The organism is Providencia manganoxydans (genome assembly GCF_016618195.1).
GTDB classification, from domain to species: domain Bacteria; phylum Pseudomonadota; class Gammaproteobacteria; order Enterobacterales; family Enterobacteriaceae; genus Providencia; species Providencia manganoxydans.
This window is the reverse complement of sequence record NZ_CP067099.1, coordinates 922,741-1,384,113: the sequence shown is the minus strand read 5'-3', so window position 1 is coordinate 1,384,113 and position 461,373 is coordinate 922,741. Positions and strand designations below refer to the sequence as shown.

General features: G+C 39.3%; 388 protein-coding genes, 9 tRNA genes, 3 rRNA genes, 1 other RNA gene, 3 pseudogenes and 1 other annotated feature (2 of these 405 cut by a window edge). Of the genes and pseudogenes, 176 read left to right on the top strand and 228 right to left on the bottom strand.

Annotation, left to right across the window (positions count from 1 at the left end):
* Positions 1–1,628: the 5' portion of a 3D-(3,5/4)-trihydroxycyclohexane-1,2-dione acylhydrolase (decyclizing) gene (gene iolD / locus JI723_RS05985; RefSeq protein ID WP_272580174.1), read on the bottom strand. It extends 310 nt beyond the left edge of the window; 1,628 of the gene's 1,938 nt are visible here — the first part of the coding sequence; its start codon is at positions 1,626–1,628; the stop codon falls past the left edge of the window.
* Between the two features lie 12 nt (positions 1,629–1,640).
* Positions 1,641–3,152 carry a CoA-acylating methylmalonate-semialdehyde dehydrogenase gene (locus JI723_RS05980; protein WP_070925109.1) on the bottom strand — a complete coding sequence of 504 codons (1,512 nt, stop codon included), beginning with the start codon at positions 3,150–3,152 and terminating at the stop codon, positions 1,641–1,643.
* Between the two features lie 561 nt (positions 3,153–3,713).
* On the opposite strand from JI723_RS05980, the gene JI723_RS05975 reads away from it, so the two are divergent.
* Positions 3,714–4,550 carry a MurR/RpiR family transcriptional regulator gene (locus JI723_RS05975; protein ID WP_140182838.1) on the top strand — a complete coding sequence of 279 codons (837 nt, stop codon included), beginning with the start codon at positions 3,714–3,716 and terminating at the stop codon, positions 4,548–4,550.
* Between the two features lie 362 nt (positions 4,551–4,912).
* Entirely contained in the window at positions 4,913–5,905 is a 993-nt protein-coding gene (locus tag JI723_RS05970; RefSeq protein ID WP_272580175.1) for a hypothetical protein, read from the top strand.
* A 298-nt stretch (positions 5,906–6,203) separates the two neighbouring features.
* On the opposite strand, the gene JI723_RS05965 is transcribed toward JI723_RS05970, so the two are convergent.
* Positions 6,204–6,458, bottom strand: a complete 255-nt coding sequence (locus JI723_RS05965; protein WP_070925112.1) for a helix-turn-helix domain-containing protein — start codon at positions 6,456–6,458, stop codon at positions 6,204–6,206.
* 877 nt (positions 6,459–7,335) lie between these two features.
* Here JI723_RS05965 and glgC point away from each other — a divergent pair.
* The 4 genes from glgC to JI723_RS05945 all read left to right on the top strand — a co-directional run bounded on the left by glgC (position 7,336) and on the right by JI723_RS05945 (position 13,872).
* Positions 7,336–8,628 carry a glucose-1-phosphate adenylyltransferase gene (gene glgC, locus JI723_RS05960; protein ID WP_272580176.1) on the top strand — a complete coding sequence of 431 codons (1,293 nt, stop codon included), beginning with the start codon at positions 7,336–7,338 and terminating at the stop codon, positions 8,626–8,628.
* Positions 8,629–8,632: 4 nt separating this feature from the next.
* Complete coding sequence (gene glgP / locus JI723_RS05955; protein WP_272580177.1) at positions 8,633–11,086, top strand: glycogen/starch/alpha-glucan family phosphorylase; 2,454 nt, start codon at positions 8,633–8,635, stop codon at positions 11,084–11,086.
* A gap of 204 nt (positions 11,087–11,290) precedes the next feature.
* Positions 11,291–12,178: a helix-turn-helix domain-containing protein gene (locus JI723_RS05950; protein WP_319066273.1), complete on the top strand. Its 888-nt coding sequence runs from the start codon at positions 11,291–11,293 to the stop codon at positions 12,176–12,178.
* Between the two features lie 314 nt (positions 12,179–12,492).
* Positions 12,493–13,872 (top strand): sugar porter family MFS transporter, encoded by a 1,380-nt coding sequence (locus JI723_RS05945; protein ID WP_070925116.1) that lies wholly within the window; start codon positions 12,493–12,495, stop codon positions 13,870–13,872.
* 91 nt (positions 13,873–13,963) lie between these two features.
* Here JI723_RS05945 and JI723_RS05940 read toward each other — a convergent pair whose 3' ends face one another.
* The gene (locus tag JI723_RS05940) at positions 13,964–15,997 is read right to left on the bottom strand and encodes a TonB-dependent copper receptor (RefSeq protein ID WP_337979844.1); all 2,034 of its coding nucleotides are present in this window, start codon (positions 15,995–15,997) and stop codon (positions 13,964–13,966) included.
* Positions 15,998–16,263: 266 nt separating this feature from the next.
* Entirely contained in the window at positions 16,264–16,605 is a 342-nt protein-coding gene (locus JI723_RS05935) for a DUF2946 domain-containing protein (protein WP_337979843.1), read from the bottom strand.
* 32 nt (positions 16,606–16,637) lie between these two features.
* On the opposite strand from JI723_RS05935, the gene JI723_RS05930 reads away from it, so the two are divergent.
* Positions 16,638–16,835, top strand: a complete 198-nt coding sequence (locus JI723_RS05930; protein WP_070925117.1) for a hypothetical protein — start codon at positions 16,638–16,640, stop codon at positions 16,833–16,835.
* Positions 16,836–16,906: 71 nt separating this feature from the next.
* Here JI723_RS05930 and JI723_RS05925 read toward each other — a convergent pair whose 3' ends face one another.
* From JI723_RS05925 to JI723_RS05900, 5 genes are all read right to left on the bottom strand, one after another.
* Positions 16,907–17,938, bottom strand: a complete 1,032-nt coding sequence (locus JI723_RS05925; protein WP_070925118.1) for a phosphotriesterase family protein — start codon at positions 17,936–17,938, stop codon at positions 16,907–16,909.
* Between the two features lie 2 nt (positions 17,939–17,940).
* Positions 17,941–18,906, bottom strand: coding sequence for a DMT family transporter (locus JI723_RS05920; protein WP_070925119.1), 966 nt, complete (start codon positions 18,904–18,906; stop codon positions 17,941–17,943).
* 382 nt (positions 18,907–19,288) lie between these two features.
* Complete coding sequence (locus JI723_RS05915) at positions 19,289–20,026, bottom strand: glutamine amidotransferase (RefSeq protein WP_070925120.1); 738 nt, start codon at positions 20,024–20,026, stop codon at positions 19,289–19,291.
* A gap of 25 nt (positions 20,027–20,051) precedes the next feature.
* Positions 20,052–21,272 (bottom strand): PfkB family carbohydrate kinase, encoded by a 1,221-nt coding sequence (locus JI723_RS05910; RefSeq protein WP_140181677.1) that lies wholly within the window; start codon positions 21,270–21,272, stop codon positions 20,052–20,054.
* Positions 21,273–21,834: 562 nt separating this feature from the next.
* Positions 21,835–22,560 carry a DMT family transporter gene (locus tag JI723_RS05900; RefSeq protein ID WP_272580180.1) on the bottom strand — a complete coding sequence of 242 codons (726 nt, stop codon included), beginning with the start codon at positions 22,558–22,560 and terminating at the stop codon, positions 21,835–21,837.
* A gap of 663 nt (positions 22,561–23,223) precedes the next feature.
* On the opposite strand from JI723_RS05900, the gene JI723_RS05895 reads away from it, so the two are divergent.
* Both JI723_RS05895 and JI723_RS05890 read left to right on the top strand, forming a co-directional pair.
* Positions 23,224–23,652: a hypothetical protein gene (locus tag JI723_RS05895; protein WP_070925123.1), complete on the top strand. Its 429-nt coding sequence runs from the start codon at positions 23,224–23,226 to the stop codon at positions 23,650–23,652.
* Between the two features lie 217 nt (positions 23,653–23,869).
* Positions 23,870–24,835 (top strand): bifunctional helix-turn-helix transcriptional regulator/GNAT family N-acetyltransferase, encoded by a 966-nt coding sequence (locus JI723_RS05890; protein WP_337979842.1) that lies wholly within the window; start codon positions 23,870–23,872, stop codon positions 24,833–24,835.
* 46 nt (positions 24,836–24,881) lie between these two features.
* Here JI723_RS05890 and JI723_RS05885 read toward each other — a convergent pair whose 3' ends face one another.
* Positions 24,882–25,025 (bottom strand): hypothetical protein, encoded by a 144-nt coding sequence (locus tag JI723_RS05885; protein ID WP_175442438.1) that lies wholly within the window; start codon positions 25,023–25,025, stop codon positions 24,882–24,884.
* Between the two features lie 636 nt (positions 25,026–25,661).
* Here JI723_RS05885 and JI723_RS05880 point away from each other — a divergent pair.
* Positions 25,662–25,877: a hypothetical protein gene (locus JI723_RS05880; RefSeq protein WP_272580181.1), complete on the top strand. Its 216-nt coding sequence runs from the start codon at positions 25,662–25,664 to the stop codon at positions 25,875–25,877.
* A gap of 298 nt (positions 25,878–26,175) precedes the next feature.
* Here the strand turns inward: JI723_RS05880 and JI723_RS05875 are convergent, their stop codons facing one another.
* The 8 genes from JI723_RS05875 to JI723_RS05845 form a co-directional block, all read right to left on the bottom strand.
* Entirely contained in the window at positions 26,176–26,835 is a 660-nt protein-coding gene (locus JI723_RS05875) for a MarC family NAAT transporter (protein ID WP_140181680.1), read from the bottom strand.
* A 21-nt stretch (positions 26,836–26,856) separates the two neighbouring features.
* Entirely contained in the window at positions 26,857–28,491 is a 1,635-nt protein-coding gene (locus JI723_RS05870) for an FUSC family protein (protein ID WP_272580182.1), read from the bottom strand.
* A gap of 3 nt (positions 28,492–28,494) precedes the next feature.
* On the bottom strand, positions 28,495–29,343 hold the full coding sequence (locus JI723_RS05865; protein WP_070925125.1) for an efflux RND transporter periplasmic adaptor subunit: 849 nt from the start codon (positions 29,341–29,343) through the stop codon (positions 28,495–28,497).
* 1,042 nt (positions 29,344–30,385) lie between these two features.
* Positions 30,386–30,811, bottom strand: coding sequence for a glutaredoxin-dependent arsenate reductase (arsC, locus tag JI723_RS05860; protein ID WP_272580183.1), 426 nt, complete (start codon positions 30,809–30,811; stop codon positions 30,386–30,388).
* Positions 30,812–30,821: 10 nt separating this feature from the next.
* Entirely contained in the window at positions 30,822–32,111 is a 1,290-nt protein-coding gene (locus JI723_RS05855) for an arsenic transporter (RefSeq protein ID WP_272580184.1), read from the bottom strand.
* A 187-nt stretch (positions 32,112–32,298) separates the two neighbouring features.
* Positions 32,299–32,361, bottom strand: a complete 63-nt coding sequence (locus tag JI723_RS19895) for an arsenic metallochaperone ArsD family protein (protein ID WP_369097338.1) — start codon at positions 32,359–32,361, stop codon at positions 32,299–32,301.
* Positions 32,362–32,408: 47 nt separating this feature from the next.
* Positions 32,409–32,744 carry a metalloregulator ArsR/SmtB family transcription factor gene (locus JI723_RS05850; protein ID WP_036968128.1) on the bottom strand — a complete coding sequence of 112 codons (336 nt, stop codon included), beginning with the start codon at positions 32,742–32,744 and terminating at the stop codon, positions 32,409–32,411.
* 350 nt (positions 32,745–33,094) lie between these two features.
* A complete protein-coding gene (locus tag JI723_RS05845; RefSeq protein ID WP_319066286.1) occupies positions 33,095–33,922 on the bottom strand; it encodes a sulfite exporter TauE/SafE family protein in 828 nt (275 codons plus the stop codon).
* 985 nt (positions 33,923–34,907) lie between these two features.
* On the opposite strand from JI723_RS05845, the gene JI723_RS05840 reads away from it, so the two are divergent.
* Together JI723_RS05840 and JI723_RS05835 are read left to right on the top strand one after the other, a co-directional pair.
* Positions 34,908–35,231, top strand: a complete 324-nt coding sequence (locus JI723_RS05840) for a hypothetical protein (RefSeq protein ID WP_272580186.1) — start codon at positions 34,908–34,910, stop codon at positions 35,229–35,231.
* 90 nt (positions 35,232–35,321) lie between these two features.
* Positions 35,322–35,493, top strand: a pseudogene (locus JI723_RS05835) (hypothetical protein); the annotation flags it as partial.
* On the opposite strand, the gene JI723_RS05830 reads toward JI723_RS05835, so the two are convergent.
* A tRNA-Arg gene (locus JI723_RS05830) sits at positions 35,464–35,540 on the bottom strand. The pseudogene JI723_RS05835 and the gene JI723_RS05830 sit on opposite strands and share 30 nt — an antisense overlap.
* Positions 35,541–35,729: 189 nt before the next feature.
* On the opposite strand from JI723_RS05830, the gene folD reads away from it, so the two are divergent.
* From folD to fruA, 5 genes are all read left to right on the top strand, one after another.
* A complete protein-coding gene (gene folD, locus JI723_RS05825) occupies positions 35,730–36,587 on the top strand; it encodes a bifunctional methylenetetrahydrofolate dehydrogenase/methenyltetrahydrofolate cyclohydrolase FolD (RefSeq protein WP_319066287.1) in 858 nt (285 codons plus the stop codon).
* Between the two features lie 17 nt (positions 36,588–36,604).
* Entirely contained in the window at positions 36,605–36,817 is a 213-nt protein-coding gene (gene ybcJ, locus JI723_RS05820) for a ribosome-associated protein YbcJ (protein ID WP_070925132.1), read from the top strand.
* 398 nt (positions 36,818–37,215) lie between these two features.
* Complete coding sequence (gene fruB, locus JI723_RS05815; protein ID WP_272580188.1) at positions 37,216–38,361, top strand: fused PTS fructose transporter subunit IIA/HPr protein; 1,146 nt, start codon at positions 37,216–37,218, stop codon at positions 38,359–38,361.
* Complete coding sequence (gene fruK, locus JI723_RS05810) at positions 38,358–39,302, top strand: 1-phosphofructokinase (protein WP_140181695.1); 945 nt, start codon at positions 38,358–38,360, stop codon at positions 39,300–39,302. Before fruB ends, fruK begins: the two co-directional genes overlap by 4 nt.
* Positions 39,303–39,313: 11 nt before the next feature.
* Entirely contained in the window at positions 39,314–41,008 is a 1,695-nt protein-coding gene (fruA, locus tag JI723_RS05805) for a PTS fructose transporter subunit IIBC (RefSeq protein WP_319066290.1), read from the top strand.
* Positions 41,009–41,086: 78 nt separating this feature from the next.
* Here the strand turns inward: fruA and JI723_RS05800 are convergent, their stop codons facing one another.
* The 3 genes from JI723_RS05800 to cysS form a co-directional block, all read right to left on the bottom strand.
* Positions 41,087–41,860: a hypothetical protein gene (locus tag JI723_RS05800; protein ID WP_337979841.1), complete on the bottom strand. Its 774-nt coding sequence runs from the start codon at positions 41,858–41,860 to the stop codon at positions 41,087–41,089.
* Between the two features lie 173 nt (positions 41,861–42,033).
* Positions 42,034–43,035, bottom strand: a complete 1,002-nt coding sequence (locus JI723_RS05795) for a protein-tyrosine phosphatase family protein (RefSeq protein ID WP_319066292.1) — start codon at positions 43,033–43,035, stop codon at positions 42,034–42,036.
* 183 nt (positions 43,036–43,218) lie between these two features.
* Positions 43,219–44,607 carry a cysteine--tRNA ligase gene (gene cysS / locus JI723_RS05790; protein WP_070925136.1) on the bottom strand — a complete coding sequence of 463 codons (1,389 nt, stop codon included), beginning with the start codon at positions 44,605–44,607 and terminating at the stop codon, positions 43,219–43,221.
* 404 nt (positions 44,608–45,011) lie between these two features.
* Between cysS and ppiB the strand changes: the two genes are divergently transcribed.
* The 5 genes from ppiB to JI723_RS05765 all read left to right on the top strand — a co-directional run bounded on the left by ppiB (position 45,012) and on the right by JI723_RS05765 (position 49,485).
* Positions 45,012–45,506 (top strand): peptidylprolyl isomerase B, encoded by a 495-nt coding sequence (ppiB, locus tag JI723_RS05785; protein ID WP_070925137.1) that lies wholly within the window; start codon positions 45,012–45,014, stop codon positions 45,504–45,506.
* 10 nt (positions 45,507–45,516) lie between these two features.
* On the top strand, positions 45,517–46,248 hold the full coding sequence (lpxH, locus tag JI723_RS05780; protein ID WP_319066294.1) for a UDP-2,3-diacylglucosamine diphosphatase: 732 nt from the start codon (positions 45,517–45,519) through the stop codon (positions 46,246–46,248).
* Positions 46,249–46,389: 141 nt separating this feature from the next.
* The gene (gene purE / locus JI723_RS05775; RefSeq protein WP_070925139.1) at positions 46,390–46,908 is read left to right on the top strand and encodes a 5-(carboxyamino)imidazole ribonucleotide mutase; all 519 of its coding nucleotides are present in this window, start codon (positions 46,390–46,392) and stop codon (positions 46,906–46,908) included.
* On the top strand, positions 46,905–47,987 hold the full coding sequence (gene purK, locus JI723_RS05770; protein ID WP_272580192.1) for a 5-(carboxyamino)imidazole ribonucleotide synthase: 1,083 nt from the start codon (positions 46,905–46,907) through the stop codon (positions 47,985–47,987). The genes purE and purK overlap by 4 nt, the downstream gene beginning before the upstream one ends.
* 247 nt (positions 47,988–48,234) lie before the next feature.
* Positions 48,235–49,485, top strand: a complete 1,251-nt coding sequence (locus tag JI723_RS05765) for an MFS transporter (RefSeq protein WP_319066296.1) — start codon at positions 48,235–48,237, stop codon at positions 49,483–49,485.
* Positions 49,486–49,531: 46 nt separating this feature from the next.
* On the opposite strand, the gene JI723_RS05760 is transcribed toward JI723_RS05765, so the two are convergent.
* The 3 genes from JI723_RS05760 to ybbA all read right to left on the bottom strand — a co-directional run bounded on the left by JI723_RS05760 (position 49,532) and on the right by ybbA (position 54,168).
* Positions 49,532–50,896, bottom strand: coding sequence for an esterase-like activity of phytase family protein (locus JI723_RS05760; protein ID WP_070925141.1), 1,365 nt, complete (start codon positions 50,894–50,896; stop codon positions 49,532–49,534).
* A 141-nt stretch (positions 50,897–51,037) separates the two neighbouring features.
* Positions 51,038–53,485 carry a putative ABC transporter permease subunit YbbP gene (gene ybbP, locus JI723_RS05755; protein ID WP_070925142.1) on the bottom strand — a complete coding sequence of 816 codons (2,448 nt, stop codon included), beginning with the start codon at positions 53,483–53,485 and terminating at the stop codon, positions 51,038–51,040.
* Positions 53,482–54,168: a putative ABC transporter ATP-binding protein YbbA gene (gene ybbA, locus JI723_RS05750; RefSeq protein ID WP_070925143.1), complete on the bottom strand. Its 687-nt coding sequence runs from the start codon at positions 54,166–54,168 to the stop codon at positions 53,482–53,484. The genes ybbP and ybbA overlap by 4 nt, the downstream gene beginning before the upstream one ends.
* Between ybbA and tesA the strand changes: the two genes are divergently transcribed.
* From tesA to JI723_RS05725, 5 genes are all read left to right on the top strand, one after another.
* Positions 54,136–54,777 (top strand): multifunctional acyl-CoA thioesterase I/protease I/lysophospholipase L1, encoded by a 642-nt coding sequence (gene tesA, locus JI723_RS05745; protein WP_140181711.1) that lies wholly within the window; start codon positions 54,136–54,138, stop codon positions 54,775–54,777. The two genes, ybbA and tesA, sit on opposite strands and share 33 nt — an antisense overlap.
* A 203-nt stretch (positions 54,778–54,980) precedes the next feature.
* Positions 54,981–55,766, top strand: coding sequence for an SDR family oxidoreductase (locus JI723_RS05740; RefSeq protein ID WP_140181713.1), 786 nt, complete (start codon positions 54,981–54,983; stop codon positions 55,764–55,766).
* A gap of 59 nt (positions 55,767–55,825) precedes the next feature.
* Positions 55,826–56,683, top strand: a complete 858-nt coding sequence (locus JI723_RS05735) for a co-chaperone YbbN (RefSeq protein ID WP_337979840.1) — start codon at positions 55,826–55,828, stop codon at positions 56,681–56,683.
* 13 nt (positions 56,684–56,696) lie between these two features.
* The gene (locus JI723_RS05730) at positions 56,697–57,641 is read left to right on the top strand and encodes an SPFH domain-containing protein (protein ID WP_070925145.1); all 945 of its coding nucleotides are present in this window, start codon (positions 56,697–56,699) and stop codon (positions 57,639–57,641) included.
* The gene (locus tag JI723_RS05725; RefSeq protein ID WP_140181718.1) at positions 57,638–58,117 is read left to right on the top strand and encodes an NfeD family protein; all 480 of its coding nucleotides are present in this window, start codon (positions 57,638–57,640) and stop codon (positions 58,115–58,117) included. Before JI723_RS05730 ends, JI723_RS05725 begins: the two co-directional genes overlap by 4 nt.
* On the opposite strand, the gene cueR is transcribed toward JI723_RS05725, so the two are convergent.
* Positions 58,071–58,481 (bottom strand): Cu(I)-responsive transcriptional regulator, encoded by a 411-nt coding sequence (gene cueR / locus JI723_RS05720; RefSeq protein WP_070925146.1) that lies wholly within the window; start codon positions 58,479–58,481, stop codon positions 58,071–58,073. The two genes, JI723_RS05725 and cueR, sit on opposite strands and share 47 nt — an antisense overlap.
* A 120-nt stretch (positions 58,482–58,601) precedes the next feature.
* Here cueR and copA point away from each other — a divergent pair, with 120 nt between their 5' ends.
* From copA to JI723_RS05680, 8 genes are all read left to right on the top strand, one after another.
* Positions 58,602–61,547 carry a copper-exporting P-type ATPase CopA gene (gene copA, locus JI723_RS05715; protein ID WP_272580197.1) on the top strand — a complete coding sequence of 982 codons (2,946 nt, stop codon included), beginning with the start codon at positions 58,602–58,604 and terminating at the stop codon, positions 61,545–61,547.
* Between the two features lie 345 nt (positions 61,548–61,892).
* On the top strand, positions 61,893–62,693 hold the full coding sequence (locus JI723_RS05710) for a TraB/GumN family protein (RefSeq protein ID WP_272580198.1): 801 nt from the start codon (positions 61,893–61,895) through the stop codon (positions 62,691–62,693).
* An 18-nt stretch (positions 62,694–62,711) separates the two neighbouring features.
* Positions 62,712–63,191, top strand: a complete 480-nt coding sequence (gene ybaK, locus JI723_RS05705) for a Cys-tRNA(Pro)/Cys-tRNA(Cys) deacylase YbaK (protein ID WP_272580199.1) — start codon at positions 62,712–62,714, stop codon at positions 63,189–63,191.
* A gap of 363 nt (positions 63,192–63,554) precedes the next feature.
* On the top strand, positions 63,555–64,640 hold the full coding sequence (locus JI723_RS05700) for a 3-oxoacyl-ACP synthase III family protein (RefSeq protein WP_319066307.1): 1,086 nt from the start codon (positions 63,555–63,557) through the stop codon (positions 64,638–64,640).
* 381 nt (positions 64,641–65,021) lie between these two features.
* The gene (locus JI723_RS05695) at positions 65,022–66,113 is read left to right on the top strand and encodes a 3-oxoacyl-ACP synthase III family protein (RefSeq protein WP_337979839.1); all 1,092 of its coding nucleotides are present in this window, start codon (positions 65,022–65,024) and stop codon (positions 66,111–66,113) included.
* 37 nt (positions 66,114–66,150) lie between these two features.
* Positions 66,151–66,405 carry an acyl carrier protein gene (locus tag JI723_RS05690; RefSeq protein ID WP_337979838.1) on the top strand — a complete coding sequence of 85 codons (255 nt, stop codon included), beginning with the start codon at positions 66,151–66,153 and terminating at the stop codon, positions 66,403–66,405.
* Between the two features lie 149 nt (positions 66,406–66,554).
* Positions 66,555–68,045: an amino acid adenylation domain-containing protein gene (locus tag JI723_RS05685; protein ID WP_337979837.1), complete on the top strand. Its 1,491-nt coding sequence runs from the start codon at positions 66,555–66,557 to the stop codon at positions 68,043–68,045.
* A complete protein-coding gene (locus JI723_RS05680) occupies positions 68,024–69,169 on the top strand; it encodes an acyl-CoA dehydrogenase family protein (RefSeq protein WP_272580203.1) in 1,146 nt (381 codons plus the stop codon). Before JI723_RS05685 ends, JI723_RS05680 begins: the two co-directional genes overlap by 22 nt.
* Positions 69,170–69,468: 299 nt before the next feature.
* Here the strand turns inward: JI723_RS05680 and ushA are convergent, their stop codons facing one another.
* The gene (gene ushA / locus JI723_RS05675) at positions 69,469–71,136 is read right to left on the bottom strand and encodes a bifunctional UDP-sugar hydrolase/5'-nucleotidase UshA (protein ID WP_272580204.1); all 1,668 of its coding nucleotides are present in this window, start codon (positions 71,134–71,136) and stop codon (positions 69,469–69,471) included.
* 461 nt (positions 71,137–71,597) lie between these two features.
* On the opposite strand from ushA, the gene JI723_RS05670 reads away from it, so the two are divergent.
* Both JI723_RS05670 and ybaL read left to right on the top strand, forming a co-directional pair.
* The gene (locus JI723_RS05670; RefSeq protein WP_337979836.1) at positions 71,598–72,821 is read left to right on the top strand and encodes an MFS transporter; all 1,224 of its coding nucleotides are present in this window, start codon (positions 71,598–71,600) and stop codon (positions 72,819–72,821) included.
* A gap of 358 nt (positions 72,822–73,179) precedes the next feature.
* Positions 73,180–74,922: a YbaL family putative K(+) efflux transporter gene (gene ybaL / locus JI723_RS05665; RefSeq protein WP_272580206.1), complete on the top strand. Its 1,743-nt coding sequence runs from the start codon at positions 73,180–73,182 to the stop codon at positions 74,920–74,922.
* Between the two features lie 176 nt (positions 74,923–75,098).
* Here ybaL and JI723_RS05660 read toward each other — a convergent pair whose 3' ends face one another.
* The 4 genes from JI723_RS05660 to JI723_RS05645 all read right to left on the bottom strand — a co-directional run bounded on the left by JI723_RS05660 (position 75,099) and on the right by JI723_RS05645 (position 78,989).
* Positions 75,099–75,443 carry a DUF1937 family protein gene (locus tag JI723_RS05660; protein WP_272580207.1) on the bottom strand — a complete coding sequence of 115 codons (345 nt, stop codon included), beginning with the start codon at positions 75,441–75,443 and terminating at the stop codon, positions 75,099–75,101.
* A gap of 106 nt (positions 75,444–75,549) precedes the next feature.
* The gene (locus JI723_RS05655; protein WP_140181739.1) at positions 75,550–76,326 is read right to left on the bottom strand and encodes a DeoR/GlpR family DNA-binding transcription regulator; all 777 of its coding nucleotides are present in this window, start codon (positions 76,324–76,326) and stop codon (positions 75,550–75,552) included.
* A gap of 36 nt (positions 76,327–76,362) precedes the next feature.
* Positions 76,363–77,592, bottom strand: a complete 1,230-nt coding sequence (locus tag JI723_RS05650; RefSeq protein WP_272580208.1) for an NAD(P)/FAD-dependent oxidoreductase — start codon at positions 77,590–77,592, stop codon at positions 76,363–76,365.
* On the bottom strand, positions 77,589–78,989 hold the full coding sequence (locus tag JI723_RS05645) for an NAD(P)/FAD-dependent oxidoreductase (protein WP_272580209.1): 1,401 nt from the start codon (positions 78,987–78,989) through the stop codon (positions 77,589–77,591). Before JI723_RS05645 ends, JI723_RS05650 begins: the two co-directional genes overlap by 4 nt.
* Before the next feature lie 399 nt (positions 78,990–79,388).
* Here JI723_RS05645 and JI723_RS05640 point away from each other — a divergent pair, with 399 nt between their 5' ends.
* Positions 79,389–80,828 (top strand): FGGY family carbohydrate kinase, encoded by a 1,440-nt coding sequence (locus tag JI723_RS05640; protein WP_272580210.1) that lies wholly within the window; start codon positions 79,389–79,391, stop codon positions 80,826–80,828.
* A 25-nt stretch (positions 80,829–80,853) separates the two neighbouring features.
* Positions 80,854–82,104 carry an ethanolamine utilization protein EutH gene (gene eutH / locus JI723_RS05635; RefSeq protein WP_272580211.1) on the top strand — a complete coding sequence of 417 codons (1,251 nt, stop codon included), beginning with the start codon at positions 80,854–80,856 and terminating at the stop codon, positions 82,102–82,104.
* A gap of 485 nt (positions 82,105–82,589) precedes the next feature.
* Here eutH and JI723_RS05630 read toward each other — a convergent pair whose 3' ends face one another.
* The 9 genes from JI723_RS05630 to apt form a co-directional block, all read right to left on the bottom strand.
* On the bottom strand, positions 82,590–83,903 hold the full coding sequence (locus tag JI723_RS05630) for an inosine/guanosine kinase (RefSeq protein WP_272580212.1): 1,314 nt from the start codon (positions 83,901–83,903) through the stop codon (positions 82,590–82,592).
* A 176-nt stretch (positions 83,904–84,079) separates the two neighbouring features.
* Complete coding sequence (wzz(fepE), locus tag JI723_RS05625; protein WP_140181749.1) at positions 84,080–85,207, bottom strand: LPS O-antigen length regulator Wzz(fepE); 1,128 nt, start codon at positions 85,205–85,207, stop codon at positions 84,080–84,082.
* 123 nt (positions 85,208–85,330) lie between these two features.
* Positions 85,331–86,296: a ferrochelatase gene (gene hemH / locus JI723_RS05620; protein ID WP_140185810.1), complete on the bottom strand. Its 966-nt coding sequence runs from the start codon at positions 86,294–86,296 to the stop codon at positions 85,331–85,333.
* Positions 86,297–86,414: 118 nt separating this feature from the next.
* Entirely contained in the window at positions 86,415–87,059 is a 645-nt protein-coding gene (gene adk / locus JI723_RS05615) for an adenylate kinase (protein WP_070925173.1), read from the bottom strand.
* Positions 87,060–87,251: 192 nt separating this feature from the next.
* The gene (htpG, locus tag JI723_RS05610; protein ID WP_139158606.1) at positions 87,252–89,126 is read right to left on the bottom strand and encodes a molecular chaperone HtpG; all 1,875 of its coding nucleotides are present in this window, start codon (positions 89,124–89,126) and stop codon (positions 87,252–87,254) included.
* 189 nt (positions 89,127–89,315) lie between these two features.
* Positions 89,316–89,915, bottom strand: coding sequence for a recombination mediator RecR (gene recR / locus JI723_RS05605; RefSeq protein ID WP_070925174.1), 600 nt, complete (start codon positions 89,913–89,915; stop codon positions 89,316–89,318).
* A complete protein-coding gene (locus JI723_RS05600) occupies positions 89,915–90,244 on the bottom strand; it encodes a YbaB/EbfC family nucleoid-associated protein (protein ID WP_070925175.1) in 330 nt (109 codons plus the stop codon). The genes recR and JI723_RS05600 overlap by 1 nt, the downstream gene beginning before the upstream one ends.
* Before the next feature lie 49 nt (positions 90,245–90,293).
* On the bottom strand, positions 90,294–92,210 hold the full coding sequence (gene dnaX, locus JI723_RS05595; RefSeq protein ID WP_272580214.1) for a DNA polymerase III subunit gamma/tau: 1,917 nt from the start codon (positions 92,208–92,210) through the stop codon (positions 90,294–90,296).
* Positions 92,211–92,306: 96 nt separating this feature from the next.
* Entirely contained in the window at positions 92,307–92,858 is a 552-nt protein-coding gene (gene apt, locus JI723_RS05590; RefSeq protein ID WP_272580215.1) for an adenine phosphoribosyltransferase, read from the bottom strand.
* A 215-nt stretch (positions 92,859–93,073) separates the two neighbouring features.
* Between apt and priC the strand changes: the two genes are divergently transcribed.
* Positions 93,074–93,622, top strand: coding sequence for a primosomal replication protein PriC (gene priC / locus JI723_RS05585; RefSeq protein WP_337979835.1), 549 nt, complete (start codon positions 93,074–93,076; stop codon positions 93,620–93,622).
* On the opposite strand, the gene JI723_RS05580 is transcribed toward priC, so the two are convergent.
* A complete protein-coding gene (locus tag JI723_RS05580; RefSeq protein WP_140181761.1) occupies positions 93,607–94,599 on the bottom strand; it encodes an FUSC family protein in 993 nt (330 codons plus the stop codon). The two genes, priC and JI723_RS05580, sit on opposite strands and share 16 nt — an antisense overlap.
* 379 nt (positions 94,600–94,978) lie before the next feature.
* Here JI723_RS05580 and JI723_RS05575 point away from each other — a divergent pair, with 379 nt between their 5' ends.
* The gene (locus JI723_RS05575; protein ID WP_081335838.1) at positions 94,979–95,149 is read left to right on the top strand and encodes a YbaM family protein; all 171 of its coding nucleotides are present in this window, start codon (positions 94,979–94,981) and stop codon (positions 95,147–95,149) included.
* Here JI723_RS05575 and mscK read toward each other — a convergent pair whose 3' ends face one another.
* The 3 genes from mscK to acrR form a co-directional block, all read right to left on the bottom strand.
* Complete coding sequence (gene mscK, locus JI723_RS05570) at positions 95,150–98,524, bottom strand: mechanosensitive channel MscK (RefSeq protein ID WP_337979834.1); 3,375 nt, start codon at positions 98,522–98,524, stop codon at positions 95,150–95,152.
* A 78-nt stretch (positions 98,525–98,602) separates the two neighbouring features.
* On the bottom strand, positions 98,603–98,956 hold the full coding sequence (locus tag JI723_RS05565; RefSeq protein WP_272580217.1) for a DsrE/DsrF/TusD sulfur relay family protein: 354 nt from the start codon (positions 98,954–98,956) through the stop codon (positions 98,603–98,605).
* Positions 98,957–99,115: 159 nt separating this feature from the next.
* The gene (gene acrR, locus JI723_RS05560) at positions 99,116–99,751 is read right to left on the bottom strand and encodes a multidrug efflux transporter transcriptional repressor AcrR (protein WP_070925181.1); all 636 of its coding nucleotides are present in this window, start codon (positions 99,749–99,751) and stop codon (positions 99,116–99,118) included.
* Between the two features lie 137 nt (positions 99,752–99,888).
* Between acrR and JI723_RS05555 the strand changes: the two genes are divergently transcribed.
* Both JI723_RS05555 and JI723_RS05550 read left to right on the top strand, forming a co-directional pair.
* Complete coding sequence (locus tag JI723_RS05555; protein WP_070925182.1) at positions 99,889–101,076, top strand: efflux RND transporter periplasmic adaptor subunit; 1,188 nt, start codon at positions 99,889–99,891, stop codon at positions 101,074–101,076.
* A gap of 15 nt (positions 101,077–101,091) precedes the next feature.
* Positions 101,092–104,253: an efflux RND transporter permease subunit gene (locus JI723_RS05550; RefSeq protein WP_070925183.1), complete on the top strand. Its 3,162-nt coding sequence runs from the start codon at positions 101,092–101,094 to the stop codon at positions 104,251–104,253.
* Positions 104,254–104,324: 71 nt separating this feature from the next.
* Here the strand turns inward: JI723_RS05550 and JI723_RS05545 are convergent, their stop codons facing one another.
* Both JI723_RS05545 and JI723_RS05540 read right to left on the bottom strand, forming a co-directional pair.
* Complete coding sequence (locus tag JI723_RS05545; protein ID WP_337979833.1) at positions 104,325–110,726, bottom strand: TcdA/TcdB pore-forming domain-containing protein; 6,402 nt, start codon at positions 110,724–110,726, stop codon at positions 104,325–104,327.
* Positions 110,727–110,919: 193 nt separating this feature from the next.
* Complete coding sequence (locus JI723_RS05540) at positions 110,920–117,036, bottom strand: TcdA/TcdB pore-forming domain-containing protein (RefSeq protein WP_337979832.1); 6,117 nt, start codon at positions 117,034–117,036, stop codon at positions 110,920–110,922.
* A 486-nt stretch (positions 117,037–117,522) separates the two neighbouring features.
* Here JI723_RS05540 and JI723_RS05535 point away from each other — a divergent pair, with 486 nt between their 5' ends.
* Positions 117,523–118,461: a two-partner secretion domain-containing protein gene (locus JI723_RS05535; RefSeq protein WP_319066330.1), complete on the top strand. Its 939-nt coding sequence runs from the start codon at positions 117,523–117,525 to the stop codon at positions 118,459–118,461.
* 119 nt (positions 118,462–118,580) lie between these two features.
* Here the strand turns inward: JI723_RS05535 and JI723_RS05530 are convergent, their stop codons facing one another.
* The 9 genes from JI723_RS05530 to dgt all read right to left on the bottom strand — a co-directional run bounded on the left by JI723_RS05530 (position 118,581) and on the right by dgt (position 131,355).
* Positions 118,581–119,966: an SLC13 family permease gene (locus JI723_RS05530; RefSeq protein ID WP_272580221.1), complete on the bottom strand. Its 1,386-nt coding sequence runs from the start codon at positions 119,964–119,966 to the stop codon at positions 118,581–118,583.
* A 251-nt stretch (positions 119,967–120,217) separates the two neighbouring features.
* A complete protein-coding gene (gene eno / locus JI723_RS05525) occupies positions 120,218–121,519 on the bottom strand; it encodes a phosphopyruvate hydratase (RefSeq protein WP_070925187.1) in 1,302 nt (433 codons plus the stop codon).
* A 62-nt stretch (positions 121,520–121,581) separates the two neighbouring features.
* Positions 121,582–123,219: a glutamine hydrolyzing CTP synthase gene (pyrG, locus tag JI723_RS05520; RefSeq protein WP_070925188.1), complete on the bottom strand. Its 1,638-nt coding sequence runs from the start codon at positions 123,217–123,219 to the stop codon at positions 121,582–121,584.
* Positions 123,220–123,998: 779 nt separating this feature from the next.
* Positions 123,999–124,451, bottom strand: a complete 453-nt coding sequence (locus JI723_RS05515) for a hypothetical protein (protein WP_319066334.1) — start codon at positions 124,449–124,451, stop codon at positions 123,999–124,001.
* A 135-nt stretch (positions 124,452–124,586) separates the two neighbouring features.
* Entirely contained in the window at positions 124,587–124,844 is a 258-nt protein-coding gene (locus JI723_RS05510) for a hypothetical protein (protein ID WP_319066336.1), read from the bottom strand.
* A 350-nt stretch (positions 124,845–125,194) separates the two neighbouring features.
* On the bottom strand, positions 125,195–125,989 hold the full coding sequence (gene mazG / locus JI723_RS05505) for a nucleoside triphosphate pyrophosphohydrolase (protein WP_319066338.1): 795 nt from the start codon (positions 125,987–125,989) through the stop codon (positions 125,195–125,197).
* Between the two features lie 76 nt (positions 125,990–126,065).
* On the bottom strand, positions 126,066–128,303 hold the full coding sequence (gene relA / locus JI723_RS05500) for a GTP diphosphokinase (protein WP_272580224.1): 2,238 nt from the start codon (positions 128,301–128,303) through the stop codon (positions 126,066–126,068).
* Positions 128,304–128,311: 8 nt separating this feature from the next.
* Positions 128,312–129,646, bottom strand: a complete 1,335-nt coding sequence (rlmD, locus tag JI723_RS05495; RefSeq protein ID WP_272580225.1) for a 23S rRNA (uracil(1939)-C(5))-methyltransferase RlmD — start codon at positions 129,644–129,646, stop codon at positions 128,312–128,314.
* Positions 129,647–129,831: 185 nt separating this feature from the next.
* On the bottom strand, positions 129,832–131,355 hold the full coding sequence (gene dgt, locus JI723_RS05490) for a dGTPase (RefSeq protein WP_337979831.1): 1,524 nt from the start codon (positions 131,353–131,355) through the stop codon (positions 129,832–129,834).
* 476 nt (positions 131,356–131,831) lie between these two features.
* Here dgt and mtnN point away from each other — a divergent pair, with 476 nt between their 5' ends.
* Together mtnN and btuF are read left to right on the top strand one after the other, a co-directional pair.
* Positions 131,832–132,524, top strand: coding sequence for a 5'-methylthioadenosine/S-adenosylhomocysteine nucleosidase (mtnN, locus tag JI723_RS05485; protein WP_070925194.1), 693 nt, complete (start codon positions 131,832–131,834; stop codon positions 132,522–132,524).
* Between the two features lie 61 nt (positions 132,525–132,585).
* On the top strand, positions 132,586–133,401 hold the full coding sequence (gene btuF / locus JI723_RS05480; protein WP_337979830.1) for a vitamin B12 ABC transporter substrate-binding protein BtuF: 816 nt from the start codon (positions 132,586–132,588) through the stop codon (positions 133,399–133,401).
* A 76-nt stretch (positions 133,402–133,477) separates the two neighbouring features.
* Here the strand turns inward: btuF and erpA are convergent, their stop codons facing one another.
* Positions 133,478–133,822 (bottom strand): iron-sulfur cluster insertion protein ErpA, encoded by a 345-nt coding sequence (erpA, locus tag JI723_RS05475; RefSeq protein WP_070925196.1) that lies wholly within the window; start codon positions 133,820–133,822, stop codon positions 133,478–133,480.
* Between the two features lie 357 nt (positions 133,823–134,179).
* Here erpA and hemL point away from each other — a divergent pair, with 357 nt between their 5' ends.
* The 3 genes from hemL to nadS all read left to right on the top strand — a co-directional run bounded on the left by hemL (position 134,180) and on the right by nadS (position 136,237).
* On the top strand, positions 134,180–135,469 hold the full coding sequence (gene hemL, locus JI723_RS05470; protein WP_272580228.1) for a glutamate-1-semialdehyde 2,1-aminomutase: 1,290 nt from the start codon (positions 134,180–134,182) through the stop codon (positions 135,467–135,469).
* A 149-nt stretch (positions 135,470–135,618) separates the two neighbouring features.
* The gene (locus tag JI723_RS05465; RefSeq protein WP_272580229.1) at positions 135,619–135,951 is read left to right on the top strand and encodes a type II toxin-antitoxin system RelE/ParE family toxin; all 333 of its coding nucleotides are present in this window, start codon (positions 135,619–135,621) and stop codon (positions 135,949–135,951) included.
* Position 135,952: 1 nt separating this feature from the next.
* Positions 135,953–136,237, top strand: coding sequence for a NadS family protein (gene nadS, locus JI723_RS05460; RefSeq protein WP_070925199.1), 285 nt, complete (start codon positions 135,953–135,955; stop codon positions 136,235–136,237).
* Between the two features lie 72 nt (positions 136,238–136,309).
* On the opposite strand, the gene mrcB is transcribed toward nadS, so the two are convergent.
* A complete protein-coding gene (mrcB, locus tag JI723_RS05455; RefSeq protein ID WP_272580230.1) occupies positions 136,310–138,829 on the bottom strand; it encodes a bifunctional glycosyl transferase/transpeptidase in 2,520 nt (839 codons plus the stop codon).
* Positions 138,830–139,164: 335 nt separating this feature from the next.
* Here mrcB and JI723_RS05450 point away from each other — a divergent pair, with 335 nt between their 5' ends.
* Positions 139,165–140,535, top strand: coding sequence for a tyrosine phenol-lyase (locus JI723_RS05450; RefSeq protein WP_319066389.1), 1,371 nt, complete (start codon positions 139,165–139,167; stop codon positions 140,533–140,535).
* A gap of 8 nt (positions 140,536–140,543) precedes the next feature.
* On the opposite strand, the gene hrpB is transcribed toward JI723_RS05450, so the two are convergent.
* Positions 140,544–143,012 (bottom strand): ATP-dependent helicase HrpB, encoded by a 2,469-nt coding sequence (hrpB, locus tag JI723_RS05445; RefSeq protein ID WP_319066391.1) that lies wholly within the window; start codon positions 143,010–143,012, stop codon positions 140,544–140,546.
* An 86-nt stretch (positions 143,013–143,098) separates the two neighbouring features.
* On the opposite strand from hrpB, the gene sfsA reads away from it, so the two are divergent.
* The 8 genes from sfsA to panD all read left to right on the top strand — a co-directional run bounded on the left by sfsA (position 143,099) and on the right by panD (position 149,972).
* On the top strand, positions 143,099–143,809 hold the full coding sequence (sfsA, locus tag JI723_RS05440; RefSeq protein ID WP_272580232.1) for a DNA/RNA nuclease SfsA: 711 nt from the start codon (positions 143,099–143,101) through the stop codon (positions 143,807–143,809).
* Between the two features lie 196 nt (positions 143,810–144,005).
* The gene (gene dksA, locus JI723_RS05435; RefSeq protein WP_004922522.1) at positions 144,006–144,461 is read left to right on the top strand and encodes an RNA polymerase-binding protein DksA; all 456 of its coding nucleotides are present in this window, start codon (positions 144,006–144,008) and stop codon (positions 144,459–144,461) included.
* A 62-nt stretch (positions 144,462–144,523) separates the two neighbouring features.
* Positions 144,524–145,414 (top strand): tRNA glutamyl-Q(34) synthetase GluQRS, encoded by an 891-nt coding sequence (gluQRS, locus tag JI723_RS05430; RefSeq protein ID WP_272580233.1) that lies wholly within the window; start codon positions 144,524–144,526, stop codon positions 145,412–145,414.
* Positions 145,415–145,721: 307 nt separating this feature from the next.
* Positions 145,722–147,062: a polynucleotide adenylyltransferase PcnB gene (gene pcnB / locus JI723_RS05425; protein WP_337979954.1), complete on the top strand. Its 1,341-nt coding sequence runs from the start codon at positions 145,722–145,724 to the stop codon at positions 147,060–147,062.
* 128 nt (positions 147,063–147,190) lie between these two features.
* Complete coding sequence (gene folK / locus JI723_RS05420) at positions 147,191–147,682, top strand: 2-amino-4-hydroxy-6-hydroxymethyldihydropteridine diphosphokinase (RefSeq protein WP_070927719.1); 492 nt, start codon at positions 147,191–147,193, stop codon at positions 147,680–147,682.
* Between the two features lie 63 nt (positions 147,683–147,745).
* Entirely contained in the window at positions 147,746–148,537 is a 792-nt protein-coding gene (gene panB, locus JI723_RS05415; protein WP_272580234.1) for a 3-methyl-2-oxobutanoate hydroxymethyltransferase, read from the top strand.
* A 143-nt stretch (positions 148,538–148,680) separates the two neighbouring features.
* On the top strand, positions 148,681–149,544 hold the full coding sequence (gene panC / locus JI723_RS05410; protein WP_319066348.1) for a pantoate--beta-alanine ligase: 864 nt from the start codon (positions 148,681–148,683) through the stop codon (positions 149,542–149,544).
* 47 nt (positions 149,545–149,591) lie between these two features.
* Positions 149,592–149,972: an aspartate 1-decarboxylase gene (gene panD, locus JI723_RS05405; protein WP_070927781.1), complete on the top strand. Its 381-nt coding sequence runs from the start codon at positions 149,592–149,594 to the stop codon at positions 149,970–149,972.
* A gap of 51 nt (positions 149,973–150,023) precedes the next feature.
* Here panD and JI723_RS05400 read toward each other — a convergent pair whose 3' ends face one another.
* The 6 genes from JI723_RS05400 to JI723_RS05375 form a co-directional block, all read right to left on the bottom strand.
* The gene (locus JI723_RS05400) at positions 150,024–151,067 is read right to left on the bottom strand and encodes a fimbrial protein (RefSeq protein WP_272580236.1); all 1,044 of its coding nucleotides are present in this window, start codon (positions 151,065–151,067) and stop codon (positions 150,024–150,026) included.
* A gap of 14 nt (positions 151,068–151,081) precedes the next feature.
* Positions 151,082–153,574 (bottom strand): fimbria/pilus outer membrane usher protein, encoded by a 2,493-nt coding sequence (locus JI723_RS05395; protein WP_272580237.1) that lies wholly within the window; start codon positions 153,572–153,574, stop codon positions 151,082–151,084.
* Between the two features lie 25 nt (positions 153,575–153,599).
* Positions 153,600–154,280: a fimbrial biogenesis chaperone gene (locus tag JI723_RS05390; protein WP_272580238.1), complete on the bottom strand. Its 681-nt coding sequence runs from the start codon at positions 154,278–154,280 to the stop codon at positions 153,600–153,602.
* A gap of 57 nt (positions 154,281–154,337) precedes the next feature.
* Positions 154,338–154,907 carry a fimbrial protein gene (locus JI723_RS05385; RefSeq protein WP_272580239.1) on the bottom strand — a complete coding sequence of 190 codons (570 nt, stop codon included), beginning with the start codon at positions 154,905–154,907 and terminating at the stop codon, positions 154,338–154,340.
* A gap of 826 nt (positions 154,908–155,733) precedes the next feature.
* Positions 155,734–156,504, bottom strand: a complete 771-nt coding sequence (locus tag JI723_RS05380; RefSeq protein ID WP_070927731.1) for an ABC transporter permease — start codon at positions 156,502–156,504, stop codon at positions 155,734–155,736.
* A complete protein-coding gene (locus JI723_RS05375) occupies positions 156,501–157,442 on the bottom strand; it encodes an ABC transporter ATP-binding protein (RefSeq protein ID WP_070927733.1) in 942 nt (313 codons plus the stop codon). The genes JI723_RS05380 and JI723_RS05375 overlap by 4 nt, the downstream gene beginning before the upstream one ends.
* A 395-nt stretch (positions 157,443–157,837) precedes the next feature.
* Here JI723_RS05375 and can point away from each other — a divergent pair, with 395 nt between their 5' ends.
* Positions 157,838–158,491: a carbonate dehydratase gene (can, locus tag JI723_RS05370; RefSeq protein WP_070927735.1), complete on the top strand. Its 654-nt coding sequence runs from the start codon at positions 157,838–157,840 to the stop codon at positions 158,489–158,491.
* Between the two features lie 213 nt (positions 158,492–158,704).
* Here the strand turns inward: can and hpt are convergent, their stop codons facing one another.
* The 3 genes from hpt to cueO form a co-directional block, all read right to left on the bottom strand.
* Positions 158,705–159,241 carry a hypoxanthine phosphoribosyltransferase gene (gene hpt, locus JI723_RS05365; protein WP_140181539.1) on the bottom strand — a complete coding sequence of 179 codons (537 nt, stop codon included), beginning with the start codon at positions 159,239–159,241 and terminating at the stop codon, positions 158,705–158,707.
* A 195-nt stretch (positions 159,242–159,436) separates the two neighbouring features.
* Positions 159,437–160,741 carry an MFS transporter gene (locus tag JI723_RS05360; RefSeq protein WP_257644808.1) on the bottom strand — a complete coding sequence of 435 codons (1,305 nt, stop codon included), beginning with the start codon at positions 160,739–160,741 and terminating at the stop codon, positions 159,437–159,439.
* A 259-nt stretch (positions 160,742–161,000) separates the two neighbouring features.
* Positions 161,001–162,632, bottom strand: coding sequence for a multicopper oxidase CueO (cueO, locus tag JI723_RS05355; RefSeq protein ID WP_272580240.1), 1,632 nt, complete (start codon positions 162,630–162,632; stop codon positions 161,001–161,003).
* Positions 162,633–163,016: 384 nt separating this feature from the next.
* Here cueO and JI723_RS05350 point away from each other — a divergent pair, with 384 nt between their 5' ends.
* The gene (locus tag JI723_RS05350) at positions 163,017–163,364 is read left to right on the top strand and encodes a YacC family pilotin-like protein (RefSeq protein WP_272580241.1); all 348 of its coding nucleotides are present in this window, start codon (positions 163,017–163,019) and stop codon (positions 163,362–163,364) included.
* Positions 163,365–163,519: 155 nt separating this feature from the next.
* Here the strand turns inward: JI723_RS05350 and JI723_RS05345 are convergent, their stop codons facing one another.
* Positions 163,520–164,575 (bottom strand): AbrB family transcriptional regulator, encoded by a 1,056-nt coding sequence (locus tag JI723_RS05345; protein ID WP_272580242.1) that lies wholly within the window; start codon positions 164,573–164,575, stop codon positions 163,520–163,522.
* A 151-nt stretch (positions 164,576–164,726) separates the two neighbouring features.
* Between JI723_RS05345 and JI723_RS05340 the strand changes: the two genes are divergently transcribed.
* A complete protein-coding gene (locus JI723_RS05340) occupies positions 164,727–165,146 on the top strand; it encodes a GNAT family N-acetyltransferase (protein WP_272580243.1) in 420 nt (139 codons plus the stop codon).
* A gap of 165 nt (positions 165,147–165,311) precedes the next feature.
* On the opposite strand, the gene JI723_RS05335 is transcribed toward JI723_RS05340, so the two are convergent.
* A complete protein-coding gene (locus JI723_RS05335; RefSeq protein WP_272580244.1) occupies positions 165,312–165,938 on the bottom strand; it encodes a TetR/AcrR family transcriptional regulator in 627 nt (208 codons plus the stop codon).
* A 423-nt stretch (positions 165,939–166,361) separates the two neighbouring features.
* Between JI723_RS05335 and JI723_RS05330 the strand changes: the two genes are divergently transcribed.
* Both JI723_RS05330 and JI723_RS05325 read left to right on the top strand, forming a co-directional pair.
* Entirely contained in the window at positions 166,362–167,582 is a 1,221-nt protein-coding gene (locus JI723_RS05330; RefSeq protein ID WP_272580245.1) for a Tm-1-like ATP-binding domain-containing protein, read from the top strand.
* A 274-nt stretch (positions 167,583–167,856) separates the two neighbouring features.
* A complete protein-coding gene (locus JI723_RS05325; protein WP_070927751.1) occupies positions 167,857–168,684 on the top strand; it encodes a phosphoenolpyruvate hydrolase family protein in 828 nt (275 codons plus the stop codon).
* Positions 168,685–168,734: 50 nt separating this feature from the next.
* Here JI723_RS05325 and JI723_RS05320 read toward each other — a convergent pair whose 3' ends face one another.
* Positions 168,735–169,466 (bottom strand): hypothetical protein, encoded by a 732-nt coding sequence (locus JI723_RS05320; protein WP_070927753.1) that lies wholly within the window; start codon positions 169,464–169,466, stop codon positions 168,735–168,737.
* A gap of 153 nt (positions 169,467–169,619) precedes the next feature.
* Positions 169,620–170,516: a diaminopimelate dehydrogenase gene (locus JI723_RS05315; RefSeq protein ID WP_140185824.1), complete on the bottom strand. Its 897-nt coding sequence runs from the start codon at positions 170,514–170,516 to the stop codon at positions 169,620–169,622.
* 226 nt (positions 170,517–170,742) lie between these two features.
* Here JI723_RS05315 and JI723_RS05310 point away from each other — a divergent pair, with 226 nt between their 5' ends.
* Positions 170,743–172,089 carry an MATE family efflux transporter gene (locus JI723_RS05310; protein WP_070927756.1) on the top strand — a complete coding sequence of 449 codons (1,347 nt, stop codon included), beginning with the start codon at positions 170,743–170,745 and terminating at the stop codon, positions 172,087–172,089.
* A 205-nt stretch (positions 172,090–172,294) separates the two neighbouring features.
* On the top strand, positions 172,295–173,608 hold the full coding sequence (locus JI723_RS05305; protein WP_140181497.1) for an L-cysteine desulfidase family protein: 1,314 nt from the start codon (positions 172,295–172,297) through the stop codon (positions 173,606–173,608).
* 90 nt (positions 173,609–173,698) lie between these two features.
* Here the strand turns inward: JI723_RS05305 and yjiA are convergent, their stop codons facing one another.
* The 4 genes from yjiA to JI723_RS05285 form a co-directional block, all read right to left on the bottom strand.
* Positions 173,699–174,661, bottom strand: coding sequence for a GTPase (yjiA, locus tag JI723_RS05300; RefSeq protein ID WP_070927761.1), 963 nt, complete (start codon positions 174,659–174,661; stop codon positions 173,699–173,701).
* 21 nt (positions 174,662–174,682) lie between these two features.
* Positions 174,683–174,886, bottom strand: coding sequence for a YbdD/YjiX family protein (locus tag JI723_RS05295; RefSeq protein WP_036955629.1), 204 nt, complete (start codon positions 174,884–174,886; stop codon positions 174,683–174,685).
* 77 nt (positions 174,887–174,963) lie between these two features.
* Complete coding sequence (locus JI723_RS05290; RefSeq protein ID WP_140181495.1) at positions 174,964–177,114, bottom strand: carbon starvation CstA family protein; 2,151 nt, start codon at positions 177,112–177,114, stop codon at positions 174,964–174,966.
* A 352-nt stretch (positions 177,115–177,466) separates the two neighbouring features.
* Positions 177,467–177,958 carry a WG repeat-containing protein gene (locus tag JI723_RS05285; protein WP_337979829.1) on the bottom strand — a complete coding sequence of 164 codons (492 nt, stop codon included), beginning with the start codon at positions 177,956–177,958 and terminating at the stop codon, positions 177,467–177,469.
* A 315-nt stretch (positions 177,959–178,273) separates the two neighbouring features.
* Here JI723_RS05285 and JI723_RS05280 point away from each other — a divergent pair, with 315 nt between their 5' ends.
* On the top strand, positions 178,274–179,881 hold the full coding sequence (locus JI723_RS05280; RefSeq protein WP_337979828.1) for a GMC family oxidoreductase: 1,608 nt from the start codon (positions 178,274–178,276) through the stop codon (positions 179,879–179,881).
* A gap of 116 nt (positions 179,882–179,997) precedes the next feature.
* Here JI723_RS05280 and purT read toward each other — a convergent pair whose 3' ends face one another.
* The 3 genes from purT to JI723_RS05265 form a co-directional block, all read right to left on the bottom strand.
* Entirely contained in the window at positions 179,998–181,176 is a 1,179-nt protein-coding gene (gene purT, locus JI723_RS05275; RefSeq protein ID WP_337979827.1) for a formate-dependent phosphoribosylglycinamide formyltransferase, read from the bottom strand.
* Positions 181,177–181,284: 108 nt separating this feature from the next.
* Positions 181,285–182,211: an EamA family transporter RarD gene (gene rarD, locus JI723_RS05270; RefSeq protein ID WP_337979826.1), complete on the bottom strand. Its 927-nt coding sequence runs from the start codon at positions 182,209–182,211 to the stop codon at positions 181,285–181,287.
* A 218-nt stretch (positions 182,212–182,429) separates the two neighbouring features.
* On the bottom strand, positions 182,430–183,374 hold the full coding sequence (locus JI723_RS05265) for an aminoimidazole riboside kinase (protein ID WP_337979825.1): 945 nt from the start codon (positions 183,372–183,374) through the stop codon (positions 182,430–182,432).
* Between the two features lie 207 nt (positions 183,375–183,581).
* Between JI723_RS05265 and JI723_RS05260 the strand changes: the two genes are divergently transcribed.
* Positions 183,582–185,036, top strand: a complete 1,455-nt coding sequence (locus tag JI723_RS05260) for a glycoside hydrolase family 32 protein (protein ID WP_272580253.1) — start codon at positions 183,582–183,584, stop codon at positions 185,034–185,036.
* Between the two features lie 36 nt (positions 185,037–185,072).
* Here JI723_RS05260 and JI723_RS05255 read toward each other — a convergent pair whose 3' ends face one another.
* A complete protein-coding gene (locus JI723_RS05255) occupies positions 185,073–186,068 on the bottom strand; it encodes a LacI family DNA-binding transcriptional regulator (RefSeq protein ID WP_272580254.1) in 996 nt (331 codons plus the stop codon).
* A 489-nt stretch (positions 186,069–186,557) separates the two neighbouring features.
* On the opposite strand from JI723_RS05255, the gene JI723_RS05250 reads away from it, so the two are divergent.
* Positions 186,558–187,187: a response regulator transcription factor gene (locus tag JI723_RS05250; RefSeq protein WP_272580255.1), complete on the top strand. Its 630-nt coding sequence runs from the start codon at positions 186,558–186,560 to the stop codon at positions 187,185–187,187.
* 681 nt (positions 187,188–187,868) lie between these two features.
* Positions 187,869–189,299, top strand: coding sequence for a dihydroxyacetone kinase phosphoryl donor subunit DhaM (gene dhaM, locus JI723_RS05245; RefSeq protein WP_272580256.1), 1,431 nt, complete (start codon positions 187,869–187,871; stop codon positions 189,297–189,299).
* Positions 189,300–189,369: 70 nt separating this feature from the next.
* Here the strand turns inward: dhaM and JI723_RS19890 are convergent, their stop codons facing one another.
* Together JI723_RS19890 and rimO are read right to left on the bottom strand one after the other, a co-directional pair.
* Positions 189,370–190,011, bottom strand: a complete 642-nt coding sequence (locus tag JI723_RS19890; protein ID WP_070926340.1) for a helix-turn-helix domain-containing protein — start codon at positions 190,009–190,011, stop codon at positions 189,370–189,372.
* Positions 190,012–190,299: 288 nt separating this feature from the next.
* The gene (gene rimO / locus JI723_RS05235) at positions 190,300–191,634 is read right to left on the bottom strand and encodes a 30S ribosomal protein S12 methylthiotransferase RimO (protein WP_070926342.1); all 1,335 of its coding nucleotides are present in this window, start codon (positions 191,632–191,634) and stop codon (positions 190,300–190,302) included.
* 237 nt (positions 191,635–191,871) lie between these two features.
* Here rimO and JI723_RS05230 point away from each other — a divergent pair, with 237 nt between their 5' ends.
* Together JI723_RS05230 and JI723_RS05225 are read left to right on the top strand one after the other, a co-directional pair.
* Positions 191,872–192,831 carry a hypothetical protein gene (locus tag JI723_RS05230; RefSeq protein ID WP_337979824.1) on the top strand — a complete coding sequence of 320 codons (960 nt, stop codon included), beginning with the start codon at positions 191,872–191,874 and terminating at the stop codon, positions 192,829–192,831.
* A 271-nt stretch (positions 192,832–193,102) separates the two neighbouring features.
* Entirely contained in the window at positions 193,103–194,299 is a 1,197-nt protein-coding gene (locus JI723_RS05225; RefSeq protein WP_337979823.1) for an aspartyl protease family protein, read from the top strand.
* A gap of 60 nt (positions 194,300–194,359) precedes the next feature.
* Here the strand turns inward: JI723_RS05225 and JI723_RS05220 are convergent, their stop codons facing one another.
* Positions 194,360–195,289, bottom strand: a complete 930-nt coding sequence (locus JI723_RS05220; RefSeq protein WP_337979822.1) for a DUF7916 family protein — start codon at positions 195,287–195,289, stop codon at positions 194,360–194,362.
* Between the two features lie 268 nt (positions 195,290–195,557).
* Between JI723_RS05220 and JI723_RS05215 the strand changes: the two genes are divergently transcribed.
* From JI723_RS05215 to JI723_RS05190, 6 genes are all read left to right on the top strand, one after another.
* A complete protein-coding gene (locus JI723_RS05215) occupies positions 195,558–196,115 on the top strand; it encodes an iron transporter (RefSeq protein WP_070926348.1) in 558 nt (185 codons plus the stop codon).
* 442 nt (positions 196,116–196,557) lie between these two features.
* The gene (locus JI723_RS05210; protein ID WP_272580267.1) at positions 196,558–196,893 is read left to right on the top strand and encodes a cupredoxin domain-containing protein; all 336 of its coding nucleotides are present in this window, start codon (positions 196,558–196,560) and stop codon (positions 196,891–196,893) included.
* An 11-nt stretch (positions 196,894–196,904) separates the two neighbouring features.
* Entirely contained in the window at positions 196,905–197,738 is an 834-nt protein-coding gene (locus tag JI723_RS05205) for an FTR1 family iron permease (RefSeq protein WP_319066371.1), read from the top strand.
* The gene (locus tag JI723_RS05200) at positions 197,731–198,630 is read left to right on the top strand and encodes an EfeM/EfeO family lipoprotein (protein ID WP_272580269.1); all 900 of its coding nucleotides are present in this window, start codon (positions 197,731–197,733) and stop codon (positions 198,628–198,630) included. Before JI723_RS05205 ends, JI723_RS05200 begins: the two co-directional genes overlap by 8 nt.
* 11 nt (positions 198,631–198,641) lie before the next feature.
* Positions 198,642–199,931 carry an iron uptake transporter deferrochelatase/peroxidase subunit gene (efeB, locus tag JI723_RS05195; RefSeq protein ID WP_140181471.1) on the top strand — a complete coding sequence of 430 codons (1,290 nt, stop codon included), beginning with the start codon at positions 198,642–198,644 and terminating at the stop codon, positions 199,929–199,931.
* 372 nt (positions 199,932–200,303) lie between these two features.
* Positions 200,304–202,700, top strand: a complete 2,397-nt coding sequence (locus JI723_RS05190; protein ID WP_272580270.1) for a beta-N-acetylhexosaminidase — start codon at positions 200,304–200,306, stop codon at positions 202,698–202,700.
* A 64-nt stretch (positions 202,701–202,764) separates the two neighbouring features.
* Here the strand turns inward: JI723_RS05190 and JI723_RS05185 are convergent, their stop codons facing one another.
* Together JI723_RS05185 and JI723_RS05180 are read right to left on the bottom strand one after the other, a co-directional pair.
* Positions 202,765–203,502, bottom strand: coding sequence for a vWA domain-containing protein (locus tag JI723_RS05185; protein WP_272580271.1), 738 nt, complete (start codon positions 203,500–203,502; stop codon positions 202,765–202,767).
* A gap of 405 nt (positions 203,503–203,907) precedes the next feature.
* Positions 203,908–204,810 carry a hypothetical protein gene (locus tag JI723_RS05180; RefSeq protein ID WP_272580272.1) on the bottom strand — a complete coding sequence of 301 codons (903 nt, stop codon included), beginning with the start codon at positions 204,808–204,810 and terminating at the stop codon, positions 203,908–203,910.
* A gap of 180 nt (positions 204,811–204,990) precedes the next feature.
* Between JI723_RS05180 and JI723_RS05175 the strand changes: the two genes are divergently transcribed.
* Positions 204,991–205,494 carry a DUF2165 family protein gene (locus JI723_RS05175; protein ID WP_283126400.1) on the top strand — a complete coding sequence of 168 codons (504 nt, stop codon included), beginning with the start codon at positions 204,991–204,993 and terminating at the stop codon, positions 205,492–205,494.
* On the opposite strand, the gene JI723_RS05170 is transcribed toward JI723_RS05175, so the two are convergent.
* Positions 205,495–206,409 (bottom strand): LysR family transcriptional regulator, encoded by a 915-nt coding sequence (locus JI723_RS05170; RefSeq protein WP_272580274.1) that lies wholly within the window; start codon positions 206,407–206,409, stop codon positions 205,495–205,497.
* A 300-nt stretch (positions 206,410–206,709) separates the two neighbouring features.
* Here JI723_RS05170 and JI723_RS05165 point away from each other — a divergent pair, with 300 nt between their 5' ends.
* Both JI723_RS05165 and JI723_RS05160 read left to right on the top strand, forming a co-directional pair.
* Positions 206,710–208,503 (top strand): adenine deaminase, encoded by a 1,794-nt coding sequence (locus tag JI723_RS05165; protein WP_070926368.1) that lies wholly within the window; start codon positions 206,710–206,712, stop codon positions 208,501–208,503.
* Positions 208,503–209,846, top strand: a complete 1,344-nt coding sequence (locus JI723_RS05160) for an NCS2 family permease (protein ID WP_070926370.1) — start codon at positions 208,503–208,505, stop codon at positions 209,844–209,846. The genes JI723_RS05165 and JI723_RS05160 overlap by 1 nt, the downstream gene beginning before the upstream one ends.
* A 32-nt stretch (positions 209,847–209,878) precedes the next feature.
* Here the strand turns inward: JI723_RS05160 and JI723_RS05155 are convergent, their stop codons facing one another.
* From JI723_RS05155 to tet, 5 genes are all read right to left on the bottom strand, one after another.
* Positions 209,879–210,085: a hypothetical protein gene (locus JI723_RS05155; protein ID WP_140181456.1), complete on the bottom strand. Its 207-nt coding sequence runs from the start codon at positions 210,083–210,085 to the stop codon at positions 209,879–209,881.
* A gap of 69 nt (positions 210,086–210,154) precedes the next feature.
* Positions 210,155–211,306 carry a lactonase family protein gene (locus tag JI723_RS05150; protein ID WP_420704846.1) on the bottom strand — a complete coding sequence of 384 codons (1,152 nt, stop codon included), beginning with the start codon at positions 211,304–211,306 and terminating at the stop codon, positions 210,155–210,157.
* A 349-nt stretch (positions 211,307–211,655) separates the two neighbouring features.
* A complete protein-coding gene (mdlC, locus tag JI723_RS05145) occupies positions 211,656–213,287 on the bottom strand; it encodes a benzoylformate decarboxylase (RefSeq protein ID WP_070926377.1) in 1,632 nt (543 codons plus the stop codon).
* 38 nt (positions 213,288–213,325) lie between these two features.
* Positions 213,326–214,264: an AEC family transporter gene (locus JI723_RS05140; protein WP_140181454.1), complete on the bottom strand. Its 939-nt coding sequence runs from the start codon at positions 214,262–214,264 to the stop codon at positions 213,326–213,328.
* A gap of 437 nt (positions 214,265–214,701) precedes the next feature.
* Positions 214,702–215,892, bottom strand: a complete 1,191-nt coding sequence (tet, locus tag JI723_RS05135) for a Tet(A)/Tet(B)/Tet(C) family tetracycline efflux MFS transporter (RefSeq protein WP_070926379.1) — start codon at positions 215,890–215,892, stop codon at positions 214,702–214,704.
* Between the two features lie 84 nt (positions 215,893–215,976).
* Between tet and tetR the strand changes: the two genes are divergently transcribed.
* The 5 genes from tetR to JI723_RS05110 all read left to right on the top strand — a co-directional run bounded on the left by tetR (position 215,977) and on the right by JI723_RS05110 (position 221,269).
* The gene (gene tetR / locus JI723_RS05130; protein ID WP_070926381.1) at positions 215,977–216,588 is read left to right on the top strand and encodes a tetracycline resistance transcriptional repressor TetR; all 612 of its coding nucleotides are present in this window, start codon (positions 215,977–215,979) and stop codon (positions 216,586–216,588) included.
* Between the two features lie 486 nt (positions 216,589–217,074).
* Positions 217,075–218,280: a sodium/glutamate symporter gene (gene gltS, locus JI723_RS05125; protein WP_272580277.1), complete on the top strand. Its 1,206-nt coding sequence runs from the start codon at positions 217,075–217,077 to the stop codon at positions 218,278–218,280.
* A gap of 329 nt (positions 218,281–218,609) precedes the next feature.
* Positions 218,610–219,515 (top strand): LysR family transcriptional regulator, encoded by a 906-nt coding sequence (locus JI723_RS05120; RefSeq protein WP_140181447.1) that lies wholly within the window; start codon positions 218,610–218,612, stop codon positions 219,513–219,515.
* 156 nt (positions 219,516–219,671) lie between these two features.
* Positions 219,672–220,913 carry a D-amino acid dehydrogenase gene (locus tag JI723_RS05115; RefSeq protein WP_140181445.1) on the top strand — a complete coding sequence of 414 codons (1,242 nt, stop codon included), beginning with the start codon at positions 219,672–219,674 and terminating at the stop codon, positions 220,911–220,913.
* 2 nt (positions 220,914–220,915) lie between these two features.
* Positions 220,916–221,269, top strand: coding sequence for a RidA family protein (locus JI723_RS05110; RefSeq protein WP_272580278.1), 354 nt, complete (start codon positions 220,916–220,918; stop codon positions 221,267–221,269).
* A 219-nt stretch (positions 221,270–221,488) separates the two neighbouring features.
* Here the strand turns inward: JI723_RS05110 and JI723_RS05105 are convergent, their stop codons facing one another.
* Positions 221,489–221,758, bottom strand: coding sequence for a YdgH/BhsA/McbA family protein (locus JI723_RS05105; protein WP_140181443.1), 270 nt, complete (start codon positions 221,756–221,758; stop codon positions 221,489–221,491).
* 901 nt (positions 221,759–222,659) lie between these two features.
* On the opposite strand from JI723_RS05105, the gene mutS reads away from it, so the two are divergent.
* Together mutS and miaE are read left to right on the top strand one after the other, a co-directional pair.
* The gene (mutS, locus tag JI723_RS05100; RefSeq protein WP_272580279.1) at positions 222,660–225,221 is read left to right on the top strand and encodes a DNA mismatch repair protein MutS; all 2,562 of its coding nucleotides are present in this window, start codon (positions 222,660–222,662) and stop codon (positions 225,219–225,221) included.
* A gap of 1 nt (position 225,222) precedes the next feature.
* Positions 225,223–225,984 carry a tRNA isopentenyl-2-thiomethyl-A-37 hydroxylase MiaE gene (gene miaE, locus JI723_RS05095; RefSeq protein ID WP_337979820.1) on the top strand — a complete coding sequence of 254 codons (762 nt, stop codon included), beginning with the start codon at positions 225,223–225,225 and terminating at the stop codon, positions 225,982–225,984.
* A gap of 62 nt (positions 225,985–226,046) precedes the next feature.
* Here the strand turns inward: miaE and rpoS are convergent, their stop codons facing one another.
* The 12 genes from rpoS to cysG all read right to left on the bottom strand — a co-directional run bounded on the left by rpoS (position 226,047) and on the right by cysG (position 237,346).
* Positions 226,047–227,033: an RNA polymerase sigma factor RpoS gene (rpoS, locus tag JI723_RS05090; RefSeq protein WP_070926418.1), complete on the bottom strand. Its 987-nt coding sequence runs from the start codon at positions 227,031–227,033 to the stop codon at positions 226,047–226,049.
* 54 nt (positions 227,034–227,087) lie between these two features.
* A complete protein-coding gene (nlpD, locus tag JI723_RS05085; RefSeq protein ID WP_070926420.1) occupies positions 227,088–228,152 on the bottom strand; it encodes a murein hydrolase activator NlpD in 1,065 nt (354 codons plus the stop codon).
* Between the two features lie 347 nt (positions 228,153–228,499).
* Entirely contained in the window at positions 228,500–229,126 is a 627-nt protein-coding gene (locus JI723_RS05080; RefSeq protein WP_070926422.1) for a protein-L-isoaspartate(D-aspartate) O-methyltransferase, read from the bottom strand.
* Complete coding sequence (gene surE / locus JI723_RS05075; RefSeq protein WP_070926424.1) at positions 229,123–229,884, bottom strand: 5'/3'-nucleotidase SurE; 762 nt, start codon at positions 229,882–229,884, stop codon at positions 229,123–229,125. The genes JI723_RS05080 and surE overlap by 4 nt, the downstream gene beginning before the upstream one ends.
* Positions 229,862–230,911, bottom strand: coding sequence for a tRNA pseudouridine(13) synthase TruD (truD, locus tag JI723_RS05070; RefSeq protein ID WP_319069074.1), 1,050 nt, complete (start codon positions 230,909–230,911; stop codon positions 229,862–229,864). Before truD ends, surE begins: the two co-directional genes overlap by 23 nt.
* Positions 230,877–231,389: a 2-C-methyl-D-erythritol 2,4-cyclodiphosphate synthase gene (ispF, locus tag JI723_RS05065; protein WP_070926426.1), complete on the bottom strand. Its 513-nt coding sequence runs from the start codon at positions 231,387–231,389 to the stop codon at positions 230,877–230,879. The genes truD and ispF overlap by 35 nt, the downstream gene beginning before the upstream one ends.
* A gap of 12 nt (positions 231,390–231,401) precedes the next feature.
* Complete coding sequence (ispD, locus tag JI723_RS05060) at positions 231,402–232,124, bottom strand: 2-C-methyl-D-erythritol 4-phosphate cytidylyltransferase (RefSeq protein ID WP_272580282.1); 723 nt, start codon at positions 232,122–232,124, stop codon at positions 231,402–231,404.
* Positions 232,125–232,323: 199 nt separating this feature from the next.
* Complete coding sequence (gene ftsB, locus JI723_RS05055) at positions 232,324–232,620, bottom strand: cell division protein FtsB (protein WP_140182927.1); 297 nt, start codon at positions 232,618–232,620, stop codon at positions 232,324–232,326.
* A 317-nt stretch (positions 232,621–232,937) separates the two neighbouring features.
* Positions 232,938–233,552, bottom strand: a complete 615-nt coding sequence (cysC, locus tag JI723_RS05050) for an adenylyl-sulfate kinase (protein WP_318710028.1) — start codon at positions 233,550–233,552, stop codon at positions 232,938–232,940.
* Between the two features lie 2 nt (positions 233,553–233,554).
* Entirely contained in the window at positions 233,555–234,997 is a 1,443-nt protein-coding gene (cysN, locus tag JI723_RS05045) for a sulfate adenylyltransferase subunit CysN (protein WP_337979819.1), read from the bottom strand.
* Positions 234,998–235,010: 13 nt separating this feature from the next.
* The gene (cysD, locus tag JI723_RS05040) at positions 235,011–235,919 is read right to left on the bottom strand and encodes a sulfate adenylyltransferase subunit CysD (protein WP_070926433.1); all 909 of its coding nucleotides are present in this window, start codon (positions 235,917–235,919) and stop codon (positions 235,011–235,013) included.
* Between the two features lie 14 nt (positions 235,920–235,933).
* A complete protein-coding gene (cysG, locus tag JI723_RS05035; protein WP_337979818.1) occupies positions 235,934–237,346 on the bottom strand; it encodes a siroheme synthase CysG in 1,413 nt (470 codons plus the stop codon).
* A gap of 312 nt (positions 237,347–237,658) precedes the next feature.
* On the opposite strand from cysG, the gene treR reads away from it, so the two are divergent.
* The 5 genes from treR (at position 237,659) to JI723_RS05010 (ending at position 245,000) form a co-directional block, all read left to right on the top strand.
* A complete protein-coding gene (gene treR, locus JI723_RS05030; protein ID WP_140182931.1) occupies positions 237,659–238,624 on the top strand; it encodes a trehalose operon repressor TreR in 966 nt (321 codons plus the stop codon).
* A 121-nt stretch (positions 238,625–238,745) separates the two neighbouring features.
* The gene (gene treB / locus JI723_RS05025; RefSeq protein WP_337979817.1) at positions 238,746–240,167 is read left to right on the top strand and encodes a PTS trehalose transporter subunit IIBC; all 1,422 of its coding nucleotides are present in this window, start codon (positions 238,746–238,748) and stop codon (positions 240,165–240,167) included.
* 25 nt (positions 240,168–240,192) lie between these two features.
* On the top strand, positions 240,193–242,916 hold the full coding sequence (locus JI723_RS05020; RefSeq protein WP_272580287.1) for a glycoside hydrolase family 65 protein: 2,724 nt from the start codon (positions 240,193–240,195) through the stop codon (positions 242,914–242,916).
* The gene (gene pgmB / locus JI723_RS05015) at positions 242,909–243,556 is read left to right on the top strand and encodes a beta-phosphoglucomutase (protein ID WP_272580288.1); all 648 of its coding nucleotides are present in this window, start codon (positions 242,909–242,911) and stop codon (positions 243,554–243,556) included. Before JI723_RS05020 ends, pgmB begins: the two co-directional genes overlap by 8 nt.
* A gap of 55 nt (positions 243,557–243,611) precedes the next feature.
* Positions 243,612–245,000 (top strand): carbohydrate porin, encoded by a 1,389-nt coding sequence (locus JI723_RS05010; RefSeq protein WP_272580289.1) that lies wholly within the window; start codon positions 243,612–243,614, stop codon positions 244,998–245,000.
* A gap of 62 nt (positions 245,001–245,062) precedes the next feature.
* Here the strand turns inward: JI723_RS05010 and JI723_RS05005 are convergent, their stop codons facing one another.
* The 3 genes from JI723_RS05005 to cysJ are packed head-to-tail and all read right to left on the bottom strand — an operon-like array spanning position 245,063 to position 249,329.
* Positions 245,063–245,797 (bottom strand): phosphoadenylyl-sulfate reductase, encoded by a 735-nt coding sequence (locus JI723_RS05005; protein ID WP_272580290.1) that lies wholly within the window; start codon positions 245,795–245,797, stop codon positions 245,063–245,065.
* Positions 245,794–247,524 (bottom strand): assimilatory sulfite reductase (NADPH) hemoprotein subunit, encoded by a 1,731-nt coding sequence (gene cysI / locus JI723_RS05000; protein ID WP_140182937.1) that lies wholly within the window; start codon positions 247,522–247,524, stop codon positions 245,794–245,796. Before cysI ends, JI723_RS05005 begins: the two co-directional genes overlap by 4 nt.
* Positions 247,524–249,329: an NADPH-dependent assimilatory sulfite reductase flavoprotein subunit gene (gene cysJ, locus JI723_RS04995; protein WP_140182938.1), complete on the bottom strand. Its 1,806-nt coding sequence runs from the start codon at positions 249,327–249,329 to the stop codon at positions 247,524–247,526. The genes cysI and cysJ overlap by 1 nt, the downstream gene beginning before the upstream one ends.
* A 237-nt stretch (positions 249,330–249,566) precedes the next feature.
* On the opposite strand from cysJ, the gene queD reads away from it, so the two are divergent.
* Positions 249,567–249,929, top strand: a complete 363-nt coding sequence (queD, locus tag JI723_RS04990) for a 6-carboxytetrahydropterin synthase QueD (RefSeq protein WP_070926449.1) — start codon at positions 249,567–249,569, stop codon at positions 249,927–249,929.
* A 35-nt stretch (positions 249,930–249,964) separates the two neighbouring features.
* Here queD and queE read toward each other — a convergent pair whose 3' ends face one another.
* The gene (gene queE / locus JI723_RS04985; RefSeq protein WP_337979816.1) at positions 249,965–250,636 is read right to left on the bottom strand and encodes a 7-carboxy-7-deazaguanine synthase QueE; all 672 of its coding nucleotides are present in this window, start codon (positions 250,634–250,636) and stop codon (positions 249,965–249,967) included.
* 269 nt (positions 250,637–250,905) lie between these two features.
* Between queE and JI723_RS04980 the strand changes: the two genes are divergently transcribed.
* Entirely contained in the window at positions 250,906–252,288 is a 1,383-nt protein-coding gene (locus JI723_RS04980) for an amino acid permease (protein ID WP_337979815.1), read from the top strand.
* A gap of 93 nt (positions 252,289–252,381) precedes the next feature.
* Here the strand turns inward: JI723_RS04980 and megL are convergent, their stop codons facing one another.
* The 13 genes from megL to rluD all read right to left on the bottom strand — a co-directional run bounded on the left by megL (position 252,382) and on the right by rluD (position 267,402).
* Positions 252,382–253,566 (bottom strand): methionine gamma-lyase, encoded by a 1,185-nt coding sequence (gene megL / locus JI723_RS04975; protein ID WP_337979814.1) that lies wholly within the window; start codon positions 253,564–253,566, stop codon positions 252,382–252,384.
* Positions 253,567–253,583: 17 nt separating this feature from the next.
* Positions 253,584–253,976 (bottom strand): helical membrane plugin domain-containing protein, encoded by a 393-nt coding sequence (locus JI723_RS04970; RefSeq protein WP_070926455.1) that lies wholly within the window; start codon positions 253,974–253,976, stop codon positions 253,584–253,586.
* Between the two features lie 13 nt (positions 253,977–253,989).
* On the bottom strand, positions 253,990–255,177 hold the full coding sequence (locus JI723_RS04965) for an NAD(P)/FAD-dependent oxidoreductase (protein WP_070926457.1): 1,188 nt from the start codon (positions 255,175–255,177) through the stop codon (positions 253,990–253,992).
* A gap of 229 nt (positions 255,178–255,406) precedes the next feature.
* Complete coding sequence (locus JI723_RS04960) at positions 255,407–255,934, bottom strand: DUF1287 domain-containing protein (RefSeq protein ID WP_337979953.1); 528 nt, start codon at positions 255,932–255,934, stop codon at positions 255,407–255,409.
* A gap of 128 nt (positions 255,935–256,062) precedes the next feature.
* Complete coding sequence (locus tag JI723_RS04955) at positions 256,063–256,851, bottom strand: endonuclease/exonuclease/phosphatase family protein (RefSeq protein ID WP_337979813.1); 789 nt, start codon at positions 256,849–256,851, stop codon at positions 256,063–256,065.
* A gap of 307 nt (positions 256,852–257,158) precedes the next feature.
* Positions 257,159–257,235, bottom strand: a tRNA-Asp gene (locus tag JI723_RS04950).
* A 56-nt stretch (positions 257,236–257,291) separates the two neighbouring features.
* Positions 257,292–257,407, bottom strand: a 5S ribosomal RNA gene (gene rrf / locus JI723_RS04945).
* Positions 257,408–257,546: 139 nt separating this feature from the next.
* Positions 257,547–260,451, bottom strand: a 23S ribosomal RNA gene (locus JI723_RS04940).
* A 242-nt stretch (positions 260,452–260,693) separates the two neighbouring features.
* Positions 260,694–260,769: transfer RNA gene (locus JI723_RS04935), tRNA-Glu, on the bottom strand.
* Positions 260,770–260,854: 85 nt separating this feature from the next.
* Positions 260,855–262,394 (bottom strand): 16S ribosomal RNA (locus tag JI723_RS04930).
* The 16S, 23S and 5S rRNA genes sit together here with 2 tRNA genes alongside, the layout of an rRNA operon.
* Before the next feature lie 597 nt (positions 262,395–262,991).
* The gene (gene clpB / locus JI723_RS04925; protein WP_272580295.1) at positions 262,992–265,565 is read right to left on the bottom strand and encodes an ATP-dependent chaperone ClpB; all 2,574 of its coding nucleotides are present in this window, start codon (positions 265,563–265,565) and stop codon (positions 262,992–262,994) included.
* Positions 265,566–265,690: 125 nt separating this feature from the next.
* Positions 265,691–266,425 (bottom strand): purine nucleoside phosphorylase YfiH, encoded by a 735-nt coding sequence (gene yfiH / locus JI723_RS04920; RefSeq protein WP_337979812.1) that lies wholly within the window; start codon positions 266,423–266,425, stop codon positions 265,691–265,693.
* Complete coding sequence (gene rluD / locus JI723_RS04915) at positions 266,425–267,402, bottom strand: 23S rRNA pseudouridine(1911/1915/1917) synthase RluD (RefSeq protein ID WP_070926472.1); 978 nt, start codon at positions 267,400–267,402, stop codon at positions 266,425–266,427. Before rluD ends, yfiH begins: the two co-directional genes overlap by 1 nt.
* Before the next feature lie 138 nt (positions 267,403–267,540).
* Here rluD and bamD point away from each other — a divergent pair, with 138 nt between their 5' ends.
* From bamD to pheA, 3 genes are all read left to right on the top strand, one after another.
* Positions 267,541–268,272, top strand: coding sequence for an outer membrane protein assembly factor BamD (gene bamD / locus JI723_RS04910; protein ID WP_070926474.1), 732 nt, complete (start codon positions 267,541–267,543; stop codon positions 268,270–268,272).
* Between the two features lie 509 nt (positions 268,273–268,781).
* On the top strand, positions 268,782–269,111 hold the full coding sequence (gene raiA / locus JI723_RS04905) for a ribosome-associated translation inhibitor RaiA (protein WP_272580297.1): 330 nt from the start codon (positions 268,782–268,784) through the stop codon (positions 269,109–269,111).
* A gap of 142 nt (positions 269,112–269,253) precedes the next feature.
* Positions 269,254–269,375 (top strand) — a sequence feature (Phe leader region).
* 26 nt (positions 269,376–269,401) lie between these two features.
* On the top strand, positions 269,402–270,574 hold the full coding sequence (gene pheA / locus JI723_RS04900) for a bifunctional chorismate mutase/prephenate dehydratase (protein ID WP_337979811.1): 1,173 nt from the start codon (positions 269,402–269,404) through the stop codon (positions 270,572–270,574).
* A gap of 60 nt (positions 270,575–270,634) precedes the next feature.
* Here the strand turns inward: pheA and JI723_RS04895 are convergent, their stop codons facing one another.
* The 8 genes from JI723_RS04895 to ffh all read right to left on the bottom strand — a co-directional run bounded on the left by JI723_RS04895 (position 270,635) and on the right by ffh (position 278,794).
* The gene (locus JI723_RS04895) at positions 270,635–272,185 is read right to left on the bottom strand and encodes a methyl-accepting chemotaxis protein (protein ID WP_070926480.1); all 1,551 of its coding nucleotides are present in this window, start codon (positions 272,183–272,185) and stop codon (positions 270,635–270,637) included.
* 384 nt (positions 272,186–272,569) lie between these two features.
* Positions 272,570–273,691, bottom strand: a complete 1,122-nt coding sequence (tyrA, locus tag JI723_RS04890) for a bifunctional chorismate mutase/prephenate dehydrogenase (RefSeq protein WP_140181995.1) — start codon at positions 273,689–273,691, stop codon at positions 272,570–272,572.
* A 14-nt stretch (positions 273,692–273,705) separates the two neighbouring features.
* Positions 273,706–274,800, bottom strand: coding sequence for a 3-deoxy-7-phosphoheptulonate synthase (locus JI723_RS04885; protein WP_070926482.1), 1,095 nt, complete (start codon positions 274,798–274,800; stop codon positions 273,706–273,708).
* Between the two features lie 476 nt (positions 274,801–275,276).
* Positions 275,277–275,630 carry a 50S ribosomal protein L19 gene (gene rplS, locus JI723_RS04880; protein ID WP_004914006.1) on the bottom strand — a complete coding sequence of 118 codons (354 nt, stop codon included), beginning with the start codon at positions 275,628–275,630 and terminating at the stop codon, positions 275,277–275,279.
* 65 nt (positions 275,631–275,695) lie between these two features.
* Positions 275,696–276,442 (bottom strand): tRNA (guanosine(37)-N1)-methyltransferase TrmD, encoded by a 747-nt coding sequence (gene trmD, locus JI723_RS04875; RefSeq protein WP_070926483.1) that lies wholly within the window; start codon positions 276,440–276,442, stop codon positions 275,696–275,698.
* Positions 276,443–276,480: 38 nt separating this feature from the next.
* The gene (rimM, locus tag JI723_RS04870; RefSeq protein ID WP_070926485.1) at positions 276,481–277,029 is read right to left on the bottom strand and encodes a ribosome maturation factor RimM; all 549 of its coding nucleotides are present in this window, start codon (positions 277,027–277,029) and stop codon (positions 276,481–276,483) included.
* Between the two features lie 18 nt (positions 277,030–277,047).
* Positions 277,048–277,296 carry a 30S ribosomal protein S16 gene (rpsP, locus tag JI723_RS04865; protein ID WP_140181997.1) on the bottom strand — a complete coding sequence of 83 codons (249 nt, stop codon included), beginning with the start codon at positions 277,294–277,296 and terminating at the stop codon, positions 277,048–277,050.
* 136 nt (positions 277,297–277,432) lie between these two features.
* Positions 277,433–278,794 carry a signal recognition particle protein gene (gene ffh, locus JI723_RS04860; protein ID WP_070926489.1) on the bottom strand — a complete coding sequence of 454 codons (1,362 nt, stop codon included), beginning with the start codon at positions 278,792–278,794 and terminating at the stop codon, positions 277,433–277,435.
* A 550-nt stretch (positions 278,795–279,344) separates the two neighbouring features.
* Here ffh and JI723_RS04855 point away from each other — a divergent pair.
* Entirely contained in the window at positions 279,345–280,136 is a 792-nt protein-coding gene (locus JI723_RS04855; protein WP_070926492.1) for a cytochrome C assembly family protein, read from the top strand.
* A 50-nt stretch (positions 280,137–280,186) separates the two neighbouring features.
* Positions 280,187–281,476, top strand: a complete 1,290-nt coding sequence (locus tag JI723_RS04850; protein WP_070926494.1) for a CNNM domain-containing protein — start codon at positions 280,187–280,189, stop codon at positions 281,474–281,476.
* Positions 281,477–281,537: 61 nt separating this feature from the next.
* On the opposite strand, the gene luxS is transcribed toward JI723_RS04850, so the two are convergent.
* From luxS to gpt, 18 genes are all read right to left on the bottom strand, one after another.
* A complete protein-coding gene (gene luxS / locus JI723_RS04845; protein ID WP_319066696.1) occupies positions 281,538–282,053 on the bottom strand; it encodes an S-ribosylhomocysteine lyase in 516 nt (171 codons plus the stop codon).
* A 155-nt stretch (positions 282,054–282,208) separates the two neighbouring features.
* Complete coding sequence (gene gshA / locus JI723_RS04840; protein WP_272580300.1) at positions 282,209–283,768, bottom strand: glutamate--cysteine ligase; 1,560 nt, start codon at positions 283,766–283,768, stop codon at positions 282,209–282,211.
* 173 nt (positions 283,769–283,941) lie between these two features.
* Positions 283,942–284,018, bottom strand: a tRNA-Arg gene (locus JI723_RS04835).
* Between the two features lie 88 nt (positions 284,019–284,106).
* A tRNA-Arg gene (locus JI723_RS04830) sits at positions 284,107–284,183 on the bottom strand.
* A gap of 96 nt (positions 284,184–284,279) precedes the next feature.
* Positions 284,280–284,356 (bottom strand) — tRNA-Arg (locus tag JI723_RS04825).
* A gap of 12 nt (positions 284,357–284,368) precedes the next feature.
* A tRNA-Ser gene (locus JI723_RS04820) sits at positions 284,369–284,461 on the bottom strand.
* A gap of 517 nt (positions 284,462–284,978) precedes the next feature.
* Positions 284,979–285,164, bottom strand: coding sequence for a carbon storage regulator CsrA (gene csrA / locus JI723_RS04815; RefSeq protein ID WP_004264815.1), 186 nt, complete (start codon positions 285,162–285,164; stop codon positions 284,979–284,981).
* 228 nt (positions 285,165–285,392) lie between these two features.
* Entirely contained in the window at positions 285,393–288,020 is a 2,628-nt protein-coding gene (alaS, locus tag JI723_RS04810) for an alanine--tRNA ligase (RefSeq protein ID WP_272580301.1), read from the bottom strand.
* 451 nt (positions 288,021–288,471) lie between these two features.
* Positions 288,472–289,536, bottom strand: a complete 1,065-nt coding sequence (gene recA, locus JI723_RS04805) for a recombinase RecA (protein ID WP_070926502.1) — start codon at positions 289,534–289,536, stop codon at positions 288,472–288,474.
* 106 nt (positions 289,537–289,642) lie between these two features.
* Complete coding sequence (gene pncC / locus JI723_RS04800; RefSeq protein WP_272580302.1) at positions 289,643–290,146, bottom strand: nicotinamide-nucleotide amidase; 504 nt, start codon at positions 290,144–290,146, stop codon at positions 289,643–289,645.
* A gap of 19 nt (positions 290,147–290,165) precedes the next feature.
* Positions 290,166–291,359, bottom strand: coding sequence for a lysophospholipid transporter LplT (gene lplT / locus JI723_RS04795; RefSeq protein WP_272580303.1), 1,194 nt, complete (start codon positions 291,357–291,359; stop codon positions 290,166–290,168).
* A gap of 4 nt (positions 291,360–291,363) precedes the next feature.
* Complete coding sequence (gene aas / locus JI723_RS04790) at positions 291,364–293,508, bottom strand: bifunctional acyl-ACP--phospholipid O-acyltransferase/long-chain-fatty-acid--ACP ligase (RefSeq protein ID WP_272580304.1); 2,145 nt, start codon at positions 293,506–293,508, stop codon at positions 291,364–291,366.
* A gap of 110 nt (positions 293,509–293,618) precedes the next feature.
* Positions 293,619–294,116, bottom strand: a complete 498-nt coding sequence (aroL, locus tag JI723_RS04785; protein WP_070926510.1) for a shikimate kinase AroL — start codon at positions 294,114–294,116, stop codon at positions 293,619–293,621.
* Positions 294,117–294,261: 145 nt separating this feature from the next.
* Positions 294,262–295,515 carry a glutamate-5-semialdehyde dehydrogenase gene (gene proA / locus JI723_RS04780; protein WP_070926512.1) on the bottom strand — a complete coding sequence of 418 codons (1,254 nt, stop codon included), beginning with the start codon at positions 295,513–295,515 and terminating at the stop codon, positions 294,262–294,264.
* A gap of 2 nt (positions 295,516–295,517) precedes the next feature.
* Positions 295,518–296,621, bottom strand: a complete 1,104-nt coding sequence (proB, locus tag JI723_RS04775) for a glutamate 5-kinase (RefSeq protein ID WP_070927033.1) — start codon at positions 296,619–296,621, stop codon at positions 295,518–295,520.
* A 115-nt stretch (positions 296,622–296,736) separates the two neighbouring features.
* Complete coding sequence (gene crl, locus JI723_RS04770) at positions 296,737–297,138, bottom strand: sigma factor-binding protein Crl (RefSeq protein WP_070926514.1); 402 nt, start codon at positions 297,136–297,138, stop codon at positions 296,737–296,739.
* Positions 297,139–297,207: 69 nt separating this feature from the next.
* Complete coding sequence (gene frsA / locus JI723_RS04765) at positions 297,208–298,458, bottom strand: esterase FrsA (RefSeq protein ID WP_337979810.1); 1,251 nt, start codon at positions 298,456–298,458, stop codon at positions 297,208–297,210.
* A 162-nt stretch (positions 298,459–298,620) separates the two neighbouring features.
* Positions 298,621–299,085, bottom strand: a complete 465-nt coding sequence (gene gpt / locus JI723_RS04760; RefSeq protein ID WP_070926518.1) for a xanthine phosphoribosyltransferase — start codon at positions 299,083–299,085, stop codon at positions 298,621–298,623.
* A 531-nt stretch (positions 299,086–299,616) separates the two neighbouring features.
* On the opposite strand from gpt, the gene pepD reads away from it, so the two are divergent.
* The gene (gene pepD, locus JI723_RS04755) at positions 299,617–301,077 is read left to right on the top strand and encodes a beta-Ala-His dipeptidase (protein ID WP_272580306.1); all 1,461 of its coding nucleotides are present in this window, start codon (positions 299,617–299,619) and stop codon (positions 301,075–301,077) included.
* Between the two features lie 45 nt (positions 301,078–301,122).
* Here pepD and dinB read toward each other — a convergent pair whose 3' ends face one another.
* Complete coding sequence (gene dinB / locus JI723_RS04750; protein ID WP_272580307.1) at positions 301,123–302,178, bottom strand: DNA polymerase IV; 1,056 nt, start codon at positions 302,176–302,178, stop codon at positions 301,123–301,125.
* A 474-nt stretch (positions 302,179–302,652) separates the two neighbouring features.
* Between dinB and JI723_RS04745 the strand changes: the two genes are divergently transcribed.
* On the top strand, positions 302,653–303,552 hold the full coding sequence (locus tag JI723_RS04745) for a glycerophosphodiester phosphodiesterase family protein (protein WP_272580308.1): 900 nt from the start codon (positions 302,653–302,655) through the stop codon (positions 303,550–303,552).
* A gap of 453 nt (positions 303,553–304,005) precedes the next feature.
* A complete protein-coding gene (locus tag JI723_RS04740; RefSeq protein WP_140182011.1) occupies positions 304,006–304,380 on the top strand; it encodes a hypothetical protein in 375 nt (124 codons plus the stop codon).
* A 106-nt stretch (positions 304,381–304,486) separates the two neighbouring features.
* On the opposite strand, the gene nqrM is transcribed toward JI723_RS04740, so the two are convergent.
* The 8 genes from nqrM to JI723_RS04700 form a co-directional block, all read right to left on the bottom strand.
* Complete coding sequence (gene nqrM, locus JI723_RS04735) at positions 304,487–304,714, bottom strand: (Na+)-NQR maturation NqrM (protein WP_140187210.1); 228 nt, start codon at positions 304,712–304,714, stop codon at positions 304,487–304,489.
* A gap of 15 nt (positions 304,715–304,729) precedes the next feature.
* Positions 304,730–305,761, bottom strand: a complete 1,032-nt coding sequence (locus JI723_RS04730; RefSeq protein WP_140182015.1) for an FAD:protein FMN transferase — start codon at positions 305,759–305,761, stop codon at positions 304,730–304,732.
* A 231-nt stretch (positions 305,762–305,992) separates the two neighbouring features.
* Positions 305,993–307,219, bottom strand: coding sequence for an NADH:ubiquinone reductase (Na(+)-transporting) subunit F (gene nqrF / locus JI723_RS04725; protein WP_319066734.1), 1,227 nt, complete (start codon positions 307,217–307,219; stop codon positions 305,993–305,995).
* Positions 307,220–307,234: 15 nt separating this feature from the next.
* The gene (gene nqrE, locus JI723_RS04720) at positions 307,235–307,831 is read right to left on the bottom strand and encodes an NADH:ubiquinone reductase (Na(+)-transporting) subunit E (protein WP_070926527.1); all 597 of its coding nucleotides are present in this window, start codon (positions 307,829–307,831) and stop codon (positions 307,235–307,237) included.
* Between the two features lie 4 nt (positions 307,832–307,835).
* Positions 307,836–308,465, bottom strand: a complete 630-nt coding sequence (locus JI723_RS04715; RefSeq protein WP_070926529.1) for an NADH:ubiquinone reductase (Na(+)-transporting) subunit D — start codon at positions 308,463–308,465, stop codon at positions 307,836–307,838.
* Complete coding sequence (locus tag JI723_RS04710) at positions 308,458–309,252, bottom strand: Na(+)-translocating NADH-quinone reductase subunit C (protein WP_070926531.1); 795 nt, start codon at positions 309,250–309,252, stop codon at positions 308,458–308,460. The genes JI723_RS04715 and JI723_RS04710 overlap by 8 nt, the downstream gene beginning before the upstream one ends.
* Positions 309,245–310,483 (bottom strand): NADH:ubiquinone reductase (Na(+)-transporting) subunit B, encoded by a 1,239-nt coding sequence (locus tag JI723_RS04705; protein WP_272580309.1) that lies wholly within the window; start codon positions 310,481–310,483, stop codon positions 309,245–309,247. The genes JI723_RS04710 and JI723_RS04705 overlap by 8 nt, the downstream gene beginning before the upstream one ends.
* A 4-nt stretch (positions 310,484–310,487) precedes the next feature.
* Complete coding sequence (locus JI723_RS04700) at positions 310,488–311,831, bottom strand: Na(+)-translocating NADH-quinone reductase subunit A (RefSeq protein WP_140182019.1); 1,344 nt, start codon at positions 311,829–311,831, stop codon at positions 310,488–310,490.
* Between the two features lie 415 nt (positions 311,832–312,246).
* Here JI723_RS04700 and JI723_RS04695 point away from each other — a divergent pair, with 415 nt between their 5' ends.
* On the top strand, positions 312,247–312,984 hold the full coding sequence (locus tag JI723_RS04695; RefSeq protein ID WP_272580310.1) for a L,D-transpeptidase family protein: 738 nt from the start codon (positions 312,247–312,249) through the stop codon (positions 312,982–312,984).
* Here JI723_RS04695 and JI723_RS04690 read toward each other — a convergent pair.
* Together JI723_RS04690 and lpcA are read right to left on the bottom strand one after the other, a co-directional pair.
* The gene (locus tag JI723_RS04690; protein WP_070926538.1) at positions 312,955–313,722 is read right to left on the bottom strand and encodes a class II glutamine amidotransferase; all 768 of its coding nucleotides are present in this window, start codon (positions 313,720–313,722) and stop codon (positions 312,955–312,957) included. The two genes, JI723_RS04695 and JI723_RS04690, sit on opposite strands and share 30 nt — an antisense overlap.
* A 26-nt stretch (positions 313,723–313,748) precedes the next feature.
* Positions 313,749–314,327, bottom strand: a complete 579-nt coding sequence (gene lpcA / locus JI723_RS04685) for a D-sedoheptulose 7-phosphate isomerase (RefSeq protein WP_070926540.1) — start codon at positions 314,325–314,327, stop codon at positions 313,749–313,751.
* A 320-nt stretch (positions 314,328–314,647) separates the two neighbouring features.
* Between lpcA and fadE the strand changes: the two genes are divergently transcribed.
* Together fadE and JI723_RS04675 are read left to right on the top strand one after the other, a co-directional pair.
* On the top strand, positions 314,648–317,113 hold the full coding sequence (gene fadE, locus JI723_RS04680; protein WP_319066737.1) for an acyl-CoA dehydrogenase FadE: 2,466 nt from the start codon (positions 314,648–314,650) through the stop codon (positions 317,111–317,113).
* A 351-nt stretch (positions 317,114–317,464) separates the two neighbouring features.
* Complete coding sequence (locus JI723_RS04675; protein ID WP_070926544.1) at positions 317,465–317,818, top strand: ribonuclease G; 354 nt, start codon at positions 317,465–317,467, stop codon at positions 317,816–317,818.
* 108 nt (positions 317,819–317,926) lie between these two features.
* On the opposite strand, the gene JI723_RS04670 is transcribed toward JI723_RS04675, so the two are convergent.
* From JI723_RS04670 to lysA, 3 genes are all read right to left on the bottom strand, one after another.
* Positions 317,927–318,181 (bottom strand): hypothetical protein, encoded by a 255-nt coding sequence (locus JI723_RS04670; protein WP_337979809.1) that lies wholly within the window; start codon positions 318,179–318,181, stop codon positions 317,927–317,929.
* 703 nt (positions 318,182–318,884) lie between these two features.
* On the bottom strand, positions 318,885–319,517 hold the full coding sequence (locus JI723_RS04665; RefSeq protein WP_337979808.1) for a tetratricopeptide repeat protein: 633 nt from the start codon (positions 319,515–319,517) through the stop codon (positions 318,885–318,887).
* A gap of 460 nt (positions 319,518–319,977) precedes the next feature.
* On the bottom strand, positions 319,978–321,237 hold the full coding sequence (lysA, locus tag JI723_RS04660) for a diaminopimelate decarboxylase (protein ID WP_070926551.1): 1,260 nt from the start codon (positions 321,235–321,237) through the stop codon (positions 319,978–319,980).
* Between the two features lie 209 nt (positions 321,238–321,446).
* On the opposite strand from lysA, the gene JI723_RS04655 reads away from it, so the two are divergent.
* Positions 321,447–322,382: a LysR family transcriptional regulator gene (locus JI723_RS04655; protein WP_272580314.1), complete on the top strand. Its 936-nt coding sequence runs from the start codon at positions 321,447–321,449 to the stop codon at positions 322,380–322,382.
* On the opposite strand, the gene JI723_RS04650 is transcribed toward JI723_RS04655, so the two are convergent.
* Positions 322,356–323,276 carry a LysR family transcriptional regulator gene (locus tag JI723_RS04650; RefSeq protein WP_272580315.1) on the bottom strand — a complete coding sequence of 307 codons (921 nt, stop codon included), beginning with the start codon at positions 323,274–323,276 and terminating at the stop codon, positions 322,356–322,358. The two genes, JI723_RS04655 and JI723_RS04650, sit on opposite strands and share 27 nt — an antisense overlap.
* A 123-nt stretch (positions 323,277–323,399) precedes the next feature.
* On the opposite strand from JI723_RS04650, the gene JI723_RS04645 reads away from it, so the two are divergent.
* Entirely contained in the window at positions 323,400–324,272 is an 873-nt protein-coding gene (locus JI723_RS04645; protein ID WP_319067078.1) for an MBL fold metallo-hydrolase, read from the top strand.
* Positions 324,273–324,326: 54 nt separating this feature from the next.
* Positions 324,327–324,971, top strand: coding sequence for a DsbA family protein (locus tag JI723_RS04640; RefSeq protein WP_337979807.1), 645 nt, complete (start codon positions 324,327–324,329; stop codon positions 324,969–324,971).
* A gap of 2 nt (positions 324,972–324,973) precedes the next feature.
* Here the strand turns inward: JI723_RS04640 and JI723_RS04635 are convergent, their stop codons facing one another.
* Entirely contained in the window at positions 324,974–325,813 is an 840-nt protein-coding gene (locus JI723_RS04635; protein WP_337979806.1) for a prepilin peptidase, read from the bottom strand.
* 426 nt (positions 325,814–326,239) lie between these two features.
* Between JI723_RS04635 and rsmE the strand changes: the two genes are divergently transcribed.
* From rsmE to hemW, 9 genes are all read left to right on the top strand, one after another.
* Complete coding sequence (rsmE, locus tag JI723_RS04630) at positions 326,240–326,971, top strand: 16S rRNA (uracil(1498)-N(3))-methyltransferase (RefSeq protein WP_070926560.1); 732 nt, start codon at positions 326,240–326,242, stop codon at positions 326,969–326,971.
* Between the two features lie 9 nt (positions 326,972–326,980).
* Complete coding sequence (gene gshB, locus JI723_RS04625) at positions 326,981–327,928, top strand: glutathione synthase (RefSeq protein WP_070926562.1); 948 nt, start codon at positions 326,981–326,983, stop codon at positions 327,926–327,928.
* Between the two features lie 151 nt (positions 327,929–328,079).
* Positions 328,080–328,643, top strand: a complete 564-nt coding sequence (locus JI723_RS04620) for a YqgE/AlgH family protein (RefSeq protein ID WP_070926564.1) — start codon at positions 328,080–328,082, stop codon at positions 328,641–328,643.
* On the top strand, positions 328,643–329,062 hold the full coding sequence (gene ruvX / locus JI723_RS04615) for a Holliday junction resolvase RuvX (protein ID WP_272580319.1): 420 nt from the start codon (positions 328,643–328,645) through the stop codon (positions 329,060–329,062). Before JI723_RS04620 ends, ruvX begins: the two co-directional genes overlap by 1 nt.
* Positions 329,063–329,187: 125 nt before the next feature.
* Entirely contained in the window at positions 329,188–329,880 is a 693-nt protein-coding gene (locus JI723_RS04610) for a YggS family pyridoxal phosphate-dependent enzyme (RefSeq protein ID WP_140187577.1), read from the top strand.
* A 21-nt stretch (positions 329,881–329,901) separates the two neighbouring features.
* Positions 329,902–330,723, top strand: a complete 822-nt coding sequence (gene proC / locus JI723_RS04605) for a pyrroline-5-carboxylate reductase (protein ID WP_319066751.1) — start codon at positions 329,902–329,904, stop codon at positions 330,721–330,723.
* Between the two features lie 18 nt (positions 330,724–330,741).
* Positions 330,742–331,326 carry a YggT family protein gene (locus JI723_RS04600; protein ID WP_070926570.1) on the top strand — a complete coding sequence of 195 codons (585 nt, stop codon included), beginning with the start codon at positions 330,742–330,744 and terminating at the stop codon, positions 331,324–331,326.
* Between the two features lie 15 nt (positions 331,327–331,341).
* Complete coding sequence (locus tag JI723_RS04595; protein ID WP_319066752.1) at positions 331,342–331,935, top strand: XTP/dITP diphosphatase; 594 nt, start codon at positions 331,342–331,344, stop codon at positions 331,933–331,935.
* Positions 331,928–333,067, top strand: coding sequence for a radical SAM family heme chaperone HemW (hemW, locus tag JI723_RS04590; RefSeq protein WP_140182041.1), 1,140 nt, complete (start codon positions 331,928–331,930; stop codon positions 333,065–333,067). The genes JI723_RS04595 and hemW overlap by 8 nt, the downstream gene beginning before the upstream one ends.
* A 35-nt stretch (positions 333,068–333,102) precedes the next feature.
* Here the strand turns inward: hemW and JI723_RS04585 are convergent, their stop codons facing one another.
* The 5 genes from JI723_RS04585 to trmB all read right to left on the bottom strand — a co-directional run bounded on the left by JI723_RS04585 (position 333,103) and on the right by trmB (position 337,062).
* Complete coding sequence (locus JI723_RS04585; protein WP_070927039.1) at positions 333,103–334,053, bottom strand: siderophore ABC transporter substrate-binding protein; 951 nt, start codon at positions 334,051–334,053, stop codon at positions 333,103–333,105.
* A 181-nt stretch (positions 334,054–334,234) separates the two neighbouring features.
* Positions 334,235–334,960, bottom strand: a complete 726-nt coding sequence (locus tag JI723_RS04580) for a DUF2884 family protein (RefSeq protein WP_140182043.1) — start codon at positions 334,958–334,960, stop codon at positions 334,235–334,237.
* A gap of 21 nt (positions 334,961–334,981) precedes the next feature.
* Complete coding sequence (gene glsB, locus JI723_RS04575; protein WP_070926578.1) at positions 334,982–335,908, bottom strand: glutaminase B; 927 nt, start codon at positions 335,906–335,908, stop codon at positions 334,982–334,984.
* Between the two features lie 102 nt (positions 335,909–336,010).
* On the bottom strand, positions 336,011–336,343 hold the full coding sequence (locus JI723_RS04570; RefSeq protein WP_070926580.1) for a YggL family protein: 333 nt from the start codon (positions 336,341–336,343) through the stop codon (positions 336,011–336,013).
* Positions 336,343–337,062, bottom strand: coding sequence for a tRNA (guanosine(46)-N7)-methyltransferase TrmB (trmB, locus tag JI723_RS04565; protein WP_070926582.1), 720 nt, complete (start codon positions 337,060–337,062; stop codon positions 336,343–336,345). The genes JI723_RS04570 and trmB overlap by 1 nt, the downstream gene beginning before the upstream one ends.
* Positions 337,063–337,334: 272 nt before the next feature.
* Here trmB and mutY point away from each other — a divergent pair, with 272 nt between their 5' ends.
* From mutY to JI723_RS19975, 5 genes and pseudogenes are all read left to right on the top strand, one after another.
* Positions 337,335–338,399 carry an A/G-specific adenine glycosylase gene (gene mutY / locus JI723_RS04560; RefSeq protein ID WP_070926584.1) on the top strand — a complete coding sequence of 355 codons (1,065 nt, stop codon included), beginning with the start codon at positions 337,335–337,337 and terminating at the stop codon, positions 338,397–338,399.
* Entirely contained in the window at positions 338,399–338,668 is a 270-nt protein-coding gene (locus JI723_RS04555; RefSeq protein WP_070926586.1) for an oxidative damage protection protein, read from the top strand. The genes mutY and JI723_RS04555 overlap by 1 nt, the downstream gene beginning before the upstream one ends.
* Before the next feature lie 55 nt (positions 338,669–338,723).
* Positions 338,724–339,797, top strand: coding sequence for a membrane-bound lytic murein transglycosylase MltC (gene mltC, locus JI723_RS04550; RefSeq protein WP_070926588.1), 1,074 nt, complete (start codon positions 338,724–338,726; stop codon positions 339,795–339,797).
* Positions 339,798–339,988: 191 nt separating this feature from the next.
* Positions 339,989–340,064, top strand: a tRNA-Phe gene (locus tag JI723_RS04545).
* Between the two features lie 153 nt (positions 340,065–340,217).
* Positions 340,218–340,931, top strand: a pseudogene (locus JI723_RS19975) (tyrosine-type recombinase/integrase).
* Positions 340,932–341,112: 181 nt separating this feature from the next.
* Here JI723_RS19975 and JI723_RS04535 read toward each other — a convergent pair.
* A pseudogene (locus JI723_RS04535) lies at positions 341,113–341,321 on the bottom strand (IS6 family transposase); the annotation flags it as partial.
* Between the two features lie 657 nt (positions 341,322–341,978).
* On the opposite strand from JI723_RS04535, the gene JI723_RS04530 reads away from it, so the two are divergent.
* From JI723_RS04530 to JI723_RS04475, 12 genes are all read left to right on the top strand, one after another.
* Complete coding sequence (locus tag JI723_RS04530; RefSeq protein ID WP_272580320.1) at positions 341,979–342,320, top strand: helix-turn-helix domain-containing protein; 342 nt, start codon at positions 341,979–341,981, stop codon at positions 342,318–342,320.
* A 72-nt stretch (positions 342,321–342,392) separates the two neighbouring features.
* The gene (locus tag JI723_RS04525) at positions 342,393–342,923 is read left to right on the top strand and encodes a fimbrial protein (RefSeq protein ID WP_272580321.1); all 531 of its coding nucleotides are present in this window, start codon (positions 342,393–342,395) and stop codon (positions 342,921–342,923) included.
* 76 nt (positions 342,924–342,999) lie between these two features.
* Positions 343,000–343,536 (top strand): fimbrial protein, encoded by a 537-nt coding sequence (locus tag JI723_RS04520; RefSeq protein WP_337979805.1) that lies wholly within the window; start codon positions 343,000–343,002, stop codon positions 343,534–343,536.
* A gap of 94 nt (positions 343,537–343,630) precedes the next feature.
* Positions 343,631–346,300 (top strand): outer membrane usher protein, encoded by a 2,670-nt coding sequence (locus JI723_RS04515; protein WP_272580323.1) that lies wholly within the window; start codon positions 343,631–343,633, stop codon positions 346,298–346,300.
* A 52-nt stretch (positions 346,301–346,352) separates the two neighbouring features.
* Positions 346,353–347,129 carry a fimbria/pilus periplasmic chaperone gene (locus JI723_RS04510; protein ID WP_272580324.1) on the top strand — a complete coding sequence of 259 codons (777 nt, stop codon included), beginning with the start codon at positions 346,353–346,355 and terminating at the stop codon, positions 347,127–347,129.
* Positions 347,130–347,176: 47 nt separating this feature from the next.
* Complete coding sequence (locus JI723_RS04505; RefSeq protein ID WP_272580325.1) at positions 347,177–347,785, top strand: fimbrial protein; 609 nt, start codon at positions 347,177–347,179, stop codon at positions 347,783–347,785.
* Between the two features lie 9 nt (positions 347,786–347,794).
* A complete protein-coding gene (locus tag JI723_RS04500) occupies positions 347,795–348,331 on the top strand; it encodes a fimbrial protein (RefSeq protein ID WP_272580326.1) in 537 nt (178 codons plus the stop codon).
* A 15-nt stretch (positions 348,332–348,346) separates the two neighbouring features.
* Positions 348,347–348,844 (top strand): fimbrial protein, encoded by a 498-nt coding sequence (locus tag JI723_RS04495; protein WP_272580327.1) that lies wholly within the window; start codon positions 348,347–348,349, stop codon positions 348,842–348,844.
* A gap of 10 nt (positions 348,845–348,854) precedes the next feature.
* Positions 348,855–349,352 carry a fimbrial protein gene (locus JI723_RS04490; protein ID WP_272580328.1) on the top strand — a complete coding sequence of 166 codons (498 nt, stop codon included), beginning with the start codon at positions 348,855–348,857 and terminating at the stop codon, positions 349,350–349,352.
* A 56-nt stretch (positions 349,353–349,408) separates the two neighbouring features.
* Positions 349,409–349,867 carry a fimbrial protein gene (locus JI723_RS04485; protein WP_272580329.1) on the top strand — a complete coding sequence of 153 codons (459 nt, stop codon included), beginning with the start codon at positions 349,409–349,411 and terminating at the stop codon, positions 349,865–349,867.
* 24 nt (positions 349,868–349,891) lie between these two features.
* Positions 349,892–350,434: a fimbrial protein gene (locus tag JI723_RS04480; RefSeq protein ID WP_272580330.1), complete on the top strand. Its 543-nt coding sequence runs from the start codon at positions 349,892–349,894 to the stop codon at positions 350,432–350,434.
* Positions 350,435–350,507: 73 nt separating this feature from the next.
* On the top strand, positions 350,508–351,371 hold the full coding sequence (locus tag JI723_RS04475) for a hypothetical protein (protein WP_272580331.1): 864 nt from the start codon (positions 350,508–350,510) through the stop codon (positions 351,369–351,371).
* 1,014 nt (positions 351,372–352,385) lie between these two features.
* Here the strand turns inward: JI723_RS04475 and JI723_RS04470 are convergent.
* Positions 352,386–352,940, bottom strand: a complete 555-nt coding sequence (locus JI723_RS04470) for a tyrosine-type DNA invertase (protein ID WP_272580332.1) — start codon at positions 352,938–352,940, stop codon at positions 352,386–352,388.
* A gap of 281 nt (positions 352,941–353,221) precedes the next feature.
* Between JI723_RS04470 and ugpQ the strand changes: the two genes are divergently transcribed.
* Positions 353,222–353,962, top strand: a complete 741-nt coding sequence (gene ugpQ / locus JI723_RS04465) for a glycerophosphodiester phosphodiesterase (RefSeq protein WP_319066875.1) — start codon at positions 353,222–353,224, stop codon at positions 353,960–353,962.
* 45 nt (positions 353,963–354,007) lie between these two features.
* Here ugpQ and JI723_RS04460 read toward each other — a convergent pair whose 3' ends face one another.
* The 8 genes from JI723_RS04460 to JI723_RS04425 all read right to left on the bottom strand — a co-directional run bounded on the left by JI723_RS04460 (position 354,008) and on the right by JI723_RS04425 (position 363,992).
* Positions 354,008–354,685 carry a fimbrial protein gene (locus JI723_RS04460; protein ID WP_070926607.1) on the bottom strand — a complete coding sequence of 226 codons (678 nt, stop codon included), beginning with the start codon at positions 354,683–354,685 and terminating at the stop codon, positions 354,008–354,010.
* Between the two features lie 39 nt (positions 354,686–354,724).
* Positions 354,725–356,332, bottom strand: coding sequence for a fimbrial protein (locus tag JI723_RS04455; RefSeq protein ID WP_337979804.1), 1,608 nt, complete (start codon positions 356,330–356,332; stop codon positions 354,725–354,727).
* A 13-nt stretch (positions 356,333–356,345) separates the two neighbouring features.
* Positions 356,346–358,841, bottom strand: a complete 2,496-nt coding sequence (locus JI723_RS04450; RefSeq protein WP_337979803.1) for a TcfC E-set like domain-containing protein — start codon at positions 358,839–358,841, stop codon at positions 356,346–356,348.
* A gap of 18 nt (positions 358,842–358,859) precedes the next feature.
* Positions 358,860–359,540 (bottom strand): EcpB family pilus assembly chaperone, encoded by a 681-nt coding sequence (locus JI723_RS04445; RefSeq protein WP_140187635.1) that lies wholly within the window; start codon positions 359,538–359,540, stop codon positions 358,860–358,862.
* A 161-nt stretch (positions 359,541–359,701) separates the two neighbouring features.
* Positions 359,702–360,334, bottom strand: coding sequence for a common pilus major fimbrillin subunit EcpA (gene ecpA / locus JI723_RS04440; protein WP_272580336.1), 633 nt, complete (start codon positions 360,332–360,334; stop codon positions 359,702–359,704).
* Positions 360,335–360,617: 283 nt separating this feature from the next.
* Positions 360,618–360,938: a helix-turn-helix domain-containing protein gene (locus tag JI723_RS04435; RefSeq protein WP_272580337.1), complete on the bottom strand. Its 321-nt coding sequence runs from the start codon at positions 360,936–360,938 to the stop codon at positions 360,618–360,620.
* 799 nt (positions 360,939–361,737) lie between these two features.
* Positions 361,738–361,977: a helix-turn-helix domain-containing protein gene (locus JI723_RS04430; protein WP_337979802.1), complete on the bottom strand. Its 240-nt coding sequence runs from the start codon at positions 361,975–361,977 to the stop codon at positions 361,738–361,740.
* Between the two features lie 836 nt (positions 361,978–362,813).
* On the bottom strand, positions 362,814–363,992 hold the full coding sequence (locus JI723_RS04425) for an ion channel (RefSeq protein ID WP_272580338.1): 1,179 nt from the start codon (positions 363,990–363,992) through the stop codon (positions 362,814–362,816).
* A 32-nt stretch (positions 363,993–364,024) separates the two neighbouring features.
* Between JI723_RS04425 and JI723_RS04420 the strand changes: the two genes are divergently transcribed.
* Together JI723_RS04420 and cptA are read left to right on the top strand one after the other, a co-directional pair.
* The gene (locus JI723_RS04420) at positions 364,025–364,195 is read left to right on the top strand and encodes a hypothetical protein (RefSeq protein WP_175442502.1); all 171 of its coding nucleotides are present in this window, start codon (positions 364,025–364,027) and stop codon (positions 364,193–364,195) included.
* Positions 364,196–364,340: 145 nt separating this feature from the next.
* Positions 364,341–366,050: a phosphoethanolamine transferase CptA gene (gene cptA, locus JI723_RS04415; protein WP_272580339.1), complete on the top strand. Its 1,710-nt coding sequence runs from the start codon at positions 364,341–364,343 to the stop codon at positions 366,048–366,050.
* Positions 366,051–366,106: 56 nt separating this feature from the next.
* Here cptA and JI723_RS04410 read toward each other — a convergent pair whose 3' ends face one another.
* Positions 366,107–366,760 carry a DUF421 domain-containing protein gene (locus JI723_RS04410; protein ID WP_070926621.1) on the bottom strand — a complete coding sequence of 218 codons (654 nt, stop codon included), beginning with the start codon at positions 366,758–366,760 and terminating at the stop codon, positions 366,107–366,109.
* A 193-nt stretch (positions 366,761–366,953) separates the two neighbouring features.
* Between JI723_RS04410 and JI723_RS04405 the strand changes: the two genes are divergently transcribed.
* The 5 genes from JI723_RS04405 (at position 366,954) to JI723_RS19875 (ending at position 371,303) form a co-directional block, all read left to right on the top strand.
* Positions 366,954–367,325 (top strand): hypothetical protein, encoded by a 372-nt coding sequence (locus JI723_RS04405; protein ID WP_272580340.1) that lies wholly within the window; start codon positions 366,954–366,956, stop codon positions 367,323–367,325.
* 151 nt (positions 367,326–367,476) lie between these two features.
* A complete protein-coding gene (locus JI723_RS04400) occupies positions 367,477–367,914 on the top strand; it encodes a GNAT family N-acetyltransferase (RefSeq protein WP_272580341.1) in 438 nt (145 codons plus the stop codon).
* A gap of 56 nt (positions 367,915–367,970) precedes the next feature.
* Complete coding sequence (locus JI723_RS04395; protein WP_070926627.1) at positions 367,971–368,237, top strand: DksA/TraR family C4-type zinc finger protein; 267 nt, start codon at positions 367,971–367,973, stop codon at positions 368,235–368,237.
* A gap of 595 nt (positions 368,238–368,832) precedes the next feature.
* Positions 368,833–370,839: a BCCT family transporter gene (locus tag JI723_RS04390; protein ID WP_140182179.1), complete on the top strand. Its 2,007-nt coding sequence runs from the start codon at positions 368,833–368,835 to the stop codon at positions 370,837–370,839.
* Positions 370,840–371,093: 254 nt separating this feature from the next.
* Complete coding sequence (locus tag JI723_RS19875; protein ID WP_369113499.1) at positions 371,094–371,303, top strand: T3SS effector OspC family protein; 210 nt, start codon at positions 371,094–371,096, stop codon at positions 371,301–371,303.
* Positions 371,304–371,717: 414 nt separating this feature from the next.
* Here the strand turns inward: JI723_RS19875 and hpaR are convergent, their stop codons facing one another.
* Entirely contained in the window at positions 371,718–372,170 is a 453-nt protein-coding gene (gene hpaR / locus JI723_RS04385) for a homoprotocatechuate degradation operon regulator HpaR (RefSeq protein WP_070926634.1), read from the bottom strand.
* A gap of 418 nt (positions 372,171–372,588) precedes the next feature.
* Here hpaR and JI723_RS04380 point away from each other — a divergent pair, with 418 nt between their 5' ends.
* The 21 genes from JI723_RS04380 (at position 372,589) to hpaC (ending at position 399,044) form a co-directional block, all read left to right on the top strand.
* The gene (locus tag JI723_RS04380; protein WP_070926636.1) at positions 372,589–373,218 is read left to right on the top strand and encodes a fumarylacetoacetate hydrolase family protein; all 630 of its coding nucleotides are present in this window, start codon (positions 372,589–372,591) and stop codon (positions 373,216–373,218) included.
* Between the two features lie 2 nt (positions 373,219–373,220).
* The gene (locus JI723_RS04375; RefSeq protein ID WP_272580343.1) at positions 373,221–373,988 is read left to right on the top strand and encodes a fumarylacetoacetate hydrolase family protein; all 768 of its coding nucleotides are present in this window, start codon (positions 373,221–373,223) and stop codon (positions 373,986–373,988) included.
* Entirely contained in the window at positions 373,988–375,454 is a 1,467-nt protein-coding gene (hpaE, locus tag JI723_RS04370) for a 5-carboxymethyl-2-hydroxymuconate semialdehyde dehydrogenase (protein ID WP_070926640.1), read from the top strand. The genes JI723_RS04375 and hpaE overlap by 1 nt, the downstream gene beginning before the upstream one ends.
* A gap of 108 nt (positions 375,455–375,562) precedes the next feature.
* Positions 375,563–376,444 (top strand): 3,4-dihydroxyphenylacetate 2,3-dioxygenase, encoded by an 882-nt coding sequence (gene hpaD, locus JI723_RS04365; RefSeq protein ID WP_070926642.1) that lies wholly within the window; start codon positions 375,563–375,565, stop codon positions 376,442–376,444.
* Positions 376,445–376,452: 8 nt separating this feature from the next.
* On the top strand, positions 376,453–376,833 hold the full coding sequence (locus tag JI723_RS04360; protein ID WP_070926644.1) for a 5-carboxymethyl-2-hydroxymuconate Delta-isomerase: 381 nt from the start codon (positions 376,453–376,455) through the stop codon (positions 376,831–376,833).
* A 9-nt stretch (positions 376,834–376,842) separates the two neighbouring features.
* On the top strand, positions 376,843–378,069 hold the full coding sequence (locus JI723_RS04355) for a Bcr/CflA family multidrug efflux MFS transporter (RefSeq protein ID WP_319066887.1): 1,227 nt from the start codon (positions 376,843–376,845) through the stop codon (positions 378,067–378,069).
* The gene (locus JI723_RS04350; protein ID WP_272580344.1) at positions 378,066–379,529 is read left to right on the top strand and encodes an NAD-dependent succinate-semialdehyde dehydrogenase; all 1,464 of its coding nucleotides are present in this window, start codon (positions 378,066–378,068) and stop codon (positions 379,527–379,529) included. The genes JI723_RS04355 and JI723_RS04350 overlap by 4 nt, the downstream gene beginning before the upstream one ends.
* A 225-nt stretch (positions 379,530–379,754) precedes the next feature.
* A complete protein-coding gene (gene hpaH / locus JI723_RS04345) occupies positions 379,755–380,558 on the top strand; it encodes a 2-oxo-hept-4-ene-1,7-dioate hydratase (protein ID WP_070926649.1) in 804 nt (267 codons plus the stop codon).
* 10 nt (positions 380,559–380,568) lie between these two features.
* On the top strand, positions 380,569–381,375 hold the full coding sequence (gene hpaI, locus JI723_RS04340; RefSeq protein WP_272580345.1) for a 4-hydroxy-2-oxoheptanedioate aldolase: 807 nt from the start codon (positions 380,569–380,571) through the stop codon (positions 381,373–381,375).
* Between the two features lie 177 nt (positions 381,376–381,552).
* Positions 381,553–382,923: a 4-hydroxyphenylacetate permease gene (gene hpaX / locus JI723_RS04335; protein WP_140182172.1), complete on the top strand. Its 1,371-nt coding sequence runs from the start codon at positions 381,553–381,555 to the stop codon at positions 382,921–382,923.
* A 66-nt stretch (positions 382,924–382,989) separates the two neighbouring features.
* Entirely contained in the window at positions 382,990–383,874 is an 885-nt protein-coding gene (gene hpaA / locus JI723_RS04330) for a 4-hydroxyphenylacetate catabolism regulatory protein HpaA (RefSeq protein WP_070926654.1), read from the top strand.
* A 425-nt stretch (positions 383,875–384,299) separates the two neighbouring features.
* Positions 384,300–384,629, top strand: a complete 330-nt coding sequence (locus tag JI723_RS04325; protein WP_337979801.1) for a hypothetical protein — start codon at positions 384,300–384,302, stop codon at positions 384,627–384,629.
* A gap of 36 nt (positions 384,630–384,665) precedes the next feature.
* Positions 384,666–386,774: a UDP-forming cellulose synthase catalytic subunit gene (gene bcsA, locus JI723_RS04320; RefSeq protein ID WP_272580347.1), complete on the top strand. Its 2,109-nt coding sequence runs from the start codon at positions 384,666–384,668 to the stop codon at positions 386,772–386,774.
* Entirely contained in the window at positions 386,767–389,073 is a 2,307-nt protein-coding gene (locus JI723_RS04315) for a cellulose biosynthesis cyclic di-GMP-binding regulatory protein BcsB (protein WP_337979800.1), read from the top strand. The genes bcsA and JI723_RS04315 overlap by 8 nt, the downstream gene beginning before the upstream one ends.
* A 1-nt stretch (position 389,074) precedes the next feature.
* Complete coding sequence (locus JI723_RS04310) at positions 389,075–392,770, top strand: cellulose synthase subunit BcsC-related outer membrane protein (protein ID WP_337979799.1); 3,696 nt, start codon at positions 389,075–389,077, stop codon at positions 392,768–392,770.
* Positions 392,771–392,772: 2 nt separating this feature from the next.
* Positions 392,773–393,228, top strand: a complete 456-nt coding sequence (bcsD, locus tag JI723_RS04305; RefSeq protein WP_070926666.1) for a cellulose biosynthesis protein BcsD — start codon at positions 392,773–392,775, stop codon at positions 393,226–393,228.
* 5 nt (positions 393,229–393,233) lie between these two features.
* Complete coding sequence (locus JI723_RS04300) at positions 393,234–394,133, top strand: GGDEF domain-containing protein (protein WP_337979798.1); 900 nt, start codon at positions 393,234–393,236, stop codon at positions 394,131–394,133.
* 306 nt (positions 394,134–394,439) lie between these two features.
* Positions 394,440–395,330 (top strand): UTP--glucose-1-phosphate uridylyltransferase GalU, encoded by an 891-nt coding sequence (gene galU, locus JI723_RS04295; protein ID WP_319066899.1) that lies wholly within the window; start codon positions 394,440–394,442, stop codon positions 395,328–395,330.
* A 430-nt stretch (positions 395,331–395,760) separates the two neighbouring features.
* Positions 395,761–396,441 carry a LysR family transcriptional regulator gene (locus JI723_RS04290; protein ID WP_070926675.1) on the top strand — a complete coding sequence of 227 codons (681 nt, stop codon included), beginning with the start codon at positions 395,761–395,763 and terminating at the stop codon, positions 396,439–396,441.
* 502 nt (positions 396,442–396,943) lie between these two features.
* A complete protein-coding gene (hpaB, locus tag JI723_RS04285) occupies positions 396,944–398,506 on the top strand; it encodes a 4-hydroxyphenylacetate 3-monooxygenase, oxygenase component (protein WP_070926677.1) in 1,563 nt (520 codons plus the stop codon).
* A 19-nt stretch (positions 398,507–398,525) separates the two neighbouring features.
* Positions 398,526–399,044, top strand: coding sequence for a 4-hydroxyphenylacetate 3-monooxygenase, reductase component (gene hpaC, locus JI723_RS04280; protein WP_070926679.1), 519 nt, complete (start codon positions 398,526–398,528; stop codon positions 399,042–399,044).
* A 206-nt stretch (positions 399,045–399,250) separates the two neighbouring features.
* Here hpaC and JI723_RS04275 read toward each other — a convergent pair whose 3' ends face one another.
* The 5 genes from JI723_RS04275 to JI723_RS04255 form a co-directional block, all read right to left on the bottom strand.
* Positions 399,251–400,099, bottom strand: coding sequence for a TauD/TfdA dioxygenase family protein (locus JI723_RS04275; RefSeq protein ID WP_337979797.1), 849 nt, complete (start codon positions 400,097–400,099; stop codon positions 399,251–399,253).
* A gap of 89 nt (positions 400,100–400,188) precedes the next feature.
* Positions 400,189–401,136 (bottom strand): isocyanide synthase family protein, encoded by a 948-nt coding sequence (locus JI723_RS04270; protein ID WP_272580352.1) that lies wholly within the window; start codon positions 401,134–401,136, stop codon positions 400,189–400,191.
* Between the two features lie 186 nt (positions 401,137–401,322).
* The gene (locus tag JI723_RS04265) at positions 401,323–402,516 is read right to left on the bottom strand and encodes a cyanate transporter (RefSeq protein ID WP_337979796.1); all 1,194 of its coding nucleotides are present in this window, start codon (positions 402,514–402,516) and stop codon (positions 401,323–401,325) included.
* A complete protein-coding gene (locus JI723_RS04260) occupies positions 402,516–402,980 on the bottom strand; it encodes a nucleoside deaminase (RefSeq protein WP_272580354.1) in 465 nt (154 codons plus the stop codon). The genes JI723_RS04265 and JI723_RS04260 overlap by 1 nt, the downstream gene beginning before the upstream one ends.
* Complete coding sequence (locus JI723_RS04255; protein ID WP_404826918.1) at positions 402,980–403,612, bottom strand: ankyrin repeat domain-containing protein; 633 nt, start codon at positions 403,610–403,612, stop codon at positions 402,980–402,982. Before JI723_RS04255 ends, JI723_RS04260 begins: the two co-directional genes overlap by 1 nt.
* 135 nt (positions 403,613–403,747) lie before the next feature.
* Here JI723_RS04255 and JI723_RS04250 point away from each other — a divergent pair, with 135 nt between their 5' ends.
* From JI723_RS04250 to JI723_RS04240, 3 genes are all read left to right on the top strand, one after another.
* Positions 403,748–404,599, top strand: coding sequence for a LysR family transcriptional regulator (locus tag JI723_RS04250; RefSeq protein ID WP_272580356.1), 852 nt, complete (start codon positions 403,748–403,750; stop codon positions 404,597–404,599).
* A gap of 13 nt (positions 404,600–404,612) precedes the next feature.
* Positions 404,613–404,978 carry a nuclear transport factor 2 family protein gene (locus JI723_RS04245; RefSeq protein ID WP_272580357.1) on the top strand — a complete coding sequence of 122 codons (366 nt, stop codon included), beginning with the start codon at positions 404,613–404,615 and terminating at the stop codon, positions 404,976–404,978.
* A gap of 398 nt (positions 404,979–405,376) precedes the next feature.
* A complete protein-coding gene (locus tag JI723_RS04240) occupies positions 405,377–405,760 on the top strand; it encodes a colicin Z C-terminal domain-related protein (protein WP_319066911.1) in 384 nt (127 codons plus the stop codon).
* Positions 405,761–405,925: 165 nt separating this feature from the next.
* On the opposite strand, the gene JI723_RS04235 is transcribed toward JI723_RS04240, so the two are convergent.
* The 5 genes from JI723_RS04235 to tkt all read right to left on the bottom strand — a co-directional run bounded on the left by JI723_RS04235 (position 405,926) and on the right by tkt (position 412,201).
* Entirely contained in the window at positions 405,926–406,336 is a 411-nt protein-coding gene (locus tag JI723_RS04235; protein ID WP_319066913.1) for a hypothetical protein, read from the bottom strand.
* A 157-nt stretch (positions 406,337–406,493) separates the two neighbouring features.
* A complete protein-coding gene (fbaA, locus tag JI723_RS04230) occupies positions 406,494–407,570 on the bottom strand; it encodes a class II fructose-bisphosphate aldolase (RefSeq protein ID WP_070926695.1) in 1,077 nt (358 codons plus the stop codon).
* A gap of 60 nt (positions 407,571–407,630) precedes the next feature.
* Complete coding sequence (gene pgk / locus JI723_RS04225) at positions 407,631–408,794, bottom strand: phosphoglycerate kinase (RefSeq protein ID WP_070926697.1); 1,164 nt, start codon at positions 408,792–408,794, stop codon at positions 407,631–407,633.
* An 86-nt stretch (positions 408,795–408,880) separates the two neighbouring features.
* Entirely contained in the window at positions 408,881–409,900 is a 1,020-nt protein-coding gene (gene epd / locus JI723_RS04220) for an erythrose-4-phosphate dehydrogenase (RefSeq protein ID WP_070926699.1), read from the bottom strand.
* A gap of 306 nt (positions 409,901–410,206) precedes the next feature.
* Positions 410,207–412,201, bottom strand: a complete 1,995-nt coding sequence (tkt, locus tag JI723_RS04215) for a transketolase (RefSeq protein ID WP_070926701.1) — start codon at positions 412,199–412,201, stop codon at positions 410,207–410,209.
* 768 nt (positions 412,202–412,969) lie between these two features.
* On the opposite strand from tkt, the gene JI723_RS04210 reads away from it, so the two are divergent.
* Complete coding sequence (locus JI723_RS04210) at positions 412,970–413,305, top strand: DUF6122 family protein (protein WP_337979952.1); 336 nt, start codon at positions 412,970–412,972, stop codon at positions 413,303–413,305.
* Positions 413,306–413,562: 257 nt separating this feature from the next.
* Here the strand turns inward: JI723_RS04210 and JI723_RS04205 are convergent, their stop codons facing one another.
* From JI723_RS04205 to dnaQ, 21 genes are all read right to left on the bottom strand, one after another.
* The gene (locus tag JI723_RS04205; protein WP_337979795.1) at positions 413,563–414,738 is read right to left on the bottom strand and encodes a hypothetical protein; all 1,176 of its coding nucleotides are present in this window, start codon (positions 414,736–414,738) and stop codon (positions 413,563–413,565) included.
* A gap of 31 nt (positions 414,739–414,769) precedes the next feature.
* Positions 414,770–417,373 (bottom strand): fimbria/pilus outer membrane usher protein, encoded by a 2,604-nt coding sequence (locus tag JI723_RS04200; RefSeq protein ID WP_337979794.1) that lies wholly within the window; start codon positions 417,371–417,373, stop codon positions 414,770–414,772.
* Positions 417,374–417,390: 17 nt separating this feature from the next.
* Positions 417,391–418,146, bottom strand: coding sequence for a fimbrial biogenesis chaperone (locus JI723_RS04195; protein ID WP_272580361.1), 756 nt, complete (start codon positions 418,144–418,146; stop codon positions 417,391–417,393).
* On the bottom strand, positions 418,143–418,814 hold the full coding sequence (locus tag JI723_RS04190; RefSeq protein ID WP_272580362.1) for a fimbrial biogenesis chaperone: 672 nt from the start codon (positions 418,812–418,814) through the stop codon (positions 418,143–418,145). The genes JI723_RS04195 and JI723_RS04190 overlap by 4 nt, the downstream gene beginning before the upstream one ends.
* A 10-nt stretch (positions 418,815–418,824) precedes the next feature.
* Positions 418,825–419,385, bottom strand: coding sequence for a fimbrial protein (locus JI723_RS04185; RefSeq protein WP_272580363.1), 561 nt, complete (start codon positions 419,383–419,385; stop codon positions 418,825–418,827).
* Positions 419,351–419,911 carry a fimbrial protein gene (locus tag JI723_RS04180; protein ID WP_337979793.1) on the bottom strand — a complete coding sequence of 187 codons (561 nt, stop codon included), beginning with the start codon at positions 419,909–419,911 and terminating at the stop codon, positions 419,351–419,353. The genes JI723_RS04185 and JI723_RS04180 overlap by 35 nt, the downstream gene beginning before the upstream one ends.
* A complete protein-coding gene (locus tag JI723_RS04175) occupies positions 419,886–420,584 on the bottom strand; it encodes a fimbrial biogenesis chaperone (protein ID WP_272580365.1) in 699 nt (232 codons plus the stop codon). Before JI723_RS04175 ends, JI723_RS04180 begins: the two co-directional genes overlap by 26 nt.
* Before the next feature lie 46 nt (positions 420,585–420,630).
* Positions 420,631–421,209 (bottom strand): fimbrial protein, encoded by a 579-nt coding sequence (locus JI723_RS04170; protein WP_319066920.1) that lies wholly within the window; start codon positions 421,207–421,209, stop codon positions 420,631–420,633.
* Between the two features lie 269 nt (positions 421,210–421,478).
* On the bottom strand, positions 421,479–422,591 hold the full coding sequence (locus tag JI723_RS04165; protein WP_272580371.1) for a hypothetical protein: 1,113 nt from the start codon (positions 422,589–422,591) through the stop codon (positions 421,479–421,481).
* Between the two features lie 164 nt (positions 422,592–422,755).
* The gene (locus tag JI723_RS04160; RefSeq protein ID WP_272580372.1) at positions 422,756–423,346 is read right to left on the bottom strand and encodes a fimbrial protein; all 591 of its coding nucleotides are present in this window, start codon (positions 423,344–423,346) and stop codon (positions 422,756–422,758) included.
* A complete protein-coding gene (locus JI723_RS04155) occupies positions 423,312–423,839 on the bottom strand; it encodes a fimbrial protein (protein ID WP_272580373.1) in 528 nt (175 codons plus the stop codon). The genes JI723_RS04160 and JI723_RS04155 overlap by 35 nt, the downstream gene beginning before the upstream one ends.
* Positions 423,839–424,342, bottom strand: a complete 504-nt coding sequence (locus JI723_RS04150; RefSeq protein WP_272580374.1) for a fimbrial protein — start codon at positions 424,340–424,342, stop codon at positions 423,839–423,841. Before JI723_RS04150 ends, JI723_RS04155 begins: the two co-directional genes overlap by 1 nt.
* A gap of 9 nt (positions 424,343–424,351) precedes the next feature.
* On the bottom strand, positions 424,352–424,879 hold the full coding sequence (locus tag JI723_RS04145) for a fimbrial protein (RefSeq protein WP_306803379.1): 528 nt from the start codon (positions 424,877–424,879) through the stop codon (positions 424,352–424,354).
* A 145-nt stretch (positions 424,880–425,024) separates the two neighbouring features.
* Complete coding sequence (locus JI723_RS04140; protein WP_272580376.1) at positions 425,025–425,789, bottom strand: fimbria/pilus periplasmic chaperone; 765 nt, start codon at positions 425,787–425,789, stop codon at positions 425,025–425,027.
* A gap of 77 nt (positions 425,790–425,866) precedes the next feature.
* A complete protein-coding gene (locus tag JI723_RS04135) occupies positions 425,867–428,398 on the bottom strand; it encodes an outer membrane usher protein (protein ID WP_272580377.1) in 2,532 nt (843 codons plus the stop codon).
* 63 nt (positions 428,399–428,461) lie between these two features.
* Positions 428,462–429,001 (bottom strand): fimbrial protein, encoded by a 540-nt coding sequence (locus JI723_RS04130; RefSeq protein ID WP_081335911.1) that lies wholly within the window; start codon positions 428,999–429,001, stop codon positions 428,462–428,464.
* 38 nt (positions 429,002–429,039) lie between these two features.
* Complete coding sequence (locus JI723_RS04125) at positions 429,040–429,567, bottom strand: fimbrial protein (RefSeq protein ID WP_070927049.1); 528 nt, start codon at positions 429,565–429,567, stop codon at positions 429,040–429,042.
* 161 nt (positions 429,568–429,728) lie between these two features.
* A complete protein-coding gene (locus JI723_RS04120) occupies positions 429,729–430,124 on the bottom strand; it encodes a helix-turn-helix domain-containing protein (RefSeq protein ID WP_140181933.1) in 396 nt (131 codons plus the stop codon).
* Positions 430,125–431,558: 1,434 nt separating this feature from the next.
* Complete coding sequence (locus JI723_RS04115) at positions 431,559–432,302, bottom strand: ankyrin repeat domain-containing protein (protein ID WP_139158653.1); 744 nt, start codon at positions 432,300–432,302, stop codon at positions 431,559–431,561.
* Between the two features lie 483 nt (positions 432,303–432,785).
* A tRNA-Asp gene (locus JI723_RS04110) sits at positions 432,786–432,862 on the bottom strand.
* Positions 432,863–432,975: 113 nt separating this feature from the next.
* Positions 432,976–433,737: a DNA polymerase III subunit epsilon gene (gene dnaQ, locus JI723_RS04105; RefSeq protein ID WP_319067083.1), complete on the bottom strand. Its 762-nt coding sequence runs from the start codon at positions 433,735–433,737 to the stop codon at positions 432,976–432,978.
* Between the two features lie 54 nt (positions 433,738–433,791).
* Between dnaQ and rnhA the strand changes: the two genes are divergently transcribed.
* Positions 433,792–434,262 carry a ribonuclease HI gene (gene rnhA / locus JI723_RS04100; RefSeq protein ID WP_070926733.1) on the top strand — a complete coding sequence of 157 codons (471 nt, stop codon included), beginning with the start codon at positions 433,792–433,794 and terminating at the stop codon, positions 434,260–434,262.
* A 10-nt stretch (positions 434,263–434,272) separates the two neighbouring features.
* Here rnhA and JI723_RS04095 read toward each other — a convergent pair whose 3' ends face one another.
* Entirely contained in the window at positions 434,273–434,998 is a 726-nt protein-coding gene (locus JI723_RS04095) for a class I SAM-dependent methyltransferase (protein ID WP_070926735.1), read from the bottom strand.
* 33 nt (positions 434,999–435,031) lie between these two features.
* On the opposite strand from JI723_RS04095, the gene gloB reads away from it, so the two are divergent.
* The 4 genes from gloB (at position 435,032) to JI723_RS04075 (ending at position 438,427) form a co-directional block, all read left to right on the top strand.
* Complete coding sequence (gloB, locus tag JI723_RS04090; protein WP_272580379.1) at positions 435,032–435,787, top strand: hydroxyacylglutathione hydrolase; 756 nt, start codon at positions 435,032–435,034, stop codon at positions 435,785–435,787.
* Positions 435,788–435,868: 81 nt separating this feature from the next.
* Positions 435,869–437,212 carry a murein transglycosylase D gene (gene mltD, locus JI723_RS04085; protein WP_070926740.1) on the top strand — a complete coding sequence of 448 codons (1,344 nt, stop codon included), beginning with the start codon at positions 435,869–435,871 and terminating at the stop codon, positions 437,210–437,212.
* Positions 437,213–437,777: 565 nt separating this feature from the next.
* Positions 437,778–438,146, top strand: coding sequence for an Hha toxicity modulator TomB (gene tomB, locus JI723_RS04080; RefSeq protein ID WP_070926742.1), 369 nt, complete (start codon positions 437,778–437,780; stop codon positions 438,144–438,146).
* 77 nt (positions 438,147–438,223) lie between these two features.
* Entirely contained in the window at positions 438,224–438,427 is a 204-nt protein-coding gene (locus tag JI723_RS04075) for an HHA domain-containing protein (RefSeq protein ID WP_004927064.1), read from the top strand.
* Positions 438,428–438,914: 487 nt separating this feature from the next.
* On the opposite strand, the gene ffs is transcribed toward JI723_RS04075, so the two are convergent.
* Both ffs and JI723_RS04065 read right to left on the bottom strand, forming a co-directional pair.
* Positions 438,915–439,011, bottom strand: an RNA gene (gene ffs / locus JI723_RS04070) — signal recognition particle sRNA small type.
* A gap of 116 nt (positions 439,012–439,127) precedes the next feature.
* On the bottom strand, positions 439,128–439,586 hold the full coding sequence (locus JI723_RS04065) for a YbaY family lipoprotein (RefSeq protein WP_319066938.1): 459 nt from the start codon (positions 439,584–439,586) through the stop codon (positions 439,128–439,130).
* A gap of 302 nt (positions 439,587–439,888) precedes the next feature.
* Here JI723_RS04065 and tesB point away from each other — a divergent pair, with 302 nt between their 5' ends.
* Positions 439,889–440,755 carry an acyl-CoA thioesterase II gene (tesB, locus tag JI723_RS04060; protein WP_070926746.1) on the top strand — a complete coding sequence of 289 codons (867 nt, stop codon included), beginning with the start codon at positions 439,889–439,891 and terminating at the stop codon, positions 440,753–440,755.
* A 144-nt stretch (positions 440,756–440,899) separates the two neighbouring features.
* Here the strand turns inward: tesB and amtB are convergent, their stop codons facing one another.
* The 5 genes from amtB to JI723_RS04035 form a co-directional block, all read right to left on the bottom strand.
* Positions 440,900–442,189, bottom strand: coding sequence for an ammonium transporter AmtB (gene amtB, locus JI723_RS04055; RefSeq protein ID WP_404826915.1), 1,290 nt, complete (start codon positions 442,187–442,189; stop codon positions 440,900–440,902).
* A 4-nt stretch (positions 442,190–442,193) separates the two neighbouring features.
* The gene (locus JI723_RS04050) at positions 442,194–442,532 is read right to left on the bottom strand and encodes a P-II family nitrogen regulator (RefSeq protein WP_070926750.1); all 339 of its coding nucleotides are present in this window, start codon (positions 442,530–442,532) and stop codon (positions 442,194–442,196) included.
* A gap of 207 nt (positions 442,533–442,739) precedes the next feature.
* Complete coding sequence (locus tag JI723_RS04045) at positions 442,740–444,524, bottom strand: SmdB family multidrug efflux ABC transporter permease/ATP-binding protein (RefSeq protein WP_337979792.1); 1,785 nt, start codon at positions 444,522–444,524, stop codon at positions 442,740–442,742.
* Positions 444,521–446,266, bottom strand: coding sequence for a SmdA family multidrug ABC transporter permease/ATP-binding protein (locus tag JI723_RS04040; RefSeq protein WP_319066944.1), 1,746 nt, complete (start codon positions 446,264–446,266; stop codon positions 444,521–444,523). The genes JI723_RS04045 and JI723_RS04040 overlap by 4 nt, the downstream gene beginning before the upstream one ends.
* An 80-nt stretch (positions 446,267–446,346) precedes the next feature.
* Positions 446,347–446,808, bottom strand: coding sequence for an Lrp/AsnC family transcriptional regulator (locus JI723_RS04035; RefSeq protein ID WP_070927053.1), 462 nt, complete (start codon positions 446,806–446,808; stop codon positions 446,347–446,349).
* Positions 446,809–447,005: 197 nt separating this feature from the next.
* Between JI723_RS04035 and queC the strand changes: the two genes are divergently transcribed.
* The gene (gene queC / locus JI723_RS04030) at positions 447,006–447,704 is read left to right on the top strand and encodes a 7-cyano-7-deazaguanine synthase QueC (protein ID WP_272580383.1); all 699 of its coding nucleotides are present in this window, start codon (positions 447,006–447,008) and stop codon (positions 447,702–447,704) included.
* 50 nt (positions 447,705–447,754) lie between these two features.
* On the opposite strand, the gene JI723_RS04025 is transcribed toward queC, so the two are convergent.
* The 9 genes from JI723_RS04025 to bolA all read right to left on the bottom strand — a co-directional run bounded on the left by JI723_RS04025 (position 447,755) and on the right by bolA (position 458,706).
* A complete protein-coding gene (locus JI723_RS04025) occupies positions 447,755–448,186 on the bottom strand; it encodes an acyl-CoA thioesterase (RefSeq protein ID WP_070926758.1) in 432 nt (143 codons plus the stop codon).
* A gap of 173 nt (positions 448,187–448,359) precedes the next feature.
* Complete coding sequence (locus tag JI723_RS04020; RefSeq protein ID WP_272580384.1) at positions 448,360–448,728, bottom strand: ComEA family DNA-binding protein; 369 nt, start codon at positions 448,726–448,728, stop codon at positions 448,360–448,362.
* A gap of 146 nt (positions 448,729–448,874) precedes the next feature.
* A complete protein-coding gene (gene ppiD / locus JI723_RS04015; RefSeq protein ID WP_272580385.1) occupies positions 448,875–450,743 on the bottom strand; it encodes a peptidylprolyl isomerase in 1,869 nt (622 codons plus the stop codon).
* Positions 450,744–450,915: 172 nt separating this feature from the next.
* Positions 450,916–451,191, bottom strand: a complete 276-nt coding sequence (gene hupB / locus JI723_RS04010) for a nucleoid-associated protein HU-beta (RefSeq protein ID WP_175442508.1) — start codon at positions 451,189–451,191, stop codon at positions 450,916–450,918.
* 212 nt (positions 451,192–451,403) lie between these two features.
* A complete protein-coding gene (gene lon, locus JI723_RS04005; protein ID WP_070926764.1) occupies positions 451,404–453,842 on the bottom strand; it encodes an endopeptidase La in 2,439 nt (812 codons plus the stop codon).
* Positions 453,843–454,050: 208 nt separating this feature from the next.
* Positions 454,051–455,328 (bottom strand): ATP-dependent protease ATP-binding subunit ClpX, encoded by a 1,278-nt coding sequence (gene clpX / locus JI723_RS04000; RefSeq protein ID WP_140181917.1) that lies wholly within the window; start codon positions 455,326–455,328, stop codon positions 454,051–454,053.
* 102 nt (positions 455,329–455,430) lie between these two features.
* Positions 455,431–456,051: an ATP-dependent Clp endopeptidase proteolytic subunit ClpP gene (clpP, locus tag JI723_RS03995; protein WP_070926768.1), complete on the bottom strand. Its 621-nt coding sequence runs from the start codon at positions 456,049–456,051 to the stop codon at positions 455,431–455,433.
* A 679-nt stretch (positions 456,052–456,730) separates the two neighbouring features.
* Positions 456,731–458,035: a trigger factor gene (tig, locus tag JI723_RS03990; protein ID WP_070926770.1), complete on the bottom strand. Its 1,305-nt coding sequence runs from the start codon at positions 458,033–458,035 to the stop codon at positions 456,731–456,733.
* Positions 458,036–458,391: 356 nt separating this feature from the next.
* A complete protein-coding gene (gene bolA / locus JI723_RS03985) occupies positions 458,392–458,706 on the bottom strand; it encodes a transcriptional regulator BolA (protein ID WP_404826916.1) in 315 nt (104 codons plus the stop codon).
* Between the two features lie 500 nt (positions 458,707–459,206).
* Here bolA and JI723_RS03980 point away from each other — a divergent pair, with 500 nt between their 5' ends.
* On the top strand, positions 459,207–459,785 hold the full coding sequence (locus JI723_RS03980) for a YajG family lipoprotein (protein WP_070927057.1): 579 nt from the start codon (positions 459,207–459,209) through the stop codon (positions 459,783–459,785).
* A 249-nt stretch (positions 459,786–460,034) separates the two neighbouring features.
* On the top strand, positions 460,035–461,373 hold the 5' portion of the coding sequence (locus tag JI723_RS03975; protein ID WP_319066948.1) for an AmpG family muropeptide MFS transporter. Its footprint extends 173 nt past the window's final position; the window shows 1,339 of its 1,512 coding nt (coding positions 1–1,339); its start codon is at positions 460,035–460,037; the stop codon falls past the right edge of the window.

The window sequence follows — 461,373 nt, the reverse complement described above, 5'->3', positions numbered from 1 at the left end:
CGATTTTCAGTACCAAAGCTTCCCATACCTTGACTCATTTGTAGATTGTTAATACAGCCAAAACCTGCGTTATCAAATAATAAAATGGTGATTTTCAAGTTTTCTTGAATAGCTGTTTGCAACTCACTGTGCAGCATCAAGTACGAACCATCGCCAACCATGGCATAAACAGGTTGCTCCGGAGCCGCAATTTTTGCACCAACAGCCGCCGCAATTTCATACCCCATACATGAATAACCGTATTCAAGATGATAAGTATCAGAGCATTTAGGTAGCCAAATACGCTGTAAATCCCCCGGCAAAGAGCCTGCTGCACCAACAATAATGGCATTATCTTCCATATGTTGCTGCATTAATCCTAATACTCGAGTCTGCGCCAGCTCTGTTCCCAAGACTTCTCGATACTCAGCCAACTTGTCATCAAGATGTCCTGCGATTTCAGGAACAAAATCCAATGGACTATATTTGATGGAAAACAATCGCGCTAACTCTGATTGCCACTGTTGCTTGGCCTGTTGAATTTTTTCGCCCCACTGAGCCTGATAACCGCTACCTCGCAATTGATGATCAAGTGCAGTTAACCCCTCTTTAGCATCCGCAATCAGCTTCAATGCATCGAGTTTACTTGCGTCAAACTCGGCAACGTTAATATTCAAAAACTCGACATCTGGGTGACTGAATAATGATTTCGATGCCGTCGTAAAGTCAGTGAATCGCGTACCAACGCCAATAACGAGATCAGCTTCTTTGGCCAGTAAATTAGCGGCTAACCCACCTGTCGTGCCAATACCACCAACATTTAGGGGGTGACTCGCAATAACTGCACTTTTACCTGCTTGTGTTTCACCAAATGGGATCGCGTAATGCTCAGCAAATTTTTGAAATGCGTCGTGCGCTTCTGAATAACGGACCCCACCACCACACACGAGTAATGGTTTTTTCTTACTGCGGATCAGTTCCACTGCTTCAGCTAAACTTACGGTCGTCGCTGGACGGCGCTCAATACGATGAATGCGCTTAGCAAAAAAGTAGTCTGGATAATCCCATGCTTCACCTTGAACATCTTGAGGTAAACAAATGGTTACTGCTCCAGTATCAGCTGGATCAGTAAGAACTCGCATGGCATTGATCATTGCTGCCATCAATTGCTCTGGGCGAGAAACGCGATCCCAGTAACGCGAAACGGGACGGAAGCAATCGTTAGTACTAATCGTTCCATCACCATATTGTTCAACTTGCTGTAAAACTGGATCTGGCTGGCGTGTTGCAAATGTATCACCAGGCAATAATAACAAAGGGATACGGTTAGCGGTTGCTGTTGCCGCCGCAGTCACCATATTCGCCGCTCCCGGCCCAACAGAGGAAGTCACTGCACAAATTTGCTTGCGTTTCTTTTGCTTTGCAAAACCGGTAGCAATATGCGCCATTCCTTGCTCGTTACACCCTTGATAAACCTGTAGATGTCCAGGCGCTTGTTCCAGCGCCTGTCCTAAACCTACCACGTTACCATGGCCGAAAATGGTAAATATTCCCTGAATAAACGGATACTGCTCACCATCAACTTCAACATATTGCTGGTTAAGAAACTTAACGAGTGCTTGAGCTGTGGTCATTGTCTGCTTATTCATATGGGTCTCCATTTATTCCATTGTTGGCATCGTAAAGCTGCTTTCATGATGTTCTAAACGAACACTTGCAGGCCAACGGCTCGTCACAGTCTTCATTCGTGTGTAAAAACGAACACCATCATTACCGTGCACGTTTAGTGGTCCAAAGATAGAACGCTTCCATCCACCAAAGCTGTGGAATGCCATCGGCACTGGAATTGGGATATTAATTCCGACCATACCCGCTAGCACATTTTCTTGGAACTCACGAGCCGTTTCGCCATCACGGGTAAAGATCGCAGTACCATTACCATACTCATGCTGATTAATCAGTTTCAAACCTGTTTCAAAATCCGGTACACGCACAATCGCCAGTACTGGACCAAAAATCTCTTCTTTATAGATAGTCATTTCAGGCGTAACATTATCAAACAGCGTTGGTCCAACAAAGTAACCATTTTCAAAACCCGCTACTTTGAAATCACGGCCATCAACCAACAATTTAGCCCCTTGTTTTTCACCGCTTGTGATGTAATCACAAATTTTTGCTTTATGCTGTGCTGAAATCACTGGCCCCATATCATTTTCTTTACCATCAACAATACCCGGCCCTACTGTCATTTTGGCAATTTGTTGCTCAAGGTTAGCAATTAAAGTATCTGCCGTTTCATCACCAACCGCTAAAACCACAGATAAAGCCATACAGCGTTCGCCGGCTGCCCCAAATGCCGCTCCCATAATGGCGTTGGTCGCTAAATTCATATCGGCATCTGGCATTAATATACAATGGTTTTTAGCCCCCCCCAGAGCTTGACAACGTTTTCCATGCTCCGAGGCTGTTGTATAAATATATTCTGCAATCGGTGTTGAACCGACAAAGCTTACCGCCTGAATTTCAGGTGCTCTCAATAACACATCAACAGATTCTTTATCACCTTGCACAACGTTAAACACACCATCCGGAAGACCCGCTTCTTTTAACAATTTAGCGAGTTCCAGTGCGAGTGAAGGGTCTTTCTCAGATGGTTTAAGTACAAAGGTGTTCCCCGTTGCGAGTGCGACAGGAAACATCCACATTGGTACCATCGCAGGGAAGTTAAACGGTGTAATACCTGCGCAAACCCCTAGAGGTTGCATTAAAGAATGGCTATCAACACCTGTTGCAACATTGGCTGAGTGCTCACCTTTTTGCAAATGCGGGATACCACATGCAAATTCAACCACTTCTAAACCACGAGTTAGCTCACCTACCGCATCCGAAAAAACTTTGCCATGCTCTTTAGAAATTAAGCGCGCTAAGTCGTCCATATGTAATTCGAGTAATGCTTTAAATTTAAATAAGATCCGAGCGCGTTTTAATGGTGAAAGTTTTGACCACATAGGGAACGCTTTATGAGCAACCTCTATTGCCTTTTTCGTTTCAGCAGCGCTGCTCAACACAACCTGAGCGATTTGTTCACCTGTTGCTGGGTTATATACGGGTGAAAAACGCCCACTTTGGCTAGATACCAGTTCACCGCCAATGAAATTCTGAATCTGTTGCATGTTGCCTCTCTTTAGCTGATAGAGTTACCTTGTTGCTAAAGATATATGAAATATTCATTTCATTTTCAACTAAAACTGAAATAACATTCAATTTATGTGATCCAGCCTGAGTTTTTATGAAATTATCGACTGAAGATAAAGACAGGTGTTTCAAAAATCGTTCTAATCAGCCTTCAGTATAGTAGGTAATATGAATTGATTATTCCATTTAGTCAGATTCGTTTTTCAAAAAGATTCGACTAACGGCTGAAAATAACTACAATCAAGAACCTAGGGGCTATTGACCTTTGCTGCTGATTTTTACGACTAAACAAGGTCAAAAAACAGCCTAATAAATTGATTGATGTGTTAATCAGGCTGACTCACTATCATTTGAGTTAAATATTGTGATTGAATGTTGCCCTGCGGGTTCGATTAAAGCACATTTCTCTCATTTGATGCGACGTTGAGAGGCTCTTGCCTATTTCACTAGGTGGCGAATTTTTCGCCTTGCCTAAAATGGCTTTAACTCGAATAAAAATTGACCATCAAAGGTCAACAGCCCCTAGTCACGGAGGTTTTATGTCAACTGCATCGAATTTGAATGAGTTTCAGGAGCAAGTTCGCTCCCGTTACGATGAACTAAGTAAACGATTACAACAAGTTGCACGCTATGTACTGGATAATACCAATAGCGTGGCATTTGATACTGTTGCTGTCATCGCTAAAGAAGCGAATGTACCGCCATCAACCTTGATCCGTTTTGCTAATGCATTTAATTTCAGTGGATTTAACGAAATGAAACAATTATTTCGTATGAATTTAGTGGAAGAAACGGCTAGCTACACGGATCGTGCTCGTTTATTCAGAGAAATGGATAGTGAGCAAGAACTTAGTGATGATCCGGCTCAAATCTTAAAAGAGTTTGCTCACTCTAATGCACAAGCGTTGCAACAAATGGCCGCTCGTACCCCAGCCGAAGATCTTGAAAAAGCGGTCTCCTTACTGGTTGAAGCCGATAACGTATATATCATTGGATTGCGCCGTTCATTTAGTGTTGCAACTTATCTAAGCTATGCATTGAGCCATTTAGAATGTCGCCCACAGCTTATCGATGGCCTAGGCGGTATGTTTAAAGAGCAGATTAGCCGAATTGGCGAAAAAGATGTGGTTATCTCAATCAGTTTTACGCCTTATGCAGAAGAGACCATTATGGTTAGCGAAAAAGCAGCTCAAACTGGCGCAAAACAAATCGTGATTACAGATAGTCAAATTAGTCCATTAGCTAGCTTTAGTGACGTTTGTTTTGTGATCAAAGAAGCACAAGTGGATGCATTTCGCTCTCAATCAGCAACCTTATGCCTTGCTCAATCACTGACTGTTGCATTAGCCTACCGCCAAGGAAGCAAACTGGTTTAACTGTTATTGGGCTTTGTCTACAAACACCTCCGAGTGGCATTGCCCTATCCAATAATCCCTTCACTACATCATCTAATTTTATCAGTCGTACTCGTAATATTAAAATTGTGAAGCCAGTCAGAAAATAGTAATTTCAATAAAATTATTAATGAAATTATTATTTCACGCTGTTATGTTGAGATAATGTAAATATTCCTATACTCAAAATCATACTAAGTGCAGCTAAGTAACCAGTGAACAAATTGCTAAAAATATAGAGGCTCGATGACGAATATGAATATAGTCACTATAACTTGAGACAAAGCGCTGTAACTTAAAGTATGACGAGTATATAACCAAAAATTTGGTGTGGAGCGTCAACAATGAATGCACATTTCCTCTATTTATTTGGTCACTTGCGCTTACTTGAAGAGCAACATAACCTTATTTCACTCAATAAAACAGGTATAGGTTTAATCGGTAGTTCCACCCATAACTCATGGTATACAGAAGCGATACTACACAGCCAGCATCATTGTGAGCTCAAATCAGTTTGTAGCCTTGATTTTCCAACCCACTCAGCCAGCTATTTTGTACGTCAAAAAAGAAAGATAGAACAGCTTATTGAAGATGATGCGGTAAATACCATTATTGTCACATCGATATATAGCGATGAATTACTCAAATTTATTATTCGAGCAGCCGTTGATGAAGGCAAACATATTTTAGTCAGTAACGTTCCAAATTATGGAACTAATGAACTTAATGAGCTGCTTAAATTAGCGCATTATAATGATGTGAACATCTGCCTCGATAATGCGCTCTATTTTTCTCCGCAATACGATGAAATAAAATCACTATTATCCAATAAGAATACCCTTAATACTGGTTTATTGAGATTATCTGCTCACCGACAAATCAATAAAGATGATTATCTATCCCATGATAAATTACGTTTCTTAATTTCTGGAAAAATATCATTACTTCTCTCGATACTCCCTAAATTTCAATTTGAGTCGCTATCTGTTCAATATTCTCGACCGTTTTCATTTATTGAAGATGGAGATGTACTAATCATTCACCTAAAAAATAAAACTGGTTTTCTCGTTTCATTAGAATTGTTCTTTAATACAGGTAATACATCTGATCAATTATCTTTAATACAAGGTCAACATGATCTTCAGTTTGAGAGTTTTCTAATTTCCAATAATCAAAACTTAATAGCCGATGAAAATTCTCTTATTATAAAGCAACTTGACCATTTTATATTAAACTTACATAAAGCAAATAAAATAGTGATAACTTCACAGTTAATACACGTAAATACAATGACTGAGTCAATTTTAACTCACCTTACAATTAACCAATTCATTTAAGCCGTGTAAATTAACCAATATTAACCAATATTAACCAAGGCTAATCAATAATCTTGTTAATTATAACTTCGATGACTATTTTTAATAAAAACTAAGCTTTACAATTTCACGTGTTATTACTTAACTAAAATTACCTATTTCCAATCAAGCCCGGAAGAAGCAAGTTACAAATAGAGTAACCCTGCAATTTCTTCCGGTCCGATTAAATTGCTCATAGTATCTCGCTATGTTTGTTTTAATTCTTTTGTTAATGCTACTGACTAGATAATTGTTGTTCTTCCTTGTTTTTAATCACCTTTTAGTGAATGGTACAACGTGTTCCGAGGTTAACGTTAACAACACCATACAAAAATGTGGTTGGTTCCAAGTTAAATAAACATGCGAATTGAAATAAAGAATCAACATCAATACAGCTTTCACCACTTTCGAAACGATTCATCTCATCCTCTGATACACCTATCAATCTCGCTGTTTGTTTCAGCGACATTTTATGGCTCTCTCTTTGCTGGCGAATTCTAATACCAAGCATTTTTGCAATATTATCTTTGTGCATAATAAACTCCTAAAAATATAATCAAAGTGAAGTTAGTTTTATCGATGCGTAAATTAACATTCTGGCTCCATAATTTAATTGATTTAAATTAAAAAACAGTGTTAAAAAAACAATCATATACAGAACATCTAAAAAAGATCAAAAACCAACAAAAAACCTTAACATATTGAATTAAAATGAAAATAAAAATATTATTTTTTTTACTACCTAATTTCATATAGTGACATTAATCACAAAAAAAATGTATCCTAACTTAGGATTACTCGAACAAAGAACCTCTTTTTATGACATTAACTAACTAATTTAATAGGCTTTATTATTTTTTATAATCTAATTCTAATACTATTTTCACAGGTGACTATAAGATTATTTCTATATTATCGGCAAATAAAATAATTTTTATTGTTAAAAATCATGACATTTTATGTCTATTGATTTCTGACTATTATTTTTCTTAATAAAAAAACATTTAATGTCATATTTTAATTTCTGAAGTCTAGTATATTATTAGGGATAATAATTATAAAACATAAAAAATAATTATCATTATTAGATTAAAAAACATCGTTAAATGATTGTATTAAGAATTTACGATGATTGAATATTTCAGGTAAAAGTAACATCTACAAATCAAGATTTTTAAATAACATAGTTACTCTCATTAAAAGAAAAACCTGAAATTTTAATAAGATACTCTAAATAACCCAAGATACGGCTAGGCGATAAATGTCAGGCTCGCTAACAAAATATGTCACTAATGCGAGTGGGTATAATCTTCATACGCTAGTGCGATACACCGTAACTTGCAATATCACGAGTATATACACCAACTGGGGATCTTTGAATAACCGTTGTTTATTTTGGAGAGTTCTAAGGTATGTCTCATAATGATATGAATAGTATGATGATGCTCGCGCGTCATTTGCCTCAAAAAGCCGTTGCTTTAATATTAGCAGGGGGCCGAGGTACACGCCTTAAAGATTTGACACTAAAACGTGCTAAACCCGCTGTTCATTTTGGCGGTAAATTTCGTATTATCGATTTTGCATTATCAAATTGCCTGAATTCAGGGATCAGACGTATAGGCGTTATTACACAATATCAATCTCACTCTTTAGTTCAACATATACAAAGAGGATGGTCATTTTTTAATGAAGAAATGAATGAGTTTGTTGATTTACTTCCCGCGCAACAACGCGAAGTGACCGACCATTGGTATAAAGGTACCGCAGATGCCGTTTACCAAAATATGGATATTATTCGTAATTATAACGCAGAGTACATTGTCATTCTTGCAGGCGATCACATCTATAAAATGGATTATTCACGCATGCTCCTTGATCACGTTACCAACGATGCAAAATTTACGGTTGCTTGTATTAAAGTAAAACAAGAAGAAGCTCACCAATTTGGCGTGATGGAAATTGATGATAATCGCTGGGTTACTCAATTTCATGAAAAACCTGAGCATCCCCCAATTTTAAAAGAAGATCCTAATCATTGCTTAGCTAGTATGGGGATCTATATTTTTAACAGTGATTACCTCTATAAAATGTTAGAGGATGACAATATCTGTCCTGAATCCAGTAATGATTTTGGCAAAGATATTATTCCTCGAATAGTGGCTCGTGGTGAAGCATTAGCACATCCTTTTGAATACTCCTGTGTGACAAGCAATACAGAGATCCCTCCTTACTGGCGAGATGTTGGAACGCTTGAAGCCTACTGGTCGGCGACGCTGGATCTGGCTTCTGTAACGCCTGAATTAGATATGTATGATCGTAATTGGCCTATACGCACTTATATGGAGCCATTACCCCCTGCAAAATTTGTTCAAGACCGTTCGGGAAGCCACGGAATGACCATGAATTCATTAGTTGCAGGTGGTTGTATTATTTCTGGTTCAATTGTGATGCGTTCAGTCCTATTTCCACGAGTTAGAGTGAACTCATTTTGTAATATTGAGTCTTCTATTTTATTACCCGGTGTTAATGTTGGTCGTTCATCACGCCTACACCGCTGTATTATCGATAGAGGTTGTAACATTCCTGAAAATACTGTTATCGGAGAAAACCCAGAAGAAGATAGCCAGCGTTTCTATCGAACAGAACAGGGGATCGTTCTGGTCACAAAAGATATGTTAGAGAACATAAATAAAAATAAGGAATGAAATCATGAACTCTCATTTTGTTTATGAATGTAATTCACCATTAGTCACCCATGAAGCACTCAAAAACTCCATCATCTATAAACTCAAGTTTGTGATTGGCAAAGAACCCTATATTGCAACACAGCGCGAGTGGTTAGAAGCTATCTTATTAGCCGCACGTGATCGGATCGTTGACCGATGGATGACCACTAACCGTGCTGAATATTCACAACAACTCAAGCAAGTTTATTATTTATCAATGGAGTTTTTACTGGGTCGTTCATTATCCAATACATTGATTTCAATGAATATGTATGATGATTTAGTCACAGTAGTCACTGAACTTGGTTTTGATTTTGAACAATTATTAGAGCAAGAAACAGATCCCGGCCTCGGCAATGGTGGCCTAGGCCGACTTGCTGCGTGTTTTTTAGATTCTCTAGCAACCATGAACCTACCTGGCTGTGGTTATGGTATACGCTACGAATATGGCATGTTCCGACAAACCATACGTAACGGTCAACAAATCGAATGTCCTGATGACTGGCTAGCACATGGTAATCCTTGGGAGTTTCCACGTACAGAAAGCCGTTATCAAATACAATTTGAAGGTCATGTTATTGAAGAGGATGGGTGCCAGCAATGGATAAAAACTAACGATATTATTGCTGTCGCTTACGATCAAATTATTCCTGGCTATAAAACCGAAGCAACAAACACATTACGATTGTGGAGTGCTAAAGCCAGTGACGAATTTGATCTACAAATTTTCAATGATGGGGAGTATTACTCCGCCGTTAAGAAAAAAAATGAGTCTGAAAACGTCTCACGAGTTCTGTACCCTAATGACTCAACCTATTCAGGAAAAGAATTACGCCTCAAACAAGAATATTTCCTTGTTTCTGCCTCTGTACAAGACATTCTCTATCGACATTGGCTGGTTTATGAAACATGGGATAACTTAGCCGATAAAGTATCAATCCATTTAAACGATACCCACCCTGTTTTAGCAATCCCCGAATTGATCCGTATTTTAATTGATAAACATCAGGTTAGTTGGCAGGATGCCTTTTCTCTCGCCAATAAAATCTTTTCATACACCAATCACACATTAATGAGCGAAGCGTTGGAAACGTGGCCGGTAGAAATGATCCGTAAAATTTTACCACGTCATTTACAAATCATTTATCAAATCAATGATGATTTTTTACAGCAAGTTATTCAGCAGTTTCCTCATGACTATGAACTCCCTCGCCGAGTATCAATCATTAATGAAGATTATGGCCAACAGGTACGAATGGCTTGGCTCGCAGCGATCGTGTGCCATAAAGTAAATGGTGTTTCCAAACTACATAGTCAGCTAATGGTCGATGCTTTATTTGCCGATTTTGCACTCATTTTTCCCAATAAATTCTGCAATATTACGAATGGCGTTACCCCAAGACGTTGGCTAGCCGTTGCTAACCCTGAACTCACTGAAATGATAGAAGAAAATATAGGGCAACAATGGCTGACAGACCTTCCGCTGTTAGATGAGCTAAAACAATGGGCTGATTACCCGCAATTTTTAGACAAGTTACGACAAGTAAAACTGCGCAACAAACAAAAACTCGCGATTTTTATTGCACAGACGCAAGGAATTGTCATTAACCCTGAAGCTTTATTTGATGTACAAATTAAACGTATACACGAATACAAGCGACAACTATTGAATTTAATGCATGTGATTACTCACTATAACCGAATTCTAGCTAACCCCAGCAAAAATTGGGTACCGCGAGTCGTTATTTTTTCAGGTAAAGCGGCTTCTTCATACAGTGCAGCGAAAAAAATAATCCACTTGATCAATGATGTTGCAAAAGTCATCAATAATGATGAGCGTATAGGTGATCGCCTTAAAATCGTATTTATTCCCGATTACGGTGTAAGTTTGGCACAAAAAATCATCCCCGCAACCGACCTTTCGGAACAAATTTCACTTGCAGGTACAGAAGCGTCAGGCACTGGTAACATGAAATTTGCTCTCAATGGAGCCCTCACGATCGGAACATTAGATGGCGCGAATGTTGAAATACGCGAACACGTAGGTCATGAAAATATCTTTATATTTGGCCATACCATTGAAGAAGTAAAGCAGATCAAGCAAAACTACTATTATCCACGTTGGTATTATGACAATGATGCTGAGCTAAAGCAGGTGATAGATCAGATAAACCATGGTTATTTTAAACCTGATGCTCCTAACTTTTATCATGATCTGACCAATAGCTTATTAGATGGTGGTGATCAGTACTTATTGTTTGCAGATTATCGAAGCTATATTAATACCCAAGAACAGGTTAATAAGCTCTATCAAGACCCACTCGCATGGCAATCTAAAGTTACCCAAAATATTTGTAATATGGGTTTCTTTTCTTCAGATAGGACGATTAAAGAATATGCGACACAAATTTGGAATATAAAGCCTATCAATTTATGATTATATCCTTTAAATTAGGCCAGATATTTGAGTTAAGATTATCTGTGATGATAAAACTTACTTAACTTCACAACAATTTTAAAAAACTATCAGTCGGTATGCTATTCTGCAACCGACTGAAATGTGCTTTTATCTAGTAATAAGTCCAAAACGTATCACTTCTTTGTTCTACACCTTGGACCAAGCCGATTTAAAAGGGTAACTATGCTTCAAGAAAGTGTTATCAGGGAAATCATTCTCTGGATCGAGAAAAACTTAGAGTCTCGCCTATCTTTAGATACTGTTGCCGAAAAATCCGGATATACCAAATGGCATTTTCAGCGTCTGTTTAAAAATCAAACAGGCCTTGCTCTTGGCTCTTATATTCGAGCTAGACGCTTGTCTTGTTCTGCGGTTGCGCTTAGGCTCACCAATGACAGCATAATGGATATTTCTCTACGCTATCGTTTTGATTCGCAGCAAACATTTTGCCGTGCTTTTAAAAAACAATTTAATGTAACACCATCTGAATATCGCAAACGCACTGGCTGGAAAATAGAAGGGTTTTGTTTACCACTTAGAGAAAGCAAAGAGTTCAGCGTTGAGGTTAGCCTTATTAAATTAGAGCCTATTAAGCTAATAGGTAAGCAACATCGCTATACTCAAGGTATTAATGAGTGGAATTTCAAAACAGAAGAACTGCGTCGTCATTATTGGCGCGATTTTCTCACCGAGATCCAATATGTCACGACAAATCTATATGCAATCAATGGTGTTGATTCGGTAGATGCTCAAGAAGGCCAATTTTGCTATACCACCGCACTTGATGAGCGAGATATCGACCCCGTTCCGCCTAATCCCAAAATTATGACGTTGCCAGCAGGTGACTATTTACAAATAAAATTTACCTGCGATGAACTTCATGGTATCGACTATAACGATATAATTTATACCGTATATGGAAAAGTACTTGCAAGCATGGATATTGTCCGAGGTGAAGGTTCTGATATCGAAAATTATGTTTTGAAATCAAAACCAAGTTACGAACAGTTTGTTGAAAATTCTAGACTTTATCTTAAAGAGCTCAATTACTGCATTCCTGTTATTATTTAACCTCTCAGAAGAAAAACTGACTATTTTTTTAGTTAGTTTTTCTTTGCCTAAAATCAATATTCTTAAGTTTTCTCTAGAAAAAATGTCTTATTTTCTAATTCTCATAAATAAAATTTAATTTTGATACTCAAATATGGATTAAATAAAAACCTGTATCATATAAAGTGTAAAAATTACCCTCCATTATCCTATCCCTCCTGATTTATTTCGCATTGAAAGCAAATGAAGATCGCGCTAGCATGAATTTGAGTTATATGAATTACGTATAAATAGCTAGGTAGATTTTCTAATATTACTATCAAGGATTAATGCTAATGGTAGAAAAAAACCAATCAACCAATCTAATGGTTATCTTCGTCGGTTTACTCGCAGCACTAGCGGGTCTCTTTTTTGGCTTAGATACTGGTGTTATCTCAGGGGCACTTCCTTTTATTAGTAAGCAGTTTGATATTTCCGCGACTCAGCAAGAACTCGTTGTTAGTTCTATGATGTTCGGCGCTGCTGCCGGAGCAATTATTAGTGGTTGGCTATCATCTTGGGGAGGACGTAAAAGAAGTTTATTGCTTAGTTCCATACTATTTATTATTGGCGCGCTAGGCTCTGCATTTTCACCAAATGCCGAGGTTCTTATTGGCTCACGCGTGATATTAGGTCTAGCAATTGGTATCTCATCTTTTACAACACCCGCCTATTTATCCGAAATAGCCCCCAAAAAGATCCGGGGTGGAATGATATCTATGTATCAGTTAATGATCACCATAGGTATTTTACTGGCATTCATTTCAGATACTGGGTTTAGCTATGATCATGCGTGGCGTTGGATGTTAGGGATCACTGCAATTCCTGCTGTCCTGCTATTTATTGGCGTCACTTTTTTACCTGAAAGTCCACGCTGGCTGGCCAGTAAGAACCGTTCCGATGATGCAAAAACTATCTTATTAAAACTCAGAAATTCAGAAACTGAAGCAATACAAGAATTAGACGATATTTTTAATAGCCTCAAAATCAAACAATCTGGTTTTGGTTTATTCAAAAATAACAGTAATTTCCGCCGTAGTGTATTTTTAGGGATCTCTTTGCAATTTATGCAACAACTAACCGGCATCAACGTCATTATGTACTATGCCCCGAAAATCTTCTCATTAGCCGGTTTTGAAACTACCACTCAACAAATGTATGGTACGGTACTGGTTGGATTGGTCAATGTGATTGCAACTTTTCTTGCCATCTCAATTATTGACCGTTTCGGTCGTAAAAAATTATTAGTCTTTGGCTTTAGTGTTATGGCAATAAGCATTGGTCTACTCGCTTATTTATTATCTTTCGACGCTCATACCTTACTTATCCAGTATGCTAGCATTGCATTCCTACTTATTTTTATTATTGGCTTTGCTGTCAGCGCAGGCCCTATCATGTGGGTTCTATGTTCTGAGATACAACCACTTAAAGGGCGTGATTTTGGTATTACTTGCTCAACCACTTCAAACTGGGTTGCTAACATGATAGTGAGTGCTACTTTCTTAACACTGTTATCGACACTCGGTGATACACATACATTTTGGCTATATGCGGCGCTCAATGCGGTATTTATTTTAGTCACACTCTACTTTGTACCAGAAACCAAAAATGTTTCTTTAGAGCATATTGAAGAAAACTTAATGAAAGGTAATTCGCTACGCAATATTGGCCGATAACTGATTATATCCCCCCTATCATGGGGGGATATATTAGGGGCTGGTGATTTTTACAACGAGAACAGCTTGAAAAATAGCCCTCAATAATAACTTAAAAAGTTACATTCATTTTCGCCCAGAATGTCCTACCTGGTTCATTCACTGGTTGGTTAGATGAATAACCGAACCCACTATTACCAGCTAAGTTAAGGTGCTCGCTATAATTCTTATCGAATAAGTTATCCACACCCGCACTTAATTTCATATGATCATTAACTCGATAGGCTGTATTAACCGAAAAAATGGTAAATCCTGCACTGCTGCTGAAATCTTTACCAACGACGTTACCATCATTAATCGCAACTCGATGTTGACTACTCACTACTCGCATCAACCCTGTTGTCGTCCAATCATTTTTTTCCCACGACAAACCAAAACGTGTCTCTAACGGCGGCATTTGAGGCAATGGCTGTCTATCGCTACGATTTTCTCCCCATGAATAAGCAAGGCTAGCATCCGCTTTCCATTCGTCCGTTAACTTATATGCTACCCCCATTTCACCGCCCATAATCATTGCGTTGACGTTTTCAACTTGGCTTTGACGTACATTGTGAGGGTTATAACGGAATAAAATAAAGTCATCAACACGACCAATATAAGCAGAAACCCATGCATTTATGCTTTCATTACTGTACTTAGCACCAATATCAAGCTGAGTCGTTTTCTCTGTTTTGAGATGATCAAACACATTGGTTGTTCCATCAGGCCCATAAGTCGGCGAGAACAACTCCCAATAATCAGGAAAACGCTCTGTGTAACCAACCCCCGCATACAACATTACTGGCATATTAGAAAGAGCATGTTCATAACGTACAAATCCAGCAGGCATGACTGTATTACGCCCCGAAGAGCCGATATTTGTATCATTATCAACCAAAACTCTGTCTGCTCGCGCCCCCGTCACGACCTTATCATGGTCGTTAACTTCCCACGTTAACTCCCCAAACACGCCATAGTCTTGGAATTGTGCGTCTTTGTTCCAACGATTATCACTCTCTTTGCGATGGGTATTAGTTTGCATATCGGCACCAGCCCGTAGTTCATAATCAGTCCACATCCAAGTGCCCATCACCCTACCGCCAACCGTTTTACGATCTACACGCATTTTCATTGGCATATTCATCATACCGTGACCACTTCCCATCATATGACCAGAACCACTTCCCATTGTTCCACTGGTTTCACGCAATGAATAGTTATCCATGATATGGTCGGCATAGTTGTAATAAATGTTGGCTTCTACTTTATCGAGTACAGTACCAATATTAGTTTTCTCAAAACGCATACCTAAACTTTCTCGTTTGAATTGAGAACCATCCATCCCTCTTCCTGCATAACGTGCTTCTCCATCACCTTTACCTGCGGTTAGCTCCAGTAAAGTATACTCATCAGGAGTCCAACCAATCGCTACGTCAGCATTCCACTTATCCCATTTTGATGGCACTTTATTACCATTACCATCCTTATAATCATTAGAACGTGATTTATTACTAACCAACCGTAAATAACCTTTTTCATTCCCCATACTCACATCAGCATTGGCATCCCAGCGCTGATTAGATGCGGTTAACACACTAGCATTGCCCTTAATGCCTGCTTTATCAAATAACGGTTTTTCACGTTCGAAACGGATCGTTCCAGCTGAGTTACCTGGTCCCCATAATACCGACTGAGGCCCTTTGATCATGGTAAGAAGATCGAAGTTTTCAGGTGAAATGTAGGATGTTGGTGCATCCATCCGTGATGGACAAGCCCCTAGCATCTCGCTGTCATTAGTTAAAATACGTAAACGAGAACCGAACATACCGCGAAAAACGGGATCACCATTAGTACCACCATTACGGATCTGAGAAAAACCGGGAATGGTTTTCAAATAGTCAGAGCCATCACTTGCTGGAACAGGTTGCCTAGGTGTTTTAGGTGATGTACTGATCGTCAATGGTGAGTCCACTGGTGCAGTAACGATCATGACTGAACTGTCAGAAAATAGACTTTGATTTTTATCTTCCGCCCATGCGCTATAAGAAACCAAAACGGTCGATACTAAAAATGCAACAGGTGCAATTACAAACTTTTCTTTGTTCATTGTTGTGCCTAATTCTTTTCTTTATGACGTAACAATGCCGCCTGAATGGATTATCCAAATTCAAGATATAAAACGTCTTAGTGCACTCAAAACGGCAAATGCAACCTAGCTACTTTCTATTAATTAAATAATTAATAAAAAGTGCATACACTCTAAATAATGCGAGTTGCAGATAGGCGATAAGCAAAGATAGGTAGAAAGCATAGATAAATGCTGTAACTCAGTGAGCTGAGTAAAAACACCATACCTTAACAAAGCCCTACAACTTAAAGGAGGACGAATATAGGTGGTGCGCGGGCACAACGTAATAACCAAGGCCGGAACAGATATAAACGAACGCAAGGTTCAAGGGCTAAACAGGAGGTCAATATTGCCAATAGGCGAATAGCAATGGCAACAAAGAGAATGATAAAGGGAAAATGAACCAATAACTGACAGTAACCACACACAATGTCTTCCATGGGCGATAATCCAACCCCTGACATTAAAAAGTGATTCATAGGTGTGCTGGTTGCGCATTCTTCAGGCAATAGCATATCCTGATGCGAATGCTCCATCGAATGGGCTGTCATGCCCTCCGTGAGTGAACAATCAGTCATGTGCATCATTGATTTTGAAACCAATGGGGCAATAAACAGCATTGCTACAGCAAGAAGGGCAAGATAAGCGGCAAATTGTTGAAATCGAGCGTGCAGGCGCAACGTTTTTCCGTCATATCTGTTCTGATTTTATTGCGCGAGAGTGTATCCTATTTGCATCTACGTTGTTATCGTTTTTTGTCAGTTATGTTACATCTGGCTTAGTTTTATACTGGATGCCGATGGCTGCATTCTTTTAAACAAAACGCGGTAATAGCCATAGACTATTACCGCAAAGTCGAACATAAAATAACAAAGGGTTACAATTTGATTAGGCTAACAAATTAGCCGGATTATCAATACATAAGCGACTTATAATGGCTTCATCAACCCCTTTTTTCGCGAGAAGGGATAAAAAAACATTGGGCACAAAGCCCCAGCCATTACCGCCATTTTTTGCCCACATCTGTTTTAGAAAAACATCATGGCTTAACACGATTTGATTACCATACCCCAATTCAATCAATTTATAGACGGCATCAACAGTTTCAGTGACAGTAGGGGCAACCCCTTCTTTAGGAAAAGAAATATCTAATCCAATCATATCGAATTCAAGCCATACGCCTCTGTCTAACATACGACGTTGATAATCGAGATCTTTTCCTGATGGATCTGAATGTGCTAACGAAATTTTAGCAGGATTAACGCCCATTTCTTTGATTAAAATATCCAGTACTTCATCACCACGACGTTGCCAGCCAGGCATGTGAATATTCATTGATACATGATCATTGGCTAGCTGGGCAATCGACGCCGCTCTGAGGCTATTTTTTTCACCTTCAGTGAAGAATGGTGAAACACCAATTTCGCCTATCATACCTGCGCAAATATCAGTACCATCAATACCTATATTTAGCTCGTCATCGATCATTTTGGCCATGACATCGATATTACTAACTAACCGTTCACCTTCAAATTTTTCGATATATAACCCAGATGAAGCAACCACATTAATACCTGTTTTGATTGCAACTTCACGCAGTTGACGTACATCACGACCAATCGCTTCGGAGCCTGTGGCATCCACGAGTGTTTTACCACCGAGCTCTTTAAAGTTATTTACCTCATAAATCACATCTTCAATCGGTTTTTTATCCATATTGTCGCAGCAGCAATACGGATCGTGTTTAAGTCCCCACTGAATGTCTGCACTGACTTTTTTATCGACTAAGACATGTGAGAAATCATAATAAGGCTCATCGACTACCGTTGATAAATCGTTAAATAAGTGTTCATGTGGGAGGGTTAACCCCATATCCTCTTTTTTAACCGGTCCTGTGACAGTCTGAATATAACCTTTCATTTTTACACTCCTGCTGTTTTCGCAGCTTTTGCTTCTCTAAATTCAGGGATAGTGGTAATAATCGCCCCTACCAGCGCAAATAATGTACCAATGATAGTCACTAGATAGACGGTATTTCCTAAAGATGGTAATAACAGGTCAATCAATACGGAGCCTAATAACTGCCCTGCTGTCGATGCGACACCTAACATTAATAAGCCTAACCCACGAACTAAAATTGCCATCAATGCAATCGACATTAAGCCTAATGGGCCACCTAAATACATCCACCACACACCCGGTAATTCAAGGGTAATATGCCCTAACGCCATACGAATAATCAGCGCAACAGTTAATACAGTGAAACCAACAATAAAGTTCCATGTGATAGAAACCATCATAGAACCTGTCGCTTCAGCAACTTTAGAGTTACCTGCTGGCTGCCACCCTGCTAATAAACCCGCTAAGAATGGCAGGATAGCTAAATAGATTGCGGATGTAGAATGCCATTGTGGTGAAACTACAAATAGTGTTGCGACAACGGCAAATACAGCGCCCATCACACGGAATGTAGTAAACGGTTTTTTCTCATCGATACCAATACCAAAACGGTCACACAATAAACCCGATAACAACAGTGCTGAAATTAAAGCGGTTTGGAAGGTTGCAATACCTAATGCACTTGCAGAGGCACCTTCAGAGAATACAACCATCGCGCCACACAGGCCTGCAAACCAGTTCCATAGAGGTATTTTACGTTGTTTAATTAAGCTCGGAATAGCTGCAAATTGTTGGCGAGTTTGCTTTTTAGCAATAATAATAAAGAACATTACAACAAGGCCACTCGCGAATGAAATTACCGCACTCGCATTACCATCTTTTAATACATCCCCTAGTTGCCCATTAACGGCTGATTGCATTGGCGATAACATACCGGCTAAAACCGTTGCTATCATCAGTAAAGGTGTAGAATAATTTTTTGTACTCATAAAATATTCCTTTTGGAATTTTGACTGTACTCTAAATCATTCAAGTGCGACGGACAGAAAAAACACAGTGACTAGTGCCATTGAGTGCAATCACCATACCTTAACGAAAAGCCTACAACTTGAAGAATGACGAGTATATGAGTCATTATTTTTTGTAATCGAATAAATCGGATAACAAAGTGCAGGAAAACTCCCCACACTTATTTTTTTATTTTTACTATTTTATTTTTTGCTATTTATACTCTAAATAATTCGAGTTGCAGGTAGGTGACAAGCGAAGATAGGCGGAGAACATAGATAAACTATGTGACTCGGCAAGCCTCGCGTCGTCCCTTATGTTTTAATGAAAACCCCTGCAACCTGAAAGATGACGAATATCTCATTACTTAGATATTTGTTTTAGAATATTCACCCACATATCTGAGTAATGTTCCCAAGCCATAAATTCTTTACTTCCCCAGTGTGGCGAGCAATCACTCATAAAACAGGCTGTTTTACCTTTTTCATATTCACCAAAAACTAATAATGGATCTTCACCAATATTCAGTACGGTTTGGCTATTTTTCTTCGCCAATACTTTGTTATAACCTAAGAACATTGGCCAGTTACCAAACCCTTTAATTGAATCATGAGTCGTATTAACTGCGGACGCAAATACGCCTTCAGGTGTTTCAACACGATCATCACCATCAAGCATTTCGACAGGTAATACATCAGCAAGTAAGGTATTTTTATAATTGGCTTTAGCTTCAATACCCATAAAGGATAAATAACCACCAATCATCAATAACCCACCGCCATTAATAACGTATTGTTTAATTAATTGCAGTGAATTTGGTAACACCTTCATATTATAGAAAGTATCGTTTTGCAGTAAGAAAGTATTTGCACCAATATCACTGATTACAATAACATCGTATTTTTCGAGTTCTTCGACTGTTTTTGGAAATGACATTTGCACAACATGTGCTGGCATATAATCAACTTCAACACCTTTATTTTTTAAACAACTTAATAAAAATGTTGCGCCTTCTTCATATTTACTCGATGTAAAGCTATCGTAACCTTTTGTGTGGATCATATGAATGTGCCATGATTCACCAATAAATAAAATTTTCATTTTTATTCCTCTTTCAGAATAGACGTTATTCAGGAGATTGAGTCACAACCTGAGAGTAGGTTGTTTGATTAATACGATACATCACATTAATATCTTCAGGCATTTCTGAAGCATTACTGGTTTCAACTGCAAGAGATGAAAATGCAGAGGCATAACGCAATGCGTAAGAGAATTGTTTTCCTTTTGCTAGCGATGCAGCCAAAGCACCATTAAATGCATCCCCTGCACCTGCTGTATTTTTAACAACCGCAGTGTAGGCTGGTGAGTAAATAAACTTATTGCCATCATAGGCAAGAGAGCCTTTACTTCCCAATGTTATAACGACTTTTTTCACCCCTTTGTGATAGATAGCTTCAGCAGCTTGTTTTGCGGAATCTAAATCAATCACATTAATTCCCGAAAGTAAGCTCGCTTCAGTTTCATTTGGTGTTAAAATATCAACCTTTTCAAGTAGTTCTATTGCGATTTCATTGTAAGGTGCTGGGTTTAAAATAATCGGAATATTGTATTCATTACCTATCGCAATAATCTCTTTTAATGCTTCAATATTAGTTTCGAGTTGTAATAGGATAATATTTGAGTTAATAATTTTATCTTTCTGAATTTTGACTTCATCAGCACTAATATCCATATTCGAGCCAGGGTAAATGGAGATAATATTTTCACCACTATTTTCTGAAACAAAAATAGATGCCGTACCTGTCTGAAATTTTTCTGTTTGGTAAATGGTTGAGCTTTTTATTTTTGATGATGAAATAAAATTTACTGCATAATCACTAAACTGGTCTGTACCTATTTTAGTAATAAAATGTACTTGAGAGTCTGAGTAACTTGCAGCAAGAGCTTGGTTACAACCTTTACCACCCGGTGAAAAAATAAATTTATTTGATAACAATGATTCACCTGCCTCAGGAAGGCGAGGTAAATAACTAATCATATCAACATTAAACGAACCTAAAACACAAACTTTGCCGTTCACTAAATCATCCTTATTTACTATTTCATTAAGGCTTTCATTGCACTCTAGAAATTGTATAATTTCTTTTTTGGCAACTTTATCTAGGGTCTCAAATTCAATGAATGCGCCACCGTGGCAACGGCTAATAATTCCTTTTTTTGCCAAAGAATTTAAATCTGCTCTGATGGTTTCTTTAGTGACATTAAGCTCTTTCGATAAAACAGAAACTTTTGCTGAGCCTGCATTTTTTAGAAAACTGATTATTTTTTTATGTCTTTCTGCTTTCATGCCATTTTACCTCATGGCATTTACTTTAATTTAGATATTGTTAGTTTAATGTGATAATAATCATATGTTCCCGAAGCAAAGCAAAAAAAAGCAAAAAAGACAAAAATAAAAACAAAAAAAAGCAAAAGCATATTACGTTAAGGTAAATTAGCCTTTTAACACAAAATAAAATAGGAAAGCATTAGCCAATTTAATTATTATTCCATTTAAAACTAAAACAATCACCATGATACTCACAGATAAAAAACAAAATTAAATCAAATTAGACATTATTTTCAATAAATTATTGAAATAAAATTAAAGTTATAACTAATAGTTAACTATAAAGAATTTCAAATAAATAAAATACTTACTTTTAAATTTTAATTAACTAAATGCAAATCTGAATCGATTCAACTTTTTGTATCTTATTTATCTTGTTTTTCCTATAAATGAAATCAGCATACTCAACAAGATCAGAACCATTCCAATCAGCATAGTGAAAGAAATTACTTCATCTAGAAAATAATGAGATAACCCAACGCTAATTATCGGAGCGACTAATACCGCATAAGAAGAGAGTTCAGCCCCCCCCTTGTTCTATCATGTAGAACCACAGTACAAAAACAATCACACCGCCAGCGATCCCTATAAATAAGATAGGAAAATAAACATCCTTAATGTAATGCAGAGGATCCTGTTGATAATCAAATATATCCAAATTGGATGAAATAAATAGTGTAATCAATAAGATAAGAAAGAATGAGACGATATTTTGATACATCACTTTAAAAAGTAGATCTAACTGAGTCGGAATTTTTTCTGCTAAAAACGTCCCTAAGGCCCACATAGAAGCACTCAGCAGTATAATCATCTCGCCCAAACCAAAGTGATCCAAGGACGTAAAAATAAATACCCCAATTAAGCAACTTAATGATACTACTATTGAATTCAAGGTAATCCGTTTATGTGCAATCATCATAATCACTGTAGTCATTGCTGGCATAGTATAAATCAGCACAGATGCTTTAGCTGAATCCGTATATCCCAAGGCAATATTATTGAGAAGAGTCACTAAAAAAACATTTAAAAACCCCAATGGAATACACATAATCAAGCCATAGAAGTGAAACTTGCGCTTGAAAGCTATTAGCGCTAACAATATTAGCACTACAACTGATGTTAACGCTGCATAAAAACGAAAAGGCCAAACACCTATTTTTTCAATAGTCATTTTTGATATAGGAAAACTGCTTCCCCAAATCAATGAAATACAAATAGCAAGACAAATTATTTTAATATTGTTCATATGAATAATATTATCGTTATATAAGGAATTAGTGATCTAATAGGATAATAAATAAGTGTTCCCATATCACTTCCCCATTATAGTTATTTTTGTTCTCTATTCTATTTTTACCAACTACAAAACAAAAAATGGTCATCTAAGCCTCAATACATCTACATTTTATCACCCTTCTTCTGGTTAGACGCGTAACACAATCAGCGTTGCCTTAATCACTTTATTTAGCGAGTTATCGTAAGAGCATTCAACGCTGAGAAACACCTATTTCCGCTGTGTGAAGAGAGGTTATCGTTTAGCTGGAAATCTTTCTTGCTTGTTGTACTCTTTATGGGTGGGAATTGAGTTATCATAGATAATGTAAATTTTTCCATTACATCAAGCTAAAGCGATTAATGTGGCAAAATCAACAAAAATAAAACAATAAAATTAACAATTCTCCATTTGCGAGATAAATTAATATAAAAATCTTTTTATAAAAAATAAAAATTAGTAGATAATAATAGGCTTAAATAAAGTCAACATAACAATTCATTTTAAATTGTAATTGTTTGTTTTTATTTAACTCTTGTTATTTCTAGACCATATAACCATACTTTTATCCATGCTACTTTATGACGGTCCAATAATGATTTATTTCTATCACTTAACAGGTAAAAGAGTAATATCATGAAAAAGAACATATTTTCATATTTAATTATTGCGCTGATTGCGAGCAGCTCTTTTGTCGCAGGTATGATGGCAAACTACACACCTGATCTTGATATCGTAAAAAAATCACAAAAGGCCGTTGAAGACTTTCTCCCCTTTCCTGAAACAGCTGAATATAAAAATGTTCACTATTACTCAGTGAGGGAAACGCTTGATCACGGTATGTTGGGCTATGTTTGCGGTGAAGTGCTAGTCTTTAAAAATGAAAAATCCTTTAGTTACAGGCGATTTTTAGTCAAAACCTATATGCATCAGGATGGTAGAAATGTCGTTTCTATTCCTTTAATTAATACTGAAGAAAATAGATTCCCAAACGAAAACTTTAATAATATTTGGGATGATTTTTGCCATGAACACCCCGCCCACTCCACGACTTATAAAGATTGATAGACAATTGGTATTTAGAATCTATTACTAAACTGGGATTAAGAATACTTTCCCACTCTGCGTCACTCATAATGTAATCAATTCAACATTATCCCTTATTTCCTTATTTTACTTCAATATTACTTCATCCCATTGTTTTTCTTATTTATTTAAAAATCGGATTGACGAAGAGAAGCAACTGCTTGTAGCTTACAACAAGTTGCTTTTGGGAGGCACAATGAATAATAAGATTGATTTAACCGAGCAAATTCGTTCTTCATCTAGAATGATGGTACGTGAATTAGGTTTTATGCGCTCAACTCTCGCAGCGACTAATTATAGTCCCTCAGCGATTCACGTCCTGCTTGAAATAGAACAAAATCCCACCATTACCCCAGCACAGCTAGCTGAACTCTTAATCTTAGAAAAATCAACCATCAGTCGTCTAATTCAAAAGCTACTCTGCAATGGTGAAATAATTGAATCGACAAACATCGAAGATGGACGACTTAAAAATTTATCCCTCACTGCCAAAGGTAAAAACTTAGTTAATGGCATCCATCGTTTTGGCCAACAGCAAGTTATATTCGCATTAGAAAAATTGGCAGTTAAGCAACAGCAAGCCGTCGCTGAAGGGATCACGCTTTACGCGAATGCGCTCAAACAACATCGCCTAAAGCAAACTAATGATACCGCTCAATTCATTGATATTTATGAAGGCTATCGTTCAGGATTAATCGGTAAAATAACCCAAATGCATGCAGAATTTTACTTTGAACATGCCAATTTTGGTGAATTTTTTGAAAAAAAAATAGCAATGGATGTCAGTGAGTTTATTAATCGAATTGGTGAACCCTGCAACCAAATATGGAGCGCCATACATAATAATCATATTGTTGGTTCTATTGCGGTAGATGGGCAAGATTTGGCATGTGGCCATGCTCATTTGCGTTGGTTCATTCTTGATCCAAAATGCAGAGGAATGGGAATAGGCCGATTATTACTCGATAAAACGCTCTCTTTTTGCCAAACACAATCTTTTAAAGCTATAGAGCTTTGGACATTTAAAGGGTTAAATACTGCCGCTAGACTTTACCAACAAGCTGGATTTAAGTTAGTTCAAGAACAGGAAGGAAGCCAATGGGGAACATCTGTGATAGAACAACATTATATTAAAAATTTGAACATAAATAAAATCAGCTAGTTACCGAAGCTCAAAGAAAACAGTAGACTAGCTGAAAAGCGAGTCATTAATTCGCAAAGTGCAATAGCATAATATAACTAAGGTCGCCGATGATACTACTGTGATACAGCGATTCAAACGGGGAATAAACCATTTTTATCGTTGCTGCGATAGAGTTACCGAGTAGTTCTATGGGATCATATGCTGGCATCGTATTCTCCTATTTTCTTTTAGAGTAAACTACCCTCTGACAGCACTCAATCAGAATATACTCATCATACATTAAGTTTTAGGGGGTTAGGCTTATAGTGACTAAGCCTACTTGTGCTAATCACATAATTTGTCCTATATTCTAGTAACTCACTCACTTATCCTCTATTTCCCCCAAAACTATTTAGAATATAATAGGTATTATTACCAACTTAATAAGTGTTAATCATTTTCATAATTAGAATAAGTAAAAGATATTAAGTTAATTGCTCATTTATGAGCTAACTCACATATTTTCACACCACTACGTGTTAATACTTAATATATATTTATACTTTACTTACTCTTGTTTATTGTATTAATTTACAAAATAGAAAACACAAAATAAAAAGACAATAATATCAATAAATTGAAGCCATAAAATAATTAACCAATGTAATGTTTTATCTGTTAAATTTAAATAAATTATAGAATCAATAAATTTTTTAAATTATTAAATGCTTTTTTTATCTCAAAAAGATTAAATTTAATCATTTTAAACTCACATTAAAAATTAATAGCACAAATAACTAATAAAAACTTCAATATTATATTTAAATCATATACACTTCTCACGTAACTATGAAAAGGAATTGTTATGTTTAGATTTATTGAATCATTTATTAGTGAGTTAACGCATGTGATGTCTATAAATAGTCGTCGTATCATTGTAGGCATTTTAGCGATCGCGACTCTTTCAACAACGATTACGATGGAATCGATAAACATCTATTTTATTGCAGCGTTTTTATTTGTCAGTATTTCTCTATATCTACCTGAAATTTATAAATTTTTGATGAACAAAGTCAACTAAATTTAGTATTTACGTAGACACAGGTAATTCTTTTTTGCATTGCATACAAATGGCAGTTTACTAGTATCTACATTTCAAAAATTAAGTAATAACACTTAATTAACATGTTATTTATATATTCTAAAACAACATGAAGATGGTAAAGATAATTAATATTACTTGATATTAATTTATCGCCGTTGCTGACTGGCGCAGAAAAAGAAAAGCGCTGTAACACCTTATTCAGTTGAGAAGTAATAACCTTTCAGGTGTTATTTATACATTAAATCAGAGTAATTCACGATAACATTGTTCAAAACTAGCTAAAAAAACCAGAACGCGTGAGTTCTCCTATACCGGTGATGATAAATTGTACACCCATACAAACTAGCAAAAATCCCATCAGCCTAGATATTGCATCAATGCCGCTTTTACCAAAAAACTTCATAATAAGACTTGAACTTTTTAGGCATGCCCACAAAATCACAGAAAAAATTAAAAATACCAACGGTGGCGCAACAATAATAACCCAATGAGGATAAGCGCTTTCATTCGTGATTACGGATGAAGCCATACTAATAATCATCGCTATAGTACCTGGTCCAGCAGTACTTGGCATAGCTAAAGGAACAAATGCAACACTCGATGTATTATCTACTGTTTTTTCCCCTTCATCATGACGACTATTTTCGGCGACAGGAAACAACATACGAAAACCAATGTAGGCAACAATAAAACCACCGGCAATCCTCAAACCTGGAATAGTCACACCAAAGGTATTCATGATCGCTTGTCCTGAATACCATGAGACCAACATAATAAAAAAGACATATACAGGCGTCATTTTTATGGTTTTTTTACGCGCCTCAATTGTCATTCCACCGGATAAACCAAGAAACAATGCAACTGTGGTTAGTGGGTTTGATAATGGTAACAATACCACCAACCCAATCCCTATTGCAGTTAATAATTCAAACATGACCACCTCTTATATTTATGATTATAACAAAAAGCCAATAATATCTTTGGCATACTTTACATTAGAATCTGAATAAATTGTTTCAGTACCATTAAGAGATTTCAATATATTATCTTTATCATCTCCTATTGATACCGCATTAATAATGCTGACCATCAGTTCTCTTACCTGATATGATTCTGATAATTCATATAAACTAATCAATGCAATTAACACGTAAAACTGGTTAATATTTTTATGTTCATATAATGAATTTACATTCATTAGCAAAGTATTACGAATTTTTATGAGAACTAACTCATTTAACGGTAATGTATTTATTTTCTGTAAAATAAAATTAACTTTACGTGTTTCTATCTGCTGTGCACTACTCAATGGTATGATATACAACATCAAAATCACTATAATGATAGAAAAAATAAGCGCTATAGCAGTATTAGCAAAAAAAACAAAATCAAAACTCATTGGATTAGTAAAATTAATTAGAAATATTAAAGAAATACACATAATATGTGAAATCAAAAATGCTAACTTACCTACCGTTTTCAAGACACCAAAAAGGATAAAGATAGGGATCATAATCAAGGCCGCTTGCATAAAACTTGATGCCTGTATTAAAAAGAAAAATTTCAATACATAGCTAAACGCGATCACTAACAGAGCAACAATAAATACAATAAAAGCAAGCTTATTAGCATTGGGAATAGTAATCCCAAAGGTAAAAGAAATACTCACTAATACAGGTAAAATATAACCATACTCCCAACCAGTATTAAGCCAGAACATAACACTAATCACTAAACTTACAACTAGTCTTAACGTATTTAAAAAAGCATCTTTCCAATCAAAAAATGCATAAGACTGAAAGGTAGAGGGACGACTAATCTCTTTCTTCAAGCTTAATAATTGATTATATTTTTCATAGCGTAAAAATGCGCGATCGACTAAACCAATAATAGATATAGTGACCAATATTGGTAATTTTAATGCCTTACTGTGTGCCTTTTTAAAAGATAAAAAATGACTTTCATATTTACTCACTTCATCATAGGCTATACTATCTGCAATGATAACAGATAGGTTTTTCATTGTATTATCATAATTTCCTTTGAATACACTTGATAACACATTTTTTCTATCCGTACTTATTTTCCTGTTCAATAGAACTGTTTGTGGCACATTAGACCTATTTGGTAAGGCATAACTAATAAATGTGTAAATAATGATGCCTATCATAACCTCCATTAGCCTTTCTTGAGACAAATTAAATATTGTCATTGGCAATGGATAGACTGATGTACCGAAGGCAATGATCGCAGAAGTATACCCTGATAGCGAAAACATATAAGGCATCATATAGCGAGAAGTTAACGCCATAAATAAGCAAACTGACAACCAAATAATAATCAAAGAGGTAAACAACCAGTGATCACTGAGACTAATGTTAGCGATTAATGTTACTACGATAACACCAATAACACTTCCTACAAGGCGTGCCGCCATTTTAGCCAAACTTAATGATGGATCAGGGTAGCCAATGATTGCGACAGTCATCATTGACCAGTAAGGCTTATCAAAACCAAAATATGAAGAAATATACCAAGCCAATAGAATAGCTAGCATATATTTAACTGCAAATATCCAGTTTAGTTTCATCACTTAGTCTTCAATAAATACAGTGCAAGTCGTACCCGGTATAAGGGTTACTCCTTGAGTATCATTTAATGATATTTTAATTGGTACTCTTTGTGCTAATCGGACCCATGGGTAGTTAGGTTGTATATTTTCAAGTAGCTGGCTTCCTGTCGTAGAGTTGTTATCGTCAATTGCTCGACCAATGCTTTGTACTTTGCCTTTTAATTCATGATTGTTGCCGTACAACTTTATATTTGCATTATCACCAACAACAACATTGGCCATTTTAGTTTCTTCTAAATAAGCAATCACATAGAAAGAATCTTTATCAACGATCGCAAATAGAGGGGAGCCTGCATTAATATAATTCCCTGTACGCAAATTCAAATTAGTAATAAAGCCATTTACTGGTGAATGAATTTGTGTTCTTGATAGGTCAAGTTTAGCTTTTTCAATCTTCACCTTTGCTAATTCAATTTTTTTGGCTAAGCTTTCTTGGCGCGACTTTGCATCATCTAGCTCTTCCTTAGATATCGCAACCTGACTTAGTTTAGTACGCCTTGCTAATTGGTTCTTGGCAAAATTGTATTGAACCACTAAATCATTAAGTTCTAATTCAGATTGACGTAGTTTGATTTCATAGTCAGTAGGATCAACGACAAGTAATAATTCACCTTGTTTGACTTCTTGGTTATCGATGATCATCAATTGCTCAACTTTCCCTGAAACCTCTGCTGTCACTTGGTTGATTTCAGCTCTTACTCTACCATCCCGAGTCCATGGGCTTAATGCATAATGGTTCCATAATAAATATATAGACGAAACAATGATGAATACAGATATCACAATTAATAAATATTTCTTTATATTCATTATATTACCAACCATGAATTAAGAATGAAATGCATGACCAAAATGCAGAGAAACAGCATAGAAATGTCGAATAAGCTTCCTGCATATTCATATTTGCTCACTAAGTTTGCGTAAACTACTCTAATTAATAACCATGAAAAGAAACCTAAAAAAAACACCAAAGCAATCCCGGGTATAAAAACCGTACCCCCTAGAATTAAATCTTCCATACGCTATCCCATTATCAAGAGATATTTAACGATATTAATCATTATAGTAGTAAATGCACATCGCAGTATATTTTTAATATAAGCAATAAATTTAAACAATTGGTTTAATCATATAAACTGTAAAATTTTACAATTTTTTATCTCTACTCTACTACATAAGAGGATCAGCCAATTTAGTTGATTATATTACCAACAAATAACAATGTACAATTTGAGAGCATCAAAAGTTAACTTGATAGAATTAAGCACCAAAATAAATTACAACTCATTATTGTACTAATAAATAAATTTACCTTAAGCATGAACATTGCAACAAGTAACCTAATGAGTTTTTTTAATTAAATCTGGACTATTGAAACAACAATCCAGCCAAATCGAATACGATGAAATATGCTACAATAGATACTTACTTCTTACATAACCAAATGAAAATACAACAAAAATGAGTAATAATGATGTATCTTATGTATACATTAAAGCTTATGCCATGGGGGCATTCAGCTCTTATTATATTAATTTTTATTACATTAAATGAGAAAAAAGAAGCTTAAATTTGTGTTTGTATAATTTTATATCAATAAATACACCAACAATTTTTTCCACAAAACACAGAATTTAACTTACAATAAAACATGCTATACACAATAAATTAGGGTACTTGTTTTTAGAAACCTAAGACATCAACTCAGACTCAACGAGATAATTTGTACATATAACTCAGCCATTAAGCATATCAGTATTGAATTATACCCTATAATTCAAGTAGCCAGTTTAATTAAAACTGGCCTGTCACGGATAAACATTAACCAAGAGCTATGATTTTAAAGAGCCATTTACTTTACTCTTCTCCCTTGCTTATCAACAATAACCTCACCATCTTCTTTGATAAATTCACTTTGTTGCTGATTAGGAAGTATATCTAGCACCACCTCAGAAGGCCGACACAACTTTACCCCTAGCGGAGTGACGACAATTGGTCGATTAATCAATATCGGGTACTGCAACATAAAATCAATGAGTTGCTCATCTGTATGGTTATCTTGTTCTAAATTTAATTGCTCATACGGCTCAACATTTTTTCGTAATAGCTCCCTTACCGTGATGTTCATATCCGCAATGAGTTGTACTAAAACATTTTTACTCGGCGGCGTTTCTAGGTAATGGATAATCGTTGGCTCAATACCACTATTGCGGATCATTGCAAGGGCATTACGCGAAGTGCCACAATTGGGGTTATGGTAGATAGTGATCTCATTCATGGGGTTACCTTTAATTTAACAGTGAAAGTCGAAGTACTAAAGTAACGAGTGTGACAATCAGCACAGGGATAGTCATGATAATCCCTGTTTTGAAATAATATCCCCATGTAATGGTCATGTTTTTTTGCGATAAAACATGCAGCCACAGCAATGTAGCCAAACTACCTATTGGTGTGATTTTTGGACCCAAATCGGCACCAATCACATTGGCATAAACCATCGCTTGTTGAATTAACCCTGTCGCTTCACTTCCTTCAATAGATAACGCGCCAATTAATACCGTTGGCATATTGTTCATTATGGATGATAAAAATGCGGTAATAAATCCCGTTCCTAGAGTGGCAACCCATAGTCCTTTGTCTGCAAGGTAACTGAGCGTTTCAGAAAGATAATCGGTTAACCCTGCATTTCTTAAACCATAAACCACCAAGTACATCCCTAAAGAGAAAATAACGATTTGCCAAGGTGCGCCACGTAACACTTTTCTGGTATTAATCGTATGGCCTCTGGCTGCAATCACCCAAAGAATTAAGGCACCAATAGCTGCAATTGCACTCACTGGAATACCTAATGGTTCTAAGACAAAGAAACCAATAAGTAGCAGTACCAATACCAGCCAACCAGCTTTAAACGTTGTCATGTCCTTAATGGCTAAAGTCGGTTCACTCAGTTTGGTAACATCATATTGTTTAGGAATATCTTTGCGGAAAAACCAATGCAGCATCACGAGTGTTGCGATAATTGCAGCAATATCTACTGGCACCATAATTGATGCATATTCCGTAAATCCAATATTAAAGAAGTCCGCAGAAACGATATTCACGAGGTTCGAAACAATCAGCGGCAAGCTCGCCGTATCTGCAATAAACCCAGCAGCCATAACAAATGCTAATGTGGTGCCTTTGTTGAAACCAAGTGCCAATAACATCGCAATCACAATGGGCGTTAATATCAATGCTGCACCATCGTTAGCAAATAAGGCCGCCACCGTTGCACCAAGTAGCACGATATAACTGAATAACAGCTTTCCTTTACCACCGCCCCACTTGCCAACATGTAATGCAGCCCATTCAAAGAAACCACTTTCATCTAAAAGTAAGCTAATGATAATTACTGCAACAAATGTCGCAGTGGCATTCCAAACAATGTTCCAAACAATCGGAATATCTTGAAAACTGATCACACCAAAGATCAGTGCCAATACAGCCCCTGCTGTAGCACTCCAGCCAATACCCAGTCCTTTGGGCTGCCAAATAACAAAGGTGATCGTTAAAATAAAAATTAATGCGGCAATAAACATAACTACCTCGTTTAAAAGGTGCTTTTACACCCTTTCTTGTTTTAAAATCAATAATGCAAATGAATCGGCTCTTGAGATTTCAAGGATACCCCCACTTTTTTGTTATAAAAAAATGTATAGGCTCTTGCATTAACTTATTTTTTAACCTGTCGGGCTCTCTTGTGAGGTCTACTAATGCAGGAGTGACTTACGCTCCACAAACACCTGTGCTACAGCATAATACAGGATCAAATACTTTTAGTTTTTTCATAACCCAACCTTACATATGTTTTTCCATATATGTTAATTTAAAAAATTTTATGCGGAACAACTACTCGCAGACTCTTTTGTCTCTAAGCTTTTGAGTAAATCTGCCACTCTATTTTTCTCTGTGGCATAGGTGACATCAATGATACTTTTCACCCACGGTAGTAATGCTGGAGATAATCGATAATGAACCCATTTACCATGTTTTGAGTCGAGCAAAAGACCAGACTCTCTTAACATTGCTAAGTGTCGAGATGTCTTTGGTTGCGATAAATTTAAGGCCGTATAGATATCACAAACACACAGCTCACCAGATGCTTTCAAAAGCAATACGATATCGAGTCTGGTTTGATCCCCTAAAATTTTAAACAGTTGTAATGGTTCCATACATGCTCCTTACTATCTATAGCCTAAGAGTACACTCAATAAACATATACGTCAAAACACATGCATTGACATATAAAAAATCTTAATTAAGATTAGCGCAATATAAGCATCATAGTTTCAGTTATCATCGAGTGACAATTCGAACAAATTCAAATACACATAATTTTAGAATCAGCAATTATGTTGGTACATCAAAATATAAATATCAACCGAGTGACAAAACACTAAAATTAGTTAATTCTCTGAATTTTAATATAAAAAGACATTCACTTTCTGCAATATCAGAGCACTGATAAAATTAAATGATGAAATAACTCCCTCAAAACCCTACTCAATAATGATAATCTGAATTAGATTGAACCAGAAGATATAATCAGATGGATCATTTTACTCACAACTAAGATTAAAAATACCGCAAATATTTGACGGATCACTTTAACCGGAAGTTTATAGGAAAATTTCACACCAAGTGGAGCAAATAAAACACTGGTTATACCAATACCAACAAACGCTGGGAGATAAATAAAACCTAGATAGTAATCTGTGATTTCCGTTTTATTCCAACCATAAATAATCCCTGATATAGCCCCAATTGTTGCTAAAACAACACCCAGCATTGAAGATGTCGCTATACATTTTCGAGTATTAAATCCCCATGTACTCAGAAGAGGCACTGTAATAGCTCCGCCTGCAATACCGATAAAACTGGAAATAAACCCGATAAATACTCCACCACCGGATAGCCAAGGTTTTGTTATAACAGGATCATCTACATTTTCGATTCGGTCAGCTTCATTTTTTTTCGAAAATAATAAAGTATAAATGGTATATCCCATAAAAAGACAAAAAATAACCTGTAAGATAATATCCGAAGTTTTATGAACGAAATAAGAGCCTAAAAATACCCCAATAATGGTACCAACAGATAGATATGGGAATTCATTCCAAAGAATGGCTTTATGCTTGCTGTGAGAATAGGCAGAAGATGCAGTAGAAAAAATGATAACAGAGAATGAGGTAGCTAAGGCTATTTTCATTGTCAATTCATAAGGCATGCCTTGCTGTGTCACTGTGTATATAATAATAGGTACTATGATTGTTCCGCCGCCTATACCAAGCAAACCAGCTAAAACCCCAGTAACACACCCTATTAATAAGAAAATGAGCAACATCTCCATAACTATTCCTTATGCTATATTGAAATAAAAATATAGATACAATTAATACATGTTATATAGAAACACAAGTTGATAATATTACTTTCATTATGGCGTCATTGAAATAAAAATAAATTTTCTCATGCACTTCATATTTACCCCAAAATATTCAAAAAACCAGAAATTAAATTAATTCAATGAGTTAAATAACATATCAATCGTTAAATCAACTTATAAACTCATTTTCTCACTAAATGCCACGTTAAAAATATTTTGATTAGACCTTTGGCTCTTATGGCGAACTTATATTTCCAGCCAGAACGATTGACGTCCTTCAGAAAATATGTCTGATGATACTAAGAAAGATCATCAAACATATCTCCCATCAATCACGCCAAGGAGCGGCTGTATTACTTTGATTAGGTTTACAAAACCACCAAAGAGGATTAATTAAGATATGATATTAATGAGGCTTGTTAACTTTTAGTCGCTCAAGCTTCCATTTATCCATTAGCCATTCGATGATTTTGATTCGGTAACGCTTTCCGGCTTTTGTTACTTTTGAAAGAATATTGATAATGCCTTTGAGATTGGATTTTTGAAGGTAGATGTCTTCTTTTTGTTTATTAATTTATCAATTAATATTTTCATTATTAATATTAAGCAGGAATATGTAATGATAGCAGTTCCATGAAAATTAAAGTTTTCCAGATGGCTTAGAGCTTTTGTTTCTATAATAGATTAAATCTTCATCATTTACGAGCTCGATTCGCAATATTATGACTCCCTTTTTAAGCAACCCATCCCCATAGCAACCACATGAAATTACAAAAAATAATGACATTATGCACCCTACTAATAAAAAAATTTCCATATATCTTGCGTCATTAACTCAATCATATTAACTCAAATTTATCACTCACTGTTAGCTCCACTGTTCTAATATTTGCGTTAGATGTTAATTTATAGTATTTTTCATTTTCACACTTAATCATGATAACTTCATATGAATCCATTTAAAAAACTTGTGACAGGTCAATATCCTCTTTTAAATGTTGCTATCTTTTGGTTTATTACTCAATTCTTAATTAGCACTCTATTTAAAACAATTCCAATTAGGTTTATCACTCATCCCGGCGAATCTCTTTTATATTCAATACTAGCCTCATACCTTTTAAAAGTTATTTTAGGTGCTTGTGTTTTATCTGGATTTATTTATCACTTAACACAAAAATTATCGATAAAATATATAATTTCCAGTGCTTTTATTATTTTACATATTGGATTTAACGGTTATCTATTTTTTATTTTTTTATCCGCAACACTTTAAAGCCTCTGGTATTGTTGGGAGTGGTCAGTCTTTGATGTACATCCAATAGCTAGCTTCAGGTATTGATAGTAGCACCATGGCATTATCAAAGTAGTAATGGTAAGGCGATACGCTCATTTAGCGCCCAATCATTTAAGTGAGCACGCAAGGCAAATTGATGTAATATTTGATGATAACGACACAAGGAGGAAATCAAGCAGGATTAAAACTGGCGCAACATATTGATTTCAAATGGTACGCCCTACAGGGTTCGAACCTGTGACCTACGGCTTAGAAGGCCGTTGCTCTATCCAGCTGAGCTAAGGGCGCATTAGGGAAATGCTTCAACCTATCTGGCTGATGGCGTTGAATTATACGGTTGCTACGCGCTGAGTCAATGGCTTTTCTCTACTAAAATTACTATCTGCTCATTTTATGTTACAGATGGGACTGACATTAGTGCTAACTTCTGACAAAATAGCTATATCCCCAAAGCCTCATATATGGATTAAGTTACAGATGTTAGCAAAAATTATTGATGGGAAAACGATTGCGCAGACAATTCGGCAAGAAGTTGCCCAAAAAGTACAACAACGTCTAGATCAAGGTAAACGTGCTCCCGGTCTGGCTGTTATTTTAGTCGGTGCAAACCCCGCTTCTCAAATTTATGTAGGCAGCAAACGCCGTGCCTGTGAAGAAGTTGGTTTCCTATCTCGCTCTTATGATTTGCCTGATACAACAACCGAAGCAGAGCTTCTTAAACTGATCGACGATTTAAACCAAGACACTGAAATTGATGGTATCTTAGTCCAATTACCGCTTCCTGCTGGCATCGATAATGTCAAAGTCATCGAGCGTATTCACCCAGACAAAGATGTGGATGGCTTCCATCCATACAATGTTGGCCGCTTATGTCAACGTGCTCCACGCCTGCGCCCTTGTACACCACGAGGAATTGTCACACTCTTAGATCGCTATGGTATCAATACTTATGGGCTGAATGCCGTTATTATTGGTGCATCAAACATTGTTGGTCGACCAATGAGCCTTGAGTTACTTCTTGCAGGTTGCACCACAACCGTCACTCATCGTTTCACTAAAGATCTCGAACAACATGTCCGTAATGCAGATTTGTTAGTGGTCGCTGTAGGTAAACCTAATTTTATTCCTGGTGACTGGGTCAAACCAGGTGCCATCGTCATTGATGTCGGTATTAACCGCCTTGAAAATGGTAAAGTCACTGGTGATGTTGACTTCAATGAAGCCTCAAAACATGCTTCTTGGATCACCCCTGTTCCGGGTGGTGTTGGTCCAATGACGGTCGCCACACTTATCCAAAATACGCTACAAGCGTGCGAAGAATATCACGATATTTAAGTTAATCAGGAGCAGTAATGGAAATTTTCAAACTTGAAGGCCACCCACATATTGAACTGTGTGACTTGCTCAAAATTGAAGGTTGGGCAGAAAGTGGAGCGATGGCTAAGGCAATGATCGCAGATGGTTTAGTTCAAGTTGATGGCATCATTGAGACTCGTAAGCGTTGCAAGATCCCCGCTGGAAAAATCGTTTCTATGGGTAACCAAAAAATTAAAGTTCAAGAATAAATACAAAAGTAGCTGATATTAATATCAGCTACTTTTCTTTTACTCACTCATCGCTCTGCATGTAAATCCCCTCCTTTTTGTGCTTTAAATCTAAACCAACATCATTAATACCTTCCATCCATTCCATGTATCTCTGACGTACTTTTACCTATAGCTGAAATGGCCCCCCTTCAGCAAACTTCAGCCAAATGACATTTTAAGCGTAAAAATTAGATTTCGATCACATTTACTCATTAATTCATTAGTCATTCAAAGATAAACTAGAGTAGATTAATTAAACAAATAGAAACGATTCAGCTACAATGATAACGATAACAAGTCAACCTTAAGTCAAACTCACAACAATCATCCACTTTTTAGCTGAATCGATTCTTACATTATAGCAATGAGGAGATACTATGTTTAACCTGTCAGTACAAGATATACATCTTGCGGCGACGGCGAATAGTAAAGAGGAAGCTATTCAGCAAGTCGCCACAGCACTGGCTGAAGCTGGTTATGTTAAAGAAGGTTATGTACTTGGAATGCTCGCAAGAGAACACCAAGCACCGACTTTCCTTGGCAATGGTATTGCAATCCCTCACGGCACAACAGATACCCGTGATCAAGTGATTAAAACTGGGGTTGCCGTATTCCAATTTCCTAAAGGTATTGATTGGGGTGATGAGCAAGTAGCCTATATTGTTATTGGTATTGCGGCACACTCTAACGAACATCTTGCACTACTACGCCAACTCACACATGTCATCAGTGATGAAACCATTGCAGATGCGATGGCAAAGGCCGATTCAGCTGAACTGTTACGTAGCCTTTTAATGGGTGAGAAAACTATTCAGCCCCTCCTATTTAATGGCAACATGGTGACATTAAACGCAGAAGCCCATAGTTTGAATTCATTACAAGTCTTGAATTTAGCTCATTTACAAGATAATCAGGCCATCGATGCCGAATTTATCTCTCATGTTTTGACTCAAACGCCACATTACCTTGGGCAAGGTGTTTGGTTAAGTGATAGCCCTGTAGGAAATCTGTGCAGTGCTGTCACTTTAGCGACAACTCAATCAGCGCTGAGCTACCAAGAACACCCTGTTAAAATGCTAATCACTCTCTCATATGCAGATGACCAAGTCGCACTGTTTCTTTCTAATCTGAATCAAATACTTCAGCATCAACAAATTGAAACCCTGCTGCAAGTGACTGACGCTGATGCACTTGCTTCTTTATTAGCAGGCCGTAATCAGCCTGAAACTGAGACAGCTGAAGGTATTACTGAAGAATTTGTCGTTCGTAATCCACACGGGCTGCATACACGCCCAAGTACGATATTAGTCAGCACAATTAAAAAATTCGCAAGCAATGTTACCGTGGCTAACCTTGATGGTTCAGCAACACCTGTAAATGGACGCAGTTTAATGAAAATGGTGAGTTTAGGCGCTAAAAAAGGCCATCGCCTGCGCATCAATGCACAAGGGAGTGATGCCGCTGAAGCGATGTCAGCTATTGCTCAAGCTATTAATGATGGGCTTGGTGAGGAGGTAGCATGAGCCGTAGAGTCGCCACAATTACCTTAAATCCAGCCTACGACTTAGTTGGCCTATTGCCTGAAATTGATAAAGGTGAGGTGAACTTAGTAAAAACTGCTGGCCTACACGCCGCAGGTAAAGGTATCAATGTCGCTAAAGTCCTTAAAAACCTTGGTATTGATGTCACTGTCGGCGGTTTTCTAGGAAAAGAAAACCAAGATGGTTTTCAAAAAGTTTTTAGCGAAACGGGTATTGCCAACCGCTTCCAAGTGGTTGACGGGCGAACTCGTATCAACGTCAAGCTCACTGAAAAAACAGGAGAAGTGACTGACTTTAACTTTTCTGGCTTTGAAGTCACCAAAGCTGATTGGCAACGCTTTGTTGCTGATTCACTAAGTTGGGCTGGGCAATTCGATATGATTTGTGTTAGTGGCAGCTTACCTAAAGGAGTGGCATTAGAAGAGTTCACTAAATGGATGATGCGATTACGTAATGAATGCATGTGCGTGATTTTTGATAGCAGCCGTGAAGCTTTTGTCGCAGGTTTAAAAGCCGCTCCTTGGTTAGTCAAACCTAATCATCGTGAACTAGAAATTTGGGCGGGTAGATCATTACCAACCCGTAAAGATATTGTTGACGCTGCCAATCAGCTTCGTGCACAAGGTATCGCACATGTGGTCATTTCTTTAGGGGCCGAAGGGGCTATGTGGGTGAATTCATCCGGTGCTTGGTTTGCTAAACCACCACAATGTGAGGTAATCAGTACGGTTGGCGCAGGAGACTCTATGGTCGGAGGTTTGATCTATGGCCTGATGATGAGTCAAACCAGTGAGCATACTCTACGACTTGCAACCGCTGTATCTGCGCTTGCCGTATCACAACCGAATGTAGGTATCACTGATCGTGAACAGCTTGCACGTATGATGGCGCGTGTTGATCTACAACCTTTCAAGCCTGAGTAAGGAAGGACACCATGAAACTATTCATCATAGCAAATCGTCAACAGGATCCTGCTGCGGCTTGGCTAGCAATTGACGCATTAACAAGTACAGCGACCGCTCAAGAGCTGACTGTGACTGAAGATCTATCGACAGCAGATATGGTTATTGTTGTTGGTAATAATATCCTTGAACATTATGATTTAACAGGTAAAAAGGTCTATTTCGATACCATCGAAAATGCGGTACAAAATCCAAGTCAATGTCTACAACATGCAAAACAACAGGCCACACTATATCAAGCAGCACAACCTGTAGCTGATACTTCAGCACCTTTTTCTGTTCTTGCTGTTACAGCTTGCCCAACTGGAGTTGCGCATACTTATATGTCAGCTGAAGCGCTGGAAGCTGAGGCGAAAAAGCGCGGTTGGAACATCAAAGTTGAAACCCGTGGTTCCGTCGGAGTCGGTAACGAAATTACTGAAGAAGAAATTGCTAAAGCAGATTTAGTGATTGTTGCAGCAGATATTGAGGTCAACGTCGATAAATTTGCGGGAAAACGCATGTATCGTACGTCGACCAGTGCAGCCTTGAAGAAAACCGCTCAAGAGCTTGATAAAGCCCAAGCAGAAGCCACGCTATTTACTCCTAAAGGTGGCAAATCAACAGCGCAAACTGGTAATAAAGGTGAAAAAAGAGGCGTTTATCGCCACTTATTAACCGGTGTTTCTTACATGCTGCCGATGGTCGTGGCTGGTGGTCTATGTACTGCTTTATCTTTTGCATTTGGCTTAGACGCTTCCAGTGTTGAAGGCTCATTAGCTTGGGCGCTTAGTTTAATCGGTGGACAAACAGCTCTAGCCCTAATGGTTCCCGTTTTGTCTGGTTATATCGCCTATTCCATCGCCGATCGCACAGGTTTAACACCGGGCTTAGTAGGTGGTGTACTGGCTACCACTTTAGGTGCCGGTTTTTTAGGCGGGATCATTTCGGGTTTCCTTGCGGGTTATAGCGCCCACTTTATAAGTACGCGATTGAAATTACCGCAAACAATGGAAGCACTGAAACCAATCTTAATTGTACCGCTAATATCAACCTTGTTTACAGGATTAGCGATGATCTATGTGATTGGTCATCCCGTAGCTTGGTTAATGGATTGGTTGACTAATTGGCTGAACACCATGGGAACGACTAATGCGGTAATTTTAGGTGCGATCCTTGGTGCGATGATGTGTACCGATATGGGAGGACCTGTTAATAAAGCTGCATATGCATTTGGGGTCGGGCTATTAAGTTCACAAACCTACGCACCGATGGCTGCGATTATGGCGGCGGGAATGGTTCCCCCATTAGCAATGGGTGTTGCAACCTTGCTGGCAAGACACAAATTTGTTCCAGCGGAGCGTGAAGCGGGTAAAGCCTCTTTTGTACTTGGTTTATGTTTTATTTCAGAGGGGGCAATTCCATTTGCCGCTAAAGATCCTATCCGTGTATTACCGACCTGTATTATTGGTGGTGCAATCACTGGTGCGTTATCAATGTACTTTGGTATCCAATTAATGGCGCCACACGGAGGTTTATTTGTATTGTTGATCCCTGGCGCGATAAATCATGTATTAACGTATTTACTGGCTATCGTGATTGGTACGCTAGTGTCTGGTGTCCTGTATGCCATTCTCAAGAAAGCGAGCTCACAAGAGGCGCAACAAGAAATGGCAAGTCTTATTTGATGTTGGTATAAATTGGAATACTTGTATTTTTTCTCCCCCTACATGGGGGAGTTTTTATGTATTCATACCAATTCAAGCTTAGTTTGACTTACCTTGTTTTAAATAGCCAAAAATTGGCTCCTCAATACCAGAGCTTTTGTCTATGTAAGCACCTTGCATATATTCTCTAGGTATTTGATAGGATTCTGCCATTTTTTCTTGGATAGATGGTGGGGTATCCTCTTTATCCGCATTAACCCCCCAATCTCCTTTGCTAGTACTAATCTTGTTTGAGTAATCTGATACTGCAGTTTTTTTCATCTCTTTATTATGCTCTGAATAAATAACGTTATCGTCTTGTTTTTCACCTAAGTTTTTCGTCTGAGTTTCAGTTACCTTCGATAAGGATTCGAAAGGAGTTGCCAACGGCCGAGACTGATATTGCCATAACCAATCATAATCACTATCAATACATTCAATATCATTACTTGGTGATGACACCGATGATGGCGATAATTTTGGCGATGTATTATCTACATATCTAGAAAAAAAATTAGCAGTAGCTAGCTCAGTTGTATGATCTGCAGTTTTTGCTTTTTGATCTGAGTCAACTTTGATAATCAAATTAATTAGAGGAGCAAAAGTTTTTTTGACTGCCGTGAAAAACCTTTGCAATCGAGAAGGTGCCGTATCAGACACATTTTTTGTGCTTTGAATATTATCTGTAAAGCGGCTACTTCCTGCTTCAGCGATGCCATTTGATTGTTCTTTCGTGCATTGAACACTCTTCGCTGTTTTTAAATTATTAGATAATGTTTGTTCCAATTCTTTAAAATTATCTAAATTCAATTTGTTTGGTGTAGTGTTGAGCATATTATCCCCTTTTTTACCTTGAAAAAGGTAATCTACTAATTAGTATTACATATTATTTATCCTCATTATTAATTATGGCTAAATTTAATGCTTTCAAATTTAGCCATAATATCAATTAGTTGTATAACTCAAATCATTTAATCCATTCAAATAGACTATAATATAAAATGATTTTATCCTTCCAGCTCTGTTAATGTTCGATACTGTTCTTCCGTTTGCACCATATGTGGTGTTCCGGTATTACGTAACGATTCAACGACTTGATAAGCTGAATATTGATTGTCTGGTTGAGTTAATTGCATCGCTGCCGCAATAGCCCCAGTACGCCCTGATCCTGAAAGGCAATGGATAACAGGCATTTCCCCTTTACTATTAATCTTAATGGCTAATGTTCGAAGTGCCTCTGCTGAAATGGTCGTTCTGTCATTCCAATTGGTTATATGAATGACGGGGAGTGTTAGCGTTTGATTAGCTTTAATCAGTGTCAATTGATAGCTATCAGCATTCACTTGATCAGCATACTTCAACGTATCACCACTCTCTGATTTTACGTCAATAGAACCATAGCTAGCATCATGATTGAAATAGAGTGGAAACCTTTTTTCTGGATTACTTTGCAGATTTGCCCCATCAATATCATTTTGAGAAGCAATGACCACTAGCACACTCGGTTTTTCTTCCATCAGCATTTTTAAATGTTGTTCTATGGCTGACGTTTTATCTTTAGGATATTGAGTACGAATAGCGATATTCTTTCCCGCAATTTGCAAATAATTTGCAGCTAAACCTACCGTTTCCTTAGTTTTTTCATCCGTAAAAGACACTTGGGTTTTATTCGCATTTGTCACTTCAGGATAGCGGCTTGAGTCAACACGAGTGTAATTATTCTCTAGATTCACTTTTAGTTTTTCAAAGTCTGATGACACTTGGTCAGTAGCAACTTTTGAAGTCTTTAAAAAATTTAGCTTTAACTCCCCCGTTCCCAGCTTTCTTTGCCTAAGAGAACCCGAAATAGGCATTTCTGGTTTTGTATTTTGGGGAGATGTCGGGGTGTTTTTTATCTCTGAGATTTGATTTATAAATGATGCCGAGTCGGATAAATCAGGTTTAGTGCTTAACTGATTAGGGGAACATGAAGTAACAGCGATAGGCGATGTATGTGAAATCGGTAACATAGACAATCCTTGTTTGAAAAATAAAGTAATCGAACGTCCAAAAGCACCTCCTGTTACGCTTCTGTTAATAAGATTATTTATTAAACAAGGTTAATTCGCTTGCAAATTTAGCCAATACCAATAAAAAAACCCGCTGACAGTGTCAAATACTATCAACGGGCTAATTTTTTTTAATATAAGCGCTTACTTACGACGCCAGACAGTCCCTTGAGCACCATCTTCTAACACGATCCCCATTGCTGTCAGCTCATCACGAGCTGCATCCGCTAAGGCCCATTGCTTGCTTTGGCGTGCATCATTACGTTGCTTAATCAGCGCTTCGATTTTAGCCACTTCTTCATCGCCTTCACTTTGTGCATTACCTTGCAAGAAGGCTTCAGGATCTTGTTCCAATAGTCCCAGTACATTAGCCAGTTTACGCAGTTCTGCTGCTAACTCATCAGCAGCAACCCTATTTTCTGATTTCAGTCGGTTAATTTCACGCGCCATATCAAACAATACCGAATAGGCTTCTGGGGTATTAAAGTCGTCATTCATTGCTTCTTCGAAACGCTGTTTAAAGACTTCCCCGCCAGCAGCAGCAACTGATTTATCAGTACCCCGTAACGCTGTATATAAACGTTCAAGGGCAGTACGTGCCTGCTTTAAGTTTTCTTCTGTATAATTCAATTGGCTACGATAATGACCGGATAATAAGAAATAACGCACCGTTTCCGCATCGTAATATTCCAGTACATCACGGATAGTAAAGAAGTTGTTCAGCGATTTAGACATTTTTTCGCGATCAACCATCACCATGCCTGAATGCATCCAGTAATTGACATATGGACCATCATGCGCACATGACGATTGCGCGATTTCATTTTCATGATGTGGGAACATCAGATCAGAACCGCCACCATGAATATCAAAATGGTTGCCTAAAGCTTTGCTGTTCATCGCCGAACATTCGATATGCCAACCCGGACGGCCTAGGCCCCAAGGTGACTCCCAGCTAGGCTCCCCCTCTTTCGACATTTTCCACAACACAAAGTCCATTGGATTGCGTTTAATATCAGCGACTTCAACACGAGCGCCTGCTTGCAGCTGTTCCAGATCTTGGCGTGATAGCAAACCGTAGTTTTCATCGGTTTTAACTTCAAACATAACATCGCCATTATCTGCCACATAAGCATGACCACGTTGGATCAGCAACTCGGTGATTTCAATAATTTCTTTAATATGCTGTGTTGCACGTGGCTCGCTATCAGGACGTAAGATATTTAATGCATCAAAATCTTTATGCATTTCAGCCAACATACGGGTCGTCAGTTCTTCAACAGATTCACCATTTTCTGCTGCACGTTTGATGATTTTATCGTCAATATCAGTCACGTTACGCACATAGTTTAAATCATAGCCTAAATAACGCAGGTAACGGCTGATAGCATCGAATGCCACAAACGTACGCCCATGACCAATATGACACAAGTCGTAAATGGTAATGCCACACACGTACATCCCAATTTTTCCTGAGTGAATAGGCTTAAATTCTTCTTTTTGACGGCTCAGTGTATTAAAAATCTGTAGCATCTGATTATTCCATGTTATCTGTACGTGTGTTTTAGAGCATCGCTCGTTTGAGCGCATTATAGCTATAATTATAAAAGATATTAATTTTTATAAAATAACACAGTATTCAAACCTGAACACAGTAATAATGCAAGATTTAACCACAGTATTTATCCGTCTATACGCCAAATAATTCGCGTTGCAGGTAGACGACAAGTGAAGATAGGCGAGAAGCATAGATAAACGATGTGATTCCGCTAGCTGAGTGTCGTCAACACCGCTGCACTTGAAGGATTTCGGGTATATTTTTCATTAGCGGATCAAGCTCTGTCACTTCAAGTCGCGTTTCATCTGTGATATAAACTTTGTGACAACAACGCCTTCTTCAGAAGGTGTATAAAATACAATTATTCAGGATAGCTATTATGGTTACTTTTCATACCAATCACGGTGACATTGTTATTAAAACTTTTGACGATAAAGCTCCAGTAACCGTCGAAAACTTTTTAAATTACTGCCGTGAAGGTTTTTACGATAATACCATTTTCCACCGTGTTATTAACGGTTTCATGATCCAAGGTGGCGGTTTCGAACCAGGCATGAAGCAAAAAGACACTAAAGCACAGATCAAAAACGAAGCTAACAACGGCTTAAAAAACACTCGTGGTACGCTCGCAATGGCTCGTACTAACGACCCACATTCAGCGACAGCACAATTCTTCATCAACGTGGTTGATAACGACTTCCTAAACTTCCGTTCAGAGCGCCCAGATGGCTGGGGCTACTGCGTATTTGCAGAAGTGGTTGAAGGTATGGACGTGGTTGATAAGATCAAAGGTGTCTCAACAGGCAATAGCGGTTATCACCAAGACGTTCCACGTGAAGATGTTCTGATCGAAAAAGTGACTGTCGGTGAATAATTAGGCACACATGTCCACTTATATCATTGCAGATTTGCATTTGAGTGAAGATGAACCGGCGATCACCGCCGGTTTTATCAATTTTATTCATCAGCAAGCCATCCATGCCGACAGCCTATATATACTTGGTGATTTCTTTAATTATTGGATTGGCGATGATGACCAAACCGAACTTCACCAGCAAGTGGCAGACAGCCTAAAAATGCTCAGTGAACGAGGTATTCCTTGCTACTTTATCCATGGTAATCGTGACTTTTTATTGGGTCAACGCTATGCCAAACAGTGTGGCATGACAATCTTACCGCAAGAAACCTTACTTGAATTATATGGAAAGCGGATACTTATCTTGCATGGTGATACCTTATGCATTGATGATCAAGCCTATCAAGATTACCGCAAAAAAGTACACACCCCATGGATCCAACGTATTTTCCTGATGTTACCTTTATTTATTCGTCGCCGTATTGCGGAAAAAATGCGTAAAAATAGCCAATATGCCAGCAGTATGAAAGCCGAATCCATCATGGATGTGAACCCACAAGCCGTGATTAATGCTTTAAACCACCATCAAGCTGACTGGATGATCCACGGTCATACACACCGTCCTGCTATTCATGAGGTTACCGTGGGTGATAAACAGTGCTTCCGTGGTGTTTTGGGTGCATGGCACCATGAGGGTTCCGCATTTGTTATCGATAAACAAGGTATCGATTTAATTTTTTTCCCATTCCAACCTGAATAAATTATTCCCTCTAACACGCATTCGTTTGCTGATATTTTAACCACGCAAACGTTTTCCTTACTCAGTTACCATGATATGATCAGGGCAATTCATTTTTCCCACCTTACGGTGAAAATTTATTAACCACAGGGATCACACCACATGACTGCCCAAGTACCTGCTCAATCTGCGGCAAAAATCGCCATTGTTATGGGTTCTAAGAGTGACTGGACGACAATGCAACATGCTGCTGATGTATTAACTGAGCTGCAATTGCCGTTTCACGTTGAAATAGTCTCTGCGCACCGTACTCCAGACAAATTGTTTTCTTTTGCCGAGCAAGCTAAAGATAATGGATTCGATGTGATCATAGCAGGTGCTGGTGGCGCAGCCCATTTACCGGGTATGTTAGCGGCGAAAACCTTAGTGCCGGTATTAGGTGTTCCAGTACAGAGCGCGGCATTAAGTGGTGTTGATAGCCTTTATTCCATCGTACAAATGCCTAAAGGGATCCCTGTTGGCACATTGGCAATTGGTAAAGCAGGCGCAGCAAATGCGGCTCTTTTAGCAGCGCAGATCCTTGCTACCACTGACGCAACTCTGTTTGCTCGTTTAACCACATGGCGTGAAACACAAACTAATGATGTGCTAAATAATCCTGATCCTCGGGAGGCGCAATGAAACCGGTTTGTGTTCTTGGTAATGGTCAGTTAGGGCGAATGTTGCGCCAAGCAGGTGAACCTCTTGGTATCGCTGTCTTCCCTGTGGGTTTAGATGCAGAGCCTGAAGCCGTTCCTTATCAGCAAAGCGTGATCACCGCTGAAATTGAACGTTGGCCTGAAACACCATTAACTAAAGAGTTAGAACGCCATAATGCATTCATTAACCGTGATATATTTCCACGTTTAGCGGATAGGCTTCCACAAAAAACGCTGTTTGATTCATTACATTTAGCTACAGCGCCTTGGACAGCACTTGAGTCTAAATCACAATGGCCTGAGCTATTTGCCACACTCGGTGATTTTTTGATCGTGAAACGTAGGACTGGCGGCTATGATGGGCGCGGCCAATGGCGAGTTCGCCCCGGTGATGAAACCAGCCTCCCAGATGAAATCTACGGTGAATGCATTGTCGAGCAAGGGATCCCATTTGATGCTGAAATCTCTGTGATTGGTGCGCGTAATCGCGCTGGTGAGTGTGTGTTTTATCCTATCACCCATAACCTTCACCAAGAGGGCATTTTACGTACCAGTGTCGCCTTTCCTAAAACATCTAACCCACAACAACAGCAAGCTCAACAAATGTTAAGCGCTGTCATGAATGAGCTCAATTATATTGGTGTGATGGCAATGGAGTGTTTTGTGGTTGGCGATAAATTACTGATTAATGAAATTGCACCTCGTGTACACAACAGCGGCCATTGGACGCAAAATGGCGCTTCGATTAGCCAATTTGAACTACATTTACGCGCTATTTTAGACTTACCGATGCCATCACCTGAAGTGTTTAGCCCATCCGTTATGGTGAACTTGATTGGTACAGCAGTAAACGCACAATGGTTAAGTTTACCGTTAGTCCATTTGCACTGGTATGAAAAAGAAGTGCGTCCTGCTCGCAAAGTGGGCCATTTAAACCTAACACACAGCGATAGTTTAGCGCTGATAAATACTCTCACGTCCTTAGTGAGTATGCTGCCAAATGAGTATAAAATTGGCATTGAGTGGGCTAATACAAAATTAGGCTGGTATCGAAGCAAATAAACAGCGAAAATAGCCACACTCGTCATATTTCAAGATGCAGCACTGTGTATTTAGGTATGGTGAGCTATTGCTCACTCGTACTTAGCCACATGCCTATGTCTGCTCTTAGCGACTTACTCGTTTGTCGACTAGCTGCACCTCGAATTATTTAGAGTATAGATAATACAATGCCCGATTTTTCGGGCATCTTGCGTTTTACTTCGCTGCCGCTTTCGCCAATAAAACCGGTAGTGTGACTGGAGTTGAAATGGCAACCACAAATTCCCCACTGTTTAGCCCACTGTATCAGTGGAGCATTCTTATCCTATTAGGAATGGTGTATTTCCTTGCCACGGCAACTACCTTTACCTCTCTTGGGGTAGTACTACCTGGGATGATAGGTGAGTTAAAATGGAGTTGGACTGAAGCAGGTTTTGGGTTCACCTTACTGGGTTTGACCTGTGGCTTAGCCAGTTTTCTTCCCTCTTTGTTGATCCGCAAAATCGGGGTTCGCCTAACATTATTGCTAGGTACCTTAATATTTGTTGCGGGTTTTTATAGCCTCTACTCAACCGAGACGATTAGTCAGTATTTTCTGGGTACGGCCCTGATTGGTATTGGCTTCACCCTGTTAGCTACAGTACCAGGCACTTATGTTCTCTCCCGATTATTTGAAAAACAATCACTTGCATTTGGTCTTTATTTCACTATTGGTGGTTTAGGTGGTGTTGCAGGCCCTTGGATCTATTTCTACGCTTCAAATCAAATGGGCTCATGGCGCATGCATTGGGTACTCTGTGCCATTTACCTCAGTGTAGTGACCCTAATCACCATACTGGCACTGCGTGAAGGAAAACGCGAACAGCAGCATGCTAAGCACATCATGCAAAAACAGATTAGTGATGCAAGTAAGCCTATCTATCGTACTAAAGAAGTTTGGACGGTACATCGTGCATTACGTACTTGGCAGTTTTATTTGATTGCCGCCACTTACACATCCTTTTTATGGTGTGGGATCACGGTGAATAGCTTTGCCGTCGCCCACATTGAAGAGCGCGGTTTTGGTATGACCGTTGCCGTTTCTTTGCTTAGTACAATGGCTTTTGTGAATGCTTTTTCACGATTTATTGGTGGTGCCGCTGGGGAGTGGCTAGAGCCTAAAAAATTACTCATCGGAAGTTTGATTATCATGGTATTTGGCGTTATCTGCTTGAGTATCGCCACTTCATGGATATGGTTGATCTTATTTGTGCTGTGCGTAGGCATTGGCTATGGCATGACTTTTTTGGCTTCCAGCGTGTTACTGTCAAACTATTTTGGCCGCGGCCCCTATCTAGAGCTGTTCTCGGTGGTCAATTTGATCTCTACCGTTGCTTGTCTTGCCCCCTTTATTGCTGGGGCAGTAAAAGACTATACCGATAGTTTTACCCCCGCATTTTTAATTATTGCAACCCCCGTGATTGTGATCCTGATGTTTACTTTAATGATGAAACCACCTGTTTTGTCAGTCAAAAAATAAAAAAAGCTCGGGTGATGAGCCCGAGCAAAATCAATAAACAAGGAAACTAAGGATTTAACAACGCAGGCACTTTCAACAAGATAAACTCGTTATCATCTGCTTGATTTGGCTCACGGCTAGATGAGAATGGGTAGTTATTGTCGTTGCCAACAATGATGTGTTCATTATCAACAACATCAACGTTTTCAATGGTAAAGAATGGGAAGGTAAACACGCCATTATTTAATGGTTTCTTGGCGACACCTTCTGGATCTTTAATATTCATTAAATCAATATAAGCTTGCTTATCAACCGATGTACCTTGGTTTTTATCTGAAAACTCAATGCGATAAACGCGTTTGAATTTAGCTAAATTATTAAAGCAGTTTGTGGTATCCGTAGCACCTTCAGCACAAGCTTTGTCCGCCGTTCCTTCGCCATTATCACGTTCAATAATCAATCCATGTGTATCATCGATCATATTAAAATCGCCTATCGCATTTTGATTATCTTCGAAAACATATAACCAGCTGCGACCTGTCCACTGTTGGTTTTTAACATCGAATTCAAGAATTCGTGCCGCACGTTTTCCAGCGACATTTTCATAATCCTGTTTTTCTTCATTCCATAAAGCCCCTTCCAGCATTGGATATAACTTGCTGCCATCAGGCGAAGAAGCCATTCCTTCAAAACCTTTTGAACGATTGACTTGGAAGCTGACTTTGTCCGCTGGTTTCCCTGGGGTAGTCACTTGATAATGATCTGGAGAAACCACTTTTTTGCCATCAACTTCAGTTTCAAATAATGCTAATACTTTGCCATCCAGATCCATCTTAATGAGGTATGGCCCAAACTCTTCGCCCACCCACAACGCACCATCTGCAAATTGAAAGCTTTCAGGATCGAAATCACTGCCTGTCAAATAACGCTTATCGCTACTTTCATTAATAATATGAAATGGAATGATTTTATCTGGATCATGGAAGAACACTGTTTTTAGTGGGTTCGCTTTACCTGTCTTAAAATCAATATCATATTGCGTTAAGTAAAGCATCGAATCCGGCGAATTCACTTTATTACCATAACCATTATCAGTTAGCACCCAATAGGTGCCATCCGCCATACGTTTAATACCTGAGTGCCCTTGCAGTGGCTGACCGTTGATTGGCACACTCATACCTGTTGGACGATCCGCTGACTTGCCCTCCACTTTGCCTAGCTCATCAACACGATTGCCCGTCGTATACTTACCGCTAACGTGTAAGTCTTGTGGTGCATCTTTTGGCGCAGGCACCGTAGAATCAACTGCTAAAATAGCATGACCTGCCAGCGTCGCTGGTACTTCTTGCTGAGCATACCCTGTAGTAGAAAAAGCAACTAATGTTGCAAGTAGTGATAATGAACTGAGTTTTATGGTGCGGTGAGGCTGCATTATTATGTTCCCATTCGTAATGTTTATCATTATTGACGCTGGGATAATAAGCAGGATAAATGACAGTTTCGTGATGGTTTTAAGACGATTATTTGAATGGCTTCTTGTTTTTTGCATAAACAAGAAGCCATAAAGGTTAAATTAACTATTTGGCATTCGACGATGCTGATTACCTGTGCCTAACAAACGTAACCCAAGCCAACTACCACATACAGATAGTAATAGTGCGGCGCACAGTGGCAGTAATAACCACATTGACCATTCAGGTTGCCAAGGGAAATCAAACACTTTAGTTTGCAATAACCATAATGCTACCTCGGCGCCAAATGCAGCCGCTAACCCTGCCATCAAGCCTAATAAAGCAAATTCACTCCACAAAGTACGACGCATCAGCTTTTTGCTTGCCCCCAACGTACGATAAACCACCAATTCACGCTCTCGTTGGCTCATACCCACTTGAATTTGTGCTAATAGCAATAACAAGCCACAGAAGATCACCAATACCACCATCACTTCTAGCGCTTGGCTAACTTGCTGCAAGATTTGCTGAATTTGCGCAATCAATGCGCCGGTATCTAATACATTAATGGTTGGATAATTACGGCTTAAATCAGTCAATAATTTGCCATCACCTTCATAGTGGAAGCTACTCATCCATGTCGCTGGCACATCTTTCAAAGTGCCTTCCGAGAAGATAAAGAAAAAGTTAGGTCGTAGGCTCTCCCAATCAACGGTACGGATACTCGTGACTGTAGCGTTAAATACCTGAGCACCCGCATTAAATGTCAATTTATCGCCAATTTTAATCCCTAGCTCTTTCACCACTGTTTGTTCAATCGACACCTCTCCCTCTTTCGGTGGCCATGTGCCTTGATCTAATACATTGGCTTCAGGAAGCTTAGCTTGCCATGTCAAACTTAGTTCACGACGAACGGTATTATTGTTGGGATCACGCGCATCTGCCCACTCAATCGCTGATGTACCATTAATTTCAGCTAAACGCGCTAACACAACCGGATAAAAAGCGGTCGGTTTCACTTGATGTTGGAGCAACAATTCAGTAACTGGTTTGATCTGACTTTCATTCATATTAATCAGAAAGTAGTTTGGACTATCTGCTGGCAATTGTTGCTGCCACCGATCCAATAAATCCCCTCTGACTAAAATTAATAGCGCTAACAACATAAATGACAGCGAAAAAGCGCTCATTTGAGTGATGGTTTGTAACGGCTGGCGCAGCAAACGACTGACTGACAGACGTAAACTCAGTTGTTTAAACTTAAATTGGCGTAATACCCACAACCCTAACCAACCAATTAGTGCTAATAGAACAGCAACAATCACAATACCAATTAAAATTGACCAGAGCAGTGGATTAACGCCCGCAAACAAAAATAGCCCACCCACCACAATCAAAGTCACAATTGGTAAATAATAACGCAGTGGCCAGATCGGTGAAGCCGCATCCTCGCGTAAGACGCGTGATGGCTGGGTTGCCATCAATTGGCGATAAGGGCGGATCCCCACAATAATTGCGATCACAAATAACGTACCAATCGCCCATACCCAAGGCCATAAGCTAGCGGATGGCAATGCTTTAGGTAGCATAGCCCCTAATATCTGCATTAAGATCCCTTCGAACGCGAGCCCAAGCAGTGAACCTAACAAAGCTGCGGCAATTAATATCACCAACCACTGCCCGATGATCCATTTTTGTAAAGCCGAACGACCTGCTCCCAATGTTTTTAATACCGCTACGAGCTGGTGACGACTACGACAATAATGGCTCATCGAGACCACCACCGCGGCGATCGCTAACAATAAGGTCAATAACACAGACAACAGTAAAAATTGTTGAGCACGCTGGAAGGTTTTACCGACTGCACCACTGTTATCTTTTAACGTATACCATCGCTGATCGGTTCTCAGTTGTTTGTCATATTGCGCCTCAAAGGCATCAATAGTTGCCGTATCTCCCGCAAACATTTCACGATAGGTTAAACGGCTCCCAACCTGTACCGCTCCTGTTGCTTGCGCATCATCAAGGGAAATCAAAACACGAGGTGCAATTTGAAAAGGGTTAAAACCACTGTCAGGCTCTTGAATTAACTGCCCTGCCACTTTTAATGTCGCATCACCAATATCAATCTCATCGCCAACTTTCAGATTAAGCAATTCAAGCAAGCGCGGGGTAACCAAGATCTCCCCTTTAGTTGGGCGAAGGCCTGCCGGCTCAGTGATTAATTCACCGTATAAGGGATAGGCCGCATCGGCGGCTTTAACCAGTACCAATTGCGGTCGTAAGTTTTCATCCGCAGTTGAATAAGCCATTGTCGAGAAGGACATTTGCTGGCTAAGTTTTAATCCATTCTCTTTCGCTTGTTGTAGCCACGTCGCGTCACTAGGCTGAGAAGAGCGTAAAACCAGATCGCCTGCCAGTAACTCACGGCTTTGATAACTCATGCTATTTTCAATGCGGTCACTGATCCGTCCCAGTGCCAAAACACAAGCGACCGCGAGTGTCAGCGCCAACCACACGATCAGTAGTGATGGCGTTCTCCACTCACGCCAAAACCAACGCCAAATCATGACTCTTCCCTCAATACACCATCCACTAACCGTAAGCGACGCTGACAACGAGCCGCCAATTCATTATCGTGAGTCACAAGGATCAACGTCGTACCGTGTTCTTTATTCATTGCAAATAATAAATCCGCAATTTTATCCCCTGTGTGACGATCAAGATTACCTGTGGGCTCATCAGCAAACAGTATTTGTGGTCGACCATTGAATGCCCTAGCCAGTGCAACACGCTGCTGTTCACCGCCGGAAAGTTGTGCGGGCATATGTTTTAAACGGCTTCCAAGCCCCAACTCCGCTAATAAATTGGCGGCTTGTTGATGACTGGTTGATTCAGATTCACCACGCAATAAAGCGGGTAATTGCACATTTTCTAATGCATTCAATGTGGGTATCAACATAAAAGATTGGAAGACAAAACCAACACTTTGTGCACGCAAAAAAGCACGTTGCTCTTCATTCATCTGAGTGAGTTCTTGGCCTAGTAAACTCACGCTACCACTAGTGCCGTCATCTAAACCGGCGATAATACCTAATAAGGTCGATTTCCCTGAACCTGATTCGCCGATTAAAGCAATTGTTTGACCGGACTCGACAATTAGCTCAACACCTTGCAATATAGTGAGTTCATGTTCACCCTGACCAACACGTTTAACGAGATGATGAACTTCAAGAATATTTTCCGCCGACATTTACTGGTATTTCTCCTGTTATTTGTCGCGAGTGGTCAAACACTCGCAGCCACAAAACTATTGATCCTTGGTGACAGCCTAAGTGCTGGCTATCGTTTACCGGCAGAGCAGGCATGGGCCTCATTACTCGCCGAACGCTGGCAGAAATTGTCACCGCCCATTGCCGTAGTTAACGGCAGTATCAGTGGTAACACCTCTGCACAAGGGCTAGAGCGTCTTCCTGCTTTACTTGAACAACACAAACCTGACTGGGTATTGATCGAATTAGGCGCCAATGACGGTTTGCAAGGGTTATCTGTCGAGCAAATGGAGAACACCTTACAACAAATTATTCAACAAATAACCCAAACAGGCGCTAAACCGCTTTTAATGCAAATTCGCATACCGCCAAACTACGGTAAACGCTACACTTCCAGTTTTGAAAAGGTCTACTCAACATTGGCAGAAAAAAATGCCATTCCATTGCTCCCTTTTTATATGGAAGAGATCATTACTCGGCCTGAATGGATCCAGCAAGATGGTATTCATCCAACCGTAGAAGCCCAACCAACAATTGCGGATTTTATGGAAACACAACTTAAGCCTTACCTTGTGCCATCAGCAAAATAATTGGCGATTTTTTGGGGTATACTCTAAATAATTCAAGATACGGCTAGGCGACAAATAAATACGTTGCAAATAACATAGCAACGATGCCACTGGCGCGAGTGAACCAAGTCACTATATATTCACGAGAAACGCTGCAACTTGAAGTATGACGAGTATAGTAAAGCAATTTTTATCTCAATCAGCACCTAAAGGTAGGTAAAGTTATGCAAAAATCGGTCTTTATCACCGGTGCATCCAGCGGTATCGGCTTTTGTGCCGCACAAACACTTCATCAGCGTGGTTACCATGTTATCGTCGCTTGTCGTAAAGAGAGCGATGTTTTACGTCTAAAAGAGCTTGGGTTCGACACGGTAGCACTCGATGTTGATGATAAACATAGCATAGATCGTGCTGCCGATGAGGTGCTCGCATTATGTCATGGGCGACTTTTCGGATTATTCAATAATGCAGGTTTTGGGGTTTATGGTGAGCTAAATAGCATCAGTCGAGAGCAGTTAGAGGGGCAATTTTCCACTAACTTTTTTGGCGTCCATCAATTAACCTTAAAATTACTGCCAGCCATGCTACAACATCATGAAGGGCGTATTATCCAAACCAGTTCAGTGATGGGGATCATTTCGACCCCAGGCCGTGGTGCCTATGCCGCCAGCAAATATGCTTTAGAGGCGTGGTCAGATGCACTACGTTTAGAACTCAAAGGTACGGGAATTCATGTTAGTTTAATCGAACCGGGGCCAATCCATACCCGTTTTACCCATAACGTTGCTCAAACTCAGCAAGACAAACCGGTTAAAAACCCCGGTATCGCCGAGCGCTTTACCTTAACGCCGGAACATGTCGTCGCAAAATTAGTTCATGCCTTAGAAAGCCCTCGCCCGCGTATTCGTTATTCAGTGACACTATTAACCGTTGCTGTACGGTTTTTAAAACGGCTGCTCCCTGACTGCCTAATGGATAAAATACTGGCAGGCCAAGGCAAAAAGGCTTGAAAAAAAACAATCTAGCCCCACCTTTAGAGTATTAAATAATTATTTAAAAGAGACCAATTATGCAAGCTTTTGCCCAAATCGTGGATGTTAATGAACAAAACCTACACCAAGTCGTAGAACAGTCAATGAACATGCCAGTCATGTTCTACTTCTGGTCAGCTCAAAGCCCCCACTGCCAAGAGTTTGGTGCGACACTGGATAAAATTGCTAACGACTACGCGGGTTTATTTATGTTAGCGCGTGTTAACTGCGATGAAGAACAAAATGTTGCTGCGCAATTTGGCCTTAGAGCTATCCCAACGGTTTATATTTTACAAGAAGGCCGTCCCGTCGATGGTTTCCAAGGACCGCAACCGGAAGATGTGGTACTGGAAATGCTATCACGTGTATTGCCGAGCCCAGAGGAACTGAAAGCAGCACAAGCCGCTGAATTCATCGCAGAAGGCAAACTTCAAGAAGCCCTGCCACTGCTTAAAGAAGCTCACCTGCTAAATCAAAAAAACAGTGATATCACGTTCCTACTCGCCGAAACACAGATCGGCCTAGGACAAGTTGATGATGCAGAAAAAACGTTGTCGGTGGTCCCTATGCAAGACCAAGACAGCCGTTATCAAGGGTTAGTTGCACAAATCGAGCTATCACGCCAAGCCGCTGATACGCCTGAAATCCAACAATTACAGCAACAGTTCACAGAAACACCAGAAAATACCACTCTTGTCGTGCAATTAGCGCTAAAATTACATGAAGTGAACCGCAATGAAGAAGCATTAGACATTTTATTCAGTTTCTTGAAAAAAGACCTTGGTGCCGGAGATGGTGCTGTGAAAAAAACCATGATGGATATCATGTCGGCGATGGGGACAGGGGATGCTGTAGCCAGTAAATACCGTCGTCAAATGTATTCATTACTTTACTAATTAAGGGTTAACAATGGACTTGTTCGCGTTTGGTGCGATACCAATTATTATTTTTATTGCTATCGTTATTGTTTTTACTTGTGTAAAAACCGTACCACAAGGCTATCAATGGACAGTTGAGCGTTTCGGTCGCTATACCCGCACGTTGCAACCTGGGTTACATATTCTAGTTCCCTTTATGGATAGGATCGGCCGCCGTATCAATATGATGGAGCAAGTCCTTGATATTCCTTCACAAGAAGTTATCTCTCGCGATAATGCTAACGTGACTATTGATGCGGTATGCTTTATTCAAGTCGTCGATCCTGTACGTGCTGCATACGAGGTCAGTAACCTTGAGCTATCTGTTCTCAATCTGACTATGACCAATATCCGTACCGTACTCGGTTCAATGGAACTGGACGAAATGCTCTCACAGCGTGACTCGATTAACTCACGCCTTTTGCATATTGTGGATGATGCAACCAACCCTTGGGGCGTTAAGATCACCCGTATCGAAATCCGTGATGTGAAGCCGCCAAAAGAGTTGATTAATGCCATGAACGCCCAGATGAAAGCTGAGCGTACTAAGCGTGCCGATATCCTTGAAGCAGAAGGTATCCGTCAAGCTGCGATCCTCAAAGCTGAAGGGGAAAAACAGTCACAAATTTTGCGCGCTGAAGGGGATAGGCAGTCTGCTTTCTTACAAGCAGAAGCACGTGAAAGAGCCGCAGAAGCCGAAGCAAAAGCCACACAAATGGTTTCTGAAGCCATTGCTGCTGGAGATATGCAAGCAATCAACTACTTTGTTGCTCAAAAGTATACGGATGCATTAACCAGTATTGGTTCTGCTGAAAACAGTAAAGTGATCATGATGCCACTCGAAGCAAGTAACCTTATGGGCGCGATTGGTGGGATCACGGAACTTATCAGTGAGAGCAAAAAAGTTAGCGCAGATAAGAAGCAGGTCAAACCATGATAGAGCTAATCAGTGCCCAACCGGCATGGTTTTGGCTATGCCTTGGTGGTTTATTGCTGATTGCTGAATTATTGGGTACAGGTGGTTACTTGTTATGGTCGGGGGTCGCTGCGGTTGCCGTGGCGATCATCGCATTGGTGTTACCGTTTATTGGTTGGGAATGGCAAGGTATTTTGTTTGCCATCTTAACGATTGTTTCTGCTGTATTGTGGCGTAAGTGGCTCAGCCTACGCAAGAACCCACAAGCTGATGATGTTAACCAAAAAAGCCATCAGCTTATTGGTCGCAAAGTGCGTTTAATTTCTGATACCGATGAAGGTTTTAGTCGCGTCAAACTTGCCGATGGCAGTTGGCGCGCCTACAGTGAAATAGCACTAAAAGCAGGCACTGAGGTGGTGATCACCTCAGTTGACGGTATTACACTGCATGTTAAGCCTTCTCATGATGGCAACAGCCTCGAGCCAAGTGATCAATAATCGGGCAATCTGCCCCTTCGTCACCGGGGCAGGCATCCGCTAAGCTTTGCAGCGTCTCTTTGATAGCCGATAATTTAGTGATTGTCTGTTCCAACTCACTAATTTTTGCCATCGTGGCATTTTTAACATCTGCACTATGCCTTGCAGGATTACGGAATAGCCCTAATAGTTCGCCGCACTCTTCTAAAGTAAAGCCAACGTCTTTTGCCTGCTTCAATAAGCTCAATTCATCAACATGCCGTTCTTGATAATAGCGGTAACTATTTTCACCGCGCTCAGGTGGTGTGATTAAACCTTTGTCTTCATAAAAACGGATCGCCTTTGCGGTAAGCCCCGTTTTTTTAGCAATTTCACTAATATTCATATTTCCCTTGACCTTACCCTTGTGGGAGGGTTTAACCTTCTCTACATATCGAGATCCATTAGATTCTGCCATGATAATCAAAAAGACAGGATCCGTCATGAGTTAAGGAGAATTTCACTTATGAGTAGCAAAATCATTCTCTCCCTGCAAGGATTAAGTTGCATGCACTGTGTCGGCACAGTCACCAAAGCACTTGAGGCTCGTACCGACATTCATCAATTTAAAGTCACGATTGAGTATGCCGTCATTGATAGTGACGCCCCTGTACAATCATTAATTGAAACCATTGAAGACGCTGGCTATCAAGCCAAAGTGGCTGAACAACCAGATACTGTCTTGCAACTTTCAGGTCTGACTTGCATGAAATGTGCAGCAAAAACTCAACAAGCTCTCGAAGCGGTTGATGGCGTTGCAACAGCAATTGTCGATACACAGCAAGCGAAAGTTTATGGTACAGCCACTGTTGATGCCTTGATCAGCGCTGTCGAACAAGCCGGCTACAAAGCCAGTATTGAACAGCCGAATACACAGGTTTTAGCACTTTCTGGGTTAAACTGCATGAAATGCGCAGAAAAAACCCGTTTAGCGCTGGAAGCTGTCGCTGGTGTAGAGCAAGCTGAAGTGAATACCACCACAGCGACTGTTCGTGGTACTGCTTCGGCTGAAGCATTAATTGCCGCGGTTGTGGCGGTTGGCTACCAAGCAACGTTAAGCCAAAAAGAGAATGCTTCCCCAAAAACTGAGCCGTTGACTACACCCATTGAGCAGCCGGAAACTGACTCAGCGGCAATCTGTGATATTCCGGCTCAACAAGCAGATTTAGGTGAACAACCTGAAATATCCCCCTCAGATGACAGTGTGCAACTCTTATTAGACGGCATGACCTGTGCAAGTTGTGTCAATAAAGTACAAAAAGCACTCAGTAGCGTACCGGGGGTTGAAAACGCGCGCGTTAACCTTGCTGAACGCAGTGCTTTAGTCACGGGAACTGCGCAACCAGCCGCATTGATTGCGGCTGTAGAAAAAGCAGGTTATGGCGCTGAGATTATTCAAGATGAAACTGAGCGACGTGAACGTCAGCAACAAGTTGCTGATGCCAATATGCGCCGTTTTCGTTGGCAATCTGCACTCGCCCTCGCGTTAGGGATCCCTGTGATGATTTGGGGAATGATGGGCGACAATATGATGCTCAGCCCACAAAATCATTCTATTTGGCTAACCATTGGTGTTTTAACGTTAGCTGTCATGATATTTGCAGGCGGCCACTTCTATAAAAATGCGTGGCAAAGCCTAAAAAATGGCAGTGCAACTATGGATACCTTAGTTGCCTTAGGGACCGGTGCGGCATGGCTTTATTCCATTGTAGTCAACTTATGGCCTGATATATTCCCTGAGCAAGCACGCCACCTTTATTATGAAGCCAGTGCGATGATTATCGGTCTAATCAACCTTGGTCATGCGCTTGAGCAACGGGCTCGCCAGCGTTCATCAAAAGCACTTGAAAGGCTACTTGATCTCACACCACCTACCGCTCGTGTTGTCACTGAGCAAGGTGAAGTTGACATGCCTCTTGAGCAAGTGAAACAAGGCATGGTATTACGCCTAGCAACTGGCGATCGCGTACCGGTTGATGGTGAAATCATCGAAGGTGAAGTCTGGCTAGATGAAGCCATGCTCACAGGCGAGCCTATTCCGCAACAAAAAAGCAAAGGCGATCAGGTTCATGCAGGTACTGTCGTTCAAGATGGCACAGTTCTATTTAAAGCAGCGGCAGTCGGCAGCCAAACTACACTTGCACGGATTATTCATCTCGTTCGCCAAGCACAAAGTAGTAAACCGCAAATTGGCCAACTGGCTGATCGTATTTCAGCCATATTTGTCCCAGTTGTCGTGGCAATTGCGATTATTTCAGGATTGATTTGGTATTTTGTCGGCCCTGCTCCACAAATTACCTACGCCTTAGTGATCACCACAACCGTTCTGATCATTGCTTGTCCATGTGCTCTTGGTTTGGCCACCCCAATGTCGATCATTTCAGGGGTTGGGCGTGCGGCTGAGTTTGGTGTATTGGTACGTGATGCCGATGCTTTGCAACAAGCCAGTGAATTAGACACCATTGTGTTTGATAAAACAGGCACATTAACCGAAGGTATGCCTCAAGTTACCGACATTCACACATTCAACGATTTTTCACAAGATGAAGCCTTACAACTGGCAGCATCACTGGAAAGTGGCTCTAATCACCCATTAGCGAGAGCGATAGTGGGTCGTGCGAAAGACTTAACCATTCCAGCCAGTGAACAGTTTAGAACTTTAGCAGGCCTTGGGGTTAGTGCAGTGGTTAATGGTAAAACCGTTTTGCTCGGCAACCAAAAATTGTTAACGCAAAATGATATTGATACCAGTGCCATTGAAGAGACATTACATCAACAAGCCTCGATGGGGGTTACCCCAGTATTGTTAGCCGTTGATGGTAAAATCGCCGCATTACTGTCTATCCGAGATCCACTGCGTGAAGACAGTGTGAACGCACTGGCTCGCCTACACAAACAAGGCTTCCGTTTAGTGATGTTAACTGGCGATAATCCAGTCACCGCTAAAGCAATTGCCAAAGAAGCGGGTATTGATGAAGTGATCGCAGGTGTGATGCCTGATGGTAAATCCGCCGCTATCGAAGCACTACAAGCAAAAGGCCATAAAGTGGCAATGGTCGGAGATGGTATCAACGATGCCCCTGCACTCGCCCGCGCCGATGTAGGGATCGCGATGGGCGGCGGTAGTGATATTGCGATTGAAACGGCATCAATTACCTTAATGCGCCAAAGCTTACACGGTGTTGCTGATGCAGTTGCGATTTCAAAAGGTACACTGCGTAATATGAAACAGAACCTATTCGGTGCCTTTGTATATAACACATTAGGTATCCCAATCGCTGCCGGTATTCTTTACCCACTAACCGGAACTTTATTAAACCCAGTCGTGGCAGGTGCGGCGATGGCATTATCATCGATTACCGTAGTCACTAACGCAAACCGGTTACTACGGTTTAAACCAAAACAAGATTAGTTGATCACCAAAAGACCCGAGCAATCGGGTCTTAGGTTGCTGACGAAGCGGGATAAAAGCGGGGTTTTTCCCGCTCCGTGTTATCAGCCGAAAATCAATAAATCGATTTTCCTCGTTTATTTCAGAACCCCTAACGACTGCCGCCAAACATGATATGTTTGACAACAGTCTGAGACCCGAGCAATCGGGTCTTTTTTTATCAAATGCATAGCCAATATTAAGAGCAAAACAACTCTGTGATTTAACGCCATATCAATTTTGGCAATAAAATAGTACAAAGTGAGTCGAAAATTGTGTCAAGATTGTTTAACCTAATGGATTAATGTTGAAATATGGGGAAGAACCATGGTTAAGCTGCTAGAAAATTTAAAAAATTGGCTTCATATGGAAGCGGCGCCGGCCTACCCTTACCCCGCTATCGACGTACGATTATCGAAAAAATTAAAATTACATATTGTTGGTAGCATCCATATGGGTACGGACAATATGTTCCCGCTGTCAGAAATCCTCTTGGATAAACTAAACTGCGCTGATGCATTGATTGTTGAAGCCGATATTACGGATACACGTACTCCCTTCACACAAGACGAAGACTTACGTGAGCCAGTACAGCAACGCTTAACTACTGATGAATACACTCTATTCACCCATTACTGCCAAGAAATTCATCAAGATCCTGCACAATTTGATACGTTACCTTCATGGCAAATCGCGTTGATCCTACAAGCGACGCAAGCTCAAGGACTCGGCCTACGTGGACAATATGGTATTGATTATCAGCTATTACGTAACGCACAATCACAGCAAAAAAACATTATTGAGCTTGAAGGTACAGATTCCCAAATTGAGCTACTGTTAAAGCTGCCTCAAGAAGGCTTGCCTTTGTTGCAAGATACGCTAGAACATTGGCGTACCAATGCCCGTTCATTACAAACCATGATCAGCTGGTGGCTTGATTATCAGCCTGAGAACAACATCACATTACCTAAAACATTTAGTGATGATGTTTATCAGGTACTTATGTCACAACGTAATCAAGACTGGAGCACAAGGTTAAAAGCATTGCCTGATGGCAACTATGTCGTTGCAGTTGGCGCTTTACATTTATTTGGTGATGGTAGCTTAATCGATTATCTACGCAATTGAATACAAATAGGTATAACAATGACTCCAGCAGTTAAATTATTAGAAAAACAAAAGATTAACTTTACTCTTCATCCTTATGATCATGATCCAAGCGAGCACAATTTTGGTGATGAGGCTGTCAATAAATTAGGTCTAGATGCTAAACAAGTATTCAAAACGCTACTTGTGGCACTAAATGGCGATCAAAAAAGCCTTGCTGTTGCTGTTACCCCTGTTTCAGGGCAGTTGGATCTAAAATTAGTGGCTAAAGTCTTTAACGTTAAGAAAGTTGAAATGGCAGATCCACAAATCGCGCAAAAAGTAACAGGATATTTAATCGGTGGTATTAGTCCATTAGGTCAAAAAAAGCGTCTACCAACAGTGATTGATAGCCAAGCACAGCAATTTGCAACCATGTTTATTTCAGGTGGGAAACGAGGGCTAGATATTGAATTAGCGCCGACTGATTTAGCTAATGTGTTAAATGCTAAATTTGCTGACATAAAAAAAGAGGGATAAGCGCTCATTTTCTATCATTCTGCCTATCACCATAGTTTGACAACTATTAAAAAATGACTTGTTAAGCAATATCGCGCAAGTCATTTCACCTACTTAATTATATTAATAATAAGATTAAAGTTAACCTAAGTTATTTATTACAACCATAATAAAGTTATACTAAGATTATTTAAATCCCATTAATAACATATAGAATATTACAAAATAACTTGCATAAAAAAATAAAAAAAACATATTTATAGAGATAAAACAAGAATTTTCCGCCCAACAACCCTCTTATTAAGTTATAAATTTAATCCAACTTAGATTTAAAGAGGAATAATATTTTATCAAATATCACTATTTTTATTTAATGGAGAAAATATGCATTCCGTTGGAATTACAGCACTCGCCGTCCATTTACCTGAAGGACTGCGAACTAATTCATGGTGGGATAATAAGCCAATTCCCTATTATGGTATGACTCCTCCCCCAACATTAACGAATAAAAAACATTATGCTTATGATAAGGCGATGGAGCCTTATATCACAGACCCTTTTTTAGGCAGTATTGAACGTAGAGTTGTTTATAATCATGAAACATCTGTATCACTAGGTGTCAAGGCAGCAGCCAAGGCTCTACAAGCTGCAAATCTATCCGCTAATGAGATTGATGGCTTAATCGCAGTATCTATGTATCCTGATCGGCTTGGTTTTGGGGATGCCGCACTAATAGCAGAAAAACTTGGCATAGGAGGAGGAGCATTTAACATTGAAGCATCGTGTAATGGCGCAATGTCTGCATTACTCACCGCGTGTGGATTAGTTAAATCAGGAATTAAAAGTAAAGTATTAGTTGTTACAACCACACTATTTTCTCGCATTATAGATGACGATAAAGCTTTACGTTTTGTCAGCGACCTATCCACGGCTTTTATCATCGGAACCGTCGAAAATGGTTTTGGGCTGCTAGGTTCTGATTCTTTACATCTAGGTCAAACCAGTGGTAATTGGTCTATAGATATAATAGAGGATCAGTCGTTACCTATTAATCAACGAATGAGGTTGCGTCCTTCACGCTTATATGCACAAGTGATACGCACCACAGCAGAACAATATCTCACACACACGGTAAAAGGAGCCTTATGCCAAGCAAAACTTTCAATTGGTGAAATTGACTGTGTTGCATTAAGTACCACCACCGCTTGGCATGCTGAATTTTCGGCTAACGTTTTAGGCATAGATAAAACTCGTGTGATTAATACCTATCCTCAAATTGCTTATGCAGGATTATCCACGGTACCTTTCAACCTCTATACTGCCGCTTCACAGCAGATGATAAAACCAGGTGAAATTATTTTACTGTATGGCTATGGCGGACAAACAGAAGCTTCGGCAGCTATTTTTCGTTGGAATAATATAAGCCTAGGCCCACCTCCAGATGACGCTACAATAATTAATCAGAATTGATAGAGATATTTACAATAAACATTCACTCATATTTTATTTATTCCTACCATCTTATTAATATTAGCGTTAGACACTCTAGCGCTTTCTTCATCTATTTATAATAAAAATAACACATCAATATTAATGAAGTTATTATATTTAAGCACATAAAATACCTATCAACAATAAGCTTCCTATCTACAAATAAAACATTCATTAACAAATAAACTCTTTGATTAATTCATTTTAAAACAGCAACCAATATGGACATTTATTTTTTTATTTGCAATATTTAATTAATCATATAATTCAAAACTAATTAAGAAGAAATTATTTCCCATAAAAAAATATTAATTTCACCTTATATATTATAGATAGTTATTATTTATTAAAGGAGTGTTTATGTTATCAGTAGGCATCCAAGCTCTTGCTGTTCATTTACCTGAAGGTTTACGAACTAATTCATGGTGGAATGAAGAAACTATTCAAAATAACGATAACAATGAATTAGCTTATCGCCATAATTCACGCTATCAATTTTATGATGAAGCAATGGCTCCTTATCTCGCAGATCCTTTTTTAGGCAGTATCGAACGTAGAGTGGTTGTTGATCCTAATGAAAGCTCTGTATCCCTAGGAATGAAAGCGGCTACTGATGTTTTACAAGCAGCGGCTATATCCGCCAGCGAAATAGATGGTTTAATTGCAACCACAATGTTTGCTGATCGTGTCGGTATAGGTGATGCAGGTTACCTTGCTAACGAATTAAGTATTAGAGGTGGTGCTTTTAATGTCGAGGCTACCTGTGCAGGTTCAATGGCGGCTTTATTAACTGCTTGTGCTTTAGTGAAATCAGGACAAAAAAATAGAGTCCTCGTTGTTGCAACTGCCTTTTTTTCACGTGCAATTGATGATGATGATATTGCCTTACGTTTTTATGGTGATGCTTCTGCTGCTTTTATTGTCGGGCCAGTCGAAGACGGTTTTGGGCTACTGGGCTCTGACAGCTTACATCTTGGTAGCACCTGTGGGACATGGTTTTTAGATACCGTCGAAGATAAACATTTCCCACTTAAACAACGTATACGGGTGCGTGCAGATGCTTCTGTCACACATATGCTACGTAAAACTTCAGAGTCTCACCTTAGGTATACCGTCGATGGTGCATTGCGTAAAGCGGAACTCACTGTTGATGACGTTCAATGTGTAGCAGCGAATGCACCGACTGCTTGGCATGCTGAATTTTCCGCAAATGCATTAGGGATCGATAAAGAAAAGGTCATCAACACTTTTCCTAGCACAGCTTATACGGGTCCAGTTGTTATGCCTTTTAATCTGTATACCGCGGTAGTTCAACAGCGCATAAAACCCGGTGAAATTATCATGTTATATGCTTATGGCGCGCATAGTGAAGCTTCTGCTGCCGTATTCCGCTGGCCAAATGTGATCACAGGTACGCCTCCCGCCCCTGCTTCTGTTATTAACCATAAATAATCGTTTTTTCATAACATATATTTATAAGGATAATTTTATGTCTGATATTTTAATCAAAGTCCGTACTCTTATTCACCAAGATATACTTAAAGGAAGTCATAAAACATTATCTGATGACTTTAATTTAATTGAGTCAGGTATCTTGTCATCCCTTTCTATTGTGCGCATCGAAGCTTTTATTGAAGATACTTTTGATATCGATGTTGGTATTAGTGATCCTCGAAAATACTTTATTTCAATTAACAAAATAACTGATTACATAGAAAATAAATTATTTCAATTAACAAAATAACTGATTACATAGAAAATAAATTATTAGAGAGATAAAATATGGGCTAACAGCTTATAAATTCACAACCGACTGATATTATCTATTATTTAAATAATACAGTCGCGCAATTTCCTAATGCATTAGCGGTTGTCGATTCAAATGAACTCTCTTTGACCTATCAAGAGCTTTCTAATGCTGCCGATAGGATCGCTACATCACTTCATCAACACCATGTTGTTTCTGGCGATCGTGTTGGAATATTAATGCACAAGACATCACTGACACTCGCGAGTATTTTCGGTGTACTTCGTCTAGGGGCAGCCTATGTTCCGGTGGATGCGGAGAGTATAACAACTCGAGCAGCAACAATATTCAATAACTGCTCAGTACAAGCTATTTTAACAACCAGCGAACTAGCAAAAACACTGATAGCGTCAGAGCCACAATTTAAGTCCCGTATTATTATTATTCAAGAAAAAAGAATAAACCAAAGCAATGACCTATTAGATTATCCTACAGTAGATCCAACACAAGATGATATCGACGCATATCCACACTATCCATCTGAATTAAATCGGTTAGCTTATATTTTATATACTTCGGGCTCTACTGGTGTCCCAAAAGGCGTAGAGATAACACATGCTAATGCCATTTCTTTTATTGAATGGGCATCTTCAACATTTGCCATTACCAAACACGATCACGTTTCTAGCCACGCGCCATTTCATTTTGATTTATCTATTTTTGATATTTATGTCGCCATAAAACATGGTGCCTGTATACACCTTATTGATTCAGACATTGCCGCAAGCCCTCGACATTTAGCCGCATTTATTTCAAACAGAGAAATTACTGTTTGGTATTCTGCACCAGCAATATTAGGCATGCTAGCGGAGCACTTCCAGCGACTTTCAACACCTCCTCCCCAAAACAAACTACGCCTTGTTCTTTTTGCTGGGGAGGTTTTCCCTATCTCGAAGTTACGTTTACTGATGCATCATTGGCCTGCTCCGAGTTATTACAACTTATATGGCCCCACTGAAACGAATGTATGTACCTTTTATCCTGTACCATCAAATATTCCAGAAAGTCGTATCAATCCATTACCCATAGGTTTTCCATGTAAACACTGTGAAGCAATCATCATAGATGAGCAGGAACATCGTATTGTTCCACATGGCGAAACTGGTTTGCTGTGTATTACAGGGCCTTCTGTTACCGATAATTATTGGAATTCACCAGAACAAATGGCTGCAAAGTTAGTTTGGTTAGAGGGTAAACGTTGGTATAACACAGGGGATAGAGTGCGTTTCTCTGATAAAGAAGGGTTTATTTTTCTTGGGCGTAATGACCGGATGATTAAACGTCTTGGTTACCGAATAGAACTTGATGAAATAGAAAAAATACTCACAACACATCCAGACTTAATGGAGTGTGCCGTTGTCAGTCAGACAATTCACTCGAATACCCGTATTTATGCTTTTATCGTTGCAAAAACAGCTCAAGTTTCTTCTCTAAATTTGCATCAATACTGCCACAATCACCTTGCTCGCTATATGTTGCCCGACCTTTTTCATTATTTAAACTCTATTCCACGGACATCTACGGGAAAAACTGATTACAAAAAATTGGAGGTATTATGCTCAACGATCGACCTCTGAAGTTGCAAGATTTAAATCATCATGCAAGGCAATTTGCACATAAACACTTATATAAAGATCTGGCACTTACTGAACATTTAGCGATGTTCGACCACGAAGGATGGATAAAATGCGCTGAATTCGGATTATTTCGTCTCGCTATACCTGAAAAATTTGGCGGTAAAGGTGCGACTCGAACTGAACTGATTGCCGTTATGGAAGGCTTAGGCTATGGCTGTGAAGACAATGGGTTATTATTTTCTATCAATGCGCATCTATGGACTGTAGTTCTGCCATTAATCGCACATGGAACCCCTGAGCAACAAGCCCAATTTCTTCCTAGCCTACTTGATGGTTCAATGATTGGCGCTAATGCCTCGACTGAAGAACAAGCAGGTTCAGATGTTTTCTCAATGCAAACTCAAGCTGTTAAACAAGATGGCCATTACATTTTAAATGGGACTAAATGCTATATCACCAATGCCCCTATCGCGGATCTATTTGTCATTTACGCAAATCTAGATCCAAATTTAGATCCACTTGGTATTACTGCATTTCTTGTTCCCTCAAGCACGCCCGGCCTAGAGATTAGCTCTCCATTACCTAAAATGGGAATGCGCACTGCACAAATGGGCAAAATTACCCTAAAAGATTGTCGGATCCCTGTTAGTTCAGTGTTGGGCAAAATAGGTAGAGGTATGGCTATTTTTGAAAATGCCATGGAAAATGAACGTGGCTGCTTACTCGCAAGTGCACTAGGAACCATGCAACGGCAGCTTGAAAACGGTATCCAGCATGCGCGAACGCGAAAACAATTTGTTCACGCTATCAGTAAAAATCAGGCTGTCTCACATCGGCTTGTTGATATGAAAGTCAGCTTAGATGCGGCCAGAGAAATGATTTATCGTGTCGCTAGGCTCAAGGATGAGGGACATAATGCATTTCTTGAAGCGGCCAGCGCTAAATTATTTGTTTCTGAAACCTATACCAAGTTTTCTCTTGATGTTTTTCGGCTTTATGGCGCTCAAGGTTATTTAGCTAATAGCCCGGCAGAAAGAGGCATTCGAGACTCCATCGCTTCATTAATTTATTCGGGAACATCGGATATTCAGCGAAATATTATTGCGATGGAACTAGGGTTGTAGGGGATTGGGTTCTTAGCCATCCAAGTAATAACTAAGTAGTAGAGCATATATACTCTAAATAATTCGAGATGCAGGTAGGCGACAAGTGAAGATAGGCAGGGAGCATAAATAAAATATGTGACTCGACTCGCTGAGTGTAGCCAACAACCCTGCAACTTGAAGTATAACGAGTTTAGACAATAAAAAACCGTCATTTGGTTATAGGCTTTATCACCTATTTCAACAAGTCACTTGTCGTATATGTTTGAAAGCCTTATCGTCAAAATAACGATAAGGCTTTGATTTAAAAAATAGTAGAACTATTTTTTATAAACAATCTCACCTTTTGGCTGGTAATCAGCCGCTTTAAGTGGTGAGTGCTTCTCAATATAGCCTTTCAGCACCTCGGCATCGACAAAGCCTGTATTCACATAGCTTGGATGACTATCAATTTTCGGATATCCATCACCACCGATCGCATTGAAATTCAATGTCGCCATACGATAGGTTTTTTGTGGATCAACAGGTTTACCATCAATTTTCACATCGCTGATGCTACCATCTGCGTTTAATGTCAGACTAACATTATAAAATTGAGCATAAGCCCCTGAATCCGGTTTCATATTCGCAGCGGCCTGCAAATAAGGTAATACTTCACTCCCTTTGAAGTCCACATACACTAATTCATTGGTGAAGGGTTGAACTTTCAATACATCTTTATAAGTGATATCACCGCTTTCGATTGAGTCACGCACTCCGCCGCCACTCATAATCGCAAAATCCGCTCCAGCTCGCTCTTTTTGTGCCGCTAGCAGTAGATGCCCCATATTGGTCTGAACAAAACGAACTTTACTACGGTCACCTTCAAGTTTGCCATCAACTGCCCCAACTTTAACATTCAATTGTTCGCCACCTTTTTCTTGATAAGGTGTCAACAGCTTCATCATTTCTGGGTTATGCGCAATTTCTTGAGTGTAATAAACACGTTCGCTAGTCCCATCATCTTTAGTCACTTTTTTCTTCAGATTAATGGGAATTAATTGATAATGTTTCAGCGTAAACTTACCATTTTTAAATTCAAAATCAGCTCGACCAACATATTTACCCCATTCATGAGCTTGTACTATCCATGTTCCATTTTGATTATCAGGGGCGCAAGGCGTTCCCGGTACATAATCAACCTGTTTGTAATTTTTATTCTCTGCGGACATACAAACGGGGTCTTGTGAATGTCCACCAACAATCATATCTAAGTAACCTTCAGGCAAACTACGTGCCATTTCCACATCACCCGGTGCATTTGAACCGTGTTGGCCATCATCATAGTGGCCCATGTGGGTTGCCGCGATAATAATGTCTGGCTTCTCGGTTTCACGAAGCTCTTCAACCACTTTTTTGGCTTCGAGGGCTGGCGTTCTAAACTCAACATCAGGGAAGTTTGCAGGATTACCTAATTTTGCAGTGTCATCCGTCGTTAGACCTAATACCGCAATTTTTACCCCTTGCTTATCGAAAATTTGATACGGTTTAAATAGGCGTTTACCCGTACTGGTTTGATATATATTCGCAGATAAGAACGGGAAATTAGCCCATTTTTCTTGGGTGCGTAATACATCAAGTGTATTGTCAAACTCATGGTTACCTAATGCCATCGCATCGTAACCCACTAAATTCATGCCCTTAAAATCAGGCTCAGCATCTTGTAAATCTGACTCTGGAACACCCGTATTAATATCACCTCCAGAAAGTAGTAAAAGGCTGCCACCTTGTTTAGCCACTTCATCACGAATTTCATCAACCACCGTTTTTTGTGCCGCTAAACCGTATTCGCCATGATCGTTATGCCAAAAATGGCCATGATGGTCATTGGTGTGCAAAATCGTAATATTATAGGTTTTATCTTTTTCCCAAGCATTTGCCAATGCGGCTGGCAATAAGGCTAAAGATACCGTTAATGCACATACGGATGCTTTAAAGGTTAACTTCATCTTTTTCTCCCTGCTATACACTATACTCGTTATAGTTCAAGTTGCAGCGTCGATATTAACTGTTCTTGTTGCATCTAGAATTATTTAGAGCTGATGAATTTTGTATGATATGTGTAGATGATTAAAAGGGTGTTTTATACTCATCATATTTCAAGTTTTAGCATTGTTGACTACGTTCACTCACACCAGTCACATAATTTTCTATACGCCTAGTGACTTGCTCACTTATCACCTAACTGAATCTCGAATTATTTAGAGTATATAGCATAAAATTGCGACCATAGTCGGTTACAGACTGCATAAATCACCCCTTGTTTCATTAAATTGAGACATCAATCAAATTAATCTAGTTAGTGATTTTTTTACCCGTGATATTTATTGATTCAAATAAATTATATATGGGTTATATTGATAACAATTATGTAACACCATTCTGCAACCACAACCAGAAGTTAATCATTATGAGTGAACAAGCAAGTAACCCCGGTAATACCACGCCATCTAAACCTATAGGCAAAACAGGAAAAACGGTTTTTAGTATCCTGAGTGCGATCAGCTTTTCTCATTTGCTCAATGATATGATCCAATCGCTGATACTTGCTATCTACCCATTATTGCAATCCGATTTTTCACTAAGTTTTGCACAGATAGGGTTGATCACCCTAACCTATCAAATCACCGCTTCGTTATTGCAACCAATTATTGGCTACTATACTGATAAGCATCCACAGCCATACTCATTGCCAATCGGAATGGGCTTTACCCTAACGGGGTTATTGCTGCTAGCCATGGCGGAAACTTTCCCTGTGATTTTGTTAGCCGCAGCATTAGTGGGTACAGGATCTTCGGTCTTTCATCCCGAATCATCGCGAGTTGCACGTATGGCCTCTGGTGGGCGTCATGGTCTCGCTCAATCATTTTTCCAAGTCGGAGGGAATTTAGGTTCCTCTTTAGGTCCATTATTAGCAGCACTAGTGATCGAACCTTATGGTAAAGGTAATGTGGGCTGGTTCTCATTAGCAGCACTTTTAGCGATTGTTGTTCTATTGCAAGTAAGCCGTTGGTACAAACAACAGCACCGTGCTGCAAGCAAAAAACCTGCTCATCATATTGAAATTAAAGTTATTCCTCGTAAGGTCGTCATTGGCTCATTAACGGTACTATTGATTTTGGTGTTTTCTAAATACTTCTATTTAGCCAGTATTAGTAGCTATTACACTTTTTATTTAATTGATAAATTCGGCGTTTCAGTACAAAACGCACAGATACATTTATTTATCTTCTTATTCGCTGTTGCAGCAGGCACCATGATTGGTGGCCCTGTAGGCGACAAGATTGGCCGTAAATACGTTATTTGGTTTTCTATCTTAGGTGTTGCGCCTTTCACTTTGCTGTTACCACATGCATCTCTTTTCTGGACAAGTATTTTAACCGTTATCATCGGGTTGGTACTGGCATCCGCGTTTTCGGCTATTTTAGTCTATGCTCAGGAGCTGATCCCCGGTAAAACAGGTATGGTTTCAGGGCTGTTTTTTGGATTAGCATTTGGTATGGGAGGCGTTGGTGCGGCGGTGCTAGGGCAAATTGCTGATAAGACAAGTATTGAACAAGTTTATCAATATTGTGCTTTTTTGCCATTACTTGGCATTTTTACCGTATTATTACCAAATCTAGAACAAAAATAGTTATTTTTCTTTATTTTGCCCATAGTTATCAAAAAATAAGTATGGGCACATCTATCTATATCCCACTTAAAACTCAACAAAAAATCACATAAATGACATCTTTGTAACGATTTAGCACTAAAAAAGCACTTTTATTTGAAAAACATTGAAATTTTTTAAGGAAATTTTTCTCAAATAACGCTAAAATAGCAATTCTGCTATTCACAATATAAATTAATATCCCAAAGTAATTAGAATTGTAGCCTGTCGAAAAGTGACTTAATTCCTAAATTGCATAGCTAAATATGTAACTGGGGCGGATGAACGAAACCAACAACGCTACGGTTCGAAGTATGATGGGAATTTTAGAGGAGACTAAATGGAGCATTCTACGCCCTTAATCACAACCATTGTTGGTGGTCTCGCCCTTGCATATTTGTTAGGTATGATCGCTCAGCGATTAAAAATATCCCCTCTCGTGGGCTACCTTGCAGCTGGTGTTTTAGCCGGTCCTTTTACACCGGGTTTTGTTGCCGATACGACTCTCGCTCCTGAATTAGCTGAAATTGGCGTTATATTGCTAATGTTTGGTGTTGGTTTACACTTTTCGTTAAAGGATTTGTTAGCGGTTAAAGCCATAGCGATTCCAGGGGCTATTGCACAAATTGCCGTTGCTACACTTTTAGGTTTAGGCCTTTCTACGCTATTTGGTTGGGGAACGTTCTCAGGGATTGTTTTTGGTCTGTGTTTATCCACCGCCAGTACCGTTGTATTACTGCGTGCCTTAGAAGAACGGCAGCTTATTGAAAGTCAGCGCGGGCAAATAGCTATCGGTTGGTTGATCGTTGAAGACTTAGCCATGGTACTGACGTTAGTTCTATTACCAGCTGCTGCTGCTATTATGAATTCTGAACAAGCAAGCTTTAGTGAATTACTGTTAGGTCTTGCTTGGACTATTGGTAAAGTTGTTGCCTTTATTATCATTATGATAGTGATTGGTCGTCGTGTTATTCCATGGATTTTATCACGTACGGCTTCAACTGGTTCTCGTGAACTATTTACTCTTGCGGTGCTTGCTTTAGCACTGGGGATCGCCTATGCAGCTGTTGCCCTATTTGATGCCTCTTTTGCCCTAGGCGCTTTCTTTGCCGGTATGGTACTCAATGAGTCTGAGCTGAGCCATCGTGCGGCACAAGATACGTTACCATTGAGAGATGCATTTGCAGTTCTGTTCTTTGTTTCTGTTGGTATGCTGTTCGACCCTGTGGTATTGCTTGAGCATCCATTAGGTGTGATCGCAGTTCTCGCAATTATTATTATTGGTAAGTCAGCGGCTGCATTATTATTAGTCCGTATGTTTGGCCATTCGCGGCGAACAGCACTCACTATATCCGTCAGCCTTGCACAGATCGGTGAGTTTGCCTTTATCTTAGCAGGTATGGGCATGGCACTCGGTGTCATGGATAAAGAGGCACAAAACCTTGTGCTCGCTGGTGCGATTGTCTCGATTATGCTAAATCCGGTATTATTTAGCTTACTGGATAAGTACTTAGAAAAAACCGAAACTATCGAAGAGCAACTACTCGAAGAAACACTAGAAGAAGAGACACAAATCCCTGTCGATATTTGTGGTCATGCAATTATCGTTGGCTATGGTCGTGTTGGTGGAATGCTAGCGGATAAACTGCGCCGCCGTAATATTCCATTGGTCGTGGTTGAAGATACGCGAGCGAAGTTTGAAGAGCTGGCAGAAAATGGTTTTAGCGCTATTTTAGGCAATGGTGCAAATAAAGATATTATCAGTCTTGCACGTATTGAATGTGCTAAAACGCTCTTATTGACGATCCCGAATGGTTATGAGGCAGGTGAAATTGTCACCCACGCTAAAGAACTCAATCCTGATATTTCTGTGATTGTGCGTGCCCACTATGATGATGAAGTCAGCTTTATTAAAGAGCGTGGCGCTGATCATATCATTATAGGTGAACACGAAATTGCCAAAGCGATGGCAACTTTTATGTGTAATGATGTGACTGAATATGGTTGCTCTATTGATGATGAACCAACATCAAAAGAGGCTGAAGCAAAAGATCTTGCTCAGTACCTAAAACCCTCTCATTAATGATAATACGAATAAGGGAAGCTTTAGCTTCCCTTATTTAAAATTGTTGACCAAGCAATGTTTTTCCCACTCCGTGTTATCATCCGAAAATCAATGAGTTGGTTTCCTAATTTATTTTAATTAAAAATCTCTTGGCGATTTATAACTTATTAATACTGATAACACCTGTTATTGCGTTAAAAGTGTTGTAAAAACTCCTCATAAGTCCAAACTGGCATGCCTTTTTGTTTAAAATAATCTATCTCTGCGGCAACTCCACTGCTTCTATCCCAACCATCAAGTGTTAAGACGATTAAGCCATCACAACGGGAAAGAAAGGCCATATCAATCTCTGACCAAGTAACTTTTTTCCCTTGCTGTAGTAAATACTTGTTAATTGGATGCGTCATCGTAATTTGGCTATAAGTTGCAATACCTTTTAGTGCCAGTTCAGCAGCGACTTTAGTACATTCTTGAAAACGCATTTCAACCACACTACTGTCTGGATCTGAGTAAGGACACGCAATAAAGTACAGTTTCATAGTTAACCCCTGGTGTTGGTTAATTAAATTTTGGATAAAAAATCCATAAAGAATAAAAAAATATTATTCTTTAATAAGATTTTTATTATTTTTTTAGTACAAATTATTATGTGAGTTCTGCCACAATAATCTTTGTTTTAGAACGTTTTTTATTATCGGTTAATTTAAATTCTTTACAGGTTGTTATTAAATAATCAATATTTTCCCACCCTGTCACAACATTAATCGCATGCTTATTTGTTTTAGTCGAATCGGCCAATACCATTAATTTGTCGCTATTTTCCATCATTTTCTGTGCAATGGCAGCTTCATCAACATGTTGATCCATCACGCCATGTAAATGATGTATTGCACCAGCCCCAATCACAGCATAGTCAGCAAAAAATTCAGTAATATTTTTTAATGCGATCCCACCTAAGCAAGCATTAAGAGCGGCATTAAATTGCCCACCAATTAAAATGGTTTCTATTGTTGGGTTCTCTTGTAATGTATTTGCTAATAACGGCGAATTCGTAATGACTGTTATATTATCAATCAATTTAACCCTCTGGCTAAATTCAAATGTTGTGGTGCCAAAATCGATAAATAACGTGTCACCTGGCTTGATCAACGATGCCGCTTTCACGGCTATCGCCTTTTTCTCATCCACAGCAGCTTGGGCTCGTTCAGAAAAATTACGCTCAAATTTTGATTGAATATTAACTGCACCACCATGGACTTTTTTCAATAATTTTTGAGATTCCAACTTACTGAGGTCTCGCCGGATAGTCTCTTGCGCAACATCAAATTGCTTAGCAAGATCCTGTACATACACCTGCCCTTGAGTCGAAAGCAACTCGATAATAGTTTGGTGCCGTACCTTAGAAGAACGCCCCTCAGACATAGTTTTACCCTTCTCAATTATTTAACATTTACAGCACTATACAACACTGATGCAAATTTCCGTAGCATCAGGCTTAATTTTTGTTAAATCAATACCTTTCAATAGGATACGACGAGTCGGTAAGCAACGAATTTTTTTCTTATAAAGAACTGTATTACCCGCAACCACTTGAATAGTTCCCGTGAATGCTGAATTCACTTTAATATTAAAATCAACTAGTTCAATTTTCTGGCTCGTATAATCAATACATGCAGGTACGCTAAATCGAATTGGTTCAGCAAATTTCACTGGGATCCGTGGTGTATGTCTAACGACCTCTTGATGATGGTTTTCAAGTAAATCTTCTGCAATATATTGTCCCGTTAATATGCCCTCTTGATAGCACTGATCCCCCATATCGGCAGGATGCAGCATATTCCCCGCAGCATAGTAACTCGGGTCAGAGCAACGACTAAATTGATCGGTGACTGGTTTTCCTGTACTCGCATCAAAATCAAGGTGACTTTTACGGATCAGGGTATTTTCGCCGACAAAACTGCCAGTAAAAATAACAGCATCACAGGTTATTTTCTGTGTTTTACCTGCGGTCTCAATAACCACATATTCCACACGCTCTAAGCCACCAATCTCAATGATCTTGCTATTAAGATACAAAGGTGTGCCCATTGCTTTAGCAAATAAGGTTGCAGCTTTAAACGCTAATATTCGCTCACCGCTTTCTATCATTGCCTGAGCTTTAACCCCTGCATTCTTTAACGTCCACAAGGCAGAAAAACTGACTAATTCACTTCCCACGATAACTGGGTTTAAGCAAGGCTTTTTCCCTTTGAGATACACAAATTGCTGTAATGCCCCCGCAGTTAATACACCTTGAGGGCGCAGCCCTGATACTAATCGAGGATGGCGCGGTGTTTCACGAACACCAGTGGCAATTAAAATACGTTTCGCCCGCATTTCAACAATACCATCAGGCGTTGAAACCTTTAGCACGCCTTGCGGTAGTATATCTATCACCGTGCTACGGGTAAAAATAGCCGTATCACCAAGGTTGCTGACAATTTTTTCAGCAAATTGGTTACCTTTCATGGGTCGTTTAAACGCTAATAAGCCAAAAGTAGGATGTTGACAGTGACGAGGAACACCGCCAGCGTGGGCTTCACGCTCTAAAATCGCAATATTGTGGATCCCACGACGACGCAATGACAGCGCCGCACCTACGCCAGCAGGACCGGAACCGATAATAATGACATCATAATTTAAATTCATTTTACCGCCTCCACGGCTAAGCTGTTGTCAAAACGACCATTAATAATTTCAGCCACTTGACTACTGCAATAGAAACCATTACAACGCCCCATCATGACTCGGGTTCTGCGTCTAAGCGCACCAAGACATTCAGGTGGTATATCGGAATCAAACGTTGCTTCTATTTCTCGTTGAGTCACGAGTTCACAATGGCATACAATGCCACCATTATTTTTGCATTGATAATCACGTTGATGATAATCAGACAATACTGGCATTTGCGGCCAAATGAGCTCAGTGGGTGGAGACAATTCAAATAGCGGTTCGAAATTTTGCTGATACAGTGAGGCGAGATGGCTTGCTACCCCCAGTGCTGAAGTCAGCCCTGTTGAACGGATCCCACCAGCACATATCCACTGTTTATCAGGATAATCAGCGATTTGATAATGTTTTTCTTGCGTAGCAGGCCGTAAACCCGCATAGGTTGCCGTCACACTATAATTATGAAGTGATGGCAACATATTTGCTCCCTGAGAAATCAAATCTTCAAGCACTTCCTGTTTAACTTCCGCTTTCCAACGATCTTGCTGCTCTTCTGCGGTAGGGCCTAGTAATAAATTGCCAAAAATGGTTTTGCACAGCAAAACGCCTTTGGTTATCGCGGTTGGCACAGGTAAGATAATGGCATTAATATCCGCCGCAGCGGCTTTGTCATAAACTAAGAATTGCCCTTTACGTGGTTTTATTTGGAATGGCGATGGATGACATATCGATTCAACAATATCACCATTAATACCGGCACAATTGATCACCAATCGGGCAGAAAACTCACCTTTTGATGTGGTTAATTTCCACAAACCGCCATTCAAACTGCCCGCAGTTACCTCACAATGAAATTGATACTCAGCTCCGTGCTTTACCGCTTGGGTTAAATAAGCCAATGGTGTGCTCCATGGGTCTATCACCGCTTCCCCCGGAACAATCACCGCCGCTAACGCCCCTTCGGCTAATTTAGGTTCACGTCGATAAAGCTCTTCTTTATCAATCAAAGCCACGTCCATCACATTGTTGGTGTGTGCTTGTTCAACTATGCCTTCCAGTTTGCTAAGTTGCTCATCATTCCAAGCAACGACTAGAGCGCCAGTTTCCAATATAGGTAAATTCATTTTATGTTGAATTTGTTTAAATTCCCGATATCCCTCTTGCATACAAGCGAGTTCAAGGCTCCCTGGTGGGGCGTCAAAACCTGTATGTAATATCGCACTATTCGCTTTACTGGCACCTGACAAAATATCACCGCCTCGTTCAAGCAATAATGTTTTAGCACCCATCAATGTAAACTTACGGGTCACCGCACAGCCAATGACACCACCGCCTATGACAATGACATCCCAAATTTTTTTATTATTAATATCCATGGCTGAGATCCTTTACTTAACACTTGCACACATAAAACCACACAATAACCACAATAACAACTCAAAAAACAACACAAACATCAAACAAAACCCAAAACCATTCCACATTGTTGCTTTATTGTGATATTTGTCACATCAGTGAAACATAATGTGAGTTTTTTGTGGATTTTATTTCCGATTGAACGATAGTAAGCAAAAAAACAGACCAATTTACAACATTTAGGCTCAACAGAATTCAAGACATACAGACCGTTGCTAAAAGAGGGTTATCATTCGAGTAAACGTACTCAACAAAGCGACAAGTGAATAAGTCGTTAGAAACGTGACTGATGCGAATGAGCGTATTCAACAAAGTTGCAACTTGAAGTATGACGAGTATAGAGATGAGGAAACGATGCGATGCTCAATCAACGTTACGCTGCAATCGATCAGGGAACTACGGGAACCCGGGTTGTCGTCTTCGACGAAAGCGGCCACTATCATTCCCCAATGAGTATTCCTCATAAGCAGATCACACTGAACAGTGGCTGGGTGGAACATGATCCTGAAGAGATACTGGCAAATATATTAAAGTGCTTATATAGCTGTGATGTAGTTGATGCGATTGGTATTTGCCATCAAGGTGAAAGCATTGTTGCTTGGGATGCTGATAGCAAGCGCCCACTCTATAACGCCATTGTTTGGCAAGACTTGCGAACAGAGAAAACGATTCAGCAACTTAAAGATGCCGGCTTGGGGCCTATTGTGCAGGCTAAATCAGGGCTACCACTGGATCCTTATTTTTCTGCCAGCAAAATGGGATGGATTATTAATAATGTTGTCGGAGCCAAAACATTAGCAGATAAAAACAAGTTACGTATTGGCACTATGGATGCCTTCTTTTTAGATCGGCTATGTGGTGTCTATGTTACCGATTATAATTCAGCTTCACGAACCTCATTATTGAATATCCACACATTACAGTGGGATGAACAACTGTGTGAAATATTTGGCGTGCCAATCCATTGTTTACCACCATTACGTGACAATATTGGCGATTTTGGCGCGATTAATCTTGATGGCCATTTAACGCCTGTTACGGCAATTATTGTCGACCAATTCGCAGGAACATTCGGACATGGCTGTCGTGATAAAGGTGATGCAAAAATCACCTTTGGTACTGGTGCCTTTCTACAAGCACTAACCGGGGCTGATATTCCTCAAACTCATGAAAGCGGATTATTGCCAACACTTTGTTGGAAATTCCCTGATGAACCTCCCGTTTTCGGCTTGGATGGTGGTGTTTACAACGCAGCCTCTGCAATTAACTGGGCTAAAAAAATTGGCTTATTTGAGCAATTTGATGAGTTAGCCGATTTCAGAGCTGAACCCGCCATCAAACGCGGTTTAGCCTTTGTTCCCGCACTTTCTGGATTAGGATGCCCCTATTGGGATCGTAGCGCCGCAGGGCTTTGGGCTGGGCTATCCCTAGATACCGATAAAAAAGACATGATGCAATCCGTATTAGAAGGCATTGCAGCACGCTCCGCAGAAGTCATTTTTGCAATGGAAAAAATTTCACCACTAGGAAAATCAATTTCAGTTGATGGAGGGTTATCGTCCAACCAATATTTCAAACAATTTCTCGCTAATTTATTACAAAAAAATATTGAAACACCAGCAAATCGTGAAGTTACGGCTTTAGGTGCCGCACTGCTCGCCCGTAAAGGGTTGGGGATCTCACACGAGATGACAGTAAGACGTAATGCCACCGTGACACAACCGGATGGCACCTGCATGCAAGGTGTCATGGAGCAATATCGGGATATTATCGCCCGTTCTCGCCAATTAAGACACTAATAAAATAATAAAAGGAAACCCTACTATGGCTGAATTCGGTAATTACATTATTTATTTGATTATGGTGGGCGCTGTTGTCGGCGCCGTCGCCTCAATTGTTAGACCTACCAGTGATTTAGGGAAAGAGTTTGTTAATGGTATTTTCTCCATTGGCCCAGTATTTTTAGCGCAAGCGGGGATAATGGCAGCTGTACCTCTGCTTTCTCAACTTATCTCTTATATACTTGGGCCAGTATTCTCATCCGTTGGCTCCGATGTTTCCATTGCCGCATTATCCATTATTGCGGTTGACATGGGGGGATACCAGCTAGCAGATGCATTGACCACTAACCGCGATATGTGGATCACGGCGATGCTAATCGGTTATACCTCTGGAGCAACTATTGTCTATTTGATCCCTGTTGGTTTAACTATGCTAAACCGCAAAGATCACAAATACCTTGCACTAGGCGCAATGGCAGGGCTGATTTCAATACCTTTCGGTGTATTGGCATCGTTATTATTGATCACCTTCAATAATATCCCTGTTAGAGATATTATCTCGACTAATTCACCAGCAGCACACCATTTGACTCTTGATTTCCTGACCATGCTACAGTACTTAATGCCGCTGTTTGTGTTCTGCTTCTTGCTTGCCGCTGGCTTGAAGTATCGCCCTATGATGATGGTTACCGGCTTTTTGATTTTTGGTAAGATCATGGATGCTTTCGTCAAGCTAGTACTGGCATTCTCGATTGTAGAACACTTTACAGGCGTATTCACAAAAGTGTTTGGGGTGTGGGGTTTCGATCCGCTATTTGCCGATCAAAATGAGTTATTCCGAGCCATCGAGATCGCTGGCTATATTGGCATCATGTTGGCAGGGACTTTCCCTATTTGCTACTTGTTCCAGCGCTACTGCAAACCTTTAGTTCGTTCGCTTAGTCGTCGTTTAAAGTTAACCGAAAGCGGGTCGTTAGGTTTTATCATGGTAATGGCAAATATCATCGCAACCTATCATTTATTTAAAGATATGCGTGCAAGAGATAAAGTACTGTGTGTGGCATTTGGTGTTTGTGCTCAAGCAACCATTGGTGACCACTTAGCATTCACAGCAAACTTCCAGCCAAATCTTGTGATCCCAATTTTACTGGGCAAACTGGTTGGCGGTTTCCTAGCCGTCTTCATCGCTATCAAAATTTCAGTACCACAAGCGATGCGTTATGAGGCCGAAGATGAAAAAGCACTGGAGAATGCTCATCAGGAACAGCCAATAGCCGTTGCGAAACAAGCGTAATCTTTTTAATAAATAGTACGTTGGTAACACAACATTAAAATTATTGATGGAGTGGGATAAAGCATGACCTATCCCACTCCGTATTCACAATTGAGCGCCAATAGATTTATTTTTCTTATTTGTTTCAAATTATTAGTCAATTCTGTCAAAAATACCCTATCTGCTAGTCGCCTAAAAACACAGTTGACTCTTTTTAAATAAAGATCAATTAGATAATATTTGCTTTCTCTCGTGATACTATCAGCGATGATATTTAATCCTGAAATAAATCTAAATAAGAAACATCAATAATAAATTTATTCATATTTTCTTCATTTTTTAGAACATATGAGTAGCTATACTTAATCTCGCCTAAACCATTATTGATGATATTTTTTGTGTCCTCCTTCCCCCACTGTGTGGGGGTTTTTTCTTTTTCTCCCCACAAAAAAATACCCCAAGGCTTTACACCATGAGGTATTGTTTATACAAATACTTCGTAAAAATTATCGTTCCCAGTAAGATTCTTCTAAACTATCTTCTTTTTCTGGTAAACCCCGTGTTAAACGCGGTGAATGTTGAGAAAGTACTTGATAACTAACACGATTAGCATACTTACATACTTGCGCCAGAGAAGAGTAAGTTAAGTATTGACGGCTATGTTTACTTGAATTAGGTACATTCATGCGATGATAGGAATTAGCCGTAATATCATGTAATAAAGCCGATAACGCACCATCACCTGCGCCATTCGTGTTCATGATTTTTTCAGGCCCCCCCATGTAAGGCTCAATGTGTGAATAGATGCGCATTGGAACATCACAATCCTGTCTACGCATAGCTCGACTAAATTCATACAAATTAAATTCAGCAATCGCTCCCGGTAGCAACGGGTGTTGAGTTGTTCGTTTAAAAGCCTCTTCAGTGTAACCGGCCATATAAAGCCCTGATGGCCCTGCGGTACACAAAACAAGATCAACCCAATTTAGTGCCATATCAGAGGCAAGTAAGGGATCATTAAAACCAGTGAGTTCTAATGCTTCATCTTCATTCATTGCTACTACTGATACATGCTCTGCAAGAAAATCACGCCAAAATTGCGGATCTTGTGCAATCACAAATTTAGTCCCTAACGTCAATACCACAGGGACATTGTGTTTTTTAGCATAATGGATCGCTTGCATGGTCGCTTCAGGCATGGTCTCACCGGGTTTACAGCGTACTAAGTAAGCGGTTAATACTAATGCTGAAGCGCCTGCAATAATTTCTTCTGGAATACTTTCAGGGCGTAAGCGATTCATATGCCCCGGACTAATGGCAAATGTTCGTTCACCGTTTTCAGTAATCAAAGTAAAACAACGCCCAATAGGCCCATCAACCCCTTGCAAGTAGTTGAGATCCATACGACTTGAGGTATGGCATAGGTATCGGTAAGAATAGCTTCCTATTTGAATGTTGTTACACATCGTACCCAACAAGACTGAACGGTCATCAGCAAGCACTGAATAGTTGTGCAGTGTATTGCCAATAGTGCCCCCCGCAAACTCATGCGTAATTAATGAATTACTGGTTAACTCTTCATACAGCGCTTCTGCTGCATCATCCTCAATAACTAACGAATGACCTTTACTGAGCTGATAACGTTCAATAAACGAATCATCGACTTTAGCTTCAATATCTACCAAGGTTTGGTCAATGCCGACAATATAAGATTTGCAGTTTTCACTGTCATCCATACGTTCTTTAATAGGCTGTAACAGCGGATCTTTAAGACTAACAGGAAAGTAATGCTTTGATTTACGTTGACCGGGGAATTTCATAGTGAACAAGTTTGAAAGTATACATTGAGGGCTATTCTAGCACGATAAATAAAAGCCAGCACCTCTCATGAAGGTACTCGCTTTGTATACTCTAAATCGTTTGAGGTGCAGCTAGGCTATAAGTGAGTGTAGCCTAGCTGTACCTCAAGGTATAACCAGTATAGCGAATGTATTGGCTATTTAGTCAGCGTGTTATTTTTTTTAAAATCACGATATAGCTCGCGAGTTAACACATATGAGCAGCTTAAGATCATAGCTAAGATAGCACTCAGAGCAACAATCAATGCAGATTTTGGTGAATCCTTTTTCGTCGGTAAATCAGGCGCTAAAATAAATTTAATTGGCATAAATTCGATAGTATCAATATCCAATTCAGAGAGGTTTTTGATATAGTGTTGGCGAATTTGTAAGTCTTCGCTCAACAATGCAATATCACGGTTTTGTAGCTCAATCGCCAGTTTTTTCTCCAGTGCCTCAGTCCCTAATGCGATAGGATAATCAGGATCATCACTGATAATTGCAGAATCCGTCACAATAGGCTTACGTACACCCGCCGCTTTAGCGATATCAATAGCGCGTTTCAACCTTTCAACTTTGACATCATATTCAGTACGAATTTTAGTCACTTCCTGTTTGAAAGTTTCATTGGCAAATACTAACTGACGCGCAATTGCATTTTGAATATCGAGTTTAAACTGTTCCCTGACCTTTGTTGCAGTATAGCGGACATAGCCCGCTAACAAGTCCTGAGCCTCAGAAGGCTGCGGTGCAGTAAACGTCAGTACGATGTCGGTTGACGTACTATTTTTCTCTTTTGACTGATCTTGGATTTGGATGCTATTCGCGATAATGGTATTAACCAAACGTTGGTCACCATTTTCTTTATCAGCAGGATCAACTTGTTCAGCTAGCTTTTTATAGTATTCAGTACTACGAACATAAGCTTCTTGGTTAACCTTAGAACGATATTGATCAACAAAAGCACTAAATATTCGTGACGCTGATAAATCAATTTTGACATCTAACACTGTTAATTGGGCACCCAATGTATTGATATCTTTGATTTCTTCAGATGATGGCGGAATAATAACCGCCGTACTACTCCATTTTTGTGGTAACTGAGTGACCACTAATGCACTGATAAGTGTGATAACAACAGTGATAGCGATAATAAGAAGTTTATTTCTCACTAAAACAGCAAACAGGGCCATTAAATCAATTTCATCGCTTTGCTGCATATTAAATTGTGGGACCTGTATTTTTGCGGCTGTTTTACCATCCTGCGATTCTTTATCAGTGCTCATATAATTTCCAATTAAATACCAAATTAAGAATACTACTAATTTTTATATCGGCTAGTATAATGATTTTTCCAATTTATGATATATCGATTAACACCCGTTTTTATCTCAATTTAAAAGTTAAAGCTATCTAATTTTACTACTAATAAGTGATTTAAATAAGTTAATATTGTCATCACTATCATTTAAAGCCGGTATATAGTGAAATGACTTTCCGCCGTTACTTTTGAAAAAGTGTTGATTTTGCTCACTAATTTCTTCCAGTGTTTCTAAGCAATCCGCAGAAAAACCCGGACATATTACCTGAACTGACGTTACTCCTTTATGAGGTAATTCGTTCATTGTTTCATCAGTATATGGTGTTAACCAAGGCTCTCGGCCAAAACGAGATTGATAAGTCATCAATATACGATCTTGTGGATAGTTTAATCTTTGTTTAATTAAATCGGTCGTTTTTTGACAATCTTGTTCATATATATCGCCAGTTTCAATATATCTTTTTGGGATCCCGTGAAACGATATGACTAATCTATCGGGCTCACCATGTTGTGCAAAACTTTTCTCAATAGAGTTCACTAATCCCTGAATATAATCGGGGTGTGTTGCGTAATGACGAATAAAATGTAATGACGGTATTGTACGCATCTTTTTAAAGATAGCAGAAATGCCATCATAAACCGCTGCTGTCGTTGTACAGGAATATTGTGGATAAAGTGGCAACACTACTAACTCTGTCACCCCTTGGCTCATCAGTGCATCAATCGCACTTTTTAAGGAAGGTGAACCATAACTCATTCCGACTTCCATTGGGATATTAGGGAAGTGCGGAGCAAGTTTTTCCTTTTGACGTAAAGTATAGGCTAGTAATGGCGAACCTTCCTCTGTCCAAATAGATTGATAGAGCTTAGCCACTTTTGGTGAGCGAAAAGGTAAAATAGCACCGTGTAAGATAGGCTTCCAAATAAGCCGAGGAACATCAATAACACGCTCATCACTTAAAAATTCTGCGAGGTAACGCTTAACTGCTGGGGTTGTTGGGGAATCAGGGGTTCCTAAGTTAACCAATAAAATGCCATATTTACATTCAGACACGATGATTACTCCTTAATGATAATTATTCCCAACTTTATAACACATAATACAATCTTTTTATTGCCTAAAAGCAAAGGCAGCGGTTATCGCTGCCTTTGCTGGTAACTATGGTGACTAATTAGCCAAGAATTTTTGCTAATTCAGCACTCACTTCAGTCACTTTACGGGTACCATCAAGCTTGAAGTACTTGGTATTGCCTGCTTCGGCTTCTTTTTGATAATAAGCAACCAAAGGCGCAGTCAAATCATGATATTCAACCAAACGCTTACGAACGGTATCTTCTTGATCATCTTTACGAATAGTCAACTCATCACCAGTGACATCATCTTTGTTTTCAACTTTAGGTGGGTTGAATGTCACATGGTAAACACGGCCTGAAGGCGCATGTACACGGCGACCAATGATACGCTCAACAATGATTTCATCTGGTACATCGAATTCAAGTACGAAATCAACGTTAATGCCAGCTTCTTTCATTGCATCTGCTTGTGGGATCGTACGCGGGAACCCATCCAACAAGAAGCCATTGCGGCAGTCATCTTGTTTGATGCGCTCTTTAACCAATGCAATAACTAATTCATCAGTAACTAGTTTACCGTTATCCATTAGCTCTTTTGCTTGTAAACCTAGCTCACTACCCGCTTTAACTGCTGCACGTAGCATATCGCCAGTTGAAATTTGTGGGATCCCAAATTTCTCCATAATAAATTGAGCTTGAGTGCCCTTACCGGCGCCTGGAGCACCGAGCAGAATGATACGCATTGCGTAAACCCCTTGCTATTTAGTTTTTTATAATTTGAAAAGAAAACAAGATACCATACCATTAGCATGGCGCTTTACTCAAGAACACACGTAAACGTTTTCGCATTTAACTTCTTTCGCAAAAGAAAAAAACCACGCTAAAGCACAAGCTAAAACGTGGTTTTTGCTCAAAAACGAAACTTCATCGCTGCGTTATTTTAATAATAATTCATTGATTTTACGAATAAATAAATTTGGATCTTCTAATGTTCCACGCTCAGCGAGCAACGCTTGATCCAATAGCACATCAATCCAATCAGCAAACAAAGCCTCATCAGTGACTTCAGATGCTTTCTTGACCAATGGATGTGCTGGATTCAATTCGAAGTTATATTTAACTTCTGGGGCAGCCTGACCCGCAGCAGCAAACAATTTAGCCATCTGGGTACTCATTTCATCTGCATTTGTGGTTACAATCGCAGGTGTATCCGTTAAACGATGTGTGAGTTTAACTTCTTTAACCCGTTCACCTAGCAAGGTTTTAACACGCTCAACAAATGGCTCTAACTGCTTTTCTGCTTCTTCTTGCTCAGCTTTATTTTCATCTGCTAGTTTGTCTAGCGACTCATCCGCTTTACTCACCGATTGGAACTGTTTGCCATCAAACTCAGACAAGTAGTTCATCATCCACTCATCAATACGATCGGAAAGCAGTAATACCTCGATACCTTTTTTACGGAATAGCTCTAAGTGAGGGCTGCTCTTCGCTGCTGCATAGCTATCAGCAGTAATGTAATAGATTTTATCCTGACCATCGACCATACGGCTGATGTATTGCTCTAAAGAGACGCTCTGCTCACTACTCTCATTATAAGTGGAGGCAAAACGTAATAGCTTAGCAATCGCTTCACCGTTGCTACTATCTTCCGCAGGGCCTTCTTTCATCACTAGCCCAAATTGCTGCCAGAAAGTTTGATACTTTTCTGCGTCGTTCTTAGCTAATTTTTCCAACATCTGTAGCACACGTTTAGTCAGTGCGCTACGTAAGCTACGCGTTAATGCACTATCTTGCAAAATTTCGCGAGAGACGTTGAGTGGTAAATCGTTAGAGTCCAAGACACCACGCACGAAACGTAGATAGTTAGGCATGAATTGTTCAGCATCATCCATAATAAATACACGCTGAACATATAATTTTAATCCATGGCGCTGTTCACGATTCCACATATCAAATGGTGCCTGTGAAGGGATATACAGCAAGCTCGTATACTCTTGCTTACCTTCAACACGGTTATGTGACCACGTTAGTGGATCTGCATAATCATGGGAAATATGTTTATAGAATTCAGTGTACTCTTCATCTGAAATCTCAGATTTATTGCGCGTCCATAATGCTTTTGCTTGGTTGATTTTTTCCCAAGTGATTGTGCCGTCTTCTTCGTTCTTAACTTCAATTTCAACAGGCAACGCAATATGGTCAGAATATTTGCTGATCACTGAGCGTAAACGCCAGTTATCTAAAAATTCGCTTTCATCGGCACGTAAATGTAAGGTGATTTCAGTACCACGTTCAGCTTTTTCGATATCAGCGATAGTATATTCACCCTCACCTGCCGACTCCCAAAACACACCTTGATCTGCTGCTGCACCAGCAGCACGGCTGCGAACAGTGACTTTATCGGCAACAATAAATGCAGAGTAAAAACCAACACCAAATTGGCCAATCATTTGGCTATCTTTTGCTTGGTCAGTGCCCAAAGATTCTAAAAAGGCTTTTGTACCTGATTTAGCGATAGTTCCTAAGTTATCAATAACTTCATCACGGCTCATACCGATACCGTTATCGCTAATCGTCAGTGTTCCATTCTCTTTATCTGCGCTGATGCGAACACGCAGTTCACCATCGTTTTCATACAGTTCTGGTTTAGACAGAGCTCTAAAACGTAATTTATCTGCGGCATCAGATGCGTTTGAAATAAGTTCACGCAAAAAGATTTCTTTGTTTGAGTAAAGAGAGTGGATCATCAACTGGAGAAGTTGTTTTACTTCGGATTGGAACCCACGAGTTTCTTGTCCTTTCATACTCATTAATGGCCTCTATATCATCAATCTAATAGGATAGTTTTGACTAATCGATGAAGTTTAACTGGGGGCAAAAAATAAGAATTCAACTCAGTAAGGTAAAAAAGCGGTAAAGCTAGGGGAATTTGGATGTGATTAATTCATTTTATTAAATATTTTTCAAGCTACCAAGTAGACCTGTAGCTTGAAAAATAACTATATTCTCTGTCTTCCCGCTAAGGAGTGAGAAAGTGTTGTACCATCAACCATTTCGAGTTCACCACCAACAGGAACGCCATGAGCAATACGGCTGGCTGTCACCCCATATTGCGCACACATTTGCCCAATATAGTTTGCTGTTGCTTCGCCTTCAACAGTCGGGTTAGTTGCGAGTATCACTTCTGTAATGGTTTCAGAAGATAAGCGCTCTTCTAGCCTATCAAGACCAATATCCATAGGCCCAATACCATCGAGAGGCGATAAGTGCCCCATCAATACAAAGTAACGCCCGGAGAACTGCCCAGTTTGTTCAACAGCATAGATATCTGCGGGGCTTTCAACCACACAAATCAATCCATTTTGCTGACGCCGTGGATTCTCGCAGATATTGCACACTTCTTGTTCAGTAAAAGTGCGACAATCACGACAATGGCCTATTTCTGACATCGCGCGAGTGAGCGACTGCGCTAAGCGCATGCCGCCACTACGATCACGCTGGAGTAGATGAAAAGCCATTCGCTGCGCTGACTTTGGCCCCACTCCGGGGAGACAGCGCAAAGCTTCCATTAACGACTCAAGAAGCGGACTGGTTTGCATTAGAATGGCATCTTAAAGCCAGGTGGCAATTGCATACCACTTGAAACACTCGCCATTTTCTCTTTTTGCGTTTCTTCTATACGACGAGCTGCATCATTGAATGCAGCGGCAATCAAATCTTCCAACATGTCTTTGTCATCTTCAAGCAGACTTGGGTCAATTTCAACGCGACGGCAGTTATGTGATCCATTAATTGTCACTTTAACCAGACCAGCTCCAGATTCGCCTGTAGCTTCTAGGTTGGCAATTTCTTCCTGAACTTTCTGCATTTTATCTTGCATCTGTTGGGCCTGCTTCATCAGGTTCCCCAAACCACCTTTACCAAACATAGTTATCTCTCACTACTGAGGCCACAGCTTACTCACAGAGACTGTAGCGTTAAACGGGGCGGATACTCTCTTCGTCTAACTGAGCATCAAACATTGAGCGCAGCTTTTGAATCGTTTTATCCGCAATAATTGACTGGCGAGCTTGCGCCAGCTTCTCTTCATAAATTGCTTGTCGCCATTCTAGCGGTGTTTTCACCTCATTATTATCATCTTGAACAATATTCAATTCAACAGGATGACCATAATGTTGGCTTAATGCACTTTGCAAAGCTTCTTGTGCCGAAGGCTTATTCAAATGACGTTGTGTGGAACGCAAATGCAAAACCATTTGCGATTCACCTATTCTTTCTATATATGAATTCAAAGCTAATTGTTCAACTAGCTTAGGTATTTTTAATTGTGCAATTTCTGCTGACCAGCTATCTCTTTCACGCCCTTCCTCAATAATTTTCATTGCCAATTCAGGAGTTTTTTCATATTCGAGCGCTTCTTTTATCTCTGTAGGGGTTGTAACCGCCTCTTTTGCTTGGCTATCTTCAAACTGCGGTCGCCACTGATAAGGCTTGGCCTTAGTCGCTTTTTTGGTTTCCGCTGCACGGCTCGCTATATTTTGCTGATGTTGGCTGGTGACAGCTGCCAGCCTCTCAAGTGCTGACATCGCCGGCTTAGCCTGTTCAGGCGCGGCCGGTTTATTCTTTTTTGCGTTGGAGCCCTCATTCTGCGAAGAGAGCAAGGCTTCTCTGGCTTTTAATAACTGTGAGGTTGGGCTATTTTCCGCTATTACGGCTGGAGCTGGACGAGCGGGTGGCGCCGTCCGTACCACTGTAGGCGGAGTTAGTTGGGTCGTTGGAGCTGGTGATATAGGTTCTTCAATCACATTTTTAGGGTGGAAGGCTAATGCACGTAACAATGCCATTTCAACGCCCATACGGCGCTCTGGTGCATAAGGGAGATCACGACGACCAACTAGCAACGTTTGATAAAATAATTGCAAATCTGCTGGCGAAATCATTCGTGCAATTTGCCTGAGCCGCCCTTCCGTTGAAGAAGGATCCGTTTCTTTGGCAGCAGGTAACAACTGGATCATCGCAATACGGTGCAACAACGAAAGTATCTCAACCAGTAGGTTTTCCCAGTCTGCGCCTCGCACTGCGGCTTGTTCTACTTCCGACATCACAGCAATACCATCTGCACGAATCAATGCTTCAATAATGGCTAAAGGTTGTTCATCATCCAGCGTGCCTAACATTTGGCTGACGATGTCCGCGGTCACCTTTCCTTGCCCCATCGCAATGGCTTGGTCAGTTAAACTCAGTGCGTCACGTAAACTGCCATCTGCTGCTCGTGAGAGCAATTGGCGAGCTCGGCTATCATGTTCAATACCTTCTGCATTTAAAATATGTTCCAGTTGTTTGCTGATTTGAGCAACATCCAACGCTTTTAAGTGGAACTGTAAGCAACGCGACAGAATTGTCACTGGCAGCTTTTGCGGATCCGTGGTCGCAAGCAAAAACTTGACATGTTCAGGTGGCTCTTCCAGCGTTTTGAGCAACGCATTGAAGCTATGACGCGATAACATGTGCACTTCATCGATAAGATACACTTTAAAGCGGCCACGAGCCGGTGCGTACTGTACGTTATCTAATAACTCGCGGGTGTCCTCAACTTTTGTTCTTGATGCCGCATCAATTTCAATCAAATCAACAAAACGGCCTTGTTCTATTTCTAAGCAATTTGCACATTTACCACAAGGTGTTGCGGTGATCCCTGTTTCGCAATTAAGGCCTTTTGCAAAGAGACGAGCGATTGTTGTTTTGCCGACACCACGGGTACCAGAAAACAGATAGGCGTGATGGAGCCTCTGGTGCTCCAGACCATTTGCGAGTGCGGTCAATACATGCTGCTGACCAACGACATCAGAAAATTTTTGGGGGCGCCACTTACGGGCAAGTACCTGATAGCTCATGAATTATGCAGTTTCTAAACAGGGTGATAGCACCATGCTACCACAGCCTCATCCCTTACGGCGAGACTGTGATAAAAATAGTCGTGAAAATTAGGATTAGTGGCCTGGGAATTCAACTAAACTAAATGAATGGATACCTTCTGCGGCAAGACGTTCTACACCACCAAGATCAGGTAAGCTAATAATAAACGCGGCATCAATAATATTTGCACCTAACTGTTTAATCATTTTGACGGTAGCTTCAACAGTACCACCAGTCGCCAGTAGATCATCAATCACTAAAACATTATCTTCAGGCTGAATGCTATCTTTATGAATTTCAAGAGTATCCGTACCGTATTCCAAAGCGTACGTCATACTGAGCACTTCACGTGGCAATTTGCCTTTTTTACGTACAGGAACAAAGCCAACACCAAGGCGCAATGCAACAGGCGCTCCAAAGAGAAAACCGCGGGCTTCCGTACCAACAATTTTAGTCACACCTCTGTCTTTATAATGCTCTACCAGCAGATCAATAGTTGCCTGATAAGCAGCGGGATTGTTCAATAATGTCGTAATATCACGAAATAACACACCTTCCTTTGGATAATCAGGAATTGATGCGATACTTTCTTTAATTAATTGCAGTTGTTGCTCTTTCGCGGTCATAATAAGTGCCAATATAATTTAAATACGAAAAGGGAGAATCTATTTAAAGTACCATAAAATTGCAATAAGAGGCCGTATATTTACGGTGTGTTCTATGATCATCATACTTCAATTTTCAGTGTTTTCCATTTAAGTATGATAGCACCCCTCAAATTATTTAGCGTATATTAACACACATCAATTTTTCATACTTTTTAACTTTTATTGGAATTAAAATGAAGACTAAATCTCTTTTAGATGTGTTAAAGATACAAATCGAGCAACTACAAGCTCGCATTGCTCCCATTGCCGATCAGGAGTTTTCACATTCACGCTTTGATAGCCAGCTTTTTAGTAGTAAATCAACCCACCTCGGTGACTGTCAGAAAGAGCTCGATAAACTGTATCAACAACTCTGTAACAGCGTATCACTCAATCACAAAGAGCAAGTAAATTTTCTCACAGAGAAAATTGCTCATCAAATCCAAGCACTGTCACGGGAGCTATCGACACAATCTTTACGCGACAAAGAAAACGCCTTTCAAGAAAAGAAAGAACAAGTTGATCTTTATGAACGCTTAGCACAGCATCAAGATTATGAACGCCGCTTAGTTGGCATGATGAACGAACGTGAACTGCAACTCAGCACCTTAAACGATCACACAAAACGCCACCAATGCCAAAAAGAGATTGCGACGTTAGCTGGGCGGCTATATCGTTGCCGCCAAGCACTGATCCGCATTGAAAAAGCGATTGAACATCAAGAAAATCAATTTTTAGAGTGAGTTTTTACCGTAGATCGCTTCATTAACGATTTAATGCAATAACTACAAACGATAGCGAACAAACCACCTATCAACGTTTCCATGATCCTTTCGGACAATAAGTGGTAGTCAACATTATTAAAATAAATTGACATTTCGATCAGTGATAATACTAACCCTGTGATACAAAAAGTACCAAATACATTATTCTTCTTATTATTACTAATCGGGATCAAGAATGAAAATAATAAGATAAGAGCAAAACCAATGTAAGGCATCAGCACTGCGGTATTGAAGGATAAATACAATACAAACACCACAATTAATGTACCAATCACTCTGTCACGAGTTAGCTTAATAATATTTGTGAGTTTAGGATTCAATACAAAAATAAAGGTCAGCGGTGCCCAAAAAAAGTGGTCTACATTGATAGCTCTAGAGACTAAAACACATAGCACTAGCCCAATCGAGTAAATCAATGATTGATAAATTAAGTTGTAGTTTAGCTTATCTCTTTTTAGGGAAATATATTTTTTAATCTGAAATAAAGATATCTTTTCACGCTTACTCATACTATAGCAGAAAGCAAGTGTGATAAAGGTACCAATCAGTAAACCTATCACTAACCCATCAAAACTGGCTTTGTTCAATGTCGCCCCTATGATATAAAAAATCATAAAGTACTTAATCGACATATCTAAAGATGAATCAATATTATAAAATTGATAGTAGAAAAAAGGCGCTAAAAATAAAACGATAAAGAATAAATAATTAATTCCAAGGTAGTAACCTAAGGCGGAACCAACAAATACAAATAAAGAACATAACAATGAATAAACAATGTTTTTGTAACGGCTCGCTTTATTGAAAATAGTATAGCCATGTAGTGTTGACAACGAACTCCATAATGTCGCATCAATACCTGCGACTTGATAAGTAATGAGAAAGCTGACCACAACACAAAATGTTAAGTAAAAACTTTCTGATAATTTCGTCACAACATCACCTAATTACATTCATTTCAATAAAAGAGCACTAATACACTAACATGCCTCTATAGCTATCACAACACAAACTATTAGGTTATATCCCATTGTCTTTTAAGGATAATCTAATTAATATCTTTATCTGTTTGGACTCTAGATAATAGTTCATTATTTAATATATTCACTATTTTATCATGCAACTCCAACACGGTTATCCTGCTATAAAATCCAAAATCGACTTGCCCTCATTATGAGAAAAATTTACTATCCCTACATAGATATACAGTCTAAATCATTCAATAGTAACTATCATATCTGACGGAAAGCACTGCAACTTAAAGTATAACGAGTAGACGAATATAAGTTGCGTTATTAATCATAAGGAGCACGTATGGACTTACTAAAGGACGCCCCGCAAGAGACCCAACTCGCTGTTGACTTAATCTATCTACTCGAAACATCAGATATTGATACTGATGTGGTTTTGAAAGCGCTTGAAATTGTCAAAAACGATTACCTCACTAAACAGGCTACTGAAGCAACCTGCTTACCTAGCGAGTAATTAATCGTCAGAATCTGTTTTCTTTTTAGGATCACGCTTGATTTCTTGAAGCTCATCACCTTGATTATTATGTAGATGAACTTCTAACTGATTAAAGGCTATATTAATATCATTTTCTCGACATAACCTATCAATTGCACGATTCACTTCATCACTGGTCGTTCCTCGGTCACCAATTTGGCGGACATAAAAACGCAGTTCATGATCTAAAGTGCTCGCACCAAATCCAGTAAAATAAACCGCAGGCCCAGGCTCTGTCATCACCTTACTGTTTGACGTGGCCGCGCTTAATAATACCTGTTTCACTTTATCAAGATCTGAGCCATAAGCCACACCGATAGCAACCGTGATCCTTGTCACCGTATCAGAGAGCGACCAGTTGATTAAGCGCTCAGTCACAAATGCCTTATTCGGTATGATCACCTCTTTGCGATCAAAATCGATAATTGTTGTTGCCCGAATCCGAATTTTACTGACGGTACCTGAATAAGTCCCGATAGTCACTGTATCGCCAATTCGAATTGGCCTTTCAAACAATAAAATGATCCCTGAGACAAAATTAGCAAATATCTCTTGTAAACCAAAACCTAGACCAACCGTTAAAGCCGCTGCTAACCATTGAAGTTTACTCCATGTGATCCCCAGCATCCCCAATGAAGTAATCGCACCAATCCCAACAATAATATAAGTCAGGATGGTTGTAATCGCATACGTTGAGCCTTGACGCAATTTCAAACGCGATAATACTAGAACTTCTAATAAGCCCGGCAAGTTACGCGTCATAATCCATGCAACCACAATAATCACGAGAGCTAATATTAGGTTAGCTAACGTCACCGACTGTAAAACGTTGGTTCCTTCTGCTGTTGTGCCAGTGTAATGCCATAAATCAACACTATCTAAAAACGAGAAAATAGTAATAAAATCAGACCAAATGGCATAAAATCCCAGAGCAAAAATAATAAACAGAACCATCGATGTTAAACGCAATGACTGTTGGCTGATCAGCTCAATGGTCATTGGCGGTTCTTTAATTGGTTCATTTTCGCCATTTTCTTCTTGGTTCTGTGCTTTGCGACGTTCGATGGCTCGTTGATATGCCAGTTTACGTGCAACTAAAGTCAGCCCACGTAAACATGCATTATAGGTAATATACCAAAGCAAAAATAAGTACAAACTGTCTAACCAACGATTCGCTAAACGTAGCGTAGTGTAATAATACCCCGCCATCATTAAGCCAATTAATATTAATGGTGAGAATGTCAGAAGTGTTATCACCACAGAGCGTGTTAAATGACTCCCTTTTTCCTGCCAAATCTGTTTGCAGAAGGGCAATGTAAAAATAAATAGTACCAATAGCGATACTAAAACAATGAGTTGCCCAATTACATCTTCAGACACTTTTAATGGATTGATGATCCCATAGGTTGAAAAGTAAATGAGAGGTAAAAGAGGAATAGATAACCGAGTAAGCCGTCTGCGTGTTTGCGACACGATAGCAGAATCGATACCAAAATGTTTCTCTGCAATCCCTTTTGGCTTCAATACTCGCCATATTAATTCAAAAAGAACCCAGAAAATGGCCAATTGCTGACAGAGTGCCCAAACAAACCCACCTTGAGCATTACCTGTTTTCAAAAACCAGTAACCCACCGCTAACAAAAACAGTGCAGCAGGTATGGTTTGCAGCACGGTAAGCAGTAATGCGATTGGCGTATTCAGCAAGCTATCTTGCCTTAAACTGGATAACCGATAGTCAATTTCTTGTAGACGCAATGAAATCTTACGATAGAGCCAAATAAATATGAGCGCTAATAGCAACAGCGGGAGTACGACTAATAATGAGTTAGTTAGCCCTCTTTTAATACTCCCTTTCGATAAACTAAAGTCAAACTGACTAATTTGTTGCGCGGCTGCGTCAGGAAAGGCCTCTACCCATGCAAGATCGATAGGTTTATTACTATTAACCCAAAAAATTTGCTGCGCCAACGTGTTTTCTAATGACTTCACAACACTCAACAATTGATTTTGATCGAGCTGCAAATTAATTGCTTGGGAAATTTGACTACCTAGCTGCAAATTTAATTCATCTAACAGCTCACGTCTGACATCTAATAACTTAATCAGCGCATCACGATCTTCGGGAGATAACAACCCCTTTTCAGTTTCAGCACCTGATTTTTCGGCTAACTGCTTTTCAATATTGCTAATATAAGTATTCACTTGATAGAGCGCATCTCTTTGCTGTGCTACATCAAACTGTTCAAGGCGTAAATCAGCAATCGTGACAGGTAGATTCTTAGTTAAAATATCATTTGGCAAATCAATTTGCTGTTGAAACAAAATCCGCGATAACAACAAGCTACCACGTAACACGCTGATTTGCTCTTTTAAATTACGTTCTGACTGTGTTGCGCGCTCAAGCCATGCTTTTACCCTAATGCTATTTTGCACCATACGGTTATTCGCTTGAGTCACTTCGATCAAACGCTCACTTAATCCATTATTAATCGCTAACTCTTTTTGAATTAAAGGAATTTGTTTTAGCTGTAAATTATTCTCTGTCGAGCTTTGAGCTTCGCGCGCAGTCGCCTCTGAATCATTTAATCGCTTGTCACTAATAAAAGATTGCAACAGCTGAATGCGTGTTTCTAATTGCTCAATATATAAAGTGGTATAATCACGCTGTTTTTGTAATACATCCTGTAATTGGGTATTACCCTGTAGCACATGTTTTTGATATTCATTTTGCTGCTGCAAATAGTTTTGTTCTATCTGAAGTAACTCAATCTGTGTATCACGTAACTTCGCTGATTCATTAAACACACTGTTTAATTCATTACGGATCTCTTGTAGCCGGCGTGCGTTGTCCAACATAATCGCTTGCGCTCTTTCAGGCTGGGTTTGCAGGCTAATGAGATAACTATTGTAGGTGGCAAGATCATTTTGTTCTGTCTGTAATTGCTCTAATGTGCTACTGAGCAGACTTTCAAGCTGAGATTGCGGGGCATTTTTAATACTGTTAGCAAAGTTAAGCGTTTCTTCTTCGCTACTATTTTTTAATTGCAATAGTGAACGTACCGCGTGCTTTGCATCATCACTCGCTCTCTCAAGGCTTTTTTGCAGTTCATCCGACTTATTATCTAATCGATTTAATTCATCATAAAACGTGAGCGCTTTTTCTAAATCTGCTATCGAGAGCTTATCTTCAGCGCTTTGATTACTTTTCTTACTTAATGAGTTCAGTTGATTTTGAATATCGTTTTTACTTGGCAGGGGATTGGTAGCGGCAAAGATATGACTCGAAAATAATAACAACATGAGTGTGACTAGCACACTAATCTGCCTAATCCATTGATTTTTCATTATCTGCATGACTGAACCCATAATAGGTTTTATTTATATTTTTTAATCGATACACCGCGTTGACTGCTCACAGCGTATCGCTGGCACTTAAAAGGTTAAGACCTTATCGGCTTCTAATGTCCAAGCTGCAAGCTCAACCAAAGTGCCAATCTCAACACCATCAGCTAAAGGTAGCTCACTCACACCACGTGCATCAGTACATGTTTTGCAGAGTTTAATGGCAACTTGTTGTGCGGTTAAAATTTCTAACATCTGTTGGATATTATAGCCTTCCTTTGGCTTTTGAGTACTTAGCCCCGCGGTAACCGCATCCGACATTAAAAATAATCTAAGTTCCGTATTTGGATGCTGTTCTTTAAGGGTGATAGCCAAACGTAATGAATTAAATAGGGTTTCATTACCATAAGGGGCGCCATTCGCAATGATCAGAATTGATGACATCGTATTTCTCCAATTGCTTAGTCTATACTCATTTTATACTTCAAGTCACAGCACCTTTAAGGCATGGTGACTAGGTTTAGTCATACTAAGTGATATTCTTTCTATGCACCTAGCTACTAAATCACTTGCCGCCTAGCTGTACTTCAAATTATTTAGAGTTTATTTTATTCGCAATGATGGACTATATTTTAATGTTTCCAGCATAGTATCCACCAAAGTTTCTGTACGTGTCTGTATATTAAAACTATCAGGCTGTAATAACCAGTTTTCCAGTAAACCACACACCATGGAGCGCAACATAATAGCTGAACACTCTAAATCAAGATTGGCGGGAAGCTGCCCTAAATCAACACAATTACGCAAATGCTCAACAATGCGATAGTGGCTAGCCATGAAGTTTTCTCTTTTGAGGTCAACAATTACCGCCATTTCTCCCACTAATTCACATTTGTGAAACAGAATATCCATCAAAGCACGATTTTTAGGGCTTTCAATAAAATCTGTCAAAATATAAACTAAAATCTCTTTTAGAATTGCCAGTGGATCATTACTATACTTCGAACGATAATAGTTCTCAGCCTGTAGTATTTGACTATCACTAAATTCACAAGCTTGCTGGAACAGATCAACCTTATTTTTGAAGTGCCAGTATATCGCACCACGGGTTACACCAGCGGCCTTTGCGATATCGGCTAAAGATGTCGCCGAAACACCTCGCTCAGAAAAGGTTTTGATGGCAGCATCTAAAATTTCCTGACGGGTTTCTTCGGCCTGTTGTTTAGTTTTTCGTGCCATTGTAACTCGTTTATCTACAAAGCTGATTTACATACAATAGTGTATGTTTGTACTATAGCATAGTGAAAAATCTTATTGTTTACCATTTTTCTTATTTTGTATTGTACTCATAATTATTGATTAATTGAGGTTAACTTATGCGAAAAAACAGAGGGGTGTTACCTCTGGCTCTGTTGGTTCTTTCAGGTGGCTTAGCTTTATCAGGTTGTAACGATGAACAGAAAGGTGGCGGTGAACGCCCGGCGCCTGAAGTAGGAATTGTTACGCTTAAAGCCGAACCTCTGACTATCAAGACCGAATTACCGGGTCGTACATCTGCATTCCGTATTGCAGAAGTTCGCCCACAGGTAAGTGGCATTATACTCAAACGCAACTATAAAGAAGGTAGCGATGTTGAAGCCGGGACGTCTTTATATCAGATAGATCCAGCGCCTTTCCAAGCCACTTTTGATAGTGCTAAAGCGGAACTTGCTAAAGCGCAAGCCAACGCCAATTTAGCGGGTTTGACAGTTAAACGCTACAAACCACTCTTAGGTACTAACTATATTAGTCAGCAAGAATATGACCAAGCCACATCAACTTATGCGCAAGCTTTAGCTGCTGTTAAAGCCGCAGAAGCGGCTGTTGAAACGGCTCGTATTAACTTGAACTATACCAAAGTCACCGCGCCAATCAGTGGTCGTACGGGTAAATCAAATGTCACCGAAGGTGCATTGGTTTCTACTGGCCAAACTACTGAGTTAATGCGAGTTCAGCAACTTGATCCTATTTATGTTGATGTAACCCAATCCAGTGAGGATTTCTTACGTTTACGCAATGAAATAGAAAAAGGTGCTCTACAAAAAGAGCCGGGCAAAGCCCCTGTTAGCTTAGTCATTAATAATGGCCAAGAGTATGCTCAAAAAGGTGCTCTGGAATTTTCTGACGTTACTGTTGATGAGACAACAGGCTCAATCACAATGCGTGCGATCTTCCCGAACCCTAATAAAGAACTGATGCCAGGCATGTTCGTGCGCGCTATCTTAGAAGATGGTGTGAGAGAAAACGCAATTTTGGTTCCTCAACAAGGTTTATCTCGTACCCCACAAGGTGACTCTCAAGTCATGGTTGTTGGTGCAGAGAATAAAGTTGAAGTCAGAAAAGTGAAAGCTGCACAGGCTGTTGGCAACAAATGGCTGGTAACTGATGGCTTGCAAGATGGCGATCGCGTCATTGTGATTGGTCTGCAAAAAATCAAACCAGGTATTACTGTTGTACCTAAAGAAGCTAATTTAGAAACGCAATCTATAGACAATCAGGCACAACCTGAACAAAAGTCTAAATAAGGGAGCGGTTGATTAATGCCTAAGTTTTTTATAGATAGACCAATTTTTGCATGGGTAATCGCAATTATTACTATGCTTGCTGGTCTGCTGGCAATTATCAAGTTACCTGTAGCTCAGTACCCAACCATTGCGCCGCCATCCGTATCTATTTCGGCTAACTATCCGGGCGCGGATGCATCGACGGTACAGAATACAGTGACTCAGGTTATCGAACAAAACATGAACGGTATCGATAACTTGGTGTATATGTCATCAACCAGTGATTCATCAGGCTCCGCCAGTATCATGCTGACTTTTGAAGCAGGTACTGATGGTGATATCGCACAGGTTCAAGTTCAAAACAAACTACAACTCGCGATGCCATTGCTGCCACAAGAAGTTCAGCAACAAGGTATCAGCGTTGATAAATCTACCAGTTCATTCTTAATGGTAGCGGGTTTCGTTTCTGCCGATAACTCAATGGGACAATATGATATTGCCGACTATGTAGGCTCCAATATCAAAGATCCACTGAGTCGAGTTAACGGTGTTGGTGAAACCCAGTTGTTTGGTACGCAATACGCGATGCGCATCTGGTTAAAACCAGAGCAACTCGTGAAGTACAACATGACAACAACCGATGTTATCAATGCAATTAAAGTGCAAAACAACCAAGTTGCAGCGGGTCAATTAGGTGGTACACCGCCTGTTGACGGCCAGCGTTTAAACGTCTCAATCATTGCACAGACACGTTTAAACAATCCTGAGGAATTTGCCAATATCCTGTTACGTGTGAATCAGGATGGTTCTCAGGTTCGTTTAAAAGATCTGGCAACTGTTGAGCTTGGCGCTGAAAACTACAGTACTATTGCCCGATTTAACGGTAAGCCTGCTGCGGGTATCGGTATTAAACTAGCAACCGGTGCTAACGCATTGGATACGGCTAACAACGTCCGTGCGGCATTGGCGGGTATGGAGCCTTTCTTCCCTGAAGGGTTAGAAATCGTTTATCCATATGATACAACACCATTCGTTAAGATTTCGATTAACGAAGTAGTTAAAACACTGGTTGAAGCTATCATGTTGGTTGTCGTGGTGATGTATCTGTTCTTACAGAACATTCGCGCAACCTTGATACCCACTATCGCGGTACCTGTCGTCTTGCTAGGAACGTTTGCGATCCTCGCCGCATTTGGGTACTCGATAAACACCTTAACCATGTTTGCGATGGTACTTGCCATCGGTCTTCTTGTGGATGACGCCATCGTTGTAGTGGAAAACGTTGAACGTGTTATGCAAGAAGAGGGCTTACCACCAAAAGAAGCAACCAAGAAGTCCATGGGACAAATTCAAGGTGCATTGGTGGGGATTGCGATGGTTCTGTCTGCGGTATTTATCCCAATGGCCTTCTTTGGTGGCTCAACAGGGGCAATTTACCGTCAGTTCTCGATCACCATCGTATCGGCAATGATCTTGTCAGTACTTGTTGCCATGATCTTGACTCCTGCACTTTGTGCCACCATGTTGAAGCCTATCGAAAAAGGCAGCCATGGTAGCCAAAAAGGGTTCTTTGGTTGGTTTAACCGTACCTTTGAAAAACAAGCTCACCACTATACTGATAGTGTTAGCCGTATGCTGAATGGTACAGGCCGTTACTTGATCATCTATTTGATCTTAGTGGCTGGCATGGCATTAATGTTTATTCGTCTCCCCTCTTCCTTCTTACCCGAAGAAGACCAAGGGGTATTCTTAGCGATGGTTCAATTACCACCGGGATCAACGCAAGAGCAAACACAAGCCGTATTGGATGAAGTTAACACTTACTTCCATACAGACGAAAAACGTAATGTAGAATCAGTATTTACCGTTGGTGGCTTTAGCTTCGCAGGTCAAGGCCAAAACATGGGTCTGGCGTTCGTCGTGTTGAAAAACTGGAGCGAACGTAAAGGCGATGAAAACCACGTTGAGGCAATTGTTCAACGTGCCAATATCGCTTTGTCACAAAAACAAGAGGCAATGATATATGCCTTTAACCTGCCAGCCATTGTCGAGCTAGGTACAGCGAACGGTTTCGACTTTGAATTGGTAGACCAAGGTAACTTGGGGCATGACGCTTTAATGGCAGCACGTAACCAATTACTTGGTTTAGCGGCACAACACCCTGAAATGTTGCAAGGGGTTCGTCCTAACGGTCAAGATGATACATCGCAGTATCGTATCTACATTGACCAACAAAAAGCGCAAGCACAAGGTGTTGCTATCGCCGATATCAACGCAACATTAAGCTCGGTATTTGGTGGAACCTATGTAAACGACTTTATCGACCGTGGTCGTGTGAAGAAAGTTTACGTTCAAGGTGATGCAGAAAGCCGTATGTTACCATCAGATATCAGCGCGCTATACGTTCGTAACGCCCAAGGCAACATGGTACCGTTCTCCGCGTTCTTGGATGAATCACAAGATCCGTGGAAATATGGCTCACCACGTTTAGAACGTTATAACGGTGTTCCGTCAATGAACATTCAAGGCCAAGCTGCACCAGGACAGAGTACTGGTGATGCAATGCTGATGATGGAACAATTAACAACAGAAAACTTACCGAAAGGTATCGGTTACGAATGGACGGGTATGTCATATCAAGAACGTCTATCTGGTAACCAAGCACCGGCTCTGTATGCTATTTCATTAATCGTCGTCTTCTTATGTTTGGCGGCATTGTATGAAAGCTGGTCTGTGCCATTCTCTGTTATGTTAGTTGTACCACTGGGTATTATCGGTGCGTTACTATTTACCTCAGTGCGTGGGCTTTCAAACGACGTATACTTTAAGGTGGGCCTCTTAACAACCATTGGTTTATCGGCGAAAAACGCAATCTTGATTGTTGAATTCGCCAAAGACTTGATGGAAAAAGAAGGCAAAGGACTCGTCGAAGCAACACTTAACGCAGTTAAGATGCGTTTACGACCAATCCTGATGACATCTCTAGCCTTTATGTTAGGTGTTATCCCACTGGTATTTAGTAATGGTGCAGGTTCTGCGGCACAAAACTCCGTTGGTACAGGTGTACTCGGTGGTATGTTTGCAGCGACCTCTTTGGCTATCTTCTTCGTTCCGGTATTCTTTGTGGTGATCCGTCGCCGCTTTAATAAGAAATCGGATGATATAGAGCATAGTCAACCACCGGCAAAAACTGAATAATCAGTTGAAATAAAATCATAGTTAAGGGTCACAGATAATTGTGGCCCTTTTTATTTTATAGTGATTATGAACTAATGGGTCTCTTGAATAGCTAAAACTGCATCATTTGCTAGTGGTTTCACCATTCGGTTATTCAAAAGCGAGCTTGATAAGCCACTATTTCTCATTTGGCTTATTTGCTCAGATAATACAGAATAGCTTTTTGATTTATTTTGATATGCATTACTAGAAGATTGTGCGACTAGTAATGTTAGTATCGCCACCGAAAGGTTTTTATCTCTAAAGAAATCAGCCATAAACTCTGCATGCAAATTATATACGTTATCATTGATTCTAATTTCAAAATGACGATAATATTCATATTTCGAGCTATATATTCCCATTAAAATAAGAGAAGTTTTATTCTCAATATCAAACACCACTAAATCATCACCACTGCGTTTAATAAAAAGTTTATCAAGACCATCATCAATGGATAGATCGATATAATCTACTTCTTTATATACAGCATAATTATCAATAATAATCGAATCATACTGTTGCCAATCTTGATAATTAAATTTATAAATATCAATACCTTCTCCACCACTTACTGTAAGATGTTTCACATCACCTATTTTGTTGACATGAAGAAAATCATCATAGTTAGTTCCATTGATAACTAAAGAAGATCCTAATGTATATTTATTTCTAACTTCGTAATCATTAGATACTGGGTGATAAATAACTCCATTATTTTCCATTATCAATAATAGCCCTCCATCAACTAATTTAACGTCTTTGAATATTAAATTAGGATAGATTATGGTAGCCTCTGGTAAAAAATGAGTATCTTCAATCATAACAAGAGACTCACCAAACGCTCCCTCTAATTCGTTATACTGCACTGCCTTTTGATAATGTAATTTACCTGTTATTGTATCAAGAATATATCCGCCTTGATAATCATCAGAAAAACCGACAAAGTTTAACTTATGTGAAGATGCTAAGGATTTGGCAATAATTGTTTTTCCTTTAAAATACCATGCAGGAACTAAGTTACTATGAAGATCTTTAAGCCCCAATAATGCTATAGGATGGGTGAGATCTGTATAGTACTGCTCTAATTTCATCCACCAAGTCATATTATTGCTTGTATTTTTAAGCCATGTTTTATTAAAAGCCACTAAATGCATACTTCCATCGGCATAAATTTGTTCAATACCACCAAATTCTCCAATAAGTAATAGCTTACCATTATCTTGAATAACATTATCAATAAATGGAATATCTGCAATTATTTTAGCTGTAGGTACATTATCATCCAGTTTATCTTGTCCCAAACCTTCCTGACGGTAAACCTTATTTTCTTTTTTACTAAAAAAGAAAAATATTTCATTGCCTGTATCATCAATTAAGCTTCCTCCTAGTTTTACATCATCAGGAGGAGTCCATTTTTTATTATTTATAATATTATTTGGTGAGTGAATACTAGATTCAATATTTGGTTTTATCAGTGTATTAGAACTCATCCTTAACCAATAACGACGATTAATTCCATTACTATCTTTTCCATCAATTTCTAATACATCATCATTATAAATAGAGTCAAGTACATTATTTTTTTCAGTAACGGTGAGCTCATCTGATGGGTGATAAAGTAAATAATCGATAAATTTAAATTTATCAGGAAGGTTTTCAGTTGCTGTATTCGCCAAATTGTCAAGCAAATAAGAATTATTTGTTAACCTGTTAAGTAAAAGAGTTTTTTCATATGGTGTAAATCTAGCAATAACCTCTTTATCTCTAATTTTAATACTAGCTTCAATAAAGATTAGGTCATTTCTTTTCCATATATAATTTACTATTGCTGTGTCATTATTTACTTTTATTTTTGAAAAATCATAAGTTCCTTTAATTTTCCCACTATTAATATCAACATACCAAGCTAATGTCTTATCATCAGAAATAAAATAGGCATAATCGTTATCGACTAACGAGAGCACACCTGAACGATATTGCTTACCATATGCCTCAGTGAATATCATTCTTTTATGTTTAGTATCATAATAAGAGCGACCGACATTTTTATGATTATGCTGATAATTGTGAACAACAATATAGGGAGTATCAATAAAGTTTTTACTCTCTAATTGATTAAAGTATTGTTCGAATGATAGTCTTTTTTTTAATCTTGTTACTTTTGAATTGAATGCTATTTCCTCATCCAATTCATCTCCACTATCATCTTGCCATTGACTGGCATCAGTTGCCTGCATAGTTAACTTTGAATTAGCTAATTTATATTGATATAGCTCATGCATTTTATTAACAATAGTTATTACTCCAGTTTTACCTAACTCATCAATATAAATAGGTACTCCATCAATTTCTATTCTATTGTTATAAAAATCAAACCTATCTCCATCGACGAAACTTGCATCAATAATCCATTTTGAGCATTCATCATTTACAGCTTCATCTTGTAATCTCAGAGCGGCTCCATGATTAATATTAATTCTATAAGATCCTCCATACCCTTTGATAAAATGAAGTAATTTATTTCTATATTCTTCAGGTATATTTGGCACAATTAAATGAGCATCTTTTTTATCTAAAAGAATACTCATCGTTGTATATTCATATTCAAAATGTAACTTTGTAATAATTTTTTCAGAAAGCGCATGATAAAAATCAAAATAAAACTGATACTTCCACTCCATATTTCTAAGAATTGAAAAACCGTTATCATCACGTGAGGTCGCTCCAGCAAGAGAACCATATTCATAATCAATATATGATTTAGGAACAACGGGCAATACCACGATACCAAATAACGTTTTATCAAATTGTTGTTTGGTATGAGTAACGCCAACTGCTTCTCTTACATTAATCGCTTTATCTTTACTGGTGTCACTACCAGGGTTAGATCCAAAGTCAGTAATAATATTTCGAGGAAAAAATGCCTCTCCAGTCCATATAACCCCCTCTTTGCCACGATAAATATATTGGCTATCAAGTAGCAGCTCCCCATTACGGAAATTAATCGATTTATAGACAACATTATCGGAGGGAAGTATCAATTTTCTATCTGTATCGTAAATTAAATGTGCATTTTCATATGATCGCTTTAAAGTGGCAAAATATGCACCGACTGAGGCTGCCTCCTGTGCATGTTGAGCATTTATCTTAACTAGTTCAGTTATACCGATACCTATCCCCATAAGAGGAACAGCTAAAGGCCCAAAAACACCTTGAAGACTTTCAATTGCAGCTATTGAGGCACCATACTCAACAACACTGGTAGCTAAAATTGTAGTATCAAATATTAATTGGGTAGCATACACTTCTCTTTGAGGCTCATTTTCTGCATTAGCTAATTCATAAATATCTAATCCAACCGATGCAACTTGAAGAACAACGGCTAATTTCTCTCCAGCACTCCGAGCTAACGATGCTGAAAAGCTTTCCATGGCTTCTTTTTCAAGTGTATTTCCTTGCTTCCACAAAGAATGTACTAACTTTGTCACTTTAACAGTATCACTTACTGTGCCATGGGCGATCATGGCATAATTTACATAGCTGTGAATTTTAAGAGCCACTTTTAAATTTAATGACCCACCATAAGCCATTTCATTTCTATTTTTATTCGATATATACTGAAAGAGTGTTTGAAGAGCCATACCTGCATTAATTCCATCAATATGCTCTATATTACTAACATGAGTTTCTCGCTGAAATTCTCCATTTTCAAATGAATAGATTTTTTTAAAAGATTGTAATTTATTATTATAATACTCTTTGAATTCAATAAATGTTTTATCTGTGGTTTCGACCCATCGAGTATTTAATGTATCTTCCTGAGAAATAAATTGAATTCTATATTTTTCATCACTGACAGCTTCTATATTAGAAAAATTTGGAAGCCACTTATCATATAGCAAATATCCAACCGTTGTCGGATCGTTATCTCTGTATTGAGTAGATATTAATATATTATAAGCATCAGAGACCCTCTTTCCCCATTGCTCAGCTTTTAAAAGCTCTAATGATGAACGTATTTGTAAATCCTTAGTAATATTATTTTGTTGTTCGATAAAATGGTTTAATTCTTTTTGTTGACTCGCTATCATATATAAATCAGCGTTATTTGATAAATCGCTGACTTTAATACCATTGCCAATTGATACTTCACCCATAGCTTCAGTGTTGATCGAGATTAACTCAAACGTTGGTATCGATTTTGAACCTAACGCTTTATACGTTGAAGCCATTTTATTTTTTATAAAAAACTCATTCAGTGCAGAAAAAAGATGCTCAACATTATCATAGCCTAGATTAATGAAGTTAGGGTCATAAAAATGATAACTTACATTGTCTTCATTAACTGTTTTTCCTATTAACATCGCATGTGTTCTAGTAACCAAAGCATACATCTCTGTAGAACTGGCTTCAATAAGCTTAGAGTGTATTTCATTTAAATTAAATTGCCCATGGGAGCTAGATGCTTGTACCGCATCAACATTCGAATGAAGATTTTTTAATGATGTTTTTAATAAAATAGAGTTTTCTTCTGTAGGCGCTCCTGCCGCTAAAAATAATTTATTTAAAAGAACATTTGCATCTACTCGCCCCTTGTTAGCAAGTGCAACAGCCATCGCTCTTACCAATGGATAACATCGTCCTCCAGAATTATCCCCCATTAAAGGTAAATAAAAATCCTGAGGTGCCAGATGAGTATAAATCGCACCATGTCGTTGAAATAATATATTCACCTTAGCACTCAACTTTAATATATTATCAATATATTCTTTTGCTAGAGAATCCTCAATATGATGATAAAGTGCACCGCGTTCTTTTATGCTTAAATTATTATTTAAATACAATGATTTCATTTCGGTGGAAGTCATACCATCACTGAAGCCAGTAATGACTATTTCTTTATATTTTTCATTTCCCTCATTAAATTCCACATTATTATTTCTGATATGCGCACGCACAGCGAGATCGTATCGCCTATCAATCGATATATTACCTAACCCACTTCCTAGTGCCTCTACATCAACTTGAACAACGGACTCAAAGCCTTGCTTATTTTTAATTTGTAACCATAGCCAACTACGTTCAACTGACTTTGCTTCACTTAATACAGAATTAATTTCATTCAATAAAAATCGCTGTGTATTAGTATCATGAACTCTTTCTATATGAGATTTAATTTGATTAATTAAATTTAGCCAAGGTTCAATTGCTTGATGTGTTAAGGAAAAATCACCGTCAACGTAATGACTATCAACAATATTATTTGTGTTAATTTCGTAGCGAGATGCTAATTCTTTTAATTTATTGTGAACTTGTTCCCTATACCTTAAAAATTTTTGTAGATTATTTTCAGTCCATTGTTCATCTGCATATAGTATACTTATTGATGCTTCATTTCCTCTTAATACAGGGATCACTCCTGTACGCGTAACCTTATACTCTTGCCTTTGTAGTATTAACTGCCATTGCCCATTCTTAAAGTGCATATAAGCCATTCCAAGGCCTTCATCAGTACCTGAAATTTGGTAATCGCGGTAATCAAAAGCCATCATCACGTTGTCGTAAAGCAGCGAACTATTTACACGACCATCATGATAAACCCGATAAGTTGTATCATTTAATTTAGTCACGACCACAGAACACCCAGTTAAAGAGCCCGTAAAAACAAAGCTATTCTCCGCAGCAATGATTGGAATATCGATATAAGCTGGATTTTTAGCTGATTGATTTGCTCCGTTGTAGCCTAAAAAATAACTATCAACACTTAAGTTTTCATTTTGAACTAAAGGATGATAAACATATTCAATCGCATAACTATGGGGATCTATTTTCACCAATTGGGCACGGCCCTGAGTAGGGAGGCGCCCCATTTTTGTCATGCTATCACCACTAATTGCATTCTTACTCATGAATGCCAAAGGATCCATGTTGAACTGCTGGATATCTTGACTTGCTTGACCATTTCTTAGCACTAAGCTCCTCCCTAGTGCTGACTTTATATTAAGCTCATCCCGAGCTTGTAATGCCAATATACGCTCATTCATACTATCGGCTTTTGTTTTTAATATGTATTTAAATTGCCTATCAACCAAATAATTAGCCAATAGTTTTTGAATTAATATAAAGGTTATAATCCCTCCTCTAGACAGCCCTTGTACCCCAATATGAATATTTCGCCCTAACTCTTTGCTGACCTCAACCTTACCAGCAAATAACTTCCTATTTTCATCATTAGTATTTTGATTTTTAAACCATTTATTATAATAAACAAATGATTCACCCAACCTTTCTATATCTTTTTTTAGTCTATTTTGTTTATTTGTTATTTTTATAAAATAGCTATAGCCATTAGAATTACTCCACTTATTCATATCATAAAGTGTATTTTTAATATCAATAAAATCATCCCCCATTAATTTCAAGATGAATAAATGGCAGTTTTTCTTTTGCATATGTTCCCCTTATAACCAACAATGTGTTAATTAATAAAAATAATATCAAAATAATAATAAAACAATTAAATTTTAAAATAAAAGTTATTCCTATAATTATTTATTAAAAAACTGCCATCATATTACAAAAAATTATAGTTTTATAAAAAGCTATTTATTAATGTATTTCAATAAACATAGACCACAGATAAATCTACTTACTGTAAGTATTAAAGAAATCTAATGCTCTAATGTTTTCTCTTGTGTTTACATTATCCATTACATTACTGAATGATTTATCATCATATATTAAACTCATTCTTTCACGGAGTAAATTTGTTCTACTTCGTGATCTTAAGCTTACTCTTGAATCTGGAGCTATAGTTTGTTCTGTATTTAAATTTAATCCTGAGCTTTGACTTGAGATTGGATTTACATGTAAATCTACATATATAGAGTCATTTTCATCTCTTATCATATAAAAAGAAATTGGTAGCTCTTGCCCATCCAAACAATTTATAATTGTGCCTACATCTAAGTAAAAGGAATAACCTTCAACTTTAATTTTAAAATGTCGGTATGATTCTGCCTGCGAACCAAATACTCTACGTAAGATAATCAATGTATCATTTACAACATCCGAAATAATTATATCATCCCCTTTCCTTTCAAATAATAAATCATCGAAACAATCCTTAATCGGTAAAATAATTTCATCTATTTCTTTATCTGTGGAAAAATTATCAATAATAATAGCTTTATATTTCACCCAATCATCAGGTTTAAGTTGATATATATCCTTTCCTTCACCAGCACTTAATATAATATATTCAACATCTGATACCCTAGTTGGGATAATTATATCATTACCCTCAGTTCCCATAATTAATAAAGAAGAACCCAGTTTACTTCCTTGATTATTAACATCACTACTAGACATGGGATGATAAATAATTTCATTATTTTTAGTTATCATCATTAGTCCATCACCAAAACTTTTAATATTCTTAAATTGCAAATCTTCATAAATAGGTACGCTTTTAGGTAAATACTGAACTGTTTCTATTATTGAAGGAGTATTACCTATGCTTTTATTTATTGAATCATTATTGGTAATTTCTTGGTAAAATAACTTACCTGTTGTGATATCAAAAATATAAGCTCCATTATTTTCTTTATCAATCCCTAAAAATTCTAACTGATGTGATGATGATAAAGTATGAGCAATAATTATTTTCCCTTTAAAATACCATGCTGGTAATTTTACCTCTCCATATTTTAATCCTAATAATGTTATCAAAATTTCCGCTTCTTTATAATTTTTATCTAATCTTGACCACCAAGAAATCTCCCCTTCTTTAAAATTAAGCCATTTATTATTAACACCAACTATTTGACTACCGCCATCAATATTTAACTGTTTTACTTCACCCTGTTTATTAACAATAAGAATATTTCCATACAATGTGGTAGCATATTCAATCTCATTTAATCCTTGTATTATTTTAGCTGTTGGATTACCATTTTCTATAATATCTTGACCCAGCCCTTCCTGCCTATAAATTTTATCTTCACATCGGCTGTAAAAGAAAAACACCTCCATTCCGCTGCTAGAAAACAATCTGCCGATAAACATTAAATCATTTGGTGGAGTCCATTGTATTATATTGCCAGTACGATCGCTATGAGTATAAAATGATGCTTCTAGATTTGGTTTAATCAAAGTTTTACTATCAGTACGTAGCCAATAACGACGATTAATCCCTTCACTATCTTTCCCATCTATTGTCATTAATTTTGCATTTTTGATTTGTACATCATGATAAATACCACTCACTGCTCGCAAAGAGCCCTGATCGCCCCCTAATAAAGTAGATATTGACTGAATATCATCCTCTACATTACTAGTAGCGGTAAGAGCTATTTTATCTATTAATGCTATATTATTTGAGACCGATAACAATTCAAGTTCATAACCTATAATTTGATATTCACTAATAATTTCCAAATTATCTCTTTGAGAACTAATTTTTATCAGTACACATTCATTTTCTTTCCATAGAGAAATTACTTTTGATGTAGAATCCCACAAACTAAAGTTATCATAAGTAGCACTTATATTTCCATTTTCAATATTAACTCTCCAAATCATTAATGTATTTGGAGAAAAGAAATAAGCATGTGGACCATCAACAGCACCCAATATTGACGAGTGATAGTTCTCATTTGAAGAGTTAGTAAATATTATTCGGTTATTAGCGACTTCATAATAAGCTAGTCCAACATTATATCCATCATGAAAATAATTATGTATAATAACAAATTCATTATTTAAATAGCTTTTATTTTTTATTGATGAAAAGTATTGTTCGGCAGTAATACCTACTCCCCATTGGCTAGCATCTGTAGCAACCATACTTAGTTTATTTTCAATTAAGTTTACTTGATATAACTCATTTTTTTTATTAATTATTAAAAGTTGTGAGTTTTTATTTAGTTCATCAATATAAATATTTACCCAATCTATTGTCAGTCGATCATCTAATAACTGTATATCAGAACCATTTACAAAACTTGTATCAATAATCCACTTTGATACTTTTTTATCTTCGGTATCATCCTGCAAAGATAATGACGCACCATAATTAATGTTAATTCTGTATTCACCACCATATCCTTTTACTACATGAAGCAATTTATTTTTCCAAGGCTCAGGTATATTCGGAACAATTAAATGTCGATTATTCTCATCTAAAATAATTTCTATAGATGTATAAATATATTCATGTTTTAATTTTGTGATAATTTTATGATAAGCACCATGGAAAAAATCAAAATCAAAGCGATATTTATGTTCCATGTCTCTAAGGATATCAAATCCTGTATCATGACGATAACTAGAAAAAGCAAGACTACCATATTCATAATCAATATACGATTTAGGAACAATAGGCAAGATCATTGTATCTGTTTGGCTTGGATCAAACCTAATGATCGTCATATCAGCGCCTACTGCTTCTCGAATATTAATTGCTTCATCTTTATTAATTATTGAACTAGGATTAGCCCCCCAAATACTAATATAATCTTCATCACCGCTACCATTTAGACCATACTTGCTACGATAAATATATTGGCTGTCGAGTACAAAATATTCCCAGCGAAAATTAATCCTCTTATATACAATATAATCTGTGGATAATATCCATTTTTTTTCAGGATCATAGGCTAACTTAGCATTTTTATACCCATTTTTTAGATGATAAAAATAATTACCAACCTGAGCTGCCTCTTCTGCATGTAGGGCATTAATCTTAACAAGTTCAATAATACCAATACCCACCCCAAAAATAGGTATAGATAAAGGTTCAACTAGCTCTGCAATATTTTCCGCTCCTAATATAGATATACCAGATTCAAGACTTATTACTGAGTCAAAAGCTAATTGTGTTCCAAAAACAGATCGTTCCGCTTCATTTTGCGCATTAGCCAACTCATAAATATCTAGCCCAATCAATGTTTCTTGATAAATTCTTCCAATGCTTTCATTTGCTGTTTTCATTAATGCTGATGAGAATTTCTCAAATTTTATTTTTTCAATTTCATTTTCCTCTCTCAGCAAGGTATGCACTAACTGAGAGATCCTAGCTGAGTCATGAATCTCGCCTTGCACCATCGTAGCATAGCTGATATAACTATGAATTCTTAAAGCAGTATTAAGATTCGATGAACTTTTATTATCTATATCCCCACTGTTATCTTTCATATCTTCTAATAATGCATAAAAAGCCATTCCCGCATTCATACCATTTATTTGTTCTATACCACTTATATTAGCGCCAGCCTGAAACTCCCAGTTATTAAATGAATAATTACTTTGAAACATTTGCATATTTTTAGCGAAGTAGTTTCTAAAGTCATTAAATGTTTTATCTGATGTTTCTATCCAACAATCACTAACTTCTTGGCTCCTATTAATAAACTGAATACGATATTTTCCATCCGCCAATATTTCTATATTTGAAAAGTTAGCTATCCACTGTTCATTTAAGTTATTGAGTTGTGTTATTTCATTATAAGAGTGATTAATCTTATCCTTCCATTGCTCTGCTTGTAAAATATGTAAAGAAGCTTGTATCTGTAAGTCTTTTAAAACATTATCCTTACTTTCAATAAAATCACTCACATACTTACGATGAGTAATAACATCATTTAATTCATTTTTATTTGATAAATCTGTTACCGTTAATCCTCCACCGATAGGTACATTAGCCATTTCAGATGTATTTATTGATATAAGTTCAAAGATAGGTTGCTGTTCTGAACCTAGAGCAAGATAGATTGTTCCCATCTTGTCTTTTACCATAAAATCATTTAATGAAGAAAATAATTTATCAATACTATCAAATTCAAAAATACCAAAGTTAGGATCATAAAAATAATAATAGGTATTCCCATCATGTATATTTTTTCCAAGTAGCATTGCATGTGTAGTAGTATTAAGAGCGTACATTTTTTCTATATCATCTCGACCCAACTCGCTCTTTATTTCATCTAAGTTAAGACGACCAAGAGATTCAGAAGCTTGCGTTGCATAAATATTTGAATGAAGCTTTTTTAATGCATCCTTTAACAAAATAGAGTTATCAGTCGTTGATAATGCAGCTGCTAAAAATATTTTATCTAGTAGTGTATTAGCACCTTTTAGACCATCTTTCGTCAAGGCAACGGCCATAGCCCTTACTAAAGGGTAACAACGCCCTCCAGATCTATCCCCCATTAATGGCAAATAAAAATCTTGCGGTGCTAATCGACTATTAATACTTCCATGATGTTGAAACAGCTCATTAGTTTTAGATGTTAATTTCAACACGTGCATATTGTGCTCAAGTGCAACTTTATCTTCAATTTTCTGATATAATGCACCTCTCTCACTCATACTCAACTCAGAATTTAAATAAACAGATTTCATTGCTAATGAGCTCATATCCTCATTAACATTTTGAATAGAAACACTGTCAGAATTTTTAATTCCTTGATTAAATTCATGATTACCAGATATAACATTTTCATGAACCATTAAATCATAACGTTTATTTATTTCTATATTTGATGTTCCTTGCCCAATAGCCTCATCTTTATCCTGAACAACTGCACTAAATCCATTTTTATTTTTAATCTGTAGCCATAACCAGCTTTGTTCTACAGAACTAACTTCTGTTAACACTGATAAATAGTTTCTTCTATAATATTCAATAGCCTTTTCTTTACCTTCGATTATCTTGATACCTAAATCAATTCTAGCATTATCCTCTTCACTTCTTCTATTTTTCCACTTTATTTTATCTAATTCATCTTTAACTTTAATAATCTGATTATTAATGTGTTGAATTTTTTCTTCATAACGTTTATTTATTTCATTTTTAAAATTTAACCAGGGTAGAATAGCTGGATGAGTTAATGAGAATTCGCCATCAACATAAGTGCCATCGCTGATATCCTCTTCTTCAACACCAAAATAAAATGCAACCTGCTTTAGCTTTTGATGAACTTCTTCTCGATAGGTTGAAAATATTTGTTGGTGATTTTCAACCCACTGAGGATCTGGGGAGAATGTACTTACTATTGTTTTATTAGTATTTAATCTGAAAGTTGGCATCCCATCAATGATTTCATGTTCCTGACGTTGTATGACTAATTGCCATTGTTTATCTTGAAATCGCATATAAGCCATTCCCAAAGCATCGTCTGAGCTAGAAACTTGATAATCACGGTAATCAATTGCCATCACGACATTATCATATAATAAAGAGCTATTAGCCCGACCATCATGATAAACCCGATATGTCGTCTCATTAAGCTTAGTCACCACTATCGATCCTCCGGTTAGCGAACCAGTAAATAAGAAGCTATTTTCTGCTGCATTAATTGGAATATCGACATAAGCGGGTGTTTTAGCTGATTGAACAGCACCATTATACCCTAAAAAATATGCATCAATGCTTAATTGATCACTTAACCTCGATGGATTATAAACAAATTCAATATCATAATGATCAGGCTCTACTTCAACAAATTGGGCACGACCATGTGCAGGTAATTGCCCTAATCTTGAGATATAATCGCTTCTCATTACATGTGTTCTAGTAAATTTCAATGGGTTAGCAGAAAATACTTGAACAGCAGCGCTAGCAATGCCATTCTTTAAAGGAATCGTGCTTGTCAAACCTGTTTTTAATTGATGATCTAGTAAAGTTTTGACGATTAAATATATAACCTCATTACATTTTTCTCGGGTATTAATCATTAAACGATAATTATTACTTCGCATTTAATATATCCTTATAATAAACACTTATGAAATAAAAAAACAATTTGAAATATTAATTAAAATAGAATTTCAACCTAGCAACAATAATCATTAAAATATCTCAAGTCAATAATTTGATTGCCAACACTAAATAATGAAAATTTATTTAATACAAAAAACAAATTAAATTAAAAACATTGTTTTTAAAATCAATCATCAGTTAATCATAAAAAATTTTCATCCAGAGTATAAAGTTCAATTTTAAATATATATACTTTAAATAATTCGATAGGCAGGTAAGCGACAAGTCAAGATAGTCGTGGAGCATAGATAAATGTTGTGAATTGACAAGCGTATCGTAGTCAACACCTTTGCACCTTGAAGTATGTAGAGTATAAAACATTTTATTTATTAAGCCATTAATAAATATTAGAAAACCAAAATTAATAGATTTGATATTACAATTAAAGATAAGAATAAATTTCCTTCACAACATGGAGTGTTATCATGAAATATACATTTAATTTCATTTATCTACTAACCTTAGTTTTAATTGGAAATTCAGCAGTTGCAACAATATCTCCTGATATCAATCAAGTGAAAGTGATTAATATTGTCGAGCCTCTTGATAATCATATTTCATTTAATAGTTTTGAAACACTCTCATCTAATGAACATGGTTTAATTTTTAATAATGATATAAATGATAATCAAGCACTAGGCGGAAAAGCAGCTAAGTTGATATTAGCTGAAGTCACAGGAAATGAAGCAACTAACCTGAAAGGTGTGTTAGGGATAAAAGGCCAAATAGCTAATCTAGTGATAGCTAACCCTAATGGGATCACATGGAATAATGGTTCTGTAAGTAATATAAGCAGCTTATCGCTAGTCGCAGGAAATTTTGAAAGGCAATTTATTAAAGATAAAACAGATCCAAGTAAACTTATTCCTAAACCATTAAAAGACTATACTCAATTAAAGTTTTCAGTGTCTCCTAATAGCCAAGTTACAATCAATCACACTCAAGCAACCCCCATTCAACTTGCTAAAATCAACATTTTTGCCGATCGTATCAAGCTACAAAATGCAGTCAATATTACATCAGCAGTCCAAAACTATCTGAGCTCCTCTGGCCATGCCTCATTATCTATCAATGAAGGTGCACTTCGCTCTGGTAGCAAATTTAAATCGACCGCAATGCACAGCCATGGAAGCCATTTTGAGTTAGGTGAAAATGCAAAGTTAATGGGTCGCTCAATCCTATTAGAAAGCCATCAGTATCAGTGCAAAGATAGTTTTATGTGCCCACAAAATAAAATTGATATTAAAGGGTTAATAGAGGCAATGAATTTTTCATTACAGGGAGATAGCCAACTTTCTGTCACTGGTAGAATACGATTAGGAAGTAATCAACAAACTTTAGTTGGGCAAAATATGACTGATTAATAAAAGTTAAAAACTCAACAACTCATATCTGTAGCGACAAAGTTTCTCATTAAATTTATCAAACAAACAGCAGCCTCAAAATAAGGCTGCTGCATTTTCTTATATTATCTGCTTATTAATTACATCCAGACGAACCAAGCAAACAATGAAATAACGATAATACACGCTACGTTTAATACGGCGCCAACACGTACCATCTCTATCTGCCTGATATAACCTGAACCAAATACAATCGCATTCGGTGGTGTGGCCACAGGTAACATAAAGGCACAGGATGCGCCAATACCAATAATCATAGTTAGAACCATAACTGGCATACCTAGCGCTTCAGCAACCGTCGCAAAAATAGGTACTAACAATGCAGCACTCGCTGTATTACTGGTAAACTCAGTTAAGATAATGATAAAAGTGGTGACAGCGAGTATAATGATAAACCAATGGCTTTGACCAAATGTCATTTGCATCCAGTCAGCCATGATCTTACTTGCGCCTGACGAGCTTAGTATTGCACTAAGGGTTAAGCCTCCGCCAAACAGCATCAATACGCCCCACTCGGTATTTTTCTGAATTTGCGCCCAGCTAGCAACACCTGTGACACCAATAAGTATTGCAGCACTCACCGCTATAATGGTATCGAGATCTTTAACACCGCCTAATGCTTCGCTGATAAACGTACTGGTGATCCAGCAAACTACTGCTAATAAGAAAATCACCATTGCTGTAATGCGCTTGCCATTCCATTTCACATGTTCTAATTCTAATTCAAAACGATGCTTCAAATTTGGACGTAGCATCATAAACATCAGAACAAACATCATAGGCAACAGCACCACCATAATTGGAATGCCATATTTCATCCATGATAAAAAGTCTAAGCCCAGTGCCGAAGCTGCGATCGCATTTGGTGGGCTACCCACGATAGTCCCTAAACCACCAATACTCGCACTGTATGCGACACCAAGTAAAACAAATACAAAGGTATTACGTTCATGACGCACATCTAAGTTAGAGAGGATCCCTAACACTAATGGAAGCATCATTGCAGCTGTTGCAGTATTACTAATCCACATTGATAGTAATGCCGTCACACCAAATAACAGTACAACGGCAACGGATAAGCGACCACGCGCAACCATTAATAAACGGTTAGCAATTAATCGATCAAGCCCTTGAATATGCAGAGCTGTTGCTAAAGCAAAACCGCCAAAGAATAAGAAAATGATGGGATTAGCAAATGACTTGAGGGCATCCCCTGTATTCATTAACCCAAGCCCAACCGCTAAGATTGGAATACATAATGCTGTGATAGTTACGTGTATTGCCTCTGTTAGCCAAAGCACGCCAATAAATACCATCATTGCTAAGCCTGCATTCGCTTTATCATCAAATGGCAGATACTTTAAAAGTAGAATTAGCAATACGATATCAATAGCTAAAATAACCCAGCCCTTTACATTAGATGGGGTTGGTCCTACAGCGGGTTTTAAGGATTCAGACGCATCCATATTTGTTCCCTCGGCTGATATTAGTGCTATGCACCTCAAGCTCTTGTTAAGATTTATTTACAGTGGAGGGAATATAAAGTTAATTGAATGAAATTCAAATGTAGATGATCTAATTTTGAGATCTGAAACGCGCAATTAAACTATTTTTTCATTTGAAATACAAAAAACTATCGATTTTATCGACTAAATTTAAGGTAAAAAAATGGAGAGCCTAGGCTCTCCATTTCAATAAAAACTTAACATAAGTTAAATTATGCTTGGCCTTTAACTTCTTTCAGACCTTTAAATGGCGCACGGTCACCCAGCGCTTCTTCAATACGGATCAGTTGATTATACTTAGCAACACGGTCAGAACGGCTCATTGAACCCGTTTTGATTTGACCCGCAGCTGTACCCACTGCTAAATCAGCGATAGTTGCATCTTCAGTTTCGCCTGAACGGTGAGAAATAACCGCGGTATAACCAGCATCTTTCGCCATTTTGATTGCAGCTAAGGTTTCAGTCAAAGAACCAATTTGGTTGAATTTGATCAGAATAGAGTTAGCGATACCTTTGTCGATACCCTCTTTCAGGATCTTGGTGTTAGTTACAAATAAGTCGTCACCAACCAGTTGGATTTTGTCCCCAAGAACTTTCGTTTGGTATGCGAAACCATCCCAATCAGATTCATTCAGGCCATCTTCAATAGAAACAATTGGATATTCTTTAGTTAAGCCTTCTAAATAGTGAGTGAACTCTTCAGAAGTGAAAGTTTTACCTTCGCCTTTCAGCTCATAGTTGCCAGTTTCTTTGTTGTAGAACTCAGAAGCAGCACAATCCATTGCCAAAGTAACATCTTTACCTAAAACATAACCTGCTTGTTCAACCGCTTCTTTGATAGCAGCCAGTGCAGCAGCGTTAGATTCTAAGTTAGGCGCATAACCACCTTCATCACCAACAGCTGTATTCATACCTTTAGATTTCAGTACTTTTGCTAGGTGATGGAAAATTTCAGAACCCATACGAACAGCTTCTTTCAGGGTAGGCGCACCGACAGGCTGGATCATGAATTCTTGGATATCAACGTTGTTATCAGCGTGTTCACCACCATTGATGATATTCATCATTGGCAGAGGCATTGAATATTGGCCGTGAGTACCATTCAGATCAGAAATATGCTCATAAAGAGGCATACCTTTTGCCGCCGCAGCAGCTTTAGCATTTGCTAAAGACACAGCAAGGATCGCGTTCGCACCAAATTTAGATTTGTTATCAGTACCATCTAGATCAATCATGATCTTATCGATAGTCGCTTGGTCTTTGGCATTTTGACCAATCAGCGCTTCTGCGATTGGGCCATTAACTGCACCAACAGCTTTTAGAACGCCTTTGCCCAGAAAACGTGATTTATCACCATCACGCAGTTCTAGTGCTTCACGAGAACCTGTAGATGCACCTGATGGCGCAGCAGCTAAACCAACGAAGCCACCTTCTAAATGAACTTCAGCTTCTACAGTTGGGTTACCACGAGAATCAATGATTTCACGACCGATCACTTTAACGATTTTGGACATTAGGTTTTCCTCAGTACAAGTTAAATTGTGGGAGGTAGGCCATTAACCTACTTCGCCATATCTTATTTCAACTCACCTTTCTGGTAGCTACCAGCGGCTTTAACAAAACCTTCAAACAACGGATGACCATCTCTTGGTGTTGAAGTGAATTCAGGGTGGAACTGGCACGCCACAAACCAAGGATGATTTGGGTTTTCAATGATTTCGACCAGTTTATTATCTACTGAACGACCAGCAACTTTTAAGCCAGCCTCTTCAATACGTTTTAACAGTAGATTATTCACTTCATAACGATGACGATGACGTTCAACAATAGTTTCTTCGCCATACATACCACGAACCAAACTGTCTTTAACTAAATGACATGGTTGGCCACCAACACGCATGGTTCCACCGAGATCGCTCTCTTCAGAACGGACTTCAAGGTTACCCTCTTCATCGCGCCACTCAGTAATTAATGCAACAACTGGATATTTACAATTCGCATCAAATTCAGTTGAGTTTGCCCCTTCCATATTGGCAACATTACGTGCAAATTCAATCAGAGCAACTTGCATACCTAAACAAATACCTAAATAAGGCACTTTGTTCTCGCGTGCATAGCGCGCAGTCATGATCTTGCCTTCGATACCACGTTCACCAAAACCGCCCGGAACAAGAATGGCATCTAAGCCTTTTAGCAGATCAACACCACGAGTTTCAACATCTTGTGAATCAATGAGCTTGATATTAACGCTCAATCGATTTTTCAAACCACCGTGTTTCAGCGCTTCAATGACTGATTTATAAGCATCAGGTAATTCAACATACTTGCCAACCATACCGATAGTGACTTCGCCAGTAGGGTTTGCTTCTTCATAGATCACCTGCTCCCACTCAGCCAAGTTAGCTTCGCGGCAATCTAAGTTGAAACGCTTGCAGATGTATTCATCCAAGCCTTGTGATTTCAACATACCAGGGATTTTATAGATAGAATCGACATCTTTCAGTGAAATAACTGCTTTCTCAGGTACATTACAGAACAATGCAATTTTTGCACGCTCATTTGCAGGGATCACACGATCTGAACGGCAAATCAACACATCAGGCTGAATACCGATAGAGAGCAATTCTTTAACTGAATGCTGAGTTGGCTTAGTTTTCACTTCACCCGCAGCTGCCAAATATGGCACAAGGGTCAAATGTAGATACAAAGTACGTTCACGACCAACTTCCGCCGCCATTTGACGAATCGCTTCTAAGAATGGCAGTGATTCGATATCACCGACTGTTCCGCCAACTTCAACGAGAACAACATCATGACCTTCACCACCACGGATGATGCGGTCTTTGATTTCATTAGTGATATGAGGGATAACTTGAATTGTTGCGCCTAAATAGTCGCCACGACGCTCTTTACGCAGAACTTCTGAATACACACGGCCTGTGGTGAAGTTATTGCGACGCGTCATCTTAGTACGGATAAAGCGCTCATAATGACCTAAATCCAAGTCAGTTTCAGCGCCGTCTTCTGTTACGAAAACTTCCCCGTGTTGGGTTGGGCTCATAGTCCCCGGATCGACGTTAATGTACGGATCCAGTTTCATAATGGTAACATTGAGTCCACGGGCTTCGAGTATAGCCGCCAGAGAGGCTGCGGCAATGCCTTTACCCAGAGAGGATACGACCCCGCCGGTCACAAAAATATAATTAGTTTTCATGCTGAACCTGAAAGTTTAGGTTTAAAAGATGATGGATATAACAGGACGGGAAAGCAGTATACCCGAACCTTAATTTCGCTACAAACGATCTAAGCACGATAAGGTTAATTTTCATCTGTATCCCATTAATATCAGCAAGTTAAAAGAAAAAATATTTTTTAGCCCTCAGCTGGTTTGATTAACATCCAAGCATAAATATCGCTATCATTATGAACATTCAGCAAGTTAGGTAGATTTCAGTCCATAACTAAGTAACGTCACATTCAAAAGCAATTTAGCTTAAACTTAAAGGAAGTCGCATAGCCATATATCATTACTGAACCAGTATAATACATATTTCAGACTGGTGATTTTGTGTCAAAGTGCCTTCATGGCACTCAAAACAAACATTCCTGGCTGACTCTACACTCATCTATTCATCACTTAGATAGATTAGCATAGTTCTCAGAAAAGCTAAATCCTTTCAGCATTAAAGAAAGGGAATAATTATTGTTTTATATCAATCTAGTGAAACTTTGCTATTAAAAATTGAAAACAGTATCGTTATCACGGATTGTAAACCACGTTAATACTGTATTTTTCATATCAAAGATTAAATTGCATGCTGCATATTCAGGCTATGAGATCCAACTATTGAGTTGAAGATCAAAAACTCGATCGGCAGACTTTATCATTTCAGGACGATGGGCAACAAAAATGCGAGTAATTTTTAGAGAATTAATAGCTTCCGTTATTTTTGAAACTTCATCACAATAAATAGTCCACTTTCATTCATATAGCTAATTCTTAACATAAAGATCCCCCTTAGATAAATCCATAATAATAACTTTGTTGTTTAGATAACTCATACCTAATAATCCATCAAAATCGATCTCATCACTCGTGGCTGAAGGAACAATCATGGCTGGACTTTTTATAATTTCACCCTTTCTATTTTTCATGTAAAATTCAACTACTTTACAATCAGTATAGAGGAAATCAGGTGAAAAAGTATTACACCCTAATAATTTGACTCTATCAGGTAATTTGCCTTCAAAAAGAATCGAATGACTTGCCGCAGTATCTATAACAAAACGTAATGATTTTTTTTCAATCATAGTATTTATAACTAATCCTGATTTGGTTTTATTAACTGAATATAATGACCATGCATCAATATTTCTAGGTAAGGAATGTAAAATTTCAATTCTATTTTTTTCAAAATCCATCATAACAATTTGATTTTTAAACATCCCTAAACCTATTACCTCACTCTTAGGAAGTTCACCACCTATTGCTAATCCCCATGGTTTTAAATTGACGACCTCAAAATCACGAAAATATATATTAGAGATTTCTAATTGACTAATTTTTATAGAAGAAACTTTTTATTCCATTCCTGTAACATCAATAAATCGATGTACTTTTTCATCATTGATGTTATTTACATCATTATTTTTTAATTTATTAAAACTATCCAATTCTAAATGTAATCCAGAACTACTTCCTGTATCTAACATTAGTGTGTGTTTTTCATTTAAGAATACAACATCAACTAATGGAATACCTTTTTCATCATACCTTATATTCCAATATTTGTTGTTCTCGATAGCTGAACAACTCATAACATAAGATAATAATATCATAAGAAACTATTTCATTCGATACCCTCTATGCTTTTCTTATTTTCATTAATAAACAATAATATGTTAATTTCCCACAAATAAACCAATAGCTTTATACGCATTTTACAATGCATATATAATAAAAAACATTAAACCCTATAAAATACTTTTGAAATCAAAAAACTCGCTGCTCTTAAAAGACTTTAAAACGACATGTATTAATTAAAAAACTAATAAATTAAGCTAACATGTTAACTTAATTTATTAAATAACAATTAACTACAATCATAAGAAATCAATTTAAATTAGAAAACAATTTAATATCTATGATTATCTAAGTCGAATATAAGTGAATAACGAAAAAATAAACATTACTCAGCTAACTTAATCTGCTGCCAATGTTGCTCCATCTCTTCAAGTGTTGCCGTTTCAGTGGTTTTACCTTCTAGCGCCAGACGTGACTCGATTTGACGAAAACGCTTTTCAAACTTCTGGCAAGCCTTGTTCAGTGCCATTTCGGGTTTATGGCCTAGGTGTCGTGATAAATTCACAGTCGCGAACAGTAGGTCTCCGATTTCTTCTTCTAGGCGCTGTTCATCAACAACCACTTGAGTCGCTTCTTCCATCACCTCATCTAGCTCTTCGCGAACCTTATCGACCACAGGCCCCAGCGTATCCCAATCAAAACCCACTGACGCGCAACGTTTTTGAATTTTATAGGCTTTCATTAATGCGGGTAATGCACTAGGAATATCATCAAGCACAGAAAATTGTGCCTTTTGCGCACGTTCAACAGATTTACGCTTTTCCCATCCAGCTAACGCGGCATGACCATCAGGATGGTTTTCTGCATCAAAAATATGTGGATGACGATGTTCTAGCTTATCACTCACCGTTTGGCAAATTTCATCAAAATCAAATAATGACTGTTCTTTAGCCATTTGTGCATAAAATACGACTTGAAATAGCAGATCACCTAATTCCCCTTTTAAATCACTGAAATCCTCACGCTCAATGGCATCGATCACCTCATAGGTTTCTTCTAAGGTATAGGGAGCGATAGTTTTGAAGGTTTGTTGTGTATCCCATGGGCAACCCGTTTCTGGGTCGCGTAGCTTGGCCATAATTTCCAGTAAACGTTCAATTGGTGGCGTTGTTGAATTCATATTTTAACCTTTTAAGCATAAAAAAATCCCATGCATCAAAGGATAACATGGGATCTTAGATTATTACTAAAACGTATTATTGTGAGTGGCGCTTGGCTTCAATCACATCGGGCAGTTGATTGAGTTTCGCTAGCACTCTAGCTAAGACTTGTAGATTATAAATCTCAATTGTCATATCAATTGTTGCCAATTGCTGCTTAACATCGCTACGACTGCTCACACCTAATACGTTAACTTTTTCATTGGCTAAAATAGTGGTGATATCACGCAGCAAACCACTTCTATCATTTGCGACCACACGTACTACTAATGAATAACCACTTGAGTAGTTTTCACCCCATACTGCTTCAACGAGACGCTCAGGAGCATGACTTTGCAATTCGGCGAGCTGTTCACAATCAACACTGTGGATTGAGATCCCTCTGCCTTTGGTGATAAAACCAATGATATCGTCGCCTGGGATCGGTTGGCAGCAACGTGCAATATGGTGCATAAGATTCCCCACACCTTCGACCACCACTCGCCCACTGCTATTACTCTGTGACGCTGGACGCGGAGCTGCTGTTTTACTTTCCAGCGTCTTCATAGCTTCACGATCTGCTTCCTCAGCCGTCGTCTTCTTGAACTTACTTTGTAAGAAATTAACCAATTGATTGATACGAATATCACCACCACCAATACCGGCCAGTACTTCATCCAATGAATGTACGTTATAACGTGCTATCAGTAGTTTCTCGGCTTCTTTAATACCAATATCCAGATGGGCCAATTCGTTATCAAGTATTTGGCGCCCTGCCAGTATGTTTTTATCACGATCCTGTTTACGGAACCAATTGTGAATTTTGGCTCGTCCACGGCTGGTTGTCACATAACCTAAGTTTGGATTGAGCCAATCACGACTTGGATTTGGGTGTTTTTGAGTAATAATTTCAATTTGATCACCCATTTGTAATTGATAGCTAAATGGTACGATCCGTCCACCAATTTTCGCTCCAATACAACGATGCCCTACGTCACTGTGAATGTGATAGGCAAAATCCAATGGTGTTGATCCCGCAGGTAAATCAACCACATCACCTTTAGGCGTAAACACATACACACGGTCGTCAAATACTTGGCTACGGACTTCATCAAGCATTTCGCCTGAATCAGCCATTTCTTCTTGCCATGCAATCAGTTTACGCAGCCATGCTATACGGTTTTCATAACCACCACCTTTACCGCCAGCAGTCGCACCTTCTTTATATTTCCAGTGCGCCGCAACCCCTAACTCAGCATCTTCGTGCATTTGTCGCGTACGGATTTGTATTTCAAGTGTTTTGCCATTAGGTCCTAACACGACGGTATGGATCGATTGATAACCATTCGGCTTCGGGTTAGCCACATAATCATCGAACTCATCAGGTAAATGTCTAAAATGAGTATGCACAATACCCAGCGCAGCATAACAATCTTGTAAGCGTTCAACCACGATACGCACCGCTCGCACATCGAATAATTCATCGAAAGCCAGCGATTTTTTCTTCATTTTGCGCCAAATACTATAGATGTGCTTGGGGCGACCGTAAATTTCAGCTTGAATATGCTCTTTAAGCATTTTTTTACGTAACGTCACCACAAAGTTGTCAATGTAGTCCTCACGATCAATGCGGCGTTCATGCAGAAGTTTGGCAATTTTCTTGTACTCATCAGGATGTAGATAGCGGAAACAAAAGTCTTCCAGCTCCCACTTTAATTGCCCTATTCCTAAACGGTTAGCTAAAGGTGCGTAAATGTTTGAACACTCTTTAGCAGCCAATACCCGCTCATCTTCTGTCGCGTCTTTGACTTCACGCAAGTGCGCGATACGCTCAGCGAGTTTGATAACCACGCAGCGGAAATCTTCCACCATGGATAACAACATACGCCGGACGTTATCCACTTGGATAGAGCTGGTTTCGCCTGATTGAGTGGCTTTCAACTGGCGAATAGCATCCATTTCAAGGACGCCTTTAACTAAATCGTGAATAGATTGACCAAAGTCATCAATAACGGATTGGTCATCAAGTTTTTTTTCTTCAACTAAAGGAAAGAGGAGTGCGGCTTGTAAGCTGCCAATATCCATGCTTAGCGTCGAGAGAATTTCGGTCATCTCGATCCCACGCCATAATAATAATGGTGCAATTTCTTGCCCTGCTAATTTATCATGACAATATTGCCAGGTGTGGATAAGCTTTTGTTCTGATTGTGGATTATTTAGCCCTAACCCGCTCACCCACTTTTCGGGGGCGAACTCACCTGCTGGGGTAAGATGTGCACTTCTTACAGCAACCATATTTTCTCCTACCTATTATTTGGGCCATGTATAAACAGCGCCATTGATTCCAGATGACTAGTCTGTGGAAACATATCCAACATCCGCAGCTGTACTAGCTGATATCCGGCCTCAAGCAAAACTTTGCTATCCCGAGCCAATGTGGTCGGGTTACAAGAAACATAGACAATTTTTTCAGGTGCTAGTTTAACTAAATGTTCCATGACACCGGCAGCACCTGCCCGAGCAGGATCTAACAACACCTTATTAAACCCTTTTGCAGCCCACGGCTGAGTATGGATTTGCGCTTCTAAGTTTTCATTATAGAAGGTTGCATTAGCAATTGAGTTGCGCTGGGCGTTATTTTGAGCTTGTTTGACTAAATTTTCGACGCCCTCAACACCGACAACAGACTCAGCCAATCGTGCTATGGGTAAAGTAAAATTCCCCATTCCACAAAATAGGTCTAAAACACGATCATGAGGGCTGAGCTCCAGCCATTCAAGAGCTTGAGCAACCATCTTTTGATTAATTTCACCATTGACTTGAATAAAGTTTAGAGGACTAAACTGTAACCGCTCTTCAACAACCTGATATTCAGGAAGTACAGCGTTTTCATTCAATGGTTGTAAACTATCTTCATCACCAGCTAACCAAATAGAAACAGAATATTGTTGCTCAAAATCTTTGAGTTGTTGTTTATCAGATGGAGGGAAAGCCGCTAAATGACGGATAAGTACGATCAGGCAATTATCAGCGCGGATCAACTCAACATGGCCTAATTTCGCAGCTATTTTTAGCTGGTTTAAGCAATTTGATAATGGCTGAATGAGCTTATCTAAATCAGGATGTAGCACTGGGCATTGCTTGATATCAACTAGGGTATTGGATTGTGTTTGGCGAAAACCCATCACCAAATGTTGATTTTTGTGTTGATATTGCAATCCAAGGCGCGCTCGACGACGGTATCCATATGCCTCGCCGAAAATGACTGGTTGCGCTTCTTTTTGTAGCCCCGTTTCTCTCGCGATTAAATATTGTAATGCGTTAGCTTTGCTTGATCTTTGCAAAGCAATATCAATGTGTTGCTGCTGACACCCTCCGCATTGATTAAAATATCGGCAAAGTGGCTTCACGCGTGATGGACTGGTTGTCAGTCGTTTAACCACTTTGGCTTTTGCAAAACGGCTTTTTTCCTCAACTAATTCGATGATAGCTTGCTCATCAGGTAGCAGCCCTGCAACAAAAATTGCTTTACCATCAGAGCGGGTAACGCCTTGTCCGGCAGCATCTAGGCTATCAATAGTTACCGTGATTTGACGGCGTTGCGTGGTACGGCGATTTGGCGAGTAAAATTGGGCCATAAATTGTCACTACAAAGATTTAAATTTTAAAAATAGCGTTGTTAGCTCACTCAACAACGTAGTAAAAAGCGAGCTCATAATAGCAGTTTTTTTGCTAAGATGAGTTATCACTTTTTTACTTAACGTATATTTTTTTATTATTTTTGGTCGCTTTATAAGTTTTTATCAAAAATAGAAATGCATAATTAGTTAGCAACTATGCTTTTACGATACTCTTCATATGCATAGTGATCGGTCATTCCACTGATGTAATCTTGAATTAATCGAGCGCGGTAATAGAATTCAAGAATGGATTTTTCAATTTCACTGGTTGCTCTAATACCTTCAATAGCCTCACTGTATGATAGCCGGTGTTTGTTAGAGAGCTTATGAAATAAACGTGTCTCAATAAAAAATTGTTTATGATAGTTATTTTCTACCAATGAGCTAAAACTCTCTCTTTCTAACATCAATAAGGGTTTATAAAAATCCAATAATCCGCCAATAATGCGATAACCTTGCAGCTCAAGTTCTTCAACTTCATGGTGGTTAAACACATGTTTGAAAGCAACGGTTTTTAATATCTTAAGTAACCGATGTTCTGGGCTTTTATCTTCCAATAATGCACTATTAAAACGCCCCGCATAAATTTCAGGAAGGTTTTGGATAAAACGTTGAGCACTGTAACGCGCCAATTTGCTAGTAATATTGACACGTAGATACATAAAAAACTGATCTTGTTGAATGCGTTTCGTATGATTGTCACTGATGTTATTAAATGCTCCCATAATGGTTTCATCAAACAAATCACCTTTTTTGACCTCCCCCCATTCGGCCTGCAAATACCCCATTAATTGCTCGACCGTAAAAATCCCTTTTTCTGCGGCATCATCTAAATCTGCAATGCAATACGAAATATCATCAGCGGCTTCCATAATATATGAGAGTGGGAAACGGCAATATTTACCCATATCTAATTTTTTACATAATTCATTCACAAAGCTTGATTCTGACCAGTAATAGCCCGGTTTTTTCATTAAATAATCAAACTCAGTAGGGATAGGGTCAAGATCATAAGCACCGCGCGTATATTTTAAAATAGACCCGACTTGCGCATAAGTTAGGTTAAGTTTAAGTAAGCGATGCACCATGCGTAGCCCTTGGGCATTCCCTTCAAAGGAACACAGATCTTTTTTTAATTGACGCCGAAAGAGATCTAAACGTTTATCACCCGTCAAGCGCATCACTGCAATTTTACAAGGGTCGGGGGAGCCTTCGCTAAACTGATAATCAGGTGCAAGTAACTCACTAAACCAACTTTGGATAGCGGCCTCGCCAAAGTGGCCAAATGGCGGGTTACCAATGTCATGCATTAAACAGGACATCTCAACAAGACTTTCAAAAGCATCAGTACGCTCACTCAAGCCATATTTCTCTAACAGATTTTTCTTTTTTAATTCATGCAGCACCGTTTTACTGATATAACGCCCCACTTGCTGCACTTCCAATGAGTGGGTTAATCGACTTCGCACTGCTGCATTTTGTTCTAATGGAAATACTTGGGTTTTTTGCTGTAATCGGCGAATAGCGGCTGAATTGATAATACGCCCGCGATCACTTTCAAATAAACGATTAACCGCGTCTTCATTACTCGCTGAAACTTTCGGGCTTTTCGGACTGCTATAATTTCGTTGGTAATTCAATTTAGTTAGGAAATTAATTTCATTCATACTAGCGTCTGTTTATCTTTGAAAGTGAATTTTTATTCGAATTAAAGACATTTTAGGCAAGGCGAGAGCCTCTCAACACAGCATCAAATGACTTTAATCGAACCCGTAAGGCAACATTCAAACATCATTTTTAACTCAAACCCTAAAAAGCTAGCCATAACATAAAAGATAGAGCAATTAATCTGGCTACTTTTCAACCTTCTCTATACTCTAAATAATTCGAGGTGCAGCTAGGCGACAAGTAAATGAGGCGCCAAAAGCATAGATAACTATGTGACTGGTGCGAGTGAGCGTAGTCAACAACGCTGCAACTTGAAGTATGGCGAGTATAGTTGTAAAAATCATCAGCAAAGATAAACAAGCTCTAATGTCCCATTCTTTTGCCCAAGATTAATTAAAATAAATCTGCCGTTCAATGCTACACTTTAGCCATCTCAAGTATCATTGTCTAATTAATCAACGAGGAACCTAGCATCATGAAAGTGGGTATCATCGGCGCAATGGAGCAAGAAGTTGCTATCCTGCGCGAACAAATTGAAGGTTGCCAAACCTTAAGCCGTGCTGGCTGTGAAATTTACACAGGAAAAATTAATGGTGTTGAAGTTGCACTGTTAAAGTCAGGTATTGGTAAAGTCGCTGCCGCAGTAGGTACCACATTGCTATTAGAGCATTGCCAGCCTGATGTGGTCATTAATACAGGTTCGGCGGGAGGGTTAGATCCACGTCTCAATGTCGGTGATATCGTGGTATCGACAGAAGTCCGTTATCATGATGCTGATGTCACTGCATTTGGTTATGAGCCCGGTCAAATGGCACAATGCCCTCCTGCATTTATTGCTGATCAAAAACTGATTGCACTGGCAGAAAGCTGCATTCAGCAACTTGGAATGAATGCGGTTCGTGGTTTGGTATGCAGTGGGGATGCCTTTATTAATGGCGCAGAGCCGTTAGCACGTATTAAAAATACTTTTCCTCAAGTCGCAGCAGTTGAAATGGAAGCGACAGCTATCGGGCAAGTTTGCTACCAATTTAAAGTACCGTTTGTTGTGGTACGCGCAATTTCAGATGTGGCAGATAAAGAATCACATACCAGTTTCGATGAGTTTTTACCCGTTGCTGCACGCCAGTCGTCTTTAATGATCAGCGCTATTTTAGCTGAATTAGCGTAATACCTAATAAAAAGTGTGGGTTGAAAAATATCCATACTTTTTTGCTTATCTACAGAATAGAATGATGAAATTGTACCTCACGACACTACTGGCTGTACTACTGTTCTTTAATGCACCGACTCTGGCTGAAACTAAGCATCGTGTGATTAGTCTCTCTCCAGCCAATACAGAACTCGCTTATGCGGCCGGATTAGGTGAAAGCTTAATCGCCGTGAGTGCTTACTCAGACTACCCGTTAGAAGCCAAACAACTCGAACAAGTTGCCGACTGGCAAGGTATGAATGTAGAGCGGATCATCGCACTAAAACCAGATTTGATATTAGCGTGGCGCGGAGGTAATCCGCAACGCCCTCTCGATCAATTAGCCGCGTTAGGAATTCCAATTATTTACTTCGATCCTAATAGTATTGAGTCCGTTATTTCTAGCATTGAACAATTGGCACAATACAGTCCCAAACCTGATATTGCTCAGCAATCAGCATCTCATATGCGTGAGCAACTGACTCAGTTAAAACAGCACTATCAGCAAGTTCAACCCCCAAAATCATTATTTATTCAATTAGGTACTCAACCGTTATTTACTACCGGAAAGGGGACTATTCAAAATGATATTGTTTCTTTGTGTGGTGGTAAAAATATTTTTGCAAACAGTGCCGTGCCTTGGCCACAAGTCAGTCGAGAGCAAGTGCTGACTCGCAAACCTGAAGTGATTGTCATGACAGAGGATCAAACGCAACAAAATGCGGTCAAACAATTTTGGAAAACACAACTATCTGTACCGATTATTCGTTTAAATGAAGATTGGTTTCATCGAGCTGGGCCTCGATCGCTGCTTGCAGCACAATCACTCTGTGCACAACTACACCCAGAGCAGTAATCGCCTTTAAATGGAAGTTTGAGGTGATTGACGAAGCGGGATCAATCTGTCATTTTCCCGCTCCGTTTATTAGACGTTATACGCTAAATGAAGAACCACAACCGCAAGTGGATTTGGCATTCGGATTGGTAACGATAAAGCGAGAGCCTTCCAACCCTTCAGTATAGTCAACACTACCACCAACCAGATATTGTAGGCTCATTGGGTCAACAACCAAAGCAACGCCTTGCTTTTCAATGGTCATATCGCCTTCATTGATTTTATCATCAAAGGTAAAGCCATACTGAAAACCGCTACAACCACCACCGGTAATGTAAACACGTAGACGCAGGTTTGGGTTGTCTTCATCAGAAACTAGGTCTTTTACTTTAATTGCTGCCGCATCAGTAAACTGCAACGGCAGAGCTGCATCATCACTCATTTTTTACTCCAAGCCGGTCAACCGGTAATTCAGCGTAAGCAGATAGCCTACTCAGATCAATTAACCTAATTATCCGCCAGCTTAGGTATTGATTCAAGCCCTGTTACGTAATTCAACACATTGTGCATACCAATCAATGCATTTGGTTTAATTGATTGTGTGCTTTAGTATACAATCATCGTTTTATACTCTAAATAATCCGAAGTGCAGCCAAGTGACCATAAAATGAGTCACGAAGTACCGATATAAGTAGATGACTGAACGCGAGTGAACCTAGTCACCGAACCTTTATTCAAGACGCTGTAACTTGATGTATGACGAGTATATTTTTAATTAGTCCCGACTCAGGAGCCCTGCATGAGCCATTCTTTAGATCTCTATAATCAAGCACAACAGCTGATCCCTGGCGGTGTTAACTCACCTGTTCGCGCATTTAATGGTGTTGGTGGTACGCCACTATTTATTGAACGCGCTGATGGTGCTTATATCTATGATGTTGATGGTAAAGCTTATGTTGACTATGTCGGCTCATGGGGACCAATGGTTCTGGGGCATAACCATCCCGCTGTTCGTGATGCCGTGATCAAAGCCGTTAATAAAGGATTGAGCTTCGGAGCCCCCACTGCCGCTGAAGTCGAAATGGCAAAACTGGTTTGTGAATTAGTTCCTTCTATCGATATGATCCGTATGGTTAACTCAGGTACTGAAGCGACCATGAGTGCGATCCGACTCGCTCGTGGCTATACTGGCCGCGATAAAATTATTAAATTTGAAGGCTGCTATCATGGTCATGCTGACTGCTTACTCGTGAAAGCAGGCTCTGGTGCATTAACCATGGGGGAGCCAAATTCTCCGGGTGTACCTGAAGATTTCGTAAAACACACATTGACTTGTACCTATAATGATCTCGCATCAGTTCGCCAAGCTTTTGAAAACTACCCTGAAGCAATAGCCTGTGTGATCGTTGAACCTGTTGCCGGTAATATGAACTGTGTACCACCAACCGCAGAATTTTTACCGGGCCTACGTGCACTGTGTGATGAGTTCGATGCATTGCTGATTATTGATGAAGTCATGACTGGTTTCCGCGTAGCACTCGGCGGAGCGCAAGATTATTATGATGTGCAACCAGACCTTACTTGCTTAGGCAAAATTATTGGTGGTGGTATGCCTGTAGGGGCATTTGGTGGCCGCTATGAAGTGATGGAAAAACTCGCGCCAATTGGTCCAGTTTATCAAGCAGGAACCTTATCAGGTAACCCTGTTGCCATGGCTGCTGGTCTAGCGTGTTTAAATGAAGTCTCTCAACCAGGCGTTCATTCAAGACTAACAGAACTGACAGATAAACTTGCTCGTGGTTTAGAGCGTGTATCAAAAGCACAAGGGATCCCAATGGTGATAAACCATGTTGGTGGGATGTTCGGTATATTCTTTACTGATGCCAAAAGTGTCACTTGCTACCAAGATGTGATGAAATGTGATGTTGAGCGTTTTAAAACCTTCTTCCACCTCATGTTAGAGCAAGGTATTTATTTAGCGCCATCAGCTTTCGAAGCAGGTTTTATGTCTATTGCACACAGCGATGAAGACATTGAAAAAACCATCGAAGCCGCAGAAGTCGCATTAGCCAAAATGAAAGCAGCTTAATTTATCCTATACGAGGAGGCGCTCCCCTCGCCTCCTTAAATAACTTAATTTTTAATCTCTCTCTTAGATTCCCCCATTTACATACTTTTATTGACACCGAAGGGTGTACAAAGTACACTTTAACTATTGTGTTTCAGGGAGGGAAACCAATGGGTCATGCAATAGAATTTATCGAAACATCTCTTTTTACAAAACAAATCAAACAAATAGCTACTGACGACGAATTAAAAGCACTCCAAATCACACTTATTGGTTACCCAGATATCGGTGACCTGATCCAAGGGACTGGAGGTCTACGAAAAGTGCGAATGGCGACAGGTAATCAAGGCAAAAGTGGAAGCGCAAGAATTATTTATTTTTTAGCGACTAAAGAAATAATTTATCTTTTAATGGCTTACCCAAAAACAGTAAAAGATAGCTTAACTGATACAGAAAAAACCGAATTAAAAAAACTAACGAGACTACTTAAGAATGAGGTGTAAAATGAGTATTTTCAATGAACTGAAAACTTCATTAGAAGAAGCCGTAGAGATAAAAAACGGCAAAAAAAAACCATCTAAGGTAACGCGTTATGAAGTGGCTGATGTGAAAGAAATTAGAGAACAGCTGAAAGTTTCACAGGTTGAATTAGCTGATGCATTGGGTACGAGTATTGATACGATAAAAAGCTGGGAGTTAAAACGACGCAACCCAACTGGCTTAGCTGCCAAAGTTTTAATCGCAATTAAAAAAAATCCCTCTTTGTTTCATGAACTAGCAGCGATTTAATGCTATAAATTTCTGCATAAAAAAATCCCCCGTCATTTAAACAATCACGGGGGATTTTATTTATGGCGCTAATTAATTATTACCGAACATTTCTTTCACCCAATCAGGCGCATCGTCGGTTGCTGGCTGTTCGGAATTATTATTTAAATCCCAAACTGGCTCTTGATTGGCAGATGCTTGGCAAAGCGCATCTGGATTATCGGTCCAAATAGGTAAAGTACGTCCGCCACCAAAGTCAGAACAATTGAATTGGCCATCTGGCATTACCTTCATATCAACAATGCCTTCCGGTTGACGGTTGATTAAAGCTAATGGAGCCTGATTATCTAAATAACGCTGGTATACTCTAAGCGCTCCTGTAGAGCCGGTTAACTGTGTTGGCTCATTATTATCACGACCAATCCACACAATGGCGACTTCTTTACCATCAATGCCTGCATACCAACTGTCACGTAAATTGTTAGTGGTGCCTGTTTTACCTGCTAAGTTATATTTGCCATATTTCGACAATAAAACTCGCCCAGTACCTTGCTGAACCACTTGCTGCATACCATATAGTGTTAAATAAGCCGCTTGGGAAGGTATAGCACGTTCTGCGGAAGGGTAGCTTTGATAGATTTCACTACCATCACCATCAATGACTGAACGCAATGCGGATAATTTAGCGCGATTACCATTACCACCAATAGTTTGATAGATTTGAGCGACTTCAGCTGGTGTTAAATTCACCGCACCAAGTAACATCGCAGGAACCTTTTCCATCGCGCCAGCTGGGGCGCCTAGACGCACAAAAATATTCACTATCTGGTCTAACCCAACTTCTAATCCTAAGTTTACCGTTGGAATATTTTGTGATTTTGCTAAAGCGTCAACCAGTAGCATACCGCCAGTAAAGTTACGGCTGTAATTTCTAGGTTGCCATGTTTGATTCCCCACTTTCACTGATAATGGTTCGTCTTTCAACCATGTGTTGAGGCGAAAACGGTCTGGCTCATTTAATGCTGCGAGATAAACAGGGGGTTTTGCTAACGAACCAATGCTCCGACGTGCATTAAGCGCTCGGTTAAAACCTGAATACTGTGGCTGTGAACCGCCAACCATTGCACGTACTTCACCATTAATACGGTCGACTACGACCATAGCCCCTTCGAGATCGTTTAATTTACGATCTTTACGTAACTGAGCAACCCCTGATTCAACCGCTGTTTCCGCGGCAGTTTGCGCAACAGGATCTAAAGTGGTGAAAATTTTCGCGCCCGATAACTGTTGAACTTTGTCACCCAGTTTTTCGTTCAACTCCTGACGCACCATTTGCATAAATGCTGGTTGTGAAGCCACTAAACCTTCTTTGGTCTTGACCCCTAATGGACGCGCACTTAATACTTGATACATTTCATGATCAATAACATTGCGTGTTTCTAAGATTTTTAACACAACGTTACGGCGCTTAGTGGCATTTTCAGGGTTAGTCCATGGATTATAGAGAGATGCCCCTTGAACCATTCCCACTAGCAGAGCCTGCTGGTCAAGGCTTAGTTCATTAATTGGACGCCCAAAATAGTACAGGCTGGCAAGTGGGAAACCACGAATTTCATCATTCCCATTTTGCCCTAAGAAAACCTCATTGAGATATAATTCAAGAATGCGCTCTTTACCGTAATTGTAATCAAGCAGCACCGCCATAATGGCTTCGTTAATTTTACGTTTAAGGGTTCTCTCGTTAGTCAAAAACAGGTTTTTCACTAATTGTTGCGTTAATGTACTTCCCCCTTGAACGGATTTACCTGCCGATAAGTTAGCCACTACAGCACGACCAATAGAATAAAGACTTACCCCATCGTGCTCATAAAAATCCCGATCTTCTGTCTCGATCAATATCTTGATTAATGATTCAGGGAAATCAGCCAGTGGTAATACTAAACGTTGTTCATTATTGGCTGATTGCATCATGGTGATCAGCTTTGGATCTAAACGGAAGAAACCAAACGAACGCCCGTTTTCCATGTTTTCAATTTTATTCAATACCCCATTATCAAATGACATTTTAGCCAATATTTGGCCTTCCTTTTGATCTGGGAAATTAAATGGTCGTCGTAAAATTTCAATCGAATTGCCTTTTACCGAAAACTCACCTGAATTGGTAATTTTAGTCACTTTACGGTACTGCATACCTTCAAGCAAACGCACCATCTCAGCTTGGCTATAATCCATGCCGGGTTCAAGATTGACCATACGGCCATAAACAGCAGCAGGTAGATCCCATACCTTACCATCAAGACGTTCCTTGATTTGTTGGTTGAGATAAAAAGCATAAGCGGCAAGTAACACTGCAAAAACGATCAATAATTTGACGAGTAGCCAAAACCAACGCCAATTACTTTTTGGTTTGCGGTTCTTGTTACCGTTATTTTTTTTCTTAGCCATTAGCTCGTCCTCTTCATCATCGAGGTCTTGCTCATCAATATCATCATCGTTAAATAATTCTTCTTCATAATCATAGTCATCACGGCGGTGGCGGCGTGAGTTAGATGGTTTTTTTTTGGTAGATGGTTTTCTACGTCTACCAATAGGTTCTAAATCTTTACCGGACATGGTCGCTCCATATCACCCAAACTCTTAACTGAATGCCTGTAATTTTGGCTTAAAAAACCAATTAGTTCACAGAAGAAAGCTCTTAATTACATTTCATTACGCTATTTAGCTATCACCTTCTGGCAATGGGTCCCTATTAGAGCACAAAACAGACTGATTTCGCACTTATCTTTTATTTTGCGTTGCCGCAAAAGAAAACAGATCCACGCAATCATTTCCCAAATGTTATTTATTGATAAAAAAGCCTATTTTAAACATCAATAAACAACGATTAAATAAAAGAAAAACAACCATTATTCAAAGCAATTTTAAACTATTCGTGTATGAGGAATATGATGAATTACCCAGCAGAGCCCTACCGCATTAAATCTATTGAATCCATTTCTCTGTTATCGAGAGAAGAAAGGATAAAGAAAATACATCAAGCAGGCTATAACACCTTTCTCCTTAGTTCTAAGGATATTTATATTGATCTACTTACCGATAGTGGCACGAATGCGATGTCGGATAAACAGTGGGCAAGTATGATGACAGGTGATGAAGCTTACTCAGGTAGTCAGAACTTTGAACTATTGAAAAAGACCGCACAACACCTATTTGGATTTAAATATATTGTGCCAACTCATCAAGGAAGAGCGGCTGAAAACTTACTATCACTTATCACAATCAAGCCTGGACAATATGTTGCAGGTAACATGTACTTCACAACCACACGGTTTCATATAGAAAAAAATGGTGCAACTTTTATTGATATTATCAATGATGATGCTCATGACGCCATGTCAAACGTCCCTTTTAAAGGCAATATTGATTTAGATAAATTAAAACAACTAATTGAAGAAAAAGGGGCTGAAAATATTGCTTATATTTGTTTAGCAATCACAGTCAACTTAGCGGGCGGTCAACCTGTATCAATGCAAAATATGCGTGATGTGAAAGCATTATGTGAGAAGCATCATATTCGTGTTTTTTATGATGCAACTCGCTGCGTCGAAAATGCTTATTTTATCAAAGAACAAGAAGCCGGCTATCAAGATGTCTCCATTAAAGAAATTGTTCACGAAATGTTCAGCTACGCTGATGGCTGTACAATGAGCGGTAAAAAAGATTGCCTTGTCAACATAGGAGGGTTTCTCGCTCTTAACAATCAACAGCTGTTTGAACAGGCTTGCGAGTGGGTGGTTGCATATGAAGGTATGCCATCCTATGGCGGCATGACTGGTCGTGATATGTCGGCAATGGCCATCGGCATGCAAGAAGCAATGCAGTTTGAATATATTCAACATCGTATTCTGCAAGTTCGCTACTTAGGCAATAAATTAAAGGCCGCCAATATACCGATTATTGAGCCTATTGGCGGTCATGCTGTATTTTTGGATGCTAAACATTTTTGCCCGCATTTAACGCAAGAACAACTCCCCGCTCAAAGCTTAGCTGCGCGTATTTATCTTGAAACTGGTGTTCGCACAACAGAACGAGGCACAGTTTCCGCAGGAAGAGATAAAATAACTAGGAAAAACTATTTCCCTAAACTTGAAACCGTCCGCTTAACTATCCCAAGACGCGTTTACACATATGCACACCTTGATTTCGTTGCCGATGGTATTATTGCTTTGTATCAACAAAAAGAAACCATACAAGGGCTCAAATTTACTTACGAACCGAAACAGCTACGCTTCTTTACGGCTCGTTTTGCTTATATTTAGTTATCATATTAATTATTAGCTAAATTAATTGCTTTTTTCGTTTTATTGGTTGGTGCTGTAGTGGCAGGATCATCAGGCCACAGATGCTTTGGGTAACGTCCTTTCATCTCTTTTTGTATTGCGCGATAACTTCCTTGCCAAAAAGCACCTAAATCTTGTGTGATCTGTAATGGGCGCATTGCTGGTGATAATAATGATAATGTCACCACCACTTGACCATGAGCAACTGTTGGATTCGTCGCCTGCCCATACATTTCTTGCATTCGGATCTCAATTAGGGGCGGTTTCTCCAAAAAATAGTGAATACTTACATTGCTGCCAGAACCAGCTAAATAATGCGTCGGCAATGCCTCATCGAGCCATTTTTTTTGTTGCCAATCTAATCGATGTTCTAATAACTCACCAATATTCAATGCGTGTAGCTGCTTGCGATGAGTAATGCCATCCAGATATGGTGCTAACCAAGACTCTAAAGAATCTAATAAAGTTTCATCATCAACTGCTGGAAGAGAAATATCTGGAAACCATTGCTGTGCCAATTGACAACGAATGCGTAACTGCTGAGCAAATAGGCTCCAATCCAAACTATCTAGCCCATTTTGACGAAGCCAATGCAATAACGCCTGTTTAATTTGCTGGCTATTTGGGTTTGCTAACCTTTCCGATTGGATCACCAGTTGCCCACATTGTAATCTTTTCCAAGCAATCAACGTTCCTTTTTGTTCATCCCATTCCACCGTTTCCTGCTGATAAAACAATTCAGGGCAAGTTGCTTGTAACGTTTCGATATCAATAGGCAGCGCCAACGCAATTTTCGCATCAGCTGATGTTTCAGGTTGCCAAAGCACAGGCGCTATTAACCATGCAGAAGTAAACAATGTCTCGTTTTCATCTAATGAAGCCCCTAAGCCACTGGATAATAAGTAACGGCCTTGGTTATCACGATTTTTAGCAATGCGATCTGCGAATCCCGCCACTAACAATGTAGGTAACCACTCACTTATCAAGTTGCTATTTTTGCCAACGGCTGATGTCACCTTGTGCCCGCTAAGTATTGAAGCACGCTTACACCAATTATCTGTTGGTCGCTCTACATAATAAGATAAATCGCAATGGTTTTGACGTGGTGGTTCTTCAATGATAGCCACCAGCAATGCCGCTAATTTAATGACTTCGATGTTTTGGTTTTGTTGAGCCTCGTGCAGTATAGCGGCTGTACGCACAGAGCTACCTGAGCCCGTCATTCCCCTACCTACTTGAGTGAGTTGACCATATTGATCAATAGCACCTAATCGCTTGAGTAAATCTTTTGCCGCCCCAATAGCAGGCTGTGGAGGACTATCTAACCACTGTAACTGAGTCACTTCTTGGCATCCCCACTGTAATAGTGATAACCATAATCCACTTAAATCACTGTGCAGGATTTCTGCCTCACTAAATTGTGCAGCGCGTTCGGCTTGCTCCTGACTAAATAAATGCCAACAAACACCTGATTCTAAACGCCCTGCACGCCCAGCTCGTTGCACCATTGAAGCTTGGCTTATACGCTGCTTAACTAATTTTGTTAATCCAGTTCTTGGATTGAATAAACCTATACGCTCAAAACCACTATCAACCACTAATCGAATACCCTCTATCGTAAGGCTGGTTTCAGCGATATTGGTGGCTAAAACCACCTTTCGTTTCCCTTCGGGTGCTGGCTGTATGGCTTGTTGCTGCTCTTTTATCGAAAGAGCACCGTACATAGGGCATAAAAGTATGTCCTCACTAACCATCAAAGCCAGCTCTGTACGTGTTCTTTCTATTTCGCCAACTCCCGGTAGAAATAGCAGTAACGAACCACTTTCCTGTTGAAGTAGTTGCCAAACAGCACTGGCGACTTCTTTATGAAACAACTTATTAGGGTTTATCGGTCGAAAGTGTCGACTAACAGGGAATGACCGACCTTCAGAAGTAATAACAGGAGCATGAGGGAATAACTGAGTTAGCCCTTGATCATCGAGTGTGGCTGACATCAATAGGATTTTTAAATCATCACGTAACGCTTCTTGAACGTCTAATAATAAAGCGAGTCCTAAGTCTGCTTGTAAGCTTCGCTCATGAAACTCATCCAATATAATCAGGCCGATTCCCTCTAACATAGGATCCTGTTGCAGCATTCGAGTTAAAACACCTTCGGTAACCACTTCGATACGCGTTTTGCCACTAATCCGGCTTTCAGAGCGCATGCGTAGGCCAACTGTATGCCCAACCTCCTCTTCGAGTTGCTGGGCTAAACGAGCAGCCACACTACGAGCAGCAATACGCCTCGGCTCCAACATGATAATTCGCCCATCAATGATCCCGCTTTCTAATATAAGAAGTGGAAGAACCGTTGATTTGCCCGCACCAGTGGGTGCATGCAGTAGAACTTGGGGTGATTGTTGTAGTGCTGTCAGTAAGGGATCACTAACATCATGAATGGGTAGCACGTGAATAATAACTCCAATGATGTTTAACTTTTGCAAATAAAGATTGTAGCATGAACCATTATCTTTCTTGAGTGTAACTCTTTGGAGACAACATGGAATTTTCGCCTCCTTTGCAACCTGCTACTTTAATTAAACGCTATAAACGCTTTTTAGCTGATGTTGTGACCCCGGAAGGTCAAGTCATGACAATCCACTGTGCAAATACAGGAGCCATGACAGGGTGTGCGACACCTGGTGATACAGTTTGGTATTCCACATCGGATAACGCGAAAAGAAAGTACCCTCATAGCTGGGAAATCACCCAAACATCACAAAATCATCTTATTTGCATCAACACATTACGAGCAAATCAACTCGTCGCTGAAGCGTTGTCGCAAAAAAACATTCCAGAATTATCCGAATATAGTGTAATAAAGCCTGAGATGAAATATGGTTCGGAAAATAGCCGTATTGATTTTCTCCTGTCCGGTGATGGGCTACCTGATTGTTTTATCGAGGTAAAATCAGTAACTTTACTGGAAAATAACCATGGTTATTTCCCTGATGCAGTCACCGTGCGCGGACAAAAACATTTACGTGAGTTAACAATAATTGCTAAAGAGGGAAAAAGAGCCATACTGTTGTTTGCGGTTTTGCATACGGGGATCTACGAGGTATCAGCAGCTGCCCATATCGATAAGCAATACGCTAAACTTTTAGATGAAGCTATCGAAAGTGGTGTCGAAGTACTGTGTTATCAAGTAGATATCAATACACAAAAAATGCTATTGGGTCAAAATATTAAGTTTACTTCCATCAAATAATGATGGCTTAATTGTTTATTAAAGTGAGGACGCATGGGTTCTGGGGGCTTAAAAAGGAATAAACACGCGCGCCTTCACAGCATTACAAAACTCATAACATGAATGATTGCCAAGACGGCACTCTTCTGCTATTTATAGCGACCTTAATTTTTCCCCTTTGGGGTTTTGTGAAATTTGCGTGTGTAGGAGAAGCATTATGCAAGAAGGGCAAAAACGTAAGACATCGTCCTTAAGCATTCTCGCCATTGCTGGGGTTGAACCCTATCATGAAAAAGCTGGCGAAGAGTACATGAACGAAGCCCAGTTGGCGCATTTTAAGCTCATTCTCGAAGCATGGCGCAATCAACTCAGGGATGAAGTCGACCGGACAGTTACTCATATGCAAGATGAGGCAGCTAACTTTCCAGACCCTGTTGATCGGGCAGCTCAGGAAGAAGAATTCAGTCTTGAATTACGTAACCGGGATCGTGAACGTAAGTTGATTAAGAAAATCGAGAAGACACTGAAAAAAGTCGAAGAAGATGATTTTGGCTTTTGTGAATCATGTGGAGTGGAAATCGGTATCCGTCGTTTGGAAGCCCGCCCTACCGCTGATTTATGTATTGACTGTAAAACATTAGCAGAAATTCGTGAAAAGCAAATGGCTGGCTAATTGCTGATTATGGAGTCCTTAACGGCGCAACTCAGGCTGCGCCGTTACAAGGAAATCTATTAATGAAAAGCACAACATCCCCTTATATCGGTCGTTTCGCTCCCTCTCCTTCTGGTAACCTACATTTAGGCTCCCTTGTCACTGCATTAGGTAGTTATCTGCAAGCTCGCTCACAAAATGGTAAGTGGTTAGTTCGTATCGATGATATCGATCCTCCCAGAGAAGTTGCAGGGGCATCTCAACGTATTTTAACCACACTCGAACACTACGGTTTATATTGGGACGATCACGTTTTATACCAGTCACAGCGCCATGATGCCTATCGAGAAGCCTTAGAATATCTCCACCAACAAGGGAAAAGCTACTATTGCACCTGCTCTCGTCATCGCATTAAAGAGTTACAGGGGCATTATGATGGGCACTGTCGCCATCTCCAACTCCCCGCTCTCGACGCAGCGATACGTTTAAAACAGACTCACCCTGTTTATCAATTTACCGATAAAATACGAGGCACTGTTTATACAGAAGCCAATGTGGCAGAAGAAGATGTTATTATTCACCGTAAAGATGGATTGTTTGCTTATAATTTAGTCGTTGTAGTGGATGACCACTATCAAAATGTCACAGAGGTGGTAAGAGGTGCGGATCTGATCCCTGCCACGCTACAGCAAATTTCACTCTATCATCATCTTTCTCTACCCATTCCTCGTTATGCCCATTTACCATTAATCCTAAATCATGATAATAATAAGCTATCAAAGCAAAATCATGCCACTGCGCTGCCAATGACCGATCCTCGCCCTGTTATATGCCATGCGTTAGCATTGTTGAAACAACCGCCAATCGCGCATTGGCAGGATCTGAGTACGCATCAGTTATTAGAAATAGCAACGCGTCAATGGCAGTTAGCAGTGATCCCATCTCATGATATTATTGATAAGACTTATGACTGAATATGACTTTTATGCGTTTAAGCATTCTCAAAGAAAGGCCAGTAAGCTATGATTAGCCGCTTATTTTGTTTAATGAATATTCGTAACGATATCGAGGTGTACTATTTTTAACCGAGTAGCAAATTTCTGCCGCAATATTTTATCGCGAAATGACAAGGATACGCGTGACGCACAGGCAGCCGGTGAAAGGCCAGTCACTTATTCTGACACGGCGGAAACTAAGCCCGTGGAGCAGAACGCTAAACAAACAAAACCTACGGTTCGTCATTCCAAGCGTGCCGATGTTCAGGCAGAGAAGCAACACACAATGACGACTGTAATTGATGAAAACATCACCATCATCCCGCGTTCAGGGCATACTATTTCACGTAGTGATATTAGTGATAATGCACTAAAGGTACTTTATCGCCTCCACAAAAGTGGTTTTGATGCCTATTTAGTTGGCGGCGGTGTGCGTGATCTCCTTCTTGGTAAAAAACCTAAAGATTTTGATATCACCACTAACGCAACCCCAGAGCAGATCCGCAAACTGTTTCGTAACTGCCGCCTAGTTGGCCGTCGTTTCCGTCTTGCTCATATTATGTTTGGACCTGAAGTGATTGAAGTTGCGACCTTCCGTGGCCATCATGACCAAAATGAGTCAGACGACAAAAACTTATCGCAACAAGCACAAAATGGCATGTTACTGCGCGATAATATTTTCGGGTCAATTGAAGATGATGCCATTCGTCGCGATTTTACTGTTAATAGCCTCTATTACAACATTGATGACTTCTCTGTTCGTGACTATGTTGGCGGTTTAAAAGATCTCAAAGAAGGCATTATCCGTCTGATTGGTGATCCTGAAACACGCTACCGCGAAGATCCAGTAAGGATGCTACGCGCAGTACGTTTTGCTTGTAAGCTAGATATGCGTATCGAGCCAAATACGGCACAGCCAATTCAACGACTTGCCCCATTGTTAAAAGAGATCCCTTCTGCGCGTTTATTTGAGGAGTCCTTAAAACTACTACAAGCAGGCAAAGGCTATGCGACCTATAACATGCTGAAAGAGTATCATCTGTTTGAGCAATTATTTCCTGTGGTTAGTAGCCGTTTTACGACGAACAATGATTCACCAATGGAAAAAATTATCGATCAGGTACTTAAAAATACTGACTTTAGGATTAAAAATGACAAGCGGGTTAACCCTGCGTTTTTATTTGCCGTTATGTTATGGTATCCGGTCACTGAGCATGCTGAAAAGCTGTCTCAAGAAGGCGGTTTAGCGTATTACGATGCATTTGCACTAGCAATGAATGATGTGCTTGATGAACAATGCCGCTCAATTGCTATACCAAAACGCATTACAACCACTATGCGCGATATTTGGCAGCTACAACTACGTCTTCCACGTCGTCAGGGCCGCCGTGCAAATAAATTGATGGAGCATCCTAAGTTCCGTGCTGCTTTTGATTTATTAGAACTAAGAGCAAATGTAGAACGTAGAAACGAGCTCCAAGAACTGGCGATTTGGTGGGATGATTACCAACGTTCTAATAACACTAAGCAGCGTGAAATGATCGCCGAGCTGGGAAGTGCACCTGTTCGTAAACGTCACCGCCCACGTAAGCCTTCAAATGGTTCGCGTAAATCGAATACGCTCTAAATAATTCGAGATGTCGTTAAGCAACCAACGAACAAGTTGCTAAAAATAGAGGCTAATTTAGCCTCTATACCTCAACGAAAAGTGCGACAACTTGGTGCATAACGAGTACAAATACTAGGAGTGATAAAATGGAGTTGGTCTATATAATCATTGGCAGTAACCTTGGTGAACCATTAAAGCAGGCTCAGCAAGCTATTGATGCATTAAGTGCTATCCCACACTGCCGAGTGACCAAAACTTCTGCTGTATATCGCTCTAAGCCTCTAGGGCCACAAGATCAAAATGATTTCCTTAATATGGCCGTGTTACTTGAAACTGAGCTTGAACCAGAGGCGTTGTTGGATCACACTCAGCGCATCGAATTAGAGCTTGGTCGAGTCCGCAAAGAAGAACGTTGGGGCCCTAGAACCCTTGATCTTGATATTATGCTTTTCGGTGATCGTGTTATTAATACCCCACGGTTAACCATACCTCACTATGGGCTAAAAGAGCGTGAATTTATGCTATACCCGCTCAGTGATATTGCTCCCAACCTTATTTTTCCTGATGGTGAAACACTATCAGAAAGGCTCACACTCGTTCCACGCAATGGCCTTACCTTTTGGGATAGCACAACCTAAATTAATTGTGCGCCGCCTAAAATAAGCAAGGCCATCCGTGGATCTTTTCCGGAGGTTATTATAATGAAACCAATTTCTCTGGCTGATCTGGGTCAGTTCAAAAAAGATAAACGTAAATTCGCTACCATGACGGCTTATGACTCTAGCTTTGCCCAATTGTTTGCAGAGCAAGGGATCCAAGTCATGCTTGTCGGTGATTCTTTAGGAATGACCATTCAAGGTGAATCCAGCACCCTGCCTGTTACCGTTGAGCAAATCGCTTATCACACCCGTTGTGTCCGTAAAGGTGCTCCTGACGCATTTATTATTGCCGACATGCCATTTATGAGTTATGCCACTCCTGAACAAGCTTGCACTAATGCAGCAGTGCTAATGCAAGCAGGTGCTAACATGGTAAAAATTGAAGGTGGCAGCTGGTTATGTGATACCGTCAAAATGCTATGTGAACGCTCTGTTCCTGTCTGCGGTCATTTAGGACTAACACCACAAGCAGTGAATATCCTTGGTGGCTATAAGGTTCAAGGACGTGATGAAGTCACCGCAAACCAACTAATGAAAGATGCCATAGCTTTGGAAAATGCAGGTATGCAGTTATTAGTTTTGGAATGTGTACCGACCTCTCTAGCGAATGACATTACCGAAGAGCTTCTGTTACCTGTTATTGGTATCGGTGCAGGAAATGGAACTGATGGTCAAATCCTTGTTATGCATGATGCATTAGGGATCACTGCTCGCCCACCTAAGTTTGCAAAAAACTTTCTTGCGCAAGCCGGCAATATCCAAGATGCTGTACGACTCTATATCCAAGAAGTTGAAACGGGTCTTTACCCAAATGAAACTCACTCGTTTGAATAATTTGATTATACTTTAAACAATTTAAGGTGCAGCTTGACGACTTATAAACGAATTTCTAAGCACATAGAAAACGATGTGACTCGTGCACAACGCTGCAACTTGAAGTATGACGAGTATATGATCCAATAATAAGGAATGCACTTATGCTGATCGTCGAAACGTCACCTATACTTCGCCGCGAGATCCGCCGCTGGAAACTTGATGGCAAGCGTATTGCGCTAGTGCCAACTATGGGCAATCTCCATGATGGGCACCTGACTTTAATTGATGAAGCAAAACAACAAGCAGATATTGTTATTGTTAGTATTTTTGTTAACCCGATGCAATTCGATCGCCAATCAGATTTAGCAAACTACCCACGCACACTACAAGAAGATTGTGAAAAACTAAAACGCAGTGGTATCAATCTTGTATTTGCGCCATCTGCAAAAGAGTTTTATCCAGAAGGAATGGAAAAACAAACGTTTGTTGAAGTGCCAGAGCTGTCGTCAATTTTAGAAGGTGCCAGCCGTCCTGGTCATTTCCGTGGTGTATCAACGGTTGTCACTAAGCTATTTAATTTAGTACAACCTGATTTAGCATTCTTCGGTGAAAAAGATTTTCAGCAGCTACAATTAATCCGTAAGATGGTGCATGATCTTTCCTTTGATACGCAGATTGTCGCTGTTCCCATTGTTAGGGCTAAAAATGGCTTAGCGCTGAGCTCAAGAAATAATAACCTTTCCGCTGATGAGCTAAAAGTTGCACCTCAATTGTATAACATAATGAAGCAAGCTTCAGAGAAGCTTATTGCTGCACCTGAAATGGCAGACACCCTTATTCAAGAAATGAATGAGTCCCTGCGTCAAACAGGTTTCACACCCGATGAATTATTTATTCGTGATGCCGAAACACTAGCACCGCTGACTAACACAACGAAAAAAGCCGTTATTTTAATGGCTGCGTGGCTAGGGCAAACTCGCCTGATTGATAATTTACAGGTTGAGTTACCCACCATTTCGTCGTAAAACAACAAGCAAACACAGCACCTCGATTAAGATGGCAGATGACTATTATGTTAAGAAAAATGTTACAAGGTAAGCTACACAGAGTCACAGTGACACAAGCCGATCTACATTATGAAGGCTCTTGTGCAATTGATCAGAATTTTATGGATGCAGCGGGTATCTTAGAGTACGAAGCTATTGATATTTATAACGTAGATAATGGCGAGCGTTTTTCAACCTATGCAATCGCTGGTGAAAGAGGCTCCAAAATCATTTCTGTCAATGGCGCCGCAGCCCGCCGTGCTGCTGTTGGCGATAAACTGATTATTTGTTCTTACGTTAATATGAGCGATGAAGACGCTCGCCACCACCAACCGAAGGTGGCTTATTTTGATGGCGATAACATTATGAGCCGTGTAGCCAAAGCGGTACCAGTACAGGTTGCTTAATCCATTTTGTTAGCACCGCTATATTAAGGTGCTAACAAATCTCTTTATGTCTCAATCAAACTGTAATACAAACTGCGCTGTCGCTTCGGCCTTACCAGCTTTGATATTCTTTCCATAGCGATAATACTCCGCTTTTAAAGGAACCGTTGTTTCCCCTTTTTGCAAGTCGGCCAATTTTACAAATTGCTGATTAACTAATACCGTATCCTCACTCAATGGTGATTTCACAACAAAACCAATCCCACTCGCGTTACTGCCTTGGCCTTCATTATCAATTTTAATAATGGATTCTTTACCATCATAACTTTCAGTTTTGTTTGCCTGTAATTTTATTTTTGCAGATACATTACCAGTACAAACAATATTCATATTTTCTTCCACTGCCGATGATTCTGATGGAAAACCTATTGATGAAAATGCCGTAGTTGGTAAGCGCGGTAAATTAAAAGCCAGATCAGTATTTTGAGCAGTGCATGATGTCGGTGCACTAATCACTTTACCTTTTAGCTCATAAGTGTAACCAACACGTGTCGTTCCGCCACCAGTACTATGCCTCTTAATTAAAGCAGCACCAATCACAGAGTTATTAAATGTTGTTTCTTGTGGATTATCTTTTGCCGCATAGAGGATAACGGTTAAATCCAGCGGCATAAGTTGGCCTTCAGGTACAGGTATTTCTTGCCCTGGACGGTTACGAAATGCTAAACCCGTTCTATTATCAATTAAAACATAAACAATATTTGCAGGGCCTCCAGCATGGACATGGTAAGCAGGTTGGCCATTGATATCACCATAATACCTTGCATAAATACCACTGCCTTCCCCATAAGTTGCATAGCCGTATACTTGCGCATCAACACCACACTTAGCGACTCCACCACGACCGCCTTGTCGCTCAAAATTAAAGCGCCCTAATTCGTCATGTTGTTTTATAACACCGCTTAATTTTACTTCTATAGTAGCTCGCATTGTCGAATGATTTTGTCCTTCTCCGCCCTCCTGACAATCTTGAGCAGCAAATGCAAAGCCATTACAGAATAGTAATAATATGAAATTTAAAGCAAAGGTATAAAATCTATCTATTTGATATCTCATTATTATTTATCCTGCTATCGACAGTCTGAATTGATTAAATAAAGACCGTTATTTGATAAATTATGCTCAACGTTATAATCCATAGAACAAGACTCATAAACGCCTTCATTTTTCCAATTAATCTTAATTTTTCCTGTAGGCTTTTCTGTGACCAAATATAGGGTATTAAAGTTGGAAACTAAATGTGTCGCGCCATCCTCTTCAATGGCTTTAGCACCGACAGGCAGTTCTTTATATGTTGAATGTTTCAACTTAAATAATATTTTGTAGCCCTTTTTCGCTTCAAAATCTGCCAGAATCAAAGCACCTTTTGTCGGAATAACGTTATTAATAATGTTATTTTCAATTTCGGTATCTTCTGGCAGCGTCTTTGTATCAATCGCTAAGGTGTTTTTACGGTAAGGTGCAATACCTGGCACAATAGCCAATCCAGAAGAATTGGTTTCAACTGACTGCCCGTTAATCACACCGACCCCTTGAGCACCTTTTGTTAATATCAATGCACTCGTTTCTTGCATTGATGGTGCTAATACCACACCATATTGAGTGCCAACAAATGCACCGCTGATGCCATAATTTAAATTTTTACTGTGTTCGCTATATGCATAGCCTGCATTCATTACTGCATAACTAGAACGGTAAGCAGTACTGAGTCCACCTGCATAACCAACACCTTTATCGCCATAACTTTGGTAGATATCCCAATTTCCTCTGTACGACTCACCATAATTACCACTTAATCGAGCTGTTTGTAATGTTCGATGTTGATCATCAGTTGATATGCCATAGTTAACGTGCATAGAACGATCAAAGAGATCAAATGGCACACTCATATTCAAATTTAAATTGTATGCGCTTTTATTGTCAGGGTTAAATTGCTGACCTTTTGAGTATGTATAGTAGATACTATAAGTAATTCTATTAATATTACTATTAAAACCCGCATTATATGACTGTTGTTTGTTTCCGCTACTATATTGATAAACAACAGTATTTAAATTAATTGAGCTAGAATTATTAAATATTGGCTGTGTCAGTGATAATGTATATTCATTTTTTAACTTATCATTATTACTTTGGTATTTTTCATCATAGGAAAACGCATCATTTATATTTAAAAAATCAGTATCAAAATGACGGAATCCCGCTAATGTAACGCTAGTATTTGTTAATTCAATTCTTTTCGAGTAGTTGACTCTAAATGCATTGCCATTCAATACATCGTTAGTAAGGTTAGCCTTAGAATGCACAATGTCTGCTGTAATCGCACCGATGTTACCAAGGTTAAAACCGGAACCAAACGCATAAGCTTGGTAATCACTGGCCAGCAAAACACCACTAAAAATGGTGACATAATCAGTTAAACCATAGTAGATTTCAGCTTCATTGATATAAGTGCCATCACCTTTGTTATTACCATCATACTTACCGCTAGCGAGACTATATTTAATGCTTCCTTTTCGCTCTAAAAATGCGATCGAAGAAAAAGGAACGATAAAGTTAACTTCACTACCGTTTGATTCCTGCACAGAAACATACAGATTTCCACCATTACTCATTGGATAATAATCAGTAATTTCGAAAGGTCCAGCAGGAACGCTCTTTTTATAGATAACTTGATCATTCTGTACGATAGTAACTACTGCTTCAGAATTAGCAATACCGTTAACACTTGGTGCATAGCTCGTTAAATCATAAGGTTCCATTTGCCTATCAGTGGCTAACTTGATCCCCTTAAACTTAAAAGAATCAAACAGTTGTGAACTAGTATATAAATTACCTAATGTTAATTCGCTTTTAATTACATTGATATTTCTTGAAATGGTATTACTAATATTATTCCATTTGTTTTTTTCATTTACATTGTTAGACCAAGTAGAATAATTGCGAAATCGCCAAGCATCAAAGTTAACTTTGGTTTGAATATTGCCATAATAGTTATCATCAAACTTTCCATGTTCATAACGGTTAAACGATGAAAATGAATAGTTAATAAAAACAGCAGGAATACCGTTATCCCACTTTTTTTCCTCTATTTCGTTAACTCTTTTTTTATTAATCATTGCTTGTGGTATGGACAGTGAATAAACCCTTGTATTTAAGTCAAGATAACTTTTCATATACTCAATACGATTAATATTGAAGCATTCTTGCTCTATGCTCTGAGGGTTATGAAAATCGATACCGAAGCTTTCCCATTCAGTTAAACTGAAGCAAGGTATTAACGTTTTAGTGTCATTATCCCCAGGCATTAATACAAACTTAACCTCTTTAGAGAAAATATGATTATTATTAATATAAAATTTTACGTAATAATCTCCAGGTGCTAGATCGTTTTCTTTAAAAACATCTAAGTCTTCGTTAGTGAGTTGCGTATCCATGCCTGCAATATTCAACAAGCTAGGGGAATAGTAGTCTGCTGCTCTAATATAAAGTGGAAATGTAGTTAATAAAATGGTAATCGAAATAGATAATAAAGAATACGTTTTCTGATAATTATGCTTCATGTCCCTTTACTCTTTTGTATGGTTATTATTTTATGAAGTAATTAACATCTAGCCCCTTACCAAAATCATCAATATAGTTTAGGGTGATGTTTTTATCTCCATTAATTGCTTTAGGGAGTTTAATTATCGATTCAGAATACGGTTCTAAATAGCTAGGAGCCTCAATAGCTTTATTATTAATCTTTAACGTTGCAATATTGATGAAAAAAGGTGTTGGATTAGTTACTTTTATACCTGATGGTGTATAACTCCAACTCAACTCATTAATGGATACTGCTAGTTTCTTATCCGACACATTTTTTGGTCGATAAATTAACTTGATTCGATTTGTCATCGAATAACGTAAAACATTTTCTAGATCTTCACTACTAGGTGCGACAAACTTCACATTCAGCCAATACAATGATTCTCTATCATTAGGTAGTTCAGCTATTTTCGTTAACTGAATGGTATTTTTTTGTTCTGCTCTTAATTTTAATAATGGTGGTGTCACAGCAAAGTCTTGAGTAACTTTCCCTTTTATGTCCTCAACCCATGACTGAAGTAAATAATTTCTATTTTTATCACTATTAAATGCAACAACGCCTTCACTTTTATCTTTCTCATGATAAACAACGCGGGTTGTTTCTAAACCAAATCCTGCATAGCAAGTTGAAATTGAGCTCAAAGTTACCAATAGAATAGATACTAATTTTTTCGCAAACACAATATTTAGCTCCAAAAAATTAACGCAGATTAATATTAAATAATCTGCGTTTTTAAATTATTTATAGGTGATTTTATAATTTAAAGTTGCATCCGCCTGTCCAGCTTCTACGGTATCATCCGTACTTACATATTTAGCAATAAATGTACCACGCCATTCAGAGCTATTTCCTGATACATCGATATCTTGACTTTTACTTCCATCAACCACGATTGGATTTGCTAAGTCATCTTCATGATAGATACGGATACCTACATTTTTTGCAACACCAGCACTGCCTTCATTATCTAGTTCTAAAATAGTGTCATCATAACGTTTAGCCTTACCCATTAAATTAATAGTCACTGTTCCTTGATCTGGACAATCAATAAGTTCTATTTTTAATTTACCATCACCACCAGTACCACCGACTTCATCATCTTCACCATTAAATTCACTGGTTGCAAAACGACCCATTTTAACCTCGGCGTCAGGCGAGTAGGAATCATTAAGATTAATAGTGCATGTAGCGTTATAAATAAGCCCTTTAAATGATATTGTACCTGTTTGCTCTTCAGCTAATGCAGAAAAAGAAAAGCTAGAAATAATCGTAGCTATTAAGATACTTTTAGTTGATAAAATTTGCATTTATATCCCCATATAAGATTCATTGTTATTAATAATAATTTTACTTATTTTAAGTTCAATCAATGAAATTATTTCTAGGCAAAACTATGCCTGCCAATTTATTATTCAAAGATTGATCTAACAGATCCCGCTAATGATATTGAGATTTTAAAAGTAATAATAAATTATTAGCCCTCTCATAGGTAACCCGTAAGAAGAGTATAGTTGAGGAATATAATTATGTATTTATATAAATCTTTCAAAAGATGAATTTATTGATATACGGCACATATTTTAGAAAGAAATAAACCATTGTTTTTAAAGGAATTAATTTATTGACTTATATCAATAATTTATCATCCATTTAGCTAAAACAAAAAATATTTTATTATCAATGAATTACACATCATTGATGTAGACAACTCAAATTACTTTACTCATATAAATTGCATTATTTTTTTACACTTTTTTGGAGTAAAATGATGATAACGCCACCAAACAAGTCATATTTAGACCAAAAAGACATCATGATTTACTCATATAAAGCAAAAAACCAAGGTGAATTTCACCTTGGTTTTTAAAATACATTTACATTGTTATTAGGAAGCCATCAATATTGTTACAAGAGTAATTATAACCTAAAAAATCACCTCTTATTTAATCTTTCCATCGCGGTAGTAATATCATTTTCCACAAGAGAATTATATTACAGATATTATCCTTTATTTAATTTTGGCCATTTTAAATGGCCACCCTATATTAAATGTAAATTTCAATAGTTACCGCAGATAAATTATCATTTAAATATTTGCTTACTTAGCTTACTAAGTAAAAGCACCTACTTAAATTAGCTTCTTAAACCTCTACCTTGCTCGATTAAATACCATGTTAACGCATAAAATACGACCAAGAAGATAAGTAATACACCTAGAGTTACCGCAATTGATACATCTGCAATCCCTAAAAAACCATACCGAAAACCACTGATCATATAAACGATTGGGTTTAATTTGGATACAGCTTGCCAAAATGGAGGCAATAATGACAATGAGTAAAATACACCACCTAAATACGTCAAGGGGGTTAATACAAAGGTTGGTACGATACTAATATCATCAAAGGTTTTAGCAAAAATAGCGTTTAACAAACCCGCCAACGAAAAAACAATCGCCGTCAGTAACAACGTGATTACAATCATCATCCATGAATGCACTTGTAACGGAATAAAAAATAACGATACAACAGTTACCAACAAACCAACTAAAATTCCCCTAGCGACTCCACCACCAACAAAACCCGCAATAATCACATGGGTCGGTACAGGAGCGACCAGAAGCTCTTCTATATTTTTTTGAAATTTAGAACCAAAGAATGAAGAGCAAACATTCGAGTAAGAGTTTGTGATGACTGCCATCATGATCAAGCCTGGTACTATAAATTGCATATAATCAACACCTCCCATCTCGCCAATTCGGGAGCCAATTAGGTTGCCAAAAATGACAAAATAGAGCGACATAGTGATGACAGGCGGTAATAAGGTTTGTACCCAGATACGAGCAAAACGAGTGATCTCTTTAATCCAAATCGTTTTTAGTGCAACCCAATACAGAGAAATCATTTTGTTTCCTCCAAAGGTGCAACACCGTTATCTCTTTTTACTAAGTTCACGAACAACTCTTCTAAACGGTTAGCTTTATTACGCATACTGACAATTTCAATTCCTTGCTCATTTAGCTGACTAAATACACCGTTTAACCCTTGTTCCCTCTTAACATCCACTTCCAAAGTTGAGGTATCAATTAAACGTGTTTCATAACCTTTCAATTCAGGGATAGGGCTTTTGGCACCAAGGTCAAAAATAAAAGTTTCAGATTCCAATTGACTCAGCAATTGTTTCATACTGGTATTTTCAACTAATTCTCCATGTTGAATGATCCCAATATTACGACATAGCATCTCTGCTTCTTCCAGATAGTGAGTGGTTAAAATAATGGTGGTACCTTGCGCATTCAGCTTTTTCAAAAAGCTCCACATTGAGCGACGTAGCTCTATATCAACACCCGCTGTTGGTTCATCTAAAATGAGCAATTTAGGTTCATGCATCAAAGCACGTGCAATCATTAACCGGCGTTTCATCCCACCCGATAAATTACGCGCGCGCTCATCACGTTTTTCCCATAAATCCAGTTGAGAGAGATACGTTTGTGCCCTTTGATGAGCAACAGAACGTGAAACACCGTAATAACCGGCCTGATTAAGGACTATCTGTAATACGGTTTCAAATGGGTTAAAGTTAAATTCTTGTGGGACTAAACCCAACTGTTGTTTGGCTAGGACCACTTGTTTGTCTAAATCATAACCAAAAACTTTTACTGATCCGCTGGTTTTGTTAACCAGAGAACTAATAATTCCTATCGTTGTGGACTTACCCGCGCCATTGGGGCCAAGTAATGCATAAAAGTCACCATCTTCTACGCTTAGATCAATTCCTCGCAACGCTTTCACGCCACCTGAATAGGTTTTGGTTAATTGCGATAACTCAAGTGCGTAAGTCATATGTAAAAAACACCTTTATTCTTGGGGCAGTTTAGTAGCAATATAATAATGTTAAACTCGAAATAATTCGAGGCGCAGCTCAGCGGCAAGTCAATGAGTCACAAGGAACATACATAAGCATGTAATGCGTAGCGAGTGAACATAGCCACTATGCCTCAACAAAAACCGCTGCAACTTGAAGTATGACGAGTCTATGATGCCATTTTTTTACTGGCACCGTTATGCAGAAAGAGTAAATGGGTATATGCTATTTAATTCATATAGTTAATAATACCAAGATGGTATGCCTGTAATAAAATGAGCATCATAGGATGCAATAATTAATGCAACAAACTATTAATTAAGAAATACTGTATAAGATTTTAACGTAAAGTAACACAACTAGGCTATACGTCATGATGAGAAAAATTGAAGAGCTGTTCGCGAATAATGAAGCTTGGTCAGCTTCAGTAAAAGAAGAAAATCCTGAGTTTTTTAAAGAGTTATCTAAAGCGCAGAAACCACGATTCCTATGGATAGGTTGTTCAGACAGCCGAGTACCTGCTGAAAAATTAATCAATGCAGCTCCAGGCGATCTTTTCGTACACCGCAACGTTGCAAACCTTGTTATTCACACAGATTTAAACTGTTTATCAGTGATCCAATATGCTGTTGATGTCCTGCAAGTTGAACACATTATTATCTGTGGTCACTATGGTTGTGGTGGTATTGAAGCGGCGGTTGATAATACCGAACTCGGCCTAATTAATAACTGGCTACTACACATCCGTGATATTTGGTACAGACACAGCTCAATGCTCGGCGAGCTGAAACCTTGCGAGCGTTTAAACCGTTTATGTGAATTGAACGTGGTTGAGCAGGTGTACAATCTAGGTCACTCAACCATTATGCAATCAGCATGGAAACGTGGGCAAAAAGTGATGATCCACGGCTGGGTTTACGGTATCAATAATGGTCGCTTACATGACCTACATACCACCGCAGATAGTCGAGAAAAACTGGAGCTTTGCTATCGTGAGGCGATTGCTAAGCTGACAAATAAAAAATAAATATTTTACAAATTAAAGTTCGAGTTGCAGCGGTTTTTGTTGAGATATAGTGGCTATGCTCATTTGCACTATTCGCCTAGTTGCAACTTGAATTGTGTAAGTAATATGCTTTAGCAAAACAAAGGGCCACTCATCCGAGTAGCCCTTTGTTATTTAGTACCTATGACGATATGAACTTAAAATAATTTGAAGTATAACGTATATACCGAGTTATTACTCTTCAATCAAAGTCACATGGCCAATATAGGGTAAATGGCGATATTGCTGTGCATAATCAATACCGTAACCAACCACAAATTTATCTTCGATTGAGTAACCAATCCACTCAACGGGCACGTCAACTTCACGGCGTGATGGTTTATCCAGTAATGTACAAATCGCAACAGATTTAGGTCCACGCAATTCAAAAATTTCACGAACCTTGTTTAAGGTGTTCCCTGAATCAATAATATCTTCAACAATCAATACATGTTTACCGCGGATGTCTTCGTCTAAATCTTTGACAATTTTAACGTCGCGGCTTGAATTCATTGCATTGCCGTAGCTTGAAACGGTCATGAAATCGACTTCGTGAGGAACATCAATTTTACGGCACAGATCCGCCATAAAAATAAAAGAGCCTTTTAATAAGCCAACTAAAACCAGCTCACCATCAACGTTTTTATAGTGTGCGCTGATTTTTTCTGCGAGTTCACCAACACGCTGGCTCAGCGCTTCTTCAGAGATCATCACTTCAAGAGTATGTTTCAATTTACCAATACCTATTTGTTTTAACACCAAAAACTCATATTACCTACAGCCGCTTACCCTAAATAAAAACAGTGCGTAAGAAAAAATGAGAACATAATTCGAAGAGTATACCAGAACTCACGATTGGCGAAAAATAGCTGTGATTGATTTTTACCAACAGCCGTTTTTTAGCAATTAATGTCTGTTCTCGCTTTTTTAATCATCCAGAGCACGAAGGTGATCGTTTTTATTCAAGGTCAGCAGAGCCAATAAACTGATCAGCGCTGTCGCCATCACATACCATGCTGGAATATCAAGATTACCCGTTTGTTTGATCAAACCGGTAATGATAAGACCTGCACAGCCTGAAAATACCGCATTAGATAACGAGTAAGCCAATCCTAGTCCTGTATAGCGAACTTTGGTTGGAAACATCTCGGCTAGCATCGCAGGACCAGGCCCTGCAAGTAGGCCCACGATCCCACCCGCAATAAAAACCACCACCGCTTTGATCAATAAAGTCGATGATTCACTTTGTAATATCTTTAGAAGTGGTAACGAGAACACTAACAATAAAATAGTGGCTAGTACCATAATATTACGTCGCCCTATTTTATCACTGAGCATTCCAGCAGGGAGGATAGTCACCGCAAAGCCAACATTTGAAATAACGGCAATTAATAACGCGGTATTAAAATCAGTATGCAGTGATGATTGAAGATAGGTTGGCATGATCACTAAATAGGCATACCCTGCGGCAGACCAAGCCATTAATCGTCCAATACCAAGGAAAATGGCTTTGAAGATATCGACTTTAGCCGCATTCGTTTCTGATTGTTCTTTTTGTTGAGCAGACACGAAACTTGGTGTTTCCTCCATGTTGTATCGCAACCATAAAGCCAACAGCCCCATTGGTAATGCTAACCAGAAAGGGATCCGCCATCCCCAATCATGTAAACTTTCTGTACTCATTAAAAAAGAAAGTAAAGACACTACGCCAACACCAGCTAACAGACCTAGAGCAACAGTGAACGATTGCCAAGCACCAAATAGCCCTCTTTTCCCTTTTGGTGCAGATTCCGTCATTAATGAAACCGCGCCACCATATTCACCACCCGCAAATAAGCCTTGGAAAATCCTTAACAAAGTAATAATAATCGGTGCTGCAACGCCAATAGTTGCATAAGTAGGTATAAAACCAATCGCAGTGGTGACTAGCGTCATCATGACTAACACAAATATGAGTGTCGGTTTACGGCCTAACTTATCCCCAATGCGTCCAAATATCAGTGCGCCCAATGGCCTAAAAAAGAAAGCGATAGCGAATGATGCATAGGTTAAGAGGATCGCCGTAATCTGTGATTCTTCTCCTGAGTAGCTAAAAAAGTTTTGAGCTATAATAGTGGCAAGGAAACCATAGATAGCAAACTCATACCACTCAATAAAATTACCAACCGAACCTGCAAGTAAAGCTCGCTTATGACTATATGAACTGATAGCCATTTCATTTGAATTTTGCATATTTTGGACTCAGATGAGTGTTGTAATTATTATCTAGAGTATATACTCGTCATACTTCAAGTTGCAGCGTTGTTGACCTCGTTCAGCTAGCCGAATCACATAGTTTATCTATGCTCCCCGACTATCTTCACTTGTCGTCTATCTGCACCATGAATTATTTAGAGTATAGATGCTGAATAAAATTAAATGAGTCAAAAGTTTCAATAAAAAAGCCATCAAGGTATTTTATGATGGCTTATCGAAGGTTGGTTGGCGAATTTTAACTGACCGTAAAGCCCATCATCATACCTGTATCTTCATGTTCTAATAGATGACAGTGCGCCATATAAGGATGTTGTTGAGTCGCAGGATGTTTAAATTCAACTAATATCTCACTCACTTGGCCTTCGACTTTGACAATATCTTTCCAACCTTGTCGATGAGGCTCAACAGCTCGCCCGTTTTCTTTTAAGATACGGAATCGTGTTCCATGAACATGGAATGGATGAAGCATCATATCGCCCCGCCCTGAAACGACCCAGATCTCTTGCTGATTGATTGGTGCATTAAACGCAGCTTCAGTCATAGAGAATGCTTGGCCATTGATAGTATTAGCATTATGAATATTTAATTCGCCACTACCCATACCACAATGATTACCGCCGCCCATATTTCCCATATTACGTTGATTCATGCCACCATGACTCATCATGCCGCTGTTTCCACTATTTGACATCATATGGCCGTTCATCATAGCACCGTGCCCTGCCATGTTGCCCATTGCTTGGTCACCGTAGCGTTCACGCAGCATCATCATTCCTTGCATATCTAAACGCATATCCATCATCAGATGAAAACGCCGCCGAGTTAGACCGGCTAAAGAAGGGATAGCTGAAATAGTAGCCAATTGCTCAGGAAGTTTTCCTTCTCCTGTGCTCATCGTCGTTTCAATACGCAAAACGGGTAGCGGTTGGTTAAAGGGTGCGATCGTCATTCCCATTTGGTTCACAGGTAGTGTGACTAAATCAAAAGCACGCCCATCTCTCGCATCAATCAGAACTTCAAAGCGCTCCCCCATTAAAATAGGTAGCTCAGTAACAGCTATTGGCTCTGCTAATAACCCACCATCACTTGCGACAACATACATTTTTCGCCCATCGCTGGTAGAAATATTGAGGCTACGTGCGTTACAGCCATTAAGTAGTCTTAAGCGTAACCAACCTTTAGGCGCAACGTGTTTTGGAAATACTGCCCCATTGGTCAGCATGAGATCCCCAAACCAACCAACAGCAGCACTCATTACATCTAACTGATAATCAATCTGCCCATCATCTTTAAGGCGTTTATCTTGTAAGATCACTGGGATATCATTAATTCCCCAATCACTTGGTAAACCATGCTTATTACTTTCATCATCTTTAATAATGACTAACCCAGCCAATCCCATGGCAACTTGGTAACCTGTTTTTCCATGTGTATGAGGATGGAACCAGCAGGTTGCTTCAGGTTGATTGACCGTAAAATTTACCTGACGGTTAGCGCCTGAAGCGATAATAGCTTGTGGCCCGCCATCTTGTTCACCCGAGATTTCAAGGCCATGCCAATGCACGGTAGTTTCATCAGAAAGTTGGTTAGCGATATTAATATTGACGTTCTGCCCATTTTTCAGACTAAGTGCAGGGCCAAGCAGATCACCGTTATATCCCCATGTGGTGGTTTTTTTACCCGGAACAAACTGGGATACACCTTGTTTAATCGCTAATTGGATATTACCTTGTGCATCAGGCTCAATCAGTGGCGGGATAGCTAGAGCTGGGAAATTTTCCGCGGCGACCGCAATACGGCTCCACATAGGTAGCGCACTTGCGGCATAAGCTAGGGCACTTAACTTAATGAAATCACGGCGTAACATTGATAACCTTCCTTTTTATTTATCAAATCAATAAGATAATTAAACCAATAGCTCTACTTGAGATTATCGTTTAGAAACAAAATATGGTTTAATATTCTCTAAATAATTCGAGATCCAGCTAGACGCCCGTCAATAAGTCGCTTTGAGCACAGAAAACACGGTGACTAGCACGAGTGAGTGTAGTCCACATACCTTAGCGAGAGGCGTTGCAACTTGAATGATGATGAGAATATCTAAAAATGATAAAGCTTCCCCTTACAGGAAGGTCAAGGAAACCACAGAGTTATTATGGGTATATTACACAGATTTAAGAAAAATATACTTGACTAACAATTCTATTATTATGTTAACGTTACTTGACATAAAAAACAGATAGAATATTGAATGCGCAAATTTACCGTAATTTTTTACCTCATTACTCTGTTAGGGATAACACATTCTGCCAGAGCACTAAGCCCCAATGAAGCTGAAGATCTTGCTGATCTGACGGCGGTTTTCATTTATTTAAAATATGACTGTGGTTATTCGCAAATTCCCGATCGAGAAATTGAACGTGCCATTATTTACTTCGCTCGTAGTAACAAATGGGATCTCGGTGATTATGATTCCAGTAAAATGACCCAGTTAAATAAGGAAAGCTACAATGATCTCAAAGGGATCCCTCTTTCTCAGGAGTTTAAATGTCAATCTTTGGCTCGCGACTCACTAGGATTATTCGCTTACGTCAAATAACGAAACGCTAAGTCATTCAAGGAGCAACTAAAAGACCTGCCAATCAGCTGCTAGGGAACTTAGAAAACACAGTGACTGACATCAGAAAACGTAAGTCACCATGCCCCAATATAAAATGCAGTAACTTGAAACATGACGAGTCTCTATACTCCCCCTTAATCAGGGGAGCTACTATTCCTCTTCTTCGCTCTGCGCTCCTGCCAAAACATAGCAATAGATGGGATACTTTGAATGATCACCATTCTAATAATGTGATTCGACATCACGAACCCTGCGTCGAGATTCATGGTAATAGCCGCAAATGTCATCGCTTCCATGCTGCCTGGCGCCCATGCTAGCAACAAGACAGGGATAGGATATCCTGTTATCCAAGATGCAAATACCGTGATCAATAAGGTTAAAAAGATATTTATAATGACGACTTGCGCTGACGAATAAATATTTTTGATCAGCGATGAAAGTGGAAACACAATAAAATGGTTACCAATATTCATCCCAATCAGCACCATGCTAAGTTCAGTGATCAAAACAGGGAAATTGAGTTGTATATCAAGCCAACTCTGAATTAAGGTTGCTGCTCCCAAAGAAGTCAACATAAAGGGGGCGGGGACATGCATTCTTTGTAAAACCAACCCTAAGCCTAGCCCCGTTAATACAATTACCAATAGCCAAAATGATGATTGCCATGTTAAAGAAGGAAGTACCAAAAGAGGCTGTGGGTCTCCATCACTACCAACGACAACACCCGCTAATAAAATTAGAATAATCAAACGGATAGTATGTGAAATAACAATTTTTTGTGGTGGAGTATGGGTATGATCAGTCAGTGCTAATATCGCAGCCATTGCGCCAGGAACAGAACCTAACATAGCCTCTTGCTTTGTCCAGCCCACTTTACGATGAAACCAGAAGTAGCTAAATGAAAACTGTACTGCGAGGCAAACCACTAGCATGATTAATAACAAAAATAGGTTTTCAGCTTGCCCAAGAGAGACTTGATTAAACATCAAGCCAACAGAGGTACCGAGTGATATTTGTACAAATGTTAAGGTATATTTAGGAACTGCAAATTGGATCTTAAAACGGTTAAACACAATAACAGCGATGATAGGGCCAAACATCAGGGCAAGAGGTACGCCTAGGTGTGTCATTGTCCCACCAATTAAGGCACAAATAACAATCCCCAGTCCCATCTTCAATAATCTTATCATCACACAACCTTATTACTGCAAGAGCATTCAGTGCTTCGATTTATTTAGAGTATAATAGTATCGTTTAACTTGATTGGATTCATTACATTATTGATATATAAATAATCTATAAGTGCTTTATTACTGACCATCATATTAATAAGGAAAGCCGATGACACTGCGTATTACCACTTCCCCTTCCGAAGCCGAAATTGAGCAGATTTATCAGTCATTGCTTACCTATAATTTACAATTTTTCAATGAAGATATTCATAGTCCCCTTGCTGTTTTTTATGAGCGAGAGGGCAAAATATTAGGCGGAATTACCGGTTCTAAACTCGGTAATTGGCTTAGGATAAAATACCTTTGGCTTGATGAATCGCTCCGCAAACAAGGTATCGGAACACAATTGATTCAAGCAATGGAAGATAAAGCTAAACAGTTGGGGGCAAAATACGCTGAAGTCGATACTTTCAGTTTCCAAGCTAAGCCATTTTATGAAAAACAAGGCTACCAAATCATTTCAACGCTGATTGAATACCCCGTTCAACATGAAAAATATTATTTTATGAAAAAATTATCATGTTCTTAACAAAGAACGATAGCCCCCTACAGTTCTTTGTTGATAATTCGAGGTGCAGCTAGGCGACAAGTGAATGAGTCGCTAGGAGCATACATAAGTATGTGACTGACGCGAATGAGCGTAGTCACCATACCTTAACGAAAAGCGCTGCAACTTGAAGTATGACGAGTATCGTTACAACGTATTTTTATCTGCAATAGCTTGGTTAATAATCGCTTTTGCAATCCATTGTGTTAATTCAATCACTTCACTATCATTTTGCTTCCAAATATCTTTTAAGACTAAAAAGATTTCAGAACCATAAATCACTGAAAAAGCTTTAATCACTTTATCAATCAGTTCTGCGGGGAATTCACCTTTCATGGGTGCGGTGACCATAGCTAAAATATCTTTACGGTTCCCTCTTTCAAGGCGTTTTTCTTTTGGATCTAAATTCAATGAGCGTCCCTCTGCCCACTGCTGCAATGAAACCTGTAATGCGGCTCTTAATGCCCCTTCATGTTCAAACATTCTAGGCAAAGCAAAGGATAACAATTCTTTAATGCGTTCCTCTGTTTTTTCACTTTGTGGACGCCATGTTAAAATAGGACCAAGGCTCGCATTAACTGTTGCAGCGATCAGATCGCTTTGAGTTGGAAAATAACGATAAGCGGTCGCCCTTGATACCCCAGCCTCAATAGCCAATTCAGAAACAGATGGCATACCTCCTTTTTCAAACAGTTCTAATGCCGTATTAACTAATAATATATAAGTACGTTTCCTTGTCCCTTTATATTCATTACTAATATTTATTGATGACATCGTTCCCTCCTCCTGAAAACGTTTTGCGACAACAACGATTAACTCATCATGTCATTTTGCCGTAATGGCGGCTACTGCTTATTGAGTTATCTTGAGAACTTATCATTGAGATTGCAAAAACATGACATTTACTTAAAAAGTAAAAACGGCATAAAATTAAAATACTATTATTTATCAATAAATTATTATTATCACAATAAATTTATGTTAATAAAACCAAAAAATGAGACTGCAATCTCATTTTACATTTAACACAAATGATACTATAGTCTCATTCGGATGATAAATTAAACATCTACCTAACCTATATTCTAAATGATTCGAGGTGCAGCTAGGCGGTAAGTGAATGAATTGCTGAAAGTCACCATCGCTTACCCAAAAGCACTGCAACTGGAAGTATGACGAGTATATAAGGATTTTTCGATGAAACAGCATCAAGGATACATCTACATAGCATCAACGTTAGATACCAAAAGTGACGAATTGTTCTATGTCTGCGATTTAATTAAAGCAACAGGTTTGTCCGTTCGTACCGTCGACCTAACCACTCAGCCAAAACAACTTAACAGAAATGCTGATATTAGTGCCCAAACGATTGCCGAATATTACCCTGATGGTGCTAAGGCCGTATTCTGTGGTGATAGAGGAAAAGCGATAGAAGCGATGTCACAAGCTTTTAGTCTTTACCTTGCGGCTCAAACTGATGTTGCTGCGATATTAGGTTTAGGTGGTTCTGGTGGTACTGCATTGATCACTCCTGCAATGCAAGCGCTTCCCGTTGGTATCCCTAAACTCATGGTTTCAACGATGGCCTCAGGTGATATCTCAGGCTATATCGGAGCAAGTGATATTTCCATGATGTACTCCGTCACGGATGTTTCTGGATTAAATATTATTTCTCGTAAAGTCCTTAAAAATGCCGCTAACCAAATCGCAGGTGCAGTCTATTTTCATCGTGAAGACGATACAGATGAAATATTGAAACCAGCCATTGCCCTGACCATGTTTGGTGTGACAACACCTTGTGTTCAGCAACTCACTGAGCGACTTGAATCGCAATACGATTGCTTAGTGTTTCACGCTACAGGTAGTGGTGGTAAAGCAATGGAAAAATTGATTGATAGTCGCCTGCTACACTCGGTACTCGATATCACCACCACAGAAGTTTGTGACTATCTCTTTAATGGTGTTTTAGCCTGCGATGAAGATCGCTTTGGTGCCATTGCACGGACTGAGACCCCGTGTGTGCTTTCTTGTGGCGCACTCGATATGGTGAACTTTGGCCGACCTTCAACCGTCCCAGAGCAATATCGTGACCGATTATTTTATCACCACAATGCCCAAGTCACCTTAATGCGAACCACCAAAGAAGAAAATCAAATCATGGGCCGATGGATAGCAGACAAACTTAACCGCTGCGAAGGTGAAGTCCGTTTTATTGTGCCTACAGCAGGTTTCTCTGCTTTAGACATCGAAGGTGGGCAATTTTGGGATCCTGAAGCGGATCAAGCATTTATCGATGCATTAACTGAAAATATTATAACAACAGAAAAACGCAAACTTATTTTGAGTCCTTACCACATTAACTCAATGGAGTTTTGCGAACAAGTGATTGATTTACACTCTGAATTCGAGTGCAGCTAGGCGACAAGTGAGTGAGTCGCTAGGAGCATACATAAGTATGTGACTGGCGCGAATGAGCGTAGTCACCATACCTTAACGAAAAGCGCTGCAACTTGAAGTATGACGAGTAGATACTCTAAATAATTCGAGGTGCAGCTAGGCGACAAGTGAGTGAGTCGCTAGGAGCATACATAAGTATGTGACTGGCGCGAATGAGCGTAGTCAACAACGCTGCAACTTGAAGTATGACGAGTAATACACCAGGAAATTTTGAACAACGAGTAGAGGTTCACCAATGAAACATAATCGCGAAAGCTTACTGAATAAATTCAAAGAGATGATCGCTAGAGGCGAGCCCATTATCGGCGGCGGTGCGGGTACTGGCTTATCAGCAAAATGTGAAGAAGCGGGTGGCATCGACCTCATTGTTATTTATAACTCTGGCCGCTATCGCATGGCTGGGCGTGGTTCACTGGCTGGTCTGCTGGCTTATGGTAATGCCAACGAAATCGTGATGGATATGGCAAAAGAAGTTCTTCCTGTCGTTAAACACACGCCTGTACTTGCTGGTGTGAATGGCACGGATCCTTTCTGCCAATTCGATCGCTTCCTTGATGAGCTCAAAGCTACTGGATTTGCTGGAGTACAGAACTTCCCGACCGTAGGTCTGATCGACGGTAATTTTCGCGCTAACCTTGAAGAAACAGGAATGGGTTATGGGTTAGAAGTTGATATGATCCGCTTGGCGCATGAAAAAGGCTTACTCACTACACCATACGTATTTAGCCGTGAAGATGCTATCGCGATGACCGAAGCAGGTGCTGACATTATTGTTCCACATATGGGGCTAACCACCGGTGGTAATATTGGTGCAGAAACCGCGTTAACACTCAAAGACTGTGTCCCATTGATTAATGATTGGGCAAAAGCAGCAAAAGCCGTACGCGATGATGTTATTGTGTTATGTCATGGTGGTCCAATCGCCACGCCAGAAGATGCAGAATATATTTTAGCAAATTGCCCTGAGTGCCATGGTTTTTATGGTGCAAGCTCAATGGAACGTTTGCCAACAGAAGTCGCACTAACCGCAACAACAGAAAAATTCAAATCAATTAAGCGTTAATATTTAGCCTACACCAGGGCATTTACTCAAAGCACCTATGACTAGGTGCTTTATTTTTGCTGCTGCCATTTCCACCGCGCCGTTTTTTTGCTTAATACTTTAAACAATAATGGCAATACGACAGGTAAACCAAAATACAATACCCCAAAAGCAAAAGCGATATGCGGTTTTTCTGGGAACTCGCCACCTGAAGGGATTAAATTATAGTAATCAATGGCGTTCAGGTACTCAGGGGTCAAACCGCCATACGGCACTAACCAAGACATCATTAACACTAAACAGATGCAAAACATAAAGTTCATTGCCATCAATGCCGAATACCCCATGTTCTCTTGGCGCTCTTTATCGGTTCGGCTGCTTAACCCATAGATCATGCGATTTAATACGGTAAAACTGTATAAATAAAGGATTAGTGGTGAATCCCCTAATACGGCAAAATTAATGGCAAAAGCAAATAGCCCATATAGCAATGCAAAAAAGATGAGTACTTTGATATTACGCGTGATCGACATGAAAACGCCTGAGTGCACTAAAATAAACTCAAAAATTAGAATTAACGTTAAATTATAAATCAGTGCGACATCATAATATTCAGGAAAAAACCAAACAGAAAGAATAAAGCCTACGTAAAATAACGAGAACCCAACGCCGATCATTTTTGACAACATACGCAGCACACTAAAAGCATGTTTGCTTTCTACTATGTTTTTAGCTGGTTTGTTGCTGGCAGAGAAAAAGGGTTTGGTATCTGCATTATCTTTTTTGTTTGGGCTTTTAGCCATGTTATACACTCAATGAAATACTGCAATTAAAAGCGTAAGCGGCATGAATGCATACTCTAGATAATTCGAGTGAGCGTAGTCACTATAGCTTAACGAACGACGCTGCAACTTGAAGTATAATGAGTATATTTATGGCAATCATGCCATCCAGTATTAGACTAACTTAGCAATCAAATTATCAAGATCACCTTGTAAGAAATTAACCGGTGGAATTTCAATGACAGTATAAGCACCTGACGTCTGTTTCATCGATGCTCTCGCCGCGGAAACCATAAATTGTGACGTCAGCGCAGGGTTATTTATACGCATCGAATATTCAAATAGTTGATTATGCGTAGCTCCAGACACCCCTTTATGGGTCATATGGACGCCATGACCAACATCTTTTAATTCATCCACACTATCAACTTGGCGAATATGTGTTTCATCAGAGGCGAAATAGCTGTCTGCTTTGATCGCTTTTGCAACATCATTAAAATTCGCACCCGCCTCTAACTCTATGTAAACCATACGGCGATGAACGCCCGTACCTAGAGGGATGGTTACTGATAATGCGTCTTTGACACCTGCAATGGCTTTAGCCGCTACACTGTGACCCATACTCATTCCAGGACCAAAGTTGGTGAATGTGACGCCTTTAGGAGCCATAGCTAACATTAATGTACGTAAAATTGAATCAGAGCCTGGATCCCAACCTGCGGAAACAACTGCTACACGATTATGTTGTTTGGCGACGTTATCGAGACGCTTTTTTAGTGCCACAATATCTGAATGCACATCAAAGCTATCCACCGTGTTGATCCCAAGGCTGAGGATCTTTTCAGCTAAATCACCAATGGCACGTGTCGGAGAGCACAGTAGTGCCACATCAACTTTACCGAGTTTTTCAATATCATCAACGACTGTATACGCTGCTAATTCAGTTGGGATATCTTGAATATTACGACGAACTACGCCAACCAGCTCAAAATCTTCCGCAGCTAGCACGGCTTCGAGTGCGTAACGGCCGATATTACCATACCCCACTATCGCAGCTTTAATTTTTGTCATTGTCACTCCTTTACCGTTCTGATGTTGTTTTTTGTATTGATATCAATCGTTACCAATCGCCTTAACTTAGCAGAATCATCAAAATTAAACAAAAGATTAACCTTCCAGCAAATAAGGATCATTAGACTCTGTTATCTAAGATAAAATGCGGGTAGAATCAGCCGGCTTTTCTGACTTATATAATTTTATCCAGATAACATTACTAATATTATTTTGAAGGTTCTCAATGCATCAATCTGATGTCACTGAGAGATCACTCTTTTCTCTCAGTTGGCCAATATTTATTGATATTTTTCTTCATTTGGCCACATTACTTATCAATACCTACATGGTTAGCCACGTTTCAACTGCCTACCTCGCAGCAATGGGGGTTGGGAATCAGGTATTTGATCTTTTTATTACCATATTTAGCTTTATTAGTGTGGGATGTAGTGTTGTTATTGCTCAATATCTCGGCGCAGGACGACGAGAAAAAGCCAATCAAGCTATCCATATTTCTATTGCATTTAACTTTATTTTGGGGCTTTCCAGTGCGCTGATTATCTTATTCTTTGGCTATAAAATTCTCAGCGTCATGAATATGCCTTCACATTTAATGGATGATGGTTACGCCTATTTACATATTCTTGGCATCTGTTTGATCCCTGAAGCCATTTCCATCATTCTTGCAGCTTGCTTACGTGTCTATGGGAAAGCACAACCTGCAATGTGGGTAACATTAATTGCCAACGTAATTACTGTATTAGGTAATATCATTGTATTGTATGGCTTCTTTGGCCTACCACAATACGGACTCGAAGGAGTTGCATGGTCAACCGTAGTGGGTCGTATTGTCGCCGCTATTCTACTATTTTGCCTGTTATTCTATGGGTTAAGAATTAAGTTTACGCCAAAGCTGCTAATACACTGGTCACGCAATATGCTGGGCAAAATTTTGCATATCGGCTTGCCATCTGCAGGAGAAAACCTTGTGTGGATCCTGCACTTTATGACCGCCTCCGCATTTATCGGCTTAATGGGTGAAAACTCCCTTGCAGCACAAACACTCTATTTCCAGCTATCTCTGTTTATTATGCTATTTGGGATTTCCATTAGTATTGGTAATGAGATTATGGTGGGTCATCTTGTTGGAGCCAAACGCTTTAACGATGCCTATCATCGTGGCGTAAAAAGCTTAAAAATGGGCTTTTATGTCACCATTGGGGTTGTGTTTTTCTTTTGGTTATTCCGTGGGCCAATCCTTGAGAATCTGACCGAAGATCAAAATATTGTCAATCTACTACTCCCTTTGTTCTTATTATCTGTCTTTTTAGAACCCGGTAGAACGATCAACATCGTGATGGTTAACGCACTTAGAGCCTCTGGAGACGCTCGTTTCCCGCTGTGTACTGCAATCATCTTTATGTGGGGTGTGGCTATCCCACTAGGTTATTTCCTTGGTATCAAAATGGAGATGGGTCTACTTGGGATCTGGCTCGGTTTCTTCGCTGATGAGTGGCTACGTGGATTAACCAATGCATGGCGTTGGCGCTCTCGTAAATGGCAAACTAAGCGTTTGGATTTGGAAAATTAATCTGTCCCATAATGAAAACCTACCTAATTGTATTAGGTAGGTTTTTTGTGATAAACATCAAACTCAAAAAAAATTTCTTCAATATAATAATATTGCAGCAAAATATTCTCTAAAATCCTTCTTTCCACTCTAACATAATGAAAATTTTCTCCTGATTTTTATTTAAAATACCCCTATTAAATCGCTGTTTTTAAGGGTACTCACTATGCAAGCTCAATTTCCCCTATGGCAATACTTTATTAATGCAGTAAAACAAGAAGTAAAGCCTGCATTGGGCTGTACTGAACCAATTTCTCTTGCGCTAGCCGCAGCGAAAGCCGCTGCGTGTGTGGGTGGTGAAGTGACCCGAGTAACCGCATTTGTTTCACCTAACCTAATGAAAAATGGTATGGGGGTTACCGTTCCGGGAACCGGTATGGTAGGACTGCCTATTGCAGCAGCACTTGGCGCCATAGGTGGCGATGATAAAGCAGGACTTGAGGTATTAAAATCAGCGTCCGCATCGGCAATAGAGCTTAGCAAAACCATGCTTGCTCAAGGCTTAATTACTGTTGATATTAAACAGCCTTGTGATGATGTGGTGTATTCAGAAGCAACTGTGTTTACAACACAAGGTTCTGCAACCGTGATTATTGCAGGCTCTCATACCCATGTGGTAAAAGTGATTAAAAATGACAAGGTGATTTTTGATCTTACCCAAAAAGAGCATTCAGAAGACTTCCCTGTTGACTGCGCCGCTGATGTGACACTTCCACCAATTACGGCGAAGGCGGTTTATCAATTCGCAACACAAGCCCCCTTTGAAGATATTCGTTTTATCTTAGAAGCAGCACAGTTAAATGATGCCTTATCACAAGAAGGCTTACGCAATGTGTACGGGTTACACATCGGCAAAACACTGCAAACACAACGTGATCGCGGTTTATTATCAAAAGATTTATTATCAGAGATAATGATCCGCACCTCCGCGGCATCCGATGCGCGTATGGGAGGAGCAATCCTACCGGCAATGAGTAATTCAGGATCGGGTAACCAAGGGATCGCAGCAACCATGCCAGTGGTCGTCACCGCAGACTATTTGCAATCTACAGAGGAGCAGCTTGCAAGAGCCTTAATGTTATCTCATTTAATGGCTATCTATATTCATAATCAATTACCCGCTCTTTCTGCACTGTGTGCGGCTACCACCGCAGCGATGGGGGCTGCCGCAGGTATTGCATGGTTGCTTGAGTCCCGTTATGAAGTGGTTGCCATGGCGATCAGTAGTATGATTGGCGATGTGAGTGGCATGATCTGTGATGGGGCATCCAATAGCTGTGCCATGAAAGTATCAACCAGCGCTAGCGCCGCTTATAAAGCTGTATTAATGGCACTCGATAATAGCTGTGTAAGAGGTTCTGATGGAATTGTGTCTGATGATGTTGACCAATCGATCAGCAATTTATGTTCTTTAGCAACAGGGTCAATGCGCCATACCGACGTACAAATTATTGAAATAATGGCAGCGAAAGCACGATAACTGATTAACTCCCCCACTACAGGCAATTGTTCTACCTCAATTGCCTGTTTTTTATCTGATTTGGCGACAGCAAAATATTGCCTAAAAGTGTTAATTTATTTGTAATTGTGCAAATTTTTCACGAATTTGCTGTTCTGGTAAATTAACCCCAATGAATACTAACACGCTACGTCTAGGCTCATTTTGTTGCCAATCACGATCCCAGTCAGCACTATAAAGCCGTTGTACGCCTTGGAACAATAGCCGCTTAGGTTCATCTTTAATCGATAAAATACCTTTATAACGCAATAGGTTATCAGCGAAGCCTAAGAGCAATTCTTCCATGACTTGTGAAACCGCCATTAACTCTACAGGGTAATCAAATTCAACAACAATTGAACCGACTTCATTAGACTGTTTTGGGGTAAAACGGAACGTTGGCTGTGAGACTTTTAGTTGAGAATCGAGTAAGAAGCCTTGCACATTAAATAATAAATCAAGATTAATATCGCCATGGATCACTGGATAGATAGGCGCTCGTGCATTAATACGCTGTAGACGCTCTGTCAACGCTTCATGATCAGGCTGAATATCTGTTTTGGTAAGTAAAATACGATCTGCATAGCCAACTTGAGCTTGTGCAATTGCAAAATCATTCAATTGCTTATCAGCATGTACTGCATCTACTAAGGTGATAATGCCATCTAATAAAAAGCGTTCACAAAGGACTTCGTGTGAGAAAAAAGTTTGAGTGATCGGCCCTGGATCAGCCATTCCTGTGCATTCAATCACCAAGCGGTCAAAATTGATATTGCCGCTATCTAAACCATCAAGTAAATCTAACAACGCATTTTCCAACTCATTTGAACGACTGCAACAAATACAACCGTTACTGAGAGTGGTAATTTGCGTTGCACGATCACCAATTAATGCATTATCAATCGGCACTTCGCCAAATTCATTTTCAATCACCGCGATTTTATGGCCGTGATCCGCCTGCAAGATATGACGCAATAAAGTGGTTTTCCCCGCACCGAGAAATCCCGTTAAGATCGTTACTGAGATCGGTTTCATATCGTCCTCTTACATTATTTGTTAACAACAGCGAAATCCGCCTTTACCACTTCCACCATAACGCGCATCTTGGCGCTCACGAAAAAATTCTTTATACGTCATCACAGGTTTATCTGGATGGTTATCTTTCATATGTTGTACATAGGTATCATAGTCTGGGATCCCGACCAACATACGAGCCGCTTGCCCAAGGTATTTACCTGTCTTGCCTAAATTTCCAAACATCATATCACTCCAAGACAAATGCCCTGCATCGCGTTGATAGCAATGCAGGGCACCCTATTATCAATATCGACTAAAGATTAATGTGACGATGTTTTCACACCCTCTTTAGGAACTGGTACATACGGTGTTTCTGCATCAGTACGATTCGGGTTTTTATATGCCTTCATTGCCGTTCTAATACCATAGAAAATAATACCGTAGACAACAACTAAGAACAGAATACTCAGACCCGCATTAGTATAGTTATTGATAATTATGTGATTCATGTCTGTGATTTGTTGTGCTGTTAGATCAGCACCACCTGCTGCGATTTTCTCTTTGTAAGATTTTGCCAGATATAGGAAACCTTCAAGTTGAGGGTTATCACTGAACAATTTCAGACCTAATGCCCAAGTGGTACAAATCAATAACCAAACCGCTGGCAACACAGTCACATAAATATACTTACTGCGCTTCATTTTAATTAACACCACGGTACTCAGAACCAATGCAACAGCCGCTAACATTTGGTTTGAAATACCAAATAAAGGCCACAGGCTCTTCACACCACCAAGTGGGTCAACAACGCCTTGATATAACAGATAACCCCACAAGCCTACACAGCCTGCTGTACCTATGATACCCGCCAATAATGAATCTGTTTTTTTCAGAACTGGCACAAAGTTACCTAACAAGTCTTGTAACATAAAGCGGCCTGAGCGCGTTCCCGCATCCAAGGCAGTTAAGATAAATAATGCTTCAAAGAGGATACCAAAGTGATACCAGAAGCCCATATTTGCCGCAGGTATAATTTCATGGAAAACATAAGCGATACCTACAGCTAGAGTTGGAGCACCACCCGCACGGTTAAGAACAGAAGGTTCCCCAATATCTTTTGCCGTTTGCATAATTTGCTCAGGGGAAATCACAAAGCCCCACGAGCTGACTGTTGCAGCGGCATGGACAGAAACATCTTTCAGTTGTGCCAAGATTGCTGCGCCATCAGGGCCACCCAACTCATGCAGATTTGGCATAGTAATGCCCAAAGCAGCAGGAGGAGTATTCATCGCAAAATAGAGACCCGGCTCAATAATTGAGGCTGCAACTAATGCCATGATCGCAACAAATGATTCCATTAACATCGCGCCATAACCGATATAACGCGCATCTTTTTCATTAGCTAGTAATTTAGGTGTCGTTCCCGATGCAATCAAAGCATGGAATCCAGATACCGCACCACAAGCGATAGTAATAAATAAGAATGGGAACAAGGTACCTTTCCAAACTGGGCCTGTACCATCAACAAACTGAGTTACCGCAGGCATTTTCAGCTCTGGGTTTAAGATGACAATACCTACAGCCAATCCAACAATCACCCCAATTTTCAGGAACGTTGCCAGATAGTCACGAGGTGCCAAAATCAACCAAACAGGTAATAACGCAGAAATAAAGGCATAACCCACTAAAACATAAGTGATGGTAGTATCTTTGAAGGTTAGCGCTGGTCCCCAGTATGGGTCATGAGCAATCACACCACCGAACCAGATAGATAAAATCAGTAGCACAATACCAATAACTGAAACTTCACCGACTCGCCCCGGCCGTAGATAGCGCATGTATATCCCCATAAATAGCGCAATTGGCACAGTAGAACACACGGTAAACACGCCCCATGGACTTTCTGCCAATGCTTTTACTACGATAAGTGCCAGCACGGCTAATATGATGATCATAATGAGGAAACAGCCAAAAAGGGCAATAGTTCCGGGGATCGGCCCTAGCTCTTCCTTAACAATTTCACCTAATGATGCACCGTTACGGCGTGAAGAGATAAACAACACCATAAAGTCTTGCACTGCACCTGCCAGCACCACACCGGCTAATAGCCATAACGTACCCGGTAAGTAGCCGACTTGAGCCGCCAAAACGGGGCCCACAAGTGGTCCCGCACCAGCGATAGCCGCAAAATGGTGACCGAATAGAACGTTTTTATTTGTTGGTACATAGTTTAAGCCATCATTATTAATCACCGCAGGTGTTGCGCGTGTTTCATCAAGCTTCATCACTTTTTTAGCGATGTACAAACTATAATAACGATAAGCAATAAGATAGACCGCCACAGATGCAACAACAATCCATAGCGCACTAATATGTTCCCCACGTCTAAGTGCAACCACACCTAGACAAACCGCACCAATGATACCCAGTATCATCCACGGAATGTGCTTTAAAATACCATTTTTGTTCATAGAACACCCTTCTGAGGTAAAACGAACTTTCTTATGTTTTAGATTAAATAACAAATTGATTTTATTAGTTATTTAATGCTAAGCGAGTCTCTTTCTCATCACAGAACGACTATTTAATATTTGAGCTCTGCCATGGTGTCTATGTTACGAAATATCCATTTGTGAATGTCTAAAGAGAGGGCGAGCGGTTACATATGAAATTAAGCGGTCAGTTTTTCACTGTGAATGGTTTTATCAGAGGAAGAAGAACAGGAGAAGTGTGATTAACTTAACAATAATCATGCATTATCAATAAGTTAATCATATTAAATAAAATGATAATAATAAGGTTAATTGTTAATTAAATTAAATATTATGGTTTCTCACTCGATGTTATTACATGACCATGAGTATCGATCAATACCCAGTCACCACCAACCCACCAGCTATGCTCTCCATCTGTTTCAAGCTGACACCCCGTACCAACATTGGCTTTACCATTTTCAAATGGATAAGCACAATCATATTTAGCTTCGATAACAATATTTCCTGTTTTCTCATCAGCAAAACCGATTTTATTACCCTGGCGAATGCGATAAACCCCATCTTTAGCTTCATCAGGCCAGTTATCAAAGTAATAAGGCTGATAGACTTTGTTTCCTTGCTTATCAATAACAAATAGCCCCTGATGAGGAATATTTTTTAAACAATACTGATAGTATGAGTCTGGTTCGAAACAACTGAGCTGTTGTTCGGGAGCATCCAAAAGTTGAACATATTGTTCATGTAATGAATTCGCTAACAGCATAGAGGGCATCACAGATACCAGTAGAAATAGACGTTGAGTGACCGTATTAAACATCATGCTTTAACACCTATATTGATTTTTCAGTATGTAAGCAATATAGCGGATTTCTTAGCAAAAAAACTCGGAAAAAAATGAAAAAACAAATTATAAAATAAACAGTTATTCACTTATTAATAACCAATAAGAAAAAAACACCCTCAAATAAACCAAAATGAAAACAACACAGTATATAGCTCAACAAACATATACCTGACTAAATCATTTTGAACTCACTCACATAATCATCACATTATTCATACATTAATAAAACAAAACGTTATTGTTAATAACATGAAAAATAATTGTTGAATTAATGATTTTGCTGGGGGAAAAATGCGTATGGAAAACTATGACTATATTATTGTTGGAGCAGGATCCGCAGGTTGTGTGATCGCCGCAAGGCTGATCAAAGAAACACAATCACGAGTCCTACTCCTTGAAGCTGGTGGTAGTGATAATCATTTATATATCAAGATGCCAGCAGGTGTTGCAAAAATTATTGCACAAAAAAGTTGGCCTTATGAAACGGAACCAGAGCCACATGCCAACAACCGAAAAATGCAAATAGCTCAAGGTAAAGTACTCGGGGGCAGTAGCTCTGTTAACGGTATGATTTATATTCGAGGCCAACAACAAGATTACGATAATTGGGCGCAAGTCTATGGTTGTGATGGTTGGGGCTATCAAGATGTTTTGCCGTGGTTTAAAAAAGCAGAGAAAAATGAAAGCCTTTCCAATGAATACCATGGCACAGATGGCATACTACCTGTCAGTGAAAACCGTTATCGCCATCCACTGTCAATGGCTTTCATACGTGCGGCCCAAGAGCAGGGATTACCTTATGTTAATGATTTAAACGGCGAAAGCCAGCAAGGTGTCGGCTTTTATCAAACCACAACACAGAATGGCGAAAGGGCCAGCACATCCAAAACCTATCTAAAAAGTGTTGCACAAAGTGATAAGCTAACATTAAAACTAAACAAGCAAGTTAATCGTATCATCATTAAAGATGGCATTGCTGTCGGTGTTGCTTATCAAGGCAACAATGGCCACGAAATAGAAGCTTTCGCAAACCAAGAAGTCATTATTTGTGCTGGAGCGATGGGTTCAGCAAAACTACTCATGTTGTCGGGTATTGGCCCTAAACAACATTTATCGTCATTAGATATCGAGACGATTGCCGATCTCCCTGTTGGCAAAAACTTTCATGACCACCTTCATATGTCAATTAACGTGACAACTAAAGAACCAATTAGCCTATTTGGAGCCGACCAAGGGGTAAATGCACTAAAGCATGGTTTTCAGTGGTTAGCTTTTCGCAGTGGGCTACTCGCTTCAAACGTACTTGAAGGCGCAGCATTCATTGATAGTTGTGGTCAAGGACGACCAGATGTACAGATCCACTTTTTACCGATATTAGACAGTTGGGACGATGTTCCCGGAGAACCGCTTCCAGCAGCACACGGCTACACGTTAAAAGTTGGCTACTTACAACCCAAATCTCGCGGTGAATTACTACTGCGCAGTAAAGATCCACAAGCCTCCCTAAAAATTCACGCCAACTACTTAGCAAGACAAGAAGATCTAGAAGGTTGTAAACGTGCAGTGAAATTTGGCTTACAAGTCCTTGACTCTGAAGCACTGCAAGCCGTCAGCCAACAGTTGCTTATGCCACCAGCAGAAGTTCGCCATGATGAGGCGGCATTGGAAGAGTTTGTACGTAATTTCTGTAAAACCGTTTACCATCCCGTGGGCAGTTGTCGAATGGGGCAAGATACAGAGACATCCGTCACTGATTTACGCTTACGTGTTCATGGAATTGATAAATTACGGGTTATCGATTGCTCAGTTATGCCTGAAATCCCAAGCGGTAATACCAATGCGCCAACGATTATGATTGCAGAACGCGGAGCTGCAATGATTATAGAGGATAATCATTGATCCTAATAATAGCCCGACTGAACTAAGCGGGCTATTTTTAGCAAAATCGTCATTAATGATTTGTTGCTCTAGTCTACCAATTCATTATTAGCTACATAAATTTTTAAATATCTGTATTAGCCCTTAACCTTAACAGTTGCAGCCGCTTTTTTTGCCATAGTTAACGCATCATCAATCGACTCGCCAATTGCTAGGGCTACGCCTAAACGACGTGTTCCTGCTATTTCAGGTTTACCAAACAAACGTAATTGAACATCGGAACCCAACGCTTCAGCAATATCATCAAAAACGACATTTTTACTGTGTAATTCAGGCAAAATAACGGCCGATGCACTTGATCCATATTGACGAATACAGCCGATAGGAAAACCTAGGAATGCACGTACATGCAAGGCAAATTCAGATAAATTTTGTGAGATTAATGTCACCATTCCAGTGTCATGAGGGCGAGGGGAAACTTCATTAAAAATGACATCATCACCACATACAAACAGCTCAACGCCAAATAAGCCATGACCGCCTAATGCGGTAACAATTTTAGCGGCGGCATCTTGTGCATTTTTTAAGGCCGTTTCACTCATCTGTTGGGGCTGCCATGATTCACGATAATCGCCTTTTTCTTGCCGATGACCGACTGGTGCGCAAAAGTGAATGCCATCTACTGCACTGATGGTTAACAGAGTGATTTCAAAATCAAAATGCACCATTTTCTCTACAATGACACGGCCTTGGCCCGTGCGCCCACCCTCTTGAGAATAATGCCAAGCAGCTCCAAGTTCAGCTTCATGACGAATAACACTCTGCCCTTTACCTGACGAACTCATAACGGGTTTAACAATACATGGGAACCCAATTTCATGAGCCGCTGCGATAAAATCCGTTTGAGTTTCAACAAACCGATACTCTGAAGTTGGCAATTTTAACTCTTCCGCTGCAAGCCTACGAATGCCTTCACGATTCATGGTTAAATAAACCGCGTTTGCAGAAGGGACCACTTTTTGACCTAGCTGCTCTAACTCCACTAATGTTTTGGTCGCAATAGCTTCAATTTCAGGCACAATAAAATCAGGCTTTTCTTTATCGACCAGTTGGCGGAGCGCATTACCATCTAACATATTAATCGTATAGCTACGGTGTGCTACATGCATCGCAGGCGCATTGTCATAACGATCAACGGCAATGACTTCAATCCCTAAACGCTGGCACTCGATCGCCACTTCTTTTCCTAGCTCCCCTGAGCCAAGTAACATAACTTTTGTTGCTGAAGGGCAAAGCGCTGTACCTAATTGATTCATGTTAGATAACCTTGTATGTAAAAACGCCAATTTAACAAACCGATTCATATAAAGTATATACGCAAACGATTGCCTAAACCACTACAGATCGACAACATTCATTATTTATTATAATTGAGGCGTTTTATCACGCCCTGTCACATAGGCAACGCGCTTATGATACTGCGTATAACGTTTATGCAGTAAAGCAATCACACAGCATAATAACCCTAGCCAAATCAATGAGAAGCTAACACCTTTAATCCAATCAAATAATTCATTGAATAAAAATACAGCTAATAAAAATTGAATAGTTGGCTCGATATATTGTGCCAAACCGATGACAGTCAATGTAGTACGTTTGATTGCTGCCGTAAAAAACAGCAATGGAATAATGGTCACAGGCGCGGCTAACATATAGAGCATTTTAATAGACCAATCACCTGCAAAGACTGCACTCAAGTCATTCGCAGATAACCACCCAATAATCACAAAAGCAATTGGTAATAACCAAACCGCTTCAACAAACAAAGAAGTGATCACATCAAAACGGATAAATTTACGGATCAGGCCATAAACCGCAAATGCACTTCCCATAATCAAAGCAAGCACAGGCAGCTCACCATATTGCCAAATTTGAAAGCTTACTCCTGAAAAAATTAGTAATACCGCCATTTTTTCGGCCACGACCAATCTTTCATGCAAAAACACCACACCTAATAAAATCGAAAATAACGGATTGATAAAATAGCCAAGGCTAGCAGCTAAAACCTGACCATGGGTTAATGCGTAGGTAAAGGCTCCCCATGAAATCGCCATGATTGACGAACTAAACAAACACAGAATAATTGAGCGCTTATCAGCCCAAACCTGCTTCCATAGTGTTTTATTTTTAATAATAAAGCGGATTAACAACAAAAAAGGGACCGACCAAATCACCCGCTGAGCCAGCAACTCTAAAGGCTCAGCGCCCGGTAACAAGCGATAAAAAAGTGGTGTGATCCCCCAAAGAATATAAGAAAAGATAGCCAATGCTATCCCTGATCTGAGTAACATATATAATCCAGAGCTTATTCATCAATATTAGGCGCTTGTTATACTTCAAGTTGCAGCACTTTGACTAAAGTCTGAGTGACTAGGTATATTCACGACTCTCCACATACTTATGTATGACAACTAACCACACAGACACTTATCATCTAGCTGCACCTCGAATTATTTAGAATATATATGATACTCCTTTATTTATCTAAATGAATGATTGTTATCAAATTTTAAAGTTCACGAATATGTAATGGTGGTTGCTGACGAATAAACTCCGCTAACTCATCTTGAGAAGGGGCTGCACTGATCGCCCCCTTACGAGTGGTTGCTAATGCACCACAGGCTGCGGCTTGTGTGATGATTGTTAAAAAATACTCATCACTGTCATTAACGCCAAATTGAGATATCGCCGCGAGTAAACCTGCCATAAATGCGTCTCCAGCACCTGTCGTATCAATACTTTCAACGCGATACGCACTGATCGCAATCTGCCGCTTAGGTGTTAAAACGACACAACCTTTTGCCCCCTGAGTAATAATTTTTAAGCTTGCGGGATAACCCGTTAACTTTTCAAGCGCCATATCAAAAGAGACTTCTTCAGTTAACCATAACAGCTCTTCTTCCGACAATTTTAAGATATCCGCCTGATGAGCAAACCGTTCAACGGTAGTTTGCATTTCAATAGGATCAGCCCACATTTGTGGCCGGATATTGACATCAAAGCTCAATAGTCCCTCTGACTGTTTCATCTTATCCATAGCTTCGAGCAATGAACCTCGACAAACTGGATGAACCAGTGCTAGTGAACAAAAATGTAAGATACCTTTGTCAAAAATAGGTAAATTTTTATTACTGAGAAACTGGTCTGCGGAAGGTGAAACTAAAAAAGAGAATTCACGCTCACCATTTTCCTGTAAGGAGACCAGTACCGTGCTAGTACGATGTAATTCATCAAACTCCATTGATGAGGTATCAACGCCCAAATCAAATAAGGTTTTTTGCATAAAATGACCAAATGCATCTTCCCCTACTCGACCAATAAAACCACTAGATTGCCCTAATTTAGCGATCCCAGCCGCGACATTTACTGGAGCCCCCCCCGCACAGGCCTCATATTGCATATTCTGTAAAGGGATCAAATCAACAACCGCATCACCTAAAGACCAAACTTTCATGATTTCTCCTTTCTAAGATCTAACTTAGCGATCATTTACGATAATTATCACTAGAAATACAAACTTGTTAACGTTAACATCAATAACTAGCAGTATAAATAAAAAGCAATATCAACGCACGTGTTATATCCCCCCTTCGTTATATTTAGGGATATACAAAGAAGTGAGCTTTGCCAAAAATTGATTTTGAAAATAAAAGGAATATTGATGAAACAGCGTATTGAACAAGCAACGATAGCACTTGAAACTGCTCGATTATCCCTTGATAAGCAGTTTTATCCTGAATATCACCTTGCGACCTACGCAGGTTGGCTAAATGATCCAAATGGACTTATTTATCATAATGGTCTGTATCATGCATTCTATCAACATCACCCCTACAGTGCAGACTGGGGACCAATGCACTGGGGACATGCTACGAGCAAAGACATGGTTCATTGGCAACACCAACCAATAGCACTCGCACCGGGTGAGCAGTACGATCGCGATGGGTGCTTTTCAGGATCTGCCGTCAGCCATGATGGAAAGTTGTATTTATTTTATACAGGACACATTTGGCTATCAGACGTCGGTGATGATAGCCAAATTTATCAGGCACAGTGCTTAGCAGTTAGCGATGATGGCATCCATTTTGAAAAAAAAGGTGTCGTGCTCCCCTCACCTGAAGGCTATATGCATTTTCGTGACCCAAAGGTATGGTATCAAGATTCGCGTTGGTGGATGGTTGTTGGAGCAAGAGATAGTTCTGACCTAGGGCAGGTCCTACTTTTTCATAGTTATGATCTATTTAATTGGTCTGAAGATTACCAAATACTTGCCAAAACAGACGATAAAAATGTCTATATGTGGGAATGTCCCGATTTTTTCCCACTTGGAGAGCAATTTGTCACACTATTTTCCCCACAAGGGAAAAAACCACAAAACCATCAATATCGCAATCGTTTCCAAAATGGTTATCTGGTTGGTAACTGGTCACCTAACCAATGTTACGAAGTGACAAATCAATTTAGTGAAATCGACTATGGACATGATTTTTATGCGCCACAAACTTTTTTATCTAAAGATGGACGACGTATTGCCATTGCATGGATGGATATGTGGGAAAGCCATATGCCATCAAAACCTCATGGTTGGTCCGGTTGTTTGACTCTTCCGAGAGAACTCACATTAAGCGATCAAGGCAAAGTCTACGTTAATCCAATTAAAGAACTCGCCACTCTTCGCCAATCGGCCATAGAGATTGAACCTTGTATATTTGAAAAAAACACCCAAATTATGCTACTTGAAGATGCGACAGCTTGTGAAGTTGAGTTAATTTGGGATTTAGAAAATAGCCCCGCGGAGAAATTTGGGTTTTGGGTTGGTAATGGTGCTCAATTTTTTATTGATGGCCAATCACAGCAACTTGTTTTAGCTCGCCACTACCCTGAGCATACAATCAGTGATTATCGCAGTGCGGCTTTACCGCAAACTCGCCAGCTAAAAATCCATGCATTCATTGACAAATCAAGTCTTGAAGTATTTATCAATGAGGGGGAAATTTGTTTTACTAGCCGTATATATCCACAAAAAAACCAACGTGCTTTAACATTATTTGCGATTAACCAATCGGCAAAATTACTCAAAGCGACTTTATGGCGACTCAACAAAGCTGTTGAATAATATTTTTAAGGGGGACGTTTGCTAATAAGCGTTCCCTTAAATTGATGACCTTTCTAATAAATCACATGCAACATATTGAGTACCATTATTTTTCCGTTGCTCAATGATATGTAATGCAGCTTGTTCCCCTAATTGATAATGAGGTAACACAACCGTTGTTAGTGGTGGATAAAATAACTCACCAACGCCAATCATATTGTCATATCCCAATACTGCCACATCTTTTGGAATGTGGATCCCTTTGCCCAATAACACTTGATAAGCTAAAAAAGCAATACGGTCATTACCACACACCACAACATCAAAATCAGGTTGGCCATTTTTACAATGATTATTAATCAATCCAACCACATCGAGATAATGCTCATCGCCCATCGCTAAATGATACTGTTGTAATACCTCAGTGGCGAACCCAGCATCACACCAAGCTGACTCAACTGCTTTTCTACGTATATTTCCGGCTAACGTTTCTTTTGGTATATATAAACATAATGGTTTCCGGTAACCTTTTTCGATTAATTTGCGCATAGCATTATATTGCCCGTTGTAATCATCAGGTATATACGCCGGTAACCGCTTTTGTACATCAATACAGTTAGCTAGTACTAAATGGTTTTTATGTAGCCCCTCAGGAATAGAAACTTCCCTTAACCCCATCGTAGTATAAATAATACCATCAGGCCGCTGAGATAATAATTGCCTTACTGCTCGCTCATTGTCTTCATTTGATGTGATGTTGACCACAAAGCTACTCCATCCAAATTGCCTTGCCGTCTGTTCTATTGAAAGAATAATCTCAACAGAATAGGGTGTAGTCGCAGTATCGAGAGCTAAAACGCCTACTGTTGATACTTTTGATCCTTTGCCTCGAATTTTTCGAGCTGAAAAGTCAGGGACATAATTAAGGTTTCGAATGGCTTCCTGTACCTGCTTAAGGGTCTCAGGTTTCAGAAGCTCAGGGTTATTGATAGCTCTTGAGACTGTCATCAATGAAACATTAGCAAGTCGAGCTACATCTTTTAAAGAAGCCATTTAAGTATTTTCACTCAGCTATGTAATAGTAAATGAAAATTCTAACATGATAGAGATAAAAATCATCTACCATCTTATTCAGCAATCACGTAATCATTACAAATGAAACTACACAAAATCTAGCGCTAGTGCTTTTTATGACTACTATTTTGAGATATTATCATTCCAATGTGTAAAAAAATTTTATAACATATCTAAAATATTAAAGTAGCCAAACCTAAGGATAAGTAAAAACACTTACATATCCCGCTAGGTATTTATTATTTCTTACTTACTGACACAAATATTAACCATTAATTCTACTTTTATATTAAATTTATCTAGCTGTGAAATATAATATAAATTAAGGTCAGTAAAGGTTCATAAATACATTAATAATAAAACTAAAAAATTAGCGAGAAAATATTACCATAGGCTTACTTCGCTATCGGTTAAACGTATTTTTTTGAATTTATATGAATATCAAATCAGTGTAACAGGAGTATGGTGATGAATAACACCATTCACGTAATCATAGAAAGCGATAATGTCATTAAGAATAAGCTGAAACCAATGATGGAATCTTTTGGGTTCAATTTTAAGTTCTATAATGATGAAGATTTATTTACAAGTAATTATACGTACCCTGATGAAGAAGGAGCAAAAGAGTGCGTATTAATATTCTTAAATAGTGAAAGTAATCATATTGGTAGGTTGAGCAATATCAATACTTACTTCGGTATTATTCCCTTTATAGTTTTCTCCGAAAAGCCCTCTTTAGAGCTCTGTCGCGAAAGTTTTAAATCTGGTGCCTTCGACTTTTTCTCATTTCCATTTAAAGATTCAGATATTGCACACTCAGTAAGTAATGCTATGGAGCAATTCATGAGTGAATATGAAGAACTTAAAAAATTCACTGAGTTAACCGATAAATTTGACAGACTCTCTAATCGTGAAAAAGAGATTATGGATATGATTTTAGAAGGAAATACCAGTAAAGAAACTGCTGAGAAACTTGCTCTATCACCAAGAACCGTTGAAGTTCACAGGTCAAATATTTATACCAAACTTGGGATAAAATCTTTACCACAATTAATTCAAGAATATGAATACATAAACACTTACTCTAGATATTCATGAACCAATAATAAGTAAATCTACTGAAAAATATATTAATTTAGTTTTTTAGCTTTAATACATCAAAAAATTTAACTATTTGATGTAGTTTTATTTCGAATATTAAGATTTTTACAGTTTTAATAACTGTAATTAATTTACACAGCTAAATTAATATACTGGGCTGTCGCATGTTAAATTTAGCTGTGTCAGCCTTTTTTGTTTATTCATTAAGTTACTTAAGTTAATTATTAATTTCATACAGAAACTATTTCACACATTAGATTTAAGTTATATTACTTATTTTCGCCTTCAATTAACTCGAATGACACCTTCATCTTTACCACATTAAATTTAGGTTATGTCTTTGTGAAACAATATTATCTAAAAATTTTTCTAATCTAAAAAATTCAGCTCAAAATTAACATACTAGTATCAATATTTAGACCATAATTATGGTGTCTCTTCATTGTCCTTAATTTTTATTTCAATAAGAACAAACATTAGCGTTTTACTTAAATGAAATAAAATTTTTTCGCCTCTTTGTTGCCACACAACAAAATGCAAACATCTTTGAGCACAGTCAGCCGTTATGGCGCTTCATTGATATTTTTCAATTTTCTTGCAGAATATCCTCTGAAGCGCTCTCTTTTTTAGCGAAACTTCTCTATTATCAAATACACTGCCCAAGTAACGGAGAAGAATATGATCGGTCTTATTATTATTTCTCATAGCAAACAGCTCGCTGACGGACTGCTTCAACTCGCCGAACAAATGCAAAACAAGCAAAACTGCCAAATTGTGATTGCAGCAGGAGTTGATGATGAACAACACCCTATTGGTACAGATGCCATCAAAGTTATGGAAGCTGTTGAGCAGCTATCAGATGCAGAACACATTATCCTATTAATGGATTTAGGTAGTGCGCTACTGAGTGCCGAAACTGCTCTTGATCTTCTTGACCCCGAACTAGCAAAAAAAGTTCATTTATGTAGCGCGCCGTTAGTTGAAGGCACAATTGCAATTACAGCAGCAGCTTCGAGTGGAGCCACAATTGAAACTATTTTGAATGAAGCACATCAAGCGCTACATGCAAAACAGCAGCAACTAAATGACAAAGTTGATACATCAAACCAACAACCAACTCAAGCTAATGTTTTTACTCACCAAGCACTCAAAACACAATGGGTGGTACGCAATCCTTCAGGGTTACATATTCGCCCCGCAGCGAAACTTGCCTCATTACTCGCTGGATTTGATGCCAAAGTAGAACTACACAATAACGATAAGCGTGCAGATGCGAAAAGCATGAATCAAATTGCGTTATTACAAGTACGCAAAGGTGACAAAATTACTTTGATTGCTGAAGGTAGTGATAGCCAAGCCGCTATTAATGCATTTAAACAACTTGCTCAACATAATTTTGGCGACGATATCACCACCTCAGATGATAAATACTTAATAGGAAAAGCGGCTATGCTCCCTTCGGTGACAGGGTTTGCCTATCATAAACCTGTCAATACAGAATTTAGCTTGCCAACATATCAAACTAGTGAACAAGAGATCACTAAAGCGACTCAAGCACTTGAGCAGCTACAATCTCAACTAGCCACACTGGCGGACTCATTAAGTCAGCAGTATGGTAAAAGTATTTCTGATATTTTTAATGGACACAGCTTATTACTTGATGACGCTGAGCTGCTTGAATCAATTAAACAGCAGATCATCAGCCAGCATCGCACGGCGGCTGAGGCAATAATGTCTGTTTTTGCAGACATGTCACAACAATACCAGCAACTCGACGATACATATTTACAAGCGAGGTATATCGACATTGATGATTTAAAAAATCAGTTGCTGTTGTTGCTAAGTGCAACAAATCCGCTTAACCCAGCCTTAACTGAACCAACCATCTTATTAGCTGATAATTTAGGGCCTTTAGAACTCATGCGCTATAAAGACACACCTGTAGTTGGTATAGCGCTATCGAATGGTTCACCGTATTCACACACCTGCATTATTGCTGCAAAAATGGGACTTCCAATGTTGGTAAATCTGGGTGAAGAGATACAATCTGTGCCGGAACATACAAAATTAACACTATCGGCTGATTCTGCAACATTGACGATGGGTTAGGTATAACGACTAAAACCATCGGCGGAAACCGTTGTCCGCTGATGGTTAACAATGAAATGGAATAACTCGCTTATTTATATTCTTTAATATTAATCTCATACTGTTTTAGCTTGCGCCAAAGCGTGGTTCTCCCCATATTCAAAACTTGGTACATTTCTTGAATTTTGCCATGACAAACTTTAGCCGCTTCAATAATGGCTGCCTTTTCGACCTCTTGAATATTAAGCTCACGGGGAGGAATATTGCTATGATTTTCAAACACAAGCCGCTGTAAGTACAAATGGTGTTTGATTTTTTCATTAATTTCACGGCTAACTGAATGGACTAACGCAAGTAAAATAGTACTATCCACCGTTTGAGAAACAAAAGCCACTATAGCAATCACATTTCTATGTTCACAAAAAACGGGCGCTAGATAATAGAAGGCATCAGGCAGTTTAATTGATTGAGAAAATAATCTAAATTGTGCTTCTGTGGAACAATTAGTAGAGAGTATAGGTGTCATAGCAAATGGCTTTGCTAACCCTTCACTTAGCCATATTGGCTCCCCATCAGGTGAAATTAAAGCGGCGTTGATAGTTTGATCATTGGTAGGAGCTAACGCATTTTCGATCGCTTGCCTCGAAAAATAAATAAGCAGTTCTGAAGAAATAGCGTTTTCTAGCTCTTCTGAACCCGATAAAACCACTGAAGGTAATAAATCAACAGACATAGCCATCCTTATACATTGATAAGTCATTCTGTGATTATGTCAATTTCTTATTAAATTTTAATATCACAAATCAAATAATGTATTAATAGATTTTTATCCTTTGATCTAGAACAATATCAGTAAACATATTGATAAACTAGACAGTCTCCATAATAAAAAACAAAAAAGCCTGCTAATCACTCATTAGTCAGGCTTTTATTTACAAATTTATATAGATGGCAATGTTAAATAAAATTTATTAGCTAACCAACCAGATTAAAAACCAAATAGAACAAAACACAACCAATATTATTCAGTAACAATTGTACCCCAAAGGTCATACTCATCAGCATGCTCAATCAGTACATTAACTACGTCCCCAGGTTTGACATCAAATTCACCATTTAAGTAAACCATGCCATCAATTTCTGGGGCATCAGCCATACTACGTCCAACCGCCCCTTCCTCGTCAACTTCATCAATGATAACAGGTAGCTGACGACCGATTTTCTCTTGTAATCTTTGTGTAGAAATTTGTTGCTGGAGCTGCATAAAACGATGATAGCGTTCCTCTTTAATCTCTTCAGGAACTTGATCAGCAAGCTCATTCGCTTTCGCACCTTCTACTGGGCTATATTTAAAACAACCAACGCGATCAAGGCGAGCTTCTTGTAAAAAATCGAGCAGCATTTGGAAATCTTCCTCAGTTTCCCCAGGAAAACCAACAATAAAGGTAGAACGCAAGGTTAATTCAGGACAGATTTCACGCCAACGTTTGATACGCTCTAAGGTTCTTTCTACTGCACCAGGACGTTTCATTAGTTTTAAAATTTTAGGGCTAGCGTGTTGTAATGGAATATCCAAATAAGGAAGCACTTTGCCTTCGGCCATCAAAGGGATCACATCATCAACATGTGGATATGGATAGACATAATGCAAACGAACCCAAACACCCATTGATGCTAACTGCTCACATAAACCAACCATACTGGTTTTCACTGGCTTGCCATCCCAAAAACCGGTACGGTGTTTGACATCCACACCATAAGCAGAGGTATCTTGTGAAATAACTAATAACTCTTTAACACCAGACGCAACAAGACGTTTTGCTTCATTTAATACATCACCAATTTCACGGCTATCTAAATCGCCCCGCATAGAAGGGATGATGCAGAAAGTACAACGGTGATTACAGCCTTCCGATATTTTTAAGTAAGCATAATGCTTCGGTGTTAGCTTCACCCCTTGTTCAGGGACTAAACTAAAAAATGGGTCGTGCTCAGGCTTTGGTACATAATGATGAACATGATTTAGAACCTGTTCATAACTATGAGGTCCAGTAATCTCAAGAACTTTTGGATGGACTTCGCGAATTTGATTTTCTTTTGCGCCAAGACAACCTGTCACAATCACTTTGCCGTTTTCATTTAATGCTTCGCCAATCGCTTCCAGCGATTCTTGTACCGCACTATCGATAAAACCACAGGTATTCACAATGACTAAATCAGCATCATCATAACTTGGAACAACTTGATAGCCATCTGTGCGTAGCTCGGTCAAGATACGTTCAGAATCGACAAGGTTTTTTGGACAGCCGAGGGAAACGAAACCAATTTTTGGCACCGCATTAGTATTTTGCGACATAGCTCACTTCTTTTATTGTTTTAAAAAATGGGCGAGATTTTACCTGAAGTATAGCGGAAATTGTACAAATTTTTAGCGATAAACCTGCATTTCTTCATATCATACGTTCTATCTTGAAGATTTTACGGCCATAAGAACAAACTTATGAATATTTTGTTATTTATCGTTATAAAATTTCACTTATGCTATTATTCTCCAGTCATTAGAACTACTAACACCAAATATTAACTACCAAAAATGAAGAAAAATAAGAGTAAGAGCAAGAAGCGCAGCCGAAATAGATATAACGATAACAGCCATGTCTCTTTTAGTGTTGATAGTGTTAGCAGCAACAGAAATATAACTAACGATAATAACCATTATGCTAACGTCGAAACGATAATTTATCCCTTACCAAATGCGCTGAAACTCCCTATAAACACAATAGTTGGCTATGGCAATCAAACATCTGTTTATTTTATATGGCTATTTTGTGCTTTGATATGTGCCTTAACGTCCTTCATTCTATGGGAAGTCATCTTAGAAAAAATACTGTTTATCGCCATTGAGACGATTCTATTAGTTTCATTTTATACTCTATTAAAACGATTTAATAAAACTGTTGGCTATTGCTCAATAGATAATGACGGATTTAGATTTATTTGTGTTCCCTCCCCAAAAATGAACGTTGAAATACTCTGGGAAAACATCTGCCCAGAATATGTTGCGCATATCGAAACAGGTGGTAGATATCGACCTGATTATCTTGTTTTTAAATATAAAAACACACTTAATGAGAGTAAGAAATATAAGTTACCCATCGAAAATTGGATTAATGGCTCACCATTATCTCCAATAGAAAAAAGAAAATTGATGCTGAAAACTATACTTAAAGGGTTAGCAAGAATTCCTAACATGAAAATCAACCAACATGTCTTTACTAAACTCGATGTAGATCCAAAGACATTTGAATTCTCTCCATCAAAGAGAAAGTCAGAAAACATGAATGGCATCATTTTCACCATCACCATTTTAGGTATTTGTTTTATGTTATGGGTATTTTTGTCTTCAATTCTCCCCCCTTCATGGGCTTTAGGCTTATTATTACTTTCTATCATCCCTATAGCTATAGGTTTGATTTTATTAATTAATTGGCTTGAACCAGAATCCGAAAACAATATTAGTTATAGCGATAATATTAACAAGTCATCATCTTAACTATGACCGTTTTATCATTAGAGAAGTTCTAATCAGCAGGCATTCATCAAGCTACTGACTAAGTATCACCCAGCATTGGCCACTAAATTAGTCATTTGTTTTATATCTATAACTTAAAATATAAACGTCTATTAGATTGATTATTAAAATAAAAACAGCATCTTATATAGTTTGTTAACTATTCGTTTATTGTTTATAGATATTCCTATTGATATAACGAATTTCAATTTATAAAAAACCATCAAATATAATACATTAGGTATCTAATATAATGACCCCAAGACTATTTATCTCTAAAAAAACGATTTTAGTTGTGACATTACTATTATCAGGGTGTGTTAACCTTCCTAAAAAAAATGCTCCCATATTAGTACACTCATTTAAAAATCAATATGTGGAATATATTTTAGTTCCCATATTAATCAAAGGGAAGAAATATACTTTCATGCTAGATACCGGTTCATCCTCCTCAATAATAGATAAAAACTTAGCAAGCAAACTTACAAAAAATATGAATGAGCTTCCTAAGCTCTATTATAAATATTTCAATACTGTTAACACCGTAAGTGGTCAAAAAAAATTAGAGCAAATTAACTTTGTTCACCCTATTCCTTTTTCTATTGGAACTAAGTATTTTGATGGAGGTGAATTTTGGGTGACAGATGATCTGAGTTTATTATCACAAGCGACCGGTGAGAATATTTCGGGGATTTTAGGCGTTGATATATTTAGACAGTTAAACTGGGAGATTGATAGGAAAAATAAAATACTCACTATCTATGACAACCCACCACCAATTAGTGAGTATCAGCAATGTAGCCCATATGATGATTATACCTTCGGTTCCCCTTATTTCCGTACTTACTTTGATGATGATATATATGTATCAACAAAACTCGATACTGGCTCTAGCTCAAATTATATCTCTAATGAGCTTATCGAGTATATTAATAACAATAAAACCAACGCTGTCCTAGAACCAGTTGAAAGTTTTAATAACAATATTTCTATAGAATTTTCAGGTATTGTTAAAAACAATAACAAAAATTATAAAATAAAACAATTTCAATTCAATAATAGTGATTTTTATGACAAAGAGTTTCACATCACTAATAATGATTCCTATGCAATAGGAATGTCAACACTTGAATCTTTTGATAAATATCTGCTATCACCAAATAAGATGTTATTCTGTTATAATATGGTAACAACCCAAAAAATTAATTTAAAAAAAAACCGAAACATAAACTTTAGATCTTACAATAACCAAATCGAAATATTCTATAACAACGAAAAGGTCACTTCAGAGTTTTCACTTAAAAATGGTGATATATTAATTAGTATCAATGGTATAAAATATCCAGCAAATGCTGTCACTAAAGTTAAAAAGCTTATTGACACTTTACCTAAAGGACAAGTGGAATTAGTGATAAACCGCCAAGGCAAGTTAATAAACATTCATTTTTAATTGATTAATTAGATTTCTAACGCAGAAAGCGATTTTAATAAATCGCTTTCTGCGCATAAATTAACGATTAATGGAGCGAGCAATTCGTGAATAGGTATGCCTCACCCCGCGGATTACAATGCCATAATTTAAAATATTTTCAGGTAAAGCGATGCCGTTATACCCTGAATCACCAATATGGTGTAAATCAGTGCCCGCCATTTTACACATCAAGGCAATTTGACGAATAGTTTGTAAATCAGCACCCTCTTGTGAAGTACCAATTGCCGTCATCGTCAACACACCTTGTGAATGGCAGTAAGCAACCATTTTTTGCACAAATTCAGCAGAGATGCCCGGAACAGTACCCGGTGCTGGTAATAAAATCACATCGGCACCACTATCAATAAAACAACGAATATCACTTTCAGTGATCAGTTGCTCTGCCGATGCATTTAATACCCCAGCAGCATGCATTTTACCTGTAATCAATACTACTTCATCGCCAACAGCCGCTTTTAACTCTTTTAAACTCTGATTGATTTCTTGATTGGTCACACCATTACCGGGGTTGCCGGTTAGCACAATAATATCTACGCCCATCTCTTTTAATTTGATAGCATTTTTAACTGTGGCTAAACGCCCTTCAGAGATTTGCCATTGCGCATCCTGATTAGGATTATAAAAACCTGCCGGTACGGGTTCTAAATTAACGCCTATTGTGCGGCCTGTGAGGTGTTTTAACGTACGAATAATGTCTTGAGGTGCCGTATCAACGGGCAGTCCTTGAATAACAGGATTATCCACATCGAAGATATTTAATAATAAAATATCTGCCCCTTGACTTGCTGCAAGCTCTGCATTGGTGACATTCATTAAAACAGGTTGGATGGTACCTATTGTTTCAGAAACCAATAACCTCCCCTCACTACCTTTGATTGCTTCTAATAAAGCTTTTTTACTGAGCTGTGATATTTCAGAAGCACTGCAATCCAGATAACGTTTTTGCATACCTAACCCCCTTAAAGATAAGTATTCAAAATGGTGATAAATTAATTTCAACCAATCTATCACGACCAGAGATTTCTCCGATAAATATTTTTGGCTGATAAAGATAATTTGCTAAAAATAATAACTTCTCTACATTAACTATTTTTTTAAAACTTTTCATATATTTGGCGATAAATGAAATTTTCAAGCTTAAAGTTTAACTTGAACAGCTGGAATAATAATGATTATCATTGGCGTTCCTATAATAAATAATGGTAAGGACAAAATAATGAGACTCGTTTATAAGGCTGCTGTTTCGAGTTTAGCTTTGTTTTCAATCACGGCTTTTGCTCAAGAATATCCACTGGGTCAACCCATCATTAAAAATGGAATGGAAATCCAAGGTGTTTATCTACAACCTATCACAATGGATACCGAAGAAGGACATCACGCAATATCACATCTTTCTGCCGATAAAGCTGACATCCATTTAGAAGCAGATATTCACGCCGTTGAAGATAATCCGAATGGCTTCGCTGAAGGTGATTGGATCCCTTATCTCAGCATCGAATACACCGTGACTAAACTCGGTGATAAACCACAAACCCAAACCGGTACATTTATGCCAATGGTTGCCAGCGATGGGCCTCACTATGGTGAAAACATCAAACTCGACGGCAATGGCCAGTATCGTGTGACCTATAAGATCTCACCACCATCACACAATAAACAAGCTGTTTTCGGTCGTCATATTGATAAAGAAACAGGTGTTGCGCCATGGTTCAAGCCCTTTGAAGTATCATGGGAATTTGATTATGCAGGTGTAGGGCGTAAAGGCAGTTACTAAATATGAGTCATACTTTAGCTAAATAATTCAAGGTGCAACTAGGTGACAAGCGATTAAGTCGCTAGGAGCATACAAAGTATGTAACTGGCGCGAATGAGCGAAGTCACCATATTTTAACGAAAAGCGCTGCAACTTGAAGTATGACGAGTAGATACTCTAAATAATTCAAGGTGCAGTTAGGCGACAAGAGAATGAGTCGCTAGGAGCATACATAAGTATGTGACTGGCGCGAGTGAGCGAAGTCACCATATTTTAACGAAAAGCGCTGCAACTTGAAGTATGACGAGTAGATACTCTAAATAATTCGAGGTGCAGTTAGGCGACAAGCGAATGAGTCGCTAGGAGCATACATAAGTATGTGACTGGCGCGAGTGAGCGCAGTCAACAACACTGCAACTTGAAGTATGACGAGTATATATGGTTAATGATTAGAGCCAACACAATGAAAACACTACTAGGTCTTACCCTATTGTTTTTTTCAACGCTAATACCGAATACGGTTTTTGCTGCTGAAAAATTTACTGTTGAATTAGAAATGAAAAATGGTGATTTGATCCCGAGGGTACTTGAGGTTCCGGCTAAGACCATCATTCGAATAAAAATCACCAATACCGGATCTGAACCCGCTGAATTTGAAAGTACCCAATTGCGTAAAGAAAAAGTGCTTGCACCGGGTGCCAGTTCTGTTGTGGTTATTGCTCCTCTAAAACCGGGTAGCTATACCTTTTTTGATGACTTCCATCTCTCTCACCCAAAAGGTGAGATCATCGCGAAATAGTAGGATAAGTTATGGGGCAAGTTCTATTTGTTGTCTGGCGTGAAAGTTTTGAAGCACTGCTGGTTATTGGCATTATTTATGCGTGGATCAAACGCCATCCAGACTCTCGTAACGGTATGAAGTTTTTGTGGGGTGGTGTTGCTCTCGGTCTACTGGTATCAATCCTACTCGCATTATTAATTTATGGCGTATTTAATGTCCTTGATGACACAGGGCAATCCCTATTTATGGTATTTATGGAGCTCCTTGCCTGTATTTTAATTGTCCAAATGGTGTATTGGATGAATAAACATGGCAGTTCCATGAAATCAGAAATCGAATCAGGCATAAATCGTAATGCCCAACATCATAATTGGTGGGGAGCAGCTTTAATTATTGCTATTGCAATAGCACGAGAAGGCAGTGAAATCGTCGTATTTTTATCTAGCTTTATAATGTCTCTCAATGCTACAAATGCATCTGAATTTGCGATGGAAGTTGGCGGAGGTATTCTAATTGCAGGATTAACACTGTATATCTTTCTCCTTACCAACCGCATTGTCTCTTGGAAAATCTTCTTTAAAGTCACGGGCGTGATCTTACTGTTTCTTGCTTTATCGTTGCTCTTAAAAGGTGTCGAAGAAATCGCTAATTTACTGATTGAATATGATTATTCCATTCCAGAATTTTTGATTTACCCTGCATGGGACACAACAGCATTACTTGATGATTCAAATATTGCAGGCAACTTTATTTCATCGTTCTTTGCTTACCGTTCGCAACCTATTTGGCTAAGTGTAATTACGTTTATTATTTACTGGGTCGTGGTTATCACGTTGTTTTCTCGGAGCAAAAAACATGCGTAACATGCATTCTTTAAAAACTATATTCTTTTGCAGTATGGCCTTATTGATAACAATGCCAAATATCGCATCGGCTAAAGCATTAAGGTCTCCTGTACAAACGGGGGATAACATTATTATTGCTAAGGGTGATATCCCCACTCCTGAAAAATACCATGCCGCCATTCAAAGCTATTTGCAATTTACTCAGAAACAACTGCAACAAATGGTTGTTCAATTAGAAGCCTTAGATGATTATCTCAAAAAAGGTGATTTAACTGGAGCACAACAAGCCTATATTCATGCTCATCAGTATTATGAATCTGTTCGTCCAATCATCATCTTATTTGGTAATACTGATCGAACAATTAACCCACGGGCAGACTATTTTCTTGATGGTGAAAAAGATTATCGTTTTAGTGGCTTTCACCTTGTGGAATACCAATTATTTGAACGTAAGGATCGTAAAGCGGCGCTTATTGCAACTGATGAATTACTACTCAAAGCCCGTGACTTGGAGAAACGAGTTGCGAGCGAAACAGTTGAAATACCAAAGCTGGTGCAAGCTGCGGCTGATTTCATTGAGATGATCCTCGAAACCAAGCTGGCAGGTAAAGAAAACATATACAGTCAATCTGACTTGGCTGATATTGCGGCTAATTTACAAGGCTCTCAAGAAATAATAACCGTATTGCACCCTTTCATCCCACCTAAAACCTTACAAGCAATCCAACTAAATGACCAAACAACGGATAAAATTCTTAAACGTTATCGGTCATCTACAGGTGTCTATCAACCTTATAGCCAGTTAAGTCAACAAGATAAAATGGCACTTTATTCTGTGCTAACGCAACAAGCTGAAAACCTTGCACAGCTTAGGTCTCAGCTCAGCGTCGACGTGTATTACAAATATTGAGGCAAACAGCCATGAAGGCAAAACCACAGGATCACGCAGCACCTGCCAGTTTTTCTCGGCGAAATGCATTAAAAACCTTGGCAATTAGCAGTGCTGTCATCGCTGCGCCATCTTTAGCGGCGAACTCTTTGAAAGCAAATAACTCAACCAATAATTGCCAACCTTCCTATGATAAAACCATTGCATTTGAAGGTTTGCATCAAGCAGGTGTACTAACACCAGAGCAAAAGAATGCCACTTTTATCGCCTTCAATGTCACCGTTGACACTATTGATAAGCTACAATCCCTATTTAAGATACTAACAAAACGGATAGCTTATCTTACCCAAGCGCAGACATCACCGAAAACGGCTAATGACCGCATGCCTCCTGCTGAGTCAGGTATTTTAGGTACCCATATCCAACCAGATTCATTAACAGTTACCGTCTCTCTCGGTCACCGTTTATTTGATAACAGATTCGGCCTCGATAAAATCAAACCTTACCACCTTGTTGAAATGACCAGCTTCCCGAATGATAGATTGGAAAAAGAGTGGTGTGGCGGTGATATCACATTACAAATTTGTGCTAACAGCCAAGAAAGCGTAATTTATGCCGTACGTGATTTATTACGCCATAGCGCACCATTCATGTTCCCATTATGGAAAATAGATGGCTTCTTGCCTTCCCGTGATATTGACAACCATTCAACGCCAATTAACTTATTTGGCTTTAAAGATGGTACAGGCAATGCACCAACCAATGACAAGCAATTAATGGATGAATTGATTTGGGTAACGACAGGGAGTAAAGAGCCAAATTGGTGTACAGGGGGTAGCTATCAAGCTATACGTCTAATCCGTTTTAATCTTGAATTTTGGGATCGCACACCACTTGAAGATCAAGAAAATGACTTTGGACGCCATAAGAATAGCGGCGCCCCTATTGGTATGAAACAAGAACACGATGATCCTGAATTCGATAAAGACCCTCACGGTGATCGTATTTTATTTGACTCTCATATGCGCCGTGCAGAGCCTCGTAACCCTGAACGCTACACCGCAAAATTGCGCCGCCGTAGCTATAGCTACTCACTAGGCTTAACATCTAATGGTCTACTGGATATGGGGCTGATTTTTGTCTCTTACCAAAAAAATCTAAAAACAGGCTTTATTGATACTCAAAAACGCCTTAATGGAGAACCACTTGAGCGCTATATCAAGCCTTTCGGGGGCGGTTATTACTTTGTCCTACCGGGTGTCAAAAATGCTCAAGAATATTTAGCTCAAGGGATGTTTGAGGCCATAAAAAACGCCTCATGATATTCAGAAAATAGCGGGAGCCAGACACACTCTCGCTATCTTTGTTCTCCAATCCAACAACCTTCCATCTTTAAGCTAATCCATTGAAAGAGTTTATAAATCAATGCATTGAATGAATTTCACTTATAAATACTTATTTTGCAATAAAAAAATAGTGTGAACAATATCATTTTATTAATGATGTATGTTGGACTTCATCGTCTAATATATGCTCAATATAGCGTTCACAATAAACAATATACTCTAAATAATTCGAATTGCGGGTCAACGACAAGCGAAGATAGTCGGGGAAGCATAGATAAACACTGTGACTCGGCAAGCGTAACCTAGTCACCCTGCAACTTGAAAGAACGAGTATAATAAGGGAGCTCTATGCCTAACAAACTTACCTCTACTATCATCCTATCCTCACTTATTTATACGCTACCTTTATCCGCTCAAACCTTAGCGGAACTACCTTTAATGCCTTGGCCTCAACAGGTTGAAGTAAAAAATAGCGACGGTAAATGGATCCTTAATAACGAACTTGATATTTATATCGAAGGTGATGAATTAAACGACGCAACTGCTCGCTGGCGTGAAAGGATAGAGGCTCAAACTGGGTGGCAATTAACCCCACATCAAGCCCAAAATGCTCAGGCACCCATAAAAATTCTCATCGAGAAAAAAGTTGCTAACTTACCTTCAGTACAGATGGATGAAAGCTACCAACTTATCACTGATAGTAATGGCTCAACCATTAAAGCAGCAACACGTTTTGGGGCAATGCGAGGCATGGAAACCTTACTACAACTGATCCAAACCGATGGTGAAAACACCTTTGTTCCTTTAGTCACTATCAACGATAAACCACGCTTTGCTTGGCGTGGTGTAATGCTTGATTCAGCACGACATTTCTTACCAATCAATGATATTTTACGTCAAATAGACGGAATGGCTGCCGCTAAATTAAACGTATTTCACTGGCACTTAACCGATGATCAGGGTTGGCGTTTCGAATCACAGCGCTACCCTAAATTACAGCAACTCGCGAGTGATGGGCAATATTATACCCAGCAACAAATGCGTCAAGTTGTCGAGTATGCAAAAGAAAGAGGTATCCGAGTCGTCCCTGAAATTGATTTTCCAGGGCATGCATCTGCGATTGCGGTTGCTTACCCAGAGCTGATCAGTGCCGCTGGGCCTTATCAAATGCAACGCCACTGGGGCGTTCATCAACCACTTCTCGACCCAACCCAAGAGCAAGTTTATCAATTTACTGATGCGCTAATTGAAGAGTTAACCACCATCTTCTCTGATGAATATATTCATATTGGAGGAGATGAGGTTGATCCAACACAGTGGGAAAACAATCCGTTAATTCAGGAATTTATGAAGAAAAACAACCTGAAGGATACCCATGCTTTACAAGCCTATTTCAATCAGCGACTCGAAAAAATTCTAACCAGCCATCAACGTAAAATGGTTGGTTGGGATGAAATCCAGCATCCTACGCTTTCTAAAAATATCGTGATCCAATCATGGCAAGGCCAAGACTCATTAGGCCATAGTGCCCAAGAAGGCTTTCAAGGTCTCTTATCCACTGGGTTCTACCTCGACCAATCACAGAGTGCGGCCTACCATTATCGAAATGAAATATTGCCTCGCCCATTTACTGTTGATGTCAATGTTAAGCAAGGTGAACAAGCACAAAGTTGGCAGTTTGAAATTGAAAGACTTAAAGGTAGTCCGGTGAAAGGTAGCTTCACACTCATCAAAGGCAGTGATGGCTGGAGAGGTTTTATCGATTTTGCAGGAAAATCACGCCGAGCGGTGGATCATATAGAGTGGCTGTCACCAAGCCAAGTTACCTTCTCCGTGGATACTTGGATGGGGGAAACACGCCCAGTTGTGATATTAAACAAACAGTCACTAAGTGGTTATACGATGATTGGCAATACCCGCTATCCAACGACAGGGACTAGCTTAGCTGATACTCCAGAAGGAATTGCACCAACAACACTTGATGCAGATAAAATGAGCAATATTCGTGGTGGTGAAATCGCATTATGGGCAGAGAACATTCGAGCCCCCATTATCGATGTTAAGTTATGGCCGCGTGCTTTTGCTGTTTCTGAACGCTTATGGTCTGCGCAAAATGTTAATAATGAAGAGGATATGTATCGTCGCCTTAATGCCGCAGATGCTTGGTCAAGCGTTTCCGTGGGTTTGCAACAACACGCCCAAACTGCACGTGAATTTACTCGACTAGCAAATGGGGCTGAAATAGAACCATTGCAGATCTTGGCTGAAACTGTTGAGCCAGCACATTATTATACTCGCCATCATTTAAAATTCAGAGAAAACCAATATCACCAATATGAACCGTTGAACCGCTTTGTCGATGCCTTGCCAGCAGAAAGTACTCAAGGTCGTGCATTCAAACAACATATTGATACCTTAATGGCTAAACCAAATGATAAAACCAATCAGCAATGGCTCATAAATAAGTTAACACGTTGGCAAAATAATGTTCCTCAAGCTCAAGCGTTAATCAAACAAAATGTTAACCTAGCACGATTGGCTCCTGTTGCCGAAAATATGCAGCAACTATCGGCAATTGGCTTAGAACTTGTTGAACATTACAGTACAAATAAACCACTTACTGAACAACGTAAGACGACTATTTTTCAACAATTGGAAAAAAGCGCGGTATTACATGATGAAGTCGTGATTGCTATTATTGAACCACTGGAAACATTACTACGCCATATCCCAACCAAAGGATAATAAAAAAACACCTCCCAATTATTATACTGGGAGGTGTCAGTAGTTACTTTAACTCTATGTCACTTTATTTTTTAGCGCGATCCGTCGCATCTGCTTCCACTTCTTTTTTCCATTCCCCTGATATTGGTGCGGAATTTTTCTTGGATTCAACTGCATTATTTATCGCTTTATACGCTTTGTCATAACCTACTTCATCTTGTACATAGCCAGTCGCTTTTGAGCGACTAATCCCAATACTATCTGCTGCGGTGATCGCATCAATATTTGCACCAAGGAAAATGAAATCCCATTTATCCTCAGTTTCAGCTGATTTAATCATCGATTTAATTTTTGATTGGCTATATTTATGACTACTATTTTCTTCGCCATCAGTAATGATTACAAATAATACATTATTATTTTTGGTTATTTTTCTATTTTCTTGTATTTTAACAATGGTATCACCAACAGCATCTAATAATGCCGTATTATTACCTACTTTATAATCATCTAGTGTTAGGTTTTTAACTTTATTAATAGGTTCCCTATTATGCAATAAAGTTGTTTTATTATTAAATAACACTGTCGTAATAAATACATCGCCATTTTTATTACGATTTTCAGTTAATACACTATTAAAACCACCAATAGTATCTGATTCAAATCCAGACATTGAGCCACTTTTATCGAGTATAAAAACCAAATCTAATACTTCAGGCTGTTGTTTTTCTGCAATAATTGACTGGCTATTCGCCGTAATTGAAAACAACTGTAGACTCGCCATTAGAATAACACTAAACAATGACTTTAATATTGTATTCATTTTATTTATCCCATAAATAAAATAGAGTTTATATAAAGCTATCATCCAGTTATTCAGACTATTTCACATAAGAACTTTCTGGTTACAATATAAGCATATTCTTAAAAAGATATATCACCATCACACCTCAAGTAACGCGTTTTTCGTGTAGAAATGAGTACGTTGATTTATACCAGTCACAGTGTTTTCATCGTTAAAAATACCTAGAACTTTAAGAGGCTACAAAGTGTAGCCTCAGACTGTTGCCAAACATATCATGTTTGGCGGCAGTCATTAGGGGTTCTGAAATAAACGAGGAAAATCAATGAATTGATTTTCGGCTAATAACACGGAGCGGGAAAAACCACGCTTTTATCCCGCTTCATCAGCAACCTCAGGCTACAAAGTGTAGCCTGTTATATGGGTTTATCGTCCCCAAATGCCATAACCTCGTAATTCACCGATTTTGCTAACAAAATCATTATATTTTTCATTCTCTGCGACACCACTAGAAGAAGCACTATTCGCATGTATATCCACTAACTCCATCATCAATTGATGAGCTTGCTTATTCAATTTTTCATGAATATCAGTATCGTTAGTATCTTGTAGTGGTTTAAGTAGTGCCAGTAACTCTTCTGCTTTTGCTTGCAGCTTTGGATTCGCGAAATCGGCGATAGGAAGATCATAGTTAAATGGCATATTCACTGTATCTTGAGTGGCTTCATCAGCAGTGCTAGGCGAAATATTTTCATCATATTCTGTCGCAATGTACTGGACTAGCTCTGGCTTATCAAAGCACTTAGATTGAATATTACCTATTGATTTGCGATCATTCACCGTAATTGAATCAGGAAAGGCTTCACCGAGTGGATAATCACATTTAAATATATTGGCATCAATTACTGTTGCATTCGCACTTCTAACCGCCATTTCTAACTCATGTCCATTAATCACGACTTCGTAAGTTGCAGGTTTAAAGCGATCTGCCTTCCCCTCGACAGCATAAGCTTCTGAGAGGGTATAATAAACATGATTATCTGGATTGATAATACCACCATTATTATTATCAAAAACCATAAATGAAAAGATGTCACCTTGGCTATTTTCTAATTTATGTTTTCCCGATGAAAGTTTAATAATATCTCGTTGTCCAGGTAAAACCTCATAAGACTTATCATCAACCTTAAATGAAATATTATTCGTCGTTGGGTTACTATAATAAAACTCTCCTTTTTGACTCATAGGGTTAAAATCATCACAAGCCGAAAGTGTCAATGCTGCGATGACGGCGATTCCCCATTGAGCCTGCTTAATGCTTTTTTTCATTAGATAACCTTTTAATTGCACTTATTACGAATAATATTCTTTACTATTTCAATATTAATAGAGTTAATTAAACTTAAATTAGCTCTATACTCTAAATTTTGTCTGATAATACAGATACTCGTTAGAGAGATAAATCAAAGAGTGTTATTCTGCATGAATGATTATTTTTAAGGATAAAATATGATCACTCGCCTGTCAAAATCTCTATGCGTCTGTGCTATCGCCTTATTTATCTCTCTAGCCGTATTTAATAATTTAACAGACTACGCCACTAACTTTATCTTTATTCAACATGTTCTCTCCATGGATAGCATTTTTCCTAATGCAACCGTTGACTATCGAGCTATTAATGCCACTTTATTTCATCATGTCGCTTATATCATGATTATTATAATTGAAACTATTTGTGCTTTAATTTGTTGGTATGGAGGGATCACACTACTAAAAAACTGCAAAAAAAGTGCCTTTGAATTTAATCGTAGTAAAAAATGGTCTATTGCAGGGCTTACCCTTGCATTTCTGCTGTGGCATGTGGCTTTTATATCTATTGGTGGTGAGTGGTTTGCGATGTGGATGTCAAAAGAGTGGAATAGTATTCAAGCTGCTTTTCGCTTTTATATCACCGCCTTGCTGGTACTGATTTATGTTGCTTTACGCGATCACGATGAATCTATCCACCAATAGTTACCCTTTTAATGTCTTTAAAAGCAGGGTAAATACTGATTCCATCATGGGGGTTAATGTTTGATTAGCTCTCATCAATGATACAGTACGGGTAAGCTCGGGTTGCTGTAACTGTAGCACCACTAATTCAGGATCACGTAAGTGTGCCGTATACAACTGGGGCAAAATTGCGATAGCCAATTTTGAGCGAACTAAGCCATATAAAGTTTCAATATAATCAACTTGATAACGTACATTAAGCTTCAAACGGTGGCTTTCGATAGTGGCTAGTACTAGGCGCTGAATATTACCTTTAGAAAATATAGCGACATCACGACCATTCAGCAGTTTCCAAGGAAGGTGAAATCCTTCTGCTAGCAGATCTTGTCGGTGGATCACTGCCACAAATGGGTCATCCTGTAAGGCAAATAACTGTAATTCACGAGGTACCGAACTATCCAATACGCCAATACCAAAATCAATTTCGTTATTCATTAATTGAGAAACTAATGAATCATTGGTTTTATCGTAAAATTCAACCTTGAGCCGAGGAAAATTGAGGCTTAATTGAGTGGGGATATCAGGAAAAAGTAGCGAGCTAACAGAAGGCACTAAACCTATCCGCAATGTCCCGTCACCGCCTTCTTCCATAATTTGCTGAATATCACTAAAAGCACGCTGAGAAACACTCAATACACGCTCAGCATGCGGTAAAATAGCTGCACCAAGTTCAGTCAATGTCACGGATGACGCGGTACGATTTATTAATTTTCCACCAATCACAGCTTCAATTTGACGTAATGCACTGCTCAATGCAGGCTGACTAATCGATAATCGGCTTGCCGTTTCCGTAAAATGGCGCAAATGAGCCAATGTCACAAAATATTGTATCTGCTTTAACGTCAGTGCGGGTAGTCGTTGCCAAGGATTTATCATGATCTGCAATTACGCTTTATGAAGAACCATTAATAGAAGGATATACTTGTCATATTTCACGTTGAAGGGGCGTTGACTCCGCTTGATTGGCTTGGTCACAGTGTGTATCTATGTTCCTTACCTATCTTTGCTTATCGCCTATCCACACCTCGAATTATTTAGGGTATATCTGAAACAAAAATAACACCATCATTTCAATCATTATAACTATTTCTTATGCTCTGATAAGTTTTATCATCTTGGCAAACGTTTGCGTTGCTCATAAAGTAGTGGCAAAGAATCATTTAATGATGGTGTTTTATGAGTATAACCAATTATAGCCGACGTCGTGCAGTACAAGCGGCAAAAGGAGAAATTCCTTTTGATCTTCTTCTCACTCAAGCCAATATTGTCGATATGGTGACAGGGGAAATCCGTGCCGCAGACATCGGTATTGTCGATTCGTTGATTGCGAGTGTACATCCAACAGGTAGCCGCCTTGATGCGAACGAAATTCATAATCTCAATGGTTATTTTATCTCACCGGGTCTAATTGATACTCACGTCCATCTAGAAAGTTCACACCTCCCACCTAACCGTTATGCTGAAATTGTTCTCACTCAAGGTACTACTGCGGTGTTTTGGGATCCTCATGAGTTAGCTAACGTACTGGGTTTGGAAGGGGTACGCTATGCCATAGAAGCAAGCCGTAACTTACCACTGCATGTTATGGTTGCCGCCCCTTCATCTGTACCTTCAACACCAGGGCTAGAAATGTCCGGAGCCGATTTTGCAGGTGACGAAATGTCAACCATGTTAAGTTGGCCCGAAGTCCATGGTGTTGCTGAAGTTATGGATATGTTCGGGGTATTGCATGGTAGCGAGCGGATGGAAGGTATTCTAAACGCGGGTTTAGCATCTGGAAAATTGATTGAAGGGCATGCCAGAGGATTAAAAGGAGCCGATCTGCAAGCCTACCTTGCCGCAGGCGTTACCTCCGATCATGAACTCACCTCTGCTGAAGATGCATTAGAAAAATTACGCGCAGGTCTAACACTCGAAATTCGCGGTTCTCATCCATATTTGCTACCTGATATTGTGGCTGAACTGCAAAAACTTCCCCATCTGTCCTCCCAAATCACAGTATGTACCGATGATGTTCCACCCGATGTGTTAATTGAAAAAGGCGGTATTATCGCCCTGCTCAATTTACTGATTGAACATGGCATGCAAGCTACCGATGTATTGCGATTTGCCACTTTAAACGCTGCTATCCGTTTACAACGCCCCGATCTTGGCTTAATTGCCGCAGGCCGTCGTGCTGATTTAGTCGTGTTTGATTCACTGAAAAAACTGCAAGCAAAACATGTGTATGTTGCAGGTGAGCACATCGCGAAAAATGGTCAATTATTTAAAACATTAGCCACAGAGCAAGATGTATTGCCTCCTAGAGACACGATGCATTTATCGCCAGTCACAGCTAAAGAATGCACACTGCAAATAAAAAATATAACCGAAGGAAGTGCACGTTTACGTCATATCAGCGGTGCGCGCTTTACTCAATGGGGAGAAGTTGATGTACAGATCTGTAATGGTCAAGTACAGATCCCCGATGGCTTTAGTGTGATCCGCGTACAACACCGTCATGGCCGCCACCAAGCCAATCCACAAATCGCTTTATTAGAAGGCTGGGGAGAGCTACGTGGAGCGATTGCCACCAGCTATTCCCATGATTCACATAACTTAGTGGTACTCGGCCGTAATGCGGACGATATGGCACAAGCCGCTAATCTACTGATCGAAAGTGGCGGCGGAATGGCCTTAGTACAAAATGGTAAAGTGCTTGCCCATGTTGCCATGCCAATTGCCGGTATGCTATCTGACCTTCCAGCAGAACAACTTGCAAAACAATTTCGTCAATTGCGTGAACTCAGTAGCCAAATCGCAGATTGGGAGCCTCCATATCGTGTATTTAAGGCTATCGAGGGCACCTGTCTTGCATGTAATGCAGGCCCCCATTTAACCGATTTAGGGCTAACCGATGGCACAACTCGTGAAATTGTTGATGCCGTTATTGCAACCCATAACAACAATAATGACAGGAGAGCCAATTAATGGCTGACAACATGCTTAAAACGCCAACATCAGGGAGTTGGCTAGAAAAACGTTTTGCATTGCGTTCACGTGGTAGTACAGTCAGAACTGAATGTCTTGCTGGTATAACCGGTTTTCTTGCCGCAGCTTATTTACTGGTTGTTATACCGGGTCTGCTAGCTGCTGGTGGAATGGATAAAGGTGCAGCGACCACAGGAACGATTATTGTTTTTGTGCTTGCTAGCCTACTGATGGCATTCTATGCAAACTTACCTTTCGTGGTTGGGCCTGGGATCGGTGGCTCTGTGCTCGTCGGTATAACTCTAGCAGGCAGCGAGGGCATCGATTGGCAAATAGGTCTCGGCATTGCCTGTTGGTCAGGGATCTTATTTTTCCTTCTCACTAAATTTGGCTTGCGTGAAGTAGTGACGCGCTCAGTTCCACAATCAATTAAACTCGGTTTAACAGCCTCTATTGGGCTATTCGTAGCTATCTTAGGCTTTCGTAACGCTGGCTTAGTCTTAGCTAATCCAAAAACGAACGCATTAATGTTAGGCGATTTTCTATCACCGGGGGCGCTAGTGGCGTTAGCTGGCTTCTTTTTAGCCATTGCATTGCAAGCTCGCCGTATACCCGGCGCCATTTTATGGGCTATCTTATTTGCCACGGCTATTGGTATTCCGTTTGGTGTCACCAAACTACCAGATAGCTTTATTGGGATCCCCCACTCTGTTGCACCCGTTTTTGGTCAAGTGGATTTAATTGGGGCATTAAATATCGCCTTCTTACCCTTTTTATTTGTCTTCTTTGCCGCTGAATTCTTTTCTACCATGGGAACCACTCTTGCCGTTGGTGGAGAAGCAGGATTACTTGATAAAGAAGGCAACATGCCGAATATCAACCGTCCTTTTATCGTGGATTCAATCGCTGCGGCACTAGGCCCTTGGGTTGGTATTCCTGCCGCAACGGCTTTAATTGAGTCTTCAGCAGCGGCAGAAGCTGGTGGTAAAACAGGTATGACTGCCCTCGCCGCCGCTATCATGTTCTTACTGATGCTGTTATTCACACCAATTGCACTAATGATCCCTGCACAAGCAACCGCACCAGCGCTAATATTAATTGGCCTGAATATGTTTAGTGGATTACGTAAAGTTGACCTAGCGAACTTTACCGATGGATTACCTGTTTTAATGATGGTGATGATTACGTTAATTGCCAATAGTTTCGGGACAGGTATTGCAGGTGGATTACTGTTCTATATTTTAATTAAGGCAGTGGCTGGTAAATGGAAAGAGATCCCAATTAGTCTATGGGTGTTAGCTGTGCCATTGGTGTATTACTTTTCTACGTTGGTTAAACATTAATCTCCTATTAAGCACTCGATGCCAATCGAGTGCTAATTAACGTTAACTGAAAAACAATTACATCCGCAGTGAAAGCGCACCACTTGAGCGAGCTTAGGCTTTTTGCCTTTACGTTTACACTTAGCGTTCTCGATCTCAATTGCATGTTTAATTTCATTGATTTCAAAACGCGATAAACGCTTATTATTCCCTGTCGCACTACGGATCCTTTCACCACACAATTTATTTGATCCTGACATACTAATTCCTATATTGTTTTTTTTTAAAAAAAGTAGCGTAATCAAACGCTACTCTTAATCACTTAACCACTATTTTGCCTCATTGATCACCATTTGAGAAGGCGCACCTACCGGTACATAATCATCCACAAATTTAAGTTCCCCTGAATTAGCATCAACACTAAAACGAGTGATATTGTCACTACGCTGATTCATGGCATAAAGATATTTACCATTTGGTGATAGCGTTAATGTTCTTGGATAATCACCGCGTGTCCATGTTTGCGTCGGTTTACTTAACGAGCCATCTTTATTGATGTTAAAGTGTGCAATGCTGTTATATAATCGGTTACCTACATATAAATGTTGACCATCTTGGCTTTCGACAATCCCTGAAATAAAATTAGTGCCTTTATAATTATCAGGTAATGATGATACTGTTGTTCCTTCCTGCAATAGGCCTTTTTGTTTATCAAATTGATATTGAGTTAAAGTTGACGCTTCTTCGTTAACTAACCAGACATGTCCATCAAGTTTAGAAAACACAAAATGGCGAGGTCCAGCGCCTTTCGAAGAAGCCATAATATATGGCGGATCATTGGCGATTAATTTGCCATTTTTTTGATCCAACTTGTATTGATATATACGATCAAGTCCAAGATCGGTAGTGAACACATATTTACCTGAAGGATCGGTCGCTATCATGTGTGCATGCGGGCCATTATGATCGCTAATCGCAAAACTCCCTTCAACCGCAGCTTCAGGATAAGCTGCCCCCGCGGGGCCTTCATGCTGAATAATATCGCTTGCTGGCTGTAAACTACCATCATCTTGGATTGGTAATACAGACACCGCGCCGCTGTGATAGTTAGCAACTAATAGATAACGCCCATCTGGTGTTAGTGATAAATAAACTGGGCCATCGCCGCCCGAAGGTACGTTATTTAGCGCCTGCAATGAACCATCGGTATTGATTTTCCAAGCATGGATCGTGCCTTTTTCTGTCTCACTACCTGCATAAAGCACTTTACCATTATGAGAGAGTACCAATTGCGCTGCATTGGTTAATGGTGCAGCCAGCACTTTATTAGTTAATTGGCCAGTTTGATTATCCATATCAAAACGATACACTCCTTCTCCATTGGGACTATAAGTGCCAACCCATGCAAACTGCGGTGCAGCCATCAAAGAGGTACTAGCAAACATGACTGAAGCTGCCCAAATAGATAACTTTTTTGACATGATCAATTTCCTAATTAAATAGCGATGTGGAACTACTTTTTCACCGTAAAAAGTGAATATAAAATAACCATGTCAGACTAACGAAATCACTGATAACTGTGCAGGCACATTATTTCCATTTATTGATGGAAATAATTCAATAGCTAGAACTATAAATTTCCACTTAGCAGGCATTCCTTATTTACCACTGGCTTTTCAATCGATATTGAATTTTCGAGTTAGCTTGAATAAAAAATCTGGCTTTAGTGGACATTTCTTGTTTTGGGATGAGGATCGAGGTTTTGAGTAAAAAACCATCAATAATAGAAGAGTATAAACAGCCGACAGCAAATGCCGTCGGCTATCAAGATTAAATCAATGGTGGGATAGAAGGTAAAATAGGGACTTCTATCACTGTAGGCCCTTCTCGGTTAAACGCTTCTTTACATGCTGCTTTCACTTCCTCAACGGTCTCAGCCCTAACCGCTGAACAGCCATAGCCTTTCGCTAATGCGACAATATCAAGCCCCGGTATATCCAGCCCCGGTACGCCTGGAGTCTCTTCTAAAACCGCAAACGATTTTAAAATTGCATATTCACTATTTTTCGGAATAACAAAAACAATTGGCAGCTTTTGCTGCGCCGCACTCCATAAACCTTGAATTGAATACTGCATTGAGCCATCACCAATAATCGCTAGCACAGGACGATTACGACCACTGTCTTTTTCACCTAATGCAATACCAACACTTGCCGGTAAGTTCCAACCTAAAGAACCGCTCGCAAAGGTGTAGAATGAATCAGGCTGTTCAATCGGCCACTCACGATGTAACTCAGCTAAGTTAGAAGGCGATTCTTCAACTAATACTGTTTCTTTCGGTGAAACATCACGCAGTGCACGGAATAATTCTGCGGCACTTAATGTCGAAGACGTATTTACAGACTCCGCAGCTACCGGATGTGGAGCCATATTATGAGCTTGCTTAGTCACAGCTTGTGATTGTGCTGCTCTTGCTGCCACCAATTCAGTTAACCCTTCTACGGCAAGTACTGCATCACTCAATAAGCTGTCACCAACAGGTGCACGGCCAATCTCAACGGGATCATCAGTAATATGCAACAAACGCAATCCTTCAGGAATATAGCTACCCGCAACATAAGGGTAATAACGGAAAACAGGCGCACCAATCACCAATGCAAGGTCATGGCCTTCAAGTTTTTCTGAGAGTGACTTAATCGCAAATGGTAAACCACCAGCATACAACGGATGCGTTTCAGGGAAAGCAGGACGTTCCGACGCAGGTGCAGCCCATACTGGAATATTTAATTTTTCAGCCAGTTTGATCCCTGCATCCCAACCTTGTCCACGCGCAATTGCAGAACCATAAATCAATACTGGATTTTTAGCCGCTGTTAATGCATCTGCAAATTCTTTTAAACGAACAGGATCATAACCGATACGCTGAGGTATAGAACGAACCACAGCCTGTTCATCAAGCGCAGGTTTATCCCAATCATCTAATGGGATAGATAAAAATACAGGGCCTGCTGGTGGCTGTAATGCCATCGCATAGGCTCGCATAAACGCAGCGGGCACATCTTCGGCACGTGCAGGTTGATAACTCCACTTCACCCATGGCTTTGGTAAAGTTTCTGGCTCAATATTCGTTAACCATGGTTCCATAAGCAACATTTCACGCGTTTGGTTACCCGCAGTCACGATTAATGGTGTTCTATTCATAAATGCAGTGAGAATATTACTCATTGCATTACTTAGCCCCGCCGAAGTATGGACATTAACCATTGCGACTTTACGAGTTGATTGTGCATATCCATCAGCAGCAGCAACCGCAGAAGCTTCTTGTAATGTTTGGATATAGCGAAAATCAGCCGGAAAATCTTTTAGAAAAGTTTCTTCGGTTGAACCAGGGTTACCAAAAACGGTTGTGATATCCAACTCACGTAATAAATCGAATGTCACTTGGCGGATGGTCTTTTTCATCTAAAAACTCCAATAAGCAAATAATGATTACGGCTCAATTAATGTAAATACACTAAAAACGCTGCCATGGTGGCAATGGATAATACCGTACTAAAAAAGAAGGTTGACGCCATTTCTTGCTCAGCAATTTTATATTGCATCGCTAATATTACACTGATTGTTGCTGCTGGTAATGCAATTGTCATAATAGACAGATCAGCTACTGTTCCCTTTATCGCCATCAGTAGACAAATACCGAGAGTAATAACCGGAACGATAATATTTTTTGTAATGACCGACGTCAAAATGGTCAAATTAAACGTCACTTTTTGACTATAGAGAATAATTCCTGTCGAAAATAGTGCTATTCCCCCTGTAGTGGTTCCTAATAATTTTAATGACTTTAATATATTCTCAGGGATTTCAAAATCCAAAATCAAAATAATAAAAGCCAGTACAGGCATCCAAATTATTGGCTCTTTGAGTGTATTTTTTAGATTAGAAGCTATACTTACCTTTGAATTACCACCATCTTTATTTGACGAGTAAGTGGATAACGAAAATAATGTAAATGGAACCAAAATTAAGTTAATAATTATTCCGCATAAAGAAACCGGTATCGAACTTAATTCACCATACAGAAAACCTAAAACAGGAATACCAATGAAAGGACCTGAAGGTGCAGCAACTGCCAATGCTTGTAATGCAGCGATTGGTTTACTACGGCGGAAAACAGAATGGGAAACAACGAATACAACAATGTAAGCTCCCACCATACTGATAAATAACACTAACGCCATATCACTTTGCTCTAGCAATACTGAGCGTTTAACACCTAGCATTCCAGAAAATAACGTTAATGGTAGTGCATACAACATAACCAAACGGTTTAAAATGGTACTTTGATCTGAATTAAAATCTTTGTGCCATGCTGCAAAATAACCTAAAGCCAATGTGACAACAATAGGTAATAATGCAGATATAATTATCTCTAACATATCATCCCCAAAAAACAGATAGTAGATAAAAGTAAAGCTCTGTTATTACCTTTTGATAATAACAAAAAGCAATAGCAAAATAAAAAACCCAAAAATATAGAAACAACTTTAATGCTATTCTTTAATTGAATAGTTTTAAAAATAAAAACATTTAAATTCAAGGCAATCTAAATTTATAATCATAAAAAGTCAGTGAAAATGCATTCAAATCAAACAACAATCAAAATAAAGTAACGAGGTTTGAATTTAATAACCGCGTTAATATTAATGTAATAAAGCTAACAACATAGAACAGTTAACAATTAAGAAACATATATTCCCTTTAATCTATTTACATTCGGTTTTATGAATATGATTCTATTTTTCCCGACCTAATTAGGTCATTGTCAAACAATCCCATAAAATAAACTTTATATAATATATTCGATACAATGCTTTTACTCACTCAATAGTTTTTGTGGGTTAAACATAAAAATAACCGATAGTAAAACAACCACTAAATAACATATCAAACCAATTATCCAAACCCAACCATCCCAGATTGCTAATGTGTGATTATAGATTAATGCAAACAACACAGGACCAATGACCCCTGTTGCATTAGTCAAGCTGACTAATAAGCCTTGTAAAGCCCCTTGTTGCTGACTATTTACCTGAACGGACATCAATCCTTGCAATGCAGGTAGTGCAATACCACCAGCCGCTAATAGGATTAAAATTGGGAATACTAACCAACCTTCAGAGATAATCGCTAATAAAGCAAAAGCACTACTATCAGCAACAAACCCAACAATTATCGCGGTTTTTTCTCCCCATATTGAGGCGATACGTCCGGCTACAAACGCCTGAAAAAGCGCATGCAAGCATCCTAGCCCAGCCAAAGAGAAACCGACCATCATACTATTCCATGCAAAACGGTTTTCAGTAAACAATACCCATACCGTTGCGGGTATCTGCCCAATTAACTGTGCTGAAAAATAAATAATTAATAAAATGGGCATACTTTTTATTAATGTTATATATACCGAATTTGATTTTTGCTTAACCGCCGTATCAATATCTGTACTCTCTGTTATCTTTCGGGTTTCACCAAACACTGACATCACGACAAAGAAAGTCACTATATTCAAAAATGCAGCAATAAAGAATGGACTATGAGCAGAAATAGAGCCAGCAAAACCACCAATAATAGGGCCTGCAATTAATCCTACACCAAAACTTGCACCTAATCGTCCAAACCATTTAACACGCTCGGAGACCGATGTAGTATCTGCGATAACGGAAGCAGCAACCGCTCCTGTAGCTCCAGTGATCCCTGAAAGTAATCGGCCTAAATACAGCATCCAAAGCGCACTAGAAAATGCCAACAATAAATAATCTAGCGATGCGCCAATTAATGACAACAACAAAATAGGTCGTCGTCCAAAACGATCCGACATCTTACCTAACCATGGTGCAAAAATAACCTGCATCAATGCATATAGCGCTAACAACACACCAAAATGATTAGCAATATTTTCAGTTGTAATAAATTCACGTAATAGTGTTGGTAAGACTGGCATTATCAATCCAATCCCCATGGCATCTAGCAACGTAATCACTAGTGCAATACTGGTTGATTTCTTCATTCCGCAATTTCTCTATCAGTGATAGGGTGGTGGTAAAATAACTCTATCGGTGATAGAGTGTCAACCATTAAATAGGAGTCGAACATGGCAAAATTAGACAAAAGCAAAGTCATTAGCAGCGCACTCGAACTACTCAATGAAGTAGGTATGGAAGGTTTAACAACACGAAAATTGGCACAAAAGCTGGGTGTCGAACAACCGACACTGTACTGGCATGTTAAAAATAAGCGGTCATTGCTTGATGCATTAGCCGTTGAAATGTTAGAACAGCACCATACGCATTTTTGCCCTTTAGAAGGGGAAAGTTGGCAAGATTTTTTGCGCAATAATGCCAAAAGCTTTAGATGTGCACTATTAAGCTATCGTGATGGCGCTAAAGTACACTTGGGAACTCGACCAACAGAGAAACAATATCAAACCATTGAAAAGCAGTTAGCATTTTTATGTCAGCAAGGCTTTTCATTAGAGCATGCATTATATGCCCTTAGTGCAATTGGCCATTTTACATTAGGTTGTGTATTAGAAGATCAAGAGCATCAAGCAGCCAAAGATCAACGTGAGAATTCAGATATCAACCTGACTCCGCCACTATTACAACAAGCTATTACATTACTAGATAAACAAGGCGCCGAACCTGCGTTCTTATTTGGGCTTGAAATGATTATTAGTGGATTAGAAAAACAGCTTAACGTTTAAAATATATTTTAAATATCACACTCACTTTTTTATAAGTGATCGTTTCTCGATAGCCTGCTCGTCGGGTTATCTTCCCTTTCAATGACGACGAATAAAAAATCACACACCGATAAATCACTAAATAGAAGCATCATAGTTTTATGTCGTACTTCACAGTTCTTTAAATTAGCGAGGCATAGCGAGTAATTAGCCTCATCACATTGGCAATGTTTATTATTTATTCAACCCTGTCGTACATATATTGTGAGAGGTCTTACCTGAGCCGCATGGTAACTAGGATTATCGAGTTAAATAGAAAAATAACATTTCAACCAACTAAGTAAAACTCAACAAACACATTCCGATTAAATTATACCTCTATTAACCAAAGGTTATGGATACCCAAACAAAACTCATTGTTAAAAATTGGTTAAGCAAAGTAATTTCATTTTTCACTAATGTTAAATTGTTATAGTGAAAATCTGGTAAACTACTTGAGGTAAAATAATGACTTTAGATGCCAGTTATACATTATTAGTCGCTTGTGTCGCGCTACTGATTGGGATGTTTGTGGTCAAATTTACACCATTTCTCCAAAAAAACCACATCCCTGAAGCCGTCGTTGGGGGCTTTATTGTTGCTATTATTCTGTTAATTATTGATAAAACATCAGGCTACACATTTATATTCGACTCTTCATTACAAAGCTTATTAATGATCGCATTTTTCTCTTCGATTGGATTAAGTTCCGATTTTTCACGATTAATTAAAGGCGGAAAACCCCTTGTTTTATTAACCATCGCCGTAACTATTTTGATCGCGATTCAAAATACCGTAGGAATGGGAATGGCAGTAGTAATGAATGAAAGTCCATTCATTGGTTTAATTGCCGGTTCAGTAACTTTGACAGGTGGTCATGGTAATGCGGGTGCTTGGGGACCAATACTTGCAGATAAATATGGGGTTGAGGGTGCCGTAGAGTTAGCAATGGCTTGTGCAACACTCGGTTTGGTATTAGGCGGACTTATTGGTGGCCCAGTTGCACGCCATTTATTAAAGAAAGTCACTATTCCAAAAGCGACTGAGCAAGAGCGCGACACTATTGTTGAAGCTTTCGAACAACCGAGTGTTAAGAGAAAAATTAACGCAAATAATGTTATCGAAACCATTTCAATGCTAATTATCTGTATTGTTGTGGGCGGTTATATCAGTACCTTATTTAAAGATACTGTATTCCAATTACCGACTTTTGTATGGTGCTTATTTGTCGGTATTATTATTCGTAATACTTTGGCTCATGTATTTAAACACGAAGTCTTTGAGCCTACCGTCGATGTACTGGGTAGCGTTGCTTTATCACTGTTTTTAGCCATGGCATTAATGTCATTAAAATTTGGCCAACTCGCCAGTATGGCAGGGCCGGTACTGATAATTATCGCAGTACAAACCGTGGTTATGGTGTTATTTGCTTGCTTTGTTACCTTCAGGATGATGGGGAAAGACTACGACGCCGTCGTAATTAGTGCGGGACATTGTGGATTTGGTATGGGGGCTACACCAACAGCTATTGCTAATATGCAAACGGTGACCAAAGCATTTGCACCATCACATAAAGCCTTCCTCGTTGTTCCCATGGTTGGTGCTTTTATCGTAGATATTGCCAATAGTATTCTAATTAAAATATTTATTGAGATAGGAACCTACTTGAATTAACGCTTTTCTCTCAGTGTGTACCTCATAAACCATTGTTATGGATGATGGGGTATACACTGAGCTATTTCGTCATCAAAAATCTAAAATTAATCCGCTCCCACCTAATAAAATAAAATCATCCATATTCTAAATAATTCGACGGCAGTTAAGCGGCAAGTACATCAATCGCGGGAACCATAAAAAGATGTGACTAGCGCGAATGAAGAACACCAACAACATTGCAACTTGAAGTATGACGAGTATAAACCGTGAATATTGACCTACTTGCCTGAATATTTGTAATTTATTCGCTAGAATAGCGTTTGAGATAAAAATTTAAGGCTCATAGAATGAAATTACGACATCTTGATATTTTTTACGCGGTAATGACTTGCGGCTCATTAACTCGTGCAGCTGAGGTTTTACACATATCTCAACCCGCAGCAAGTAAGGCACTTAAACACGCAGAGCAGCAATTAGGGCTAGTATTATTTCAACGGATCCGCGGTAAATTATTACCCACAGATGAAGCGCTGTTATTGTTTGATGAAGCCAAAGAAGTATATCGAAATTTAGATCGCCTGCGAATTTTGGCTCAAAATTTATCAAAAAACCCACAAGGTAAATTAGCTATTGGTTGCTTACCAAGCCTCGGTTTAAACTTGGTACCTGAAGTGACTGCACAATTTATTAAAAAACACCCTAATATTAAACTCACTATTGGTACTCACCATACCGTTGATATTCTGCAATTGTTAACCCAACAAGATTTGGATATTGGGATCGGCTTTAACCTTGCTATTGAAGGCGGCATTACCGTATTACCGATCGCCGAAATTCCTTTGGTTTATGTTGATACCGAAAAACACCAAGGACCCATTTCACTCGCAGATATTGATCAAGAACGCTGGATCCACCCAGGTTCAGACTCATTATCGCAATTATTACAGCGATACCATGAGTTTTCTGTCTCAAATATTAGTGTACACACCTACCATATGGCAGCAGAATTTGTTCGGGCGGGTTTGGGTTGCAGTATTACCGATATTTTCTCAGCTGAGCATACATTGCCAAAATCAATGATCTATCCGCTCAAAGAAAACCTACAGCTGGCTGTTTCTGTCTTCCATCGTGCAGACAGACCATTAACTAAAGCCGCACAAAATTATGTAAACACCTTGTCACAAACCCTCGAAAAAAGAAATAAAGGAGTTAACCAAAAGTTATACTCCAGCAATGAAAACTCAATTGTTTAGTTAACTCATTCGCCGTTAAATAATAACTCTTCCGTTATTATTAGCTGCGAATACTCTCATCACTCGAGGAACAGCTAAGCGGTAAGTAAATGAATGATTAACGCGAGTTAGCGTAATCAACAATACTGCAACTTGGAGTATGACGAGTATATAACGATGAAAAAACATGTGGTGGTCATTGGTGCAGGCGTTATCGGTCTTAGTACTGCATATGCGTTAATAAAGGCTGGTCATGCAGTCACTTTATTAGAATCAGAATCCGATGTGGGTATGCAAACCAGTTTTGCCAATGGTGGTCAACTTAGCTACCGCTATGTATCCCCTTTAGCTGATGCAGGTGTACCATTACAAGGTTTAAGTTGGATGGGAAAAAATGATTCTCCACTCAATTTAAAAATACAATTTTCACTCCAACAATGGGCTTGGCTAGCACAATTTACATTAGCCTGTAATCGAAAAACAAATAAAATTAATGGTGCTCACCAATTAAGATTATCATTATTAAGCCAGGAAATAATGAATACATGGCGCACTAATGGTGATATTGGTGATTTTGCTTGGGAAAAATCAGGTAAATTAATTATTCATCGTGACAAAAAAAGCTTTAATAAAGCCTGTGAAACGGTTGATCATCAATTTCAACAAATTTTAAATGCAGATGAAATTAGTACTCTTGAGCCTTCACTCAAAAATATTCAATCACAACTCGTCGGAGCAATTTATGCACCTGATGATGAAAGTGCGGATTGTTATTTATTCTGTAAAAACTTACTTCAATATTTATCGACACAAACTGATTTTAAATTATGTTTACAACACTCTGTCATTTCATTTATTAAACAACAAAAACGTATCACAGGAGTTGTAACCAATCAGGGAAATATTTCTGCTGATGATGTGATTGTTTGTGCTGGTAATGGTAGCCGCCAATTACTACAGCCTTTAGGCATTCATATTCCAATGTTGGGATTAAAAGGCTATAGCCTTTCTATTCCTTATCCTGAACAGCCGCATGTTGTCCCTAAAGTGAATGTGACCGACTATGGTAATAAAATTGTCTATGCAAAACTCAACCAACAGCTACGCGTCGCTGCTATGGTTGATATTGGCTATGATAAATTTGGCTTACGTAACAATCGAATTGTCGCGCTAAAAAACATTATTAAAAAAACCTTCCCTCGCTTAGAAAGCATTGATGATGCTGAAACATGGTGTGGTTTGCGCCCATCAACCCCGAAAGGCCCTCCAATGTTAGGTAAAACCGAATACAACAACCTTTGGTTAAACATTGGTCATGGTAGTTTAGGATTCACATTAGCGGCAGGCAGTGCTGTAATACTCAGCCAACTAGTCACAGGGCAACATTCACCAATATCTTTAACTGGATTAACGAGATAACTATGATGATCAAACGTAATAACCCAAAACCACGTTTAGCTGACAGTGTTGAGTATGCAGGTTTAGTCTATCTGTCTGGTCAAGTTCCTACCGATCTGACTGGCGATATCACCGCCCAAACGCAAGAGGTACTTGCTAAAATTGATACATTACTCGCCGCCAGTAGTAGTGATAAATCACGGATCCTTTCTGCTCAAGTGTGGATTAAAAATATGGAGCGTGATTTTGCAGCGTTTAACAGCGTTTGGGAAGCCTGGATGCCAGCAGAAAGTAGCCCCGCTCGCGCAGCTGTAGAAGCCAACATGGCTCGTGATCAAGTGCTTGTTGAAGTTATGGTGACCGCAGCTCAAGCTTAACTGCGTAACCTTTGGTTTAAATGATTAAGGTCGCAAATATATGTTATAAAAGCGACCTTAAATTTATCTTTCAAACATTCATGCTTGAAATATAAAAAATCTATTCTAAATAATTTATCGTACCGCTAGTCAACGAGTCACTAGCAACATAGAGCCTATAAAACGAATGCGCGTGAACTCAGTTAGCAGCACGACAACTTAAATTATAACGAATATATATTAGTTCTTATATAAACTCGCTGTCACTGAAACATTATTACCACTACCTTCAGATTCAACTGAAGTAATCACAAAATATTGCGCACCCTTTTCATCCGCTTTTTGTGAAATAGCTTCTACATAATTATTAACAACCCCTTCATTCATAACAACATTGACAGTACCTGCAAATTTTAAATCAAGGGATTTAGTATAATTAATTTCAGTAGCCGCAAATGCTAATGGGCTTAATAAAGCTAAAGATAAAACTGCTGATTTTAATTTATTCATTTTAAGAGCACCTTGAGTTATATTAGTTAATAAGATAATAGTAACCTTAGTTATTTATAAATAGTCTGTCAATAGCTTATCAGCATAGTATAAAAAATCAAACCACAGAGCAGCCCTTACTTATTAATAAACAAGGGAATATTTATTATTTCATTTTCAGTTTTAATAAGTTTAATTTTAAAGATTTTTATGCATCAATCTATTAAATCAAAATAAGGTCATCTACAAAAGATAATTTAATTAAAGATTACATTGATAAAAGAATGAAGTTAGCTGTTATATAATATTTATTATCAAAATGAGATAAGTTAGGGATTGATGATATTTTTATGTTATAGCAACTATTCATTTCCTTTTAATAATATTAAATACGTTGGGTTGGTAATTGTAATGAATTAAATACGGATTATGCTGCTAATAGTTATGCTTAGATTAAAGCAATGGCTGTAGTATAGCAGAATTAAGTACAATTAATGTGTTAACTGAAACATATACGGAATATTTATCCATTTTCCATTTAGTTCGCATGCCCCCTCATAAAAAATAAGTGAGTTAAAACCAGAAAATTACACACTAAACGACAGAGATTTCAATGTTCTCGGCAGAATGTTTCACTTTATTAGCTGAGGTTGCAATAACATCTGTGTAGCCTAACGTCCTATCATACTGCCCAACGACCTAACTTACAGCTAAGTACATTTGATTTCTGCGAAGCTGTTCCTAAATTTTAACCAAACATCTATGTTTGCTAATGAAATTCTACTGAAACGATATACAATACAGAGACTTTAAACCCTCATTAGGCGAATTCTTTGGTATTTTATCAGTACTAAGTAAAATATAATCAAACGCATCATACTCGTAGAACGCCATCACTTAATCAGTAATAATAGATAACGCTATGACAGATAAACAAAACTTCGAATCCCACACACCAATGATGCAGCAGTATCTAAAACTAAAAGCACAACATCCAGATATACTGCTGTTCTATCGTATGGGGGACTTTTACGAACTGTTCTTCGATGATGCAAAAAAAGCCTCTCAACTGCTAGATATCTCACTCACCAAACGAGGCCAAACAGCGGGACAACCCATCCCAATGGCGGGTGTTCCTCACCATGCAGCAGAAAACTATTTAGCAAAATTAGTGCAAATGGGCGAATCTGTGGCAATTTGCGAGCAAATTGGCGATCCCGCCACCAGCAAAGGGCCAGTTGAACGGAAAGTGGTTCGAATTGTCACTCCAGGTACTATTACTGATGAAGCCTTATTGAATGAGCGGCAAGATAATTTGCTGGCAGCGATTTGGCAAGAAGCTCAAGGTTATGGGTTTGCAACACTGGATATCACATCAGGTCGCTTTATTATCAGTGAAATAGACGATGAAGAGTCATTACGAGCTGAATTACAACGTACTCGCCCTGCTGAATTACTTTATTCAGAAGATTTTGCCAGTATGGCTCTGATTGAAGGCTGTAAAGGTTTACGCCGCCGTCCATTATGGGAATTTGAATTAGAGACAGCGAAGCAGCAGTTAGGTCTACAATTCGGCACAAAAGACCTTATTGGTTTTGGTGTAGAAAATGCGACAAGAGCACTACGTGCTGCGGGCTGTCTTCTTCAATATGTCAAAGATACACAACGCACCGCATTGCCGCATATCCGCAGCATTGTAATGGAAAAACAAACAGATAATGTCATTCTTGATGCGGCAACACGCCGTAATTTAGAAATTACACAAAATTTATCAGGTGGAACAGAAAACACTCTCGCATCCATATTAGATTTATGTGTCACGCCAATGGGTAGCCGCATGTTAAAACGCTGGCTTCATACCCCACTTCGTCATATTCAAACACTGAATAATCGCCAACAAGCAATCAAAGCTTTGCAAGAGTGTGGTTTAGAACTGCAACCTTTGTTACGCCAAATTGGTGATTTAGAGCGCGTGTTGGCGCGTTTAGCATTACGTTCAGCACGCCCGCGTGATTTAGCGCGAATGCGCCATGCCTTTGAGCAATATCAGGATATTCATCAAATTCTAAGCCAATCAAACAGCGAATATCTGCAAAACTTACAAAAGCGTATTAATCAGTTCGATGAGCTACAAGATTTGCTACAACGCGCTATTATTGATGCACCGCCTGTTCTAGTACGAGATGGCGGTGTTATTGCCCCCGGATATAATAGCGAACTTGATGAGTGGCGAGCACTTGCCGATGGCGCAACTGACTACTTAGATCGCCTTGAAATTCGCGAAAAAGAGAAGCTTGGCATTGATACATTAAAAGTTGGTTACAACGCGGTTCATGGCTATTTTATCCAAGTTAGTCGTGGTCAGAGCCATTTAGTGCCGATCCACTATGTGCGCCGCCAAACCTTGAAAAATGCTGAACGCTATATCATCCCTGAATTAAAAGAATATGAAGATAAAGTGTTAACCTCAAAAGGCAAAGCGTTAGCAATCGAAAAAGCGCTTTACGATGAGCTATTTGATATGTTATTACCACATCTAGCTGATTTACAGCTTAGTGCGGAAGCATTGGCTGAGCTCGATGTACTTAATAATTTAGCAGAGCGCGCTGAAACGCTGGGCTATCATTGCCCACAATTAACAGATAAGCCCGGCATTCAAATTACTGAAGGGCGTCACCCTGTTGTCGAGCAAGTGTTGAGTGAACCATTTATTTCAAACCCGCTTTCTCTGTCACCACAGCGACGTCTACTCATTATTACAGGCCCAAATATGGGCGGAAAAAGTACTTATATGCGCCAAGCTGCATTAATTACTTTACTGGCTTATATTGGTAGCTTCGTCCCCGCGACTAAAGCCATCATCGGTCCTATCGATCGTATTTTTACACGAGTCGGCGCATCCGATGATTTAGCATCTGGGCGTTCAACGTTTATGGTTGAAATGACCGAAACAGCAAATATCCTACATAATGCGACGGAGCAGAGTTTAGTGTTAATGGATGAAATAGGTCGAGGAACCTCAACCTATGACGGCCTATCTCTCGCTTGGGCCTGTGCAGAAAATCTCGTCAACCGCATAAAATCGATGACCTTGTTTGCAACCCACTATTTTGAGCTCACTAATTTGCCCGAAAAATTAGAAGGTGCCGCTAATATTCACTTAGATGCGATGGAGCATGGTGATACCATCGCATTTATGCATAATGTTCAAGATGGCGCAGCTAGTAAAAGCTATGGTTTAGCCGTCGCTTCTCTGGCTGGTGTACCTAAAGATGTCATTAAACGTGCGAAACAAAAACTTAAAGAATTAGAACTGATTTCAAATAATACCAACTCTAGTCATGTCGACAGCGCACAGTTAAGTTTCTTAGCGCAAGAAGAACCATCACCTGTGTTAAGTGCTTTAGAGAATATCGATCCTGACAAATTAACCCCAAGGCAGGCGTTAGACTGGTTATATCGCTTAAAGGAAATGGATAAGTAGTATGCAAGATCACGCTGAATTACTTGCCCCTATCAGGCAATTTTTACATTGCGAAACGCCCGATAGTTGGGTTGAAAAAGCCAGTAAACCAGAAAATTTGCCTATACTGCTAAAAGACCATTTATTATGTGAATTGAAGGCTGCGCAAAGTGCGATGTTTTTAATTCGCAAATATGCGGTAGATAAAGAAAGTGCCGCAGTGTTACTTGCATGGTTTAAGCCTTATGAGGACTTTGCCTACGATCGTATTGGTGATATTCATTCATTGAAAGATAAAAACCAAATTTCAAAACAGATTTTAGCTAAAAAACAATCACCTTACAGCCAAGATCTGATCGATAAAATGGTACTTTTAATCAAAGAAGAGCTGCATCATTTTTATCAAGTACTTGAAATCATGCATCAAAGAAATATTAGCTACGATGGCATTACAGCAAGCCGATATGCAAAAGGCCTATTCAACCATATGAGTGGTCACGAACCACAAACCTTGGTCGACAAACTGATTATTGGGGCTTATATCGAAGCTCGCTCATGTGAGCGTTTCGCTAAGCTAGCGCCTTTCTTAGATGATGATTTAGCTAATTTTTATATTTCATTGTTGCGCTCGGAAGCAAGACACTATCAAGATTACTTAAAGCTAGCTCAATCAATTAGTAAGGTAGATATCAATGAACGAGTTGATATGTTTGGAGCTGTGGAAGCCGAACTAATTTCCTCAATGGACAGTGATTTTAAATTTCACAGTGGTGTCCCTGCTTAAAATAGAAAGAAGCCCTTAACTAATGGTGTTAAGGGCTTCTTTATTAACATTCTAAAAATATCTTACATATTAAATAAGGCTTCTAAAGACAAATCTTCGCCTTGTAAAATATCTTTTAACCGCCTCAACCCTTCTACTTGGATCTGGCGTACTCTTTCACGTGTTAAACCAATTTCCCGACCAACCTCTTCAAGAGTTTCAGCTTCATAGCCTAGCAAGCCAAAACGGCGAGCGAGTACCTCTCGCTGCTTTGGATTCAATTCAAATAACCACTTAACAATGTTTTCTTTTAAGTTGTTATCTTGAATTGTATGTTCTGGCCCTGATTCATTTTCATCAGACAGAACTTCTAGCAAGGACTTCTCTGAATCACCAGCAATAGGCGTATCAACCGATGTAATACGTTCATTTAAACGTAACATACGGCTGACATCTTCTACTGGTTTATCGAGCTGCTCAGCGATTTCCTCAGCACTAGGCTCGTGATCTAACTTTTGCGCTAGTTCGCGGGCGGTTCTAAGATAAATATTGAGCTCTTTGACGATATGAATAGGGAGACGGATCGTTCTCGTTTGGTTCATGATGGCTCGTTCAATGGTTTGACGGATCCACCATGTCGCATAAGTTGAAAAACGGAAACCTTTTTCAGGATCAAATTTTTCAACTGCACGAATTAGCCCCAAATTACCTTCCTCAATGAGATCAAGTAAAGCGAGGCCCCGATTATTATAACGTCGAGAGATCTTAACAACTAATCGAAGGTTACTTTCTATCATGCGCTGGCGTGATGCAATATCACCACGTAGCGCCCTTCTTGCATAGAACACTTCTTCTTCAGCTGTTAGGAGTGGAGAGAATCCAATTTCACTGAGATAAATTTGTGTGGCATCCAAAACACGTTGACTTGTGCTCTGGAGTAAATCCATTTCATCATCTAGTTCAGCAACCAGATCCTCTTCTTTGAACTGACTTTCATCGAAAGCATCTTCTATTGTGCTCTCTTCGAGGTCATCATATAACTCGTTAGCTTTCAGCGAACTTTGGCTCATCAGTGACTCCTACCCTTGATAATGAGGACAGAATGTCATTGCACTCTGCCCAGTTTATCGCTGCGGTAAGTAACGCAGCGGGTTTACTGATTTTCCCTTGTAACGAATTTCAAAATGTAATCTAACCGAGCTTGTACCGGTGCTACCCATAGTGGCTATTTTTTGACCCGCAGTAACATCCTGCTGATCACGCACAAGTAACGTATCGTTATGTGCATAAGCACTTAGGTAGTCATCGTTATGTTTTATTATTATAAGATTTCCATATCCGCGCAGTGCGTTACCTGCGTAAACCACTTTTCCTGGAGCAGAAGCAAGTACAGGCTGACCGCGTGAACCCGCAATATCAATGCCTTTATTTCCACCTTGAGCGTCAGAGAAACCTTCAATCATTTTCCCTTCAGCTGGCCAACGCCATTTTATCGATGAACTGTTAGTACTGCTTCCTGTCGTCGGAGAGGTTGTAGAAACTGCCGTGGTAGTTGTTGCCGTAGAAGTCTGTGTTGCAGGCTTCTTATTGTTAGGCAACATCTTACCTGAAGTTTGACCACTTCCATTTGCAGGATACGCATTAGTTGTTCGAAGATCAACCGGTTGCTGGTTACTATTTGATGAATTTGCAGCCAATTGCCCGTTCGAGTTCACATTTCCATTACCAATATTAATAACTTGACCAACATTTAAGCTATATGGCTCAGCAATATTGTTTCTATCTGCTAACTCACGGAAATCATTACCCGTTATATAGGCAATGTAGAATAGGGTATCACCACGCTGGACCGTATAGCTACTACCGTTGTAACTACCTTTAGGGATACTACCGTAATCACGATTATAGATAATACGCCCTTGGCCATTCATGTTAACAGGTGCAGAGTTGGTCACTGAAGGTGATGTATTTGAAGACAAATTAGGTCGAGAAGAAGGCATCGCCGTACTTGTACCACCAGTTACTGGAGCAGTTCTTTGAACGGTCTGCTGGCGAGTCGTTTGGCCATCATTTACACTCGAAATGGGGGCGGCTGTATGATACGGCGTGGAACAACCTGCTAATAAAGCGCCACCAAATGAAAAGATCACCGCCCATCGAATTTTGCTTATTGGGCTAACAATTTTCATGCTTCTTCTCCCGTGAAGAAAAATCTGACATAACAAGCTAATTTATGTTGCGTCAGTAAACATCAGAGCCTGTGATATTCGCCATCCTCCAAGTTGCATGTAGGTTGACTCCCCTCAACTACTCTATAGGGGTAACTTCGTTGATCGCCTACATACGCCTTGAATTATTTAGAGCACAGCTCTCGTAACGAAAAGTATTTTGCTTATTAAAGCAGAAATATAAAATCTTGGACAAGCCAAATGTATCAAAAATATAACAATTTGAGATTATGACTTAATAGAAAATGCGAGTTTCCCGATTTTGGAGCCATAAATTATCAAAATTAGCCAGACAATTCAAAATGAAATTAAGCTAAATCCCCAGCAACCAGAGGAACAAAGCGAACTTTCTCTATCACATTTGAGTGATAATCATTCCCTCTACGCGTAATGAGCTTCAACGCCTGATCTTGATCACCAACAGGTAATACCAAGCGCCCTCCTTCTTTTAATTGCTCTAAAAGCTTTGAAGGGATTTCACTAGGTGCCGCTGTAACAATAATGGCATCAAAAGGCCCTTTTGATTGCCACCCTTCCCAACCATCACCATGTCGTGTAGAGATATTGTGCAAATCGAGCTGCTTAAAACGGCGTTTTGCAGTCCATTGTAAACTTTTCACTCTTTCGACGGAATAAACATGACTGGCTAAATGGGCTAAAACCGCGGTTTGATAACCTGAGCCTGTACCTATTTCAAGCACATGGTCATTTGCAGAAATATCAAGTAGAGCAGTCATTTTAGCAACAATATAAGGTTGAGAAATAGTCTGCCCATAGCCTATTGGTAACGGTATGTTATCATAGGCTTTGTGTGAAAGCGCCTCATCAACAAAGCGCTCACGAGGAACCTGTGATAAAGCTTCTAACAAGCGCTCATCGTGAATTCCCTGTTGGCGTAATTGTGCCAAAAGTTCTTTCATGAGGCCTGTTTTCATTTTACGGTCACTCCTGATTTCTCTAACCACTCTTCAATTAATGAATGTGCTTTATATGCCGTTAAATCAACTTGCAAAGGTGTTATTGAAACATAACCTTGAGAAACAGCTTCAAAATCACTTCCAGGCCCTGCATCACGGATCTCGCCAACAGGCCCTAACCAATACAGCATATTCCCTTTAGGATCTTCAAGGTTATAAACTTCAGATGCGGCATGACGACTACCACAGCGAGTCACTTTTATGCCTTTTATTTCCTCATAGGGAATATCAGGTACATTAATATTCAGAATATTGCCTGCACGCAATGGATTTTTGTGCAATAAATCCAGTATGTCGCAAGTGACTTTTGCTGCGGTTTCATAATGAGTTTCCCCATCAAGTGAAACAGCTACGGAAGGTAGACCTAAATGTCGCCCTTCCATTGCCGCAGCAACAGTACCTGAATAAATGACATCGTCCCCTAGATTAGGACCACAATTGATCCCAGAAACTACAATATCCGGCCTTGGCCTCACAACTTTATTAACGCCAATATAAACACAGTCTGTTGGCGTACCTTCTTGTACAGATAAATCACCATTAGCCAATGTTTGGATCCTTAACGGCCTATCCAACGTTAATGCATTGGATGCACCACTACGGTTACGATCAGGCGCAATCACTTGCACATGATAGTGTTGTCGTAATGCCGCGGCTAATGTTTGGATCCCCGGCGCCGTCACGCCATCATCATTACTCAATAAAATTTTCAACATCGGCACTTTCCTGATTAATGATTTCTCGAACAAGACTGGTTGCAAAACACCCTGAACTTAAAAAGAAATTAAGCTTCAGTGTATTGGCATCAAGCCATTGCCAATGAAAATTTTGTGGTTTCACGATTGCAGCTCTGCGTGCTGGTGAAACTCTTTCACTTTTCATTAACGCAATAAAAGTATTATAGTTTTCTAAACACTTTGTCTCAAAACTTAATGCATCAAATTGAGTTCCAAGTTCCCCATCGCCGGGTAAAGCAGCCGTAATAGTCAATTCAGATGAGTCAACACGAGGTTGTAAAGTCGATAGCTCTTCCTCTGTGGCAACAAACCAGCTTCCACGCCCTGTTAATTGTAATGCGTCACCAAGTAATACTTTATTTTCAGTTTGGTTGGCAATCCGTTCGCTAACAATATGATTAAACATAGCACTTCGAGCCGCAGAGAGGTAGAAACTACGTTTATTTCGTTCACGAACCGTAATTTCTTGATTTGCCCATCGTTGAGCTTGGACTAAGTTTTGTCCATTTCGCCCAAACCGTTGCTCACCAAAATAGTTAGGAACGCCCCCCTCAACGATTTTATCTAAACGTAATTCGACATCCTCAGGTGCTGAAATATCGCGAATGATTAGCTCAAAGTGATTGCCTTTCAGTGTGCCAATACGCAACTTTCTTTTTTGTCTAGTTGTTGCAATAACACGACAACCTTCAAGCATCCATTTTGAAAAATCAGGGGTTTCTTTACCTGGCATCTGTAAACAGAACCATTGTTCAGTAACCGCATTGCGATCTTTTAAACCTGCGTAACTGACTGCTCGTGCTGAAATTTTTGCAAATTTAGCCAATTGTTCAGCCACAAATAAGGTGTTATACCCCGTTTTTTCAACACGAACCATGACATGTTCGCCCTCACCATCAAGCTCAAAGCCAAGGTCTTCTTTAACAATAAAATCTTCAGGTTGGCTTTTTAACTTACCTGATGAGAGTGGTTTACCATGCAGGTACTGTACATTCATGACTTTCATTACCATTATCTTTCACTAACAATACCACTGCGGCACAAGCAATCCCTTCTTTACGCCCAACAAAACCGAGTTGCTCTGTGGTTGTTGCTTTAGCATTCACATCATCCATATGACATTCAAGATCTTCTGCAATATTGACACGCATTTGTGGAATATGAGGTAACATTTTAGGTGCTTGAGCCATAATTGTAATATCAAGGTTACCAATGCTATAACCTTTTTCACGAACGTGGCGATAGGCTTCTCTGAGTAAAACGCGGCTATCTGCACCTTTATACGCAGGATCAGTATCAGGGAATAATTTACCTATATCCCCCAGTGCCGCAGCCCCTAAGATGGCATCAGTGACAGCGTGTAGCACCACATCACCATCAGAGTGAGCAAGTAGGCCTTGTTCATAAGGGATACGTACGCCACCAATGACAATAGGTCCTTCCCCGCCAAACTTATGTACGTCAAAACCGTGTCCGATTCTCATTATTTGATCCTTTTATTTCATTCTAGAAAGGTAAAATTCAGCCAAAGCGAGATCTTCTGGGCGAGTTACCTTTAAATTATCAGTGCGACCTGAGACTAAAACAGGCTGATAGCCACAATATTCCAATGCAGATGCTTCATCAGTAATAATAGCATTTTCTTTCAATGCTTTACTCAAACAATCACGCAACAAAATTAAAGGAAAAAATTGTGGTGTAAGTGCGTGCCATAAAGCATCACGCTCAACGGTATGATCAATCACATCTGACGTTTTGGCACTACGCTTCATGGTATCTCTTACAGGAGCAGCAAGAATGCCACCGCAGTAATCCATTGTTGATAACTGAATAATTTTATTTAAATCATCTTGATGTAAACAAGGGCGCGCGGCATCGTGTACCAATACCCATCGATTTTGCATCTGTTCATTCTGAGCTAAAAAGTTTAACCCTGCCAGCACGGAATCTGCACGCTCTTTTCCACCATGAACAGTGGTAACTCGCGGGTTACTTGCTACCTCAAGCGAAGCAAAATAATTATCATCAGGGCTTAAAGCGACAACAATATTAGAAACAAGAGGATTCAATAACAATGCATTAATAGTGTGTTCAATGATTGTCTTCCCAGCGACCTGCAAGTATTGTTTTGGACAGTCCGCATTCATACGACTACCAATACCGGCTGCTGGAATTATCGCAACAACGTTTGGGGCTCCCCCAGTGATTGAATTATTCATTATTTTGGATCTTACATCGAAATTTGTGGGCTAGTAGAGGTAATCAATTTCATAAACGTAAACACAACCTGTAATATTTTTAGTTTTTGTACATAGCATAATCATATACTTGAACACTATATGATTGATGTTGTTACTCATATAGCGTTTATCTATACAGTGCCTATCGAACTGCAACCTACCGTATGACAAGTAATATTTAATTATTTGTTCTCTGATTATTACTCTCTTTCACCATTCTATAAAATGATTCGCCAGGCTTAACCATACCAAGCTCTGTACGCGCCCGTTCCTCAATAGCGTCTTGTCCATCATTCAAATCATTAATTTCAGCAAACAGCTGTTCATTACGCACTTTTAAGCGAGAATTGATGATCTCTTGCGCCGCAACATCGTCTTTCACTCGGACATAGTCGTGAATGCCATTCTTACCTAGCCATAAAGAATATTGTGTCCAAGCCAATACTGCGATTAATAGAAGCGTTAATTTGCCCATTCTGCCCCCTGAAATGATTTGCTAATCATCCCATAACTCAGCTCATCGCGCTACTATCAAGAAAGTAATGTATCAAAACTAGGACAAAAACAGGGCATTCCTGTTCAAAAATCAACCTAAGAAATATGCTGTGATTAATTGGATACTATCTTGAACTGGTTTACAGAACTATCACCTAAGCGAGTGAATTTGTTTAATAAAATTACGAGCAGCTACGCAAAATACTCAGTTAATCCGTAATTTGTTTACAAAAACGGCTCCAGAGGCGTAGACACACCCAAGGAGCCGTTAGGCAAAATTCATAAAAAGTTATCGTACTAATTATGAGTTTTGATGATTTTTTTCTCACCCAGTAATTGAAGAATTTGTGTTACTGAATCAGGTATCGCCTGCCTTCCATCTATACGTAATTCAGGTTGTAAAGGCTCTTGATATGGAGAGTCAATCCCAGTGAAGTTTTTTATTTTCCCCGCTCTTGCCTGCTGATAAAGCCCTTTTGGGTCGCGCTGTTCACAAACTTCAACAGGGGTTGCAATATGCAATTCAAAAAACTGGTTCGCCCCAAATAGCTCACGAACTTTCTGTCTATCTTCACGATAAGGCGAAATAAACGCTGTCGCAACCACCAGCCCAGCATCAACCATCAATTTAGCGACCTCACCAATACGGCGAATGTTTTCTTGTCTATCGGATTCATCAAAACCTAAGTCTTTACATAACCCATGACGGATATTATCGCCATCAAGCAAATACGTTTTTACCCCTAATGAAGCCAGTGCTTGCTCGCAAGCCCCTGCTAAAGTAGATTTACCCGAGCCAGACAGTCCAGTAAACCATAACACCGCGCCTTTATGACCATTCGCATTTTCTCTAAATTGCCGAGTGATCGGATGGTCGTGCCAAACGATATGATTATCTGTCGTACTCGCCATACTTATTTACCACCTAATAGATCTCGAGCTCCCCAATGAGGGAAATGACGGCGAATTAATTGATTTAACTCTATTTCAAATTCACTAAAATTATCATTTTGCTCAGTAAATCGCTCTGTCACTTCACGCACTAACCCCGCTCCAGCTGTCACATTCGTCAGCCTATCAATTAGGATCATGCCACCTGTTTCTGCGTTTTGCTGATAATTCTCAAGTAGCAATGGCTCATCAAATGATAATTCAACTAAACCAATACCATTGAGGGGCAGCTCAGTCGCTACTTTTTGAGTAAGATTGTTGATATCAACTTGATATTGAATATTTTCTACCTTAGCGCGGCTTCTTTTTCCAGCAATCTTAATATCAAGCTGTTGCCCCTGCACTAACGGTTGCTCTGACATCCAAACGATATCAACCAATGCCTCACGAGAACACTGCAACGTATCGTTTTCTGTAACAATCAAGTCTCCACGGCTAATATCAATTTCATCTTCTAATACTAATGTGATCGCCTCACCGGGTATCGCGAAGTCTTGTATGCCATCAAAAGTGACAATTTCTTTTACTTTCGAGATCTGACCCGAAGGTAATACTTTGACGGATTGCCCCACTTTCACTATCCCAGAGGACAAAGTTCCACTGTAACCTCTAAAATCCAAATTAGGTCTATTCACGTATTGAATTGGAAAACGTAGTGCTTGCTCCGATGCTTTTGGTTGAACCTGAACTGTTTCTAGAATTTGTAACAGTGTTTCCCCCTGATACCAAGGCAATTGAGAGCTTTCATTGACGATATTATCGCCATCTAGAGCTGAAATAGGTACAAACCAAATCTTGAGGTCAACAGGCAATTCAGCCGCAAATCTCTGATAATCTTGCTTAATTTTTTCAAATACCGCTTCGCTATATTCGACCAGATCCATTTTATTGACTGCAACGATCAAATGGCGAATACCTAGCAATGTACTAATAAAACTGTGGCGTCGAGTTTGTTCTTGAACGCCTTTTCGAGCATCGATCAGCAATATAGAAAGTGAGCAAGTTGATGCACCTGTCGCCATATTTCTCGTGTACTGCTCATGCCCTGGAGTATCTGCGATTATAAATTTACGTTTTTGAGTAGAGAAATAACGATAAGCAACATCAATGGTGATCCCTTGCTCTCTTTCTGCGGCAAGCCCGTCCACTAATAAAGCAAGATCCAGTTTTTCACCTTGAGTTCCTATACGCTTACTGTCGGTTTGCAAAACAGATAACTGATCTTCATAAATTTGTCGCGTGTCATGCAATAAACGCCCGATTAACGTGCTTTTACCATCATCCACATTACCGCAGGTGAGAAAACGTAATAAGCCCTTTTGTTGCTGAGCTAACAAATAAGCTTCAACACCACCTTGCTGCTTAATTTGTTCCGCAATTGTTTCGTTATATGCTAAATCTGCCATGACGTTTTCCCCCTTAAAAATACCCTTGGCGCTTTTTCTGCTCCATGGAAGCCGATTGGTCACTATCGATTAATCGACCTTGTCGCTCACTGGTCGTTGAAATCAACATTTCTTCAATAATTTCTGGTAACGTTTCTGCTTGTGATTCAACAGCACCTGTCAGAGGCCAGCAGCCTAGGGTTCGGAATCGAACCTTTCGCTTAGCGATAACCTCCCCCGCTTTTAAATCAATACGGTCATCATCTACCATCAATAATGTGCCATTTCTCTCTAAAACAGGGCGCTCTTTTGCAAAATAAAGAGGGACAATATCGATATTTTCTAAGTAGATATACTGCCAAATATCGAGTTCCGTCCAGTTTGATAAAGGAAATACTCGAATACTTTCTCCTTTATTGATTTGGCCATTGTAGTTATGCCACAACTCAGGGCGTTGATTTTTGGGGTCCCAACGATGAGAGCGATCTCGGAAAGAATAAATGCGCTCTTTGGCTCGAGATTTTTCCTCATCACGCCTAGCACCACCAAATGCTGCATCAAAACCATATTTATCAAGCGCTTGTTTTAGCCCTTCCGTTTTCATAATATCAGTGTGTTTCGCGCTACCATGAATAAATGGGTTGATCCCTAATGACTCACCCGCTGGATTGCGATGAACCAGTAATTCAAAATCATAGTTTTTAGCCGTTTTATCACGAAACTCATACATCTCACGAAACTTCCATCCGGTATCAACATGTAATAACGGAAATGGCAGTTTTCCAGGGTAAAAAGCCTTGCGTGCCAAATGCAACATAACAGATGAATCTTTGCCGATGGAATAAAGCATGACTGGGTTTTCAAATTCAGCCGCCACTTCACGGATAATATGAATGCTTTCTGCTTCCAACTGCTGTAAATGGGTTAATCGTTTCTCATTCATGATGGCCTCCTTAATTAAGCCAATTCCAACACGGCTGAACGCCATCTGTTTTTTTCAACCTGATCACCGAACCAAGCCAATTGCTGATGCAAAGCGGCAACCTCACCAATCACCAATAACGCAGGCGCTGGAGCCTGATGAGCCAATTCAGCCAGCTCATACAGCTTGCCACTCAACACGTGTTGGTTTTGCCGAGTGCCACAGCCGATCACGGCAATAGGCGTTTCTGGTGAGCGTCCAAAGTGGATCAGTTGTTGGCTGATATGCTCAGCTTTTACTGTTCCCATATAGATGGCTAATGTTTGATTGCCTCGTGCAAGTGCTGGCCAATCAAGTTCATTTCCTCCCTCTTTGCAATGACCCGTGATAAATGTCACGCTCTGAGAGTGCTCACGATGTGTCAGAGGAATACCGGCGTATGCAGTTGCCCCTATTGCCGCGGTGATCCCAGGAACCACCTGAAATGGAATACCAGCCTCCGCAGCAATTTGCAGCTCTTCACCACCACGCCCGAAAACAAATGGATCACCACCTTTTAATCGGACTACTTTCTTCCCTTGCGATGCAAACGTCACGATTAAAGCATTGGTTTCTTCTTGTAAGACCGAATGCGCTTTAGCACGTTTCCCAACACAAATTTTGTCTGCATCTCGTCGCACTAACTCAAGGACTTCATCACTGACAAGATGGTCATATAAAACGACATCGGCATTTTGCAAAACTTGTAAGCCTTTAAGCGTTAATAACCCAGCATCTCCAGGACCCGCTCCGACTAAAACCAGCTCCCCCGTATTATCGGGTTCATACAATTGCTTTTCTAATTGCAATTCGGCTTGTGATAGCTGGCCTTTTTCGACCAATGAGGCAAAGTGGCCACTGAAACTTTTTTCCCAAAAACGTTTGCGCTCACGCATGCTGCTAATTGATGATTTCACTTTTTCTCGCCACCGCCCGGCTATTTCAGCCATATGGCCCAAATAACTTGGTAGCATCGTTTCTAATTTTTCACGTAATAAGCGAGCCAAAACAGGCGCGGTACCACCAGAAGAAATCGCAATCACGACAGGATCTCTATCGATGATTGAAGGGACAATAAAAGAACACAACGGTTTATCATCAACAACATTGACAAAAATTTGTTGTTTCTCTGCATCATGAAAAATTTTCTTATTCAATTCAGCATCGTCAGTGGCAGCAATCACCAAATAAGACTTCTCAATATGTTGTGGATGATATTCCCCCTCAATCCACGTGAAATATTGTTGCTCACAAAGTTGTTGTAAAGCTGAATTAAGTGCCGGCGCAATAATCACCAAAGCCGCATTAGCGCGTAACAATAGTTCCGCTTTGCGTGCGGCAACATCGCCTCCCCCAACCAAGACAACCTTGCGGGAACGTAAATCCACAAATAATGGTAAATATTCCATCTTGCTCTTCCGGTGTTATATAACTTTTTTAAAACGACTATTTAAATTGACTATATGGCGTGCAAGTGGGGTTATGAAATGCTAAAAGTTTATTAGATGTAACCTAAAGGAATAAGTCAGCCTAATGAGTTATGAAGAAGAAATACTCATAATGACATCAAAGCAAAACGCAATTTCACGACTAAGATAAATATTGTTCGCTTCTTTTCTACAGATGCCTTGAAAAAAATGAGTTAGACTAAGCACATAAATAGAAAATAAATATAAATGACCAAGCCCTTATAAGTATTTAGCTAATAAAGACAAAACATTATGATAAAAACGGATAAAAAGAAACTCACCATTAATGATATTGCAAAGCTATGTGGCGTAGGTAAATCAACAGTTTCAAGGGTGATTAATCAAGACCCAATGGTTAATGAAGAGACTCGGCAAAAAGTTAATCAAATAATTGAAAAATACCAATTTACTCCCTCAAAATCTGCACGTGCAATGCGAGGCTATTCAAACCGCTCTTTCGGCATCATCATGACGCGTTTAGATTCTTATGCTGAAAACCAAGCAGTCAGTTCCATGCTACCTATTTTCTATCAAAATAATATCGACCCTATTATTTTAGAGAGTCAATTTAAACCGGAAAAAGTTGAAGAACATATTAAAATGCTTACTCGCCAAAAGGTTGATGGGATTGTCTTTTTTGCTTTTTCAGGCATTGATATCAATAAGCTCTCCAATTGGAAACAAAAAATGGTTGTTATTGCGCGACCATTAGAAGGTTTTGTCTCTATTTGTCACGATGATGAAAGTGCGGTTAAAAACCTTATGCACTATTTTCATAAACAAAAAAATTACCAACAAATAAGTTATATCGGGATCAATGTTCACGATGAAACAACGGGCCTACTCCGTTACCAATCTTATCTACACTATTGTCAGCAGCAAGGTTTAACCCCTCACGCACAATTAGGTGAACTTAATTACCAAAGTGGCTATATGCTTGCTAAAGAGATCTTAACCACATCACCACAAGCCATACTGTGCGCAACAGACTCATTAGCATTTGGTGTACAAAAGTATTTATCCGAACAAAACATGAACCATATCGATGTGGCCTGTATTGGGCGAAATGATTTACTGGCCTTTTTATTTCCTCAAACCAAATTCTACCGTTTAGGCTTTAGAGAAAGTGGGAAAGAGGCTGCTAATATATTGATTAAAATGGCAAAAGAAGATGTTCCGCCACAAAAAATCATTATCTCCAGTGATAAATTAAATTAATAACTTAAGAAAGTAATTATTATTACTTGTGATCATCGTCTAGTTATGGGAACGTTCCCGTTCAAATAATGACAACAAGGATATATATTAAAAAAAACATAACTACGATGAGAAAATAAATATGCCTAGTGCCAAAGATTTAAAGGCCATTGAAGAACTTGTTGCACTGATTGGCGGTAAAAATAATATTATTAGTGTTTCTCACTGCTTAACAAGGCTGCGCTTTGTTCTTAATGACCCTAATATCACAGAAATAGATAAAATAAAACAAATCCCTTTTGTTAAGGGGTGTTTTAATAATGCCGGACAGTTCCAAGTTATTATTGGTGTCGATGTTGACCACTATTATCAAATTCTTTCAAAGCATCTTGAGTTACAAACAAAAAGTAAAGATGAAGTAAAGTCTGATGCCAAAAAAAATATGAGTTTTTGGCAAAGGCTTATCGCAAATTTGGCAGAGATATTCGTACCACTATTACCTATTTTAATTTGTGGTGGTTTACTTTTAGGTTTGCGTAACGTTATTGGTGAGATGCCTGTATCGGATAATAAACCTTTAACCTATTTTTATCCTTGGTTAAAGCCTATTTATGATTTCCTATGGTTACCTTGTGAAGCAATATTCCACTTTTTACCTGTTAGCATCTGCTGGTCTGCAACTAAAAAGATGGGGGGTACTCCAGCCCTAGGTTTAGTATTAGGGATCACTTTAGTTTCTCCTCAGCTAATGAATGCCTATAATTTAGGCTCACAAATCCCTGATGTTTGGAACTTTGGGCTGTTTACAATTGAGAAAGTCGGTTATCAGGCGCAAGTCATCCCTTCTATCTTAGCAGGTTTATTCCTCGGCTGGTTTGAAACCCGTTTACGCCGTTACATTCCCGATTATTTAAAATTGGTTATTGTTCCAATCGTCACATTGATTATCTCAGTCTTCGTCGCACACGTTATCTTAGGCCCTATTGGCAGAAGCATTGGCAACGGTATTGCCGAAGTCATCAAGCTATTAATGCTAGGTGACTTTGCGCCTATTGGCTCAGCTATCTTCGGTTTTTTCTACTCGCCAATGGTGATCACAGGGTTACATCACACAACCTTAGCGATCGACTTACAGATGACTCAAAGTTACGGCGGCACCCCTATTTGGCCTATTATCGCATTATCAAATATTGCCCAAGCTTCAGCGGTTGTCGGTATCATTATTGTTAGCCGTAAAGCAAATGAACATGAAATTACTATCCCAGCCGCTATTTCAGCCTATTTGGGTGTAACAGAGCCGGCTATGTATGGTGTTAACCTAAAATATGGCTTCCCAATGCTATGTGCGATGGTTGGTGCCTCACTCGCAGGATTGGTTTGCGGTTTAAACCATGTTCTATCTAATGGTATTGGCGTGGGTGGTTTACCTGGCATTTTATCGATACAACCAACTTATTGGTTAGTTTACCTGTTCGCTATGGTCATCGCCGTTGTCGTTCCCATTGCATTAACCGTTATCGCCTATCGCTATAAAGAAAGAAAAGGCACGCTACAAACTAATTAATATATCATCAAATTTAAGGTTTATTATGAATTACTTATACATTGCTTTTACAGATATCAGCGTGTCTGTTGGGTACAATAATAATAAATATGATTACACCTTTGACACCGTAAATAGTACTTATCATGACTGGTTAAATATTGCTAAGAAAATAAATAGCGACTTTCAATTGATTGACGGTGGCGTTATACAACGGCCAGTCGATGGCGATGGAAAAAAATCTTATGTGATAAAAACACAAGATAATAAAACTATTGATGTCGCAAATTTATTTACTGAATCTCTTAATAAGCCATTTATTATTGAAAATATCAGGGAAGTAAATCAACAGAACAGCTTAGAGAGGAAATTCATTCATCGGGAAAAAGAACTTACTTGGTCAATTGAGTATTCCGGTTTAACGTCAGGGAAAGATGAGTATTGCCAAGAGTCACTACTAACGGTGGCAAATGGGTATATTGGCCTGCGCGGTACATTACCGGAGATGACAGCTAGTCATGATTATTACCCTGCAACTTATATTGCAGGCCTATATAATCAAGCAACCTCTCAAGTCAACGATCACCAAGTGGTCAACGAAGACTTTGTTAATGCACCTAATGGCCAGTTTATTTCGCTTAAAATCGGAGATGGCGACTACATTCATCCAAATAATGTAACCACACTTGCTCTAACCCGCCATTTAGATTTTAAAACCGGTGTCCTATCTTCTGACTGGCTTATTGAAACAACAGACGGGAAACAACTGAATATTCGCTGTTTCAAATTTGCCAATATGGCAAATATGTCTCATTACTGCCTACATTACCAATTTATTCCGTTAAATTTTTCTGGCGAAATGACCCTTCTCACTCGCTTAGAAGGGAACACTTGTAATGCGGGAGTAGAAAGATATCGTAGCCTAAATCAAAACCATTACAGTGTGTTAGAAGGTGGTGCAAAGCAACAAAATGCTTATCTGTTAGCTCAAACTCATCAATCAAAAATAGGGATTGGCTTAGCATCCTCTCTTTGTGGTGATTTCTTTTCACCACAAGACATTATTTGCCATTTTTCTGACTCAGTTGTTGAGCAAAGTATCATATTCAATGCTCAGAAAAATACCCCCTATACTGTTGAAAAAAGTGTCGCGCTAACCACATCTACGGCTTACCCCGATAATTGGCAAGATATTACAAAATGGGAACTTCCCTCTTGGCAAACCCAGTTAGCAGAAACAAAACAAGCATGGCAAACTTTATGGGATGAAGCTGATATTGCAGTATCAGGGGATTTAATGACGCAAAAATTATTACGTCTACATACCTACCATTTACTTTCATCAGCGTCACCGTTTAGTAACGAAAAAAATAAACTTGATGTTTCCGTCACCGCACGAGGGCTACACGGAGAAGCTTATCGAGGGCATATTTTTTGGGATGAGATCTTCATTTTCCCATTTTATATCATGCATTTCCCTGATACCGCTCGCCAACTTTTACTCTATCGCTATCGTCGATTAGAAACTGCCCGACTCGCAGCGAAGGCCGCTGGTTTCCAAGGCGCTATGTTCCCATGGCAGTCAGGTCACGATGGTACAGAGCAAACTCAAGTTCTGCATTTAAATCCATTATCTGGTCAGTGGGATCCTGACCACAGTTGTCGCCAACGCCATGTTTCATTAGCCATCGCTTACAACGTGTGGCTATATTGGCGTAATACCCTTGATAACCCATTTATGAAAGAGTATGGCTTAGAGCTGCTCAATGACATCACGTTATTTTGGCTTGGCCTATGTCAGTGGGATGAGCAAGACCAACGTTTTCATATCAGTGGCGTCATGGGTCCCGATGAATTTCATGAAAAATATGCCGATGCTCAAGAAGGTGGCCTAAAAGATAATGCCTATACCAATTTAATGGTGGCGTGGCTTTTCAATGAGATGACGACTCTGTATCGCGATAAACGTTTTACTGACAAATTATCTGAATTTGGTTTTTCTGCAAATACGCTCGACAAGCTCTGCCAAATTAAAACGCAGCTCGCTGTCACGCTAAATCAAGATGACGTTATTGAGCAATTTGCAGGCTACTTTGCGTTAGATGATCTCGACTGGGAAAGTTATCGCCAGAAATATGGCAATATTTATCGAATGGATCGGATCCTACGTAAAGAAAATAAATCAGCAGATGATTTCAAAGTCGCTAAACAAGCCGACACACTCATGTTGTTTAATAACTTAGATAAAACAACTGTGAAATCTTTAATTGAATCTCTGGGCCACTCATTATCTGAAAGCTTTGCAGAGAAAAATCTACATTATTACCTTAAACGCACCTCTCATGGGTCAACCTTATCACGCATTGTTCATGCTTATTTAGCCGAACAAATACAGCTCCATGACCTATCGTGGCAACTTTATCAGGATGCTTTGTACTCAGATTACAACGATATTCAAGGTGGAACGACAGCTGAAGGCATACATACCGGAGTGATGGCTGCGACTTTAAATACTACGATCATGGCTTACGCTGGTGTCGATATTCGACAAGATATTCTTAATATCGCACCATCGTTACCTAAACAGTGGCAAGGCCTAAGTTTTAAATTAAGGCACCAATGTGCTTTGTTTCACATCAAGGTAACTTATAACAATATTACCGTTATGAGTGATAAAGCATGCACAATATCAATCAATAACCACCTCTATAGCCTTGTTCCTAACACACCTTTATCCTTAAATTCTAAGGAGGGTAACGCTAATGGTTAAAGGACTCATATTTGATCTTGATGGTGTTATTGTTGATACCGCCGGTTACCATTATTTAGCTTGGAAAAAGCTGGCTAGCGAAATCGGGATTGACATTGATGAACAATTCAACCAATCCTTAAAAGGAATTAGCCGTGTAGAGTCATTAGATAAAATTTTACGTCATGGTAATAAACAAAATTCATTTACTATTGAAGAGAAAAATATGCTCTCTGAAAGAAAAAATGAATATTATTTAAAGTTACTCGATAACATTAGCCCAAAAGATATTTTACCTGGCGTATTAGATTTAATTAAGCAGGCTAACCAATACAATATACCTTGTGTTATTGCCTCTGCATCCCAAAATGCGCCAACGATATTGAAAAAATTGGCTATAAAGCACTATTTTCAATCTATTGTTGATCCTCAGTCATTAAAACAAGGTAAACCCGATCCTGAAATCTTTTTAAAAGCAGCGCGGCTCATTGATGTGCCTGCTCAGTATTGTGTTGGTTTTGAAGATTCAATGGCAGGAATACAAGCTCTTAAAAAAGCGAGAATTTATGCTATTGGTATTATCGCTGAAGGCCCACTGCATGAAGCTGATCGTGAAGTGTACTCATTAACTGAAATAAACATACATACACTAATCAAATAATAAATTATCGGATGGAAACTCTGTTTTCCATCCAGATATAAACAAGGAATAAAGAATGAAAACAAAACTATTAGCTACTGCTGTTAGCTTAGGATTAGCTATGCCTGTTATAACCGAAGCTAATACAAGCTCTCTATCAATAGAGCAACGTTTAGCGCTTTTAGAGCAAAGAACACTTGCTGCTGAAAAAAGAGCAGAACTTGCTGAACAAAAAGCAGCTAATTTAGAAAAAGCATTACAAAATCGTCAAGTTATTAATCAACCAATCAATAATACAACAGCCACAACAAATCATACTGAAGCCCCACATTTAATCGAAACCAATAACCAATATGGCAAACTTAAACTTTACGGTGATGTCGAATTTAATACTGATATTGCCAGTAAAAAAGGACAATTGACCTCAGTAAATACTCAGGCAGGAAAAGATAAAGATTTTGGTGATTACGATAAATGGGGAATTAATGGCCGTATTCTAATTGGACTTGATGGTGAGCGTTCCTTAGAGAATAACAACTACGCAGGCTTTTCCGTTCAACCACTCGCTAATATTAATGGACAAATTGGTCTAGATGATGCCAATTTCTATTTTGGTAAAAAAGAGAGTTGGCAAATAAAATTAGGCCGCTATGAAGCCTACGATATGTTCCCATTAAATCAAGATACCTTTATTGAGTATTCAGGTAATACCGCGAATGATACCTATAGCGATGGCTTTGGCTATATCTATATGATGAAAGAAGGCCGAGGAAGAAGCAATAGTGGCGGCAGCATGATGTTTAATACTAAATACGATAATTGGTATTTTGAAACAAATCTATTAATTGAAGATGGCACCAGTATCTTTACCGATGGCGAATACCATGGGCGAAAACAAATCAATAAGAAAAATGTTATCTATGTTCGACCTGTGATCGCTTGGAATAAAGACAACTTTAAAGTAGCCGCCGCTATTGAAAGTAATGTTATTCAAAATGCTTATGGCTATGAAGATAAAAATACAGGTGAGTTTAAAAACCAATCTAAGCGTAATGGATATGGTTTAACTCTAGGTTGGAATAGCTTAAAAAATGATCCAACAAATGGTATCGACGTAAACTGGAGTACGGCTTATTTAGATGCTAGCAATGAAACAGATTTTACTACTGGTGCTAATATTTTATGGCGCCGTTTACAGCTAGGTTATATTTACGCTCATAATGATATCAAGTCCTACGCATTAAATTATGATAGTGATATTGATAATGAAGTCATTTTTGGTCCAGGAAAATATGATATTCATACTTTATATACTTCATATGAGTTACCAAACATACTTGATATGGATAATTTTAAAATTTATATTGGCGCTTACTACTCTGTAATTGATGGTAAAGATATCGAAGTGAAAAATAGCGATAAAGATCGTTATGGCTCCAGAGTCAGATTTAAATACTTATTCTAAAATTGAATTAAACATTGAGTGGCTGATTTATCTGGTCAGCCACTCAAGTTATTTGCAGTAACTTACCCTTCATGCAGCCCACACTCTCGCTTTAAACCAAAAAAACGGGTTTCTTCTTCACTCATACCCGGTTCCCATTTACGAGTTGTGTGAGTATCACCAACAGATAGGTATCCTTGCTCCCAAAGAGGATGATAAGGTAAATCATATTTGGTCAAATACTCGTGTACTTGACGATTATTCCAATCAATCACTGGCAAGACTTTGAAGATCCCTCGACCAATACTCAACACAGGTAATGTGGAGCGACTTGCCGATTGCTCTCTACGTAGCCCTGAAAACCAACTTTGTGCATTTAATTCATGCAAAGCGCGCTCCATTGGCTCAACTTTATTGAGCTGATTATATTGTTCTATACCGTCTAGCCCTTGCGCCCATAATTGACCATAGATAGCTTCCTGCCATGCAGGTGATTTTGCAGCCCGATAAACCTGTAAGTTTAAATTAAGCTTCTCTGTTAACTGTTCAATAAAATGATAAGTTTCAGGAAATAGATACCCAGTATCAGTTAAAATAACAGGTATATCAGGCAATGCTTGTGTCACCATATGCAACGTTAGTGCAGCTTGTATACCAAAACTGGATGATAATACAAATTGATTGGGTAAATGCTCTAGAGCCCATTCAATCCTTTTTATTGCATCCTGTTTTTCTAACTGAGCATTAAAATCAGATAAATAGGCAGTTTGCTGTTGCTTATCTAAATTTAATACTTCAGTAAGTTCAAGCTGACTCATACTGCCTCCTTTACCTCATAGAAATCAACCGCAGAATTAAGCACCGGTTTCACAACATCACTACGAATTAAATAATCACCAAATCCTTCTTGATCCTCACGCTCTTTTGCCCAACGGCCTATCAAGGTATCAAGTATAGATAAAATTTCTGCTGAACTAATATTTTCTCGGTACATACGAGGGATGCGTGTTCCTATACGATTTCCCCCTAAATGTAAGTTATATCGATCAAGGGCTTTCCCCACTAACCCAACTTCAGCCAGCATTGCACGACCACAACCATTTGGGCATCCGGTGACACGTAATACAATGTGTTCATGGCCCACACCATGTGATGACATGATCTGTTCAACTTGCGTAACAAATTCTGGTAAAAAACGTTCCGCTTCTGCCATCGCTAATGGGCACGTCGGAAAAGAAACACAGGCCATTGAATTTTCACGCTGTGAAGTGATTTCATCACTGATTAAACCATGTGCACGCGCAATCGACTCAATCCGTGATTTTTCTTCTTCAGGCACACCCGCAATAATTAAGTTTTGATTTGCGGTTAAACGGAAGTCACCTTGGTGGATCTTGGCTATTTCAGCGACCCCCGTTTTTAACGGTTTATTAGGAAGATCAATTAAACGACCATTTTCAATAAACAACGTGAGATGCCAACGATCGTCTATCCCTTTTAGCCAACCAATCTGATCCCCTCTATGAGTAAATTGATAAGGTTGGATATCACCGAATGTGACCCCTGAACGTCGCTCCACTTCCTGTTTAAACGCCTCAACACCGACCCGTTCAAGGGTATATTTGGTTTTTGCGTTTTTACGTTCAGTTCGATTACCCCAATCACGTTGAGTGGTCACTATCGCTTCAGCAATAGCCAAAGTGTCCTTCAATGCAATAAACCCAAACTCGCTAGCTAATCGAGGAAAGGTCGCCGTATCCCCATGGGTCATAGCAAGGCCACCGCCCACCAGCACGTTAAAACCAATCAGCTCACCATCTTGTGCTATTGCGATAAAGTTCATGTCATTCGCATGTAAGTCCACATCATTAAGTGGTGGGATCACTACCGATGTCTTAAATTTTCGAGGCAAATAAGTTTTACCTAAAATGGGCTCTTCATCTGTCGTAACCACTTTCTCTTTATCAAGCCAAATCTCTGCATAAGCACTTGTTTTCGGTAATAAGTGCTCAGAGATTTTTTTAGCCCATTCATAAGCCTGTTGATGTAATTCTGACTGTACAGGGTTAGATGTACATAACACATTACGGTTGACATCATTCGCTGTCGCTAATGCATCTAAACCGACATGAGCCAACATTTGATGAGCAGGCTTCACGTCACCTTTTAAAATACCGTGAAACTGAAATGTCTGCCGGTTAGTGATACGCACACTGCCATATAACGTGTGTTCCGATGCAAATCTATCGATATCAAGCCACTGTTTCGGCGTGATAATGCCCCCAGGTAGCCGACAACGCAGCATCATTGCATGACGAGGTTCTAACTTTTGTTCCGCTCGTTCAGCTCTAATATCCCGATCATCCTGTTGGTACATGCCATGAAAACGGATCAGCAAGAAGTTATCTCCCTCAAAACCACCGCTTAATCCATTTTTTAAATCTTCTTTAATCGTTCCGCGTAAATAATTACTGTCATTTTTCATCCGCTCACTATCAGCGAGCTTGCCTTCTACGACCAAAGGCCCATATTTTTTTTCGCTCATTAGTAGACATCCCTCTGATACCGGCGCTCTACGCGCAGCTCACTTAAAAATTCATCCGCCGATTCGTTATCCATATTTCCGTATTGGCTGATGATATCCAGTAAAGCCTGTTCAACATCACGTGCCATATGATTAGCATCACCACAAACATAAATATGCGCACCTTCTTCAATCCAGCGCCATACCTGTTCACCTTCTTCGCGTAGCTTATCTTGCACATACACTTTTTGAGCTTGATCGCGCGACCAAGCTAGTGAAATATGAGTGAGTAGCCCATCTTTCACGTAACGTTGCCATTCCACCTGATATAAAAAATCTTCAACAAAGTGTGGATTACCAAAAAATAGCCAATTCTTTCCTGTTGCTTGATCATTATCGCGTTGCTGCATAAACGCTCTAAAAGGGGCAATACCAGTACCAGGGCCAATCATAATCACAGGTTTTGAGGTATCACTGGGAAGGCGAAAGTTATCATTGTGCTCAATGAAAACACGTAACTCATCACCTTCTTTTAAACGATCCGCTAAAAACCCTGAAGCGCCGCCAGTACGCGCACGACCATCGATGTCATAACGCACGACTCCCACGGTGACATGAACTTCATCTTCTGTTTCTGCCTGTGAAGAGGCGATAGAATATAACCTTGGAGTCAATGGCCTTAAAATATCAACAAACTCTTGAGCCGTCGGTTGCGCCGCTGCATGCCTTACCATGTCCACGATCGGCGTATTTTGCGCAAAATGCAAAATAGCTTGTTTATCACTGATCAAACCCAACAATGAATCATCTTTTGAAAGATGTGCATATTTTTCAACAATTAAATGGGTGTTCTGTGTGAGCTCTAAATGATGAGTCAATGCTTCACGAAGAGTATAAGTATTTTCACCTACATGAACACTTTCATCACCTTTTAACCATAAGAGCTGTACTAACTCATCAACAAGCAAAGGATCGTTATCAAACCATACCCCTAGCGCATCCCCCGGCTGATAACGCAGGCCTGAGTCCCCCAAATCAATTTCTATATGACGAACATCCTTTAATGAATTACGGCCTGTGATTTTTTGATTTACAGACAAGGATGCTGTAAGAGGTGCGGTTTTTGTATAAGGTGATGTATGGATTTCATCAACCGAACCAGTCTGAGCCGCGATTAACTGGCTAGCAGTTTGTGATGGAACTCTTGCTTTAAGCAACTGCGTTAATTCTTCAACCCACCTTTCAGCCTCAGCTTGATATTCTACGTCTGCATCAATTCTATTAAGTAATGATTGCGCACCTAACTTCGCCAATTGAGTATCAAAATCTTTACCTGCTTGGCAGAATTTTTCATAGGACGAATCACCAAGTGCAAAAACAGCATAGGCGGTATCATTAAGAGCTGGTGCCTTTTTCGAATACAAATATTTATATAGAGCAACAGCCTCTTCAGCTGGTTCTCCTTCACCTTGCGTTGATGCAACAATGACTAATACTTTTTCTTGAGCGATTTGCTTAAATTTATATTCACCCGCATTCACTAAGTTTACATTAAGCTTTTCGCTTATTAACCGTTCTCTTAATTGTTCAGCTAAACGACGTGCATTTCCTGTCTGTGAAGCAGAAAGGATGGTTATCGTTTCATTTTGTGGGACAGGTGCACTAGTCGGTACACTTGTCACCGTATTTTGATTGACCATTCCCCACAAATATCCAGACAGCCAAGCAAGCTGGTGTGATGAAAAGTCATCAACCGCTGTCTGCAAACGAGAAAGTTGCTCCGTTGATATTGGCAATGCCGATATTGGAGGCTGTTTATTTGTCATTATCCTGTAACCCCAGAGTTGCTTATCATCAATGACTACCCCGATAGTTTGTCAGGTTATAACACCCTCCAATAATGGGATAAGAAAGTATTGCCATAAGTAATAGCTAAAAAGCCTAATGAAATTCGTTTGTAGATCATACTCATAAAAACGGTTATTGATAATTCGGTAAAATAAGTAGCTTGAAGGACAAATTACAGTAGGATACGCTGCGTTTTGATTTATTAGGAGTGTATTATGACAACAAGTATCTATAAAGATTTTCATTTTGAAGCCGCTCACAAGCTACCTCATGTACCAGAAGGCCATAAATGCGGTCGCCTTCATGGCCATTCTTTCATGGTTAGATTAGAGCTAACGGGTGAGGTTGACACAAAAAGTGGTTGGATTATTGATTTTGGTGACGTCAAGCAAGCCTTTAAACCCATTTTAGATCAGCTTGATCACTATTATTTGAATGATATTGATGGCCTTGAAAATCCAACCAGTGAAGTGCTAGCAAGCTGGATTTGGCATAAAACCAAACCCCTCTTGCCACTCTTAAGCGCTGTTACCGTTAAAGAAACCTGTAATGCAGGCTGTATTTACCGCGGTGAGTAATGCTATGACTGATATGCCGTGAGCATCGCGGCACATCAAGCAATATGCAAATATTTATGTGTTTGAATTGAAAGCCGCCAATTACGCTCAATACACGTATCAATACACAGTTTAGTTGCTGAAGCTTTTTGACTAATCGGTTGTAATGCAACAATCGGAGTATTCAGTACAGTACGCCTTGCGAGTAAGCTATCCAAATCATCAATATCTCTTGCACGTGCCACTGGGTGCTTAATTTCATTCGCTCGATTGATTGAATCCGTAAGCACCTGTAACCCCCCCTTCATACCCACTTTAGGAGAAACTGTTACCCACGTTTGAGCAGAGCATTGGATCGGATAAGTTCCACTGGTTTCAATTTGGCATTGATAGCCTTGTTTTTCTAATTCGCTGGTTAAAGGAACTAAATCATAAATACATGGCTCCCCACCGGTAATGACAATATGCTTTGCTGTATAACCTTTTTCATTCATCAGGTTAATCAGTTCATTACTGTTAGCTAGCACCCATCTGTCTGTATCAATAGTTTTTAGTGCAATATCACCAAGCGTTGCTTCTTTATCCTTTTCTTTTTCCCACGTGTGTTTGGTATCGCACCAACTACAACCCACAGGGCAACCTTGTAAACGAATAAAAATGGCAGGAACACCGGTGAACACACCTTCACCTTGTAATGTTTGAAAAATTTCATTAATTGGGTAATTCATCGCACTCTCTAACGCTGTCAGCATAATGTGTATTGTATACTCTAAATAATTAAGGTTGCAGCTAAGCCAATAAGCTGCATAGAAAATTATGTAGCTGGCATACGTGCACATCGCCACTCAAAGACCTTCAACTTAAAGTATGACAAGTATATCGTAGATATCTTTCTCTGGTTATCCTACTTTATGGTAATGTAACTAGCTTGGATTAGAAGAAGTACATCAGATAAAAAAACCGAAACAATATTCGGTAGATCACGACAGGAAAAAACATGCAAAGTAGTAAAACAAACCAACTTAGAAAGGGATTGAGTGTCCGGCACATTCGCTTTATGGCGCTTGGCTCCGCTATTGGTACGGGCCTGTTTTATGGCTCAGCCTCTGCAATACAAGCGGCTGGCCCCGCTGTTCTTATTGCCTATATGGTTGGTGGCGCAGCCGTTTTTATGGTTATGCGTGCCTTAGGTGAAATGGCAGTTCACCACCCAGTGCCTGGCTCATTCTCTCACTACGCTAGCCATTATATGGGGCCATTAGCAGGTTTCCTGACTGGCTGGAACTATGTTTTTGAAATGCTTGTTGTCTGCCTTGCCGATATTACTGCATTTGGGATGTACATGGGCTTTTGGTTTCCGCATGTAGATCAGTGGATATGGGTACTCAGCATTGTTTTATTTATTGGCGCACTTAATCTCTGCCACGTGAAAATTTTTGGCGAAATGGAGTTTTGGTTATCCATCGTCAAAGTTACCGCAATCATTGCCATGATTGTTGGTGGTGCCTTTCTTATGTTTTATGGATTCGGTAAAGAAACGGATCATGCTGTTGGTATTCAAAACCTCTGGGAGCATGGCGGTTTTATGCCTAATGGTATAGCTGGGGTGATAGCCTCTTTAGCTATAGTGATGTTTGCCTTTGGTGGTATTGAAGTGATTGGTATCACAGCAAGTGAAGCTCAAGATCCAGAAAAAACAATTCCTAAAGCCATCAATGCCGTTCCTATTCGTATTTTATTATTTTATGGATTAACACTATTTATATTGATGTGTATCTATCCATGGAACCAAATTGGCCAAAATGGTAGCCCATTTGTCCAAATTTTTTCTAGCTTAAACATTTCCTCTGCTGCAAACATTCTAAATATCGTCGTGATAACCGCAGCCGTTTCCGCTATTAACAGTGATATTTTTGGTGCTGGACGTATGATGTATGGTATGGCTCAAGATAAACAGGCACCTAAAGTTTTCACTAAGCTCACACGCAATGGTGTGCCATGGGTCACTGTTTTAGTGATGTCAGTTGTTATGTTACTCGGTGTTTACCTCAATTACCTGTTACCTGAGCGGATCTTCGTTATTATTGCATCAATTGCTACCTTTGCAACGGTATGGGTTTGGTTAATGATCTTACTGTCTCAAGTAGCGATGCGCCGTAAAATGAGCAAAGAAGAAGTTAAAAAATTGAAATTTCCGGTGCCATTTTGGCCTATCGGCCCTGCGATCACCATTGCATTTATGGCGTTCGTTATCGCATTACTCGGGTTTTTTAAAGATACTCAGATAGCCTTAATTGTTGGCTGTGTATGGGTAGTAATACTGACAATAACTTTCTTTATTATGCGCTCGTTCCAAAAAGGTGACGTCTCTCAGAATTAAATTGAAACATCAGTTGCTTGATTTTCAACTAATAACTTAATATCAAAAGCCTGCGCCCCAATTTAATCCGTTGGGGCGTTTTTTATCCACTTATTATTGGAGAGCTTGCTCAAGATCTTCAATCAAATCATTAACATCTTCCAAACCAATAGATAATCGAAGTAGTCCATCACTGATCCCATAAAATTGGCGCTCTTCAGGCGTATAGGTTGAATGCGTCATACTGGCAGGGTGCTGCGCTAAAGATTCACAATCTCCTAAACTAACAGCTCTAGAGAACAAATTAAGACGGTTTAAAAAATGCTTACCTGATTCTAGTCCCCCCTTTATTTCACAGGCAATCATTCCACCTGCAAGTTTCATCTGCTTTTTCGCAAGCTCATATTGTTTAAAACTGGGTAAACCTGGATAAATAACAGAGGCTATTTTAGGGTGTGACTCTAAATATTGTGCAACAATTTGAGCATTCTTCACAATACGTTCTAAGCGCACGGGTAAGGTCTTCATTCCTCTCATCACTAAACTAGCATCATGTGGTGACAAACAAGCGCCAGTCATATCTTTTAGGCCTACCATTCTAATTTTCGCGGCGATTTCTTTGGTTGTAATCACAGCACCCGCGACTACATCACCATGACCACTCATATATTTTGTTAATGAATGAATGGCAATATCTGCTCCTAAAGTGAGAGGTTGCTGCATGTAAGGTGTACAGTAGGTATTATCAACTATCACGATCACATTGTTACATTTAGCTATTTGGCTAACTGCTTGTATGTCCACTAAACGCATATCAGGGTTAGCTGGCGACTCAAAGAAAATAGCGCGGGTATTTTCAGTTATTGCATTAGCCACATTTGTTGGGTCACTCATATCAATATGACGTACTTTAAGACCAAACCGCTCAAGACCACCATGGAAAAATGAGTAAGTACATCCATAAACTGTCATATCCACTAATATTTCGTCACCAGGAACTACTAAGGACCAAAAGGTTGATGTTATTGCTCCCATTCCTGATGAAAATACAATGGCAGCTTCTCCACCTTCTAAATCTGCAATCCTTTTCTCTAATAAATCTAAAGTAGGATTATTGATCCTTGTATAAATATAACCATCTTTTTCTCCACTGAAGCAAGCAGCCCCTTCTTCTGCACTACTAAATGAGTAGGTAGATGTTTGATATACAGGAGGTACCAATGCACCTTTATTTTCTTGTTGGTTATAAAAACTATGTATAATCCTTGTTTCGAAAGCATTAGTTTTATTTACGCTCATACCACTCTCCTAAAAAATTACTTTTCATTGGATAGAGGTACCCTTGAACCCATAATTTGCAATGTTCTGAGTAGGATACTTATTCCCCGTAATGTATTTGGATCCTTCAATAAGCTATAAACTGAACGAAAGTTTTGTTTTTTATCATCATATACCGATTCCATTTTAGCCATGTTATACGCAGTACTTAGCTCCCAAACTGGCGATAACGTATCTTCAAATGAATTCGCTAATTTTTCTACTGTAGCCAAATCTAAAATATCAACGAGATCAGATATCAAAGAAAGTAAATCAACAATATTATCTAAACGTTTTAATTGTAATAAAGGTGATAATTTATCAGCAAGGTGAGCCGCAGATTCAGAGTTAATTAACTCGATTAATTTAGATTGTGCATTATCATTTGACATAATTAATCTCCCTTTACACTAAACCACGAATAGCGGCCCAATAGATACCTCTATTAAAACCATTTCTTAATAGTCCTCCCACTTTCGTCGCAGGAGTAGGTATCACATCGTGTTTGTAATCATACTGTAATGGCATACCTGCATTTAATCCCATTTGCGCAACAGCTTGTACACGCCCATCATAGATAGCAGCTGGATACCCATAAGTTAATTCACCACAAATATTATCCGCTATAATTGATGCTTGATTGTGACAGCTACCTCCAGCCTTACTAATTGGTAAGTCAACTGTATCACCGATAACATAAACACCTTCTGTACCATAAACTTGCATAGTCTCATGATCAGTTGGCAACCAGCCTTCACCATTATTGTGTTCACTTAAACCTGTATTAATAACAGCTTCTACCGCAGTAATTGGTGGGGTACTAATTAAAATATCAAAAGGTTGTTCATCACCTTCTTTTGAATAAGCTATTTTTTTATCAGGATCAACCTTATTTAAAGTAAACCCACGTTGGGCTTTAATATTCTTCATATCAAAAATTTCAGGGATAGCTTCACAAACGGGTTGCTGCATGAAAAGACAATTTCGTAATAGCTGGGAGACGGTTGGGTAGGTATAAACAATTTCAATATTGTCTCTCACACGCCGCTTGCGCAAAAACTCATCCAACATCAGCGTTGTTTCCATTGGAGCAATGCCACATTGATGAGGTACATTAGGCGTTTCTGGAAATGAAACCGTGATAAAAATTCGTCCTTTTTCTATTTTAGATAATTGATCTGCTAATTTTCGTGCAGGCTCATAAGCGTAAAAATGATTACCTATCTCTTTTAATCCTTCGATTCTATCGGGTCTAGGTACACAACCTGTCGCAATAACCAAATAATCATAATTCAATATTTTACCACTATGGCCTCTTAACTCTTTATTCTTAAAGTCAAAAGAATCAATTTTATCTATGACTAAATTAATTTCTGGTCGTAATAATGACTGTTGATCGCGACTTAATTCATCCTTAAAGAATAAGTTAAATGCAACATACATAAAGGCTGGTTTATAATAATGAATGGGGTTATCTGTAACTAGTGTTATTTTTATTTTTTTAGAAAAAATATCTTTATTTAACTTCCTAGCAAGGGTGTTTGCTAGCATTGTGCCACCAGTTCCACCACCAACGATGATAATATTTTTCATTCTATAGCCGCCTATATTTCAATGAGTTTCAAGTAAATAACGCTTGATTGAATAAATATAGCTTAAATTAAATAATTCGCCATGCATTTATTTGACAATTAATACTAATAAAACAAATGAAATTAATTACGAAAATTAAAATATCAAAAATTTAAAATAAACAAAATTATAATTACGCACATTATTTATCACTTACTGAAAATAAAATAGTCTTTTTTTTGATTATCTTTTACTTTAAGTATGAGTAGTGACCAACAATACTCCATCGAAATAATATATCTTCAGATACTTGTCCATATCCAATGTTATGCATAATTAAATACCGTTTATTATCTACCGTTCTATGTGTAGTCACTATCCCAATATGTGGACGCCCATTATCTAAACGCCAAGAAACGATATCTCCCGGTAAATAATCTTCTGCATTTGATGTAATCGGTTTAGTAATACCTTTACGTGAAAAGAAAACTTCTAAATTTGGTACTCGACGATGGTCAATATTTGTATCGGGCTTACTTAAATCCCACATTTTTTGGCTAGGATATTGGCTAAAATTATTCTTAATATCCTCATGTAGAAGTTGCTGTAAATCGATACCTATTTTGCGATAGCTTCGTATAACCACATCAGAGCAAACTCCATAGCCTTGAGGAACATCCCCATTTGGATAGTTAATTTGTCGATAAGAAGGGTCGTAAATAACAATTCGAGGAAGTTGTTCTGCTTGCCTAGCGAGAAGTAGATTGTTATCTGCCATAACGTAACTAGATACAAACAAGAGAATGAAAAATACACGCATTGAATTGCCCTCTAACATCTTGAGAATCAGATCAAAATGTAAGACAAAGCGGCAACCCAAAAAAGGTTAGCTAATCTTAAATATCTCTATACCAGATCAAATTGTGTAATTATCGGATTATGATCTGATGCATCAGTGTTTATCACATAACTATCTTTTACCTTGAGACCTTTATAAAAAAAGTAATCTAAAGGTCTACCAAATGCTTTAGTCCTTTGGTCATTATTATAACTCACTTCCTTTAAACCTACGCTTCTTACAAAGCGTTTCAATACATTTACTCTTTGACGGCTCCATGCATTAAAATCACCAGCTAAAAGAACGGGACCAACGTGTTTAGCAATATGTTCACCGAGTTTACTTAATTGCCTAATGTAAACATCCACACCAAAGCTAAAATTAATGGCATGTACATTCGCTACCATAAGGTGCTTTCCATTAGGTAAAGGGTAAACAGTGATCAATGCAGATTTAACTAGCCGTAATAAAGGTTCTTTTTCTCGCAGAGGGCAACAATAAATAGGGTGTGAAGTAGCTAATGTCATAACCCCAGCAGGGTGTGGTGAAAAAGGTAAAGCAGGAACCTGATCAGCGATAAGTTGGTGTGATGCTGCAAAAGAAATCAATTCAGGTGACATTTGAGCCTCTTGCAATAGGATAAGCTTTTTATCCTTAACCAGCTCATTAAGTACTGCTTTCCAGTTAGAGCGCTGTTGTTTATAAATATTCCAAGTGACAACATCTAAGGTTTCCCCCGCAGCAAACAAAGGCAAACCTACGGGTAATGAATCACCTAGCATATGCACAGGCATTGGCTGAATACGTTTAGCGGGCTGACCTGCAATATATCTTACTGAATAGGTTCTTTTCGCCACGTTTCGGATCCCTACAATTATTGGAAATTAAAAGCATTTTAGCAATTTCATAAACTATCTGCCCTGTAGTATATCAAAGCCGGCATGTTATATCTTATGAAGTTAATACAGAGTTGGCGTGATAATTAACTACTCATTCATCATTAATGAACGATAAGTAGTGTTTACTATCACCGATAGCATTTTTGATACAATAACTTGATTTTAATAAGAATTATAAATAGAGATTAGATAAATGAGTTGTAATACAAAGAGTAAAAATTACATAGTAAAAAGCCCCGTGAGTTATCTCACGGGGCTTAATAAGTGGCGGAACGGACGGGACTCGAACCCGCGACCCCCTGCGTGACAGGCAGGTATTCTAACCAACTGAACTACCGCTCCACTTATTCTTTCACCTTTCGGCTGCTTATCGCATTGCAATAAGTCTTTAATTTAATGTCTGGCAGTTCCCTACTCTCACATGGGGAGACCCCACACTACCATCGGCGCTACGGCGTTTCACTGCTGAGTTCGGCATGGGGTCAGGTGGGACCACCGCGCTATTGCCGCCAGACAAATTCTGTTTCGTTCCCGTTTGCAGTTATCTCAACGCAAACCAGAACCTCAATCTCAAACAAGCTGCGTGTCCTTCACCTTTCGGCTTCTCACTGCCCAAAAACAACTCAATCTCTCTAAAACACCTTCGGTGTTGTCAGGTTAAGCCTCACGGTTCATTAGTACTGGTTAGCTCAACGTATCGCTACGCTTACACACCCAGCCTATCAACGTCTTAGTCTTAAACGTTCCTTTAGGACCCTTAAAGAGTCAGGGAAGACTCATCTCAAGGCAAGTTTCCCGCTTAGATGCTTTCAGCGGTTATCTCTTCCGCACTTAGCTACCGGGCAATGCCATTGGCATGACAACCCGAACACCAGTGGTGCGTCCACTCCGGTCCTCTCGTACTAGGAGCAGCCCCTTTCAATCTTCCAACGCCCACGGCAGATAGGGACCGAACTGTCTCACGACGTTCTAAACCCAGCTCGCGTACCACTTTAAATGGCGAACAGCCATACCCTTGGGACCTACTTCAGCCCCAGGATGTGATGAGCCGACATCGAGGTGCCAAACACCGCCGTCGATATGAACTCTTGGGCGGTATCAGCCTGTTATCCCCGGAGTACCTTTTATCCGTTGAGCGATGGCCCTTCCATTCAGAACCACCGGATCACTAAGACCTACTTTCGTACCTGCTCGAGCCGTCACTCTCGCAGTCAAGCTGGCTTATGCCTTTGCACTAACCGCATGATGTCCGACCATGCTTAGCCAACCTTCGTGCTCCTCCGTTACTCTTTGGGAGGAGACCGCCCCAGTCAAACTACCCACCAGACACTGTCCGCACCCCGGATCACGGGGCAACGTTAGAACATCAAACATTAAAGGGTGGTATTTCAAGGTTGGCTCCATGCAGACTGGCGTCCACACTTCAAAGCCTCCCACCTATCCTACACATCAAGGCTCAATGTTCAGTGTCAAGCTATAGTAAAGGTTCACGGGGTCTTTCCGTCTTGCCGCGGGTACACTGCATCTTCACAGCGAGTTCAATTTCACTGAGTCTCGGGTGGAGACAGCCTGGCCATCATTACGCCATTCGTGCAGGTCGGAACTTACCCGACAAGGAATTTCGCTACCTTAGGACCGTTATAGTTACGGCCGCCGTTTACTGGGGCTTCGATCAAGAGCTTCTCCTTACGGATAACCCCATCAATTAACCTTCCAGCACCGGGCAGGCGTCACACCGTATACGTCCACTTTCGTGTTTGCACAGTGCTGTGTTTTTAATAAACAGTTGCAGCCAGCTGGTATCTGCGACTGGCTTCAGCTCCATGGGTAAACCACTTCACCTAGCGCCAGCGTGCCTTCTCCCGAAGTTACGGCACCATTTTGCCTAGTTCCTTCACCCGAGTTCTCTCAAGCGCCTGAGTATTCTCTACCTGACCACCTGTGTCGGTTTGGGGTACGATTAATGATAATCTAGAGCTTAGAGGCTTTTCCTGGAAGCGGGGCATGAGCTACTTCATCACCGTAGTGACTCGTCATCAGACCTCAGCATGTAGTGAACCGGATTTGCCTAATTCACCTGCCTACATCCTTAAACCGGGACAACCGTCGCCCGGATAGCCTAGCCTTCTCCGTCCCCCCATCGCAATTATCACCAGTACAGGAATATTAACCTGTTTCCCATCGACTACGCATTTCTGCCTCGCCTTAGGGGTCGACTCACCCTGCCCCGATTAACGTTGGACAGGAACCCTTGGTCTTCCGGCGTGCGGGTTTTTCACCCGCATTATCGTTACTTATGTCAGCATTCGCACTTCTGATACCTCCAGCATGCCTCACAGCACACCTTCGCAGGCTTACAGAACGCTCCCCTACCCAACAACATCTAAATGTCGCTGCCGCAGCTTCGGTGCATGGTTTAGCCCCGTTACATCTTCCGCGCAGGCCGACTCGACCAGTGAGCTATTACGCTTTCTTTAAATGATGGCTGCTTCTAAGCCAACATCCTGGCTGTCTGAGCCTTCCCACTTCGTTTCCCACTTAACCATGACTTTGGGACCTTAGCTGGCGGTCTGGGTTGTTTCCCTCTTCACGACGAACGTTAGCACCCGCCGTGTGTCTCCCGTGATAACATTCTTCGGTATTCGTAGTTTGCATCGAGTTGGTAAGTCGGGATGACCCCCTAGTCGAAACAGTGCTCTACCCCCGAAGATGAGTTCACGAGGCGCTACCTAAATAGCTTTCGGGGAGAACCAGCTATCTCCCGGTTTGATTGGCCTTTCACCCCCAGCCACAAGTCATCCGCTAATTTTTCAACATTAGTCGGTTCGGTCCTCCAGTTAGTGTTACCCAACCTTCAACCTGCCCATGGCTAGATCACCGGGTTTCGGGTCTATACCCTGCAACTCATTCGCCCAGTTAAGACTCGGTTTCCCTACGGCTCCCCTATACGGTTAACCTTGCTACAGAATATAAGTCGCTGACCCATTATACAAAAGGTACGCAGTCACACCCGAAGGTGCTCCCACTGCTTGTACGTACACGGTTTCAGGTTCTATTTCACTCCCCTCGCCGGGGTTCTTTTCGCCTTTCCCTCACGGTACTGGTTCACTATCGGTCAATCAGGAGTATTTAGCCTTGGAGGATGGTCCCCCCATATTCAGACAGGATAACACGTGTCCCGCCCTACTCGTCGAGTTCACAACACCAACACCTTCGGATACGGGGCTATCACCCTTTACTGCCGGACTTTCCAGACCGTTCTCCTGATGCTGATGCTGATTAAGACTCTGGGCTGCTCCCCGTTCGCTCGCCGCTACTAGGGGAATCTCGGTTGATTTCTTTTCCTCGGGGTACTGAGATGTTTCAGTTCCCCCGGTTCGCTTCGTTTGACTATGTATTCATCAAACGATAGTGCAACGAATTGCACTGGGTTTCCCCATTCGGAAATCGTCGGGTATAACGGTTCATATCACCTTACCGACGCTTATCGCAGATTAGCACGTCCTTCATCGCCTCTGATTGCCTAGGCATCCACCGTGTACGCTTAGTCGCTTAACCTCACAACCCGAAGGTGTCTTTTTTGTCAGTCGACATGAAACCCGACGGTTTCTGTCTGTTGACGACATCTTCAAGTTGAGATTTTTGAGAGACTCTCACATTGTTTAAGCGATAAACAATGTGCGTTGTTTTCAATTTTCAGCTTGTTCCAGATTGTTAAAGAGCATAATTGTTAAACCCACTACACTGTAATGGGCTTAATCATTATTGGGGTATCGCCTTTCACTCGATGACCGGCGCATTGGCGTCCCCTAGGGGATTCGAACCCCTGTTACCGCCGTGAAAGGGCGGTGTCCTAGGCCTCTAGACGAAGGGGACATCAGTCTCTGCTTCGCAGACGCGCTTGCTGCTCTACTTTCTATCAGACAATCTGTGTGAGCACTTCACAAAAACACTTCAATGGTAAGGAGGTGATCCAACCGCAGGTTCCCCTACGGTTACCTTGTTACGACTTCACCCCAGTCATGAATCACAAAGTGGTAAGCGCCCTCCCGAAGGTTAAGCTACCTACTTCTTTTGCAACCCACTCCCATGGTGTGACGGGCGGTGTGTACAAGGCCCGGGAACGTATTCACCGTAGCATTCTGATCTACGATTACTAGCGATTCCGACTTCATGGAGTCGAGTTGCAGACTCCAATCCGGACTACGACGTACTTTATGAGTTCCGCTTGCTCTCGCGAGGTCGCTTCTCTTTGTATACGCCATTGTAGCACGTGTGTAGCCCTACTCGTAAGGGCCATGATGACTTGACGTCATCCCCACCTTCCTCCGGTTTATCACCGGCAGTCTCCTTTGAGTTCCCGACCGAATCGCTGGCAACAAAGGATAAGGGTTGCGCTCGTTGCGGGACTTAACCCAACATTTCACAACACGAGCTGACGACAGCCATGCAGCACCTGTCTCAGAGTTCCCGAAGGCACCAAAGCATCTCTGCTAAGTTCTCTGGATGTCAAGAGTAGGTAAGGTTCTTCGCGTTGCATCGAATTAAACCACATGCTCCACCGCTTGTGCGGGCCCCCGTCAATTCATTTGAGTTTTAACCTTGCGGCCGTACTCCCCAGGCGGTCGATTTAACGCGTTAGCTCCGGAAGCCACGCCTCAAGGGCACAACCTCCAAATCGACATCGTTTACAGCGTGGACTACCAGGGTATCTAATCCTGTTTGCTCCCCACGCTTTCGCACCTGAGCGTCAGTCTTTGTCCAGGGGGCCGCCTTCGCCACCGGTATTCCTCCACATCTCTACGCATTTCACCGCTACACATGGAATTCTACCCCCCTCTACAAGACTCTAGCTGACCAGTCTTAGATGCCATTCCCAGGTTAAGCCCGGGGATTTCACATCTAACTTAATCAACCGCCTGCGTGCGCTTTACGCCCAGTAATTCCGATTAACGCTTGCACCCTCCGTATTACCGCGGCTGCTGGCACGGAGTTAGCCGGTGCTTCTTCTGTCGGTAACGTCAATCGTTGATGATATTAGCATCAACGCCTTCCTCCCGACTGAAAGTACTTTACAACCCTAGGGCCTTCTTCATACACGCGGCATGGCTGCATCAGGCTTGCGCCCATTGTGCAATATTCCCCACTGCTGCCTCCCGTAGGAGTCTGGGCCGTGTCTCAGTCCCAGTGTGGCTGATCATCCTCTCAGACCAGCTAGGGATCGTCGCCTAGGTGAGCCATTACCCCACCTACTAGCTAATCCCATATGGGTTCATCCGATAGCGCAAGGACCGAAGTTCCCCTGCTTTGCTCCTAAGAGATTATGCGGTATTAGCCACCGTTTCCAGTAGTTATCCCCCTCTATCGGGCAGATCCCCATACATTACTCACCCGTCCGCCGCTCGTCAGCGAGAAGCAAGCTTCCCCTGTTACCGCTCGACTTGCATGTGTTAGGCCTGCCGCCAGCGTTCAATCTGAGCCATGATCAAACTCTTCAATTAAAAGTGTTTGATGCTCAAAGAATGTTTTACTGTCGCCTGATTTCCTAAGAAACCAGATTACCTATTAGTTCATATGTATATGAATTAACGTGTTAGTCACTCTTCAAGACTTTAAAATCAAATATTTTTTGATAGTGTCTTGTGAGTGCCCACACAGATTGTCTGATAAATTGTTAAAGAGCGTTGCGACATTTTGATAATTTTTATCAATTAACTTCCTAGGATTTAATCACTTAGGTCGTTGTCGCGAGGTGGCGTATAATACGCTTTCCTCATCGAGAGTCAAGCTTTTTTTCACTTATTCTTTTCAGAATCTCTCGCTGCCTTCGTGATGCCTTTTAGGTTATCCCTTGGGCTTGCCATCACATTTCGTGTCGGCTCATCGTCGGTCAGTGGAGGCGCATTATAGGGAGTCAGGAAATTCTAGCAAGTGTTTTTTTGAAAAAAAATGACAACCGATTAACTTTTATACTTTAAGGCTATTTTTATAGCTAAAATAGTCTTTTTAGATGCTCAAATCCCATATCTAGAAAGATTAGTGATAAAAAAGGCGACCATGAGGCCGCCTTCTATATTTATATCTTTAGAGTTAAATGATTACTGCTTAGCGATGATTTCATCATTTTCAACATCTAACACAACTGGTTTACCTGGAATAAGTTTGCCAGACAGTATCTCTTGCGCCAGCGGGTTTTCAATTTCTTGCTGGATAGCACGTTTCAGTGGACGAGCACCAAAGATTGGATCAAATCCTGCTTCACCAATTTTTTCCAATGCAGCTGGTGTTGCACTCACATCATAACCATGCTCTTCCATACGTTTGTATAAACGTCCTAATTGGATATTCGCAATATTCGTAATTTGTTCTTTACCTAACGGGTGGAACACAACGACTTCATCGATACGGTTGATAAACTCTGGTCTAAAGCTATGTGCTACAACTTCCATTACCATATCTTTCATTTCTGAATAACCTATGGTGCCGAAACGTTCTTGAATCAAATCAGAACCAAGGTTAGACGTCATGATAATAACGGTATTACGGAAATCGACCGTACGACCCTGACCATCAGTCAAACGACCATCATCCAATACTTGTAATAGAATATTGAAAACATCTGGATGGGCTTTTTCCACCTCATCCAATAATATTACCGAGTACGGACGACGACGAACGGCTTCCGTCAGATAACCACCTTCTTCGTATCCCACATATCCTGGAGGCGCACCAACCAAACGGGAAACTGCGTGTTTCTCCATAAATTCAGACATATCAATACGAACCATCGCATCATCACTATCAAACATAAAGTTTGCCAGTGCTTTACACAGTTCTGTTTTACCAACCCCTGTTGGCCCTAAGAACATAAATGAACCAATTGGGCGATTAGGATCTGACAAACCAGCGCGACTACGGCGGATAGCATTAGACACAGCAACCACGGCTTCATCTTGGCCAATTACACGTTGGTGTAATTTCTGCTCCATACGTAACAATTTTTCTCTTTCACTTTCCAACATACGAGAAACCGGTATACCCGTCCAGCGAGCGAGAATTTCTGCAATTTCAACGTCTGTCACTTTGTTACGCAGAAGTTTCATGCTCTTACCTTCTGCTTTTGTCGCGGCTTCTAATTGCTTTTCCAACTCAGGGATACGGCCGTACTGTAGCTCAGACATCTTGGCTAAATCACCACTACGACGCGCCTTATCCATTTCGTGGCGTACATTTTCTAATTCAGCTTTAATATGCTGAGTACCTGTTAATGAAGCTTTTTCTGCTTTCCATTCTTCTTCTAATGAAGAATATTCACGCTCTTTTTCTGCTAACTCTTCTTCAAGCATATCAAGGCGTTTTTTACTTGCGTCATCGGATTCTTTTTTCAGTGCCTGCTGCTCCAGTTTGAGCTGAATAATACGACGCTCTAAACGGTCAAGGGATTCAGGCTTAGAATCCATTTGCATGCGCAAACTCGCACCCGCCTCGTCAATCAGGTCGATAGCTTTGTCTGGCAGCATACGATCAGTAATGTATCGATGTGATAATGTTGCTGCTGCGACAATCGCTGGGTCTGTAATTTGTACATGATGGTGCAACTCATAGCGCTCTTTCAGACCACGTAAAATCGCAATGGTATCTTCTACGCTAGGCTCAGCCACATATACCTTTTGGAAACGACGTTCTAAAGCCGGATCCTTTTCAATATATTGACGATACTCGTCTAAAGTGGTTGCACCCACGCAGTGTAATTCACCACGAGCTAACGCAGGCTTCAACATATTCCCTGCGTCCATAGCTCCATCAGCTTTACCCGCGCCGACCATGGTATGTAACTCATCAATAAACAGAATGACATTACCTTCTTGTTTAGCAAGGTCATTCAATACACCTTTTAAACGCTCTTCAAATTCCCCACGGAATTTTGCACCTGCAATTAACGCGCCCATATCGAGAGATAAAACGCGTTTATTTTTTAGTCCTTCAGGGACTTCACCATTAACAATACGCTGCGCTAAACCCTCAACGATAGCGGTTTTACCTACACCCGGTTCACCTATCAATACAGGGTTGTTTTTTGTACGACGCTGTAATACTTGAATTGTACGGCGGATCTCTTCATCACGCCCTATCACTGGGTCTAATTTGCCTTGCTCTGCACGCTCAGTTAAATCAACTGTAAATTTCTTTAAGGCTTGGCGCTGGTCTTCAGCGCTTTGGTCATTCACTTTTTCTCCACCACGCATCTGTTCTATTGCCTTATTTAAGTTAGCTTTATTTACACCAGCCGCTTTAAGCATATCTGCGAGGGATGTATTCGCTTCTAAAGCAGCAACAAGAAATAATTCAGAGGAGATAAATTCATCTCCATTTTTTTGTGCTAGTTGATCACATAAATTTAAGTGACGGATCAAATCACTTGATGGCTGAACATCACCAGCAATACCTTGTACCTGTGGTAGGCGGGCAAGAGCCTCTTCAATTTTTTGTTTAAACTCTACTGCATTAACACCTATTGTGGTCAAAAGAGGACGAATTGAGCCACTCTCCTGATTAAACAGTGCACTTAATAAATGAATAGGTTCAATAAACTGGTTTTCGCGCCCAAGGGCTAATGACTGGGCGTCAGCGAGAGCTTGCTGGAATTTATTAGTTAAACGATCCAGACGCATAACACCTCCAATAAAATGGAATTAAAATTGCTTCTGGTGAATAGATGAGGTCTATTTCTATTTATTCAAGTTTACATCTTAATTATTTTAGTGATATTGGTTAATTTGGAACAATTCACTAACTACTAGTTATTTATCCATATTAATGATGCCATACGCCCCGTTTTACCCTCACGACGATAGGAAAAAAATCTGTTTTTATCACTTACTGTACAAAATGAGCCACCATAAATGGATGAAATCCCTATTGCTTGTAGTTTTTTTCGTGCTAATAAGTAAATGTCAGCTAAATACTTTTCACCGTACGGAACAAAACCTGATGCTAAATCCGTTGATTGTTTAATAAAGGCTTCCTTGACTTCAATACCTACCTCAAAGTTTTCAGGGCCAATGGCAGGACCGAGCCAAGCCATAATCTCACTTTTTGGGCATGAAAATTGAGCGGCTGTATTCTCAAGTACACCATCACACAAACCACGCCAACCTGCATGTGCAGCTGCGACTTCTTGACCATCTTTACTGCAAAAAAGGACAGGTAAACAATCTGCGGTCATGATGGTGCAAACTTGCCCCACCTGATTAGTATATACCGCATCAGCACGGGTGTTTTCCCAATCACCATTGTTTAAACACACAACTTCTGTTCCATGAACTTGCTGGAGCCACAAAGGTTGCTGTGGCAAGCCAGCTAATTTTTGTAATAAAGAACGATTTTCACTGACTAACACAGGGTCATCACCTACATGCCCCCCTAAATTTAGGCTATCAAACGGCGCCAAACTCACACCACCAAGGCGAGTTGTGCTACAGCTAGATATATTGCTAGGTTGTGGCCAATCAGGGAAAATAAGTGAATTCATTACCAGTCCATATTATCTTTATGTAGTTGATAATCTGCCTTTAAGGCTTCGATAAGTTCCACCATATCATCTGGTAAAGGTGCATGCCACTCCATTTGGATCCCTGAAATTGGATGATATAAACGTAACATGGTGGCATGTAATGCTTGGCGGTCAAATTTACGCATGACGTCTAAAAATGCTTCACTGGCACCTTTCAATGGGCGAGGACGGCCACCATATAATGGATCACCAATAAGAGGATGGTTAATGTGTGCCATATGTACGCGTATTTGGTGAGTTCTTCCCGTTTCTAAACGCAAGCGCAAGCGAGTGTGTGCTCTGAAATGCTCCATGATACGGTAATGTGTTACGGCAGGTTTTCCCATCGGGTGTACGGCCATATGAGTGCGTTTTGTTGGATGTCTCGAAATAGGTTCTTCCACCATCCCACCCGCAGTCATTCGACCAACGGCAACTGCTTCATATTCACGTGTGATTTCACGTAGCTGTAATGACTCAACTAAACGAGTTTGTGCAGGAACCGTTTTTGCAACCACCATCAAACCAGTCGTGTCTTTATCGAGACGGTGAACAATCCCTGCTCGTGGTACGTCAACAATTTCAGGATAACGATATAGTAATGCATTTAAGATAGTGCCATCTGGGTTACCTGCACCTGGGTGTACCACTAAACCACGAGGTTTGTTGATGACTAAGATATCTTCATCCTCATAAACGACATCCAAAGGAATATCTTGTGGCTCCCAACGATTCTCCTCTTCAATCAACGCATCGACTAAAATTTGTTCGCCACCTAAAACTTTTTCCTTTGGCTTATTGATAACTTTCCCATTAACCTGCACTCTATCATCTAAAATCCACTCTTTTATACGAGAACGTGAATAATCAGGGAACAATTCCGCTAAAGCCTGATCTAAACGTTGACCGAGCTGTGATTCAGCAACAGTTGCATTAAGTTGTACTTGTTGAGCCATAAATTAATCTACTTTTTTAGTGTTTGTGTTTTGACGGCGAGGCCGTTTTATTTAAAATATATGCTATTGTAACTCGAATTTTGCCGGGAGCCTTACGGATAGTCTCCCTCGAAACACTCAGAGGATAACCAACACGTGATGATACGTATGAAATATCTGGTGGCTGCCGCCACGTTGAGCCTGGTACTCACCGGATGCTCCAGCAATAATGAAATCAGCCCTGATAGCACCCCGGCTGAAATGTACAGTGTTGGCCAGCAAAAGTTGCAGGATGGTAACTACAAAGCGGCCATCAAGCAATTGGAAGCGTTGGATAACCGCTATCCATTTGGCCCATATGCCCAGCAGGTACAATTAGATCTGATTTATGCTTATTATAAATCAGCTGAACTACCAATGGCGATAGCTGCAATTGACCGCTTTATGCGTCTAAACCCAACCCACCCAAATATTGACTATGTGCTCTATATGCGTGGTTTGACTGCAATGGCACTTGATGATAGTGCATTGCAAGGTTTCTTTGGTATTGACCGCTCAGATAGAGATCCTCAACACGCACGAGTCGCCTTTAAGGACTTTAGCCAATTGGTTCGTTACTATCCTAACAGCCTCTATGCTAACGATTCCAGCAAACGTCTTATCTATTTAAAAGATCGTTTAGCGCGATTTGACCTCTCCGTCGTTGAATATTACAACAAACGTGGTGCCTATGTCGCGGTTGTCAATCGAGTTCAACAAATGTTAAGAGACTACCCAGATACTGATGCCACAAGAAAAGCATTAAAATACATGGAGATAGCTTACAATCAAATGGGGCTTAACGCGGAAGCAAATAAAGTTGCAAACTTGATTGCCGCTAATAGTAATTAATCAAGCTGTAGAATTGAGAAACAGCAGCTTCGGCTGCTGTTTTTTTATGGAAATCCAAGATAGATTAAATATCACTATGCTCTAAATAATTCGAGGTGCAGCTAGGCGACAAGCGAATGAGTCACTAGGAGCATAGAAAACTATATGACTGGTATGACTGGTGGGTAAGTGGTGCGAATGAGCGTAGTTGTTATACCTCAACGTAAAGCGCTGCAACTTGCAGTATGACGAGTATATATTGATTTTTCAGGCTATTTTCTACTATTTACTCATATATCAAATTTTAGCCCAAAGACAGTACCGACTATTAACCGTATTGATAGTCAACTTTTTCAGTTTGGCTCAAGAACTCAAACTTGGCAATCTCTTTCCCCTACTTTTTTATACCAAATCACAGTTCAGATGGTGAGAATGGACTGCATGTATCAAGTGTGATCTAGGTCAATTTTTTAAACTAAATAGTCGCTATTCTGAGTACATCGAAGACGGAAACAATGAGAGGTAACTATATGATAGTGAACATAACTAGCAAACAAATGGATATTACCCCCGCTATCCGAGATCACATTGAGAGCCGTCTGACTAAACTCGACAAATGGCAAGTTTCTTTGATTAATACTCATGTTGTATTATCGAAAGAACCACAAGGCTTTATGGTGGATGCCAATATTAAAACAGCCACAGGTAAACTGGTTGCAAGCGCCAAACATGAAGATATGTATGTCGCAATCAATGAATTAATTAACAAACTCGAAAGACAACTCAATAAAGCACAACACAAAGGAGAATCAAGAAGGGCCAACAATAGTGTAAAAGAAGCGAACCTTGTTACGTTATAATTTTATATTATCTACAAACTTATCTTGAAACCTTTCCAACGCGCTCATCATGGGCGCGTTTTTTGATGGTACAACTTCTTTTTTGTTGACATCCAGTTAACTATCAGTTCTATTTAAGAGAACACTCTGCAATTATGGTATTAATTATGAATATGAATCTTGGTTTCTTTTCTTTCTTTAGCAACTCCTACTAAGGGGCTTTTGTCGTTCGAGAAATAAAAGAAGACAAGATTTAAAGCCCCTCTAAATAGGGGCTTTTTTTATTCACTGATGTTTTAAGGGTAGGTAGGATGGATAACAGCACTAATTTACTGAAAGTACGTGAAAAAATCAGCCAATTGGACAGTGAACTTCTTGGCCTACTGGCTAAGAGACGCGGCTATGCCGTTGAAGTCGCACAAACAAAGCTAGAAGATAACCGCCCAATACGAGATAAAGAACGCGAGCGCCAATTATTGGATGTTTTGATCGACAAAGCAAAACCGCTAGGCTTAGACGGTTTTTATGTCACCCGACTATTTCAAATGATCATCGAGGATTCGGTTCTTACACAACAAGCTATCCTACAGCAACATCTCAATCTAACACCCAGTGATTCAGCACGATTTGCATTTTTAGGTCCTAAAGGCTCCTACTCACACATCGCAGCCCGTCAATATTCAGCTAGACACTTTGACCAACTTGTTGAGTGCAGCTGCCATAAATTCCAAGATATATTTTCTCTTGTTGAAAGCGGTCAAGCTGACTATGGTATTTTACCGATTGAAAATACCAGTTCAGGGGCAATCAATGATGTTTATGACCTATTACAAAACACCACATTATCGATTGTCGGTGAAATCCGCTTACCGATTAACCATTGCTTGCTAACATCCTGTGATACAGATCTTAGCAAAATAGATACAGTTTATAGTCATCCTCAACCGTTCCAACAATGCAGCCAATATCTCTCACAATATCCTCATTGGAAAATCGAGTATTGCGACAGCACCTCAACAGCAATGCAAAAAGTGGCTCAACAAAATTCACCAAATGTTGCAGCATTTGGCAGCGAAGCAGGCGGTGCGCTCTATAATTTACAAGTTCTAGAGCATAACTTAGCCAACCAGCAAATTAATATGACTCGGTTTATTGTTGTTGCTCCACAAGCAATTGAAGTTACTGAGCAAGTCCCTGCGAAAACGACACTACTGATTACCACAGGTCAACAAGCAGGGGCTCTGGTAGATGCGTTAGTTATCTTAAAAAATAATAAGATCATCATGAGCAAGCTTGAATCACGCCCTATTAATGGTAAGCCATGGGAAGAGATGTTTTATATTGATGTGCACTCCAACCTTCGCACCGAAAATATGCAACAAGCACTCAAAGATCTATCGACCATTACACGCTCAATTAAAATTTTAGGTTGTTACCCATCAGAAAATATTGTTCCTGTTGAGCCTGAAAAAATTACCCCTTAGATCTTGGTACATAAAAGCCAGTAATTGACTAACTGGCTTTTATTGATATCAAACTTTCAATTAATGCATTGAAAGGTCAACACGAAAATAATTAACTAGCTGTTTAAGGTGTAAGGCTTGCTGCTCCAATGCTCCAGCGGCAGCAACAGATTGCTCAACCAAGCTGGCATTTTGTTGTGTTGTGGCATCTAATTGCCCTACAGCACTATTAATTTGCAAGATCCCTGCACTTTGCTCATGGCTAGCTTGTCCTATTTCTTGCAAACGTTTATCCATCTCTTCAACATTTTTGACCATACCATGAATTTGCGTTTCCACATTTTCAACTAACTCCATCCCCTCTTTCGTTTCTGTGAGTGAATTTTCAATTAATACTCTAATATCATTAGCTGAATTAGCACTTTTTTGTGCTAAGAGTCGAACCTCTCCCGCAACAACAGCGAAACCACGTCCATGCTCGCCCGCCCTAGCAGCCTCAACAGAGGCATTCAATGCGAGGATATTAGTTTGAAAGGCTATAGAATCGATTAAATTAATAATATCAGTCATTTGACTTGATGATGCATTAATAGCACGCATTTTATCAGTCACTCGATTCATCATTTTGCCATTATTCGTAACGACTAGTGCAGTATCAGCAGCAAGCTGGGTGGCTTGATGGGTGTGTTCAGCCGTATTTTGTACTGTTGATGTGATCTGTTCCATCGAACTCGCCGTCTCTTCGACAGAGGTTGCTTGCTCCTCTGTTCTTGCTGCGAGATTTTGGTTGCCAGCAACAATTTGCCCCGCCGCCGCAGAAATACTTTCTGACCCATTTTGGACTTCCAGCACAATCTCCAATAAACGTTTTTTCATTTCCAACAATGCTTGAAGTAATATACCGGTTTCATCACGATATTTGATTTCTACATGTTGCGTTAAATCACCTTCAGCGATGGCTTGAGCAAAAGCTACCGCTTTTCCAAGTGGGCGAGTAATTGATCGGGTCATAAACCAGCCAATCACACAACCAAGCGCAATACTAATCAGCGCTAATATAATTAAGAAATATTTATTAAAATTGTATTCATCATTAACAACAATGCCCGCTTGCTGCATTTTGTGATTTTGTACCTCAATAAAGTTTTGTACTTTTTCACGATATTCACGTTGAATAGCCGATGTTTTATTCATCATTTCATCAATAGCTGCACGGCGATCATTATTGGCTAAAAAGCGATTCAAACGAGATTGGGATTGAAGAAAACGATCGCGAACATCATAGATCTGTTCAAGTACGCTAATAGACTGTTGATCTGTTGCATGATCATCAAGCTCCTTCAACAGCTGTGCCACATTCTCACTGATTTTGCTTAGTTCGTTTCGACGTCTTTCACTGTCTCTATCATCCAGTAAAATTAACTCTTGTATGCCAATATAAGAATAAAAATTATCCATTAGCTGATTAGCCTTAACAGTCATTGGATAATCTTTATAAATAACCGTCTGAATTCCATCATTCGCTCTATTTAAACTGATTAGAGAAAATGTTGAACTCAATAACATAAGTAAAATAAAGAAAGCGAATGCAATCGATAGTTTTACACCAATTTTCATATCCTTCAGGGACATAGATTCCTCACCGACCAATTAATCATTTCATGGGCATTAATATCGGTAAATAATCAACTAACTTTATTATCAAAATCGCTCAATTTTAAAATGTTCAACCTATAAACCAATTAACTGGAGCTAATAGAGAGTTAGTCACTAACATTAGTATATTTATTGGTATGTTAAGTTATGGAATGCAGTAATAAGTAAAATCACATGCACATAGTAAAAAAGAGCGTGATGGCTTAATAATTTGCTTCGTACGATTTTGTAGGGAAATATATCCTCTACATATTGGTAGGTGCCGTTAGACAATTAGTGAATGCGTTATTTACATCTTAACGAAAAGTACTGCAACTTGAAGTATCAAAAATATAGCCCCAATTGGGGCTATAACAAGTATTATTTACGATTATCGTTAGCTCTTTGCAATAGAGACTGACTTTCCTTCATGAAGTGGTGAGCATCTTCACCAAACCACTCACTGACTTTATTAAATTGCTGTATAAATTCAGCTTTATCCTTGCGTTCCAGCATTTCAATCGATTCGCCAAATAATTGATAGTAACGGCGGATCAATTCAATATTTTCATCTGATGACATAATAATATCCGCATACAACTGCGGATCTTGGGCAAATAAGCGCCCAACCATAGCCAGCTCTAAACGATAGATTGGAGATGATAGATCCAGCAACTGCTGGAGATCTACATGCTCCTCCGCTAAATTTTGACCATAGGTAAAGGTGGTGAAATGGCGTAATGCCTGAATAAAGCTCATATTGCGATCGTGGTCGTTCGCAGTAATTTTTTTCAAGCGAGCCCCCCAAACCTGTAGCTGTTCAAGAAACCACTGATAAGCACCACTATCTCTTCCGTCGCAAAATGCAAACACTTGTTTTGCAACACTACCAACATCAGGACCAAACATAGGGTGTAAACCAAGGACAGGACCTTCATGTACCGCAAGCATCGCTTCAAGAGGCTGACGCTTCACTGATGCGATATCAATAAGGATCGTTTCTTTATCTAATTTAGGTAGCTTATGAATAATTTCTACCGTTGTATGTATTGGCACACTGACAATGACAACGCTTGCACCCGATACAATAGAGGTGGCTTGAGGCCAATCTTGCTCACCTAATGTTTTTACTTGGTAGCCTGACAACGTTAGTAAGCGGTTAAATAACCGCCCCATTTTACCGTCACCACCTACAATCACAATTGGGCCGGCATCTGGCTTTAGCGTTTTAAAACCTTTGTCATTTTCACGAGCGTAGGATTCTCGCATAATACGACGAAGTATATCTTCAATTAAATCAGCAGGGATCCCCATTCGCTCAGCCTCTTGGCGGCGGGCAGCCAACATACTTGACTCCCGCTCAGGCACATAAATCGGTAAACCATGTTGACTCTTAACTTCACCGACTTCGGCTACCAGCTGTAAGCGTTTAGCCAATAAATCTAATAATGATTTATCAACTTCATCAATTTGATCTCTCAGATGAGATAATTCAACAGACATACCTATACCTTGTATTAACTCGCAATTTCAAATTTTTCTGCGCGCTCTTCAAGCACAGGTAATAACGCTTGATGAAGTTTGCGCAGTACCACTTCTGTTGTTTCCCAATCAATGCAAGCATCAGTGACTGATACACCATATTTCATCGCATCACGTGGTTGTTCTGATGTTTGATTACCTTCATGTAAATGGCTTTCTAACATAATACCCGTTATTGACTGATTTCCATTAGTAATTTGTTCAATGATTGAATCAACAACTAATGGCTGACGACGGTAGTCTTTATTTGAATTACCGTGGCTACAATCCACCATTAATGACGGTTCAAGCCCCGCTTTTTTCATTTCAGCTTCACAAGCGGCAATATCTTCAGCGCTGTAATTTGGTGTTTTACCACCACGTAAAATCACGTGCCCGTTATCATTACCTTTAGTATGCAGCAAGCTAACTTGGCCAGACTGATTGATGCCCATAAATCTGTGTGGCATTGATGCAGCTTTCATCGCATTGATAGCAGTAGATAAGCTACCATCAGTACCATTTTTAAATCCAACAGGCATTGATAAACCTGAAGCCATCTCACGGTGAGTTTGTGATTCAGTTGTTCTTGCACCGATTGCAGACCAGCTAAATAGATCCCCTAAGTATTGTGGATTATTTGGATCTAAAGCCTCAGTTGCCAAAGGTAGCCCCATATTCACCAAGTTGGTCAATAAATCACGAGCAATATGTAGGCCTGTTTCCATATCAAATGAGCCATCCATCGCAGGATCGCTGATTAGTCCTTTCCAACCCACGGTTGTACGAGGTTTTTCAAAATAAACACGCATCACAATATATAAACTGTCATTCAGCTCAGCTGCAAGTTTTTGTAGACGCTGACCGTATTCAATCGCCGCATCAACATCATGAATAGAACAAGGACCACATACCACGAGCAAGCGCGGGTCACGCTGATGAATAATATCAGCAATAGTTTTACGTGAGGCCGCGATAGCATGCAGGTTATTGTTACTCAGAGGAAACTTCTGTTTCAGAGCTTCAGGTGTAATTAAAACCTGTTCATCATGAATATTCACATTATTGAGTACATCTTTTTGCATGATCATTTTTATTACCTACTTAACTGTTTATATATTTTTTGTGCGTTAAGGACTAACATACCACGCAACGTAAAGATTACAATCCATTAATGTAAAATAATTACAATACTGTAAATTTAAATGAATAAAAATATAAATAATTAATATTAAACAAATTATTTACATATCAATCATTTTAAACTGCTCAAAAAACACACAAAAACACAATAAGTGTAATTTTATATTTACATCTAGATAATAAAAATCAGTTTAACCAATAAAATTAATTATATCTTAATGAACAGCAGAAAGGATCGCTGCGACAGTTCAAGCTGTAGCTAGGTGGTGTGAGACGCTAGGAGCGTATATGAGTATGTGATGAGTCGCGAGTGAATACAGCCAACAACGCTGCGATTTGAAATATGATGAGTATGCGGATATATAAAGGCTCGTGCTTACTCAGCACGAGCCTTATCTATAACTTTCGGATGTGCGAAAGCGTATTACTTGGCGTTCAGACGCTCTTTAATACGAGCTGCCTTACCAGAACGCTCACGCAGGTAGTACAGTTTAGCTCTGCGAACGGCACCACGACGTTTAACAGCGATGCTATCTACGACTGGAGAGTGAGTTTGGAATACGCGCTCAACACCTTCGCCGTTAGAAATTTTACGAACAGTGAATGCAGAGTGCAGACCGCGGTTACGAATAGCGATAACCACGCCCTCAAATGCCTGCAGACGTTTTTTAGAGCCTTCTACGACCCATACCTTAACTTCCACAGTATCACCCTGACGGAATGAAGGTACGTCCTGCTTCATCTGCTCTTGTTCAAGTTGTTTAATAATGTTGCTCATAATAATTCTCTTACCCTAGGTAAACTGATATATGTTAGACAATTAATTTAATTGTCTGGATTCACTTATTGCTCAAGCTGATATTCACGTTGAAATTCAGCTAGCAACATCCTCTGCTCGTCAGTCAGAGCTAGGCTTTCCAGAAGCTCAGGTCTTCTAAGCCAGGTACGGCCAAGTGATTGCTTCATGCGCCAGCTATCTATCTTTGCATGATTACCTGATAGTAAAACATCAGGTACTTGCATGCCGTCTAAAACTTCAGGGCGAGTATAGTGTGGACAATCTAACAAACCATCTGCAAAAGAGTCTTCTTGCGCAGAAGCTTGATGACCTAGCACCCCAGGTATAAACCGAGATACAGAATCTATCAACACCATAGCAGGGAGTTCCCCACCACTGAGAACGTAATCACCGATTGACCATTCTTCGTCAATTTCGGTTTGAATGATCCGTTCATCAATACCTTCATATCGACCACAAACAAGAATTAACTTCTTATTCGTTGCCAACTCACAAACACCGTCTTGACTGAGTTTGCGCCCCTGAGGTGACAGATAAATCACTTTCGCGCCTTCACCCGCCTCAGCTTTTGCTGCGTTGATAGCATCCTTTAAAGGTTGCACCATCATCAGCATGCCTGGACCACCGCCATAAGGACGATCATCCACTGTTTTATGCCTATCGTGGGTAAAGTCCCGCGGATTCCAGCATTCAACAGACATCAGGCCATTTTTCACTGCCCGACTAGTTACCCCGTACTCGGTTATTGCGCGGAACATTTCGGGAAACAGGCTAATTACACCAATCCACATGATTTAGTCCCACTCATAAAAACCGTTCAACCGGAGATTTAAAAACCAGGATCCCAATCAACTTCAATCAGTTTAGATTTGAGATCGACTTTCTTGATAACCTGCCCATCAAGAAACGGAACCAACCGCTCCTTGATGCCAAATGCATCTTTTAGATTTGCCTTTATCACAATCACATCATTTGACCCAGTTTCCATCATATCAGTGATGGTACCAAGGTCGTACCCTTGCAACGTCACTACATGACAACCCATAAGGTCTTTCCAGTAGTACTCGTTGTTATCTAATTCAGGGAGTTGCGTTGAATCAACAACAATCTCAAAATTAGTCAAGAGCGCAGCTTCATCGCGGTCATCGACCCCTTTGAGCTTAACAATAATGTCTTTGTTGTGGTGTTTCCAATCTTCCAGTTCGATGTGTTGCCATTGACCAGAACGCTGAATAAACCAAGGTTGATAATCAAAAATACTTTCAGCATGTTCGGTGGACGAAAAAACTTTGAGCCAACCACGAATTCCATATGCTGCGCCTAGTTTACCCAAAACAATTGGATTAGTAGGTGTCGCTAGATTTACTTGCTTGCTCATTGTTACCACCGTGACAGATTAAGCTGCTTTTTTAGCTTGTTTGACCAGTTGTGCAACACGGTCAGAAACAGTTGCACCCAGGCCAACCCAGTGCTCGATACGATCTAAGTCTAAACGCAGTTCTTCTGCTTGACCTGAAGCGATTGGGTTGAAGAAACCGATACGCTCGATAAAACGACCGTCACGCGCATTGCGGCTATCGGTTACAACGATTTGGTAGAACGGACGCTTTTTTGCGCCGCCACGAGATAAACGAATTGTTACCATAACATCCTCATTAGTTAATAAAACAACCAGACTCCATCGAGGGATAGAGTCCGGTTGTCATATAAAAAGCCCGAAAATTTTACTCACTTTGACGCAAAAATCAATCAAAAGTGCATATTCTTTCTAGCTTCATTACTTAACGCCCCGGAAAACCCGGTGGCATCATTCCTTTCATACCACGCATCATCTTAGCAAGACCGCCTTTTTTCATCTTCTTCATCATGCGTTGCATATCATCAAACTGCTTCAAAAGACGGTTAACTTCTTGCACGTTAGTTCCTGAACCCGCTGCAATACGACGCTTACGAGACCCTTTGATAATCTCAGGTTTTTCTCGTTCTTTGCGCGTCATTGAGTTGATAATCGCCTCCATACGAATGGTGATTTTATCATCCATCTGAGACTTAACAGCATCAGGAACTTGTGACATACCAGGGATCTTACTCATCATACTGGCCATGCCACCCATGTTGCGCATTTGCTTTAATTGATTGAGAAAATCATTTAAATCAAAACTATCACCCGTTTTGAGTTTTTTCGCCAGTTTTTCCGCTTCGTCACGGTCAACTTTATGTTCAATCTCTTCAATCAGCGATAATACGTCGCCCATGCCTAAAATACGTGAAGCTACACGCTCAGGGTGGAATGGCTCCAGTGCATCGGTTTTTTCCCCTACCCCTAAGAACTTGATAGGTTTACCAGTAATTGCACGAATGGATAAAGCCGCACCACCGCGTGCATCACCATCCACTTTAGTCAGCACGACCCCAGTTAAAGGTAGGGCTTCATTAAAGGCTTTTGCTGTATTCGCCGCATCCTGCCCCGTCATTGCATCAACAACAAACAGAGTTTCGACAGGATTGATAATACGATGGACTTCTTTAATTTCATCCATCATAGCTTCATCGACGTGTAAGCGACCCGCGGTATCCACCAGCAATACATCATAAAACTGCAATTGGGCATGTTTTAAGGCTTTTTGTACGATAGCAGCAGGCTTTTCTTGTGCATCAGATGGGAAGAAATCAATTCCAACTGACTGCGCTAATGTCTCTAGCTGTTTGATCGCCGCAGGGCGATAGACGTCAGCTGAAACAACTAAAACTTTTTTCTTTTGTTTCTCTTTTAAATGTTTACCTAGCTTAGCGACACTGGTTGTTTTACCCGCACCTTGTAAACCAGCCATAAGCACAACCGCAGGCGGTTGTGCAGAAAGATTTAACTGATGGTTCTCTTCCCCCATCGCATTTGTGAGTTCATTTTGAACAATTTTGATGAACTCTTGGCCCGGGGTTAAACTTTTATTGACATCTTGGCCAACGGCACTGTCTTTTACTTTTTGAATAAATTCACGGACAACGGGCAAAGCAACGTCTGCTTCCAGCAAAGCCATGCGAACTTCACGCAGTGTATCTTTAATATTATCGTCAGTCAGACGACCACGCCCGCTGATGTTGCGCAAAGTGCGCGATAGTCTGTCAGTTAAATTATCAAACATATGTCTTAGCTCAATTCTGTTTAAGGGCCTACTGTCAAAGCTAGATTTGGTTATTCATACTGCAAAATGCAAGTACATAGTGGCTAATTTAGGCAACTTTTTTATTATTTATCTTTTAGAAAGGCAAATAACCGCCAATACCTATGCTCTAAATAATTCATCGTGCAGCAACGAATGAATTGATCGCTAGAAGCATAGAGAACTATGTGGCAAGTAGCGAGTAGTAGCTACTATAGCTTAACGCATATACCTTAACGCAAAGCGCCGCAGCTTGAAGTATGACGAGTATAAAACCAACGCCAAAACTTTTTGCCGTAGTGTACCATACCTGATGCGGTTTCGCTTCACCCTGTTTAAGGTTGATTTAGTCGGCCAGCGTTCCAATTTACTTATCTATCTAAATAGGATGAGTAAAATCAAAAAAAGGGCTCTTCGATATCGTTAACAATTTAAGAAGAGGCTTATTAATGTGACCAATGGTTGGAGCCTACAGCTGCACGAGTTATACTACTTAACATTATCCACTTAAAATGAATAACGACACTATACTATGCCCGTATTTGCAGTCATAGCAGTTTGTACATACCTGCTCAGCCTGTCTCTGATTGTTCCTGGTCAGGTTCGTAAGCAGCCTATGTATCGCCAGCTCGCCCTTTTATTGGCAGTTATTGCACTGATCACACATGCAATAACGCTAAAGTTACTTATTTTTCGTGGAGATGGAGGGCAAAACCTCACATTATTGAATTTGGGTTCCGCAGTCAGCTTGCTGATGTGTATCATTATGACTGTCGTAGCATACAAAGGTAGGGCTTGGTACCTTACTCCTATTGTCTATAGCTTTGCGATTATTAATTTAATGCTTTCGACAATTATGCCCGGTGAATTTATTACACACTTAGAAGCTAGCGTTCCTTTATTTATCCATATTGGGTTAGCTTTACTCAGTTATGCAACACTATTAATCGCTGCGCTTTATGCCTTCCAAGTTGCCTTGATTGATTACCAATTAAAAAATAAAACACTCAAGTTCAGTTCTGATATGCCTCCCATGATGGTGGTTGAACGCAAAATGTTCCATATCACACAAGTCGGTGTCATTCTGCTCACCTTAACCTTATGCACTGGCTTTATTTATATGGATAATATCTTTGATAAAGAAAACATTCATAAGTCTGTGTTATCTGTTATTGCTTGGTTCGTTTATATTATTTTACTGTGGGGTCACTTCCAAGGCGGATGGAGAGGTAAACGAGTTCTATTTTTCCATGTTGCTGGGGCATTAATTCTTACAATGGCTTTTTTCGGTAATCGGTTGATACAGCAAGTTATGGTACCTTAACAAAAAAACTAATAAAATAATCTTATCGACATAGCATAAGGAAACTAGTTTTGGATCACGTATCTACTGGTACGCTTATCATTATATTAGTGGTTTTGATCGTGATGTCTGCGTATTTTTCAGCCTCAGAAACAGGCATGATGACGCTAAATCGCTATCGCCTAAAGCACCTCGCCAAACAAGGTAATCGCTCAGCTAAACGTGTTGAAAAGTTACTTAGGCATCCCGATAAACTCATCAGCTTAATTTTGATCGGCAATAACTTGATCAACATAGTTGCTTCATCACTCGCGACCATTATCGGTATGCGTTTGTATGGTAACGCAGGTGTCGCTATTGCTACTGGTATTTTGACCTTTGTGATACTCGTTTTCGCTGAAGTTATGCCTAAAACCATAGCTGCCCTGTACCCAGAAAAAATTGCTTTTCCTAGTAGTTATATTTTAAAACCACTACAAAAAATCATGCTCCCAGTGGTTTGGACCTTCAACAAAATCACATTATTATTTATGCGGATATGCGGTATAAAATCCCCGATTATTCGTAGCGACGCGGTAAGTAAAGAAGAGCTGAGAACTATCGTTAATGAATCAAAAGCCAAGCTCAGCCGCCGCAACCAAGACATGCTAATTTCCATATTGGATCTTGAGAAAGTCACCGTGGGTGACATTATGTTGCCAAGAAATGAAATTGTCGGCATAGATGTCAATGATGACTGGAAGTCTATCATTCGCCAGCTAACACACTCACCACACGGTCGCATCGTGCTCTATCGTGACTCTCTTGATGATGCTATTGGTATTTTACGTGTACGCGAAGCCTATCGCATGATGATGGAAAAACGCGAATTCAATAAACAGAACCTAATTAAGGCTGCTGATAATATTTATTTTATTCCTAACAGCACGCCGTTAAGTATCCAACTAATTAATTTCCAACACAATAAAGAAAAAATTGGCATCATCGTTGATGAATATGGCGAGATCCAAGGCCTAATTACTGTTGAGGATATTTTAGAAGAAATTGTCGGTGACTTTACGACTTCAATGTCACCCTCATTAGCGGAAGAAGTTTTACCACAAAGCGACGGTAGCGTTTTAGTTGATGGTACAGCAAATATTCGTGACCTGAATAAAGCGTTTGATTGGCACCTACCAATTGATGGCCCAAGAACCATAAATGGTATGGTATTAGAAGCTATTGGCGATATTCCTGAGTTACAAGAGCAAATTGTGATTGGTAATTATTTAGTGGAAGTATTGCTGATCAGCGACAACATCATTAAGCAAGTTAAAATTACCCCTCTTGCAACAACCGCTTCTGTTATGACACAACAATAAAAAACCGCACCTCCTCTTTTAAAATAATAGGTTAGGTGCAGTTTGTTTTAAAAATGCTGAGCTAGATATGTAGCTCAGTCAATTTTTCGGCTGGTAATGCAAGCTCCTCATTTTTATTAATAAGGATCTCAGATGACAATACATTGCGAGCGATTTGTTGTGCTTCTTCCAATGAATGCATTTTAAATGTTCCACACTGATAAACATTTAGCTCAGGGATCTTATTTTGATCTTGCACTTTTAACACATCTTGCATCGCACCTTTCCATGCATCTGCAACACGCTGCTCATCAGGTTGACCAATCAAACTCATATAAAAGCCTGTACGGCAGCCCATTGGCGAGATATCAATAATTTCGACACCATTGCCATTCAGATGGTTACGCATGAAACCTGCAAATAAGTGCTCAAGAGTATGAGTGCCTTTTTCCGTCATAGCCTCTTTGTTAGGCACAGTGAAGCGCAAATCGAATACAGTGATCGTATCCCCATTTGGAGTTTTCATGGTTTTTGCGACTCGGACGGCAGGCGCAGCCATACGCGTGTGATCTACAGTAAAACTGTCTAATAACGGCATTTATTGACCTCCTGAAAAAATTATTTTTTATTTGCGAAAAAAATGAAACTATTTTGAAATCGTCGAGTCTTACTTAATGAAAGACGCGCAAATTTGTTATCATCCCTAATTCTCTAAGAGATTTTTGTTTGGCCACCTAGTGTGGCCATTTTCTTTTAACGACCTGCGTGCTTATGCAAGTAATCTTCAAAACTCTCAGTCTCTTCTTTTTCAATCATAGCTTGTTTTTCAATGGAAGCTACCCGAGCGGCTTCAAACTGCTCTTCAGTGATCACTTCATAAGGTTCACTAATTAGCTCTTGATAGTATTTTTCTGCCAGCTCTAAACCATAACCACCAATACCTTGCTCAAGCATTTTATCCATAACTAGCGCCGAGTAGGTTAATTTTGGATCTTCAAACATTGAAACAAACTGATGGCATACCTCTTGATACTTAGCATCACAACAAGTATCAAGCACTTCAGCAACACGGATCAGATCCTTAAATAATTGCTGCCCCACCTCAACAAGAGGCTTCATTTCACTACCACAGCCAATACCAATGACTTGGCCTGGTTTACGCCCCTCAAGGATCACTCGACTCCAGTTTTTACGGCTACAGTCTAATTCTTGAGTATCCATTTCTGGTGCATCAGCTAGCACACACCAAATCAAAAATAGATCAAGGAAACGAGTCTGGGTTTCATCAACACCAATCGCATTAAAAGGGTTGATGTCTAAAGCACGAACTTCAATGTATTCGATACCACCACGCAATAACGCATCTGACGGTGATTCGTCACCTTTAGGCACACGTTTCGGGCGGATAGGCGCATACAATTCATTTTCAATTTGCAGCACGTTAGTATTCAACTGAATATATTTACCGTCTTTTTTAGTCCCTAGCGCTGCAAACTCCTCAGACGGCTTGTAAATCGCTTTCTTTAAACCTGCTACGTAGCTATCTAAATCATTAAACGTGATGTTTAAATCGCTCTGAGACTTATTTGTGTAGCCTAAATCACTCATTCGTAATGAAGTTGCATACGGTAAGTAATAGGTTCCTTTTTCAGTCTTATCAAAAGTTAATTTAGTGTTTCTATCCTTAAGGAATGAACCACAAATCGCAGGGGAAGCGCCAAATAAGTAAGGGATAACCCAACCAAAACGATAATAGTTTCTGATTAGGCGTAAATAACCATCAGAGATTTGCGCTTTACCACTTTCAGCATCTTTAACACCCGCCCACGCTTGCCAAAACTCAATTGGCAAAGAGAAGTTATAATGAACACCAGCAATAGTCTGCATCAATGCACCATAACGGTGTTTTAACCCTTCACGATATAAATTTTTGAAGCGGCCAATATTCGATGCCCCATACTGTGCAAGTGTGATCTTCTCTTCATTTTCAATGAAACAAGGCATGCTTAATGGCCACATTCTTTCATTATGAAGATGACGCGCTGTATATCGGTGCAAATCCCTAAGAAAAGCCAAACTATGTCCAATACTTTTATCCACAGGAGTAATGAACTCAAGTAGGGGCTCAGCAAAATCTGTCGTGATCCATTTATGTGTTAAAGCTTTCCCCAATTCTTCCGAATGCAAAGTTTCAGCAATAGAACCTTTCGGAGTAACACGTAATGTTTCACGCTCAATACCACGCTGAATGCCATTCAGTGCTTCAGGGTGCGCCTCTAACCATGAGAGCGCTTTAGATACGTCCGGGATCAAATCGACCTCCCGCCTGTGATGTAATTTTATTTTAGTAAGGTGCTTACTTTAGCTTAAATGAAGGAAATTGTCGCTGTCTAGATGTGTGGTTTATCTTGAATGGGTATTGAAATAATAAAGAATAGTCAACTTCAGGATGAAAAAAAAGCCCCTCATTGAGGAGCTTCTTGTTCTGGTGCATCCGGGAGGATTCGAACCTCCGACCGCTCGGTTCGTAGCCGAGTACTCTATCCAGCTGAGCTACGGATGCATAATTCTTTTATTGATATGAGTTAATCAATAACTAGCAATACTGTTTAATAAGGGAATATTTGATATGTGAGAATATCACTAATAGATGGTGCATCCGGGAGGATTCGAACCTCCGACCGCTCGGTTCGTAGCCGAGTACTCTATCCAGCTGAGCTACGGATGCATTACAATATCAAACTCTACTTCATCAGTTACTGCTATATTTTGGTCGCTAAAAACCAAAACAAAACCCCATCAGTATCACTCACAGGGTTAAATATGGTGCATCCGGGAGGATTCGAACCTCCGACCGCTCGGTTCGTAGCCGAGTACTCTATCCAGCTGAGCTACGGATGCAGCAATCTAAAATGGCGGTGAGGGAGGGATTCGAACCCTCGATGCAGCTTTTGACCGCATACTCCCTTAGCAGGGGAGCGCCTTCAGCCTCTCGGCCACCTCACCGTTTTTAGTCACACACGATTTGTTTTTCAACATCTCGTCTCTGTGTGGCGCACATATTACTTTCCTGACCTTAGAAGTCAAACAATTTTTCCAAACTTTTTGGTTTCTAATGACTGTTTGCACATTTCACAAGCAAGATGATTAGTTTAGCATCGAAAATCGCATTCATCACGGCTTAATTTTACTCTTTTTTTAGCCACTAAAAATTTACCCTGCGCATATCTTTCTCACCCCAAATTGCAACACATAGAATTAAACATATTAAGCAACAATTTCTGCTGTGATGCTTGCTCAAAAACAGAACAACACATCTAGCATAAAAAAACAGCAGGTAATTAAAATTTAGCAACAGCTCAAATGATGAGTGAAAGGATTGATACGAATATCGTCGATGCGAAATTTGAGTTGATGAATAGTCACACTATAATTATGACAATTCATTATACGGCTGGCTTTCCAATGAAAGACAAGCGTCCATTTTCGCTGTGTGGGTCAAAATTTGGACGCTTATTCATTATTATTGATTATCTGGTTGAGTCTTTTCGGCCTGGATCCGTTGATAAATTTCTTCACGGTGAACAGAAACTTCTTTTGGGGCATTGACACCAATACGAACTTGATTGCCTTTTACTCCCAGTACAGTAACTGTTACCTCATCGCCTATCATGAGTGTTTCACCAACTCGACGAGTCAGAATAAGCATTCTTTGCTCCTTGAAATATTATAAAGAGTCGGGTCTCTAGGTTTCCCCCGCTATTGTCCATCACACACCGTGAAAACGTAAAGCAATGATATACACCTAAAGCATCGATGCCATCAAGGCAATCATTTTAATTATATACATACAAAATATAACACTACCCACAACACATTAACAATGTTGCAACAAGCAAAGTTGCCTCACGGTGCATGAGGCAACGTCACTATATGCTTAGAGCCGTGAGCTCACCCATTCTTCTACGCTTGCCATAGCTGCTGGTAATGCACTAGCATCAGTACCCCCAGCTTGCGCCATATCTGGGCGACCACCACCTTTACCACCTACTTGTTGTGCAACATACGATATCAAATCACCAGCTTTTATTTTAGCAGTCAAATCATTTGTTACACCAACAATTACACTGACTTTATCACCACTTGTTGTTGAAAGCACGATAATCGCAGATTTCAACTGATTTTTCAGGTCATCAACCATTGTTCTCAAAAGCTTAGGCTCTGTGTTATTAAGTTGGCTTACAAGTAATTTAGCGCCTTTGATATCTTTTGCTTGGCTACTTAGTGAAGCACTTTCTTGAGATGCTTGTTGATCTTTTAATTGCAAAATCTCTTTTTCTAATTGACGAGATTTATCCAATGCAGATTTTACTTTCTCAACTAGGCTATTCATATCGCCTTTTAAGAGATGAGCAATCGCATTCAGTTGTTCGGATTGGCTGTGAACACTTTCAAGTGCGCATTCACCTGTTGTTGCCTCAATACGACGAACACCTGCGGCGGTTCCCGACTCACTCAAAATACGGAATAAACCGATATCACCGGTACGGCTAGCATGAGTACCACCACAAAGCTCAATTGAGAAATCGCCCATACTTAAAACACGTACGCGCTCTTCATATTTCTCACCAAACAATGCCATCGCACCTTTAGCTTTCGCACTCTCTAAATCCATAAGTTCCGTATCAATGGACGTATTCTTACGAATTTGTGCGTTAACGATATCTTCTACCTGACGTAGCTGTTCTGCTGTCATCGCTTCGAAATGTGAAAAATCGAAACGGAGATATTTATCATTAACTAAAGAACCTTTCTGCGACACATGATCACCAAGAACTTGACGCAGTGCAGCATGCAATAAGTGTGTTGCTGAGTGGTTAAGACGAATAGCGTCACGTCTTTCCACATCAATTTTCGCATCAATACGATGGTTAATCACTAATGTGCCAGACTCAACTTTACCAATATGACCGATCGCTTGACCATACTTTTGTGTATCAGTAACAATAAAACTACCACTATCATTACGTAACAAGCCAGTATCACCGACTTGACCGCCTGATTCGGCATAAAATGCAGTTTTATCTAAAATTACCAACCCTTCATCACCAGCATTCAATGAATCAACTGGTTGGCCATCTTTATAAAGCGCAGTAATGGTGGCTAATTGTTCATTATAAGCATAACCAGAGAATTCACTGTGTTTTTCGACCTTGATTAATGAATTATAATCGGTACCAAAACCACTAGACTCTCTCGCACGGCGGCGCTGATCTTCCATTGCACGCTCAAAGCCTTCTTCATCGACCTTAAGATTACGCTCACGACACACGTCGGCAGTTAAATCGATGGGGAAGCCATAAGTATCATATAAACGGAATGCCGTCTCACCATCTAAAGTGTCACCCTTAAGTACTGCGAGTTCTTCATCAAGCAATTGAAGACCACGTTCTAATGTACGTGCAAACTGTTCTTCTTCTGTTTTAAGAACTTTTTCAACCATAGCTTGTTGACGTGCAAGCTCATCCGCCGCAGCCCCCATCACTTTAATTAATGGCGCCACTAGCTTGTAGAAAAAGGTATCTTTTGCCCCCAGCATATAACCATGGCGCACAGCACGACGGATAATACGACGTAGCACATAACCACGACCTTCATTTGATGGAATAACCCCATCGCTAATCAGGAATGCACAAGAACGGATGTGATCGGCAATAACACGCAATGATTTGTTCGACAGATCCTGAGAGCCTGTTGCGCTCGCAGCAGCTGCGATCAAATCACGGAAAATATCGATGTCATAGTTTGAATTAACGTGCTGCAATACCGCTGCAATACGTTCTAGCCCCATGCCTGTATCGACAGAAGGTTTTGGTAATGGATCCATCGTACCATCTGACTGGCGATTGAATTGCATGAAAACAATGTTCCAAATTTCAATATAACGATCGCCATCTTCTTCAGCACTTCCTGGAGGGCCACCCCAGATATGATCGCCATGATCATAGAAAATCTCAGTACATGGACCGCATGGACCGGTGTCACCCATCTGCCAGAAGTTATCAGATGCGTATGGTGCGCCTTTATTATCACCGATACGAATGATGCGCTCTACCGGAATACCGACTTCTTTGTTCCAGATTTCATAAGCTTCATCATCAGTTGCATACACAGTGACCCACAATTTTTCTTTTGGCAGGTTGAACCATTCTTTCCCTGTTAATAGTTCCCATGCAAAATTGATTGCATCATGCTTAAAGTAATCGCCAAAGCTGAAGTTACCAAGCATTTCAAAAAAAGTGTGGTGACGGGCAGTATAGCCGACGTTTTCTAAATCGTTATGTTTACCACCTGCTCGCACGCATCTTTGTGCGGTTGTCGCTCGGGAATATGCTCTTTTATCCAGACCAAGAAATACATCTTTGAACTGGTTCATCCCTGCGTTTGTGAACAATAATGTTGGGTCATTATTTGGTACTAGCGAACTGCTACTTACCACTTGGTGACCTTTCGTATGAAAAAAGTCGAGAAACGCTTGACGGATCTCAGCGGTGCTTTTACTCATATTTATCCCGATTTCAAGCTGGAAACTAAATTACGAATTGTTGAGATGGAATGTAACATCACCTCTAATCAACTCTCCGATTAAAAAGTGACTGATAAGATAAAGTCTCTTTGCGTAGAAGTAAAATTTATACTCACATCCCCAAAATCACAGTACTGTTGGCTACTTTCATTTTCATTGAGCACACTATTTATGATGTCATAGATAATGTATTCATTGGCCATTTCACTGCATTTTGAATGATTGAGTGTAATAGCTACATCCATTCGTTGCTTTCATTGTAAAGCGTCTAAATATTTTCTGAAAGTATGTTTATACCTTTCAATTGGCTATTTTTCCACAGAAAACCAACATCGCGCTCTATTATAGCTCAAACGAGAAACAAAAAAACGCCACTCTTTTTTTGGGTGGCGTTTATAATTTACTTATTTATCAAATCAATAACTAAGCATTAAAATTCTTCAGGAACTTCTTCATCGGAGTCGCTGATATAATCAGTTGCTGCACTCTGAAATTCCCCTGTATGAGTTAATAACATTTCACGCAACTTTTTATCAATTTCGTTGGCAATCTCAGGGTGCTCTTTAAGATAAGTCGTCGAATTAGCTTTACCTTGCCCGATTTTATCGCCGTTATAGCTATACCAAGCACCTGCTTTTTCAATCAGCTTATGTTTCACACCTAAGTCAATCAGCTCACCAAAGGTATTGATCCCTTCTCCATATAGGATTTGGAATTCAGCTTGTTTAAATGGTGCTGCAACTTTGTTTTTAACGACTTTAACACGTGTTTCGCTACCGACGATCTCTTCACCATTTTTCACTGCACCGATACGACGAATATCTAAACGCACAGATGCATAGAATTTTAGAGCATTACCGCCAGTTGTTGTTTCTGGGTTACCAAACATTACCCCAATTTTCATACGAATTTGGTTAATAAAGATAAGTAACGTATTCGAGGTTTTTAGGTTACCAGCGAGTTTACGCATTGCTTGGCTCATCATACGAGCTGCTAGCCCCATATGTGAATCACCAATCTCACCTTCAATCTCAGCTTTTGGTGTTAATGCAGCCACTGAGTCAACGATGATAACATCAACGGCACCTGAACGCGTCAATGCATCACAAATCTCAAGCGCTTGTTCACCTGTATCTGGCTGAGAACATAACAAGTTGTCGATATCAACACCCAATTTTTTTGCATAGATTGGGTCTAAAGCATGCTCAGCATCGATAAATGCACATGTTTTACCACTGCGTTGTGCTGCGGCGATCACTTGTAGAGTCAGGGTTGTTTTACCTGAAGACTCTGGCCCGTAGATTTCAACAATACGACCTAATGGCAAGCCACCAGCACCTAAAGCGACATCAAGAGATAAAGAACCTGTTGAAATAGTTTCAACATCCATTGTGCGGTCTTCACCTAGACGCATAATAGAGCCTTTACCAAATTGCTTTTCAATTTGACCTAACGCCGCAGCTAGTGCTTTTTGTTTGTTTTCATCGATAGCCATGTTCACTCCCTTTGGTGCAATGGACTGCCCCACTGCAAATAGAACGATTGAATTCGGTTTGTTGGTACTAAGTATACTGTATAATCATACAGTATCAAGAAAATTTTTATCTAATGATTTTTAAAAGTGTCTCTAATGCGTAACGAGTTGATTGCAAACGAACTGAGTATCGGTCACCTTGGAAAAGACAATGCTTAGTGGTAATTTCTATCGTTCCTGTAGGCTGTTTTTTAGCAAATCCAAACCACACGGTGCCTACAGGTTTCTCATCGCTTCCTCCACCGGGACCTGCAATACCACTGACAGAAACAGCAAAATCCGCTCCAGCTACTTTGAGTGCACCTTGTGCCATCTCAGTCACTACTTGCTCACTCACAGCACCAAATTTTTGCAATGAATTCTCTGTAACACCAATCATTTGGTGTTTGGCTTCATTACTATATGTCACAAAGCCGCGATGAAAGTAATCTGAGCTTCCTGCTATATCCGTCACTACTTTTGCAATCCATCCGCCAGTGCATGATTCAGCGCAAGTTATCGTTTTACCCTGTTTTTTTAGCAATTGCCCAAGCTGAATACTTAGCGTTTCGAGGTCACTTTCATTTTTCATTTGATTGTTTACCTTTGTATTATGACTTTTTGCGAGTACGATCCCAAATCCACAACCCAGCAATGGCGACAGCAAAAACAGTACCAAAACCAATTCCTACGCTGACAACCGATAATCCCACTTTCATTGCCAAAGAATAAAGCCCTAACATGATTAACATGGCGCTATTTTCGCCTAGATTTTGCACCGCTATTGCGTTACCCGCTCCAACAGTTTCTTTACCTTTTTCTTGGAGCAATGCATTGAGAGGGACAACAAACAAGCCACCAAAAATACCTAAAACCGCTAAAATAACATAAGATGGAAAAATGTTTGTTTGCAGAGCAAGTAATACCACCATCACACCAATCACAATTCCTGCTGGGATACAGCGTGATACTGTTTTTAATGTAATAAATTTCGCCGCCAGACCTGCACCAACCACGATCCCGATCGCAACCGCCGCATTCAGGTAAGTAGGGGTAGCATTATCTTGTAATCCTAATGCGACAGGCACCCATGCTACTAATAAAAAGCGCAGTGTCACACCCGCTCCCCAGAACATACTGGTTCCTACCAAAGAAAAACGGCTTTCTTGATTGGACCATAATGTACGGCAAGCATTCCAAAAATCGATCAATAGCAGTTTAAAATGCCAGCCTTTACCTGGGCGCGCAGCAGCTAAGCGTGGGATATAAATATTCGCAATGACAGCTAATGCGTAGAGTACAGCACAAGTGCCAAGCGCTAACATCAAATGGATATCAGAGAGGATCCCACCAACGACAGAACCAATTAAAATTGCAGCAATTGTTGAAGCTTCCATCACGCCATTGGCTTTAACGAGGTTATCACCGCTCGTCAGTTCACCTAAGATACCGTATTTAGCTGGTGAATATGACGCTGCACCAATACCAACAAGCCCATAACATAAGAATGGATTAAGTCCTAAACAAATCCCAAGCGCGCCAGCAAACTTAAATAAGTTTGAAAATAACATTACCCGCCCTTTCGAAAAGCGATCAGCGACTTGTCCAACAAAAGGAGCGAGTATGATATAGGTAAACACAAATACCATTTGCAGTACTGGATGGCTCCATTCAGGGTAAAACTCCGCTTTTAACTGAGCTAAAATGGCAAATAACAAAGCATTATCAGCAAAAGCAGATAGGAATTGAGAAGCCAATACCGCTTTCATTCCTCGGCTCATTAATGGCGCGTTGACATCTTGCATACGATTATCCCTCTAACGCCATTTGTTTTAAGGTCACAAAATCCGTTTTACCTGAACCAAGTACGGGGAGTTCTTTAACAATACGAATATCTCTTGGTACTGCTAATTCAGTTAAGCCTTTCTCTTTTGCTGCTGAGGAAAGCGAGCTTCTATCAAGCTCTTTATCGGTCGTAAACAAAACAAGAGCTTCCCCTTTGCTGCTATCTGGCTTAGTCACCACAGCATGATGGGCATTCGGCGATAAACTAAAGACCATTTGCTCAATACTTTCAAGAGATACCATTTCACCTGCAAGTTTCGCAAATCGCTTCACTCGACCTTTGATAGTACAGTAGTTAAGCTCATCAAGAACCACGATATCACCTGTATCATACCAACCAGCCTCTTGCTCACCTTGTTGATTCTCCGCTGAAGGTAGTTCAAGAACCCCCGGAGCTTCTACACGTAAGTAGCCCTTCATGATATTAGGGCCCTTTAATTGCAGTTTACCGCCGTTCTCAATCCCTGAAATAGGGATAATCCGTGATTCCATTTGTGGCAATATTTGCCCTACGGTGCCTTCTTTCGATGCCATAGGCACATTAATTGAAACAATTGGTGCGCACTCTGTTACACCATAACCTTCTAAAATGCGAATACCAAATTTATCAAACCAAATTTTCTTAGTACTGTCTGATAATTTTTCTGCACCAGCAACGACATAACGTAATCTTGCAAAATCATATTGATGAGCAAAACGTGCATAATTTGCTAAGAAGGTCGATGTACCAAATAGCACGGTACAGTTTTTGTCATATACCAATTCAGGAATGATCCGGTAATGAAGAGGGCTTGGGTATAAAAAGACTCTGCTTCCTGAAAATACAGGGATCAATAAGCCGACCGTTAATCCAAACGCATGGAATAATGGCAATGATGACATAAAACGATCTCTAGGCGTAAAATCAGCAATTGTTTTAATTTGCTCAACGTTCGCCATTAAACTCGCATGACTATGCACAACGCCTTTCGGAGTACCTTCAGAGCCAGACGTAAACAAAACAATTGCTTCATCTTCTGCTTTACGAGGTAACACGGCTTTCTTTGGCATGAAAAGATGTTTTACGATCCAAAGCTTATCTTTTAGGGTGACTGTGTCTTTGAGATCTTCAAGGTAAATCCAACTCGCATCTGTGACTTGCTCAGGGATATGTGTCAAGTTGCCTTTTTCAAGAAATTGGCGAGAGGTAAAAATAACTTTTGCTTGAGAGGCTTTCAGTGCATTACTGATGCCGTGGCTACCAGCTGTATAGTTTAACATGGCAGGCACACGTCCACGCATTAATGCGCCAAATATGGCAGCTGCGGTGACGGTTGTATTAGGGAGCAATAAGCCAATACGTTCATTTTCATGGGTATAGCGCTCAATGATCCGCCCTACTCCTAATGATTTTTTTAATAGCCCTTGATAGCTATCTTCTTTAAAATTGATATCTTCAATGCAAGGCGCACGTCGACCGAAGCGTTTTACACTATTGAGGAACTCTTCAACTAACGTCACTTGAGGACGGCAGGCCATACGTGCAGATTTCATAATGCTGTATAAATGTATACCCGCTAAACGACGGCGCTCCACGGCTTTAGGCGCTTCTGGCATAGGGATCGTTTCTGCGGGCAAAATATGCAGTGTGATAGTGGGAAACCATTTCAGTGGAATGATCCCTTTTAGGCGGCTAAAGTGGCTACGCTCAGCCCCTTCGATACGCATAGGAACCACTTTGGCTCCAGACTTTGCCGCCACAAATGCAGCGCCTTCATAGATTTTCATTAAAGAGCCATGAACAGAGATCCGGCCTTCAGGAAAAATGACGATTGGACGGCCTTTTTCGACTTCTTTAACTAGTTGGCGGATGCCTAGCGGGTTTGCAGGATCGAGAGGAACAATATCAACATATGGCTTAAGCAACTTGATCATTCTTGGTGTTGCGAATGTCGAGTAAACTGCAAACACAGGTTTTATAGGCAAAAAAAGCGCAACTAGCACCCCATCGATAAATGAAACATGATTAGGTGTAATCAAACACTTTTCTTGATAGAGTTCTTTTTCATCACCAACCAAACGAACTCGAAATAAAAATCTAAGTACTGCCTTAAGCACATTTGCCAGCATAATGAATCCCTATATTGTCATTTCTTTTATCATTCCAATCGATAATTATGTCCTGAAAATCAAAAGCCTCTAAGTAGTTTATTCCTAAAAGAGAAAAAAGGCTGCAATACTTACGCCAAATGCGTTAATTGGCTAATTATTGTATCAATCGGCAGCCCTGCATCGACAACATGATGCGCAGTTGCTCGATAAAGAGGTTCTCTTTGTGACATAACTTCGGCAATTTCTTCTATCATCGATTTACCAGTGAGACTTGGCCGTTGATCTGCTTGTGGCTCTGCTGCTAACCTTTCTGCGAGGATCTCTGGTTTGGCACTCAAATAGATAACTGTGCCGTTATCACGCATAACACGCTGGTTTTCTTCTGACAGAATAATCCCGCCGCCAGTAGAAACTATTGAGTTAGGCTGAGAAATTGATTTTAGTACTTCACTCTCTAAATGACGGAAATAGTCCCAACCATGCTGCTCAACAATTTGTGCAATACTGGTTCCTGCCCTCTCAACAATCAATTTATCAGTATCGATAAATTGATACGATTTTTGTTCCGCCAACTGTTTACCGATTGTTGTTTTTCCTGAACCTCTTGGACCGATAATGTAAAACATTAATATTCATCCCATCGTCATGATTATTATGGTATTTGCGCCACTTATTTTAAATTCTATTGCTCAGTGCTAAAAAACGACAAATAATTATAAAAAACAAAGCCACACATATTGCTGTGTGGCTCAATCGTTATTGTTTTAAATATTACGCACGATTAAGAAAATCGCCATAGCCAATCCATTTGTAAGTCGTTAGTGCATCTAACCCCATCGGGCCTCGAGAGTGTAATTTTTGTGTACTCACTGCAACTTCAGCACCTAAACCAAACTGCCCGCCATCAGTAAATCTTGTACTCGCATTGACGTAAACAGCCGCTGAATCAACTCGTTGGATAAAGTAATCTGCTTGGCTAATAGACTCCGTTAAAATCGCATCCGAGTGTGCAGTACCATAAGTACGAATATGGTCGATAGCAGCATCAATACCAGAGACCACTTCAACATTCAGATCAAGAGATAACCATTCATCCACTAAATTCTCAGGTAACACCTCAACCACTTTAGCTGCGCCGTTTTTTAAGTATGGCATCGCTTGCACACTCGCGTGTAATGTCACCTTCTGCTCTGCCATTTTTTGGCTTAACACAGGCAAAAATTCAGCCGCGATTTTTTCATGTACTAAAACAGTTTCGAGTGAATTACATGCACTTGGCCTTTGTACTTTGGCATTGATTAACACGCTGATTGCTTTATCAAAATTTACAGATTGATCAACAAAAGTGTGGCAAACACCAATCCCACCGGTGATCACGGGGATCGTAGATTGTTCACGACATAATTTGTGTAATCCTGCACCACCTCGCGGAATTAACATATCTACATAGCGATCTAATTTTAATAACTGTGCGACTAATTCGCGATCAGGGTTATTAATCGCCTGAATGGCATCCGCTGAAATGCCGCAATTTTTAAGTGCTTTTTGAATGACTGCTGTTACGGCTAAGTTGGTGTTATGTGTTTCTTTACCACCTCGCAAGATCGCCGCATTCCCTGTTTTTAAGCACAGAGCAGCAACATCAACAGTCACATTCGGACGTGCTTCGTAAATTACGCCAACCACCCCTAGAGGCACACGACGTCGCTGTAAATTTAGCCCGTTATCCAGTTGACTGCCATCAATGACTTGCCCGACAGGATCAGCCAGCTGGCATACTTTACGTACATCATCGGCGATACCTTTCAGGCGCTCTTGTGTCAGTAACAGTCTATCTTGCAGTGCTGGCGTCATGCCATTTGCACGCGCCTGTTCGATATCTTTCGCGTTGGCTTCAAGAATAGTCGCGCTTTCTTGTTCCAGTAAATCAGCAATTTGCTCTAAAGCTGCATTTTTTTGTTTGGTACTTAGTTGAGCCAGTTGCCATGAGGCTTCACGAGCTGCTTTTCCCATTTGTTCTAACATAATTAACTCACTATCATATCATCGCGGTGGACAGCCACAGACCCATGTTCATAACCCAGTATACTGCCTATTTCTTGTGAATGATGACCTGCAATCATTCTTAATGCATCACTATTGTAGTGGCTGACACCATGCGCCAGATCTTTACCTGCCAGATTTCGTATACGCACGACAGCTCCACGAGAAAAATCCCCTTCAATCTTTTTGATGCCTTTAGGGAGCAGCGAACTGCCTTTTTCCATAATAGCAAGTTGTGCGCCATCATCGATATAAATATCGCCGGCGGCTGGCGCACCAAAGATCCAACGTTTACGATTTTCCATTGGATTTTTATGACCATAAAAACGCGTTCCCACAGGGATGTTGTCGATCACTGCACTGATCACATCAGGCTTATTACCCGCAGCAATGATGACATCAATTCCGGCTCTCCCAGCAACATCAGCAGCTTGCAACTTAGTCGCCATGCCCCCTGTGCCTAACCCTGTAACACTACCACCAGCCATTTCACGTAGCTCATCATTGATCCCATACACTTCAGGGATCAATTTTGCATTGGGATTACTACGAGGATCTGAGTCATACAGCCCTTCGATGTCGGTCAACAGTAATAGTTTGTCTGCATCACCAAGAATAGCAGCAAGTGCTGATAAATTATCATTGTCACCCACTTTGATTTCAGCCGTTGCGACCGCATCGTTTTCATTGATCACAGGAACAATGCCGTTATCTAACAGTGCTTGTAATGTATCTCGGGCGTTTAAAAAACGCTCTCTATCTTCCAAATCAGCCCGAGTAAGTAACATTTGCCCGATATGAATACCATAGATAGAAAAGAGCCGTTCCCATAACTGAATAAGGCGGCTTTGCCCTACCGCAGCAAGTAACTGTTTAGATGCAATGGTTGCGGGGAGTTCGGGGTAATTAAGGTGTTCACGACCAGCTGCAATGGCGCCAGAGGTGACAATAATAATACGGTGTCCTTTTTCATATTGCTGTGCGCATTGCCTAACCAGTTCAACAATATGTGCCTGATTCAATTGGCGTGAGCCCCCAGTTAACACACTGGTTCCTAATTTAACCACCACTGTTTGGCTATTTTTCATCATTTTTCTGCCATTAGGATTAACAAATACAAAGTAAATACCATTTTTATCAGCTGGAGAGCGTTATGCCAACAGGCATAACGCAAAATTAAACAAAAGTTGGTCTAAAACAAATTTATGCGCTTAATTCCAGTTTAAATTCTGCCATTTGCGCAGAAGGAAACAAAGTAAGCTCAAGTTCAGAAAATTGTTTGGAGAGGGATTGGTGAAAGGATAAAAGATTTTGCTCAATAAAATCAGTAACTGCATGGTCTTTTAGTGGCTTTGCTTGCCAGCTACCATGGCTATTGTATAGCCCAAGATGATATGAATACTCAAATCCCTCTTCACTTGGTGATAGTATCATCCACCAGCCCCAAAACTCCCTCTTCTCTGGCGCAATATTGGTGTTGACACAAACAGCAAGGCTATCAAAGAAATAGCTGCCTTCTAAGCATTGCTTTTCTCGTAAATAAGGTCCCAAAGCAGCAAACTTTTTTAAATACTTTCCGTTAGAGTAATCTGTTGGTAAAGCCATGTAAGGATCTCCTTGTTGAGAGATCCCTTTTTAACAAAAGTTAAAAAATAATCAAGTTATTAAATAAAATTAAACTATTTTACTTTTTAGCCAATCTGTCGTTTCACTGAGTGCTCGTTGAAAATTTTCAAAAACTGGGCTAGCTGGAAGTGTTAATAAATGGCTGTCCATAGATGATCGAATAATTAAATCCGACTCCGCTTTTGGACTATAAATATCATTCTTCCAATGCACCGACATCATTGGCACTTGACTCCTACGACCTAAAAGCCCTTGATTTTTTAATGAATAACAACTTAGCTCATGTCGAAGTGCCGCACCATCTACGTAGTAAATCCCTAAACGGCTAGCAAAAACATCTAACTCCATTCGAGGGATATCGCTTTGATATTTATCTTCATGTAATAAACTATGAACAATAGGCCCCAATGCAGCAACCGCTTTAATTTTATCAGGGCACATATAAGCTAATCTTAAGGCTATATTTGCCCCAAAGCGTAAGCCAATAAGACCAAAGCGTGTATGATCGATCCAAGGGATGGTATCTAATTGCCTAACGACTTGCTCATGTAAAACACTCGTTTCTTGTGAGAGTTTATATTTAACTGAATAGCCGATAGATGGCATATCCAATGTCAGCATGGCAATGCCAAGAGGTTCAAGGTATTCCCGGAAATAGCGACAGTAATCAATTTGCAAACTATCAAGCGTGCCACAAATCATCACTGTCGGGTATGGGCCTTGGCCTGTTGATGGAATATGTAAAAAGCCACAAACCTCTTTATTACCATCAATCTTAAATGAAATTTTCTTCAACTTATAACGTGAAAACTGTGCAGCACTGTCATAAGCCTTACAAGCCAATACAATCGCTTGGTCCGCTAATTCATCACCTTTAATAAAAGGGTATGCCGCGATACTGTATAAATTTGCTGCACGTAACCATGCTCGACTGGCTTGCTCGCCACTTTCAAACTGTAATGCATTTTGTTGCCAGCGCATCGCTTGGTTTGACCATTCAAAACACCAATTACCACGCCGATTACCGATAATAGTATCAAGTAAATTATTATCACTACGCTCTGCATCAGTAACCGCAATACGGCTCAAAACCTCTTCTATTTCTAAAGCATCAATACCACGCCAGATCCACATTAAGCGATTGATCATTCGGTACCAGCCTGCATGTTGCGTACCACTGAGCGCAGAATGACTTTTTATAATCGGTGGGCTATAAGCAGAGTATGAAACCAGTGTCGATGTTTCGGTCTGCCTAACTTTTGGCTTGAACAGTTTTTCGGAAAGATTTTGTTGAGTCATTTAGATAACCTGTTGGTTGAGCTAAATAAAAAAGGAATGCCATCGCATTCCCCTATCATATCGTTTTATGTTTTAATTTATTAGGTAATAATGTGTTAATAGGGTATTTCTTCTATCCTAACGTCAATTATTACCTTTTATTTATACTCTAAACAATAATGATTACTTATCCTGCTCACACAAAGGCTTAACAAATACAACGCCCATATCCCACGGTTGTTCAATCCATGTATTTTGCGGAATATCCACAACATAATCATCAACTAATGGGCGGCCTGCTGGTTTTGCAAAGATAGTCACAAAGTGTGCTTTTGGATACATATCGCGGATTGCTTTAGCAGTGCCGCCAGTATCAACAAGGTCATCAATAACAATAAAGCCTTCACCATCACCTGGGGCACGCTTAATCACGTTGAGGTCACGTTGGTTATCATGATCATAGCTAGAAATGCATACAGTATCGACATGACGAATACCCAGTTCACGTGCGAGAAGCGCACCAGGAACAAGGCCACCACGGCTAACAGCGATGATACCAGTCCATTGTTCGACAGGTAGTAAACGTTGTGCGAGTTTACGGGCATGTATTTGCAACATATCCCACGTTACGACATATTTTTCGCTCATAAAATTTGGGTCCCGACAGCTGAGTAAAACTGAAATGTGTCTTGCGGAAAAAAACGTTGCGCGAGATTATAGTGATTTGGTTCGCTAAAAACCAGCAAAAACGGATAATTGAGATCAATTAATATCATTTACACTGACTATTTATCGCATTAAGGTGTATGCTGAGATAATCAGTTGTATGGCTTGAATCACTTCACCATGCCTTTTTCACAGAATAAATTACTGTGCTCTATCTAATTTGAGATACAGCTAAACTGTAAAAGAGTGAACGACTAGAAGTAATAAAAAAACACTATAGTGGTTACTATAAACAAAGCTATTATTTTTCAAATTAGTACAGCAAGTTAAAGTATTTCGAACATGTATACTCTAAATAATTCGAGGTGCAGCTAGGCGGCAAGTGAATGGATCGCGAGTCGCGTACATCAGTATGCGACTGATGCCAGTGAACGCCGTCACCATACCTTAACGCAAGGTGCTGTTACTTGAAGCCTAATGAGTTATAACCAAAGTCGTATTAGGAGATCTAACGTGTCTGAACTCGCTAAACTGTCACCACAGCCATTATGGGATATTTTTGCTAAAATTTGTTCAATCCCCCATCCGTCACATCACGAAGAAGCGCTAGCAACACATATTATTGAATGGTCAAAACAAAAAGGTTTTCACGTAGAACGTGACCAAGTTGGTAATATTTTGATCCGTAAAGCAGCAACCAAAGGCTATGAAGATCGTAAAGCCGTTGTTTTACAAGCTCACTTAGATATGGTTCCACAGAAAAATAATGACACCGTTCATGATTTTACTAAAGATCCAATCCGTCCTTATATCAACGGAGAATGGGTAACCGCCGAAGGGACCACTCTTGGCGCAGATAACGGTGTAGGTATGGCATCTGCACTCGCAGTTTTAGCTGATGATAGTGTAGAACATGGCCCACTTGAAGTATTGCTAACCATGACCGAAGAAACTGGTATGGATGGCGCATTTGGCCTACAAGCTGGTTGGTTACAAGCAGACATACTGATCAATACTGACTCAGAAGAAGAAGGCGAAATCTACATGGGTTGCGCAGGGGGCGTGGATTTCACAGTCACCTTTGATTTAGCTCGTGAAGCCATCCCACAAGGTTATAAAACCTTTACCATGACGTTGAAAGGTCTAAAAGGCGGTCACTCAGGTGGTGATGTGCATTTAGGTTTAGGCAACGCTAACAAGCTACTGGCACGCTTCCTTGCAGGACACCAAGAAGATCTTGGCTTAAAACTGCTGGAGTTTACCGGTGGTACCGTTCGTAATGCGATCCCTCGTGAAGGACATGTCATTATTGCGGTTCCTGCTGATAAAGTGACTGAATTAACTGCACTCAGAGCGCGTTATGAAGGTATCTTAAAAAATGAATTAGCCGTCGTTGAACCAAATTTAGTCCTGCTATTAGAAGAAACGCAAACAAAGCTACAAGCTCTCACTGAAGACTGCCAAAAACGCTTTGTATTCTTCTTAAATGCGGCACCAAATGGTGTTATCCGTATGAGCGATGTGGCAAAAGGCGTTGTTGAAACTTCCCTTAATGAAGGTGTTGTAACAATGACAGACAAGCAAGCTGAAGTGATCTTCTTAGTTCGTTCATTAATTGATAGCGGCAAAAACTATGTTGTTAACATGCTGACATCAATCAGTAAGCTTGCACAGGCTAAGTATAAAGCCGAGGGGAGCTACCCGGGCTGGCAACCAGATGCAGACTCACCAGTCATGCATTTAGTCAGTGAGACATACCAAAAATTGTTTGGTAAAACACCTAATGTCATGGTGATCCACGCTGGATTGGAATGTGGCTTATTCAAAAAACCTTACCCTGATATGGATATGGTTTCTATTGGCCCAACCATTCGTGGCGCACACTCACCTGATGAGCGAGTACATATCGCGAGTGTCGGTGAATATTGGAAATTATTGACAGCTGTTTTAAAAGCAATCCCAGTTAAAAACTAATTTTAAGTGGCAAAGCGCTCGTCATAAGGCGAGTGTTTTGCCTACTTAAAGTGCTAATAGCAATTGCCTTTCTATTTGTGGGCTTTGAAGAGTAACATGCAAACCAACTAACCTAACCCCTCGATTTTCACGGCGATTTTCCCAAACTTGCTTAGCTAATAAAATTAAATCTTGCTTATCTAATATAGGATAAACATGTTCTTGGGTTGTTTGCTGAAAATCATTAAATTTAATTTTTACCCCTTGGCGTGCAATACGACGATCAGGCTTAACTTTAGTCAATCTTAGCTCTAACTCCTCATAAAGCTTATCAAGTAATGGCAGGCATTCTTCCCAGTGATGAATATCTTCAGCTAATGTACGTTCAACCCCAACAGATTTGCGTAGCCTTTCAGGGTTAACTGCACGTTCATCAATAGCGTGACAACGCTCCCACAACACTTGTCCAAATTTCCCCATCGATTTTATTAAACTAACAACATCATACTGTTGTACATCTGCACAAGTTTCTAATCCCATATCTAACAATTTTTGTGCCGTAACTTTGCCAACACCGGGGATCTTCTTCAATGGCAGTGAAAGAACGAACTCAGACATATTCTGTGGAGTAATAACATATTGACCATTGGGTTTATTCAGATCAGAAGCTATTTTGGCAAGAAATTTAATTGGGGCGATCCCCGCCGAAGCCGTAAGCTGCAATTCATCAAATATTTGCTGACGAATAGCTTGAGCTATTAGGGTTGCTGAACCATGATGCAGCTCACACTGACTAACGTCTAAATAAGCTTCATCCCAAGAAAGTGGCTCAATAAGGTCGGTATAGCGAGAAAAAATTTTATGGATATGCAAAGAAGTTTCTTTATAAAGCGCCATTCGGCCTGATACAACTTTTAGATGAGGGCACAGCCTTAATGCAACTGCCGTAGACATTGCACTATGTACTCCATAACGTCGAGCTTCATAGTTAGCGGTACTAATCACCCCACGACGATCGGCACTTCCCCCGACGGCAATAGGAATATTACGCAAGCTAGGGTCATCACGCATTTCTATTGCTGCATAAAAGCAGTCCATATCAATATGAATTATTTTTCGCACAGCAATTCACCAAAAGAAAATGAACAACTGAATAAATATACAGTATTTTATTTTAATGCGCAATTATTCAACAAAAATAAACTCGTCACCACTACGTAATCAAAAAAGCTAAGTTATTCAACAATAATCATATGTTCATCTGATTGAAACATATCGCTGTCAAACTTCTCTGTCCTCGAAGGGTTGTTAACAATTACGGATTGAAGTGCTCTCGAACAAAGTTAGTCCTAATTAGATGAGATATTGCATACAAATACTGAGAAAAGTATTACAAAAAGGACTCAAAAAATTAATTTAGCTTTATTCACACTCTAAATAATTCATGGTGCAGCTAGGCAATAAGTAAATGAATCGCTAAGAACTAGCACATTAGTATGTCACTAATGCGAATGAACTTAGTCACCATGACTTAATGGAGATGTTGTCACTTGAAGAATGACGGGTAGAAAACAAATATTTTTATAGGTAGCCAATATGATAAAAACGTTGATTCCACAATTAAAAAAAGGGATGGTTTTCAGTTTGTTTATTCTTGCCAGCCACAGCGCACTTGCTCAATCACCATTAATCGTGGCACATCGTGCCGGTACCGCTGACGCCCCTGAAAATACCCTTTATGCCATTAAGTTAGCAAAAGAAAATCAAGCTGATATTATTTGGTTAACTGTTCAGTTATCTAAAGATAATCAAGTTGTTTTATATAGACCTAGTGAACTCAAGGCGCTAACCGATAAGAACGGTGTAGTATCTGATTACTCAGCCAAACAACTCAACAAAATCAATGCGGCATATCAATTTAATAAAAAAAATAATATCCAATTGCCATTAGCAGAAACAACCATTGCTACGCTTGAATCTGTTCTTAAAAAATATCCTGATACTGAATTTTATATTGATTTAAAATCACCTGATGCAAATCCAGACATCCAAGCAGAAGCTATTTACACTCTGTTAGAAAAAACTAATGCCTTTAACAACACCCGTTTTTATTCAACTAACAATGCGTTTATAAAAGCTTTAGCGAAACGCTCTGATCGCATTAATACCTTTGAAAGCCGTGATGAAACTCGCACACTACTAGCCAATAATACGATGAATCATCAATGTTCAACATCAACTGAAGAAGCATCTAAAAAGCGTTGGTATGGATTTGAATTACATAGAAAAGTTGAAGTGATTGAAAAATACACGCTTGGCGAAGCACGTTCACCGGCAACCTTATCGTGGGATAAAGAAGCGATTGATTGCTTTAGAAAAAATGGTGACGCATACATAGTTTTATTTGGTGTTAATAACATCAATGACTATCAATTTGCTAAAGAAATTGGTGCTGATGCCGTGATGGTTGATTCACCACAACTATTTAAAAAATAAATTTATTTTTGGCTTAATTAAGCTACATTTGATAATTCATAATGTGTAACTAAATTAAGCCTTTTATATTAAATGTAAACCTATAATACAAAAAGAAAATTACATTCCCATGTAGGTATATAATACTATTCTTACTTGGTTCTAAGAAGGGAACATAAAATACTATTTTCATTAAAAATCAAAAAACATTGTAATTATTTTCAAGATAATAATAGATTAAAAATATTCCCCTCTTACAATCACATAATAGTTATTAGAAAACCCTTATCATTAAAAGCCAATAATAATACTTAATTGATAGTCATTAAAAATGATAATTAAATAATATAATAATATAATAATATAATAATGCTAAATTATATATTAAATCTTTATAATTAACGCCATAAAATAAAATATACTCTAAAAGAAATTAAAATATCATAATATAAAAAGCCAGTATTAGGAGTCATAATGAAATTAGCACCTATAGGTAACGTAACATTAGAAAATTTTTGGAACAGTGACCTAAAATCTTTTTCAATAACTCATACACATGATAAAATTTTACATTTAGGTACAAGCCATACCGAGTATGATATTAAAGATAAACAAATAATACATAATGCTTATACCCTTATTTATACGCCACAATATGATGACTATTGGAACGTGACAATTACCACTGCAAACGGTGAAATTTGGCACAATACAAGCCGTTTAAAATGTAATATAAAAAAGGAAGATAACGGAAATGTTATTATAGGAGTAAATGGTGATTCTCAAAGAATGTATGTTGCTTTCCCATTCTCCAGTACATGCTCAATGTCTCTAAAAAAAATGGATTAAAAAATTTAATACCAAAACAATCAAGAGAATATTTCGATAAAAACGTGAAGATATAACCTTAACTGTCACCAATACAGCTAAGGTTATAAGATAATAATTAAATATTTTAGATAATACGGTTTTTTTCCAACATCTTTTGGCGAGCTTGCTCACGTGCCATACGCTTTTTACGTGCATCGCAAGGCTCAGGGCAATCACAGACTTTTTCAACGCCTATGCTGCTTAACCCCCCACAACTACCTTGAATGCTTTTACGCTTAATAATGTACCCAAGTGACATGCCTAAAAATGCCAGTAGGAACAAGATAAACGCTGCAATAAAAACATTTAGCATCCTATCCCCCTAGTGTTACTGCTTCTTCTGTAAGAATGGTTCGAATGCCTTAGTATAGCGCTCTTCAAACCCTTTTTCTGTTTTCACTATCATAAATACTGGAATATTCATTTTTTCCGCTACAGCAAAACCGGTTTCTGGTCCTAAAACATTTAACCCTGTAGATAAGCCATCAGCGCTCATACAGGTTGGAGCCAATACCGTGATCGACACTAAGTTATGTTTAATCGGCATGCCAGTTTTTGGATCAATTGTATGAGAGAAACGCACACCATCTTGCTCAAAATAATTACGGTAGTCACCCGAAGTCGCAATTGACATATCCCCCGGCTCAATGACTTCTTGAGCAGTTTGATTTACACCATCAGTCGTTGGCTTTTCAATCGCTATGCGCCATGGAGCACCTTTACCATTATTGCCTTTTGTACGTACCTCACCACCAATATCAACCATATAATCATTGATCTTAACGGATTCTAAGTACTCAGCGACCACATCAACACCATAGCCCTTAGCGATTGATGATAAATCGACATACAATTCAGGAATAGTTTTAATCAGGTTATTACCCTGTACAGATAATTTTTCTATTCCGACCCAAGCACGACGTTTTTCTAATTCATCAGCCGAAGGGGCTTTTGTTACACGTCCTTCAGGGCCAAACCCCCATAAATTAACTAAAGGCCCTACCGTCACATCTAATGCACCATTAGTTAATTCGTTAATACGGATTGCTTCTTTAACAACTTTTGCTGTTGCAGCCGACACAGGAAAAGGAACATTAACCTCTTTTGATTGATTGAAGCGGCTTAGTTCAGAGTCAGGGCGATACGTTGACATCTGATCATTTACCTCTTCAAGGCGTTTATCAATCTCTGCTTGGATCGATTCACTACTTGGAGATGAAGAATCAGTAACGTATTTAATGGAATAGTAGGTTCCCATTGTCTGACCCTGTAGATTTGCCTGTTCAGGCCCACCGCAAGCGGTCAAAAAGAGTGTCGCTGCGAATAGCAGTACTGGTGTAATGACTTTTTTGTTCAGCATATTTTTCTCTGCTTCAATCATAAGTACCATAACGCTAGGTACTTAGACTATTGACAAACTAGTTCAGTTTGGCAGCAGCCGGTCGAGGTTGTAAAAAATTAACGAGTCAGCCAATTTATTCGTTTTTAACTAAAAACACAAAGGGGAAACCTTATCTCGCTCCCCCTTTTATCAACTGATAGCCCCAAAAACTGAGGCTATCCTCGTTATACTTCAAGTATATACAGTGAATTAACCACCAAAGTCATCCAGTAAGATGTTTTCATCCTCTACACCAAGATCTTTAAGCATCTTGATGACTGCGGCGTTCATCACTGGAGGCCCACACATGTAAAACTCACAATCTTCAGGTGCAGGATGATCTTTTAAGTAGTTTTCATACAGAACATTATGAATGAATCCTGTATAACCATCCCAATTATCTTCCGGCATTGCATCGGAAAGTGCAACATTCCAAGTGAAATTTTCGTTTTCAGCAGCAAGCTGATCGAAATCTTCGGTATAAAACATCTCGCGTTTAGAACGAGCCCCATACCAGAAACTAATCTTACGCTTAGACTTCAAACGTCTTAATTGATCGAAAATATGTGAACGCATAGGTGCCATACCTGCACCACCACCAATAAAGATCATCTCAGCATCAGTCTCTTTGGCAAAGAACTCACCAAATGGGCCTGAAATAGTGACTTTATCACCGGGTTTCAAAGACCAAATATAGGAAGACATGATCCCTGGCGGAACATCTGGATTACGAGGAGGAGGCGTGGCAATACGCACGTTTAGCAAAATAATCCCATGCTCTTCTGGATAGTTAGCCATTGAATATGCACGCACTGTAGGCTCTTTCACCTCAGATACATAACGGAATAAATTAAATTTATCCCAATCTTCGCGGTATTCTTCTGGCACATCGAAGTCTTCATATTTAACAACATGCTCAGGACATTCGATTTGAATAAAACCACCCGCACGGAATGGAACAACTTCACCCTCTGGGATTTTTAGTTTTAGTTCTTTAATGAAGGTTGCTTTATTATCATTAGAGATAACTTCACACTCCCATTTTTTAACTCCAAAAATCTCTTCAGGTAATTCAATTTTTAGATCTTGCTTAACATTCACCTGACACGCTAAACGGCAGCCTTCTTTTGCTTCACGTTTATTAATGTGAGAAAGCTCGGTTGGCAGAATATCACCACCGCCTTCTTTAATTGTCACTCGGCATTGGCCGCACGACCCACCACCACCACAGGCAGATGAAACAAAAATACCTTGGTTAGACAACATCCCTAACAGTTTATCACCCGCTGGAGCATCAAAGCTTTTTTCAGGATCACCGTTAATTTCAACTTTAATGTTACCTGTATTGACTAGCTTGGATTTCGCAAACAGGATCAAACCTGTCAGCGCCAAGACTATCAAGGTAAACATCACTACACCTAGAATAATAATATCCATGAATTCTTCTCGCCCTTATAGCTGAACACCGGAGAAGGACATAAAGCCCAGTGCCATCAAACCAGTGGTGACAAAGGTAATACCTAAGCCTTTCAGACCCCCCGGAACATCGGAATATTTCATCTTTTCACGGATTGATGCTAACAGCACAATCGCTAACATCCAGCCGATACCTGAGCCGAATCCATATACGATAGATTCGCTAAAGTTATAATCACGCTGAGCCATGAAAGAGACGCCACCAAAGATTGCACAGTTAACGGTAATCAACGGCAGGAAGATACCCAATGCGTTATAAAGTGACGGGAAATAACGATCTAAAATCATTTCCAAGATTTGTACTAGAGCAGCGATAACCCCAATGAAGGTAATAAAGTTAAGGAATGATAAATCAACGCCTTCAACTAGTGCACCATCCCGTAATACAAGGTTATAAACTAGGTTATTAGCGGGTACAGAAATACCTAACACAACCGTAACAGCGATACCCAAGCCAAACGCGGTCTTAACATTCTTTGATACAGCCAAAAACGTACACATACCAAGGAAGAATGCCAAAGCCATATTTTCGATAAAAATCGCTTTTACAAATAGGCTAATATAATGTTCCATAGACTTAATCCTTCTCTACCTGAGCTGGTTTTAGAGTACGTAAACCCCAAATCAGCATCCCAATGATAAAGAATGCACTAGGTGCTAACAGGAACAGACCATTAGGCATGTACCAACCACCATTTTGCAGTGATTCCATAACGGTGATACCAAATAACTTACCTGAACCAAACAGTTCACGTAAGAAACCGACTAAGATCAATATCACTCCATATCCCAGTCCGTTACCGATACCATCCATAAAACTTTCAATTGGTGGCGATTTCATCGCATATGCTTCAGCACGTCCCATTACGATACAGTTTGTAATGATGAGGCCAACAAATACCGAAAGCTGTTTCGATATCTCATACGCATAAGCACGCAGTATTTGGTCAACAACGATAACTAAAGATGCAATGATTGCCATCTGTACGATAATTCGCACACTGCTTGGAATATAATTACGAATTAATGAGATAAAAAAGTTAGAAAACGCAGTAACTAAAGTTACCGCAATAGTCATTACGACCGCTGTTTCCAACTTAGTGGTTACTGCTAATGCAGAACACACACCAAGGATTTGTAACGCAATTGGGTTGTTATCGAACAAAGGCCCAAATAGAACGCGTTTTACTTCTTTAGAATCAGCCATTATTCAGCGCTCCTTCACGAACTTTTTTCAGGAACGGACCAAAGCCGTTATCACCTAACCAAAAATCAAACATATGCTGAATGCCATTTGAGGTTAGCGTTGCTCCTGACAAACCATCGATACCATAAGGGCTATCAGTTGAGCCACTACGAACAATTTTTATGGCAGGAACACCTTGCTCGTTAAATAGCTTTTTGCCCGGCCATTGTGCTTTCCATTGCGGATTATCAACTTCACCACCCAGACCTGGAGTTTCACCGTGTGAATAGTAGGTGATACCACGGGAAGTCACGCCATCAATATCAACAGCAACAAAAGCGTACATCACGGACCATAGCCCTGAGCCATAAACAGGTAAAATGACTTGCGATATTTTGCCTGCATCATCTTTGACTAGATAAATCTCAGCACTATTAGCTCGACGACGAATTTTGGCGATATCTTCCGCAGGAGACAATGCAATACTGGTTTCATCACTACGCAATTCGCTATTTAAGTCAAAACGGCTGGTACTGTCAGAAAGCTCATTGGTTTTGAAATTCAAAAGTTTTGGCTCGATTCGCTCGCCATATACTTTCTGAACTTCTTCTGGTGTCATTTTAGGTTTTAATAGACCTGCAACGCTCAAAATATTGCGCTGCGTATCTAGCATAATTTGTTCTTGCTGCTGAGATTTTAGTCCAACAGCAGAACCCGCTACGACGATAGAACAAACTAAACATAGAATGAATACGACTATGAATGTCCTGCCGACGCTATCTTTATTTGTTGTATTTTCACTAGCCACGAGCTTTTCTCCGTTTAATATTTGCTTGAACGACCAGATAGTCAAACAGAGGAGCAAACAGGTTGGCGAACAGAATGGCTAACATCATGCCTTCTGGATACGCAGGGTTTGCAACACGGATCAGCACACACATCACGCCGATTAAGATACCGTAGGCCCACTTACCTTTATCTGTAAATGATGCCGATACCGGATCCGTCGCCATGAAGATCATCCCAAATGCGAAGCCACCTAGTACCATGTGCCAATACCAAGGCATTGCAAATAATGGGTTAGTCTCTGAGCCAATAAAGTTAAACAGATAGGACATGGCTATCATACCTACCATCACACCCGCGACGATGCGCCACGAAGCGATTCGGAAGAACATGATAAATAAACCACCAATGAAGATCATCAGCGTTGAAACCTCACCGATGGAACCTGGCATATTACCTAAAAATGCCTGCATCCAAGTGATTGGCTCACCGGATACGGTATTCATTAGCGCGTGTTCGCCACCCGTAGCCCATTGAGAAAGTGGTGTTGCACCTGAAAAACCATCCGCCGCAGTCCAAACTAAGTCACCCGAGATTTGCGCAGGGTAAGCAAAGAAAAGAAACGCACGACCAGCTAATGCAGGGTTCAGGAAGTTACGACCTGTACCACCGAAAATTTCTTTCGCAATCACAACACCGAATGTGATCCCTAATGCAGCCTGCCACAGAGGAATCGTTGGCGGTACAATAAGCGCGAATAAAATAGATGAAATAAAGAAACCTTCGTTGATTTCATGGCCACGGATCATGGAAAACAACACTTCCCAAAATCCGCCAACTACGAAGACAACAAAGTAGATAGGTAAGAAATACACAGCACCTAGTAGCATTTTACTGCCCCACCCCGCATCAGGGGTTAATGAAGCCCCTAAAAACTGCGCTAGGCGGTAATGCCAATCACCAGCAAGTACTTGCTGTAACTCCGCACCACTATATAAATGGTAAAGTGCAGGGATCGCTTGGTTACCTACGTTGTACATTCCCCAAAACATTGCTGGGAAAACAGCCAACCAAACAAGAATCATCATGCGTTTTAGATCGATAGTATCACGAACGTGAGAACGACCTTTTGTCACAGTTCCCGGAGTATAAAATACTGTAGAGACAGCTTCATACAATGGATAGAATTTTTCTAACTTTCCACCGGGCTCAAAATGATGCTCATTCTTTTCAAATAAATTTTTCAGACCCATGGAATTACCCTTCTAACTCAATCTTGGTCAGTACATCACGAAGTACTGGGCCATATTCATACTTGGCCGGACAGACGTATGTACACAGTCCCAGATCCTCTTCATCCAACTCTAGGCAACCCAGTTCCTGTGATGAATCGGTATCCCCAGCAAGCAGATCACGCAGTAAATGAGTGATCATAATGTCAAGAGGCATCACTCGCTCATAGTTACCAATTGGAACCATTGAACGCTCACCACCATTCATGGTAGTTGTGAAGTTAAAACGTTTATTTTTCAGGAAATGGCCAATCGTGGTACGTGTAATGGTGAATTTATTTACACCGGGCATAATCCAACCAAATAGTTCTTTCTCACGCCCTTCGCGTAATACTGAAACTTGATTATGGAAACGACCGAGGTAATGATGAACATCATCACAGGTCACCCCCCATAATATTGAGCCAGAAATAATTCGGTTTTCACCTTCTTTAAGCTGACCTTTTGTCAACTCATACAAATCTGCACCAAGACATGTTTTCAATAGGCGAGGCTTCTCAACTTGAGGACCTGCCAGTGAAATAACACGCTCAGTATATAGATAGCCTGTCGTAAATAGCTTACCAATCGCAATCACATCTTGATAATTGAGATGCCATACTTTTTTCTTAATGCTTACTGGCTCAAGAAAATGAATATGCGTTCCAACTAAGCCTGCTGGGTGTGGGCCGGCAAACTCACTGTAAGTAATTTGTGCATTGATTTCAGATTTAACCAAAGCCCCTGCGCCATGGCAGACATGGACTTTTCCATCAGTTAAGCGACTTAGAACAGTTAACCCATCATTAAAGGCTTGCTGTTGTAACTGAATAACCACCAAAGGATCAGCTGCGAGCGGATTGGTATCCATTGCTGTCACAAAAATTGCAACTGGCGTAGAGCCAAGCTCTGGTGAACGGCTAAATGGGCGGGTTCTTAACGACGTCCACAAACCTGACTTAACTAAATTCTGCTCGACTTGCTCACGAGATAGACTTGCAAGCTCATCACTCTGATAACTCGCGAAAGTTTCCTGATCATCACCATCGATTTCGATAACAACAGATTGTAGGACGCGACGCTCACCACGATGAATAGCAACAATTTTACCGCAGGCTGGGCTGGTGAATAATACACCGGGGTTCTTTTTATCTTCAAAAAGTACCTGCCCTTTTTTTACGTGCTCACCTTCTTTAACCAGCATCGAAGGACGCATTCCGACATATTCTTCACCTAGCAATGCTACGTGTTGAATTTTCGGGCCGTCTTCTATTACTTGGGCTGGCTCACCTGCAATAGGAAGGTTGAGGCCTTTTTTAATTTTAATCATAAGATCTGCACAAGTTTCTCAGTTAACCCTAAGCTAATAATCCAGCATGGACCATAGCGACTCAGTAAATAAAAACAGCTCAAGTTACATTCATAACTCAAGCAAATAATTCTCTCAATATTGTGACGCTATTCTCTTATTCTGCCGTTCGTAATTTTACCAGTTCCCCCGACCTATGTCCGGTTATTCAAGTGACTTAGCTCAAGCAAATAACAATAAATTTTCAATTTTGTTGACAATAAATCGGAATAATCGAGCTATTAACTCATATTTATCGAAAGCTGACTATTTTTCATGCAATACCAGTACATCACTAAACTATTCACTCGCTATATCAAATAACTACCCGCTCATCTAAAATACCGTTAGAATGTCTTTTTTTTAGGCAAAACTCTTAATTTCATTTGGTTTAAGTATGAACAAAAACATCCTTATCTGTGTTGGATTTTCGTTATTATTCTTACAATCAGCTGCCGCTGAAACGAATAACCCTTCATTTTTGCTTAATATGAAGACGAATAGTTCCTCAAACTCAGCAATTTATATTCAGATTTTTAAGCAAGAAGGTGTTTTAGAACTCTATCAAAAATTGCCAAATGGAAAGTTTAACCTGTCCAAAACTTATCCTATTTGTAAATTTTCAGGTGGCCTTGGCCCTAAAAAAGTTGAGGGAGATCTAAAAAGCCCAGAAGGATTTTATCAAATAACCGCTAACCAACTGAATCCAAACAGTCGGTATTACCGATCTATTAATTTAGGATTTCCTAATGAGTATGATCGTGCTCAAGGTTATCAAGGCAATTACTTGATGATCCATGGTGACTGCGTTTCTGTCGGCTGTTATGCAATGACAGATAAATATATGAGTGAGATCTACCAAGCAGTGGAAGTCGCCTTTAGAAATGGGCAAAGTACTATAGATGTCAGTATTTACCCATTTAAAATGACAAAAGAAAATATGTTATTGCATAGAAACTCAAGCCATTATGCCTTCTGGCAGCAATTAAAACCTGCATATGATTACTTTCAAGATACAGGCAAGCCTGCACAAATCTCTGTTACATCAGGGAAATATGCGGTCAATAGCTTGCCAGAAACTTCGGATAAGTTGTTGCGACTCAGATCACAATATGCGTTGGCCGAGATGAAATAGCACAAAACTGCCTGGTGCTATCTTTTGCCAGCTCTCATTGCCAGTGAGTGGCTGTGTGGCAATAACAGAAACAATATCGGTTGGTGTCGTACAGCTTTGAAAATCAATTTCAACATCTTGATCGAGCAATTTTGCTTTACCAAAAGGCGCTTTACGGGTGATCCAATATAGATTGGTTGAGCAAAAAGCCATGACGTAGCGCCCATCAGATAACAACATATTAAACACGCCTTTAGCCCGTAATTGCTCAGCAAGTTGGCCAATAAAACGGAATACAGCCGGCCAATTCGCAGGCTTCTTTGGATATTTAGCAGCAAGCTGACTTAAGATCCAACAAAAAGCTTTTTCACTATCAGTTTCACCAATTGGTCGATAATAGCCAGTCTCCAACGAGCGATAACCTTTCAGTTGCCCATTATGTGCATACGTCCAATTACGCCCCCAAAGTTCGCGAGTAAATGGATGAGTATTGGCTAAGGTCACATCCCCTCGGTTAGCTTGCCGTATATGAGCAATAACCGTTTCCGATTTGATTGGATACTCCTGCACAAAACGCGCAACAGGAGATAAAAAGCTGGGCTGAGGATCTTTAAAAGTGCGACAACCTAACCCCTCATAAAACGTGATCCCCCAACCATCTTTATGAGGGCCAGTTTGACCGCCACGTGAGATCAAACCACTGAGGCTAAAATTTATATCCGTCGGCACGTTAGCACTCATGCCAAGTAACTCGCACATCTCAAGACCCTCTATCATTCAGAGAATTACTTAACCATCTCTTTTTCAATTAGCTGGATCAGGATATGGATCACTTTAATGTGAATTTCCTGAATACGATCAGCGTAACCAAAATGTGGCACACGAATTTCAATATCTGCCGTGCCCGCCATTTTACCGCCATCTTTGCCGGTCAATGTGATCACTTTCATGCCTTTTTCACGAGCAGCGCTGATAGCTTTAATAATATTGCCTGAATTACCTGAAGTCGAAATGCCAAGCAATACATCGCCTTCTTTCCCAACAGCTTCAATAAAACGAGAGAAGACAAATTCATAACCAAAATCGTTGCTCACACAAGAAAGGTGGCTGACATCTGAAATCGCGATAGCAGGGTAACCTGGACGGTTTTCACGGTAACGCCCTGTGAGTTCTTCAGCAAAGTGCATAGCATCACAATGGGAACCACCATTACCACATGACAGTACTTTTCCTCCAGCCTTAAAAGAGTCAGCCAGTAACACTGCCGCTTGCTCAATTGCCTTAATATTTGCTTCGTCGTTTAGGAATTGCGCCAACGTATCGGCTGCTTCTGAAAGTTCACCACGGATCAGGTCTTGATACATGAGATAACCCCTTAGATTGAATAATTTAGAGTAATAACCATTACCCTTTAACTATTCAGATTGTTACACAGGGTTAATTTTCTTTCTACACCTGATTCAGTGCAAATTTAGGCATTTAAGGCTAATCAGTGCTTTTTCGATACTTAAGTTATTACAGATCCCCCATAAATCCATTTTTGAAATTATCACAAGGAGGTATTTGACGATTTTGTGAGCCAAGTTGTAATTAAGATGTAAATTTGTTGCTAATTGTTTATTAATGGATATAGATTAAAGGAAACAACAGGTCAGACCTCTTACAAGTAGACAGGAGTTTCCCTATGACCCTACTCAGCGTTATTCTCTTTCTCGCATTAATCGGTGTTCTTTGTTATCACAAAACATCATTGGTTCTAAGTACCGTTCTGTTACTTGCCTATACCGCAGTAATGGGGCTATTAAGTGTTTGGAGCTACTGGATGTTACTGCCTGTCGCACTGGTGCTATTCCCCTTTGTTTTTACACCAGTTCGTCAATCATTATTCTCTGCTCGCGCACTAAAAATGTTCCAAAAAGTTATGCCACCTATGTCTAGCACAGAAAAAGAAGCTATCGACGCAGGAACAACATGGTGGGAAGGTGATCTTTTCCGTGGGGCACCTGATTGGAACAAACTACATAATTATCCAAAACCGCAATTGACCGCTGAAGAGCAAGCTTTTATTGATGGTCCTGTTGAAACTGTTTGCGGAATGGTTAATGACTTTGAAGTTAGCCATGAGCTGGCGGATCTTACCCCTGAAGTGTGGCAGTACTTACGTGATCATCGCTTCTTTGCCATGATCATTAAAAAAGAGTACGGCGGCCTTGAATTTTCTGCTTATGCGCAATCACAAGTGCTACAAAAACTGGCTGGCGTATCAGGTATTCTAGCGATTACTGTTGGGGTGCCTAATTCTCTAGGTCCCGGTGAATTATTGCAACATTACGGTACTGATGAGCAGAAAAAACGTTATTTACCTGGTTTAGCGACCGGTGAAGAAATCCCTTGTTTCGCACTCACAAGTCCAGAGGCGGGCTCTGATGCAGGTGCTATCCCTGATACAGGCGTCGTTTGTATGGGTGAATGGCAAGGTGAGCAAGTTTTAGGTATGCGTTTAAACTGGAACAAACGCTATATCACCCTAGCACCTATTGCTACGGTTCTTGGGCTGGCATTTAAATTATCTGACCCTGATCGTTTATTGGGTGGTGAAAAGCACCTAGGTATTACCTGTGCATTAATCCCGACTAACACCCCAGGGGTGGAAATTGGTCACCGCCACTTCCCACTTAATATTCCATTTATGAACGGGCCAACTCGTGGACAAGATATTTTCGTACCTATCGATTATATCATTGGCGGTCCAAAAATGGCTGGTCAAGGCTGGCGCATGCTTGTTGAGTGTTTATCTGTTGGCCGTGGTATTACCTTGCCATCAAACTCAACCGGTAGTTTGAAAAGTATTGCTATGGCAACAGGTGCCTATGCGTATATCCGTCGCCAATTTAAATTATCAATTGGTAAGATGGAAGGTATTGAAGAACCATTAGCTCGTATCGCAGGTAATGCTTACTTAATGGATGCAGCGGCAACCTTAATTACCTCTGGTATTATGTTAGGTGAAAAGCCTGCTGTTCTATCCGCAATTGTAAAATATCACTGTACCCATCGAGGTCAACGCTCTGTGATTGATGCCATGGATATCACTGGCGGTAAAGGTATCTGCCTTGGCCCATCCAACTTTGTTGGCCGCTCTTATCAAGGCGCACCTATTGCAATCACCGTTGAAGGGGCAAATATTTTAACCCGTAGTATGATCATCTTTGGTCAAGGGGCTATTCGTTGCCATCCATATGTACTTGAAGAAATGGCAGCAGCGCAAGAGAACAACCTGCATAAATTTGATAAAGCGGTATTTGGTCATATTGGCCACGTATTTAGCAATAAATGTCGTAGCTTCTGGTTAGGCCTAACGAATGGCCGTGGTAGTCATGCACCAACCAAAGATGAAACACGCCGTTATTATCAAATGTTGAATCGTCAAAGTGCTAACCTAGCCTTACTAGCTGACGTTTCCATGGCTGTGTTAGGTGGTAGTTTAAAACGTCGTGAGCGCATCTCTGCACGCTTAGGCGATATTCTTAGTCATCTTTATTTAGCTACCGCGACACTAAAACGCTATGAAGATGAAGGACGTCAGAAAGCCGACTTACCGTTAGTTAAATGGGCTGTCGAAGATTGTTTATACCAATCTGAAAAAGCCATTGATGATTTACTGAAAAACTTCCCAAATAGGTTTGTTGCTGGTGTTATGCGTTTTACGCTCTTCCCTACTGGTCGTGCAATGTCCGCGCCATCAGATCGCCTTGATCATAAACTCGCACAGTTAATGATGGAGCCATCTGAAACTCGCGATAGGATCGGTCGTGGTCAGTATCTAACACCAACTGAACATAACCCACATGGTTTGGTTAATCAGGCCCTGTATGACATCATCGCCGCAGAACCAATTTTTGAAAGGATTTGTCGCTTGAAAGAACGTAAATTTAGCTTCACTCGCTTAGATGAATTGGCAGAGAAAATGTTACCTGAAAATATCATCACACAAGAAGAAGCGGATATTCTACGCAAAGCTGAGGCTAGCCGTCTTCGCACCATCAATGTTGATGAGTTTGATTTCGAAGCATTGGGAACAGCTAGTACAAAAAAGCCTCAAACTGAAAGCGAACACGAAAAGCAATCTAAAAAGAAACAAGCTGCTTAATTAATTCGAATTGGCAAACAGGCACAAATGAAAATAGGCGGGAAACATAGATAAACGATGTAACCTGCCTAACTAAATGTAGCCCCTCTCAGATTTGAAGCATAGCAAGTATATTTAATGATATAAAAACTAGCCTTTTATATTGGGCTAGTTTTTATTTTTTTAATTAAACTTCACTAACATTATCATTATTCGACTTAAACATCTCTAATAAAGAGTAATTACATCTTTAGTAACATTATTACTATATAAATAAATTTAACTTAAACAATTCTTATATTAATATCTCCCGCTATTTTCACTGTAGCGAGTGAAATCAATAACTCTCAAGTTTATTAATGGAGATATCATATGTCTTATTCAAGTAAGGAAGTACCACAAGGGGTCAAGCGTTGGAACTGGGGCGCGTTTATGTTTAATATCATCTGGGGATTTGGAAATAAATCTTATTTACCGTTATTGATGCTAATACCAGTATTTAATCTAATATGGATGTTCGTTTGTGGATTCAAAGGTAATGAATGGGCTTGGAAGAATGGTGACTATGATTCAGAAGAAACCTTCATGAAAGTACAAGAAACATGGAATAGAGCTGGATTAATCTATTTTATTATTAGCGTTGTATTTTCTGTCGTATTTTTCTTATTCTTTTTCTCGACAATGATGGCAATGTTAGCGGGTATTGCATCACAAGGTCAATATTAAAAGTAAGTTGTAACTGCTATAATTTGTAATTAATATTAAATTATCATAGTGATTTTAAAATATCATAAACAAGCTTAAAATCACTATGACGACCACAGTTCTAATGTTTTATTTTAATTGATGTAAATAATTCATTCTATTAACAACACTCAACCAATCTTTTTGATACAGTAAACATTGAAAGCAATCCTCCTTTGCCCCCATATCAATATAGAACTTAGCTTTACTCACCCTATTATCAATATGACCTTTGTTATACAAATAGATATCCACTAGAGATACAATAGCATCCCCCCTATATCTTCCATTCAAATCAATAATTTTCTGATAATAGCGAATGCTATTTTCTAAATTAACATCCATACCGATACCAACTTTATTTAGAATAGCTAAATGATATAACGCAGGTTCAAAATCAGGTTGTAATTCAATGCTGTTATTTAAATAATTAATAGCTAATAAACAATTTTCATTGGGAACACGTTTTTTTTACAGAACAATTCGAGTCATCAAAATAGATAAGATATAAGAGATAATGACTATACACATCACCTTTCCTAGCTTTATCTTTCAATTGATTAAAATTTTGAATTGTTCTAGGTTCTTTAACCGATATATTGAGATCACTTTGATATATGATTTCCTTTTTAGGTAATTTATAGTCAAGCATTCTATAAGAAGGGCGCTCCTTATAGGTTTCTTGGCAGCCCATACAACCACTTATAAAAAAACAAAAATAATGTAAAAATATCTAAGCAAACTAGAACCTATTAAATATTGTGAGGTAAAAAATATTAAAAAAGAATGAAGCAGCGGTAATCATATTTTAAATATTTAATTCACCCTCATCTGTGTTTTCCTTCTAATGCAGTAAGGTGTGTAATTATTAGATGATATCTACTCGTTATACTGTAAGTTGCAGAGGTGTTAACTGCATCTAGCTAACCAAGTCACATAGTTTACCTATGCTCCGCTGCTACTTTAGCTTGTCGCTTATCTGCTCCTAAAATTATTTAGAGTATATTTATTTCCATTTCAAATCCTTTTATTAATATTTAATCTATTATTAATCTAGTTTTTTAAAGCTACCGTAATGCCTAGTACAAAATTGACTTCCATTTTTCATGCCAATTTCAGCATAATGTTGAGCTTGTTTTAAATCGACACCTTCGCCATCATCATTACTGATATGAAGATAAATCAAATACTCACATGCTAATTCACTACCTTTTTCCCCCTTATTCATTACCTTATCTAAATAATAAACTGCTTTTTGACGATTTTTTTTGAACCCAATACCTTCAGCATACATTTTACCAAGTTCAAACAGTGCTAAATCATACTCAGGATTTTGCTCAAGTGATTTCTTAAGGTATTCAACAGCAAGTAGACAATTCTGGTTCGGTTTAGTATCTAATATAATAATACTACTACAATTAGAATCATTATAATGTAGCATAGACATTAAGAAACTACTTTCCGCATCGCCATTTTCAGATTTAAATTTTACATTTAAAAAATCATTTAAATTTCTAGACTCTGGATTTTTATCTTTTATAGAATTATCAAATTTAATATAATTAGATGGATAATTATAATTTAACATTCTATATGAAGGGATGATTTCCTCTCGCTCTTTATTAAGAATACAACATCCTGATAGAAATAACACAAACAAAACAATTGTGAATATTTTCAATCAATACCTCATCAATTAAGAAATAAATTATAAACAATTAAAAAACGTGATAAAACTTAATTATAAAATAAATTAAATCAGTAATAACAGTATATATAAACTAAAAATTAGACTTAAATCATTACCAGAAAGCTAACACAAAAAAATTATCTCATTAAACTATAAGATAAAAAATAACTAATTAAGGTTATTTTTTATTTATCTGATAAAAAACAGATAACATAAAATTATTTATACTTAAAATAAACTAAGGTGTGGCTAGACGATAAATGAAGATGGAGCGGGTAGAGTATACATAAACTATCAACACACTGAAATTTGGAGAATTTCGGGTATATATTGAAAACAAAAGATACTACCAATATGACAATATCTCCCCTTGTCATGCTTCAAGATGCAGGAGGTTGACTACGCCTACCTGCATCTCAAATTATTTACAGTATATATTTATAGACAAGAATTAAAGTTCTAGCGCCAATAACTCTTCGATGGTTTGGCGACGACGGATCAGTTTTGGCTCACCATTAATCAGTAGTACTTCAGGTAATAATGGACGGCTGTTGTAGTTTGATGACATGGAAGCACCGTATGCACCTGTATCATGGAACACTAAATAATCGCCAATCTGCACCTCTGGTAATAAGCGAGTTTCCACCATACCGCCTTCTTGCTGCGTAAACACATCACCTGATTCACATAATGGCCCAGCAATGATACTTTCTGTTTGTGCGCTATTTTCGAGTGATCGTCCATCGGCAGGGAGTACAGAAATATGATGATAGCTGCCATACATTGCTGGACGCATTAAATCATTAAAACCACTATCCACTAGCACATAATGACGGCTACCCATATGTTTAACTGCTCTAACTTCGGCGATTAACACACCAGACTCCGCAACTAAATAACGTCCCGGTTCTATTTCCAGTTCAACATTATGCCCCAAATGTTGTTCGATACGCTGACGAGCACTATTCCATAGGCTGTAATAATGTTGAATATCAATAATTTCATCTTGCTCACGGTACGGTGTTGATAGCCCACCACCAGCCGAAATCGCCTGTATATCAACACCTGACGAAATGACTTGCTCGACCATTGCATCACAGACATTGGCTAGATGTTGGTAATCTACCCCAGAGCCAATGTGCATATGCAATCCGACTAACGATAAGTCATATCGACGAATTTGTTCGAGTGCCTCTGGTAAGTCTTGATACCAGATACCATGCTTGCTGTTTTCACCACCTGTATTGGTTTTTTGTGAGTGACCGTGACCAAAGCCTGGGTTAATACGTAACCAAATTGGATGTCCTTGTTTTTGTTCACCAATTTGACTCAACATATCGATTGAGCCTGCATTTACAGGAATATCTAGCTCTGTAACACGTGCTAGTGTCGCTCTATCAAGTACATCAGCCGTAAATACTATTTCTGATTTTTCACGACCCGCCTGAAAACCAGCGACTAAAGCACGCTCAATTTCGCCTAGTGAAACAGAATCGACTTTGACACCATGTTCACGCATCAAACGTAAAATATGGATATTAGAGCAGGCTTTTTGTGCAAAACGCACCGTGTCGAATACTTTGAGCTGTTGTATACGCTCAATAATAACGGCGCTGTCATACACCCATAATGGCGTCCCAAACTGCTCAGGCAGAGCACGTAGATTTTCAGGTGTTAAATATTGGCTTGTGGTGGTTGCAAATGATGTCATTGTATACCCGAAATCCTTCAAGTTTCAGTATTGTTGATAGTTTATCTATGCTCCCCGTCTATCTTCGTTTGTCGCCTAACGGCAACTCGCATCACTTGGAGTATAGATCCTCTAACCATTTTTATTATACCTTCTATTATTCAGAGAATAGTCGGGAAAAAAAATATCCATTTTGTTAGAATCTATTCACTTTTGATATAGGATTGGCGATGAACACATTTTCTTGGCGGCATATTGAAATTTTTCGGGCAGTAATGACCACGCCAAATTTAACTGAAGCGGCACTCTTACTGAACACCTCTCAGCCAACAATCAGCCGTGAGCTGGCTCGGCTTGAACACCTATTACAGTTTAAATTGTTTGATCGTATTAAAGGTCGTTTAAAACCAACCACTCAGGGGCTACGTTTTTTTGAAGAAGTGGAGCGTTCATATTATGGATTAGAACGTATAAAAAACTCGGCGCAGACGATCCGCCGCTTTGATAACGCTCAACTCTCTGTCATTTGTTTACCGGCTTTCGCACAATCATTATTGCCGCATGTTTGCCAAAAATTTATGGCTGACTACCCTGAAGTGAGTTTAACGGTTATCCCGCAGGAATCTCCCATTTTAGAAGAGTGGTTATCGGCTCAGCGCTATGATTTTGGATTAACCGAGCATTTGCAAACCCCACCCGGTACTGAGCAACTGACATTAGGCTCACTGAATGAAGTTTGTGTCTTACCAAGCGGCCATCCTCTTGAAAATAAGGCAATACTGACACCAGCTGATTTTCAGCAGCAAAGTTTTATCAGCCTCTCACTAACTGATAGCTATCGACAAGTCATTGATGCCATTTTTTCTCAACAGCAAATAGACAGAAAAATGGTGATGGAAACCCATTCAGCATCATCGATTTGTGCGATGGCACTAAAAGGCATTGGTATTTCAATCGTCAATCCAATTACTGCGTTAGATTTTCATCAGCAATCATCTGGTAAGCTTATTATTCGACCGCTTAGCTTTGCGATCCCATTTACCGTAAGCCTAATAAAACCCATTCATCGCCCATCCTCAGAGTTATCAGATGTTTTCACTCGCTATTTACAAGATATATTTGCACAAACAGAGCGGGATTTAAGTGTGGCGCTGTTGGAGCATTGATAACCAATATTCCGAGGTTGCAAACCAATTACCAAGAAAATCTAATACCGCCCTTAATGTTGTAGGCATATTTTGCCGACTGGTATAAACCGCATAAATCCCAAGTGGCTGCGGTGTATAATCTGGTAGTAATTGGATAAGCTCTCCCGATTCAAGGTATTTTTTTACCGATAAATAGGGCTGCATTGCAATACCGGCTCCATTTAATGCGGCTTGAGATAAAAAGACAGACTCATCAGCGCTTAATCGCCCCCCCACTAACACAGAAAAAGGCTCACCGTTCTTTTCAAATCGCCATAAACTGCGGCCGAAGAAGTTATAAGTTAAACATTCCATAGGGGCTAAATCTTCAGGTTTAACCGGTATTTTTTTATCTTTTAAAAAAGAAGGTGCGGCACAAATCACCGAATGGCAAGTTGATAATGGTTTTGCAATTAAACTCGGCTCTAATTGGTTAGTAATACGGATTGCAAGATCTATCCGTTCTTCAACTAAGTTTACCGCTTTGTTGGTAATGCTCAGATCAATCGCCATATTAGGATACTGGTTAAGAAACTCTGTCATTGCGACGGAAAGGACTTGACTAGCAATTGACTGTGCGCAACTAATGCGCACCAAACCTGTTAGTTCATTAGCATCATGTTTTTGTTGTACAGGCAATGTTAGAGACAATGCATTCAATTTAAGTGCTTGCTGATAAACGCTTTCTCCAGCCGAAGTTAAACTCAATCGTCTGGTTGTGCGGTTCAGCAAGCGTACCCCCACCCATTGTTCCATTTCAAAAAGATAACGCGTTACCATCGCACGCGACATATCCAATTTATCCGCCGCAGCACTCATACTGCCCTGCTCTACAATACTAATAAAAACTTGAACTGCCGTTAGCCTATCCATCTATTTGACCGATTTATGCAACAAACATTTGCTCATTATGGCGTTTTTCTCATCATTATTGCAATTTAATATACACCTATTCCAGACAGATGAGACAAACTAACCAACAATTGGAAATAAATGATGAAACTACACACAGCAGTTGCCGCCTCAATTCTATTGATGAGTACCTCATTAGCTCAGGCCGCCGATCTAAAGCTCGATGTTTATAACCCAAGAAATAACAGTGTATTCCCTGTTTCTTCTGAAATTATTAGCGGTGATAAGGAAGTTGTTTTAATCGATGCTCAATTTCAAAAAAATGATGCTCAAGCTCTGGTTAATAAAATCAAAGCATTAAATAAAACATTAACAACTATTTATATCAGTCATTCAGATCCTGATTATTACTTTGGATTAGATACCATCACCAAAGCATTTCCAGATGCAAAAGTGGTCGCAACAAAAGAAACTGTCGAAGCCATTAAAGCATCGAAAGATGGTAAGTTGGCGTATTGGGGTGAAGTACTTAAAGAGCAAGCTCCGACAGCACTAGTCGTTCCGGATGTGATACAAGGTAATAGTTTTACTGTTGATGGTGAAACCTTGCTTATTAAAGGGAGTGATGGCCCAGCCCCTGATCGCACCTATGTGTGGGTTCCGTCACTTAAAGCTGTCGTTGGCGGTGTTGTCGTTTCAGATAATATCCACATTTGGATTGCTGATACCCAAACCAAACTATCTCGTCAACATTGGCAACAAACATTAGAAGGCATTCAAGCGCTAAAACCTGAAATCGTTGTTCCCGGTCATTTCACGGGGAATTCAAAAATGGATTTAGGTACAGTTACTTTTACTCAGCAATATTTGAATACATTTGAATCGATGGCAGAACAGAGTAAAGATGCCAAAATGCTAACCAGTAAAATGGAAGAGGCTTACCCTAACCTTGATGACAAATCGAGCCTAGAATTGAGTGCCAAAGTTATCAAAGGCGAAATGCAGTGGCCACAATAAAATAATCATGGTTGGCCGACTTAGCTCGGCCACGACATTAATAGAGGATAAACCGTGAGTAAAATAACCCTACATTATATTTATGATCCGCTTTGTGGCTGGTGCTATGGGGCATCACCACTCATTGAAATTGCGAATGCTCATCCTAATATTGCTTTAGAACTTCATGGCGGAGGAATGCTTGCAGGTGCATCCCGTTTACATATGGATAATCAGTTTCGTGAACATATTAAACAATCGGATAAACGCATTGCCGCTATGACGGGACAAGTGTTTGGTAAGCAATACCTAAACATGTTGGATGAGCCAGATCTGGTACTTGATTCTGCACCACCATTGCAAGCTATCCTTGCAGCAGCTCAGCAACACAAAGCACTAACTATGCTAAAAGCGGTTCAACATGCTCATTATGTTTCAGGCCGACATATTAGCGAACCCAATACTCTATTAGAAATCGCACATGAAATAGATTTGGATATTGAGCAATATCAGCGCGATTACCTACTACAAGGTGGCGATAATCTAGAACAGCATATTCACTATAGTCGCCAATTACTTGCACAGTCAGGCTCTTCAGGCTTCCCAACATTATTAATCCAGCAACAGGGCAAATGGTTGCGCGTGCCATTACAAAACTATTTAAGCGATGTAGAACAATGGCAGCAGTTTTTAGATTCAATAGTTGCAACCAGCCATTAAATTTAACCCATTATTTTTATAATAAATGGATTGAGTGAAGGTGCAAACAACCAATAACTGGCACTGAGTGTAATCGCAGGCCCAAATGGAATCGCATGAAGCACGTTGTTGTGCTTTTTAATGTGATAAGCAATGCAATAATGTATTGTACCAAACACAGCAGCTAAGGCTAAAAAATAGGGTAAATCCACCAGACCTATCCATGCAGCACCAGCAGCTATCAGCTTTAAATCCCCCCGCCCCATTTGTGGGCGTTGGCGGATTTTTTCCATGATCATAGTGATTAGCATTATGGAAAGATAACTAATCACAACCGCATATACAGCAGAAACCACATTGCCTTGTGTTATACAACTTTGATATACCAAACCAGCCCACAATAATGGATAAACAAGTATATCAGGGAGATAACCCGTTTTAAGGTCAATGATAAATAGGCAAACCATGATGTTTAAAAAGAAAGTGAATAAGGCAATAATTATTAACTCATTATTTAATAACGTATTAATAAATATTAAAGGAAGGTATAACAGTACTAACCATATAGTCTTAATGTTAATTCGTTCTTTATGAAAATATTTAACTGGAATATATTGTAACCACCACTGCGTGTTCTTTGCGGATAAAAATATAAGAATGATCATCAATAACAGTCGGTCATAACAACTATTTTCGAACAATCCAAAAAAACATTTTCCGTTAATATTTTCAAGACAAAAATTACCTCGACACAATGTTAAAGCTGAAAGAGTAGAAGAGATAATGCCATCAGTATAATGAAAAGGTAAAAGAGAGAGATTATTGGTAATTTTGTGATAAATCCGCTCGACAGAAAATAGCATTAGAGTCTTCCTTACCCATTCCTTTAGTGCCGCTATACTCTAAATAATTCAAGGTGCAGGTAGGCGACAAGCGAAGGTAGGCGAGAAGCAGAGATAAACTATGTGACTCGACTAACTGAGCGTAATCAACAACCCTGTAACTTGCAGTATGACGTGTATATACTCGTTATATGCTAACAATATACCGTGATTCGTCTTTTCCCCATACACAGTAATTCCGATGTAAATCATCGTTTTATCCTTTATAATCAACGGTTTTTTTAAATCCACTAAATATATACACCCTACCAATGCCACACAAAGTAGACTACAAAAACGGTTCAAATCACTATAAACTTAAGTGTCTCCCTTGCATTTAGGGATTTAAACCCCATATTTTATTTTTGCTATCTGTATTTTTAACCTTGTATTTTTTAAGGAAAAATTATGCGCATCCCACGCATTTATCACCCTGAGCCACTCCAAACCAATACAACAATCGCTCTTGACGATGATGCTGCTAACCATGTCGGCCGCGTTCTTCGCATGACGGCAGGCCAAAAGCTTGAGTTATTTGATGGGACAAATCAGGTTTTTAGCGCTGAAATATCAGAAGCAAGTAAAAAGAAAGTCTCGGTCAATATTGTCAGCAGCCAATTTGATGACAGAGAATCACCATTAGATTTGCACCTTGGGCAGGTCATTTCCCGCGGTGAGAAAATGGAGTTTACCATTCAAAAATCGGTAGAACTTGGTGTTAATACCATTACGCCATTATTGTCAGAACGTTGTGGCGTGCGTTTAGATGGCGAAAGACTCGAAAAAAAATTACTACAGTGGCAGAAGATAGCCATTGCCGCTTGTGAGCAATGTGGTCGTAACCGCATCCCACAAATCCGTCCTATCCAATCTCTTGAAGCATGGTGTGCAGAGGACGACGGTGGGTTTAAAATCAATTTACACCCTAGAGCAACACAAAGTATCAATACATTGCCCGCCGAATTAAATAAAGTTCGCCTATTAATCGGCCCTGAAGGTGGGTTAAGTGATGAAGAAATCGCAATGACAGCCAATTATCAATTTACCGATATTTTGTTAGGGCCAAGAGTATTAAGAACAGAAACGACTGCGCTAACCGCAATCACCGCACTACAAGTGCGCCTAGGTGACCTAGGTTAAGGAGAAAAAATGATCAAGCTCGGTATAGTAATGGATCCTATTTCATCCATTAAAATCAAGAAAGATACTAGTTTTGCTATGATGCTGGAAGCTCAACGTCGTGGTTATGAAATTCACTATATGGAGATGAATGATCTCTATTTATACCAAGGCGAAGCACGCGCAACCACTAAGGTTGTCACCGTCGAAGAAAACCCAAGCAAATGGTATGAATTCAAGTCTGAACAAGATATAGCCCTCGGCTCTCTTGACGCGATTTTAATGCGTAAAGATCCCCCTTTTGATACTGAGTTTATTTACGCAACCTATATCCTTGAACGAGCCGAACAAGCCGGCGCTTTGATTGTTAACAAACCACAAAGCCTACGTGACTGTAACGAAAAATTGTTTACGGCATGGTTCCCTGAATTAACACCAGATACCCTCGTCACCCGTAGTGCTAAACAACTACGTGAATTCCACCAAAAACATGGTGATGTTATTTTTAAACCTCTTGACGGTATGGGTGGCGCATCTATTTTCCGCCTGAAACAAGATGATCCTAACGTCGGTGTTATCATTGAAACGCTGACAGAACACGCAACGCGTTACTGCATGGCACAAAACTATCTTCCTGCCATTAAAGAGGGGGACAAACGTGTGTTAGTGGTTGATGGTGAACCTGTCCCATACTGCCTTGCTCGTATTCCTGCACAAGGGGAAACCCGCGGTAACCTTGCTGCTGGTGGACGTGGTGAGGCTCGCCCTCTTAGTGAAAGTGATTGGGCCATTGCCCGCGCTGTTGCACCAACCTTAAAAGCTAAAGGCCTATATTTTGTTGGACTGGATATTATTGGTGATAGACTGACTGAAATTAACGTGACAAGTCCAACTTGTGCTCGTGAAATCGAAGCTGCTTATGATGTTTCCATTACAGGTATGCTGATGGATGCTATTGAGCGCGATATCAGAAAATAATATTTTCTATCCGTTATACTTCAAGTTATGTGTGTGTTGATGATGCTCAGCGACATGTAACTTGGATTGTTTCAAGTATATTTAAGATGAAAAGGCAAAAACTCGTCTTTTCCTAATCAACCGATCAAAGTAGGCAATAAATAACCCATTTATGAACTTACAAAATCATTTTTTGATAGCCATGCCATCCTTGACTGATCCCTATTTTGAGCAATCAGTGGTCTATGTGTGCGAGCACAATGAAAAAGGGGCGATGGGGATCGTCATTAATAAACCTATTGATGACTTTTCGGTCAGTACTATGTTGGAAAAGTTAGAAATTACGATTTCTACTGACACAAATGCAAGTAACCTAGCAAAACCGGTAATTGCAGGTGGTCCCGTTGCTGAAGAGCATGGTTTTATTTTACATACGCCAATCAAAGGGTTTGCATCTAGTTTGCACCTTAATGATGATATGATGGTCACCACGTCTAAAGATATTTTAGAAACCCTTGGTAGCGAACGCCATCCAATACAATCTTTAGTTGCATTAGGCTATGCAAGCTGGGAACCAGGCCAACTTGAAAATGAAATCATGGAAAATAGCTGGTTAACTGTCGAAGCAACGCCAGAGCTGGTTTTTAACACACCAATCAAAGATCGCTGGCAAGCAGCTGCAAATCTATTGGGGATCAATATTCAAACTATTTCTATGCAGGCAGGGCATGCATAATGTCTAGCAGAACACTTCTCGCCTTTGATTTCGGAACAAAAAGCATTGGCGTTGCCATTGGCCAAGAAATTACTGGCACAGCTCGCGCTTTAACCTCCCTCAAAGCCAATGACGGTCGCCCTGACTGGCAACAAATAGAAAAACTATTGAAGGAATGGCAACCACAATTAGTAATTGTCGGCCTTCCTTTGAATATGGATGGCACCGAACAATTAGTGACCAGCCAAGCGCGTAATTTTGCTAATCGTATTCATGGTCGTTTTGGTGTAAAGGTAGAGCTTCACGATGAACGTCTTTCAACGGTTGCTGCAAAAGCCGATCTATTTGAGCAAGGTGGCTACCGAGCTTTAAGTAAAGGCAAAGTGGACTCCGCTTCTGCGGTTGTGATCTTAGAAAGTTGGTTTGATCAGCACCTATAAATATAAAGGTTATCTTTTGTCGTGTAATTTTTATTAATCTACGCACGCAAAGGTGCCGTTATAAAGCAATATGCTTTACACTAGGGGCATTGTTGATTATCCACCTAATGTAATTGAACAGAATAATGACCATTCAAAGTAATATCTCTGATGTAAAAGCACGCATTGAACAAGCGGCCACAGAATGTCATCGCTCTTCACATGACATCACACTTCTTGCGGTTAGCAAAACCAAGCCTTGTGACGCTATTTTAGAGGCCATTGCAGCTGGGCAGCGTCAATTCGGTGAAAATTATGTTCAAGAAGGTGTTGAAAAAATCCAATTTTTCTCTGATAGAACCGATCTCGTTTGGCACTTTATCGGCCCATTACAATCAAATAAAAGCCGTCTTGTTGCTGAACATTTCGATTGGTTTCATACCCTTGATCGTGAAAAAATCGCTCAGCGCCTCAATGATCAGCGCCCTAGCGATAAAGCACCATTAAACGTATTAATTCAAATTAATATTAGTGATGAAAATAGTAAATCAGGGATCCAACTTGAGCAGCTGGACGAACTTGCTAAGTATGTCAGTCTACAGCCTAATTTAGTACTACGTGGCTTAATGACAATCCCTGCACCTGAAACTGATTATCAACGCCAGTGCTCAGTTTTCCGCAAAATGGAAAACGCGTATCAGCAATTACAAGCACACTACCCTAGTGTCGATACCCTTTCTATGGGTATGACTGATGATATGGCAGCAGCCATTCATTGTGGTTCTACCCTAGTACGAATTGGTACCGCTATTTTTGGTGCTCGAGACTATCAACGGTAAAACGGTAATAAGGAGAACAGCATGCAACATCGAAAAATCGCATTTATTGGCGCTGGAAATATGGCGAATGCAATTATTGCTGGATTAGTTAGCCATGGTTACCCTGCCTCTATGATCACGGTTTGCTCACCAACCCCTGTTCGCCGTGATAAAATAGCTCAACAATATGGCATTATCAGTAGTAGTGATAATGTATCCGCTGTACAACAAGCCGATGTGATTGTCTTAGCAGTAAAACCGCAAATGATGGAACAAGTCTGCCAACCACTGCAAAATGCGGCTGACTTCAGTAAAAAACTACTATTAACCATTGCCGCTGGGATCCCTTCACAGCGTTACCATGATTACTTAGCCCAACCGTTGCGGTTGATCCGTATTATGCCGAATACGCCATCGCTAGTGGGTAAGGGAGTCAGCGGGTTATATGCCGAAGCAACAGTAAGTACTGAAGACAAGCAATTCGCAGAACAACTCATGCAGAGTGTTGGGACAACAATCTGGTGCAAAAAAGAACAAGAAATAAATAATATTATTGCTGTTACAGGCAGCTCACCCGCTTATTTCTTTTTGTTTATGGAATCAATGCAACAAGCCGCGGAAAATCTGGGATATACTGCTGAGCAAGCACATGAATTAGTGTTAAACGCTGCCGAAGGTGCCATCGCGCTCGCCAAATCACAAAATGAAACCGCCTTTGCAACCCTGCGTGAGCAAGTCACCTCAAAAGGGGGTACTACTGCCATGGCATTAGCACAATTTTATGAACATCACCTTCCGCAAACGGTCGCAACCGCAATGCAAAGTGCGATCTCACGGGCAGAAGAAATGGAAAAACTTTTTTAATTAATAGCAGGACGAGATATGCAGACCTTACTTTTTGTTGTTACCACCATTATTCAACTTTATATTTTTGTCCTACTGCTACGTGTTTGGATGCAATGGGTACGTGCTGATTTTTATAACCCATTTTCACAATTTGTGGTCAAAGCAACTAAGCCTATCGTGACCCCATTACGTCGCGTCATACCTGCTATTGGCCCAATCGATACTGCATCAGTGGTGGTCGCGTTTGTCTTAGCGCTTGCCAGTATTATTTTTAGCCTTTGGGCAACGAATACTTTACCCATTATGGGGATCACCATCATCCCAATTGGGATTATTTTACTGCTTACTTATATCGGTAAATTAATTTTTTGGATGATATTAATTAGGGCGATAATGAGTTGGGTTAGTCAAGGCCGTAACCCTATCGACTATTTGCTGTATCAATTAACTGAGCCATTAATGGCGCCAATTCGTCGCATTATCCCAGCAATGGGTGGATTGGATTTTTCTGCGATGATTGTCATGTTTATTTTGATTGCACTGAATTATTTACGTTTGGATGTATCACTGATGATAGACCCAACCTTAACAGGCATTCTCTATTCAATTGGTGTGATGTAATAAGAGTTATCAACAATGCAAAAAGTGGTTTTAGCAACCGGTAATCCGGGAAAAGTGAATGAACTAGCCGATCTCCTGCGTGATTTTGGGATGGACATTATTGCCCAAACCTCTCTAGGCGTTGAGTCCGCAGAAGAAACAGGGCTGACATTCATTGAAAATGCGATCTTAAAGGCTCGCCATGCAGCAAAACAGACTGGACTGCCTGCTATTGCAGATGACTCAGGGATCTCTGTCGATGCACTTGGTGGTGCTCCAGGTATCTACTCTGCGCGTTATGCAGGTGAAGATGCCACCGATGAGCAAAATTTGCATAAATTATTAGATGCCATGAAATCAGTGCCTGATGGACAGCGTCAGGCACAATTTAACTGTGTGCTCGTTTATTTACGTCATGCAGAAGACCCTACTCCTCTGGTATTTCATGGTCGCTGGCACGGTGTGATCACCCATGAACCTTGTGGTCAGGGGGGGTTCGGCTACGATCCTATTTTTTATGTACCTGAGCTTAACTGTACCTCAGCAGAACTGAGTAAATCAGAGAAACAAGCCGTTTCACACCGTGGGAAAGCATTAGCTATGCTGCTGGATGCACTCAAAAATGCTTAAGCTGCCACCATTAAGTCTGTATATTCATATTCCTTGGTGTGTACAAAAGTGCCCATATTGTGATTTCAACTCACATACTCTGAAAGGGGAAATCCCCCAGAGAGAGTATGTTGAGCATCTACTGCAAGATTTAGATCACGATGTTGCATTAATAGGCGATCGCTCGGTTAAAACTATTTTTATCGGTGGCGGGACGCCAAGTTTGTTAAGTGCTGAATCAATGCAAATGTTGATGGATGGCGTCCGCCAGCGCGTCAATCTCGATCTTCAAGCTGAAATCACCATGGAAGCCAACCCAGGAACCGTCGAAGCAGAACGTTTTTCAGGTTACCAAGCGGCAGGTATTAATCGTATCTCCATAGGTGTACAAAGCTTTGGCGATGATAAATTAATTGCACTTGGCCGTATTCATGGCCCACAAGAAGCCAAACGGGCGGCTAAGTTAGCCACTGAGCTCCATCTGCGCAGTTTTAACTTAGATTTAATGCATGGATTGCCGTCGCAGACCCGTGATGAAGGCTTGTCAGATCTACGCCAAGCGATAGAGTTATCACCTCCGCACCTGTCTTGGTATCAGTTAACCATTGAACCAAATACACAATTTGGCTCACGTCCACCGACACTGCCTGATGATGACACTTTGTGGGACATTTATTCACAAGGCCACCAGCTACTCACCGCCGCGGGTTATCAACAATATGAGACCTCCGCGTATGCTAAACCCGGTTATCAATGCCAACATAATTTAAATTATTGGCGCTTTGGCGATTATCTAGGGATAGGCTGTGGTGCTCATGGTAAGGTTACATGTACTGATGGACGTATTTTACGTACCATCAAAACCAAGCATCCACGTGGCTATATGGAAGGACGTTACTTACAACAATCCTATAATGTCGCCGCAGAAGACCTGCCATTTGAATATTTTATGAACCGTTTTAGGCTATTAGAAGCCATGCCGCGAAATGAGTTTAGTGATTATACAGGGCTACCGGAATCCACAGTCAGAGCGGCATTGGATGACGCTTTGCAAAAAGGCTATATCACTGAAACTGAACATGAATGGCAAATTACAGAACACGGTAAATTGTTTTTAAACTCACTATTAGAGCTTTTTCTTGGTGAAGAGTAATAAGAACCCGCTTTAGTAGCGGGCTCTTAGTATCATTATAACGCTTTATCTACCGCATCAATCTGCTCAGTTAGACTCACTAAACCACCACCTGACAAATACCATAAGTCAGATTTAAGATAGGTGATCTTGCCATTTTTATAAGCTTTGGTTTCTTGAATATTTTTATCTTCAAAAACCGTTTTATCTAGCTTACCTGCGCCGATAGCTTCGCTGCGATCAACAATTAAAATCACATCAGGGTTAGCCTGCGCAATTGTTTTAGTATCAACGACGCGACGTTTTGATTTATCGGCTTCTGCCACTTCAGGCAATTCAGCACGCTGAGCTTTAACCACATCATACACAACGCTTTGGTTATTTGGGATCAATTTACCGTCATTATGTAGCAATACCAATACTTTGGATTGTGATTTTTGCGCTTTATCTTGCGCTAAGGCGATCGATTTATCTAATTGAGTTAGTTGAGCTTCGACGGCTTTTTGGTCACCATACAGATCACCAATTAAATTGATATTCGCTTTTACTGAGTCAATATAATGTTTGCTATCGATGCCTAAATTTACTGTTGGTGCAATCTTTGATAATGCATCATAAGACTTACCTTGGCGGCCTGTGATCACAATGAGATCAGGTTTTAATTCAGCAATTTTGGCGAGATCAGGTTCTTTCATTCCACCTGCATTGTGCATCGTTGCAGGAATGCTATCTTTAATATATGCAGGCGCATTCCCCATTGGTAATGCAATCACTTTATCGCCAAGCCCTAATTTCTGCATTGAATCATAAATACCAAAATCAAATAAAACCACCTTTTGCGGTTTTTTAGAGACTTCAGTTTCGCCCGATAAGTGCTTAATATTAAGCTTTTCAGTACCTTGAGCAATCACCGCGTTAGGGGTAAATGAGGCTGATTCAGCACTCAATGCATACGGTGCAGAAAAAGAGAGTAGAGAAACAAGGACAGCAGGAATGAATTTTTTCATATTAACAATACCAATAGTCACTAAGCCAAACACGCATTCTAGAATGAGAAGTGAATAAGTCAACTAAATAAGAATCAATTTCATTTCGATTCTTATTATTGATAATGTCATCACATTTTACTGATAACAAAAAGGCAGTAAACATCAATGCCTACTGCCTTTGATAAACGGTAGAAAAGATTTATTTGAGGGAGTTCATTAACGAAATGCGTTGCTGTTCTAAAGAGGTCACTTTACCGCATACTTGCTGGCCAAATTGTTGGAAACTGTTCTCTTGATTTTTCCATTCAGCTTCCAGATCTTGTTGTAAACCACCTAAATTACCGAGTAAGCCTTGTAAAGCCTTACTGCTATCACCACCAGAAAGCAGTTGTTTACGTCCCATCTCATTGATGCTGTCTTGTAACATACCGCCTAAGCTATCATTAACTAATTGGCGCCCTTGTGTTTCTACTTTATTCATTGCTTGGTGATGGAATGCGTAGCCATCAGCACGTGTCTCAATTACCTGATTAATTTGACCATTCAGATCACTTTCAAGCTTAGTTAAGCGCTTACGCACATTACTGTCATTGCCAATCACACGGATCACAACCTTATCTAAGGTATTCCTTGAAGCTGACAGTTTCTTTTGTGTTTCTTGTTTGATCCATGGGATATCGTTACGAACAGCAGTTTGGTAACGAATAGCTTGCTGCCGCTGTTGCTCTGTTACCGCCACGTTTTGACCATTTAAAGTCACATCACCTTGGGGGGTAATTTTCAAATCGCCATTGCTACCAACGACCTGAATATTAGCAGGCGTCATAAAGATATCGTCTTTAGGCGTCACTGAACATTTATAATCAGCAGCTTGGCTGGTTGCACAAGCCAATAGTGAAAATGCAATTAAAGTACGGCGTAACATAGTAACTCCTATTGATGATACTTAAAATACAGAACGACCAATGCGTTTTGATAATAGTTCGAGAGCTGCACATCCAACAAGTGAGTTGCCTGCTGAGTCTAACTCAGGTGCCCATACCGCAACAGAGAACTGATTCGGCACAATACAAACAATTCCCCCACCAACCCCTGATTTACCCGGCATGCCAATACGAAAAGCAAATTCACCTGAGCCATCATACATACCACAAGTCATCATTAAGGCATTAATCTGCCGCGATTGTAACGGTGTAATGATAGGGTCAACTGAGCATGATGACATCCCTTGAGAGGTCAAATAAGAGAAGCAACGCGCAAGCTCTACACAGCTCATACTTAGAGAACAATAATGAAAGTAAGTTTCGAGAACTGTAAGTACATTATTCTCAAAATTACCAAATGACTTCATTAAAAAAGCAATTGCCGCATTACGACTAGCATGATCCAACTCTGAGCGCGCCACTGTCATGTCATAGCTAATATCAGGTTCACAGGCCAACTTTCGGACAAACTCTAACATGCGCTGCTTTGGAGCACTTAAACGTGACTGCAACATGTCAGCAATGACAATCGCCCCTGCGTTAATAAAAGGATTACGAGGGATGCCTTTTTCCATTTCTAATTGAATTAATGAATTAAATGGCAAACCTGAAGGCTCTTTACCTACACGGCTCCAAATTTCCTTTTCTTCATAGCGCGTCATTGCCAATGTCAAACTAAGTACTTTTGATATTGATTGAATGGAAAAACGAGTTTCAGCATCACCCGCCATAAAAATATCGCCATCAGCGGTATTAACAGCGATACCTAATTGATGAGGAGAGACATTCGCTAACGCTGGAATATAATTTGCCACGGCCCCTTTGCCCACTAAAGGCCGCACTTGGTCTAAAATATCGTTCAGTAGCTGATTGGAAAATTGACTGCTCACTGCACTTCACTCCAGAAAACAAAGGCACCCTATAAGGATGCCTTGAAGCTGCTAACAAAGCAGGATAACGACTGTTGTCCTGCTTAATGTTCAGTTCTGAACTTACTCTTCCCACCAAACATCAAATAGCTCTGAAACAACGATATCTTTCATGCCTTTTGATTTCAGCCAGTTTTCAACGATTGCACGGTGCTCTTCAGTACATTTACCGATTTTTTGTAGGCAAACAATTCCTTCCCAGCTCATATAACCGCTAGCTTCAAAAGCTAAACCATTTGGTTCAATCGCTTCTGCAATCAATGCATCAACTGCACGATCGACTTCTTCGATTGGTGTGCCTTCTTCAAAGCTCCACTTAACGATAAAACCTAATTCTTGAAATTCATCAATACGTAATTTTTTGCGTAAACGACGACTGCGTTGTTGCTTAGCCATTATTTTGTCCTCTCAAACATTAAATCCCATACACCGTGCCCCAACCGCTGGCCGCGCTTTTCAAATTTTGTTTCTGGTCGTGTCTCAGGGCGAGGAACATAATCCCCTGTTGTTGACAGGTTTTTATAGCCTTGAGCATGAGTCATGACTTCTAACATATGCTCCGCATAAGGTTGCCAATCTGTCGCCATGTGGAAAACACCACCTACCGCAAGCTTAGTGCGGATTTTATCAGCAAAAGGCGTTTGCACAATACGACGCTTATTGTGTTTCGCCTTATGCCATGGATCAGGAAAGAATAACTGAACCATCGATAAGCTCCCATCTGGGATCATCGTGTCCAATACTTCGATTGCATCGTGGCACATCACGCGCAAGTTAGTGATATTTTCTTCTTTAGCTGATGCTAGACATGCACCGACACCCGGCGCATGAACCTCGATCCCCAAAAAGTTTTTTTCAGGGTTTTGTGCCGCCATCGTAACTAAAGACGCGCCCATACCAAAGCCAATTTCTAATACAACTGGGTTGGCGTTATTAAAAACAGCGGTAAAATCGAAAGGTTGAGGAACAAAATCAATGCCCATAGCCTCCCATTCACTTTGTAGCGCATCTTCTTGGCGTTGTGTCAGACGACCTTGGCGACGGACAAAACTACGAACGCGGCGCATAACCCGCCCTTCTTCATTATATTCTGGGGAAATGACGTTATTGATCATAATATAAAAGTTCTGAGAATTAATTGCCTAATCAAGTAAATATGCTAAAAATGACGATATCTGCCTACTATTTTCAACAAGTTAGTAAAATGACTAATAATACAGGCTTGATAGAAAGAGCAGGGAGTTTACCAAAACTCAACCAAGGTTGCAGGTGAAAATTGGATAACTTTACACTCAACCACACAATAAGCGGTTTACAGCTCGTCTTGTCTATGTTGCAATCCTGACTAACACTGATTTCAACCGATTTAATAAAAATAATATACTCAATGGAAGCTCAACAATTTTCGCTCGCCGTGCTTAACTGGTATCACAAATACGGTCGTAAGACCTTGCCATGGCAAAAAGAAAAGACCTCTTATCATGTATGGCTCTCTGAAGTGATGCTCCAACAGACACAAGTCAGTACTGTTATCCCTTATTTTGAAAAATTTATTAGTCGTTTTCCGGATGTGAAAGCACTAGCAGATGCCCCATTGGATGAAGTACTTCATTTGTGGACTGGTTTGGGTTACTACGCTCGAGCCAGAAACCTCCATAAAGCCGCCAAAGTTATCGCCGAACAGTTTCAAGGGCAATTTCCAACCACATTTGATGATGTTGTCGCCCTACCCGGTGTTGGTCGCTCTACCGCAGGCGCGATCCTTTCTCTCTCTCAACAACAGAACTACCCGATACTCGACGGCAACGTTAAGCGAGTATTAGCTCGTTGCTATGCGGTTGATGGCTGGCCTGGAAAGAAAGAAGTCGAAAACCGATTGTGGGAAATCAGTACTAATGTAACACCTAACGAGGGTGTCGAGTTTTTTAACCAAGCTATGATGGATTTAGGTGCCATGGTTTGCACACGCAGCAAACCTAAATGTGAACTATGCCCCCTAAATTTAGGCTGTGTGGCATATGCAAATCACTCATGGCAAAACTATCCCGGTAAAAAACCAAAACAAAAAATTCCTGAAAAAACAGCTTGGTTCTTGATTTTACAATATGAAAACCAAGTATGGCTTGAACAGCGCCCACCTTCTGGTATCTGGGGAGGGCTATTCGCTTTCCCTCAATTTGAAACGCAACAACTGATGAACCAATGGCTTACCCAATCAGGGATAAAACATGATGTTCCAGAACAATTAATTGCGTTTCGCCACACTTTCAGCCATTTTCATCTGGATATTATTCCTGTTAAAGTGAGTATTCAGGCATTTACTTCAGCGATGGATGAAGGTAAAGGACTTTGGTATAACTTAAATCTCGGTGCAACAATCGGCCTCGCTGCGCCGGTTGAAAGCTTACTTCAACAGCTTGCCGTACCGCCTGATCTTCTGAGGAAAAAATAATGAGTAGAACTATTTTTTGTACTTTTTTACAACGTGATGCTGATGGGCAAGATTTCCAACTTTACCCAGGCGAGCTAGGAAAACGTATTTTTAATGAAATTTCAAAAGAAGCTTGGGGTCAATGGATGACAAAGCAAACCATGCTAATCAATGAAAAAAAATTGAACACGATGAATCCTGATGATCGTAAGATGCTTGAACAAGAAATGATTAAGTTCCTATTTGAAGGACACGATATTCATATCGACGGCTACACACCCGAAAAATAATTGATTGGTCTACCGACATTTTTTGGTAGACCGCTTTTTAAATACTGTGGAATATATGAAAAAACTGCTCGCATTGACGCTGCTGGTGCCTTTATTGATCTCCTGCTCCAGCAATAAAGAGTCTGATTATAATCCCAATTATGTGAAAGATACCAATGGGTTCGATATCCTTATGGGCCAATTTGCTCATAATATTGAAAACATTTGGGGGATCAAAGAAGTCCTGATTGCAGGACCAAAAGACTATGTAAAATATACTGATGAATACCGCACACGTAGTCATATCAATTTTGATGCAGGTACCATCACAGTAGAAACAATTTCTGCTGTAGAGCCCTCAGAACACCTAAAAAAAGCAATTGTTACCACCCTACTTATGGGTGATGACCCTAATTCTATCGATCTGTATTCTGATATTAATGATATCCCTCACAGTAAAGAGCCTTTCTTGTTTGGGCAAGTATTAGATAATACAGGTGAAGCCATTCGCTGGGAATGGCGAGCAACTAAATATGCAGACTACTTAGTTACTAACAAATTACAACGCCGTCAATCAGGTATGAATGTTGTCTGGAGTGTCACCATGCAGCTAGTACCTAACCACTTAGACAAACGTGCCCACAAATATTTACCGTTTATCAAAAAAGCTTCAGCTAAATATGGTGTTGATGAATCACTTATTTTAGCCATCATGCAAATTGAATCGAGTTTCAACCCTTATGCAGTTAGCCGTTCAGATGCATTGGGATTAATGCAGATCATGCCTAACACAGCAGGTAAAGATGTCTTCCGCTCACAAGGTAAGTCTGGTGTACCTAGCCGTAGTTACCTATTTGATCCTGAAAAAAATATCGATACGGGTACTGCCTATTTAGCAATTCTGCAAAACAGCTATTTGGGTGAGATCCAAAACCCAACCTCACGTCGTTATGCGGTAATAACAGCCTATAATGGTGGTGCTGGTAGTGTGCTAAGAGTGTTCCATAATGATAAAAAACAGGCCGCAGTCAAAATTAACAATTTAGAACCGGGTGACGTTTATGAAACCCTTTCAACTAAACACCCTGCTGCTGAGTCCCGCAATTATCTGATTAAAGTAAATAAGGCACAGAAAAACTATCGTCGTTAACAATGATAGTCTCTAGTACAAAAAACACTCGTTTAAACCTATCGTTTGCGAGTGTTTTTTATTTTTTCTGCTTTTTTATTATTCATCTTGCTCAATCATTGTCTAACATGTTGAAAAAAAGCGCATCCGGTAGAAAGTTTTGTGGATCTGCCTTGACTCCCACAGTGAAATCAGGTTTAATACGCCTCGTTGCCCGGATAGCTCAGTCGGTAGAGCAGGGGATTGAAAATCCCCGTGTCCTTGGTTCGATTCCGAGTCCGGGCACCACTTTCACTTCTACAGTGGTTCCCTCAAGTCAAGCAAACTCCTATATATTTCTTGCATTATCAATCATCTAACTTCACCGAACTCAACCTAAATTAAATGTCTGTTGGCAGCTTTTTCACGGACTCACCGTGTTTAATATAATTTATATCCCTTATTAAGACATTCAGCGCCTGCCAGATACAGACTACCAAACCTAAAGACAAAGAGTATAAACTCTCTAATGCGCGTGGGTTTTACCTTCTCGTTAAACCTAATAGCGCTCGTTTCTGGCAAATAAAATATCGCTTCGCAGGTAAAGAGAAAAAATTATCGCTTGGTGTATAACCTGATATTTCTCTTGCTGAGACCTCTCCTTTAGAAATAAGCACTTCCTGAGAGCTAACAAAAGCTTTCCGAAAATACAAACATCCCTATTACCCGTTTAGCCGATAAACACTGTTACTAACAGGAGTGAGAACGATTGAGATTAGAGCCGCTAGTTGGAGCGCGTTTGATTTTAATAATGCACTCCCGAAGGAAGAATAAAGATGCGCAGGCTACACTCTGCGCCTCTTTCTTAACAAGTGCCTGAGATATTAAAAGAAGTACATGTTTTTACGGATCAATATCAACCGATTTTTCCGGGAGCGCTGTAACGTTAATCAACCAATGAATGAAGCCAATATGAGCATGATTTTAAAGCGAATTGGGTATGATGGTTAAAAGACAAGGCATGACTTTCGCCACACCATGAATACAATCTTATATGAGCAAGGATTTAATAATGCATGGATTAAAACTCAACTGGCACATAAGGATAAAAACACTATTCAAGGCATCTATAACCATGTGCAATATTTGGAAAGAAGAAAAAAAATGATGCAGTGATATGCGGATTATATTGATGAGTCAGAGCATAAATCAAACTGAATAATTTCTTTATGCCATCTTTGCGAATATTCATAAAGGTGGTTATTACATAGATTTTATTTTTTATTTTGAATACTGATATCAAGCTATCATTTAACCTACTTCGACAAGTATACAGCCACCTGAACACCCACAACTGAGTAAATTGTGATTTTTTAAGTTTTTTTCGTAATACAGGCGCATGTTCGATAAACCAGCTATAAATCATCGAACGATGAAATGAAATCTCACGTTCACCTAGCATATCACTAATATTGGCATAGCTTAATAGTGTTGAGCTGTACCAACATAAACATCAAAGGGTAATCGTAGTGCGAAATGCTTACATTTGAACTCATTTGGTAGTATGAGTTTTTCTAAAGAGCTAATCAACAGCGTGAGTGTTTCTTATTTAGATAATTTTTGTAGCAAGCCCCTAGAAATAGAGCGGCATTGCCGCGATGCTTACACCTACGGCAAGCTTATTTTCAAACGCCAGATGAGTTTAATAAATAAACATATACAAATCAATTCATTATGATATTTCATGGTATTTTTATAAAATTAATTTTTCATTATAAAAGCAGTCACAGAAAGGCCTAAAAGGGTATTTGCGAATAAATAGGGAATGGTTAAAGAACCTAAAATAGGTGTATTTTTTTGCTTTTACCCACACATATGTTACAAGATAATGCAAATTATTAATATGTGTTAATTTCAGATTAAACTATTGTTTTTTTATTTTCTTATGAATTATAAATCTACATTTACGTTATCAAGTTTTGACTAATTAAAATTTTAAAAAATTAATTTTCCTAATTTAACCACTTGATATTCAGCTAAATTTAAAAAAGTATTAAGAGTTGTAACATGACAGTAATTACGGAAAAGTCCGATAGAGGGCGTTTGATTTTTAATCCTTACACTTTATAATTGTACCGAGTTAAACCTGATATGTTATATATTTTCATTTAATTACTAATTTTAAATTGGTAATTATTTTCATCCATTGGAAAGATTACTAATATGAATTTTGAAAAAAATAAAACTAATAGTCAGTGCGATAACCAGGACAATCAATTTTCAATTTACTGTGGAGCTGTTATTAAAAAAATCAGAAAAGAGTCTGGAATAACTGGCACCGAACTAGCCAAGAAATTAAATATTTCGCAGCAACAGATGTCTCGATATGAACGAGGTATTAATAAGATTTCAGTAGATACGTTATTTAATTTATCAATAGCATTGAATGTCCCATATGAAAAAGTAATTAAAAATGCTTTACTTGAAATGGAAAAATCAAATTGTGATGATGAGTCAATGTTGAAAAAGTTAATAATGGCTTCTAATACCGTTCATTTTTATTAATCATAATAGAATAAATGTTTTGTAGTAATAGAAATAAATCAAGTTATTTACTTATAATTCATAGAGGAATATATGAAAAAAATTTTTTTATTAGCATTAGTTTCTGGTGTTATGAGCTCTTCTGTATTTGCTGCGGATATGGGCCATGGAAAAGTGAATTTTAAAGGCTCCATTATTGATGCACCATGTTCTATTTCACCAGATTCAATTGATCAAACTGTTGAACTTGGGCAAATATCAAATATAGCGTTAGTTGCTGGCGGTAAGTCTAGCCCAAAAACTTTTGATATCGCTTTAGAAAATTGCGATATAGCAGCATTAGAAAAAGGCGTTCAATTAACATTTAGCGGTGCAGCGGCTTCATTTGATAATACAAATAAAACTTTAGGTATCGTTGGTACTGGTGCAGGAGCAGGTATACAAATTACAAATGGGGGTGGAAATATCATTACGTTAGGTACACCAACACCATTCCAAGATATTCAAGATGGAAATAATACCCTGCGTTTCTCGGCGTATTTAATGGGTAATGGTGGTGATATTAAAACTATTACTGCCGGTGAATTTAGCTCTATAGCTGACTTTACGCTGTCATACGAATAATCAATATTTAGTAGCTAGCAAAAAAGGATATTTTGCTGGCTTATTTCAAATGGAAACCAGCGTAGGAGAGGAAGCTATGAAATATTTAATGATCAGTAGGCTGCTTTCGTTGAGTCTTAGTATGTATTCTCTCATAAATATTTCCCCTGCCAATGCACTAGGTTTGGTAAAGATGAGTGGCAGTATCATTGAAACAGCCTGTGCTATTGATGTTGGTAGCCGTGATCAAACTATTAATATGGGAAGCCTCTCTCTGAGTGATATCCGTCGAGATGGTCAAGGCCCAGTACATCCGTTTGTTATTAAGTTAGTTAATTGTGTTCTTGAACGTCAAAACCCGAATCAACCTAATTGGCAATACTTTCGAGTCACCTTTGATGGTGCACATCAACACGGATTATTTAGTGTGAATGGACAAGCCAAAGGTGTTGGACTACAAATTCAACGTAATGATGGCGGAGAAATTATTGTTCCAGGACAAGCTCTATCTGCTCAAACTTTGACGCAAGGTTCCCGTGATTTAGCTTACGAATTAAGGTTGGTAGCTAATCATACTCCATTAGTATCAGGGCAGTACTACAGCCAATTAAGCTTTAAATTGGATTATGAATAATCCAATTATTAATTTTATATGTCAAAACCAAGTATTGATTTTGAATCAAAAAGCTAAATGGTTTTATTAATAAAAAAGAAATAAGAAGGTCGAGATGATGGCCCTAGGTTTTATTCATATGCCGTTGTTACGGGTAAGCCGTCCTCGGTTGATGGGACTACTTATTGCTTTATCCCTAAGTTGTAATAGCTACGCTGAGCAGATTGAATTTAATACTGATATTTTAGATGTCAATGATCGCGCAAATATTAATTTAGCTCAGTTTTCACGTCCAGGCTTTTTAATGCCAGGGGAATATCGTTTTTCTATTTTTATAAATAAGCATCAACTACCTGAACAAACCGTATTTTATTATGTACCCGATGGTCAGACAGATGAGAGCGAGGCCTGTTTAAGCCCTACATTAGTTGAGCAACTTGCACTTAAACCTGATTTATTGCCAACCCTAAAATGGTGGCATGATGGGCAGTGTTTATCACTAGAAAGCTTACCGGGCACTGAAGTTAAAGGGGATTTAGCTGTTTCCGCTTTATATATCAGTTTACCACAAGCGTATTTGGAATATACAGCCGAAAACTGGGATCCACCTGCTCGTTGGGAAGATGGATTACCTGGCGCTCTTTTTGATTATAACCTCAATGCACAGGTTGGTCAGCAAACTCGAGGTGGACAACGAACAAATGTCAGTGCCAGCGGTAATGGTGTTGCGGGTGTTAACTTAGGTGTATGGCGTATGCGTGCTGATTGGCAAATGCGTTTAGACAAACAGCAAGGACAAGATACTTCTAGTTCATTAGATTGGTCTCGATACTATGTCTACCGTGCAATTAAATCTCTCGGGGCAAAACTCACTTTAGGTGAAGATTATTTAGCCTCAGATATTTTTGACAGTTTTCGATTTACGGGACTCAGCCTGATCACCGACATCAATATGTTACCACCTAATTTACGGGGATATGCCCCCGAAATAACAGGTGTAGCTAAAAGTAATGCTACCGTTATTGTGAGCCAGCAAGGCCGTATTATTTATCAAACACAAGTTGCCGCTGGCCCTTTTCGTATTCAAGACTTAAATGATGCACTATCCGGTGAGATTAATGTTGAAGTTAAAGAACAAGATGGCTCAATTCAAACGTTTACGGTGAATACAGCCAGTGTTCCTTATCTCACTCGCCCAGGCCAATTGCGTTATAAGCTTGCCGCTGGACGTCCAACTGATTGGCGCCACCACGTGAGCGGTGAAACATTTGCCAGCGGCGAGTTTTCGTGGGGAGTAAATAACGGTTGGTCATTATATGGTGGCGGCGTTGCAGCGGAGAATTATGCTTCCGCTGCGGTTGGTATCGGTCGAGATCTGATGATGTTTGGCGCGCTGTCTTTTGATATCACCCATGCGCGTTCACGGTTAAAAGGGTTAACTGAAGTCGGCGATAAAACGTATCACGGTAATTCATATCGCTTGAGCTATTCAAAACGATTTGATGCCTACAATAGCCAAGTGACATTTGCAGGATATCGTTTTGCTGAGCAAGGTTTTATGAGTATGTCTGAGTACTTAAATGCCCAGTCTACGGGTGTCCGCCAGTATAGCAATAAGGAAATGTATACGGTTTCCTATAACCAACAATTTCCGGAGTTGGGGCTCAGTGCCTATATAAACTATTACCATCAAACCTACTGGGATCAGCCTGATAATGACCGTTATAGTCTGTCTTTAGCACGTTATTTTGATATCGGGAAATGGAAAAATTTAAGTGTTAACCTGACGGCTTATCGAAATCGTTATCAGCAGACTAATGATGATGGCGCCTACCTTTCCCTTTCATTACCTTGGGGGGAGAGTGGCTCGCTTAGCATGAACAGCAGTTGGGATGAGCGTGATAATTCTCAACGAGTCAGTTATTACGATCGATTAGATGAACGTACTAATTACCAATTAAGTACCGGATGGTCTCGTTCTGGTGGGTTAGTGAGTGGTTATTACACACATCAAGCTGATTTGGCTCAAATAAATGCAAATGCCACTTATCAGCAAGATAGATATCGTTCTGCTGGCTTATCACTTCAAGGTGGTTTTACGGCGATTAAGCAAGGTGTGGTGATGCATCGTGGTAATCAGCTTGGTGGGACTCGAATTTTTGTTGATACGGATGGTGTTCCGAATATCCCATTACGAGGTTATGGCTCAACTATTCGAACAAACTATTTTGGTCAGGCTGTATTAACAGATGTGAACAGTTATTACCGTAATCAGGTCAGTGTCGATTTAAATACATTACCTGAAGATGCTCAGGTATCACAATCGATTAAGCAAGGTACCTTAACAGAAGGTGCTATTGGTTACCGCCAGTTTGATGTTGTCGCTGGACACAGTGCAATGGCCTTATTGCGTTTATCTGATAATAGTTTTCCCCCATTTGGAGCACAAGTTTTCAATATAAAAGGCCAACAAGTGGGAATGGTGGGGGATGATGGGAGTACGTATTTAACTGGGCTCAACCCTAACGATAAATTACAAGTTCATTGGGATGACAAAGCACAATGTGAAATCACCTTACCTAAAATATTACCGAAGAGTGACACGTTGTTGACGAATTGGTTATTACCGTGCGATGCGACTGGCATCTTACCCATAGAGCAGACACAGATAGTTGTTGAATCGAATACAGCGAGTTTACCGTCATTATCTACGCCTCATTCATTAATTTCTGAGGTATCAGATAAGTCGGGTTTGGCCAGCTCACCGAGCTGGTTAAGAAAATAAAAAATAACATGATTGAAGAAGATTATCCCTACTTCATACTAAGGTAAAAAATATGTTACAGAGTAATAAAACCAATAAAAAAATTCATCACCCAATTGCCATTTTTTGGGTTGGGGCAGCGTTGATATCCGCAACACTGTCTTCCGCACAAGCTGCAGTCGCTTTAGATCGCACACGTGCAATTATGACGGGTGAAGATAAATCTATTAGCTTAAATATCAGTAATGAAAATAAACAATTACCTTATTTAGCGCAAGGCTGGATTGAAAATGCCCAAGGTGAAAAAATCACGGAACCTTTTACGGTATTACCTCCCGTTCAGCGTGTTGAGCCTGGTGCTAAAAGCCAAGTAAAAATTCAAGCACTACCGAGTGTCGCGTCGCTGCCGCAAGACAGGGAATCCGTTTATTATTTCAATCTACGTGAAATCCCACCTAAAAGTGATAAACCGAACACACTTCAGCTGGCATTACAAACACGAATTAAGTTGTTTTATCGCCCAAAGGCGATCATTCCAACTCGCCAACAAATGGATAATCCATGGCAAGAAAAAATCACCCTCACTCGTCAAGGTGACCAATACAGTGTGGAGAATCCAACGCCGTATTTTGTAACGCTTGTTGATGCTGCTTCAGTGAAAGATGGAAAAACAGTCGCGGGGTTTGAACCGTTGATGGTTGCACCTAAAAGCAGTTTGCTTATGGGGGGGAGTACAAAAGCCTTAGGAAGTAAGCCTGTACTCACTTATATCAATGATTATGGTGGGCGACCAACGTTGATGTTTACTTGTCAAGATAATCGCTGTCATGTGGTATCAGATAAACAGTAGCTTAGAACAAGATGACGTTAAAGCAGATTTCAACGCAGGAGAGCCTCATGAAAGAAGCCAATAAGATACCTCATTGTATGATGGCGTGCGGTTTAGGATTGTCCTTACTCAGTAGCACAGCACTCAGTGCTGAACTCGATAAAGTGGATAACTGGGATGTCGATGGTGCTAATGGCACATTATATGTACACGGAGCTTTAACGGAAAGTGCTTGTCGATTAGCGATGTCGTCAGCATATCAAACAGTTGAACTGGGGATATTAGGCACAGGGCAATTACAGAAAGTTGGTCAAACAGGTACCCCTGTCGCGGTACAACTGCGTTTAGAAGATTGTTTAAGTGGTGAAAGTCGTAATCGTAATAAACTCGGAAACTTATTGTGGAGTCCTGATATGCCTGCAATGAAAATTCGTTTTTTGGCAGAGGCGGACAATCAAAGCCCACAATTAGCTGCCGTTACGGGGGCGCAAGGAATCGCATTACAATTGAGTAATGCTTCTTATCATCCTATTGCAATAGGGCAATACAGTACTCCTGAGCTCGTTTCTCCAGGGCAGAATCAATTGACTTATTATATTACCCCGATCCGTACTACAGCAGGATTAAGTTCGGGAGCTTATCAAGCAATTATTCGCTTTCAGGTCAGTTATGATTAGGAGTTAACGATGTTATTGATACAGCATTTGACCATAGGGATTAAAGGCTTTATTACGCTCAGCTTTCTTTTTTTTAGCTCGCTGTTATTTGAAAGTCTATTTCATGTCGTACGTGCCGATACTGCAAATCTGAATTTAACGTTGACCATTACGATGCCTCCACAGTGTACGTTTGGTGGTGGTAGTTCAATACAAATTGTACGTTTTGAAGAGGTACAACAAGGATTAATTGATGGAGTGAGTTATAAGCGAACTCCTATTGATACCGGGTTATCTTGCAGTGCATTAGAAAAAAATGCGTTGAATATGTCGTTGTCATGGGATCCGGTAACCTTTAATGGCGTTTCTGCTATCAGTACAAACCGAACAAATTTGGGTATTGCCATTTATCGGGATTCGACTCGCTTAAGTAACGGCGCATCAATTAACTTTACCTATGGCAATTCTCCGAACTTGTATGCGGTACCGATAAAACCTAGTGGTGTAATGCTTAGTGATGCGGGATCTTTCACTGGCACAATGACTGTGACGTTAAATTATCAATAAATGTGGGACTATCTCATGAATAATACTCTCTTTGTTCGGTGTTTTATCGGCCTGCTTTGTTTATTAAGTCCGATATTATCACGAGCATTGGATGTCTATTTTACAGGAACATTGGTTGTCACGCCGCCAGAATGTACCGTGAATAGTGGTACAGTGGCAAATGTGAATTTTGGCGATATCCATGAAACACTGATTGACAATAGCAGTTATAAACGCACACGTATTGATTACACCTTAAATTGTACACATGTCTATAGCAATGCATTAAAAATGACGGTCAGTTGGAACCCGATTACGCTAAATGGGCAAAATGTCATTCGTACTGGTCGAACGAATCTCGGGATAGCGGTTTATCAGGATTCGACTCGATTAAGTAATGGTGATGTTGTGAATTTCACTTATGGTAGCAATCAGCCCGCGCTTTATGCGGTGCCAGTAAAACCCTCGGGAACAGTATTAACTGACGGCGGAAATTTTAATGGGACATTAACTTTTGTGGTGGATTACCGTTAAGGAGAATAAGATGAAATTTATTTACCGACAACAAGTGGCACTCTGCTTTTTTTGTGTAATAAGCTCTCCATTTGCATTAGGGTTAGAGGCAAACCTTTACGGTAATTTAATTGTGACGCCACCTGAATGCATTCTAAATAACAATGCTCAAGCAGCGATTCATTTTGGTGATATTTTATTAACGCGCATTGACGGTGATAACTACTTACAAACATTGCCATTGAGTCTATCGTGCACAGGATTAGCAAAAAATAATCTAACATTGACATTAAAAGGTGATGCGACATCGTTTAATAGCGGTGAAGAATTAAAAACAAGCAACGATAAACTAGGCATTGCTTTTTATGTCAATAATGTTCGACAAGCGATTAATAAACCAGTGAATATTAATTACACCTCTTTGCCTTCTTTAAAAGCCGCACCGATTAAAAATATGAGCGAGGGCTTTAATGATACAGATGGCGGTAGTTTTACTGCATTGGCGACATTAAAGGTGGACTATCAATGAAAAAGTCACTGATAAGCACAAGTCAACGTTATTTATGTAGTGTAGGCGGGCTCTTCATGATGATGTCCTCAGCAGTAGAAGCTAATTGGTTTTTTGATGGTACGCTCGTACTCCCTCCTGCCTGTGAATTAGGGCAAACTAATCCCGTACGCGTTTCTTTTGGAAAGGTAGGGGTCCGTAAAGTGGATGGGAATCTATTTAAACAAGACATACCGTATCAATTGAATTGCCAAGGTGACTTAACTCAACCGTGGAATGTGACATTGACGTTCAGTGGAATACTTGCTGGTTCGGGATTTGATAATGCAACATTACGCACAATTAGCCCTATGAATAACGGAAAATTAGGTATTCAAATTCAAAAGGACGGGATACCGTTAGAACTGAACAAAGCGTTTGCAATTAACAGTTCAAAGCCCCCAAAATTATCGGCGGTTCCGATTAAGCGCGCAGGAACGGAGCTGGTTGGTGATAATTTTTCTGCGACCGGGACATTGACCATCGATTTTCAATGAAACGATAAAAGGGAAATAAGAAAAATGCAAATACCATTACGTCAATTATGGTCTTTAGTCTTGTCACTAAGTCTAGTTGGAGTACCGCTTTGTGCGCAGTCGGAAACCGTACAATTTGATGGAACATTGGTTGAGGACGCTTGTGAAGTATATCCTGGCGATGAAAATATCGAATTGGATTTTGGTACTATTGTAGACAAATATTTGTATTTGAATACACGAACACACAGCCAGCCATTTACAATTAGGTTAATTAATTGTGATTTAGTGTTGGGTAAAGAAGTTCAAGTAACCTTTATGGGAACTGAAAGTACAGCATTACCCGGATTATTAGCACTTAATGCAGGGAGCCAAGCAAATGGGATCGCTATTGGTTTTGAAACTCAAAGTGGCGAACCTATCTCGTTAAATAGATCAAAGGACTATACTCAACAACTCAAAGTCAGTGACACCAATAACATCAATTTGAAAGCTTATGTTCAAGGCGAACCTAACGCCCTTCGCGATAAATCCATTGCACGCGGAACTTTCGAGGCTACTACCACTTTTATTCTTGAATATGAATAACTCTAAAGAAATGGCTAATTTTTTGTTAACTATTCAAAATAACAATACTACATAAATATAACAGGAGTTATATATGTCAAAATATAGAATGCAGACAAGCTTATATATATTATTTCTATTAATCATCAGTTTTAATACGTCAGCTGATTCATCTGTAGACTTTGGTCCTAGACCTTACATGAATGCAGTAGTCAGTAATGGTGGTACAGGGCAGATGACAGAAGTAGGATACAAAGCTCCGGGAAGTGGTGATCCAAAGAGTGTCAGAATTGGGTTAGAAGCTTCTGGTTATATTCCAAATAGAGGGAATATAACAGTGTATTACGAAAGACTTTCAACTAATGAATGTAATGGCCGATTGGGTAGCTACACATCAGCAATAAATACAATAACAAATATAATGAATAATAAAATAAGTATTCCATATATATCAGGTGATTCTGTGGCTTTAGAATTGATGGACACTATTAATATAGATTTTATTTACGCCTGTTATGATTCAATGAACAGGGCTTCTGCACATATAGTAAGAAGTAGTCGGCGTGGGGATATTGAAATTGTGAATCCCCCAAATAAAAAAAACACATGTACACTAAACGACCAATTATTAAACTTTACATTTTTAGCAAATGCATTAGATGTAAATGGTGCTAAACAAAATAGAAACTTAACTATAAATTGTAGCAATGGGGATGCAAGAGACTATACCTTGAAATTAACCTCTTCTCGGGTAGATCAAAATGGGAATTTAAGTTTTGGGAATAGTGTAGCAGCTAAAATAGCTATTAATGGTACTGATATTAGTGCGAATAGTTCAGGTATTGAATTAAATGCTCTAGAAACAACAAACCTTAATGTCACAGCTAGTTTAGTTGGTGTAGCGCTAACTTCAGGAGAATCTTCAGCATCCGGAGTCTTAGTTTTAGAAGCCAAATGAGCACCCCATCACAAGCAGTGAGGTATTAACACCAAAGGCCAACTACTGATATCACGTTCAAGGAGCTAGGAATATCCCGCTAAGTAATTGATACTCACAGCAGCGCACTCGACGTCTAGGAGTTTTAAAGTTTCAGAAGAGGCAGACATAATATGGGGGATACAAAACTAAAATTCCCTTTCATAGCTAAGTCATATCTGCAAATTTGTAATTTTTATTCAACTACCGATTGATAAAATACGAATAAAGAAAATAACGCTTCTCTGGGTTATTCATTTGCATAATTTTAGTTTTTATGTTAGCTCGATTAACCACATCATTTATGTAACAAGAATAAATATAAGAATAAATTCACCATCATTTACTCTTATATTTAATTCTATTTTTAATAATAGCTTTTTAGTTATTAAAAGCTATTATGGCTGCTTCATATCCTGTGTGGCACTCAATTAATTTGAAATTTACAGTCGTTTTTCCTATACTTTTTTCTTTATTTCCACAGCATATAGTGAAGAAAAAATAATAGCTTACCGAGGTTACTTCAATTCTTCCAAGAATATGAAGCACGTAAAGATCAGCTATCAGATAATACTCCTGAAACCTTCTGACAAACAGAGATCCAGTTACCTAAATCAAATTGAAAATATTGCAGCAATAATTGCAAGCTAGCCGGCGTCGTGAACAATAATATCGTCAACAACTTCAGCAGCAACAAGCAGATGTTCAACGTCTTAACAATAATCTACAATTATTAGCGAAAAAAACAGTACACCGCCACCAGCTAGTTCAACTCAGCCCATCTTGACAACTGATGCTCTAAAAAAACGAGCAATTACGGCAAGCTTATGCCCAATACAATTTAGGTTGGTTAATCCAAAAAGACCACGTTACGCAAACTTCACATCACGCCGTACGTTATTACTTTCAGTTAGCTTGCGACAATGGCCTCCAACAAGCATGCTTAGCCCTTAAAGCTCAAATCGCGCCATAATGGCGCGACCTACCTCATTCAATTTAATAGTCCCATATACCATTAAATCGTTTTTCGTTACTTGCAGTATAAATAACAGTATGTGCAATATTTCTGTGCCCTAAATAATCTTGGATTAAGCGGGTATCACGACCTAAATCAGCCAAAGCATAACCGCAAGCATGACGTAACATATGTGGGTGCACTTTAATTGATAACTTAGCGTCTTGCCCATATTTTTCAATTAAACGAAAAATTTGGCTACGTGATAAAGGTTGATTTTTTTGAGATAAAAAAACCCATTTATTATCATCTGAGGCAATTTTTTTACGTTTGGATAGCCACATAACCAAAGCATCATATTCTTCAGGAATTAGAGGCTGTACAGTTGAAAGCCCAGATTTTAAACGTTTAACATAAATAACTTTTTGCTTCATATCGATATCATCAAGGGACAATTGGCGTAATTCACTTACCCTAAAACCATGTAAAAAGCCCATTAAAAACAAACAATAATCCCTTTCAGGATATCTCCCACTCTTTGTAGCGGCCAGTAATGCATCTACTTCTGTTTGCGTCATAAAACTTCTTTTTTTCATTTTTATCCCTTAAAAGTGCTCACCTCTACCTAAGGCAATAAAGTATTTATTTCCGATACCTATCATTGTAAAAGCACCAGATTAGACTTTTATTAGCCTTTTAGATACTCCTTATATCTAAAACCTCCCTTGCTTTAATAAAACAGAAAATGCGATAACGTTTTGTTATCCTTTGACGAGCAGGTAATCATCGAAGTATTAAAATATTCATTACAAGTGAATTAATATTATGTTTTAATCAAAACCCTATTCCCCTTTCTAATGAAAAACGGACAAAATCTATGAAATCATGGCCTTATCCTAAAATTGTTGCTCACCGAGGCGGAGGGAAACTTGCTCCAGAAAATACATTAGCCGCAATCGATGTTGGGGCTAGTTTTGGTCATACCATGATTGAATTTGATGCAAAACTTTCTCTTGATGGTCAGATTTTTCTCTTGCACGACGACACACTTGATCGTACTAGCAATGCTTACGGCGTTGCAGGTGAATTAAATTGGCTACAATTATTAAAAGTTGATGCAGGTAGTTGGTATAGTAAAAAATTTGCAGGTGAGCCATTACCTTTACTTTCTGAAGTCGCAGCTCGTTGCCAACAACACGCTATGATGGCGAATATCGAAATTAAACCAACAACAGGTCTAGAAGCTGAAACAGGAAAAATTATCGCGCTTGCAGCGCTTCAATTGTGGCAAGGCCAAACAGCTCCATTGCTCTCCTCTTTCTCAATTGAAGCACTAGAGGCTGCTCAACGGGCTGTACCAGAATTGCCGAGAGGATTGCTATTAGATGATTGGCGCGATGATTGGCATGAGCTAACAACACGACTGGATTGTGTATCTATCCATCTAAATCATAAACTATTAGATGAAAAGCGGATTAAACAATTAAAAAATGCAGGGTTACATATTTTAGTCTATACCGTCAATAAACCACCCCGTGCTGCGGAGTTATTAAAATGGGGGGTTGATGCAATTTGTACCGATGCGATCGATGTTATTGGTCCTGATTTTGCTGCATGATATTGCTTCACTTTGCAAGTTATTGACTAACTTGCAAAGCCCATACTATTCACAGTTCCCAATCGAATGATATTTGTCAAAAATCACAATATATTTACGGCTTTTCTTTTTTAAACGTGCATCTCGATATTCCTGCTGAGGTAACAAATAAAATACATCAGGTGTTTCATCTTCACTGACTTGGCAACTGTCATGCAAGATCACTCTAAAATAAGTATTTCCGGTATTTTTTAATACTCCTTCAACAGGATCACTTTCATATTTGAAATTAGGTTGCTTGGGTCTAACAACAAAGTAGGTTTCTAAACTGATAGTGGGATAAAACAAAGGAGATTTCTTTTGAGCAACACTATTTTGCGCTTCAAATGGTGTTTCACTAATAATCACTTTGTAATATCTCTCCTGTTCGTCAACCTTTCCACGATAAAAAATCTTAAAAAATTCTTGCTCTTTTGGTAATAAGATTTTTTTTAGTGGAGTGAAAATAATCTCACCATTGCGGATCTCTTCGCCAACTTCATGACCTCCCGGTCGATCAATCTTATACGCACTAAAACTATACAGATTCGTTGTTTTCGTATCATTAATGTATGGCTTTGAAAAAAACTCTTTATCCGCTTCCATAGAAGATATATCGGTATCGATATATAAGGCATAAGCACAGTTATAAAATAAACATGACATTATGAATAATATATAAGAGCTTAGTTTAACTTTAACCATTTTATCACTTATGCCTACATTGTTAGAGGTTGTTGAACTTTAATGAACATCAGGTCCAGTCCAGATTGCTTTTACTGTCACCGTACCACTTGCCGATACCGTACCTAGCCAGTCAATACCATCCAATGTAAACAATGAACTGGAATCATTCATAGGGAATGATAAATCCAGATTAGTGCGATAAAAAGATCCGAGATCTTGATTTGGTTGATCCCATGGTGTTTCAGACCATAAAGCATTTTTAAGTGATATTTCATTGCTATCACAACTTGCTCGATATGTCGATTTACCGCCATTTTCATTTGTAAATGAAAGATAAGCAGAAAATGGAACTTTAAACTTCTCATCATCCGATGAGAAAAGACAATATGTTTGTCCCTTTAAAGCAACAGAAGGACCATCAACTTTAGCTGTAATTGAATCTGCTTGGCGAAAACCACTGGTAGTAACGATATAATTGAATTCAATCGGCGGCTCTTCACTCCCCACTTTTCCTGTTTTAGATTGAACAGGGTTAAAATCGGCAGGAATGATACTAATCCCATAATCTCTCGGTTTTATGATCATTTTATTTGATGGCGTAAATTCATAGTATCCTGATTGTGGTACTGCCGTGTTAGTAAACGAAAATGTGAAAAAATCTTGGCTATTAGTAAAGTCAACATTACGGCTAACTAATTCTTTAAAGAAAGTGTTTGATAAAAATATAGATACATGTTGATTTGTCGGTTTAAAGTAATAATTAGCTTGATTTGTTGAGTTATAGTTATACCAACGATTACTTCCGTCATCAGGGCCAATTAATATCGTGTTTCCCGCAGGAGTAAAAGGAATTAATGTATTATTAATTTTCAGGCTCAACCTAATGTTGGCAAAAATATCACCTTTAGTTTCTTGATCAATAACCTGGCAAATAATACCACTTTGATTTGAAATAATACCAATACGGCAAAACTCAGAGCCTAACCCTAGATTAGGATTCCCATTACTATCAATAAAAATTTCTTGTAATGCACCAGTAGAGGTTAGTTTGATATGACCAGACTTAGTTATATTAAATTCATGGGAAGCAATGATATTACCGCCAACGCTTCTACAAGATTCACCTTTACTTGGGTCATAATCTGTTTGTGTCATGCAAGCTCGATAGCTATATGTCTCGTTCGTACTCACAGGTAATTGTAAGAAATATTGATATGCTGAATCACTGAAGATCCCCCTAGCATAATTGGATTCTCCACGCACATCACTCTGTACAATTTTATAAGCACCATCTTTCCCCATATATTGAGCAGGCCAATATCCTGTACTATCACGGCAAGTGTTTCGCATACATCGATTACCTGTAAACGGCCGATCTATTGGTGAATTTTCTAACCAAATATCAACATTTTGATTAGCCCGAATGCCTGTATTCGTATACCCCATATAGCCAAGACTTAGCTGAGATGTCCCTGAGTAACGCGTGTATTTATTTGATCCCGAAAAACGAGGATCGGTAGATCTCGGAGTAATAAAATATTCATCATCGACGTTATTTTCAATAAATACATAACTATTGGTAACATTTGCAGCTTGTACATTTCCTCCCGTAAAACCATTAACAATGGTACAAACGAGAAATATAAAAAGTCTATGTTTATTCATTAGCAAATTCTCTTTATCTTTTCGCAATTGAAGATTGAGGCTCACAGGTGACATCGCCTACCCACAAAGCACCTCTAGCGCCTTGTAGGTTTAAATCGGCCTCACAAATTGTTTTTTCATCTTCTTGCAATAGCGAAATAACTGGGTAGCGAACATCAACATCCATCGAAAACTCACCATTTTCATCCGTCTTGGTTCTTCCAATATGATTACGTATTGAAGCATATTTAATAAATTCACCATCTGGTGATTTAAGGCGACCGAAAACAGTGATTAATTGCCTAACTTCCGGCTGATAAAAAGCAATATTCCCCGGATATAAAGTGACAGATTTGTTCCTTCCAGACACAATATCGAAGCTATCTTTCGACTTACCATCATTCATTAATTGAATGTCGTAGTCAGAATAAGGCGATAGAGGGATAAATGTATTTTTTCCACTAATAGGATAATTTTGACCGTTGACCTTCGCCACCATACTTCCAGCACCGTTAATGTCAGAGTTAATAATCACCCCTGATTTTCCTTGCTGTCCACTTGGTGTCACCATGCCATTACTATAAGCAATAGAGCCACGAGAAGTATAATTACCATTAAACCTATCATTATCCGGTCGATTTAATGTGATCGTACCTGAGTTATATTTCATATCGTAAGAAGCATAAGCTAATGTTGAGAAGTCTGACTCACCGTTGTTTTTATCTCGGACTAATTTAGAAACAGATACCCCTGCATTCGTGATTGCAGAATCATCAAAGTTTTTATTCGCATAAATATTGGCCTTTACGTTACCGTTCGTAGAAGAAACACCAGTGCTTAACCAAGTGGATAACGGCAAAGAAAAATCAAGATTAATATATTTTTCATTAGTACTGCTTTGATTATCATAATGGTAACGCTGAACACCCGCTCTTAGCCCGACGGTCCCGTAACGTCCAGAAAATAATGTATTCGCATATTCATAGTTAATCGAATCACTGCCAACGCGGCGATCTTTGGTATTACTAATAGTAAAGCTTCCTGCTCTATCAATCACTTTATCAAAATTAAAAGTACCACCATAAGAATAGCTATCTGCATCATAAAGTGGCAAATCACCTTTTATGACTGTCTTCTCCCTCGACGCCCATAATGAGGCATAACCATCCGGTAAATTTACAGAAATAGTGCCAATATTCCGATGACTTCCATGGTTTTCCAACATACCTTGCCAAGAAATTGATAAGTGCTCATTTAAAGCAACATTAATACTGGTTTCATTGACTAAGAACTTATCAAAACCATAGTTAGACATGGTTAAACTCAATCCTGAGAATATCGGAAAACTTTTTGCTATCGAAGCACCTAATAAATAGCTCTTATTTGGAGTTTGAGTGTGTGAGTTTTCACCTCTCACATAACTTTTCTTATCGAAATCAACATAACCACCATAAATTTCCCAATTGGTCTTATCAAAATTTCTCCCCATAGCACCAAATGATTTATTAATAGTTTGGTTTTGTGTCGTCACAACTTTACCATCAACAACAGTTTCAATCGTGACATCATAAATACCATAAGGTAATACGCTAGTATCAACCTCATAGTTACCCATAGGGAAGTTTTGAATATTTAACAACTTACCTTGTCGATATATTCGTACTTCACCAGGGCTATTCAAAAATGCATAAATTGGTGTTAAAGACTGCTGCTTATTAACCATAAGACTTGAGGAATTATTACCTATTGAGACCGCATAAATTTTGCTACTGCTTAACGTAGTCAAACTAGCGATAGACTGTAAATTCCATGTGCTCATTAATCCAAGCGCAAAACGCAAGCCACCAAAATCACGCTCATACATTGCTCGATAGAGTTCAACATTTGAATTCGATTTACCAATACTGTAAACAGAAGCATTAATATTCATATGGTGTTCTGCAAGCGCAAATAAGGTATCTAAATTGAAATAGCTACTAGACGTATTGTTAGCATTTTTGACTTGGCTTTGAAAAATACCGAGATCATAGTTAGCGACTGCTGAGACTGAATCAACAGAAGAGTTTCCTAATGAGGATTGTCTTATACGTTCTTTAGGCGAAAATGCTTGCTTATCAACATCCAAAGATAAATTAAAAGAAGAGATATTCAATTGTAGTACTGCATCACGGCTAATCACGATACCATTACTTTCATTAAAAAAAGCATTTTGTTGATTATCTATTTTCTCTACTAATTGCTCATTGAGTTTAGGCCCTTGCGTATTATCAATAAGATGAATACTCGATAGCTTTATCTTATCCTGATCGATAACAATGACCGCATCTGCTATCTTATCTTCACTTTGATTATTTTTATCTGCATCCTTTAATCGTAGGAATACAGGTACAGTCATCCCTTCCTCTAATGCAATAACGAATGCAGGAGGAATAATATATCCACCAATTTTTAAACTTTTTATTCCATTGGCATGAATAGAGCCTGAAAAAATAATACTCAATATTGATATCGCAATAACACTCTTACGCATGATTAAAGCCCATTCTAGTTATTTGACAACAATGAACTCTCCTTTGTGCCAAATACCTACGCTAGATTTTTTATTTGTGAGATCGACAAGCTGTAATTTCACTGCTAAATGAGGCATAAGGTAATAACGCTCTCGGCAAATACCATCTACGCCACTTTCTTTCTTTGAAGCCAAACATGGACCAGAAGCAACAACTCTGAAAGAACTATTTCCTAAATTAGAAACTTGTGAATTTTCATATTTATAATCGAACCGTTCGATTCTTGGTGCGACAACCAATATAGTGCTAATAGTTGCAGATGTTGTAGCTGATGCTGATTTTGCACTTTTGGTTGCTCCACTTTCACCTATCGGATCATCTTTCCAATTTAATCGATAGTATCGCTCTTTATCATCTTTAGGCCCTTGATAAATAATCTTAAATATATCTCTTGCATTACCTGGTAAAATTAAATTTGCAGGTGTTGATAATATTTCATTAGGATCACTGATTGGTAAAACCTTTCCGTTATCTAATGGTGAATCTATTTTCTCAATACTTAAATTAACCAATCTTGCCGTAGCAACAGTATTCTCTACTTCTTTAGCTAAGGTACTATTATTAGCATCAATAATTTCAGTAATATTACCAACATTGATGGCAAAACTACTTTTAAATGGTAATAACATTAAAATAGTGACTAAAGTTATTTTTCTCATCATAATAAAACTTAAAAATAATGACGATAAAGATACTATTTCCTTATACTATCTTTATCGCGATATTAAACGTCATACATTAAATTACAGCATTAACTTAACTAACAATTAATATTTTGTGAGCTATGTTTGCTGTACTTGAATATTTAATCAATTGGATACTATGCGTCAGAACCTGACTCTGGATTTGGAGCCGGAGTAAAATCACCATCCCAAGTCGCAGTAAACTGAACCTTTACATCACCATCCCAAGTACCATCAGTCAGTGATTTAAAATCAGTTGCTGCTCCTCCCGTTTCTGCACCAGCGATAACAAATGTAAATTCACCGCGGTCAGTTGCACGCTCTGAGCCATTATAAACACCATTAGCCGCTAAATTATCTAAGCCCGATGTCAAATTTTTAGAGGTATCGATTAAAACGGTATCTGTTGTTTTACTTAAATCCGCACCGTTCCATTTAACACCAACTGTTAATTTAGAATCATCAGTTGTTCTTGCTAATGTATTGGCAATAATTTTTGATGCTAATTTAAAATCTGTTGCACCGGCTTGCCCTTGAATAGCAATATCAAACGCACCATTTTGCTGGTTAAAGCTTTTTTGTCCTTCTGCATAATTAAAGGTTAAGCTTTTTAATGGAGTAACAACTAGCATGCTAGTTGTATCTTTGATCGCAGTTGCTTGCCATGTTGCTGTTGCTTGAGCAGTACGTGTCTCTGCATGTGCAACTGTAGCAAAAGATGCGGCAATAATAGTGGACAGTAATACTGACGGCAATTTTTTATTGAACATATTATTCTCTCTATTTATATCTGTGACAAAATTAAATACATAGTACAAAGAATACTGTTATCAGGATCCTTTATTAAATGTAATCAAAAAAAATTATAAAAAATAAAAACCATGACCATCGAATAAATCCGATGTTCTTTAAATAAGACAAACATCCATACTAAAATGATAATTCATGATTGATATTACCTATTTCATTAATAAGTAATACCAACCAAAATTTATTTTCTTTATGTGAATTTTTATTACCTAGTATACCAGATTAAATCTTAATAAAATCAAGCTAGTTCCACAACTTATTCGAGGTATTACTAACTATTTGATAATATGTCCTATCTTTATTGATAGCCTCATTAATTCTTTTATTATCATGCTCATCCATGACAGTATTAAATAAATCTCGCCATGATTTGTGCAAAATAGTTAAAATATTATCGACTATTTCAAAAGTGAGTTTTGTTTGCCCTGTTTCATAACGAGACACTTGCTGTTGACTGACATTTAACATCATCGCTAGCTGACATCCTGATAGACTGTTTTCTTTCCTTATTTTTCTTATATATAGCCCTATTTTTTTGTTTATTTCATCTGCAAGATAATCCATAAATCCCAGCCTTATATAAAAATAAGTATGCATTAATAAATACAGTTAAAGTTATGCGCAAATATTTGTTAGGAAGATAGTAAAACCAACAACTATCTTTGTATAATTGATTTAGAGAATCAAAATCCACAAACAAAAAGTAGAAAACTATTAAAACAAGGCTTTTTTACATTTCATTAAGAATTAAAAATAAAATACTAAATATAACAATGGAATACAAAAAACCAATACAAAATTAGAGTTCGATTATTTACATTTAGATACATTTTAAAATATTCACACAGAAAAAATACTCATATCTCGCCTATTTTGATCAAAAAACACTCTATCAAAAAATGATTTTCGGTTCAAATTACTCATAATACGCGTTTTTTACATTGAAGCTGTCTTTTTTAAGATTTATCTTAATGGTTTGTAATATGTATACTAAGCTGTTTTCTATTCAAAACAGCTCGATATGCCGCCGTGTAAACAGTCAACAAATATCTCAACATGGCTAAAAATCATCATGGATATTTTTAGATAATCAATTTCAGCTCATTCATATCCTATATTCAGGTTAAACAATCATATAAATTGCCTTAATCTTTAAAATTCTCATGAATGAGCTGATAACTACTGATATAAACTAATTTGCGTTCGTCTTTCTTAACATAACTGCATCATATAAAGCTATTGCATTCTATCACTACCGTTAGATAAAAATCACTATCCGAAACCATATAACCAATAGCCTTCCACGTGAACCGATACTCAACATATGCAACCGAATAACCTAATTCTTTGTGTTTACAGTTAGTTATGCCCAAGCGTTTTTTGAATTTTTACTGAGTATTTTCAAATAAATATCTTCATTTTCTATAGATTGCTCAAGCTTCAATTGATTGTTAACGTTAACAGTTTTATTTATAAAATCAGCCCAATTACCCTCTAACTCTATCATTAACTGATTGATTAACGTGATATTGAAGTTAACTTTTCCTGTCTCATAGCGAGATAGTTGCTGCTGACTAAGGCCTAATTTTTTGGCTAAACTCATAACCTTTTATTCGTTGCTTTTTTCTAAGATTTTTAAAGTATAGTGAAACCATGCTGTTCAAATCTAAATTATCCATCGATACCACCTTATGTGATTGCTGTTCTATTCTTAATTTAATTATACAAAAAAAAAAATTAAGCGGTTAATTTAAATTATGTCAATGTATAAAAAATATAAAACTTAACTTACAATTAGCATTATTATCTTATAGAAAACTATAAACTTTAAATTTCCATTCTCAAAAAACAAAAAATACTTACATAAATATTTAAAATTATAATTTCAAAATAATTTGAAACAACTAAAGAAATAAAGCTGATAGTTTTACTGTTAGTTACTTAAGACGCTAATCAATATATTCAAATCACTTTCATCACCATTAAAATACCTTACATTACAACTAGTTATATTAAAATTGTTAAAATATTACTTTATACATTACATTTATTCAGCTTTTATTTAACAATAATTTCACCTTGCTTTATATGTTACAGATAACAATTTTTATTCACATTATCGATTATCTATATTAATATTTAAATTAGCTACGATTGCAATAGTCATAAATTCACTGCAAAGTTATTCCCTAAATACAATCAATGCTGAATAATATCCACGTGTAAAATAATAAATAGATGACTACTACAACATAACATTACCCTTACCTACTGTTATGAACTCAAACATCACATGTAATAATATCGTTTCACTTGTACCATTATTTCCTTCCCTATAAAATTTTCTTAGGAAGAACTGTAAAATTAAGCTGCTTAAAAGCAGCCTCCTTTGGCGCTGATAACTAATTTACTTGATAATGGTATAGCGCTTTCATTCTATTAATTTTTCACCATTTTATTTAACAGAATATCACTCATACTAGCATTCGATATTGTTTCACCACAAAGTACCCTCATCAAAACCTCACCACCGAGCGAAGAAAGTGAAAACAACATATCAGGTTCTAGTAGGCGAATTTTATCCATATTACTTTCTTGGTTAACGAGAACGATCGTTTTTACATCTTTATTTGCATTAACTAATTGTTTAACACCTAATAATACGAACGTACTTAACGCATCACTATCCGTCATAATTAATACATATTGCGCTTGCTTAACATTCGCTTCAGCTAATAGTGCTGTACTTGTGGGATCACCCGTTACTATATTATCTTTCTCTGGATAATGTGTCCGATGGCTCTCTTGACAAATCACAGCGACAGGAAGATCTCGATTTTTTAACCCTTGATATACACTGACTGCCGTTGGTGTACTACCAATAACAACATAATGATTCTTCATATAAGAAAACCTCTTACGAACAATTTCCTTTGTCCCTTTAGCTAATAATCCAACAACATAAACCACTGATGTTGTAAATATAGTAATTCCAAGAATGATCACTGTAACAGTAAACACTCTAGCATCTGTTGACACAGGAACAATATCGCCAAAACCAACTGTTGTCATACAAACTAAAGCAAAATAGAAAGCTGTTGTTCCATCTTTTACAACAGGTAAAAATTCATTACCAATATAAAGTGTGCCAAAAATAGAATAGAGCAACAAAGCAATGATACAGGTGACTGCCACAAAGCCAGCACTGGTTAAACTATGATGATGATATCGTCTCCAAAACACACTTAATGCACTAAATAAACCTAAAGAAAAATAGCCTTGATGAATGTTTTCTGTCGCGATTTTTAAATCCACAAATGAAATAATTGCCAATAGAAATAACGAAAACACCCATGCGATACGCGCACCATTAAGCATAAATAACGATAAAAAAATCAATGAAATACCAAGAAGAAATCTTGGAATATCAAGTAGTTTCATAAATCCAAGAGATTTAAGCCACTCACTAAAGCCATTTGCACGCCAATCAATATAATCGGTATAAGCCCCAAAAACAGGGGTAATAATCATATAACCGTCAACGATGATAAGTATTGAAAGGACAAGTCGAATAAATAGGGATGATTTCAGAAAAACAATAAATACGTTATCTGACATTTTACCCTCACCCTGTGATCAGATAGGAATACATGGAACCCTCTATATATCACATGTTACGCAATGATGTTAGCTGCCAATACGCATTCCTTTCAATTTGGCTTACGGCATGTAACACAGACATCAACGAAAATGATTTAGTACATCTTGATGGTAAGCACGCCATCGCCATAACCCATCATAAAATGATGAAAAACCATTAACTTAAACCAAATATCAATCAATTTAAAAATCAATAACTAGCTAATCATTTTATTGAACTTAACTATTAAACTCATATCTAAAAATCGATTTTCTGCATTTTTTCTTATTACCTAACTTAACTTAAGAATAAGAGTTTAATAAATTATGGTTAATTCTACACAAGCAAAAAGATTTAGCTGGTCAGCCTTATTTTGGCTTCTCATCTACTTCTGGTATTTTTCCTCGCTATTGCAAATCTACGTAGTTGTGACGGGGCAAAGCAATACTATTGGGCTTAGAGATTCATTATTGTACAGTACACTTTGGTTAGTACCGGCCTTATTCTTCCCCCAACGGATTAGATTGGTTGCAGGTATTATTGGTATTATTCTTTGGCTTTCATCTGTTATCGCGCTTGCTTATTTTGTGGTTTATGGCCATCAAATTTCACAGAGCGTTATGTTTGTCATGTTTGAAACCAATACCAATGAGGCAGGAGAATTTTTACAGCAGTATCTTAGCGTTAAGGTAGTTGCAGTGATTCTCATTTATACCCTAATTGCTATTTTCTTATGGACGCGCCTAAAACCCGTTAACATGCCAGTTCCTGCCCGCATGCTAGTATCATTACTCGTTTTAGCAATATTATTTGGCGCACCTTATTATAATAAGGGTATTAAGCAAGACAGACCAATGGCCAATGTCATATCATATATTAATAGTAAATTGGCTTATGCAGCGCCTTGGCAGTTTGTGAGTGGATATTTCCTATATAAAAACCAACTCGCGAATATGGAAGAACTAATCCGTGATAACAGTAAAATTCCACCATTAGAGAATTTTGTTGATTCTAACGGCAATACGCCAAGAACCTTTGTGCTGGTGATCGGTGAATCCACAAGTCGCGACAGGATGAGCTTGTATGGATATCAGCGCCCAACAACCCCCGAGTTAGTTCAATTAAAACAAAACTACCCAGATAACTTGTCGGTGTTCAATGATGTTGTTACTTCGCGGCCTTATACGATTGAAGCATTACAGCAAATCTTAACATTTGCTTCGCAAACAGAACCTGATTTATTTAATTCACGTCCCTCAATCATGAATATGATGAAACAAGCTGGCTTCAAAACATTTTGGATCACTAATCAGCAAACCATGACTGAGCGTAATACGCTATTAACCGCATTTTCACGTCAAACTGATAAACAGTATTATTTAAATAACGATATGGCACAAAGCTCTAGAATTTATGATGATGTCGTATTCGCACCGTTTAAAGCTGCACTTGCGGATCCTGCTGAGAAAAAATTTATCGTTGTTCATTTACTTGGCACTCATATGCGTTATGAGTTCCGTTACCCAGAAAATCAAGCTATTTTTAAAAATAGAGATAGCCTAGTACCAAGTAATCTAAATGATGACCAAGTCAAAGACTACAATGCTTATGATAATGCGCAGCATTACAACGACTATGTTGTTTCAACCTTGATAAAAGATTTTGATTCATCAAAAGAGAATGGATTTTTAGTTTTCTTCTCAGACCATGGTGAGGATGTTTTCGATACACCACCGCATGAAACACTAGGCCGTACAGAAGGAAAGCCAACTAAAGTTATGTATAACGTACCATTTCTCGTATGGCAATCACCTGAATGGCTACAAACTCATCAATTGGATTTAAACGATAAAACTAGCAGACCCTATAGCACCATGGATTTTATTTACTCATGGTCTGATTTAGCTGGATTCAACTACCAAGGCTATATCCCACAAAGAAGTTTATTTAGTAATGAATTTGAGCCACAACCACGCTACATTGGTGATCCTGAAAACAAATCATCACTTAAACTATATGATGATTTAAATAAATAGTATTAACTCAAAATGGGAAGCTATCAGGCTTCCCATTTTATATGCTAATAATCTGACTACTGTATTTTGCCATCTTTCAAAATAAACTTAACTTCTCCTTGCCAAAACTCCGCAAGAAATACCGAATCAGGCTCATTAATCCCCTGCGCCTGCATTTGTTGATTTAACCACTCTTCATCTTTCTCTACAGATCGTAATTCATTTAACCTAGCCACCCCGTCCTTCATCACAATCACTGAGGGCATATTGGTTGGATCACAAATAACAGTGAGCTGCCCATCAGGTTCAATTTGAGCATAATAAATTTCTTGAAATGAATGAACACCTTGTGCATGTATCCGTGAGGAAATATTCAAAATATCAATTTTATTTCCCTTCTCAAGTATGTTTTCCATGATAAATTTCCCTTTATTAATAATAGGGATGGGATTACCAATAGTAACATTGCGGATAAAATTAAACTTTTTAGTTAAATAGTTTAGTCCTGAAATAAATGAGACACCAATAAGCAAGATAATAACATACTGATATAAAGGAATAGTGTCACTATAAATTACCCCCCCAATTATTCCACCTAAAACAAAGTTACCAATGAAATCAATCGGTGTCATTTGTGATAACTGCGTTTTCCCTGAAAGATTCATATGACTAAGAACAATAGCGAAACCAATGATAAATTTAATGATCACAAGTAGATAATAATAACTCATATCCTATTTCCTTTAGCTCTATTATTGTTTTTTATACGTTTTAACCAATATGACAATAGCATACTCTCTATCATCTTCTCTTACAGCTTATTTTCGGAGCCCACTTATTTTAAATTATGTTGAATATACGTTATATTTATATAAATGCTATATGCATCCTTGTCCCACTCATAACATGCTAAAGGATATATTTATGAAAAAGAAAATATTAGGTGCCCTTATTTTTGCTGGTATCATCTCTATGGCTGCGGGTTGTGACGACTCTTCAAAAACTGATGAAACAATGAAGCAGGTTGAAGAAAAAGCAGAGCAATTAAAGGATTCGGGTCAACAAAAAGCAAATGAACTCGAAAAACAAGCTTCAGATAAAGCATCAGAACTTAAGGATTCAGCCGATAAAAAAGCCGATGAATTAACTGAGAGTGCAAAAAGCAAACTATCAGAAGCTAATGATAAAGTCTCTGAAAAGAGTCAAGAAATTAAGACTGATGCCATTAATAAGGCCGATGAACTAGCTACTGATGTCAAAAATAAAACTGAAGAGCTTAAGTCAGAAAATAAATAGCTTCTTCGGTTAAATAGCTTCAACAAAAAACAGGTCAATTGACCTGTTTTTTGTTGAACATGATGTAACCAAATAGCACAAAAACCGTATTGGTTTATTCTATGGTATCGCTATGATACCTTTATGATTTTTACACCAAATGGACATCAATATGCAGATAAAATATAGCCTAGGCCACTCTTCTCCTGAACTCGTCGATGATGCATTCGAATTACGTCAACAAGTTTTTACTCATGAACAAGGCTTCCCCGCTGAAATTGATATTGATGAATACGATAAACACGCTTTACACGTTGTGCTATACCTAGAAGATACCCCCGCCGCGGTATTACGCTGTATATTACATTCAGATGGCCGAGTTAAAGTTGGCCGTGTTGCCGTACTCAAACAACATAGAGGTAAAGGGCTAGGTCGTAAGTTAATGAGATTCGTTGAGCAATATGCAAAAAAACACCAATTTCACACGATCGGCTTATCAGCACAGCATACCGCAATTGTTTTTTATGAAACTTTAGGTTATCAAACCGAAGGTGAAATGTACGATGAAGACGGAATGGATCATATTTATATGGTATTACCATTAAGCTAGCGTAAATGCCCTTACTCTATAGGTAAACCTTTTCTGTCCTATTATTGGAGGTCTTTATGGCTAACGGTTGGGCAAATGAAAATGCCGTTCAAGAACAAATCGATGCAACATTGGATGATGCCGTTGCTAAAGCGCGTAGCCAACTTCATTCAGGAGAAAGCGCCGAATTTTGTATTGAATGTGGTGAAGCTATCCCTGTAGCACGACGCCAAGCACTTCCTGGAGTGCAACTTTGTATTGCTTGCCAAAGTGCGCTTGATAAAAAGAATGCGACTTTCAGTGGTTATAATCGCCGAGCAAGTAAAGATAGCCAATTGAGATAACCTGTTTTACTCATTCCCTAAAAGTGAATGCTCCATATCATTTGGAGAAGCGTAAAATGATAACTGAGTAGGTCGCGAGCAGCATAGACAACAGAGTGACTGATATAAGCCATACTTCAGCTCAAAGCGCGGTAATTTGAAGAGTAAGAAGCATAAATATAGTCAGGTCATTTAGAGGATTACCTGCCTCCTCAAAATTAACATAATTACGCATTTCACTCATCTTATATAACTTTTTATTTAATCAGCTAAATCATAGTAATTATCACTCTTAATTGTATGATTAATAATAGTATATCATTAACTCGCGATAGCTAGTTACCCGTACTTATTTGAATTTAAGCTCTATATATGGCAGTATATCTGCCTATTTTTTCTATTGGGGGGGTAATAATCAGCAAAATAGTGGATAGTGGCAGTTTCTTAATTGTCTTTTCAGCTATCTCGATGAACTCGTTTATTAATGTTCTTTCTATCGTTTCTTATTTTAGAAACCCATTCGCAATTTTCATTGTTTCATTAAGAAGGACAGTTCGCCGCATACCCAATGCACCGTATGGTATGTAAACAATAAAATAAATCTAAGAAGGTTGTTATGAGTCAAACTGATACTGATTCAAAAAAAATTCGCTCAAAAATTAGCCCCCCTGTATTTTATACTTCCGCTTTGGTTATCTTAGTGATCGTAGGTTTCGCTGCCCTAGCGCCTGAAATAGCAGAATCTCATCTAAGTCATCTTCAACAAAATTTATTCAATAATGCTAGCTGGTTTTACATTTTAGCCGTTGCTATCATTTTATTGAGTGTGACTTATCTGGGACTCTCTCGATATGGACAAATAAAATTAGGCCCTGATCATGCACAACCTAACTTTAGTTATGTTTCTTGGTTTGCAATGCTCTTTTCAGCAGGCATGGGTATAGGCTTAATGTTCTTTGGTGTTGCAGAACCGGTGATGCACTACCTAAACCCACCGGTTGGTGATCCCCAGACAGTTGAAGCCGCTAAAGAAGCTATGCGCTTGACCTTTTTCCATTGGGGTCTTCATGCGTGGGCTATTTATGCCATTGTTGCATTGATCCTGGCATTTTTCAGCTACCGCCATGGGTTACCACTCACATTGCGTTCGGCTTTGTATCCAATTATTGGTGAACGCATTTACGGACCGATCGGGCATTTTGTCGATATTTTCGCCGTTGTAGGGACAGTTTTTGGTGTCGCAACTTCACTTGGGTTCGGCGTTTTGCAAGTTAACGCAGGGATGAACCACCTATTTGGTTTACCTGTAACCCCTATGGTGCAGGTTGCTCTTATCGTGATCTTTACTTGTCTAGCGACGATTTCTGTAGTTTCAGGGTTAGATAAAGGCATTCGTATTCTGTCTGAACTGAACTTAGGTTTAGCTTTTATCTTGCTGTTGTTAGTGCTAATTCTTGGCCCAACCGTTTTGCTATTAAAGTCATTTGTCGAAAACACTGGGGGCTATTTATCCGAGATCGTGAGTAAAACCTTTAACCTGTATGCCTATGAGCCTAAGTCTAGTGATTGGTTAGGTGGATGGACCCTCCTCTATTGGGGCTGGTGGCTATCATGGTCTCCTTTTGTCGGTATGTTTATTGCCCGTATTTCGCGTGGTCGTACAATCCGTGAATTTGTCACAGGGGTATTGTTTGTACCAGCAGGGTTTACACTCATGTGGATGACCTTTTTTGGTAATACTGCGATTAACCTGATCCAAAACCAAGGCGCAGTAAAATTGGCTGAAACTGTTCAGTCTGATGTTTCGCTCGCGCTGTTTGAGTTTTTAACCTACTTCCCGTTTTCTACTGTATTGTCATTTTTTGCAATGCTAATGGTCATCGTCTTTTTCGTTACCTCCGCGGATTCGGGCGCAATGGTGGTTGATACCTTAGCATCAGGCGGAGACTCAAACACCCCTGTTTGGCAACGTATCTTTTGGGCCGGGCTGATGGGCGTTGTTGCTATTACTCTGTTACTTGCGGGTGGTCTACAGGCTTTGCAAACATTGACTATCGCTAGTGCTCTACCTTTCGCGATGGTATTACTTGTTGCCATCTATGGGTTATTCAAAGCATTGCGTGTTGATGCCTACAAGCGCGATAGCCAACAATTAGCCACTATCGCACCTACCGCGAGCCGTAACCCAATTCCGTGGCAACGACGCTTGCGTAATATCGCTTATTTTCCAAAACGTAATCAGGTAAAACGTTTCTTAGGTGAAGTCGTTTATCCATCAATGGAAATGGTCTCTGAAGAATTAGCTAAACAGGGTACAACATGCCATATCCATAATGATAAAGATGACCGAATTGGTTTTGAAGTCGATTTAGGTGAAGACATGAACTTCCTATATGAAGTTCGCCTACGCTATTATGTACAACCCGCATTCGCACTTGCAGGCATGGGGGATGATAGTGACGAAGAGAAAAATGAAGAGCAAAAATACTATCGAGCAGAAATCCACTTAAAAGAAGGTGGTCAAGATTATGATGTTATGGGCTGGACTAAAGAACAAATCATTCATGATATTCTCGATCAATATGAAAAACATATTCACTTCTTACATTTGTTAGGTAAGTAAATCACTCTTAGGGCATCAGAATTTATGCAAAAATAATCTGATGCCCCGTTTTTTTAAAGAAAGCATTTCCTTTTCAAGTAAAATTACTTTTATTTTGAGGAATTAGCTTATGCTTTCAGTGTACAAAAATTCAATTACCTTACCCAAGCATCCCTTTAGAAACCTAGAGTCTGCCAACAATAATTTCTCTAATTTAGTCACTAGCATGGCTAACGTAACTATTAGTTCTGAAGCGCGTCAACATTCTTGTGAATATGAATACACGTACGATGCAGTATTTTTTCAAAAAATTATTGCGGCTCAAAGTTATTACACCATTTATTGAACACGCTGCTCCTATCTTTAGTCAAAATGATATGAAACAAGATTTGGCGTTACGCTTAATTGATTTCATTAGGTCATCTAAAGATGAAAAATTCAAAAGTTATATTTTACGTCCTAAATACCACATACCTATACTCTAAATAATTCGGGATGGGGATGCAGGTAGGCGACAAGCGAAGATAGACGGGGAGCATAGATAAACTATATGATTCGGCGAGCGTAGCGCAGTCAACAGCCCTGCATCTTGAAGTATGACGAGTATATACTCTAAATAATTCGAGATGCAGATAGGCGACAAGCGAAGATAGATGAGGAGCATAGATAAACTATGTGACTCGGCGAGCATAGCGCAGTCAACAACCCTGTATCTTGAAGTATGACGAGTATAGAATGGTCAGCGCTCAAGAGTTTATACAGGTCAATCTATAATAACTTGCCCACATAAAACACTTTTATCTGAAAAGATAAAAACCTCTCCATCAAAAGAGTGCATGGGTAAAATGGTATTAGCTATAATAACCAATACCATTTTATTGTTGATAAAAAGGAATACCTTAGGCAGTTTCTCTTTTATCAGTGATATTACTGTAGTCAGGGCTTTCTAATGCAATCAATTCATCAAGTAATTCCGTTAAACGTTGCATTTTTTCATGAGAAAACGCTTGTTCAATTTTTTGATATCCTTCTTCCACTTCTTGGCGTGCTTTATCATAAAGCTCCTGCCCATTAGGTGTCAGGGACACATACAATTTGCGCTGATCATTGAGAGGTTTTAAACGAAAAATTAACCCCTCACGTTCCATTCGAGTCAAAATTCCCGTCAAACTCGGGCGAAGAATGCAGGTTTGAACCGATAACTCATGGAAATCAATAGAGCGCTTATCCGCAAGAACACGAATAATACGCCATTGCTGTTCAGTCAAATTGTATGACTTTAAAATAGGCCGAAAGAATCCCATTGCAGTCTCTCTCGCCTGTAATAATGCAATTGTCAATGATTCATGCATAAGTCTAAAACCCACCACTCTATAATGTTTAATTAGTACCAAGTTCTTGGCACCACTTCATGTATTGCGCTTTTACGTCGTAAATTCACTCTCAGTGATAGCGATACTCTCAATTATTCTCATCGCTTAAAAGCAAGGTTAGCACGGTAAAATAACAATCACAAAGAAAAACCCTAAAATATTAATGAGTAAATAATTTAATCCCCCTCAAGAAAGTTAAAGAAAAGTTACAATAAAAAATAAGCAAAAATATCAACATACTGAATATTAAGGGGTTACACTCAAAAAACATGAATATGTTAAAGAGATCACAATTAAAATTAACAAATGCATTAGTCTATTGCCAATTTCTAATTAATACATTATTAATATATTAACAATCATTCGAAATCTTCGATTTATGAGTAAGGAGTTGTCAATGAAAGGCACTGTTTTTGCCGTTGCCCTCAACCATCAAAGCCAAATTACGCACTGGCATGAGGCTTTCGGGCAAGCCCCTTATAAAACCCCACCTAAAACACCTGTGTGGTTTATTAAGCCGCGTAATACACTAATTAATTCAGGCGATAATATTTTACATCCAGCTGGTGAGACCGTTAAAAGTGGCGCAACACTTGCCTTAATCATCGGTAAAGATGCACGTAAAGTCAGTCAAGCTGAGGCAAAAAATTACATTGCAGGGTTTGCATTAGCTAATGAAGTTAGTCTGCCTGAAGACTCATTTTACCGCCCAGCAATCAAAGCCAAATGTTGTGATAGCTTTTGCCCAATCGGTGAGATGACTACAGCAACATTAACTTCTCCGGTTGAGATCATTACATTGATTAATGGCAAAGAAGCCGACCGTTGGTCCACCAAAGATCTAGTACGTGATGCCTATGAATTAGTGGCTGCATTAAGTGAGTTTGCAACATTAAAAGCAGGTGATGTGATCCTAATCGGTACTCCTCATCAACGCGCCACCATCCAACCGGGTGATCAAGTGGTTATACAAGCAGAGGGCTTTCCAAGCCTAAGCAATCAAGTTGTTGCGGCAGGAGGACAATAATAATGAAACACGCCAAAATTCGTTATCAAGGTAACGAGTACTCAGTAACAGTCGGTGATAATGAAGAAATTACCCTACCAAACGGCCAAGTTATTGCGGGTGATGATGCGAATGTTGAATGGTTACCACCAGTAAGAGGCACACTGTTTGCCCTTGGTTTAAACTACGCCGATCATGCTACAGAGCTTGATTTTAAGCCACCTGAAGAACCTCTGATTTTTATCAAAGCAGACAACACTCTAACAGGCCACCGCCAAGTCTCTGTTCGCCCTGATAATGTTGACTATATGCACTATGAGTCAGAGCTCGTTGTCGTGATCGGTAAAACCGCACATAAAGTTTCACAAGCTGATGCAATGGACTATGTTGCTGGCTATACCGTTTGTAATGACTATGCGATCCGCGACTATTTAGAAAACTACTATCGCCCAAATTTACGAGTGAAAAGCCGCGATACCTTAACACCAATCGGCCCTTGGATTATCGATAAAGATCAGATTGAAGATCCACATAACCTCGCACTTTACACCTATGTTAACGGTGAATTGCGTCAAAAGGGCTCCACCGCGGATCTCATTTTTAATATTCCGTTTTTAATTGCCTACCTCAGTGATTTCATGACCCTACAACCTGGCGACATGATTGCGACTGGAACACCAAAAGGGCTTTCCGATGTGGTACCTGGTGATGAAGTCATTGTTGAGGTCGAAGGTGTTGGCAGACTGATCAACTACATTGTCAGCGAAAAAGAATATGAGGAGCGAGTGTAATGACTAAGATTAATCATTGGATCAATGGCAAAAACGTTGCTAGCAAAGAGTACTTCCAAACCACCAGCCCCGCGACTGGTGAAGTACTAGCTGAAGTGGCTTCAGGCGGGCAAGATGAAATCAACCAAGCCGTTGCCGCAGCAAAAGAGGCTTTCCCTAAATGGGCAAACACACCAATGAAAGAGCGTGCACGGTTAATGCGTCGCCTTGGTGAGCTGATCGACCAAAACGTCCCTGAAATTGCTGAAATGGAGACCCAAGATACAGGTCTACCAATTCATCAAACCAAAAATGTGTTGATCCCGCGCGCTTCCCATAACTTTGAATTCTTCGCTGAAATTTGCCAACAGATGAATGGTCGTACCTACCCTGTTGACGACAAGATGATGAACTATACGCTGATCCAACCTGTTGGTGTCTGTGCACTTATTTCACCATGGAACGTGCCATTTATGACAGCAACATGGAAAACAGCACCTTGCTTAGCGTTAGGTAACACCGCCGTATTAAAAATGTCAGAACTATCACCATTATCAGCAAACCGTTTAGGTGAATTAGCGCTAGAGGCGGGTATCCCTGCTGGTGTGCTTAACGTGGTTCAAGGCTATGGTAATACCGCTGGCGATGCATTAGTAAAACACCATGATGTACGTGCAGTGTCCTTTACGGGAGGCACCGCGACTGGCCGCATGATTATGCAAAATGCAGGTCTGAAAAAATATTCAATGGAACTTGGTGGTAAATCCCCTGTTCTGGTATTTGAAGATGCTGATATTGAGCGTGCATTGGATGCAGCGCTATTTACCATTTTCTCCATTAACGGTGAACGTTGTACTGCTGGCTCACGTATTTTTATCCAAGAAAGCATTTACCCTGAATTTGTTAAACGCTTTGCTGAGCGCGCCAATCGCCTAATTGTCGGAGATCCTACGGATCCGAAAACCCAAGTAGGAGCACTGATCAGCGAACAGCATTGGAACAAAGTTTCTGGCTATATTCGTCTTGGTGTTGAGGAAGGTGCAACATTACTGGCGGGCGGCCCAGACAAACCAACCGATCTACCTGCACATCTGAAAAACGGCAACTTCTTGCGCCCAACAGTATTAGCTGATGTTGATAACCGCATGCGTGTTGCTCAAGAAGAGATCTTTGGACCAGTGGCTTGCTTGATCCCATTCAAGTCAGAAGAAGATGGTTTACGCATGGCTAATGATGTTGAGTATGGCTTAGCATCCTATATTTGGACACAAGATGTCAGCAAGATCCTTCGCTTATCTCGCAGTATTGAAGCTGGAATGGTGTTTGTGAATACACAAAACGTACGTGATTTACGTCAACCATTTGGTGGTGTTAAAGCATCAGGTGTCGGTCGTGAAGGTGGTGAATACAGTTTTGAAGTATTTGCTGAAATGAAGAACGTTTGTATTTCCTACGGGGATCATAATATTCCTCGTTGGGGCGTGTAATTTATTGAAATATTAATCATTAATATTAATTTAACATCAAGCCCTATTATAGTTCGAGCGACTTCCTGACAGGAATAGCTCGAACTTTCACAGGGGAGGTAAGGACTTATGGGTAAGTTAGCACTAGCGGCAAAAATCACACATGTTCCATCCATGTACCTGTCAGAATTACCCGGTAAACATCATGGCTGCCGTCAATCCGCCATCGATGGCCACAAAGAAATTAGTCGTCGCTGTCGCGAGTTAGGCGTTGATACCATCATTGTTTTTGATACTCACTGGCTAGTTAATAGTGCTTATCATATTAACTGTGCAGATCACTTCGAAGGGATCTATACCAGTAACGAACTCCCTCACTTTATTCGCGATATGGAATATGAGTATGACGGTAATTCAGAGCTAGGACGAATGATTGGCGAGGAAGCTCGTAAATTAGGCGTTCGCGCGCAATCACATGAAATTCCAAGCCTAACTTTGGAATATGCAACACTGGTTCCAATGCGTTATATGAATAGTGATCGCCATTTCAAAGTGATCTCTATCTCCGCATTCTGTACTTCTCACAGTTTCGAAGACAGCCGCAAACTTGGCGAAGCTGTACTGACTGCGATTGAAAAATATGATGGCACTGTTGCAGTACTGGCAAGCGGTTCACTATCACACCGTTTTATTGATGATCATCGCGCAGAAGAAGGTATGAACAACTATACCCGCGAATTCGATGAGCAAATGGATAAACGTGTGGTGAAGTTATGGCGTGAAGGCCGTTTCAATGAGTTTTGTAAGATGCTACCTGAGTATGCTGATTACTGTTATGGCGAAGGCCATATGCACGACACCGTGATGTTATTAGGCATGTTAGGTTGGGATAAGTATGCAGAAAAAGTTGAAGTCCTAACGGATTTATTCGCTAGTTCAGGAACAGGTCAAATCAACGCTATCTTCCCATTACCTAGCTATATTACTGATAAACAGAAAACTGTTGCTTAGGAGCCATAATGCCTCATTTTATTGCTGAGTGTACTGACAATATCCGTGAACAAGCCAAACTGCCTGAACTGTTTTCAAAGGTCAATAATGCGCTCGCGGGCACAGGTATTTTCCCTCTTGGCGGGATCCGTAGTCGTGCCATTTGGTTAGATACTTGGCAAATGGCTGATGGTAAGCATGACTATGCTTTTGTACACATGACCCTCAAAATTGGTGCAGGTCGTTCTCTTGAGGATCGCCAAAAAACCGGCGAGTTGCTATTTGCATTAATCAAAGAGCATTTTGCTCAGTTGATGAATGATAGATACCTAGCGTTGTCTTTTACTATGGAGGAGTTAGATCCTGTACTGAATTATAAACAAAACAATATTCATGCGTTGTTTAAATAAGGAATACTGATGCCGACCGCATTCGATAAACATATCCCTCGCTACCTGATCCCATTACTGGGGTCATTAGTCGCTTTTGGGCCGCTATCGATCGACATGTATCTTCCTGCATTGCCACAAATGGGAATCGAGCTCCATGCAAGCCAAGGACAGATGCAGTATACACTCGGCGCATTTTTTACAGGTTTTTGTATTGGTATGCTGTTTTATGGGCCACTCAGTGACATCCTTGGACGTCGTAAAATGTTATTAAGTGGCCTCATCATTTTTACGCTAGCGAGCTTACTATGCGCGCAAACAACTTCAGCTGATTCTTTAATTGCATTTAGGGCTCTACAAGCCTTTGGCAGCGGAGCTGCTATCGTGATGGCCAGAGCGATTGCAAGGGATGTTTATCTAACGAGTGAATTACCTAAAGTCTTATCTCTAATGACACTGGTGACGATGATAGCGCCTCTGCTTGCGCCTTTGCTAGGTGGTTTTTTACTTATTCACTTTCAGTGGCAAGCGATCTTCTATCTTCTTGCACTGATTGGCCTTTGTTCTACGGGGTGTATTTTCTTTTTACTCCCTGAAACCCTTTCACAACAAAAGGGTTCTAAAAATTTACTCAGCGTAGCATTTCATAATTACGCTCAAGTGTTAAGCGACAAAGAAGCCATGAGTATCATTGGCACTATGGCATTTTCTTTCGCGGGTATGTTTGCTTTTATCAGCGGCTCCCCCTTTGTTTATATCCAATACTTTGGGGTATCTGAACAGCATTATGGCCTCTTATTTGGTTGCAATATTCTTGGCATGATAGCGATATTGCTACTGAATGTCCGATTGCTCAAAACCTATAGTCTGAACCGTATTCTGTGCTTACAAAGCGGGGCTCAATTACTGTTTGGCGTATTATTACTTATTTTCTACCAGCAAAGCCTGCCTATTATTGTTATTCTGGTGGTGCTGTTTTTATCAATGGTCAATGCTATCGGTACTAACAGCTTGTCACTGTTATTGCAGCATCGAGGAAAAATTGCAGGCAGCGCCAGTGCTCTCGCTATCTCTATTCAGTTTGCATTGGCAGCAATTGCAAGTGTTGCAGTTTCTGTACTACAGGATGAATCCCCATTTGCTATGGCACTGGTTATGGCTGTCTGTGCCGGACTCAGTTTCACTAGCCAGCGTTTTTCGGCTAAAAATGTCCGCTCACAGTTAATTTCAGTGTCTTCGGAGAAAAAAGAGAAATGAGTATCAACGTTAATTCTACCTTATTCCGCCAGCAGGCTTATATCAACGGTCAATGGGTCAATGCCAACGATAATAGCCAATTTGATGTCACTAACCCTGCTAACGGCGAAATCATTGCTAAAGTCAGTAATGTAGGTGCAGTACAAACCCAACAAGCCATTGATGCAGCAGAAAAAGCACTGCCTGCTTGGCGAGCCAAAAGTGCGAAAGAACGTAGCCAGATCCTTAATAAATGGTTCCGACTGATGATGGACAATCAAAAAGAGCTCGCAGAGCTACTCAGTTGGGAGCAAGGTAAATCCATTACTGAATCAATGGGAGAAATTGCCTATGGTGCAAGTTTTATCGAATGGTTTGCTGAAGAAGGCAAACGTGTTTACGGTGAAACTATCCCTTCTCCACTTCCAGGCCGCCGTTTAGTCACCATCAAACAACCGGTTGGTGTCGTGGCGGCTATCACGCCATGGAATTTCCCGAATGCAATGATCACCCGCAAGGTAGGTCCAGCACTGGCCGCAGGGTGTACTATGGTTCTCAAACCCGCAGCTGAAACCCCATTATCGGCATTAGCGCTCGCAGCGTTAGGTGAAGAAGCAGGGATCCCTGCTGGTGTATTTAATATTGTACCGGGTACCGATGCTAAAGCTATTGGTGGAGTGATGACCTCTAGCCCTGTGGTTCGAAAACTGACATTTACGGGTTCAACCCGTGTTGGCAAACTATTGATGGCACAATGTGCTGACACAGTTAAAAAATTGTCGTTAGAACTGGGTGGCAATGCGCCCTTTATCGTCTTTGATGACGCTGATTTAGATGCGGCAGTTCAAGGCGCATTAGCTGCTAAGTTCCGCAATAGCGGACAAACTTGCGTCTGTGCTAACCGAATCTTAGTTCAAGAAGGTGTTTACGAAGAATTTGCGAAACGCCTCGCAAAAGCTGTTAACGAATTGAAAATTGGTCCTGCAACCCAAAGCGATTCACAGCAGGGGCCTCTGATTAACCAAGCTGCTGTTGATAAAGTCAACGAACACATCACTGATGCGGTATCTAAAGGCGCCCGTGTACTTGCTGGGGGCAAATCTGCCTCACTAGGCGGTTTGTTCTTTGAACCGACTGTATTAGCTGATGTAACCGAATCAATGATTGTCGCTAAAGAAGAAACATTCGGTCCGTTAGCGCCATTATTTAAATTCCGTGATGAACAAGAAGCCATTCAGTTAGCCAATGATACTGAGTTTGGTTTGGCATCTTATTTTTACTCAAGGGATATTGGTCGTATTTACCGTGTTGCTGAAGCATTAGAAAGCGGCATGGTAGGGATCAATGAAGGCATTATCTCAAATGAAGTCGCCCCATTTGGTGGCATTAAACAATCAGGTCTGGGGCGTGAAGGTTCACGTTACGGAATTGAAGATTATCTGGAAGTGAAATACCTCTGCTTTGGTGGGCTTTCTAACTAACTTAATTTAGTTACCGCACTACGCTAACGGTGTAGTGCGGATTTATACTCTAAATAATTCGAGTTGCAGGTAGGCGACAAGTGAAGATAGACGATGAGCATAGATAAACTATGTGATTCGGCTAGCTGAGCGTAGTCAACACCTCTGCAACTTGAAGTATGACGAGCATAAAAGCCTCTAGCGTTTCTTGCGTTACCAGCAGAAATCAACAGGAGCAATATTCGCATGTTACAAAAAGATGTCATATCTCAAGTTGCACAACGCCTTAATCAGGCCGAAAAAACGCGTGAACAGATCCGTCAAATTTCATTGGATCACCCAGAGATTACGATAGAAGATGCCTACGCTATCCAACGTGAATGGGTGGGTTTGAAAATTGCTGAAGGGCGTTCACTTAAAGGCCATAAAATTGGGTTAACTTCTAAAGCCATGCAGGCTAGTTCGCAGATAGATGAACCTGATTATGGTGCACTTCTAGACGATATGTTTTTTGATGATGGCTGTGAAATCCCAACAGACCGCTTTATCGTACCGCGTATTGAAGTTGAGCTTGCTTTTGTCTTAGCGAAACCGTTAAGTGGTCCTAATTGCACTCTGTTCGATGTTTATAATGCAACCGACTATGTAATACCAGCGCTTGAGCTGATTGATGCTCGTTGCCACGGTATCGATCCTGAAACAAAGCGTCCACGTAAAGTTTTCGATACTATCTCAGATAATGCAGCCAATGCAGCAGTTATTTTAGGTGGCAGACCAATCAAACCACGTGATCTTGATTTACGTTGGATTAGCGCCTTACTTTATCGCAATGGTGTTATTGAAGAATCAGGCGTCGCCGCTGCGGTTCTCAATCACCCAGCAAATGGGGTTGCTTGGTTAGCCAATAAATTAGCCCCCCACAATGTCCAATTAGAAGCAGGTCAAATTATTTTAGGTGGTTCTTTCACGCGCCCTGTTGCCGCTCGCAAAGGAGACGTATTCCATGTTGATTATGGCGTAATGGGCTCTGTGAGCTGTCGTTTTGTATAAGGAAATCATCATGGATATTTTACACAACAAATTTAAACAAGCATTGAAAGAACAGCGCCCGCAAATTGGTTTATGGCTAGGTTTATGCAGCTCATACAGCGCCGAATTAATCGCAGGGGCTGGGTTTGATTGGTTACTTATCGATGGTGAACATGCACCTAACAATGTGCAAACAACACTCACACAGTTACAAGCCATCGCGCCATATCCTTCACAACCTGTAGTTAGGCCGCCTTGGAACGATCCCGTTATTATTAAGCAATTATTAGATATCGGCGCACAAACACTGTTGCTACCTATGGTGCAAAATGCAGAACAAGCACAACAAGCCGTTCGTGCGACACGTTATCCACCCGCTGGGATCCGTGGAGTTGGCAGTGCGTTAGCAAGAGCCTCACGTTGGAACCGTATTCCTGACTATCTGAAGCGCGCTAATGATGAAATGTGCGTGATCGTGCAAGTTGAAACGCGTGAAGCTATCAACAACCTTGCTGATATTTTGCAAGTTGAAGGAATTGATGGGGTATTTATTGGACCCGCCGATCTCAGTGCTGATATGGGCTTTTCTGGTAACCCGAACCACCCTGAAGTTAAATCTGTCATAGAAAAAGCGATTGTGCAAATTCGTGCTGCGGGTGTGGCTCCGGGGATCTTGATGGCTGCACCAGATGTTGCCGATCACTATTTGAAACTAGGCGCATTATTTGTAGCTGTTGGAGTTGATACTACGCTATTGGCTCGTGGAGCAGAAGCGCTTGCTGCGCGCTTTGGTAAAACGGTTTCTGAAACCGCACCAACGACACCGAGTGTGTATTAATTTTAAAAATAAACAGACCATTAAATACAAATAACCCTACAAGCAAATGTATTTGATGGTTAATAGTCAGCGACATTAGTCACCACGTACCTCTAGGGCAGACATTATAGTATGGCTGCCTAACGGATTTTTGTACCCATAATAGCATTAAATGCATATAAATGAGGGAATTACAAAATGAGCAACACATCAAACATTGCTGAGAAAAACCCAGCAGAACAGCATAAAAACTTGACTGAACCACAACAACGCGTTATTAAAAAATTATTTCGTCGATTAATTGTCTTTTTATTTGTGCTGTTTGTTTTCTCTTTCCTTGACCGTATTAATATTGGTTTTGCGGGACTAACAATGGGGAAAGATATTGGCCTTACTTCGACTATGTTTGGTCTTGCCGCTACCTTATTTTATGCAACCTATGTTATTTTTGGTATTCCTAGCAACATAATGTTAGGGATTGTAGGTGCACGCCGCTGGATCGCCACCATCATGGTGCTCTGGGGTATCGCTTCAACAGCGACCATGTTTGCTACAGGCCCCACTAGCCTATACGTTTTACGTATGTTAGTTGGTGTAGCTGAAGCAGGTTTCTTACCGGGGATCCTTGTTTATCTCACTTATTGGTTTCCTGCCTATTTCCGCGCTCGTGCGAATGCTTTATTTATGGTTGCCATGCCTGTCACGATGGCATTTGGCTCCCTCGCTTCCGGCTACATTCTTGAATTAGATGGTGTTTTAGATCTTAAAGGCTGGCAATGGTTATTCCTGCTGGAAGGATTCCCATCCGTTATTTTAGGTGTTCTCGTTTGGTTCTATCTTGATGATTCTCCGGCCAAAGCTAAATGGCTAACCAAAGAAGATAAAGAAAGCCTCCAAGAAATGATGGAGCAAGATAAACTAGAACTGGTACAGCCACAGGGCTCCAAAAGTCATAGTGCATTGCAAAATACCAGTTTATGGAAAGAGATTTTTACTCCTGTAATTCTTATGTATACCGTGGCGTATTTTTGCCTGACGAACACGCTCAGTGCCATTAATATTTGGACGCCACAGATTATGCAAAGTTTTAATCAGGGTAGCAGTAATGCAATGATTGGCTTACTTACCGCGATCCCTCAGTTTTGTACCATATTAGGTATGGTATATTGGAGCCGACGTTCAGATAGGCTACAAGAACGTAAAATGCATACCGCACTCCCTTATTTATTTGCCGCCGCCGGATGGATCATCGCCGCACTGACCCATCAGCCAATGATCCAACTACTCGGTATTATTATGGCATCAACAGGATCATTTACCGCGATGGCCGTGTTCTGGACCACACCCGACCAATCAATTAGCTTACGCGCTCGTGCCGTTGGTATTGCGGTGATTAACGCTACAGGTAATATTGGTTCTGCGGTTAGCCCGCTATTGATTGGTTGGTTAAAAGATCAAACGGGCAGCTTTAACTCAGGGCTTTATTTTGTGGCAGGGTTACTGGTCATTGGTGCTATATTGGTTGTATTAATTCCAATGAAAAGTTCGCGTCCAAGAGCAACGCCTTAAATAAACATAATAATCTGGGCTGTAGGCAAATAGCTTACGGCCCGCTTGATAACCTAAAGGATCAATGTGGTGTCATCGCTAATAACCAATATCGATATCAGTAAAGATTATGATGAGACACAGGGAAATGATGATGTCCATTACCAAACCTTTGGTAATATGGCCGCATTTTTTGGTCGGGATATGCAAGCTCACCGACACGATGGCTTCTTCCAACTGCATTATCTTGAGACAGGGCATATCACACTGCAACTTGACGAACAGCGCTATTCCGTTCAGGCTCCGCTTTTTATACTTACCCCGCCTTCTATCCCTCATGCTTTCTTTACTCAAGAAGATACTGATGGCCACGTGCTTACGGTACGGCAGGATCTGATTATTCCATTATTAGAATCACTCTATCCAGCTAATCCTGATTTGGTGGCAATTCCTGCTATTTGCTTATCGGTCGCGGATAAGCCTGACGATCTAGAAACTTTTAACTATTATTGGTCATTGATGGCGCGCGAATCATCAAACAGCTACGCTGGGCGAGATCAAGTACTTTCCTCCCTCGCTCAAGCCTTATTTACTTTTTTACTTCGTTCCATTCCACTTGATGACCATCCGGTCAGTGGCGTTAGAGGAGAGCATCGATTATTTCAACGTTTTAACCAACTTATTGATGCACATTATCACGAGCATCTTTCCATCCCAGAATATGCTGATAAATTAGGCGTTACAGAATCTCGGCTTAAAGATATGTGCCGACGGTTTGCTAATCGCCCACCGAAACGCTTGATATTCGACCGGTTGTTACGAGAAGCCAAACGTATGCTGCTATTTTGTGATAGTCCAGTCTCTGAAATCGCCTATCAACTGGGTTTTAAAGATCCTGCTTACTTTGCGCGATTTTTTAACCGATTGGTTGGTGACTCGCCTAGCCAATGGAGAGATAAAAATATTCATTAGCCGGTTGCTAGTAAGCAACAGTTTATTTGCATACAAATAATTTATTTATTCATTAATTAGCTCATTTTTCGAGCTCTATTTGTCATAAAAAAATAAAATAATTTATATTATCTATCAATAAATACTAATTTTATTCTTTAGCATTTTTAATTCTTTCAAATACTCATTTAAAATAGTTATAAATAAGCGATAAATTAATAACTACTATTTATTCAAAATTCATAATTACCCCATATTTAAAAATCAAATCATAAAGTTACACAGTGTATCCCTCTAGATTATTTACATATTATCAATTGGAGTTTTTTAAGTAATATTATAACTAAATATTATATCAAAATAAGATGATTTACCTAAAATACCATGGTAAAAATCACTCATCTTATGTGTAACTGCGTTTGCTATTCTCAGGGTGAAGGTTAACTATGTACGATGATTTAAATTCATTAAGCCGACAGCTTAAAATGGATAATTTTTCTTTTCTTGAAATTGAAGAAACCACTGCATCTGGTAGTGGACAGCTATTATCCAATATAGCACCTAGATCAGATACACCAATATCAGATAAAAAAGATAATCAGCTCAAAACGATAGAAAAAGCTCCATCACAGGATAACCTTACATCAGCAAATGAATTTAAAAATTTTATTAATTACAATAATAACCATTATTATAATGAAATAAATGCTTCCACGTCTCATACCGAGCAAGCTATTATACTCAGTGTACTATTTTCAAGTATCAGTAAAAAATAATTTTATTTTAAAGTAATATGGACATGAGTTAATTATATGCAGAAAACATTCAAGTTTTTTAGCTCAATACTTTTATTGCTATTATTTCTTTTATTAATCATTATCCCACTGGATAGTGAAAGGCAACTTTTATTAGGATGCGTACTTGTTATATTGACTTTTTTTATTGGTATATTTAAAGGTAAAAAAATTCAACTCACTATGATATTAATCTCTTTACTGTGTACATCACGTTATATCTGGTGGAGAGCAACAACAACACTTTATTTTGATTCTTATATTGAGTTAATTCTAGGCTCATTACTTTTTATTGCAGAGCTATACTCATTAGCTATTTTGCTTTTCGGCTATATTCAAACATGTTGGCCACTAAAAAGAACCATAGAACCCTTGCCACGAGATACAACACTATGGCCAACCGTCGATCTATTTATACCAACTTATAATGAAAGTATCGATATTGTCAAAGATACTGTACTCGCAGCTCAATGTATTGAATATCCGAAAGATAAACTTAAGATATTTATATTAGATGATGGGAAACGCGAAGAATTTCGTCAATTTGCCGAAGGGGTCAATGTCGGTTATATCACTCGTCCAGATAATAACCATGCTAAAGCGGGTAATTTAAATCACGCTCTAACAAAAACAGAGGGAGAACTTATTTGTATTTTTGATTGCGACCATGTTGCTACACGGGTATTTTTGCAAGCGACAGTTGGCGCTTTCTTAGTAGATGATAAGCTTGCACTGATACAAACTCCGCATCATTTTTACTCAAAAGATCCCTTTGAACGTAACCTCAAAGCAGCCAAAAGAGCACCTCATGAAGGCTCGTTATTTTATGGTCCCGTTCAGCAAGGCAATGATAACTGGAATGCTGCCTTTTTCTGTGGTTCATGTGCAGTGATCCGCCGCAGAGCATTAGCAGAAACGAATGGTTTTGCCGTCGAGACCGTAACCGAAGATGCTCATACCGCATTAAAATTACAACGTAAAGGCTGGAATACCGCATTCTTAGCGATCCCCTTATCAGCAGGTTTAGCTACTGAACGGTTAACATTACATATCAACCAGCGTATTCGTTGGGCTAGAGGAATGACGCAAATTTTTCGAGTTGATAACCCAATGCTTGGGCGTGGATTATCTTTCACACAACGTATTTGTTATCTCAATGCTATGCTACATTTCCAATATGGCTTACCTAGAGCCACCTTTTTACTATCACCATTAGTATTTATTTTATTCGACCTAAATATTATTTCATCATCAGCAGCATTGATATTTTCTTATGCATTGCCACACTTAATTACCTCTAACTATGTAAACTCAAAGTTAGTTGGCAATTACCGTTATTCCTTCTGGGGTGAAATTTATGAAACTGTCATGGCATTTCATCTAATACTCCCTACCCTGATGAGTCTAATTTCACCAAAACTCGGTAAATTTAACGTCACAGACAAAGGTGACTTAACTGATAAAAATTATTTCGATCATACCGCTGTTCGTCCTTTAATTGTCGTTGCGCTGCTTTTAGTACTTGGTATTAGTATGGCGCTAACTAAATGGGCTATTGGTATGTACAGTTATATTGATAATGGAGTCATTATTATCAATTTAATGTGGGGAGTTTACAGTCTACTCATTGTATTAGCTTCGATAGCCGTAGCGAAAGAAACTAAACAATTACGACGTACAACCCGAGTGTCTGCAATATTACCGGTTACTGTTTATTTTTCTGATGAGAGCCAGATAGAAACTCACTCTGTTGACTTATCTATGAATGGTGTAAGGCTTAATTATCCATTTAAGCATAACCCTACACAAGAATATGTCACACAAATATCAATTGGCGTAGGAAAAGAAAAAGCACTAATTCCAATCCAAAAAACATGGATTGATGGTGCCTATTTGAGAATGGAATTCGCTCATTTAACAGATAATATACGGCGTGATGTTGTTCGTGTCGTACTCACTCGTGCTGATGCATGGCTGAGCTCACAACATGTAGCAGATAAACCATTAAGAGCATTTGCTGATGTCTTACAGTGTGCCATTGGATTATTTATTATCCGCAAAGATAAAAAATCACCAAATAATTCAATAATTCTATCCACACCAAATAAAGAGCAGCAACATGCCTAGTCGCTACATGAGCTTATTATTAATCATTAGTATGTTGCTGATGCAAAGTATCACTGCTTTCGCACAACCGCTAGAAAGTGAATATACAAAGCTGTCTACTGACTTAGACTTTATTTTAAATAACAATTTATCCGATAACAAAAACAATGTTGAGACAACGTCTGAAGAAATATCACTTAAAAAATTAGGATTAACCAAAGGGCTAACACTAACGAGTAGTAAACTACAATCTGGGGTCAGTTTTACCCTACCTTATGATTTTATTGCCATTAATTCTGATATGCGAATTGTTATATCCGTCAATCAAGCAGACAACATTGAAAAAGAAAATTTACAAATTATCTTAAATGGCCAATCTTTAGGTGCAGTTCCTCTATCGCAAGTCGATGAAAACCGTTCTATTTTTACTTTAAAAATTCCTAATTCTCTATTGTCATCAAAGAATAACTTAAATTTTCAAGTCATTAGTAATGATGACATCATTAATAATGAATGGACATGCCAGCGACCCGATCTCAAAAATCTGGTGGTCAAAATAGCCCCATCTAGTTCAATGACCATGAAAGGGATCCTGATGAATACTCGAAAATCACTGGCGGATTTCCCGCGCCCATTCTTAGATCCTTTAAAAATTAATAGAAATGAGCTGACTTTTATTTATTCTGCTTCTCCAACCTCAGATAGCTTGGTCTCTTCTGCAATCGTAGCCTCTATTTTTGGCATCAAAAGCGACGAAAAAGAAAATGACTTTAACGTTTATTTTGATGAGATCCCTGAAAAGCATGCTATTTTATTCACAACACTAGGTGAAACTATTTCAGGCCAATCATTCGCCGATCCTAATGGCTCAAGCTTAAAACTTATTGATAATCCCAACAATAAAAAATACAAATTACTCGTTGTCAGTGGTCGTAATACAGATGAATTACGACAAGCTGCTTACCAACTCTTTCGTACTGATTTAACTGATAATAGCACTATGCAAGTGCAACCTCACACCGTCCATAAACGTCAAGCTTACGATGCTCCTAACTGGCTTTCAGCTAAAAAAATTATCCCATTTAGTCAATTAATCAAAAGTCCTGATGCACTACAAGCACATATGTTTTGGAATGAGGAGAAGAAAATCAATTTTAGGCTTCCTCCTGATATGTTTATGCTTTCAGGTGATAAAATTCCTTTAAAAATTGATTATACTTTTGACCGGAAAAATTGGTTTGATGTTGATAATTCAATGTTAACCATTGCACTTAATAAGCAATTTTTAAAAAATGTGAATGCAAAAAATCATACTATTGTAGCCCCTATTATTGATTTCTTTGAATCTCAAAGTAACAATAGTACAACCCTTTATTTAGATAACACGCGCTTTCAAGGGGAAAATAAATTAAGTTTTTACTTCAATATCACTCCAAATAGTGACACACCTTGTAATATTCTTAGCAATAACGATATTGTCAACCAAATACTACCTAGTTCAACACTTGATTTACGCAATATTGGTCACTTTGGTGAATTACCCAATAGCGCTTGGTTCCTGAGTGGATTATTTCCGTTTACCAAGTATGCCGATTTATCAGACACCTCTATTTTAGTACCTGAGCAACCTGAAAAAGATGAAGTGGCTTTATTGCTCAATCTCATGGAGCATTCTGGGCGTATTACTGGTTTTCCTGTCAGGAATTTAACGCTATTTAATCATTTTGAAAAAATACAATCTAATTCAAAATTAAAATCATCAAATATTATCATTATTAACAAATTAAAAGATTTCTCTGCAATTCAACCACTACTTTCAGATACGCCCTATCACTATAACCAAGGTAACTTACAAATTTCTTCGCCATCACTTATACATAAAACAAAGTTATTGCTATTGGGTGAGTGGAAAAATCAATTTGAAGAAGCCAATAATTTTTTATTGAACACTCATCAATGGCGTGGCTCTCTTAGCTTTAAATCACCATGGTCTTCTGACAAGATCGTTACCATTCTGACTGCAACCAACTCAGCTCAATTAAATAAGCTAGCAACAGATATGATTACTCCAGGACGGCAACAAATTGAATCAGGTGACACATTGCTATTCAGCGACCTTGATGATGTAAAAATCCTACGATTAACCCCATCATTCCTATCAGGCGAATTACCATTATTTACTTTAACCATCTGGTTTTTTAGTCAGCATCTATTTTTATTGATGACCATATTATTTGGATCATTGTTTTTAATCAGTTTTTATTTATTCCAGCGATTAAAAGCACATGAGTCTAAGCGTTTATCAGGGACGAAAAAATAAGATGAAAAATAACAAATTTGCAAAAATGCTACTCATGTTGCTATGCGGAATACCTGCCTGTACAACATTTGCTACCTCTTTAGAAAATGAGACAGCAATCAAGATACTGTTAGAAAAAGCCGATTATTGGCATGGCAAATCTAACTATGAACTAGCGTATGATGCGCTTAATAAAATTTTTGCTATAGAGCCTAATAATATCGAAGCATTATATTTAATGTCACGCTATAAGATCCAACAAGGCAACAAACAAGATGCTACCTCATGGATCGAACGATTCAAAAAATTCTCCCCTAACGATCAACGGATCAGGCAGCTAATGCAATTCGATCCGCAAAAAAATACGTCTGATACGTTACTTAAAAAAGCCCGCTCATTGGCGCAAAAAGGTCAAATCGATCAAGCGATACAAGCGTATAACAATCTATTTATTAATAATCCACCAAGTGGTGATCTGGCAATTGAATATTACGAAACCTTAGCGGGAAGTAAAAATCATCTAGAGCTAGCAATATCAGAATTAAGAAAAAAAGCTCTGCAATCTCCTTCAGATAGTAAAGTGCAACTTGTACTCGCAACTGTATTAACTTATCAAGAGAAAACTCGCCGAGAAGGCATACAAAAGCTTAGCCAGCTCGATAATAAAAGCACTGCCGTGATTAATGCTCTTCAGCAAGCATTACTATGGCTACAACCAAATGAAAGTGATTTACCACTTTATCAAAACTTTATTAACCTTTCGCCAAACGATAACCGTGTTATGGATCACTATAATCGCAGCGTTGGTGGCAATGAGATATTAGCGGCATTTACACTGCTCAATAAAGGCCGCATTGAACAAGCAAAACAAAAATTTACTACTGCCTTAGAGAATGATCCGAAAAATAGTGATGCAATGGCAGGACTTGGTTACGTAGCGTTACATCAAAAAGATTACCAACAAGCTGAAATACGATTACGTGAAGCAGCAAATAGCACAGACAATCATAAACGAAAACAATGGGTAAAAGATCTTGAGAGCATAGGTTATTACTCTTCTCTGGACACGATAAAAAAATTAACACGAGATAAGCAGTACGATCAGGCTTTTGCTTATATAGATCAAACCGCTGCATACAGTTCACAACAACAGCTCACATTAGACTTACTACGTGGGCAAATTTATCGTGACCAAAAAAACTACACAAGTGCAGAATCTCTTTATCAAAAACTCAATCAAAAATACCCCAATAATAAATTGATTAAAGAGCAGTTAGTTTGGTTATTTGCAGAGCAGAAAAAGTATGCTGAGTTAAACCAATTATTCGCAACTCTTCCCGTTTCAGAGAGACACTATTACCAACAACGCATTGATATGAGTGAACAATATCGAAAAGAAGCACAACAAGCATTAGATAATGGCTTAGACAATCAAGCTGAAACTATTTTAAAACAAGCAATTGATAAAAATCCTAACAATGCTTGGCTAAATCTTGATTACGCGCGGGTACTCAACAAAAAAGGCGAAAAACAAAAAGCAGCAGCGGTGATAAACAACCTAGTGACTAATTACCCTTCTACCGCAGCTTGGCACAGCGCACTGATTTTTGCATCAGAGCAAAATAATTGGAGCAATGTACTCACTTTATCCAACAAAATTCCACCAGAGGCTCAGTCATCAGAAATTATTGAGTTAAAACAACGAGCTAAATTTAACCAACAAGTCGACATTGCGAAACATTATATAGAAAACGGCAACAATAATGCAGCCCTCAATACACTTAAAATAAATATTAAAGTGCCACCAAATAACCCAAGTGATATCGGTCGGTTAGCCCAACTCTATATGGATGCCGGTGATAATCAAATGGCTTTAAAGCTGATCCGCCAAAATCAATTATCAGAGCCTCAAGGAAACTTAAGTGATTACGGACAACAAATTCTCGTTTTACGTCGACTAGGTTATGTTGCCGAAGCAGAAAGTTTAATGAACTCCCCTGCTTTATTGGCTACAGCGAATGAAAAAGAAATAAATAATATCAGAGCAACTTATTTAAGTGAGCAAGCTGACTTATATCGCGAAAAAGGCCATTTAAATGAAGCTTGGCAAATATTAGCACCCGAGCTCAAAAATAATCCTAATAACAGTTTATTACTTCTTGCGACTGGGAGAATTTACCAAGCCAATGGGCAATCTAATCAGGCAGCTGACATATATCATTATGTTCTATCTATTTCACCTCAAAATCAGGATGCCTTAATGGGATTGGTGGATATCGCATTAGCTAATAAAGAGATTTCCACGGTAAAAAAATACTTTAACCAAATACCAGCAAGTAACAGAACAAGCTACATCATGCTATCAGCAAGAGTCGCTAAACTTGAAGGAAATAACACTCAAGCCATAAAACTATTAAAAACAGCTCAATGGGGGTTAATTAACCCTACTGAAAACTCAAGTGATTTCCCTATAAACCACCCGCTAGCTGGAGAGGTCCTCGAAAATACCAATCAAAGTACTCAACAAAAACAGCAGTTAAATTATATTGAAATCATGCTCAACGAGTTACAACAAAAAACGGCTATTGCTCTGGATAATACCATTGAATTTAATAGTCATTCAGGAGAGTCAGGACTAAGTAAATTAACGGAGTTTAAAGACACTGTAAGCCTATCAATTCCTGTATCTGAAGATATGAAAATAGCCTTGAATATATCTCCATCGGTAATCGATTCAGGTAAAACCCCTGCTGAAAATGCAAGTTTAGTCGGTAGCGGTGCCCTAATCAGAGCAAATCGCCGTAGTCTGGTTGATAGTTCTCTGCGCGAAAATATTCATGCTGATGAAATTGGTAGTAACACATTACAAGGTTTGGAATCAAGCATTTCACTTAAAAGCGATAATTTCCAACTGGATTTTGGCCATACTAACAGTGATGCTTTAATTGTTTCTTTGGTCGGTGGTGCTAAATGGTCATTCAATACAACACCAAATAGTCAGCTAACATTTAATGCAGAACGACGTGCCGTAAAAGATAGTTTACTTTCTTATGGTGGTTTGAAAGACAGTGTTTCTGGTAAAGAATGGGGAGCAGTGACTCGTAATACTCTTTCAGCTCAATATGCTTGGGATGATAGCCATTATGGCGCCTATGCTAAAATTGCCGGAAATAAATATATTGGTAGCAATATACAAACTAACCAATCGATTGATTTTAATACCGGTACATATATTTATGGTATTAATAAAAATGATAAAAAACTGACCTTAGGTGCAAATGTCCATTATATGGCATTTGATAAAAACCTTAATTATTATACGTTAGGACATGCTGGCTATTTTAGTCCACAAAGATATATTGCTTTTTCATTACCGATATCTTATCAGCAAGACATCAATAATTTATCCATAAAATTAAGCTCAAATATTGGTTATCAATCTTATACAACTGAAAGTACAGACTATTATCCAAATAATCCTCAATATCAAAAAGAGTTAGAGAACTATGCGCTTAATGATGAATATATTGATACTCGCTATAAAAACACGAGTAAAAATGGTATTAGCTATGCGATTAGTGTAGACACTAAATATAAAATATCTCCATCATCATTGATTGGTGCAAATGTAAGCTATAACACTTTCGGAAATTATGATGAAACAAAAGCAAATATTTACTTTAAATATTTATTCGACAACGATATACTAGGAAAATAGAAATGATTTATGACCAAGATAGTTACTTACAACGCAGTTTTAAAACTGGTTGGCATGATTTAATCAATTTCTTATTTTATGAATTTTCATCTGGTGAAACCAATGAAGGCTACAATACTTTAAGAAAAGTTGGGCGACAATTAGGTGAATTACATAAAATTGAAAACTCAAGCACATTAGCCCAATTAGAAAAAAATATTAATAGTGCTTTAGAAATCTTCAACTGGGGATTTATTAAAATGGCGCCAGCAAACAGTGAGTTGCTTATTATTCACTGTGCATGGCCTCACGCTCCACAATCCGTTAATAAAAAATGGCGTAAAGCTAGCGCTAGTGTTTTGGAGGGGTTATATACTCAGTGGTTGGCCTCTCAAGGCGGTAACGAATCAGTCCCTGTGTTATGGAATGAAAATGCAACAGAAGACGTCTTTATATTTCGTTATGCTTTATTTAAATAGTTTTTATGCTGAATTATAATAAGATTACACAAGAAAGAAATAAAAGTATTCCTTTAAACTTAATTCTCGACGAGGCAGTATCATTATTATTAATTGATATATATGGAAAAGTTTCTTATGCTAGCTCATATTTCATAGAAAACTACCACTATGAATATAATGAAATCGTAGGTCTGGCATTTGATATAAGAAAAAAGCAGTTAATTTTAGGTATAACTGATTCTTTTTCTGTTAAGCGATATAAGTGTTTCAAAAAAGAAGTTTTTTTTATAACTAAAACAAAACAGAAAGTTTTTTTCATTGCTAATTTTGTTGAATTTAAACAAGATTTTAATAAGGAGCATCATTATTGCTTAACACTTACTGAGGTTACTAGGCTTATATTTAAAAGGAATAAATTATTTTTTCAGGTTCATCATGATCCATTAACAAAATTATTAAATAGATATGGGTTTTATGAAAGCAGCAAAATGAAAATAAAGCTGGCAAAGCATAATGCACTTGAATACTGCATTGCCATTATTGATATTGATAATTTTAAAAAAATAAATGATACCTTTGGCCATCTTTGTGGTGATAGCTTATTAAAGCAATTCTCTAAGTATGCCAAGGAAAGCCTACCGAATGATGCTCTTTTTGCTCGATTGGGTGGAGATGAATTTGTTTTAATGATCAGTGGGTTTATGGGGCAAAGTTTCGAATTATTTTTTTTAAACTTTATAGACCGTCTGAGGCGTTATTCATATCATTATTTAGGAAAAAAAACCTTTAACATCAATGTCAGCATTGGTATTGCACAATATCCGTTAGATGGTAACAATCTGAGTTTATTATTAAAAAATGCTGATATTGCATTATACAAAGCAAAGAAAGAAGGAGGAAACAAAGTACAAAAATTTATTTAGTTTTAACACTATATAGCTATTTATATTAATAAAATCCAAAAGTACTATTTTGATAGCAATATATATTCAATGCGCGGGCAAGAAACAAAGGAATGATAAAAATCACTATGCTTTAATGAAAAGCGCTGCAACTTGAAATATATACTCTAAATAATTCGAGGGGTAGCAAAGAGACAAGTAAACGAGCTGCTAAGTGCATAGAAACTATGTGGATGGCACAAGTGAACGCAGTTAACAATGCTGCAACTTGAAATATGACGAGTATAACATGTATACACTAAATATTTTATTGACCAAGGATCATATATGTTAAAAGCTGTGATACCTGTTGCTGGTTTAGGAACTCGCATGTTACCAGCAACAAAAGCAATACCGAAAGAGATGCTACCTCTTGTCGATAAACCGATTATACAGTACATCATAAAAGAATGTTATATGGCAGGTATCAATGAAATTATTTTCGTTACCCATTCATCAAAAAATTCAATTGAGAATCACTTTGATACCTCTTTTGAATTAAAATCATTACTTGAGCAGAAGGGAAAGCAGCAGCTATTAAATGAAATTAATGGTGTATTACCTAAAAATATAAAGATAATGCATGTTAGGCAAGGTGACTCAAATGGTTTAGGCCATGCAGTTTTATGTGCAAAGCCATTCGTGGGAGATGATGATTTTATTGTTATTCTACCTGATGTCATCATTAATGAGTATAAATGTAATTATGAATTCGACAATTTACCCGCCATGATAGAGCGGTTTTATTTGACTGGGAAAAGTCAAATACTGATAGAAAGGGTCAATAAAGAGCATGTGGAAAAGTATGGTATCGTTGATTGTAATAACGAGATATCCAATAGCGGAAGTTTTAACAACATCTCAGCTATTGTAGAAAAACCACATAAAGATAATAGTCCCTCTGATCTTGCTGTTGTTGGCCGCTATGTTTTAAGCCGAGATATTTGGCCATTATTAGAAAGAACACCGATTGGAATGAGTGGTGAAATACAGCTTACTGATGCGCTATCAATGCTACTTAAAACCCATGCGATAGAAGGATACCACATCAAAGGTGAATCACTTGATTGTGGTGATAAAATGGGCTACATGAAAGCATTTTTCGAATACAGCCGACAGCATCAAACATTCGGCTCACAGTTCCATCGATGGATAAAAGATACTGTAGCCGCAGTTTAATAGCATTGATAATTTTAGTTTTATAAAGGTATAAAAAATAAATTAACTAAATCCAATCAGTAGTCTGAAACTGTGTTATTCATTAAAAACGTATAACTTATTGAATGAATTTCAGGATTGGATTTACATCAAAAATAAAAATTTAGAATATACATTATAGCCCTTTAAATTTTTTTTATATTTAACTCTAAGAATTACTTCACTATAAAAAATCTTATCCAATAATGGCATCTCAATATTTATCTCCATTACGTTTATTGAGATTTCATTATGAATAAGTTTGGTGCTAGACCGACTTAATATTAATGATAGAAAACATCACATTTCATACTGTGAAAATTATTTTCTGTCATTAGCGCCTGTTCACTATTAAGTGAGCAATAAACAATAACAACTAGGGTTAGATTTAAATTACAGCAGAGGCAATAACATGAATATTAGAGACTTTGAGTATTTGAACGCATTAGGTAAATTTCTTAACTTTAAGAAAGCTGCTCAATACTGTAATGTTGCACAGCCAACACTAAGTATTCAAATTGGTAAACTTGAAAACCACTTAGGTTGTTTCTTACTCGAAAGAACAACACGTCGAGTTAATTTTACACCTTTAGGTTTACGAATTTTAGAGCATAGTCAAATTATTTTACGAGAGGTTGAAGAGATTAAAGCTATCGCTCAGCAATCGACCAATAATAATGTTAAAAATTTTCATATCGGTATTTCTGACACGTTACCAGAATACTTCATTTCATATATTACAGAAGCCGTTTCTAATAATGACCCAACCATAAAATTACATCTTACCATTGATAAGACTGAGGCACTATTCTCACAGCTTGCAGCTATGTCTTTAAATTTATTAATTGTTTCATCAATGAAATGCCCAGATAACTTTATCTCAGCATCATTGATAAGCTTTCCAATAAATCACCAGCATCTCACCCATAAAGGAACTGATGAGCAATTCACAAGTATTTTGGGCTCTCATTCAGAAATAAAATCGAAAATTTGTTTTAGAAATGGCGATAAAAATATGGATAACTATCTGAATATCGGTAATTTAATCAATGAATCAATCGATATACTCTCCAAGAAGGCTTACATAGCCTGATCAATCAACTAGCAAAAGGCGTACTTAAATATTCGCTCACTGTAGCTATATTGAGTACGCTTTATGCAACTTCTTGTTAACTTTTTCAGTTAATTTTCTAATTTAACCTTATATAAGAAAATTATATGTTCATTTTAAAAGTACTTTTTTATCATAATCTTTCTATTGAGTACTTTTTGATTGAATATTTTTTTATCAAAAATTCATGTAAATTTTAAAATCATTAAACAATTAACAAAATATAACCATATGAATTTACTTATATTTACGTAAAATAATATTTTTTCATTAATAAAAAAACACAACAATGATCACATTCCTATCACAAAATAACGTTATCAACGAAAAGTACCAGCGATCCTTTCTAAAGTCTCTTTCTTATTTCTTAATAAAGCGCTTCAATTAAGAAACACAAAATAAACATAAAATTAACATAAATCAGATGCCAGTGCTCTAAGTACCCTATTACACGCCGGCATCCTTTGTGAGATACGAGGTAAACATGAAACCAGAAGATTTTCGCTCTGATGCTAAACGTCCATTTAATAGCCAAGAATATCTAAAAAGCCTACAAGATGGCCGTGAAATTTATATCTATGGTGAACGTGTTAAAGATGTCACAACACATCCCGCTTTTCGTAATTCAGCGGCTTCGATAGGACAGTTATATGATGCACTCCATGATAAAGCAACTCATGACAGCCTTTGCTGGGGAACCGATACCGGAAATGGTGGATACACCCATAAATTCTTTCGTTTTGCCAAAAGCGCAGACGAACTACGCCAACAACGTGATGCTATCGCCGATTGGTCAAGACAAAGCTATGGATGGATGGGACGCACTCCAGACTATAAGGCGGCATTTGCCAGCTGTTTAGGTGCCAATCCTGAGTATTATGGACAATTCGCGGATAACGCACGTCACTGGTATAAACGAATTCAAGAAAGTGGTTTATATTTTAACCATGCGATTGTCAACCCACCTATTGATCGCCATAAGCCAGCAGATGAAGTCAAAGATGTTTATATCAAGCTGGAAAAAGAAACTGATGCAGGTATCATCGTCAGCGGCGCAAAAGTGGTCGCAACCAACTCAGCATTAACTCACTATAACTTTATCGGTTTTGGTTCAGCTCAAGTCATGGGTGATAACCCTGATTTCGCACTGATGTTTGTTGCTCCAATGGATGCTGATGGCGTTAAATTAATCTCTCGTGCTTCATATGAATTAGTCGCAGGTGCGACAGGAGCACCTTTTGACTACCCATTATCAAGCCGATTTGATGAAAATGATGCCATATTAGTCATGGATCATGTGCTGATCCCTTGGGAGAACGTGTTAATTTATCGTGATTTTGACCGAGCACGTAATTGGGCTGTACAGGGTGGATTTGCTCGTCTATTCCCTCTACAAGCTTGTGTTCGTTTAGCCGTTAAACTCGATTTTATTACGGGTCTACTGCAAAAGAGCCTTGAATGTACTGGTGTTATCGACTTCCGTGGTGTACAAGCAGACTTAGGTGAAGTCGTTGCATGGCGTAACCTATTTTGGTCACTCACCGATGCAATGACAGCCGAAGCAAAAGCTTGGGAAGGTGGTGCATATCTACCCGATACGCAAGCAATTCAAACATATCGAGTAATGGCACCAATGGCTTATACGAAAATTAAAAACATCATTGAAAGTAACGTAACGAGTGGCCTGATCTATCTGCCATCCAGCGTGAAAGATATGAATAATCCAGAAATCGATAAGTACTTGGCAAAATACGTTCGCGGCTCAAACGGTATGGATCATGTAGAACGTATTAAGATCCTAAAACTCATGTGGGATGCAATTGGCAGTGAATTTGGCGGTCGTCATGAATTATACGAAATCAACTATGCAGGTAGCCAAGACGAAATCCGTCTGCAATGTCTACGCCATGCGTACGGTTCCGGTAATATGAAAGCCATGACAGATATGGTTGATCGCTGCCTGTCTGATTACGATCAGCATGGCTGGAAACGCTCACACCTGCATAACAATAATGATATTAATCAGTTAGATTCGCTGCTGAAATAATCGGCAGCAGGAGGTCAATATGTCTTTAGAAAATGAACATCGCCTGCGTTTTAGAGATGCGATGGCAAGTCTTGGTGCAGCAGTCAATATTGTCACCACCGATGGTACAGCAGGTTGTTGCGGTATTACAGCAACCGCAGTCTGTTCAGTCACAGATACGCCACCCACTCTGATGGTGTGTGTTAACCGCAACAGTGCTATGAATGCGGTTTTTCAAGAAAATGGCCGCCTGTGTGTAAATGTGCTGAATCATGAACAAGAAGAAATGGCTTGCCATTTTGCTGGAATGAAAGGTTCCACCATGGAAGAACGTTTTGGTTGGAATGTTTGGGATAGAGGCATTTTACAACAACCATTACTCAAAGATGCTTTGGCTAATCTTGAAGGCGAAATTACCCAAGTGCAAGATATTGGTACCCACTCTGTTTACTTGGTTGAGATAAAACAAATCATTGTAAGAGAAGAAGGCCATGGGTTAGTTTACTTTAAACGTAAATTTCACCCAGTTATGCATCAGCTACTTGCAGTAACCGCATAAAGCATCACGTTATAACAGCAAAAAAGAGGCTGCATTTATTTGTAGCCTCTTTAATTTTTTACGGGAAAAATAAAACACTTAATATCCACATCTTAATCCCTAACTGCATGATATGCCTTGCCATTGTGATGATAAAAAACATGTTCAGATATAATAATCAATATTAAATAAAATTTGGCATTAATCACATTTCAATAGGGCAATTATCAAGTAAATGCTTTTCGAAAATGAATATTACGATGTTTAGGCTGCCCATGGATATGAACACGCTGAATATGACGTTTAGATTGTGAAGAAAATGCTTCACGCCCATGTAACAGCGAAAAATTATCACATATAACAATATCACCAGCTTGCCATTGATGTGCATATAAGTAATTAGGATCATATAACTTATTATGCAATGAATGTTGAATATCACTTAATTTTTCATTTGGTATACCAATAAAATCGACAGAGTGGTGATCAGAATATTTCAGCACATTTTTACCCATTGGTTCATTATAGCGGAGCACTTTTTTCTGTTCTCTAGGATGCAAACAAATCAATGGCGAAATCACTTCTCCACCATAGTGGGTGATATTTTTTGTTCGATAGGTAATAATCGCCTTTTCCCACAAATTTATATCTAATTGGTTGACATCGGCAATTAGTTTTTCTGTATTAACAAAATTTGTTCTACCCTCATGCTCAACTGAGGCAGCTGATATACAATGAAATATTTGAAACTCAGGAATAAATTCGCTATACATTCCATCCCAATGTAAAGGTAAAGAAAGATTATCCAATACATGATCAGGAGGGTCATTGTGTTCAATGATATCGAGTACAGCACCAAACGGCCACATCATTATTTCCCCCCAATGATGTGAATATGAAATTAATTTTTCTTTATCTTCAAATCCAGAATAAAACCCTCTAAATATGATGAGTAGGTGTTTACGTACCCATCCACGTAACATATTGATAGATAGCTTTGCTATACTATTACCAATGTTATTCGGTGTTATTGATATTCCAAAAGGTGTTATTTTTTCTATATTACAATTAAGCATGTCATCCTCTAAAAAGTTTAATCTTTCGGCTATTTTATTAAAACATTAACCGTAGAATAATAAACTTTGAAACTGAAAATTGGTTAATTTTAAATAATGTAATGGCTTGGCTCTTCATTTATTTTAATCAATTTCCCATCCATTTCTTCTGCCTCAGATCTTTTCATTAGTATGAACTTTCCATTTATCTGAACAGCCACCCCATGCCAAGGCGTTAGCCAATTATCGCAAGTTGGCATCATATGAATTCCTATTTTAAGGCTACTCACAGGCTGAGGATGGATTGATAAACGAATTGCTGATGGAAACTGTTGAGCAAGTAAATTTCCCCATGCCCAACTATGTTGAATAACACCAACTGCACGTTGGCGAGCATTTTTTTGCAATGCATTTTTAGAGCCTGAATAATTAGGTAATAAGCTATCTTCATAAAGAAAACGGGTTATTGCTCTATATAGACTTAATCCGTCTTCACTCCCAGTCAACTGTTTTTTTATTACCCCAATAGCTAATGAATATTTTTCAACTAATAATTTACGAGAATGGTTATAACAATTATTCGATGTATTAAACTCTTCAACATGGCTCAAATTAAAAATTGAAATATAATTTAATTCTAATTCACATAATAACCTATTAAGTTTATCTTGATAATCATCAATGATACCATCGCAAACGCCAATTAGCTCACCGAACACATGACCATCTGAACAAATAATCATTTCAGCGCCTGGAGGATAATAAACCTTTATTCTTTCACATAACGAGTTGAGAAAAACCAATGATAACTTTTCTGCCATATCAGGAAGTTTTCCCAATACTTTTTTGCTATTGGGTGATTTTGTAGGAAATGCCGGCAGTATAAACATTATCGGTTTAGATTGTATTAAAAATGCTTTAACCCTAGGAAGATGAACCTTTAAAATAATTTCTTCCTCCTCCTCAAGCGTCATTGAAGATAGATTAAAACGGCGTCTATACTGCAATATTTCATTTAATATCTTTCGTGATATCACATCTATATAAAGAAAATCCATAACGACACCCAATACATTAAACATATCATAAAAAAAATATTACAATCACCAATTTAAAAATAAATTATTAATTTATTCTTCATTTTAATTTACTATAATAAATCAAATGCAAATATTATTTTTTTTAACAGATAATCCGTTCAACTTGTTAGAAAGGAATATTTAATATATAGGTATATTATTATTTTATTTTTTATTATTTAATTTAAATAATGTTGGATAATGTTTTGGATTTAGACGTAAAAATAATAGTAGAGTTATCAATACCATTAAAATATGTGCCACCCACACCCACGTAAAACTTTGACTAACGCCATGTAACCATGCTGCAAACAGAGGACCAAAAGCAGCAATAATGAATCCACCAGCCTGCATCAACGACGTTAATGCCCCTGCACTAACAGGATGTGGAAGGTGATCTAAAGATGTAATAATGCTCAATGCAAAACAGCCACCTAACCCTGCCCCAATTAAACATACCCATAAATAGGGTAATGCTTGTGGAAATATGACCAAACCTGCAAAACCCATCATTTGGCTACATAAGGTGACCCCCAACCAAAAACGCCGGTCAATATTATGAGCAGCTAAAACAGGTATTAATAGCGCCGAAAGCGCCTGACATACACTCAACAGAGCGACTAATGAACCACTTAATGCACTACTCAGCCCTTGTTCAATGAAAAATGGTGCCAGCCAAGTCACTACTGAGCCATAACCTGCATTGATAAAGCCAAAGCCAATCATAAGCAACCAAGCTCTTGGCTTAGCTAGAAATGCCAAAACAGAACCATTACCCGTTGTATTCAATGAGCTAGATGTACGAATATTTACGATGACTGCAATCAACGCAAATAAAGCAGGTAATGCCATCCACGCTAACGCGGCTTGCCAATGACCTGATGATCCCGCGACTAATGGTGTTAATTGTGCCCCTATTGCTCCGCCGGCCATAAGCATGGAGGAATATAAGCCAGTCATAACTGCCATTTTATGAGGAAAATGTAATTTAATTAAACCCGGAAAAACAGCTTGGATATAGGCTGCACCTACCCCGCACATGAATGCTGTTGCGAGCAATTGCCCACTATCTGAGACGAATAAACGCGATAGGGAACCAATCAATAGCAGCAATACCGCAACACTAACCCCTATTCGCTCCCCTAACCGCCGGTTCAAGGCAGGTACAATTAATGCACCGATCCCCATTAACAGCATCGGTAATAACGTTAATAATGATATTGCTTGGTAATTCATCCCTGTCGTTTGGATAATCTCTTCAATCAGGGGACCCGGCCCTGTCATAAAAGGCCGTAAATTGATCCCCACTAAGATGATCGTCAGGACTAAACCAAAAGATGCTGTTTTACGCTCACCCATTAATGCTGTTGTTCCCACCAAAAAGAGTACAGTTGTGGTTGTGTCTCATGTTCAGGTTTTAATTGCGTAAACGATAACCCAACCTGCTGATGGGGCTCTACTCTTAGCGAAGCAGCGATAGCTTCTGTCGATAAACCAAAGGGCTCCGCATCCTGATTTGAATAAGCGTAAAAAATCCGTGTAATACCCGCCATACGCATTGCAGCTAAGCACATCGGGCATGGCTGTCCACTGGCATACACCACACAATCTTCTAACCTAACCCGCCCTAATGTTTCTCCAGCTTGGCGTAACGCCATCAGCTCCGCATGTGCAGTTGGATCACTCAGTTCAAGCATTTGATTGACCCCTGTTGCGATCACTTTACCATCGCATACAATAATCGCCCCAAATGGGCGCCCACCAGCTTTCACATTCTCTCTAGCCAATGAAATCGCTTGCTGCAAAAATTGTTTATCTAACATTACTTCGCTCCTGAATTTTCTAGAATTTCAATCAGATTGCGATATCCTTTCTGTTTTGCCAACGTCAGAGGCGATTTTCCACTTGCATCCGCTAAATTAACATCAGCCCCACCTTTAATGAGCTGTGTCACAATGGTTGCATATTTCTCACTACCATCACCGAGTATGATAGCTTCAATTAACGCAGTCCAACCTAAGCGGTTAACATGATTGATATCGACGCCTGCATCAATCAGAGTTTGTACTGTTTTTACATGTCCACGTTCAGAAGCGGGGATCAATGCTGTCCCACCGTATCGATTGGTACTTTTCAGATCTGCCCCATGCGCTAACGTCATTTCAAGAATTTCTTGTAGCCCACGTGCCCCTGCATATAAATATGGCGTATCTTGTATTGCATCACGCGCATTGACATTCGCCCCTTGTTCGATCAAAAAGCGTGCTACCTCAATTTGGTTTTTATGCGTTGCCGCCATCAGAGGTGTACGTAGGCGTAAATCGCGTTGTTCCAGATCGGCTCCCTGCTTAACCTGTTGCATAACTGCCTGAAGATTGCCCTGTTCAGCTAATGCAACTAGTGATGAATTTGATTGTGCGAATGATTTAGTCATAAGTAGTAGAAAGATCCCCATTACACTTAACAAGTACATTTGCCAATTGGTGACGAATAATCGCATTTTCATAGTAACCTCCTCAGTAAACTATTTAATTTACTGAAAATATATGATATTTAAAAATTAAATATTTAAATGATAGGTATTTGCAAAATGAATGCTCTATTAAATTTGGTTTTACTCAAAACTTTTATTGCGGTCGCAGAAACAGGTAACTTTACTATTGCTGCTCAACACCTTAATTCAACGCAATCTACGGTAAGTCAACAAATCCAACGTCTTGAAGCACTTGTCGGCCAGCCTTTGTTCATTCGTAGCCATCGACTATTAACCTTAACAGAAACAGGTGAAATATTGCTCAGTTACGCGAAAAAAATAATCACTCTTAATGATATGTTTTTCATGAAAGCCACGGGTAATGCGGTGATCCAAACGCTGCGTCTTGGTTTTCCGGAAGACTTTGCTTCAGGGCAAGTTACCCCAACACTGGCTGCTTTTATGCAAGAGCAGCCAAATATTCGTTTAGAAGTGACCAGCGGTTTAAGTCGTCAGTTACATCAACGCTATCAGAACGGTGAACTTGATTTAATTATTGTTAAACAGCGCAAAGGGGAATTTAATAGTCATTATTGCTGGCCAGAGCCATTGTGTTGGCTAACTAGCCTTGATAACCACCACCTCAATACTCATTCTTTACCCTTAATTGTTTTCCCTGAAAATGGCTTGTATCGTAACGATATGTTCCGCTTACTGGATATTGAACAGCGCCCTTGGCATATTACCTATACTTGCACAAGCCTTGCTGGTATTCAAAGCGCCATTACCGATGGACTTGGCATCAGTTTATTACCACTGCGAGCTAAGCTACCACAGCATCGGATACTTACTGCACAAGAAGGCTTTCCTGATGCAGAGGAGATGGAAATTGCTATGCATGTCCATGGCAATTCAGAAGTGGTTTTAACGCTAGCTGAACGCCTAGCACGACAATTTGAACAACTTTGATAAAGAACATGATATGCATAAACTATTTGAGCACCTAATCACACTAGAAAAAAAGCTACATCATTATTCAAATAGAGATAATTTAGAATTTCTTGAAAATGTTCTGCACCAAGCGTTTTTAGAATTTTGCCGCTCTGGTGTGAGCGCCGATAAAACAGAGACACTTTTAGCTCTCACTCAAGCTAATAATTTATTGGAAATTCACTCCGAAAATTTCCAATGTGCACAGATAGATGCGAATACAGTGCTCATCACCTATTTAAGTTTTCAACTTGATAATGAGATACGTATTAAACAAACACTACGCTCATCGATTTGGAGCAAAAATCAGCACAATCAATGGCAGCTCCGTTTCCACCAAGGAACACCACGTTCGTGATAAACACTTTATTCTGCACAGTAACATTCATTACTTGTACATTTTCCTGTAACACCTAAATAAATAAGGAATTTCAAATAAAAAGACACCCTACTCGACCTAGCTACGACCCCTATAATTGTAATAGTGGTATACCTCATATACCTGATACACACTGGGATCCACATTCAAAAGCATGGGAGTTCAATGATGTACAAGTTAATCATGACTCCATCCCAGCAAGCTTGCCACCTGAAATCAAGAATGCATTAAAGAACAATATTTGTCTTGTTTGTGGTGAAAAAAATTGCCCGTATCTTAAAGAGAAAGATTTTCAAGAATTAATTAAAGCGATCAATAGTGGCGATAAGACAGGTGCTTTAAGAGTTTACAATCAAAGATTTGCGTAATTCAGGAATATGAAAAAAAGCATTATAATAGCGAGTTTAGATAGAGCCAGAGTCGCAAGGGAAAGACAAGGTCCATGTGGTTATTCAGGGCCTATACAGTCAACAGGTATTATTGCAATGCCAGGGATATGGAGTGCGTGGAATAATCTACTTGCAAGTACAGGAAGTAATACAAATAGTTATGCATATACTATAAATTTCAATACATCTTCTAATTTAGAGTCTTCTTTTGATGTTCAAATTAAATATCCTGTTGCCGATGGAATAAAAACAATTGATACCGTAGGACCTGGTTCATATTTTATAGAGGCAACTGGAGCAGGGTTTTCCAGTATTCGCATTAAATCACATTCAGTACCTATAACAGTTCGGATTGAATATCCGAAAGAGTAATCACATAAAAATGTATATACTCTAAATAATTCGAGGTGCAGCTAGGCGACAAGAGAAGATAGGCGGGTAGTATAAATAAACTATGTGACTCGGCGAGCTTATCGTAGTCAACAACCCTGCAACTTGAAGTATGACGAGTATAAACAACCTAAAGGTGCAATAGCATTATATTATTGCTCCTTTATTTTTATATGCATTAATAATAGATTGCAATATTATTTCATTTAAAACTGGCTGAGCATAAGACTTTTCTGTCATCATTTCAGTCCATATACTCGATGGAGAAGAAACATCTACCTCATTGAAAAATAAAGAAAATGATTTACTAACATTCCGCATAAAAAGTTCATTTAATTTATCTGAACAATTAGCATTCTTTTTTAATTCAATCCATAAAAAGTGACGATTTTTAAACTCTGAATTACCGACTTTAAGTACAGAAACACACTCTTTTTCTAAAATAAACTCATCATTTTCAAATTTGTAGACGAGCCTATCGTTGTTACCTGCCACTGAACAAGCTATTGATAAGACACCAACAATAGCGATTAAAAAATTCTGGATCCATCGACTCACTCAAATATCTCCTTTATAACAAATAAAAAATAATAACTTCTATATTAGCTTGTTATACATTTAGTTTCAGTGACCCAAAATACAAAAATCCCCCAGCAAGATAACCCTACTGGGGGATTAATTTAGCAATAGGCTTATGATACAAGCCTAAACACAATTACAGAACGTCAACGCAGTTCAGTTCTTTGAATGCTTGTTCTAAACGAACAACCATTGAATCTTGTGCTTTGCGCAGCCATACACGTGGGTCATAGTATTTTTTGTTAGGTTTGTCCGCACCTTCTGGGTTACCCAACTGACCTTGCAGATAGCCTTCGTTCTTTTTGTAGTAGTTCAGGATACCATCCCAAGTTGCCCACTGAGTATCAGTATCGATGTTCATTTTGATAACACCGTAGCTAACCGCTTCTTTGATTTCAGCAGCACTTGAACCTGAACCACCGTGGAATACGAAGTCTAGGCTGTTGTGTGGCAGATTAAATTTCTCAGAAACATAGTCCTGTGAATTACGCAGAATTTTTGGCGTTAATTGTACGTTACCTGGCTTATAAACACCGTGAACGTTACCGAAAGAAGCTGCGATAGTAAAACGTGGGCTAACTGCGCTTAGTTTCTCGTAAGCGTATGCAACGTCTTCTGGTTGAGTGTACAGTTCGGAGCTATCCATACCTGTGTTATCAACACCATCTTCTTCACCACCAGTACAACCTAACTCAATTTCCAACGTCATGTCGATTTTCGCCATGCGAGCTAAGTATTTGGCACAGATTTCAATGTTTTCTTCTAATGTCTCTTCTGACAGGTCAATCATGTGTGAAGAGAATAGCGGTTTGCCCGTTTTCGCATAGTGTTTTTCACCCGCATCTAACAGACCATCAATCCATGGCAGAAGTTTACGCGCACAGTGGTCAGTATGCAGAATAACAGGTACACCATAGTGCTCAGCCATTTGATGCACATGATATGCGCCTGAAATTGCACCTAAGATTGCAGCTTGTTGGCCTTCTGCTTTCAAGCCTTTACCAGCGATAAATGCAGCACCACCGTTAGAAAACTGAACAATCACTGGAGCACGTACTTTCGCTGCCGCTTCAAGTACGGCATTAATTGAGTCTGTACCGACACAGTTCACAGCAGGCAATGCAAAGTTATTTTCTTTAGCAACTGCGAAAACTTTCTGTACATCATCACCTGTGAGAACACCCGGTTTTACAAAATCAAAAATTTTAGACATTTGAAAAGGTCCTGTGTTAAACAGACTGCTTTATGCAGTCTGTTGTTCATGACAAATTAATTACGCTTTAGCACGTTCTTCCAGCATCACAACTGCTGGGAGCTTTTTACCTTCAACAAACTCAAGGAAAGCACCGCCACCAGTTGAAATGTATGAAATTTTATCGGCAATATCGAATAGGTCGATAGCCGCTAGGGTGTCGCCACCACCAGCAATTGAGAAGGCATCGCTTTCTGCGATAGCACGAGCAACAATTTCAGTTCCTTTACGGAAGTTAGGGAATTCAAATACGCCTACAGGGCCATTCCACAGAATGGTTTTGGCATTTTTCAGGATCTCAGCCAAGCGCTCAGCAGACTCATCACCTAAGTCTAAAATTTGCTCATCATCTTTAATTTTTGTGCTTGATTTTAAAGTTGCTTCAGCGGTTTCAGAGAATTCGGTCGCAACACGAACATCAGTAGGAACTGGAATATGGCAGTTAGCCAGCAGTTTTTTCGCTTCAGGGATCAAATCCGCTTCGTACAGAGAACGGCCAACATTATTGCCTTCTGCGGCAATAAAGGTATTGGCAATACCACCACCCACGATCAATTGGTCAGCAATTTTAGACAGTGAATCTAAAACTGTCAGTTTAGTGGATACTTTAGAACCACCAACAATCGCTACCATTGGACGAGCTGGATTACCTAACGCTTTACCTAGGGCTTCGAGTTCTGCACTCAATAGCGGACCAGCGCAAGCAACTGGAGAGAATTTGGCTACGCCATGAGTTGATGCTTGCGCACGGTGAGCCGTACCAAAGGCATCCATCACATACACGTCACACAGTGCAGCATATTGTTTTGACAGGGTTTCGTCGTCTTTTTTCTCGCCTTTATTAAAGCGAACGTTTTCCAAAACAACTAATTCACCTTCAGCTAGCTCAACACCATCTAAGTAGTCTTTCACTAAACGCACTGGGTAGTCGATTTTTTCTGCCAGATAGTCAACAACAGGTTGCAGTGAAAATTCTTCGTTGTACTCGCCTTCAGTCGGACGACCTAGGTGAGATGTGACCATGACTTTAGCACCTTGCTTGAGAGCAGCTTCAATGGTTGGTAATGAAGCACGGATACGTGCGTCAGAAGTAACTTTGCCATCTTTTACAGGAACGTTTAGGTCAGAACGGATGAAAACGCGTTTACCCGCTAGGTCCAAATCGGTCATCTTAATTACAGACATGGTGAATCCTCTTGTTGATTCTCTATAAAATTTTCATTAATGGCTAAATGAAGATCGAGTTTACCTTATCATTCAATAGCCGTTAATTAGTTGAAACCTGTTGCTGCCATCGCCAGTGTTGTATCTAGCATCCGGTTAGCAAACCCCCATTCGTTATCACACCAAACGAGAGTTTTAATTAAATGTTTACCGCTAACACGCGTCTGGGTTCCATCGACAATCGCACTGTGCGGGTCATGATTGAAATCCATCGAAACTAACGGTAATTCAGTATAGTCTACTATACCACGAAATTGCCCGTGGGCAGCGCTTTGCAGCAGCTGGTTAACTTTAGTCACACAGACTTCACTGTGCACGGTAACACTCAAATCTATTGCTGTCACATTGGTTGTTGGTACCCGTACCGATATCGCCTCAAAGTGATCTTTGAACTGAGGGAAAATCCGCGTAATACCTGCCGCTAATTTAGTATCAACAGGGATAATGGATTGGCTCGCCGCTCGCGTTCTTCTCAAATCATGATGATAAGCATCGATAACGGGTTGATCATTCATAGATGCATGAATGGTGGTCACCGTACCTGACTCAATACCAAAAGCATCGTCCAGCAATTTTATAATTGGAATAATACAGTTTGTGGTGCAAGAAGCGTTCGAAACAATTTTATCGTCAATGGTTAAGCTACCATGATTAACGCCATACACAACGGTTGCATCAAGATCATCAGTACCAGGGTGGGAGAAGAGAACTTTTTTTGCGCCAGCTTCAAGGTGTGCTAAACCATCTTCACGGGAGCCATATGCTCCACTACAATCTAACACAACGTCAATGCCAAGTTCTTTCCAAGGCAGAGCACTTATGTCAGGTTGATGAAACAGACGCATATTGTCATCACCTACCTGTAATAGCGAACCATTCAAACGGACATCCCAAGCAAAACGCCCGTGACTGGAGTCATACTTAAGCAAATGGGCAATCCCTTCTGGGGCTGCTAGTTCGTTAATTGCGACAACGACAATTTCTGCACGTCGTCCAGATTCATATAACGCCCTAAGTACACTCCGTCCGATCCGGCCAAAACCGTTAATCGCTACTTTTATTGGCATCCTACACCTTGAATTTTAGCAAAATCACACGGCTGATAAGGATAACTGACTCACACAAACTCTACTGCTCATTTTAACTGTTAAACATCAAAAGTGTGCTTCACTCGACACTTTTGAAATATTTTAGCCAATTAGTCACAGCAACTGAAACGGTTCAGCTAATAAGAATTAGATTAAGGGATATACTCAGAGAACGCAATAGTAAAACTCAATCATATGCACAAAAAAACAACGCCCCTGCACCAAAATTGATACAGAGGCGTATTTTAGCGATGTTAGCAGCCACTCTTTAGGCTACTAAATAGCTTAATTAAGTAGAGACTTAGCCGCTTTAACTGCATTCTCAGCAGTAATGCCAAACTCTTTGAACAGTTCTTCAGCTGGTGCAGACTCACCAAATGAGTGCATACCAATAATCGCACCATTCAGGCCGGTATATTTAAACCAGTAATCTGCAATACCTGCTTCAATCGCAACACGTTTAGTCACATTTGAAGGCAGAACAGCTTCACGGTATGCCGCATCTTGTTTATCAAATACCTCAGTTGAAGGCATTGAAACAACACGGATCTTACGACCTTCGCCAGTCAGCTGATCAGCAGCTTTCACCGCTAACTCAACTTCTGAACCTGTTGCAATAAAGATCAGCTCAGGTTGGCCTTCGCAATCTTTCAGGATATACGCACCCTTCTCGATCTCAGCTAATTGTTGAGCTGTACGTGGTTGCTGTTCCAGATTTTGACGAGAGAAGATCAGAGCACTTGGGCCATCTTTACGCTCAACCGCGTATTTCCAAGCCACCGCAGATTCAACTTGGTCACAAGGGCGCCATGTATTCATGTTTGGTGTCACACGTAGGCTTGCCAACTGCTCAACAGGTTGGTGAGTCGGACCATCTTCCCCCAGACCGATAGAGTCATGAGTATAAACAAAGATGCTACGGACTTTCATCAATGCCGCCATACGCACTGCATTACGTGCATATTCAACGAACATCAGGAAGGTTGCACCGTAAGGAATAAAGCCACCATGCAGAGCAATACCATTCATAATCGCAGACATACCAAACTCACGCACGCCGTAGTGAATATAGTTACCGGCAATGTCTTCATTCAAAGGCTTAGAACCAGACCACATGGTCAAGTTACTTGGTGCCAAGTCAGCAGAACCGCCAAGGAACTCAGGTAATACTTTACCAAATGCTTCTAATGCATTTTGTGATGCTTTACGGCTAGCAATATTGGCTGGATTTGCTTGCAGATGCTCAACGAATTTTTTCGCTTCTGCATCAAAGTTAGCAGGCAGCTCACCCGCCATACGGCGTGTAAATTCTTCAGCTAATTCTGGGAAAGCTTTTGCATAAGCGGCAAACTTGTCATTCCAAGCTGCTTGTTTTTCTTTACCTGCACTACGCGCATCCCAAGCTTGGTAGATATCTTGTGGGATTTCAAACGGTGCATAGGTCCAACCTAACGCTTCACGTGTTGCTGCGATTTCTGCATCGCCTAATGGTGCGCCATGAACCGCTTCGGTACCTGCTTTATGTGGAGAGCCAAAACCAATAATGGTTTTGCACATAATCAGAGTTGGTTTATCCGTTTCACGGTGCGCTTCTGTGACTGCTGCATGAATTTGATCTGCATTGTGACCATCGATATCACGAATAACATGCCAGCCATAAGCTTCAAAACGTGCTGCGGTATCGTCTGTAAACCAGCCTTGAACATGGCCATCGATAGAAATGCCATTGTCATCGTAGAACGCAACCAGTTTGTTAAGTTTTAGCGTACCTGCTAATGAACAGACTTCGTGAGAGATACCTTCCATCATACAACCATCGCCCATAAACACATACGTGTGATGATCGACGATGTCATGACCAGGACGGTTGAATTGTGCCGCTAATGTGCGTTCTGCAATAGCAAAACCGACTGCGTTTGCAATACCTTGCCCTAATGGACCTGTCGTGGTTTCAACACCTGGAGTATAGCCATATTCAGGGTGGCCCGGGGTTTTAGAATGAAGTTGGCGGAAATTTTTTAACTCATCGATAGATAAGTCATAACCCGTCAGATGCAGCAAGCTATAGATCAGCATTGAGCCATGGCCGTTTGATAACACAAAACGGTCGCGGTTAGCCCAGTGTGGATCAGCTGGGTTATGATTCATATAGTCACGCCACAGAACTTCAGCAATATCAGCCATGCCCATAGGCGCGCCAGGGTGCCCTGATTTTGCTTTTTGAACCGCATCCATACTCAGAAAGCGGATAGCATTAGCAAGGGTTTTACGAGTCGTCATTAGTATACTCCAGGTCGGATAAAAACGTACTTAAACCAATTTTCACAACGCAATATGGAATTATTGCAATTTTTCATAGGCAAACTATGAAACTAACGCAATTTGTTCCATACAGCAATTATTCGTGACATTCGCGGCCACGAATTGTCAATAAATTAAGCTACCGTAAAGCTGAATCCATTCCATTGCGCAAAATATCACTTAAAGATAATTTTTTTGCGCAAATCATTGCCCTTATTAAACCTGAGTTTACCATCAGGGATCAAGGTGATTTGTGCATCTTATACTTTAATGGGCAACAATAGTGATTATTGACAAGTTTTTCTATGAAAATTCGCTCTATGCTCTAAATAATTCGAGGCGCAGTAGAGGACGAATTAAGCTACCTAAAAGCCTATACATAAATAGGTAACTCGTATAATAAACAGGGAGGCTCTATCTTAGTCAAAAGTACTACAACTTGGAGTATGACAAACATCACTATCAAAGCTGGAGAGCTGATGTGTTTCTTATGGCACAAAAAATACCATGTTATTAAATTAGTTTTATTATCATATCGTTAACTGATACTAATCATCGCTTTTAAATAGCATAGTCACCGATTAGACTATCTATACTCTAAATAATTCGAGGTGCAGCTAGGCGACAAGTGAACCAATCGCTAGGCGCATAGAAAACTATGTGACTGGCGTGAGTGAACGTAGTCAACAACGCTGCAACTTGAAGTATGACGAGTATACTTGTGACTCACACTTTCGAGGTTTTATTGTGCTGTTTGAGATTTTCAGAAATATCGTTCATTACGGCTTCCACTTTTTAGTGCCTATTTTATTTGGCTATCTGTTTTGGCGAAAAAATTGGAAACTGGCAGCACTGTTGATGATCTCAACCATGGCGATCGATTTAGATCATTTATTGGCAGATCCGATTTTTGATCCCAATCGCTGCGGCATTGGTTTTCATCCGTTACATACTGGTTGGGCAGCTATCGCTTATGTGGTGATATTTTTGCTGCCATCATGGAAGTTAAAAGCAATTGCAGTAGGCTGCTTGTTCCATCTTTTTACTGATTCATTGGATTGTTATATGGGAACATACATATAAATGAATAATGAATAATGAATAATGAATAATGAATAATGAATAATGAATAATGAATATTCATTATTCTCAGCCAGCAGCCATCGAAATGAATGAAATGTTTAGCATTAACATTTAAAAGCACCTTTCAAATTAGATTAAAAATATCAAAACTTTAAGGTGCAATTAAAATAGCCAGTACTTATGATTTTTTGCTAAATTCTCATTATCGATAATTTTTAGTAAGCGAACCCTGACATTCTACGATATAAATAGATAATTTATTCAATATATACAGATAAGTCCACTGCAGCGCTATATATACCAGGCGAAAGCCAGCGAGCATAATCTATACATAAGTTCCAAGTTAAACCTAAATTAAATCCATTGTTACTACCTTCAGTGGGTTCTATAGCAACATCATCGTATGTTATTTTTTCACCTGTGAACATAATATTACCTTCACCTTTACAAAACAGCTCAGGATCTACTGGTTCATCTTCTTCATATATAAAACCTTCAATAAATAGGTTGGCATCAAGATTACTACCACTACCACTATCAATTGTTGGCATTAATTGGTTTTTAGCATATACAACACCTTTATTTACCCGAGCAGAAACTTCAACATTGAACCAAGGCTCTTCGGGTTTATCGCAAGTTCCATTGATAGTCATATTTTCTGAAGCAAATATCCCATCATCAGATAAAGTTGATACATGATATTTTAATGACCTATTTCCATTAATACTGATATTACAAGCTGGCTCAGTTATGACTTCAAAAGCAATAGATTTAGCAGGTATAGATATATTACCTAATGGGTTACTCGACCTAGAAATAAAATATAATGTATCGACTCTAATACCACTTTTTAAACCAAGATAATATAAACCAGGCTGGATTAAATCAGTTGATAAAAATTCAATATCAACTCCTACTACTGACCAGGTAAGCGTTCTAGCCTCCGAATCCCTAAAAAAATTGTCATATGGAGGTGAGGTAGGATAATGGTAAAGATAAAGGCAATATGGATTACCCTCCGTCGGTGTTAAACTAGAATATGATTCTTCACGTCCATTGATATAAGTAAAATTACTGTGTGAGATTCGTTCAATTGTTTCATACCAAGTTGCGTCTACAACATAATTCAAACTTGCATGACCCACAACTTCATTATCTTCATTATATAGATAAAAATAATAACGATCGTCTTTGATATAAAACTCATCATTACTAATACAGCTTAATCTATTTGTTGATATGGCGGAGAAAGGTAATGACTCATCATATTTAGCGGTATTCATTTTTCGTGATCCCGAACGCTCATCTGATACATAAACTTGAGAGAAATCAGTATCAGGTGGCAATGTAACTGGATATATTTCCGCATAGGCAATAGGAAAGTAAACTAAAAACAATCCAAGCAGAAAGCTTATTTTAATATTTTTCATCATTAACTCTCTAGTCATTTTAAACCCAATACAATTACTGACAATTTAATGCCATTCTCTTGATTGGATTGTCATCAGTAATTTTAATATTTTGCAAATTAGAAAAAAACACATAACATGAAGAAGATACACTGCTTCCCCATTGAATATGTAAGCGCCCTGAATTAGGTAATCCACTCATATAAAGCAAACTATTATCGCCAACAATACCGGTGTTTTCTTCAGGAAAACTGTCATTATCACTATCCGTTTCATTTCTTACTAATGTAGCTACTGCACCAAATGGAATAACATTATCTTTGTAAGTTAAGCTCATAATCGCTTGCATACCAACACGTGTAGGAAATTTAGCTTTAACTACAGCGCCTTTTGTTGGATAAACATTTTTAGACGTTTTTGGTAGAGTCACATCATTAGGTAATGAATTAACATTTAGGCCTATCATATTTTTTGAGTAAGCATTCGCATTTGATGAAATGGCATAACCGAACATATCTATTTTTCCGCTGCCGTTACTCAGCAATGTTCCATCAGCATCTGGCGCTTCAACTAAAATAATCGAGTTACCTAGAGTTCGAGAAAGTGTCACTCCACCTGAATGAATAACTGCACCACCATTGATACTTGCATTAGTTGATGATGAATTGGTCGAATGACTATACCCTCCAGAAATATTACCTTTAGTTGTATTATAATTAACATTAATTGAACTATTAGTATCTTGATCATGATTCCCTAAGCTATGGGATAGAGAATAAGATAAATTATTATCTAATATAGAACCATGTAATCCTAATTGCTGACTATATCTACCTTGACTATCTTTTGAGATATAATAGCTACTACTCATATTTCTGATATTTTCTTCATTTGTAAACAAACTGAAAGGAACATTAATATTAAGTGATACTTGATGATTTTTAGGCCAATCATTACTGTTATTAGATTTACGGTAGTCAATACTGTAATTAATGTTATAGTTAATCCCTTTAAAACTATTATTATACCCCGTTGAAAGCTGAGTGGTTTCTGTATTCGAATCCCAGTAATCTGTTTTACTACCACTTAAGTACATTGACCCATAAATACCAAAGGATTGAGATATTGCCGTTCTAAAACTAGAACGCTGCCTTAATCCTAGCCAAGGAGCTACCCCCTCCCGTAATTCATAATTATTATTGTTAAAATCAGAAAAACTAAAAAAGTGACGTGTCGAATAACGTAGCGCAGTTAAATCAACATTTGTTCCTGTTGAAGTTAAGCTCTTTGAATATTTGATCCTAAATGACTGCCCTTCTTTTTTGTCACCTGATAAAAAAGAAGCAGACGCATGCGTCATATCGATAGAAAGTGCACCGAAATAACCCAGAGAGATCCCTGTTCCTATAACGCCTGAAAAATAATCTTTAGAAAAAAGAGAGCCGCCATACAATGTAGTATCATATGGTAACCCATAAATTAGGCTTCCTAAAATAAACTTAGCTCGCTTAGATGCGCGTGTTAAATTACCGTTATATTCACCCGCAGTCACTTCATACTTCATTCCCCCAGCTCTTAACATCACAGGCAATGATGAATAAGGATAAGTGAAGGTTCTTTCTGAGCCATCTTCTTCTCGAATATTAACTTGTAAGTCACCTGAAGACCCTGTTGGATATAAATCCCTAATACTAAAAGGCCCCGGAGCAACATACGTTTGATAGACTAAATTACCATTTTGCTTAATGGTTATTTGAGCATTTGACTGTGCAATGCCATTAATCTCAGGCGAAAACCCTCGCAAACTTGAAGGAAGCATTTGTTCATTTGAAAAAAATTTAATACCTTTAAATGGAATACTATCGAAAATATTATTTCCTGTTGAGTTCTCACCAATCACCACTTCACTACGAAGTGCATTAATTGCTCGGGTGATATACGTATTAGAGAAACGTGAATTTTTGTTTGTATAATTTTGCCTACCCGTTGAATTAGAGTAATAATAACGATAATTGCTTCTAAGACGCCAAGGCCCTAAATTAGCTCCACCATTTAAACTAAAAAAAACATTATCTCTATTCGTTTTATCACCGTAATATGAATCACTTCGGCTACGGCTGCCATTAAGATTATAAGAAAATAAAATTGCCGGAATACCATTTTCTAACATACTTTCAGGAACATAACCATTAGCTCGATTATTCATATATATTTGGGGGATACTAATATTCACTCGTAGCTTGGATAGTTCAGCACTAACTGATGAATCAGGTATTAATCGGCTTAAATCTGTAATGCTTTCCACATCGGTTATTTTTTGTAATGCTTCTGTTGCAGAAAAATTAACACCCATTTCTTGAAGCGTAGGTTTTGTAAACTCTGGGCTAACCTCATCATTATCTTTTTTTATAAAACTGATATCAAAGTTACCAATATTTTTTTTATTAACAAAAATAGTAACATTGTATTTGCCTTCAGGGATCGCATTACTCTTTTCAAATCTAGTCAAATCGATAGAGTTAGGGTCAATGCCTGACTTCAATGATAATAAATTTGGATCAAAAAAATCATCAGCATAAGAATAACTAGCAATACAATAAGAGATAACACTCAAGAAAAAAAATCTATTTTTTTTCTTGTAGGAATTGTGTAATTTCATAGTTACATCTCATCTTTTTATAATTTTATGGTTTCTTTCGGCAAACTTTGCATACGTTCATTGCGCAATCGCCATATCACTTTACTATTACGATAGTTACCCTGAGGTAATTGATAATTTTGAACCCCAAAAGGAGGAACCATTTCAATCGGTTTTTTATTACCAAACTTAAAATCCCCTACGGATAATTCGCTAAAAATCAAATAAATAGGTGAATCATTTTTGACCTGAAGAACATTATCCACCACACTGAAACTTAATTTATCTTTAACTGATTTAACGTTAACACTTTTAATTAACTCAGGACGATAATAGAATTTGTAGTATATAACTGTTGTAAATGTTAAATTACTCTCTGTATTCTTGAATTTAATTGTATTTTTTGAACCTCTGGGTGGAATAGCTTTCAATACAATAAAGAATACCGACTCCCTATCTTGAGGTAATAAATTTAAGTTACCTGAACTTTTAATTTGCCATGAATACTCCGCTTGGCTTTCTAACCGATAAAGCGGAGGAGTTATTATAAAAGGAATATCATCATCATTAGCTTTTTTATTCTCCCGCATGGCCTCATTCGGTATTGAAATACTCGCTTGAATTAAATATGGATAATTTTCTAAGTTTTTTAATGAAAAAGATATTCCCCGACTACCATGTTCAAAAACCAATCTTTTATGGACAAAGCTCAATCCATCAATATGCTTATTTCCGTAAGCGCTAGCTATCAGAAACCATAACGAAACAAAAATAAGAAAAAAATTCTTTTTCATTGATTTCCTCCACACTCATGAATATAAGCATTAGTTTTCCCACCGAAATCATTCATCAATCGCCAAGATAAATTTTCTATTTTCTCTTGTCCTTTTAAAGTTTCACTAGAATAAGGCGGGATCATCGTATTTTTAAATTTTTCATTTTTACTTTTAAAGTCAACAACGGTTAAATAATAAGGTGTTGGATTAGTCATTTTTATTTCTTTGTTAGCACAAGATATAATTAATTTATTATAAGAATCACTTACAAGCATTTCTAAATTTTTAGGGCGATAATATAATTTTATAATTAAGTTAGTAACTATAGTCAAACTACCTTTTTTTTCATTCTTCTTTGGCGGAATAGCTCTAGCACTAAAATAAAATACACTTTCTCTGTCTGTTGGTAGACGGTTTAGCGATACAGGGAAAATACGCATCATAAATGTTGAATTGCCTTCAACACGAAAAACATTTGGGGTCGCTAAAAAATTATCTGTAATTTCGTTTTTATCATTATAAATTTCATTTTGTACTAAAAATGGAGAATCTACATTATTTTTAAATATCACTGACGATGACGTTTCTCCTTCCTCAAAAATAATTCTTGTTTTATTTAAACTAAGCCCTGCTGCATGGGAAATAAAAGACAATATCGTTAATATAAAAAAAATAAAGATTCTCATATTATTACACCTAGTCAGAATAATAGCTAAAAGTAACAAAAGCTGAAAAATCACCTGTGAACTCTTCACAGCTATTGCCGAGATCACTACAAGCTAATACCGCAGTAAATGTTTTATAGTCACCTTCTTTTTGGATGTTATTAAAAATAACATCACCGACAGAATAAGTTGTTGTTTCACTGTCATCCTTAATGGCAACCCCAAAACTTGCTAATTTATCAGTATTAAAAACTTTTCCTTGAGAATCATTGACTAAACTTCCGCCTGATATTTGGACTTTAGATGTTGCTAAATCATCAAAAGTACAATTATCCAAAGAAACATTAAATTTAGCTTTTTTACTTTGTTCCTTTATCTCACTAAAGCTGACACTACCAAAATCAATCCTATTTGTTGACTGTTCTAATCCTGTCACCAAGACATCACATAATTCTTGTTCAACATAAATAGTGAATAAAAACCGAGCTGTTTGATCATCAGGTTTAGCCGAAAAAGAGCACAAGAACAGCGCTAAGATTAAAGGTGTTGTAATCTGCTTATGGCTGAATAAATGAAATTTCAATCGCTGCATTAATATCACCTGTTGTAATTGGTTTATCTTCTATCTTAACCGCCGTGACTTTAAAAAAATTTTCACCCGAAGTTGCTTCAATCGTTGAACTAGAACCATTGAAGTTAATTTCTGTACATGAATTATTACTGCTTGCTCCACAATTTAATAATAAGAAACCGACATTAATTGACTGATCTTCAAAAAGCGTATTTTTATTGATTTTTGTATTACCTAATGTCGCTATTCCTAAAAAAACAGGAGGCTCGTCAGTTGATGACACTACATCACAGCTGTATTTAATTGAAAAAGATTTGTTATAAATGCTTTCCACCCCAGGAGCTAACTCGCTAAGAACACTAATATTAAATGACTCATCAAAAACAATATTTTGTTCACTGCTAGCATCAAACTCACAGGTCGTATTTTCAACCTTTCCACTAAAATAAAGTGTTGTTCTTGGCTCAGAATAGGATACTCCATTAACTGTTAGCATTAAAAAAATGGTAGTAAATCCCTTTTTAATTAATTGTCGATGAATACGCATCATACCCTCCTAAGTCATTAATAACTTTCCATTTAACTATTTCACCTTTTGCTGATCCAGACTCAAAACGAATGCTTGAAAATGGTGCTATCATGTTATTTTTTTTATCTGTGCTAATAACAATAGGCTTGTTATTCACCGATACACTATAAAAACTGATGTAATAAGGTGAGTTATTAACTGCTTCAACTTGGTTATCAATATTTTTAAATATTAGCGATGACTGCGCTTCTTTAGCAGTTTGTTTTAAATCAGTAGGCCGATAAAATAATTTAATAATATTATCAAAACCGATAATTACCCCTTCACTGTTTTTATCTCTCGCAGGGATCATGCGAGCTTTAAAATAAAAAACCGATTCTCTATCTTTCGGTAGTTGATTATTGACCAACATAATACGTACATCTTGCCGACTCATTTTTTCTATACGAAATAAAGGAGGAGTGATCTCAAAAGCGTCAGGATATTGTTCGCTCGCAATGGTAATTTGCGTCAGATAATTGACTTTTTCATCATTATTTCTGAGTGTCACAGACACACTTTTTTCCCCTTGTGGATAAATAATACGTGTAGCATCAATACCAACCCCCGCAGAATAAGCGAAATTATTTAGCAACAAGAAATTGGCAACAATAATAAATAACCAAATTTTTAATGACAGTGTATTTTTCATCGTTTTTTATTAAGGTGATTACAAAACTGTAATCACCTTACTTTAATTAGTTATACGCTACGCTAAAGATAACCGGTACATTCAGGATATCGGTATCATTAGCACCGTTCAGTGCAAACAGGTCTGCCTGCATTGGTAATACATTCACGGCATTACCATCTACATCCGTCACAGCACCTTGATCATCCTCACTCATAACCAGTTTTTGACTTACGCTGATTAATTGATTCGGTTTAATTTCAGTAGCAGTGCCTGAAGCAGAGTTAGTTTTAATACCCACAGCTAATGTTTTTGCATCTGTATTAGCAAAAAGATTTGGATTAAAGATACTTGCTTGACCATCTGCATACAGGCTTAAAGCACCAGAGGTGGTTTCTGCGCCAGCACAGTTAGTCAGTACTAAGTTAAAATCTTTATTCGCAATAGCAGTTGTTGGACCTTGCGTTACACTTTCAGTGGTGAAAACCCCAAAATCAACAATAGAGCCAGAGCTTGTTGCAATATCACAAGTTCCTTTTTGTAATTGTGCTTTAAATGTCACTGTTGTTGTTGTTGCCGCCATTGCAGAACTTGCAACGCCAGCCGCTAACATTAATGCAGCGATAGATGCTAATTTAATTTTCATATTGAACCTCTTTTATAATGATATAAACGTGTGGTATTCAACAGAATTCTTTCGAATTCTATTTATTAAAAAAACATTACTTACCTAGTCATTAATTATTAAACTAATGGCTATATTTCCTAAAGTGAACGATATAAATATTTATATACACTCATTATGCTTCAAGTTGAAACGTTGTTGGTGTCACTCACTTGTGCTAATCACAAAATTATTTATGCCTTTATTGATTAATTCACTTATCCCCTAGCTACCCTAAATTTATTTATTTTTTAATTGTAATCAATATAAACAACACCAGACCTTGAATATGAATTAGGGATCAGAGTACCGACATCCGTCACCACCGCCCATAATGGCGTACTTCCAGTTCTATTTTCACTTAAATCCCAGTTCAATTTGGTATTTGAGTCATAGTCATCAAACATCATACGTATAGTTAACCCACCCATTTTTATTTCTGAGGGTGATGCTCTTAAATTTACCGATGTATCTGCATTGCAAATACCGCTAAGGTGTGCAGAAGCGCTCGCATTTACAGCTGATTTTTGATCTACAGTTCCTAAATTTAATGTATCGTCGTCAAACCAAAATTCACAAACAGTATCTTCCTCCTCAACAGGTGGAAATATGATATTAATCTCCTCTCCTCCACTTGCTCCGCCCCATGAAGCATGACCATCACTACAACCTAATGTGGTATCTCCATAACACTTATGGAATCGAACTCCCCATACATATGGAACAGGTACACCTGTTGAATATCCCTGTACAGTTATTCCGCCAGGTAAGGTGTACATTTGAGTAGGGCCATCAACAACAAGGATCCATGTAGGTTCATAAATTGAGCCAGATACCGAAAACTCGGAAAAATTACCCACCTGACCAACATAAGAGATGTATGTAGAATTTGCATACCAAGCATAACTTGGTTTACAGTCAACGCCCGGTTCCCGACAACCATTATTTTGTGGCATAGTTCCATTGAAGGATAAACCACCTTGAGCTTCCTGAGTTTTCCCTATCGATAAACCAACACGACACCCCGAATAACAAATATAATTAGGGTCCGGCAACCATGTGTCATAGAGACTAATTACTAGTTTTCCACTAAATGAACCATATAGGCCAACCCATTGAGCAAAATATTTCTGCCCATCAGCAAATACTGCTAATGAATCACCTTCAATAAGCTCTGTAGAGCCCGTATCTAACTCAAAACACATAAGGCCTTGATTGCAAGATGCAGCAGTCCCGAGAGAGCGCGAACCCTCATTATCCCAAAACCCAAAAGAAACCGATGGAATAACCAAAAAAGTAAAAATATAAAAACGCAACGTAAAACAAAATATGATTACTTTACGCCTATAGCTTATATTTCGCATACCAATTCCTAAAATTAAACATATCCACTTATAATGTTAATGACTAAGCAATAACTGTGTTTATTAGTACAAACTAGAAATTAATTTTTATTTTTTCATCATGTTGCAAAATTTATTATGGCGATTTTTTCGCTCTAAAAACTAAAAAAGATTTATTTAGTTAATCACTCATAACTCAACGTATAGGTCATCACTGCGGTAAAATTACCAGAGACTAATTTTTTATTTGCCAGTGCTTCACGCTCACCTTGTACATAAGCCTTTAAACGAATAGTCATATCGCCATCTCTCAGTGGCACTGCATAGTCAGTCGAACCATCAATCGGGATCGGACGACCGTCTAAATATTCCAAACCAATTCCTGCCCCTTTAGCTTCACTATTTGGGGTAAACATCAGTAAGCCCTCACTGTTCACGGGACCGGAAAACGAGGCTTTTACAATACTACCTAATGAGGTATCACAATCTTTTAATTCAAATGTAATTAGAAAGCCCGATGTGCGAGTAAAGCGATATAGTGATTTCGTCGGCGTCACACCCAAATCATAATAGGGATTTTCAGTTCCCGGCTCGATGGTACACGGCAACGCAATCAATGTACCTTTGTAGTGAATGTCGACTGTGGAATCCGCCCTTGCTGACCATGACGAAAACAGCAAACTCGACAATAATAAGGTGCTACTCCAGCTAAAGACTTTTTTCATCATCATCTCATCCACCTTACGGATAGCGTATTTCGACTGTGCCTGTGGCACGAAAATCACCTTCCAGTAAATCCACCGCCGGATCTCTGACAGGAACCGCTGACAATGGAATGACAGCAGAGCCACCACTCGACATCACAATCGGGATATTGGCATCATCCGGCGCAACGACTTGTCCTTGATAATACAAACGGATTGCAAGGCCATTACGATTAGTCAGCACAGCATTATTATCGAATGATCTGGCCTCCATCCCTGTATAACCCAGATAAAGTCGTACATCGTTCCCGAGATCATCGCCACAAGTGACTCTCAATGAGAAATTCTGCATGTAATTAATGCCATCAATTTTGGTAATCCCCACTTCATCAAAATCCACCATAATGGGATCATTATCCCCCGTGATATCACAGGGAGGATTGCCAATGAGATTACCGGTAAAATTGACGCGTGTTGATGCATTCGTAAACGGTGCATTGAAGCTAAGCAGCAATATTGCTATCGCACACCAAGCCGCTGACTGTTTGAATCGCTGAAGTTTCATTAGTTATACTCCACCGTCAGTAATGCGGAAGCGTCAAACTCACCATCATCCAACCCGACATTCGCATTTTTCACCGGAACAACCGTTAATGTAGGCTCATTGCCATAGGAAAACGGGATCTCATCATTAAATGAAAAAGGGTGACCATTTTGCTTCACCAGTAGACCTAAACCAGTTCTGTCAGTTCTTAGCAATCGATAGCCGCCCGCCGTAAAATCTGCCCCTGTGTTATCTTCAAAAAATAAATTCAACGACGTTCCATTGACGGCATCATCACAATGTAAGCTGTACGGTATCGGCCGCTCATACGCCACACCATCAATGTTTTTAATGATCATGTCCCCAAAATCTACTTCAATGATTTCATTATCATTTACATCACATGTTTTCAGTTCGATCCGCACTTTTACGGTAAAATCCAATTGTTCTGATCCAGCAAAACTACTTATAGGCAACCATAACGTACCCAGTATCAGTAATGCGCTACAACCAAGCCTTGTCATTGCGCCCCCTTACTCATACAACATTTCAAAAGAAATCAGCGCAGAATACGCGCCCGGCTGCATCAATTGTGCTGTACGCACTGGCGTTACCGTGTAAGTCAGTGTAGATTGCCCCGACGGCAACAAAACGGGATTGCTATCAAGATTGATCGGCAATGTCTGCCCTGCTGTATTATTCAACACCAACCCCAATCCCTGCACACCATTGACCTTGATGTAGTTCGACATAAAAGGTACCGTTGGGGCAATAAAACGAATTTTGATTACAGGTTGGGTGCTACTCCACGCGACTTGTCCCGTACGCACATTTTCAACAGTACTCATGACTTCAAGGCAATCTTGCAGCTCTAAATGAAATTGCGTGGGCCGTCCTCTGTCGCCAACCGCTTTTAACTCCGCCGTTTCAGTATTACCTAATTCAACCGCTTGATACGCCGAGGTCATCGCTAAACGGCACGGACTTTCGGTCAGTGAACCCGACACATACAGCGCACCGTTGGCACCATCGACCTGCCAGTTATCCACGGGACGATACAAACGCGTATTGTTATCCTCGGCCTGACTGCCCCATGAACAGACAAGTACGCTGCCAAACAACACAGAGGTGACAGCATGATGGAGTAATTTGTGTGTCATCGGTTATTCCTTATCGTCATGATGCAGACAAAGCAAATGTAATCGGCTACGGCGTTGCTGGCTTATCGTTCGGTACCACATGGCATTGACTACCTTGGCACTGGAAGGTCAAATTTGGGCGTCCACCGTAGTCATTGATGTAAGTCACGACCGGACGCTGCCCTAATGCATTGGCACTCACCCCTAACGCACTTTCACCAAACGGGGGCAGCATAATGGGTTTAAATTCTTTTTTCTCTTTGCTGTCCAAGGCCTTAAGGCTTTCTGCGGCATTAATTACCGTCACGTAATACGGCGTAGGGTTTTTGACCATTACCGTAGCGCCTTGTTTTTGCAGGATCAGCTGCTCTTGCCATGGTGTGCCCATTTTTGCCGGTACAATCGCTTTCGGGCGATAGAACATTTTTACCCGTGTTTGCAAAGCAATTTGCAAGGTATTTGGCTTATCACTTTTTGGTGGTATTTCACGCAAGTTAAAGTAAAACAAGCTCTCGCGATCTTGTGGCAAGGTGCTAATCGCTGGCAGGGCTTCGATTTTCACTTGGCTAGATTTACCCGGCTCCACCCGCTGCACCGGCGGTAAGACCACCAAGGGTGACGTAATTTTGTTGCCTTCTGCATCGTCAATCCACGCCTGTGCCAAATACGGCAACTGTTTGTTGTTATTTGAAATATTCAGTGACATCGATTTTTGGTCACCGTTGAAAATCACTCGGGTACGGTCAAGACCAATCGCCGCGTGTGCCATGCTGCTTAAACACATCACGCCCATCACACCCGCTATCAAAGCGTATTTTTTATTCAGTTTCATGCTGTTATAACCTTTTTAATGTCATCTCGGAGACACCATTGCGTCGCCGCAAATTCGATTGAAACCATGCTCGTGTATTATCGCTGCGCTAACTGCTTTGCGGTCAGTGGGGTACACTGCAACAACAGTGAGGGATTGTTGATATCGATACTTTCCGGAAAAGCCACTTGGCACCCGTCATCGTCGCCCCACTGAATGGTCATCAGAGAATTTGGCTCAATACCGCTGATATATGCACTGCCGCTGTCCCCCACGATGCCGGTGCTTTGCCCCTTCGCATTGAGGATTTGTGCCCCAAACGGCGGATAACTGCCATCCGGTAAACGCAATACCGTCATCGCTTTTTGTCCTGCCACCACCGCGAACTCACGGTAGCCCACGGCGCCTTCGGTTAACGTCACTTGCACCACCGATTGCTGGGCATCGACATCATCCGGCAGCGCATTTAAGTCAATTTGTGCTTTACTGCGGTAGTAACTGCTCATGTCACCCACCACCGCTTTACCAAATACGTTTGTCGTCACCGGTGCCCCAAATCCTTTGACGGGTACATTGGCAATGCCATCAGTGTCCACCAGTAGGCGAGTTCCACCAGGGACACTCATGCGGTGTACTCCACCGCCTTCTGCCGTCAGGGTTATCCCACCGGTTGCCGATAACCCAAACGCGGTATATTGATTATTGGCGTAACTTGCATTCGCCGAGACACGCGCCGTATCGCCTTGGTGAGTCAGATACGCTGTCCCACTCGCCCCTTTACGGTTTGAGCCAACCCCCAATTGGTAATTGGTGCGCTCATTAATACGGTCATGGTAGGTCACCCGATTGACCGTATCGTAACGGCTGCTGTTTAACGAGTACCCCATATTGGCGCCATTACTCAGCGGGAACGAGGTGGATAAATACACGCTGTCATCCGTCACCCCGTTATACATACTGCGGTTTGCCGACAGGTTGACGCTGACATTCTTAATCGCTCCCACATCAAAATATTTGGATAACGTCAGGCTGTAATAGTTGTTTTCTGGCCTATCCCAATAGGTCTGATGGTTGTAATTCAAATACACGGACATACCGATATCACGGAAGTTTTTGCTCAGTGAAATGGTGTACAGCTCTTTGCTGCCCCCATAACGAATACCGGTTTTCGCGGCCTGCAAGAAATCCGACATACTCATAAAGTCACGCTCGGAGAAGCGATAACCCGCAAATTGAATTTGGCTGTCAATGGCATCAAAACGTTTTGCGTAGCTGACACGATAAGAGCCGCCATTAATGGTATTTTCACCCGCCAAACGAGCGAACGATTGGGTGACATCGAATGACAATGCCCCGAACGCCAGTAAGTCACGACCGATACCCGCAGAAATCGCTTGGTAGTTTTTGCTGCCAATCAAACCGCTGAACAGTGACCACCCGTTATTCACCCCCCACGACAACTCACCCGTAATAAAATTGTCACCTTCTTTATCGCGGTTCACATTATTTGGCTGCCCCATCGCCAACTTATATTGGATTTGCCCTGGGCGAGTTAAGTAAGGCAGGTTGGCGGTATCAAGTTGATACTCTTGCACCGTGCCATCTTGCTCTTCAATCTTGACATCTAACGTCCCGCTGATCGCATCGCTCAAGTTTTGAATACGAAACGGGCCCGGCGCCACTTGTTCGGTATAAATCACCCGCCCTTGTTGGCTGATCGTGACTGTCGCATTCGACTGCGCGATCCCCGTCACTTCCGGTGCATAGCCGCGTAAATTAGGCGGTAACATATTCAAATCCGAGCGCAAACTGGCGCCAATAAAACGGAACGAATCAAACATATTTGAGTTCAGGTAATCTTCACCCAAAATCAGTTTGGCCCCGAGCGCCGGCAATGCGCGGTAGGCGTAAAAACGGTTCCATTGCAGATCACGATTGACCGCTTGGGTCGAGCCCGTGGCGTGATTGAGACGCCCCTGCCAATCGGCACGAAAACGCCATGCGCCTAGGTTCACACCAGCCACCCCGTTGCCGTTTAACGTGTAGGTATTATGGCCTTTATTGTGTGGTCGGTAGGTATTACCGTTAATATTGTAATCCAACAAAATCGCCGCAATCCCCTCATCCCAACGTGATGGTGGATCCCAGTTAGGCGCTGTGTATTCCATATAAGCTTGTGGAATACTCACGTATAAGGAGGACGTCGAGAGATCCCCACGCACCTGCATCCCCGGCAAGCTTTCTAAGTTTAAACATTGGTCATCATGCCACCATGTCAGCTTTTTCAAGCTGTCGGCGGTCAGTCCCAATTGCGCAGTAATCTCGGGTGACAAACACGGCACGCTGCCTTGAGGGTCGTTGTCAGGCACATAAAAAGGAATTTTGACTTCCGGCAAGGCATCATCATTGACTTTTAACGCCAAGCTGTAGGTTCCCGGCATCACGTAGCCCGCACGGGAAAAGTGGTCAAGGTTGATATTTTTTTTGTCTTCCACATCCAATACATCAGTATTGAATTGGATAGCCTCTGTCGACACCGATGCAAAGGCTTCGCCGTGACCACCCAAGGCAAACGCAATGGACAGCGACAGCAGTGCAAGGCGAAAAGGAGTGGCCTTTGGTAAAGACATAAAAAATATCCCTCGTGAACAATCACAATAAAAAGAAGTGCCAATAAAATCGCTGCCAGCGGTTTAGTAATAATCGACTTTAAAGCGGATCAAACTTTGATAAGGCCCAGCTCTCAATGGCCGAGAATCCGAGACCAAGCGTAATTGATAAGCCAGCCGCATACTCGGTGGCACAATATCGTGCTCTGGGGACGCTTCACCCGGTATCACTTGACGCAACTGTGCGTCTTGCATCAATAACCCCACACCCCGCGCCTCACCAAACACTTGAAATAACCCATTATCTGCCGGCGCATCAAAAGTCATGCGCAGTGCGCGCCACGTTTGCGTTGGGTCACTGTGTTTGACTAAATTGCAGTTCACCAACTGAATTTCAAAATCTTGTTTGGGACCTTGGCCTTCTTGGCGGATCGTGCCAATCGGCAACACCCCCATATCAATGATCTGATCACGGGATTCCATGGCAATTGTGCAGGCTGCATCGGTGATTTCACCGTTCATGGTCACCGTACCTGCACCTTGCCCAGCTGCGTGCGCCAAAGGTGAGGTAAAACTCGTCGCGAGGAGTAACGCACTCCATCCGAATACTGCTTGACGCCCCATGGTTTTACCCTCCTTTGAATGACACGCTAGTGTTCTAATTACTCGTAGCTCATGGTGAAGTTAGCCAGTGCAGTGAATTCACCTGGAACGATAGTTTTGCCATCACCTTTCAAATAAGCAGAGAACAGCAGCGAGTTGTCACCATTTTGAATCTTTAGGTCGGTTCCCGCAGAGCCATCTAATTTCACAGGTACGCCACCTAAACCGGCAATTTGAACACCTGCGCCAGATGCTTGACCTTGAATAGCCAGTGAATCCGCCAAGTTAGGGTTCACACCGCCCGTAAAGGTAACGGTTGCCGTATTGTCTTTTAGAGTAGTTGTATCGCAGTCAACCAGCTCGATAGTGAATGGCACTGGACGAGAAGTACCACCATCCTCTAACTGTGCAGATGCTACTTGACCTAGGTTAACCGTTTGGTCAGTTGACTCCGGTGCAATACCACAAGCAGCTTCGATGATAGAGCCATAGAAAGTCACCGTACCTTGACCTGCGCTGACTGGAGCAGCCATAGCCGATGCACTCATTGCACCAGAAATCAAAGTTGCTAAAATAATCTTTTTCATATTTGCCTCTGCAATAGAAATAATATTGTTTAAAGTTAAAAAAGAATGCATTTAAAAACATTCAGGTGTGTCAAAGCCTAATTATTTAGATATAAATAACTTAGAAATAATTTAGATTAAGAATAAAAATTTGGTTTTGTTGAATAGTTGCTAAATAACTATCATCCCCACAAATTACTTTTATTATATCGACCAAATGTTTCCAGCTGTTTTTTCAATTCTTCTGATTGGTCAATTGAGGAAAATACATTATGGTATTGTACGCAGACTTTTTTTTCTGTTTCGAATACTCTCATAAAGACCTGATTAAAAAAATCCGTAAGTGGAACATCAAGTGCATTTAAGATAATAATTAAAGTATCTATAGTTAAATTACAAACTCCGCACTCATAGCGGGATATTTGTTGCTGCGAAACATTGACTAAACGAGCAAGCTCTTTTCCTGTCATTGAGCGCTCTTTACGTAGCTTATGTATTTCCTTTCCGATAGCTTCGGTAAAAACAGTCCTTGAATTGTTAAATTTATTTTCCGATATTTGCACTGCATTTACTCTCACTATTATTCTCCATACATTAAATTAATAGTTTCTACTTAGTAACATTAATATATTGAATAGGAATTTATAAAATAAAAACCAACAAAAAATAGAATCCCATCTCATTCAAACCATTGAATGAAAACTCTATTTTCAAATATTTCCGTAACTTTTAGGTATAAAGGGTATGAATAATTTTTTTATTTTTCTCACTCGGCTAATGCATATTAATTTACTTGAGGACAGAAACAAAATCAAACTTTGGCCTCCCTATTTAGTAGTAACTTGGACACGCAATTACGCCTATACAGAGTAAATCAAATATCTTTAAAACTAGCCACCTTGCTGCATTCAGAGTGAGTCACTTTAAGAGTATCTATAGAAAACAGTGATTTCCACTAATACTATTCACATAAGGAAGGAAATAAAGATAAAAGAACCAAATTTAATTAAAAGTCACAATAATTCATAAAAAAATAAATAAATTAATATATTCAGTATTTCTTACGTTAATGATAGGATTAAGTAATCCCTTATTTTTCAACACGATATAACAAATACAAGCAAGGACAGGAAAAAATACAATATACAAAACTGATGAAACATTGCACTAATATCAATATTAATTTCTCATTATAGAGAGAATATATGAAAAACCAGTTATTATTCATATTAAATAAAAAAGTAGTTTTATCAATCCATGCAATATTTAACTCAAATTAGAGAGCACTTTCATATATATGATTTTAAATAATATCAAAATAACATAATCATTTTTCGATTCGTCAATTATTGATACATTAAAAATACTACGCCCCTCCCACATACTAGTACATATTTTAACTTTATTTATTGATGATAAATCACTAGGTATATTTTATTAATAAAACACGAAGTATATTGCATGAATAAAAAAACTAATTAAAAACAGATACATTAATACTTAGCTAATGAGCTAGTGCAGCAAAAGTATCAATATTAGTCGAAATAAACACAAAAAAAACGCCAGAAATTAACAATATTCATAATGTTAAGAAACATTAAAGAAACAGTATTCATACATATTTCCTGTGCTATTTCTCTAAAGGAATAGATAAAGCTACTAAGGAATAGAAATAACATAAGGGGTAACTAAGATAATAATTTAGCTTTAGTTATGCCATTTGATAAAGAAAATGATTTTAATTTACTGAAAATAAAAAATCCCGAGTCAAAGACTCGGGATCTAAGTTAATAGCCTCTCCCCTGTTTTAGTATCGGTTTATTCTCCTAATCTATAAAACCCCTTTCAGGATCGACCTCACTGGCTTTAGTGTTTTTGCTGGCGTTGTTTTCAGCATCTTTTTCACGTTTTTATCTTACGTTCATGATCACTGCATGAGCTAGCTTAATACATTAACTGAGCGCAAAACTCCCTCTCACGAGGCAATCTTGCACATATTCATCTTCACTGGGTTATTGACATTGCGTATTCCCTGTACGGTGGTTAATTGCGCCATTCGCAATGAGTAATTTTTGCATGTCAATATGGCCTCGCTCACATGCATAACTCAATGCACTTTGATTAAAGGACCCCACACGATTATCTTTTGCCGTCGTCACAGCATTCAAATCAACCTGTTGGCTAATAAAATATTTAACAATATCAATGCGGTTATTACTTGCTGCAATCATAACTAATGTCTCACCATCATCTTCATATGATGAGTCCTGAATATCAAATTTCCCTTCTAATGCTTGTTGGAGCTTTTTCACTACATTTACATTCTTACCTAACGTAGCTGATTTAAGGGCATTATAGACATCTCCGTTATCCGTTGCCCAAAGGTTAGCTTTTTGCGCTATCAGGTAATCCACCATGTCCTCATAACCGATAAAAGCCGCCCAGCCCAATGCTGTTTGCCCTAAGCTTGCATTGTCTTTAGCCTCAATATTTTGCCCTTTTTCAACATACATTTTAACCGTCTCTAAATCCCCTTGTTTAACGGCATCAAACCATTTTGCATCAGGCCCTTCTGAAGGTGCCTCATAAAAAATACGATGAGGTAACTTATTTTTATTCGCAATATCGACCATTTCCGCATAGTCCAATCGAAATTGTTGATAACCATCTGGATTATTTTGATTCAATACTTTTGCGTTGCTAGCCGATGAAAAAAATACCCATAAGAATGCCAATCCAAGCATTTTAATACGCATCATGTGCTCCTAATAGTTTCTAACCACTTAACCTAAATTATCCAGCGAGTTTACCCAACATCCCTACAAGGAGATAGTCAGAAAGTGTGAAGTTTCATGCATAAACTGATTGGCACTTTTATGTATAACCAAAACTAAATATTGCTCAGATATACAAGTGATCACTAAGAAGATTAGAAACATGATTTATGTGCGATATATCAATGTTTGCAGAAAAATTAAATCAAAGATGGGTTATCTAGCAAAAATGATAAAGATAAACGAGCTCACACTTATTTAATAAATTGAATTAAACATTATATGTGATACTCAAAACATACATGTTTTTATGGAAGGGCGGTGATATAACCACTCACATGTGATCAACAAACTAAGAAGAACCTCTGACACCATCTAGTCATAGCAAAGCCAATCAATAATCATACGCTGATATAGCCTAAAAAACAAAAACGCCATGCTAATTAATAGCATGGCGTTATAATTTGGCGGAACGGACGGGACTCGAACCCGCGACCCCCTGCGTGACAGGCAGGTATTCTAACCAACTGAACTACCGCTCCGAATGTTCCTTCAGGGAACGGGGAGCATATTACGAACACTTCCAAAGACAGTCAATACTTTTTCTTGAAAAATCGTGCAGTTGAACAGTTTTTAGCCTTAAAAAACCTTTATATTAATGAAACGTCTCTTCTTCATCAGGTGTTTGACGCCACAGACAAGGCTTTCCACCTTTTTTATCAACAATATCTAGCCTTTTTTCATGCTCGATAAGTTCTTCATCTGAGGCATACAATACTTTAAGACCTGTCATAGGACGCTCAATGCGCTGGACTTCTTCCACATAGTTTTCAGTTGAAGTATCTGCATCCATTGAGAAAGCAAGTGATGTCTGCCCACCTGTCATCGCTAAATAGACATCGGAAAGTATCTCCGCATCCAATAACGCGCCATGAAGAGTTCGCTTAGTGTTATCAATCAAGTAACGATCACATAAAGCATCCAAGTTATTCCGTTTTCCGGGGAATAGCTGGCGTGCCATGACTAAGCTATCTGTAATTTGGCAAAACTCAGTCGTTGGTGGTATCCCTTTATTCAATTTGCGGAATTCATAATCCATAAAACCAATATCAAACGGCGCATTGTGGATAATAAGCTCTGCACCACGAATAAATTCGAGAAACTCATCCGCAATATCGGCAAATACAGGTTTATCCTGCAAAAATTCATCACTAATACCATGAACTTCAAATGCTTCAGGATCAACTAAACGGTCAGGTTTAATATAAACATGGAAATTACGCCCCGTTAATCTACGGTTAATCACCTCAACGGCACCAATTTCAATAATACAATGGCCTTCGTAATGAACGCCTAGCTTGTTCATACCTGTCGTTTCAGTATCAAGGACAATTTGTCTTGTTATCGCCGTGCTCATCATGAATTTTTGTGTCAAACTAAGGATTAATGAATAAGGTAGAGTGTAACAGAAATGACAAAGCAGGTAGAAATTTTCACTGATGGTTCTTGTTTGGGTAATCCAGGTCCCGGTGGTTACGGTGTTCTCCTTCGTTACCAACAACATGAAAAAACACTCAGTGAAGGTTTTTTTATGACAACCAATAATCGAATGGAGCTGCTCGCAGCAATTGTTGCGCTCGAATCGCTAAAACGCCCATGTGATATTATTTTAACCACCGATAGCCAATACGTTCGCCAAGGAATTACGCAATGGATCCATAACTGGAAACGTCGCCAATGGCGTAAAGCAGATAAATCGCCAGTGGTTAATGTAGATCTATGGAAACGTCTTGATGAAGCGATTACTCGACACACCATTGATTGGCGCTGGGTCAAAGGGCATGCAGGGCACCCTGAAAATGAAAAATGTGACGAGCTTGCAAGGCAAGCTGCTGAATCACCAACACAAGAAGATACAGGCTATCAACCAGCTCAAGACTAGCCAATATCTCTTATCGATTCTTTGAACGACTAGATATACGCTTTGCGGCCCCAATAGCTGTCCCAATCTTAACTTTTGGTTGTTTAAATTTAAGTAGAGTCGGTGTTAATGGGTAAGTTCGTTTTCTGGCAACAATAACATTTAACGCCCCAACCCCACCGATGTGCTTATTCAACCAATTTTCAGGATCATGCCAAGGGAATACTTGGCAATTACGGTGATAAAGCACTTCGTAGTTTAGTACACTAAGCCAGTCAAATACCCGTAATGTTGGGAAGAAACGACTACAATAAGGCTGTTGCTTACGAAGAAAAGGGAGCGCTTTCCCTATACCTAGTAAACTAAATGGATTAAAACCTGAAATAATTAACCAACCGTCATCAACCAACACCCTATCAACCTCACGCAACACCCAGTGTGGGTCATGGCTATATGCCAACATATGAGAGATCAAACAAGCATCGATAGATTTATCAGCAAATGGTAATGCCAAAGGCTCTGCTAAGACATGAAATCGCGGATCATCGTTCCCCACGCTAAATTGATGGGCTATCATACATTCTTCAGTGTCGATCTCGGTACTTAAATGTCCTAATTTAAGCAAATGAAAACCAAACATTTTTGGCCACCAAGGACGAAGCTGGTATTGTAGTGCTTGGCGATATTGTCGCCCGAAAGGAATATCAGACCAAGATACTGGCATCTGGAATTTTTTTTCAATACGCGCTGGCTTCATCAAATTCCCCTTAATCAAACCCTAGAGGTCATTATGGAGTTAATACGAGTTCCTGCTTTAAATGATAACTACATTTGGATCCTATCGGATAATCATCAACAGTGTATCATTGTTGACCCAGCAGAGTCAGAACCTGTTCTCGAAATATTGGCACAAAATAAACTCACTCCAATCGCTATCTTGCTCACTCACCACCATCATGATCATACTGGCGGTGTAAAAGGCATTCTGCAATCATTTAGTCAATTGCCTGTTTTTGGGCCAGAAGAAACAGAAGCTAAAGGTGCCACTGAATTAGTTAGCCAAGGTGACCAAATAAAAATCGGTGAATTTGATTTTCATGTGATTGGGCTACCGGGACATACCCTTGGACACATTGGTTTTTATCAAGCGCCTTATCTCTTCTGTGGCGATACTTTATTTTCAGGTGGTTGCGGTCGTATTTTTGAAGGAACACCAGAGCAAATGTTTCAGTCAATTCAAAAAATAGCGGCTCTCCCCGATGATACTCTTATCTGTTGCGCTCATGAGTACACACAATCTAATCTTAAATTTGCTCATCATATTTGGCCTGATAATCTGCAAATTAGCAAATATCAACAAGAAATTGACCTTAAACGCAGTAAAAATCAGGCAACAGTACCCACCACACTTGGAACTGAGCGAAAAATAAATGTTTTTTTACAATGTGATAATGTTGAACTACAAAAAAACATGAATATTAATCAAGCTAATCCACCACTTAGAGCAATTTTTACCGTTTTACGTCAATTAAAAGATTATTATTAGCGTTTAATTATTGTCTTCTTTGTGTCTGCTAAGTATTATTGTTCGACTTTCACACATACAACAATGAAGAATAATGACACAATGAAGACAATAGCGACGATTATCGCCATTGTTCTGCTGGCCGGATGCCAAGCTTCCCCACAAAAAACCAAGCAGAACAGGTCTTCAGCAAACCACACTATAGAAACCATTGCTCCACATAATCAGGCAGCAAGTAGACAACTTCCAAAGATGGATAATGACCTTTGGGGGTATATCAGTGATGAGCTGAAGATGGATATACCTGATAATGCTATCATCAGGGAACAAGCCAACAATTACTACACAAAACAGAGTTTTCTCTACGATGTCACATTAAGGGCTGAACCTTACATGTATTGGATCGTGGATGAAATTGATAATCGTAATTTACCGATGGAATTAGCTTTAATTCCAATCATTGAAAGTTCATTCAATCCAAAAGCAACTTCCCCTGCTCAAGCTGCTGGTCTTTGGCAAATCGTTCCTATCACCGCACGATCTTATGGTTTAAAACAAGATCAATGGGTAGATGAACGCCGTGATCTTGTCACATCGACTAAGGCTGCTTTTGATTTGCTCGAAAATTTAAACATCATGTTTGGTCATGATTGGGAATTAACCTTGGCTGCCTATAATTGTGGCGAGGGCTGTGTGTTAAATGCAATCAAGAAGAATGAAGCCGCAGGGCTACCTACCGACTTTTGGTCATTATCTTTACCAAAAGAAACCAAACAATATGTCCCTAAAATATTAGCATTAAGCCAAATTTTAAGATCTCCAGAAAAATATCAAGTTAAGTTACCTCATAGCAACCGCAATAGGGCATTAACACAAGTTGATGTTGGTCAACAAATTACATTAACCCAAGCCGCTGAACTGACAGGAATTTCAGAAGAGTCCCTCAAAACCTATAACTCAGGTTATAAACGAGGTATTACTTCACCAAATGGTCCACATTATATTATGTTGCCAACCGCTAAAGCGGAACAACTTAAACTATCGCTCTCAGACCAATCAGTTTTAGATAATATTCGTATGGCTGCCGCTGAAAATCAGAAAAGAAGGCCTGCGCAACAACAGAAATCTAGCCACTTTAATTACAAAGTCGCTAAAGGTGAGTCCGTAGCAAGTATCGCCAAAAAATTTAATACCACCAGTAAGAGTATAAAACAACTTAATGGCATGAAAACGGCTAATATTCGTCCAGGGCAAATGTTAAAAATTAAAGGGGTTGCTCCAGTCGCTAATAGCCGGAAATCTAAAACTTACCGGGTTAAGAAAGGCGACTCTTATTACAGTATTGCTAAAAGACATGGTATCAAGCTAAATGATCTAATGAGTTGGAATTCAGGTGTCAAAATGGCAGATCTAAAACCTGGCGTTACATTAAACCTCTACTTATAATTACCCACATGTAATACCTATCGATTAATCGGTAGGTATTACATATTGAATAACAAAAATTAATTATGCTTATCAATATTGAAATCATATTCAATTGTCGTTAATTCCTTCACTATTATGTTAAAAAATCGCATTCAAATTATTTAACACACCGCTTTTTAAGTTAAAACCATCGTTATTTTTTGTAAATAAACGCAAAGTAGCTCTGATTCGATATAAAATCTCCTTAAAATTGTGTTTAATTGATATAAATAGCACTATAAAACCCTTATCAACTATTAATTTTGAAAAAATTTGCTGGTCAGGTGGTGACTTATGTAATAAAAGTGCTATATTATTAGCACAGCGAAAACAGTTAGCGCTGCTAGCCCGTATTTGAATATTACAGATATAATTATTGATAATTCTAAAAATTGCACCTGTTTCACACAGAATCTATATAACCTAAGATATTGATTAATAAATGCTTATGTTAGTAATTCAAGGTGTTTTATTTAGTTTGCACTAAATTATTTTGATATAGAAATACACATAGCAAAGGTTAGTCTCGCCTGCGGAGGTGATTATGGATGAATATTCACCCAAAAATTATGATATATCTGAGTTAAAATATTTGTGTAACAGCCTGAATCGAGAAGCAATTTCTAGTTTACAGAAAACAAATACACACTGGGTAAATGATTTAAGCTCACCACAAAGTGCCAGCCTTAATGAGCTTATTGAACATATTGCCGCTTTTGTATGGCAATATAAGATAAAATATCCCAAAGAGAATCTCGTTATATCATTAGTTGAAGAGTATCTTGATGAAACTTATGATTTGTTCGGTAGCCCTGTAATAACTCTAAGTGAGATTATTGATTGGCAGAGTATGAATCAAAATCTAGTTGCTGTACTTGATGATGATTTAAAGTGCCCTGCAAGTAAGACTTAAGATACCGTTTATGTCCAAATAACTATAACATGGCATGTTATAAAGCTTTTTTAATTATCAATAAAAGAAAGGGTATTATGACCAAAACTGATTATCTGATGCGTTTAAGAAAATGCACGACTATCGACACGCTTGAACGCGTGATCGAGAAAAATAAATATGAACTATCTGAAGACGAATTGGAGCTATTTTACTCGGCTGCTGACCATCGCCTTGCAGAACTCACAATGAATAAACTTTATGACAAGATCCCTGCATCGGTTTGGAAATTTGTTAGGTAACTACTCATTAATATACACAGATAATGACTGGTTATAGCCGATAATTCATTTTATCGGCTCAATATATTTCGTACCCCCCTATTATTGCATTACAAAATAATGCAACCACCCCGCTTGTAATTTATACATTTGGATAATAGCGATAAGTAATAAAGTAACATTAGCACTAATATCTAACTTATTCGTTCGCATCTATAAATAAAAATGTTATAAATAAAGGCCGTTCTAACTTATAAATGTTTATATTAAAATTAATAACATTCATTTTATTCTTTAAATAATATGAAATTAGAACTAAAATGGTAAGAGAAATAAACTTTCAAAACGACTAAAAAAAGTCAATATAACGTCACAATCAGTCTGATAACGAGTATAACTCATTTTTCGGATAATATCACTGTGGCAATAAAACGATTAATAATAACGATAGGCTAAAATAGAGAGTCATTATTAAGCAATAAGCGATATAGCTAGAATTGGGTGGGGGCCCTGCCAGCGACATCCCGGCACACACATCCCCTGCTATGGCTGCTTCCTTCCGGACCTGACCAAGTTAACAAGTTAGCGTTGCGGGAGAACCAACAGAGCCCCCATAGATTGCTTCCTAAAAAGCAGGTGGCATTATGCTTGATGATAACTGAAATAGCAAGGAAACCACCACTGAATGCTGTTTTATTGTGCAATAATAGGATCTTTAACTTTACTGTACCGGTACAAGTCGCAATTCTATATCCTGAGTAACTCCATTATTAATCACAACACTCTCAACATTGGAAATAAACCAAACATCACCTTCAACAGAAACTGTCGCTCTCACTGCCAAATGTGCACTAGAGCGAATTTCATCTTTTTGATAGCTTAATTCAAACGGGAATGGTGATTGCTTACCCTGCGTATCGTAATATTTCTGCGATAAAATTAAAGCAGGTAGCTCTGCAATTGACGTGTCAGCTAGGGTGACTGTAACAACTGCATTGACTGGTAATGCTACACGCTGTTGGATCACAACTTGCCCGCTAATTACGCCAGACTCAATACTCCTATTTGTTGTATCATGAGAGCGATCAAGCTTGGCTTCTTTCGCTTTATTGTTATTTCCCTCACAGCCCATTAATAGAGCCATAAGGATCAACCCCATGATGACTTGGTATAATTTCATGATAAGTGCCTAAAAAACAGATCATTGCCAAAATATTTTTATATTATTTATCTTAAGGTGCAATTTTTTACTGAAGACACTTCAATTATAGCGAAAAAATCTCATTAATGAAATATCATTTCCAAATGTAACAAAAAAATTCAAAAAATATTTTCACTTCCATACCATGTTGAAGTAGCTCAATAACAATTAGATATAGATTTTATCTATAAAAACCTTACCACAAAAACTGCCTACCTATTTTTGTGTATTAATGGGAAAATATAGTTATCTGATATTTTTTAATTGATACCAAGGTCGCTATGAGCCCAGAATTGCAAAATTTAATTAGCTTATTAGAGCTAGAAAAAATAGAAGAAGGTATTTTCCGTGGTCAAAGCGAAGATCTTGGCCTCCCCCAAGTTTTTGGTGGACAAGTTGTTGGCCAAGCTATGTATGCCGCGGAACAAACGATCCCTGACGATCGCGTCATCAACTCGTTTCACAGTTATTTTTTACGCCCTGGAGATAGCCAGCGCCCTATCGTGTATGACGTTGAAATACTCCGAGATGGCGGCAGTTTCAGCACGCGCCGCATCAGTGCAATACAACATGGAAAACCGATATTTTTCATGACCGCATCTTTCCAAGCGCAAGAAGATGGTTTTGATCATCAAAACTTAATGCCAGAAGTACCATCACCAGAAAAACTGATCTCTCAAGATGAGATTATCCAACGTTTAGCCGCTCAGTTACCTGAATCAGTCAAGAAGTATGCTTTACGTCCGAATCCATTTGAATTCCGCCCAGTGCAATTTTATAGCCCATTTGATGCCCCTCCCCAAGAACCATTCCGCTATATTTGGTTCAAAACAAAAGGGCAACTTCCTGATATCCCATCACTTCATCATTATTTATTAGGATATGCATCTGACTATAATTTTCTTCCTGCAACCCTACAACCTCATGGTCGTGGTTTTATGGAGAGGGATTTGCAAGTTGCGACAATCGACCATTCTATGTGGTATCACAGACCATTTAAAATTGATGAGTGGTTACTGTATGCGATAGAAAGCCCATCTGCATCAGGTGGTAGAGGCTTTGTTAAAGGGCAAGTTTATAATCAACAAGGAGAGTTAGTCGCAACCGCGGTTCAAGAGGGGGTTATTCGTAAAAGAAAGCCTCGTTAAAAATATGTTAGTACTAACTAACAAGGCAGGGAGTTATTCTTCCTGCCTTGTCATATTTTATGTGATATCGTTATTCATGGATATCCACTATTACGGCTTAATTAGCCCCCATAACATGAATGTTAGTACTAACTTACATCATAATTAGTTATACGCGCTTTCACCGTGATGGGTAATATCCAGTCCTTCTCTTTCTTGCTCCATATCTGCACGTAAACCTGTTGTTTTATCTGCGATTAAGAAAGCCAGATAGGCAATTACCGCGGTCCATATCACACAAACAATAATACTAAATGCCTGTATACCGACTTGTTTCATCATCGTGACACCTTCGACATATCCCATCCCACCTAATGCCGCAGAAGCAAATACCCCTGTCAATAAACACCCCACAATGCCACAAACGCCATGTACCCCAAATACATCGCATACATCATCAACTTTTAACCAGCGTTTTAAAATAACCACTCCCCATAGCCCTGCAATACCAGAGATTAGGCCTATTATCAGTGCACCAGCAACACCAACAGCGCCTGCACCGGGTGTCACACCCACTAATCCTGCAAGGCAGCCAGAACAAGCGCCGAGTAACGAAGGCTTATTTCTAAAAATCCATTCCGCGAACACCCATGACAACACAGCACCGGACGTTGCAACAACAGTATTGATAAAGGCAAGCGCAGCAATTGAGTTTGCACTTCCTGCTGAGCCTGAATTAAAACCGAGCCAACCAATAAATAAGATTGCCGTCCCCATAAAAACCATTGGCAAATTATGTGGTTTTATTGCTTCTTTTCCGAAACCAATTCGCTTACCAAGTAAGTAAGCACCAACAAGCCCCGCAACTGCCGCATTAATGTGTACAACGGTTCCACCAGCAAAATCTAACGCACCATCCTGTGCTAATAAACCACCACCCCATACCATATGTGCCATTGGTATATAAGCAAAAGTCGTCCAAATAAAGGCAAATATTAAGACCGCAGAAAACTTGACCCTCTCACCTAAAGCGCCAACAACTAACGCAACAGTTAAACAAGCAAAAGCCCCTTGGAATGCAACATGTACAAATTGTGGGATCGTTGCTGAAAGGCTTTCAATACTAATTCCTTTCAACATAAATTGGCTAAAGCCGCCAAAAAAATCATTTCCTTCGCTAAATGAAAGACTGTAGCCATAAACAACCCAAATGACAGAAACTAGAGCTAAAATCACCATAGTTTGCGCCATAAGTGATAGAACGTTTTTACTACGTAATAACCCGCCATAAAATAAAGCGATCCCTGGTACAATCATAAACAAAACCAGTGCAGTGCAAATCATCATAAAAGCATTATCGGCTTTATCTATACCCTCTTCAGATGCGAGTACACTCGCAGGAAAACTCGCTATTAGTAGCAAATAAACGCATTGAAATAGTTTACTCATCGCCATTCTCCTAAAGTGCCTCATCTTGTTTCTCACCGGTACGGATCCGTATAGCCTGCTCCAGTTCAAACACAAATATTTTTCCATCCCCCACTTGCCCTGTATTTGCAGCTTTTTCGATTGCCTCGATAACCTGATCGGCAAATTCATCTGATACAGCAATTTCCATACGTACTTTAGGCAAAAAATCAACGACATACTCTGCACCACGATATAATTCAGAATGACCTTTTTGGCGCCCGAATCCACGAACCTCAGTAATTGTTAAACCTTGGACACCAATATCTGAAAGCGCTTCTCTTACTTCGTCTAACTTAAAAGGTTTAATGATTGCGATGATGTATTTCATTTTGCCTCCAATTAATTTAATTCCCTGTCACCCCATGCTAAATATTTCCCATAACAACAAGACCAACCGCAAAAATACTTAGAGTAAATAGTGTTAAGCAAATAGCGTGCCAAAATTAATTACACTTATAATTCAAAGAGTCATGACAAAAGAAAAGGCCACTCAACTGAGTGGCCTTGCAAAATGCATTATAAGTGTGCAAAAAAACTAAATGAGTACCGTTTCAGACTCAGTACCATCATGTTGGATTAAAGATTCACCAACTTGCTGTAATTGATACATTTGATAATAGCGCCCTTTTTGCTGTAGTAATTGCATATGATTTCCTTTCTCAACAATTGCACCACGATGGAGCACAACCACCTGATCCGCATCAATAATCGTTGATAAACGGTGTGCAATAACCACCAAAGTGGTCGTTTGACGAATAATACGTAGCGCTTTTTGAATAGACTGTTCAGTGCCTGAGTCAATATTGGCTGTAGCTTCATCAAGAATAAGAATTTTTGGTGTAACAACTAACACACGAGCCATCGCCAGCAGCTGCCGCTGACCAACTGACAATGTATTACCTTGTTCACCAAGCATTGAATCTAAACCATCCGGTAACAAGCGCACATGTTCAGCAAGTTGCACCATTTCTAGCACCTGCCAAACTTTGTCTTGTGACACATCGCGCCCCAAGGCAACGTTATCAAAGAAAGAAGCGGCGAGTACAACAGGATCTTGTTGTACCATAGCAATACCGTTACGCAAAACTTGATGCGACAACGAATGTAAAGGGCGACCATCAAGCAAGATTTCACCTTGCTGCCATGGGTAATATCCCATAATCAAGTTAGCGATAGTACTTTTACCGCTCCCTGTATGCCCCACTAATGCAACAAAACTATTTTCTGGAACGTGAAGATTAATATCATTGAGTACCTTTTTGTCTTCACGGTAGGCAAATGATACATGTTGGATATCAATAGCGCCGCTTTTTAATGGCGCTGCATGCTCACCATAACCTTGTTTTGGGCTATCCATTAATTCGAATACTCGCTCCCCTGATACTACTGCTTGTTGTAACATAGACTGCTGAGAGGTCAGTTCAATTAATGGCTCATTTAAACGCCCAAGGTAGTTAATAAAAGCATATAAAACACCAACACCTATCGTTGTAGCACCATCAATACCAAATAAAAATAGTAGCCCACATAGAACAGATGCAGACAACAAACTCAAAAGAGGACGCAATAATAAGCCATCTAATTTCAATGCCTTCATACGTTCATGATAATGATCTTCGCTCGCTTGCAACATTTTCTCACCAAATCTAGCTTGCTGGCGAAACTGTTGAATGACCGTCATACCATTAATCACTTCATTAAAACCATTGTTAATCTCAGCCAGATAAGAGCGTACTCGTCTGACAATTGGCGTGCTTAAGCGTTGGTAAGCAAACATCACCACCAACACAGCGGGGAAAATCATAATCGCCACCAAAGCCATTCGCCACTCAAGGGTAAACATCGCAATCAACATGGCACAGATAAGCGCTAAGCTACGAAATACCGTAGGCACAACCATAACAAATAAGTCTTTAATGACTTCAGTATCATTGGTTACCCGAGAAATAATTTGCCCTACAGGTTGTTTATCAAAAGCACTTAAAGGCTGCCTTAACGCGGAGTTCATCACATCAGTGCGTAGCGCTTGTACAACACCAACCGCGGCTTTATTAAAAAGTATCGTTTGGTAATAATGAAGTAGTGCCGCTAAAACCTGCAACACCACAAACCCAATCACCATATATAAGGCTAATGGCATAATTATTTGCTTCTTAGCAACCATATTGTCGATAAAATAGCTAATCAGTAATGGGCCACTCACTTCCGCCGCCGCTGCAACCCATAACATGATAATTGCTACCGACATCGTTCCACGATGTACTTTTCCATAACCCATTAGACGCTTTAATGCAGGCCAAAGAGGCTTCTTCTGACTCATAAATCACCGTCCAAAGCTGCTTCAATCTGTTGATAATGATACATATCCTTGTACCAACCTGATTGAACCGATAGCGTTGTATGAATACCTTCCGCCGCGATACTCCCTTGGGATAAAACCAGAATATTGTCCGCTTCAACCAATGCAGATAAACGATGCGCGCTGATGATCAGCGTTCTTCCTTCACGCCAACGGCTAAGATTTTGTAAAATTGTAAATTCAGTTTGCCCATCCACAGCGGATAACGCATCATCTAAGACTAAAATTTCCGCATTTTGTAAAATAGCACGAGCAATAGAAATACGTTGCTTTTGCCCACCAGACAACATAACACCTCGTTCACCGACTTGAGTTTGATAGCCTTCAGGCAACCTCAAAATATCATCATGTACACAGGCAATTCGTGCGGCTTCTTCTATTTGCTCAACCGTTGCCTGTGGATGGCCTAACGCAATATTGCCTGCAACAGTATCAGAAAATAAAAATGGCGATTGATTAACAATCGCTAACCGGCTACGCCACTCATCAAGTTGAATGGTTGGTAACGAATGGCCTTGATAACAAATTTCACCTTCAGTGACATCAAATTGCCGCTGAAGTAGAGTAATTAATGTTGACTTGCCTGAGCCAGTTGGGCCACATAACCCTAAAAATTGTCCTGGTTGCAAATCGAAACGGATATCATGTAATGCCACTCGCTCAGTTTCAGGATAGCGAAATACCTTAATATTTACGCTTAATTTACCTCGTTCTGCCTTTAGAGATTGTTGACCATCTGCAATATCTAAAGGCTCATTCAACAATTCTCGAATACGGCTATACGCCGCACTACCACGCTCTACAATATTGAACATCCAAGCCAGAGCAAGCATCGGCCAAATCATTAATCCTAGATACATCACAAAACTAGTCAGTTCACCAAGAGTTAATGTGCCTTGTAATACCATCCAACTCCCTCCAGCAATTGCTAGAAGGTTTGCCATACCGATAGCTATAAAAATAGTTGGATCAAAGCGTGCATCTACTCGTGCCACATGCATATTACGACGCCCAGCTTCGGTTGCCACTTGCTCAAACTGATTCGATTGATGATCTTCAAGGCCAAATGCTTTGATCATCCGAATACTGGTCAGGCTTTCTTGTGCATGGTTATTTAAAGAAGAAAATGCTCCTTGTGCATGCTTAAAGCGGTGATGTAACTGGTCACCAAAGCGTTTGATCACTATCGCCATAATTGGCATAGGGATCAGAGCTAATAACGTTAGCTGCCAACTAATATTGACACTCATCATGAGTAGCACCGCACAGCCCATGACTAACGAGTCAACAAAGGTTAAAACCCCTTCACCAGCAGCAAATACCACTCGGTCAACATCATTGGTAGTACGAGCAATTAAATCGCCAGTGCGATAGCGCAAATAAAAGGATTGATTCTGAAGACTGAGTTGCCGATAAAACTTTTGTCGTAGCTGTACCGCTAGCTTATAAGAGGCACCAAATAACCAGAGTCGCCATACATAGCGCAAACCATAAACAACAACCGCAATACCTAGCATCAATGTGACATAAGATACTAACTGGCTGGTTGCCATGGTTTGGTTACTAATACCATCCACCACCACGCCAACTAATCTAGGTGGAACAAGTTGTAAAATCGCAATAATAATTAAAAAGCAAACAGCGCCACAGTAACGTCGCCACTCACTAAAAAAATACCAGCGTAGTTGTGAAAATAATCGCACTTAGTCACAGCCTTGAATCAAGTTTAATGGTCTATCGTTATCATCATAACAACAATAGCGGTAATACAGCGTTAACATCGCTAGTCAGGGATGGGTAACACAGTCGTATATTTAATTTTTTCCATGGCAAAACTGGAGGTAACGTCAATCAACCCATGAACACCATTAACCAGTTTTTTGTAGAATAGATCGTAAGATTTCATGTCTTTAACTTCAACCTGCATAAAGTAATCATACTCCCCTGCCATACGATAGAATATCAGTACTTCAGGAAGCTGGCTGACAAATGACACAAATTGCTCATACCATTCGCTGTTATGGTGTTGTGTTTTAATCATCACAATCACCGTCAATCCTAATCCTAATTTTTCGCCATCGAGTAAAGTCACCCGACTGCGGATATAGCCATCATCTTCAAGGCGTTTTAACCTTTTCCAACAAGGAGTTGAAGTTAAACTAACGTGTTCTGCGAGTGCATTTAAAGAGAGGCTACTATCATTTTGCAGTAAACGAAGTAACTTTTTATCTATCTTGTCTAACATAAGCGCTCTCTGTTGATTATAAAATGCCATTAATTACGCTATATCATAGAATAATTTTACCTAAATAGGTGGGAAGAGTATAAATAATTCATCAATTAACGATAAAAGGTCAAATTAAGTCTGTGCATGTTAGCCTAGCACCGCTAACATGGCTGATGAACAAACTCAGTACTTATTTTTTATCAAAGGGAGTATTTATGAAACGTGCGGTTGTTGTCTTCAGTGGCGGACAAGATTCGACAACGTGCCTTATTCAAGCACTAACAACTTATGATGAAGTCCATTGCATCACCTTCGATTATGGTCAGCGCCACCGTTTTGAAATTGAAGTAGCACAAAAACTTAGTCACTCCCTTGGGGCAACCGCACACAAAACACTTGATGTCACTCTACTTAATGAACTTGCTGTGAGTAGTCTAACTCGCGATAACATCCCAGTTCCTAATTATCATGAAAGCGAAGCTAGTGGATTACCAACCACCTTTGTTCCCGGTAGAAATATCTTATTTTTAACCTTAGCGGCTATTTATGCATACCAAGTCCAAGCTGAGGCAGTGATCACTGGTGTCTGTGAAACTGACTTCTCAGGCTACCCTGATTGCAGAGATGAATTTGTTAAAGCTCTTAACCATGCTGTTAGCTTAGGATTGGCAAAAGATATTCGTTTCGAAACCCCACTGATGTGGCTCGATAAAGCACAAACATGGGCACTTGCAGATTACTATGGCCATTTAGACACCGTCAGAGCCCAAACATTGACTTGTTATAACGGCATACAAGGCGATGGCTGCGGTGAATGTGCCGCCTGCCACCTTAGAAGTAAAGGCTTAACGCATTATTTGGCCAATAAAGACGCTGTTTTAGTCTCCTTAAAAAACAAACTGGATCTCCCTTAGCTTTGTACTTATGTAATCGGAAAGTGTTTCAACACTTTCCGATTTCTCTTTTAAACCGCAATAAAATCACCAGTCTCACTGAGTGATAGTTGTTGTAATTTCTCTAGTATTTCACCATTAAGTGGGACTGATTTATTCGCAACTAAATCAACTATCACAAATGTCAGTACTGCATCTGATACCAGCTCTTTTTTACCATTCCTTTCTCGTGATATTTGCTGATAGCATAGTGCACTCTTGGTGTTAATTTTATCGATACGCGTTACAACGGTTAGTTGGTCATTAATTACTGCCCCTTGAAAATAGTTTACATTGATGTTTACAACCACCATAGCCAACTGTTTTTTAAGTGCCCATTCAAGAAAACCTTGATTAGCCATTACAGCCCATCGATCAGTTTCATAAAACTCAAGGTAACGTGCATTATTAACATGTTGAAATACATCGATGTGATAACCACACACTTTTATTTTTGTTGCCATAACTACTCCGACCAGTTGCCATGTTTTTACAAAAAGATAACAAAAAATCATGACTCATGCACAAATCATTTAGTTTATGTGATATACATCGCCGTTATAGCCACTAATGAAGCAATCACAGACTGGAAACATTAAAACAAGTACCCATGCAACATAAATGGGTACCAAGTGAATTACAGAGTTAACTTACTCCTATTTTTTTCTAAAAATGAGGGACCTATTCCTTTCACCTCTAAAATATTTTCTAACGAACTAAATGCACCATATTTGTCCCTATATTCAACAATTGCCTTTGCTTTTTGGATCCCTATCCCACTCAGTTTCTTAGCCAATTCCTCTGCACTTGCTTGATTAATATTAACTTGATGAGTACTGCTAGAATGAGTTGCATCGACAACCTGCTGAGACGTTTGGTTCGTTACTGCTAATGATGGTTTCTCAGTTTCCGTTTTTTTAGCTAATGCTTGCTGTTGATACATCAACATTGAAAATATGATCACAACACTACCTAAAAACTGTTTTGTTAATTGCATCCATGACATCGAGTTTCTCCTGTTTAAAGTGAGATAACACAATGCCAAGAAGATAATAGAAAAGCTTTTTAATCAGAGTAGAAATAAGAAAGGCCACCCAAAGGTGGCCTCAAAGAATGCTATCTTGCAATAAAAATTGCGAGGAGCTTCCCAAATTACTCGACGTTGAACTCTTCAATTTTTGCGTTATTACGTAGGTTCAGCATCAATGCTTCATTCACTGAAGCTGCCATCATGCCTTGATACTCTCTAGTTAACTGCGCTAACTCTTCCTCAGAAGCTTTACCTGCGGTTACTTTATCAAGTTGAATGATAACTAGGTTATCTTGTGCATCACGCGCTGTTGCATAAGTTGCTTTACCGTCTACTGGTTTCGCCATTGCCATCGCTGCACCAGTAATTGGTGTTTGTGGCATAACACGAGAAACCGTTTCAGGGGCAGTAAATGTCACATTAGCCTCACTTAGCGCTGACTCACCTTTACCTTCTTTCAGTGCAGCAAGCAATTTATCGCCTTCCGCTTTTAGTACTGCATTTGCTTTTTGACGTTTAACTAGTGCTTCAATTTCAGGTTTGACGGTTTCTAAGGATTCGATTTGCTCTGGTTTGTACTCTGTAACACGAACCACAAATGCACGATCACCTTCAACGTTAATCACGTCAGAGTTGATACCTGTAGAACCATTTTTATCTACTAGGCGTTCACTGAAAATCTCATTGATCACTTTAGGGAATTTCAATGCCTCTGGTGGATTGTTCTTATCAAACCAGTCAGTTGTTGCCACTTTTAGGCCTGAAACTTCTTCGACAGATGCTAAAGATTCATTATCGTTAGTTGCAGCTTCACTGACTTTTTGCTGTAAGTCATAGAACTGTTTAACATTTTTCTCTTGGCTTAATGTCGTTTTCAGTCCATCTTTTACTGAATCAAATGATTTAACGCTTTCAGGTTTAATATCATCCAAACGGAAAATAACAAAACTTTCTCCGGATTTAACTGGCGCAGAAATTTGACCTTTTTCTGTTAGCTTAGCGTCAGCAATTTCAGCAGGGGTAGACGCCTCTTCCATCCAACCGATAACACCTTTATTGCCAGCACTGAATTTATCAGTCGACTTTTCAGCCGCGAGGGTTTCAAAATTAGCCCCTGCTTTTAGCTCATCGACGATTGCATTCGCTTCTTTTTCAGAGGCGACTTGGATCATGCTGTAATGCTTTTGCTCCGCCTGAGTATAATTTTTCAGGTTTTGCTCATAGTAGGTTTTCAGCTCTTCATCAGAAACGGTTTGCTCTGGCAGCGTCGTTGCGTCAATCTCAACGTAGCTGACTTTAACTTTCTCAGGTGAAATGAAGCTATCGTGGTTTGCATCATAGTAAGCTTTAATTTCATCTTCAGTCACAGACTGTTTAGCTTGTGCATCCGCTAATGATAACGTCGCTGTGCGAATTTCACGCTCTTGTAAAAATAGCTCCGCATACGTTTTGACTTCTGAAGGAAGTGCAAAATCGCTGCCTGTGAAAGCTTTAGCTAACTGTGCGCGCACCAAATCATTACGGATTTGGGCAGCAAAGTTGTCCGCATTGACATTATATTGCTTTAATATCAAACGATACTTTTCGCTATCAAAGTTACCATTAGTTTGGAAAATTGGCATCGCGAAAATCGCTTTCTCTATCTGCGCATCGCTCGCAGACAGGTTTAATTCTTGCGCATACTGATTAATCAGCTCACTATTAATTAAGTTGGCAAGTGCTTGAGCACGCAATGCTCTCATGGCTTCTTCATTACCAGCTATTTCAGAGAATCTGTCTCCCAAATTCTCTTGTAAGGACTGACGCTCTTGCGAGAAAGCCTGTTGTAGTTGCTCCCTGCTAATTGACTGTCCATTTACTTCGGCAGCATCATTGCTCGACCCACCAATCATGTAACCGGCAACCCCTGTCAGCACGAATGACAGAATAATAATAGCCAGTAGCACTTTGATAAAAGGACTGTTCGCTTTCGTGCGTAGATTGTCCATCATAAAAAGGCTTAACTCCGCTTGGTTGAATTCATTTCCTAATAATACGCTAATCTTAACCCAGATTGAAAAAAAAGCGCATCATTTCCATGATGCGCCTCTATATTAGCTGATTAATAATATTCAGTCAGTGTGAGTTTTAGAAAAAATAAAACAAACTCAAAATAAAACTGGATTAACCATTAACCGCGTCTTTTAAACCTTTGCCCGGACGGAAAGCAGGTACTTTCGCCGCAGCGATTTTGATTTCTTTACCTGTTTGTGGGTTACGTCCTGTGCGAGCAGCACGTTCACGAACTGTGAATGTACCAAAGCCAACTAAAGCAACATCATCACCTTTGCTCAGTGAGCCAGTTACAGATGCAACGAATGCATCAACAACACGACCAGCTGCAGCTTTAGAAATATTCGCTTCAGAAGCGATTTGATCAATCAGTTGAGACTTATTCACTCTTATCATCCCCATATTAGTTTTGACTATGATCTTAATTAGGCTATTAAGCTAATTAATGATGCAGCCGTTATATCAATCCTTAATGCCAATGGCAAGAGAACAGATAACATCCAAATAATTATCAGAATCATCGTTAAATTAGCGACGAAAAAAAAGGCTGACAACCCCTAAATAGGTCATCAGCCTCATTTTTATTTAAACTTCTTGATTCAGCTCACTCTTTTCGACTTATTTTTTACGACTTCCGCACCAAATGGTGGGTTCACTAATGCTAAAGAGAGTACTTCTTCAATCGTTTTCACTGGATGAATTTCCAAATCAGCAATAACATTTTCTGGAATTTCTTCCAAATCACGCTTGTTCTCAAATGGAATTAACACCGTTTTAATACCACCACGATGTGCAGCCAGTAATTTTTCTTTCAAACCACCGATAGGTAAAACTAATCCTCTTAAGGTAATCTCACCTGTCATTGCCACGTCAGCTTTAACTGGGTTACCTGTTAAACAAGAAACCAGCGCCGTCGACATCGCAATACCAGCACTTGGGCCATCTTTCGGTGTTGCACCTTCAGGCACGTGTACATGAATATCACGTTTTTCATAGAAATCACTGTTAATACCCAGTTTTTCTGCGCGTGCACGTACTACTGTTAAGGCAGTTTGAATCGATTCTTGCATCACTTCACCAAGAGAACCTGTATAAGTCAGTTTCCCTTTACCCGGTACGCAAGCTGTTTCAATAGTTAATAGATCACCACCTACTTCAGTCCATGCCAGACCAGTTACCTGACCGACGCGGTTTTCAGTATCTGCTTGGCCGTAATCGAATTTGCGAACCCCTAAGAAATCTTTCAGGTTATCAGCATTAATTTCGATGTGTTTAAGCTTTTTATCCATCAATAAGGATTTAACCGCTTTACGGCACAGTTTCGAAATCTCACGCTCAAGACTACGAACACCCGCTTCACGAGTGTAATAACGAATGATACTAATTAATGCACTGTCATCAATGGTTAATTCACCTTTTTTCAGGGCATTACGCTGAATTTGCTTCGACAGTAAGTGTTGTTTAGCAATATTCAGTTTTTCATCTTCCGTATAACCTGACAGACGGATCACTTCCATACGATCAAGCAGCGGAGCAGGTATGTTCATTGAGTTTGATGTTGCAACAAACATCACATCAGAAAGATCGTAATCAACTTCCAGATAATGGTCGTTAAATGCGACGTTTTGCTCAGGATCCAATACCTCTAACAAGGCTGAAGCTGGATCACCACGCATGTCTGATGACATTTTGTCGATCTCATCGAGCAAGAATAGTGGGTTTTTTACGCCTACTTTTGCCATTTTCTGGATCAATTTACCCGGCATGGAACCGATGTAGGTGCGACGATGTCCACGGATTTCCGCTTCATCACGTACACCACCTAGCGCCATACGGGTATACTGGCGGCCAGTTGCCTTAGCAATAGATTGGCCAAGTGAGGTTTTACCAACCCCAGGAGGCCCTACCAAGCACAAAATAGGCCCTTTGATCTTGCTGACACGGCTTTGTACTGCCAGATACTCTAAAATACGTTCTTTTACACGCTCTAAACCATAGTGGTCAGTATCGAGAATCTCTTGAGCCTTCACGAGGTCTTTTTTTACTTTACTGCGTGCGTGCCATGGTACCTGAACCATCCAGTCGATATAGCTACGCACAACCGTGGCTTCAGCTGACATTGGAGACATCATTTTTAGCTTCTGCAATTCCGCTTCTGCTTTTTCATGTGCCTCTTTTGGCATTTTTGCTTCTTCAATTTTGCGTTTTAGCGCTTCATATTCGTCAGGAGCATCATCCATTTCACCAAGCTCTTTTTGAATCGCTTTCATTTGCTCATTCAAATAGTATTCACGTTGGCTTTTTTCCATCTGCTTCTTAACACGGTTGCGGATGCGTTTCTCAACTTGCAGTAATTCAGTTTCTGACTCCATCATTGCCATCAGGAACTCAACACGCTCTGCTACATTTGCCATCTCCAGCACTCGCTGTTTATCAGCCAATTTCAATGGCATATGAGAGGCAATCGTATCAGCAAGTTTATCCAGCTGATCTTGCTCAATGGAATGCAGTGAAGTCAGTACTTCAGGTGGAATTTTTTTATTGAGTTTGATGTAGCTCTCAAACTGACTAACAATCGTGCGATAAAGAACTTCTTGTTCTTTTTCATCAAGAAGCTCTGCCGCAGGTGCAGCAGCTTCGTTATAAAAATCTTTAGCCTCTGAGCTATTTTTCTCAGATTCTGACTTCAAATATTCGGCTTGTGCTATGAAATATTCACCATTATCAGTCAAGCTACTAATGTGTGCTCTTCTTAGGCCTTCAACTAAAACTTTAACGGTGCCATCAGGCAGCTTTAGCATTTGGATAACTGAAGCAACAGTACCAACTGAAAATAGGTCATTGACTCCAGGCTCATCAGTTGAAGCTTCTTTTTGAGCTACGAGCATTACTTGCTTGTCATGATCCATCGCTGCTTCCAGACTGTGAATGGATTTTTCACGTCCAACAAACAGTGGGATCACCATATGTGGGTACACCACTACATCACGCAGAGGCAATACTGGTATTTCAATGCGTTCGGAACGCTCAGGATTCATAAAGCTCTCTCTTCGTTTAGCTTGCGCTAGTTTAAGGGTTTCCAACAATTGCTCAAAAAATGTTTATTTTAGGAGCAAAGAAACCACACTCAGAATATAAACTATATGGGGATAAGATTTTAGCATTCAATGGGTCATTGAAGATAAAAAATGAAATGAGGGATAACCCTCATTTCATTCATAAATTGTTACTGCTAAATCTTAGGTGTTAATTATCACCAGAGGCTTGAGCATCAGGCTTGCTGTAGATCAGTAATGGTTCAGATTGTTCGTTAATAACGTTTTCATCAACCACCACTTTTTCTACATTTTCCATAGAAGGTAGGTCATACATTGTGTTTAACAACGCAGCTTCCACAATAGAACGTAAGCCACGGGCCCCCGTTTTACGTGCCATCGCTTTTTTAGCAATTGCTTTTAACGCATCTTCACGAAACTCTAATTCAGTTCCTTCAAGGTTAAATAACGCTTGATATTGCTTAGTTAATGCGTTTTTCGGCTCTTGTAAAATTTGGATCAATGCTTCTTCACTAAGTTCTGTTAATGTTGCCACAACTGGCAAACGACCAATAAACTCAGGGATCAAACCAAATTTGATCAAATCTTCTGGCTCAGTCTTCGCTAATAATGCACCTTCAGTAATTTTTTCAGATTCGCCTTTCACTTCTGCTGCGAAACCAATACCTGAACGTGTATTTAAACGCTGACCGATCACTTTATCTAGGCCAGCAAAAGCACCACCACAGATAAATAAGATCTTAGAGGTATCAACCTGTAAAAACTCTTGCTGAGGATGCTTACGGCCACCTTGTGGTGGAACTGCTGCAATCGTGCCTTCAATCAGTTTTAGCAACGCTTGTTGCACACCTTCACCTGAAACATCACGGGTGATCGATGGGTTATCTGATTTACGAGAAATTTTGTCAATTTCATCAATGTAAACAATACCACGTTGGGCTTTTTCTACATCATAATCGCATTTTTGGAGCAGTTTTTGGATGATGTTTTCAACATCTTCACCTACATAACCGGCTTCTGTTAATGTTGTGGCATCCGCCATGGTGAAAGGGACATCCAAATAACGCGCTAATGTTTCAGCAAGCAGGGTTTTACCACTACCTGTTGGCCCAATCAGCAAAATGTTACTTTTACCCAGTTCTACACCTTCGTTAGTGGTATCACCATTACGTAAACGTTTGTAGTGGTTATACACTGCGACAGCAAGAACTTTTTTCGCTTGTTCTTGACCTATGACATAATCATCAAGGTGCTCGCGGATCTCATGGGGTGTCGGCAGTGCACTGCGTTCACGATGAGGAGCTAGTTCTTTAATCTCTTCACGAATGATGTCGAGGCATAAATCGACACATTCATCACAGATATAGACTGACGGACCTGCAATCAGCTTGCGGACTTCGTGCTGACTTTTTCCGCAGAAAGAGCAGTACAACAGTTTACCTGACCCCTCTTTGCGCTTTTCTGTCATCAGTTGACCTCACTTATCGTCAAATTGCCCTGTTTAATTACCATCTGATAACCCGAAACAGGGCAATAAATTTCTTCAATATTCAGGGAATCCCCTAACTAATTAACGGCTGGTATAAATTTGATCAACCAACCCATATTCTTTGGCTTCATTTGCAGATAAGAAACGATCACGTTCAGTATCACGGTTAATCTCTTCAATCGATTTACCCGTATGCAATGCCATCAATTCATTCATTCGAGACTTAACTTTCAGGATTTCCTGAGCGTGGATCTCAATATCTGTCGCTTGACCTTGATAACCCCCTAAAGGTTGGTGGATCATCACACGCGAGTTTGGCAAACAGAAGCGTTTACCTTTTGTCCCAGCAGTCAGCAAGAAAGCGCCCATAGAGCAAGCCTGCCCCATACAAATCGTACTAACATCAGGTTTAATAAACTGCATGGTGTCATAAATTGACATACCCGCGGTGATCACACCACCCGGCGAGTTGATATAAAGCTGGATATCTTTTTCTGGGTTTTCTGCTTCCAGAAATAGCATCTGTGCGACGATGAGGTTCGCCATATGATCTTCCACCTGACCTGTCAGGAAGATAATACGTTCTTTTAACAGACGTGAATAAATATCGTATGAACGTTCACCCCGAGAGGTCTGCTCAATGACCATTGGCACAAGTGCCATTTGGGATGCTAGGTTTTCCTGACCGCCAAAATGTGACATCGAAATCTCCTATTAAAACTTTCTGGTGCTTGCGCCTAAGTTGACTGTTTGCTTATCTTTTGGGCAGCAAACAAACAGTTTGTCTTTAAAAATTATCTTTATCTTGCATAAATCACAATCATCTCACAGCTTCTACGCTTTTAAGTTGACTAAAAAGCCTTCGAAGAAATGTGCACTTATTTATACTCGTCATGCTTCAAGTTGCAGCATTGTTGCCTTCGCTTACCCACGCTAGCCACACACTTATATATGCACCTAGTATCTCATGCGCTTGTCCCTAGCTGACCTTGAATAGTTTAGAGCATAGAGTGATTATGTCGTAGAAAATAAGACGCACTTTAAAATAGTTTAACACAAGTCTGTAAGGATTCACGGATTTGTTGCTTACATTAACCCGACATTATTCAGCCAATATAACTAAAATATACCGTGCCGCCTTTAATCAAATTAGGGCAAAAATGTTATTTTCAAGACTATTTTATACTCAAAATAATTCGAAGTGCAGCTAGGCGACAAGCGAAGATAGCCGAGGAGCATAGATAAACTCTATGACTCGGCTAGCTGAACGAGGTCAACAACGCTGCAACTTGAAGTATGACGAGTATAATCAAATTGACAAAAAACCCGCAATGCAGCATAGCATCACGGGTTTCTAATTTGCATAACTTAAAAAATGAAATTAGCCAGCTTGAACTTGATTCATCAGTTCAGTGAAGTTAGTTTCTTTTTCAGTTACTTTAGCTGCTTCTAATACTTTCTCAACAGCTTGTTCTTCTAGCGCTAAGTTACGAACACTGTTCATCAGCTCATTATTTTTGCTGTAGTATTCAATAACTTCTGCTGGATCTTCGTACGCCGATGCCATTTCTTCGATCAGAGTTTTAACGCGATCTTCGTCAGCTTTCAGTTCGTTAGAGCTGATCACTTCACCTAACAGCAGGCCGATAACAACGCGACGTTTTGCTTGTTCTTCGAACAGTTCACGAGGCAGTTCCATCGCTTGTTGTTCGTTACCACCGAAACGTTGAGCAGCTTGACGACGCAGAACGTCGATTTCGCCATCAACGACAGCAGCTGGAACGTCGATTTCATTTGCGTTAACCAGACCATCCAGAACTTGTGCTTTAATACGGTTACGAACCGCATTTTTCAGCTCACGTTCCATATTTTTACGTACTTCTGCACGCAGGCCTTCTAAAGTGCCATCAGCAATACCGAAACGCTTGATGAACTCTTCAGTGAATTCTGGCAGTTCACGTTCTTCAACTTTCTTCAGAACGATAGCAAATTTCGCTGCTTTCCCTTTCAGGTTTTCAGCATGGTAATCTTCTGGGAAGTTAACTTCGATATCGAACTCTTCGCCTGCTTTGTGACCAACGATGCCATCTTCAAAGCCAGGGATCATACGACCTTCGCCCATAACCAGTGCGAAATCTTCTGCTTTACCACCTTCAAATTCTTCACCATCGATAGAACCAGTGAAGTTGATAGTAATGCGTGAATCAGCAGTTGCAGCTTCAGCGATTTCTTTCCATTGAGCTTGTTGCTTACGCAGAGTTTCCAGCATGTTTTCCAGATCTTCATCTTTAACAGCAACAACTGGTTTTTCTACTTCGATAGTTTCCAGACCTTTCAGTTCGATTTCTGGGTAAACTTCGAATTCCACTGAGTAAACAAAATCTTTACCATCTTCAAGCATTTCAGGCTTGTAGCTTGGCGCACCAGCTGGATTGATTTTTTGCTCAACGATAGCGTTGATGAAGTTACGTTGCATCACATCGCCCAGAACGTCTTGCATAACAGACGCGCCGTAACGCTGCTTAACGATGTTCATTGGTACTTTCCCTTTACGGAAACCATCAACACGTACTTTCTTCGCGACGCTGACTAGCTCGCTGTTTACTGCTTTTTCAATATCGGCAGCAGGAACGGTGATTGTTACACGACGCCCAAGGCCTTGAGTCGTTTCAACAGAAACTTGCATCTTCTTACCTCAAAAAAAATCTTAGTGATCGGTCTACTCCAGAGTTATGCCATTAAATCATAATGACCATCTCCCTTCCAGAACCGGGGCGTTGTTTTCACAACGGTCATCCCTGATATCAGAAGCGTCCCGAAACCTTACTGAAAATTAGACGCAACATTATACCGATGCGGATGCTCTGAGTCGAGAAAAGCTGATAAAAGAAGCGATTATTCCTCTTTATTTGTGACTTTTCTGACTAAAATAAACATTCTTCAAGCAAATTGAAGAAAAAATCACCACCGATATGGATGTTGACATCATAAAACGAAATCAATTATTCCATCACAATGACAGTAACGGTCTCTATATGTCAATCAACCGTTTGTTTTACCACCACCACGACATGCAGGGGAGTTTAATGCAGTATCTGCTAATCCCTCCCACTCAGTAGGAGTATAAGTATGAAGGGCTAATGCATGAATACTCCCCGCTAGTTCGTCCGCCAAAATAGCATAAATTTCACGGTGGCGACCAACCATACGTTTATTTTCAAATAGTTCACTCACGAGTACGACCTTAAAATGGCTTTCTGAACCAGCAGGAACGTTGTGCTGATAGCTTTCGTTAATCACTTCCAAATGAACTGGCGCAAAGGCAGCCTGTAACTTTTGCTGGATATGAGATTGCATGTTGTGCCCCATAAAATAACTCCTAAATTGCTCCTAGATTATCGTTCTTCATTATCTTTTTTTGTACTGATAGTGGAGAATCATTCACAATGATATGATTAATACCTACTTTGACGAATTTTTTCAGAAATAGTTGTCTAACCATTCATAAGAAAGAAGCGTCAAATGGCAATTTATACTCTAAATAATTCGCGATTCAGGTAGGCGATAAGCGAACATAGGCGGTGAACATAGATAAACTCTATGACTCGGCTAACTGAGCGTAGTCAACAACACTGCATCTTGAAGTATGACGAGTATATACTCCAAATAATTCGAGTTGCAGTTAGGCGACAAGTGAAGATAGACGAGGAGCATAGATAAACTCTATGACTCGGCTAGCTGAGCGTAGTCAACAACACTGCAACTTGAAGGATTTCGAGTATATACCCTAACTCAATGGATGAGTGTTACACCATAGCGGAACACACTCAATTAAGAAAGATGAACTGGAAAAAATTATGTTAAGAAAACTGTGTTTTCCTCTTTTTGCACTATTTCTTCTAGCGGGTTGTGCAACCAGCAACAATACCTTATCGCTTGAACCTAAGATCACTTTACCTGCACGTAACCCAACACTCAATGCAACCGCAATTAGTGTGAGTAGTGTGGATAATAGAACCTCAAAATCACTAACAGAGATCAATCGTAATGGTAGTTTAGTGGTGCTATCACCTTCTCGTGATCCTCGTTATTTAATGCAAGAAGCCGTTGAAAAACAAATGGCCGCTCGTGGTTTTATGGTGTCCTCACCTGCTAATGTGAACCTCGTTGTCCAGCTAAATCAACTCAATGCTCAAGTCTCTGAGGGGAGCTTACGCCATAATATTACTGTCAATTCAAGTGTAACGGTTACAGCCACAGCACCTAATGGCTCAACCAAATCACGTACGTTTACGCGTAATTACAACAACCAAGAATTACTTGGCGCAAGTAACGAAAAAATCGAAAAAGCCATCAATCTTGCTTTAACTGATTTAATCGCTGATATGGCTAATGACCAAGAGTTAACCCAGTTTATCCGTCAAAACGCGCGGTAATTTCACGTTATGATGAGAGTTTGTTTGTAGTAGGCTCTCATCATCTATATATAAGTTAAAAGAACACGGAAGCGCCACTTTTACAAAACAATTGGTATTTTAAATATACTTTAAATAATTCAAGATGCAGCTAAGCGAGCGGTAAGAGGATAAAAATACGGCGACTGGCGTCAGTGATCTTAGCCCCCTAACCAAAAACGCTGCAATTGAACTATGACGAGTATCTACCAAGCACATATTAGGAAGATTATGTCCCACTCGTTATTACCAAAGCTGCCTAACTCAGTCATTTTAATCCTATTAGGTTTTGTTTCTGGCCTTCCTCTAGCACTGACAGCAGGTACGCTACAGGCCTGGTTGACCGTCGAAAATGTTGATATAAAAACGATTGGTTTCTTTTCTCTTGTTGGCCAAGCCTACGTATTAAAATTTCTTTGGTCTCCAATGATGGATAGGTATACCCCTTCTTTTCTTGGGCGCCGTAGAGGATGGCTACTAACAACGCAGATCCTCTTGATCATCAGCATTGCAGCGATGGGTTTCATGAGCCCAACGGAGCACTTATGGTGGCTCGCTGCGTTCGCAGTTATGGTGGCTTTTTGCTCTGCCTCGCAAGATATTGTTTTTGATGCCTACAAAACAGACTTACTCAGCGCTGAAGAACGAGGATTTGGGGCTGCGGTTTCTGTGATGGGCTACCGCATCAGCATGTTAGTTTCTGGCGGGCTCGCATTATGGATGGCAGATAAATTCCTCACATGGCAACAGCTCTATATGGTAATGGCAGGGCTGATGCTAATTGGTGTTTTTGCAACGCTACTCGCCAAAGAGCCAGAAGATAATGGGACCCCTCCTACCTCTCTGAAAGATGCGATTTATAAGCCACTTTCCGAATTTTTTAGCCGTAACAATGCATGGTTAGTCCTCTTATTAATCGTGTTTTATAAGATGGGTGATGCATTTGTAATGGCGCTAAGTACTAACTTTTTATTGAGTGGCCTTGGTTTTACCTTAAGTGAAGTTGCCGCTGTCAATAAAACCGTCGGTATGGCTGCCACTATTTTTGGGGCTTTGTTTGGTGGTTACCTCATGAAGAACATGAGCCTCTTTAACGCCTTATTGGTGTTTGGTATTTTGCAAGGCGCTTCAAACATCGGCTACTGGTTCCTTGCGGTAACGCCACCAAACATTATCAGTATGGGTTCAATCATTGTTATCGAAAATATTTTTTCAGGGATGGGAACCGCGGCATTCGTAGCGTTATTGATGACATTATGTAATAAATCATTGTCGGCAACACAATTCGCTTTATTATCCGCACTTTCGGCGATAGCTCGTGTGTACATCGGCCCAGTTGCCAGTATTGTGGTACTTTCTTATGGCTGGCCAACCTTCTATCTTATTTCAATTGTTGTTGCGGTACCCAGTATCCTTCTATTACTTGCCTGTAAAACCTCTTTAGCCTATACGCAAACCACAGGGTTATTCCAACGCAGGGAGCTGTACCCACAAGCGTATAAAATTGCCGTTTATATCCTTTTAACCGCAATTGGTATATTGGCTCTATGGCTATTAACTCTCTTATTTA

What these genes read in the sequence shown, in the direction of transcription:
- JI723_RS05980 (WP_070925109.1), bottom strand. Translation starts at nt 3,152, where the DNA reads ATGCAACAGATTCAGAATTTCATTGGCGGTGAACTGGTATCTAGCCAA.
- JI723_RS05975 (WP_140182838.1), top strand. Translation starts at nt 3,714, where the DNA reads ATGTCAACTGCATCGAATTTGAATGAGTTTCAGGAGCAAGTTCGCTCC.
- JI723_RS05970 (WP_272580175.1), top strand. Translation starts at nt 4,913, where the DNA reads ATGAATGCACATTTCCTCTATTTATTTGGTCACTTGCGCTTACTTGAA.
- JI723_RS05965 (WP_070925112.1), bottom strand. Translation starts at nt 6,458, where the DNA reads ATGCACAAAGATAATATTGCAAAAATGCTTGGTATTAGAATTCGCCAG.
- glgC (WP_272580176.1), top strand. Translation starts at nt 7,336, where the DNA reads ATGTCTCATAATGATATGAATAGTATGATGATGCTCGCGCGTCATTTG.
- glgP (WP_272580177.1), top strand. Translation starts at nt 8,633, where the DNA reads ATGAACTCTCATTTTGTTTATGAATGTAATTCACCATTAGTCACCCAT.
- JI723_RS05950 (WP_319066273.1), top strand. Translation starts at nt 11,291, where the DNA reads ATGCTTCAAGAAAGTGTTATCAGGGAAATCATTCTCTGGATCGAGAAA.
- JI723_RS05945 (WP_070925116.1), top strand. Translation starts at nt 12,493, where the DNA reads ATGGTAGAAAAAAACCAATCAACCAATCTAATGGTTATCTTCGTCGGT.
- JI723_RS05940 (WP_337979844.1), bottom strand. Translation starts at nt 15,997, where the DNA reads ATGAACAAAGAAAAGTTTGTAATTGCACCTGTTGCATTTTTAGTATCG.
- JI723_RS05935 (WP_337979843.1), bottom strand. Translation starts at nt 16,605, where the DNA reads ATGATGCACATGACTGATTGTTCACTCACGGAGGGCATGACAGCCCAT.
- JI723_RS05925 (WP_070925118.1), bottom strand. Translation starts at nt 17,938, where the DNA reads ATGAAAGGTTATATTCAGACTGTCACAGGACCGGTTAAAAAAGAGGAT.
- JI723_RS05920 (WP_070925119.1), bottom strand. Translation starts at nt 18,906, where the DNA reads ATGAGTACAAAAAATTATTCTACACCTTTACTGATGATAGCAACGGTT.
- JI723_RS05915 (WP_070925120.1), bottom strand. Translation starts at nt 20,026, where the DNA reads ATGAAAATTTTATTTATTGGTGAATCATGGCACATTCATATGATCCAC.
- JI723_RS05910 (WP_140181677.1), bottom strand. Translation starts at nt 21,272, where the DNA reads ATGAAAGCAGAAAGACATAAAAAAATAATCAGTTTTCTAAAAAATGCA.
- JI723_RS05900 (WP_272580180.1), bottom strand. Translation starts at nt 22,560, where the DNA reads ATGAACAATATTAAAATAATTTGTCTTGCTATTTGTATTTCATTGATT.
- JI723_RS05895 (WP_070925123.1), top strand. Translation starts at nt 23,224, where the DNA reads ATGAAAAAGAACATATTTTCATATTTAATTATTGCGCTGATTGCGAGC.
- JI723_RS05890 (WP_337979842.1), top strand. Translation starts at nt 23,870, where the DNA reads ATGAATAATAAGATTGATTTAACCGAGCAAATTCGTTCTTCATCTAGA.
- JI723_RS05885 (WP_175442438.1), bottom strand. Translation starts at nt 25,025, where the DNA reads ATGCCAGCATATGATCCCATAGAACTACTCGGTAACTCTATCGCAGCA.
- JI723_RS05880 (WP_272580181.1), top strand. Translation starts at nt 25,662, where the DNA reads ATGTTTAGATTTATTGAATCATTTATTAGTGAGTTAACGCATGTGATG.
- JI723_RS05875 (WP_140181680.1), bottom strand. Translation starts at nt 26,835, where the DNA reads ATGTTTGAATTATTAACTGCAATAGGGATTGGGTTGGTGGTATTGTTA.
- JI723_RS05870 (WP_272580182.1), bottom strand. Translation starts at nt 28,491, where the DNA reads ATGAAACTAAACTGGATATTTGCAGTTAAATATATGCTAGCTATTCTA.
- JI723_RS05865 (WP_070925125.1), bottom strand. Translation starts at nt 29,343, where the DNA reads ATGAATATAAAGAAATATTTATTAATTGTGATATCTGTATTCATCATT.
- arsC (WP_272580183.1), bottom strand. Translation starts at nt 30,811, where the DNA reads ATGAATGAGATCACTATCTACCATAACCCCAATTGTGGCACTTCGCGT.
- JI723_RS05855 (WP_272580184.1), bottom strand. Translation starts at nt 32,111, where the DNA reads ATGTTTATTGCCGCATTAATTTTTATTTTAACGATCACCTTTGTTATT.
- JI723_RS05850 (WP_036968128.1), bottom strand. Translation starts at nt 32,744, where the DNA reads ATGGAACCATTACAACTGTTTAAAATTTTAGGGGATCAAACCAGACTC.
- JI723_RS05845 (WP_319066286.1), bottom strand. Translation starts at nt 33,922, where the DNA reads ATGGAGATGTTGCTCATTTTCTTATTAATAGGGTGTGTTACTGGGGTT.
- JI723_RS05840 (WP_272580186.1), top strand. Translation starts at nt 34,908, where the DNA reads ATGAATCCATTTAAAAAACTTGTGACAGGTCAATATCCTCTTTTAAAT.
- folD (WP_319066287.1), top strand. Translation starts at nt 35,730, where the DNA reads ATGTTAGCAAAAATTATTGATGGGAAAACGATTGCGCAGACAATTCGG.
- ybcJ (WP_070925132.1), top strand. Translation starts at nt 36,605, where the DNA reads ATGGAAATTTTCAAACTTGAAGGCCACCCACATATTGAACTGTGTGAC.
- fruB (WP_272580188.1), top strand. Translation starts at nt 37,216, where the DNA reads ATGTTTAACCTGTCAGTACAAGATATACATCTTGCGGCGACGGCGAAT.
- fruK (WP_140181695.1), top strand. Translation starts at nt 38,358, where the DNA reads ATGAGCCGTAGAGTCGCCACAATTACCTTAAATCCAGCCTACGACTTA.
- fruA (WP_319066290.1), top strand. Translation starts at nt 39,314, where the DNA reads ATGAAACTATTCATCATAGCAAATCGTCAACAGGATCCTGCTGCGGCT.
- JI723_RS05800 (WP_337979841.1), bottom strand. Translation starts at nt 41,860, where the DNA reads ATGCTCAACACTACACCAAACAAATTGAATTTAGATAATTTTAAAGAA.
- JI723_RS05795 (WP_319066292.1), bottom strand. Translation starts at nt 43,035, where the DNA reads ATGTTACCGATTTCACATACATCGCCTATCGCTGTTACTTCATGTTCC.
- cysS (WP_070925136.1), bottom strand. Translation starts at nt 44,607, where the DNA reads ATGCTACAGATTTTTAATACACTGAGCCGTCAAAAAGAAGAATTTAAG.
- ppiB (WP_070925137.1), top strand. Translation starts at nt 45,012, where the DNA reads ATGGTTACTTTTCATACCAATCACGGTGACATTGTTATTAAAACTTTT.
- lpxH (WP_319066294.1), top strand. Translation starts at nt 45,517, where the DNA reads ATGTCCACTTATATCATTGCAGATTTGCATTTGAGTGAAGATGAACCG.
- purE (WP_070925139.1), top strand. Translation starts at nt 46,390, where the DNA reads ATGACTGCCCAAGTACCTGCTCAATCTGCGGCAAAAATCGCCATTGTT.
- purK (WP_272580192.1), top strand. Translation starts at nt 46,905, where the DNA reads ATGAAACCGGTTTGTGTTCTTGGTAATGGTCAGTTAGGGCGAATGTTG.
- JI723_RS05765 (WP_319066296.1), top strand. Translation starts at nt 48,235, where the DNA reads ATGGCAACCACAAATTCCCCACTGTTTAGCCCACTGTATCAGTGGAGC.
- JI723_RS05760 (WP_070925141.1), bottom strand. Translation starts at nt 50,896, where the DNA reads ATGCAGCCTCACCGCACCATAAAACTCAGTTCATTATCACTACTTGCA.
- ybbP (WP_070925142.1), bottom strand. Translation starts at nt 53,485, where the DNA reads ATGATTTGGCGTTGGTTTTGGCGTGAGTGGAGAACGCCATCACTACTG.
- tesA (WP_140181711.1), top strand. Translation starts at nt 54,136, where the DNA reads ATGATGAACTTCAAGAATATTTTCCGCCGACATTTACTGGTATTTCTC.
- ybbA (WP_070925143.1), bottom strand. Translation starts at nt 54,168, where the DNA reads ATGTCGGCGGAAAATATTCTTGAAGTTCATCATCTCGTTAAACGTGTT.
- JI723_RS05740 (WP_140181713.1), top strand. Translation starts at nt 54,981, where the DNA reads ATGCAAAAATCGGTCTTTATCACCGGTGCATCCAGCGGTATCGGCTTT.
- JI723_RS05735 (WP_337979840.1), top strand. Translation starts at nt 55,826, where the DNA reads ATGCAAGCTTTTGCCCAAATCGTGGATGTTAATGAACAAAACCTACAC.
- JI723_RS05730 (WP_070925145.1), top strand. Translation starts at nt 56,697, where the DNA reads ATGGACTTGTTCGCGTTTGGTGCGATACCAATTATTATTTTTATTGCT.
- JI723_RS05725 (WP_140181718.1), top strand. Translation starts at nt 57,638, where the DNA reads ATGATAGAGCTAATCAGTGCCCAACCGGCATGGTTTTGGCTATGCCTT.
- cueR (WP_070925146.1), bottom strand. Translation starts at nt 58,481, where the DNA reads ATGAATATTAGTGAAATTGCTAAAAAAACGGGGCTTACCGCAAAGGCG.
- copA (WP_272580197.1), top strand. Translation starts at nt 58,602, where the DNA reads ATGAGTAGCAAAATCATTCTCTCCCTGCAAGGATTAAGTTGCATGCAC.
- JI723_RS05710 (WP_272580198.1), top strand. Translation starts at nt 61,893, where the DNA reads ATGGTTAAGCTGCTAGAAAATTTAAAAAATTGGCTTCATATGGAAGCG.
- ybaK (WP_272580199.1), top strand. Translation starts at nt 62,712, where the DNA reads ATGACTCCAGCAGTTAAATTATTAGAAAAACAAAAGATTAACTTTACT.
- JI723_RS05700 (WP_319066307.1), top strand. Translation starts at nt 63,555, where the DNA reads ATGCATTCCGTTGGAATTACAGCACTCGCCGTCCATTTACCTGAAGGA.
- JI723_RS05695 (WP_337979839.1), top strand. Translation starts at nt 65,022, where the DNA reads ATGTTATCAGTAGGCATCCAAGCTCTTGCTGTTCATTTACCTGAAGGT.
- JI723_RS05690 (WP_337979838.1), top strand. Translation starts at nt 66,151, where the DNA reads ATGTCTGATATTTTAATCAAAGTCCGTACTCTTATTCACCAAGATATA.
- JI723_RS05680 (WP_272580203.1), top strand. Translation starts at nt 68,024, where the DNA reads ATGCTCAACGATCGACCTCTGAAGTTGCAAGATTTAAATCATCATGCA.
- ushA (WP_272580204.1), bottom strand. Translation starts at nt 71,136, where the DNA reads ATGAAGTTAACCTTTAAAGCATCCGTATGTGCATTAACGGTATCTTTA.
- JI723_RS05670 (WP_337979836.1), top strand. Translation starts at nt 71,598, where the DNA reads ATGAGTGAACAAGCAAGTAACCCCGGTAATACCACGCCATCTAAACCT.
- ybaL (WP_272580206.1), top strand. Translation starts at nt 73,180, where the DNA reads ATGGAGCATTCTACGCCCTTAATCACAACCATTGTTGGTGGTCTCGCC.
- JI723_RS05660 (WP_272580207.1), bottom strand. Translation starts at nt 75,443, where the DNA reads ATGAAACTGTACTTTATTGCGTGTCCTTACTCAGATCCAGACAGTAGT.
- JI723_RS05655 (WP_140181739.1), bottom strand. Translation starts at nt 76,326, where the DNA reads ATGTCTGAGGGGCGTTCTTCTAAGGTACGGCACCAAACTATTATCGAG.
- JI723_RS05650 (WP_272580208.1), bottom strand. Translation starts at nt 77,592, where the DNA reads ATGAATTTAAATTATGATGTCATTATTATCGGTTCCGGTCCTGCTGGC.
- JI723_RS05645 (WP_272580209.1), bottom strand. Translation starts at nt 78,989, where the DNA reads ATGGATATTAATAATAAAAAAATTTGGGATGTCATTGTCATAGGCGGT.
- JI723_RS05640 (WP_272580210.1), top strand. Translation starts at nt 79,389, where the DNA reads ATGCTCAATCAACGTTACGCTGCAATCGATCAGGGAACTACGGGAACC.
- eutH (WP_272580211.1), top strand. Translation starts at nt 80,854, where the DNA reads ATGGCTGAATTCGGTAATTACATTATTTATTTGATTATGGTGGGCGCT.
- JI723_RS05630 (WP_272580212.1), bottom strand. Translation starts at nt 83,903, where the DNA reads ATGAAATTCCCCGGTCAACGTAAATCAAAGCATTACTTTCCTGTTAGT.
- adk (WP_070925173.1), bottom strand. Translation starts at nt 87,059, where the DNA reads ATGCGTATCATTCTGCTCGGTGCTCCAGGCGCCGGTAAGGGCACTCAA.
- htpG (WP_139158606.1), bottom strand. Translation starts at nt 89,126, where the DNA reads ATGAGTATGAAAGGACAAGAAACTCGTGGGTTCCAATCCGAAGTAAAA.
- recR (WP_070925174.1), bottom strand. Translation starts at nt 89,915, where the DNA reads ATGCAAACCAGTCCGCTTCTTGAGTCGTTAATGGAAGCTTTGCGCTGT.
- JI723_RS05600 (WP_070925175.1), bottom strand. Translation starts at nt 90,244, where the DNA reads ATGTTTGGTAAAGGTGGTTTGGGGAACCTGATGAAGCAGGCCCAACAG.
- dnaX (WP_272580214.1), bottom strand. Translation starts at nt 92,210, where the DNA reads ATGAGCTATCAGGTACTTGCCCGTAAGTGGCGCCCCCAAAAATTTTCT.
- apt (WP_272580215.1), bottom strand. Translation starts at nt 92,858, where the DNA reads ATGACCGCGAAAGAGCAACAACTGCAATTAATTAAAGAAAGTATCGCA.
- priC (WP_337979835.1), top strand. Translation starts at nt 93,074, where the DNA reads ATGAAGACTAAATCTCTTTTAGATGTGTTAAAGATACAAATCGAGCAA.
- JI723_RS05575 (WP_081335838.1), top strand. Translation starts at nt 94,979, where the DNA reads ATGGACTTACTAAAGGACGCCCCGCAAGAGACCCAACTCGCTGTTGAC.
- mscK (WP_337979834.1), bottom strand. Translation starts at nt 98,524, where the DNA reads ATGCAGATAATGAAAAATCAATGGATTAGGCAGATTAGTGTGCTAGTC.
- JI723_RS05565 (WP_272580217.1), bottom strand. Translation starts at nt 98,956, where the DNA reads ATGTCATCAATTCTGATCATTGCGAATGGCGCCCCTTATGGTAATGAA.
- acrR (WP_070925181.1), bottom strand. Translation starts at nt 99,751, where the DNA reads ATGGCACGAAAAACTAAACAACAGGCCGAAGAAACCCGTCAGGAAATT.
- JI723_RS05555 (WP_070925182.1), top strand. Translation starts at nt 99,889, where the DNA reads ATGCGAAAAAACAGAGGGGTGTTACCTCTGGCTCTGTTGGTTCTTTCA.
- JI723_RS05550 (WP_070925183.1), top strand. Translation starts at nt 101,092, where the DNA reads ATGCCTAAGTTTTTTATAGATAGACCAATTTTTGCATGGGTAATCGCA.
- JI723_RS05545 (WP_337979833.1), bottom strand. Translation starts at nt 110,726, where the DNA reads ATGCAAAAGAAAAACTGCCATTTATTCATCTTGAAATTAATGGGGGAT.
- JI723_RS05540 (WP_337979832.1), bottom strand. Translation starts at nt 117,036, where the DNA reads ATGCGAAGTAATAATTATCGTTTAATGATTAATACCCGAGAAAAATGT.
- JI723_RS05535 (WP_319066330.1), top strand. Translation starts at nt 117,523, where the DNA reads ATGAAATATACATTTAATTTCATTTATCTACTAACCTTAGTTTTAATT.
- JI723_RS05530 (WP_272580221.1), bottom strand. Translation starts at nt 119,966, where the DNA reads ATGGATGCGTCTGAATCCTTAAAACCCGCTGTAGGACCAACCCCATCT.
- eno (WP_070925187.1), bottom strand. Translation starts at nt 121,519, where the DNA reads ATGTCCAAAATCGTTAAAGTGATCGGTCGTGAAATCATTGATTCTCGT.
- pyrG (WP_070925188.1), bottom strand. Translation starts at nt 123,219, where the DNA reads ATGAAAACTAATTATATTTTTGTGACCGGCGGGGTCGTATCCTCTCTG.
- JI723_RS05515 (WP_319066334.1), bottom strand. Translation starts at nt 124,451, where the DNA reads ATGTTTAAAAATCAAATTGTTATGATGGATTTTGAAAAAAATAGAATT.
- JI723_RS05510 (WP_319066336.1), bottom strand. Translation starts at nt 124,844, where the DNA reads ATGATATTATTATCTTATGTTATGAGTTGTTCAGCTATCGAGAACAAC.
- mazG (WP_319066338.1), bottom strand. Translation starts at nt 125,989, where the DNA reads ATGAATTCAACAACGCCACCAATTGAACGTTTACTGGAAATTATGGCC.
- relA (WP_272580224.1), bottom strand. Translation starts at nt 128,303, where the DNA reads ATGGTTGCTGTAAGAAGTGCACATCTTACCCCAGCAGGTGAGTTCGCC.
- rlmD (WP_272580225.1), bottom strand. Translation starts at nt 129,646, where the DNA reads ATGGCCCAATTTTACTCGCCAAATCGCCGTACCACGCAACGCCGTCAA.
- dgt (WP_337979831.1), bottom strand. Translation starts at nt 131,355, where the DNA reads ATGAATGAAATTAATTTCCTAACTAAATTGAATTACCAACGAAATTAT.
- mtnN (WP_070925194.1), top strand. Translation starts at nt 131,832, where the DNA reads ATGAAAGTGGGTATCATCGGCGCAATGGAGCAAGAAGTTGCTATCCTG.
- btuF (WP_337979830.1), top strand. Translation starts at nt 132,586, where the DNA reads ATGATGAAATTGTACCTCACGACACTACTGGCTGTACTACTGTTCTTT.
- erpA (WP_070925196.1), bottom strand. Translation starts at nt 133,822, where the DNA reads ATGAGTGATGATGCAGCTCTGCCGTTGCAGTTTACTGATGCGGCAGCA.
- hemL (WP_272580228.1), top strand. Translation starts at nt 134,180, where the DNA reads ATGAGCCATTCTTTAGATCTCTATAATCAAGCACAACAGCTGATCCCT.
- JI723_RS05465 (WP_272580229.1), top strand. Translation starts at nt 135,619, where the DNA reads ATGGGTCATGCAATAGAATTTATCGAAACATCTCTTTTTACAAAACAA.
- nadS (WP_070925199.1), top strand. Translation starts at nt 135,953, where the DNA reads ATGAGTATTTTCAATGAACTGAAAACTTCATTAGAAGAAGCCGTAGAG.
- mrcB (WP_272580230.1), bottom strand. Translation starts at nt 138,829, where the DNA reads ATGTCCGGTAAAGATTTAGAACCTATTGGTAGACGTAGAAAACCATCT.
- JI723_RS05450 (WP_319066389.1), top strand. Translation starts at nt 139,165, where the DNA reads ATGAATTACCCAGCAGAGCCCTACCGCATTAAATCTATTGAATCCATT.
- sfsA (WP_272580232.1), top strand. Translation starts at nt 143,099, where the DNA reads ATGGAATTTTCGCCTCCTTTGCAACCTGCTACTTTAATTAAACGCTAT.
- dksA (WP_004922522.1), top strand. Translation starts at nt 144,006, where the DNA reads ATGCAAGAAGGGCAAAAACGTAAGACATCGTCCTTAAGCATTCTCGCC.
- gluQRS (WP_272580233.1), top strand. Translation starts at nt 144,524, where the DNA reads ATGAAAAGCACAACATCCCCTTATATCGGTCGTTTCGCTCCCTCTCCT.
- pcnB (WP_337979954.1), top strand. Translation starts at nt 145,722, where the DNA reads ATGACGACTGTAATTGATGAAAACATCACCATCATCCCGCGTTCAGGG.
- folK (WP_070927719.1), top strand. Translation starts at nt 147,191, where the DNA reads ATGGAGTTGGTCTATATAATCATTGGCAGTAACCTTGGTGAACCATTA.
- panB (WP_272580234.1), top strand. Translation starts at nt 147,746, where the DNA reads ATGAAACCAATTTCTCTGGCTGATCTGGGTCAGTTCAAAAAAGATAAA.
- panC (WP_319066348.1), top strand. Translation starts at nt 148,681, where the DNA reads ATGCTGATCGTCGAAACGTCACCTATACTTCGCCGCGAGATCCGCCGC.
- panD (WP_070927781.1), top strand. Translation starts at nt 149,592, where the DNA reads ATGTTAAGAAAAATGTTACAAGGTAAGCTACACAGAGTCACAGTGACA.
- JI723_RS05400 (WP_272580236.1), bottom strand. Translation starts at nt 151,067, where the DNA reads ATGAGATATCAAATAGATAGATTTTATACCTTTGCTTTAAATTTCATA.
- JI723_RS05395 (WP_272580237.1), bottom strand. Translation starts at nt 153,574, where the DNA reads ATGAAGCATAATTATCAGAAAACGTATTCTTTATTATCTATTTCGATT.
- JI723_RS05385 (WP_272580239.1), bottom strand. Translation starts at nt 154,907, where the DNA reads ATGCAAATTTTATCAACTAAAAGTATCTTAATAGCTACGATTATTTCT.
- JI723_RS05380 (WP_070927731.1), bottom strand. Translation starts at nt 156,504, where the DNA reads ATGATTTCTCTGTATTGGGTTGCACTAAAAACGATTTGGATTAAAGAG.
- JI723_RS05375 (WP_070927733.1), bottom strand. Translation starts at nt 157,442, where the DNA reads ATGACTTACGCACTTGAGTTATCGCAATTAACCAAAACCTATTCAGGT.
- can (WP_070927735.1), top strand. Translation starts at nt 157,838, where the DNA reads ATGATGAGAAAAATTGAAGAGCTGTTCGCGAATAATGAAGCTTGGTCA.
- JI723_RS05360 (WP_257644808.1), bottom strand. Translation starts at nt 160,741, where the DNA reads ATGCAAAATTCAAATGAAATGGCTATCAGTTCATATAGTCATAAGCGA.
- cueO (WP_272580240.1), bottom strand. Translation starts at nt 162,632, where the DNA reads ATGTTACGCCGTGATTTCATTAAGTTAAGTGCCCTAGCTTATGCCGCA.
- JI723_RS05350 (WP_272580241.1), top strand. Translation starts at nt 163,017, where the DNA reads ATGCGCAAATTTACCGTAATTTTTTACCTCATTACTCTGTTAGGGATA.
- JI723_RS05345 (WP_272580242.1), bottom strand. Translation starts at nt 164,575, where the DNA reads ATGATAAGATTATTGAAGATGGGACTGGGGATTGTTATTTGTGCCTTA.
- JI723_RS05340 (WP_272580243.1), top strand. Translation starts at nt 164,727, where the DNA reads ATGACACTGCGTATTACCACTTCCCCTTCCGAAGCCGAAATTGAGCAG.
- JI723_RS05335 (WP_272580244.1), bottom strand. Translation starts at nt 165,938, where the DNA reads ATGTCATCAATAAATATTAGTAATGAATATAAAGGGACAAGGAAACGT.
- JI723_RS05330 (WP_272580245.1), top strand. Translation starts at nt 166,362, where the DNA reads ATGAAACAGCATCAAGGATACATCTACATAGCATCAACGTTAGATACC.
- JI723_RS05325 (WP_070927751.1), top strand. Translation starts at nt 167,857, where the DNA reads ATGAAACATAATCGCGAAAGCTTACTGAATAAATTCAAAGAGATGATC.
- JI723_RS05320 (WP_070927753.1), bottom strand. Translation starts at nt 169,466, where the DNA reads ATGGCTAAAAGCCCAAACAAAAAAGATAATGCAGATACCAAACCCTTT.
- JI723_RS05315 (WP_140185824.1), bottom strand. Translation starts at nt 170,516, where the DNA reads ATGACAAAAATTAAAGCTGCGATAGTGGGGTATGGTAATATCGGCCGT.
- JI723_RS05310 (WP_070927756.1), top strand. Translation starts at nt 170,743, where the DNA reads ATGCATCAATCTGATGTCACTGAGAGATCACTCTTTTCTCTCAGTTGG.
- JI723_RS05305 (WP_140181497.1), top strand. Translation starts at nt 172,295, where the DNA reads ATGCAAGCTCAATTTCCCCTATGGCAATACTTTATTAATGCAGTAAAA.
- yjiA (WP_070927761.1), bottom strand. Translation starts at nt 174,661, where the DNA reads ATGAAACCGATCTCAGTAACGATCTTAACGGGATTTCTCGGTGCGGGG.
- JI723_RS05295 (WP_036955629.1), bottom strand. Translation starts at nt 174,886, where the DNA reads ATGTTTGGAAATTTAGGCAAGACAGGTAAATACCTTGGGCAAGCGGCT.
- JI723_RS05290 (WP_140181495.1), bottom strand. Translation starts at nt 177,114, where the DNA reads ATGAACAAAAATGGTATTTTAAAGCACATTCCGTGGATGATACTGGGT.
- JI723_RS05285 (WP_337979829.1), bottom strand. Translation starts at nt 177,958, where the DNA reads ATGATGTTTAATACGGTCACTCAACGTCTATTTCTACTGGTATCTGTG.
- JI723_RS05280 (WP_337979828.1), top strand. Translation starts at nt 178,274, where the DNA reads ATGCGTATGGAAAACTATGACTATATTATTGTTGGAGCAGGATCCGCA.
- purT (WP_337979827.1), bottom strand. Translation starts at nt 181,176, where the DNA reads ATGAATCAATTAGGTACAGCGCTTTGCCCTTCAGCAACAAAAGTTATG.
- rarD (WP_337979826.1), bottom strand. Translation starts at nt 182,211, where the DNA reads ATGTTACTCAGATCAGGGATAGCATTGGCTATCTTTTCTTATATTCTT.
- JI723_RS05265 (WP_337979825.1), bottom strand. Translation starts at nt 183,374, where the DNA reads ATGAAAGTTTGGTCTTTAGGTGATGCGGTTGTTGATTTGATCCCTTTA.
- JI723_RS05260 (WP_272580253.1), top strand. Translation starts at nt 183,582, where the DNA reads ATGAAACAGCGTATTGAACAAGCAACGATAGCACTTGAAACTGCTCGA.
- JI723_RS05255 (WP_272580254.1), bottom strand. Translation starts at nt 186,068, where the DNA reads ATGGCTTCTTTAAAAGATGTAGCTCGACTTGCTAATGTTTCATTGATG.
- JI723_RS05250 (WP_272580255.1), top strand. Translation starts at nt 186,558, where the DNA reads ATGAATAACACCATTCACGTAATCATAGAAAGCGATAATGTCATTAAG.
- dhaM (WP_272580256.1), top strand. Translation starts at nt 187,869, where the DNA reads ATGATCGGTCTTATTATTATTTCTCATAGCAAACAGCTCGCTGACGGA.
- JI723_RS19890 (WP_070926340.1), bottom strand. Translation starts at nt 190,011, where the DNA reads ATGTCTGTTGATTTATTACCTTCAGTGGTTTTATCGGGTTCAGAAGAG.
- rimO (WP_070926342.1), bottom strand. Translation starts at nt 191,634, where the DNA reads ATGTCGCAAAATACTAATGCGGTGCCAAAAATTGGTTTCGTTTCCCTC.
- JI723_RS05230 (WP_337979824.1), top strand. Translation starts at nt 191,872, where the DNA reads ATGAAGAAAAATAAGAGTAAGAGCAAGAAGCGCAGCCGAAATAGATAT.
- JI723_RS05225 (WP_337979823.1), top strand. Translation starts at nt 193,103, where the DNA reads ATGACCCCAAGACTATTTATCTCTAAAAAAACGATTTTAGTTGTGACA.
- JI723_RS05220 (WP_337979822.1), bottom strand. Translation starts at nt 195,289, where the DNA reads ATGCAAAAACGTTATCTGGATTGCAGTGCTTCTGAAATATCACAGCTC.
- JI723_RS05215 (WP_070926348.1), top strand. Translation starts at nt 195,558, where the DNA reads ATGAGACTCGTTTATAAGGCTGCTGTTTCGAGTTTAGCTTTGTTTTCA.
- JI723_RS05210 (WP_272580267.1), top strand. Translation starts at nt 196,558, where the DNA reads ATGAAAACACTACTAGGTCTTACCCTATTGTTTTTTTCAACGCTAATA.
- JI723_RS05205 (WP_319066371.1), top strand. Translation starts at nt 196,905, where the DNA reads ATGGGGCAAGTTCTATTTGTTGTCTGGCGTGAAAGTTTTGAAGCACTG.
- JI723_RS05200 (WP_272580269.1), top strand. Translation starts at nt 197,731, where the DNA reads ATGCGTAACATGCATTCTTTAAAAACTATATTCTTTTGCAGTATGGCC.
- efeB (WP_140181471.1), top strand. Translation starts at nt 198,642, where the DNA reads ATGAAGGCAAAACCACAGGATCACGCAGCACCTGCCAGTTTTTCTCGG.
- JI723_RS05190 (WP_272580270.1), top strand. Translation starts at nt 200,304, where the DNA reads ATGCCTAACAAACTTACCTCTACTATCATCCTATCCTCACTTATTTAT.
- JI723_RS05185 (WP_272580271.1), bottom strand. Translation starts at nt 203,502, where the DNA reads ATGAATACAATATTAAAGTCATTGTTTAGTGTTATTCTAATGGCGAGT.
- JI723_RS05180 (WP_272580272.1), bottom strand. Translation starts at nt 204,810, where the DNA reads ATGAAAAAAAGCATTAAGCAGGCTCAATGGGGAATCGCCGTCATCGCA.
- JI723_RS05175 (WP_283126400.1), top strand. Translation starts at nt 204,991, where the DNA reads ATGATCACTCGCCTGTCAAAATCTCTATGCGTCTGTGCTATCGCCTTA.
- JI723_RS05170 (WP_272580274.1), bottom strand. Translation starts at nt 206,409, where the DNA reads ATGATAAATCCTTGGCAACGACTACCCGCACTGACGTTAAAGCAGATA.
- JI723_RS05165 (WP_070926368.1), top strand. Translation starts at nt 206,710, where the DNA reads ATGAGTATAACCAATTATAGCCGACGTCGTGCAGTACAAGCGGCAAAA.
- JI723_RS05160 (WP_070926370.1), top strand. Translation starts at nt 208,503, where the DNA reads ATGGCTGACAACATGCTTAAAACGCCAACATCAGGGAGTTGGCTAGAA.
- JI723_RS05155 (WP_140181456.1), bottom strand. Translation starts at nt 210,085, where the DNA reads ATGTCAGGATCAAATAAATTGTGTGGTGAAAGGATCCGTAGTGCGACA.
- JI723_RS05150 (WP_420704846.1), bottom strand. Translation starts at nt 211,306, where the DNA reads ATGTCAAAAAAGTTATCTATTTGGGCAGCTTCAGTCATGTTTGCTAGT.
- mdlC (WP_070926377.1), bottom strand. Translation starts at nt 213,287, where the DNA reads ATGAAAAAGACCATCCGCCAAGTGACATTCGATTTATTACGTGAGTTG.
- JI723_RS05140 (WP_140181454.1), bottom strand. Translation starts at nt 214,264, where the DNA reads ATGTTAGAGATAATTATATCTGCATTATTACCTATTGTTGTCACATTG.
- tet (WP_070926379.1), bottom strand. Translation starts at nt 215,892, where the DNA reads ATGAAGAAATCAACCAGTATTGCACTAGTGATTACGTTGCTAGATGCC.
- tetR (WP_070926381.1), top strand. Translation starts at nt 215,977, where the DNA reads ATGGCAAAATTAGACAAAAGCAAAGTCATTAGCAGCGCACTCGAACTA.
- gltS (WP_272580277.1), top strand. Translation starts at nt 217,075, where the DNA reads ATGACTTTAGATGCCAGTTATACATTATTAGTCGCTTGTGTCGCGCTA.
- JI723_RS05120 (WP_140181447.1), top strand. Translation starts at nt 218,610, where the DNA reads ATGAAATTACGACATCTTGATATTTTTTACGCGGTAATGACTTGCGGC.
- JI723_RS05115 (WP_140181445.1), top strand. Translation starts at nt 219,672, where the DNA reads ATGAAAAAACATGTGGTGGTCATTGGTGCAGGCGTTATCGGTCTTAGT.
- JI723_RS05110 (WP_272580278.1), top strand. Translation starts at nt 220,916, where the DNA reads ATGATGATCAAACGTAATAACCCAAAACCACGTTTAGCTGACAGTGTT.
- JI723_RS05105 (WP_140181443.1), bottom strand. Translation starts at nt 221,758, where the DNA reads ATGAATAAATTAAAATCAGCAGTTTTATCTTTAGCTTTATTAAGCCCA.
- mutS (WP_272580279.1), top strand. Translation starts at nt 222,660, where the DNA reads ATGACAGATAAACAAAACTTCGAATCCCACACACCAATGATGCAGCAG.
- miaE (WP_337979820.1), top strand. Translation starts at nt 225,223, where the DNA reads ATGCAAGATCACGCTGAATTACTTGCCCCTATCAGGCAATTTTTACAT.
- rpoS (WP_070926418.1), bottom strand. Translation starts at nt 227,033, where the DNA reads ATGAGCCAAAGTTCGCTGAAAGCTAACGAGTTATATGATGACCTCGAA.
- nlpD (WP_070926420.1), bottom strand. Translation starts at nt 228,152, where the DNA reads ATGAAAATTGTTAGCCCAATAAGCAAAATTCGATGGGCGGTGATCTTT.
- JI723_RS05080 (WP_070926422.1), bottom strand. Translation starts at nt 229,126, where the DNA reads ATGAAAACAGGCCTCATGAAAGAACTTTTGGCACAATTACGCCAACAG.
- surE (WP_070926424.1), bottom strand. Translation starts at nt 229,884, where the DNA reads ATGTTGAAAATTTTATTGAGTAATGATGATGGCGTGACGGCGCCGGGG.
- truD (WP_319069074.1), bottom strand. Translation starts at nt 230,911, where the DNA reads ATGAAAGTCATGAATGTACAGTACCTGCATGGTAAACCACTCTCATCA.
- ispF (WP_070926426.1), bottom strand. Translation starts at nt 231,389, where the DNA reads ATGAGAATCGGACACGGTTTTGACGTACATAAGTTTGGCGGGGAAGGA.
- ispD (WP_272580282.1), bottom strand. Translation starts at nt 232,124, where the DNA reads ATGAATAATTCAATCACTGGGGGAGCCCCAAACGTTGTTGCGATAATT.
- ftsB (WP_140182927.1), bottom strand. Translation starts at nt 232,620, where the DNA reads ATGGGCAAATTAACGCTTCTATTAATCGCAGTATTGGCTTGGACACAA.
- cysC (WP_318710028.1), bottom strand. Translation starts at nt 233,552, where the DNA reads ATGGCGAGTACGACAGATAATCATATCGTTTGGCACGACCATCCGATC.
- cysN (WP_337979819.1), bottom strand. Translation starts at nt 234,997, where the DNA reads ATGGCAGATTTAGCATATAACGAAACAATTGCGGAACAAATTAAGCAG.
- cysD (WP_070926433.1), bottom strand. Translation starts at nt 235,919, where the DNA reads ATGAATGAGAAACGATTAACCCATTTACAGCAGTTGGAAGCAGAAAGC.
- cysG (WP_337979818.1), bottom strand. Translation starts at nt 237,346, where the DNA reads ATGGAATATTTACCATTATTTGTGGATTTACGTTCCCGCAAGGTTGTC.
- treR (WP_140182931.1), top strand. Translation starts at nt 237,659, where the DNA reads ATGATAAAAACGGATAAAAAGAAACTCACCATTAATGATATTGCAAAG.
- treB (WP_337979817.1), top strand. Translation starts at nt 238,746, where the DNA reads ATGCCTAGTGCCAAAGATTTAAAGGCCATTGAAGAACTTGTTGCACTG.
- JI723_RS05020 (WP_272580287.1), top strand. Translation starts at nt 240,193, where the DNA reads ATGAATTACTTATACATTGCTTTTACAGATATCAGCGTGTCTGTTGGG.
- pgmB (WP_272580288.1), top strand. Translation starts at nt 242,909, where the DNA reads ATGGTTAAAGGACTCATATTTGATCTTGATGGTGTTATTGTTGATACC.
- JI723_RS05010 (WP_272580289.1), top strand. Translation starts at nt 243,612, where the DNA reads ATGAAAACAAAACTATTAGCTACTGCTGTTAGCTTAGGATTAGCTATG.
- JI723_RS05005 (WP_272580290.1), bottom strand. Translation starts at nt 245,797, where the DNA reads ATGAGTCAGCTTGAACTTACTGAAGTATTAAATTTAGATAAGCAACAG.
- cysI (WP_140182937.1), bottom strand. Translation starts at nt 247,524, where the DNA reads ATGAGCGAAAAAAAATATGGGCCTTTGGTCGTAGAAGGCAAGCTCGCT.
- cysJ (WP_140182938.1), bottom strand. Translation starts at nt 249,329, where the DNA reads ATGACAAATAAACAGCCTCCAATATCGGCATTGCCAATATCAACGGAG.
- queD (WP_070926449.1), top strand. Translation starts at nt 249,567, where the DNA reads ATGACAACAAGTATCTATAAAGATTTTCATTTTGAAGCCGCTCACAAG.
- queE (WP_337979816.1), bottom strand. Translation starts at nt 250,636, where the DNA reads ATGAATTACCCAATTAATGAAATTTTTCAAACATTACAAGGTGAAGGT.
- JI723_RS04980 (WP_337979815.1), top strand. Translation starts at nt 250,906, where the DNA reads ATGCAAAGTAGTAAAACAAACCAACTTAGAAAGGGATTGAGTGTCCGG.
- megL (WP_337979814.1), bottom strand. Translation starts at nt 253,566, where the DNA reads ATGAGCGTAAATAAAACTAATGCTTTCGAAACAAGGATTATACATAGT.
- JI723_RS04970 (WP_070926455.1), bottom strand. Translation starts at nt 253,976, where the DNA reads ATGTCAAATGATAATGCACAATCTAAATTAATCGAGTTAATTAACTCT.
- JI723_RS04965 (WP_070926457.1), bottom strand. Translation starts at nt 255,177, where the DNA reads ATGAAAAATATTATCATCGTTGGTGGTGGAACTGGTGGCACAATGCTA.
- JI723_RS04960 (WP_337979953.1), bottom strand. Translation starts at nt 255,934, where the DNA reads ATGGCAGATAACAATCTACTTCTCGCTAGGCAAGCAGAACAACTTCCT.
- clpB (WP_272580295.1), bottom strand. Translation starts at nt 265,565, where the DNA reads ATGCGTCTGGATCGTTTAACTAATAAATTCCAGCAAGCTCTCGCTGAC.
- yfiH (WP_337979812.1), bottom strand. Translation starts at nt 266,425, where the DNA reads ATGAATTCACTTATTTTCCCTGATTGGCCACAACCTAGCAATATATCT.
- rluD (WP_070926472.1), bottom strand. Translation starts at nt 267,402, where the DNA reads ATGGCTCAACAAGTACAACTTAATGCAACTGTTGCTGAATCACAGCTC.
- bamD (WP_070926474.1), top strand. Translation starts at nt 267,541, where the DNA reads ATGATACGTATGAAATATCTGGTGGCTGCCGCCACGTTGAGCCTGGTA.
- raiA (WP_272580297.1), top strand. Translation starts at nt 268,782, where the DNA reads ATGATAGTGAACATAACTAGCAAACAAATGGATATTACCCCCGCTATC.
- pheA (WP_337979811.1), top strand. Translation starts at nt 269,402, where the DNA reads ATGGATAACAGCACTAATTTACTGAAAGTACGTGAAAAAATCAGCCAA.
- JI723_RS04895 (WP_070926480.1), bottom strand. Translation starts at nt 272,185, where the DNA reads ATGTCCCTGAAGGATATGAAAATTGGTGTAAAACTATCGATTGCATTC.
- tyrA (WP_140181995.1), bottom strand. Translation starts at nt 273,691, where the DNA reads ATGTCTGTTGAATTATCTCATCTGAGAGATCAAATTGATGAAGTTGAT.
- JI723_RS04885 (WP_070926482.1), bottom strand. Translation starts at nt 274,800, where the DNA reads ATGATCATGCAAAAAGATGTACTCAATAATGTGAATATTCATGATGAA.
- rplS (WP_004914006.1), bottom strand. Translation starts at nt 275,630, where the DNA reads ATGAGCAACATTATTAAACAACTTGAACAAGAGCAGATGAAGCAGGAC.
- trmD (WP_070926483.1), bottom strand. Translation starts at nt 276,442, where the DNA reads ATGTGGATTGGTGTAATTAGCCTGTTTCCCGAAATGTTCCGCGCAATA.
- rimM (WP_070926485.1), bottom strand. Translation starts at nt 277,029, where the DNA reads ATGAGCAAGCAAGTAAATCTAGCGACACCTACTAATCCAATTGTTTTG.
- rpsP (WP_140181997.1), bottom strand. Translation starts at nt 277,296, where the DNA reads ATGGTAACAATTCGTTTATCTCGTGGCGGCGCAAAAAAGCGTCCGTTC.
- ffh (WP_070926489.1), bottom strand. Translation starts at nt 278,794, where the DNA reads ATGTTTGATAATTTAACTGACAGACTATCGCGCACTTTGCGCAACATC.
- JI723_RS04855 (WP_070926492.1), top strand. Translation starts at nt 279,345, where the DNA reads ATGCCCGTATTTGCAGTCATAGCAGTTTGTACATACCTGCTCAGCCTG.
- luxS (WP_319066696.1), bottom strand. Translation starts at nt 282,053, where the DNA reads ATGCCGTTATTAGACAGTTTTACTGTAGATCACACGCGTATGGCTGCG.
- csrA (WP_004264815.1), bottom strand. Translation starts at nt 285,164, where the DNA reads ATGCTTATTCTGACTCGTCGAGTTGGTGAAACACTCATGATAGGCGAT.
- alaS (WP_272580301.1), bottom strand. Translation starts at nt 288,020, where the DNA reads ATGAGTAAAAGCACCGCTGAGATCCGTCAAGCGTTTCTCGACTTTTTT.
- recA (WP_070926502.1), bottom strand. Translation starts at nt 289,536, where the DNA reads ATGGCTATCGATGAAAACAAACAAAAAGCACTAGCTGCGGCGTTAGGT.
- pncC (WP_272580302.1), bottom strand. Translation starts at nt 290,146, where the DNA reads ATGAAAAATGAAAGTGACCTCGAAACGCTAAGTATTCAGCTTGGGCAA.
- lplT (WP_272580303.1), bottom strand. Translation starts at nt 291,359, where the DNA reads ATGCAAGATGTCAACGCGCCATTAATGAGCCGAGGAATGAAAGCGGTA.
- aas (WP_272580304.1), bottom strand. Translation starts at nt 293,508, where the DNA reads ATGCTGGCAAATGTGCTTAAGGCAGTACTTAGATTTTTATTTCGAGTT.
- aroL (WP_070926510.1), bottom strand. Translation starts at nt 294,116, where the DNA reads ATGTTTTACATTATCGGTCCAAGAGGTTCAGGAAAAACAACAATCGGT.
- proA (WP_070926512.1), bottom strand. Translation starts at nt 295,515, where the DNA reads ATGTTAGAACAAATGGGAAAAGCAGCTCGTGAAGCCTCATGGCAACTG.
- proB (WP_070927033.1), bottom strand. Translation starts at nt 296,621, where the DNA reads ATGAAAAATAGCCAAACAGTGGTGGTTAAATTAGGAACCAGTGTGTTA.
- crl (WP_070926514.1), bottom strand. Translation starts at nt 297,138, where the DNA reads ATGGCTTTACCAACAGATTACTCTAACGGAAAGTATTTAAAAAAGTTT.
- frsA (WP_337979810.1), bottom strand. Translation starts at nt 298,458, where the DNA reads ATGACTCAACAAAATCTTTCCGAAAAACTGTTCAAGCCAAAAGTTAGG.
- gpt (WP_070926518.1), bottom strand. Translation starts at nt 299,085, where the DNA reads ATGAGCGAAAAATATGTCGTAACGTGGGATATGTTGCAAATACATGCC.
- JI723_RS04745 (WP_272580308.1), top strand. Translation starts at nt 302,653, where the DNA reads ATGATAAAAACGTTGATTCCACAATTAAAAAAAGGGATGGTTTTCAGT.
- JI723_RS04740 (WP_140182011.1), top strand. Translation starts at nt 304,006, where the DNA reads ATGAAATTAGCACCTATAGGTAACGTAACATTAGAAAATTTTTGGAAC.
- nqrM (WP_140187210.1), bottom strand. Translation starts at nt 304,714, where the DNA reads ATGCTAAATGTTTTTATTGCAGCGTTTATCTTGTTCCTACTGGCATTT.
- JI723_RS04730 (WP_140182015.1), bottom strand. Translation starts at nt 305,761, where the DNA reads ATGCTGAACAAAAAAGTCATTACACCAGTACTGCTATTCGCAGCGACA.
- nqrF (WP_319066734.1), bottom strand. Translation starts at nt 307,219, where the DNA reads ATGGATATTATTATTCTAGGTGTAGTGATGTTTACCTTGATAGTCTTG.
- nqrE (WP_070926527.1), bottom strand. Translation starts at nt 307,831, where the DNA reads ATGGAACATTATATTAGCCTATTTGTAAAAGCGATTTTTATCGAAAAT.
- JI723_RS04715 (WP_070926529.1), bottom strand. Translation starts at nt 308,465, where the DNA reads ATGGCTGATTCTAAAGAAGTAAAACGCGTTCTATTTGGGCCTTTGTTC.
- JI723_RS04705 (WP_272580309.1), bottom strand. Translation starts at nt 310,483, where the DNA reads ATGGGTCTGAAAAATTTATTTGAAAAGAATGAGCATCATTTTGAGCCC.
- JI723_RS04700 (WP_140182019.1), bottom strand. Translation starts at nt 311,831, where the DNA reads ATGATTAAAATTAAAAAAGGCCTCAACCTTCCTATTGCAGGTGAGCCA.
- JI723_RS04695 (WP_272580310.1), top strand. Translation starts at nt 312,247, where the DNA reads ATGAACAAAAACATCCTTATCTGTGTTGGATTTTCGTTATTATTCTTA.
- JI723_RS04690 (WP_070926538.1), bottom strand. Translation starts at nt 313,722, where the DNA reads ATGTGCGAGTTACTTGGCATGAGTGCTAACGTGCCGACGGATATAAAT.
- lpcA (WP_070926540.1), bottom strand. Translation starts at nt 314,327, where the DNA reads ATGTATCAAGACCTGATCCGTGGTGAACTTTCAGAAGCAGCCGATACG.
- fadE (WP_319066737.1), top strand. Translation starts at nt 314,648, where the DNA reads ATGACCCTACTCAGCGTTATTCTCTTTCTCGCATTAATCGGTGTTCTT.
- JI723_RS04675 (WP_070926544.1), top strand. Translation starts at nt 317,465, where the DNA reads ATGTCTTATTCAAGTAAGGAAGTACCACAAGGGGTCAAGCGTTGGAAC.
- JI723_RS04670 (WP_337979809.1), bottom strand. Translation starts at nt 318,181, where the DNA reads ATGGATGTTAATTTAGAAAATAGCATTCGCTATTATCAGAAAATTATT.
- lysA (WP_070926551.1), bottom strand. Translation starts at nt 321,237, where the DNA reads ATGACATCATTTGCAACCACCACAAGCCAATATTTAACACCTGAAAAT.
- JI723_RS04655 (WP_272580314.1), top strand. Translation starts at nt 321,447, where the DNA reads ATGAACACATTTTCTTGGCGGCATATTGAAATTTTTCGGGCAGTAATG.
- JI723_RS04650 (WP_272580315.1), bottom strand. Translation starts at nt 323,276, where the DNA reads ATGGATAGGCTAACGGCAGTTCAAGTTTTTATTAGTATTGTAGAGCAG.
- JI723_RS04645 (WP_319067078.1), top strand. Translation starts at nt 323,400, where the DNA reads ATGAAACTACACACAGCAGTTGCCGCCTCAATTCTATTGATGAGTACC.
- JI723_RS04635 (WP_337979806.1), bottom strand. Translation starts at nt 325,813, where the DNA reads ATGCTATTTTCTGTCGAGCGGATTTATCACAAAATTACCAATAATCTC.
- rsmE (WP_070926560.1), top strand. Translation starts at nt 326,240, where the DNA reads ATGCGCATCCCACGCATTTATCACCCTGAGCCACTCCAAACCAATACA.
- gshB (WP_070926562.1), top strand. Translation starts at nt 326,981, where the DNA reads ATGATCAAGCTCGGTATAGTAATGGATCCTATTTCATCCATTAAAATC.
- JI723_RS04620 (WP_070926564.1), top strand. Translation starts at nt 328,080, where the DNA reads ATGAACTTACAAAATCATTTTTTGATAGCCATGCCATCCTTGACTGAT.
- ruvX (WP_272580319.1), top strand. Translation starts at nt 328,643, where the DNA reads ATGTCTAGCAGAACACTTCTCGCCTTTGATTTCGGAACAAAAAGCATT.
- JI723_RS04610 (WP_140187577.1), top strand. Translation starts at nt 329,188, where the DNA reads ATGACCATTCAAAGTAATATCTCTGATGTAAAAGCACGCATTGAACAA.
- proC (WP_319066751.1), top strand. Translation starts at nt 329,902, where the DNA reads ATGCAACATCGAAAAATCGCATTTATTGGCGCTGGAAATATGGCGAAT.
- JI723_RS04600 (WP_070926570.1), top strand. Translation starts at nt 330,742, where the DNA reads ATGCAGACCTTACTTTTTGTTGTTACCACCATTATTCAACTTTATATT.
- JI723_RS04595 (WP_319066752.1), top strand. Translation starts at nt 331,342, where the DNA reads ATGCAAAAAGTGGTTTTAGCAACCGGTAATCCGGGAAAAGTGAATGAA.
- hemW (WP_140182041.1), top strand. Translation starts at nt 331,928, where the DNA reads ATGCTTAAGCTGCCACCATTAAGTCTGTATATTCATATTCCTTGGTGT.
- JI723_RS04585 (WP_070927039.1), bottom strand. Translation starts at nt 334,053, where the DNA reads ATGAAAAAATTCATTCCTGCTGTCCTTGTTTCTCTACTCTCTTTTTCT.
- JI723_RS04580 (WP_140182043.1), bottom strand. Translation starts at nt 334,960, where the DNA reads ATGTTACGCCGTACTTTAATTGCATTTTCACTATTGGCTTGTGCAACC.
- JI723_RS04570 (WP_070926580.1), bottom strand. Translation starts at nt 336,343, where the DNA reads ATGGCTAAGCAACAACGCAGTCGTCGTTTACGCAAAAAATTACGTATT.
- trmB (WP_070926582.1), bottom strand. Translation starts at nt 337,062, where the DNA reads ATGATCAATAACGTCATTTCCCCAGAATATAATGAAGAAGGGCGGGTT.
- mutY (WP_070926584.1), top strand. Translation starts at nt 337,335, where the DNA reads ATGGAAGCTCAACAATTTTCGCTCGCCGTGCTTAACTGGTATCACAAA.
- JI723_RS04555 (WP_070926586.1), top strand. Translation starts at nt 338,399, where the DNA reads ATGAGTAGAACTATTTTTTGTACTTTTTTACAACGTGATGCTGATGGG.
- mltC (WP_070926588.1), top strand. Translation starts at nt 338,724, where the DNA reads ATGAAAAAACTGCTCGCATTGACGCTGCTGGTGCCTTTATTGATCTCC.
- JI723_RS04530 (WP_272580320.1), top strand. Translation starts at nt 341,979, where the DNA reads ATGAATTTTGAAAAAAATAAAACTAATAGTCAGTGCGATAACCAGGAC.
- JI723_RS04525 (WP_272580321.1), top strand. Translation starts at nt 342,393, where the DNA reads ATGAAAAAAATTTTTTTATTAGCATTAGTTTCTGGTGTTATGAGCTCT.
- JI723_RS04520 (WP_337979805.1), top strand. Translation starts at nt 343,000, where the DNA reads ATGAAATATTTAATGATCAGTAGGCTGCTTTCGTTGAGTCTTAGTATG.
- JI723_RS04515 (WP_272580323.1), top strand. Translation starts at nt 343,631, where the DNA reads ATGATGGCCCTAGGTTTTATTCATATGCCGTTGTTACGGGTAAGCCGT.
- JI723_RS04510 (WP_272580324.1), top strand. Translation starts at nt 346,353, where the DNA reads ATGTTACAGAGTAATAAAACCAATAAAAAAATTCATCACCCAATTGCC.
- JI723_RS04505 (WP_272580325.1), top strand. Translation starts at nt 347,177, where the DNA reads ATGAAAGAAGCCAATAAGATACCTCATTGTATGATGGCGTGCGGTTTA.
- JI723_RS04500 (WP_272580326.1), top strand. Translation starts at nt 347,795, where the DNA reads ATGTTATTGATACAGCATTTGACCATAGGGATTAAAGGCTTTATTACG.
- JI723_RS04495 (WP_272580327.1), top strand. Translation starts at nt 348,347, where the DNA reads ATGAATAATACTCTCTTTGTTCGGTGTTTTATCGGCCTGCTTTGTTTA.
- JI723_RS04490 (WP_272580328.1), top strand. Translation starts at nt 348,855, where the DNA reads ATGAAATTTATTTACCGACAACAAGTGGCACTCTGCTTTTTTTGTGTA.
- JI723_RS04485 (WP_272580329.1), top strand. Translation starts at nt 349,409, where the DNA reads ATGATGATGTCCTCAGCAGTAGAAGCTAATTGGTTTTTTGATGGTACG.
- JI723_RS04480 (WP_272580330.1), top strand. Translation starts at nt 349,892, where the DNA reads ATGCAAATACCATTACGTCAATTATGGTCTTTAGTCTTGTCACTAAGT.
- JI723_RS04475 (WP_272580331.1), top strand. Translation starts at nt 350,508, where the DNA reads ATGTCAAAATATAGAATGCAGACAAGCTTATATATATTATTTCTATTA.
- JI723_RS04470 (WP_272580332.1), bottom strand. Translation starts at nt 352,940, where the DNA reads ATGAAAAAAAGAAGTTTTATGACGCAAACAGAAGTAGATGCATTACTG.
- ugpQ (WP_319066875.1), top strand. Translation starts at nt 353,222, where the DNA reads ATGAAATCATGGCCTTATCCTAAAATTGTTGCTCACCGAGGCGGAGGG.
- JI723_RS04460 (WP_070926607.1), bottom strand. Translation starts at nt 354,685, where the DNA reads ATGGTTAAAGTTAAACTAAGCTCTTATATATTATTCATAATGTCATGT.
- JI723_RS04455 (WP_337979804.1), bottom strand. Translation starts at nt 356,332, where the DNA reads ATGAATAAACATAGACTTTTTATATTTCTCGTTTGTACCATTGTTAAT.
- JI723_RS04450 (WP_337979803.1), bottom strand. Translation starts at nt 358,841, where the DNA reads ATGCGTAAGAGTGTTATTGCGATATCAATATTGAGTATTATTTTTTCA.
- JI723_RS04445 (WP_140187635.1), bottom strand. Translation starts at nt 359,540, where the DNA reads ATGAGAAAAATAACTTTAGTCACTATTTTAATGTTATTACCATTTAAA.
- ecpA (WP_272580336.1), bottom strand. Translation starts at nt 360,334, where the DNA reads ATGTTCAATAAAAAATTGCCGTCAGTATTACTGTCCACTATTATTGCC.
- JI723_RS04435 (WP_272580337.1), bottom strand. Translation starts at nt 360,938, where the DNA reads ATGGATTATCTTGCAGATGAAATAAACAAAAAAATAGGGCTATATATA.
- JI723_RS04430 (WP_337979802.1), bottom strand. Translation starts at nt 361,977, where the DNA reads ATGAGTTTAGCCAAAAAATTAGGCCTTAGTCAGCAGCAACTATCTCGC.
- JI723_RS04425 (WP_272580338.1), bottom strand. Translation starts at nt 363,992, where the DNA reads ATGTCAGATAACGTATTTATTGTTTTTCTGAAATCATCCCTATTTATT.
- JI723_RS04420 (WP_175442502.1), top strand. Translation starts at nt 364,025, where the DNA reads ATGGAACCCTCTATATATCACATGTTACGCAATGATGTTAGCTGCCAA.
- cptA (WP_272580339.1), top strand. Translation starts at nt 364,341, where the DNA reads ATGGTTAATTCTACACAAGCAAAAAGATTTAGCTGGTCAGCCTTATTT.
- JI723_RS04410 (WP_070926621.1), bottom strand. Translation starts at nt 366,760, where the DNA reads ATGAGTTATTATTATCTACTTGTGATCATTAAATTTATCATTGGTTTC.
- JI723_RS04405 (WP_272580340.1), top strand. Translation starts at nt 366,954, where the DNA reads ATGAAAAAGAAAATATTAGGTGCCCTTATTTTTGCTGGTATCATCTCT.
- JI723_RS04400 (WP_272580341.1), top strand. Translation starts at nt 367,477, where the DNA reads ATGCAGATAAAATATAGCCTAGGCCACTCTTCTCCTGAACTCGTCGAT.
- JI723_RS04395 (WP_070926627.1), top strand. Translation starts at nt 367,971, where the DNA reads ATGGCTAACGGTTGGGCAAATGAAAATGCCGTTCAAGAACAAATCGAT.
- JI723_RS04390 (WP_140182179.1), top strand. Translation starts at nt 368,833, where the DNA reads ATGAGTCAAACTGATACTGATTCAAAAAAAATTCGCTCAAAAATTAGC.
- JI723_RS19875 (WP_369113499.1), top strand. Translation starts at nt 371,094, where the DNA reads ATGAATACACGTACGATGCAGTATTTTTTCAAAAAATTATTGCGGCTC.
- hpaR (WP_070926634.1), bottom strand. Translation starts at nt 372,170, where the DNA reads ATGCATGAATCATTGACAATTGCATTATTACAGGCGAGAGAGACTGCA.
- JI723_RS04380 (WP_070926636.1), top strand. Translation starts at nt 372,589, where the DNA reads ATGAAAGGCACTGTTTTTGCCGTTGCCCTCAACCATCAAAGCCAAATT.
- JI723_RS04375 (WP_272580343.1), top strand. Translation starts at nt 373,221, where the DNA reads ATGAAACACGCCAAAATTCGTTATCAAGGTAACGAGTACTCAGTAACA.
- hpaE (WP_070926640.1), top strand. Translation starts at nt 373,988, where the DNA reads ATGACTAAGATTAATCATTGGATCAATGGCAAAAACGTTGCTAGCAAA.
- hpaD (WP_070926642.1), top strand. Translation starts at nt 375,563, where the DNA reads ATGGGTAAGTTAGCACTAGCGGCAAAAATCACACATGTTCCATCCATG.
- JI723_RS04360 (WP_070926644.1), top strand. Translation starts at nt 376,453, where the DNA reads ATGCCTCATTTTATTGCTGAGTGTACTGACAATATCCGTGAACAAGCC.
- JI723_RS04355 (WP_319066887.1), top strand. Translation starts at nt 376,843, where the DNA reads ATGCCGACCGCATTCGATAAACATATCCCTCGCTACCTGATCCCATTA.
- JI723_RS04350 (WP_272580344.1), top strand. Translation starts at nt 378,066, where the DNA reads ATGAGTATCAACGTTAATTCTACCTTATTCCGCCAGCAGGCTTATATC.
- hpaH (WP_070926649.1), top strand. Translation starts at nt 379,755, where the DNA reads ATGTTACAAAAAGATGTCATATCTCAAGTTGCACAACGCCTTAATCAG.
- hpaI (WP_272580345.1), top strand. Translation starts at nt 380,569, where the DNA reads ATGGATATTTTACACAACAAATTTAAACAAGCATTGAAAGAACAGCGC.
- hpaX (WP_140182172.1), top strand. Translation starts at nt 381,553, where the DNA reads ATGAGCAACACATCAAACATTGCTGAGAAAAACCCAGCAGAACAGCAT.
- JI723_RS04325 (WP_337979801.1), top strand. Translation starts at nt 384,300, where the DNA reads ATGTACGATGATTTAAATTCATTAAGCCGACAGCTTAAAATGGATAAT.
- bcsA (WP_272580347.1), top strand. Translation starts at nt 384,666, where the DNA reads ATGCAGAAAACATTCAAGTTTTTTAGCTCAATACTTTTATTGCTATTA.
- JI723_RS04315 (WP_337979800.1), top strand. Translation starts at nt 386,767, where the DNA reads ATGCCTAGTCGCTACATGAGCTTATTATTAATCATTAGTATGTTGCTG.
- JI723_RS04310 (WP_337979799.1), top strand. Translation starts at nt 389,075, where the DNA reads ATGAAAAATAACAAATTTGCAAAAATGCTACTCATGTTGCTATGCGGA.
- bcsD (WP_070926666.1), top strand. Translation starts at nt 392,773, where the DNA reads ATGATTTATGACCAAGATAGTTACTTACAACGCAGTTTTAAAACTGGT.
- JI723_RS04300 (WP_337979798.1), top strand. Translation starts at nt 393,234, where the DNA reads ATGCTGAATTATAATAAGATTACACAAGAAAGAAATAAAAGTATTCCT.
- galU (WP_319066899.1), top strand. Translation starts at nt 394,440, where the DNA reads ATGTTAAAAGCTGTGATACCTGTTGCTGGTTTAGGAACTCGCATGTTA.
- JI723_RS04290 (WP_070926675.1), top strand. Translation starts at nt 395,761, where the DNA reads ATGAATATTAGAGACTTTGAGTATTTGAACGCATTAGGTAAATTTCTT.
- hpaB (WP_070926677.1), top strand. Translation starts at nt 396,944, where the DNA reads ATGAAACCAGAAGATTTTCGCTCTGATGCTAAACGTCCATTTAATAGC.
- hpaC (WP_070926679.1), top strand. Translation starts at nt 398,526, where the DNA reads ATGTCTTTAGAAAATGAACATCGCCTGCGTTTTAGAGATGCGATGGCA.
- JI723_RS04275 (WP_337979797.1), bottom strand. Translation starts at nt 400,099, where the DNA reads ATGCTTAATTGTAATATAGAAAAAATAACACCTTTTGGAATATCAATA.
- JI723_RS04270 (WP_272580352.1), bottom strand. Translation starts at nt 401,136, where the DNA reads ATGGATTTTCTTTATATAGATGTGATATCACGAAAGATATTAAATGAA.
- JI723_RS04265 (WP_337979796.1), bottom strand. Translation starts at nt 402,516, where the DNA reads ATGGGTGAGCGTAAAACAGCATCTTTTGGTTTAGTCCTGACGATCATC.
- JI723_RS04260 (WP_272580354.1), bottom strand. Translation starts at nt 402,980, where the DNA reads ATGTTAGATAAACAATTTTTGCAGCAAGCGATTTCATTGGCTAGAGAG.
- JI723_RS04255 (WP_404826918.1), bottom strand. Translation starts at nt 403,612, where the DNA reads ATGGGGATCTTTCTACTACTTATGACTAAATCATTCGCACAATCAAAT.
- JI723_RS04250 (WP_272580356.1), top strand. Translation starts at nt 403,748, where the DNA reads ATGAATGCTCTATTAAATTTGGTTTTACTCAAAACTTTTATTGCGGTC.
- JI723_RS04245 (WP_272580357.1), top strand. Translation starts at nt 404,613, where the DNA reads ATGCATAAACTATTTGAGCACCTAATCACACTAGAAAAAAAGCTACAT.
- JI723_RS04240 (WP_319066911.1), top strand. Translation starts at nt 405,377, where the DNA reads ATGAAAAAAAGCATTATAATAGCGAGTTTAGATAGAGCCAGAGTCGCA.
- fbaA (WP_070926695.1), bottom strand. Translation starts at nt 407,570, where the DNA reads ATGTCTAAAATTTTTGATTTTGTAAAACCGGGTGTTCTCACAGGTGAT.
- pgk (WP_070926697.1), bottom strand. Translation starts at nt 408,794, where the DNA reads ATGTCTGTAATTAAGATGACCGATTTGGACCTAGCGGGTAAACGCGTT.
- epd (WP_070926699.1), bottom strand. Translation starts at nt 409,900, where the DNA reads ATGCCAATAAAAGTAGCGATTAACGGTTTTGGCCGGATCGGACGGAGT.
- tkt (WP_070926701.1), bottom strand. Translation starts at nt 412,201, where the DNA reads ATGACGACTCGTAAAACCCTTGCTAATGCTATCCGCTTTCTGAGTATG.
- JI723_RS04205 (WP_337979795.1), bottom strand. Translation starts at nt 414,738, where the DNA reads ATGATGAAAAATATTAAAATAAGCTTTCTGCTTGGATTGTTTTTAGTT.
- JI723_RS04200 (WP_337979794.1), bottom strand. Translation starts at nt 417,373, where the DNA reads ATGAAATTACACAATTCCTACAAGAAAAAAAATAGATTTTTTTTCTTG.
- JI723_RS04195 (WP_272580361.1), bottom strand. Translation starts at nt 418,146, where the DNA reads ATGAAAAAGAATTTTTTTCTTATTTTTGTTTCGTTATGGTTTCTGATA.
- JI723_RS04190 (WP_272580362.1), bottom strand. Translation starts at nt 418,814, where the DNA reads ATGAGAATCTTTATTTTTTTTATATTAACGATATTGTCTTTTATTTCC.
- JI723_RS04185 (WP_272580363.1), bottom strand. Translation starts at nt 419,385, where the DNA reads ATGCAGCGATTGAAATTTCATTTATTCAGCCATAAGCAGATTACAACA.
- JI723_RS04180 (WP_337979793.1), bottom strand. Translation starts at nt 419,911, where the DNA reads ATGCGTATTCATCGACAATTAATTAAAAAGGGATTTACTACCATTTTT.
- JI723_RS04175 (WP_272580365.1), bottom strand. Translation starts at nt 420,584, where the DNA reads ATGAAAAATACACTGTCATTAAAAATTTGGTTATTTATTATTGTTGCC.
- JI723_RS04170 (WP_319066920.1), bottom strand. Translation starts at nt 421,209, where the DNA reads ATGAAAATTAAATTAGCATCTATCGCTGCATTAATGTTAGCGGCTGGC.
- JI723_RS04165 (WP_272580371.1), bottom strand. Translation starts at nt 422,591, where the DNA reads ATGCGAAATATAAGCTATAGGCGTAAAGTAATCATATTTTGTTTTACG.
- JI723_RS04155 (WP_272580373.1), bottom strand. Translation starts at nt 423,839, where the DNA reads ATGAAACTTCAGCGATTCAAACAGTCAGCGGCTTGGTGTGCGATAGCA.
- JI723_RS04150 (WP_272580374.1), bottom strand. Translation starts at nt 424,342, where the DNA reads ATGACAAGGCTTGGTTGTAGCGCATTACTGATACTGGGTACGTTATGG.
- JI723_RS04140 (WP_272580376.1), bottom strand. Translation starts at nt 425,789, where the DNA reads ATGAAACTGAATAAAAAATACGCTTTGATAGCGGGTGTGATGGGCGTG.
- JI723_RS04135 (WP_272580377.1), bottom strand. Translation starts at nt 428,398, where the DNA reads ATGTCTTTACCAAAGGCCACTCCTTTTCGCCTTGCACTGCTGTCGCTG.
- JI723_RS04130 (WP_081335911.1), bottom strand. Translation starts at nt 429,001, where the DNA reads ATGGGGCGTCAAGCAGTATTCGGATGGAGTGCGTTACTCCTCGCGACG.
- JI723_RS04125 (WP_070927049.1), bottom strand. Translation starts at nt 429,567, where the DNA reads ATGAAAAAGATTATTTTAGCAACTTTGATTTCTGGTGCAATGAGTGCA.
- JI723_RS04115 (WP_139158653.1), bottom strand. Translation starts at nt 432,302, where the DNA reads ATGCGTATTAAAATGCTTGGATTGGCATTCTTATGGGTATTTTTTTCA.
- dnaQ (WP_319067083.1), bottom strand. Translation starts at nt 433,737, where the DNA reads ATGAGCACGGCGATAACAAGACAAATTGTCCTTGATACTGAAACGACA.
- rnhA (WP_070926733.1), top strand. Translation starts at nt 433,792, where the DNA reads ATGACAAAGCAGGTAGAAATTTTCACTGATGGTTCTTGTTTGGGTAAT.
- JI723_RS04095 (WP_070926735.1), bottom strand. Translation starts at nt 434,998, where the DNA reads ATGAAGCCAGCGCGTATTGAAAAAAAATTCCAGATGCCAGTATCTTGG.
- gloB (WP_272580379.1), top strand. Translation starts at nt 435,032, where the DNA reads ATGGAGTTAATACGAGTTCCTGCTTTAAATGATAACTACATTTGGATC.
- mltD (WP_070926740.1), top strand. Translation starts at nt 435,869, where the DNA reads ATGAAGACAATAGCGACGATTATCGCCATTGTTCTGCTGGCCGGATGC.
- tomB (WP_070926742.1), top strand. Translation starts at nt 437,778, where the DNA reads ATGGATGAATATTCACCCAAAAATTATGATATATCTGAGTTAAAATAT.
- JI723_RS04075 (WP_004927064.1), top strand. Translation starts at nt 438,224, where the DNA reads ATGACCAAAACTGATTATCTGATGCGTTTAAGAAAATGCACGACTATC.
- JI723_RS04065 (WP_319066938.1), bottom strand. Translation starts at nt 439,586, where the DNA reads ATGAAATTATACCAAGTCATCATGGGGTTGATCCTTATGGCTCTATTA.
- tesB (WP_070926746.1), top strand. Translation starts at nt 439,889, where the DNA reads ATGAGCCCAGAATTGCAAAATTTAATTAGCTTATTAGAGCTAGAAAAA.
- amtB (WP_404826915.1), bottom strand. Translation starts at nt 442,189, where the DNA reads ATGGCGATGAGTAAACTATTTCAATGCGTTTATTTGCTACTAATAGCG.
- JI723_RS04050 (WP_070926750.1), bottom strand. Translation starts at nt 442,532, where the DNA reads ATGAAATACATCATCGCAATCATTAAACCTTTTAAGTTAGACGAAGTA.
- JI723_RS04045 (WP_337979792.1), bottom strand. Translation starts at nt 444,524, where the DNA reads ATGAGTCAGAAGAAGCCTCTTTGGCCTGCATTAAAGCGTCTAATGGGT.
- JI723_RS04035 (WP_070927053.1), bottom strand. Translation starts at nt 446,808, where the DNA reads ATGTTAGACAAGATAGATAAAAAGTTACTTCGTTTACTGCAAAATGAT.
- queC (WP_272580383.1), top strand. Translation starts at nt 447,006, where the DNA reads ATGAAACGTGCGGTTGTTGTCTTCAGTGGCGGACAAGATTCGACAACG.
- JI723_RS04025 (WP_070926758.1), bottom strand. Translation starts at nt 448,186, where the DNA reads ATGGCAACAAAAATAAAAGTGTGTGGTTATCACATCGATGTATTTCAA.
- JI723_RS04020 (WP_272580384.1), bottom strand. Translation starts at nt 448,728, where the DNA reads ATGTCATGGATGCAATTAACAAAACAGTTTTTAGGTAGTGTTGTGATC.
- ppiD (WP_272580385.1), bottom strand. Translation starts at nt 450,743, where the DNA reads ATGATGGACAATCTACGCACGAAAGCGAACAGTCCTTTTATCAAAGTG.
- lon (WP_070926764.1), bottom strand. Translation starts at nt 453,842, where the DNA reads ATGAATCCTGAGCGTTCCGAACGCATTGAAATACCAGTATTGCCTCTG.
- clpX (WP_140181917.1), bottom strand. Translation starts at nt 455,328, where the DNA reads ATGACAGAAAAGCGCAAAGAGGGGTCAGGTAAACTGTTGTACTGCTCT.
- clpP (WP_070926768.1), bottom strand. Translation starts at nt 456,051, where the DNA reads ATGTCACATTTTGGCGGTCAGGAAAACCTAGCATCCCAAATGGCACTT.
- tig (WP_070926770.1), bottom strand. Translation starts at nt 458,035, where the DNA reads ATGCAAGTTTCTGTTGAAACGACTCAAGGCCTTGGGCGTCGTGTAACA.
- bolA (WP_404826916.1), bottom strand. Translation starts at nt 458,706, where the DNA reads ATGCAATCTCATATCCAGCAAAAGTTACAGGCTGCCTTTGCGCCAGTT.
- JI723_RS03980 (WP_070927057.1), top strand. Translation starts at nt 459,207, where the DNA reads ATGTTAAGAAAACTGTGTTTTCCTCTTTTTGCACTATTTCTTCTAGCG.